Source organism: Pseudoalteromonas sp. UCD-33C, assembly GCF_001306895.1.
Classification (GTDB): Bacteria; Pseudomonadota; Gammaproteobacteria; order Enterobacterales; family Alteromonadaceae; genus Pseudoalteromonas.
Map to the genome: position 1 here is coordinate 1 of NZ_LJTB01000003.1, position 414,272 is coordinate 414,272.

The 414,272-nt window shown below is 41.5% G+C and carries 384 protein-coding genes, 7 tRNA genes, 3 rRNA genes, 1 other RNA gene, 2 pseudogenes and 1 riboswitch; of the genes and pseudogenes, 118 read left to right on the forward strand and 279 right to left on the reverse strand.

Going from position 1 to position 414,272, the window contains the following annotated elements:
* A partial coding sequence (locus tag AOG26_RS08070; RefSeq protein WP_054562025.1) for a hypothetical protein occupies window positions 1-756 on the forward strand: 756 nt, incomplete at its 5' end.
* A 444-nt stretch (window positions 757-1,200) separates the two neighbouring features.
* Here the strand turns inward: AOG26_RS08070 and ffs are convergent.
* Window positions 1,201-1,297: signal recognition particle sRNA small type (ffs, locus tag AOG26_RS20485), an RNA gene on the reverse strand.
* A gap of 136 nt (window positions 1,298-1,433) precedes the next feature.
* The gene (locus AOG26_RS08075) at window positions 1,434-2,297 is read right to left on the reverse strand and encodes a DUF3014 domain-containing protein (protein WP_054562026.1); all 864 of its coding nucleotides are present in this window, start codon (window positions 2,295-2,297) and stop codon (window positions 1,434-1,436) included.
* 134 nt (window positions 2,298-2,431) lie between these two features.
* Between AOG26_RS08075 and AOG26_RS08080 the strand changes: the two genes are divergently transcribed.
* A complete protein-coding gene (locus tag AOG26_RS08080) occupies window positions 2,432-3,577 on the forward strand; it encodes a patatin-like phospholipase family protein (RefSeq protein ID WP_054562027.1) in 1,146 nt (381 codons plus the stop codon).
* A gap of 7 nt (window positions 3,578-3,584) precedes the next feature.
* Here the strand turns inward: AOG26_RS08080 and AOG26_RS08085 are convergent, their stop codons facing one another.
* Window positions 3,585-5,558 carry a monovalent cation:proton antiporter family protein gene (locus AOG26_RS08085; protein WP_054562028.1) on the reverse strand — a complete coding sequence of 658 codons (1,974 nt, stop codon included), beginning with the start codon at window positions 5,556-5,558 and terminating at the stop codon, window positions 3,585-3,587.
* 139 nt (window positions 5,559-5,697) lie between these two features.
* Here AOG26_RS08085 and AOG26_RS08090 point away from each other — a divergent pair, with 139 nt between their 5' ends.
* The gene (locus AOG26_RS08090; protein WP_054562029.1) at window positions 5,698-6,594 is read left to right on the forward strand and encodes a GGDEF domain-containing protein; all 897 of its coding nucleotides are present in this window, start codon (window positions 5,698-5,700) and stop codon (window positions 6,592-6,594) included.
* 25 nt (window positions 6,595-6,619) lie between these two features.
* On the opposite strand, the gene AOG26_RS08095 is transcribed toward AOG26_RS08090, so the two are convergent.
* The 6 genes from AOG26_RS08095 to lpxB all read right to left on the reverse strand — a co-directional run bounded on the left by AOG26_RS08095 (window position 6,620) and on the right by lpxB (window position 14,575).
* On the reverse strand, window positions 6,620-6,964 hold the full coding sequence (locus tag AOG26_RS08095; RefSeq protein WP_054562030.1) for a hypothetical protein: 345 nt from the start codon (window positions 6,962-6,964) through the stop codon (window positions 6,620-6,622).
* Window positions 6,957-8,267: a tRNA lysidine(34) synthetase TilS gene (gene tilS / locus AOG26_RS08100; RefSeq protein ID WP_054562031.1), complete on the reverse strand. Its 1,311-nt coding sequence runs from the start codon at window positions 8,265-8,267 to the stop codon at window positions 6,957-6,959. Before tilS ends, AOG26_RS08095 begins: the two co-directional genes overlap by 8 nt.
* 91 nt (window positions 8,268-8,358) lie before the next feature.
* The gene (gene accA / locus AOG26_RS08105; protein WP_054562032.1) at window positions 8,359-9,315 is read right to left on the reverse strand and encodes an acetyl-CoA carboxylase carboxyl transferase subunit alpha; all 957 of its coding nucleotides are present in this window, start codon (window positions 9,313-9,315) and stop codon (window positions 8,359-8,361) included.
* Window positions 9,316-9,331: 16 nt separating this feature from the next.
* A complete protein-coding gene (gene dnaE, locus AOG26_RS08110) occupies window positions 9,332-12,823 on the reverse strand; it encodes a DNA polymerase III subunit alpha (protein ID WP_054562033.1) in 3,492 nt (1,163 codons plus the stop codon).
* Complete coding sequence (gene rnhB / locus AOG26_RS08115) at window positions 12,823-13,428, reverse strand: ribonuclease HII (RefSeq protein WP_054562034.1); 606 nt, start codon at window positions 13,426-13,428, stop codon at window positions 12,823-12,825. Before rnhB ends, dnaE begins: the two co-directional genes overlap by 1 nt.
* Window positions 13,418-14,575 (reverse strand): lipid-A-disaccharide synthase, encoded by a 1,158-nt coding sequence (lpxB, locus tag AOG26_RS08120; RefSeq protein ID WP_054553105.1) that lies wholly within the window; start codon window positions 14,573-14,575, stop codon window positions 13,418-13,420. Before lpxB ends, rnhB begins: the two co-directional genes overlap by 11 nt.
* A gap of 422 nt (window positions 14,576-14,997) precedes the next feature.
* Between lpxB and AOG26_RS08125 the strand changes: the two genes are divergently transcribed.
* Genes AOG26_RS08125 through cydC form a run of 5 tightly spaced genes read left to right on the forward strand, consistent with a single transcriptional unit; the run spans window position 14,998 to window position 21,388 of the window.
* Window positions 14,998-16,584 carry a cytochrome ubiquinol oxidase subunit I gene (locus tag AOG26_RS08125; RefSeq protein WP_054562035.1) on the forward strand — a complete coding sequence of 529 codons (1,587 nt, stop codon included), beginning with the start codon at window positions 14,998-15,000 and terminating at the stop codon, window positions 16,582-16,584.
* Window positions 16,581-17,720, forward strand: a complete 1,140-nt coding sequence (gene cydB, locus AOG26_RS08130; RefSeq protein WP_054562036.1) for a cytochrome d ubiquinol oxidase subunit II — start codon at window positions 16,581-16,583, stop codon at window positions 17,718-17,720. Before AOG26_RS08125 ends, cydB begins: the two co-directional genes overlap by 4 nt.
* 12 nt (window positions 17,721-17,732) lie before the next feature.
* Entirely contained in the window at window positions 17,733-17,885 is a 153-nt protein-coding gene (gene cydX, locus AOG26_RS08135) for a cytochrome bd-I oxidase subunit CydX (protein ID WP_054553108.1), read from the forward strand.
* Complete coding sequence (cydD, locus tag AOG26_RS08140; protein WP_054562037.1) at window positions 17,875-19,635, forward strand: thiol reductant ABC exporter subunit CydD; 1,761 nt, start codon at window positions 17,875-17,877, stop codon at window positions 19,633-19,635. Before cydX ends, cydD begins: the two co-directional genes overlap by 11 nt.
* A complete protein-coding gene (cydC, locus tag AOG26_RS08145) occupies window positions 19,628-21,388 on the forward strand; it encodes a thiol reductant ABC exporter subunit CydC (protein ID WP_054562038.1) in 1,761 nt (586 codons plus the stop codon). Before cydD ends, cydC begins: the two co-directional genes overlap by 8 nt.
* On the opposite strand, the gene AOG26_RS08150 is transcribed toward cydC, so the two are convergent.
* The 14 genes from AOG26_RS08150 to rpsB all read right to left on the reverse strand — a co-directional run bounded on the left by AOG26_RS08150 (window position 21,385) and on the right by rpsB (window position 34,769).
* Window positions 21,385-21,753, reverse strand: coding sequence for a septal ring lytic transglycosylase RlpA family protein (locus AOG26_RS08150; protein ID WP_054562039.1), 369 nt, complete (start codon window positions 21,751-21,753; stop codon window positions 21,385-21,387). The genes cydC and AOG26_RS08150 overlap by 4 nt on opposite strands.
* 141 nt (window positions 21,754-21,894) lie before the next feature.
* Complete coding sequence (gene lpxA, locus AOG26_RS08155; protein ID WP_054553112.1) at window positions 21,895-22,665, reverse strand: acyl-ACP--UDP-N-acetylglucosamine O-acyltransferase; 771 nt, start codon at window positions 22,663-22,665, stop codon at window positions 21,895-21,897.
* Between the two features lie 2 nt (window positions 22,666-22,667).
* Window positions 22,668-23,120 carry a 3-hydroxyacyl-ACP dehydratase FabZ gene (gene fabZ / locus AOG26_RS08160; RefSeq protein WP_054562040.1) on the reverse strand — a complete coding sequence of 151 codons (453 nt, stop codon included), beginning with the start codon at window positions 23,118-23,120 and terminating at the stop codon, window positions 22,668-22,670.
* A gap of 10 nt (window positions 23,121-23,130) precedes the next feature.
* Window positions 23,131-24,171 carry a UDP-3-O-(3-hydroxymyristoyl)glucosamine N-acyltransferase gene (gene lpxD, locus AOG26_RS08165; RefSeq protein ID WP_054562041.1) on the reverse strand — a complete coding sequence of 347 codons (1,041 nt, stop codon included), beginning with the start codon at window positions 24,169-24,171 and terminating at the stop codon, window positions 23,131-23,133.
* A gap of 9 nt (window positions 24,172-24,180) precedes the next feature.
* A complete protein-coding gene (locus tag AOG26_RS08170; RefSeq protein WP_054553115.1) occupies window positions 24,181-24,699 on the reverse strand; it encodes an OmpH family outer membrane protein in 519 nt (172 codons plus the stop codon).
* 12 nt (window positions 24,700-24,711) lie between these two features.
* Complete coding sequence (gene bamA, locus AOG26_RS08175) at window positions 24,712-27,183, reverse strand: outer membrane protein assembly factor BamA (RefSeq protein ID WP_054562042.1); 2,472 nt, start codon at window positions 27,181-27,183, stop codon at window positions 24,712-24,714.
* A 106-nt stretch (window positions 27,184-27,289) separates the two neighbouring features.
* The gene (rseP, locus tag AOG26_RS08180; protein WP_054562043.1) at window positions 27,290-28,642 is read right to left on the reverse strand and encodes a sigma E protease regulator RseP; all 1,353 of its coding nucleotides are present in this window, start codon (window positions 28,640-28,642) and stop codon (window positions 27,290-27,292) included.
* A gap of 1 nt (window position 28,643) precedes the next feature.
* Window positions 28,644-29,843 carry a 1-deoxy-D-xylulose-5-phosphate reductoisomerase gene (gene ispC / locus AOG26_RS08185; protein WP_054562044.1) on the reverse strand — a complete coding sequence of 400 codons (1,200 nt, stop codon included), beginning with the start codon at window positions 29,841-29,843 and terminating at the stop codon, window positions 28,644-28,646.
* Entirely contained in the window at window positions 29,840-30,706 is an 867-nt protein-coding gene (locus AOG26_RS08190) for a phosphatidate cytidylyltransferase (protein WP_054553119.1), read from the reverse strand. The genes ispC and AOG26_RS08190 overlap by 4 nt, the downstream gene beginning before the upstream one ends.
* A 22-nt stretch (window positions 30,707-30,728) precedes the next feature.
* On the reverse strand, window positions 30,729-31,508 hold the full coding sequence (locus AOG26_RS08195) for an isoprenyl transferase (protein ID WP_054553120.1): 780 nt from the start codon (window positions 31,506-31,508) through the stop codon (window positions 30,729-30,731).
* Window positions 31,509-31,612: 104 nt separating this feature from the next.
* The gene (gene frr, locus AOG26_RS08200) at window positions 31,613-32,170 is read right to left on the reverse strand and encodes a ribosome recycling factor (RefSeq protein WP_054553121.1); all 558 of its coding nucleotides are present in this window, start codon (window positions 32,168-32,170) and stop codon (window positions 31,613-31,615) included.
* A 14-nt stretch (window positions 32,171-32,184) separates the two neighbouring features.
* Entirely contained in the window at window positions 32,185-32,934 is a 750-nt protein-coding gene (pyrH, locus tag AOG26_RS08205; protein WP_054553317.1) for a UMP kinase, read from the reverse strand.
* A 151-nt stretch (window positions 32,935-33,085) separates the two neighbouring features.
* Window positions 33,086-33,937, reverse strand: a complete 852-nt coding sequence (gene tsf, locus AOG26_RS08210) for a translation elongation factor Ts (protein WP_054562045.1) — start codon at window positions 33,935-33,937, stop codon at window positions 33,086-33,088.
* A 103-nt stretch (window positions 33,938-34,040) separates the two neighbouring features.
* Window positions 34,041-34,769, reverse strand: coding sequence for a 30S ribosomal protein S2 (gene rpsB / locus AOG26_RS08215; RefSeq protein WP_054562046.1), 729 nt, complete (start codon window positions 34,767-34,769; stop codon window positions 34,041-34,043).
* 247 nt (window positions 34,770-35,016) lie between these two features.
* Between rpsB and map the strand changes: the two genes are divergently transcribed.
* The 6 genes from map to AOG26_RS08245 all read left to right on the forward strand — a co-directional run bounded on the left by map (window position 35,017) and on the right by AOG26_RS08245 (window position 44,266).
* Complete coding sequence (gene map, locus AOG26_RS08220) at window positions 35,017-35,826, forward strand: type I methionyl aminopeptidase (protein WP_228482666.1); 810 nt, start codon at window positions 35,017-35,019, stop codon at window positions 35,824-35,826.
* Between the two features lie 12 nt (window positions 35,827-35,838).
* On the forward strand, window positions 35,839-38,457 hold the full coding sequence (glnD, locus tag AOG26_RS08225; protein ID WP_054562048.1) for a [protein-PII] uridylyltransferase: 2,619 nt from the start codon (window positions 35,839-35,841) through the stop codon (window positions 38,455-38,457).
* A 9-nt stretch (window positions 38,458-38,466) separates the two neighbouring features.
* Window positions 38,467-39,294, forward strand: coding sequence for a 2,3,4,5-tetrahydropyridine-2,6-dicarboxylate N-succinyltransferase (dapD, locus tag AOG26_RS08230; RefSeq protein WP_054562049.1), 828 nt, complete (start codon window positions 38,467-38,469; stop codon window positions 39,292-39,294).
* Between the two features lie 305 nt (window positions 39,295-39,599).
* On the forward strand, window positions 39,600-39,875 hold the full coding sequence (locus AOG26_RS08235) for a hypothetical protein (RefSeq protein WP_160316765.1): 276 nt from the start codon (window positions 39,600-39,602) through the stop codon (window positions 39,873-39,875).
* A gap of 192 nt (window positions 39,876-40,067) precedes the next feature.
* The gene (locus tag AOG26_RS08240) at window positions 40,068-43,178 is read left to right on the forward strand and encodes an efflux RND transporter permease subunit (RefSeq protein ID WP_054562051.1); all 3,111 of its coding nucleotides are present in this window, start codon (window positions 40,068-40,070) and stop codon (window positions 43,176-43,178) included.
* Window positions 43,179-43,189: 11 nt separating this feature from the next.
* On the forward strand, window positions 43,190-44,266 hold the full coding sequence (locus AOG26_RS08245) for an efflux RND transporter periplasmic adaptor subunit (protein ID WP_054562341.1): 1,077 nt from the start codon (window positions 43,190-43,192) through the stop codon (window positions 44,264-44,266).
* Window positions 44,267-44,415: 149 nt separating this feature from the next.
* On the opposite strand, the gene AOG26_RS08250 is transcribed toward AOG26_RS08245, so the two are convergent.
* The 5 genes from AOG26_RS08250 to AOG26_RS08270 all read right to left on the reverse strand — a co-directional run bounded on the left by AOG26_RS08250 (window position 44,416) and on the right by AOG26_RS08270 (window position 46,886).
* Complete coding sequence (locus AOG26_RS08250) at window positions 44,416-45,081, reverse strand: hypothetical protein (protein ID WP_152966947.1); 666 nt, start codon at window positions 45,079-45,081, stop codon at window positions 44,416-44,418.
* An 83-nt stretch (window positions 45,082-45,164) separates the two neighbouring features.
* Entirely contained in the window at window positions 45,165-45,449 is a 285-nt protein-coding gene (locus AOG26_RS08255; RefSeq protein ID WP_054562053.1) for a hypothetical protein, read from the reverse strand.
* 133 nt (window positions 45,450-45,582) lie between these two features.
* Entirely contained in the window at window positions 45,583-45,969 is a 387-nt protein-coding gene (locus AOG26_RS08260) for a hypothetical protein (RefSeq protein ID WP_054562054.1), read from the reverse strand.
* Between the two features lie 65 nt (window positions 45,970-46,034).
* Window positions 46,035-46,451, reverse strand: coding sequence for a hypothetical protein (locus tag AOG26_RS08265; protein ID WP_152966948.1), 417 nt, complete (start codon window positions 46,449-46,451; stop codon window positions 46,035-46,037).
* 87 nt (window positions 46,452-46,538) lie between these two features.
* A complete protein-coding gene (locus tag AOG26_RS08270; protein ID WP_054562056.1) occupies window positions 46,539-46,886 on the reverse strand; it encodes a hypothetical protein in 348 nt (115 codons plus the stop codon).
* 147 nt (window positions 46,887-47,033) lie between these two features.
* Between AOG26_RS08270 and AOG26_RS08275 the strand changes: the two genes are divergently transcribed.
* The gene (locus AOG26_RS08275) at window positions 47,034-47,276 is read left to right on the forward strand and encodes a type II toxin-antitoxin system prevent-host-death family antitoxin (protein WP_054562057.1); all 243 of its coding nucleotides are present in this window, start codon (window positions 47,034-47,036) and stop codon (window positions 47,274-47,276) included.
* On the forward strand, window positions 47,248-47,454 hold the full coding sequence (locus AOG26_RS21050) for a type II toxin-antitoxin system RelE/ParE family toxin (RefSeq protein ID WP_082401586.1): 207 nt from the start codon (window positions 47,248-47,250) through the stop codon (window positions 47,452-47,454). Before AOG26_RS08275 ends, AOG26_RS21050 begins: the two co-directional genes overlap by 29 nt.
* A 31-nt stretch (window positions 47,455-47,485) precedes the next feature.
* On the opposite strand, the gene AOG26_RS08285 is transcribed toward AOG26_RS21050, so the two are convergent.
* The 9 genes from AOG26_RS08285 to pspA form a co-directional block, all read right to left on the reverse strand.
* Window positions 47,486-48,055 (reverse strand): hypothetical protein, encoded by a 570-nt coding sequence (locus tag AOG26_RS08285; protein ID WP_054562058.1) that lies wholly within the window; start codon window positions 48,053-48,055, stop codon window positions 47,486-47,488.
* Window positions 48,056-48,175: 120 nt separating this feature from the next.
* On the reverse strand, window positions 48,176-48,520 hold the full coding sequence (locus AOG26_RS08290) for a 4a-hydroxytetrahydrobiopterin dehydratase (protein WP_036969771.1): 345 nt from the start codon (window positions 48,518-48,520) through the stop codon (window positions 48,176-48,178).
* 9 nt (window positions 48,521-48,529) lie between these two features.
* A complete protein-coding gene (gene phhA, locus AOG26_RS08295) occupies window positions 48,530-49,327 on the reverse strand; it encodes a phenylalanine 4-monooxygenase (protein ID WP_054562059.1) in 798 nt (265 codons plus the stop codon).
* Between the two features lie 226 nt (window positions 49,328-49,553).
* On the reverse strand, window positions 49,554-50,735 hold the full coding sequence (megL, locus tag AOG26_RS08300; protein ID WP_054562060.1) for a methionine gamma-lyase: 1,182 nt from the start codon (window positions 50,733-50,735) through the stop codon (window positions 49,554-49,556).
* Between the two features lie 134 nt (window positions 50,736-50,869).
* On the reverse strand, window positions 50,870-51,904 hold the full coding sequence (locus AOG26_RS08305) for a TIGR01620 family protein (RefSeq protein WP_054562061.1): 1,035 nt from the start codon (window positions 51,902-51,904) through the stop codon (window positions 50,870-50,872).
* Window positions 51,901-53,313, reverse strand: coding sequence for a YcjX family protein (locus tag AOG26_RS08310; protein ID WP_054562062.1), 1,413 nt, complete (start codon window positions 53,311-53,313; stop codon window positions 51,901-51,903). Before AOG26_RS08310 ends, AOG26_RS08305 begins: the two co-directional genes overlap by 4 nt.
* Before the next feature lie 62 nt (window positions 53,314-53,375).
* Complete coding sequence (gene pspC, locus AOG26_RS08315) at window positions 53,376-53,777, reverse strand: envelope stress response membrane protein PspC (RefSeq protein ID WP_054562063.1); 402 nt, start codon at window positions 53,775-53,777, stop codon at window positions 53,376-53,378.
* On the reverse strand, window positions 53,774-54,007 hold the full coding sequence (gene pspB / locus AOG26_RS08320; RefSeq protein WP_036969793.1) for an envelope stress response membrane protein PspB: 234 nt from the start codon (window positions 54,005-54,007) through the stop codon (window positions 53,774-53,776). The genes pspC and pspB overlap by 4 nt, the downstream gene beginning before the upstream one ends.
* A gap of 57 nt (window positions 54,008-54,064) precedes the next feature.
* A complete protein-coding gene (gene pspA / locus AOG26_RS08325) occupies window positions 54,065-54,727 on the reverse strand; it encodes a phage shock protein PspA (RefSeq protein WP_054562064.1) in 663 nt (220 codons plus the stop codon).
* A 188-nt stretch (window positions 54,728-54,915) separates the two neighbouring features.
* Here pspA and pspF point away from each other — a divergent pair, with 188 nt between their 5' ends.
* From pspF to AOG26_RS08355, 6 genes are read left to right on the forward strand one after another with little or no spacing between them, the layout of a single operon-like run.
* Entirely contained in the window at window positions 54,916-55,989 is a 1,074-nt protein-coding gene (gene pspF / locus AOG26_RS08330; protein WP_054562065.1) for a phage shock protein operon transcriptional activator, read from the forward strand.
* A 15-nt stretch (window positions 55,990-56,004) separates the two neighbouring features.
* A complete protein-coding gene (locus AOG26_RS08335) occupies window positions 56,005-57,612 on the forward strand; it encodes an ABC transporter substrate-binding protein (RefSeq protein WP_054562066.1) in 1,608 nt (535 codons plus the stop codon).
* Window positions 57,612-58,646, forward strand: a complete 1,035-nt coding sequence (locus AOG26_RS08340) for an ABC transporter permease (protein WP_054562067.1) — start codon at window positions 57,612-57,614, stop codon at window positions 58,644-58,646. Before AOG26_RS08335 ends, AOG26_RS08340 begins: the two co-directional genes overlap by 1 nt.
* Entirely contained in the window at window positions 58,633-59,526 is an 894-nt protein-coding gene (locus tag AOG26_RS08345) for an ABC transporter permease subunit (protein ID WP_054562068.1), read from the forward strand. Before AOG26_RS08340 ends, AOG26_RS08345 begins: the two co-directional genes overlap by 14 nt.
* Window positions 59,527-59,528: 2 nt before the next feature.
* Window positions 59,529-60,521: a peptide ABC transporter ATP-binding protein gene (locus AOG26_RS08350; protein WP_054562069.1), complete on the forward strand. Its 993-nt coding sequence runs from the start codon at window positions 59,529-59,531 to the stop codon at window positions 60,519-60,521.
* Window positions 60,521-61,282, forward strand: a complete 762-nt coding sequence (locus AOG26_RS08355) for an ATP-binding cassette domain-containing protein (protein WP_054562070.1) — start codon at window positions 60,521-60,523, stop codon at window positions 61,280-61,282. Before AOG26_RS08350 ends, AOG26_RS08355 begins: the two co-directional genes overlap by 1 nt.
* 136 nt (window positions 61,283-61,418) lie before the next feature.
* On the opposite strand, the gene AOG26_RS08360 is transcribed toward AOG26_RS08355, so the two are convergent.
* The 12 genes from AOG26_RS08360 to AOG26_RS08420 all read right to left on the reverse strand — a co-directional run bounded on the left by AOG26_RS08360 (window position 61,419) and on the right by AOG26_RS08420 (window position 71,492).
* The gene (locus AOG26_RS08360) at window positions 61,419-61,817 is read right to left on the reverse strand and encodes a GNAT family N-acetyltransferase (RefSeq protein ID WP_054562071.1); all 399 of its coding nucleotides are present in this window, start codon (window positions 61,815-61,817) and stop codon (window positions 61,419-61,421) included.
* Window positions 61,818-61,900: 83 nt separating this feature from the next.
* The gene (gene ppiD / locus AOG26_RS08365) at window positions 61,901-63,802 is read right to left on the reverse strand and encodes a peptidylprolyl isomerase (protein ID WP_054562072.1); all 1,902 of its coding nucleotides are present in this window, start codon (window positions 63,800-63,802) and stop codon (window positions 61,901-61,903) included.
* A 158-nt stretch (window positions 63,803-63,960) separates the two neighbouring features.
* On the reverse strand, window positions 63,961-64,251 hold the full coding sequence (locus AOG26_RS08370) for an HU family DNA-binding protein (RefSeq protein WP_175580427.1): 291 nt from the start codon (window positions 64,249-64,251) through the stop codon (window positions 63,961-63,963).
* Window positions 64,252-64,448: 197 nt separating this feature from the next.
* Window positions 64,449-66,809 carry an endopeptidase La gene (gene lon / locus AOG26_RS08375; protein WP_054562073.1) on the reverse strand — a complete coding sequence of 787 codons (2,361 nt, stop codon included), beginning with the start codon at window positions 66,807-66,809 and terminating at the stop codon, window positions 64,449-64,451.
* A gap of 143 nt (window positions 66,810-66,952) precedes the next feature.
* A complete protein-coding gene (clpX, locus tag AOG26_RS08380; RefSeq protein WP_054562074.1) occupies window positions 66,953-68,236 on the reverse strand; it encodes an ATP-dependent protease ATP-binding subunit ClpX in 1,284 nt (427 codons plus the stop codon).
* 135 nt (window positions 68,237-68,371) lie between these two features.
* The gene (gene clpP / locus AOG26_RS08385) at window positions 68,372-68,989 is read right to left on the reverse strand and encodes an ATP-dependent Clp endopeptidase proteolytic subunit ClpP (protein WP_054562075.1); all 618 of its coding nucleotides are present in this window, start codon (window positions 68,987-68,989) and stop codon (window positions 68,372-68,374) included.
* A gap of 273 nt (window positions 68,990-69,262) precedes the next feature.
* Window positions 69,263-70,567 (reverse strand): trigger factor, encoded by a 1,305-nt coding sequence (gene tig / locus AOG26_RS08390; protein WP_054562076.1) that lies wholly within the window; start codon window positions 70,565-70,567, stop codon window positions 69,263-69,265.
* 410 nt (window positions 70,568-70,977) lie between these two features.
* Window positions 70,978-71,054 (reverse strand) — tRNA-Pro (locus AOG26_RS08400).
* Window positions 71,055-71,096: 42 nt separating this feature from the next.
* A tRNA-Pro gene (locus AOG26_RS08405) sits at window positions 71,097-71,173 on the reverse strand.
* 16 nt (window positions 71,174-71,189) lie between these two features.
* A tRNA-His gene (locus tag AOG26_RS08410) sits at window positions 71,190-71,265 on the reverse strand.
* 23 nt (window positions 71,266-71,288) lie between these two features.
* Window positions 71,289-71,365, reverse strand: a tRNA-Arg gene (locus tag AOG26_RS08415).
* A 50-nt stretch (window positions 71,366-71,415) separates the two neighbouring features.
* Window positions 71,416-71,492: transfer RNA gene (locus AOG26_RS08420), tRNA-Pro, on the reverse strand.
* A 341-nt stretch (window positions 71,493-71,833) separates the two neighbouring features.
* Here AOG26_RS08420 and folD point away from each other — a divergent pair.
* On the forward strand, window positions 71,834-72,688 hold the full coding sequence (gene folD / locus AOG26_RS08425; protein ID WP_054553151.1) for a bifunctional methylenetetrahydrofolate dehydrogenase/methenyltetrahydrofolate cyclohydrolase FolD: 855 nt from the start codon (window positions 71,834-71,836) through the stop codon (window positions 72,686-72,688).
* Between the two features lie 51 nt (window positions 72,689-72,739).
* On the opposite strand, the gene AOG26_RS08430 is transcribed toward folD, so the two are convergent.
* Together AOG26_RS08430 and cysS are read right to left on the reverse strand one after the other, a co-directional pair.
* Complete coding sequence (locus tag AOG26_RS08430; RefSeq protein WP_054562078.1) at window positions 72,740-73,624, reverse strand: DMT family transporter; 885 nt, start codon at window positions 73,622-73,624, stop codon at window positions 72,740-72,742.
* A 136-nt stretch (window positions 73,625-73,760) separates the two neighbouring features.
* Window positions 73,761-75,140 (reverse strand): cysteine--tRNA ligase, encoded by a 1,380-nt coding sequence (gene cysS, locus AOG26_RS08435; protein WP_054562079.1) that lies wholly within the window; start codon window positions 75,138-75,140, stop codon window positions 73,761-73,763.
* Between the two features lie 177 nt (window positions 75,141-75,317).
* Between cysS and AOG26_RS08440 the strand changes: the two genes are divergently transcribed.
* Genes AOG26_RS08440 through AOG26_RS08450 form a run of 3 tightly spaced genes read left to right on the forward strand, consistent with a single transcriptional unit; the run spans window position 75,318 to window position 77,446 of the window.
* Entirely contained in the window at window positions 75,318-75,809 is a 492-nt protein-coding gene (locus AOG26_RS08440; RefSeq protein ID WP_054562080.1) for a peptidylprolyl isomerase, read from the forward strand.
* Between the two features lie 54 nt (window positions 75,810-75,863).
* Complete coding sequence (locus AOG26_RS08445; protein WP_054562081.1) at window positions 75,864-76,598, forward strand: UDP-2,3-diacylglucosamine diphosphatase; 735 nt, start codon at window positions 75,864-75,866, stop codon at window positions 76,596-76,598.
* A gap of 50 nt (window positions 76,599-76,648) precedes the next feature.
* Complete coding sequence (locus AOG26_RS08450; protein WP_054562082.1) at window positions 76,649-77,446, forward strand: transporter substrate-binding domain-containing protein; 798 nt, start codon at window positions 76,649-76,651, stop codon at window positions 77,444-77,446.
* On the opposite strand, the gene AOG26_RS08455 is transcribed toward AOG26_RS08450, so the two are convergent.
* The 4 genes from AOG26_RS08455 to AOG26_RS08470 all read right to left on the reverse strand — a co-directional run bounded on the left by AOG26_RS08455 (window position 77,439) and on the right by AOG26_RS08470 (window position 84,499).
* Complete coding sequence (locus tag AOG26_RS08455; RefSeq protein ID WP_054562083.1) at window positions 77,439-79,340, reverse strand: sensor histidine kinase; 1,902 nt, start codon at window positions 79,338-79,340, stop codon at window positions 77,439-77,441. The two genes, AOG26_RS08450 and AOG26_RS08455, sit on opposite strands and share 8 nt — an antisense overlap.
* Window positions 79,341-79,345: 5 nt before the next feature.
* Window positions 79,346-81,568: a GGDEF/EAL domain-containing response regulator gene (locus AOG26_RS08460; RefSeq protein WP_054562084.1), complete on the reverse strand. Its 2,223-nt coding sequence runs from the start codon at window positions 81,566-81,568 to the stop codon at window positions 79,346-79,348.
* Window positions 81,569-81,791: 223 nt separating this feature from the next.
* Complete coding sequence (miaE, locus tag AOG26_RS08465) at window positions 81,792-82,544, reverse strand: tRNA isopentenyl-2-thiomethyl-A-37 hydroxylase MiaE (RefSeq protein ID WP_054562085.1); 753 nt, start codon at window positions 82,542-82,544, stop codon at window positions 81,792-81,794.
* Between the two features lie 125 nt (window positions 82,545-82,669).
* Window positions 82,670-84,499, reverse strand: coding sequence for a HEAT repeat domain-containing protein (locus tag AOG26_RS08470; protein WP_054562086.1), 1,830 nt, complete (start codon window positions 84,497-84,499; stop codon window positions 82,670-82,672).
* A 323-nt stretch (window positions 84,500-84,822) separates the two neighbouring features.
* On the opposite strand from AOG26_RS08470, the gene AOG26_RS08475 reads away from it, so the two are divergent.
* On the forward strand, window positions 84,823-85,422 hold the full coding sequence (locus tag AOG26_RS08475) for a Yip1 family protein (RefSeq protein WP_054553157.1): 600 nt from the start codon (window positions 84,823-84,825) through the stop codon (window positions 85,420-85,422).
* 82 nt (window positions 85,423-85,504) lie between these two features.
* Here AOG26_RS08475 and purF read toward each other — a convergent pair whose 3' ends face one another.
* The 22 genes from purF to AOG26_RS08585 form a co-directional block, all read right to left on the reverse strand.
* Window positions 85,505-87,031, reverse strand: a complete 1,527-nt coding sequence (purF, locus tag AOG26_RS08480; protein ID WP_054562087.1) for an amidophosphoribosyltransferase — start codon at window positions 87,029-87,031, stop codon at window positions 85,505-85,507.
* Window positions 87,032-87,049: 18 nt separating this feature from the next.
* A complete protein-coding gene (locus AOG26_RS08485) occupies window positions 87,050-87,544 on the reverse strand; it encodes a CvpA family protein (RefSeq protein ID WP_036969851.1) in 495 nt (164 codons plus the stop codon).
* Between the two features lie 311 nt (window positions 87,545-87,855).
* Window positions 87,856-88,509 (reverse strand): SPOR domain-containing protein, encoded by a 654-nt coding sequence (locus AOG26_RS08490; RefSeq protein ID WP_054562088.1) that lies wholly within the window; start codon window positions 88,507-88,509, stop codon window positions 87,856-87,858.
* An 11-nt stretch (window positions 88,510-88,520) separates the two neighbouring features.
* Window positions 88,521-89,786: a bifunctional tetrahydrofolate synthase/dihydrofolate synthase gene (gene folC / locus AOG26_RS08495; protein ID WP_054562089.1), complete on the reverse strand. Its 1,266-nt coding sequence runs from the start codon at window positions 89,784-89,786 to the stop codon at window positions 88,521-88,523.
* A 25-nt stretch (window positions 89,787-89,811) separates the two neighbouring features.
* Window positions 89,812-90,687 (reverse strand): acetyl-CoA carboxylase, carboxyltransferase subunit beta, encoded by an 876-nt coding sequence (gene accD, locus AOG26_RS08500; RefSeq protein ID WP_054562090.1) that lies wholly within the window; start codon window positions 90,685-90,687, stop codon window positions 89,812-89,814.
* Window positions 90,688-90,845: 158 nt separating this feature from the next.
* On the reverse strand, window positions 90,846-91,640 hold the full coding sequence (gene truA / locus AOG26_RS08505) for a tRNA pseudouridine(38-40) synthase TruA (RefSeq protein ID WP_054553162.1): 795 nt from the start codon (window positions 91,638-91,640) through the stop codon (window positions 90,846-90,848).
* Window positions 91,641-91,781: 141 nt separating this feature from the next.
* Window positions 91,782-92,114, reverse strand: coding sequence for a Na+/H+ antiporter subunit G (locus AOG26_RS08510; protein ID WP_054553163.1), 333 nt, complete (start codon window positions 92,112-92,114; stop codon window positions 91,782-91,784).
* 8 nt (window positions 92,115-92,122) lie between these two features.
* Entirely contained in the window at window positions 92,123-92,392 is a 270-nt protein-coding gene (locus AOG26_RS08515) for a K+/H+ antiporter subunit F (protein WP_054553164.1), read from the reverse strand.
* Window positions 92,386-92,922 (reverse strand): Na+/H+ antiporter subunit E, encoded by a 537-nt coding sequence (locus AOG26_RS08520; RefSeq protein WP_054562091.1) that lies wholly within the window; start codon window positions 92,920-92,922, stop codon window positions 92,386-92,388. Before AOG26_RS08520 ends, AOG26_RS08515 begins: the two co-directional genes overlap by 7 nt.
* Window positions 92,922-94,439, reverse strand: coding sequence for a monovalent cation/H+ antiporter subunit D (locus AOG26_RS08525; protein WP_054562092.1), 1,518 nt, complete (start codon window positions 94,437-94,439; stop codon window positions 92,922-92,924). The genes AOG26_RS08520 and AOG26_RS08525 overlap by 1 nt, the downstream gene beginning before the upstream one ends.
* The gene (locus AOG26_RS08530) at window positions 94,436-94,780 is read right to left on the reverse strand and encodes a Na+/H+ antiporter subunit C (RefSeq protein WP_054553167.1); all 345 of its coding nucleotides are present in this window, start codon (window positions 94,778-94,780) and stop codon (window positions 94,436-94,438) included. Before AOG26_RS08530 ends, AOG26_RS08525 begins: the two co-directional genes overlap by 4 nt.
* Entirely contained in the window at window positions 94,780-97,572 is a 2,793-nt protein-coding gene (locus tag AOG26_RS08535) for a monovalent cation/H+ antiporter subunit A (protein ID WP_054562093.1), read from the reverse strand. Before AOG26_RS08535 ends, AOG26_RS08530 begins: the two co-directional genes overlap by 1 nt.
* A 211-nt stretch (window positions 97,573-97,783) precedes the next feature.
* Window positions 97,784-98,986 (reverse strand): hypothetical protein, encoded by a 1,203-nt coding sequence (locus AOG26_RS08540; RefSeq protein WP_054562094.1) that lies wholly within the window; start codon window positions 98,984-98,986, stop codon window positions 97,784-97,786.
* Window positions 98,970-99,848: a lipoprotein NlpI gene (gene nlpI, locus AOG26_RS08545; RefSeq protein WP_054562095.1), complete on the reverse strand. Its 879-nt coding sequence runs from the start codon at window positions 99,846-99,848 to the stop codon at window positions 98,970-98,972. Before nlpI ends, AOG26_RS08540 begins: the two co-directional genes overlap by 17 nt.
* Window positions 99,849-99,976: 128 nt before the next feature.
* Window positions 99,977-102,106, reverse strand: coding sequence for a polyribonucleotide nucleotidyltransferase (pnp, locus tag AOG26_RS08550; protein ID WP_054562096.1), 2,130 nt, complete (start codon window positions 102,104-102,106; stop codon window positions 99,977-99,979).
* A 242-nt stretch (window positions 102,107-102,348) separates the two neighbouring features.
* Complete coding sequence (gene rpsO / locus AOG26_RS08555) at window positions 102,349-102,618, reverse strand: 30S ribosomal protein S15 (protein WP_054553172.1); 270 nt, start codon at window positions 102,616-102,618, stop codon at window positions 102,349-102,351.
* Window positions 102,619-102,728: 110 nt separating this feature from the next.
* Window positions 102,729-103,673 carry a tRNA pseudouridine(55) synthase TruB gene (gene truB, locus AOG26_RS08560; protein ID WP_054553173.1) on the reverse strand — a complete coding sequence of 315 codons (945 nt, stop codon included), beginning with the start codon at window positions 103,671-103,673 and terminating at the stop codon, window positions 102,729-102,731.
* A complete protein-coding gene (gene rbfA, locus AOG26_RS08565) occupies window positions 103,673-104,077 on the reverse strand; it encodes a 30S ribosome-binding factor RbfA (protein ID WP_054553174.1) in 405 nt (134 codons plus the stop codon). The genes truB and rbfA overlap by 1 nt, the downstream gene beginning before the upstream one ends.
* A gap of 110 nt (window positions 104,078-104,187) precedes the next feature.
* On the reverse strand, window positions 104,188-106,845 hold the full coding sequence (infB, locus tag AOG26_RS08570) for a translation initiation factor IF-2 (protein ID WP_054562097.1): 2,658 nt from the start codon (window positions 106,843-106,845) through the stop codon (window positions 104,188-104,190).
* Between the two features lie 25 nt (window positions 106,846-106,870).
* Complete coding sequence (nusA, locus tag AOG26_RS08575) at window positions 106,871-108,370, reverse strand: transcription termination factor NusA (RefSeq protein WP_054562098.1); 1,500 nt, start codon at window positions 108,368-108,370, stop codon at window positions 106,871-106,873.
* Window positions 108,371-108,408: 38 nt separating this feature from the next.
* Window positions 108,409-108,864 carry a ribosome maturation factor RimP gene (gene rimP / locus AOG26_RS08580; RefSeq protein WP_054562099.1) on the reverse strand — a complete coding sequence of 152 codons (456 nt, stop codon included), beginning with the start codon at window positions 108,862-108,864 and terminating at the stop codon, window positions 108,409-108,411.
* Window positions 108,865-109,153: 289 nt separating this feature from the next.
* A tRNA-Met gene (locus AOG26_RS08585) sits at window positions 109,154-109,230 on the reverse strand.
* A 243-nt stretch (window positions 109,231-109,473) separates the two neighbouring features.
* Between AOG26_RS08585 and AOG26_RS08590 the strand changes: the two genes are divergently transcribed.
* Window positions 109,474-109,935: a globin gene (locus tag AOG26_RS08590; protein WP_054562100.1), complete on the forward strand. Its 462-nt coding sequence runs from the start codon at window positions 109,474-109,476 to the stop codon at window positions 109,933-109,935.
* On the opposite strand, the gene AOG26_RS08595 is transcribed toward AOG26_RS08590, so the two are convergent.
* Window positions 109,930-110,703, reverse strand: a complete 774-nt coding sequence (locus AOG26_RS08595) for a DUF4124 domain-containing protein (RefSeq protein ID WP_054562101.1) — start codon at window positions 110,701-110,703, stop codon at window positions 109,930-109,932. The genes AOG26_RS08590 and AOG26_RS08595 overlap by 6 nt on opposite strands.
* Before the next feature lie 128 nt (window positions 110,704-110,831).
* On the opposite strand from AOG26_RS08595, the gene AOG26_RS08600 reads away from it, so the two are divergent.
* Window positions 110,832-112,382: a cryptochrome/photolyase family protein gene (locus AOG26_RS08600; protein WP_200907861.1), complete on the forward strand. Its 1,551-nt coding sequence runs from the start codon at window positions 110,832-110,834 to the stop codon at window positions 112,380-112,382.
* Window positions 112,383-112,445: 63 nt separating this feature from the next.
* Here the strand turns inward: AOG26_RS08600 and AOG26_RS08605 are convergent, their stop codons facing one another.
* The gene (locus tag AOG26_RS08605; protein WP_054562102.1) at window positions 112,446-112,892 is read right to left on the reverse strand and encodes an Hsp20 family protein; all 447 of its coding nucleotides are present in this window, start codon (window positions 112,890-112,892) and stop codon (window positions 112,446-112,448) included.
* 329 nt (window positions 112,893-113,221) lie between these two features.
* On the opposite strand from AOG26_RS08605, the gene AOG26_RS08610 reads away from it, so the two are divergent.
* From AOG26_RS08610 to AOG26_RS08620, 3 genes are all read left to right on the forward strand, one after another.
* Entirely contained in the window at window positions 113,222-113,680 is a 459-nt protein-coding gene (locus tag AOG26_RS08610) for a TlpA family protein disulfide reductase (protein ID WP_235377523.1), read from the forward strand.
* 110 nt (window positions 113,681-113,790) lie between these two features.
* Window positions 113,791-114,054 (forward strand): GrxA family glutaredoxin, encoded by a 264-nt coding sequence (locus tag AOG26_RS08615; protein ID WP_054553185.1) that lies wholly within the window; start codon window positions 113,791-113,793, stop codon window positions 114,052-114,054.
* Window positions 114,055-114,201: 147 nt separating this feature from the next.
* Complete coding sequence (locus tag AOG26_RS08620; RefSeq protein ID WP_054562104.1) at window positions 114,202-116,007, forward strand: DEAD/DEAH box helicase; 1,806 nt, start codon at window positions 114,202-114,204, stop codon at window positions 116,005-116,007.
* Window positions 116,008-116,184: 177 nt separating this feature from the next.
* On the opposite strand, the gene AOG26_RS08625 is transcribed toward AOG26_RS08620, so the two are convergent.
* From AOG26_RS08625 to AOG26_RS08660, 8 genes and pseudogenes are all read right to left on the reverse strand, one after another.
* On the reverse strand, window positions 116,185-117,744 hold the full coding sequence (locus AOG26_RS08625; RefSeq protein ID WP_054562105.1) for an AbgT family transporter: 1,560 nt from the start codon (window positions 117,742-117,744) through the stop codon (window positions 116,185-116,187).
* 148 nt (window positions 117,745-117,892) lie between these two features.
* Window positions 117,893-118,171 (reverse strand): YfcL family protein, encoded by a 279-nt coding sequence (locus tag AOG26_RS08630; protein ID WP_054553188.1) that lies wholly within the window; start codon window positions 118,169-118,171, stop codon window positions 117,893-117,895.
* A 2-nt stretch (window positions 118,172-118,173) separates the two neighbouring features.
* Window positions 118,174-119,316 (reverse strand): ATP-NAD kinase family protein, encoded by a 1,143-nt coding sequence (locus tag AOG26_RS08635; protein WP_054562106.1) that lies wholly within the window; start codon window positions 119,314-119,316, stop codon window positions 118,174-118,176.
* Window positions 119,306-119,875: an elongation factor P hydroxylase gene (locus AOG26_RS08640; protein ID WP_054562343.1), complete on the reverse strand. Its 570-nt coding sequence runs from the start codon at window positions 119,873-119,875 to the stop codon at window positions 119,306-119,308. The genes AOG26_RS08635 and AOG26_RS08640 overlap by 11 nt, the downstream gene beginning before the upstream one ends.
* A gap of 90 nt (window positions 119,876-119,965) precedes the next feature.
* Window positions 119,966-123,142 carry an HD domain-containing phosphohydrolase gene (locus tag AOG26_RS08645; RefSeq protein ID WP_054562107.1) on the reverse strand — a complete coding sequence of 1,059 codons (3,177 nt, stop codon included), beginning with the start codon at window positions 123,140-123,142 and terminating at the stop codon, window positions 119,966-119,968.
* A gap of 122 nt (window positions 123,143-123,264) precedes the next feature.
* Window positions 123,265-124,857, reverse strand: a pseudogene (locus tag AOG26_RS08650) (HD-GYP domain-containing protein); the annotation flags it as partial.
* A 944-nt stretch (window positions 124,858-125,801) separates the two neighbouring features.
* Window positions 125,802-126,965 carry a GGDEF domain-containing protein gene (locus AOG26_RS08655; RefSeq protein ID WP_054562109.1) on the reverse strand — a complete coding sequence of 388 codons (1,164 nt, stop codon included), beginning with the start codon at window positions 126,963-126,965 and terminating at the stop codon, window positions 125,802-125,804.
* 169 nt (window positions 126,966-127,134) lie between these two features.
* Window positions 127,135-127,785, reverse strand: a complete 651-nt coding sequence (locus tag AOG26_RS08660) for a glutathione S-transferase family protein (protein WP_054562110.1) — start codon at window positions 127,783-127,785, stop codon at window positions 127,135-127,137.
* Between the two features lie 101 nt (window positions 127,786-127,886).
* Here AOG26_RS08660 and AOG26_RS08665 point away from each other — a divergent pair, with 101 nt between their 5' ends.
* Complete coding sequence (locus AOG26_RS08665) at window positions 127,887-128,726, forward strand: LysR family transcriptional regulator (RefSeq protein ID WP_054562111.1); 840 nt, start codon at window positions 127,887-127,889, stop codon at window positions 128,724-128,726.
* Window positions 128,727-128,739: 13 nt separating this feature from the next.
* Here AOG26_RS08665 and AOG26_RS08670 read toward each other — a convergent pair whose 3' ends face one another.
* On the reverse strand, window positions 128,740-130,740 hold the full coding sequence (locus AOG26_RS08670; RefSeq protein ID WP_054562112.1) for a winged helix-turn-helix domain-containing protein: 2,001 nt from the start codon (window positions 130,738-130,740) through the stop codon (window positions 128,740-128,742).
* A gap of 130 nt (window positions 130,741-130,870) precedes the next feature.
* Between AOG26_RS08670 and AOG26_RS08675 the strand changes: the two genes are divergently transcribed.
* On the forward strand, window positions 130,871-132,877 hold the full coding sequence (locus AOG26_RS08675; protein ID WP_054562113.1) for a fused MFS/spermidine synthase: 2,007 nt from the start codon (window positions 130,871-130,873) through the stop codon (window positions 132,875-132,877).
* A 68-nt stretch (window positions 132,878-132,945) separates the two neighbouring features.
* Here AOG26_RS08675 and aroC read toward each other — a convergent pair whose 3' ends face one another.
* Together aroC and prmB are read right to left on the reverse strand one after the other, a co-directional pair.
* A complete protein-coding gene (aroC, locus tag AOG26_RS08680; protein ID WP_054562114.1) occupies window positions 132,946-134,043 on the reverse strand; it encodes a chorismate synthase in 1,098 nt (365 codons plus the stop codon).
* Between the two features lie 65 nt (window positions 134,044-134,108).
* Window positions 134,109-135,044, reverse strand: a complete 936-nt coding sequence (gene prmB, locus AOG26_RS08685) for a 50S ribosomal protein L3 N(5)-glutamine methyltransferase (RefSeq protein ID WP_054562115.1) — start codon at window positions 135,042-135,044, stop codon at window positions 134,109-134,111.
* A 101-nt stretch (window positions 135,045-135,145) separates the two neighbouring features.
* Here prmB and smrB point away from each other — a divergent pair, with 101 nt between their 5' ends.
* Entirely contained in the window at window positions 135,146-135,703 is a 558-nt protein-coding gene (smrB, locus tag AOG26_RS08690) for an endonuclease SmrB (protein WP_054562116.1), read from the forward strand.
* 24 nt (window positions 135,704-135,727) lie between these two features.
* Window positions 135,728-136,648: an AEC family transporter gene (locus tag AOG26_RS08695; protein ID WP_054562117.1), complete on the forward strand. Its 921-nt coding sequence runs from the start codon at window positions 135,728-135,730 to the stop codon at window positions 136,646-136,648.
* Here the strand turns inward: AOG26_RS08695 and AOG26_RS08700 are convergent.
* The 6 genes from AOG26_RS08700 to sixA form a co-directional block, all read right to left on the reverse strand.
* Window positions 136,640-139,882 carry a toll/interleukin-1 receptor domain-containing protein gene (locus AOG26_RS08700; RefSeq protein ID WP_054562118.1) on the reverse strand — a complete coding sequence of 1,081 codons (3,243 nt, stop codon included), beginning with the start codon at window positions 139,880-139,882 and terminating at the stop codon, window positions 136,640-136,642. The genes AOG26_RS08695 and AOG26_RS08700 overlap by 9 nt on opposite strands.
* Window positions 139,883-139,885: 3 nt before the next feature.
* The gene (locus AOG26_RS08705; RefSeq protein WP_054562119.1) at window positions 139,886-142,132 is read right to left on the reverse strand and encodes an NAD-binding protein; all 2,247 of its coding nucleotides are present in this window, start codon (window positions 142,130-142,132) and stop codon (window positions 139,886-139,888) included.
* A gap of 77 nt (window positions 142,133-142,209) precedes the next feature.
* Window positions 142,210-142,944: an SDR family oxidoreductase gene (locus tag AOG26_RS08710; protein WP_054562120.1), complete on the reverse strand. Its 735-nt coding sequence runs from the start codon at window positions 142,942-142,944 to the stop codon at window positions 142,210-142,212.
* Window positions 142,941-143,417: an ASCH domain-containing protein gene (locus tag AOG26_RS08715; protein WP_054562121.1), complete on the reverse strand. Its 477-nt coding sequence runs from the start codon at window positions 143,415-143,417 to the stop codon at window positions 142,941-142,943. The genes AOG26_RS08710 and AOG26_RS08715 overlap by 4 nt, the downstream gene beginning before the upstream one ends.
* Window positions 143,401-143,751: a RidA family protein gene (locus tag AOG26_RS08720; RefSeq protein ID WP_054562122.1), complete on the reverse strand. Its 351-nt coding sequence runs from the start codon at window positions 143,749-143,751 to the stop codon at window positions 143,401-143,403. The genes AOG26_RS08715 and AOG26_RS08720 overlap by 17 nt, the downstream gene beginning before the upstream one ends.
* A gap of 49 nt (window positions 143,752-143,800) precedes the next feature.
* Window positions 143,801-144,277: a phosphohistidine phosphatase SixA gene (gene sixA / locus AOG26_RS08725; protein WP_054562123.1), complete on the reverse strand. Its 477-nt coding sequence runs from the start codon at window positions 144,275-144,277 to the stop codon at window positions 143,801-143,803.
* 195 nt (window positions 144,278-144,472) lie between these two features.
* Here sixA and AOG26_RS08730 point away from each other — a divergent pair, with 195 nt between their 5' ends.
* Both AOG26_RS08730 and AOG26_RS08735 read left to right on the forward strand, forming a co-directional pair.
* Entirely contained in the window at window positions 144,473-147,193 is a 2,721-nt protein-coding gene (locus AOG26_RS08730; protein ID WP_054562124.1) for an insulinase family protein, read from the forward strand.
* A 176-nt stretch (window positions 147,194-147,369) separates the two neighbouring features.
* Entirely contained in the window at window positions 147,370-149,484 is a 2,115-nt protein-coding gene (locus tag AOG26_RS08735; protein WP_408002928.1) for a sensor domain-containing protein, read from the forward strand.
* Here AOG26_RS08735 and AOG26_RS08740 read toward each other — a convergent pair.
* A complete protein-coding gene (locus AOG26_RS08740; RefSeq protein ID WP_054562126.1) occupies window positions 149,481-149,675 on the reverse strand; it encodes a hypothetical protein in 195 nt (64 codons plus the stop codon). The two genes, AOG26_RS08735 and AOG26_RS08740, sit on opposite strands and share 4 nt — an antisense overlap.
* A 221-nt stretch (window positions 149,676-149,896) precedes the next feature.
* On the opposite strand from AOG26_RS08740, the gene AOG26_RS08745 reads away from it, so the two are divergent.
* Entirely contained in the window at window positions 149,897-150,373 is a 477-nt protein-coding gene (locus tag AOG26_RS08745; protein WP_054562127.1) for a DUF4234 domain-containing protein, read from the forward strand.
* A 61-nt stretch (window positions 150,374-150,434) separates the two neighbouring features.
* Here AOG26_RS08745 and AOG26_RS08750 read toward each other — a convergent pair whose 3' ends face one another.
* The 7 genes from AOG26_RS08750 to efpL form a co-directional block, all read right to left on the reverse strand.
* Window positions 150,435-151,754, reverse strand: a complete 1,320-nt coding sequence (locus AOG26_RS08750) for a DUF58 domain-containing protein (RefSeq protein WP_054562128.1) — start codon at window positions 151,752-151,754, stop codon at window positions 150,435-150,437.
* On the reverse strand, window positions 151,751-152,734 hold the full coding sequence (locus AOG26_RS08755; protein WP_054562129.1) for an AAA family ATPase: 984 nt from the start codon (window positions 152,732-152,734) through the stop codon (window positions 151,751-151,753). The genes AOG26_RS08750 and AOG26_RS08755 overlap by 4 nt, the downstream gene beginning before the upstream one ends.
* On the reverse strand, window positions 152,731-153,879 hold the full coding sequence (locus AOG26_RS08760; RefSeq protein ID WP_054562130.1) for a DUF4350 domain-containing protein: 1,149 nt from the start codon (window positions 153,877-153,879) through the stop codon (window positions 152,731-152,733). The genes AOG26_RS08755 and AOG26_RS08760 overlap by 4 nt, the downstream gene beginning before the upstream one ends.
* Window positions 153,869-155,329, reverse strand: a complete 1,461-nt coding sequence (locus AOG26_RS08765) for a hypothetical protein (RefSeq protein WP_054562131.1) — start codon at window positions 155,327-155,329, stop codon at window positions 153,869-153,871. Before AOG26_RS08765 ends, AOG26_RS08760 begins: the two co-directional genes overlap by 11 nt.
* Window positions 155,319-156,269 (reverse strand): stage II sporulation protein M, encoded by a 951-nt coding sequence (locus tag AOG26_RS08770; RefSeq protein WP_054562132.1) that lies wholly within the window; start codon window positions 156,267-156,269, stop codon window positions 155,319-155,321. Before AOG26_RS08770 ends, AOG26_RS08765 begins: the two co-directional genes overlap by 11 nt.
* Window positions 156,266-156,994 carry an RDD family protein gene (locus AOG26_RS08775; RefSeq protein WP_054562133.1) on the reverse strand — a complete coding sequence of 243 codons (729 nt, stop codon included), beginning with the start codon at window positions 156,992-156,994 and terminating at the stop codon, window positions 156,266-156,268. Before AOG26_RS08775 ends, AOG26_RS08770 begins: the two co-directional genes overlap by 4 nt.
* 146 nt (window positions 156,995-157,140) lie before the next feature.
* On the reverse strand, window positions 157,141-157,713 hold the full coding sequence (efpL, locus tag AOG26_RS08780) for an elongation factor P-like protein EfpL (protein ID WP_054562134.1): 573 nt from the start codon (window positions 157,711-157,713) through the stop codon (window positions 157,141-157,143).
* Window positions 157,714-157,903: 190 nt separating this feature from the next.
* On the opposite strand from efpL, the gene AOG26_RS08785 reads away from it, so the two are divergent.
* A complete protein-coding gene (locus AOG26_RS08785) occupies window positions 157,904-158,290 on the forward strand; it encodes an MmcQ/YjbR family DNA-binding protein (protein ID WP_054553214.1) in 387 nt (128 codons plus the stop codon).
* Between the two features lie 13 nt (window positions 158,291-158,303).
* Here the strand turns inward: AOG26_RS08785 and AOG26_RS08790 are convergent, their stop codons facing one another.
* The 4 genes from AOG26_RS08790 to fadI form a co-directional block, all read right to left on the reverse strand.
* Entirely contained in the window at window positions 158,304-158,834 is a 531-nt protein-coding gene (locus AOG26_RS08790; protein WP_054562135.1) for a GNAT family N-acetyltransferase, read from the reverse strand.
* 124 nt (window positions 158,835-158,958) lie between these two features.
* Complete coding sequence (lepB, locus tag AOG26_RS08795) at window positions 158,959-159,888, reverse strand: signal peptidase I (RefSeq protein ID WP_054562136.1); 930 nt, start codon at window positions 159,886-159,888, stop codon at window positions 158,959-158,961.
* 150 nt (window positions 159,889-160,038) lie between these two features.
* Entirely contained in the window at window positions 160,039-162,264 is a 2,226-nt protein-coding gene (fadJ, locus tag AOG26_RS08800; RefSeq protein ID WP_054562137.1) for a fatty acid oxidation complex subunit alpha FadJ, read from the reverse strand.
* A complete protein-coding gene (gene fadI / locus AOG26_RS08805; protein ID WP_054553218.1) occupies window positions 162,264-163,574 on the reverse strand; it encodes an acetyl-CoA C-acyltransferase FadI in 1,311 nt (436 codons plus the stop codon). The genes fadJ and fadI overlap by 1 nt, the downstream gene beginning before the upstream one ends.
* 336 nt (window positions 163,575-163,910) lie before the next feature.
* Between fadI and AOG26_RS08810 the strand changes: the two genes are divergently transcribed.
* The 8 genes and pseudogenes from AOG26_RS08810 (at window position 163,911) to AOG26_RS08845 (ending at window position 172,123) form a co-directional block, all read left to right on the forward strand.
* Window positions 163,911-164,867 carry an AAA family ATPase gene (locus AOG26_RS08810; protein WP_054553219.1) on the forward strand — a complete coding sequence of 319 codons (957 nt, stop codon included), beginning with the start codon at window positions 163,911-163,913 and terminating at the stop codon, window positions 164,865-164,867.
* 3 nt (window positions 164,868-164,870) lie between these two features.
* Window positions 164,871-165,815, forward strand: a complete 945-nt coding sequence (locus AOG26_RS08815; protein WP_054562138.1) for a DUF58 domain-containing protein — start codon at window positions 164,871-164,873, stop codon at window positions 165,813-165,815.
* Window positions 165,816-165,817: 2 nt separating this feature from the next.
* Window positions 165,818-166,258, forward strand: a complete 441-nt coding sequence (locus tag AOG26_RS08820; RefSeq protein ID WP_054562139.1) for a DUF4381 domain-containing protein — start codon at window positions 165,818-165,820, stop codon at window positions 166,256-166,258.
* The gene (locus AOG26_RS08825) at window positions 166,251-167,237 is read left to right on the forward strand and encodes a vWA domain-containing protein (RefSeq protein WP_054562140.1); all 987 of its coding nucleotides are present in this window, start codon (window positions 166,251-166,253) and stop codon (window positions 167,235-167,237) included. The genes AOG26_RS08820 and AOG26_RS08825 overlap by 8 nt, the downstream gene beginning before the upstream one ends.
* Window position 167,238: 1 nt before the next feature.
* Window positions 167,239-169,116 carry a vWA domain-containing protein gene (locus tag AOG26_RS08830; RefSeq protein WP_054562141.1) on the forward strand — a complete coding sequence of 626 codons (1,878 nt, stop codon included), beginning with the start codon at window positions 167,239-167,241 and terminating at the stop codon, window positions 169,114-169,116.
* A complete protein-coding gene (locus AOG26_RS08835) occupies window positions 169,110-170,759 on the forward strand; it encodes a BatD family protein (protein ID WP_054562142.1) in 1,650 nt (549 codons plus the stop codon). The genes AOG26_RS08830 and AOG26_RS08835 overlap by 7 nt, the downstream gene beginning before the upstream one ends.
* Window positions 170,760-170,825: 66 nt before the next feature.
* Window positions 170,826-171,374, forward strand: a pseudogene (locus AOG26_RS08840) (sigma-70 family RNA polymerase sigma factor); the annotation flags it as partial.
* On the forward strand, window positions 171,374-172,123 hold the full coding sequence (locus AOG26_RS08845; RefSeq protein ID WP_054562144.1) for a DUF3379 family protein: 750 nt from the start codon (window positions 171,374-171,376) through the stop codon (window positions 172,121-172,123). The pseudogene AOG26_RS08840 and the gene AOG26_RS08845, both read left to right, overlap by 1 nt.
* 77 nt (window positions 172,124-172,200) lie before the next feature.
* Here the strand turns inward: AOG26_RS08845 and AOG26_RS08850 are convergent, their stop codons facing one another.
* The 4 genes from AOG26_RS08850 to AOG26_RS08865 form a co-directional block, all read right to left on the reverse strand.
* Window positions 172,201-173,391: an amino acid aminotransferase gene (locus AOG26_RS08850; protein ID WP_054562145.1), complete on the reverse strand. Its 1,191-nt coding sequence runs from the start codon at window positions 173,389-173,391 to the stop codon at window positions 172,201-172,203.
* 73 nt (window positions 173,392-173,464) lie between these two features.
* Window positions 173,465-174,124 carry a GAF domain-containing protein gene (locus AOG26_RS08855; RefSeq protein WP_054562146.1) on the reverse strand — a complete coding sequence of 220 codons (660 nt, stop codon included), beginning with the start codon at window positions 174,122-174,124 and terminating at the stop codon, window positions 173,465-173,467.
* Window positions 174,125-174,169: 45 nt separating this feature from the next.
* Window positions 174,170-175,840 (reverse strand): ATP-binding SpoIIE family protein phosphatase, encoded by a 1,671-nt coding sequence (locus tag AOG26_RS08860; protein WP_054562147.1) that lies wholly within the window; start codon window positions 175,838-175,840, stop codon window positions 174,170-174,172.
* Window positions 175,840-176,145: an STAS domain-containing protein gene (locus AOG26_RS08865; RefSeq protein ID WP_054562148.1), complete on the reverse strand. Its 306-nt coding sequence runs from the start codon at window positions 176,143-176,145 to the stop codon at window positions 175,840-175,842. The genes AOG26_RS08860 and AOG26_RS08865 overlap by 1 nt, the downstream gene beginning before the upstream one ends.
* 133 nt (window positions 176,146-176,278) lie before the next feature.
* On the opposite strand from AOG26_RS08865, the gene AOG26_RS08870 reads away from it, so the two are divergent.
* On the forward strand, window positions 176,279-176,608 hold the full coding sequence (locus tag AOG26_RS08870; protein WP_054562149.1) for a translation initiation factor: 330 nt from the start codon (window positions 176,279-176,281) through the stop codon (window positions 176,606-176,608).
* 30 nt (window positions 176,609-176,638) lie between these two features.
* Here the strand turns inward: AOG26_RS08870 and AOG26_RS08875 are convergent, their stop codons facing one another.
* The gene (locus AOG26_RS08875) at window positions 176,639-179,638 is read right to left on the reverse strand and encodes a bifunctional diguanylate cyclase/phosphodiesterase (RefSeq protein WP_152966949.1); all 3,000 of its coding nucleotides are present in this window, start codon (window positions 179,636-179,638) and stop codon (window positions 176,639-176,641) included.
* Between the two features lie 334 nt (window positions 179,639-179,972).
* Here AOG26_RS08875 and AOG26_RS08880 point away from each other — a divergent pair, with 334 nt between their 5' ends.
* From AOG26_RS08880 to AOG26_RS08890, 3 genes are all read left to right on the forward strand, one after another.
* The gene (locus AOG26_RS08880) at window positions 179,973-181,124 is read left to right on the forward strand and encodes a chorismate mutase (protein ID WP_054562150.1); all 1,152 of its coding nucleotides are present in this window, start codon (window positions 179,973-179,975) and stop codon (window positions 181,122-181,124) included.
* Window positions 181,125-181,253: 129 nt separating this feature from the next.
* Complete coding sequence (gene dsbB, locus AOG26_RS08885) at window positions 181,254-181,772, forward strand: disulfide bond formation protein DsbB (RefSeq protein ID WP_054562151.1); 519 nt, start codon at window positions 181,254-181,256, stop codon at window positions 181,770-181,772.
* Complete coding sequence (locus AOG26_RS08890; protein WP_054562152.1) at window positions 181,772-182,074, forward strand: DUF6170 family protein; 303 nt, start codon at window positions 181,772-181,774, stop codon at window positions 182,072-182,074. Before dsbB ends, AOG26_RS08890 begins: the two co-directional genes overlap by 1 nt.
* 28 nt (window positions 182,075-182,102) lie before the next feature.
* Here the strand turns inward: AOG26_RS08890 and AOG26_RS08895 are convergent, their stop codons facing one another.
* Window positions 182,103-182,396 carry a ComEA family DNA-binding protein gene (locus AOG26_RS08895; RefSeq protein ID WP_054562153.1) on the reverse strand — a complete coding sequence of 98 codons (294 nt, stop codon included), beginning with the start codon at window positions 182,394-182,396 and terminating at the stop codon, window positions 182,103-182,105.
* Between the two features lie 246 nt (window positions 182,397-182,642).
* Between AOG26_RS08895 and AOG26_RS08900 the strand changes: the two genes are divergently transcribed.
* Window positions 182,643-182,945, forward strand: coding sequence for a YebG family protein (locus AOG26_RS08900; protein WP_054553324.1), 303 nt, complete (start codon window positions 182,643-182,645; stop codon window positions 182,943-182,945).
* Between the two features lie 62 nt (window positions 182,946-183,007).
* On the opposite strand, the gene putP is transcribed toward AOG26_RS08900, so the two are convergent.
* Window positions 183,008-184,519 (reverse strand): sodium/proline symporter PutP, encoded by a 1,512-nt coding sequence (putP, locus tag AOG26_RS08905; RefSeq protein ID WP_054562154.1) that lies wholly within the window; start codon window positions 184,517-184,519, stop codon window positions 183,008-183,010.
* A gap of 371 nt (window positions 184,520-184,890) precedes the next feature.
* Between putP and AOG26_RS08910 the strand changes: the two genes are divergently transcribed.
* Window positions 184,891-186,114, forward strand: coding sequence for an EAL and HDOD domain-containing protein (locus tag AOG26_RS08910; RefSeq protein ID WP_054562155.1), 1,224 nt, complete (start codon window positions 184,891-184,893; stop codon window positions 186,112-186,114).
* A gap of 65 nt (window positions 186,115-186,179) precedes the next feature.
* Here the strand turns inward: AOG26_RS08910 and AOG26_RS08915 are convergent, their stop codons facing one another.
* The 10 genes from AOG26_RS08915 to ccmA are packed head-to-tail and all read right to left on the reverse strand — an operon-like array spanning window position 186,180 to window position 193,895.
* Window positions 186,180-186,911 carry an MlaA family lipoprotein gene (locus AOG26_RS08915; RefSeq protein WP_054562156.1) on the reverse strand — a complete coding sequence of 244 codons (732 nt, stop codon included), beginning with the start codon at window positions 186,909-186,911 and terminating at the stop codon, window positions 186,180-186,182.
* A 9-nt stretch (window positions 186,912-186,920) separates the two neighbouring features.
* The gene (ccmI, locus tag AOG26_RS08920) at window positions 186,921-188,183 is read right to left on the reverse strand and encodes a c-type cytochrome biogenesis protein CcmI (RefSeq protein WP_054562157.1); all 1,263 of its coding nucleotides are present in this window, start codon (window positions 188,181-188,183) and stop codon (window positions 186,921-186,923) included.
* Window positions 188,184-188,645: a cytochrome c-type biogenesis protein gene (locus AOG26_RS08925; protein WP_054562158.1), complete on the reverse strand. Its 462-nt coding sequence runs from the start codon at window positions 188,643-188,645 to the stop codon at window positions 188,184-188,186. It lies immediately after the preceding gene.
* Entirely contained in the window at window positions 188,645-189,214 is a 570-nt protein-coding gene (locus tag AOG26_RS08930; protein WP_054562159.1) for a DsbE family thiol:disulfide interchange protein, read from the reverse strand. The genes AOG26_RS08925 and AOG26_RS08930 overlap by 1 nt, the downstream gene beginning before the upstream one ends.
* Window positions 189,211-191,166, reverse strand: a complete 1,956-nt coding sequence (locus tag AOG26_RS08935) for a heme lyase CcmF/NrfE family subunit (protein ID WP_054562160.1) — start codon at window positions 191,164-191,166, stop codon at window positions 189,211-189,213. The genes AOG26_RS08930 and AOG26_RS08935 overlap by 4 nt, the downstream gene beginning before the upstream one ends.
* A 1-nt stretch (window position 191,167) precedes the next feature.
* Entirely contained in the window at window positions 191,168-191,647 is a 480-nt protein-coding gene (ccmE, locus tag AOG26_RS08940) for a cytochrome c maturation protein CcmE (protein ID WP_054562161.1), read from the reverse strand.
* On the reverse strand, window positions 191,644-191,847 hold the full coding sequence (ccmD, locus tag AOG26_RS08945) for a heme exporter protein CcmD (RefSeq protein ID WP_054553244.1): 204 nt from the start codon (window positions 191,845-191,847) through the stop codon (window positions 191,644-191,646). Before ccmD ends, ccmE begins: the two co-directional genes overlap by 4 nt.
* Before the next feature lie 2 nt (window positions 191,848-191,849).
* On the reverse strand, window positions 191,850-192,587 hold the full coding sequence (locus AOG26_RS08950; protein ID WP_054562162.1) for a heme ABC transporter permease: 738 nt from the start codon (window positions 192,585-192,587) through the stop codon (window positions 191,850-191,852).
* Window position 192,588: 1 nt separating this feature from the next.
* Complete coding sequence (gene ccmB / locus AOG26_RS08955; protein ID WP_054553246.1) at window positions 192,589-193,275, reverse strand: heme exporter protein CcmB; 687 nt, start codon at window positions 193,273-193,275, stop codon at window positions 192,589-192,591.
* On the reverse strand, window positions 193,275-193,895 hold the full coding sequence (gene ccmA, locus AOG26_RS08960) for a cytochrome c biogenesis heme-transporting ATPase CcmA (RefSeq protein WP_095209716.1): 621 nt from the start codon (window positions 193,893-193,895) through the stop codon (window positions 193,275-193,277). The genes ccmB and ccmA overlap by 1 nt, the downstream gene beginning before the upstream one ends.
* Window positions 193,896-193,997: 102 nt before the next feature.
* On the opposite strand from ccmA, the gene fliK reads away from it, so the two are divergent.
* On the forward strand, window positions 193,998-196,772 hold the full coding sequence (gene fliK / locus AOG26_RS20695; RefSeq protein ID WP_054562164.1) for a flagellar hook-length control protein FliK: 2,775 nt from the start codon (window positions 193,998-194,000) through the stop codon (window positions 196,770-196,772).
* A 5-nt stretch (window positions 196,773-196,777) separates the two neighbouring features.
* Window positions 196,778-197,086 carry an EscU/YscU/HrcU family type III secretion system export apparatus switch protein gene (locus AOG26_RS08970; protein ID WP_054562165.1) on the forward strand — a complete coding sequence of 103 codons (309 nt, stop codon included), beginning with the start codon at window positions 196,778-196,780 and terminating at the stop codon, window positions 197,084-197,086.
* A 30-nt stretch (window positions 197,087-197,116) separates the two neighbouring features.
* On the opposite strand, the gene AOG26_RS08975 is transcribed toward AOG26_RS08970, so the two are convergent.
* From AOG26_RS08975 to AOG26_RS09125, 31 genes are all read right to left on the reverse strand, one after another.
* On the reverse strand, window positions 197,117-197,521 hold the full coding sequence (locus tag AOG26_RS08975; RefSeq protein WP_054562166.1) for a DUF2802 domain-containing protein: 405 nt from the start codon (window positions 197,519-197,521) through the stop codon (window positions 197,117-197,119).
* A 15-nt stretch (window positions 197,522-197,536) separates the two neighbouring features.
* Window positions 197,537-198,034 carry a chemotaxis protein CheW gene (locus AOG26_RS08980; RefSeq protein WP_054553251.1) on the reverse strand — a complete coding sequence of 166 codons (498 nt, stop codon included), beginning with the start codon at window positions 198,032-198,034 and terminating at the stop codon, window positions 197,537-197,539.
* A 21-nt stretch (window positions 198,035-198,055) separates the two neighbouring features.
* The gene (locus tag AOG26_RS08985) at window positions 198,056-198,814 is read right to left on the reverse strand and encodes a chemotaxis protein CheW (RefSeq protein WP_054562167.1); all 759 of its coding nucleotides are present in this window, start codon (window positions 198,812-198,814) and stop codon (window positions 198,056-198,058) included.
* Between the two features lie 2 nt (window positions 198,815-198,816).
* A complete protein-coding gene (locus tag AOG26_RS08990; protein ID WP_054562168.1) occupies window positions 198,817-199,587 on the reverse strand; it encodes a ParA family protein in 771 nt (256 codons plus the stop codon).
* 11 nt (window positions 199,588-199,598) lie between these two features.
* Window positions 199,599-200,558, reverse strand: coding sequence for a flagellar motor protein MotB (locus AOG26_RS08995; protein WP_054562169.1), 960 nt, complete (start codon window positions 200,556-200,558; stop codon window positions 199,599-199,601).
* A gap of 6 nt (window positions 200,559-200,564) precedes the next feature.
* Window positions 200,565-201,329: a flagellar motor protein gene (locus tag AOG26_RS09000; RefSeq protein ID WP_054562170.1), complete on the reverse strand. Its 765-nt coding sequence runs from the start codon at window positions 201,327-201,329 to the stop codon at window positions 200,565-200,567.
* Window positions 201,322-202,485 (reverse strand): protein-glutamate methylesterase/protein-glutamine glutaminase, encoded by a 1,164-nt coding sequence (locus AOG26_RS09005; RefSeq protein WP_054562171.1) that lies wholly within the window; start codon window positions 202,483-202,485, stop codon window positions 201,322-201,324. Before AOG26_RS09005 ends, AOG26_RS09000 begins: the two co-directional genes overlap by 8 nt.
* A gap of 62 nt (window positions 202,486-202,547) precedes the next feature.
* Window positions 202,548-204,851 (reverse strand): chemotaxis protein CheA, encoded by a 2,304-nt coding sequence (locus AOG26_RS09010; RefSeq protein WP_054562172.1) that lies wholly within the window; start codon window positions 204,849-204,851, stop codon window positions 202,548-202,550.
* Between the two features lie 15 nt (window positions 204,852-204,866).
* Complete coding sequence (locus AOG26_RS09015) at window positions 204,867-205,634, reverse strand: protein phosphatase CheZ (protein ID WP_054562173.1); 768 nt, start codon at window positions 205,632-205,634, stop codon at window positions 204,867-204,869.
* Between the two features lie 17 nt (window positions 205,635-205,651).
* Complete coding sequence (gene cheY, locus AOG26_RS09020) at window positions 205,652-206,035, reverse strand: chemotaxis response regulator CheY (protein WP_016708035.1); 384 nt, start codon at window positions 206,033-206,035, stop codon at window positions 205,652-205,654.
* A gap of 40 nt (window positions 206,036-206,075) precedes the next feature.
* Window positions 206,076-206,786, reverse strand: coding sequence for an RNA polymerase sigma factor FliA (locus AOG26_RS09025; protein ID WP_054562345.1), 711 nt, complete (start codon window positions 206,784-206,786; stop codon window positions 206,076-206,078).
* 26 nt (window positions 206,787-206,812) lie between these two features.
* The gene (locus tag AOG26_RS09030; RefSeq protein ID WP_054553259.1) at window positions 206,813-207,673 is read right to left on the reverse strand and encodes a MinD/ParA family ATP-binding protein; all 861 of its coding nucleotides are present in this window, start codon (window positions 207,671-207,673) and stop codon (window positions 206,813-206,815) included.
* Window positions 207,666-209,177 (reverse strand): flagellar biosynthesis protein FlhF, encoded by a 1,512-nt coding sequence (flhF, locus tag AOG26_RS09035; protein WP_054562174.1) that lies wholly within the window; start codon window positions 209,175-209,177, stop codon window positions 207,666-207,668. The genes AOG26_RS09030 and flhF overlap by 8 nt, the downstream gene beginning before the upstream one ends.
* Before the next feature lie 20 nt (window positions 209,178-209,197).
* Window positions 209,198-211,309: a flagellar biosynthesis protein FlhA gene (gene flhA, locus AOG26_RS09040; protein WP_054562175.1), complete on the reverse strand. Its 2,112-nt coding sequence runs from the start codon at window positions 211,307-211,309 to the stop codon at window positions 209,198-209,200.
* Window positions 211,310-211,380: 71 nt separating this feature from the next.
* Window positions 211,381-212,511 carry a flagellar biosynthesis protein FlhB gene (flhB, locus tag AOG26_RS09045; RefSeq protein WP_054562176.1) on the reverse strand — a complete coding sequence of 377 codons (1,131 nt, stop codon included), beginning with the start codon at window positions 212,509-212,511 and terminating at the stop codon, window positions 211,381-211,383.
* A gap of 9 nt (window positions 212,512-212,520) precedes the next feature.
* Complete coding sequence (gene fliR, locus AOG26_RS09050) at window positions 212,521-213,300, reverse strand: flagellar biosynthetic protein FliR (RefSeq protein ID WP_054553263.1); 780 nt, start codon at window positions 213,298-213,300, stop codon at window positions 212,521-212,523.
* Window positions 213,301-213,570, reverse strand: a complete 270-nt coding sequence (gene fliQ / locus AOG26_RS09055) for a flagellar biosynthesis protein FliQ (protein WP_054553264.1) — start codon at window positions 213,568-213,570, stop codon at window positions 213,301-213,303.
* 40 nt (window positions 213,571-213,610) lie between these two features.
* Complete coding sequence (fliP, locus tag AOG26_RS09060; protein WP_054553265.1) at window positions 213,611-214,351, reverse strand: flagellar type III secretion system pore protein FliP; 741 nt, start codon at window positions 214,349-214,351, stop codon at window positions 213,611-213,613.
* A 4-nt stretch (window positions 214,352-214,355) separates the two neighbouring features.
* A complete protein-coding gene (gene fliO / locus AOG26_RS09065; protein ID WP_054553266.1) occupies window positions 214,356-214,739 on the reverse strand; it encodes a flagellar biosynthetic protein FliO in 384 nt (127 codons plus the stop codon).
* The gene (gene fliN / locus AOG26_RS09070; protein WP_054553267.1) at window positions 214,736-215,137 is read right to left on the reverse strand and encodes a flagellar motor switch protein FliN; all 402 of its coding nucleotides are present in this window, start codon (window positions 215,135-215,137) and stop codon (window positions 214,736-214,738) included. Before fliN ends, fliO begins: the two co-directional genes overlap by 4 nt.
* 22 nt (window positions 215,138-215,159) lie before the next feature.
* Window positions 215,160-216,251 (reverse strand): flagellar motor switch protein FliM, encoded by a 1,092-nt coding sequence (gene fliM, locus AOG26_RS09075; RefSeq protein WP_054553268.1) that lies wholly within the window; start codon window positions 216,249-216,251, stop codon window positions 215,160-215,162.
* A 9-nt stretch (window positions 216,252-216,260) separates the two neighbouring features.
* Window positions 216,261-216,782, reverse strand: a complete 522-nt coding sequence (gene fliL, locus AOG26_RS09080) for a flagellar basal body-associated protein FliL (RefSeq protein ID WP_054562177.1) — start codon at window positions 216,780-216,782, stop codon at window positions 216,261-216,263.
* 72 nt (window positions 216,783-216,854) lie between these two features.
* Window positions 216,855-219,293, reverse strand: a complete 2,439-nt coding sequence (locus AOG26_RS09085) for a flagellar hook-length control protein FliK (protein WP_054562178.1) — start codon at window positions 219,291-219,293, stop codon at window positions 216,855-216,857.
* 100 nt (window positions 219,294-219,393) lie between these two features.
* Window positions 219,394-219,849 (reverse strand): flagellar export protein FliJ, encoded by a 456-nt coding sequence (gene fliJ, locus AOG26_RS09090; RefSeq protein WP_054562179.1) that lies wholly within the window; start codon window positions 219,847-219,849, stop codon window positions 219,394-219,396.
* Window positions 219,849-221,183, reverse strand: a complete 1,335-nt coding sequence (gene fliI, locus AOG26_RS09095; protein ID WP_054562180.1) for a flagellar protein export ATPase FliI — start codon at window positions 221,181-221,183, stop codon at window positions 219,849-219,851. Before fliI ends, fliJ begins: the two co-directional genes overlap by 1 nt.
* A gap of 17 nt (window positions 221,184-221,200) precedes the next feature.
* Window positions 221,201-222,019, reverse strand: coding sequence for a flagellar assembly protein FliH (fliH, locus tag AOG26_RS09100; protein WP_054562181.1), 819 nt, complete (start codon window positions 222,017-222,019; stop codon window positions 221,201-221,203).
* Window positions 222,020-222,022: 3 nt separating this feature from the next.
* Window positions 222,023-223,063 carry a flagellar motor switch protein FliG gene (gene fliG / locus AOG26_RS09105; RefSeq protein WP_054553274.1) on the reverse strand — a complete coding sequence of 347 codons (1,041 nt, stop codon included), beginning with the start codon at window positions 223,061-223,063 and terminating at the stop codon, window positions 222,023-222,025.
* On the reverse strand, window positions 223,056-224,771 hold the full coding sequence (gene fliF / locus AOG26_RS09110; RefSeq protein ID WP_054562182.1) for a flagellar basal-body MS-ring/collar protein FliF: 1,716 nt from the start codon (window positions 224,769-224,771) through the stop codon (window positions 223,056-223,058). The genes fliG and fliF overlap by 8 nt, the downstream gene beginning before the upstream one ends.
* 20 nt (window positions 224,772-224,791) lie before the next feature.
* On the reverse strand, window positions 224,792-225,124 hold the full coding sequence (fliE, locus tag AOG26_RS09115) for a flagellar hook-basal body complex protein FliE (protein ID WP_054562183.1): 333 nt from the start codon (window positions 225,122-225,124) through the stop codon (window positions 224,792-224,794).
* Between the two features lie 170 nt (window positions 225,125-225,294).
* Complete coding sequence (locus tag AOG26_RS09120; protein WP_054562184.1) at window positions 225,295-226,698, reverse strand: sigma-54-dependent transcriptional regulator; 1,404 nt, start codon at window positions 226,696-226,698, stop codon at window positions 225,295-225,297.
* Entirely contained in the window at window positions 226,695-227,807 is a 1,113-nt protein-coding gene (locus tag AOG26_RS09125) for a sensor histidine kinase (protein WP_054562185.1), read from the reverse strand. Before AOG26_RS09125 ends, AOG26_RS09120 begins: the two co-directional genes overlap by 4 nt.
* 127 nt (window positions 227,808-227,934) lie before the next feature.
* On the opposite strand from AOG26_RS09125, the gene AOG26_RS09130 reads away from it, so the two are divergent.
* Window positions 227,935-228,522, forward strand: coding sequence for a DNA-3-methyladenine glycosylase I (locus AOG26_RS09130; RefSeq protein ID WP_054562186.1), 588 nt, complete (start codon window positions 227,935-227,937; stop codon window positions 228,520-228,522).
* A gap of 33 nt (window positions 228,523-228,555) precedes the next feature.
* Here the strand turns inward: AOG26_RS09130 and AOG26_RS09135 are convergent, their stop codons facing one another.
* Both AOG26_RS09135 and AOG26_RS09140 read right to left on the reverse strand, forming a co-directional pair.
* Complete coding sequence (locus AOG26_RS09135; RefSeq protein ID WP_054562187.1) at window positions 228,556-229,995, reverse strand: sigma-54 dependent transcriptional regulator; 1,440 nt, start codon at window positions 229,993-229,995, stop codon at window positions 228,556-228,558.
* A gap of 142 nt (window positions 229,996-230,137) precedes the next feature.
* Complete coding sequence (locus tag AOG26_RS09140; protein ID WP_054562188.1) at window positions 230,138-230,923, reverse strand: flagellin N-terminal helical domain-containing protein; 786 nt, start codon at window positions 230,921-230,923, stop codon at window positions 230,138-230,140.
* Window positions 230,924-231,116: 193 nt separating this feature from the next.
* Here AOG26_RS09140 and pseB point away from each other — a divergent pair, with 193 nt between their 5' ends.
* The 3 genes from pseB to AOG26_RS09155 are packed head-to-tail and all read left to right on the forward strand — an operon-like array spanning window position 231,117 to window position 234,114.
* Window positions 231,117-232,118: a UDP-N-acetylglucosamine 4,6-dehydratase (inverting) gene (pseB, locus tag AOG26_RS09145; RefSeq protein ID WP_054562189.1), complete on the forward strand. Its 1,002-nt coding sequence runs from the start codon at window positions 231,117-231,119 to the stop codon at window positions 232,116-232,118.
* A 9-nt stretch (window positions 232,119-232,127) separates the two neighbouring features.
* Window positions 232,128-233,294 carry a UDP-4-amino-4,6-dideoxy-N-acetyl-beta-L-altrosamine transaminase gene (gene pseC / locus AOG26_RS09150; RefSeq protein ID WP_054562190.1) on the forward strand — a complete coding sequence of 389 codons (1,167 nt, stop codon included), beginning with the start codon at window positions 232,128-232,130 and terminating at the stop codon, window positions 233,292-233,294.
* Window positions 233,295-233,313: 19 nt separating this feature from the next.
* Entirely contained in the window at window positions 233,314-234,114 is an 801-nt protein-coding gene (locus tag AOG26_RS09155; protein ID WP_054562191.1) for an AAC(3) family N-acetyltransferase, read from the forward strand.
* A 5-nt stretch (window positions 234,115-234,119) separates the two neighbouring features.
* Here the strand turns inward: AOG26_RS09155 and AOG26_RS09160 are convergent, their stop codons facing one another.
* Genes AOG26_RS09160 through AOG26_RS09180 form a run of 5 tightly spaced genes read right to left on the reverse strand, consistent with a single transcriptional unit; the run spans window position 234,120 to window position 239,245 of the window.
* Window positions 234,120-234,350, reverse strand: a complete 231-nt coding sequence (locus AOG26_RS09160; protein WP_054562192.1) for an acyl carrier protein — start codon at window positions 234,348-234,350, stop codon at window positions 234,120-234,122.
* Window positions 234,340-235,746: a class I adenylate-forming enzyme family protein gene (locus AOG26_RS09165; protein ID WP_054562193.1), complete on the reverse strand. Its 1,407-nt coding sequence runs from the start codon at window positions 235,744-235,746 to the stop codon at window positions 234,340-234,342. The genes AOG26_RS09160 and AOG26_RS09165 overlap by 11 nt, the downstream gene beginning before the upstream one ends.
* Window positions 235,746-237,245 (reverse strand): argininosuccinate lyase, encoded by a 1,500-nt coding sequence (locus tag AOG26_RS09170; RefSeq protein ID WP_054562194.1) that lies wholly within the window; start codon window positions 237,243-237,245, stop codon window positions 235,746-235,748. Before AOG26_RS09170 ends, AOG26_RS09165 begins: the two co-directional genes overlap by 1 nt.
* Window positions 237,242-237,604, reverse strand: a complete 363-nt coding sequence (locus AOG26_RS09175; protein WP_054562195.1) for a 2Fe-2S iron-sulfur cluster-binding protein — start codon at window positions 237,602-237,604, stop codon at window positions 237,242-237,244. Before AOG26_RS09175 ends, AOG26_RS09170 begins: the two co-directional genes overlap by 4 nt.
* A gap of 3 nt (window positions 237,605-237,607) precedes the next feature.
* The gene (locus tag AOG26_RS09180; protein ID WP_054562196.1) at window positions 237,608-239,245 is read right to left on the reverse strand and encodes an L-aspartate oxidase; all 1,638 of its coding nucleotides are present in this window, start codon (window positions 239,243-239,245) and stop codon (window positions 237,608-237,610) included.
* A gap of 145 nt (window positions 239,246-239,390) precedes the next feature.
* Here AOG26_RS09180 and AOG26_RS09185 point away from each other — a divergent pair, with 145 nt between their 5' ends.
* The 7 genes from AOG26_RS09185 to AOG26_RS09215 all read left to right on the forward strand — a co-directional run bounded on the left by AOG26_RS09185 (window position 239,391) and on the right by AOG26_RS09215 (window position 245,791).
* The gene (locus AOG26_RS09185; RefSeq protein ID WP_054562197.1) at window positions 239,391-240,143 is read left to right on the forward strand and encodes a phosphosulfolactate synthase; all 753 of its coding nucleotides are present in this window, start codon (window positions 239,391-239,393) and stop codon (window positions 240,141-240,143) included.
* 62 nt (window positions 240,144-240,205) lie between these two features.
* The gene (locus tag AOG26_RS09190; RefSeq protein WP_054562198.1) at window positions 240,206-240,898 is read left to right on the forward strand and encodes a phosphoadenylyl-sulfate reductase; all 693 of its coding nucleotides are present in this window, start codon (window positions 240,206-240,208) and stop codon (window positions 240,896-240,898) included.
* 14 nt (window positions 240,899-240,912) lie between these two features.
* Window positions 240,913-241,602, forward strand: a complete 690-nt coding sequence (gene pseF / locus AOG26_RS09195) for a pseudaminic acid cytidylyltransferase (protein WP_054562199.1) — start codon at window positions 240,913-240,915, stop codon at window positions 241,600-241,602.
* Window positions 241,602-242,561 (forward strand): hypothetical protein, encoded by a 960-nt coding sequence (locus AOG26_RS09200; RefSeq protein ID WP_054562200.1) that lies wholly within the window; start codon window positions 241,602-241,604, stop codon window positions 242,559-242,561. The genes pseF and AOG26_RS09200 overlap by 1 nt, the downstream gene beginning before the upstream one ends.
* Window positions 242,558-243,451 carry a DapH/DapD/GlmU-related protein gene (locus AOG26_RS09205; RefSeq protein ID WP_054562201.1) on the forward strand — a complete coding sequence of 298 codons (894 nt, stop codon included), beginning with the start codon at window positions 242,558-242,560 and terminating at the stop codon, window positions 243,449-243,451. The genes AOG26_RS09200 and AOG26_RS09205 overlap by 4 nt, the downstream gene beginning before the upstream one ends.
* A gap of 4 nt (window positions 243,452-243,455) precedes the next feature.
* Window positions 243,456-244,511: a pseudaminic acid synthase gene (gene pseI / locus AOG26_RS09210; RefSeq protein ID WP_054562202.1), complete on the forward strand. Its 1,056-nt coding sequence runs from the start codon at window positions 243,456-243,458 to the stop codon at window positions 244,509-244,511.
* Window positions 244,490-245,791, forward strand: a complete 1,302-nt coding sequence (locus AOG26_RS09215; RefSeq protein WP_054562203.1) for a DUF4910 domain-containing protein — start codon at window positions 244,490-244,492, stop codon at window positions 245,789-245,791. Before pseI ends, AOG26_RS09215 begins: the two co-directional genes overlap by 22 nt.
* A gap of 17 nt (window positions 245,792-245,808) precedes the next feature.
* Here AOG26_RS09215 and AOG26_RS09220 read toward each other — a convergent pair whose 3' ends face one another.
* The 21 genes from AOG26_RS09220 to AOG26_RS09320 all read right to left on the reverse strand — a co-directional run bounded on the left by AOG26_RS09220 (window position 245,809) and on the right by AOG26_RS09320 (window position 267,282).
* Window positions 245,809-247,887 (reverse strand): motility associated factor glycosyltransferase family protein, encoded by a 2,079-nt coding sequence (locus tag AOG26_RS09220; RefSeq protein ID WP_054562204.1) that lies wholly within the window; start codon window positions 247,885-247,887, stop codon window positions 245,809-245,811.
* A 7-nt stretch (window positions 247,888-247,894) separates the two neighbouring features.
* Window positions 247,895-248,191: a hypothetical protein gene (locus AOG26_RS09225; protein ID WP_055197945.1), complete on the reverse strand. Its 297-nt coding sequence runs from the start codon at window positions 248,189-248,191 to the stop codon at window positions 247,895-247,897.
* Window positions 248,181-248,609, reverse strand: a complete 429-nt coding sequence (gene fliS / locus AOG26_RS09230; RefSeq protein WP_054562206.1) for a flagellar export chaperone FliS — start codon at window positions 248,607-248,609, stop codon at window positions 248,181-248,183. Before fliS ends, AOG26_RS09225 begins: the two co-directional genes overlap by 11 nt.
* A 39-nt stretch (window positions 248,610-248,648) precedes the next feature.
* Window positions 248,649-250,055, reverse strand: coding sequence for a flagellar filament capping protein FliD (fliD, locus tag AOG26_RS09235; protein WP_054562207.1), 1,407 nt, complete (start codon window positions 250,053-250,055; stop codon window positions 248,649-248,651).
* A gap of 27 nt (window positions 250,056-250,082) precedes the next feature.
* Window positions 250,083-250,499, reverse strand: coding sequence for a flagellar protein FlaG (locus AOG26_RS09240; RefSeq protein WP_054562208.1), 417 nt, complete (start codon window positions 250,497-250,499; stop codon window positions 250,083-250,085).
* Window positions 250,500-250,578: 79 nt separating this feature from the next.
* Window positions 250,579-251,541: a flagellin N-terminal helical domain-containing protein gene (locus AOG26_RS09245; protein WP_054562209.1), complete on the reverse strand. Its 963-nt coding sequence runs from the start codon at window positions 251,539-251,541 to the stop codon at window positions 250,579-250,581.
* 162 nt (window positions 251,542-251,703) lie between these two features.
* Window positions 251,704-252,669, reverse strand: a complete 966-nt coding sequence (locus AOG26_RS09250; protein WP_054562210.1) for a flagellin N-terminal helical domain-containing protein — start codon at window positions 252,667-252,669, stop codon at window positions 251,704-251,706.
* 430 nt (window positions 252,670-253,099) lie between these two features.
* The gene (locus tag AOG26_RS09255) at window positions 253,100-254,062 is read right to left on the reverse strand and encodes a flagellin N-terminal helical domain-containing protein (protein ID WP_054562211.1); all 963 of its coding nucleotides are present in this window, start codon (window positions 254,060-254,062) and stop codon (window positions 253,100-253,102) included.
* Between the two features lie 347 nt (window positions 254,063-254,409).
* Window positions 254,410-255,642 carry a flagellar hook-associated protein FlgL gene (gene flgL, locus AOG26_RS09260; RefSeq protein ID WP_054562212.1) on the reverse strand — a complete coding sequence of 411 codons (1,233 nt, stop codon included), beginning with the start codon at window positions 255,640-255,642 and terminating at the stop codon, window positions 254,410-254,412.
* A gap of 2 nt (window positions 255,643-255,644) precedes the next feature.
* Window positions 255,645-257,654 carry a flagellar hook-associated protein FlgK gene (gene flgK, locus AOG26_RS09265; RefSeq protein ID WP_054562213.1) on the reverse strand — a complete coding sequence of 670 codons (2,010 nt, stop codon included), beginning with the start codon at window positions 257,652-257,654 and terminating at the stop codon, window positions 255,645-255,647.
* 13 nt (window positions 257,655-257,667) lie between these two features.
* Window positions 257,668-258,636 carry a flagellar assembly peptidoglycan hydrolase FlgJ gene (flgJ, locus tag AOG26_RS09270; protein WP_054562214.1) on the reverse strand — a complete coding sequence of 323 codons (969 nt, stop codon included), beginning with the start codon at window positions 258,634-258,636 and terminating at the stop codon, window positions 257,668-257,670.
* Window positions 258,637-258,830: 194 nt separating this feature from the next.
* Window positions 258,831-259,925 carry a flagellar basal body P-ring protein FlgI gene (locus AOG26_RS09275; RefSeq protein WP_054562215.1) on the reverse strand — a complete coding sequence of 365 codons (1,095 nt, stop codon included), beginning with the start codon at window positions 259,923-259,925 and terminating at the stop codon, window positions 258,831-258,833.
* Between the two features lie 12 nt (window positions 259,926-259,937).
* Window positions 259,938-260,621 carry a flagellar basal body L-ring protein FlgH gene (gene flgH, locus AOG26_RS09280; protein ID WP_054562216.1) on the reverse strand — a complete coding sequence of 228 codons (684 nt, stop codon included), beginning with the start codon at window positions 260,619-260,621 and terminating at the stop codon, window positions 259,938-259,940.
* A 15-nt stretch (window positions 260,622-260,636) separates the two neighbouring features.
* On the reverse strand, window positions 260,637-261,425 hold the full coding sequence (gene flgG / locus AOG26_RS09285; protein WP_054553306.1) for a flagellar basal-body rod protein FlgG: 789 nt from the start codon (window positions 261,423-261,425) through the stop codon (window positions 260,637-260,639).
* Window positions 261,426-261,446: 21 nt separating this feature from the next.
* Window positions 261,447-262,211, reverse strand: coding sequence for a flagellar basal body rod protein FlgF (locus AOG26_RS09290; RefSeq protein ID WP_054553307.1), 765 nt, complete (start codon window positions 262,209-262,211; stop codon window positions 261,447-261,449).
* Between the two features lie 160 nt (window positions 262,212-262,371).
* Window positions 262,372-263,739 carry a flagellar hook protein FlgE gene (gene flgE / locus AOG26_RS09295; RefSeq protein ID WP_054562217.1) on the reverse strand — a complete coding sequence of 456 codons (1,368 nt, stop codon included), beginning with the start codon at window positions 263,737-263,739 and terminating at the stop codon, window positions 262,372-262,374.
* A gap of 51 nt (window positions 263,740-263,790) precedes the next feature.
* Complete coding sequence (locus tag AOG26_RS09300) at window positions 263,791-264,474, reverse strand: flagellar hook assembly protein FlgD (protein ID WP_054562218.1); 684 nt, start codon at window positions 264,472-264,474, stop codon at window positions 263,791-263,793.
* Window positions 264,475-264,487: 13 nt separating this feature from the next.
* Window positions 264,488-264,919 (reverse strand): flagellar basal body rod protein FlgC, encoded by a 432-nt coding sequence (gene flgC, locus AOG26_RS09305; RefSeq protein ID WP_054562219.1) that lies wholly within the window; start codon window positions 264,917-264,919, stop codon window positions 264,488-264,490.
* Between the two features lie 2 nt (window positions 264,920-264,921).
* Window positions 264,922-265,332, reverse strand: coding sequence for a flagellar basal body rod protein FlgB (flgB, locus tag AOG26_RS09310; protein ID WP_054562220.1), 411 nt, complete (start codon window positions 265,330-265,332; stop codon window positions 264,922-264,924).
* A 165-nt stretch (window positions 265,333-265,497) separates the two neighbouring features.
* Window positions 265,498-266,328 (reverse strand): CheR family methyltransferase, encoded by an 831-nt coding sequence (locus AOG26_RS09315; RefSeq protein WP_054562221.1) that lies wholly within the window; start codon window positions 266,326-266,328, stop codon window positions 265,498-265,500.
* A gap of 21 nt (window positions 266,329-266,349) precedes the next feature.
* The gene (locus AOG26_RS09320) at window positions 266,350-267,282 is read right to left on the reverse strand and encodes a chemotaxis protein (protein ID WP_054562222.1); all 933 of its coding nucleotides are present in this window, start codon (window positions 267,280-267,282) and stop codon (window positions 266,350-266,352) included.
* Between the two features lie 142 nt (window positions 267,283-267,424).
* Between AOG26_RS09320 and flgA the strand changes: the two genes are divergently transcribed.
* The 3 genes from flgA (at window position 267,425) to flgN (ending at window position 268,952) form a co-directional block, all read left to right on the forward strand.
* Complete coding sequence (gene flgA / locus AOG26_RS09325; protein ID WP_054562223.1) at window positions 267,425-268,129, forward strand: flagellar basal body P-ring formation chaperone FlgA; 705 nt, start codon at window positions 267,425-267,427, stop codon at window positions 268,127-268,129.
* A gap of 78 nt (window positions 268,130-268,207) precedes the next feature.
* Complete coding sequence (flgM, locus tag AOG26_RS09330; RefSeq protein ID WP_054553314.1) at window positions 268,208-268,528, forward strand: flagellar biosynthesis anti-sigma factor FlgM; 321 nt, start codon at window positions 268,208-268,210, stop codon at window positions 268,526-268,528.
* The gene (flgN, locus tag AOG26_RS09335; protein ID WP_054562224.1) at window positions 268,521-268,952 is read left to right on the forward strand and encodes a flagellar protein FlgN; all 432 of its coding nucleotides are present in this window, start codon (window positions 268,521-268,523) and stop codon (window positions 268,950-268,952) included. Before flgM ends, flgN begins: the two co-directional genes overlap by 8 nt.
* Before the next feature lie 100 nt (window positions 268,953-269,052).
* Here flgN and AOG26_RS09340 read toward each other — a convergent pair whose 3' ends face one another.
* A complete protein-coding gene (locus AOG26_RS09340; protein WP_054562225.1) occupies window positions 269,053-269,511 on the reverse strand; it encodes an LPP20 family lipoprotein in 459 nt (152 codons plus the stop codon).
* Between the two features lie 110 nt (window positions 269,512-269,621).
* Here AOG26_RS09340 and AOG26_RS09345 point away from each other — a divergent pair, with 110 nt between their 5' ends.
* Window positions 269,622-270,812, forward strand: coding sequence for a flagellar assembly protein FlgT (locus tag AOG26_RS09345; RefSeq protein WP_054562226.1), 1,191 nt, complete (start codon window positions 269,622-269,624; stop codon window positions 270,810-270,812).
* On the opposite strand, the gene AOG26_RS09350 is transcribed toward AOG26_RS09345, so the two are convergent.
* Complete coding sequence (locus AOG26_RS09350) at window positions 270,795-271,694, reverse strand: LysR substrate-binding domain-containing protein (RefSeq protein WP_054562227.1); 900 nt, start codon at window positions 271,692-271,694, stop codon at window positions 270,795-270,797. The genes AOG26_RS09345 and AOG26_RS09350 overlap by 18 nt on opposite strands.
* 109 nt (window positions 271,695-271,803) lie before the next feature.
* On the opposite strand from AOG26_RS09350, the gene AOG26_RS09355 reads away from it, so the two are divergent.
* The 3 genes from AOG26_RS09355 to AOG26_RS09365 all read left to right on the forward strand — a co-directional run bounded on the left by AOG26_RS09355 (window position 271,804) and on the right by AOG26_RS09365 (window position 275,445).
* The gene (locus AOG26_RS09355) at window positions 271,804-272,532 is read left to right on the forward strand and encodes a glutathione peroxidase (RefSeq protein WP_054562228.1); all 729 of its coding nucleotides are present in this window, start codon (window positions 271,804-271,806) and stop codon (window positions 272,530-272,532) included.
* Between the two features lie 233 nt (window positions 272,533-272,765).
* Window positions 272,766-274,199 carry a sodium:proton antiporter NhaD gene (gene nhaD / locus AOG26_RS09360; protein WP_082401589.1) on the forward strand — a complete coding sequence of 478 codons (1,434 nt, stop codon included), beginning with the start codon at window positions 272,766-272,768 and terminating at the stop codon, window positions 274,197-274,199.
* Window positions 274,200-274,380: 181 nt separating this feature from the next.
* The gene (locus tag AOG26_RS09365; RefSeq protein WP_054562229.1) at window positions 274,381-275,445 is read left to right on the forward strand and encodes a zinc-binding dehydrogenase; all 1,065 of its coding nucleotides are present in this window, start codon (window positions 274,381-274,383) and stop codon (window positions 275,443-275,445) included.
* A gap of 26 nt (window positions 275,446-275,471) precedes the next feature.
* Here the strand turns inward: AOG26_RS09365 and AOG26_RS09370 are convergent.
* The 12 genes from AOG26_RS09370 to rppH form a co-directional block, all read right to left on the reverse strand.
* Window positions 275,472-275,546: transfer RNA gene (locus AOG26_RS09370), tRNA-Arg, on the reverse strand.
* A gap of 175 nt (window positions 275,547-275,721) precedes the next feature.
* Entirely contained in the window at window positions 275,722-276,387 is a 666-nt protein-coding gene (locus AOG26_RS09375; protein ID WP_054562230.1) for a FlgO family outer membrane protein, read from the reverse strand.
* Between the two features lie 3 nt (window positions 276,388-276,390).
* Window positions 276,391-277,065, reverse strand: coding sequence for a FlgO family outer membrane protein (locus AOG26_RS09380; RefSeq protein ID WP_054562231.1), 675 nt, complete (start codon window positions 277,063-277,065; stop codon window positions 276,391-276,393).
* A 14-nt stretch (window positions 277,066-277,079) separates the two neighbouring features.
* Complete coding sequence (locus AOG26_RS09385; RefSeq protein ID WP_054562232.1) at window positions 277,080-277,673, reverse strand: FlgO family outer membrane protein; 594 nt, start codon at window positions 277,671-277,673, stop codon at window positions 277,080-277,082.
* A gap of 240 nt (window positions 277,674-277,913) precedes the next feature.
* Window positions 277,914-278,456, reverse strand: a complete 543-nt coding sequence (locus tag AOG26_RS09390; protein ID WP_054562233.1) for an SPOR domain-containing protein — start codon at window positions 278,454-278,456, stop codon at window positions 277,914-277,916.
* Window positions 278,457-278,595: 139 nt separating this feature from the next.
* A complete protein-coding gene (locus AOG26_RS09395; protein WP_054562234.1) occupies window positions 278,596-279,132 on the reverse strand; it encodes an SPOR domain-containing protein in 537 nt (178 codons plus the stop codon).
* Between the two features lie 460 nt (window positions 279,133-279,592).
* The gene (gene galU / locus AOG26_RS09400) at window positions 279,593-280,474 is read right to left on the reverse strand and encodes a UTP--glucose-1-phosphate uridylyltransferase GalU (RefSeq protein ID WP_054562235.1); all 882 of its coding nucleotides are present in this window, start codon (window positions 280,472-280,474) and stop codon (window positions 279,593-279,595) included.
* Between the two features lie 26 nt (window positions 280,475-280,500).
* Window positions 280,501-281,352: a thymidylate synthase gene (locus tag AOG26_RS09405; protein ID WP_054562236.1), complete on the reverse strand. Its 852-nt coding sequence runs from the start codon at window positions 281,350-281,352 to the stop codon at window positions 280,501-280,503.
* 13 nt (window positions 281,353-281,365) lie between these two features.
* A complete protein-coding gene (gene lgt, locus AOG26_RS09410; protein WP_054562237.1) occupies window positions 281,366-282,169 on the reverse strand; it encodes a prolipoprotein diacylglyceryl transferase in 804 nt (267 codons plus the stop codon).
* A gap of 14 nt (window positions 282,170-282,183) precedes the next feature.
* Window positions 282,184-282,993 carry a sulfite exporter TauE/SafE family protein gene (locus AOG26_RS09415; RefSeq protein WP_054562238.1) on the reverse strand — a complete coding sequence of 270 codons (810 nt, stop codon included), beginning with the start codon at window positions 282,991-282,993 and terminating at the stop codon, window positions 282,184-282,186.
* 75 nt (window positions 282,994-283,068) lie between these two features.
* Complete coding sequence (gene ptsP, locus AOG26_RS09420) at window positions 283,069-285,345, reverse strand: phosphoenolpyruvate--protein phosphotransferase (RefSeq protein ID WP_054562239.1); 2,277 nt, start codon at window positions 285,343-285,345, stop codon at window positions 283,069-283,071.
* Between the two features lie 33 nt (window positions 285,346-285,378).
* Window positions 285,379-285,897 carry an RNA pyrophosphohydrolase gene (gene rppH, locus AOG26_RS09425; protein ID WP_054562240.1) on the reverse strand — a complete coding sequence of 173 codons (519 nt, stop codon included), beginning with the start codon at window positions 285,895-285,897 and terminating at the stop codon, window positions 285,379-285,381.
* A gap of 540 nt (window positions 285,898-286,437) precedes the next feature.
* Between rppH and mutH the strand changes: the two genes are divergently transcribed.
* The gene (gene mutH / locus AOG26_RS09430; protein WP_054554349.1) at window positions 286,438-287,109 is read left to right on the forward strand and encodes a DNA mismatch repair endonuclease MutH; all 672 of its coding nucleotides are present in this window, start codon (window positions 286,438-286,440) and stop codon (window positions 287,107-287,109) included.
* A 49-nt stretch (window positions 287,110-287,158) separates the two neighbouring features.
* Here the strand turns inward: mutH and eno are convergent, their stop codons facing one another.
* From eno to rlmD, 5 genes are all read right to left on the reverse strand, one after another.
* Window positions 287,159-288,457: a phosphopyruvate hydratase gene (eno, locus tag AOG26_RS09435; RefSeq protein WP_054562241.1), complete on the reverse strand. Its 1,299-nt coding sequence runs from the start codon at window positions 288,455-288,457 to the stop codon at window positions 287,159-287,161.
* A gap of 113 nt (window positions 288,458-288,570) precedes the next feature.
* Window positions 288,571-290,205 (reverse strand): CTP synthase, encoded by a 1,635-nt coding sequence (locus AOG26_RS09440; protein WP_054562242.1) that lies wholly within the window; start codon window positions 290,203-290,205, stop codon window positions 288,571-288,573.
* A gap of 157 nt (window positions 290,206-290,362) precedes the next feature.
* Window positions 290,363-291,163, reverse strand: a complete 801-nt coding sequence (gene mazG, locus AOG26_RS09445; protein WP_054562243.1) for a nucleoside triphosphate pyrophosphohydrolase — start codon at window positions 291,161-291,163, stop codon at window positions 290,363-290,365.
* Complete coding sequence (relA, locus tag AOG26_RS09450; protein ID WP_054562244.1) at window positions 291,163-293,322, reverse strand: GTP diphosphokinase; 2,160 nt, start codon at window positions 293,320-293,322, stop codon at window positions 291,163-291,165. Before relA ends, mazG begins: the two co-directional genes overlap by 1 nt.
* A 7-nt stretch (window positions 293,323-293,329) precedes the next feature.
* Window positions 293,330-294,655, reverse strand: a complete 1,326-nt coding sequence (rlmD, locus tag AOG26_RS09455; RefSeq protein WP_054562245.1) for a 23S rRNA (uracil(1939)-C(5))-methyltransferase RlmD — start codon at window positions 294,653-294,655, stop codon at window positions 293,330-293,332.
* 80 nt (window positions 294,656-294,735) lie between these two features.
* Between rlmD and barA the strand changes: the two genes are divergently transcribed.
* Genes barA through AOG26_RS09470 form a run of 3 tightly spaced genes read left to right on the forward strand, consistent with a single transcriptional unit; the run spans window position 294,736 to window position 298,356 of the window.
* Window positions 294,736-297,504, forward strand: coding sequence for a two-component sensor histidine kinase BarA (gene barA / locus AOG26_RS09460; protein ID WP_054562246.1), 2,769 nt, complete (start codon window positions 294,736-294,738; stop codon window positions 297,502-297,504).
* A 36-nt stretch (window positions 297,505-297,540) separates the two neighbouring features.
* Window positions 297,541-298,017 (forward strand): energy transducer TonB, encoded by a 477-nt coding sequence (locus AOG26_RS09465; protein ID WP_054562247.1) that lies wholly within the window; start codon window positions 297,541-297,543, stop codon window positions 298,015-298,017.
* Window positions 298,018-298,029: 12 nt separating this feature from the next.
* Window positions 298,030-298,356: a hypothetical protein gene (locus AOG26_RS09470; RefSeq protein WP_054562248.1), complete on the forward strand. Its 327-nt coding sequence runs from the start codon at window positions 298,030-298,032 to the stop codon at window positions 298,354-298,356.
* Window positions 298,357-298,438: 82 nt separating this feature from the next.
* Here AOG26_RS09470 and pdxJ read toward each other — a convergent pair whose 3' ends face one another.
* From pdxJ to rpoE, 10 genes are all read right to left on the reverse strand, one after another.
* The gene (gene pdxJ, locus AOG26_RS09475; RefSeq protein ID WP_054554340.1) at window positions 298,439-299,170 is read right to left on the reverse strand and encodes a pyridoxine 5'-phosphate synthase; all 732 of its coding nucleotides are present in this window, start codon (window positions 299,168-299,170) and stop codon (window positions 298,439-298,441) included.
* A gap of 43 nt (window positions 299,171-299,213) precedes the next feature.
* Complete coding sequence (gene recO, locus AOG26_RS09480; RefSeq protein WP_054562249.1) at window positions 299,214-299,900, reverse strand: DNA repair protein RecO; 687 nt, start codon at window positions 299,898-299,900, stop codon at window positions 299,214-299,216.
* A 17-nt stretch (window positions 299,901-299,917) separates the two neighbouring features.
* Window positions 299,918-300,850 carry a GTPase Era gene (gene era, locus AOG26_RS09485; RefSeq protein WP_054554338.1) on the reverse strand — a complete coding sequence of 311 codons (933 nt, stop codon included), beginning with the start codon at window positions 300,848-300,850 and terminating at the stop codon, window positions 299,918-299,920.
* Window positions 300,840-301,517 (reverse strand): ribonuclease III, encoded by a 678-nt coding sequence (gene rnc / locus AOG26_RS09490; protein WP_054554337.1) that lies wholly within the window; start codon window positions 301,515-301,517, stop codon window positions 300,840-300,842. Before rnc ends, era begins: the two co-directional genes overlap by 11 nt.
* A 2-nt stretch (window positions 301,518-301,519) precedes the next feature.
* Complete coding sequence (lepB, locus tag AOG26_RS09495) at window positions 301,520-302,455, reverse strand: signal peptidase I (protein ID WP_054562250.1); 936 nt, start codon at window positions 302,453-302,455, stop codon at window positions 301,520-301,522.
* A gap of 26 nt (window positions 302,456-302,481) precedes the next feature.
* A complete protein-coding gene (lepA, locus tag AOG26_RS09500; protein ID WP_054562251.1) occupies window positions 302,482-304,269 on the reverse strand; it encodes a translation elongation factor 4 in 1,788 nt (595 codons plus the stop codon).
* 70 nt (window positions 304,270-304,339) lie between these two features.
* Complete coding sequence (locus AOG26_RS09505) at window positions 304,340-304,789, reverse strand: SoxR reducing system RseC family protein (RefSeq protein WP_054562252.1); 450 nt, start codon at window positions 304,787-304,789, stop codon at window positions 304,340-304,342.
* Between the two features lie 3 nt (window positions 304,790-304,792).
* A complete protein-coding gene (locus AOG26_RS09510; protein ID WP_054562253.1) occupies window positions 304,793-305,746 on the reverse strand; it encodes a MucB/RseB C-terminal domain-containing protein in 954 nt (317 codons plus the stop codon).
* A gap of 4 nt (window positions 305,747-305,750) precedes the next feature.
* A complete protein-coding gene (locus AOG26_RS09515) occupies window positions 305,751-306,377 on the reverse strand; it encodes a sigma-E factor negative regulatory protein (RefSeq protein ID WP_054562254.1) in 627 nt (208 codons plus the stop codon).
* Between the two features lies 1 nt (window position 306,378).
* Complete coding sequence (rpoE, locus tag AOG26_RS09520; RefSeq protein WP_036969086.1) at window positions 306,379-306,960, reverse strand: RNA polymerase sigma factor RpoE; 582 nt, start codon at window positions 306,958-306,960, stop codon at window positions 306,379-306,381.
* Between the two features lie 393 nt (window positions 306,961-307,353).
* Here rpoE and nadB point away from each other — a divergent pair, with 393 nt between their 5' ends.
* Window positions 307,354-308,976 (forward strand): L-aspartate oxidase, encoded by a 1,623-nt coding sequence (gene nadB / locus AOG26_RS09525; RefSeq protein ID WP_054562255.1) that lies wholly within the window; start codon window positions 307,354-307,356, stop codon window positions 308,974-308,976.
* Here nadB and AOG26_RS21080 read toward each other — a convergent pair.
* Complete coding sequence (locus AOG26_RS21080) at window positions 308,951-309,358, reverse strand: protein YgfX (protein WP_054562256.1); 408 nt, start codon at window positions 309,356-309,358, stop codon at window positions 308,951-308,953. The two genes, nadB and AOG26_RS21080, sit on opposite strands and share 26 nt — an antisense overlap.
* Entirely contained in the window at window positions 309,351-309,602 is a 252-nt protein-coding gene (locus AOG26_RS09535) for an FAD assembly factor SdhE (RefSeq protein WP_054562257.1), read from the reverse strand. Before AOG26_RS09535 ends, AOG26_RS21080 begins: the two co-directional genes overlap by 8 nt.
* Window positions 309,603-309,722: 120 nt before the next feature.
* Here AOG26_RS09535 and ygfZ point away from each other — a divergent pair, with 120 nt between their 5' ends.
* Entirely contained in the window at window positions 309,723-310,634 is a 912-nt protein-coding gene (ygfZ, locus tag AOG26_RS09540) for a tRNA-modifying protein YgfZ (RefSeq protein WP_054562258.1), read from the forward strand.
* A 12-nt stretch (window positions 310,635-310,646) separates the two neighbouring features.
* On the forward strand, window positions 310,647-311,132 hold the full coding sequence (locus AOG26_RS09545) for an FKBP-type peptidyl-prolyl cis-trans isomerase (protein WP_054554327.1): 486 nt from the start codon (window positions 310,647-310,649) through the stop codon (window positions 311,130-311,132).
* Between the two features lie 53 nt (window positions 311,133-311,185).
* Here the strand turns inward: AOG26_RS09545 and AOG26_RS09550 are convergent, their stop codons facing one another.
* The 5 genes from AOG26_RS09550 to AOG26_RS09570 form a co-directional block, all read right to left on the reverse strand.
* Window positions 311,186-311,656, reverse strand: a complete 471-nt coding sequence (locus tag AOG26_RS09550; RefSeq protein ID WP_054562259.1) for a hypothetical protein — start codon at window positions 311,654-311,656, stop codon at window positions 311,186-311,188.
* A 14-nt stretch (window positions 311,657-311,670) separates the two neighbouring features.
* On the reverse strand, window positions 311,671-312,465 hold the full coding sequence (locus AOG26_RS09555) for a DUF481 domain-containing protein (RefSeq protein ID WP_370316364.1): 795 nt from the start codon (window positions 312,463-312,465) through the stop codon (window positions 311,671-311,673).
* Between the two features lie 59 nt (window positions 312,466-312,524).
* The gene (locus AOG26_RS09560) at window positions 312,525-312,845 is read right to left on the reverse strand and encodes an HI1450 family dsDNA-mimic protein (protein ID WP_054562260.1); all 321 of its coding nucleotides are present in this window, start codon (window positions 312,843-312,845) and stop codon (window positions 312,525-312,527) included.
* A 118-nt stretch (window positions 312,846-312,963) separates the two neighbouring features.
* Window positions 312,964-316,077 carry an efflux RND transporter permease subunit gene (locus AOG26_RS09565; RefSeq protein ID WP_054562261.1) on the reverse strand — a complete coding sequence of 1,038 codons (3,114 nt, stop codon included), beginning with the start codon at window positions 316,075-316,077 and terminating at the stop codon, window positions 312,964-312,966.
* Between the two features lie 9 nt (window positions 316,078-316,086).
* Window positions 316,087-317,289, reverse strand: coding sequence for an efflux RND transporter periplasmic adaptor subunit (locus tag AOG26_RS09570; RefSeq protein WP_235575478.1), 1,203 nt, complete (start codon window positions 317,287-317,289; stop codon window positions 316,087-316,089).
* 258 nt (window positions 317,290-317,547) lie between these two features.
* On the opposite strand from AOG26_RS09570, the gene AOG26_RS09575 reads away from it, so the two are divergent.
* The 7 genes from AOG26_RS09575 to AOG26_RS21055 all read left to right on the forward strand — a co-directional run bounded on the left by AOG26_RS09575 (window position 317,548) and on the right by AOG26_RS21055 (window position 323,725).
* The gene (locus tag AOG26_RS09575) at window positions 317,548-318,339 is read left to right on the forward strand and encodes a crotonase/enoyl-CoA hydratase family protein (RefSeq protein WP_054562262.1); all 792 of its coding nucleotides are present in this window, start codon (window positions 317,548-317,550) and stop codon (window positions 318,337-318,339) included.
* Between the two features lie 69 nt (window positions 318,340-318,408).
* On the forward strand, window positions 318,409-318,762 hold the full coding sequence (locus tag AOG26_RS09580; RefSeq protein ID WP_054562263.1) for a CidA/LrgA family protein: 354 nt from the start codon (window positions 318,409-318,411) through the stop codon (window positions 318,760-318,762).
* Entirely contained in the window at window positions 318,752-319,462 is a 711-nt protein-coding gene (locus tag AOG26_RS09585) for an LrgB family protein (RefSeq protein ID WP_054562264.1), read from the forward strand. Before AOG26_RS09580 ends, AOG26_RS09585 begins: the two co-directional genes overlap by 11 nt.
* Window positions 319,463-319,495: 33 nt before the next feature.
* Window positions 319,496-320,335 (forward strand): mechanosensitive ion channel family protein, encoded by an 840-nt coding sequence (locus AOG26_RS09590; protein WP_054562265.1) that lies wholly within the window; start codon window positions 319,496-319,498, stop codon window positions 320,333-320,335.
* Window positions 320,336-320,435: 100 nt separating this feature from the next.
* Window positions 320,436-321,587, forward strand: a complete 1,152-nt coding sequence (locus AOG26_RS09595; protein ID WP_152966950.1) for a PepSY-associated TM helix domain-containing protein — start codon at window positions 320,436-320,438, stop codon at window positions 321,585-321,587.
* On the forward strand, window positions 321,587-322,057 hold the full coding sequence (locus tag AOG26_RS09600) for a hypothetical protein (protein ID WP_054562267.1): 471 nt from the start codon (window positions 321,587-321,589) through the stop codon (window positions 322,055-322,057). Before AOG26_RS09595 ends, AOG26_RS09600 begins: the two co-directional genes overlap by 1 nt.
* A gap of 255 nt (window positions 322,058-322,312) precedes the next feature.
* Window positions 322,313-323,725: a family 43 glycosylhydrolase gene (locus AOG26_RS21055; protein WP_054562268.1), complete on the forward strand. Its 1,413-nt coding sequence runs from the start codon at window positions 322,313-322,315 to the stop codon at window positions 323,723-323,725.
* Window positions 323,726-323,757: 32 nt separating this feature from the next.
* Here AOG26_RS21055 and AOG26_RS09610 read toward each other — a convergent pair whose 3' ends face one another.
* Window positions 323,758-324,507: an RIO1 family regulatory kinase/ATPase domain-containing protein gene (locus AOG26_RS09610; protein ID WP_054562269.1), complete on the reverse strand. Its 750-nt coding sequence runs from the start codon at window positions 324,505-324,507 to the stop codon at window positions 323,758-323,760.
* A gap of 86 nt (window positions 324,508-324,593) precedes the next feature.
* Window positions 324,594-325,058: a MarR family winged helix-turn-helix transcriptional regulator gene (locus AOG26_RS09615; RefSeq protein WP_054562270.1), complete on the reverse strand. Its 465-nt coding sequence runs from the start codon at window positions 325,056-325,058 to the stop codon at window positions 324,594-324,596.
* A 127-nt stretch (window positions 325,059-325,185) separates the two neighbouring features.
* Here AOG26_RS09615 and AOG26_RS09620 point away from each other — a divergent pair, with 127 nt between their 5' ends.
* The 3 genes from AOG26_RS09620 to AOG26_RS09630 are packed head-to-tail and all read left to right on the forward strand — an operon-like array spanning window position 325,186 to window position 327,539.
* Window positions 325,186-326,337 carry a hypothetical protein gene (locus AOG26_RS09620; protein WP_054562271.1) on the forward strand — a complete coding sequence of 384 codons (1,152 nt, stop codon included), beginning with the start codon at window positions 325,186-325,188 and terminating at the stop codon, window positions 326,335-326,337.
* A gap of 48 nt (window positions 326,338-326,385) precedes the next feature.
* On the forward strand, window positions 326,386-327,276 hold the full coding sequence (locus tag AOG26_RS09625) for a dienelactone hydrolase family protein (RefSeq protein ID WP_054562272.1): 891 nt from the start codon (window positions 326,386-326,388) through the stop codon (window positions 327,274-327,276).
* A gap of 47 nt (window positions 327,277-327,323) precedes the next feature.
* Entirely contained in the window at window positions 327,324-327,539 is a 216-nt protein-coding gene (locus tag AOG26_RS09630) for a hypothetical protein (protein ID WP_054562273.1), read from the forward strand.
* A gap of 77 nt (window positions 327,540-327,616) precedes the next feature.
* Here AOG26_RS09630 and AOG26_RS09635 read toward each other — a convergent pair whose 3' ends face one another.
* The 7 genes from AOG26_RS09635 to AOG26_RS09665 form a co-directional block, all read right to left on the reverse strand.
* A complete protein-coding gene (locus AOG26_RS09635; RefSeq protein WP_054562274.1) occupies window positions 327,617-328,324 on the reverse strand; it encodes a TorF family putative porin in 708 nt (235 codons plus the stop codon).
* 11 nt (window positions 328,325-328,335) lie between these two features.
* On the reverse strand, window positions 328,336-329,553 hold the full coding sequence (locus tag AOG26_RS09640) for a choline transporter (RefSeq protein WP_054562275.1): 1,218 nt from the start codon (window positions 329,551-329,553) through the stop codon (window positions 328,336-328,338).
* 129 nt (window positions 329,554-329,682) lie between these two features.
* Window positions 329,683-331,353, reverse strand: a complete 1,671-nt coding sequence (gene betA / locus AOG26_RS09645) for a choline dehydrogenase (RefSeq protein ID WP_054562276.1) — start codon at window positions 331,351-331,353, stop codon at window positions 329,683-329,685.
* Window positions 331,353-332,816: a betaine-aldehyde dehydrogenase gene (betB, locus tag AOG26_RS09650; RefSeq protein ID WP_054562277.1), complete on the reverse strand. Its 1,464-nt coding sequence runs from the start codon at window positions 332,814-332,816 to the stop codon at window positions 331,353-331,355. Before betB ends, betA begins: the two co-directional genes overlap by 1 nt.
* A 1-nt stretch (window position 332,817) precedes the next feature.
* The gene (betI, locus tag AOG26_RS09655) at window positions 332,818-333,408 is read right to left on the reverse strand and encodes a transcriptional regulator BetI (RefSeq protein ID WP_054562278.1); all 591 of its coding nucleotides are present in this window, start codon (window positions 333,406-333,408) and stop codon (window positions 332,818-332,820) included.
* A gap of 316 nt (window positions 333,409-333,724) precedes the next feature.
* The gene (locus AOG26_RS09660; RefSeq protein ID WP_054562279.1) at window positions 333,725-334,192 is read right to left on the reverse strand and encodes a nuclear transport factor 2 family protein; all 468 of its coding nucleotides are present in this window, start codon (window positions 334,190-334,192) and stop codon (window positions 333,725-333,727) included.
* Between the two features lie 89 nt (window positions 334,193-334,281).
* Window positions 334,282-335,463 carry an MFS transporter gene (locus tag AOG26_RS09665; RefSeq protein ID WP_054562280.1) on the reverse strand — a complete coding sequence of 394 codons (1,182 nt, stop codon included), beginning with the start codon at window positions 335,461-335,463 and terminating at the stop codon, window positions 334,282-334,284.
* Between the two features lie 110 nt (window positions 335,464-335,573).
* Between AOG26_RS09665 and AOG26_RS09670 the strand changes: the two genes are divergently transcribed.
* Window positions 335,574-336,461 (forward strand): LysR family transcriptional regulator, encoded by an 888-nt coding sequence (locus AOG26_RS09670; protein WP_054562281.1) that lies wholly within the window; start codon window positions 335,574-335,576, stop codon window positions 336,459-336,461.
* Window positions 336,462-336,559: 98 nt separating this feature from the next.
* On the forward strand, window positions 336,560-337,651 hold the full coding sequence (locus tag AOG26_RS09675) for an alkene reductase (protein WP_054562282.1): 1,092 nt from the start codon (window positions 336,560-336,562) through the stop codon (window positions 337,649-337,651).
* 4 nt (window positions 337,652-337,655) lie between these two features.
* On the opposite strand, the gene AOG26_RS09680 is transcribed toward AOG26_RS09675, so the two are convergent.
* Both AOG26_RS09680 and hrpB read right to left on the reverse strand, forming a co-directional pair.
* Entirely contained in the window at window positions 337,656-338,093 is a 438-nt protein-coding gene (locus AOG26_RS09680; RefSeq protein ID WP_054562283.1) for an MBOAT family O-acyltransferase, read from the reverse strand.
* 151 nt (window positions 338,094-338,244) lie between these two features.
* The gene (gene hrpB, locus AOG26_RS09685; RefSeq protein WP_054562284.1) at window positions 338,245-340,665 is read right to left on the reverse strand and encodes an ATP-dependent helicase HrpB; all 2,421 of its coding nucleotides are present in this window, start codon (window positions 340,663-340,665) and stop codon (window positions 338,245-338,247) included.
* Window positions 340,666-340,834: 169 nt separating this feature from the next.
* On the opposite strand from hrpB, the gene AOG26_RS09690 reads away from it, so the two are divergent.
* Window positions 340,835-341,602, forward strand: a complete 768-nt coding sequence (locus tag AOG26_RS09690; RefSeq protein WP_054562285.1) for a substrate-binding periplasmic protein — start codon at window positions 340,835-340,837, stop codon at window positions 341,600-341,602.
* Between the two features lie 196 nt (window positions 341,603-341,798).
* On the forward strand, window positions 341,799-341,996 hold the full coding sequence (locus tag AOG26_RS09695) for a CsbD family protein (protein WP_054562286.1): 198 nt from the start codon (window positions 341,799-341,801) through the stop codon (window positions 341,994-341,996).
* Between the two features lie 40 nt (window positions 341,997-342,036).
* Here AOG26_RS09695 and AOG26_RS09700 read toward each other — a convergent pair whose 3' ends face one another.
* From AOG26_RS09700 to AOG26_RS09715, 4 genes are all read right to left on the reverse strand, one after another.
* Window positions 342,037-343,077, reverse strand: a complete 1,041-nt coding sequence (locus tag AOG26_RS09700) for a GGDEF domain-containing protein (RefSeq protein ID WP_054562287.1) — start codon at window positions 343,075-343,077, stop codon at window positions 342,037-342,039.
* Window positions 343,078-343,420: 343 nt separating this feature from the next.
* Complete coding sequence (gene metH / locus AOG26_RS09705; RefSeq protein ID WP_054562288.1) at window positions 343,421-346,051, reverse strand: methionine synthase; 2,631 nt, start codon at window positions 346,049-346,051, stop codon at window positions 343,421-343,423.
* A 9-nt stretch (window positions 346,052-346,060) separates the two neighbouring features.
* Window positions 346,061-347,128: a homocysteine S-methyltransferase family protein gene (locus tag AOG26_RS09710; RefSeq protein WP_054562289.1), complete on the reverse strand. Its 1,068-nt coding sequence runs from the start codon at window positions 347,126-347,128 to the stop codon at window positions 346,061-346,063.
* Complete coding sequence (locus AOG26_RS09715; RefSeq protein ID WP_054562290.1) at window positions 347,118-348,065, reverse strand: homoserine O-succinyltransferase; 948 nt, start codon at window positions 348,063-348,065, stop codon at window positions 347,118-347,120. The genes AOG26_RS09710 and AOG26_RS09715 overlap by 11 nt, the downstream gene beginning before the upstream one ends.
* Window positions 348,066-348,311: 246 nt before the next feature.
* Here AOG26_RS09715 and ettA point away from each other — a divergent pair, with 246 nt between their 5' ends.
* On the forward strand, window positions 348,312-349,985 hold the full coding sequence (ettA, locus tag AOG26_RS09720; RefSeq protein WP_054562291.1) for an energy-dependent translational throttle protein EttA: 1,674 nt from the start codon (window positions 348,312-348,314) through the stop codon (window positions 349,983-349,985).
* A gap of 26 nt (window positions 349,986-350,011) precedes the next feature.
* On the opposite strand, the gene AOG26_RS09725 is transcribed toward ettA, so the two are convergent.
* Window positions 350,012-350,761, reverse strand: a complete 750-nt coding sequence (locus AOG26_RS09725) for an EAL domain-containing protein (RefSeq protein ID WP_054562292.1) — start codon at window positions 350,759-350,761, stop codon at window positions 350,012-350,014.
* A gap of 163 nt (window positions 350,762-350,924) precedes the next feature.
* Here AOG26_RS09725 and AOG26_RS09730 point away from each other — a divergent pair, with 163 nt between their 5' ends.
* Both AOG26_RS09730 and AOG26_RS09735 read left to right on the forward strand, forming a co-directional pair.
* Entirely contained in the window at window positions 350,925-351,290 is a 366-nt protein-coding gene (locus tag AOG26_RS09730) for a PilZ domain-containing protein (protein ID WP_054562293.1), read from the forward strand.
* Between the two features lie 53 nt (window positions 351,291-351,343).
* Window positions 351,344-352,252 (forward strand): histone deacetylase family protein, encoded by a 909-nt coding sequence (locus tag AOG26_RS09735; protein WP_054562294.1) that lies wholly within the window; start codon window positions 351,344-351,346, stop codon window positions 352,250-352,252.
* A gap of 82 nt (window positions 352,253-352,334) precedes the next feature.
* Here the strand turns inward: AOG26_RS09735 and cyoE are convergent, their stop codons facing one another.
* The 6 genes from cyoE to AOG26_RS09765 form a co-directional block, all read right to left on the reverse strand.
* On the reverse strand, window positions 352,335-353,219 hold the full coding sequence (gene cyoE / locus AOG26_RS09740) for a heme o synthase (protein ID WP_054554292.1): 885 nt from the start codon (window positions 353,217-353,219) through the stop codon (window positions 352,335-352,337).
* A 141-nt stretch (window positions 353,220-353,360) separates the two neighbouring features.
* Window positions 353,361-353,720 (reverse strand): cytochrome o ubiquinol oxidase subunit IV, encoded by a 360-nt coding sequence (gene cyoD, locus AOG26_RS09745; protein WP_054562295.1) that lies wholly within the window; start codon window positions 353,718-353,720, stop codon window positions 353,361-353,363.
* Window positions 353,720-354,355, reverse strand: a complete 636-nt coding sequence (gene cyoC / locus AOG26_RS09750) for a cytochrome o ubiquinol oxidase subunit III (protein ID WP_054562296.1) — start codon at window positions 354,353-354,355, stop codon at window positions 353,720-353,722. Before cyoC ends, cyoD begins: the two co-directional genes overlap by 1 nt.
* Window positions 354,352-356,340, reverse strand: a complete 1,989-nt coding sequence (gene cyoB, locus AOG26_RS09755) for a cytochrome o ubiquinol oxidase subunit I (protein ID WP_054562297.1) — start codon at window positions 356,338-356,340, stop codon at window positions 354,352-354,354. Before cyoB ends, cyoC begins: the two co-directional genes overlap by 4 nt.
* A gap of 2 nt (window positions 356,341-356,342) precedes the next feature.
* Window positions 356,343-357,257, reverse strand: coding sequence for a ubiquinol oxidase subunit II (cyoA, locus tag AOG26_RS09760; RefSeq protein ID WP_054562298.1), 915 nt, complete (start codon window positions 357,255-357,257; stop codon window positions 356,343-356,345).
* Window positions 357,258-357,493: 236 nt separating this feature from the next.
* Window positions 357,494-357,913: a hypothetical protein gene (locus AOG26_RS09765; protein WP_054562299.1), complete on the reverse strand. Its 420-nt coding sequence runs from the start codon at window positions 357,911-357,913 to the stop codon at window positions 357,494-357,496.
* Window positions 357,914-358,328: 415 nt separating this feature from the next.
* Here AOG26_RS09765 and AOG26_RS09770 point away from each other — a divergent pair, with 415 nt between their 5' ends.
* Window positions 358,329-359,684, forward strand: a complete 1,356-nt coding sequence (locus tag AOG26_RS09770; RefSeq protein ID WP_054562300.1) for a M14 family zinc carboxypeptidase — start codon at window positions 358,329-358,331, stop codon at window positions 359,682-359,684.
* A gap of 213 nt (window positions 359,685-359,897) precedes the next feature.
* Here the strand turns inward: AOG26_RS09770 and AOG26_RS09775 are convergent, their stop codons facing one another.
* The 12 genes from AOG26_RS09775 to AOG26_RS09830 all read right to left on the reverse strand — a co-directional run bounded on the left by AOG26_RS09775 (window position 359,898) and on the right by AOG26_RS09830 (window position 371,279).
* Window positions 359,898-360,875: a transposase gene (locus AOG26_RS09775; RefSeq protein WP_054562301.1), complete on the reverse strand. Its 978-nt coding sequence runs from the start codon at window positions 360,873-360,875 to the stop codon at window positions 359,898-359,900.
* 177 nt (window positions 360,876-361,052) lie between these two features.
* Window positions 361,053-361,265: a (Na+)-NQR maturation NqrM gene (nqrM, locus tag AOG26_RS09780; protein ID WP_036966498.1), complete on the reverse strand. Its 213-nt coding sequence runs from the start codon at window positions 361,263-361,265 to the stop codon at window positions 361,053-361,055.
* Between the two features lie 341 nt (window positions 361,266-361,606).
* Window positions 361,607-362,638 (reverse strand): FAD:protein FMN transferase, encoded by a 1,032-nt coding sequence (locus AOG26_RS09785; protein WP_054562302.1) that lies wholly within the window; start codon window positions 362,636-362,638, stop codon window positions 361,607-361,609.
* Window positions 362,639-362,750: 112 nt separating this feature from the next.
* On the reverse strand, window positions 362,751-363,977 hold the full coding sequence (nqrF, locus tag AOG26_RS09790; RefSeq protein ID WP_054562303.1) for an NADH:ubiquinone reductase (Na(+)-transporting) subunit F: 1,227 nt from the start codon (window positions 363,975-363,977) through the stop codon (window positions 362,751-362,753).
* Window positions 363,978-363,996: 19 nt separating this feature from the next.
* Window positions 363,997-364,605, reverse strand: a complete 609-nt coding sequence (gene nqrE, locus AOG26_RS09795; protein WP_016708692.1) for an NADH:ubiquinone reductase (Na(+)-transporting) subunit E — start codon at window positions 364,603-364,605, stop codon at window positions 363,997-363,999.
* A gap of 10 nt (window positions 364,606-364,615) precedes the next feature.
* A complete protein-coding gene (locus AOG26_RS09800; protein ID WP_054554281.1) occupies window positions 364,616-365,248 on the reverse strand; it encodes an NADH:ubiquinone reductase (Na(+)-transporting) subunit D in 633 nt (210 codons plus the stop codon).
* Window positions 365,248-366,000: a Na(+)-translocating NADH-quinone reductase subunit C gene (locus AOG26_RS09805; RefSeq protein WP_054562304.1), complete on the reverse strand. Its 753-nt coding sequence runs from the start codon at window positions 365,998-366,000 to the stop codon at window positions 365,248-365,250. The genes AOG26_RS09800 and AOG26_RS09805 overlap by 1 nt, the downstream gene beginning before the upstream one ends.
* Window positions 365,993-367,195: an NADH:ubiquinone reductase (Na(+)-transporting) subunit B gene (locus AOG26_RS09810; RefSeq protein ID WP_054554279.1), complete on the reverse strand. Its 1,203-nt coding sequence runs from the start codon at window positions 367,193-367,195 to the stop codon at window positions 365,993-365,995. Before AOG26_RS09810 ends, AOG26_RS09805 begins: the two co-directional genes overlap by 8 nt.
* Window positions 367,196-367,199: 4 nt before the next feature.
* A complete protein-coding gene (locus tag AOG26_RS09815) occupies window positions 367,200-368,543 on the reverse strand; it encodes a Na(+)-translocating NADH-quinone reductase subunit A (RefSeq protein WP_054562348.1) in 1,344 nt (447 codons plus the stop codon).
* 348 nt (window positions 368,544-368,891) lie between these two features.
* Complete coding sequence (fabV, locus tag AOG26_RS09820) at window positions 368,892-370,085, reverse strand: enoyl-ACP reductase FabV (protein ID WP_054562305.1); 1,194 nt, start codon at window positions 370,083-370,085, stop codon at window positions 368,892-368,894.
* A gap of 221 nt (window positions 370,086-370,306) precedes the next feature.
* On the reverse strand, window positions 370,307-370,618 hold the full coding sequence (locus AOG26_RS09825) for a BolA family protein (RefSeq protein WP_054554277.1): 312 nt from the start codon (window positions 370,616-370,618) through the stop codon (window positions 370,307-370,309).
* 73 nt (window positions 370,619-370,691) lie between these two features.
* Window positions 370,692-371,279 (reverse strand): alpha-ketoglutarate-dependent dioxygenase AlkB family protein, encoded by a 588-nt coding sequence (locus AOG26_RS09830; protein ID WP_054562306.1) that lies wholly within the window; start codon window positions 371,277-371,279, stop codon window positions 370,692-370,694.
* A gap of 41 nt (window positions 371,280-371,320) precedes the next feature.
* Between AOG26_RS09830 and AOG26_RS09835 the strand changes: the two genes are divergently transcribed.
* The 4 genes from AOG26_RS09835 to AOG26_RS09850 are packed head-to-tail and all read left to right on the forward strand — an operon-like array spanning window position 371,321 to window position 375,055.
* Window positions 371,321-372,454: a methyltransferase gene (locus AOG26_RS09835; RefSeq protein ID WP_054562349.1), complete on the forward strand. Its 1,134-nt coding sequence runs from the start codon at window positions 371,321-371,323 to the stop codon at window positions 372,452-372,454.
* Between the two features lie 13 nt (window positions 372,455-372,467).
* Window positions 372,468-373,019 (forward strand): YajG family lipoprotein, encoded by a 552-nt coding sequence (locus tag AOG26_RS09840; RefSeq protein ID WP_054562307.1) that lies wholly within the window; start codon window positions 372,468-372,470, stop codon window positions 373,017-373,019.
* A 2-nt stretch (window positions 373,020-373,021) separates the two neighbouring features.
* Entirely contained in the window at window positions 373,022-373,639 is a 618-nt protein-coding gene (locus tag AOG26_RS09845) for a peptidylprolyl isomerase (RefSeq protein ID WP_054562308.1), read from the forward strand.
* A 36-nt stretch (window positions 373,640-373,675) separates the two neighbouring features.
* Complete coding sequence (locus tag AOG26_RS09850) at window positions 373,676-375,055, forward strand: AmpG family muropeptide MFS transporter (protein WP_054562309.1); 1,380 nt, start codon at window positions 373,676-373,678, stop codon at window positions 375,053-375,055.
* A gap of 118 nt (window positions 375,056-375,173) precedes the next feature.
* Here AOG26_RS09850 and AOG26_RS09855 read toward each other — a convergent pair whose 3' ends face one another.
* Window positions 375,174-375,413: a helix-turn-helix domain-containing protein gene (locus AOG26_RS09855; RefSeq protein WP_054562310.1), complete on the reverse strand. Its 240-nt coding sequence runs from the start codon at window positions 375,411-375,413 to the stop codon at window positions 375,174-375,176.
* A 311-nt stretch (window positions 375,414-375,724) separates the two neighbouring features.
* Between AOG26_RS09855 and AOG26_RS20850 the strand changes: the two genes are divergently transcribed.
* Window positions 375,725-375,898: a hypothetical protein gene (locus AOG26_RS20850; RefSeq protein WP_200907862.1), complete on the forward strand. Its 174-nt coding sequence runs from the start codon at window positions 375,725-375,727 to the stop codon at window positions 375,896-375,898.
* A gap of 39 nt (window positions 375,899-375,937) precedes the next feature.
* On the opposite strand, the gene AOG26_RS09860 is transcribed toward AOG26_RS20850, so the two are convergent.
* The 3 genes from AOG26_RS09860 to erpA all read right to left on the reverse strand — a co-directional run bounded on the left by AOG26_RS09860 (window position 375,938) and on the right by erpA (window position 380,549).
* On the reverse strand, window positions 375,938-379,012 hold the full coding sequence (locus tag AOG26_RS09860; RefSeq protein ID WP_054562311.1) for an efflux RND transporter permease subunit: 3,075 nt from the start codon (window positions 379,010-379,012) through the stop codon (window positions 375,938-375,940).
* Window positions 379,013-379,014: 2 nt separating this feature from the next.
* A complete protein-coding gene (locus tag AOG26_RS09865; protein WP_054562312.1) occupies window positions 379,015-380,106 on the reverse strand; it encodes an efflux RND transporter periplasmic adaptor subunit in 1,092 nt (363 codons plus the stop codon).
* Window positions 380,107-380,210: 104 nt separating this feature from the next.
* On the reverse strand, window positions 380,211-380,549 hold the full coding sequence (gene erpA / locus AOG26_RS09870) for an iron-sulfur cluster insertion protein ErpA (RefSeq protein ID WP_054562313.1): 339 nt from the start codon (window positions 380,547-380,549) through the stop codon (window positions 380,211-380,213).
* Window positions 380,550-380,729: 180 nt separating this feature from the next.
* Here erpA and AOG26_RS09875 point away from each other — a divergent pair, with 180 nt between their 5' ends.
* The 7 genes from AOG26_RS09875 (at window position 380,730) to hemL (ending at window position 389,219) form a co-directional block, all read left to right on the forward strand.
* Window positions 380,730-383,105, forward strand: coding sequence for a diguanylate cyclase domain-containing protein (locus AOG26_RS09875; RefSeq protein ID WP_054562314.1), 2,376 nt, complete (start codon window positions 380,730-380,732; stop codon window positions 383,103-383,105).
* A gap of 71 nt (window positions 383,106-383,176) precedes the next feature.
* The gene (locus AOG26_RS09880) at window positions 383,177-383,443 is read left to right on the forward strand and encodes a hypothetical protein (protein ID WP_054562315.1); all 267 of its coding nucleotides are present in this window, start codon (window positions 383,177-383,179) and stop codon (window positions 383,441-383,443) included.
* A gap of 9 nt (window positions 383,444-383,452) precedes the next feature.
* Complete coding sequence (locus AOG26_RS09885; RefSeq protein WP_054562316.1) at window positions 383,453-384,508, forward strand: transporter substrate-binding domain-containing protein; 1,056 nt, start codon at window positions 383,453-383,455, stop codon at window positions 384,506-384,508.
* 99 nt (window positions 384,509-384,607) lie between these two features.
* Window positions 384,608-386,290, forward strand: coding sequence for a chloride channel protein (locus tag AOG26_RS09890; protein WP_054562317.1), 1,683 nt, complete (start codon window positions 384,608-384,610; stop codon window positions 386,288-386,290).
* 20 nt (window positions 386,291-386,310) lie between these two features.
* Window positions 386,311-386,745, forward strand: a complete 435-nt coding sequence (locus AOG26_RS09895; protein WP_054562318.1) for a CopD family protein — start codon at window positions 386,311-386,313, stop codon at window positions 386,743-386,745.
* 104 nt (window positions 386,746-386,849) lie between these two features.
* Window positions 386,850-387,866 carry an aspartate carbamoyltransferase gene (locus AOG26_RS09900; RefSeq protein WP_054554265.1) on the forward strand — a complete coding sequence of 339 codons (1,017 nt, stop codon included), beginning with the start codon at window positions 386,850-386,852 and terminating at the stop codon, window positions 387,864-387,866.
* A gap of 72 nt (window positions 387,867-387,938) precedes the next feature.
* Window positions 387,939-389,219 carry a glutamate-1-semialdehyde 2,1-aminomutase gene (hemL, locus tag AOG26_RS09905; RefSeq protein ID WP_054562319.1) on the forward strand — a complete coding sequence of 427 codons (1,281 nt, stop codon included), beginning with the start codon at window positions 387,939-387,941 and terminating at the stop codon, window positions 389,217-389,219.
* A 105-nt stretch (window positions 389,220-389,324) separates the two neighbouring features.
* Here hemL and mrcB read toward each other — a convergent pair whose 3' ends face one another.
* The 5 genes from mrcB to AOG26_RS09925 all read right to left on the reverse strand — a co-directional run bounded on the left by mrcB (window position 389,325) and on the right by AOG26_RS09925 (window position 395,055).
* Entirely contained in the window at window positions 389,325-391,652 is a 2,328-nt protein-coding gene (gene mrcB, locus AOG26_RS09910; protein ID WP_054562320.1) for a penicillin-binding protein 1B, read from the reverse strand.
* Window positions 391,653-391,743: 91 nt separating this feature from the next.
* Window positions 391,744-391,905 carry a YqaE/Pmp3 family membrane protein gene (locus tag AOG26_RS20505; protein WP_082401591.1) on the reverse strand — a complete coding sequence of 54 codons (162 nt, stop codon included), beginning with the start codon at window positions 391,903-391,905 and terminating at the stop codon, window positions 391,744-391,746.
* A gap of 161 nt (window positions 391,906-392,066) precedes the next feature.
* Window positions 392,067-393,296, reverse strand: coding sequence for an ammonium transporter (locus AOG26_RS09915; protein ID WP_054562321.1), 1,230 nt, complete (start codon window positions 393,294-393,296; stop codon window positions 392,067-392,069).
* Between the two features lie 9 nt (window positions 393,297-393,305).
* A complete protein-coding gene (locus tag AOG26_RS09920) occupies window positions 393,306-393,644 on the reverse strand; it encodes a P-II family nitrogen regulator (protein ID WP_054554260.1) in 339 nt (112 codons plus the stop codon).
* Window positions 393,645-393,825: 181 nt separating this feature from the next.
* Window positions 393,826-395,055: a diguanylate cyclase gene (locus AOG26_RS09925; protein WP_054562322.1), complete on the reverse strand. Its 1,230-nt coding sequence runs from the start codon at window positions 395,053-395,055 to the stop codon at window positions 393,826-393,828.
* Window positions 395,056-395,299: 244 nt separating this feature from the next.
* On the opposite strand from AOG26_RS09925, the gene AOG26_RS09930 reads away from it, so the two are divergent.
* The 5 genes from AOG26_RS09930 (at window position 395,300) to serA (ending at window position 400,064) form a co-directional block, all read left to right on the forward strand.
* Complete coding sequence (locus AOG26_RS09930) at window positions 395,300-396,817, forward strand: S10 family peptidase (protein WP_054562323.1); 1,518 nt, start codon at window positions 395,300-395,302, stop codon at window positions 396,815-396,817.
* 118 nt (window positions 396,818-396,935) lie between these two features.
* A complete protein-coding gene (locus tag AOG26_RS09935) occupies window positions 396,936-397,502 on the forward strand; it encodes a hypothetical protein (protein ID WP_054562324.1) in 567 nt (188 codons plus the stop codon).
* A 13-nt stretch (window positions 397,503-397,515) separates the two neighbouring features.
* Entirely contained in the window at window positions 397,516-398,112 is a 597-nt protein-coding gene (locus AOG26_RS09940) for a 5-formyltetrahydrofolate cyclo-ligase (protein WP_054562325.1), read from the forward strand.
* A 54-nt stretch (window positions 398,113-398,166) separates the two neighbouring features.
* On the forward strand, window positions 398,167-398,820 hold the full coding sequence (gene rpiA / locus AOG26_RS09945; protein ID WP_054554255.1) for a ribose-5-phosphate isomerase RpiA: 654 nt from the start codon (window positions 398,167-398,169) through the stop codon (window positions 398,818-398,820).
* Window positions 398,821-398,834: 14 nt separating this feature from the next.
* Complete coding sequence (serA, locus tag AOG26_RS09950) at window positions 398,835-400,064, forward strand: phosphoglycerate dehydrogenase (RefSeq protein WP_054562326.1); 1,230 nt, start codon at window positions 398,835-398,837, stop codon at window positions 400,062-400,064.
* Window positions 400,065-400,439: 375 nt separating this feature from the next.
* Here serA and AOG26_RS09955 read toward each other — a convergent pair whose 3' ends face one another.
* Entirely contained in the window at window positions 400,440-401,375 is a 936-nt protein-coding gene (locus AOG26_RS09955) for a mechanosensitive ion channel family protein (RefSeq protein WP_054562327.1), read from the reverse strand.
* 129 nt (window positions 401,376-401,504) lie between these two features.
* On the reverse strand, window positions 401,505-402,284 hold the full coding sequence (gene yaaA, locus AOG26_RS09960) for a peroxide stress protein YaaA (RefSeq protein WP_054562328.1): 780 nt from the start codon (window positions 402,282-402,284) through the stop codon (window positions 401,505-401,507).
* Window positions 402,285-402,506: 222 nt separating this feature from the next.
* On the opposite strand from yaaA, the gene tal reads away from it, so the two are divergent.
* A complete protein-coding gene (tal, locus tag AOG26_RS09965) occupies window positions 402,507-403,457 on the forward strand; it encodes a transaldolase (protein ID WP_054562329.1) in 951 nt (316 codons plus the stop codon).
* A gap of 185 nt (window positions 403,458-403,642) precedes the next feature.
* Entirely contained in the window at window positions 403,643-403,831 is a 189-nt protein-coding gene (locus AOG26_RS09970) for a DUF3545 family protein (RefSeq protein ID WP_054562330.1), read from the forward strand.
* On the opposite strand, the gene ung is transcribed toward AOG26_RS09970, so the two are convergent.
* From ung to AOG26_RS10040, 14 genes are all read right to left on the reverse strand, one after another.
* The gene (ung, locus tag AOG26_RS09975; RefSeq protein WP_054562331.1) at window positions 403,832-404,524 is read right to left on the reverse strand and encodes a uracil-DNA glycosylase; all 693 of its coding nucleotides are present in this window, start codon (window positions 404,522-404,524) and stop codon (window positions 403,832-403,834) included.
* A complete protein-coding gene (locus AOG26_RS09980; protein ID WP_054562332.1) occupies window positions 404,521-405,378 on the reverse strand; it encodes a cobalamin-binding protein in 858 nt (285 codons plus the stop codon). The genes ung and AOG26_RS09980 overlap by 4 nt, the downstream gene beginning before the upstream one ends.
* 1 nt (window position 405,379) lies before the next feature.
* Window positions 405,380-405,979, reverse strand: a complete 600-nt coding sequence (cobO, locus tag AOG26_RS09985; RefSeq protein ID WP_054562333.1) for a cob(I)yrinic acid a,c-diamide adenosyltransferase — start codon at window positions 405,977-405,979, stop codon at window positions 405,380-405,382.
* A 9-nt stretch (window positions 405,980-405,988) separates the two neighbouring features.
* A complete protein-coding gene (locus AOG26_RS09990; protein ID WP_054562334.1) occupies window positions 405,989-407,473 on the reverse strand; it encodes a cobyric acid synthase in 1,485 nt (494 codons plus the stop codon).
* Window positions 407,473-408,000 (reverse strand): bifunctional adenosylcobinamide kinase/adenosylcobinamide-phosphate guanylyltransferase, encoded by a 528-nt coding sequence (cobU, locus tag AOG26_RS09995; RefSeq protein WP_054562350.1) that lies wholly within the window; start codon window positions 407,998-408,000, stop codon window positions 407,473-407,475. The genes AOG26_RS09990 and cobU overlap by 1 nt, the downstream gene beginning before the upstream one ends.
* Entirely contained in the window at window positions 407,997-408,851 is an 855-nt protein-coding gene (locus AOG26_RS10000) for an adenosylcobinamide-GDP ribazoletransferase (RefSeq protein ID WP_235575479.1), read from the reverse strand. Before AOG26_RS10000 ends, cobU begins: the two co-directional genes overlap by 4 nt.
* The gene (gene cobT / locus AOG26_RS20855) at window positions 408,805-409,866 is read right to left on the reverse strand and encodes a nicotinate-nucleotide--dimethylbenzimidazole phosphoribosyltransferase (protein ID WP_054562336.1); all 1,062 of its coding nucleotides are present in this window, start codon (window positions 409,864-409,866) and stop codon (window positions 408,805-408,807) included. The genes AOG26_RS10000 and cobT overlap by 47 nt, the downstream gene beginning before the upstream one ends.
* A gap of 3 nt (window positions 409,867-409,869) precedes the next feature.
* Window positions 409,870-410,859: a FecCD family ABC transporter permease gene (locus tag AOG26_RS20860; RefSeq protein WP_054562337.1), complete on the reverse strand. Its 990-nt coding sequence runs from the start codon at window positions 410,857-410,859 to the stop codon at window positions 409,870-409,872.
* Window positions 410,852-411,682, reverse strand: a complete 831-nt coding sequence (locus AOG26_RS10015) for an ABC transporter ATP-binding protein (protein ID WP_054562338.1) — start codon at window positions 411,680-411,682, stop codon at window positions 410,852-410,854. The genes AOG26_RS20860 and AOG26_RS10015 overlap by 8 nt, the downstream gene beginning before the upstream one ends.
* 103 nt (window positions 411,683-411,785) lie before the next feature.
* A riboswitch (cobalamin riboswitch) is annotated at window positions 411,786-411,853 on the reverse strand.
* A gap of 60 nt (window positions 411,854-411,913) precedes the next feature.
* Complete coding sequence (locus tag AOG26_RS10020; RefSeq protein WP_054562339.1) at window positions 411,914-412,531, reverse strand: histidine phosphatase family protein; 618 nt, start codon at window positions 412,529-412,531, stop codon at window positions 411,914-411,916.
* 84 nt (window positions 412,532-412,615) lie between these two features.
* Window positions 412,616-413,044 carry an FKBP-type peptidyl-prolyl cis-trans isomerase gene (locus tag AOG26_RS10025; RefSeq protein WP_054562340.1) on the reverse strand — a complete coding sequence of 143 codons (429 nt, stop codon included), beginning with the start codon at window positions 413,042-413,044 and terminating at the stop codon, window positions 412,616-412,618.
* 596 nt (window positions 413,045-413,640) lie between these two features.
* A 5S ribosomal RNA gene (gene rrf / locus AOG26_RS10030) occupies window positions 413,641-413,755 on the reverse strand.
* Window positions 413,756-413,830: 75 nt separating this feature from the next.
* Window positions 413,831-413,945, reverse strand: a 5S ribosomal RNA gene (gene rrf, locus AOG26_RS10035).
* Between the two features lie 125 nt (window positions 413,946-414,070).
* Window positions 414,071-414,272, reverse strand: a 23S ribosomal RNA gene (locus AOG26_RS10040); the annotation flags it as partial.

Below are 414,272 nucleotides of genomic sequence, written 5' to 3' on the forward strand. Positions count from 1 at the left end.
CTGGTTCTTCACATTGATATAGCAAAAGCTAAGCGTCTAAATAATAAAGCGATTCTTATTAGATGGCACAAATTATTCAAAAGTACATTCCTTTGCCAACGGTTCTTAAATGGCGAATTACTAACACAAGCAGAGCTTTCTGCGGTTAATACCAGGGTAAATTTATATCGTGAGAGGCTCAGCAGTATTAGTTGGTTTATGCGAGTCCTTAACGAGGGTATTGCACGAAAAGCGAATCAAGAAGATGAATGCAAAGGACGGTTTTGGGAAGGTCGCTTTAAGTCACAAGCTTTACTTGATGAAGCAGCACTTGCCGCTTGCCTCGCTTATGTAGATTTAAATCCTGTTAGAGCAAAAGCGGCTGATTTACCCGAGCAATCTGACTACACCAGTATTAAATCTAGAATTAATGCAGCTCAAAAGAATAAGCAACCGAAATCACTTATGCGCTTTGCAGGTAAACCACGAAAACATATACCTAAGGGACTACCATTTGAGCTCAAGACATATCTGCAACTTGTAGATTGGACAGGCCGCTCAATACGAGAAAATAAGCCTGGGAAAATCCCAGATAATACGTTACCAATACTTGAAAGATTAAACATTTGTGCAGAAAACTGGCTCACACTTACTACTTCCTTTACTCGCTCATTTAAAAATACTGCAGGTAAAGAACAAGCAATCACAGCTTATACAAATCATATGAAACGAAAACGAAGAAGCTCTATTAGCACTAGTCGTGCACTATTTGCCTAAACCGAAACTCGAAAATGTTTAAAGTAGCCTTACCCTTGGGCTAAGCTTGCCCAAAGTCAGGCCCTAGTCAGACAATGCCCCACAAAATTTTGTAAACATAACATTTTGATGTACAGATTAATTTAGTTAATTAATTTTGAGCGACTAAACTAGTTGCTCTTAGAGTTAGCTATTAAAAACTTCTACTATAGTGGGTGTCTTAATAGTTTTTATAATCTGTACCTGACTGACAGTGTCTCCTTCAAATCAATCATGTACATAAAAACGAAGTTCACATTTTTAATGTGTGTGTGTCTAATTAACTCTAAAGTGGATGTCTCGATAACTTAAAAAAACATACTTAAAGTTAAGTTTAATTAATACAGAATAAAAAAGAGTTCTAAAGAAAGCTTTAAAATGGAATTTAAATGAAGAAAGTCACCCAAAGGAGATTTTGGGTGGCAGTCTTACCAGCCGCATCTCGGCACACACGTCACACGCTGTGGCTGCTCCCTTCCGGGCCTGACCAGGTTCACCTGCTAGTGTTGCGAGAGGACCAATAAGACTACCATTGAGGGCCTTGTTTGGCGCGGGAGGGATTATCTCTACTTTTAGCCTGTTATTCAAGGGATATTCGAAAAAGAAAGTGCGATTGCATACTTGGTATACAATCGCACTGTCATTAAGGGGGTTATCGCTTACTTTTCAAGTTCAGCTTTGATGTTGCGCAGTGCTGCTTTCACTTTTTTCATATTTTCTGGGCCCATACGCAGTAATTGTTTTTGCGCATCAGGTAGGTTTTCCCACTCAGAGTAAGCATATTGATACGTAACTGAGTTGCGAACAAGTGGCATATCACCTTTTGGCTCTGGCGTATCAAGTAGTACGTCAATAGCCTCTTCTAGCGTGCCTGTGAATGCATCACCTTCGTAGCCAATTTCTGCATAAGCTTCGTTGATAAGTGGTTTGTATTCATCATACATACGAATTACTTGGGCCGCGCTCAGGCTGGTAAATAGTTTTACGTATGGCGTGTAGCGCTCATAACTATTTGGGTCGATTGTTAAAATGTCGCCCTCAATAACTTTAAATGACTCTTTAGGGCGCTCAACAGGTGCATGGCTTAATGCCACTTTACCTTTGGCGATGTTATCAACATACACAACACCACGGCGAATAAGATCGTCGGTCACCATTAAGCTCATCACTTGGTCACTTAGTAACTCATCCATACGGGCAACAACCACTTCATCGCTTTCATTTAACGTTGGTAATGGTTCAACTTCTGGAACTGGCTCTGGAGTGCGCTCTGGAGCAGTGTCCACTACAACTGGTTCTGGCTCAGGCTCTGTCACTTCAGACTCTGGTTCAGGCTCTTGGTACTCAACAACTGGCGCTTCTTCTGCAACAATATCTTCAACAACTTGCACTGGTTTATCTTCAGGCTTCAATAAAATAAACGCTGCCACACCAGCAACAAGAATAAGCACAACCACCGCAAAAATCAGGTTGTTATTTGATGAACCCTTTTGTACTTCAGGCTCTGACGAATGCTCTGACATAGACACTCCCTTAAAAATAAAACAGATAAAAATACGAAAAAACCATTTAGCCTTGAGCTAATCTTTGCTTCTTCTAGCTTAAAGACTTACAGTTGATAAATAAAGTAAAGACGCACAACTATTTAAATGCAACCATGAGCAGTAAGTTAAAAAAAACACAGCACTCTAAAATCGCTTTATTACTAACAGGTGGTGGCGCGCGAGCGGCTTATCAAGTTGGTGTGCTTAAAGCGATTACGCAAAGCATGCCTCGCACAGCACCGCTACCCTTTACTATTATTAATGGGACATCAGCTGGCGCCATAAATTCCGCTGCATTAGCATGTTATGCATCGTGTGCGCATTTAGCATGCAAAAAACTTGAATGGGTGTGGAAAAACTTTTCGACTTCTCAGGTTTATAAAAGCGACTTTTTAAGTGTGTTTTTGCATATTACTCGCAACATGCTTACGAGTTTTCAATCTGAACATATTAATCACCCACCTGCGAGCTTGCTAAATAATAAGCCTCTTAGAAAGTTACTACACGAAATACTCGATTTATCGCGTATCGAACGAAATCTACATAAAAACTACCTAGATGCAGTATCGATTACCGCTTCGAGCTATACCACGGGTGACTCTGTGGCCTTTTTTCAGTCACTTACACAAAAGCCGTGGCGCAGAGCAAAACGTGAGGGGCAAGCAACCCGCATTAATGTTGAGCACTTAATGGCATCGAGCGCTATTCCGATGGTGTTCCCGAGCGTGAATGTTTATAACCACTATTTTGGCGACGGCTCTATTCACCAACTTTCGCCACTGAGTCCGTCGGTTCACTTAGGTGCAGAAAAAATCTTTATTATTGGTGTTGATGAACCAAAAGAGTTGCACCCACCGGGTTACCAGCCTCATTACCCGGGCCTTTCTAATATTGCAGGTCACTTACTCGATAGCGTCTTTACCGACACGCTACAGTCTGATTTAGAACGTTTACAGCGTATCAATCGCACGCTGAGCCTATTACCTGCCCGCGACAAACACCAAGAGTTAAAACAAATCGAAACATGCGTGATCAACCCATCGCAAAACTTTAATGCAATCGCCGCTCAGTTTTATGATGACATGCCTATGGCAATCAAACTGTTACTACGCATGATAGGCGTGAAGAAACGTTCACAATCGAGTTTAACTAGCTACTTACTGTTTGAAAAACGTTATACCCAAAAGCTCATTGAAATTGGCTACCAAGATGGTCTTAAAAAGCTACCTGAAATTCGTAAATTCTTAGAGCTGGAGTAGCTATTAGCTACTCCATACCATCGAGTAAAAACCTCTCTACCCGCTCTACTCGGCGAGGCTTACCTTGCAACACTAAAATATCACCTGCCAATAAAATAGTTTGTGATGAAGGTGCGTCAATTTCTCGGTCTTGTCGGCGCAGCGCTCTAACCGACACACGGCGCTGCTCAAGTTTAAGCTCACTAATTTTCTGATTAACCGCATAAGCGTGTTCTGGCAGAGCTATAACATGTAAATACTCAAGCCTATCTGAACTTGCCTCTTCGCCATCGAGTTTATCGCCAGTGAAAAAGCCATTTAAAAACTTATAACGATTGCGCCGCTCTTTACTTACACGGCGAATGATCCGTGTCATCGGCACGCCAGACATATAAAGCACATGCGAAACTAACATGAGGCTTGCTTCAAGGGTTTCTGGTACAACCTCAGTAACACCTAGCTCTTTAAGTGTTTCCATCTCGGTGTCATCGCGCATCCGTACCAGTATCTTCACGTCAGGAGCTATTTGCTTGATGGCATCAACAACAATTTGCGTTTGCTCAAAATCAGTAAAAGTAATAATGACTAGCCTTGCCCGCTCTACGCCCGCTGATTTTAAAATATCTTTTTGATTTACATGGCCAAAAATAACTGGCTCGCCAGCCGCTTTTGCTTCTTGCAATAAGATGGGGTTGCTCTCAACCGCGACGTATTCAATAGCTTCTGGTTTTAAAAAGCGTGCTACGGTTTGCCCCACACGAGAAAAGCCACAAATCACAATATGATTTTGATACAAGGGGCTACTTGTCGCAGGCTGCTGCCAATACTGCCCTGCATGGCTTAAAAGGCCAAGTTTTTTAAGAATAAGCGGTGTTTTTTCAATAAGGTAAGGCGTTAGCGCCATTGAAAGTACGCCAACTGCTATTAAAAACGAAGCTTGCTCTGAGCTTATCAGCAAATGCTGCGAAGCAAGTGCAATTAACACAAAGCCAAATTCTCCCATTTGCCAAAGCATAATACCCGCCGATACCGCATCTTGCTTACGCTCCCCCATCACTTGCGCAGAAATTGCGAGAACTGCTATTTTAAATAGCAATAAACCAATTAATACAGCGATGATCCAGTACCAACTATTAAGTACATAGAGCGCATCTAACTGCATACCGACGGTCACAAAGAATAGCCCCATCAAAATATCGCGAAACGGTCTAATATCGGCTTCTAGTTGGTGACGATAATGGCTTTCTCCTAACATCATGCCGGCTAAAAAGGCACCTAACGCCATCGATAAACCAAATAGGTAAGTCAGGCCTGCGGCAAACAAGGCAACCAATAAAGTCGTTAGCATAAATAGCTCATCGGTTCTTACCAGCGCTATTTCGCTAAACACTTTAGGCAAAATCCATTTACCTATGCCGAACAATAAAATACACACTAAAGCGCCTTTAGTGAGTGCAAGAGCCAATGCTCCAGCAATTTCTTCAGAGCCACTTTGAGCCAGTAGAGGATAGACAATGAGTAAAGGAACAACGGCAATATCTTGAAACAACAACACCCCTATTGCCAACTGGCCGCGGCGCTGGTTTAAATCTCCAGACTCTTTAAGTAACTTAACCACCACCGCCGTTGAAGATAGCGCCATTAAACTGGCGATGGTAAAACTATTTAAAAGGCTGTGCTCTAACAGCAGTAAAATCAGCATAAATACAATGCTGGTCACCACGACCTGCAAGGAGCCAAGGCCAAAAACAATATTTCGCATTGCCATTAAACGCGGCAACGAAAACTCAAGCCCTAAGCTAAACAGTAAAAATACAATGCCAAGTTCGGCAACAAAGTGCATTTCGTGGCTTTGCGCCATCCAGCCAATACCATGACTCCCCGCCAACACGCCGGTGGCAAGATAAGCAAGAATAGGTGGTAAACCAATTCGTTTGAAGAACCAAACAAATAATACGGCAGCGACGAGCAAGCCAAACACTTGAATCAGCACATTTTGCAAGCAATAAACTCCCTTCTACTTGATGATAAAGCTGTACCCTACCTTAAATATAGCAACCATCTGTTTTTCAGCCAGTTTAAAAATGTGGCACAAATCTCGCTAAGTATGAGTATCTAAACACTCCGGGGGGAGAATTATCATGGAAAATGTCCATATTTTGACGCAGCGGGTGTCTGCGCGAGGCGAGTTTCTGCCGTTTTCGGCAGAGCATTACCGAATAAATGAAACAAATAGTCCACACGATTTGGTCGCAAGATTACAAACTACGTTATCAATCGAAGAAATTTTGACAATTTTTGCCGAACACGCAAAACAACTGATCAATTTATCTGGATTACAGTTCCAATCTGCACTCGGAGTGTCACAAAGTGCTGGCAGCGATACCAGTCAAACACCGTACTCTTTTGATTTAGATATCGAAAGTGAGCGCTTAGGGCAGTTAATTTATTTTAGCCAGTTCCCTATGGGTAAAGCGATTGAAGCAAAATTAAAGCAGCTTCATACAGCACTCGTTTACCCATTACGTAATGCGCTTATGTATACCCGCGTATTACGTTTAGCGACTAAAGATGCGCTAACAGGCTTAAACAACCGTAGTCAATTTAATGACAGCTTGGCACAAAAGCTAGAACGTTGCCGCCGTCAGCATCGTCCATTTAGTTTAATGCTGCTTGATTTAGATAACTTTAAACAAGTTAACGATAACTTTGGTCATAAAATTGGCGATGATGTACTGCAAGAATTTGCTAATGTATTACGCACTAGCGTGCGTGGCACTGACTCTATTTTCCGCTTTGGTGGAGATGAATTTGCATTATTAATCGACGACCCTGAATTCACCACTAATAAGGTAATTGCTGATCGTATTATGAGTTTGGTTGCTAGCTCAGGGTTGATGGCTCAATATGATGTAACATCAAGCATTGGTTATACACTCGCCAATAACCAAGACTGCGAAAACGAAGTGTTTGCCCGTGCTGACAAAGGTCTTTATAAGGCAAAAGCTGCAGGAAGAAACTGCGCAAGAGCTTACTAATTGAGTAAAAGCCTAGCATCCCCCGCTAGGCTTTTTTGTTTATAAATTTATAACCAAGTAATACTAACCAAAAACCAGCGAAGAAGCCGCTTAATAAGTAAAGCAAGGCAGCCATGGTGGTAAGGGGCGATACCATCACTAAAGCCAACGGCGTAAGTACGCCCAGAATAAAGAAAATACCACCTTTGCCTGACCAGTAACCTAGCAGCAATAATGAGCAAACTAAGCCGCCAGCTAGTGCATAAAAAAGTGTATTTATTGTCAGCTCTGCATAAGCAAAACCGGCAACTACAGCTACTAGCACCGACAACGCAAAGCCAAGTGGTGCCTTATTAACTAGTGATAAACCAACATGTGGTTGTTCACTCATAGAGTGTCTCCCATAGAATTCCATCTTCAACACTGTGCTGCTCACTAATAAAGTAGCCAACTACTTGCACAAGTTGATCGTTATAAAAAATTAGTGGTGTCTGCGCACGTAACCAAGGAGCTACTTTGGCATCTTTAAACCAATGCTTTAAAGTATTTGAGCCGGGTTTATGCAAAGGCTTTATACGCGCTTGTGGCTTATTAAATTCAACCCTTACTTGCTCATCCGGCTTTGGTTGTCTAATACCCTTACCCGCTTTCACTATTAGTTTTCGGCCACCAATCAGTTCAACGCTTTGCAAAGCAATATCCATCGCCTCAGGTATTGCCTGCTCTTTCACAAAGTACCAATGTTGCTGATGCCGACGAACATCGCCGCTTTGCAAACAAATTTTTAACTGGGCATCAGTTTTTGCCGTTAAACCTTGCTCAATAATTTGCTGTAGCTGATTCTCTGAAGGTAGTTGATGGGTAAACTGATTCAGCCACGCACGTACAAGGTTTGCTTGTCTGGGCTTACTAAACCCCGCAATTGCATCGCAGCTTAAACCACCCTGTGAATTTTGGCAGTTTGTAAGGTCGCTTTGAGTATATTCATCGAGCAGTGATTGCTGCTTTTGTAACAGCCGAATACTGCGCGCTGCACTTTTTTCAAACCCTTGAAAACGCTCCGTTAAAATGGGCAGAACCTGATGACGTAAAAAATTGCGGTCAAAGCGCTCATCAACATTTGAATCATCGGTGATATGGGTAATAGCAAATTCACTGGCAAATTGTTCAATTTGCTCACGAGTGATATTAATCAGCGGTCTAAAACATACACGCCCAGACGCTAACAATCGCGTTTGTGGCATCGATGCTAAACCCTGCAAGCCAGAACCACGCTTTAGACGAAGTAAGAAGGTCTCAAGTTGATCATTTAAGTGCTGACCAAGCAGTATTACACTACCTGGTATACAGTTTTCGTCTAGTGCTTGGTAACGAGCCTCTCTTGCTTGTGCCTCAAGTGATGTACGCGAGCGCTCATAAATTTCAACGTGCACCGCTTTAAATGCGACATCGAGCTCTTCACACAGCGATTGGCAAAACCCCTGCCACTTATCAGCATACTTGCTCAAACCATGATTAACATACACAGCTTCAATTTTAAGTTCTGAGTGCTGCTGTTGAGCTTGTTTTATTAAATGTAACAATACAACCGAATCAACACCGCCAGATAAGGCAACGCTAAAGCTACTTTGCTGAGCGTTCAGTAAAGGCTGCAATTGTGCTAAAAAATGGTGGTATAAATCTGATGTTTGCATTTAAAACCAATGAGTATACAAGCGTCTTTGTTATCGGCATTATAAAACAAAAAAAGCCGCAAAAGCGGCTTTTTTCAATTTTAAGCTGTGTTTAGCAATAGCCAAACGACATTAAACGTTTGTAACGCTGATCAAGCATTTCATCTAGTGAAAGGCCTTGTAAGTCAGCTAGGTCACGCTTAAGTTGGTTTTTAAGGTTACGCGCCATCGCATCGTAATTACGATGTGCGCCACCAAGTGGCTCATCAATTACGTTGTTGATTAAATCAAGCTCTTTAACACGTGCAGCTGTTACACCCATGGCTTCTGCAGCTAATGGTGCCTTGTCTGCGCTTTTCCATAAGATTGATGCACAACCTTCTGGCGAAATTACAGAGTAAGTGCTGTATTGCAACATGTTAACGCGGTCGCCCACACCAATTGCTAATGCACCACCAGAACCACCTTCACCGATAACAGTACAGATAGTTGGTACTTTTAACGCAGCCATAACTTTAAGGTTACGCGCAATTGCTTCACTTTGACCACGCTCTTCAGCGCCAACACCTGGGTATGCACCTGGAGTGTCGATAAAACTCATGATTGGCATTTTGAAACGCTCAGCCATTTCCATTAAGCGTAATGCTTTACGGTAACCTTCTGGCTTTGGCATTCCAAAGTTGCGTTTAATTTTTTCAGCCGTGTCACGCCCTTTTTGTTGGCCAATAACCATCACTGGTTGACCTTCAAAACGTGCAACACCACCTAAAATAGCTGGATCGTTAGCAAAAGTACGGTCGCCTGCTAGTTCGTCAAATTCCGTGAAAATGCGCTCGATGTAATCACGAGTATAAGGACGCAACGGATGACGGGCTAACTGAGAAACCTGCCAAGCACCTAATTCAGAGAAAATTTTCTCTTTCATTTCAGCACTTTTCTCTTTTAATCGACTGACTTCCTCTTCTAATCCAAGGTCTAATTCGCCAGCGCGGCTTACATTTTGTAATTCTTCAATTTTTGCTTCTAATTCTGCGATTGGAAGCTCAAAATCAAGATAATTGAGGCTCATGCTCTAAACTACCTAATTAATTAAATTCTAGTTCTACATCTTGCGCCGCCATCAGCGATAACTTATGAAGCAAGTCATCACTCGGCGTAACACACCATTCGGTTCCTAAGGTAATCTCAGCCAACGCATCCGGACGTTGATAGAATACTTTAATAGGACAAGTACCAAACTTATAAGGTTCCAGTACTTTTTGTAAATTATCGAAGAAGTTCGCCTCGATCTGCACCATATTCAAGGTCATTTTAATCGCTTTTATACGTTTTTCTCGCGCCTCAGCGATGGTGCATATGTCTCTAGCGGTCATTGTAATGCCACCAGAGAAGTTATCAAAGCTGACCTGTCCAGATATTACCAAGATATTGTTTACTTGCAGCAAATCTTGGTACATTTCAAACTGTTCTGGGAATAAGCGTACATCAATACGGGCACTCTTGTCATCTAAAGTTACAAGACCCCATCGATTTCCCTTTTTGTTTATCAAGGTACGGGCAGAAATCACTAAGCCTGCAGCCGTTGACTGCACATCGCGGTTAGTGGGTTGTAAATCAACCAGCCTTCCTGATGTATAATGCTTTAACTCTTTACGATACTGATTAATTGGGTGGCCAGTTAAATACAGACCTAAAGTTTCTTTCTCACCATCTAGCCACTCATTGTCGGTTAAATCTGTGGCTTTGATAAATGCTTGTTCAACTTCATCTGGCTCTGTGGCAAGTAATCCAAATAAATCTGCCTGCCCTAATGACTCAGCCTTATGATGCTGATCGGCCGCTCGCATGGCATCTTTTAAGCTTGCTAATAAGGTTGCACGGCCAGGTTGGGTTTTATCTGGGCCAAGTTGATCGAGCGCTCCGGCATAAATAAGCTTTTCAACAACTCGCTTGTTTAAACGCTTTAAGTCAACACGGGCACAAAAATCAAATAAGTCCTTAAACGGGCCACCTTCGCTACGGGCTTCTAAAATAGCTTCAACAGGCGCCTCACCAACCCCTTTAATGGCACCGATACCGTAAACAATTTCACCTTGTAGATTAACCGTAAACTTGTACTCACCGGCATTTACATCTGGCGGTAACAAGGTCAGTTTCATGTTTTCACATTCATCTACCAAGGTAACAATTTTATCGGTGTTATCCATATCCGCCGACATTACCGCAGCCATAAACTCTGCTGGGTAGTGGGTTTTCATCCACAACGTTTGGTACGATACTAAGGCATAAGCAGCTGAGTGAGATTTGTTAAAACCATAACCTGCGAACTTCTCTACCAAGTCGAAGATTTTCATTGCAAGTTCGCCGTCAACTCCGTTATTAACAGCACCTTCTTCGAAGGTTGAACGTTGCTTTGCCATCTCCTCTGGTTTTTTCTTACCCATCGCACGACGCAGCATGTCAGCGCCACCTAGCGTATAACCAGCCAGTACCTGCGCAATCTGCATTACCTGTTCTTGATAAAGAATGATACCGTAGGTCGGTTCTAGAATGGGTATCAAGCTATCGTGTTGCCACTGCACATCTGGGTAAGATAACTCTTCGCGGCCGTGCTTACGGTCGATAAAGTTATCTACCATGCCTGATTGCAATGGACCAGGGCGGAATAGTGCTACCAGTGCGATCATATCTTCGAAGCAGTCGGGCTTTAGACGACGAATAAGGTCTTTCATACCACGAGATTCTAACTGGAATACCGCGGTGGTTTCGGCGCGTAGCAGTAACTCAATACTTGGCTTATCATCAAGTGGAATAGCGTTGATATCAACTGGCTCTTTACCCTCTCGGGCTAAGCGCTCGTTAGTCATATCAATTGCCCATTGCAAGATGGTAAGTGTTCTTAGACCTAAGAAGTCAAACTTAACTAAACCCGCCGTCTCAACGTCGTTTTTATCAAATTGCGTTACCGGGAATTTACCCTCATCATCACAATAAAGGGCTGCAAAGTCAGTGATAGTGGTTGGTGATATTACAACACCACCAGCGTGTTTACCGGCGTTACGTGTACAGCCTTCAAGGATGCGACACATATCAATAAGCTCTTTGACCTCTTCATCACCGTCGTAGGCTTCTTGTAAACGAGGCTCAACATCAAACGCTTTAGCCAAGGTCATACCCGGATCGCCCGGTACTAGTTTAGAAATACGATCAACAAAGCCGTAAGGGTGACCAAGTACACGGCCTACGTCACGGATAACCGCTTTTGCAGCCATGGTACCAAAGGTGATGATCTGAGATACCGCGTCACGACCATAAAGTGCCGCTACGTGATCAATTACCTCATCACGCCTATCCATACAGAAATCGACGTCGAAATCGGGCATTGAGATACGTTCTGGGTTCAAGAAACGTTCGAATAGTAAGTCAAATTCAAGCGGATCAAGGTCGGTGATCTTCAGTGCATAAGCAACCAATGAACCAGCACCAGAACCACGCCCTGGACCTACCGGAATATTGTTATCTTTACTCCACTGAATGAACTCCATTACGATCAAGAAGTAACCCGGGAAACCCATTTGGTTGATTACGTCGAGCTCTATTTTCAGACGCTCATCATACTCGCCACGTTTCTCTTTACGCTCTTGCTCATCTGGGAATAAAAACTGTAAACGCTCTTCAAGGCCATCTTCAGAGACCTTAACCAAGAAGTCTTCAATTTTCAGCGAACCGGTTGGGTAATCTGGTAAGAAGTAAGTCCCGAGCTGTACGGTCACATTACAGCGCTTAGCAATTTCAACGGTGTTTTCTAACGCTTCAGGAATATCGCTAAATAGCTCAGCCATTTGCTCTGCTGTTTTAAGATATTGCTGCTCAGAAAAACGTTTTGGTCTACGTTTATCTTCTAAGGTGTAACCGTCATGGATTGCTACGCGGATTTCATGGGCTTCAAAGTTTTCTGGTTTTAAAAACACCACTTCGTTCGTTGCCACTACAGGTAACTGCTCTTTTGTGGCAAGCTCAACAGCTAGGTGTAAATAATCTTCTTCTAAAGCACGCTCAGTACGAATAAGCTCAATGTAATAATGATCGCTAAAATGTTGCTTATAAAAGCTAACGACCGATTCAATAAGCCCAGGGTTACCTTTTAATAGGGCTTTACCTAAGTCGCCATCTTTAGCGCCAGATAATAAAATCAGGCCATTTTTGTGCTCCACCAGCCATTCACGGTCAACCACAGGGCGGTGAAATAGATGTCCACGCTGGTACGCTTTAGAGATCAATAAAGTAAGGTTTTTATAACCTTCGTTATCTTTCGCTAAGATGGTAATTCGGCTAGGTTCATCTTCAAATTCAGGGCTTCTTAACCAAAAGTCTGCGCCGACAATAGGCTTAATACCAGCGCCATGGGCAGCGCCATAAAAACGCACCAAACCACATAAGTTCATCTGATCGGTGATAGCCAACGCAGGCATTTGCAGCTCTTCTGCTTTAGCGACAATTGGCTTAGTTTTAGCTAGGCCATCCACCATTGAGAAATCTGAGTGAACACGTAAGTGAACAAATTGTGGCGCAGGCATTACAGTTGCTCTCCTTTTAACGCCAAAATGCGCTGAACAGGTTTAAAGCTTTTACGATGCTCTGCAATAGCACCGTATTGTTCAAGTGCTGCAAAGTGTGCTTTAGTTGGGTAACCTTTATGGCCTGCAAAACCATAGTCAGGGTAACGCTTATCAAGCTCAATCATTTCTTCGTCACGAGCAACTTTCGCTAAAATAGATGCTGCTGAAATCTCTTCAACTAGGCTATCGCCTTTTACTACCGCCTGTGCTGGCACAGTTAATTGGCTAGGCACACGGTTACCATCAATAAAGACAAACTCAGGCTTTACGCTTAAGCCTTCAACCGCGCGGCTCATCGCGAGCATAGTGGCATGCAAAATATTTAACTCATCAATCTCGCTTGGACTACAACGACCAATAGCATAGCAAAGGGCTTTTTCTTTTATTTCTGCAGCTAATAATTGACGTTTTTTGTCTGATAACTTTTTAGAATCTGCTAACCCTGCAATAGGCTTATTTGGGTCCAATATTACCGCAGCGGTAACAACATCACCCACTAATGGGCCACGGCCAACTTCATCTACACCAGCAATATAATTAACATTCGGTCGTTCAATTTGCATTTAGTAACTCCGCGACTGCTGCTGCAGCTTGTTCATTGGCATTTAATCTAATGTTTTTATGTATGGCTAAAAAGCGCGCTTTTAGTTCGCTGTTATCGGTATTCAACATAGGTGTTAGCGCAGCCGATAGGTTTTCAACATTACATTCAGTTTGTAAGTATTCTGGAACGAGTTCTTCATCGGCTAATAAATTAGGCAACGAGAAATACTTAATGTTAAAAGTAAATAAGGTTTTGAAAATCCAGTAACTCAGTGGCTTAATTTTGTAGCCCACAACCATCGGCTTTTTGTACAGCATACCTTCAAGCGTTGCGGTTCCTGAGGCAAGTAAAATGGCATCAGCCGCTTGCATTGCAAGGTTTGACTGACCATCCAATAATTGCAGTTTTAGATCAGGGGCTGTTTTTTCTAAAATTTCACAAAACTGTGCTTTTCGTTTTTCATTGACTAACGGAACCACAATTTTAAGGTCAGGGTTTTGCGCTTGCAATTTAGCCGCTGTTTCAATGTAGGTTTCGCTTAAAAGCCCTACTTCAGAACCTCGGCTACCTGGTAACAACGCAAGTACTTTATCAGTTTGTGCTAAACCTAGTTGGTTACGAGCCTCGGTTTGGTCGTGCTCAAGGGCAATATCATCAGCCAAAGTATGACCCACAAAGGTACAAGGTACATCGTGCTTATCGTAAAAGGCTTTTTCGAACGGTAATAATGCCAGCACTAAATTAGTGGCGGCACTGATTTTATGAATACGTTTTTCGCGCCACGCCCACACTGATGGGCTAACATATTGTACTGTTTTAATACCCGCCTCTTTTAACGGTTTTTCGACACGTAAGTTAAAGTCAGGGGCATCGATACCAATAAATACATCTGGTGGGTTGTCGATAAAATGCTGCACCAATTGTTTGCGTATTTTTAGTAGGCGCGGTAATCGGCCTAGTACTTCAACTAGGCCCATTACAGATAATTCGTCCATATCGAATAATGTTTTACAGCCAGCCGCTTGCATACGCGGGCCTGCAATCCCTTCAAATATGGCATCCGGAAAACGGCGTTTAAGTGCTTTTACTAGCCCTTCACCTAAAATATCACCTGATAACTCACCTGCCACCAAGGCAATACGTAACGGCTTTGTTTGTTCTTTCATTCGTTGATAATTCGCAACTTTTGGCACTAATAAAAACGAGTTTACCGTGTTTTAGCAGTCGGATAAATGTCACAGAGTTAATAAATACTAGAAATCGAAATTAGCCTGCCTACTTGCTCATTGGTTGAGCATTTATTTGCGCGTGTAGCCTGCAGGTTTACTCGCTACTATCTAAAAAGAGCTTAAAAAAGAATAAAATAAGCCATAGCAAAACGGCTTTTTATAACGATTAAATATTTGAAACTTTAGAGCTTTATCTCTAATCTGTAGAAAAGGTGAGCAGGATTAATTCATCTTTATTTCGTATTTTCCTATTGACTAAAATGAATACAGGTTTAATATTTGCAAAGTTTCAATAATTACTGAAACTTCATAATCAATATTTGTCGTGTCTACCGCACCCGCTAACAAGGAGCTAAACAATGATAGATGAAACATTTGTGGATCTATCGCGATTGCAATTTGCAATCACTGCCCTATTTCACTTCCTATTTGTTCCCCTTACCTTAGGTATGACGTGGATTTTAGTGATCATGGAATCCGTTTACGTGATGACAGGTCGCGAAATTTATCGTGATATGACTAAGTTCTGGGGTAAGTTGTTTGGTATTAACTTTGCGATTGGTGTGGCAACAGGTCTAACCATGGAGTTTGAGTTTGGTACCAACTGGTCTTATTACTCTCACTATGTGGGCGATATATTTGGCGCACCGCTAGCGATTGAAGGCTTAATGGCTTTCTTCTTAGAATCAACCTTTGTCGGTATGTTCTTTTTAGGCTGGGAGCGTTTGAGTAAACGTCAGCATCTAGGTGCTACCTTCTTAATGGCTTTAGGGACTAACTTATCTGCGTTATGGATTTTAGTAGCAAATGGTTGGATGCAAAACCCAGTAGGTGCTGAATTTAACTACCAAACCATGCGCATGGAAATGACTAGCTTTGCTGAATTGGTATTTAACCCAGTCGCACAGGTTAAGTTTATTCATACCGTATCAGCAGGTTATGTTGCAGCATCTATGTTTGTACTTGGTATTAGTAGCTGGTACATCTTAAAAGGTCGCGACCTTGCTTTTGCTAAGCGTTCGTTCTCGGTTGCTTCAGGGTTTGGTTTAGCGTCTATTCTTTGTGTTATTTTACTTGGTGATGAATCTGGCTACGAAGTTGGCGAGGTGCAAAAAGTCAAACTCGCAACCATTGAAGCTGAGTGGCATACCGAAGAAGCCCCTGCCGCATTTACTTTGGTTGGTATTCCTGACTCAGAAGAACAAGTCACCCACGCCGCTGTAAAAATCCCCTATGCACTGGGTATCATTGCGACTCGCTCTATCGACGAGCAAGTAACGGGTATTAAAGACCTTGAAGAGCAGCACGAAGTACGTATTCGCAATGGCATGATTGCATACGAATACTTAGAAAAGCTTCGTGGCGGTGAAGACACACCAGAAAACATTGCAAAGTTCGATACCTTAAAAGACGACCTTGGCTATGGTCTGCTACTTAAGCGCTATACCCCTAACGTGGTAGATGCAACAGAAGAGCACATTCAAAAAGCAGTGAAAGACTCAATCCCTCAAGTCGGCCCTATGTTCTGGTCATTTAGAATCATGGTTGGCTGTGGCGTGATCATGCTTGGTGTATTCGTCCTTGCATTTTATTACAACGCACACCGCATTATTGAGCAAAAGCGCTGGTTATTATGGGCTGCGGTATGGAGTATTCCTCTGCCTTGGATTGCCATTGAATTTGGTTGGATTGTTGCGGAGTACGGCCGCCAACCGTGGGCAATTTCGGAAATTTTACCGACCTTCTTGGCAACCTCGTCACTCACGGTGAATGACTTATTGATTAGTATTACTGGTTTCTTAGTTTTCTATACAGGTCTTGCTGCTGTAGAAGGCTGGCTGATGCTTCGCTTTATTAAACAAGGCCCAAGCTCACTTCATACCGGTAAATATCACCATGAACTTGCTAAAGCGGATTCACTTGCAAGCCAAGGAGCTCAGTCATGATTTTTGATTACGAAACACTAAAACTAATCTGGTGGCTGTTAATTGGTGTCTTACTAATTGGCTTTGCAGTGACCGATGGCATGGATATGGGTGTGGCAATTTTGCTTCGCCTAGTTGGTAAAACCGATGTTGAACGCCGTACAGTTATTAACACCATTGGTGCTCACTGGGATGGTAACCAAGTTTGGTTCATAACCGCTGGGGGCGCACTGTTTGCGGCTTGGCCTATGGTTTACGCAGCCGCTTTCTCTGGCTTTTACTTTGCTATGATGCTGGTGTTATTTGCGTTATTTTTCAGACCGCTTGGTTTTGATTATCGCTCAAAAATAGATTCACCACGTTGGCGTAATAACTGGGATTGGGGCCTATTTGCTGGCAGCTTTATTCCTGCTTTAGTATTTGGTGTGGCATTTGGTAACTTATTACTGGGCGTGCCTTATCATATCGACGACCTACTGCGTGTCAGTTATCAAGGTTCATTCTTTGCGTTATTAAACCCATTTGCCATTGTAGTTGGCTTAGTGAGTGTACTGATGCTGGTTGGTCACGCTGGTATGTGGTTACAACTTCGTACTGATGCAGAGGTTGCTAAACGCTCAGCACAATATGGTCAATATGCACTGATGGCGTTTATTGTATTGTTTGCCTTAGCTGGTGTGTGGGTATCACAAATTGACGGTTATAAAATCGTTAGCATGGGCGATACTCAAGGGTTTGCAAACCCGCTTGCTAAAACAGTAACGCAGGCACCGGGTGCATGGCTTGATAACTATACAAAAATGCCATTAACCATGCTGTTCCCTGCCCTAGCATTCGTGATGGCGGCACTGGCAATTGTATTATCTAAATTACAAAAACCAGCAATGGCATTGGCTGCGTCAAGCTTAATGCTCGCAGGCGTTATCTTAACTGCGGGTATGTCAATGTTCCCGTTTGTGATGCCTTCGATCAACAACCCAAATATTAGTTTAACTATGTGGGATGCGGTTTCGAGCCATATGACACTTAACGTGATGTTTATCGCTGCGGTTATTTTTGTACCACTTATTCTTATCTACACAACATGGTGTTATGTGAAGATGTGGCGCAAAGTAACGATTAGTGAAATTGAAAACAACACTCACGGTAGCTATTAAGGAGATTTAAATATGTGGTATTTTGCCTGGATTTTAGGTGTTCTATTAGCCTGTACACTTGGGGTGATCAACGTAATGTGGTACGAATTTCACCAACATAAAGATTCGATTGCTGATGATGAGCTAGAGCTGTACGCGAGACTCAAAAACACCGATGACAACTAAACCCCGACCAAATCGCGCGCAGCAGCAAACGCTGCGCGCTTTTTTAAAGCAGTATAGCCAGTCCGCTTCAGGGCTTCTTAAATTAAGCATTAGTTTGGGCACACTCAACGCCCTATTAATGATTGCCTCTTGTTATCTTCTTGCAAACGCGGCTCATCAAGTCATGTTTGAACAAGCAAACTTGCAAGCCGTAAGCCCATTATTATGGCCGCTGGCTGGGCTAATTTTAGTTCGTGCTTTGTTGGTTACGCTAAGTGAACGGGTGAGTAACCTCGCCGCATTAAAAATAAAAAACGTGATGCGTAATACACTGCTAGAAAAGCTCAACAAACTTGGGCCAGCCTACAGTGAACAAAAAGGTCACGGCGCAACACTTAACACCTTACATAATGGGGTGGAAGCACTGCATCAATATTACGCAAACTACATTCCGAGTGTGGCTTACAGTGCGCTTATTCCATTAGCGATATTGGTGGTGATTTTTCCAACCGATTACAAAGCAGGCCTCATATTCCTTTTAACAGCCCCGCTGATCCCCTTTTTTATGATTTTAGTGGGCCATAAAGCGGAGCAGTTAAACCAAGAACGTTGGCAACAACTCGCGGTACTTGGTAATTACTTTTTTGACCGATTACATGGACTGACTCAACTCAAGCTCTTCAATGCAACCAAGCGTGAGCTAAATAGCATCAGTCAGATTTCTGATGATTACCGTGGAGCAACCATGGGTGTATTGAAAGTCGCCTTTTTATCGTCTTTCGCCCTTGAGTTTTTAGCCACCATTAGTGTGGCCCTTGTTGCTGTGATCATTGGCTTTAGATTATTTTTTGGTACGCTCGATTTTGCCACTGGATTTGTGGTGTTACTACTGGCCCCTGAGTTTTACTTACCACTTAGACAAATGGGTACTCACTATCATGCAAAACTTGAAGGGATCAGCGCTGCTGCTGATATGGTCGACATAATCAATCAAAGCGACGCTGATAAACATGTCGGGTCATCTAAGCTTGAGTTACCGATAAAAGATATACAGCTGAGTGCGCTTACCTTTCACTACCCTGAAACAAACGAAGGGGTAACTGATATCAACTTAAGCTTACCAAGCTCAGGCTTAATTGCCTTTGTGGGTGAAAGTGGTTCGGGTAAAAGTACCTTGTTTGATTGCCTATTGGGTTTTCATCATCAGGCCAATAGTGCCATTAGCATTAACGAGCAACCACTGAGTGATACTGCATTAGCTGATTGGCAAGCACAGCTGGCATGGATACCACAGCAAGCCACGTTATTTTATCGAACCGTTGCAGACAACCTGCGTTTAGCTAAACCCGATGCAAGCCAAGCAGAGCTCGATGAAGCAGCAAGTAAAGCTGGAGCACTTGAGTTTATTACTGCACTACCTGATGGCTTTGATACCTTGCTAGGTGAACAAGGAGAAGGCCTCTCTGGAGGGCAAAAACAGCGCATAGCCCTTGCCCGTGCATTTTTGAAGAATGCCCCTGTGCTGATGCTAGATGAGCCTACCGCTCACTTAGACAGCCAAACAGAGCATGTAATCAATCAAGCAATCCGCGATTATGCAAAAGACCATTTAGTACTGGTTATTGCTCACCGACTGAATACGGTAAAACACGCCGATAATATTTACGTTATGCAACAAGGTCACATTGTTGAATCTGGTCAGTACCAGCAACTGACTGAGCAAGCAGGCCTATTTGCTAAACTTGTGAGCCAAGGTGAAAACCATGCATAACTTTATACGTCTATTAAAACTGTGCAAACCTCATACTGGCATGTTGCTTTTAGGGGCTTTTTTAGCAAGCTTAACGGTACTCGCTAATGTGGGCTTGCTCGCTATATCTGGGTGGTTTTTAGCAGCCATGGCAGCGGCGGGCATTGCTGGTGTGCAGATGAATTACTTTACCCCAGCTGGAGTGATCCGCTTTTTAGCTATCGTGCGCACAGCGTCTCGTTACGGTGAGCGGATGATAACTCATAATGCTACCTTTTTATTGCTGAGCGAAATTCGCGTAAACATGTTCAAGACTCTGAGCCAACTGAACAACGTTGACTTAGCAATGAGACGTAGTAGCGATTTATTTAACCGCCTACAGAATGATGTAGATGCGCTGGATAAATTCTACCTCAATGTGCTGCTGCCGATTATTGTCGCCTTGATCAGCATTCCTATAGTAATGGCCTTCATGGCCATGTATTACGCTGAGGTTGCTTTAGTTTGCTTTACTTCACTGATGATTATTGGCGTGCTGCTTCCCGCAATGTTAAGCCATAAGCTTCACCAACAAGCGGATACTGAAACCCAACTTTCAGCCGAGTTAAGGGCTGAACTTGCCGATACACTATCAGGTGCCAGAGAGCTTGCTGTCTATCAAGCACAGGCTGCGCAATTAGCGCATTGTGACTCACTCAGTAAACAATACAACAACCAGCTCTATAATCGCCACAAAGCCGTGGCAAATAGTAATGGTTTAAGCACTTTGGTGATCCAACTTACCATGTTGGCCAGTGTATTTATGATAATTCCACTGGTTGCAATGGGGACTATGAAAAACGTTGAACTGGCGATGCTCGCGTTATTTGTATTAGCAAGCTTTGAAACCGTGCTCACCCTGCCTACGGCGTTTATTGAATTGCCACTTACTTTAAGTGCCGCAAAGCGACTGTTTGATCTTGAAGATAAACACAGCAGCTTAGCCGAAAAGCCAAACAACTTAGATGATCAGCTAGCAAACCAATTAGCGGATCAATCAGGCCTTGGTCTTGAGTTAAGCGAGGTCAATTACCAATACTTGGGGGCAAAAAGTAAAGCCCTTAGCAATATCAATTTTGCGATTACACCCGGCAGTAAAGTTGCCCTAGTCGGTGCTAGTGGCAGTGGAAAAACCACCCTAGTTAACTTACTCACGGGCCTTTGGCCGCTGCAATCAGGCTCATTAAAGCTCACCACCAAACAAGATAGCTTTGAACTTGAAAGCTTGAGCACTGCAACACGCTTTAAGCAGCTAACGATAGTTGCCCAGCAGCATCATATTTTTGATGGCACGCTACGTGAAAACCTTCGCTATGCAGCTTTTGATGCGACAGATGAGAGGCTTATTGAGGCCTGTGAACAAGCTGAACTTGGCTCTTGGCTTAGTAACTTAAAAGATGGGCTAAACACTCGTTTAGGAACCGCAGGCAGAAAGCTTTCTCATGGTCAGTCACGTCGTATTGCTATTGCCCAAGCTCTATTAAGGCAAGGTAATTTAATCATTCTTGATGAACCAACAGAGAGCTTAGATAATCACACTAAGCAAAACTTGCTGACTACAGTTGAGAGAATATGGGCAAATAAAACTATGCTGACCATTACCCATGACCCTGCAATGCTAAGTCGTGTTGATAAGGTTATTTGGTTAGAGCAAGGACAAGTAAGAGCCTTTGCGAGTCATGCTGAATTAGTGGCGAATGAAGCCGACTACGTAGAGCTTATTACCCGTTTTTAATCGAGCTGCTCAACGGTGACGTCAATCACACCTTGCTTGACTGAGGCAATTTGTGAAAACGCCTTTTTTGATAAGTCGATAATACGACCGCGGATAAATGGGCCGCGGTCATTAATAGTAACAATCACGCTTTTATTATTACTAAGATTAGTAACTTTTACTCTGCTGCCAAAACCAAGCGTTTGATGAGCCGCGCTCAATGCCCGTTGATTAAACACCTCACCACTTGCTGTCGTTCGGCCATGATATTTATCAGCGTAATAACTGGCTTTGCCTTTTTCTATTGCTCCTTTAGATACCGAAGGCACACTACTACAACCAGTTATAATTAAGCTTAATAATGCAAAAACGATGAGTTTGTTCATATTAGTAGATCCTTTTTTGCCGTGAAGATAGCAAGCACTGACTTAGCAAAACCTGAACTATATCAAGTTACCTAATTAAGCGAATGAGTATAAAAACAAAAAAGCCACCTTACGGTGGCTTTTATAGAAGTTCGCTTATGATTAGCGAATAATTCCGCGCTCAGAGCTTTTCACGAAGTCTATCATCAGCTGAACAGCTGGGTACTTCGCAGCATCTTCACTTAGCTCAGCGATTGCTTCTTCAACACCTAAGCTCTTACGATAAAGCGTTTTATATGCTCGGCGTGTTGCCATGATTTCATCGCTTTCAAAGCCACGGCGTTTCATGCCTTCAGTATTGATTGCTACAGGGCCTGCCGGTGTACCAATAGTAGTTACAAATGGCGGTACATCTTTATTAACGCCTGAGTACATACCTACAAATGCATGTGAACCAATTTTACAGAACTGGTGAACACCTGAATTACCTGCAAGGATCACCCAGTCACCTACGTGTACGTGGCCAGCAACAGAGGCATTGTTAGCAAAAATAACGTTATCGCCCACAACTGCATCATGTGCAACGTGTGTGTAAGCCATAAATAAGTTGTTGCTACCAATTTTTGTTACACCTTGGTCTTGAATCGTACCACGGTGAATTGTCGCACACTCACGGATCACGTTGTTGTCACCAATGATCAAAGTCGTTGGCTCATTCGCATACTTTTTGTCTTGGCAAGCTTCACCGACCGAAGCAAATTGGAAAATATGGTTACCAGAACCAATCGTCGATGGGCCTTTTACAACCACATGAGATTCGATGATACAGTTATCACCAATAGTTACATCGTTACCGATATAGCTGTAAGGGCCAACTGATACGTTATTTCCAAGTTTTGCACCTGGTTCGATTATCGCCGTAGGATGGATCACTATTAAAACTCTCTTCTCGCACACATGATTTCGGCAGTACACACTACTTTGCCGTCAACTTTTGCTTCTGCTGCAAATTTCCATATATTGCGGCGCTCTTTTACAAACTCTACATGCAAATGCATAGTATCGCCAGGTAATACCGGCTGTTTGAATCGCGCATTGTCGATCGCTGCGAATAAATATAGTTCGTTATCGCTACGATTTTCAACTGTCTTAAAACCAAGTAAGCCAGTTGCTTGAGCCATTGCTTCTAAAATCAACACACCTGGAAAGATAGGTTGATTAGGAAAATGACCCGTAAAAATAGGTTCGTTCACTGTTACATTTTTAATAGCATGTAACGACTCGCCTGGCGTGTAATCAAGTACACGGTCAACAAGTAGCATCGGGTAACGATGCGGAAGTAAACTCAAGATATCCTGGATATCAAGACTATTTAATTCATTTGCCAAAATAGCATCCTTATTTGTCTTCAATATTGAGTGACTTAGTCAGTGACTCAAGTGCTTTAATGCGGTCTTTCATATCGCCAAGGTTACGGATATGGGCAATACTACGTCGCCATTCTTTGTTGGTTAGATGTGGCAAGCCTGAAGAATAAATTCCAGGTTCTGTGATTGCCTTAGTCACCATACTCATGCCGGTGATTATAGCACCATCGCATACGCTAATGTGACCATTAATTGCAACCATACCGCCAATCTGACAATTCCTACCGATCACTGTGCTGCCAGCAAATACCGTACAACCAGCAACCGCTGTACCCGAACCGATCTCGACATTATGCGCTATTTGACATTGATTATCGATAATTACATTACTATGGATGATAGTATCGTCTAGCGCACCACGGTCAATCGTAGTAGACGCGCCTACCTCAACCTTATCACCGATGATTACTCGGCCAAGTTGCGGTATTTTCACCCATTCGCCACGCTCGTTAGCGTAACCAAAACCATCACTGCCCACTACCGTATTCGCTTGGAATAAACAGTCGCTGCCAATCTCTACTTCATGGTAAACGCTTACATTTGCCCAAAGCTTAGTGCCTTGGCCAATTTTTGCGTGCTCACCAATAAAACAGCCTGGGCCAATCTGCACATCGTTTGCAATTACAGCACCCGCTTCGATCACCACATTGGCGGCGATCGCGACATTATCGCCAATAGAGGCTGAATCGTGAATGACTGCACTTGGGTGAATACCGGTCACTGCTGAGCGCGGTGTGGTATCCATTAGCTGAGCAAGTTTGGCGTAACAAACATAAGGATTAGCAACAATGAGCTTATTACCCGAAAAGTACTCAGCATCTGCTGGTGATAAAATCACCGCACTTGCTTGAGTATCTTCTAATTGCGAGCGATATTTCTTGTTCGCTAAAAATGCAATATGCCCATGTTGGGCATTTGCAAGTGTAGATATTTTTTTAATCTCTGTGGCGCCGTCACCTTGAAGGTCAGCGCCCAGAAGATCCGCTATCTGCGAAAGCGTGTAGTTTTGCATATATGATTTCTATTGCTTACTTACTTTTTCAACAACTTTGCTTGATAAGTCATCGACAGTTTTAGGGTTAACATAAATCGTTGTTTCTTTAACTTTAACTTCATCGAATTTGCCAGCTTTCGCTACTTCTTCGATTGCATCTAAGATTAACTTTTGAACTTTAGCTAGTTCTTGGTTTTGACGCATTTTGATTTCTTGCTCTAAAGGACGACCTTTTTCAGCAAGTTGCTGCTGCATACCTTGGATCTTAGTACGTAATTCTTCTTTTTGCTTGTCGCTCATCGTTGTTGCTTCACGCTTGAACTTTTCAGCTTCAAAACGGATATCACCTTGAAGTTTTTCTAGTTCTTGACGACGCTCTGAGAATTCAGCTTCTAAAGTTTGCTCTACTTTCGCCATTTGTGGGATTTGCTTGTAGATTTCTTGCATATCAACGATACCTACTTTGTGCGCGAATGCGTTAGTAGATAGACCCATAGATAAAGTAGCAAGTAGTGCAAAAGCTGTTGATTTAATTGATTTATTCACGAAAAAACTCCTTTAGAATGTATTACTAATGTTAAAGCTGATGGTCTTCGTATCGTCATCTTCTTCTTTTTGCAATGGATACGCAAAACTTATCAGCATTGGACCCATAGGAGAGATCCATTGTAGAGAAAGACCGGTTGAAACCCTAAAGCGCATTGGATCTGAGTAATCATCCAATTTTGCACGTTCATCTGTTGAAAGGTTTTGATAACGGTCAATATTAAACTCTGTATCCCATACATTTGCAGCATCTACGAAGAAGCTAGTACGTACAGAGCTGGTGTTTTCTTCATCTAAGAAAGGTGTTGGAACAATAAGCTCCATCCCTGCTACCGCTTTGGCATTACCACCAATTCGGCCTGCTGTTTGTAATTGGTCAAATTCTGATGCACCACCAATGCTACCTGTTGTCGTACCATCAGGTAACGGTGTACCAGGAATGCTTTGCGGAAAACGTGATACAGCACGTGGTAAGATCGTATTACGGTCAAAGCCACGTAGTTCCATTTCAGTAATTCTGAAGAACTCTTGGAACGGCAGTGTTTGGTCATAACCATTGGTTGTACCGTAACCATTACCGTAACCAAGTGCCGCACGCGTTGAGAACACCCAGCGGTGGTCATTACTGATTGGCCAGTAGAAACGCGAGTCATAATTTAGCTTAAAGTACTGTAAATCAGAGTTTGGCGTTGTCGCAGTTAAGTTAAGAGATTGGCGCGAACCTGCTGTTGGGAATAAACCACGGTTAACAGTTACACGTGACCAACCTGCACTTAACTCGTACTTAGTAAAGTCAAAGCCTGCGTCTGGATTTTCAGGGTCTAAGAATGTTTCACGAATAACACGTGTTTGCTCGTATTCTGCAATATCAGACAGCTCTTCTTGCACCCAACGAACACCAAAGTTAATACGGTTTACAGCATCGATTGGGAAACCAATGTTTGTACCAATACCATAACTCTTCGATTTATAGTCGATTAGGCTGAATTTACTTGCATCATAGTTACTGTAGAAGATACTACTACCTTGCGATACACCGTCTGGCGTAAAGTAAGGGTCAGTGTATGACACACTAATACGCTCGGAACCACGTGAAGTATTGATGTTGAAACCAATTTGGTTACCGGTACCTAAGAAGTTTGATTCACTCACACCAATGTTAAATTGCAGACCCAAGTAAGAACCATAAGCAAGGCCTGCGTTAAAGCTACCTGCAGATTGTTCTTTCACAGTAAAATCTACATCAACTTGGTCATCTACACCTGGTACTGGTACAACATTAAAATCAACGCTTTCCATGTAAGGTAAACGCTGGATTTGCAGTTTAGAGCGCTCAAGGCTTTGGTTTGATAACCATGCACCTTCAAGCTGTGTCATTTCACGACGAACCACTTCATCAGAAGTATTTTGGTTACCGCCCACAATGATACGACGAACATAAACACGTTTGCCCGGATTAACAGAAAGCGTTAATTGAACTTCTTTGTTTTCGTCATCAATCTCAGGGATGGTACGTACTTCAGCATTGGCATAACCAAAACGTGCTAAGTAGCTTTTGATAAACTCTTCTGATGATGTCACCACAGAGCCGTTATAAAGCTCGCCAGTTTTTAGCGGGATAACGCTCTTAATAAGCTCTTCACGACCTAACAAGTCACCAATAAAGTCAAAGCCTTTAACTTTGTATTTAACACCTTCGGTGATATTTGCTGTTACATAAACAGAATCACGCTCAGGGCTAACTGATACTTGTGTCGAATCGATATTAAAACGTAGGTAACCACGGTCTAGGTAGTAACTGCGGATTTTCTCTAAATCGCCTTCGATAGTTTGCTTTTGATAACGGTCGCTCGACATGAACTGCCACCAAGGCAAATCTTGTTGAGACTCGGCTAACTTAAGAAGCTCTTCATCTGAGAAAAGCTCGTTACCAACCAAGTTGATTTGACGAATTGACGCTGCGTCACCTTCATCAAATGTGAATAAAAGTTTTACACGGTTACGCGGTAACTTAGTAATGCTTACATCCACTTTTGCATTGTATTTACCAATACTGTGGAAGAATTCAACTAAGCCTTTTTCAATGTTATCAAGGACTGTTTTATCAAGCGGCTCACCAGTACGGATATCTTGCTGGTCTAGCGACTCATTAAGTTGCTCATCTTTGATGTCTTTATTGCCATCAAATTCGATCATGCTGATCGTTGGGCGCTCAGTCACTCGGAAGATAACACTGTTGCCATCACGTAATGCTTTAATATTGTCAAAGTGACCTGAACGATAGAGAGCCTTTATGGTTCTAGAAATTGTGTACTCATCAATATTATCGCCCACGTTGATCGGAATATGCGTTAACGCTGCACCCAGTGCAACACGCTGTAAACCTTCAACTTTTAAATCATCTACAATAAAGGAGTTTTGGCCTAGGGCTGCAAAGCTAGCACCTAATAAACTTGAAACTGCCAAATGTTTTTTTATAGCCATTTTGTTATCTTTATCCTTTACAACTGTATTACCGCTCAACACCTTATAAATTTAACTTTTGCGGTGTTTTACAATCGTGTTCAAATTGGAATTTTTCGCTTACTTGTTATAAACGCGATACATCATTGAACAAAGCGAAACATGTTAAAAACAGAAGCAGCAAGGCCCCCACTTTAAAACCAAATTCTTGCGTCTTTTCAGAGACCGGCTTTTTGCGAAAAAGTTCAATTATGTAATACATTAAGTGCCCACCATCTAGCACTGGCAGCGGTAATAAGTTAAATACGCCAAGGTTTACACTAATTAATGCTAAAAAGCTTAAAAATGCAACCAAGCCATAGCTTACGCTAGTTCCCGCGCCAACTGCAATGCCCACCGGGCCACTTAAATTTTTAACCGACACCTGACCGGTAATTAAATTACCAATCATGTCAAAACTAAGGGTAATTAAACGCCATGTTTCTTGTATGCCCAGCACAATACTATCGACAGGGCCATAATGTCTAGTTTCAATATAGTTTTCTGGCCATGGCTCAACCACTGGAGACACACCTAAAAAGCCCTGAGCAACGCCCGCATCATTGGTTCTGCTTTGTGGCGTCACTGACAGCTCTTTTATACTATCTTGCCTTTGTACACTAAATTGTAAGGATTTGTTAGGTGATTGCTGAATTAGTGAAACTAACTGGGTCCAACTGCTGATATTTTCACCATTTACAGCAAGAATTTTGTCTTTAATCTGTAAGCCTGCAGCTTCTGCCGCCGAGCCTTTACTGATCATTGCCACTTCTAAAAGTGCTTTAGGACGAAACGGCACAATGCCAATCGAGGTTAATGGTGGTACGTCTTGTTGATCTAATTTCCAACCATCTAAGTTAAGAGTACGCACATGCTTTTGATAATTCTGATCACGAAGCGTTACCACAACACTTTGCTCACCTAAGCGGCTCATTAGCGAGAATGTTGCATCTTGCCAAGTATTGATATCGTCTTCACCAATTTTAATAATTTGCTGATTTGGCTGAATATTAGCAGCTGCGGCACGGCTGCCTTGAGACACCTCACCCACCACAGGTTTTAATGACTGAACGCCGACCATATACATTACAGCAAGGGCAAAAATAGCGAATAAAAAGTTTGCCATCGGGCCAGCAGCCACAATCGCAATACGTGCTTTTACTGATTTAGCATTAAATGATAAATGTCGCTGCTCTGGCGGGACTTCGTCAACACGCTCATCAAGCATTTTGACATAACCACCTAGTGGGATTGCTGCAATCACATATTCGGTTTGCTGTTTGTCGTACCACTTGATCAACGGCTTACCAAAGCCAATTGAAAAACGCAGCACTTTCACGCCGGCTTTTCGCGCAACCCAGAAATGACCATATTCATGCACAGTCACTAAAATACCCAGAGCAAGAATAAATGAGCCAAGATTCCAGAAAAAATCAAACATGCTAGTTGATGCCTCTTTTTACAAACTCAGTCGCTTTTACACGTGCAGCTTGGTCGCAAGCTAAAATCTCATCGAGGGTCTGCACGTTGATATTTTGTGTTGCATTAAGCGTTTCAGCGTTAACTCGATAAATATCTGTAAAGCCGATTTGACCATTTAGAAATGCTGCAACCGCTATTTCATTCGCCGCATTTACTGTGGTGGTTGCACCTTGCCCCATTTCACACGCATCAATGGCAAGTTTTAAATTAGGGTAACGAGCATAATCTGGTTTAGTGAAAGTAAAATCTGCCATTTGTGAAAAATCGAGCGGTTTTACACCCGCATCGACACGCTCAGGAAAAGCTAAAGCATGAGCAATTGGTGTGCGCATATCTGGATTGCCCATTTGCGCAAGCACTGAGCCATCTTGATATTGCACCATAGAGTGAATAATACTTTGTGGGTGGATCACCACTTCAATATCACTGGCACAGCAGTTAAACAGCCACTTGGCTTCTATAAACTCTAGGCCTTTATTCATCATAGTCGCTGAGTCGACAGAAATCTTTTGTCCCATTGACCAGTTTGGATGTGCCACTGCTTCTGCAACAGTCACTGATGGTAGTGTCGATAAATCACGTTTTAAGAAAGGACCACCAGAACCTGTAAGCAAGATTTTACTCACGCCATTGTCGGCAAGTAGGCCAGATGCATTTTGTAATGATGCTGGCATACATTGGAAAATCGCATTATGTTCGCTATCGATAGGCAGTAAAGTGGCGCCATGTTGTTTTACTTTATCAATAAACAACTGACCCGACATAACTAGCGACTCTTTATTCGCTAGCAACACTTTTTTGCCTGCTTCAACTGCACTTAGAGTCGGTAACAGACCCGCTGCACCTACTATCGCCGACATCACTGCATCAACATCGGTATGTGCAGCAAGCTCACACATCGCATCAACACCTGCTAGCACCTGTGTGTTACACGAGCTATTTGCAAGTAAATTTGATAGCGCACTAGCGGCTTGTTGATCAGCCATTACAGCAAACTTAGGCTGATGTGCGACACACAGTTCAGCCATTTGCTCGGCATTTTTACCCGCCGCTAAAGCAAAAACCGCAAAGCGCTCTGGGTTTCTAGAAACAACATCTAAGGTGCTTAAACCGATTGAACCAGTTGCGCCCAGTACGACAAGTTGCTCTACTTTGCTCATAAACTCAGTGTCCATGCGTAGCAAAGTACAAAGATTGGCGCAGCTGCGGTTAAGCTATCGATACGATCTAAAATACCGCCATGACCTGGTAAACATGAACCGCTGTCTTTCAAGCCAACTTCACGTTTAAACATACTTTCGAGTAAATCGCCTACCGCTGAGAATAACGCGATAAATGCCGTCATCACGGCATAGATTGGCCAAACACTCATATCAACATTAGTGAAATGGCAAAAGGCTAAAACAAAAACAACCGAAGCCACTACACCACCTAATAAACCTTCAATTGTTTTATTGGGACTTACCTTTGGCATTAGTTTACGTTTACCTAAGTTCTTACCAGTAAAGTAAGCACCAATATCTGCGCTCCACACAATACCAAGTACAACTAAAATTAACATTGAACCAAAGTGAGTAGATTCGCCATAACCTGCGCTACGTAGTGTATTTAGTGCAAGCCAAAGTGGCACTAGCGTTAAAAAGCCTGCAATGGCACGCATTACAATGCCTTCATTCCAAGCCTTTGCCATAGCTGGGTAGCGCCAAACTAAATAAGTTGCCACAATCCACCATGCAAATGACAAGGTAAATAGGTAGTTTGCATCACCCACTAATTGACCATTTTGCCAAAGTGATTCAATGGGCCAATGCCAGTTCAGTAATGCCAAAAATGCAGCCGTTGCTGCAACAAATCCAAAACGTTTAACTTTATCGCATAGGCCCATAAATGCAGACCACTCCCATGCACCGAGTAAAACAATACCGGCGGCGATATAACTAAATAGTGTTAATGGGGTATAAAAAACCAAAATAAGTGCAAGTGGTGCCAACACGAGCGAGGTTAAAATTCGTTGTTTTAGCAATGTGTGTACCTTCAACTAGTAATTAGGTCTCGGCGAGTAATTGTTTTATTTGTTCGCCTGTACAACCAAATCGTCGCTCTCTGGCAACGTAACATGCGATAGCGTCAGCAAATGCAGCTTCATTGAAGTCTGGCCAAAGCGTATCGGTAAAGTAAAGCTCAGCATAAGCCGCTTGCCATAAAAGGAAGTTACTGATGCGTAAATCTCCACCGGTGCGGATCATTAAATCAAGCTCACCTTGGTCGGCCATACTCATTTGTTCAGCCATTAGCTCTTCAGTAATATCTTCTGCGGCCATTTCACCGGCTGCGACTTTTTTCGCAAGCGTTGTTGCGGCGTTAGTAATATCCCAACGTCCACCATAATTAGCTGCCACGTTTAACTGTAGACCCGTATTATTACGAGTTAATTCATGGGCTGCATCAACTTTATTGCGCAAACCTTCTGAAAAGCGTGATAAATCACCAATTATGTTTAGCTTTACATTATTTTTATGAAGTTTTTTAACTTCTTTGCCCAGTACAAATAAAAATAGCTCCATGAGCGTATTTACTTCGTCTTCTGGACGTCGCCAATTTTCGCTACTAAATGCGAATAGTGTTAACGACTGTATACCTAAGCGAGTACAAAATTGCACTGATTGACGAACCGCATCAACGCCCTTTTTGTGCCCATAAACACGTGGGCGATTTTTCGCTTGTGCCCAACGCCCGTTGCCATCCATGATTATAGCGACATGCTTAGGCAAACTTTGCTGGGAAATTTTATCAGCGTTAAGAACCATAAATATCGAGTATTCCATAAAAAAACGCCGTCTAGTATACCCTAGACGGCGTTTCAAAACTAATAAATTTAGTTGCGCCTGTTTACTTGCAGAATCAATGTCTGAAAGATAAACAGCAGCGATTAGATTTCCATTAACTCAGCTTCTTTTGCAGCTAGTTGTGCGTCCATCTCTTTGATGAACTTATCAGTAAGCTTTTGGATCTCGTCTTCTGCTTGACGTGCTTCATCTTCAGAAATGTCTTTTTCTTTCAATAAGCTCTTAATGTCGCCATTTGCGTCACGACGGATGTTACGTACAGCAACACGGCCGCTTTCAACTTCACCACGTACGATTTTAATCAGGTCTTTACGACGCTCTTCTGTTAGTGGAGGAAGTGGAACACGAATAACAGTGCCTGCAGACATTGGGTTTAAACCTAAATCTGAAGCCATAATCGCTTTTTCTACTGCTTGAGCTAGTGACTTATCGAACACGCTAATTGCAAGTGTACGTGAGTCTTCAATTGTTACGTTAGCAACTTGGTTTAATGGTGTGTCTGCACCGTAGTAAGACACTTGAATACCGTCAAGTAATGCAGGGTGCGCACGGCCTGTGCGAATTTTAGATAATTGACTGCCTAGTGCCGCAACACTTTTTTGCATACGTTCTGACGCATCTTTTTTGATATCGTTAATCACGGTTCAATCCTAATCTATTTGCTAGTTTCATCTGAGGCTTGTGAAGAGATAAGCGTTCCTTCATCTTCGCCCATAATAACACGCTTAAGCGCGCCTGATTTATTCATGTTAAATACGCTTAATGGCATGTTGTGGTCACGCGCCAGCGTAAATGCAGCTAAATCCATAACCTTAAGCTCTTTATCAATGATTTCATTGTAGCTTAAGTGGCGATATAGTGTAGCGTCTGGGTTTTTCACTGGGTCATCAGAGTAAACACCATCCACTTTAGTCGCTTTGATTACAGTATCTGCTTCAATTTCAATACCACGTAAACACGCTGCTGAGTCAGTCGTGAAGAATGGGTTACCTGTACCCGCTGAGAAAATTACAACGCGGCCAGATTTTAATAGGCTGATAGCTTCTGCCCAGTTGTAAGCATCACACACACCGTTAAGTGGGATAGCAGACATTAAACGACAATTTACAAATGCACGGTGCAGTGCATCACGCATTGCTAAACCATTCATTACAGTCGCAAGCATACCCATGTGGTCGCCAACTACGCGGTTCATACCCGCTTCTGCTAATGAACCACCACGCAAGAAGTTACCGCCACCGATAACTAAACCTACTTCTACGTCGAGCTCTACAAGTTCTTTAATTTCTTGAGCCATACGGTCAAGTACTTTTGGGTCGATGCCGAAGCCTTCGTCTCCCATTAATGCTTCACCGCTAAGTTTAAGAAGAACACGTCTAAAAATAGGTTTACGATTGATAGTCATAATATTTGGGCCAGCCTTAGTAATGAGATAAAAAATAACCGCGCTATGGTTACACATAAAACGCGGTTATTTTAAAGAATTTTCATCAGTGACGCAAAAGCTAATAGCAGATTAATTTCATCTTATTGCCCTACGTCACTAAGTTAAAAAATTACTCGCCTTTTGCAGCAGCGATTTGAGCAGCTACTTCAGCAGCGAAGTCTTCTTCTTTACGCTCGATACCTTCACCAACTTCTAAACGGATGAAGTTAGAAACAGTTGCGCCTTTCTCTTTAAGAATTTCGCCAACTGATTTTTTAGGTTCCATGATGAAAGCTTGACCAGTAAGAGAGATCTCACCAGTGAATTTCTTCATACGACCGATAACCATTTTCTCAGCGATTTCAGCAGGCTTGCCTTCGTTCATCGCGATATCGATTTGAACTGCTTTTTCTTTTTCAACAACGTCAGCTGGTACGTCTTCTGGGTTTACGAACTCAGGCTTAGACGCAGCTACGTGCATAGCAACTTGCTTAAGTGTTTCTTCGTCAGCTTCACCAACTACAACAACACCGATACGGTCGCCGTGGCGGTAAGAAGAAAGCTTGTCACCGTCGATGTACTCAACGCGACGAACGTTGATGTTTTCACCGATTTTAGCAACTAGAGCAACACGAGTTTCTTCGAATTGTGCTTTAAGTGCTTCGATGTCTGCTTTAGTTTCTGCAGCAGCGTCAAGAACTTGGTTAGCGAAACCAAGGAAGTTAGCGTCTTTAGCAACGAAGTCAGTTTGACAGTTAACTTCAAGAAGTGCAGCGAAACCGTTACCTTCTTTGATTAAGATTGTACCTTCAGCAGCGATGTTACCTGCTTTTTTAGCAGCCTTTGCAGCACCGCTCTTACGCATGTTTTCGATCGCTAACTCGATGTCACCGTTAGTTTCAGTTAACGCTTTTTTACAATCCATCATGCCAGCGCCAGTACGCTCGCGTAATTCTTTAACTAGGGCAGCAGTTACAGCCATTAGAATATCCTCAATTGAATTCTGTTATAGGGAAGCGGTATAGGCCGCTTAACAAGAATAACAAGTCTTCACCTTAAATAGATGAAGACTTGATGACAGCTAATTACTCAGCTTCTACGAAGTCGTCTTTCTCAGCTTGAGCAACGATGTTGTTCTCACGACCTTCAGTGATCGCAGCTGATACAGCGCCTGTGTAAAGTTGGATAGCACGGATCGCATCGTCGTTACCAGGTACGATGTAATCAACACCGTCTGGGTTAGAGTTAGTATCAACGATAGCAACAACTGGAATACCTAGGTTGTTAGCTTCACGGATAGCGATGTGCTCGTGGTCTGCATCGATAACGAAAAGCGCGTCAGGAAGACCGCCCATGTCTTTGATACCACCAAGGCTCTTTTCAAGCTTTTCCATTTCACGAGTAAGCATTAACGCTTCTTTCTTAGTTAATTTCTCGAAAGTACCGTCTTGGCTTTGCGCTTCAAGGTCTTTAAGACGCTTGATTGATTGACGAACTGTTTTCCAGTTAGTCAACATACCACCTAACCAACGGTGGTTTACGTAGAACTGCTCGCTTTGGATCGCTGCTTCTTTAACTGCTTCGCTTGCTGCGCGCTTAGTACCAACGAAAAGTACTTTACCTTTGTTAGAAGCTGCGTTCGATAAGAACTTAAGTGCTTCGTTGAACATTGGTACAGTTTGCTCTAGGTTGATGATATGAACACGGTTACGAGCGCCGAAGATGAAAGGCTTCATCTTAGGGTTCCAGTAACGTGCCTGGTGACCAAAGTGAACACCAGCTTGAAGCATATCGCGCATTGAAACGTTTGCCATTTGTATAATCCTCTATAATTTAGGGTTAGGCCTCCACATATCCCATAGCACCAACACCGTAGTTAAATTGTAACTTAAGTGCACCCAAGTGTATGTGACGATACGTGTGTGTGTTAAAATAAAATTGTGTTTGCCTTAAATACAAAAAATCAGTTAAGAATTTATTTGTAAAAAGACGGCGCGCTTTATACCATATTAAAATTGAAAACTCAACGTCTAGTGCAAAATTTGTGCACTAAAAACTGACCTGAAAAACAACTTTGGAGCCTCAATGAGTGCTGTGATCAAGACCCCTGAAGAAATCGAAAAAATGCGTGTTGCCGGGCGCTTAGCCGCCGAGGTACTAGAAATGATAGAACCGCATGTGGTGCCAGGTGTAACCACAGATGAACTAAATACAATTTGTCATGATTATATTGTTAATGTTCAAGATGCTATTCCAGCACCGCTTAATTATCACGGTTTCCCAAAATCAATTTGCACCTCTGTGAACCATGTAATTTGTCACGGTATTCCAAATGACAAACCACTTAAAGAAGGCGATAGCGTAAATATCGACGTAACTGTGATCAAAGATGGCTATCACGGTGATACATCGAAGATGTTCCACGTTGGTACGCCTAACATTCAAGGCAAGCGTCTTGCTGATATCACACAAGAAAGCCTTTACCTTGCGATTAAAATGGTAAAACCAGGCGTACGCTTAGGTGATATTGGTGCTGCAATTCAAAAATACGCAGAGGGCTTTAGCTATTCAATCGTTCGTGAATATTGTGGTCACGGCATTGGTGCTGAGTTCCACGAAGAGCCACAAGTAATGCACTATGGTAAAGCAGGTACTGGCGAAGTATTAAAAGCAGGTATGTGCTTAACAATCGAGCCTATGGTTAATGCTGGTAAACGCCAATGTAAGCTACTAAAAGACAACTGGACTGTCGTAACAAAAGACCGTTCACTGTCTGCACAGTGGGAACATACACTGTTAGTGACTGAAAATGGTGTTGAAATTTTAACGCTCCGATCAGATGATACTATTGACAGGATCATCGAACACTAGGAGCCAGCCCCAGTGGCATTACCCAATAAAGTAAAAAAGTTGCTCAGCCAAGCTGAGCAACTTAGCGATTATCGCGACTGTTCTAGTTATTTTTATAAATGGCTACAGAACGAATTCTCAAAACAACCCGTTAGCAACTTAATTAATGCCCGCGCTGAGTTTATCGACCGCTTATTAATTAAACTGTTTCACGATTACGATCTTGCTCACGAAAGTGATCTTGCCCTGATTGCTGTGGGTGGTTATGGTCGTGGCGAACTACACCCCTATTCCGATATCGACTTTATGTTGCTAGTAAGCGAGCAGCCAAGTGAAGCCGTGTGCGAAAAAATTGGCCAGTTCGTTACCATGCTTTGGGATCTAAATTTAGAAATTGGTCACAGCGTTCGCACTATAGAACAAGCATTAGAACAAAAACGCGAAGATGTGACATTTGCCACCAGCTTACTCGAAAGCCGATTAATTTTCGGTAACCATATCGAATTCGAAAAATTAAAAAATCATTTAATAGATACGCCTATTTGGCGCTCAGACGAATTCTTTTTGGCAAAAGTACAAGAACAAAGTTTACGCCATAAAAAATGCCATGGTACTGCTTATAACCTTGAGCCGAATATCAAAGAAAACCCGGGTGGCCTGCGCGACTTACAGACCATTATTTGGGTTGCTAAAAAGCACTTTAGAGCCGAAACATTACAAGAACTCATAAATCACGGCTATCTTACTCACGAAGAATACCAAGAGCTGTCTGAGTGTTTAGAAAACCTATGGAACATTCGTTTTGCGCTGCACATCGCTGCGGGTCGCTCTGAAAACCGCTTATTGTTCGATCATCAACCTAACGCCGCTGAAATTCTTGGCTTTGGTAGTGATGGTAAAGCCTCGGTAGAGCGCATGATGAAACGCTTATTTAGGATCATGAGCCGCGTACGTGAGCTTAACCAAATGCTGCTTTCATACTTTGAGCAAAGCATTTTACCGGGTGCCGGTGAGTTACCTGTGATTGAGCTTGACCGTAACTTTGAGCGTATTGGCCATCAAATTCGTGTTAAGAACCCATCGGTGTTCTTCCGCCGTGATCAGCTATTTGTGTTGTTCGAGCATATTGCTGATAACCCAGAGATCACCCATATTTACCCAAGTACCATACGTACAATGCGCCAAGTTCGCCGTCGTTTATTGGGTGATTTACAAGACTACGCCGCCTGTCGCGAAGCATTTTTGCGTTTAATCAAACACCCTAACGGTATGGGCCGCGCATTTACGCTGATGCACAAGCACGGCATTATTGCTGCCTACTTACCACAGTGGCGTAATATTTTTGGGCAAATGCAGTTTGATTTATTCCATGCCTACACCGTGGATGAACATACCCATAAACTCATCAACAATATTTATAAGTACTTTGATAAATCAAAAGTCAGCGAATTTCCGTTATGTAGTGAAATTGTCACTCGCATGGACAAGCCTGAGTTACTTTATTTAGCCGGTATTTTCCACGATATTGCTAAAGGCCGTGGTGGTGATCATTCTGAGCTTGGCTCAGTTGATGCAATTGCGTTTGCTAAACTACACCGCTTCCCAGCCTCAGATGGCAAGCTTATTTCGTGGTTAGTGGCTAATCACTTACTTATGTCGGTTACAGCGCAGCGCAAAGATATTAATGACCCAGATGTGATTAAAGACTTTGCAAGTAAAGTGAAAAATGAGCGTCAGCTTGATTACTTGTACTGCTTAACGTTAGCCGATATTCGCGCAACTAACGATAACCTATGGAACGATTGGAAAAATACCCTACTACGTGAGCTGTATTTACACACCCAGCGCGCGCTTCGTTTAGGGCTCGAAAACCCAATGGACCAACGTGATCAAATACGTGATAAAAAACAGCAAGCCAAACAGCGCTTACTGAACCACGGTTGTAACGAAGATCAAATCGACTTAATTTGGAGTCGCTTTAAAGCCAATTACTTTACTGCTTTTAGCGAGCAACAGATTTCGTGGCACACAGAGCACCTACTAAGCTGTGAAGATTTAAGCCAGCCTAGCGTTGCCGTGTCTAACACCGCAATGCATGGTGGTACACAAGTATTTGCTTATAGCCCTTACTCAGGTGGCTTATTCGCCCGTTTGGTAAGTGTAATTGGTTCGAAAAAAGCACAAATTCAACATGCGCAGGTACTGACCACTAAAGATGGCTACGTGCTATTTAGCTTTGTTATTTTAGAGGTCAATGGTGACCCGATTGCGAGTAACCGTTCGCAAGGCATTAAACGTGCTTTAGATCTTGCAATTAGCGACCCGAAAAAGAAAATTCGCCTTAAAAAGAATCGCTCACAGCGCTTCAAAGACTTTAATATCAAACCAAAAATTGTGCTTAGACCGCATGCCCGTAAAGACCGCAGCTTAATTGAAATTCAAGCGGTGGATATTCCGGGTCTATTAACAAAAATTGCGGAAGTATTTCAAGCGCACTTATTACATATTCATGCCGCACGGATCACCACAGTTGGTGAGCGTGCAGAAGATTTCTTCGTGGTATCAAATAACGAATACCAAGCATTAACAGACGAAGAACAGGCTAAAATTCATCAAGCATTGCGTAAAAAACTCAACGCAGAAACCGAATAAGAGGATCTTATGTCAGATTTAAAAACCATGATCGAAAACGCCTGGGACAACCGCGATAGCATCAGCCCAAGCACGGTATCAAGTGAAGTAAAACAAGCTATTATCGACGCGCTTGAATTACTTGATAGCGGCGCTGCACGTGTTGCTGAAAAAATCAGTGGTGAATGGGTTGTACATCAATGGTTAAAAAAAGCGGTGCTACTGTCTTTCCGTATTCGTGATAACCAACCAATGAGCGATGGTGTTAATCAGTTTTACGACAAAGTACCACTTAAATTTAGCGACTTTACACCAGAGCAATTCCAACAAGGCGGCATGCGTGTTGTGCCTAATGCTGTGGCACGTAAAGGCAGCTTCGTAGGTAAAAACGTAGTGCTTATGCCATCTTATGTCAACATTGGCGCCTACGTTGATGAAGGTACCATGGTTGATACATGGGCAACGGTTGGCTCATGTGCACAAATTGGTAAAAACGTTCACTTGTCGGGCGGTGTAGGCATTGGTGGTGTGCTTGAGCCACTACAAGCTAACCCAACTATTATTGAAGACAACTGCTTTATTGGCGCACGTTCTGAAATTGTTGAAGGTGTTGTAGTTGAAGAAGGCGCCGTTATCTCAATGGGTGTTTACATCAGCCAAAGCACACGTATCTATGACCGTGAAACTGGCGAAATCCATTACGGCCGAGTACCAGCCGGTGCGGTTGTTGTTCCTGGTTCTTTACCGTCAAAAGATGGTTCGCACAGCCTATATGCTGCCATCATCGTAAAAAAAGTAGATCAGCAAACTCGCGAAAAAGTAGGTATTAATGCCCTACTTCGCTCGATTGATGAATAACAAGACTGAGCTTTAAGCCGTCAGCCGTCAGCCGTCAGCTTTAAGTTTTAGAGGTTAAGAAGCGCGATGCTAGCTAGTTTCGCGCTTTTTTATTATCTGTAATGCAATGATTTTTAGCTAGTTTGTTGAGATATACCCGCAAATATGTTTTAGTATAAAAAACAAACAAATCAATAGTGAAAATGTTTAAGTCTTTTCGGAGTTTTACCCACACGGAGTTATTTTATTACACAGGGTTATTCTACCTTGTGGCAATCTTGCTGTTTGTATCACGTAGTTACCTATACGAATTTTTTGTAACTGATATGAATTCACATCGCATAGAAGTTAAAGAACTTGAAGTTGCTTTAACATCGCACGTTAATAAAGATTATGTTTTTGAAGCATTGCAAACAACCTTAGATGGCCTTGCAACCCCAGATCGAGTTGCAGTTAAAATCCAGTGTTATACGGTTTTCTGTGATGTTAGTTTTACGAACCCATTTATCACCATTAACGACCACAATCACTACAGTGCAGAAGTAAAACGTGTGTTTGAGCAAAATGTGGCTTCCCTTAGCCGAAAAGATACTGCTCACTAGTTTCAGGCGCTATTACTTAATGCTTAAAACTTAAAGCGCCTCAGCTAAATTGTTACATCTTATTTCAAATACACATTTTATCGCTTAATTACGGCTATTCAGCGTTACTTCTGAAACACATTTCATTTACCTCACTGGCACTTTTTTTACATCGCACTACAATGCACACAAACTGATTTTGGAACACACACAATGAATCTGACACGTAGTTCGCTGAAAAACCCTGCGAGTGTTATTGTCATCTTGGTGTTGATTATGTTGTTTGGCATGTTGAGCATTTTTAAGCTGCCAATTCAGCTCACACCAGATATTGAGCAACCGCAGATCACTATTTTCTCTGGCTGGCGCCAAGCTGCACCTGAAGAGATTGAATCAGTGATCATTGAGCCGCTCGAGAACGCAGTAAAAAACACTCCGGGTGCTCTAGAGGTTAATACTTACATTAACCGTGGCAATGGCTCTATCACGTTGACTTTTGCTGTTGGGCAAAACATGCAACAGGCCATGCTTGATGTGTTAACTAGCCTTAACCAAGCGCCGCCCCTGCCGTTAGATGCATTTGATCCTGTGGTGTTTGCTGGCGGTAATAATGGTGAAGCCGCAGCAACGTTACTGGTCACCCCAAAAGATTTTAATAGCGACAGCCTTGATTTAGACATGGCGCAGTTCCAAAAACAAATCGATGAATTTGTTGAGCCCCGTTTGGCACGTATTCCTGGTGTTGCCCGCGTTGACTTAGCCAGTGAGCGACCAAAAGAATTACGTATTACCTTTGACCCTCACAAAGCCGCCGCACTTGGCGTCAGCCTTGACCAAATCAGTAACGTATTAGCCAGCTCACGCGATACCTCTGGTGGCCTTGCCAATGTTGGCCGTCGTCAATATACCGTACGTTTTACTGGGCAATATGATTTATCAAGCATGGCACAAATGCGCGTTGGTTATTCAGGCGATAGACCCATTTACCTTGGCGATATCGCAAGTGTAGAACGCACTTTTTCTGACCGTTTAGGAATGAGTGGTCGAAATGGTAAACCCGCGTATTACATTCGTATTTCGCGCGCTAACGAAGCCAATACCGTTGCCCTACTCGACGAAATTAACCTTGCCATTAAAGAGCTAAACGAAGGGCCGCTGGCTGAAAATGGCTTATCGATTGAATTAAGTTTTGATGCCTCAGTGCATATTCGTAATGCCTTGTCCTTGGTTAAAAGTAACTTAGGCCTAGGTGTTTTGCTGTCGTGTTTAATCTTGTGGTTGTTCTTTAGGGGCTTAAAGGCCACGTTTGTCATTGCAGCGACAATTCCTGTCTCTTTGTTAGTTGCGTTTTTAACGTTAAATATTTTTGACCGCAGTTTAAATGTTATTTCACTGGCGGGTCTTGCCTTTGCTGTTGGCTTAGTACTTGATGCCGCCATCATTGTGCAAGAAAACATCGCAAGGCTCAGAAGTGAAGGCTTTGATAGTAAAAAAGCCGCGCTAAAAGGCGCAGCTCAAGTAACTGGCGCTTTATTTGCTTCAACCACCACTAGCGTTGCTATCTTCTTGCCAATTTTATTTATGGCAGGTATTGAGGGGCAGTTATTCTCTGATTTGGCGCTCACCTTATCTATTGCTGTTATTGCCTCTATGATTTGCGCAATTACACTTATTCCGTTGGCTAACCATTTTTGGCCAGACAAAGAGCTAAAAGCGGATCCTTATCGTGAATATTGGCAGAAGCTAACTAACTTCATCATGGCGCTTACCAATACCCGCGTTAAACAAATAGTATGGATAGTGTCGTTATTGGGTGGCTCACTCGTCGCGACCATGACCATGCTCCCGAAAACTGATTTTATGCCGCGCGCACCAACCGATGGCTTTTTCTTTAACTTAAATACCCCGCCTGGCGGCAATGTGCAGTTTATGGAAGAAGAGCTGCTGATGCGTATTAAAAAGCGTTTAATGCCTTATTACACAGGTGAAAAAGAGCCGGGAATTAAAGATTTTAACTTTTATGCTTTTGGTTCGAACGCTGGCGGTTTTATTTATTCTGCCGATCCACAACGTGTTGAAGAATTAATGAAGGTTGCCCGAGAAGAGATCTTCATTGATTTGCCCGACACCCAAGTATTCTTCTTTAGAGGGTCGATGATCCAAGTTGCTAATGGCGGTGATGGTCGCAATATCAATATCGATTTAACGGGTCCGAATATGGACGAGCTAATAGCCGGTGCTAATGTGGCGCTGCAAGCTGTCACTGAAGCAATGCCGAATGCCACTGCAAGGCCACAACCACGACTCGATATGGCAGAGCCAGAACTTAGGCTCACACCTAATGACCGCCGTATAACCCAAGCAGGGCTAACTCGTCGTGATGTATCTCAAGCAGTGCAAGCCTATACAGGTGGGTTATTTGTTAATGAATACTTTGATGGCAACGAACGCATGAACGTGATTTTGCGCGGTATACCGTGGCAAACTCCAGAGGAGCTTAAAGCACTGCCCATTGTGACCCCACAATCAGGTATTCAAACTTTAGGCGAGCTTGCCAATATTGAACGCACCGTAGGGCCAACCCAGCTTAGACGTGTTAATGGCCGCCGTACCGTGAGTATTGTTGTCACGCCACCAGCAGATATGAGCTTACAACAAGCGCAAACCATTCTCTCAGAGCAAGTTATGCCGAAAGTTCGTGCAAGCTTGCCCGACAGCTCTGGCGCAATTTTGGCCGGTAACGCACAAAAGATGAATTCGGCCATGCAAGAAATGACAATCAACTTTATCTTGGCTCTGTTTATTTTATTCTTGCTAATGACCGCATTGTTTAAGTCAGCCAAAGACAGCGCGTTAGTTTTACTGGTTATGCCACTGGCAATTGCAGGCGGTGTACTGGCTTTATTTGTACTTAACTTATTTACCTTCCAATCGCTCGACTTACTGACCATGATTGGCTTTATTATCTTGCTGGGTCTGGTGGTAAATAATGCCATTTTATTGGTTGACCAAACCCGTGTCGCAATGGCCGCTGGGCTCAGTCGAGAAGACGCCGTTCGCCAAGCAGTGCTGCTGCGCGCAAGACCCGTTTACTTAAGTACCTTAACCAGCTTATTTGGCATGCTGCCACTGATGCTAATGCCGGGGGTAGGATCAGAAATTTACCGTGGCCTTGCCACTGTGATTGTCGGCGGCATGGCCATTAGCGCCCTATTCACCCTGATATTAATGCCAAGTTTATTGCAACTTGGCAGACAACTACCGCCTGTTAATAACAAACAGCAACCAGAAAAAACGCCTTTAAGCTTAGTATCGAATCAATGAGTATTAAAACAATGAACACACCTTTTCGTAAATTAACCGCTCGCTTTTGTGCGCTATTTAGTCTTATCGCATTTAACGCCTTTGCAGTCGTGCCGGTTACTGTAGAAACCGTCACACAAGCTCCGCTGACAAGCGAAATTGAAGTTAGTGGCACTTTGTATGGCAAAGATGATGTAACCTTAACAGCAGGCGTTAGCGGCCGTTTATTATATGTTGTTGAGCCAGGTACTCTGGTTAAAAGTGGCGATACCCTAGTACGTATGGATACTTTGCCGCTTGAACTTGAAAAAGCACGCCAGCAAGAAATGCTCAATCGCGCCAAAATAAACTTACGCTTATATCAACAAGAGCTAGCTCGTTTACAAAAACTCGCCAAAGCCAGCAGTGCAGCAGCAAGCCAAGTTGATGATATGCAAAATAAGCATGACCTTGCGTTATCTGATATCGCACTGGCTAAGGTTGAATTAAAAGTGATAGACGATCAGCTTTCCCGTGCAACCGTTCGCGCCCCATTTGATGGCGTGATCAGCGAGCGTTTTAAACGCGCTGGCCGCGAAATAAATCGTGCTGATGAACTGGTCACCCTTCTCGATATTAATAACTTAGAAGTGCGTTTGTACGTGCCTGTTAAATACTTAAAGTTTTTACACAAAGGCATAGAGTTACCAATTCAAGCCGGCGACTTATCAGCCCCTGATATGACAACAGCTACCGTAACAGCGGTGATCCCATCAACCGATCCGCGTTCACAAACTGTAGAAGTACGCGCCCTACTACCAAGAGACGCCGAGCAAACATGGGCGATTGGCCAACTGGTTGATGTAGCCGTGCCACTAAAAAGCAAAGGGGATGTACTACTGGTGAATCGCGATGCGCTTATCTTACGCAAAAAAGGCACCCATATCGTCAAAATCGACAACGACAACAAAGCCCTGCAAGTTCCCGTAAAAGTAGGTAATGGTAAAGATAAACTTGTTGAAGTCACCCCGACTTCTAACATCGCTTTAAATGCGGGCGATAAAGTTGCAGTGCGCGGCGCCGAGCAACTACAAACCGGGCAAGAAGTCGAAGTTCAGGTAAAGCAATAACAGATAAGCTAGGGAATGACTGCCAGCGATTAAATATGTTGAGAACTGGCAGTTCTGATAAAGGGTAATAATGATTATCAGGTCATGTTTTTTTACTTATTAAAGTAAAAAGATAGAGCAGCCCACTTCATATACGCTTAGTTAAAAAACTAAATAAATTTAGCTGAAGTAAGATCAAATTGTGACAATGTACTTTTTCCTTTTTTATATTCAAGAATATTGCCCTTTGATATAGAAAGCTTGCCTAGATAACTATTAAACAAGAGTTCTCTTGGTAGAGTCTTAGCAATAATTAGTTGATCTGCTAATTTGCAATCCAAATAAACAAATTGAGTTAATTTAAATTCATGCATTGAGAGTGTAGCAATGACTTTAGATTCTATTGATTTCTTGGCCGATACTTTTTCAGATTGAACCCATTCATTCTCATAATTGTTAGCTTCGAACCGTTGCAATATATCCAAGCTTTGTTCAAGAGGAATTGGCATTGCAGATATAGCAGCCGACAAAGCTTTTTCTAATATCCTTATGTAATGCTGTTGAAACTGAGAATCCTTTAAATGGCTTATTTTCTCTAACGGGTAATGAACTACAACTTCGAGGAAAGGCACAACTTTCATTGGCTGCACCCTTATCTCTGTACTGCCATCTGTCACATAAACATTTATTCGTGAGTATTTAGAGGTAAACTTGAGTTTACTGATTTCCCTTTCCCAAAAATTACACAAGCAACGAGACTTAAAAAGAAACACCTTTTTATCTTCTTCCGAATAATTACCGTCAAGGTAAAGTTCTATTTGACTTAACTTTGGCATAAATCTATTGCCTCTTAGTTTTAGACTTTTTAGAAGCCGAAAGGTAGCTCCACCCTCCATTTGCTCTAACCAGTAGAGTAATTTTATTTTTCGAGAGTGGCGATTATATTAATGATTGCTAACTCACCACTTATGAATTCAGAAAGACACCAAACAGATGTATTACCCTCTATTGCAATTGGCTGCAAATCGTCCTGTAAGCTACTCTTAAACAAAGAAAGACTTCTTTCAGATGTTTTTATTTCTTCAATACTTAATTGATTTAACCAACCCTTCGTTGCTTCTTGAATATTGTCACCCCTAGACTGAGATATGAAAGTACCGCCATTCCAATCCATTAAAAATGTATACAACTTTTTACCTGACATTTATCTATTACCTTTAATTTTTTCAATCTATTGGGTTAGATTTTGCTTATGACTTTTTACTCAATAGGCACAAGACCTAAGCCTTCAAAATTAAACAATTCATTATTTTTACCAGCTACAGGGTACTAAAAAGTTAAACCTTACAATTTGTATCACCAAACTTAATTAAGTTGTTTAGTTGATGTTTTGATGCTTGGTATGGTGAGCACAAAACTTTAATGAATTGTGATTTATCTTCCTCATCCATATCAATCCAACTTCTAGTTTCTCGTATCCAATTCTTTATACATTCATAGCCATGCCAATCTTCATTTAGTTTAATTAATGACGACCAACCAATCGCTTCATCGTGCTCGCCGTTTTCTTGCAGAGCATGGACAATATCAGCAAGAATCCTTGATGATAAATCTGCAATAATCCCACTATATGGAATGGCGGAATCAAAGTGCGACTCTTTGAACTTTGCCTCGACAATGGCTCTGTGAAGGGCCATCAACTCTGATGCTTTTGTAATATTCATATTTCCCAACCTAAAGTTTTAAGAGGGCCAAGTCTTGCTTTTGCCTTATGAAAGAAAAAACAAGATCAGGGCCCTTGGGCTTCCTTGCTATCCAGAGTACCTAACTTAATTCCGATGACAGTACCAACAATCGCAAAGGCTATACTCAGAGGCACTTCTACAAACCATAAAGGTGGGATAAATAACGTTTGTAATAGTATCGATACAATTACTGTTCCCACTATAAAGCCCAGTAAATATACACTTAGGGCATAATTCCAAGCTTTTACAACATTGTGCTTAGCCATTACGGTATAGATACCTGCGTTCAATAAATAAGATGGTAATAACTGGTATGTAAAATATTTGCCGAATGAGAGTGAAGCTAAGTTATCACTACCAATTTTTAGAGTGATAAAAGTACTTAATACGGTATTCAAAACCAGCATGACTAAAGTGTATTTTACTATCCTTAAACTATTCAATTTGTCTCCATGTGTCATGTCACATTCATGATTTAGAAATGACCAACTAGATACACTAACGCAGAACTAAGTTTACAGCTACGATTCGCGTTTAAAATACTCGCCTTATAATGCTTTAAAATAGTGAATCATTCTAATAACCTCTTTTATTTCATAGCAATAAAGAGGTTCCCAGCGAAAGCTTAGTGGCAAACACCACCAAAGCATTGAACCTGTGTAAAATTTTGTCTCTTGCTTACTAAATTTAAACTTACACCCTTTGAGGGCTGAACCAAATTTTAAGCTTTTTGGCTTTCTACCTGTTGTAAGTGCTTCATTTGCTTGAGAGATAGATAGCATATTTACTTCTAAGTCAATATAACCATGGCTACAGCCAACCTTTCCTACTTTTATTGAAATAGGATCAGAGTTTTCAATATGCTCGATTACTATGTCATCTAATATAAATTTCATTATTCTCTTATGTATGTTACGTGCCTTATATAATCAGTGCCTTGCAAGTAAAACTACAGAACTCACACGAATCGCGCGATTTAATTATTTTGACCATTTCATGCTTTTTAATACAATTCCCCTATCACTTTATTGTAGAGAGCAGCCATGAATACACTAACAGCAAATGATGCAAAACGTAATTTTGGTGAACGACTTTTAAACGCCCAACGTAAGCCTATTAAAATTAGTCAAAACAACAAGGACGCTGTATTGGTCATGTCTAATAAGGATTATGAAGAACTAAAAACTAAGAAAGTTGACTATATTAAGCATTGCTTTGAAAACGCAAAAAGAGACTTAGCTCAAGGTAATGTAGTTGATGGTAAAGACTTCTTGGATACTTTATAAAACATTATGTAAAAGAGTAGTAAAAAATCCAGAAATTGGGCGTAGCTGTAATGACATTTATCCAAATGGTTTTTACTTTCCTATTGGTAAACACACTGCTTATTTTATTAAAGAAGATGGTTTTATAATGATTGTTGCCGTACTAAACCAATCTCAGCTTCCTGAAAACCACTTATAATTGCAGCCTCCTTTCACAAAGCCAACACCTCTCACTGCAAACAGCCAACCCCTTTTAATGAAATTTCTTGAGTATTCGCGCCACTTTGGTTTTTATGTTGAATGATCAAACGTGAATCTTGGCTAGTAAAGGTAAAGGTTCCGAGCCAAGGTAGCTGGGCTATGGGTTGCATGTGGTAAAAACCATTGGCATCAAAGCATATAAATGAGAACTCATGATGTACCGGGGCAAATACGCCATAATCAGCGGTAAATACAGCAATGTTGTCTTGCAGTATAAAATATTTCGCTTGCGTGCCCGCTACTAAATACCAAAAGCATATTGCTGTCATTATCACCACTTGTAAGCCGCCAAGTAAAAAGACTGAAAATTTAAGAATACGGGTCGATTTACTGGCTTCCATATAAAGGCGCTTTGCTTTGAGTAATAACCAAAGCCCAATGGCAACCATAGTGAGCTTTACAATCATCAGTGCTACGCCTATTTGATACATCAGCTTAGGGCTGTGCCATTGAATGCCAAATGTTTGCGGGATAAACAAACTATCAATTAAGGGCAGTAAAATGAGTAGGAATGGCAGAATAAGCGCTTTGTTTTTCATTATTTACTTTTCTAGTGTTCTCGCAAAGATAAGAGTTCAATGTTAATTCTTGGACTCTAAAAAAGCAAAAAGGCGCAACCTGAGGTTACGCCTTTTATCGTTCTGGGCAGAACTTAAAATTTACAGTGCAGCGAATACATCGTCTGTTTTAGCAGCACAGATAAAATCATTTTTGTGTAACCCTTTGATAGAGTGGCTCCACCAAGTAACAGTTACTTTGCCCCACTCGGTTAACAGACCTGGGTGGTGACCTTCTTCTTCAGCCATATCGCCCACTTTATTAGTGAACTCAAGTGCTTGCTTGAAGTTTTTAAACTTGTAAACACGCTCTAATTGCATAATGCCGTCGCGCACTTCAGGAACCCAATCAGGGATCATTTTGATCAATTCTGCTAATTCAGCATCAGATACTTTAGGCGCATCCGCACGACACGCTTCACACTTTTGTGTGCTTAATGAAGACATTATAAATCCTTAACTTGCTAATTTTTCTTTAGGAGGAAACTTTGGCTCATGTAGCCCTAATTCTTTTGCTTTACTCACCAGCGACATGATATCCATTTGTGAAATATCAAATAAGTCATTGATTGAGTTTATGGTGTAGTACACAGGCTGCATAATATCAATACGATAAGGTGTACGTAATACATCAAGCACGTTCATCGCATTGATTTCTGGCTTATCTGAGTACACGTATTGTGTTTCGCCTGGGCTTGATAAAATACCACCACCATAAATTCGCAGACCTTGTTCGGTTTGCATTAAACCAAACTCAACAGTAAACCAGTAAAGGCGTGCTAAATAAACACGATCTTTCTTTTCAGCGGCATAACCTAACTGACCATATTTGTGTGTGAACTCAGCAAATGCTGGGTTGGTAAGCATCGCACAATGACCAAAAATCTCGTGGAAAATATCTGGCTCTTGTAAGTAGTCAAACTCTTCACGGCTGCGAATAAAAGTCGCTACTGGGAACTGCTTGTTTGCTAGTAATCGAAAGAACTCATCAAAATCGATCAGTGCCGGAACAGGCGCAACTTGCCAGCCCGTTGTTTCGAGTAACACTTCGTTGAGTTCACTAAGTTGTGGAATACGATCTGTTGGTAAATTAATTTTCTTAAGACCTGCTAAATATTCATCACAGGCTTTACCTTCAATGCAAGTGAGTTGGCGAGCAACTAGCTCAGACCATATTTTATTTTCTTCTTCGCTCCAATGGATAACCCCATTTTCATCAGGTTGCTTGGAGGTGTAATTACTTGCTTTAGCCATAATAACCTTCTTCGTTAAATCTTGATCAGCATTGATCAGAATCTCATTAACTTGTTAAGCCGATACTATGTAAAAGTAAGCGAAATTTTAATAGTTAAGGCTGTTTCTAAGGTTTGCAGAAACAGCCCCAACGTAAAGTTAAGGTTACACCAAAAGAACTAAAAGTTTACACACCACACTTTTAAAGGGCTAAAAGCAAACACAACCGTAAACTTTAAATTACAACCTAACCAATGAATGTAAATGCAGTTTTAAGATCGTTAATAATATCGTTAACATCCTCAAGACCAACTGATAATCGAATTAGACCATCACTGATCCCAGCAGCTGCTCTTTCTTCGGGTGTATAAGGCGAATGTGTCATCGATGCAGGATGTTGAATGAGGGTTTCAGCATCCCCTAAACTCACAGCAAGGGTACAAAGTTGGGTGTTATTTATAAATGTTTCGCCATCTTCAAGGCTGCCTTTTATTTCAAAGGCAATAACACCACCAGCGGCTTTCATCTGTGAGCCAATAAATTGATGGCCCGGATGTGATTTAAGCCCAGGGTAATAAACTTGGCTAACTAACGGGTGTTGCTCTAAATATTCAGCAACCACTTGGGCACTTGCACAGTGGCGCTCCATGCGTACAGCAAGGGTTTTTAAACCACGATTAATTAACCATGCATCATGAGGACTAATCGTTGCACCAATATCTTTTAGCACCGTCATTTTGATTAGGTTGATATGCTCCTCTGTGCCACACACAAGCCCTGCTACCACATCACCATGGCCATTTAGGTATTTAGTTGCGCTGTGTAACACAATATCAATACCAAACGAGGTCGGTTGCTGTAGCAAAGGCGTTAAGAAGGTATTGTCGATAACGCTTATCAGCTGATGCTGCTTGGCAACATCGGCAATTAAACTTAGATCAAGCACCGCCATGGTCGGATTAATTGGCGTTTCAGCAAAAATCATTTTTGAATTGGCTTTAACCGCGCCGCGAAGTTCAGCTTCATTGGTCATATCAACAAAAGTAACTTCGATACCAAAGCGCGGCAACATGTGAGCAAAAAATGCAAAGGTACAACCGTATAACGCGCTTGATGCGACTAGGTGGTCACCGTGTTGTAAAAAGCTAAGCACAGACGCAGACACCGCCCCCATACCCGTTGCTGTGGCAGCCGCTGCTTCACAGTTTTCTAACTGAGCTACTTTTTGTTCTAGCTCTTGGGTTGTCGGATTACCTAAACGGGTATAAATAAAGCCCTGCTCTTCACCAGCAAATCGGGCTGCACCTTGGGCTGCATTAGCAAAAGAGAAGGTAGAGGTTTGGTAAAGTGGCGCACTCAGTGCGCCATGTGGGTCATTTGGTTTTTCTGGACCGTGAATACATTGTGTATGTAAGTGATGCTTAGTCATTGTGTGTTCTCGTTTTTATTATCAGTACTTCATACTCATAAATAAAACGTAGATACCCACAATGCACAAGCATGCCGGATGCTCAGATGGCTAAATATCACTCAGCTGTTTTTATTAACTGTACACAAAAGTTGTCATTTTGTATTTTCGGTCTCTTTGTCGCTCGTACGTGAGGCAATTTTACGGGCAATACTATTGGCGGTTTCTTTTAGCAAGCTGCGCTTATGCTCTAAGCGAGGTAATGGGCGACTAAGCTCCATCGCTTTATACCCTATACGCGCGGTAAAAATACCTGCACTTAGCCCTTGCGCTGCTCGGCCCGACAATTTCCCCAGTAATTCAGCGCTTAGTGCCGTTGCTGCTAAATCTGAAACTAACTCTGCACTACCAACAAACAATACTTGTTTCACTAATAAGCGGTACAATTTAATACGGCTTGCATAACCAAAACCAATACCGTAAATACGGCCAATTTGCTCAATGAGCTTAGTGCCACGCCATAGCACCGCCATCATATCAACTAAAGCTAGTGGGCTTAGCGCAACCAATAAGCCAGACTCAGTGGCAAAACGGTTAATCAGTTTTTTCGCTTGCTGATCTTGGCTTACCAATAAGCTATCGGCGTATAAGGTCATGATTTCTTTATCGGTATGGTGACTTGCTATTTGTTGCTTAAACTCTTCAAACCCAGTAAGCGTTTGATGTTTATTAAGCTTTTCAAGCCACGGTAATGCTTCACCTACTTGCTCGCTATTGAGTAAGCGGTCGGCCTCGGTACGATGCAATTGATTACGCTTCAAACTTCTTAGCATGCGGTACTCGCGCCAAATAACACGGGCAATCAGCAGCACACCACTGAGAACAGCCGTTAAATACACCGAACCTAAAATAATTGATTGCTGAAACGTCACAAACAATGACAGTGCAAACTCAAGTAACACTAACGCTAAAAAGCTAACAACAAACACCCCTTTTAGGGTTTGCCATTTCGACTTTTTATACACAGGCTCAAGCTCAATGCTATCTTGCTGATCTTCTTCAGTGTCGATAAATTCAGCGTTTTCTATCACTTTAGCAACAGTTAACTCCTCTGTAGGAGCTTCGTTACTTGCAGAGCTTGAAATACGGCGACCTGCCTGAAAGTTCATCTCCTTTGGTTGCTCACTCATGTTAGTTTATCTCCTATCAGGTACTGCATGACATGATCTAAACGAATATGCTTTAACCGTTTATCAGGGCATGGCAGTGGCGAAAACGATAAGAACTCAAAGCCCTGTTTTGGCCACTCTTGTTTGTTGAGAAGGCGTGACGGTGGCTGCGGTGGTAAATACGTTAGCCATTCTTGCTCGCCTAAAGGCTTGCCATAAATACAAGCTAACTGTTGGCCTTTCTCAGCCACTTGGCGCGGCTCTGTAGCGCAGATAGATGACATTGCCATGGTTTCGATTTGCACGCCTTCGAACTTTAAATGATTCGTTCGGTCATGCACGATTGAATCAAGCAATAGCGCTAAGTCTTTATGATATTGCGCACTAATATGATCTGACTTATTGGCCGCAAACAGTAGCTTGTCGATGTTTGGTTTAAACAAACGTTTAAAGAAGCTCGCTTCACCATAATTAAAGTGCGCCAACAATTGGTTAATAACACGGCTTTGCTCATGCAAGGTTTCGCTGCCTTCATTCAAGGCGCTGAGCACATCCACCAGCACAATTTGTCGGTCAAAATGACGAAAATGCTGCTCGTAAAAAGGTTTTACAACCTCTTTTACATAGGCGTTATAGCGCTTTTTAAGATGCGCTAAATTCGACCCTTCGGTTATGTCATCAGGCACATTCGCAACCGGGAAAAACTGCAGTAGCGGCGCTCCTTTAAGCTCGCCTGGCATCAGCATGCGACCAGGTTGCAGCATGGCAAGTTTGGTGTCTTTTTTAAGGCCCACTAATAACTGCTGATAAAGCGAAGCGACATCAGCAAGTTTGCTCTCATCAACACTGGCTGATAAATCAAGTTCAGCAAGGGCTGTTAAAAATGGCTTCGCTTTTTCGTTGCGTGCTGTTTGCTGCAAGAGTGAGTATTGTGACTCACACCAATCAGCAAATGATTGCTCTAGCATTGGCAAATCAAGTAGCCATTCACCAGGGTAATCAATAATGTCTAAATAGAGCGTTGATTGCGGTGCGAAGTGACCGCGTAGCCCCGAGTTACTTTGGTACTTAATTGCTAAACGTAGCGTATTTATACGCTCGGTAGATGCAGGCCATGCAGGCTCACCTTCAACAGGTAATAACGCTGATAAAGCATTTGTATATTCAAATGTCGGTATTGTCAGTGCTTGCTGCGGCACTATTTTTGTGGCGATATGACGCTTTTCGCGCATCACATCAAAAAAAGGTAAGTTTTTATCGTCAGCTTGGCTGGTTAAATGTTTAACCAAGGCGGTAATAAAAGCGGTTTTACCGCTGCCACTTAAGCCTGTGACGGCTAATTTCACGTGTTGATCTAAACTACGGTGAAGGGCTTTTTCCGCTTTATTTTTTAACGAATTAAAGGTGTTCTTTGCAAATGATTGGCTCATAAAGTGTCTAGCACCTTATTTGCGCTGGGTATCACGATGCAAACAAGGTGCGTATATATCCTTTAAAGTTTGTTGATTTCACGGCTAACCGTAAATTCTGTTGATGTGACATAGCGTTCCATCTCTTGTAAACGACCATCAACTCGAGCAAGACGATCTTTTAAGTCTTGCAATGCACGGCGAGGTGGTTCCCCTTTTTGCCATACTTTAAATTTTACTTCAAGCGGGTCTTGGTGAATGCTGTCTGTGCTTTTCTCTGTTTTTTCTGCTGGTTTTTTATCTAAAATAAACCAAGCAGCAATGTAAGCAACGACAATAAATGGACCACCTGATAATAGTACTGCTGTCACGACTAAAATACGTACTAGCCAAAGCTCCATGTTAAAGTAATCGCTGATACCTGCGCACACACCTGCTATTTTGCCACGCTCTGCGTCTCTAAATAATTCGCGTTTGGTACTCATACTTTACGTCTCCACTGCGGAGCCTCTTGGTCAAGTAAGGCTTCTAATGTTTCAACACGCTCTGCCATTTTATCTGCTTTTTGTGCAAGCTCTAATAATTGGCGGTGCTCGTGTTCACTTAAACCTTGGCTCACTTGTTTTTTACTACGGTAATGTAAAATTAGCCAAAGTGGGGCAACAACCACCATAAAAACAATAATCGGTGCCATCAAAACTTCTGCGTCGAACATGGTACTCTCCTGTCAATCCGTTATGTGTTTAAGCATTGGGGGACATGCCCCCATTTATTATTTTTTATCTGCTAGTTTTTTCTTAAGCTCAGCTAGTTCATCATCAATCTTTTCGTCTTGCTGAAGACCAGCAATTTCGTCAGCTAATGATTTTTTACCAAGATCATAAGACTCTATTTGTGATTCTAGACCATCGATCTTAGTTTCGTAACGTTCGAAGCGGTTTAAAGCGTCTTCAACTTTCGAGCTGTCGAGTGCTTTTTTAACTTCAAGACGTGACTCAGCAGAGCGTTGACGTAAGATGATTGCTTTTTGACGCGCTTTTGCATCAGCTAGCTTCTCTTGTAACGTGCTGACTTCTTGCTGTAGTTTCTCGATATGAGACTCTACATGCTCAAGCTCAGTTTCAACCGCTGCGACTGCATCTGCTGACTTTTGCTTTTCAATCAGTGCTGCACGCGCTAAATCATCACGGTCTTTATTTAGTGCTAATTCAGCTTTTTCTTGCCAGTCTGCAACTTGAACTTTTAAAGTTTCAACGCGACGTACTAGCTCTTTTTTCTCAGCAAGTGTTTTTGCTGATGTAGAGCGAACTTCTACTAATGTATCTTCCATCTCTTGGATGATCAGGCGAACCATTTTTTCTGGGTCTTCTGCTTTATCTAAGATGGCATTGATATTAGAATTAACGATGTCTGCAAAACGTGAAAAAATTCCCATAACATTTACCTCTTTGGTGTTTTAACTTAATCAGTTGGTATATCTAGTATCAATATGCTTGCCAACTTTTATAAACTTAGAATAACTTAATATATTCAAACAGTTAAACTAAATTTATAAATTTCTTTAGTTCTCATAGATAATGAAATACACTAGATCTTAGTAAAAATGACTAAGAGTTAGGGAATATGAGCCAATTTCGCCAGCAGGATAATTTACTCGGCCAATCTGACAGCTTTTTAAGTGTGCTTGATCAAGTTTCGCAACTAGCCAGTTTAGAAAAGCCAGTCCTTATTATTGGTGAGCGCGGTACGGGTAAAGAACTTATTGCAGCCCGTTTGCACTTCTTATCTAAGCGTTGGGACCAAAACTATATAAAGCTCAACTGTGCAGCGCTCAACGAAAACCTGCTCGAAAGTGAATTATTTGGTCATGAAAGTGGTGCATTTACCGGTGCTAGTAAACGCCACGAAGGCCGCTTTGAACGTGCTAATGGCGGTACGCTATTCCTTGATGAATTAGCCAATACCTCGGCGATGGTACAAGAAAAACTACTACGCGTTATTGAATACGGCGAATTTGAACGCGTTGGTGGTAAGCAAACCGTTAAAGTCGATACCCGATTAGTCTGTGCGACCAATGAAGACTTACCAACCCTAGCTGAGCAAGGCGAATTTAGAAGCGACTTACTCGACCGCCTCGCCTTTGATGTTATTACCCTGCCCCCGCTGCGTGAACGCCAAGAAGATATCATGTTATTGGCAGAACAATTTGCAATTAACATGGCTCGCGATCTTGAGTGGGAGCTATTTAGTGGCTTTACGCGTAGCGCCATCGAAACGCTACAATCTTATGAGTGGCCGGGTAATATTCGTGAATTAAAGAATGTGGTTGAACGTAGTTTATATCGTCATGGTAACGAACATATTCCCGTTCACCAGATTATTTTAGACCCATTTGCGAGTAAATTTAGACCTAAACAGCGCGTTAAAGCTGCAGTTAGCAGTGCCCCTGTTGCAAACGTCGAAGCTGCGCCTATCGCCACGACACAAAATCAAGACGTTGTGACACTCAATAAGCCCGACATTCAATTTCCTTGTAATTTAAAGCAGCTGTCTAACGACTTTGAAATTGATGTCATTAAAAAAGCGCTTGAACATAGCCAATTTAACCAAAAGAAAACTGCAGAACACTTAGAATTAACGTATCATCAATTACGTGGCTATTTGAAAAAATACAATTTATTAGATCAGCAGCAATAGTTAGAGGCTAATCAGGTGTTTAAACCGTTACTTGCTTTGTCTTTGGTGTGCTTAGTAGGCTGCCTAGATAACGAAGAAAAAACCACAGAACAAAAAAACCAGGGCTTAGTCTATTGCGCTGAAGCAAACCCTGTGTCGTTTAATCCGCAAGTGACAACGACAGGTTCGACTATCGATATTATCGCCAATCAGCTTTATGATCGCCTGTTAAGTATTGATCCGGTGTCTGCCGAGTTTAAAGCAGAGCTGGCAACTGATTGGAAAATTAGCCCAGACGGCAAAGCAATTACCTTTACCCTGCGTAAAGGGGTTAAATTTCATACCACAAAATACTTTACTCCAAGCCGTGATTTTAACGCTGATGATGTAATTTTTACCTTTAGCCGCTTATTCGACGTTTATAACCCTTATCACTTTGTTGGCGATGCCAGCTACCCTTATTTTCAAAGTGTGGGTATTGATCAGCTTATTCGTCGCATTGTGCGTGTTTCTGATTACCAAGTACGGTTTGAGCTTTATAATGCTGAAAGCAGCTTTTTAGCAAACCTTGCAACCGACTTTGCCGTGGTGTTATCCGAAGAATACGCCATGCAGCTTAAAGCACGCAATCAAGAAAACTTATTTGACCAATACCCTGTGGGTACTGGCCCTTATGTATATAAAGAATATCGTCGCGACCGTTTAATTCGCTATTACCGTAACCCTGATTACTGGAAACACCCTGTAGTACTTGAGCAACTGGTGTATGACATTACGCCAAACGGCACCACACGCGTTGCGAAAATGCTCACCAAAGAGTGTGATGTTACTGCGCACCCAAGCAGCGCACAGTTGAGTATTTTATCGCAACGCGAAGATATTAAAGTTCAAAAAGAGCAAAACTTAAATATTGGTTATTGGGCCTTTAACACTGAGCGCCCGCCTTTTGATGATGTACGTGTACGCCAAGCACTCGCAAGCGCCATTGATGTCGATAAAATCATGCAAGCGGTATATTACGGTAACGGCATTAAAGCGCAGTCATTACTGCCTCCTGCTTCTTGGGCATTTGAAGCGCAAAAAGCCATGCCTGAATTTAACCCTGCACTTGCCAAAACATTACTCGCAGAAGCTGGCTACAAAAATGGCTTTGATATGAATATTTGGGCCATGCCGGTAAGCCGTATTTATAACCCCAATGCCCGTAAAATGGCTGAGCTGATGCAAAGTGATTTACGCAAGATTGGTGTGAACGTTAATATCGTCGAGTACGAATGGAATACCTTTTTACAACGAATTGGTGAACATAGACACGATAGCGTGTTACTTGGTTGGGCTGCAGATACGCCAGACCCTGATAACTTTATGAGCCCATTATTAAGTTGTACTGCGACTTTCAGTGGTAAAAACCCAGCAAATTGGTGTCACCCTGAGTTTGATTTATTACTTACACAAGCCTTAGATACAACAGATCTTGAAAAGCGTAAACAATACTACAATCAGGCACAGCGGATCATAGTGCAAGAGCTGCCTATTTTACCGATAGCCCATGGTATGCGTTTTCAAGCCGCAAGTAGTGATGTTAAAGGCATCAGCTTAAGCCCGTTTGGTGGCATTTCACTAGCTAACGCGAGGAAAGAATAATGATCCTAGATTATATTCTGCGCCGCTTAGCACTGTTAATGTTTATGATGCTGACACTGAGTATCTTTACCTTTTCATTGAGCTTTTTGTTCCCGGGTGATGCGCTAACTAACTTAAGCGGTATTACCAATAGCACCTTCTCACAAACCAGTGCACTTGAAGAAAAGTTCCACTTTACCGAAAACTATGTGGTGCAATACTTTGCCTTTTTAGACCGTATTTTACACGGCGATTGGGGTGTCTCTTTTGCATCTGGCGAAAGTGTTTTTCAGCATATTCAAGATTTATTTCCTGCAACGCTAGAGCTTAGCCTTTACGCATTGTTTGTCTCGGTTGCTGTGGGCGTACCGGGTGGTATTTTAGCTTCTGCTTACTACAAACGATGGCCAGACAAATTTATAAACTCAGGCACGCTTATTGGCTACTCGATGCCTGTTTTTTGGTTAGCGCTATTGTTGATCATGGTGTTTTCACTACAACTAGGTTGGTTTCCTATGTCGGGCCGTATGGGTCTACTTTACGAAATTGAACCAATTACCGGCTTTATTTTAATCGATATCATATTAGGTGACTTTCCGTATGATGGCATGGCATTTTTAGATGCAATACACCACCTAACCTTGCCTACTATTGTACTTGCCATGTATCCGACCACAGTATTGGTTCGCTTTACCCGCGACTCTATGCTGAAAGTACTCGATCAAAGTTACATTAAAACAGCACGCGCTAAAGGCTTAAACCGTGCACAGCTGATCCTTCACCACGCTCTGCGTAATGCGCTGCTACCGGTTATAAAACAAATAGGTTTACAGTTTAGTACCTTGATCACCCTTGCGATGATCACCGAAGTTATTTTCTCATGGCCGGGCATTGGTCGTTGGCTTATCGATAGTATTTATCAGCGCGACTATCCTGCGATTCAAGGTGGCTTACTCGCTGTTTCTATGTTCGTTATTTTAGCTACCATTATTGCTGAGCTCACTTATACATTATTCGACCCATTATCGCGGAACCAAGCTCATGGCAAAGTTTAATTTATTCTCTGAAGAGTCGAATAAATCGCCGTTAGCGCGATTTTGGAAAAAATTTAAAACCAATCACCCTGCCCTTGTGGGTTTATGGTTGTTTATTGCTTTAGTGTTACTGGCCGTGTCTGCACCACTCCTTGCACCTTATGGCGTGAACCAACAACACAGCGATGCACTGCTGTTACCGCCATCGTGGCATGATGCAGGTGACGTACGCTTTTTATTAGGCACCGACGATTTAGGCCGAGATGTATTATCGCGCTTAATGAATGGTGCAACCTACACCTTTGGTTTGTCGGTTGTCGCGGCTTTGATCACCACAGTAATTGGGGTGTTAGTAGGTACTTTTGCTGGGATCAGCCGGGGTATTCGCTCAAGCTTTTTGAATCACTTGCTTGATATTACGTTATCTATTCCATCGCTGTTACTAGCCATCATTATTATTGCGATTCTTGGCCCGGGCTTAATGAATACAGTATGGGCGATTATTTTAGCTTTACTGCCTCAGTTTATTCACTCGGTACGTAACTTAATTGTTGAAGAGCTTAACAAAGACTACATCACGGCATTTAAACTGGATGGTGCGTCAAACTGGCATATTCTCGCCCGTGGTATCTTCCCGAATATTTACGAGCATATTGTGGTTATTTTTACCATGGCGCTTTCTACCGCTATTTTGGATATCTCGGCACTTGGCTTTTTAAAATTGGGCGCACAGCCCCCAACCACAGAATGGGGTGCTATTTTGGCTGAAAACCTTGGTTTAATTTACCTTGCCCCTTGGACTGTTGGCTTACCGGGCGTATTATTATTTTTAGCAGTACTGTCTACCAATTTAGTAGGTGACGGTTTACGCCAAGTGCTTAAAGAACGTAAGGCCGACTAATTATGCAATTACTCGATATTCGCAATCTCACGATAGAGTTACGCACCTCAGATACCGTTATTCGTGCGGTTGATAGAGTCAGCATGACCTTAAAAGAAGGTGAAGTGCATGCTTTAGTTGGCGAGTCTGGCTCAGGTAAAAGCTTAATTGCAAAAGCCATTGTTGGGGTTTTAAATAAACGCTGGCATATCACCGCTGATCGCATGCATTGGCGTGGTGTTGATTTAATGCGCTTATCTAACGAGCAACGCCGTAAACTAGTAGGTCAAGACATTGCTATGATCTACCAAGATCCGAGTCGCTGCCTAGATCCAACTGCCAAGATATTCGACCAAATTGCCGAGACCCTGCCTGCGCAAGCAACCAGTGGCTTTTTCTTAAAGCGAAATAAACAGCGTAAAGACAGAGTAAAAGCGTTAATCCACAAGGTCGGTATTAAAGATCATAAAAAGGTGCTCGACAGCTACCCTCATGAGCTCTCTGAAGGGATTTGTCAAAAAGTGATGATTGCCATGGCCATTGCGCGTACCCCAAAACTATTGATTGCCGATGAGCCAACTACCGCCCTTGAAAGCACCACGCGTGCGCAAGTATTTAGACTGTTAAAAAGCTTGAACCAGCTAAAGAACATGTCGATTTTGATGATTTCTCACGAACTTGAAGAAATTGTTGAGTGGTCTCATGGCATGCATGTTCTTTACTGCGGACAAATGGTTGAAGCTGGCCCAACTAATCGTATTTTTAGTCAGCCATATCACCCTTATACTCAAGCACTGTTAAAAAGCTTGCCTGACTACGAGCAAGGTCTGGCTCACAAAGAGCCGTTTTATGCTTTAAAAGGCACCATTCCGACCTTGCAGCATTTGCCAATAGGCTGCCGCTTGGGTCCACGTTGCCCACAAGCACAAAAAGAATGTGTGGTTACCCCAAAATTGACCAAGCATCATAGTCATAGTTATGCCTGCCATTTCCCATTAATTAAGGCGATGAAATAATGCAACCACTGCTCAAAGTTCAAGCGTTATCAAAGAGTTTTAACCTGCGTGCAGGCTTGTTTTCACGCAAACGATTCTCTGTTTTAAGAGATATTTCGTTTTGCTTAGGGCAAGGTGAAACCATTGCAATTATCGGCGAAACCGGCTCAGGCAAAAGTACCTTAGCTAAATTACTCTCAGGAGCCGATAACGCTGATAAAGGGCAAATTTTGCTCGATGGTAATATCATCGAAAATGATGGCTTGCGTGATAACGACTGTCGCCACATTCGTATGATCTTCCAAGACTCTGAGGCGTCGTTGAACCCGGGTTTAACCATTGGCGACATGCTTAACGACTGTTTACAGTACAACACTGACTTAAACAAAGAAGAGCGTGAAGATAAAATAAAACAAACCCTCGCAAAAGTGGGTTTGCTTTTAGATCATCAGCACTATTACCCGCATATGTTTAGTAGTGGACAATTGCAACGTATAGCGCTTGCACGGGCTTTAATTTTAGACCCTAAGGTTGTAGTGCTCGATGAGGCGTTATCGTCTCTAGACCCGTCTGTACGCGCACAAACGGTAAACTTATTACTGCGTCTACAAAAAGATACTGGCCTTAGCTATGTGCTTATTACTCATCACCTAAGTTTGGTGCGTCATATTAGCGACCAACTTGTGGTACTTGATCACGGTGAGATTGTTGAATACGGCCAAACTGAAGCGATTTTCCAAAACCCGCAATCAAACGTGACGCAGAAGTTGTTGAACTGCTGATAGTGAGCTCTCAGCTGTCAGCCGTAAGCTATCAGTTTGATTCGGCGTTAAAACGCCTCCTACGCGAGCGGTTTGATCACTCAATTAACTCTACTCTTGCAGCTTTACTCTTTCCCCTTGTTACTTTTCACTCGTATCAAAACTTTTTATACATCCCCTGGCTTTGTGGTGCGACAAACTTGTAGCCAAGCTTTTCGTAAAAGCCTGGTTTGTCAGCGACCATAGTGACATAACTACCTTCAAAGGCGGCAGATTCAATGTAGCGGTCAACATGTTCCATAATGACACGCCCTAACCCTTGTCCTTGATATTCAGGTGATACTGCAATATCAACCACTTCAAAATTACAACCGCCATCACCAATAACGCGGCCCATGCCAATCAACTCATCGTTTTTACGAATACAAATAGCATAAAGAGAGTTTGGTAACCCCGCCTTTGCAGCCGCTAATGAACGTGCTGATAAGCCAGCTTTGAGGCGCATATCACAGTACTCTTCTGCGCTTGGTAGCTGCTCGATCAGACTGTACTCCATAAATGCTCCTAGTAATTTGCATTACCTTTAACGGTAACAAAAAAGGCGCCAGTAGGCGCCTTTTATTTAACTCAGTTTGCTAATTATTCAGCAGCTTGAGTCGCTTGCGGTACTTGCACTTCAGCTTGTGCTTTTAGTGCTGCAATAAATACCATGTAGTTTTTATTCACTTGAGCCATAGTGATGTTTTGCTTTTGTTGCTCATTAATCTCAACTTCAGTCGCTGGATTAACTGCTTTTAACGCAACAATTGCCGCATCGCCATTGTTTAGGTCAACAACTTCAACCTCTGGTGCTCCTTGTGGGTGAGCCATTTTGAAAGCTTGTTGAACAATCGCTGGTGACACTGTGTAAGCTTGACGAGCAAGTGCAGCTTCTTGGCGTACTGTTAGGCCTTCCGCTTGTGCAACTTCGTTTAGGCTCTTACCAGCTTCAATCTCAGCGTATAGAGTGCGTGCTTTTTCTTTAGCAAGCTCCGATGCTTTTTGTGAAACTAAGGTCGCCTTAATTTGCTCAGAAACATCTGCTAGTGCTTTCGTTGTAGCAGCTTTGTGATCGTTTACACGAACAACAACAGCATGCTCATCGCCTACTTCAATTACTTCTGAGTTCATGCGGTCTTCTAACACTTCAGGTGAGAAAATAGCAGTAACAACTTGTGGGTTGTTTAACGGCTCAGGTAATGCATTGCGAGTAACAAGTTCTGTTTTCTGTACTTCAACGCCAGCTGCTTCTGCTGCATCAATTAAAGTATCTGAAATTTCGAACGCAAGCTCACCCATTTGAGTTTGCTTTTCATAGAACGCATTAATTTTCTTAGTACGCTCAAGTTCAGCGCGAAGCTCATCTTTTACGTCAGCATATGGTTTAACTTGCTGTGTTTGAATATCAGTAAGTTTGATGATGTGATAACCAAACTCTGATTCTACAACGTCAGAAATGTCGCCTTTGCTTTCTAGTGCATACGTTGCATCTTCAAACGCAGGGTCCATCATGTCACGTTCAATCCAGTCTAGGTCGCCGCCCATTTCTGCACTCACTACGTCATCAGAAGATGACTCAGCTAGCTCAGCAAAGTCAGCACCGTTTTGTAACTGCGCTAGTAGCTCTTCAGCTTTCGCTTTTGCTGCATCATCGTCTTCGCTGTTATCAATTAAGATGTGCGATACACGACGTTTTTCAGGCTCAATATATTGTGCACTGTTTTGATCATAGTAAGCTTTGATATCTTCTTCTGAAACACTTGAATCAAGCGTTAAGGTAGCTGCATTTAAGTCAATGTAACTTACAGACACTTGCTCTGGTGCTAAGAATTGCGGTTGATTCAACTCATAGTAATCAGCAATTTCTTGCTCTGTTACTTCGATACCTGCTTGTAATGATTCTTTAGCAACAACTAAGTAATCAATACTGCGCGTTTGCTGTTGTAGAGCAACGCTGTTGTTTAATTCATTTTCTAAGATGAAATCTGTACCAGCAACAGCACCTACTAATTGGCTGCGTGTCATGTCTTCACGTAAATATTCACGGAAAGCATCTGGTTGGAAATTCATTTGACGAATAACTTGTAAGTAGCGGTCGTTGCTAAACTGGCCGCCTACTTGGAAGTAAGGCATTTCTAAAATTGCTTTACGAACACTTTCGTCACTTACACGAAGACCTAATTCTGCCGCTAGTTGAGTTTGCAATTCTTGTTGTACTAAACGGTCGATTACGCCTTGGCGAATTTGTGCCATGTAATTTGGATCAGCAGCGATTTGTGCGAAGTATTCACCAAATTGTTGTTCTAAACGGTTACGTTCGTTTTGGTATGCACGGCTGAATTCGGTTTGGCTAATTTTAACTCCATTTACTTCTGCAACGGGTTGCTCTGTGGTTTGTCCTAAATAACCACCGATCCCAGCTAAAGCAAAAGATAAAATCACCGCGCCTAAAATAATTTTGGCTGCAGGTCCCTGCGAACCTTCTCTGATTTTCTCAAGCATTTATCTATCTCTATTCTGATCAGGTACAAATTAACCCTGCTCATGTAAAAAAAGCGTATCTTACCAGATACGCTTTTTCACTTGAAGTAACTGGTGATAAGTTACCTAAATTCAATTTAAGTGTGATTAGGTATCTCTCACCAACTAATCTTTAATGATTAGTTTACTGCGTCTTTCAGCGCTTTACCTGCTTTGAAAGAAGGAATGTTTGCTGCAGCAATCTGGATAGTCTCACCAGTTTGCGGGTTACGACCTGAACGCGCTGCACGCTCACGTACAGAGAAAGTACCAAAGCCAACTAGCGCTACTGAATCGCCATCTTTAAGAGCGCCTGAAACAGCCTCGATGAATGAATCTAGTGCACGACCTGCAGCCGCTTTAGAAATGTCAGCGTCAGCTGCGATTTGATCGATTAATTGAGATTTATTCACAATATCATCCTCTTTCATTGTTATTATCAAGAGCGATTGTTTTTATAAAAAATAACATCACTGTTTTGAAAATTTATGAGCAAATTAAGTTTATACTCAGTTTATTATATTTTTCTCAACCCTAGGCCACATAAGGCCTAGGCTTGAAAACTAGTGCTTAACTTATCATACCCTTTGTATTTGAAAAGCCCCTAAATGCACTTTTTTGCGGTTTTTTACTGGTTTTTTTCAGTTTCGACAGAAAAACTCTCAACTGGGTGCTTCAAAGCCAGTTTTAAAACGTCATCAATCCATGTAACTGGGTGAATTTCAAGGCCCTCTAATACGTTGTCTGGGATCTCTTTTAAGTCACGTTCGTTAATTTTTGGAATAATAACGGTTTTAATTCCACCACGATGCGCTGCCAATAGCTTCTCTTTTAAGCCACCAATAGGTAATACTTCACCACGTAATGTGATTTCACCTGTCATTGCAACATCTGAGCGCACTGGGTTACCCGTTAAGCTCGATACCAAACCAGTTACCATGGCAATACCAGCACTTGGGCCATCTTTTGGTGTTGCACCTTCTGGCACGTGAACATGAATGTCACGTTTCTCATAGAAGTCGCTATTAATGCGAAGTTTTTCAGCACGATTACGAACGACCGTCATCGCAGCCTGAATTGACTCTTGCATTACATCACCAAGCGAACCTGTGTAAGTTAGCTTGCCTTTACCTGGTACAGCTGCAGATTCAATAGTTAGTAAATCACCACCTACTTCAGTCCACGCAAGACCCGTTACTTGGCCAATACGGTCACCGTCTTCTGCTTTACCATAATCAAAGCGTTGTACACCTAAGAACTCTTCAAGGTTGTTATCGTCGATAAGGACCTTTTTAGTGTCTTTATCAAGCAGGATGTTTTTAACTGCTTTACGGCATAGTTTTGACACTTCACGCTCTAAGTTACGAACGCCCGCTTCACGTGTGTAGTAGCGGATAATGCCAATAATTGCGCTGTCAGCAATTTCAACTTCATGCTCTTTTAAACCATTGCGCTTAACTTGCTTTGGAATCAAGTGTTGTTTAGCAATGTTTAGCTTCTCATCTTCGGTGTAACCCGATAAACGAATCACTTCCATACGGTCTAATAATGGACCTGGAATATTAAAGCTATTTGATGTTGCCACGAACATCACATCAGATAAGTCGTAATCAACTTCTAAGTAGTGATCGGCAAAATGGCTATTTTGCTCAGGATCAAGTACTTCAAGTAATGCTGATGCTGGGTCGCCACGCATATCTGATGACATCTTATCGATTTCATCTAATAAGAATAATGGGTTCTTTACACCAACTTTAGTCATATTCTGGATTAACTTACCAGGCATAGAACCAATGTAAGTACGACGGTGACCACGGATTTCCGCTTCGTCACGAACTCCACCTAATGCCATACGCACATATTTACGACCTGTAGAACGAGCGATTGACTGACCCAATGAGGTTTTACCTACACCAGGAGGACCGACTAAACATAAAATTGGGCCTTTAAGCTTATTAGTGCGCTGCTGCACCGCTAGATACTCAATAATACGCTCTTTAACTTTATCTAAGCCGTAATGGTCACTATCTAAAATCTTTTGTGCGCCAGCTAAGTCTTTTTTCACCTTAGAGCGTTTTTTCCAAGGTACATTGATTAACGTATCAATGTACGAGCGCACGACAGTTGCTTCCGCCGACATCGGCGACATCATTTTTAATTTAGATAACTCAGCGTTTGCTTTCTCTTGCGCTTCTTTAGGCATACCAGACTCTTCGATGCGTTTTTTAATTGCTTCGAATTCATCGGGTACATCATCAAGTTCGCCAAGCTCTTTTTGAATCGCTTTCATTTGCTCGTTGAGGTAATACTCACGCTGCGACTTTTCCATCTGCTTTTTCACGCGGGTACGGATTTTTTTCTCAACTTGCAGTAAGTCAATCTCACCTTCCATCAGTGCCATTAAGTATTCAAGACGCTCAGTCACATCGGCAATCTCAAGTACTTTTTGCTTTTCAGGTACCTTAAGCGGCATGTGTGCTGCCATGGTATCAGCAAGGCGTGCAGCTTCATCGATGCCAGACACAGAAGTAAGTACCTCAGGTGGGATCTTCTTATTAAGCTTTACGTAGCCTTCAAATTGGCTAATTGCGCTGCGAATAAAGATATCTTGTTCTTGCTCGTCGATATGGCTTGATTCGATGAACTGTGCTTCTGCCACAAAGAAATCATCGTTATCTAAAAACTTTTCAACGCTTGCACGTTGTGTGCCTTCAACAAGCACTTTAACGGTGCCATCAGGTAACTTTAATAACTGAAGTACTGTGGCAATGGTGCCAACACGGTAGATATCATCTTGCTGCGGATCATCAACAGAGGCGTCTTTTTGCGCCACTAGGAAAATTTGTTTGTCCTTGTCCATCGCCGCTTCTAGGCATTTTATTGATTTTTCACGACCAACAAATAGCGGGATCACCATGTGTGGATAAACCACTACATCGCGCAGTGCCAACACGGGGATTTCGACTCGATCTGTTCTCTCAAGCGTCATTATATTCTCTTCGCACTTCATTTATTTTAAAGATTACTCAAGTATATGGGGATATGTAAGGGAAAGTTCAACATATTTATAAAAAAAGGAGCCTTTGGCTCCTTTTTCGTGTTCAACTGCTTAACTTTTAAACTATTACAGCTTTATTCTGATGCAGCTTTGTCTTGGTTACCGCTTTGGTAAATCAAAATTGGGTCTGATTCACCTTTTATAACGGTTTCATCAATAACCACTTTGCTAACATCATCCATCGAAGGTAATTCATACATAGTATCAAGTAATACGCCTTCAACGATTGAACGTAAGCCACGAGCACCTGTTTTACGCTCCATTGCTTTATGAGCAATTGCGCTAAGTGCATCTTCACGGAACTCAAGCTCAACATCTTCCATCGCAAATAATGCAGAGAACTGTTTGGTTAATGCATTTTTTGGTTCGCTCAGAATTTGAATAAGCGCCGCTTCATCTAGCTCTGTGAGTGTCGCAACAACCGGAAGACGACCAATAAACTCAGGAATTAAACCGTATTTCACTAAATCTTCAGGCTCAACATCTTTAAATGTTTCACTTAAGCTACGGCTACCTGATGATTGCTTAACTTCAGCACCAAAACCAATACCGGTATTTTTATGGCTGCGTTGTTCAATCACTTTATCTAGGCCAGCAAACGCACCGCCACAGATAAATAGGATCTTAGAAGTATCAACTTGTAAGAACTCTTGCTGTGGATGTTTACGGCCGCCTTGTGGTGGCACAGATGCAACCGTACCTTCAATTAACTTAAGTAAGGCTTGTTGTACACCTTCGCCCGATACGTCACGGGTGATCGATGGATTGTCAGACTTACGAGAAATCTTGTCGATTTCATCAATGTAAACAATACCACGTTGTGCTTTTTCTACGTCGTAATCACATTTTTGCAGTAGCTTTTGAATGATGTTTTCAACGTCTTCACCTACATAACCTGCTTCAGTTAGTGTCGTTGCATCGGCCATCGTGAATGGGACATCAAGTAAACGAGCCATGGTTTCAGCAAGTAATGTTTTACCACTACCTGTAGGACCGATTAGTAGAATATTACTCTTACCAAGCTCAATATCTGCATTGATTGTTTGATTGCGTAAACGTTTGTAGTGATTGTATACCGCAACCGACAGCACTTTTTTCGCGTGGTCTTGGCCAATCACGTAATCATCTAAGTGATCACGAATTTCTTTCGGCACAGGCAGTTTATCAGACGCATTATGCTTCGGCGCAATGTCTTTGATTTCTTCCCTGATAATATCGTTACACAGCTCTACACATTCATCACAAATATATACTGAAGGGCCAGCAATTAGTTTGCGAACTTCGTGCTGGCTTTTGCCGCAGAAAGAGCAGTATAACAATTTATTACTTTTGTCGCCGTCTGTAGGAGTGTCAGACATTCAGCTACCTCATTTATTACGTTGGCAGTAGCACTGGGCTACTGCTAATTCACTATGTTTAACTATATCAAAGAATATCAGTTTTCGCATAGTAAAGGGTGATAGCTAACAATACGTTATTATTAGCTATTCAGATTACTTCGAATCGCGGCTTGAAAATACTGAGTCAACTAGGCCGTATTCAACTGCTTCGCTAGCAGTCATAAAGTTATCACGGTCTGTATCACGAGAAACCACATCGAGTGGCTGGCCAGTATGTTCAGCCATTAAACGGTTTAACTTATCTTTAATTGATAAAATTTCACGGGCATGGATCTCAAAGTCAGATGCCTGACCTTGGAAGCCACCTAATGGTTGGTGGATCATTACACGTGAGTTAGGTAAACAAAAACGCTTACCTTTAGCGCCACCTGATAGCAAGAATGCACCCATGCTTGCCGCTTGACCAACACAAATAGTGCTTACATCAGGCTTGATAAAATTCATTGTATCGTAAATTGCCATACCCGCAGTCACAGAACCGCCTGGCGAATTAATGTAAAGATAAATATCTTTTTCTGGGTTTTCTGATTCTAAAAACAGCATTTGCGCAAGAATCAAATTAGCCATGTTATCTTCTACTTGGCCAGTTAAGAAAATGATGCGCTCTTTTAAAAGACGTGAGTAAATATCATATGAGCGCTCACCTTTAGCTGTTTGTTCAACAACCATAGGGACTAGTGCGTTTAGAGGGTCTATCATACCGCTATTCATTCTTATTTAATTCCTTATCCGCTGCGACTCATCCTTACTATAAGGAAAGCACATTTATACTAATGTAAGTTAAGCTGTCTATTCAATCTTTATAACTATATAGGAACTTATCAGAACAAATTCAATCCTCGCTGAAAAAAGTTCTGAAATAACATCAGTATTGTTGGTTTTTTTGAAACTGATACCACAAACTAAAATGGCCCGAGTACGCTGTATAAATACAGGGTAACACGAGCCATTTAATCGCTAGCGAGAGCTTAAGTCAATGACTTATTAAGCACCTTGCTGTGGATTCATGATGTCGTCGAATGCTTTTTCAACGTCAGTCACGTTTGCTTTAGCTAGGATAGCTTCAACTGCTTGCTCTTCCATCGCTACGTTGCGCATTTGCTGCATAAGCTGATCATTTGCTTTGTAGTACTCTACTACTTCAGTTGGATCTTCGTATGCAGAAGCTACAGTTGCGATTAACTCTTCAACTTTAGCGTCGTCAACTTTAAGCTCGTTCGCTTTAATTACTTCACCTAGTAATAGGCCAGTCTTAACGCGAGTTACAGCTTGCTCGTGGAATAATTCAGCTGGAAGCTCAGGCATGTTTTTAGCGTCGCCACCGAAACGTTGTGCAGCTTGCTGACGTAGTGCATCAATTTCTTGATCTACTAGCGCTTTTGGCACTTCGATTTCGTTGTTAGCTAAAAGACCTTTGATAGCTTGATCTTTAACGTTAGCTTTAACTGCTTGGTCAAGCTCACGTGTCATGTTCTTTTTAACTTCTTCTTTAAGAGCGTCAACACCGCCTTCAGCTACACCGAATTTAGTTGCGAACTCTTCGTTAAGCTCAGGAAGCTCTTGAGTTTCAACTTTCTTAACAGTGATTGCGAAAGTAGCAGCTTTACCTTTAAGGTTTTCAGCGTGGTACTCTTCAGGGAAAGTTACTTCAGCAACAACTTCTTCGCCCGCTTTTTTGCCAACGATGTTGTCTTCGAAACCTGGGATCATACGACCTTGACCAAGTTCTAGTGGGAAGTCTTCAGCTTTACCGCCTTCAAACTCTTCGCCTTCGATAGAACCAACGAAGTCGATAGTTACACGGTCGTTCTCGCCTGCAGCTGCGTCAACTTCAGCCCAAGAAGCGTGTTGCTTACGTAGAGTTTCTAGCATGTTAGCTAGGTCTTCGTCAGTTACAGATACAGCTGGTTTTTCAACAGCAATTTTATCTAAACCTTGAATTTCAACTTCTGGGTAAACTTCGAAAGTTGCATCGAACTCTAAATCTTTACCAGCTTCTAACGCTTTAGGAGCGAAAGTAGGAGAACCAGCTGGGTTAATTTTTTCAGAAACGATTGCTTCGATGTAGTTGCGTTGCATTAATTCGCCAGCAACTTCTTGACGTACTGCAGCACCGTAACGCTTGTTGATGATAGACGCTGGTACTTTACCAGGACGGAAACCATCGATACGCTGGGTTTTAGACAGTTGTTGTAAGCGTTTTTTTACTTCAGTCTCAACGTTCTCTGCAGGAACGGTGATGGTCAGACGGCGCTCAAGGCCTTGAGTCGTCTCAACAGAAACTTGCATGATTTACCTCAATCTTCAATTTTGGCGACTGTTCGCCTTCCTTACAAACAAGGTGATCTCCATGAGTGATAGCAAGTTTTAACGCTGAATATTTCAACTTAAAACGGCGCATTGTAACCATGAGATACCATTGCTGCTTTGCCCCTATGGGCACTATGTTAAACAATAGACGCGGCATTATAACCTAATATTTATGATAGTCGAGTCTGGGGGGCAATTATTTGGCGTATATAGCAGCAATCAGCGTTTAAATGCGTAAAAAACGAACGCAACAAAATAACAAAGGAGAATTAAGCTGAATTAAAGGATGTATTTAGAAATTGAGAAGTGGTCGACGATGCAGGATTTGAACCTGCGACTGAATTGGATATACCCAAACCAATTGTTCTTTGACCATAAATCTTTAAAAGTGGTCGGCGATGCAGGATTTGAACCTGCGACCCCTTGGACCCAAACCAAGTGCGCTACCAAACTGCGCTAATCGCCGATACTGAGAGAAGTTTTGAAAATAAAGACCACTTATTAAAAGTGGTCGGCGATGCAGGATTTGAACCTGCGACCCCTTGGACCCAAACCAAGTGCGCTACCAAACTGCGCTAATCGCCGATATCTTAGAGTAAATTGGGGTGACTGATGGGGCTCGAACCCACGACAACCGGAATCACAATCCGGGGCTCTACCAACTGAGCTACAATCACCACGGCATTTACATATTTTCAAATGGCGCACCCGGAAGGATTCGAACCTTCGACCAACGCCTTAGAAGGGCGTTGCTCTATCCAGCTGAGCTACGGGCGCATCGAAAACTTCATAAGCTTGCCTGTAAGCGCCGCTTCTTAAAGAAGAAGTGGTCGGCGATGCAGGATTTGAACCTGCGACCCCTTGGACCCAAACCAAGTGCGCTACCAAACTGCGCTAATCGCCGATGCTTACCGTTGTTTGCGAGTGACCTCGTTAACAACGGGGTGCATAATAGTGATTTGACCGAGTCAGGTCAAACATTTTTTTAAGAAAATAATTCAATCGGTCACTTTTAGTTCATAATGGTTAAATATTGCAAATATAAGCTAAAATTTGAACTCTTTTTTATAAAGTAGCGCTTTATATAAGATTGCATCTTGGCGCTATGATGCTTTTCTGCGAAAATACGCAACATAAATAAATATGATCAAACAAACATGATTTGTGTATCCACGCCCCCTTTATTGGATAATCATATTTAGATGTATCAGTATCAAGTTAACTAACCCCAATTAAAGGTCACCCATGACGGCAAACATCATCGATGGTAAGGCAATAGCTAAACAAGTACGCAGCAATGTAGCAGAGCGAGTTGCAGAGCGTGTAGCGAATGGATTACGCGCTCCAGGACTAGCAGTAGTGTTAGTTGGTCAAGATCCAGCTAGCCAAGTGTATGTTGGTTCTAAACGTAAAGCATGTGAAGAAGTCGGCTTTGTATCTAAGTCTTACGATTTACCTGGCGACACAACTGAGCAAGATTTACTTGCATTAATAGATCAACTAAACGAAGACAAAGAAGTAGACGGTATTCTAGTACAGTTACCTTTACCTCAGGGTCTTGATGCTGAAAAAATTCTTGAACGCATCACACCACATAAAGATGTTGATGGTTTCCACCCTTATAATATTGGTCGTTTAGCTCAGCGTATGCCGGCACTTCGTCCTTGTACACCGAAGGGTATTATCACCCTACTCGACTCTACCGGTGTCCGCTACAAAGGTATGCACGCAGTTGTTGTTGGTGCGTCAAACATTGTTGGTCGTCCTATGTCACTTGAGCTTTTACTTGCAGGCTGTACAACAACGGTGTGTCATAAGTTTACTCAAGATTTAGAAACGCATGTTCGCCGCGCTGATTTATTAGTTGTTGCGGTTGGTAAACCTGAATTCATTCCGGGTGATTGGGTTAAAGAAGGTGCTATCGTAATTGATGTAGGTATTAACCGCCTTGAATCTGGCAAGCTTGTTGGTGATGTTGAATACGATATCGCTGAACAAAAAGCACATTTCATTACACCAGTACCAGGTGGTGTTGGCCCAATGACTGTGGCAAGCTTAATCGAAAACACCCTTGAAGCGTGTGAAAAGTACCACAGCTAAGAAGAGCTAAATTATTGCAAAAGGCTGCCAATTGGCAGCCTTTTTTTGGTTTTAAGTTTTTTGTAGTGTGAATTGCCTAAGCTTTAGCATCTGGGGGAGCACTGAAAACACAATCATCAAAAACATTAATAGGTATTGCCAGTCTTGATATTGTTCGTTTATGAGTAAAACAGCGCATACGATTCCCGCGATTGGGTTAGCAATAGTGCCGAATGAAAACTCAGCCACAGTCATGCGTCCTAATAACCAAACATACAGAATATAGGCGATAGCGGTATTGGGCACGATTAACCAAAATAGCGCAGAATATTGCAGCGCTGAGATAGGCTCAAATATCACTTGGTATTGTTCTGGGTGAAGTAAACTGCCATCAATAAACGCAGCCAATAATAAAATAGTGCCACCAATGATTAACTGCCAGGTAAGCACAACCCACCAATGTATATGCACCGACAAACTTTGTACTAAGGTGCTACCAATCACAATAGTCAGTAAGGCCCCAAATAAAGCAGCCACTCCCAATACATTTAATGCCACGTGTGCTGGGTCGAACAACAGCCAGGCCAGTACCACCAGCGCCATAGCACAGAATGCTTGAATTTTTGCAGGGCGCAGCCCTTTAGTAAGCCAAGCATATAACAAAGCCACGACCGGCACAGACACCATCCCTACCCCAGCTATAGCTGCAGGAAGGTTTACCGCCATAATAAAAATAAAGGCAAAAAACAGCGCGATATTCACAGCACCTAGCGTTAACAAACTTGGCCACTGCGAACGGGTTGGCAAACTAGGTTTAAGCAATAAAAGTAATAACCCTGCAGGTAATGCACGCAATGCGCCTAATAAAAGTGGCGGCCAATCAGGTGTGGCATATTTGGTCACTGCATAGGTGGTGCCCCATAAAAAGGCGGGGATCATGGCAAGTAAAATATTCAATGTCTGTCCTTGTTAATACGAAGAGATGGCAAGGTAAAAGCTCAAGTACAGTTGAGGTCAATAGCTATATTGATCAAAAACAAAAAAGGTTGCCTCGTTGGCAACCTTTTTTAATTAATCATATTTCGATGAATAGTTAGGCTTTACGCCATGTTGTTTTTCCAGCCGAATCTTCAAGTACCACACCAAGCGCATTCAATGCATCGCGCGCTTCATCAGCTGCCGCCCAATCTTTGCTTGCGCGCGCTTCGTTACGCTTTGCTATTAACGCTTCGATATGTGCTACTTCGTCGTCAGCTTGGCCACCTTGTAAAAAGGCTTCTGGATCTTGTTGTGCTACCCCTAATACCTCTGCAACACTGCGTAGTACATAAGCTAGCTTACCTGCTTGCTCTGCATCGCTGTCTTTAACACGGTTTAGCTCTTTTGCTAATTCAAATAATACAGGCAATGCTTCTGGTGTGTTAAAGTCATCATCCATCGCTTTTCTGAATTTAGCCACATATTCACTGCTAGCTAAATCACATTCGATTGGCGTTACGCCGCGCAGTGCAGTGTAAATACGTTCAAGTGACGAACGTGCTTGCTCAAGGTTTTCTTGCGAATAGTTAAGCTGGCTACGGTAATGACCTGAAATTAAGAAGTAACGAACTGATTCAGCATCGTACTCTTTTAATACGTCACGTACGGTAAAGAAGTTGTTTAAAGACTTAGACATCTTCTCTTTATTAACCTGAACCATACCTGTGTGGATCCACGTATTAACGTACTTGCCGTTATTTGCACAGCATGACTGAGCAATTTCGTTTTCATGGTGCGGGAACTGTAAATCTGAACCACCACCGTGAATATCAAAATGTTCTCCTAAGTGCTTAGAGCTCATTGCCGAACATTCAATATGCCAACCAGGGCGACCCTCACCCCATGGTGAAGACCATGACGGCTCTTCTGGCTTGGCTTTTTTCCAAAGCACGAAATCAAGTGGATCTTGCTTATCTTGTGCAACTTCAACACGAGAACCAGCTTGCAGCATGGTTAGGTCTTGTTGTGATAACGCACCGTACTGCTCAAAGGTTGATACATCAAACAATACATCACCGTCTGCAGCAACATATGCATGGCCTTTGGCAATTAAACGCTCAACCATAGCGATTATTTCATCCATGTGGTTTGTTACTGTTGGCTCAACATCCGGACGCAGCATATTTAAGCTGTCGAAATCTTCATGCATGGCTTTGGTCATACGAGTCGTTAAATCATTAATTGACTCACCATTTTCGTTAGCACGTTTAATGATTTTGTCGTCAACATCAGTGATGTTACGAACGTATTTTAAATCGTAACCGATGTGGCGTAGGTAACGCACAATCACGTCAAAACCAACGAAAGTACGAGCATGACCAATGTGACAGTAATCATAAATGGTGATACCACACACGTACATGTCGATTTTGCCATCAACAAGGGGTTTAAACTGCTCTTTTTGTCGCGTAAGTGTGTTGTAAATTTGTACCATTTATAAAATGTCCTTAACGGTGTTTCGAGATTCTCTATGGTAACACTTGCAAAGCCGCTGCTCTAGCGCTTTATCAATTGAATAAGCACTTTGTTAATCGTTTTAAACAAGCTCTTTGTTAATCAAAGACAACTACTATAAAATAGCCCCATTATTAAACCTGATATAGGAAACCTCATGGTTGTACTACACACAAACTTTGGTGACATCACTATCAAGATGCACGAAAGCGATGCACCAAACACAGTTAAAAACTTCTTAGAGTATGCGAATGCTGGCTTTTACAACGGTACTATCTTTCACCGTGTAATTGATGGCTTCATGGTACAAGGCGGTGGTTTTGAGCCGGGTATGGTTCAAAAAGAAGTAAACAACCCAATCGAAAACGAAGCAAACAACGGCCTTGCAAATAAAGTGGGCACATTAGCAATGGCACGTACGCCGGATCCACATTCAGCAACTGCGCAGTTCTTCATTAACGTTAACGACAATGACTTCTTAAACTTCAGCAGTGAAACATCACAAGGCTGGGGCTACTGCGTGTTCGCAGAAGTTGTTGAAGGTATGGACGTGGTAAACAAAATCAAAGGTGTTGCTACTGGCAGCGCTGGCTTCCACCAAGACGTACCTCTTGAAGATGTAATCATCGAAAAAGTAACGGTTAGCTAATTTAATCGTTTAGTCTTTTTAAGCGGGCCTTTGCCCGCTTTTTTGCGAGTAACCATGAAACAAAGTTATTTTATTGCCGACCTCCATTTAACAGAAAACCGCCCAGACATCACTGCGGCATTTTTTGATTTTCTTGATAGCAAGATTATTAATGATGACGTTGATGCACTGTATATTTTGGGTGACTTTTTTGAAGTATGGGTAGGTGATGACTATCAAACTGACCTTTCAAAGAGTGTTGCCGCACGTTTAAGCCAAGTCAGTGAAAGTGGTACTGAGGTGTTTTTTATTCATGGTAATCGCGATTTCATTATGCGAGAAGACTATGCAAAAAGCGCAAGTATGACTTTACTACCTGAACAAGTTGTTATTGATTTATACGGTACTCCAACAGTTATCTTGCACGGTGATGAAATGTGCACTCAAGATATTGAATATCAAAAGTTTCGTAAAAAAAGCCGTGGTTGGTGGTGGCCAAAACTAATGCTTGCTATGCCGCTTTGGTATCGTAAGAAGATTGCCCGCAACGCCCGCGAAAAATCAAAACAAAGCCAAGCTGGCAAAGCCTTAGAGATTTTAGATGTTACCGAAGATGCGGTTTTAGCCATGTTTGAAAAGCATCAGGTTGCTAATATGATCCACGGTCATACTCACCGCCCTAATGTGCATCACTATAAGCAAAATGGAAAAACACTAACCCGCACTGTACTGGGTGACTGGTATGAGCAAGGTTCATACTTAAGAGCTACTCCAGAGCAGCAAAAACTAGTCCATACGCCCTTTAAATAGCCGATATTTTAACTATGCTTTAACCAGTATTGTCAAAAAATGCATTATCTATGATGAGTCGGTTAAGCCTTTTATGTTGTTGTTTACTATTTAGCTTTTCAATCAATTGCCAAACTTGGCAATTGGTCACAGAGCCGTTTCCTCCTTATTTTATTGATAAGCCAAACAAGCCGGGCTGGCTGCACGAAGTCATCATCGCAGCACTGAAAACACAAAAACATCAAGCCACCATTGAATACACCCACTGGGGACGTGCTCTAAAGCTTGCCAAACGCCATAAACGTGTTGCAGTGCTAGGTGCTTTTTATACCAAGCAAAGAGCAAAAAATTTTACATATTCACCTTCATTAGCTACCGCACATACCGTGTTATTCAAGCGTGTTGATAGCAAAATTACCTACACAGGCTCTTTGTATTCATTAAAGCCATATACAATTAGCAAGGGTGAAGACTATGTGGTTAGTGAGCAATTTGAGCACCACCCAAACCTTAGCGTAGTAACAACGGGTAGCTTGGTTGAGAGCTTATTGCTATTAAAGCATGGTCGTGTTGATTTAGTTGCAGGCACAAAAGAGGTTGCCTTGTATTGGCTCGATAATAGCGAGCGCTTACAGCAAGCAAAGCAAACAGAATTAGAAATAGTTACCCCCTATCTTGCTACTCAACACTTACATGTGATTACTGATAAAAATCACCCTCAGGCTGAGTATTTCCAACAAAATTTATCTTTAGGTCTTAAAGCAATTACGGCGTCAGGCAAGCTTTTAGAGATACTGAAGCATTATGAACTGAATGAAAAAGAAATTAGTCACATTACGCAACTATATGAAAAAACCTATGCTAACTAATTTTGTTCTTTTTCAAGCGTGGCAAGGTTATCTTAAACTGCGTTGCGATTCCTTCAGGTAGGTCTTTGCTTGCAACTAGCTGGATTTTTCCGTTAAGAACACTCGTAACCCATTCATGCACAAGGTACAAACCTAACCCTGTATGACCATGGTTTCTAGATGTAGTCACGAAGGGGTCAAATAAGTTACTACGCAAAGAGTCATCAATCCCACAACCATTATCAGAAACGCTAATACAAAGGTCACCTTGTTGATTTAAATGTACATGCAATTGAATTTGTTTGTTATCAAGCTCGTCAAAGGCGTGAGAAATTGCATTAACGATTAAACTCTCAATAACCTGAGAGATAATCCCAGGGCGACTAACAATGTCTTTTTTGACATCGATTTTAGTTTCTATGGTTACTTTTGAAGCTTTAAAGCGGGATTTTAAACCAAGTAGTAGATCATCGATGACTTTTTCGATATTAAAGCTAATATATTGATCGTTTGACCGATCATGGGCCATTTCTTTAAAGCTCTTCACATGATCAATAGCCTTCTCTAAATTTACTCTTGAAAGCCTTAAATTATCGGCAACTTTTTCTAAGCTTGATTCTAAAAACTGCTTAGTAAAGCCTTCATCTATTTTATCTTTGAGTTGTTGATTAATTAATTGTGCATTCGATAGTGAAATAGCAGCACCACCCAGTGGCGTATTCATTTCGTGGGCTACACCAGACACCATTAAACCGAGTGATGACAACCTTTGTGCTTCAATGAGTTCACCTTGTAGTTGATGCTGCTGTTTTATGTAGCGTTGTAACTTACTATTGGCTGTAAGCAGCTCCTGCTGTTCGTGTTCTAAGTGCGCTCTGGCTTTAATAATCTTACGTTGATCTCGATAACTGCGTTTCAGATATAAACCAGAAATTAATATCAAACTAATAGCACAAGCTAAAGCGATAATAAAAGATCGTAAGATAATCTCGTTTTGTACAGAATCATCCGCCTTTACCAGTACAATAATATCGTTTGTACCATTTGCGCTATTATTACCTAAGGTCATTTTTAAAAAACTAGTTGCATGACTGTGCGATGCAATAAGATCCTGATATTTCGGCAGTTGGGCGATTACTTGCCATAATGAGCTATCTTCATTTCTGAGTGTCAGCATCGGTTGCTCCAGCATAAACCCCCACTCTTTATCTTTGTGTGGATGTAACAACCAATAACCTTCGCCATTAATTAATTGTATTTGTGCTTGTAAGGTGCTGAGTGACTTTATTTGCTGTAAAGTTTTCGACAGGTCAAAATTGACAACCACTAACCCATCTAGAATAAAATCATCGCTTGTGGTTCGGTAAGATGCTCTTAATGTTGGTTCATACGGTGTAACAACTGCGCCACGCTCTACATTTAAATCTATTGGCGTGATATAAACTTCACCCTTCCTGTGCTCCATACCCTCGGTAAAATAATAACGGCTACTTTTATTTTGTAACTGTTTTGTTGGTACTCGCTCCGCTTGCCCTGCTTTAAAGTTAACCCGATACCTTTCTTGGCCTTCACTATCTAGCCAACGTATTTGAGAAATGTTTTCTGCGGCTAAACCAAAGTTCACAAAATGGGTTTGTATTTGATGCTCAAGTAATGCGCTTTCACCGCTTTGCTTTAATATGTCATCGGCCACCAGCAACTTAACTACTTTACGTACATCACCAAGCTCCCTGCTAAGGGTATTGTGAGCGGCAAGTAAGGTGTTATCTTGCAAAAGCGTGACACTACTTTTTTGTATTTGGTATTGAATCACATAAACCATCAAGCTAATTAATAAGCTAACAGCAACCATGACCATAAATTTAAAAAGTAGACTTTTTTTCAGTGGCTTATATTGGCTTGTTACTTCTACCATAAAAGTTAATTAGACCTGCCCTTTAGCCACTGCAATGCATCATCATAAAACATGGGTTTTGCGTAATAGTAGCCCTGGCCTATATTACACCCCGCCTCAATAAGCCAGTTGTGTTCGGCTTCTGTTTCAATACCCTCTGCTGTTACTGCAAAGCCAAACTTTTCTGCCAGCAACATTATCATTTCGATAATGTGTTGGTTAGATTTTGACTCTTGAATATCGGTTACAAAGCAGCGATCTATTTTTATTATCTGCGCAGGAATTTCACTAATATGGGCAAGTGACGAATAGCCAGTACCAAAGTCATCAATACTAATTTTTATACCCAAGCCCGCAAAACGACATAAACATGTATTGATCTTTTCATAGTTAAAAATTGCTTGGGTCTCTGTTACTTCAAGCTCAAGTAACGAAGGTGAAATGCCATATTCCTCAATACGTGCCGCAATCTCAACAAAGTAATCATCGGCTAACAAATCAAACGTAGAGGCATTAAACGCGATTGGCAAACTAACGCCCTGCTCTGCAAATTGCTTAATCGTCTGCATTATTTTATCGAAAATAAGTTTATCTAACTCACTAATAAGTCCTGCAGTTTCGGCAAGTTCAATAAACTCATCGGGTCTGACAAATGTTCCATCACCTCTTTGCCATCGCGCCAGAGCTTCAAAACCAATGACTTCATTAGTGGTTAAATTAACCTTGGGTTGTAGGGCTACTTGGAGCTCTTTGTTGCGTATTGCGGTGCGCAGCTCTTGCATCAATTCATAGCGCCGTGTAATCGCTTTGGTATTATCTAACGTATAATAGAGAAGCTCAGCTCTTTGTGTGTTTTCATCATTAAGAGTAGACTCTGCTAAATTGAATATTTGCTCTGCGTTATGATCTTCAAAGGCGATTAATTGCATAACTAAAATACGCACATCTAAATACTGTTTTACCCCATCAATTTCAAAAGATTGACGTTTTAAAGAGTCAACAACGCTTTCATCTTCAAATGCATGGCTTGACACTAAAACACCTAAACAATCACTTTTAAAAACAGCGATACGAGGGTGATACGGCGCTAAGGCTTGCAAAATATTCTCGCGCATTTTTAGATGTGTTTTTTTACAAAATTCATGACCAAACCGAAAAGACTTTTCGTCAAACTGAAGTATCTCAAACACCACTAACTGAGTTTCAGCTTGTTCGTATTTGTTCATGTTATCGATTTCGCGCTGGAGCCAGTTCCTGTTGGGCATGTTTAGCGTTATATCGGTGTAAGCAAGCTCAGTAAGGCGGTTCATCAGTGCAATATTCGAAAAGCCTGTACTGACATTTTCACTAAATACCTTTAGTAAAAATACATTATGCTCGTCGATGGGAACATCTGATTTAACAATCGTGATGTAATAGCTAACATCAACATCAGCGGTATCAAAATAAAAAACACTGTAATGCTCAGAAAACACATGCTCTTTTTTATCTCTTGCTAAAATATACGATTGCTGTGCTTCTTCACTGAGCACATCAGTGCTGAGCTCTTTACCATCAAGCCCTCTGTAACAACCGACACTAGTAAGAACTTTTGGGTGTTTATCAACGTGCTTTTCATTGCCAACGCATAATACGCCGCCTCCCTTAGATAGATGCAAAATTTTACCTATTTCATCTAGCACCGCATGAGAAAATGCACGTATGTCGTGTTTACTATTAATGCTTCTTGCCGCATCAAGTACTAACTGCAGTCCTTGTTTGGCATTTGAGATTTGCGAAATATATTGATACGTACGAAGATGGCTACTAACGATAGATTTAAGTTTATCTACCGTCATGTCAGACTTATTCCAATATTCGTCAATATCAAGCGATTGCATTACTTGTGGTTCGGGGGCAAAGCTTGGCTGCCCTGTTAATAGCACTATGCGTATATCGTTGTTGCCTAATACGTGGCGAATAGTATTCACAAGTCGTAGGCCTGAATCATCTTCTTCCATTACCACATCAAGAAATACAATAGCGATGTCTTTGTGACGCGATAACACAGACGATGCCTCTGACACTGAATTTGCCGTTAATACCTCAAGAGACTCATTGTTATCTAGAGATATGGCATTAAAACTGTTTAGTAATGCTTGTTGATAATTTAAGTCGTCTTCAACCGTTAAAACTTTCCATGTTTTTTGGGCATACGATTGTTCAGAAGCATCTTCTTTAAACTCGAAAGGCACATTAGAATCACGCATGACTTCTCCTTTTAACAACTTATGATTCTATCTTACGAATGTTAATAGCAACCTAGGTCAAAGGTAGTGCAAGATTTTAAAAGATACAAATTATTTACTAAAACAATAAATGAATAAGTATTAGAAAAGTAATGAGAATTAGTTAATTTGAATAGGGGTAAAACCCACTAATTTGGCAAGATAAATGAACTAGAGCGCCAAACAGGCGCTCTGATTTAATATATTATGCAGGCACACCGCTGTGAAATTTAAAGTCTTCATCTGGGGTTGAAATAAGCTCAGCTTCAAATTGACCAAAAAATTCAACACGCTCAGTAATATCAAACTCACTGATTTCTTGCGCAAGAGTTAAATAATCTTGGTAATGACGCGCTTCAGAGCGCAGTAGTGAGATATAAAAATCACCTAAGCGTTTATCAACATGTGGGGCTAATTTAGCAAAGCGCTCACATGAACGAGCTTCGATGTAAGCACCGATAATTAACTTATCAACCAAAGCATCAGGCTCGTAAGTTTTCACGTGGCGCAGCATCCCTTTGGCATAACGACATGGAGTAATACTTTTATATTCAATACCATATTCATCCATGATCTCAAGGACTTGATAAAAGTGATGTAGTTCTTCTTTAATGAGCATCACCATTTTATCAATGAGATCTTGCCCATAAGGTGAGTTAGATTTTGGGATCATTGATTTAGCCAGCTTGTTTTTATCTGCAAGCTCACGCCAATCTCCTTCTCGCTTATATACAAGCGTCTCAAATGGTTTTAACCACTCAAGCAACGCATCACTGCTTTCTTTATCAACCGCGTACTTACGAATTAAAAACATGGCAGACTGAGCTGCTTTTAATTCACAGATAAGATGGTCGATTAAAACCACATCTAAGTTTTCTTTTTTGGTTGCCGCAGCAATCCACTCATCAGGCGTTTCGCACTTTAAAAAAGCATTAATCGGTTTTAATAATTCGTCCAATTTTCTTACTCATCATAAGTATTTGTTTTCAAACAAACACTAAACTATCTATTTAAAACTAGCGTTATTCTACCACAATGCATTAAAACTTAATTAATTGAGATCAACTGCTGTTATCAGTTTTACTATTTACAGTTTGCCATTTTAAGACCATCGCTCGGGTTAAAAATAACAGCTCCAGAAACAGTATTTATTAATATTGAATCATCACTTATTTTCCATGATGTTCTTGGTGCACCTGGTAATCGATAAAAAGGCTGAATAAAGTAACCGGCATTAGTTTTTTGTAATCTATAAATTAAGCCATTATTTAATGACATATGCGCAAGCCCGGTAATAACATAAGCAAACTCACCGACTACGTATACATCCTCAATATTTTCCGTTAGCAGAGTGTCAGTTAGTCTTCCGCTTTGAAAAACAACAAGCTCGCCACCCCATTCACCTCGATTATCACCTATCAGCCAATTTTCGCCATACTTTGCAGCTATAGCTGGTACTAAGATACTTTCATCAGATGAGCAGTAATCGCTGTAAAACTGGTAAAATTCTTTGTTAGAGCACATTGGATCTTTGTACTGAAAAAACGCTAATTTATTGTCTTTATCATTGTACTGCTTTGTTTCCACTGATTCGGAAATTTTTGGGTAATCAGTAATATCACAAGTGTGGTTTTCTTCTCCTAACTGCTGATAATCAAAAAAATCAGAGGCTAGATTTTGATTTTTGCTTATGGAGTCATACTCTTTGCCCATTTTAATCGCGACTACTGCTTTTTCAGCGTACTCCCTTAAAGGTTTAAACCAATGATTAGTAGCGACTCTCTCAAGATCAACAAGGGTGGTTTTATCAGAAAGTAGCCTTAACGCTTTCACTGCTGCATAAACCTGCTGCCAATCAGAAGGGTTCGACAGCTGCTTTCTAAGCTCGGGAATCGCTTGAAAATAACCAATGTACCCCAGTGTTAAAGAAGCATTAATACGGTCTTCCCAGTGTTCTGAATTTAAAAATTGCATCACTCTACCACCTGCATTTTTACCTGCAGTTCCTAATTCAGAGAGATCATTAAGCACCATAAAATTTCTATCTTGGAAAATAGATTTATTTTTCTCATTAGTTAACTGATTAACCAACATCTCAGTTGCTAAAGAACTTTTCATGTTCTGAAGAGACATTAAAGCAGAGCCAGAAAACTCAATATTCTTTTCAGCATATTGGTGTATCTGTTTCGCGATTAGTGGACTTTCAGTCAAATAACCAATAACTGACAGTGCGGTATGCCTAGCATGCAAATTTATCTTTTCATTCGTTGCTAAACTAAATAATTGCAATGCAAATTTATCATCTGAAATTTTTGTCCATCGTTGATAATTGTAGAAGACTTCACTAAACCCTCTGAACTCCTCTTCAGAGCAGTAGCCATAACAACGAAGACCTTCGATTAAATATGGAATGCCTTCCACCCCTAATCTATTAAATGCAGTGCCTATTTGGTTTGAAGCGGATTGAACTCTTTTCAATTCAGAAACTAGATATTTACCAGCATTATCCCCTCCAACATACCCGAGCGCTCCATATGACCAACCTCCACCGCCATTAAGCTCAATATTGTTCTGGATAACATGCTGGATTATTGAAAAGTCATTTACATTTAGATCTTTGATATCCGCAATCAAACTGTCAGCAACTTTACGACGATTAGGGTTATCTTCACCAGTGAGTTTAGCTAGTGGTAATAACGCATCTCGGCCAAAAGACTTGAGCTTGTCTCTTACGGCGTCATCAACCTTTCCTGCCCCCCAAGCTTTCCCTTCAATAGCAGGGATCAAAGCAATACATGACTCTATAGTATTACAACTGGTATCATCGCTTGCCCTTAATGATGACGCGAGAATTAAAGAGCTTATTAACAAGCTTATCTTGATAAAACCAATATATAAGTCCCTTATCAACATAACTTCCCTTTTACTTTAGATGTCAAAATAATAATCGGACTAAATTTACCACTACTTTAACACGCTGCAAAATAACGGCTGTTTTGCAGACCAATATTTTTTCAGTTCAGGTTTGAAATTTCAGACACAAAGTTAAGTTTTAAACTTTTTTAAGTGACCCACATCAGTGCGAGTTAATTTTCTATATGCACTAAAGAGTTACATTTAATCGGCTATATCGATTATTTCAGCTTCTTGACAAGATTTAATTACTGAACCATAACTTAATCAAAGCTGTACAAAAATAAAACAGCTCATATTCCTTTTTTACAGGGGCAATGATTATGATTCTAAACCACTTATGGGGCTTATACGCTCACCCACTCGAAGAATGGCAAACAATTGATAACCGTCATGAAAGCTTGCGCTATAGCTTATCGCACATTTTATTAATAGCCTGTATTCCTTCATTGATGGGCTACTATTCATCAGTTTATTTGGGCTGGAGTATTGGCGCAGGTGAGGCTGTATATTTAACCCATGATAGTGCATTACTTATCGCGGTTGCGATGTACTTTGCACTAATTGCGGGCGTTTTTGCACTGGCATATTTAGCTCATTGGATGGCAGTGACCTTTGGTGCAAAACCCACCTTTACACAAACCCTAGAGCTTGCAGCTTATACTGCAACGCCGGTATTTATGTCTTCATTTGCGGCATTCTTACCTGAACTATGGTTTGTGGTATGTGTAGGCCTTGTAGCACTGGCCTACTCAGTTTACTTACTCTACACAGGGGTGCCAATTTTAATGCACATTCCTGAAGAGCGAGGATTTATCTATGCCAGTTCAGTAGTCACCTGTGGGCTGATCTTACTGGTAATTATTTTAGCTGCGACAGCTATTTTATGGACTAACGGAATTGTCCACCCTATGTTTACTTAAGTTCATTGTTATTTTCCTTTCTTTCCATAAACAAAAAAGGAGCTGTGAAGCTCCTTTTTTATACCAATCAAATCAAGGCTGATTAATCAGCGCTGTTTTCTTCTTGGTTATGTAACTCTAAACTTGCTGACATCGCATTTTCACGAGTTGATTTCGCTGAATCATTACGTAAACGGTCAATGTGGTTTAGGTAATCTTGGTCGATATCACCTGTGATGTATTGACCATCAAATACTGATGTTTCAAAACGGGTGATTTCTGGGTTTTCTTGGCTTACTGCTGAGATTAAATCATCTAGCGATTGATAGATAAGACCATCTGCACCAATGCTGGCGTTGATATCTTCAACTTCACGGCCATGAGCAATTAGCTCTGCTGCCGATGGCATATCAATACCGTAAACGTTCGGGAAACGAATCTCTGGCGCTGCTGATGCGAAGTAAACGTTCTTCGCACCTGACTCACGAGCCATTTCAACGATTTGCGCTGACGTTGTACCACGAACAATTGAGTCATCAACAAGTAATACGTTTTTACCTTTGAACTCACGGTCAATGGCATTCAGTTTTTGACGAACTGACTTCTTACGCATTTCTTGGCCTGGCATGATAAACGTACGGCCAATGTAGCGGTTTTTAACAAAACCTTGGCGGTATGGCAGGTTAAGAGCTGATGCAATCTCAAGTGCTACGTCACATGATGTTTCTGGGATTGGAATAACCACATCGATGTCTTTGTCAGCCCATTCACGTGCGATTTTCTCACCTAACTTAGTACCCATGTTTACACGTGTTGCATAAACAGACATACGGTCAATTGTTGAGTCTGGGCGCGCAAAGTAAACAAACTCAAAGATACACGGCGAGTAAGTTGCTTTTTCAGCACACGCTTGTGAGAAAAGTTGACCATCTTCAGTTACGTAAATTGCTTCACCTGGTGCAACGTCACGAACAAACTCAAAGCCATCTGTTTTTAAAGCAACGCTTTCTGATGCAAACATGTACTCAGTACCATTTGCAGTTTCACGCTTACCAAATACTAATGGGCGAATACCGTTCGGATCACGAAACGCAACAATACCGTGACCAATGATCATTGCAATTGTTGCATAACCACCGGTTACTTTATTATTCACTTCAGTTACCGCTGTGAAGATATCTTCAGCATCAAGTTTTAGCTTGTTCGATTTACTTAATTCATGCGCCATGATGTTAAGTAAAATTTCAGAGTCAGATGTTGTATTAACATGACGGCGAGCTTCTGAAAATAATTGCTGCTTTAATGCTTCTGCGTTTGTTAAGTTACCATTGTGCGCAAGTGCGATACCAAATGGCGAGTTAACATAGAAAGGTTGCGCTTCAGACGAGCTAGAAGAACCAGCTGTCGGGTAGCGAACATGGCCAATACCAATTGTACCTTGCAGACGTTTCATATGGCGTGTATGAAATACATCTTTTACAAGGCCATTGGCTTTACGTAAGCTAAACGTGTTGTTTTCAATGGTAATGATGCCAGCTGCATCTTGACCGCGGTGTTGCAAAACAGTTAAGCCGTCATATAACGCCTGATTAACAGGAGAAGTTCCGACTATGCCAACGATACCACACATTAAATTTATCCTCGCCGATTAACGGTTTACAGAATTTAAAAAGCTCGAGTTGTTTTCGAGGTACGAGAAGAACCACTCAACAACAAAGCCAAATTCTGGAATCAAAATAGAGTTGCCCCACCAATGCGTATTAGGTGCACCGGTAAAAGCATCAAGAAAGAAGAGTAACGCGCTTACGACCAACACGCCACGAAGAGCACCAAACACTATGCCGAAAACACGGTCTGTGCCAGATAAACCAGTACGTTGTACAAGTTCACCTAAAATATAGTTTAGTAACCCACCCAACAGGAGTGTCGCAAAGAATAATATGGCTATTGCGGCTGCATTTCTTAAAAGGGGTTCTGAAATACTTGTTAGGAAGGATGCTAAATATTGGTAAAACAAACTAGAGATGATAAATGCGCCAGCCCATACAGCTAATGACATTGCTTCTTTTACAAAGCCACGTATTAAGCCGATGATAGTGGATAGTGCAATAATGCCAAGTATGGCGTAATCAACCCAGATCATAAGAACCAACTAGTCGTTAATTTGGGGCGCATTCTATACCCAAACCACCTGTGGATGCAAGAATTCAGCATGAGATAAAACGCATTTAGGCAAGGCATTGATTGTAGGGAGTGGTGTCCCCTTGTGAAAATCAATAACGCAGAATAAATGCGTTTTAGCCATGCCCTTCGGGCGCTTCACAGGGCTTCCACTACTGTGTTGTGGCAATTTGAAAGGTACCTACATTCCTGCATCGCCACGCCTTGTATTGAAAACCCTGTGATAGCGCTGAATCATGGATCTACAGGTGGTTTGGGTATTTGGATGCCAGATCATTTTGTAATTTCAAACTGAGTAACTTTGCCGTTTAACTTGGTTAACTGCTTTAACTCAGGAAGCTTACTTTCTAACTCTTTCTTGCTAAGTGAAGGACCTACAAAGACTTTTGTCAGTGTGCCGTTCGGGGTTTTAATTGGGCGAGTGAAGGTTTTGAAACCATTCGCTTTTAATTTTTCTTGTAGTGATTTCACATTAGGTGCGTGAGAAAAACTGCCCAGTTGAATAACATAAGCCATTTGTGTGAGGTTCTCTTCTGGCTTACGGGTTGGCTCAGGCGTTTTAGCAGCTGGCTTGGCAGGCTCTTGCACTGCAACTTTCGGCTCAGCTTTGTTAATTACCGGCTCATCAGTTGAAGCTTCAACCATTTGCGGTGCAGTATCAATTTGCTGGGTTTCATTTGCGACAAGATCAGCATCGTTTGCTTGCGTATCTTCAACCGGGATTTGCGAAGGTTGCTCGGCAGAGGCGACTTTATTATCAATCACCTCTTGCAAGTCTATCGTAGTGAACTCAGGGCGTTCAGGAATAGCTTTAAAGCCTTCTTTATAATGAACCTTCTCACCATCCAAAATGTTTGGAATGAAGACAATAGCCGCCACAACCACAATCGTGGTGCCTACTAAGCGATTAATAAACCCTGCGTTCACCGATTTCCTCTCTATTTTTTAAAGTAATTGATGGCTGCAGCCACAGTTATAAACGAACCGAACACAATCACTAACGTGTTTTCATCAACATTTGGTAATAACGTATCTAGCGCAGTTTCAACACTCTCATAGTGCGTACTAGGCGCTGTTGATGTGGTTTCGGCTAGTGCTTTAGCAAGATTCTCAACTTTGTCGCCACGAAAACAATCTAAGCTTGCTAACGACCACTGGTCAACAACATTTGCCACGGCCGACATTGCAGCCACTTTATCTTTATCTGCAAGCATAGCGACTAATGCATGAATTTTAAACCCTTGATCTTTATACACGCTTAATTTGCGTGCCAAATATCGAGCTGACTCAGGATTATGTGCAACATCGGTAAAAACAAGCGGCTGCTGACTTAAATGCTGAAAGCGCCCTTCTACAGTTAGATCCGCCAAGCAATCACGCACTTGTTGCTCACTTGGCAATAGCTCAAGTTTTGCAAGTAGGGTCAACGCGGTTGCTGCATTTTGACAAGGGATAGCGGGCTTAGCTAAGCGCCAATCGTTACCTTGGTACTGCCAGTTAAAGCCTTCATTATCTTCTGTGAATATGAAGTCTTGGCCTGATAGCACCATATCAGCGTTAATTTCATTACCATAATCAGTCACTGTATGCGGAATCGCTAAATCGCCAACAATAGCGGGTGTATTGGTACGGAAAATACCGGCTTTATCATACCCAACAAGTTCACGAGTATCACCTAGGTATTCTTTATGGTCTAAATCTATGGTGGTGATCACACAAGCATACGGATTCACGATATTAGTCGCATCAAAACGGCCACCCAGCCCCACTTCTAGCAGCACATAATCAACGGCGTGACGTTTGAAAATAGCCAGTGCGCCCAGAGTTCCATACTCAAAGTAAGTAAGCTGCGTGTCACCACGGCCTTTTTCGAGCATATCAAAAGCATCAACATGGAATTGATCGTCAAGCTCTTGGCCATTAATACGTACACGCTCGTTATAACGAATAAGATGCGGCGAAGCATAAGTACCCACACTGTAACCCTGTGCAAGTAATAAGCTTTCTAGGCAACGGGCTGTGGTCCCTTTACCGTTGGTGCCTGCAATTAGGATTATTTTGCTTGATGTATCGAGTAAGCCGACTTGGTTTGCCACGCGTTCTACGCGCTCTAAACCCATTTCGATATTAGCAGGATGGACACTTTCTAAATAACAAAGCCAATCATCAAGGCTTGATGATTGGCTAGGAAGGATTTCTGTCATAGCGTTTAATCAGTTAAGCTGAAATTTACGCTACTCTATGCTCTTGTTCAGTAGAAGGCAAGTTCATAAATTTCGCTAAGATACGTGCAAGGGTGTCACGCATTTCACGACGGTCTACAATCATGTCGATTGCACCATGCTCTAGCAAGAATTCACTGCGTTGGAAACCTTCAGGAAGTGTTTCACGAACTGTTTGCTCAATTACGCGAGGACCCGCAAAACCGATAAGCGCTTTAGGTTCAGCAACGTTTACATCACCAAGCATTGCCAGTGATGCAGATACACCACCCATTGTTGGATCAGTTAATACTGATATAAACGGTAAGCCTTTTTCGCTCATTTTTGCAAGTGCAGCACTTGTTTTAGCCATTTGCATTAATGACATAAGAGCTTCTTGCATACGTGCGCCGCCTGATGCAGAGAAACAAATAAGTGGCATGTCGTGCTCTAAACATTGATCTACAGCTTCAACAAAACGAGCACCTACTACTGACGCCATTGAACCACCCATAAACGAGAACTCAAATGCAACAGCAGCAACAGGAATGCCTTTTAGGCGGCCCTTCATTGCTACAAGTGCGTCTTTCTCGCCACTTGCTTTTTGTGCTTGGCTAATACGGTCAGAGTATTTTTTAGAATCTTTAAACTTTAATACGTCTTTTGGTTCGTGCTCTGCACCAATTTCTTGCCGATCAGCATCATCTAAAAAGTTTTCAAGACGTTTACGGCCACTTAAACGCATGTGGTGATCACACTTAGGACACACGTTGAGTGCTTTTTCTAATTCTGCTTTATATAAAATTGAATCACAGTCTGTACACTTAGCCCAAACCCCTTCAGGGATTTCTTTACGACCTGACGATTTAGTCGTTTTAGGTAAGATTTTTTCTAACCAACTCATTTGCAACTCTCTTAATGCTGTTCTGTGTCGCAGTCTGTTTAATTGGAAACACTCACTTGTGTTTCTGATAACAAATAAACAGACAGATTTTTTCAATTAAAACATGAATTACCCGCAGACGATATAAAAAACTGGTCTTAGTAGTCGTGGACTTAAGACTAACTGTCTGAATCAGGTAAAAACAAAGGCCCTAATGGTGTTTTAGGAATGCCAAAATGTTCTGGGTAATCCACATCAACTAAGTAAAGGCCAGCGGCTTTTGCTGTTGCACTTGCCTTAGCGCGCTCTTTTAAATCGAGTAATTCTTTTAACCACACAGGTTCATGCTTATGAAGACCAATGTCCATCAAACACCCGGTGATGTTTCGTACCATGTGATGTAAAAACGCATTGGCTTTAATATCAATGATCACATAATCACCTTGGCGTTTTACCGATAAATGGTGAATAGTACGATTAGCTGTATTTGCTTGGCAGTGTAGTGCTCTAAACGAAGTAAAATCATGCTCACCTATTAAATACTGACAGGCTTCTTGCATTTTAGTTTCGTCTAATGGGTGATGAAAATGGGTCACCCCTTCACTCATGATAGCGCCGCGATAGGTGTAATTATAAATCACATAACGATAGCGACGTGCTGTGGCACTAAAACGAGCATGAAAGTCTTCGCTTACAGGCTTGGCAAAGCGAATAGCAATATCTTTTGGCAGTAAGGTATTCATACCCATCGTAAACGCGACCATTTCACGCTCAGCGTGAGTATCAAAATGGATCACCTGCCCAGTGCCATGTACACCCGCATCGGTGCGGCCTGCACAAACAATTTCGACTGGATGATTACAAATACGCGACAACGCCGTTTCTACTTCTTGTTGTACGCTATTGACGTGTGATTGACGTTGCCAACCACTGTAACGCGCGCCGTTGTACTCTACTCCAAGTGCTACTCGCATAATGCTCTATTTACCTACTGTACTAAATGACGGGGCATTTTATGCGATCTACGAGCGCAATAAAAGCCACAGTAGTAGATCACATTGTTCTGATTACTCAGATATCACACCAATTCGCTTAACTATTATTGCGAGCTGGTATTAATCTTCTTCGATGTTATCGAGGCCCTTGGTGCCATCTTTAGCACGAAGCTTGTGGTGGATGGCTGATTTGATCAGCATATAGCCGCTAATAGGTGCGGTGATCAGTAAGAAAATCGAAATCAAAATTTCTTTCACACTGATGCCATCGTGGGTGTAGCTAAAATACACCATGGCAGCAATTAGCAATGATGCCATGCCAAGCGTTGTTGCTTTAGTTGGACCATGTAAACGCATAAAAAAGTCAGGCATTTTCACAAGTCCGATTGAACCTATAAGAATAAAGCAACCACCAATTAATAATAAGATTGATACAATCCATTCACTCATCATTCGTTACCTTATTCAATAATATCGCCACGCAACAGGTATTTACATACCGCTACAGTGCTCACAAAGCCAAGCATGGCGATTAATAATGCGGCTTCAAAATATAAATCGGTGCCCATGCTCATGCCATATAGAATAATTAAAGCAATGGTATTTATGAACATAGTATCTAAAGCCAATATACGATCAGGTACCGACGGCCCAACAATTAAACGCCATAGGTTTAACAGTAACGATATGGCTATCATTGCAAAAACAATTAGAAAAACGGTATCTAGCATCGAAAAATCTCCTTAAGCGGTGCTTCGTAGCGCTGCTTAATAGTATTAATTAACGCTTGTTCATCAGCTAAATCGAGTACATGAATCAATAAGTAGCGCTGCTGAATTTCTTCGCCCTCTTCGAGTGACTCAGGAATAGGATAAACCTCTGCGCTCACTGTACCTGGTGTTAAAGATACTGTGCTGGCCAAAATAGTGATTGGCATTTCATGGCTTAAATCCAATGGTACTTTGATAAAACCTGGGCGTAACTTTTTCGTTGGTCCAAGGATCAACAGAGCAACTTGTAAGTTAGCAGTGACAATATCGTACAGCACTAACAATAAGTGCCTAAACGCAAGACCTGGCCTGACAATAAGAGGCTGTGGATCACGAAATGGGAATGTGATCCACGGAATAGTAATAGCAAAAAATGCAGCTAAAAACAGATGTCCTGGCGACACACTATTATTTAACAACAGCCATACAATGAATAATAAAACACTGCGAAATGGTGTTGGCAACCAACGAAAGCGAGATTCTAAACGCATTATTGGCCTCCTTGTAATACAGCGTTGATGCTAGTGTTGATATCAAACAACTGCTCTGACGTTGCTAACATATAGTCTGAAATCGGTCCTGCAAATACAACCATTAATGGTGAACACGCAAGTAATGCAACTACAGCTATCACTTTAACAGGGTGTGCTTTAGTGCCATCAATTGCTTCACTGTCTTTATGGGTGTGATCCCAAAATAAGCTGGTACCGGCTCGTGAAACCGCCACTAATAACGCTAAACTAGAAACTAGGTAGATTGGCCAAAACAACATGGCTTTTTCGCTATCTAACGTGCTCTTTAAAATCCATACTTTGCCGACAAAGCCAGATAACGGTGGCATACCAACAACAGCAAGTGCAGCCACTACAAAACAAGTACCAAGTAAATATGGCTGTGCAACGGCGCGCCCTGCAACTAACCGGTCAGCAACTTTACCTCGTTGCTGAGCAATTAAATCCGCAATTAAGAATAGTGCAGCGCAAATAATGGTTGAATGCACTAAGTAGTAAAGTAATGCAGCTGTTGCAGAGACATTCTGAATCGCAACCAATGCCACTAAAGTACCCACAGATACAACCACCAGATTCGCAATAAGCTTTCTAAAATCTTGACTCGCTAATACACCAATACCACCCATCACTATGGTCGCTAGTGCTAAGCCCCATAACCAAGGCTGTGCCATGTGAGCGAGTTCGCCAGCATTATCACCAAATATTACGGTATACACGCGCAACATGGCATACACACCGACCTTGGTCATAATCGCGAATAATGCAGCAACTAATGGCATTGCACTTGCGTAGGTATTCGGTAGCCATAAATGTAACGGTAATAACGCGCCTTTTAACGCAAATACCACGATTAACAGCAAGCCACCAATTTTAGCAAGGTAAACATCATCACCCGTCAGCTGTGGTACTTTTTGCGCTAAATCAGCAATGTTCAATGTGCCTAACACACCATAAAGTACACCCAGCGCAATTAAGAATACGCTTGAACCAATCAGGTTTAAAATGACGTACTGCAGTGCAGCTCGGGTACTATGTTTGTTGCCGGCATGCATCAATAATGAATACGAAGCAATCAACAGCACTTCAAAAAATACGAACAGGTTAAATACATCGCCAGTTAAAAAGGCGCCATTTACACCTAACACTAAAAAGTGCACTAACGGATGGAAAAAGCTCCCTTTTTTATCATCGCCTGCACAGCTATAAAGCACCACAACTGCACCAAGGAAACTGGTAAGTAGCACAAGTAGCGTTGCTAGCCTATCGGCAACCATCACAATACCAAATGGTGCAGACCAATCACCGATTGCGTAAACAAGCGGTGCGGTACTATTTACGTGAAATAATAAATAAGCACTGACCAATAGTGTGACAATCGACAAAATAACCGACGAAACACGACGAATATGTAAGTTTTTACCACATGGCGGCATGAGTAAAATCACCCCTGCCAACATCGGAATTAAAATTGGTAAAGAAGCTAAATGCTGAATCATTTTTGCTCCTTCGATGACTTAACAAGGTGACCATCAACATGGTCATTACCCAAGTCAGCACGGCCACGAATCGCTAAAATAACCACAAAAGCGGTCATCGCAAAGCCAATTACAATGGCGGTTAAAACCAGTGCTTGAGGGAGTGGATCGGCATACTCACTGCCTGTACCAAGTACAGCCGCTTTGTTAATAGTTAAACGACCTGAAGAGAATAAAAACAGGTTAACTGCATACGACAACATAGTCAGGCCGAGTACTACCGGGAAGGTACGAGCCCGTAATATTAAGTAAATTCCGCATGCAACCAGCACGCCGACGCATGATGCGTACAATACTTCCATTAAATATTTACCTCTTGCTTGGGTGTATCAGCAGTTAATTTACCTAAACTTGCTAAAATCATCAGCGTTGCACCTACAACAGTTAAATACACACCTAAATCAAATACGATAGCACTAGCAAGTTCTGTCTTGCCGACTAGCGGAATATCAAAATAATCAAACCAGGTTGTTAGGAATGGACGTTCGAAGAACCAACTTCCAATACCTGTAAACAATGCAATAGCAATACCTGACGCAATAATCTTACGATAATTCACGTCAAATCTGTCTGCAATCCAGTGCGAACCATTAGCCATATATTGCAAAATAAATGCAATCGCAGTGACCAGTCCTGCAATAAAGCCACCACCTGGTAAGTTATGACCACGTAAGAAAATATACGCTGACACAAGTAATGCAAGTGGTAACAAGCTTTGTGAAATACTCGACAGTAGAATTGGGTAACGCTCTCTTGCCCATGGGCGCCCTTCACTATCACTTGCAGGCATAAACAGCGGCAAGTTAATAAGAAGCTTATAAATACCTAACGCAGCAATACCCAATACGGTAATCTCACCTAGGGTATCAAACCCCCTAAAGTCAACGAGGATAACGTTTACAACGTTAGTACCACCACCGCCAGTTTTTGCATTAGCAACAAAGAAGTCAGAAATTGACTCAAGTGGTCTTGTCAGAAGCGCATAACAAATACTTGCCACAACCACACCAATTGCCGATGAGATACCCAAGTCACGTAGAATACGCAGTGAGCTTGACTCTTTCGGAGTACGCTGTGGTAAAAAGAACAGTGCGAGCATCAGTAGCATTACCGTGACAACTTCAACGGTTAACTGAGTCAGTGCTAAATCTGGCGCAGAGAATCGAGTAAATGCAACAGATACCATCAGGCCTACGATTGAAATCATAATCAAAGATATCATTCGTGAGCGATGCCAAATAACCGTTGCCAGCGCACCAATTATTAGTAAGCCAGCACCAATAGCATTATGGAAATCGATTGGCGTTAACTCACTTGCTCCTGCTAACTGGCGCATTTCAAATAAAGGCCAGCCCGCACACATAAGCACCACAGCAATCATCACAAAGGCATAGCGCTGTAACGAGCCATTTTCGATTCGTTTAATCTTTTCTTGTGACCATTTAATTAAGCTATATAAGCCACGCTCAAAGCCTTTCTTAGCATTCAAAGTTGGCAATGAAGCTTGGAAGTGGAACAGGTGCTTACGCTGCACATAAATCATCACGCCCACGCTTGTAGCAATAAAGCTCATTAACAGCGGTAAATTAAAGCCATGCCATACTGATAGCTTATAATCTGGGGCTGCATCGCCGAGCACTGCGAAAGATGCCGAAGCTAAAATATCACTTACTGCAAAGTGCGGGAACATACCGACGAGTAAACACAGCACAACCAAAATTTCGATTGGTACACGCATATAGCGTGGTGGCTCATGAGGCTGTTTTGGCAAATCGATTGGGTCGCCGTTAAAAAACACGTCGTGAATAAAGCGTGCTGAATACGCGACAGAGAGTGCACCAGCAATAGTCGCTAACACTGGAATTAACCAAGACATAGAGCCAAGCACTTGCTGATGCAGTGTTTCGGCAAAGAACATTTCTTTCGATAAGAAACCATTTAACAGTGGCACGCCCGCCATGGCTGCCGCTGCTACCATAGCAAGTGTGGCGGTATACGGCATAAAGCGCCACATCCCATTAAGTTTACGCATATCACGGGTGCCAGTTTCATGGTCAATGATACCCGTTGCCATAAATAACGACGCTTTAAAGGTTGCGTGGTTAATAATGTGGAAGATAGCAGCCACTGTAGCAAGCTCAGTGTCTAAACCAAGCAGTAAGGTAATTAAACCTAAATGGCTGATTGTTGAATACGCCAGCAAGCCTTTTAAATCATGCTTAAATAACGCGATATAAGCGCCAACCAATAAAGTCGCCAGACCCGTCATTGCCACTAAGATAAACCATGTATCTGTGCCTGAAAGCGCAGGATAAAAACGCGCTAATAAAAAGATACCTGCTTTAACCATGGTTGCAGAGTGTAGGTAGGCACTGACTGGTGTCGGTGCTGCCATGGCATGTGGTAACCAAAAATGAAATGGAAATTGTGCAGATTTGGTAAATGCACCTAAAAGCACTAATACCAACGCAGCCTCATAAAGTGCATGAGATTGAATAAGCGCTTTGCTTGCTAAAATCACATCAAGATTATAACTACCAACAATATCACCAATTAGTAATAAACCTGCTAGTAACGCAAGACCACCGGCACCTGTAATAGCAAGTGCCATACGCGCGCCTTTGCGAGCTTCTGACTTATGCCACCAATAGCTAATCAATAAGAACGAGCTAATACTGGTGAGCTCCCAGAAAAACCACAGCTGGATCACATTATTCGACATCACGATGCCGACCATTGCGGTCATAAATAGCATTAAATAGCAGTATAGCTTTGGCATTGAGTCGCTACTACTCAAGTAATAACGCGCATAAAAAATCACCAGGGTACCGATACCCAAGATCATATATAGAAAAAGTAACGTTAAACCATCAAGTCGAAACGAGACTTGCATGTTTAAAAGAGGGATCCACTCAGCAGTGTAGCGAATTGTTTCACCAGAAAAGACTGCAGGGGTATACGAAAATACAATTCCAAGGGCAATCAAAGGCGCTAACATGGTCAAAGCAGTGCTTTGGTTACGTGTTAGTTTTGAAGTGCAGGATGAAATAACACTGCCGATTAAGGATAACAGGGGTATCCAGAGCAAAGTCATAATTAGGAGCCTTTTAGTGTCATAAGAATATCAATACCGCTCTAGTTTTAATTAGTTGCGTACTGTTCATTTGGATGGTTAAAAGTTGGCTTCAAAAAAAGCTTACAATGCGTATAGTTATACTGATCAGGTGCTATTTTGTCTATAGGAGACACACCTATTTGCACAACATTTAACCGCTTTGCATACTAAAATAGCAATAAATAGACGATTAGTCAGAAAATTTCTGCTCTTTGGAAGCTGTTGTAAACACTGGCTTTAAGCCTAAAAAGGCAAAATATTCAGAAAACCGAATCGGCTTTGTTAAGGGCTGGTTAATTTGTTTTTGCCAAAGCTCACGGTATTGCTCAGACAAGCTCATTGTTTGGTACTGCATAATCGACCAATTAGGGCTTGGTTTATAGGCTAACTGATTGCTACAAGCGATACTTTTTTGCCAGCCTTTTGGTGGGGAAACCTTATTTGCAATAAACAGATTTGGCGCAACCAGCCCCTGTTGCTTACACAGCCACTGTTGTTTTTGCTCTGGTAAAGCATACTCATCTTCAAAGCCATTGAAATGCATTAGCTCATGTAAAAATACCGCATAAGATTGCGATGAATTGATATGCATAATCCCGCCAAGCACATTAGCAGCCCCTTGCTTTGACATCATCACAATAAAGTCAAAACCTTCAGGCCACGGATGCGCTGCCGCATTTTGCCAGTTACACTTAAGCGCCCCACTACTATCATCACAACTAAACTTATCAGCAACATAAACAACGTCAGTAAAACAAAAGCTGCCTTTTGCAGGCTCAGGCGCTTTACTGTATTGCTGCTTATACTGCTTTAAAGTATCAATGCCCTTGTAATGATCTGTCATCATTAAAATATTAAATTGGCACTGACTGCTTGCTTGTACACTTGATGTTGATAAGGCTAATTGCTGTTGCTGCGCATAAGCTGGGTCAATTTGAGCTGGCGGCATTTGTTGCTGCAACAGCCAAGCTTGCTTGGCATTTCCCTCTGGTAACTTGCCAGCTTTACCTAGGTAACTTATATAGAGCCACTGGTTTGCTCTGACTAACTGCTCCGCTAAGGTTTGTTGCTGATCTGAATTGAATTTAGCAAAGTAAGGCTGCCACCATAATTTTGCTGCGGTGTAATCATGTTGCTGCAAAAACCTGAGCGCAAGCTGATACGCCGCATTACTATCATTAAGCGTTGCTAACTGGCGAAGCTGTGAGTTACTCAGCACTAAATGCTGCAAATTAATGGCGCTGGGTGCCAAATTATAGATAGCTATTGCTTGTGAAGGAGTAGTATTTGCGTAATAAGCGTAAGCGGGAATAAAACGAGACACTGAGCTTGGTACAAAACCCAAGCTCAGTAATAGAATAGCAGTAAAAGAAACCTTAGCTTGCGTTTTCACCAGCCATTAACTCAAGCTCTAAGCGGGCATATTTGTATTCAACAAACTCATGCACATTGGTGGCAAGGGCAAGTCTAAAGTAATCGGCAGCAAGATAGTTATCACCCGCCGCTTGATGCATCTTCGCTAGGTAGAAATAAGCTTCGCATAAGCGGTGCGCATACTCTTGCTCTGAAGTTACACCTTCAATAATGCCAGATAAAAACTCAAACTCACTGATATCACCTAAATAAAGTGCCAACAGTTGGTAACCCCATTGAGACTCATCAACACCCTGCGAGTTAGCTTCTAAATCAATTAAGGCCTGCGCTTTATCAGCTTCTGATTGGGCTAAATAAAGCCATAACACACGATAAGGATCGCTCGGTGAACGATTTAAAAACTGCTGTAAATCATCTTGTGCAAGTGATGGACGGTCACCATAGTAAAGGGCAATACCACGATTTAAATAGGCATACTCGTGTTGCTCGTTAAGCTCAAGTGCCGAATCAAAGAACTCATAAGCTTGTTCATACTGCTGCATTAGTGTGTGATGAATGCCTAAGAAGTTATACACTTCTGCTAGGTCTGGTTTGAGCTTAATCGCACGGTTAAAGTCAATACGCGCCAAGGTCGACATACCTAAGCTGTCAAATAATACACCGCGATCATAATAAAGTTTGGCTTGTTGCTCTGCACTTAAATCAGCACGATTTAGTAGTTCAGAATAGCGAGCAATCGTAATTTCGTTACGAAAATCAGGTGCTAATGGTGCAGTAAAAGGCACATTAACAATAGGGACTGACTCAGGTTGTGAAGTTGTTTGACATGCACTTAAAGAAAAAATAGCCACAGCGGTCAATGCTAAGTGTTTAAAAATCATTAAATTCCTTAATACCTGAATTCTCTGTAGACAAAGGCGAAGCGGATAGGTTTCATTAAAGCATAAAAAAAGGGGCTAAACAGCCCCTTTTTCTTATATCCAGCAAATAACTGGTTATTCAATCATCATTAAGCGTCTTTAGACTCTTCTGCTTTTTCCTCAGCAGCTGGTTCCATTGCTTCTTTGATGCTTAGACGTACACGACCTTGGCGATCTACTTCAAGAACTTTAACTTTAACTTCTTGGCCTTCGCTTAGGTGGTCAGTTACGTTGTTAACACGCTCTGTGCTGATTTGTGAAATGTGCACTAGACCGTCTTTACCCGGAAGGATATTAACGAACGCACCAAAATCAACGATACGTACAACTTTACCAGTGTAGATAGTACCTACTTCTAGCTCAGCAGTTAATTGCTCGATACGCTTGATTGCATCGTTTGCGCTGATGCCATCAGTTGCAGCGATCTTGATTGTACCGTCATCTTCGATTTCAATCGTTGTGCCAGTTTCTTCAGTAAGTTGACGGATAGTTGCGCCACCTTTACCGATAACTTCAGCAATTTTCTTCGCAGGGATTTGCATTGTGTAGATGCGTGGTGCGAATTGAGATAACTCTTCAGAAGGTGCTGCAATCGCCTCGTCCATAACACCTAAGATGTGTAAACGTGCTGCTTTCGCTTGTTTAAGAGCGATTTGCATGATTTCTTTAGTGATACCTTCGATCTTGATATCCATTTGTAGTGCAGTGATACCGTTTGAAGTACCCGCTACTTTAAAGTCCATGTCACCTAAGTGATCTTCATCACCCAAGATATCTGAAAGAACAACGAAATCGTCGCCTTCTTTAACTAGACCCATCGCGATACCAGCAACAGATGCTTTAATTGGAACACCTGCGTTCATAAGTGCTAGTGACGTACCACATACTGATGCCATAGACGATGAACCGTTTGATTCAGTGATTTCTGAAACAACACGGATTGAGTATGGGAAGTCAGTAAGTGTAGGTAGTACCGCAGCAATACCACGCTTAGCTAGGTTACCGTGACCAATTTCACGACGCTTAGGAGAGCCTACAAAACCTGTTTCACCTACGCAGAACGGAGGGAAGTTGTAGTGAAGCATGAAGTGATGCTTGTTAGTACCTGTTAAGTCGTCGATTAACTGTGAATCACGTTCTGTACCAAGCGTTGCAGTTACAAGTGCTTGCGTCTCACCACGCGTGAAGATTGCAGAACCGTGAGTACGTGGTAAAACACCCGTCATTACGTCTAGTGCACGAACCATATCTGGTTCACGACCATCGATACGTTTTTCACCAGCGATGATACGACCACGAACGATTTCTTTTTCTAAAGAACCGAATAGTTTGCCAACTTCTTGCGTATCTAGCTCTTCGCCTTCAGCAAGTTCAGCTGTTAATGTAGCAACAACTTCTTCTTTCGCTGCACCTAGTGCTTCTTTACGCGCTACTTTGTCAGTGATGCGGTATGCTTCACCTACTTTATCAGCAGCAATTGCAGAGATTTTCTCAGCAAGTGTTACGTTTTTCTCTGGTGCAGTCCAATCCCAAGCTGGTTTACCCGCTTCAGCTTTGAACTCGTTGATTGCGTTGATGATAGCTTGAGATTGCTCATGACCATAAACAACCGCACCTAACATCACGTCTTCAGATAGTGTTTCAGCTTCTGATTCAACCATAAGTACTGCGTTATCAGTACCAGCAACAACTAGGTCTAATTGGCTTTCTTCAAGCTCAGCTAGTGTTGGGTTAAGTACGTATTCACCGTTGATGAAACCAACACGTGATGCACCGATAGGACCATTGAATGGAATACCAGAGATAGCAAGTGCTGCTGAAGTACCAATCATAGCAACCATGTCAGGTTGGATTTCTGGGTTAACAGAAACAACTGTCGCGATTACTTGTACTTCGTTTACGAAACCGTCTGGGAAAAGTGGACGGATTGGACGGTCGATTAGACGAGCGATAAGTGTTTCGCCATCGTTAGGACGACCTTCACGCTTAAGGAAACCACCAGGGATACGACCCGCAGCGTACATACGTTCTTGGTAGTTAACTGTTAGTGGGAAGAAGTCTTGACCTGGTTGTGCATCACGCTTACCAACAACAGTAACTAATACTGAAGTGTCGCCAATGCTTGCTAGTACTGCGCCGTCTGCTTGACGAGCGATAGCACCTGTTTCTAGGGTCACAGTGTGTTGACCTAGTTGAAATTCTTTAATAATTGCTTGCACTTAAAAATGTCCTTTAAATGTAAAAGCAACTCAGAGCTGTGCTCCGAATTGGTAAAAAATAGTCCATCAAAGTACCAATTACAGTACTTAATTGTGCTTATGAAAACACGATTAAGTACTACAATTGGCAATGATGTTTTTTAATATCTAAGCAGTATCCACTACCTAGGTGTGCGCTAGTATACCTTTCATGCGCGCACAAAAAAAGGGGCTAAATAGCCCCTTTTCTCGTAATCTAGTTCTTAGCGACGTAGGCCAAGCTCTTGGATTAACGCAGTGTAACGTGCAATGTCTTTACCTTTAAGGTAGTCAAGCAGTTTACGGCGTTGGCTTACTTTGCGAAGAAGACCACGACGTGAGTGGAAGTCGTGCTTGTGGCTAGCAAAGTGACCTTGAAGCTTGTTGATATCGAAAGTTAGAAGTGCAACTTGTACTTCAGGTGAACCAGTGTCGCCTTCAGCGCGTGCAAATTTAGCGATGATTTCAACTTTTTCTTGATTGCTTAGTGACATAGTAACTCCAAAAATTAATTTAAATTGTGTTTTAGCCGATCACTAATTCAGCCAAAACGATTGAGCGGGGCGTATTCTACCCAGCTTTGCTAATAACTACAAGGTAATCTTTACTCAGGCAGTTGATTTGATAAGCCACGCTTTGATTTTAAATGACCGTCTTTATGACGCTCACCGGTACCAATGAACACCCCATCAGCCATTACCTTTACCACACCATCTGGTACAGGCTTACCAATCACGACTGTTTGACCATGACTAAATGCCACGCCCTGCTCTTGAGTAATCTCAATCACAGGTAAATCAACCAAAGCAGTATCCATTGGCAATAGTAGCTCATCTAGGTAGCTTGAAGGCGCAACATCGTCTGCTTTTGCCTGCTGTAGCTTTTCTTCAAGTTGCTCAAGAGTGACCATTTTTTCACTTGGATAATGGCCAACTGCACTGCGATGCAACATGATGACATGCGCACCACAGCCAAGCTTTTCACCTAAGTCGTCAACAATAGTACGAATATAAGTGCCTTTAGACACATGTGCCGTCATTTGTACTTCGTTATTAGCTTCATCAAACTCATCAAGCGTTAAACTAAATACATTAATTTTTCGACACTTACGCGGTACTTCGATACCTTCGCGGGCATATTTATACAAAGGCTGACCTTGGTATTTTAGCGCAGAGTACATCGAAGGGTATTGATCCGACTCACCTAAGAAACTGGCAATTTGCTCAGCTAATTGTTCACGGGTGACCGATACGTCGCGCGTTTCAACCACTTCACCATCTGAATCAGAGGTAGTGGTTCGCTCACCAAGTTTGGCGCGTACAACATAGGTTTTGTCAGTATCAAGCAAGAACTGGGTAAACTTAGTCGCTTCACCAAAACAAATAGGCAGCATACCCGTCGCAAGCGGATCAAGCGCACCGGTGTGGCCTGCTTTTTGAGCAAAGTAAATCCCTTTTGCTTGCTGCAATGCTTTGTTTGATGAAATACCTTGCGGCTTATTAAGTAATAAGATGCCGTCAATAGCACGACCTTTACTGCGTCTAGCCATTAGTCTTTAGTGCCTTCTTCGCTGTCATCTTCGTCAACATGCTTGGCATTGTCTTCACGAATAACTGAGTCAACCAAGTTTGAAATACGCATACCTTCCATAAGCGAGTTATCGATCACAAAGCGTAACTCAGGCATGATGCGCGCACGAATACGTTTACCTAATAAAGAACGAATATAACCCGTTGCTTCATTTAAGATTTTAGCGCTTTGCTTGGCTTTATCTTCATCATCAGTGTTGAATACTGTGATGAATACTTTTGCGTAAGATAAGTCGCGAGATACCTCAACCGCAGACACTGTCACCATACCTAAGCGTGGATCTTTGATTTCGCGTTGAAGAATAACAGCAATCTCTTTTTGAATTTGCTGTGCAACACGATCAGTGCGAGAAAATTCTCTCATTTCATTTCACTCTAAAATAATAACTTATTGATGTTAAAGAATAAGTTAATTTAATTACGAATACACAAATGGGGGCTAGGCCCCCATTTAAAGCAATAACTTAAACGAAATTAAAGTGAACGTTGTACTTCAACCGTCTCGAATACCTCGATTTGGTCGCCAACTTTAACATCGTTGTAGTTCTTAACGCCGATACCACATTCCATACCGTTACGAACTTCTTGTACGTCATCTTTAAAGCGACGAAGTGACTCAAGTTCACCTTCATAGATAACCACGTTATCACGAAGTACACGGATAGGCGCGCTACGCTTAACGATACCTTCAGTAACCATACAACCTGCGATTGCACCAATCTTAGGTGACTTGAACACGTCACGAACTTCAGCAAGACCAATGATCTCTTGCTTGAATTCTGGTGCAAGCATACCTGACATCGCTTGTTTAACTTCTTCAATCAGGCTGTAGATTACGCTGTAGTAACGTAAGTCTAGGTTTTCTGACTCAATTACTTTACGAGCTGATGCATCAGCACGTACGTTAAAGCCAACAACGATTGCGTTTGACGCCGCTGCAAGCGTTGCATCAGTTTCAGTGATACCACCTACACCTGAACCAACAATCTTCACTTTAACTTCATCAGTAGAAAGCTTAGTTAATGAATCAGCGATTGCTTCAATTGAACCTTGTACGTCAGCTTTAAGAACGATGTTAACTTCTGATACATCGCCTTCAGCCATGTTCGTAAACATGTTTTCAAGCTTCGCTTTTTGTTGACGAGCAAGCTTCACTTCACGGAACTTACCTTGACGGTAAAGTGCTACTTCACGCGCTTTACGCTCATCTTTAACTACTGTTGCTTCATCACCAGCAGCAGGGATACCAGATAGACCTAAAATCTCAACTGGGATAGATGGACCCGCAGACTTGATGTCTTTACCGTTCTCATCTTTCATCGCACGTACACGGCCATATTCAAGACCACAAAGTACGATATCACCTTGGTTAAGCGTACCAGACTGAACTAGGATTGACGCAACTGGACCACGACCTTTATCTAGACGCGATTCAATTACAACACCTGCAGCCATACCTTCAGCTGGCGCAGTTAGCTCAAGTAGCTCAGCTTGCATTAATACCGCTTCAAGTAGGTCATCAATACCTAAACCAGTTTTCGCAGAGATGTGTACAAACTGTGTTTCACCACCCCACTCTTCTGGGATAACGTCTAGTTGTGCTAGCTCGTTCTTAACGCGATCTGGGTCGATGCCTTCTTTATCCATTTTGTTTACTGCGATGATTAAAGGAACGCCAGCAGCACGCGCGTGCTGAACCGCTTCTTTAGTCTGTGGCATTACACCATCATCCGCAGCAACTACTAGGATTACGATATCCGTTGCTTTAGCACCACGTGCACGCATTGATGTAAACGCGGCGTGGCCTGGAGTATCTAAGAAAGTAATCATGTTGCCATTCGTTTCAACGTGGTATGCACCAATGTGCTGAGTAATACCACCGGCCTCACCAGAGGCAACTTTTGCTGAACGAATGTAGTCAAGTGTTGACGTTTTACCGTGGTCAACGTGACCCATTACTGTTACAACCGGTGCACGAGGAATCGCTTTACCTTCTTCGCTACGGTCGTTTAGAACTTTCTCTTCTAATTCGTTTTCTTTAACGATAATAACCTTGTGACCCATTTCTTCAGCAACAAGCTGCGCTGTTTCTTGGTCAATCACTTGGTTGATGGTAACCATGTCACCCATCTTCATCATCGTTTTAACAACTTCAGCACCTTTAACTGCCATGCGTGATGCAAGCTCAGCAACAGTGATTGTTTCACTGATACGAACTTCGTTTTTCACGTCAGCTGTTGGTTTTTGGAAACCATGTTGTAAAGACGTTGGTGCTTTAAGCTTGCCTTTCTTACCTTTAGGACCGGCAGCCTGTTTATCTTTTTGAGGTCCTTTTTTCTTTTTCTTACGACGAGCGCTATTCTCTTCACGTGCATCAGATTCATCTTCTGCTTCACGTGCGTAAGTTGAAGTCGTAAGGTGGTGATCAGCGTTTTCTTCACGCTGCTTACGCTCTTCTTCTTCCTTTTTCCAGCGAGCTTCATTTTCTTCAGCTAGCTTTCTTGCCTCTTCTGCTTGACGTTTCGCTTCTTCTTCAGCTTTTCTCAATGCGGCCTCTTCTGCTTCTTTTTGCAGACGCTCAGCTTCGGCGCGATCTTGTTCAGACTTAGCACTTTGCTCTGGGGTCATCTGCTTCTGTTTCGCTTTACGCTCAGCTTCAGCTTTACGTTTAGCCTCTTCTTTGGCTTTACGCTCAGCTTCTTCTTTCGCTTTGCGCTCTGCCTCTTGTTTCGCTTTAAGCTCCTCAGCTTCTTGCTGGGCTTTAAGCTCTGCTGCTTTACGTGCAGCTTCTTCTGCAGCTAAACGCTCTTCTTCTTGCTGTTGCTCAATGGCGCTTTTCTTAACGTAAGTACGTGTTTTACGTACTTCAACTTGCACAGACTTCGCTTTACCTGTAGAGCCAGTTACGCTTAGCGTACTTTTGCTTTTACGTTGCAAAGTCATGCGAGCTGGGCCTTCTGAGCCCGTGCCGCCGTGCTGCTTGCTCAAGTGATCTAATAACGTCGACTTTTCAGACTCAGTTACCATATCACCTGCTTTTTTAGAAATACCGGCTTGTTCTAGCTGCTGTAGTAATTTATCAACAGTTGTACCAATATCTCCGGCTAGTTTTTCAACATTTACTTCTGCCATAGTGTGTAATACCTCCGTTAATAAATTACTCGTCTGCGAACCAACAAATGTTACGCGCAGCCATAATCAGCTTGCCAGCTTCTTCTTCTGAAAGTTCAGTGATGTCTACTAACTCATCAATGCCTTGCTCAGCTAAGTCTTCAAGTGTTACTACACCTTTACTTGCCATAACAAATGCAAGGTGACGCTCTAAGCCTTCAAGCGCTAGTAGGTCTTCTGCAGGTTCTGCACCTTCTAGGCTTTCTTCAGTTTTAAGCGCTTTCGTTGTTAATGCGTCTTTTGCACGTGAACGTAAGATATCAACTGTTTCTTCATCTAAACCGTCAATTTCTAAGAATTCTGATGCAGGTACGTAAGCCACTTCTTCAAGTGTTGAGAAACCTTCGTTGATAAGTAAAGTTGCAAACTCATCATCGATATCTAAGTATTCAGTGAATAAGTTGATTAGCTTATCTGATTCAGCTTCGTTCTTCGCACGCATGTCATCAACTGTCATTACGTTTAATTCCCAACCAGTTAACTGGCTAGCAAGACGAACGTTTTGACCATTACGACCGATTGCTTGTGCTAGGTTATCGGCTTCAACAGCGATATCCATTGAATGTGTATCTTCGTCCATTACGATTGACGCAACTTCTGCTGGTGCCATTGCATTGATAACGAATTGCGCTGGGTTGTCATCGTAAAGAACGATATCAACACGCTCACCACCAAGCTCAGTTGAAACTGCTTGTACACGTGCACCACGCATACCAACACACGCACCTACTGGGTCGATACGTTTGTCGTTAGATTTTACCGCGATTTTTGCACGAGAACCTGGATCACGTGCAGCTGCACGTAGTTCAATCATCTCTTCGCCAATCTCTGGCACCTCAATGCGGAAAAGTTCCATTAGCATTTCTGGCTTAGAACGCGTTACAAATAACTGCGCGCCACGTGCTTCTGGCTTAACTTCGTAAAGAAGACCACGGATACGGTCACCTGGACGGAAGTTTTCACGCGGTAACATATCATCACGGTAGATAACCGCTTCAGCATTGTTACCAAGGTCAAGTACGATTGCATCACGGGTTGCTTTTTTAACAACACCTGTTACTAATTCGCCTTGTTGATCTTTGTATTCTTCAACCACTAATGCACGCTCAGCTTCACGTACTTTTTGTACGATAACTTGCTTAGCCATTTGTGTTGTAATACGGTCAAACTTGATTGACTCAATTTGTTCTTCAACGTAATCACCTAATTGTAGGCTTTCGTCTTCAAGCTGAGCCGCTTCAAGTGTGATTTCGCTGTAAGGGTTTTCTAAAGAACCATCTTCAAGAACTTCAGCAATCTTCCAACGACGGAATGTGTCATAATCACCTGTTTTACGGTCGATTGATACGCGAACTTCGATTTCGCCATCGTGTTTTTTCTTTGTTGCAGTCGCTAATGCGAACTCTAACGCTTCAAAAATCTTTTCTTTTGGAACCGCTTTCTCATTGGAGACGGCTTCAGCAACCAATAATATTTCTTTTGCCATGGGTTATGCCTCGCTTGCCCTATTCCTTCGCACTCGAATTAAAACTTTGCGATGATGTTCGCACGTTCAATGTTACTAAGCATAATCATATGCTCAGCGCCATCTGCTGAAAGTGTGATCATATCACTGCTAACTGATACTAAATCGCCTTTAAAGTTACGACGACCATCTTGCGGAAGCTTTGTACGCACGCGTACTTCTTCTCCTTGCGCCTTCTCGTAGTGATCTTGTTTGAATAATGGACGATCAACACCAGGAGACGAAACTTCCAAATCATATTCATTTGTAATTGGGTCTTCGACGTCTAAAATTGCGCTAACTTGACGACTAACGTCGGCACAATTGTCAACCGTAATCCCTGCATCGTGATCGATATAAACACGTAATGTAGAGTGGCGACCAGCTTGCACAAACTCAAGACCATGTAACTCAAAGCCTAACATTTCAACGGCCGGTGAGAGCATGGCTACTAAATCTTGCTCAAGTTTTGTCACGAAAATCCTCCATACAAACAAAAAAAGGGCATATAGCCCTGAAATACTGAGTTTAATAATGATTTAAAATCACCGCCAAGCAGATACAACAACGCCCCGAACCAAGCGGGGCGTCACACCTAAAGCATAAAACTGTGTGGCCTAGGGCCAAGCTTGGTTGCGAGTCAGTCACCTGACTAAATTAAACTAGATAGCCTAAACGCAAAACGCGCATTACCAGAATGCGCGACTTCATACAGTAAAAATTACTGTGCATACTAAGTACACTTACAATGCCTTAGCATGTATTTGGTTGCGGGAGCCGGATTTGAACCGACGACCTTCGGGTTATGAGCCCGACGAGCTACCAGGCTGCTCCATCCCGCGCCAATAGATATTAAAAGTAACTTAATATCATTTAATCGAGTGTTAAACACCTCAATTCAATGGCGGCTATTATAAGCATGTAGCGCTCAATTAGCAACCTTCCTACATGAATTAGTTAGACTATTTTTTGCCTAAAAATTTTATGACAACCTTGTCATAAAATTTCCCATAACTGAAAATTCTCGTCTATATTTAGTCATATAATAAGAACAACCTATAGCCTTGGCTATTAAGCGATTTACTATGAGTCTATCTTCATTTCAAAAAAGACTGTTACTACAAGATATTGAATTGCTAAAACCGGATTTCCATCAGTTTACAAGCGCATATCATCGCAGTCTTAGTACTCGTCAATTAACCATGACAGTGCCTGAGCAAGAAAGCATAACTAAGCGCAGCTATATTCTTTACTGTGCGCTCAACAAAGTAGTAAGCCACCTCGATGACTTACAGCAAGTCACGCCGTTTATTCATTATTTAGCGAATAATTTGAGCTTTTTAAACGTGTCATTTGAAGATATCGATATCCTTTGCGATGCCTTTATTGATACGCGCAAATCGTATATTCACCACATTAGTACGCAATTACATCAAGCTTGGCTGCAAGCTACGAGAATATTTGCCAACATCGTAAAAAGTTACTTGTTTGCTTATTCAAATGTGGTGTCGTTTAGCGCCTATTGCCCAGCACGCTTAAGCTCATAGTTTGGTCAATTCGCTGTTGAGCCTATCTATTTGTTTTTGTTCAATGGCGATTAAGGTGTTAAAACGACTCGTTAAAGCTGTCATTTTGTCAGCTAGTGCGTTATCGCTATTCGCACCAGCTAAATTACGAGGGCGGCTACTTAGTTGTTGCTCAAGCTCTGACATTTGCATGTTTAACTCACTTTGATAAGTATCTATTTTATTTTCATGCTCTGAAATTTTACGCATAATTTGTTTTGAGCGAATAAAACTAGCAACCTCATTATTAGCAACCGTATTTGCAGATGAAGTTAACGTGTATTTTTCAGCCGTGAGTCTATCAATACTGCGCTGCTCACTGTCGATAAGCACGCCGTAACGCTCAGATACTGCTGTCATTTGTTTGGCGATTGCAGCTTGTTTTTTAGCCCCCACCAAGTTACGTAGCTGAGCATCTGATTGCTCAGTTAAAGCCACTATCTCCCTGTCCATTTTGAGCTTGAATGTGTCAATTTTATTGTTATGTTCTGCTATTTGCGCATCGATTTGCTTTAAGCGGATATAACGGTCGACCTCTGCGGTATCTTTACCTGCTGATGCTTGTGCAGCATTATCTGACGCGCCCGAAAGGTGTGGATTTTGTTCTTTAATGGTAATCAACTTTGCATCTTTGCCACAGGGCTGTTGGCTAAATTCAGCAACACCGTTTTTCTCACAGTGATAAACAGTGCTGTGGCCCAAAGGGCAAACTAACAGGCTTATAAATAGTAAATGTAAGTTAATTTTCATCTCGACCCTTCCTTAGTAGTGACTCATTAAAAATGCCACTAATGTACCTTTTATAGACTATATTTATCGATCTATCTTTGTGATTGCTTCGTAGTTACCTAGATTACTTGCGGCAAAGGCTATTAGAAGTGCAATACACCACCTTAAGATTTATTTTTGGCGATCAACTTAATGCAAGCCACAGCTGGTTTAAAGAAAAATCACAACCAGACACGCTGTATGTCATCGCCGAATTAAAACAAGAAACCAACTACGTAAAGCACCACCTGCAAAAAGTGGTCGTCTTCTTTGCTGCAATGGAAAACTTTGCTAATGCACTGACAAAAGCGAATTTAAACTGCCTGCATCTGACACTCGATGACACACAAGATGATGACTCACTACCAGAGCTACTTACCCGGTTAGCTAGGCATTATCAATGCCAGAACATTGAGTACCAATACCCAGACGAATATCGCCTTAAAAAGCAACTTGCAGACTTTTCACAGCAGAGCGAATTTGATATCAATGCAGTTGATTCGGAACACTTTCTACTACCTTTTAATGATATTGACCAGCACTTTAAGCCAAATAAGCCGGTAAAAATGGAGTTTTTTTATCGTGCTATGCGCAAACGTTTTAATATTTTAATGGACGATGATAATCAACCTCGTGGTGGCAAATGGAATTTTGATCAGCAAAATAGAAACAAGTTAAAACCCAGCGATCTTAAAGAAATCCCAGAACCTTTATGTTTCGGTCACGATGTTAGCAACATCCTTAAACGAGTAGAAATGCACAAACTAAACACCTTTGGTGAGTGCAGCGATACGTTAATTTGGCCAACCACACGCGCTGAAGCAAAGCAGTTACTCGATTTTTTTTGCGATCATTTACTGGTTCATTTTGGTCAGTTTCAGGATGCTATGACATGCCAGTCCCAGTACCAATGGTCTTTGTATCACAGCCGTTTATCGTTTGCCCTTAATACTAAAATGCTGCACCCGATGCAGGTCATCGAGCAAGTGTTAACTAGCTTTGATAAGCAACCTATTGATATTGCGCAAGTTGAAGGTTTTATCAGGCAAATTCTCGGTTGGCGCGAGTATGTACGTGGTATTTATTGGCAAAATATGCCTGATTACGCCAGCAAAAATGCCTTAAATGCAAAGCGCCCCCTACCCGACTATTTTTGGCATGGCAAAACAAACATGAATTGTATGCACCATGCCATTACACAAAGCCTGCAGACAGCTTATGCACACCACATACAACGTTTGATGATCACGGGTAACTTTTGCTTATTAACCGCTATTGAGCCAAGTGAAGTAGATGAATGGTATTTAGGTATTTATATCGACGCCATAGAATGGGTAGAAATGCCCAACACTCGGGGAATGAGCCAATTTGCTGACGGGGGCTTAATTGCCACTAAGCCCTATGCAGCCAGTGGAAATTACATCAACAAAATGAGTGATTACTGCAAACATTGTAGCTACAACATAAAAGAAAAAGCCACTGAGGATGCTTGCCCATTCAACAGCCTATATTGGCATTTTATGTTAGAGCACGAACAACAGCTATCACAAAACCCACGTATCGGTATGATTTATAACAACTGGTATAAACAGGATGAATCTGTACAGCAAGCCACTCTCAAACGGGCTAACTGGTGCTTGGATAATTTAGAAAAGCTTTAACTACAAAAAAGCCGCCTCAAATGAGGCGGCAAAACTAACTAGGGGAAACAATGCTGTTGGGTATTACTTGTTTTCGAGTAATTTACCATTACCGATTTCGATTTTACGTGGTTTTAAAGCTTCTGGAATTTCACGCTCTAAATCGATACTTAGTAAGCCATTTTCAAGGTCAGCGCCAAGCACTTTAACGTGGTCACCTAATTGGAACTTACGCTCAAAGTTACGCTCTGCAATGCCTTGGTGAATGAACTTACGTTCAGCATTATCTTGTTTATCAGCTTTAGTACCGCTGACTTTCAATGTGTTGTTTTCTGACTCAATGGTCAATTCACTGTCACTAAAACCTGCTACAGCCATAGTGATACGATATTTGTCTTTATCGAGTGCTTCGATGTTGTACGGAGGAAAACTTGGCTGCTTGTCTGTGCGAGCTGCCGCATCCATTAATGATGCTAAATGATCGAAACCGATGAATGAACGATAAAGTGGTGATAAGTCTACTGTACGCATAATTATATCCTCATATTTAAGCGATATTTTGTTAGTACTCTTCTATTGAACCAGTGCTAACAAAGTTAAATTAATACTATATATTTCAATTACTTTAGTTTGTTTGGGACCCATCAGGCGTCCTCACTAAACTATTTATGGGCAGGTAAAATCTTTTCAAGATTTTTAGCAAAAAAAATTGTAATTTTTTTAAATCAATTGGAATTTTAACCCCCTCGAACTGGTCTGAATTAGTTGATTTTAAAGGGCTAACAACGTACAAAATAACAATGAAAAAAAATCCAACTTTTTTAAAAAAATTTATCAGTGTGCTAAAAAATGTCGTGTTAATGGCAGTCGTTGTGTATGCCGTGACCGCATTTCAGCAACGTAATTTACTCTCAACTGATAAAACTCCTGCCCCCTATTTTAATTTAGCCACGCTAAAAGACCCAACAGAGCGGATGACCATTGCACAATTACAAGGAAAGCAAACAGTGGTGTATTTCTTTGCGCCTTGGTGCTCAATTTGTCGTTACAGTATGCCAAATTTAGAAAAGGCTCATCAGCAAGGTAAGTTAAATGCCATAGCAATTGCCCTTGATTACCAAAACATTACTGAAGTTAAACAGTTTACCGATTCACTCGAATTAACAATGCCGGTGTTACTTGGCAGTAAAAGTACAGGTCAAGATTATAAAATCAGTGCCTACCCAACTTATTATGTTATTGATGAGCAATTGGCCATTACTGCGCATTCTATGGGTTACTCAACAGAACTTGGCCTTAGGATGCGCACACTTGATTAGCTCAATCGCTTTTAGTGAGAAAAAACAGAATAGTGCAATCGATTTTATGCGCTGTTTTTATTCATTTAATCCGTTAAGATGATAAACACATTCAAATCGAGGAGAGCGATATGTTAACTGTAATTTTTGGCCGTGAAGGCTGCCCATACTGTGTTCGTGCAAAAGACGTTGCTGAAAAACTAGCAAATGAGCGTGACGATTTTAAATACCGTTATATCGACATCATTAAAGAAGGCATCAGCAAAGCAGATTTAGAACAGTCTGCAGGCAAACCTTGCCCAACCGTACCACAGATTTTTATTGACCAAGCCCACATTGGTGGCTTCACTGAATTCGAAGCATACGCTAAAGAAAATTTAGGGTTATATCAATAAATTGTAAACGTGGTTGATTTTGGTAATTTTAAACTGATTAAATTATGACCAACATCAACCACATACAAATTAGTTGTAATTTATACAAGCAATTGCATTGTATTTCCTATACAATGCGCGCCTCTTTAAATTCGTTGAGGCGTATTAATGTCAGAACCAGTCACGTTTGAATCTCTAAATCTTTCTCCTGCAATCCTTAAAGCAGTTGAAGAGTTGGGTTACAAGACTCCATCTGAAATCCAAGCTCAATGTATACCGTTATTGCTAGAAAGAAAGGACGTACTGGGACTAGCGCAAACGGGTACAGGTAAAACAGCAGCATTTGCACTGCCGTTACTAAATAATATTGACCCGTCTGTAAAGCAGCCACAGATCCTTGTTTTAACGCCTACGCGTGAACTTGCGATCCAAGTAGCTGAGGCATTCGAACAATATGCTAAGCATACTCGTGGTGTTGAAGTTTTAGCCCTTTATGGTGGCCAAAGCTATAGCATCCAACTAAGTGCACTTCGTCGTGGCGCGCAAATCATTGTTGCAACGCCAGGTCGCTTAATTGACCACATTAACCGTGGCACAATCAAGTTTGAGAGCTTACAAGCCCTTGTTCTTGATGAAGCAGACGAAATGTTACGCATGGGCTTCATTGATGATGTAGAAAGCATCATGGAGAAAACGCCACGTGAAAAGCAAACATGTCTTTTCTCTGCGACCATGCCTAAGCAAATTCAAAATATCAGCAGCAAGTACATGAATGAGCCTGAGCAAGTTCATATTTCTGCGCGTAACTCAACTGTATCAACGGTTGAGCAAGTATTTTGGAATGCACACGTACACAAAAACAAAGCAATCGTTCGCTTCTTAGAAGCAGAACAATACGATGGTGCAATTGTTTTCGTACGGACACGTAACGACACGGTACAGTTAGCTGAATTACTTGAGCGCGAAGGTTTCTCTGCGGCACCACTTAACGGTGACATGAACCAACAAGCACGTGAACGTACAGTAGATCGTTTGAAAAACGGCCTAGTTGATATCGTTATTGCAACAGACGTTGCTGCACGTGGTCTTGATGTAGACCGTTTAAGCTTAGTAATTAACTACGATATTCCACAAGATTCAGAAGCCTACGTTCACCGTATTGGCCGTACTGGTCGTGCGGGTCGTCAAGGTAAAGCGATTCTTTTCGTAAAACATAACGAGCGTTATTTACTTAAAAATATCATTCGTCATACGAAATCTGATATCGCACAAGTTGATTTACCAACAGCTAAAGTTGTTGAAGAAAAGCGTATTAAAGCGCTTCAAGACAAGCTTACAATTGCTCTTGAAAACAAAGACATCACTTTCTTTAATCAAGTTGCTGCTAACATGGCAGAGAAACTTGAGCTAAGTACTGAAGATTTAGCAGGTGCATTACTTTGTTTAGCGCAGCAACAATCACCAATCAAGGTTGAAGAAGTTAAAGTTCAACCACGTGGCGAACGCAATGAGCGTCGTCGCAATGAACGTGGTGATCGTGGCGACCGCCAAGGACGCGAGCGTAAACCTCGTGAGCCGCGTGAGCGCAACAGCCGTAACATGGGTCCTATGGACACTTACCGTATCGAAGTAGGTCGTGAGCACGGTGTACAAGTTAAAAATATCGTTGGTGCGATTGCTAACGAAGCTGATATCTCAAGCAAGTTCATTGGTGATATTCGCTTACATGATAATCACAGTACGGTACAGTTACCACAGAACATGCCAAAAGATGTGCTTGATCACTTCCAAAAGGTATTTATCTGTAAACGTCCGATGAATATGACGCTAACGCAAGACCAAGGTCCTGCGGCTCCTCGCTCTGAGCGCCCAAGTGGTGATCGTGGTGATAAGAAGCGTAACTTCAAAGACCGTGGCGAAAAACGTGGTGGCCCTCGTAAAGAGCGTCGTCCAGTGAGCTTCACTGCGAACTAATCGAAGCTGTAAGCTGTAAGCTGTAAGCTGTAAGCTGTAAGCTGTAAGCAATAAAAAACCTTGTCATGAGAGTGACAAGGTTTTTTTGTGTTTGTAGTAAAGCTGTCAGCCGTCAGCTATCAGACTTCAGTTTTTTAAAGCCTCAGTTGGATGACTGAGGCTTTGTTACTCTAATCGTTATGAGCCGATGGCTGGGTATGCGTAGCTTGATTGAAGACCTAGTGGAATGCCTAAACCCCAGTACGCGAGTAAGAAGATACTCCAACCGATTAAGAAGGCGATTGAATACGGTAACATCATCGCGATTAAGGTGCCGATACCGGTGCCTTTAACATACTTTTGGCAGTACACAACAACCAGTGGGAAGTATGGCATCAGCGGCGTGATGATATTCGAACTAGAGTCACCTACACGGTACGCAGCTTGCGTTAAATCAGGTGAAATACCCAGTTGCATCAGCATAGGTACAAAGATTGGCCCTAATAGCGCCCATTTTGCTGAGCTTGAGCCAACAAATAGGTTCACGAACGCCGTTAAGAAGATAATACCTACCACAGTGACTGAACTTGGCAGAGCCATTGCTTTTAATAGTTGCGCCCCTTCAATTGCAAGTAATGCACCTAGGTTTGACTTACTAAATGCAGCAATAAATAACGCACAGAAGAACGCCATAACAATATAGTAAGCCATGCCGCTCATCGCTTTACTCATTGCATCGATCATATCTTTAGAGCTTTTAAAGGTACCCACGGCAAAACCGTAGACGGCACCAGGGATCCAAAACAGTAAGAAGATAAGTGGCACAATTGATTGCATTAACGGTGAGCGGAAATTAGTTAACGAGCCATCACTGCTTCGCATTGCTGAGTCGGCTGGCGCTGAGACAAACCAAAGTAGAGCAAGGCCTGCAATCATCACTGTGCTTGCAATATAGAACGCACGTTTTTCATCACTGCGTGCTTCATCAAAGGCAGGTAGGTCTTCTGTATCACCATCAAGTGGTGTGTTCTGTAAACGCGGCTCGATGATTTTATCTGTAATATACCAGCCTAATAAGATAATAAATAAGCTCGAAGCTGAGGTGAAAAACCAGTTATTGAGCGGGTTAATCGCCATATCTGGGTTAATAATTTGCGCCGCACTTTGGGTAAAGCTTTGCAGTAACGGGTCAATCCCTGACGGAATAAAGTTTGCGCTAAAGCCACCACTTACCCCAGCAAACGCAGCTGCAATACCTGCAAGCGGATGACGCCCCATCGCATAGAAAATAACCCCAGCAAGAGGGATAACTAGTACGTAACCGGCATCAGTTGCGGTATGGCTGACAATCGCCACTAAAATAATAGATGGTGTTAAAAGCTGCTTAGGCGTTACTTTTAACATTAATTTAAGGCCGGTATTGATAAAGCCAGAATGCTCAGCAACACCAACACCTAACATAGCAACCAGCACTACACCAAGCGGCGCAAAACCAGTGAAGGTTTTAACCATCGAAGATAAGAAGGTGGCAAGGGAGTCCCCTGCTAATAGGTTATTTACAACGATGGCTTCGCCAGTGCGCGGGTCGATTGCATCAAATGTAGTGCCCGAGAAAAGCCAAGATAAAAACCAAATAAGTAGCATGGCGACTAAGAATATAATCGCCGGATCAGGTAGCTTGTTACCTACCCTTTCTATGGTATTTAGAAAACGTGCGATTGCACCACTTGGTGCCTGCACATCATTATTGTTATTCATTTTCAAATTCCCTGGAAAAATATCTCATTAACCTTAACGTATCTAACTACTAAGGTAAATTTTAAGTTAATGGGATTACCTGATAAAGGTAAAGTGATTATGTAAAAAAAGCGACACAGGTCGCTTTACAGAGTTTTATTTAATTAGATTAGGCTGCAAGTGCTTTAACTTCATCCCATAAGCGTACAACAAGCTCTTTATCTTCTTCGTTTAGCTCACCGTTGCGATAAGCTTTAACTAGGCTAGATTCAACTTGATTGTTTAACTCATCAATCGATAAGTTTAATTCTTCTACTTGTGCATAGCCTACAGCTAAGTCAAAGTGACCACGTAAATAACCACCAGCAAATAGCTCGTCGTCTGTTGCTTTATCAACTAAATCATCAAAATATTGCTGCGCTGCATCAATATAACTTACTAAACTCATTGTTACTTCTCCTCTGGGTGCAGCCCATCTTGATGACCCACTGCATACATAATATGGTCATTGAAACCTGTGGTTACGCGAATATAACCACTTAATTCATCGTCTAAGTCACTGTCACCAGTATCGGCAATCAGTGGTCGGCCATTTAAAGCCTGTAATTTAGTTTTAGTGGCTACAACAATAATGTTATCACGGCCAATAGCACGAATAAGTGCAGGGCTTAATTGCTGATTACCTCGGCCGAAGATATGGCCTTGGCCACCAATTAAGGTGATCACCAATTTGGTTTCTTTACCTTGTGTGAGTTCAAGTAATTGCTGAGCAGTTAAATCCTGCGCGATAAGCTCTTGGTCTGCCACTAAGTCTACACCTAGCAAGGTATTTTCAAGACCCATTTCTTCCATAATTGCCGCGACTGTAGAACCACTGCCCATCACATATAAGCAGTCTTCATCCATTTCACTAACAACATAGGCAGCTATATCGGCAAGCACTAATTCATCGGTTTCTTTACCGCCATTTTTCACTGCCTGTACATATCGTACTTCACTAGGCACTTGCATTTCACCATAGCGCTTAGCTTTTACCGTGCCTTCGCGAAATGCTTCTTCGTCGATATCCATCACATCAGCATCGCCAAGGCTTACAAGTTCACCTTTAACTAGCATCTCAACAACACGCCCAGCAGCTTTTGGGGTAATAGCATAAACCCCAGAATGAATTTTACAGCCTGCAGGAATACCTAATACAGGAGTGCTATCGCCAACCGCATGGCAAATATTGCGGGCAGTACCATCGCCCCCCGCAAATAAAATAAGGTCAACACCTTGCTCAACTAATAGCTTGGCAGCCTGCTCTGTGTCATCTGGGGTGGTGATATCGTTTGTTTGGTAAATAACTTGGCTTTGAAAGCCTAGTTGCTTTGCCGTTTGCTCGCCCATTTCACCGTTTACAGTGTAAATGATTAAGTCATCTTGATGGGCAAGCAGCACTTCAAGTGCCGCTCGGGTGCGTAAGTTTGCTTTTGGCTCAGCACCAAGTTGCATTGCTTTTGCGGCGGTATCTGCGCCATCACTGCCCTTTAGTGCGACACTGCCACCTAAGCCGGCAACCGGATTTACAATCAAACCTAATTTAAACTGCATCAGATAAAGCTCCTGGGTTGCCATGAAAATCGCGCTGCCACGTAAACTGAGCAGCCGATAGTGGCCATGGGGTTTTATAGAAATCACTCAATGCTTTAAGAAGTGCTGTCGTGCGCTGATTAAAGCCAGATGCTAAAAAGCTCAACACTTGCTGGTGAACTCGCGCTTGAAAATCGAATCGACAGGTTTGCTCGCCATTTAAATTATCAACCGATACATTAAAATCAAAACCTGCTGCAGTACTGAGCGCCCACTCTATAGCTTGGGGCTTTACTTCAACTGCTTCAAATTCAGCTTGCTGGTGCTTATCACGACCATCTGGGCAATACCAATAGCCATAATCTTCTTTTAACCGACGTGCCTCACCAGCCACCAGCCAATGGGCAATTTCGTGTAAAGCACTGGCATAAAAACCGTGGGCAAACACAATTTGGTGATAAGGCGTTTGCTCATCAGCAGGCAGGTAAATAGGTTCATCATCACCCTTTATCAAACGCGTGTTATGGCTTTGATAAAAGGTGCTTTCAAAAATAGCGATTAAGTCAGCAATCTGATGCATACGGCTTGAATTCATCTCGTTAAAAGCGTCACTAAAAACGAGGCGAATTGTACGGACTTTTCACTCTAAAGTAAAAGCAACCGCCCTCAGTTACAGGTATTTTGCGATATCAACATCATCGATTTGCTCTGGGTTTAAATAGCGTTTTGCATATTCAAGGTAAATACCTGATGTTAAAAATAATTTGAACACATCTTCATCAACATGCTGATCGGCTACCATCTTGGCTAAAATATCAATGGCAACACTGAGTGGCTTGGCTTTTTTATAAGGTCTATCGGCAGCGGTTAATGCTTCGAAGATATCAGCCAGCACTAGCACACGCTCAGGTATCGATAAATCATCTGCAGATAACTTACGCGGATACCCCGTGCCTTTTAGAGTTTCGTGATGGGTCGAGGCATAACGTGGCACCCGTGCTAATTCTTCAGGGAACGGCACATTATCGAGCATTCGAATGGTACTGATAATATGCTCATTAATTTTAAAGCGATCTTCATTTGTTAACGTACCGCGCTGAATTTGCAAGTTATACAGCTCACCTAGATTATACTTGTACTCAGGAATGCTTACTTTAATGCCTAAGCGCTCGTCATACTCAATAGGTTTATCATGGGTGATCAGATGTTCAGGCTTATCTGAAAGTAGCTTTTCAGTAACAGGCAACTGCTCATCATTACTATGAACGCGTAGTTCTTCAACTGGCGAAAGGCCTATTTTATCGTCAAAATGTCGCTGCCACGTTATGTTACTGAGCGCCTCTAAACGCTTAAGGCTTGCTTCATCCATAAACTCGCCACCCACATTGCACGCAGCGATAAACGAAAAATCACTGCGTAATTGTGCTTGGCGTTTGCCAAGCTCGGCCTCAAGCTCTGGTTGCTTTTCTGGTGAGCTTTGCAACGCTTTTAAATAAGCGATTTCTGCATCTCGCCATAGCACTTCAAAACGTGTACGCACTTCATGAATACGGTTATAAATGGTTTCTAACTTAGTGCCTTTGTCGACGATATGCTCTGGGGTGGTGATTTTACCGCAGTCATGTAGCCAAGCCGCGAGGCTAAACTCTCTTAACTCGTCTTTATTTTTAAAGGCAAACTCTTTAAAAGCGTGTTCATTGGAACTTGAAGCCGCTTTGGCCAACATAATGCCCAGTTCTGGTACTCGTTCGCAGTGCCCTGCTGTATAGGGCGATTTATCATCGATGGCCTGCGCAATAAGCTCAATAAATGATTCCATTAAGGCTTTTTGATTTTGCTCATGCTGCTGAATAGATTGACTCATTTGCACCATGGAGTTGGCCAGGTTATTGATTTCTTTAATACTGCTTTTTAACGTTGAAACTTGGTCAAACTGACGCCGCTTTATCTTTAAGTTTTCGCCCTCTAAGGTCTTAATAGGTGCAACAATGGGTGAGGCAAAAAACCACGACACCGGCAATACCATAATTAAGCATGCGGCAGTGATAAAAATAGAGAGCTTAATTTTCTCACGGGTAGAGCTTAGTACCCCCTCTTTCGGCACCACTATCGCTAAGTAATCGCTATTAATGCCCCCTTCTGAAAGCGGAGTGATATACACGTACTTTTCAATGCCATTTAGGGTCATCAAACGTAAATGGGCAAAGTTTGTTTCATCTGTAATTAAAGTTAGAAACTCAGGATATGGCACAGTGCCAATAACTTGTGTTTGCTGACTGGCATCGCTCCCTAACCACTTTCGCTCAAGAGCAGCAATGTACGAATTTGGCAACTGAGTGATTGCCATATCAACTAAATCTTTAAGCGCTGCATCCTCTGGATGAAACAATAAATGCAGGGTATCGGGAAGTAGATCATGGCTATAACTATCAAGTTGATTGTACTGAATACCATCAATAAAAAACTGCTTTTGGGTGTACTTGAATACCGCCTCGTTATCTAAACCAGCATAGACGCGCCCTTGGCTTACTGCATCAAGCACCGCTTTAGTACTCGGTAGCTCAACAATATCGATGTCGGGAAAGTGCTCTTTGATCACTTTAATCACCGACCAGCCCTCGCCTATAGCCAACTGTTTGCCTGCTAACTGCTTCATAGTAACAATTGGTGTGGACCCTTTTGCTGTAATGATACTGAACGGTAAGGTCGCCATAGTTTGGCTCATAAGACCAAGCGGCTCATTGGCAGGCGTTTTAAAAATAGGCTGAATAATGTCTATTTCATCTTTTGCAAATTGGCTTAAAAACTCAGCCCAGGTAAAGCCATTAATAAAAGTCACCTTAATTCCAAGTAACTCAGCCAAACCATTAATATAATCAATGCTATAGCCTTTTGGGTTTCCGCCAACACTAAAGTCCATTGGTGGCCAATTGGTTTCGTTAGAAACACTTAAATAAGGGTACTTCGCCAATACACTTTGCTGATCTTCAGTAAGAGGCAGTTTTTCAAGCCTTGGCAATACTAAGCCATTTTTTTGTTGGTTAGAGGCAACAATTTCACCTTCTTTATTGTAAATATACAGCTCACTTAAATACTGACTGCTCATTTTACTTTGCTGTTTACTTAAATACTCAGAGATGCTCGATAAGCTCACGTCTAACGCCAATACACTGTTTTCTCTTGCCGACTTTATCGAATAGGTTTGCCCGGGAGCTTGTAGGTGGGTGAAAAAATACGGCTTGGTTTTATTGACTCGGGTCGAGTTTGCTTGCTTAAACCACAAACGCTCTCGCGGATCATAGCTGGTACTCTTTGTTTGAGAGATACGCAAATTAAATTGCTGATCAAAGTAATGAGTATGCTGAACACGCTCAGCCCCTTCGCCGGTAATGTGGATCACGACCCAGCGATCTGCTTCGATGGCTTGCAACTGCTGGCGAACAATTTCACTACTTTCTAAATTAATTAATTCATAAAAGTCACCATTTTCATAGCCGACATATAAGGCATAAAACAATGGATTGAGCTGCATGATTTCGCTCATGACATCTCTCAGTTCACTTTTATCTTCGCTGTCGGCGCTGATAAGGCTGCTGTTTTGTACCATCACACTTAATGTGTTTTCTGACTTTTCATTCACCCCAGTAAGGTAATCAGCAACGGAGCCGGTGGCTAAATTAAAGTTTTTAACACTGGCTTCTAAAGCCATTTTTTCACTGAAATAATATTGCAGGCTAATTGCAATCAGGGCTGTTAATGAGGTGGCTAATACGAACACCGCGACAACGGTAAGACGAATCGAGAAACGAATTTTTTGTTTAAGTTTTTGAAAAGCAGATACCAGCACTTATGCATCTCCTTGCAATGCTTTGTTCGTAAATAATATTAGCTTATATAATCTTTATACACCAATAACTTTGTATTACAAACAAAAACACTGCAATATTAGCCTAAAGCATAAGCAAATAATTATCTTAGATATTTTTGAATATCGACCGAATCGATTTGCGACTCATGTAAAAACTGTTTTGCATATTTTAGGTATATGCCTGAAGTTAAAAAGAGCTCAAATACGTCACGGTCAATGTGATCGTCATCGACCATTTTCGCTAAAATATCAATAGCAACACTCAGAGGTTTCGCTTTTTTATAAGGTCTATCTGCTGCGGTTAATGCTTCGAAGATGTCAGCAAGTACTAACACACGTTCAGGTATTGATAACTGCTCAGCGGTTAATTTTCGTGGATAACCGGTGCCTTTTAAGGTTTCGTGGTGGGTTGACGCATAACGCGGAACTTTCGCTAATTCTTTAGGGAATGGCACACTTCCAAGCATACGAATTGTGCTGATCACATGCTCATTGATCTTAAATCGGTCTTCCGCTGTTAACGTGCCCCGTGCAACCGACAAGTTATACACTTCGCCAAGGTTATATTTATACTCAGGAATGACCATATTAATGCCTAAACTCTCTGGGTACTCAACGGCTTTTTCGTGTGGAATTAAATCACTTGGCTTATCGCTTAGCAGTGACTCTTCGACAGGTAAATGCTGATTCTTCAAATCAGCCATACGCATTTCTTCAAGGGGCGATAAACCTAAACTAGCGTCAAAATGACGCTGCCACTTAATGCTAGCAACCTCATGTAAACGAGACAGCTGCTCTTCATCCATAAACTCACCACCAATATTACAGGCAGCAATAAAGCTAAAGTCTGCGTGTAACTTTTCAGTTTGTTGCTCAAGCTTTTGCTTAAGCACAGATTGCTGCTCTGGGTGCGCTAATAGTTGCTCATAGTAAGCAATTTTTGCATCACGCAGCAGCACTTCAAACCGGGTGCGTACTTCATGAATACGGTTATAAATGGTTTCGAGCTTAGTGCCTTTATCAACAATATGCTCTGGTGTGGTGATTTTACCGCAATCGTGCAACCACGCTGCTAAACGAAACTCGCGTCGCTCATCAGGGGTTTTAAAGCTGAACTCAGAAAACGCCTCATCTGTTGAACCAGATGCTGCATCAGCAAGCCAAATACCCAGCTCTGGCACCCGCTCACAATGCCCTGCCGTATAGGGAGATTTATCATCAATGGCTTGCGCAATAAGCTCAACAAAGGACTCCATCAGCGCTTTTTGAGAATCTTCATGTTGCTCAATGGAGCGACTCATATCGACCATCGAACTAGCTAAATAATGAATTTCTAAAATATGGCTCGAAAGCGTTGATACCTCATTGTAATCGCGCTGTTGAATTTTTTTATTCTCACCCACTAGTTTAAGTATTGGATTAACGATTGAAGAGGCAAAAAACCAAGAAACGGGCAGCAGCAAGAGTAAAAATAAACCCGTGACTAAAATTGAAATTCGTATTTTTTCTTTAATTACTGCTAATACATCATCTTTAGATACCAGTACTGTAAAATAATCCACTTCATCAGATTGCATATCGCTACTGAGCGGCAGAGGCAGCACAAACATGTACTTTTCTATCCCCTTTTCATGTACGCTCAGCATTTTACCAAATTGATGCGCTTTATTGGCAAGCCCTGATTGCTGCTCATCTAATTTAACTAACTGGGATAAATCAGCAAAACTATGCTGATGGCTTTGATTTTTACTGCTCGCAATAATCTCGCCATCACCCCGATAAACATACATTTCACTTTCAACTAAGTGCTTCATTTTAGTTTGTTGTGCGGTTAAGAAGTGATTCAAACTTGCACTGGCAATATCAATCGCTAATACATCGCCTGTTTGCGCTGATTTAATTGCATAGGTATAACCTGGTACATCAAATACGTTAAACACGTACTGCTCAGTTTTCGTCACCGAAGTACTGATTGCATCCTGAAACCAAACACGGGTGCGCGGGTCGTAATCTGTCGCTTTAGTGTCTCTTTTACGAACGTTGAGCGACTCGTCTAAATACGTGGTTACTTGCTTACGATCGCTGCCCTGCCCTGTAATTTGATACACCAGCCAATGATCGTCTTCATCAAGTTGAAACGATGAAGGAAGCTTGGCATAGCCTTTTAAATTAATAACCTGTAATAAGTCGCCATTAGCATGACCAAGAAAAAGCGAATAAAAGTCTGGATGGCGCGTTAAAATTTCGAGCAATACATGCTGTAAAATCTCTTTATTATCTTGGCTATTCGAAAAGAGTCGCGTGTCGTGGATCATCACGCTCAAGGTATTATCGGCACGCTCATTGATTCGGGTGATGTGATCGGCTATTTGTTGGCTAGTTTGTTTAAATTGCTCAGATTTAGTTTGCAGTATCAGCTTTTCACTAAAGTAATAATGCAGACTAATCGCCACCACGGCTGTGAGTAAGCTTGCAAGGACAAATACCAGCAGAACACTGGCCCTAATTGAAATTTTATACCCTTTATCGTGGCGTGTTAGCATTCGCGACTCCTTGCTTGCTAATCTAAGAAAATAATCTGATTAAAGATTATACCGAAATGACTATAAGGTACATGTTTTAACTCATATTAAAGCTGTTAAAGTTTAATAACTAATTGATTACGCCCAGCATCTTTAGCCTGATATAGCGCAGCATCAGCCCTTGCAATTACTAACTTTTGTTCTTCTTCTCGCATCACAGTCAAACCAAAACTTGCTCGGATCGGTAGAGATAACCCCTCAACTTGGAACATCTCAGCATTCAGCCGTGAGATCATACTATTAATAATGACAGTAGCATCTGGCACTGAACATAATGGCAACACAATAACAAACTCTTCACCACCGAAGCGATATACATCATCTGAGGTACGCAACGACTGCGTTAAAAATGCAGAAAAATATTGTAATACCACATCTCCTACCTCATGACCGTGGGTATCGTTAACACGTTTAAAATAATCAATATCTGCCAAAATGACGCACACCTGTTTTGACTCACCCTGTTGCTGCTGAGTGAGCCTTTGGTACTCTGGGTAAGCATTATCAAAAGCGCGTCTGTTTGGCAGTTGAGTGAGTGAGTCTCTAAGTGCTTGGGTTTTCATTTCGTGAGCAAGTTGCGCAAGCTGAGCATTTCTGACAAATAGCTCCCTACGGATAATATGTTCGTGAGCAGCCATGATCATGCCTGCTAAGTTAGCCGCCAGATGCGCTAAAATGACCATATAAAGAGAGTGGTTAGAAATTTCTTTATTAAAATAGATAACAGAGATAGCAAGTGCACTATATAAAGTACTTAAAAATACAGATAACTTAATTGATACTAAGGTCGAAAAGTAAAATGTAATCAAAATGATTAAATCAAAAAACATATGCAGAATGTAAAAACGTTCATAAGTAATAGCCATAAACTGCATATTCAAAAATAAGAACAGCATAAATACAGATATCACCAAACGAAATAACTGGATAGTTTTGATATAACTCAGACCAAAAGCACTAAGTACGCATACTGAAACCATAATAATTCGGCCAGTTAGAGCAATATCAGGCCAAAATGAAGCTTGAATAATCATCTTATCGAAGAAGGTTACAAGCGTGGTAACTAAAGCAATTATGCAGCAAAAAAATTGCGCTATTTTTTTATCTTGTGCAAATTTACTTTGTAAAAATATTTGCTCTACCTGCAGCGACTTAAATTGACAGGCATAGCGATCTATCGTCATATCTTGATTAAATAATTTTGCTGCAAAAGCGCCCATAAATAAATGCCTACTACGAAAGGGGGGTGTTCGATTAAAGAGCAACTACTCTAGTATAGAGTGTATATTCACTAATTAAACTAGTATTTTTGTATAAAAATACTACAAAAAACCCCAAATAAAAGTATAGTAGACAATAAATTAAATAGGAAAATATTCTAAATTTCAGTTAGTTGATTTCTTCACCCGCTTCATCACAGTCTACAATATCGGTTTCTTTAAGGGCTTCGCTGATCCAGCTTTGCATTACCGAGCAACTAAGTACGTGCTGGCAATAAGCTTGTGCAGCATGCGAAAGCTCCACCTGATACGTTTTGAAGCGCAGCACCACAGGTGCAAACATCGCATCAACAATAGAGAACTCACCAAATAACCATGCATTAGGGTAACTTTGCTGCTGAGCAGAAAATATCTCATCGATACGCGCAATGTCTTTTTTAGCTTGCTCTGATAATTCAACATGCCTGTTAGCGCGAATATTCATTGGCATTTCACTGCGAAGTGCAGCAAAACCAGAGTGCATCTCAGCCGCTAGACTGCGCGCTTTTGCTCTTTGGGCTATTTCACTAGGCCAAGCAGCACCATTTAGATAAGCATCATTGATGTATTCACAAATAGCGAGTGAATCCCACACGATTAATTCAGCATCAATAAGGGCCGGCACTTTTTGCACGGGAAACTTACTTTTTAATGCTTCATAAAACTCAGGCGTATCTAAAACTAATTGCAGCTCTGTAAAAGAGATATTGAATTTACTCAGCAAATACCACGCCCGCAATGACCAAGTTGAGTAGTTTTTATTGCCAATAAATAATTGCATTGTGCTTCCTTTAACGTTTAGATTAGGCTCACTATAAAACAGCAATTGGGTAATTACTTGCCAATTGTTTTTATGCTACCTATAAGAAAAGCTGATACATTATGGATATTGATGCCCTCAGAACTTTTTGTGCCTTTGTTGATACAGGCAGCTTCACCCGCGCTGCAGCACAAATTTGCAGAACCCAATCTGCGGTAAGTATGCAAATGAAAAAGCTTGAACAAGACCTCGCAAGTCCGCTATTTGAAAAGCAAGGCCGTCAGTTGGTGCTAAGCCATCAAGGCCACCAGCTAGCAAGCTATGCAAAGCAATTGATAGCGCTTCATGATGAAGCCTTTAAGCAATTAAAAGCAGGCACTGGCAATATACGTGTGCGCATTGGTTGTCCTGATGACTATGCCCACTCTTTACTACCAGAGCTTGTTGATGCTTTACACCAACAGTTTAATGCACTGGATTTACAAATAAGCTGCGCCCCTAGTACTGAGCTCAGAGCCAAACTAGACCAAGGTATGCTCGATTTGGTGATTGCCACTCGCTCGCCAGACAGCGAAGAAGGCTACTTATTGCAATCAAGCCAAGGCGTGTGGGTGAAAAGCCCTGCTTTTGAGATTAACGATTCAACCCCACTTCCTATCGCCTTGTTTCAACGAGACTGTAAGTTTCACCAAGCCAGTATTGAGGGTCTATTAAAAGCCGAGCGTCGTTTTAATATTATTGCCTGTTGTGGCTCAGCGGGAGCGTTACATGGCTTGATTAAACAGGGACTGGCAATTGGCAGTATGGCGCGAATAAGCATGCAATCAGGTGTGGAAGAGATCTGCGGTACCTCACTTCCGGTATTGCCTGTCATTGATATCGTGCTGCTTTACGGTAATCATGCCCACAACCCACTCAGTCATGAGCAGCTTAAGCAGCTTGTGGAGTTGATTAATACGTAAAAAACATATCAAGCTAAAGAAGTTTTACTAACTTACGAGTTCTATTAGGCTCTGTAAGGTATAAAAACTCTGTTAAATCATGGGCACTGTTGATCAGCATATGTTGCTTAGGTTGAGTTAATTGCCAACTTTCTGTTGCAGCGGTTGCCAAATCAATACGTTGGAAATTAATGGTATCAGCATGCTCCATAGTGACCGCTAATTGCTGGTTACTTACAGATATACCAATGATGTCATTATTAGCAGCTTGCCAAACAGTCTCAGTATCTCCTCGGCTATTAACTCGAAACACTTCGTTGCTATTTGAAAAATAGATCTGATCTTGCTCATCTAAATCCATGCCATAGCAGCTTAAACGTTTCCCTGAGCCTGTGAAAGGTGTCAAATTTAGGCTTGTTAAATCGAATTTTGCCGGATGAAACGTCTGTCCATCCTCCGCTCGATATGAAACCAAAATCGCGTCTTGATTGTGATACATTTCTCGCAAGTAAAAAGAGTGATTTCCATGGGGAATTGTTTCATAAGTGCCACTGCTTAAATCAATTTTAAACAATGTATCTTTACTTGCGGTGTAAACCTGCCGTGCGTCTTGGCTCCAAACAATACCAAATAACTCATGGTTATCAGGGTTAGCAAAAATGCGCGTTTGCTTACCATTATCGTATAAAAATAATTGCTTTAATCCAAAACGATGAGACTCAAAAACAAATTTAGTTGAGTCTGGCGAAAACACGGGTAGAAAGTCGATCGATGAGGTATCTACGAGTTTGGTCAATTTGTCAGGGGTGGCACGTGTTTGGCTAACAATATCTACATCAACATTCACTAGCTCCATCAAAATGGCTTCAGCGTCTGGTGTGTACTGGGCATCACGAATTATTTGATAATTATTAAATGAAATTAACTGCTGCTCACCATCAAGCTCTAAATTAATAAGCTGATTTCGTTGGCTAATCAATAGTGCTTGATTATTCGGGTGCCAACTTAATCCTTGAATACCGTTTTCTATAATGGCAATAGTTTGTATTTTTTTACTGGCTAGGTCGAGTACATCAATACGGTATTTGTTTTGCCCCGCTTCAATCCCCATTGCGACTATACGGCCGTCTTTCGATAACGCATTAACAAGTAACCAATCTTGCTGTGTGGCAGCTAGTAAATGTGCTTTTTGTTTAGATTCTAAGTTAAGTGAAACGAGTCGAGTATCGTTGTGTAGTTTATCCTTTTCTATGTAATAAAGCTTATCAGCATGCCAATCGATGTGGTGACTGGTTACAACGGTGTCATCAAAAACACTCACCGTCGCTTGTTCTAATGGCTGAAATTTAGATAAATCAATGCTTATAGTGTTTAGATGTTGTTTCTGCTCTGTACTTTTCACAAACGCAATCGCATTATCGGAGGTCGACCACCCCAAAGCATAGTAGCTTGCAGCATCTTCAGTCAGCCTCACTTCTCGCTCTGTCGCAAGCTCTTTAAGCCAAATTTGCTGACTTCCTTTATCACCTCTAACAAAAGCAAGGTACTTACCACTATGTGAAAGTGACAAATTAGCTTCATTTAGTTCACTCGAAGTGAGTGGCATCAGCTGGGTAAAGTGAGCAGTATCTTGCTGTTTAGGGATTAGTTGCCACGCAGTAGCGATAAGGCTTACTAGTAAAAAAAACAGCAACCCAAGATTTTGCGCTTTTAGTTTTTTGCTCTGCCCCTGTGTTACTTTTTCAAGGCTATAACCGCGCTTAGGGTGTGTAATTATATACTGCGGATTTTTGGCATCTTCTTGGAGTGCTTTTCGTAGTAATGCGATACAACGCTGTACCGAACTTGGGTTGTAGGTAGCATTAGGCCACACATTTGCAAAGATTACTTCTTGGCTTACAACTTCACCTTTATTTAAATAAAGGGTATGTAATACATCCATGACCTTTGGCTCGACTATTTGCTCATAATCTTGCGATGAAATTAAACATCGACTCTCATCAATTGCAAATTTGCCGATTCGATAACGCGCCACTGACTTCTCCAATAAATATTTACGAATCAAAGATTAAGGTTTTCTTAAGAGAAACTCAAGCGTTACTCCATTGTCACTTTAATCTGGCTAATAGATTGTTTTTGCTATCTCAAAATAGGTAATAAAAACAATGTATAAATATTTATCAACGCTCACTATTTTCATCAGTGCTTTTTTAATTTTTCAAATTCAGCCGATGCTTTCAAAGCAACTTCTACCGCAATTTGGTGGTGGTGCCTCTATCTGGTCTGCGAGTTTAGTGTTTTATCAAGTCATGTTACTTATTGGCTATTTCTATGCGCATAACATAGGGCGCTTTCATATTAAGTTGCAGGTAGTCACCCATATAGTTTTAGTCACCTTTGCCACACTCATTGTTGTGACAGAATTTGCAGCCCCAAATCTCACAAATTGGCCACCTGCGCTTGCGGTGTTTGTTAATTTATTTATAGAAATTGGTCCAATATTTATTCTACTGAGCGCTACCAGCGTACTTTTACAAAGATGGTATGTGCAAACTGCTTCAGCACAGGTGCCTTACCATTGGTATTCCATCTCAAACTTGGGCTCTTTACTGGCGTTAATGAGCTACCCACTCGTTTATGAATTACTATTTTCTTTAGAGCAGCAAACTACATATTGGCTATTTGGACTTATCAGCTACTGCTTGTTATTAGCACTTCTAGTAATATTTTTACTCAAAAAAGCACCCGATTTATCAAAAGCATCTATTCAAACTAGGCCTGTCACGCTTTTAAAAGGTAAAGGTCAATGGCTGTTATTAAGTGCCTTAAGCTCAGCCATGTTGGTATCTACCACGCATATGATCAGCACTAATATTCCACCCATGCCATTACTTTGGTCGTTACCTCTTGTAATATACTTGCTCACCTTTAGTTATACGTTTGCCAACAGAGCTAATTATCAGCGTCATGTGTGGGCATATGTGTTTATATTTTCGGCTTTTGCAGGTCTGCTGATGTTTTATTTTGGCAGCTTATTCAATGCCCTAGCCCAGCTTATAATTTACAGCCTGATTCTATTAACCGCCTGTATGGTCTGTCATGGTGAGCTGAGAAACAAAGCCCCTGAAAACGAGCAATTTACCATTTTTTATTTTTATATCGCCCTTGGTGGTGTGTTAGGGTCGCTTTTCAGTACGCTCATTGCCCCATTGGTATTTGTCCAGATTGACGAGTATTTACTTACATTAGCGGTTATTTTTAGTTTTGTGTGCTACTTCCAATTAAATGCTAAAACAAAGACAAAACAGCTCAAATTCACTCTCGCAACCAGCTCCATCGCTTGGTTAGCATGCTATTGCTTTTTAGCAGTAAACTTTAACCAATATAACGTTGCCACTAGCCGCAACTTTTATGGCTATTTAGCGGTAAAAGATATAAACACTCAATCAATAAAAGAAAGGCGCTTAATTGACGGCACCACGATTCATGGCTCAGAGCCACTAAATCCAAACCAACAGTTTGAGCAAAGTTATTACCATCAGCATACTGGTGTCGCTAAATCACTTGCCATACTAAAGCAACACAGCGCACTAAACATTGGCGTCATTGGTTTGGGTGCAGGCGTTTTAGCGCGGTTTGCAGACCAACAGGATAGTATTCACTTTTTTGAGTTAAACCCTGCTGTGGTCGAGATGGCAAAGCGCTATTTCTCATATTTAGAAAACAGTAAAGCCAAGCTCACAGTCAGCTTAGGGGATGGTCGTATTGCGCTAAAAAATAATGCGGACGAAGTATTTGACGTCTTGATTATTGATGCATTTTCAAGTGATGTAATTCCTGCGCATTTGCTAACCCAAGAAGCAATTTCACTTTATTGGCAAAGGCTCAATGAAAATGGCGTATTGATTGTGCATATTTCAAATAATCATATCGACTTACTGCCTGTATTACAGGCACATAGCCAACATTTTAATAAAGCAATGTTAAAGTTTAGCTATCAAGGCCATAGCCCATCAGGCATAGGCTCAGACTGGGTAGTGCTAACTGATAATCAGGCTTTTTTAAATCGTGTATCTATCAGTGATTTGTCGCCCATGAAACGCTACCCATTTAGCGAACTGACCATGTGGACTGATAGCAAACACAGCCTACTCCCCTTATTAAAATTCTAACAGGCATAAAAAAGCGCGATGATAATCATCGCGCTCATTAACTGCGTTTACTTTATTTAAAGTCGCGCTTAAATCGAACCTTTGATTGGTCCATGTTCGTGGCTTACATGTGGGTTTTGACCACGTTGGCGCAATAAGTGATCCATTAAGGTAATCGCCATCATCGCCTCAGCAATAGGAATTGCACGAATACCTACACATGGGTCATGACGTCCTTTGGTGATCATCTCTACCGCTTCGTTGCTGGTATTAATGCTGTTACCCGGAATGGTAATGCTTGAAGTTGGCTTAAGTGCGATAGAGGCAATGATGTCTTGCCCTGTCGAGATACCTGCAAGTACACCACCCGCGTGATTTGATGTGAAACCATCTGGAGTTAACTCATCACGGTGCTCAGAGCCTTTTTGCTCAACCACATCAAAGCCGTCACCAATCTCAACGCCTTTTACCGCATTAATGCTCATTAATGAGTGTGCAAGCTCTGCATCTAGGCGATCAAATACTGGCTCACCAAGACCAACAGGCACATTTTTAGCAACCACTTTAACTTTAGCGCCTACCGAATCACCTTGTTTTTTTAGGTCGCGCATATATTCATCAAGCGCGCCTAATTTACTCGGATCAGGGAAGAAAAATGCATTGTTTTCTACTTCATCCCAGTTGTAATCTTCAGCTTTAATTGGCCCAAGCTGGCTCAAACATGCCCGCACTTCAATACCATGAAATTGTTTAAGGTATTTTTTTGCAATTGCACCTGCCGCTACACGAATCGCCGTTTCACGGGCAGAAGAGCGACCACCCCCTCGGTAATCACGAATACCGTATTTATGCCAATAGGTATAATCACCATGACCTGGGCGAAATACCTCGGCAATTTTGCCGTAATCTTTTGAACGTTGATCGGTGTTTTCAATCAGTAAACCAATGCTAGTACCTGTGGTTTTACCTTCGAATACACCAGAAAGAATTTTTACTTCGTCACTTTCGCGGCGCTGTGTTGTATAACGACTTTGCCCCGGCTTGCGACGGTCTAAATCAATTTGTAAATCGGCCTCGCTAATTTCAAGGCCTGCTGGTGTGCCATCAACAACGCCGCCTAATGCAACGCCGTGGCTTTCACCAAAGGTGGACACTTTAAATAGTTGCCCGATGCTATTACCTGCCATTAATTTTCCTCATTCCTAATGACTACTGAGACCGAGCCCTCAGGCTCGGCTTTTAAAATCTGCTGTTAATCTTCGAAATAGTTAACAAGTTGCTGTTTGCTGATCACAAACACGCCAAGACCACCTTGTTCAAATTCAACCCACTCAAATGGTGCGCCTGGGTACAGCTCTTCCATATGTACCATAGAGTTACCAACTTCGACAAATAACAAACCGTTATCAGTTAGATGCTCTGCAGCTTCAGCTAGGATGGTGCGAGTAACATCAAGACCATCATGACCCGATGCTAAACCAAGCTCAGGCTCGTGATGGAATTCACGTGGTAAATCAGCCATATCTTCAGCATCAACATACGGTGGATTAGCTACGATCAGGTCATATTTTTGACCCGGAACGCCACTAAACACATCTGACTGAATTGGCAGTACACGGTCATTTAGCATGTAATCGCTAATATTAATATCAGCAACTTCGAGCGCTTCATATGAAATATCAACCGCATCAACCTGTGCATCTTCAAATGCTTGTGCAAGTGCAATAGCGATACATGCAGAACCGGTACATAAATCAAGAATGCGCGTTACTGAGCTTGGCTCTTCTAACCAAGGCGCAAAGCGATTGTTAATTAACTCAGCAAATGGCGAACGTGGAATTAACACACGCTCATCAACATAAAACGGCATACCTGCAAACCACGCTGTGTTGGTCAGGTACGGTACTGGCGTACAATCATTAATACGCTCTGCAATTAGTTCAGCTAAACGGTTTTTCTCGGTGCTGGTTAAACGCGCATGCATTAACTCTTTTGGCGCATCTATTGGCAAACTTAATGCAGGTAATAGTAAGCTAACTGCTTCATCCCACGCATTATCTGTGCCGTGCCCAAAGAAAATACCACTGCTGGCAAATTGACTGGTTGTCCAACGTAACCAATCATGCAACGTTGAAAGTTCTGCAATTGCCTCGTCTAAAATTGCGTCTTCTATCTGGAAATGGTTCATGTATGTTCCTTAACTTTCAAAGTCTGTTCTGACGCGTATTGTACCGTCTTTTCAGTTGGTTTTTACTCGATTTTTAGCGTTTTTTTGTTTAGACTGCCGCCATGAAAAAAGATCCCCACGCCAACAACCACATTAGCACTGACGATATTGACTTATTTCGTCAGAGTATCAGTGGTGCCAAAGCATTTAAACAAGACACTATTCGATTCACCAATAAGCCTAAAGTGTCACAAGCGAAGCAATTTTCCCAGCAAAAAAAGCAACATCAGGCAGAATTTTTCTTTTCTGATGAATATGTACCAGACATCGACACTCATGGCACCGTAAGTTATGTCAAACCAGGTCACGATAGCTTTTTAGCAAAACAACTTCGCCGTGGAGATTACCCACCAGATTTAACCCTTGATTTACATGGCTTAAATAAAGAATTAGCCAAAGATGAGTTGGCAGGTTTAATTCATGAGTGTAAAAAACAGCATTACTATTGCGCTTGTGTTGTGCATGGCATTGGTGAGCGCATACTTAAACACAAGGTACCGCAATATTTAGTTCAACACCCTGATGTGATTGCTATGCACCAAGCGCCTCTTGAATTTGGTGGTAAAGGTGCAGTACTTATTTTAATTAATCTTCCACAAAGTGATGAGTTCAGACGATAACGTCTTCTTATCATAAGGCCTAAAGTGCATATTTTTTCGATTATCTTTCCTCTGATTTTTATCGTGTTAAGTGGTTACATCAGCTCGCGAAGCAAGTTTTTATCGAAAGAGCATATAGCAGGTTTAAGTAAGTTTACTTTTTATATCAGTGTGCCTGCTTTTCTATTTTTAAATATGGCCCAAGCCGATTTACAAAATAGTGTGTCCATTGCGGGGTTTTTGAGCTTTTACATCCCGGTATTGGCCATTTACGCAGTTGGCTATGTTCTTGACCGCTACCTTATTAGCAAGCAGTCTGCGCCGTCACGTCATGCTGTCTTTGCCCTTGGCAGTAGTTACTCAAATACGGTACTGGTAGGTTTACCTATAATTATTGCTGCACTTGGGCAACAGATGGTCGGCATTGTGTTTATGATCATCACTTTTCATAGCGCACTTTTGTTTACCCTTACCTTTTTGCTCAGTGCTAAGTCGCAGCAAACATTCTCTTGGCGAGCATTTGCTAAAAACATGCTGCTGAATCCAGTCGTGTTAAGCATCAGTAGCGGCTTGGCTGTTAACTTACTTGGCTTTACACTTTTTGATAATTTAGCAAATGGCCTGAGTCTACTTGCCAAACCTGCCATTGCCTGTGCGTTGTTTGTATTAGGGGCGAACCTTGCGTTTTATAAAGTGGCCGACAACTTACAAGCCTCAATCATCGCAACCATCATCAAGCTAGTTGTATTACCGTGCGGGGTCTACTTTTTTGCAGGCAGCGTATTCAATCTAGAGCAATCATTACTGAACGTGTTAGTACTTTTAAGCGCCTCTCCTTTAGGGGTCAACGCTTATCTAATCGCCAATCAAATTAAGCAACACCAAGCGACACTGGCAAGTAGCGTCGTGCTTTCAACAGTATTGAGTGTGGTGAGCTTTAGCACCTGGTTAAGTATTTTACTTTAAACATCCTCGCACTTGTTTTTGCTGAACATTTAATGGCGAAATAAAGTTATCTTCACGCTGTTTTTGCGTTAAGCAGTTGCGTCTTTTTGGCAATGCATTTTTCGCAGCATCATTAATTTCACGACTCAATGCGGGTAAGCTAAACAACTTGCCTTGATTAGCTAATATAATTAAGCGGTCAGCATGCTCATCAAACGCTATTTTTTGCTGTTGATAATCATCAACCTGATAAAACAGCTGACCCGTGTCAAGATGATAAATACTAGGCTTGCCTTGATTAATTATTAAATATTCTGCTGATGCTGATAAGCTTAAATCCCCAGCTTCTTCAGTGGTGTTAAATCGATAAAGTTCTTGCAAGCTAACAGTGTCAACAACCACAACAGCTTTGTCTTTTAATCCAATAACCAGCTCACTCTCCTTAACAAGTAGGTCTGCAATATCAGACTGGAAGGTCAGTTGTTTTAAAACCTCACCGGTTTGCAAATCCAAGATACCCACTTTACGCTTGGCTGCTTTTATTACCAAACGGTTTGCTTGTGACACAAAGTAGGCATCAAGAACTCGGGCTATTTTAGTTGTATTAAACTGCGGCTTTTTCGCTTGTAAATCATAAAGCATCACCCCTTTTTTATTATTACCTAGCAATAAATAACGCCCATCAGCACTCAGCCTAGGCTCGGTCATTATGGTATCTTCACTAAGGGGGATTTCGGCGATGCTTTGTTCGCTCATCAAGTCAACTAAGTAAAGCGCTTTTTTGTTCCAAGAATCTTCAATAAATAAAACAAAATGCTGTGCTTCATTTAATAACACCACCGAAGACGAATCATATTTGTCACCAAACTCAATTAAGCTGTTCTTTTCTAGATCAAATACTTGGTGATTGCCATAACCACATTCCACACTTATAAAGCGTTTTGCATTGGCTACATCGGCGATATTAACACGATGTCGTTCACACAAATCTATGCGTCGAACAAGCTCACCACTCAAGCTATTAAACATATAAAGCTGGTTTTTATTATCAAGGCTCTGTGCTGTTAGAGTGTGCCCGTCAGTGCTAAATTCAGCGCCCCATAAATTAATTTTTTCGCTAAGTGCTATGCTAGGGCTATTTTTCAGTAATGACCAAATTGAAATACTTTTGTCATCACTCGAGGCGTTAACCAACTCACTGTTTGTTAAAACAAGCTTTGTGCGCTGATTAATTTTAAAGTTATTAACTTCAATACCAGTTGCGACATCCCACACACGCACATTTTTATACGCTAATGTGATCAAAAGCTTACCGTCTGGTGTAAATGCGCCATCTTCAACATTTGAAAAATGGCTAAGCTGACTACCTTGATTTGTTTTGATATTCCAAAGTGTCGGTGCCTTTTCTAAACTACGAATAAAATCAGCATTTTCGGTTGTCGATTGCACTTGGTTAACAGTGGCCATTGCATAAACGTATTCTCCATTTTTACTCATCAAGGTATGAATATGCGGAGTAACTCCTTGTTGCTCGCCACTTTCAACTGCTTCAACACGGGTACCATTTAGATCGTAAATAACTAAGCCTTGGCTATCATTGGTAAAGCCTGTTTGTCGAGCTAAGCTATTTTTAGCTGTAAAATCATAAGCTAAATCCAATGAGCGTATTTCATTTCCATTTTGAGCGTTGAAGAGTTTAAGTGGCCCCACGAGCTCAGGAGTCGTTAAAATATAGTGACCATTTGGGCTAATTTGAATGTCTGCCAAGCCGTATTGTTGAGAATGTTTAACATCGTATAAAAGCGCATTATTAGTGACATCCCAAGCAATGAGCCGGTCAAAATGACTGCTCATATAAAGGGTTTTGTTATCAGGACTAAATACTAGGTTTTTTATCTCGGCTTTAATTTCGGTGCTTTGTTGTTTGGTTAAGGTATCACTATCCCAAACACTGACTTCGCCCTCACGAGTCGCTATAGCAAGTTGTTTGTTATCACGGCTCAGACTAAAGCCTTGAACAAACTGTTCAGTTTTAAGCAGTTTATCTTCGTCACTGTCTGTTATTGATAAACGCTTAACTTTGCCATTTGAAAGTACAAACAGCTGTTCATTTTCAACATATTGGTACTGTTCAATTTTTTCTTGTGCTTGATAATAAAAGTGTTTGTTATTGGCATAAATCGCCCGACGCAATTGCCCTATTCCACCGGGCATTGGACGCTCTCCGCCATATAAACCGGGTAGTGCATTGAGGCCTAATAGCAACGCAGTATCATGCTCTCCATCATCGTTAGCTTGACGGGCCCTATCAAGCAAAAAGCGACTTTGATTTAACAATGAAGCATCACGCTGCTCAGTTGCTATTTTAGTTTGCTGTTGCGCAAGCTGTTCATTTTTAATGGCTTTTTGCTGTTTAATATAAGCAAAAACACCCGCTACCACTGCAATAACAGCCAGCATAGCGACGGCGCTTAACCATTGGCGCAAACGCTTTGCCTTTTGCTTAGCAAGTTCTAATTGATAAGCTTGGTCGCGCTTAGTTAATGCCCCAAGTGGCACACCTAAAATGCCTGCGATAATTTTTAACAGCATCAATTTTTGTTGAGCTTGGTATTGCTCAACATATCGAGCTAAATCTTGGCTTGAAAATTCAGTGCGCGATTTTAAATACTGTTTATATGCTTCAATTGAGGTCCAGCCTTGTTCAAGCTTGCCATCATGATTAACCCGAAAATCAGCCGCTAGAGGCTCAGCTAATTGTGTTGTTGGGTTGCCCTGTGCGTCGTAAGCATATTGTAAGGGCTTTGGAAAACATTCATCCTCTGGCGTAACCCCTTGCGATTGCTTTGTTTTATCCCAGCTTGCATTTGGTTCACCGTCAATCATTGCGGCAATAATTTGATCGCTTCGGCCTAACTTTTTGAAGTAATCGATTTCATCTGCAACATAAGTAGATGCCACTGCGTTAGGCGAACATAACACAATAAGCAGTTGAGTATTATCTAGTGCACGTGTAATTGCATTGCCAAGATCAGCATCGGCTGGGAGCTCTTCTTCATCGCGAAAAATGGGGAAAATACGCTCAGGGATCAACTCGCCACGGGCGTTTTTTTGACCCACTAAATCTTTTGGGATTTCATAGGTTTCGATTGCTTGATGCAACCAGGTTGCCCACTGCCGTCCAGTTTGCTTATTATCAGCGTGACGATATGAAATAAACGCCAAGTATTGATGCTTAACTAACTTCTCACTCATTAGCTAATCTCTCTTAAAGTCTACAATACGCACTTCACCATTAGCGCGCTGACTAGTAAATGGGTAACGGCACTTAAACTGTTCTGGCACACCATGCTGCCACCAGTTTACAACATCAGCTGTACCGCCAATTCCTCTGCTAGGTTGAGAATCCCAAACAGCTATCAGCTCGTCGGCCATAGCAACCAAGTGCGCTGCTAAAGAGGCATATTGCAAAGCACGAGACTCATTAGCTGTATCTTCCATCTCGGCTAAACTTCGATAAACAGGGGGGATTTCTGCAAACCACTGTGCTTTGGCGAGCAACTGTTCAAACTCACTATCTGGTTTACTAAAATCCAATTTATACAGTTCGTAAGCCATGGGCAGTAGAGCAATAAAACTAGCGTCTAAACGGGTTAGCGCTCGCTCTATTACTAATCTATCAGCTCCTTCAGCCAGACCAGAAACAAACTGAAAATGACAATTTGGATGAGCCTGCTTAAGCGCATCTAACTGCTGATCAATGTCTCGAACCAAAGTGTCATGTTGCTGGCTTTCAAGGTTTGTGAAGCGATGGCCTGTGACTGCCACGGTGACCACTTTTTCAATGCCAAAAGGTTGCGTTGTATCTTTTGCCAGTAACAGTAAATCGTTAACAGCTGCGGCAAAAAAATCACTATTACCTTGCTGCTGTTGTTGTGTTAAATCATGCCAAGGTTTTATCAGTGTATGGCGTTTTGCAATATTTGAGCGAGTACTAGAAAACTGCCAGCCATCAATTTTACGCTCAGCGCACCAGCGAGCATGTTCCATCGACGACATCATATTGAGCTCGTTATCTGATAATTCAATGCTGTTTGAGTGGCTGCTAAAACGTGCATTTACCATCGCCAGTTTTTCACGCCAACTCAGCGCAAAAGCTCTATTGGCTTCCTTTAAACTATAAGGTAGGTCTTGCCATGAAGTAACATTATCTTGATTTGCTTGATAGCTTTGTTCGTGAGCTCGCTTAGCTAACACTGAGCCACGAGGCTGAGTCACTGCGCTAATATTGATATCTTTACTGTTATCATTAAAAGCCACCAAGTTATCAGGTATCTGCCTTGTTTTAGATTGTTGTTGTTCACTAAATTCGGTGTAGCTAGTTGCGTAGTAAATGGGTGCCATAAATAGGCATTCAACTAGCATCTTATTGCGAAGTGTCAAAGCGATTGAGAAACAATTTAATTGCTGTGTATCGAAAATATAAATTTGCGTTGCATTAGAAATGATATCGAGCAGCAGTTTATTATCTGCGAGTAACTCATGAACTTGCTTATTAATAACGTTAAGCTCAGCGGCAGCGTCAATAGCTGTAAGTTCTGCACTCAACTCTGCATTAGATTCGGTAGTGATTAAAGTAATTTTTACCGGCTTTAAACTACTGTAGATAGCACTTTTCGCATAAGTTCTTGCTAAATCTAACGCCGCGTCATTACTACCAAAAATAACCAAATGAACTTGGTCTTTTCCTTGAATATTAAGCAGTGGTAACGGCGAATGCTTGGCAAAAAGCTGCTCTGCTAGTAACTGGCTTTTACGCCAAAAGCGTAGTTCGGTGCTGGTATTTTCAATAAATCGAGGGAGTTGTTTAAGTTGATCCGCTAATACCCGACTATGCAGATGTACAAAAACGGGCGCTTTCAAGTTGGGTAAGTTAGTAAGTACTTGCTGAGCAATAGTAATGTTATGGCTATCATCGCCACAACAGAAAAATACCGCCTCAGCATGCTGTAAGTGAAGCTTATCAGCAACTGATTGATTAATATCACCAACATGCACAATCGCACCTTTTTGTTTCAGTAAGGCAATATGACTATTTTCAGGGTTACTTTCGATTGCTATAACTGATTTATTCGCAGCCAATGCAGATAGAGCAATGGCAGAACCTTTATTTCCCAAACCCACAACAAGCTGAAAGTCAGAGCGAGGCCTCAGTAAATATACAATGAGCTGCTTTGCACCATCAAAAATTAGATAAAAGAAAATTAATGCTGTCGTTAAGGGGGCTGCAAATCGAGCAAATTCAATGAAAGGGTTCATTTGATTGGTTTTATAAAGCTCTTGTGTCCAATCACCACTAAAAGCAAACAGGCCCGCAATTGCATATATATTGTTAGCTAAAGGTTCACTCCAGCGTGTTGTTTGCGATACACCAAACAGCCCCACCAACATAATGAACATAAATAAGCCGAACAGAAATAAAGTCGATTTCTTTTGTGAATCCATGGGCTACCTTGGGTTATTTTTATGGTTTATATTAGGAAATAATAACCCCTCAACGCAGTTACCACCAGCAAGGCTTACTAAAGCCCACCCGATACGTCTATAAAACTGCCTGTTGTGAATGATGCTTGCTCACTTGCCAAAAAGTAAATTGCTGAAGCGACCTCGTCAGCTTCACCACCGCGTCCTAGCGGCAACTTAGATTTTAACCTATCAACTCGGTTTGCCTCACCGCCATCGCGGTGCATATCGGTATAAATAAGGCCTGGCCTTACCGCATTAACTCGAATACCTTTACTCGCGACTTCTTTGGCAAGGCCAATCGTGAAAGTATCAAGCGCTCCTTTAGATGCAGCATAATCTAAATATTCATTTGGCGAGCCTGTTCGCGATGCACCCGATGAAACATTGACAATACTGCCTTTGTCCATACGCTTTATTGCTTCTCGCGCGCACAAAAATGCCCCTGTAACATTACAACTTAAAATAGCGTTGATACGCTTAGCATCCATCTCTAATAACGGCATTTGCGGCATCATCATCGCTGCGTTATTAACTAACACATCTAACCGCGAAACCTGAGCATCTAATTTGGCGAACATGGCGAGTACTTGCTGCTCATCGGCAATATCAGCTTGTAACAAATAGGCATTCACGCCAAGCGCATTTATCTCATCAGCGACCTGCTCTGCACTTGCGTGATCTGACTTATAATTAATACACACATCATAGCCATGTTTAGCAAATAGTTTTGCTGTTGCTGCACCTATACCGCGGCCGCCTCCGGTAATAAGAACCACTGGACTCGTGCTCATTCTGACTCCTTGTAAACTAACCTAAACTGCTCACACACCAACGGCATCTCTGGATGACATTGATAGCCTGTACCTGCGAGCTCTCGCTGATAATAATCCCAATGCACACGCTGCCAGTACTCAAGGCTCTTGTCGCCCTCGCCTTCTAATGCGGCGTAATCGGCGCTTATTTGATTATATGGGGTAATAGTTACAGAGACGGTTTCAATTATGCCGAGTGGCTGTCCCTGCCAATTGGTAAAAATGGCTAAATCACCAACTTCAGGAAGGGCTTCATTATTGGCTTTAAACCAATAAAGTGAAGGGGTTGTTGCTTGTTTTACGCCATTTAAAACCAGCAATGCGCAGTCATTGGCATCTTGCTCATTGTCGCAAAAATGCCAATGTGGCAGTTCAATCAGTTCGCGCCCTGATTGCTCATTAAAGCGAGCAATCATCTGCGCGATACGCTGCTCGTTACTTAACGGCTGCAACGACAGAAATCTCAACTAATAATGCATCGCGCGCCATTTTTGCCTCAACACAAGCGCGAGCTGGTGCATGACCCTGTGGCACCCATGCATCCCAAACAGCGTTCATCTGTGCAAAGTATTCCATGCTCTTCAGGTAAATTGTGGCACTTAGCATGTGCTCTTTGCTACTACCTGCTTCAATAAGTAGCGCTTCGACCTTATCTAGCATGGTTTGAGTTTGTTCGGTGATATCTTTTTCGGCATCAGCACAAACTTGGCCGCATAGGTATACTGTGCCGTTATGCTTAACGATGCGGCTCATACGCGCACCGGTTTGTAAACGTTCGATTGTCATAGTAAGAACTTAAAAAATTAACAGTGGCGCTAATTTAGCAAATCCACTGTTAGATTTCGACGTTATTTGGCGAGTGAATACTGAGGTACTGACTGCGCTGTTTGTGTTCATCATATTCGATAACAGCAACCGCCCCTGTATTGAAGATTGGCATATGACCAGGGCTTAACTGATCAACTAAGTAGCTAACAATTGGCATATGGGCAACGACCAACCAGGTATTGCAGTCTGGATGCATAGCAATCAAGGTTTCTAGGTAATCAGCAGCAATTTGCGGTACACCATCGGGGGTAATATCACTGCAAGTTTCGTTAAATTGTAACGAAATATGTTGCGTCGCATCCAAAGCAGTTTGTTGTGCGCGAATGTAAGGGCTTACCAACAGAGCATCAGGTTTATGGTGTGTCGCTAACCACTGCCCCATTCGACTGGCTTCTTGGTGACCGGTCTCGGTCAGTTGTCTTGCTGCATCATCTGCTTGCATTGGCGTAGCTTCGCCATGGCGCATGATTAAGATTGTTTTCATAAAAAATCAACCGATTAAAGAATATAAAACAGTAGCCAGTTTGCTTGATTGTTCGCTATATTAGAATATCATCACTAGATACATTAAACATCCGCTTATGATATTCAGGTAGATTTTCGTAGCTCTGTCTTTTTTAGCTTTCCTGAAAATATCATCTGTTGTTAGGACATTAACGCACTCTTTCAGGAGCATCTTTTGAATATCAGCCGCAATGATAACAGAACATATCAACCCCTAACACTGGACAATGGTCTAAAAGTACTTTTAGTGCAAGACTTAGAGTCAACAAAATCAGCGGCTTCAATGGCTATTAACGCAGGCCATTTCGATGACCCCCTTGATAGGCAAGGTCTCGCGCACTTTTTAGAGCATATGCTTTTTTTAGGCACTGACCTGTACCCGGAATCGGGCGGATTTTCTAATTTTGTATCGCAATCTGGTGGCAACACCAATGCCTGGACTGGCACTGAGCACACTTGCTACTTCTTTGATATTAATAACCAACAGTTTGCTGAAGCACTGGCACAATTCAGTCGTTTTTTTATTGCCCCACTCTTAAATCCTAAAGAGACAACAAAAGAACGTAATGCTATAGACGCAGAATTTAAACTAAAAATAAAAGATGACGGCCGCCGTATTTATCAGGCTCATAAAGAAACGGTTAACCCAGCACACCCTTTTGCAAAGTTTTCTGTCGGTAACCAGCAAACCCTCGCGGATCGTGAGGGATGTATCAGTGATGAGCTACGCGCTTTTTTCGATAGCCATTATCAGGCTCAGTGGATGACACTTGTGATATGTAGCAATGAAGATATTGCGACCATGACCACCTGGGTAAAACGGTTATTTAGCGAAATTAAAGGTCAGCCAAAAAGTAAAGAGATCATAGAACAGCCACTTTACCGTAAACAAGACTTAGGTAAGGTGTTACACATTGAGCCACATAAACATATGCAAAAGCTCATTATTAGCTTTGCGATGCCAAATATTGATGACTTTTACCGTCACAAAACCGTTAGTTTTATTGCCCACTTACTCGGCTACGAAGGCAAAGGGTCGCTGTACTCTATTCTAAAAGAGCAAGGCTGGATCAATGCCCTTTCAGCGGGTGGTGGCATTAATGGCAGTAATTTCAAAGATTTTAACATCAGTATGGCGTTAACTGATGAAGGTATTGAATACTATGAAGATATCGTTGAAATGGTGTTTGAGTATATCTGCTTAATTAACCAAAACTGCGATAAATTGCCGCGTCTTTATCAAGACAAAAAGAACCTCTTGCAAATCGCCTTTGATAACCAAGAAAAAGCGCGCTTAATTGATTGGGTAAGTAACTTAAGCATTAATATGCAGCATTACGATGAAGCCAACTATGTGCAAGGCGATTATTTAATGGAAGGCTTTAACCGTTGTGCCCATGAAATTGCTATGCAATGGCTAACACCTGATAACATGCGCTTAGTACTCATTCATCCAGGTGTTGAGCCTGAGCACACCACTGCTTGGTACAACACCCCATATAAAGTAGAAGACATCTCAGCAAGTTGGTTAGAAGCGCTTAGTGAAATAAACACGCCATTACCACAGATGTGCTTACCAAGTGCTAACCCATACCTCACAAAAGATGTTGAACTATTACCATTAGACGAGCCAAATAAATCACCTGAGCTTTTAGTCACACGAGACGGCTTTGATTTTTGGTTTAAACAAGACGCAACTTTCAGAGTAGCTAAAGGGCATTTTTACTTAGCAATGGACTCAACCTTTGCAATTAAAGATGTTAAACACATGGCCCTTACCCGCTTATTTGCAGACCTGTTTATGGACAGTGTTGCTGAGCAATTTTATCCAGCAGAATTGGCTGGTCTTAGTTATCACTTAACCTCTCACCAAGGTGGCTTAACCCTACATACTGCGGGTCTTTCATCGAGTCAGTTAGAGCTGGTTAATGAGTTACTTGAAGCACTCTTTAATGTTGAAATCTGCGCAAAACGCTTTGCTGAATATAAAAAGCAGCTCGTTAGACACTGGCGAAACAGCAATCAAAACAAACCTGTTAGTGAGCTATTTAGTATTTTGGGTGCGCAAATCATGCCATGGAACCCAGAGCCTAATGCCTTAGCACAAGCTTTAAAGGATACTAGCTTCCATCAATTTAATTGCTTTAGAAATGAGTTTTTTAAAGCCTTGCACGTTGAGTCTTTTTTACATGGTAACTGGCAACGTAGTGATGCGCTTAAGTTCCAAAAGCAAGTGACTAAACACCTAGCTGACAGCACCACAATTATTGATTTAACGCGACCACTTAACGATATAACCGAAGTAGATCAACAGCGCTTCACGTTAAATTGTAGCGATCATGCGATGGTGCTGTACTATCAAGCACAAACGGATGACACTACCGAAAAGGTGCAAATGATGGTACTTAATCATTTAATAAACCAAGATTATTTTAATGAGTTAAGAACCAAGCAACAGCTCGGCTACTTAGTTGGTGCGGGCTATGCTCCTTTTAATACCCGTGCTGGTATTGCTTTTTACGTGCAGTCACCTATGCATAGTGCTGATGAGATACTTCAGCGTCACCAGCAATTTATTAATAATTATGTGGCACATGTAAACAACATTTCTGAGCAGCAATGGCTCGATACCAAAGCAGGTCTTGTTACACACATTGCTGAAAAAGATAAAAATTTGCGCTTACGCTCACAGCGCCTATGGTTAGCTATTGGTAATCGCGATACTGAATTTAATATGCAACAACAGCTTTTAGAGGCACTTGATAAGTTAACCCTTACTCAAATGCAGCAGTATATTACAGAAACGTTCAGTGAAAACAGGCCAAGAATAGAACTTTTAAGTGAGCCAAAGGCTAAAAAACAGCCAAAAGCAAGCCTTTCTTCGCATTCTCTTTGACTCGAACGCGAGCTTAGATTAGATTAATTGGTGCGAATTACGGTAATGCATTAATGATAAAAATAATAAAAATGATTTCTGCTTTTTTAACAATAAGTATGGCTGGGATTTTTTCAGCATCCGCCAGCCCCATAGAGCTTGAACAGAGCACATTGCTGCTTATTCCAAGTGCTATTATGATGCTGTTATTGCCGTACCTATTATTTATAATTTTCAAATTAAAGCGCTCTCGAAAACAACTGCGTATTTCAGAACATCGCTTAAAAAGTACCGTAGAAGGCAGTGGCGATACCCTCTGGGATTGGAATATTAAAACCGGAGAAGTGCTGCGAATTAACGATAAATACACCTCAGATACAAACAGTAGCAGCGGCTTTCCCCCTAACCGCGAATTGATTCACCCACACGACTTACAACACGTTGAAACAGCACTAAAAAAACACTTTGCCGAACACACCGCCTTTTTTGAAGCAAGTTACCGGATTAAAGACAGCCTCGGTCGTTGGCATTGGGTACTGGATCGCGGCAAAATCATCGAAAAAGACGCAAACCTCAACCCTTTGCGTATGACAGGCACTGTAAGAGATATTTCTCAGCTTAAATCAACAGAAGCCCGTTTAAACCTATTCGCTAAATGCGTTGAGTCGCTAACTGACGCCATCGCCATTTTCGATAAAAACTTTAAGCTGGTTGACTTAAACCCAAGCTTCTTAACGCTATTTGGTGGTACTCGAGAGCAATATTTAAAGAAAGATTTTACCTTAAATGGCTATGACCAAAGCTATGTGGATGAAATTAAAGCCACCGTAAAAGCCACGGAGCATTGGCAGCAAGAGGTTAAACTTCGCAATGCGAAAAGGCAGCTGTTACCGATTGAAATTTCAATTGATGAAATCAAAAATGAGCATAACCAAATATGTAACTATGTCGTTGTTTTTTCTGATCAAACTGAGCGTAAAAAAGCCGAATCACAATTACATAACTTATCGAACCGAGACCGCACAACGGGCTTACCTAACCGAAACTTATTTTTCACCAACCTGAAAAAGCTCGCTAAGCAAGATAACCATCACGCTTTATTAGTGTTTGACCTAGATAACTTTAAAAAAATTAACGACTCTCTGGGTCACCAACTTGGGGATAGCTTGCTATCTAAGCTTGCGATGCGCTTGAATAAGTTAACCCGGGAAAAAGATGTGTTTTATCGCCTAGGCGGTGATGAGTTTGCACTGGTCATGTCGGGTACCAACGATATTCATACCATTACTCGCATGGCAAAGCTCTTTTTAGCCGCCATTGCCACACCTTTTAATATGGCGGGTCACGAACTAGTGATCACCTCAAGTGTCGGTATCGTGCTGTTCCCTGAAGATGGCAATACCCCAGAACTATTACTTAAAAATGCGGATACAGCCATGTATCACGCTAAGAAAAAAGGCAATAGCTATCTGTTCTTCAACGACACTATGAACCGTGAAGCAGTTAAACGCTTACAAATCGAAAACTTAATGCGTTACGGCTTAAAAGAAGATCACTTTGAAGTGTATTACCAACCGAAAATGAATATTCGTACAGGTAAACTCGATGGTATGGAAGCTCTTGTGCGCTTTATTACCCCGAAAAAAGGTGTGATCAGCCCAGGAGTGTTTATTCCTATCGCTGAAGAAACTGGGCAAATTATCGAAATTGGTGAAGTTGTTTTAAATAAAGCATGCCGCGATGTAAAAGCATGGATAGATCAAGGCTTATTCAACGGTCGTGTTGCTGTGAACTTATCGGCTAAGCAGTTTAGCTTACCTGATTTAACCACTCGTATTGATGTGATTTTGCAAAAGAATGAATTGCCCTCTTACTTCCTTGAACTGGAGATCACCGAAGGTACGGTTATGGACGACCCTAACGAAGCAATTGCAGTAATGCGTTCACTCAGTGCTCGGGGTATTCACCTTGCGATGGATGACTTTGGCACGGGTTACTCATCTTTAGCCTATCTTAAACAGTTCCCGCTTAATACCTTGAAAGTTGATAAAGCCTTTATTGACGACATGCAATCAGAGCGTGGCCGCAATATGGTTGACTCAATTGTGACTATTGCCCATAACCTTGATTTGCATGTGGTTGCAGAAGGGGTTGAACAAGCCGAACAGGTTGTGATGTTAGAGCAGTTAAAGTGCCAGACGGTTCAAGGCTACTACTACTCTAAGCCACTGTCTCAGCCTGAATTTACCGCCTTCCTACAAAAACAACTCGATAAATCTGCGCCGAGCCTGTTAAAAACAGCAAAAGTTTAAGGGCGCCAGCCACAAGATTGGCGGCCAACATGGCGCACAAATGCGCGGCGATAATGCACGTTAAATAAACACCAAGCGATAGGCCCAAGCACTCCACCTAGCAGCATCCAACGCTTTACCGGCATCCCTTTAGACAAAGACTCTAAATACATCACCAAAATAAATACACAGCTCAAAAATACAAATAACACACAGCACCTCATTAAAATCTGCGGCAGTGTACATAAATTCAGCAACCTTTAAAACTTCACTCATGCTATACCCTCTATAAGGCTTATTTATACTGACCTTTATGGTAGTTAACCTTACTTTCTAGGCTGTTGAAATGATGTACAAAAACCAGCCTCACTGCTATTATCGGTACGTGCAATTTGCACAAAGGAATATACAAAAATAATTATGAGGAATCGTTATGTCTGAAGAATCAGCTAACATCTATGAAGCGCCAGAAGCTGAGCTTACACAGCAAAATACCAGCGGTAATAAACCTATTTTAAATTTTGACCGCTTTTCTGCTTGGGGCGTGTTCTTTTTATGTCTTTTCACATTTGGTATCTACGCCGTATACTGGCTAGTAAGCCGAACCAATAAAGCCAATGCATTAGCAAAAAACCAGGTAAGCCAAGGCTTAGTTTATGGCTATGTTGCTTTGTACATTGTGAATATTGCGTTGTCTTTTACAGGAGTTTCACCTGAAATTGGTGGTATTGTGTCACTGATTTCATTTGTTGTTGCCATTGTATTAATTTTCTCTCTTCGTACATCGATTAAAGAGTTGATTAATGAAGGCAGTAATGAACCAGTTCATTTAGGTGGTATTTTAACGTTTTTCTTTAACGTTATTTATTTCCAATACAAAATTAACGAAGCTATTGATAATCAAAAATAATCGTTTCGTTATTTAATAAAAAAGGCATTGAATTCAATGCCTTTTTTATTGCCAGCTGGTCTTACAATGCCCCGGAGTGCTTCACATTTAAATAGGTGTTAAGCACATGCGGTAGCAGCTGCTCAGGGTTACAGTCTATGGCTATTACACCTTGTTTTTTCAGCTTCGCCATATTGGCTTTATGTGAATTTAGTAGTGCTAATGCTGCACAGTAACTGGTTGCATCTTCGTACTTTTCAATAGGCTCATCGAGCACCTCATTTACAGCACGGTTATTAATATTAATAAGTGCCACTAAGTGGTGTTTTTGTAATAGCTTAATTGCAGGCATTAACTCATCAATGCTTTGCTCATCAAGGGTGGTAACTAATAACACTAAAGAACGTTTACTGCGTTTAGCGATTAATTGGTTCACAGCCACTAAATAGTCACTGCTGCTCTTATCTGGGTATAGATCATAAAAGTGATTCATTACCCGTGATACATTCTGCGCGCCTTTGACATCGGGTAACCAGCGCAGATTTTGGTTAAAGCTTTGCATGCTAAACCAATCACCTTGCTTTAAAACTGTGTGTGACAGCAGTAGCAATGCATTTAAAGCATGATCAAAGTGGCTGCCTTCATTGGCTTCTATGGCCATTTTTTTAGAAGCGTCTAGCATCACTATGACATGTTGGTTTTGCTCTTCTTGATACTCACGAGAAATGAGTTTTCGACGCTTACTGGTCGCCTGCCAGTCTATTTGCCTAACACTATCACCTTGGCGGTATTCGCGTAGTTGCTGAAATTCGATACCATCACCGCGCTTTTTAGTGAGCTTTAAGCCTGAAATAGGCTTATTCACTACGCCATTTAAATGCTGATTTGAGGTAACACGGCTAAAGTCGGGATACACTTTTAATTGAATTGCTTGCTCAGCTAACCAGTTTGTTTGCCAAAGACCAAATGGCGACCCTACCCTAACTTCAATGGCACTGATCTGCGCATCACCTCGTTTGTGAGCGCGTAAGCTAAAGCTCTGCTTTGCTTGTTGCATTGCATCTATAAACACCGTTTGCTGTGGCTTTTGTAGCTCAATTGCATTACTTAAATGAACACTGACATCTAGCATGGTCGCATGCTTCGCTTTATTTTTAATCACTAGCTGCAATGCTTGGCGGCGATACAAAGCCATGTTGAGACTCGTTTGTGCACTTACTTCAAGTAAAGGCTCTGACTTCGATGCCATGTAATCTACAAATGCGAGCAATAAAGGCACTAAGAGCAAGGCCGTTAGCACTAAGCTGTCAACTGATGCAATGGCACAGACAAGCAACAATAACAACAACAAAGCTGTTAATTGTACTAAGCGTTTTGCAGGTCTATGCTTAATGCGATTCATGAGCGTGGTGCTTCAACACTGGCTAAAATGGCATTGATCACTTCATCAAATGACACCCCTTCCAGCTCCAAATCAGCCGATAAAATTAATCGGTGTCTTAAAATATTCACAGACACTGACTTCACATCATCAGGAGTTACAAAGTCACGGCCATTCATTAATGCCATTACTTTTGCCGCTTTAATGATATTAATTGAGGCACGTAACCCTGCGCCGTGGAGCACACCTTGCCAAGTTCGTGAACTACGCACGATATCGACGGCATAATTCAGTATTTGTTCGTCTACTAAAATATCTGCACAAAGCTGTTTAATTTCAGCAATTCGCTTAGCATCCAATACCGCAGGGAGCTGCTCTACTTTGGTTTCATTAGAGACAATTTGTGTATTCAGTTTTAAAAGCTCAACTTCCGATTCATGAGAAGGAAAACCAAGCTCCACTTTCATCATAAAACGGTCTAATTCAGCCTCAGGTAGTGGGTACGTCCCTTCTTGATCTAATGGGTTTTGAGTGGCTAATACCATAAACGGTGAATCAATAGATAATGACTCGCCATCAATGGTGATTTGTTGCTCTTGCATCACCTCAAGAAGAGCTGATTGCGTTTTAGCTGGTGCACGGTTGATTTCATCAGCCAGCAAAATATTAGTAAATGCTGGGCCTTTTTTGATATTAAATTCACCTGATTTCATATCATACAAACTATGACCAACAACATCTGAAGGCATTAAATCCGGTGTAAACTGCACTCGCGAAAAGTCTACATTTAAGCTTTTTGCTAAGGCTCTAACCAGTAGCGTTTTACCAAGCCCAGGAACCCCTTCAAGTAACACATGACCACCCGCAAAGAGCACCGTAAGCACATCTTCAACAATGGCATCTTGACCAACTAACACATGCGAAATGTTATGCTTTACTTGTTTTACTGCATCAGCTGCCTCAACTAAGCTCATGCGATTAGTGTCTAATTCCGTGCTCATAAGGCATTCCTTAATTGTTTAAATCGTTTTATATATTCTGTTCGTTGTTCTTTGGACTCAGGCAACTTGCTAGCAAGCAACTCAGCCACCTGTTGTTTTTCAAAATGAGTTAAATTAGCGATGATCTGCGCCTGCTTTTCAGCACTAAGCATCTTAAAGTTAGGCACTCGCGACTCTACTTTGGCGTAAAAATCTTTCTTGAGTGCAGTAAATAACACGGCTTCGTGACCATGCTCTGAATAAAAGTTTGCTACTGCTCGAATATGCTGATTAAAGCTGGTTTTTATATCGAAGTCAGGAGCATAAGAGCGGCCGATACGACTACTGATATGCCACACTGCAAGCACAATTAATAACAGCAACGTCACCACAAAATGCCAGCTCCAGTGCCATAATTTAGCAAACCAGTTTGGGTAAGTCAGATAAGGTACATACGTTACTTTTTCAGCCCCTTTACTTAACCAAAGCAATAAACTGCCATGATCCAGATGGCGAAGTCGGTAATTGGTAAAAGGTAACAGCGATGGCATCACAATGACCCTACCTTGACCAAATGCAAAGTCACACATCAAGGTATCGCCGGTATCATTATTTGTACTCACACCGGGGCAGTTTTCAATAAAAAAGGCACGGCTTAGCTCAAGGTCAAGCTGAGTGTTTTCATCAATTAATAAATTACTATTTTTATTCCCTTCTTTGAGCATCGCAAAATCATATTCAAAAACATCTTCTTGGCTTTGTACATTGATGCCAAGCTGACTAAAAAATACGGTGCTATCAATCGCCAGCTCATCACGTTGCCTGTTTAATACATAAATTAAACGTCCGCCATCAGCGACCCAATCAGCAAGCTGTACATTTAATTGGTAGGAGTCAGCAAGCACCGCCTCATCCAAAATTAAGATGCTTTGTGGGTCTATGTTTAACTCATCACTTTGTGCTTGCTCTGCCAAGCGTTTGTTTTTATTCCAATCGATACCATTGGCTTTAAGTAGCCGCTTAGCCATCGTGAAGTTATCTTTTGCCACATCACTATGAAAGCCAATTTCTATTTCTTTTTTCTGCCAATCTAAAGAAGCAATACCAGCAATAACAAATAAGCTAAACACCACTAGCACCGCTAAGAGCACAACCTTAAGCTTCATGGGCTTGCTCCTTAGTCTCTGTTGTCATTGCCGTAATTTGCTCTGTCAGCTCGATAAAGTCGATATCAGGGTTTTTATGGCCCCAAGCAACCGTGACCCACGCAGAAAATAAGCGGGCAAAAATTGCTTGTCCTTGATTTGGCACCCTAGCATCGATTGCACGTTTACATTCGCGCTCAGTCATCGAGCGGTGCAAGCGCACTTCATGTTGTTGCTGCGCCCAACTCAGCGCATGATGAAGTAAATACGCCAGCGCCAATCGGTGCTCACCTTTCTCAAAACATTGCTTTGCAGCGGCAATTAAATCTGCTGGTAAATCCTTACTTTTAATTTCTGCAAATAAGGTTGGGATAACTGGCTCTTCATTTACTTTTGTACGTTCTGGTAAGCTTAAATTTGCAAAAAAACCGCGTTTTTGCATTAGGTAATAAACCAACCAAATAACTAATAAACCGACCAGTACCCAAACAAATATGCCAAACACTTCACCAATGGCAGTAAACACATCGATAAGCCAAGACCAATCACTCTCTGATGAGCTACCTTTTGCTTCGATATTTGGCACCCACGTGGTCTCAGTTTCAATGACATTAGGCTCATTATAAAGAGCCGTAACTTGCTCTTTTACCGCTTGCTTATCGATTTGCTCTGCATAGCTTGTTGATGGTTGCAGTGTAAACGTTGTAAGTATAAGTAGTGCTACAGCACTGACTACGCCTGCAAGACGGGTGCGAATATTTTTAAATGCCAGCTCGATATCCCAGCCTTCTAGTTCAACTCGACGGTGTAAATAAGCAAGGAAACCACCTGTTACAAATAACGGTGCGACTAACGAGATACTGATGATATAAATAAAGTTAAACGCTATCTCAACCCAGATTGGCGCTTCGAATAGTTGGTACATGGCTTCTTGTGCAGAGAATGAATGGGGCACAAGTGCAATTGTCAGTGCCGATATTCCCATCAATAAGATAAACTCAAAATGTACACAGAACAGCATCCACAATGTCTGCTTAGGCTTAGTTGAAGCAAACAACACCTGCTTACGCTTAGTTTTGCGCTCACCTGATAGTCGTTCAAGTTGTTCTACAGGGGCTAAAAATGCTCTGTTTGGGCTGAGCCTAAAAACGGTTAAATGCGCTAATATATCAGCGATTTTTAACTGCTTGAGTGACTTTAAGCTACTCATTATGTTGACTGGCTGATTGAAAACCGCTTTTGACATGTAATCGAGTAAAGGTCGCTCAAATACAGGTTTAAGCCACCAAACAACAAAGCCACCTATGCCCCAGCTTAATAAAAAGCCGACAATCAAAAATACGGGTACTGCCATCATCAAATACAAAGAAACCAACGCTAGAGCATGCTGCTTAACTAGCAACACTGTTAAATCAAAGGTTTCGTAAGCACTGCGCTTGCGAGGATTGAAGCTAAGTCGATTAAGCTCCATAACGCATTCCCCTGTATAAGCGAAAAACGACATAAGCCCAACAACCGCTGCCAACTAAATATTTAACTTCGTTTGCAATATCACGGGGTGACCAAAATGCTTCGATAAAAGCGGCAATGACTAACATTAAAAATGCGCCAACAATCAGTGGAAGCGCTTTTTGTGCAGCCTGTTTCATCGCATATGCGCGAGTATACTGCCCAGGATTTAACAAGCCATAACCTATTTGACACCCGGCCGCTGAGGCAATGATGATAGCGGTTAACTCAAATGAGCCATGGGTTATTACAAACGAAAAAAACGGCCCTTCAAATCCAACATTCACAATGTGAGCTGCAACAGCACCAAAATAAAAACTATTGAACAATAGAAAAAAAGCAGCGCCAACACAGAACAATACGCCACCTGCAAACATCTGAAATGCGATACCAATGTTATTGTAGATATAGACCCCGAACATCATCAGATCTTGCGATGCGCCGCGCTCCGCCGATTGAACGCTACCACTAGGGTTATACATTTGTTCGATATTAAGGACAGTGCCTTGCCCTAAAAATGTATACGCAGCATCAGGGTCGATAGTTACCCAAATAAAAGCAATTAAGGCCAATCCCCAAAATGCCAATAAGTTAATACCAAGCATTAAACGATTTTCATACAGTGCACGCGGAAATGCCGTGCGGGCCACATGCCATATTTCAGAAAATTGATTACTTCGAGATAAATAAAGGCGCTTTTGTCCTAACTGTACCAACCTGTTTATTTGCTCAATCAACACCGGGCTGTATTGACGACTTTGCGCAATGGCTAAATCATTACAGACTTTGCGATACAAGTTAGGGAAATTAACAGGTAAAGACTCCGCACTACTTTGCTCGCAAAGCGCTTTAAACTCATCCCAACTGACGCTATTTGATTTTACAAATTGAGTTTGCTTCATTGCTTACCCTCCTGCTGCGGGTAATCGCTATCGTGTTGAACTTGACCTGCAAAGTGGCGTGCATAGCTAACGAGCTGCGCCTCAATCTCATGCTCTTCAGCAGAAAACGGTGTGGCTAAAATAGCTGCCAACTCACGGCGCCTTGCATCAGATAATTCATCATGACGCTCTGCAAAAGCAAGCACCGCTAATTGCTCTTCGGTGGTTAAGCTAATGGTAGGAATATGCACTTCACCTTGAGATAATTCAGGGCGCGTAGCTAACTCATCGTCGTAAATAACCATGGTGCCTGCAGCCCAATCACCAATGCGTTTAAAACGGTTGTTAAACAACATAACCACAAGGCCTAAGAAATAGCCTATAGGTAGCATATCGGCTGGGCGTAGTAAGTTACGCACTACAATTTGCGAAAAGCTTGCCGGTAAACCGTTGTCTTGCACAACACGGATTTTAAGGCGTTTTTTACCCGGCGTTTGGCCACTTTCCATTTCAAACAGGATGTTATAGCCCCATGAAATTAAAAAGTAAGCAATTAATATAAGTCCCTGCCCAGCATCGCCAAAAAAGGCAAATACAGTACCTACAGCAAGTAAAACCAAACTACGGATAATAAAATCGATAATGTAGGCATAGCTTCGGGCAACAACGCCAGCGGGAGTTATGGCGATATCAACGCCTTCGGGGAGTTTGATGTATTCTCTGTTTTCCAATCCGTGGTTCAACATTAATCTACTACTGGTATTTATTATTGTTTTCGTAAGCCAATAATAATGCGCGTTTTTCGTTCCTTTTTCAATGAATTTTGTTATAAGCGCGTTACAAATAAAACAAAAAAACCGGCTATAAGCCGGCTTTCAAAGGGGTTACAGAATTATTTTTCTGCGCGCCCCATAAATTTATGCTCAACGGTATTAATACGAATACGGTCACCTGTTGAAATATGCTCAGGAACTTGAATCGTTAAACCCGTTGTTAAACGTGCAGGCTTTGAACGTGCACTTGCTGAAGCGCCCTTGATTGAAGGGTCAGTTTCTTCAACTACAAGCTCAACACTCGATGGTAAATCTAAGCCAACTGGCGAGCCATCAATCACAATAACGTGAAGACCTTGAGTTTCTTCATTAACGAATAAAATCTCTTCGCTGATTGCTTCTTTATTTAGGTTATATGGCGTGTAGTCTTCGTTATCCATGAAAACATACTCTTCACCGTCAATGTAAGAGAACATAGCTTCACGACGAATGAGATCAGCAAACTTTAGCATGTCGCTGTCTTTAAATGTTTCATCAACTTTACCGCCTGTTACCACATCGTATAAACGCATACGGTATAAACTGCCACCAGCACGACCTTGTGGTACTGAACGTTGAATATCTTTAACTACTAAAACACGGCCGTTATGCTCGATAGCGGCGCCTTTTTTAACTTCACTTGCCTTAGGCATGGGTGTATTCCTATCGTTTTTTGATGACAGAAATTTACCACGTAATGGCTTTTGTTCAATAAAAATTTACAGTTTTGACTCGCAGCCGTTATTTATTCGATTTTTCAGCAAATTATGACAATAGTTGTCTCAAAACTACGAAAAAGCTGCTATCTTTATAACTACGAAAAATGACTTCAAGGATTGGATCATGAATCAACACACAGTACACGAGTATTTAATGAAAAAGCCATTGGTGATGATCACCCAACCATTTGGCCAAGATGTCGACGTTTACAAGGTGAATCATAAAATGTTTGCCACCCTTGCCGAGGGCAAAGAAGGCCAAACAGACGATGAGGGAAACCTTGTATGGTGGTTAAATCTGAAATGCGATCCAGATGAAGCCCAAGCACTGCGTGATATTTTCCCGTCGGTGATCCCGGGTTATCACATGAACAAACGTTTATGGAATACGGTTATTTTAGACGGCACCGTACCACAAGGAGAGATTGAACGAATGATTGATAATTCGTTTGATTTAGTGGTTGCGAATATGCCTGAAAAAGACAGAAAAGCGATTGAGCTTCATCTGTAAAATTGCGCACTGATCACGCTCTGTGATCAGTGCAACTTAAATGAAAATGATGATCGGTATACAAAACACCGCCAATAGCATACGCATCTAGCTGCCTATCGACTAACTGAAAACCACATTTCTCAAGTACTTTTTCTGAACCGATATTACCCTCGGTAACAACCGCTTTAAATTCACGTACAGCATGTTCTGATTTGGCGTAATCAAGCACTGCTTGCAAAGACTCTGTGGCATAGCCACGACCATGAAAATTAGGCAGCAACAAATAACCGACTTCTTGACTATCTGGCACTGTTGATGAAGTAAACCCAGTTACCCCCACCTCTTTACCAGTACTGGTTTCAACAATAACTAAACAAAGTGGTGAATTCGAATTTGGCTGCCAAGGCTTTAAGCGTTCATTAAACTTAGCTCGCAGCTGCGCCTCTGAGGGCTTATCGAAGCATTTAGCTATCACTTCGGCATCATTATGCAAAGTATAAAACAATGGCCAGTCATCGGCATTTAACAGCCGTAATGTTAATCGCGCAGTGGTGAGAGTCATGGTGATTAATCGCTTTGTAAATAAACCTAGTTATAACAAACTGATTTCGTGAGTTAAATACCACTTATGGCCAATATATAAGAAAAAAGCCCCGCTCAATGAGCAGGGCTCGTATATTAACTTGTTACCAACTAATAATGACTTTCCCTATTAGGTTGTCTTCAGGTAAAAACCCCCAATAACGACTATCTAAGCTATTATCTCTTGAATCCCCCATAACAAAATAATGGCCTTGGGGTATTTCCCACTCACCATGTCTGCTACCGACTTGACTGAAATAATGACTTATTAGATCCATATGATTGTCATTCACTAAAATCTGGTAGCTACTATCCTCATTCACTTCATGTAGAATTTTTAGCCCATTTCCATCTTGTGAAACTAGCGATTGTTCAATAACACTATAATCGGGGCAGTTGTCTGTAGGCTGCTTACACGCCTTTTTGATATAGAGTGTTTTATTTCGATATACAACTCTATCGCCAGCTAAACCGATGACTCGCTTCATCCAAATAGATTGAGGGTTTTGCGGATATTGAAATACAACAATATCTCCTCTGCTTACTTCAGCTGTCATCTCAGACTTTAAAACTTGTTGACCTAAATATTGATAATTACCATAACCTAGCTTGCTGACAATAACTTGACTGCCTTTTTCTAGCGTGGGTGCCATTGATGAAGCAGGTATAGTGAAAAATTCAAAAAAGAAAATCCTAACTAAAGTAAGGCAAGTATAAATAGTAGTAAAAAGTAACAAAGTAACCCACCAACGCGCGAACCAAGCCCTCTTTTGAGAGGCGTTATAATGTTGAGTTACCCAAAAAGCATGAATAGGACAAATAAGAATAAATAAACTTGTGAAGTAGATGCCTTGATACCAATCTGACTCTTCTGCATTTGCTTGTATCCTAATATCAAACAAATAACATATAACCATCAACACAAAGTATGCAATGAACAATCTGGCTTTATTAACGTACAAAAATACAAATGGTTGTAATAACACACCAAGAATTATTGCGATAAAACCTTTGGGTTTCCATGTAGTAGACACTCTCATTTCCTTGTTTAACTTAAGTCATTGCACTTAATTGTCCAATGTTAAATATAAAATCACAGTGATGCCATAAAGCTTCTTACATTTTTAAAAAGCGAAAAGCCCCGCTCAATGAGCAGGGCTTTTAAAATTAACTAATTTAAAGAATTAGCTTTTAGTCGTTTCTGTATCAGCATCTTCAGACGCTTGCTCGTCTTCAACCACTTCTTTGGTTACTTCAACCGGATCGACAGGCGTAGCTTCAACTACTGCCGGCTCTTCGCTTTCTGCTTGGTAAAAACGACCACCTTTTTCAGCCATTGCTTTTAACGTATCGCAAGGTGTGAAAATTGGGTTGTAGTTAGCAAAAGTCGCCATTTCAGAGCTCACTTGTGCTGCACCCAGTTTATCCATATAGCTAAATGGACCGCCTAAGAATGGTGGGAAACCGATACCAAAAATAGCACCAATATCACCATCACGCGGGCTTGCAATAATGCCATCATCTAAACAGCGCACCGCTTCATTTAGCATTTGCGCAACACAACGCTTAGCAATTTCGCTCTTGTTTAAACGAGGTGATGGCGTAACACCCAGTAGCTCGTAAACTGACTCATCCACTTTTTTATCTTTCTTGTCGTAAAGATAAAAACCACGGCCAGTCTTACGACCTAAACGCTTAGAATCGATTAAGCGATTAAAGGCATCCGGGGCTTTAAAGCGCTCGCCCAATTCTTTTTCAAGGATTGGCGCAATTTTAGAACCGATATCAATCCCTACTTCATCAAGAAGCGCTAAAGGCCCTACCGGGAATCCAAACTCAACCAATGCTTGGTCAATCTTTTCAATTGGCTCACCTGCTAGCAGTAAATTAGCCGCTTCATTGACATAAGGCGCTAAGATACGGTTTACATAGAAACCAGCCATATCTTTAACCACAATTGGTGTTTTACCTTGCTTACGGGCGAAGTTAACAACGCGTGCGATAGTCTCTTCAGACGTACCTTCATGTGGAATGATCTCAACAAGTGGCATTTTCTCAACAGGTGAGAAGTAATGCAGACCAATTACATTTTCTGGGCGTGCTGCATCAGCAGCAATTTGTGCAATTGGTAATGATGAGGTATTACTTGCAAAAATCGTGTTGTCTTGGCACTCACGTTCTACATCAGCCACCATACCTTGCTTTAAAGCAAGATCTTCAAACACGGCTTCGATAACGATATCAATGTGTTTAAAGCCGCTGTAATCGGTGGTACCGGTAATGCGGTTCATGGTTTGTTGTAGATCAGCTTTAGATAAAATACGACGCTTTTGCTTTTTATCTAAAATCTTATAGCTGTAGTTCATTGCATTGCTGATGCCCTTTTCAGCCACATCTTTAATGCGCACTGGAACACCCGCTTTTACAGCACTAACATGGGCAATACCCGCGCCCATGAGGCCGCCGCCTAATACTGCCGCTTTAGCGATTGCTGGCGCATCATCATTACGCCACTCTTTTTTCATTTCAGTGGTTGCAAAGAAAATACCGCGTAATGCTTTTGACTCATCACTCATTACCAGCGTGGCAAAGCCTTCAGCTTCAGTTTTGTATGCTTTTAACTGATCAAGTTCAACACTTGCACGAACAGCTTTAATAATGGCTAAAGGTGCCGGGTAGTGACCGCCTGTTTTCTTCAGCACGTTTTCTTGTGCTTTTTTGAAAATAATATTGCGACCAAATGGGTTTGACTCAAGTAATTGACTTAAACGGTCTAGCTTAGGTTTAGTAGCCTTCGCCTTACCTTTCAGGGCAAACTCTTTAGCAACGTCAAGTAATACACTGTGTGGTACACAGTCATTTACTAAGCCTGTTTTCTTCGCTTGCTTAGCACGCACTTGCTTACCTGTAAGCATCCACTCAAGTGCTTTTTGCAAGCCAACTAATTTAGGTAAACGTTGAGTACCGCCACCACCAGGTAATAAGCCTAACTGTACTTCTGGCAAACCAAGCTTAGTGATATCGCTGTCTGAACACACGCGATAATCACACGCTAAAGCAAACTCTAAACCGCCGCCCAATGCAGCACCATGAATAGCACTTACTGTTGGAAAAGGCAGCTTTTTCATATCGAAAAATGCTTGCTGACACATTTCGCTTAACGCTAATGCATCTTCACGGCTATTGGCGCTATCAAGCATTTTAATATCAGCACCGGCGATAAAGTTATCGCTTTTACCACTGATAAATACCATGCCTTTTACTGCTTGCGCTTGTGCGTCTTTAAGTAAGGTTTTTAAATCTTCTGCAAAACTGCTGCGCAGGGTGTTCATTTTCTCACCCGGCACATCAATGGTTACAACAGCTACGCCGTCGTCAGCCACTGATAAACTAAATACTGAATCTGTCATTACGCACTCTCCAATACAAAGGCTGCGCCTAAGCCACCCGCTGCACACGCAGTCGTAAGCGCTAAGCCGCCACCGCGACGATTAAGTTCATGTAAGCTTTGCGTGATCAGGCGCGCACCTGTTGCCGCAAATGGGTGACCGTATGCAAGTGAGCCACCTAATACATTGAACTTGTCCATGTTAATTTCGCCGATCGCTTTGCTGCGACCTAGCTTTTCTTGTGCAAATTTATCTGACGCAAACATCTTCATATTAGCCAGTGTTTGCGCTGCAAATGCTTCATGCATTTCGATTAAATCTAAATCAGCTAATGTGATACCTGCTCTATCTAGGGCAATTGGCGTTGAGTGCGCCGGACCCATTAGCATATCTTCATGTACACCAATTGCTGAGAAAGCAAAACTGCGTACATAACCTAGAATGTCGTAACCCAATGCTTTGGCTTTACTCTCACTCATCATTAATACCGCAGCCGCCCCATCAGTTAATGGCGTTGCGTTAGCTGCAGTCACTGATCCGTGCTGACGGTCAAATACTGGTTTTAATTTCGCGTAGCCTTCAACCGTTGAGTTATGACGAATGTTATTGTCTTGCTCAATAAAGCTCTTATAAGGTGCAACATGTGCAGTCATTACTTCATCTTTAAGTTTACCATCAGCCCACGCCTGACTTGCAAGGGTGTGCGAACGATGTGCTAAGGCATCTTGATCTTCACGGCTGATGCTATGTGTTTTCGCCATTTGCTCTGCTGTTTGACCCATAGATAAACCAGTAGAGTACTCAGCGACCGCAGGCGGAACAGGAAGTAAATCTTTTAGACGTAGTTTAGAGAAAATCTTTAATCGCTGACCAAGCGTACGTGCTTTGTTTAAATCAACAAGGCTACCCGCTAATTTTTTACTAACACCAATAGGTAATACAGACGATGAGTCAGCACCACCGGCAATACCTACTTGCACTGAGCCTGCCATAATTGACTCGGCTACGTTAGCAATGGCTTGGAAACTTGTTGCACACGCACGCGAAACAGAATATGCATCAACAGAAACAGGCATACCCGTACCTAATACGATTTCACGGGCAATGTTTGGCGCTTCTGGCATTTGCACTACTTGTCCAAATACAAGTTGGTCAATTTCAGATTTATCAAAGTTAAGTCGTTCAAGCATTTCGTTGACAACTAACTTACCCATATCAAGGGCTGGTACATGATGGAATGCTGTGGCTTGCTTTGCGAATGGCGTTCGCAGGCCGCTAACGATAGCGATACGATCGCCTTTTGCTGTTTTAAGTATATTTTGCTCAGACATTTATGCTCTCCCGCTGACAGGTCTGACCTGTTTGTTTTTCCTGATTCTAAAACAACCCGTGTACGAATGCCAATAGTAAGTTTTCAACCATAGGCTTTTTTCGGCCTATTTACAAAAAAACACCGTATTTATATGGTAGGCTAAAAATCCTTAAAAAATAACGAACTATTTGAGGATTTTGTGTCTAACACTTGTGTTATAACTTTTGAATCCTTATAACTTGTTAATAGCGCCCCACCACGGTACCGCGCAAATAATTTATCGGTACTGAATATAACGCATTGGCGCATAACAAAAACAATTTTTGACTCACGCTTTTAGGACAGTCTTTTTATTATGGCAGTTAACGCATTTTCACAATTAAAATCATATCTAGACACGCAAATTATCGGCCAACCACAATTAACTCAAGCACTGTTAATCGCAATTTTGGCAGATGGCCACTTATTAGTTGAAGGCCCTCCGGGTCTTGCGAAAACGCGTGCAGTCAATGCCTTAGCGAAAGGCGTTGAAGGCAGTTTCCAACGTGTACAATTTACCCCAGACTTATTACCTGCGGATGTGACTGGTACTGATATTTATCGCCAGCAAACCAGTGAGTTCGTATTTGAAAAAGGCCCATTATTTCATAACCTAATTTTGGCAGATGAAATAAACCGTGCTCCTGCTAAAGTGCAATCAGCCCTACTAGAAGCCATGGCTGAACGCCAAGTAACGGTAGGTAAAAACACCTATCCGCTGTCTGATCTATTTATGGTTATGGCAACCCAAAACCCGCTAGAACAAGAAGGCACTTACCCACTGCCAGAAGCTCAGCTTGACCGCTTCTTATTGCATTTGAGCATTGATTACCCGGGTGCAGAACACGAATTAGATATCCTACGCCTAACCCGTGGTGAGGCTATTTCTGACAAGCAAGCAACGACACAGCAAATTAGTCAAAGTGAGCTATTTGCTGCCCGTAAAGCGATATTAGGTTTGTATTTAGCTGAGCCGCTTGAGAAATACCTAGTACAGTTAATTGTTGCCACTCGTGAAGCAGCAGAGCTTGATGAACAACTTGGACGCTGGATTGAATATGGCGCAAGCCCACGTGCAACCATTGCCCTTGATAAGTGTGCCCGCGCGCATGCTTGGCTAGAAGGCCGTGACTTTGTTGCCCCAGATGATATTCAAGCAGTGCTGCATAATGTATTGCGTCACCGTATTATCTTAAGTTACGAAGCACAGGCCGATGGCATCAGTAAAGACGATGTGATCAGCCGTATTTTAGAATTGGTGGCAGTGCCATAAGCTATGTCGAGCCAATTTGATACAGCGGCGTGGTTAGCAGCGAGTCATAGTCAAGGCGTCAATTTATCACTCAAAGAGTTGATGTATTACAAAGCCAAAGCTCGTTTGCTAGAACTTGCGCCCAAAGTAAAAATCAAAAACAGCTTAGCTGGGCAATACCTTGCACCTCATAAAGGGCGCGGTATGGAGTTTGCCGAGGTGCGTCATTACCAAGCCGGTGATGATATACGCTCTATCGACTGGCGTGTTACCGCACGCACTGGCGAAACCCACACTAAGCTGTTTCAAGAAGAAAAAGAACGCCCTGTTTTTGTCTTTACCGACTTTTCTAACTCGATGCTGTTTGGCTCAAAGTTACTGTTAAAGTCGGTGCAAGCAGCGCACATTAGCGCACTGGTTGCTTGGTCGGCGTGTCAACGAGGTGATCGCATTGGTGGCTTGGTGTTTAATCAGCAAGGTCATCACGAATTAAAACCGACCTCACGAGAGAAAGCAGTGTTAAAGCTTTGTCACAACTTATGTGATATTCACAGCCAAGCTCTGACTAATATCGATCAAACAGCCACCAGCTTATTTAGCGAAAACCTTAAACGTCTTAATCATTTAGCAAAACCAGGAAGCTTGGTTTATATCGTCTCTGATTTTAGCGCCCTTGATGAAGCAAGTTTCAAACAACTTGAAATACTGAGCAGGCACTGTGAATTGATTGGCTGTCATATAAGTGATCCGTTCGAGCACCAGCTACCTGCTTTTAAACAAACGGTGACAGTGTCGGCAAATGGCCAAGAGCTTGCTTTACCATTAATGGATAAGCAATTTCGCGAGCGCTTTGCTAAGTCTGCCGAAGAGTCGTTTTCTAACAGATTAAAACGCTTACAAAAATCTGGGCTTAGTTTAATTTCATTCAGTGCAGCCACTCCTCTTGAGCTGCAATTAGTGAGAAAGTAACAATGCAAAAAAATCCGCTAGATGGCTTACATGATGTCATTGCACCGACCGAGGTTGCATGGTGGCCACTTGCTCCAATTTGGTGGCTAATTATCGCCTTAGTTGGTTCGTTAATAATTTTCGGCTTAGTGCTTTTATATAAAAACCAGCAATTTAAAAAAGCCAAAAAACAAGCCATTAAATTAAGTAAAACCCTTAGTGATGATGACGCGCAAGAGCTACACATTATTTTAAAACGCTTAACTCGTCATTATTACAGCAGTCAGCTTGCTTCTCAGCCTTTGGCTAAGTGGTCTGAAAGTTTATCTAAACTCAGTGGCGACAACTTTAGTTACGACGAGTTGATGCCGCTTTATCAACAACAAAGTAATAATGCTGAGCTCGGGGCTAAATTACGCAGTGCTATTAGCAACTTTAAACTCAAGGAGCCAATTAATGTTTGAGTTTAGTTGGCCATGGTGTTTTGTGCTTTTACCCTTACCTTGGTTATTAAGCCGCTTTATGCCGTTAAAGCAACAAGGGCAGTTACGTTTACGTATTCCTGGCTTTGCTAAGCTTGGCTTAAATAATCAAGCAGTACAGCAACACAGCCGAAAAGTTTCATTGCTTGAATGGGCTGTTTGGATCTCTTTAGTTGTCGCTATTGCAAATCCAACTTGGCTTGATGAACCTATCACACTGCCTAATGAAGGCCGCGATATTATGCTGGCGGTGGATTTATCTGGCTCGATGACAGAGCAAGATATGGCCTACCAGAATCAGTATGTTGATAGGCTTACCATGGTAAAAGCCGTACTCAGTGACTTTATTGAACAGCGTCAAGGTGACCGCCTTGGTCTTATCTTATTTGGTGATACCGCATTTTTACAAACACCTCTTACTCGTGATGTTAAAACCGTAAGCCAAATGCTCAGCGAAGCGCAAATTGGTCTAGTAGGTAGAGCAACAGCCATTGGTGATGCATTAGGTTTATCTGTAAAGCGTTTTGCTAATAAAGATGAAAGTAACCGTATCGTTGTACTATTAACCGATGGCCAAAACACCGCCGGTAACCTTGATCCAGAAGATGCCCTGCTGTTAGCCCGCGAAGAAGGCATTAAGGTATATACCATAGGTGTTGGCTCTGATAACCCGCGTGGTTTCAGCCTATTTAATATGGGGGGGATGAGTGGCGGTAACTTAGATGAAAGCCTACTCAAGCGTATTGCCGAGCAAACCGGCGGCTTATACTTTAGAGCAAAAGATGTGGCTGGCTTACAGCAAATTTATCAAGAGCTCGATAAGCTTGAGCCAATTAGTAGCGATGAACAAACGTTCCGCCCACAAATTTCATTGTTTTATATTCCACTGCTTGTGGCGCTAGGCTTAATAAGCTTAGCAATGCTCGTGAGTTTTATTCGCCAATTTAAGCAGGAGAGCTAGTATGGATTTTGAATTTATTCGCCCTGCCCTACTTTGGTTATTAATCCCCGCGCTGATTATTTTTAGTGTGCTGTTGGTACGCAACAAAAAAAGCGCCCCCGCTGATTTAATTGCCCCCCATTTGGCACAATTTGTAATGAGCGATAACCATAAAAAACAAAGCCAACCGCTTTGGCTAGTTGCGGTGTTTATCCTGTTAGCCATCGTTTTTTCAGCAGGTCCAAGCTTTGAGAAAAAACAAGTTCCCGTGTTTCAAGCAAAGAATGCGCGGGTCATTGTGATGGATATGTCGTACTCCATGTTCAGTACCGACATCGCACCAAGCCGATTAGTGCAGGCTCGCTTTAAAGCACTTGATATGATTGAGCTTTTCAAAGAAGGTGATACGGCATTAGTGGCTTATGCAGGCTCTGCATTTACCATTTCGCCGCTAACCAATGACGCTAGCACTTTGGCTAACCTTATCCCAAGCCTAAGCCCTGATATCATGCCGAGCAAAGGTTCAAATGTTATTGAAGGCCTAGAAAAAGCCGACGACTTACTTAAACAAGCTGGCTATTTAGATGGTGATATTATTTTAGTCACCGATGGAGTTGATAGCCTAGATCAAGAAGATATTAGCCGCTTTACCGCTCAGTCTAATTATCGTTTAAATGTCTACGGAGTTGGCACAGAGCAAGGTGCGCCGATTAAGCTACCTGAAGGAGGCTTTTTAAAAGACATTCAAGGACAGATTGTGATTCCAACGCTTAATGTCAGCCGCTTAAGTTCGCTTGCACGCAACAGCGGTGGCAAATTTGCACTGTATCAAACCAGTAATCAAGATATTCAAACATTTGCCCCAACCGCAAATGCTGAAGTACTCAAAGATGAGAAGCAAAGCCAAGCGTTATGGCGTGTTGATGCAGGTATTTACGGCCTGATTATTTTATTGCCGTTAGCGCTCTTTTTAATTCGCCGTAGTAGCCTAGTAGTTGGCTTTTTGTTTGTTATGTTCCTACCTCAGCAACAGGTTTACGCCGCCGAATTACCTGAGGTGTTTAAAAACCAAGACCAACGTGCTCTTGATGCCTATCAGCAAAATCAATTTGAACAAGCCGCCCAAGCTGAAAACACACAACTTAAAGGCGCAGCTCTTTATCAGCAAGGTAATTACCAAGCGGCCATGGATGCGTTTAGTGAAGATAAATCCGCAACGGGTTTGTACAACTACGGTAATGCCCTTGCTAAGGCCGGTGAGCTAGAGCAAGCCATAGAAGCTTATAAGCAAGCCCAACAGCTTAAAAATGACTTCACTGAGGCAAAAGAAAACCAAGCCCTCGTAGAACAGTTATTGCAGCAGCAAGAGCAACAACAGCAGCAACAAGATCAACAGCAAAACAATGATCAACAAAACTCTGATGGTCAGCAAGATAACCAACAAAAGCAACAGGGTGAAAATTCACAGCAAGGTGAAAACTCTGAGCAGAGTGAGCAGCAAGATGGCCAACAACCACCAGAGCAAGGTGAGCAATCAGATCAAAAAGGTGAACAAAGCGAGTCTGAAAGTGACCAGCAAAACAAACCTGAAATGCAATCTGAAAAAGACACGTCGTCACAATCAGGAGAACAACAGCCAGAGCAAGCTCCCGAGCGACAAGATGCCCAGCCACAGCCTTCGCAAAGTGATGAACAAGCTAAACAGCAAGCAGAGCAACAAGCCATGCAGGCACAAGCTGCTGAACTGACTAATGAAGAGAAAGAGAAAGCCCAGCAACTTAACCAGCTGCTGCGCAAAGTTCCCGATGATCCTGCGATCTTATTAAGAAATAAAATGCAATTAGAAGCACAAAAACGAAACTATCAACGTCGTCCACGAGGAGCCGAAAAATCATGGTAATGCGATTATTATGTTGTTTATTGCTAATCGCGGCAGCGCCGCTTTGGGCTGCCACCCAGCTACAGGCAAGTGTTGATAAAAACCCTGTCCTTGCCGGTGAGTTTTTTGTTTTAACCATCTCAGCAGACGACTCTATTAACAGCGAACAACCAGACACTTCGGTGCTATTAAAAGACTTTGTTGTTGGGCCGACCAGTGTTAGCTCGCGCACTAATATTATTAATGGTGAAATCAGTAAGCAAACTAACTGGTCTGTAAAGCTGATGACCCGCAAAGAAGGCACTTATACCATCCCTGCATTTACTGTAGCTGGTGTCAGTTCAAAACCGATTGAGCTAACGGTAGCTAAGCGCAGTCAAACCTCAGAGCAAAATAAAGAAGCCTTCATTAAAACAAGCATCAAGCCAACTAGCTTATACGTGCAAGAAGCCGGTGTTTATACAGTTAAATTGTATTTAGACAACAACAAAGAATTGCTTGATGGCAACTTAACTACGCCAGAAATGGAAAACGCTGAGCTAACCCCAATTAACAAGCAATCTGAAGACTATGAGTTAATTGATGGCAAACGCTATTTAGTGATCACCCGTGAGTACTTAGTGCAGCCACAAAAAAGTGGCGTAAATACTATTACGGCACCTGTGTTCAACGGCCGTATTCGTCAAAACTATCGCCAAATGGCTGTGTCAGCGATGGGCGAAGATGTTGATGTTGTAATCAAGCCAATTCCAGATAACTACACAGGTGCATGGCTACCAAGTGAACTGGTTAACCTTGATGAGCAATGGCAACCAAAAGACGACACCGTTGAAGTTGGCACGCCAATCACTCGAACTATCACCTTAACCGCATTGGGGGTTACTAAAGAGCAACTTCCTGATATCGATATGCCGCAGGTGCAAGGTTTTAGAAGTTACCCTGATGAAAAAGAGAGTAACCACCTGGTACGTGATGGCCGCGTTATTTCACAGCAAACTGCTTCTTATGCTTTATTACCGCAAACACCGGGCACTTACACATTGCCTGAAATCAAGCTGCCTTGGTTTAATACTAAAATCAATCGTATTAGCTATGCGACCATACCTTCACGCACACTAACCGTTGTGCCAAGTACAAATCCACTCACACCAACAGCTCCAGCTATCGCAGAGCCGCAAACCGCAAGCTCTAATGAGCTGAGTGATACGCCAACTAATGTAGAAACCGTTACGCAAGTTACGACCCCTGTGTGGCTTATTATCGTGGCAATTGTCGGCTATGGACTTTGGTTAATCACCTTAGTGCTTTACATTAAAAAGCGCCCTCAACAGTCGACAGCTGAGCCATTACCTACCAGTGGTTCATCAGTATCGTTAAATGAGCTTAAGCAGTTTGCAAAGCAAAACAATAGCTCAGGGTTTTATAACGCATTGAACCTTTATGCAAAACAGCAAACAGGTAAAAATGCAGCCGCCATCGAGTGTTTACTAGCATCACTGAAAAACACACAACTTAATGATGAAATTGCTAAATTACGCACTAAACTTTATAGTTCAGCAGATGAACAGGTTGATTTAAGCTTAATCGTCAGTTTGCTAAGCCAAGCAACAAAGCACACTAAATCGACAAGTAATGATACTGAATTAAAAAATCTTTACGATTAACTATTAGAAAATAAACGGCTAATCTTGAATTAGCCGTTTTTTTAAGAAAAAAATAATAATCTCAGAAAGTTTTTTTCTGATAGGCAGGTCTTAGTTACTATGACAGAAAAACAAAAGCGATATGAAGCGCTGGTTCATGTCTACCACAGTGAGCTTTTTCGCTTTGCGTATTGGTTGTGTCGTGATCAGAACATTGCTGAAGACTTAGTGCAGGAAACCTTCCTGAGGTCTTGGCGTGCCTTGGATTCACTGCAAGATCAACAAGCAGTCAAACCTTGGCTGTTAACTATTTTGCGCCGCGAGAACGCACGCCGCTTTGAACGTAAACAATTTGATTACGCCGATGTTGAAAACGACACCCTTGTAGATGAACAAAGTACAACCCTTGATGCTGAAATGGAACAAACAGTGATTCAACGACAAATAGGAAAGTTATCACAAGAGTATCGAGAGCCATTGCTATTACAAGTAGTAATGGGTTGCTCTGGCGATGAAATCGCCCAGATCCTCGATTTAAATAAAAATACTGTCATGACACGACTTTTCCGTGCCAGAAACCAGCTTAAAGAGGCTTTAAGCAGTGATGATGATCAACTTAGAGGAGCATCAAATTAATGGATGAACTCGAGTTTCGCCGCCGCATCCTCGCCGAGCCAAGCACTATTGATAAGGAACTTGAAGCGTTTGCCGAGCAGGACACAGATAAACAGGCGTTTATTGATGATGTGCGCGCTTTAGATGATGAACTAAGTAATGCGCTTAACATCCCCGTGCCTGAAAATTTAGCAAAGCGAATTATTGATAATACCTATGCCGCAGAAAAAGCGCCTTCAGAGCAGCCGCTAGACACCATTATTGAGGCTAAGTCGCGCTTTGCCTTTAATCGCTTGTATTTAGCCGCTGCAGCGTCGTTTTTAGTAGCAATTAGTGTGTTCTTTGTCACTAACAAACAACATACGTTATACAGCGTGGGTGAGCATGCCTTTGCGCACCTATACCATGAGATAGGCTCGCTAGATAAACATGAAGCGATAGACCTTGCCTATGTGAACGAAAAGTTTGCCACCATTGGCGGACATTTAGATGAGCTACCAGGTAAAGTAACCTATTTAATGTTTTGTGACTTTCAAGGCAAAAAAGGTCTGCACTTGGTATTTGAGTCTGATTTTGGCCCGATGACGGTATTCATTGTGCCTTCTGACGAGCAACCATTTGGCACTGGCTCTGACGATTTCAATGATGAGCGTTTCGCTGGCCACATCAACCGTGGTGAGCGAGCGGATACTATCTTAATAGCGAGTATTGGCGCTCCACTTGATAGCTACAACAGTATGATCAATGACGCCATTCGCTGGCTGCATTAATACCTACTCGTAGTAACACATATTACAGGCATAAAAAAACCGCAGTCACTGCGGTTTTTTTATCGCTATAAAGCAGGTTACTTACAAACGTCTGCTACTGCATTTGCAAAGTAATCAATGTTTGCATCACTGATACCAGCAACGTTTACACGGCTAGAACCCACAATGTAGATAGAGTACTCTTTTTGTAAGCGCTCGATTTGCTCTTTATTAATACCTAGGAATGAGAACATACCATTTTGACGGTCAATAAATGAGAAGTCTTGCTCAATGCCTTTCGCAGCTAAGCTTTCTTTAATTAAAGTACGCAAACCATTAATGCGATTACGCATTTCATCAAGCTCGTCATGCCACATTTGCGTCAGCTCAGTGCTACCTAAAATCGTGCTAACAATATCAGCACCATGCGCAGGCGGCATTGAATAGATGCTACGTACAACACTTAATAATACAGAGTTAGAGATATCAGCAGTTGCTGCATCTTTAGCAATGATTGAACATGCACCGATACGCTCGCGGTATAAACCGAAGTTTTTCGAACAAGAAGAACAGATGATTAACTCATCTACCGCTGCTGCTAATTTACGAAGACCCGCTGCGTCTTCTTCAAGGCTTGAACCAAAACCTTGGTAAGCAATATCAACCAGTGGCGTGAAACCAACTTCAACAGCAAGATCAGCAACGATGCTCCATTGCTCAGCATTTAAATCCATACCGCTTGGGTTGTGACAACATGCGTGGAATAACACAACATCACCTTTAGGCACTTGCTTAAGGGTATTAATCATGTCATCAAATAAAAGGTCTTTATTTTCGTAATCGTAGTAAGGGTATTCTTTTACTGTTAAGCCCGCCGCTTCAAATAAGCTGATGTGGTTTGCCCACGTTGGCGTAGTTACCCATACAGTCGCATCTTTGTTGCAACGCTTGATGAATTCAGCTGCAACACGTAATGCACCTGTACCACCTGGTGCTTGTGCAGTGCGAACACGGTTAGCTAAAAGTGCTGGATGCTCACCCAGTAATAAGTTTTCCATTTTTTGACAGTAATCTAGGTTACCTGCCAAGCCAATATACGATTTACTGGTTTCGTTTTCTAAACGAAACGCTTCCGCTTTTTTAACCGCTTTTAATACAGGCGTATTGCCCTGCTCATCCTTATAAACACCTACACCCAAATCGATTTTCTTTGGGTTTGTATCTTGTTTAAAGGCCGCCATTAGGCCAAGAATAGGATCTGTTGGTAATGGTTTTAATTCTGAGAACATTGACTATCTCTTTTTATAGGGGTTAGCGTTGCCACTAGCTTAACATAAAAACCCAGCCTGATTACTAGTTAAATTAGACCAAGAGTTGAGGAATTTTAATACAACAAGCCACAAGTAATGCAAGGGTTTGCTGATCAAAGAAATCATTATTAAATGCTTCTGCATCTATAATACCTAAGCATTCATTTTTGTCTGATAATAATGGTAAACAAGTCTCAGCTTTCACCTTCGGGTCGCAAGTATAATACTCACCACCTTGTGCAAGGTAATCGGCTACGTTATTGATCACACGCCCTTGCTTAGAAAGTGCAACTTGAACATTGTTACTACCTTTAGCAAATGCTTCTGTTAGCGGGAATAATGGACGGCTCGGTGCACCATGATAAACCAGCTTTAATAACTGAGAACCTTCATTAGTCTCTGTCGCTTGATAAATACCAAACCAATCAACGTGAGTTTGGGCAACAACAAAATCGATAATTTGTTGAAGCTTAGCCAGTTTTTCAGTATTGGTAGCATCATCGGCAACATAATCATTTAATTTGAATGGTTCATCTTGTAAGTAGCCAAACAAGCTACACGCACCACCCTCGCCTAGCTCAGGAATTTGATACTCCCAACGCACTGCTGGTAAAGCTGACTCTGCAAGATAATGTTCAAGGTTTGATAATTGCTCAGCAACCAAATTTTCTGGTAATTTAAGCTGAGCTGTCGATAAGTAGTTAGAAATCATTTAGCCATCCAAACATCTATAATGCCAGAATGATAACATGCGATTTTAGTGTGAGCTAGTACTGCTTGCTGTTAATTGATAATAAATTTCGACTTGGTTGCCTGCACTATTGAAGGTCACTTTTGAAGCTACTTCCCCAAGCAAGCACAAGCCTCTACCATGCTCTCTTGCAAGGCTTTGTTGATTTGCCTGTTCTTTACTAAAACCATTTCCTGAGTCGCAAACAGTAAAATATAAAGCAAGTTCTTCTGGGCAATAACGAATATCAATAATGATTAAGGCATCGGTTAAATTTGCGAGGGCCTCTTCACGTTGTTGATAATAAATTAAAAAGCCATCTTCCTGATTTTTGACCTCTGAGTCGAGACCTAACACCCCATGATCTAAAGCGTTGTTATACGCTTCTGAGAGTATCAAAAAGATATTAGCGCGATGTGCATTTAACCCCGCTACTTTGCTTATTACATCAACAACTTCCAGCACCGGATCGGTACTTTTGATTTGCTTTGAGTTCAAGCTCAATGAAAAATTAAAAGGTAATGCGGATAGCGGCTCTGATTTTTGCTCAGGCTCGCGCATTGGTAAGCAATTTAATAATACGAGGCTCAAGTCGTCTTGTTGTTTACTACCACGGGCAAATTTATTGACTCGTTCAAGTACTTGCTCAGTAGAAATAGCAGGTTTTGAGGCTAGCACTTTTTTAAAGCGATGCTCACCAAAGTACTCGTCATGTGGACTAGTCGTTTCAATGATACCATCGGTTGCCATGACAATACGGCATGTGTCTTCTACTTCAATGTGAATAAGTGCACGTTCGAATTCATCTTCTTCTAAAATACCCAGTGCCATGTGTTGAGATTCAAGGGTACGAATAACTTCACCGCTTTGATTGATGATATAGGTATCGGGTAAGCCCCCTAGCCATGCCGAGATACTTTTTCCGGTACTGCTAAGCTCTATGATGGTTGCAGCACAAAACATGTGGCCTGGTAATAACTTACCTAATACTGAATTGATTTCTGCGGCAATATCACTCACAGACATGCCCTTACTCACCATGGTATAAAATACTCTTGAAGCAGGGAGAGCTCCGACTGCAGCGGCTAAACCATGACCAGTAAAATCACCAAGCATGCAATATAAGCTACCTAATGGGCTTTGTGCGATCAAAAACATATCGCCATTAAACATAGCCGCAGGCGATAAATGAAAATCTAAATGCTTAGGAAAAGATTGTTGGTTCTCAAGAGCATTATTAAAAATATGTTCGACAATTTCATGTTCACGCTCAACTTGATTTTGATGATATTCAAGTTGTAGATTTTGCTCTCTTGCCTTTTGGCTTAAATTACGGATCCGGCTATGCGCTTTAATTTTCGCGTTAAGAATCACTTCTTGAAACGGCTTATGTAAAAAGTCATCGCCGCCAACCGCTAAGCAACGCTCAAAACTCGCTTCGTCTTCTAAAGAGGTAATAAAAATAATCGGCAAATAGACTTGGCTAAAGCGCTCTTTGATAATAGCAGCGGTTTCAAAGCCGTCCATCACAGGCATAATGACATCGAGTAACACAATATCAATGGTGTGTTCTTCGAGCAGGTTTAAAGCAACAAGACCGTTTTCAGCGCTATAAACACGGTAGCCCTGCTGCTCTAACATCACGGTTAATAAGCGACGATTTAAGGCAAGATCGTCTACAACCAGAATATTAAGCATCAATCAATATCGAACTTTTTATCAAAACGTGATATTTGCAGGATTTTTTTCAGTTGCGGTTGGCAGTTACTAATTTGAATTGTTTCAACTTTGCCTGTTAGGTTTTTTTTCATGTTCAGCAACATACCTAACGCTGAGCTGTCCATGTAATCTGTTTCTCTGAGATCTATAACCACTTTATCGATATTGTCGTTGAGATCGGCGTACGCCTGACGAAAAGATTGCACCAAATTAAAATCAAATTTTCCTTTGATTTGTACGGTTAATATAGCGCCATCAGCAGAAGTGCTGCGCGTTAAACTCATAATAAACTCCTAATAAACAAATCTTTCCTGATACTTAACTAAATATAACCGCTTAAAACAAATAAGCCAAAAATTAAAACACTTAGGATGAAATTTGTTATCATTTAGCCAAGCTTTTATAACGAGATCTACCATGAGCGATAATAATCTAGTTTATTCAACTGCTACGGGTCGCATTGAGCAACCTAAAGAAAGTAAACCAAGCCAAGGTAAAATTTTTAAAGACGGTTTTTTACGCATTGAACGTCAAACTAAAGGGCGCAAAGGTAAAGGCGTGATGTTAGTTGTTGGTATCGACAGCGAGCAGCATGACTTAAAAAAATTAGCCAAAACCATTAAAAGTAAAATGGGCCAAGGCGGTGCAGTAAAAGACGGTATCATCGAAGTACAAGGTGATGACAGAGATAAGCTAAAAGCGATTCTCGAAGGACTAAAATTTAAAGTTAAAATTGCAGGGGGCTAATCACCCCCCTTATTTTTTGATTTCTGTATTTTATGAATTCAATGAGTTGAGCTGTTCATAAAGTGTTGGCAACTCTTCTTCTGGGATAGGCTTACTATAGTAGTAACCTTGCACAATATAACAGTTGTTGTTTTGTAAAAACTCAATCTGTTCAATGGTTTCCACCCCTTCAGCAACAACATTAAGCTTCAACTTTTGCGCCATTGCAATGATCGCAGCGGTTATTTCCATATCATTACTATCTTGTGGAATATCTTTCACAAACGAGCGATCAACCTTCAAAATATCGACAGGGAAACGTTTAAGGTAACTCAGTGAAGAGTAGCCTGTACCAAAGTCATCGATTGAAATTGACACGCCCAAAGCTTTTAGCTGATGCAGTTGTAGAATAGCTGCTTCAACATGCCCCATCAGCATACTTTCTGTTAGCTCAAGGTGTAAGCGTTTAGGCTCAACTCCTGTTTGTTTGATGATCTTATCCAGTGTCGACACTAAATTCGCATCTTTAAACTGACGTGCCGATAAATTAATTGAAATATTATTCTTTAAATCTTGGCTAGCTAAACGCGCTGCAAATTCACACGCCTCTTGCAGTATCCACGCACCTAACTCAACAATTAAGCCCGTTGCCTCAGCAATAGGAATAAACTTGGTCGGTGGGATCATCCCTTCTCTAGGGTGGAACCAGCGAATAAGTGCTTCGTAGCCAACCACTTGGTTATTTCTACAATCAACTTGTGGTTGATAATAAACTCTAAACTGCCCTTCGCGAATACCAGTACGAAGCTCATTTTCAATAAATAAGCGTTCGTTTGCTGCCGCATTAAGCTCTTGGCTATAGAAGTGGAAAGTATTACGTCCTTTCGCTTTTGCTTCATACATCGCAAGGTCGGCATGTTTAAGTAACTGATCTTCTTCTTGGCTATCAAATGGTGCCATTGTGATACCAATACTGGCACTGATGATCACTTCATTGTTACCTAATTTGATTGGCTCATTAAGCGTGCGCTGAATCGTATTGGCCACTTCCATGGCATGTGTTTGGTGCTCAATACCACTTAATAATACCGCGAATTCATCACCACCTAAACGCGCTATTGTATCTTCCGTACGCAAACGCTTTTTCAAACGGTTAGCCACTTCTACTAATAACTGATCCCCAGCATCATGCCCTAGTGTATCGTTGATACGTTTAAATTCATCTAAGTCAAAATAGAATAAGGCAAATGCATAATGACCACGTTCAGCCAGTGCCATTGATTTACGCAGCTGCATTCTGAAGAAAGTACGGTTAGCAAGCCCCGTTAAGGTATCAAAGTAAGCCAATTGCTCCATCTTACGCTGGCTTTCTTTTACAAACGAAATATCTTGAGCTGATGCCACGTAACTTGTGATCTCACCACCATCTTCACGAATTGGTGAAATACTTAACGAAACCCAAACTGATTGGCGTTCATTCCCTTGTAATAAGGTATCCCCGCGCCAATAATTACGGCTACGCAAATCGATATCAATATCATCGACTAAAATCGCCATTTCTTGTGAAATGATATTCAGCAGCGGCGAGCCAATAAAGTGACGCTCCTCAAAACCGGTCATTTCAACCATTTTCGGATTCACGTATTTGATCTCAAAGTCTTGATTGGTGATCACCACACCGGTACCAGAGAAAGCCACAGCTTTAGATAAACGATTCGCCGCTTTTTCAGCTATTTCTTTTTCACTAATGCGCTGGTTTAAACCATCGATCAACTTACGAATTTCAATAGCCATGTCTCTAAACGAGCCATTTAGCGTGCCAATTTCATCTTTATTAGCCTTTGGAAACTCAGTTTGTAATTGCCCTTTGCCAAAACTAACTACCGCATTAACTAACGAGTGAATGCGACGCAGTACTAGTTGATAAAGTGCTTGATGCAATAATAAGGCAACTAAAATAGCGTACAAGATAAACAAGCCGAAGAATTTTACTTTTAACTCTTCAAGCGCAGAAAGTGCAGACGAGCGCTTTTTATAAATTCCAATATACCAGTTTAGGTTCTCGACTTTACGAATATTGATAATATGTGTTTCACCATCTTGTACGAATGAATTTGCCGACTCAGGTAACTTTAAACGAATGGTTTCAGACACTAGTTTTTGCAGATCAGGGTTTACAAAATCTTCGGTGAGTAATTTTTTACCTTCACGACCATATTGCTCAAGCGTGGTTTTATCTAAATCAGGGTGAGCTAACAGCTGACCTTTTGCATCAAACACTAACAGATGCTGCTCACGGTCACCGATAGGCAACTGTGCCAATAAGGTCTCAAGCGCGATATCACTGCCCGTGACACCAAAAAATTCGTTATCAAGGTAGATTGGCACAAGCACACTCACCACCCACTTATGCCATATAGTGTCGTAATACACTTTTGACCACACCGCTTCTCGGCTTGGGTTAGTTGCTGCCTGAGCGTAATTGAAGGTTTCGCCTTTAGTAAAATCAAAACTACCAGGTACATTGAGTGCCCAGTTAGGTGGTGCGATACGAATAAAGTTGTCTTTGGTGACAAGGTAAAAATTAAAGAAATCTTGAATTAAGGTCGGTGAAACGATTTTCCATAGCGATTCAGAATCGTTTATAAGCTGTTTATAAAATTCAGAATATTTATCTTGAGGGAGAAACGCAGCCGATAAGCCATCTTCTGAGGTACTACGGATACTGCCATCGAGGGCAAATTTGAGTTCTGCGCTGCGTTTACTTTGTAAATGCGATTCGTTGTGAAGGAGCTGGCTGCTTACGACGTTATTAGCCTGCTCAGCAATATTGATTTTGGTTTTGATCAAGCGGTTAAATTGACGACTCAAGCGTTCACTAGAGTGCTTTAAAAGTTCGTGCTCTTCAAACACAAGCTGTTTTTCTTCAGATTTAAGCATCAAAGCCGCAGCACATATACCTGCAATCAAACAAATCGCAGAAATCAGCAGCGACAATTTCATACTTAATGAATTTACACCAAAACGTGATGGCGGTCGTCGATACACCACAGGACTACCTTATTAATAATTGTTATTATTTATTGTGCAAAAACAAATATACCAGATTCATTTTTATATTTATAAATTTTTTATAAATATAAATGAATTTTCTGAGTAAACACCGATGTTTTCTAAATTAGCTGCGATAGGCAGTTGACTTTACATACAAGTGTTTTTACATTAGTTCAATGAAACAAATTATCTCTCGCACTTATTTTTCGTTTTTTAGCTTCTTTAGATAGAGGAGGCTTAACTGTTTGCGAGATAAATTCACCGAATAGCTAAAGCCTCCCACTTGGGAGGCTTTTTTGTTTGTGCACTGTTTTGGAATGAGGAAACCAACATGAGCATTGATACATTAAATGCGTTACGACACGATATTAATGAAATAGATTCCGACTTATTGGTGTTACTGGCTAAAAGACGCCGTATTAGCCACAGCGTAGTTGAATATAAAATTGCCAATAACAAACCAATTCGCGATGAAGCCCGCGAACAAGCATTACTCGAAAAGCTTATTAATTATGGTAAGTCGCTAGGTCTAGATGCGTACTACATCAATAATGTGTTCCAAACTATTCTTGAAGATTCTGTTTTGAATCAACAAGCAATGCTACAAAAGAATCTAAACCCTGAAGCAATGAGCGAAAGTCATCGTGTTGCTTACTTAGGTGGTCAAGGCTCTTATAGCCAATTAGCCTGCCATAAATATTTTAGCCGTCGCCCAGGTAAGCTGATTGAGATGGGCTGTTCGAGCTTTGATCAAATCACTGGCAAAGTTGAAAGTGGCCAAGCTGATTTCGGCTTACTGCCAATTGAAAACACCAGCTCAGGTAGTATCAATGAAGTGTTCGATTTATTACAACATGCACAAGTATCAATTGTCGGTGAGGTCACTCACAGCGTTGAGCATTGTTTATTAGCAATGCCAGGTACTGAGCTTTCTCACATTAATAAAATCTTTGCTCACCCACAGCCTTTTGCTCAATGTAGCCGCTTCATTCAGGGTTTAGGTGATATTCAACATGAAACCTGTGACTCAACCTTCCATGCATTACAATCAGCGGTTGAAACTACAAACAGCGCCGCTATCGGCTCAGCACAAGCAGGTAAAAATGTAGGGTTAGAAGTCGTTAAATCAGGCCTTGCAAACCAAAGCGAAAACCATAGCCGCTTCATTGTCGTCGCGCGTAACCCGTTGCAAGTATCTAAGCAAATTCCAACAAAAACCAGTTTGATTATGGCGACCAAACAACAAGCGGGTTCATTGGCTGATGCCTTGATGATTTTTAAACAACATCAAATTAACCTAGTAAAATTGGAATCTCGCCCAGTACCTGGAAACCCATGGGAAGAGGTGTTTTATGTTGACCTTGAAGCAAACCTTGATGACTTACATGTTAAGCAAGCGCTTGAAGAGCTAAAAGAACACACCCAATACACCCGTGTATTAGGCTGCTATCAAAGTGAGTCTTTGCAAGCTGTTAGTGTGTAACAGCCAGCCTAGATATGATTAATAAAAAGGAGCCAGTCGGCTCCTTTTTCGTATAATTTCATCTTAGATACTTGCACCTACTGCCCTGTCTAAGCATAATCTTGAAAACAATTTGAAATTGGAACTTTCATGAATTGGTTAGCAGAATTAGCAACTAAAAGAACACCTTGGTTATTATTAGCCGTTATTTCACTCGCATTTGAAATCACTGCGTTATTTTTTCAATACAACATGGGCCTTGAGCCATGCATCATGTGTATATATCAACGTACTGCTGTTTTAGGCTTACTTGCAGCGGGTGTGATTGGTGCAATTAACCCACAAAATATGGTTGTTCGCTTAGTCGCATTTGCCACTTGGGGTGTCTCTGCAATTTGGGGTTACTTTATTGCCAAAGAACACATTGCAATGCAAAACAATACTGACCCTTTTGCATTTAGCTGTGCATTTGAACCTAACTTCCCAAGTTTTATGCCTTTGCATGAATGGATCCCTAGCTTCTTTGCCGCTACTGGTGATTGCGGAAATATCGATTGGCAGTTTGCTTCTATGAGTATGCCAGCATGGATGGAAGTGATTTTTGCAGCATTTTCAGTGGTATTTGTGGCTGTTTTAGTTAGCCGATTAGTGAGCAAAAAGTCGCTATAATGATTTATTTTTTTACTAGCCAAATCCCTGCTTTAAAAAGCTTTAAAGTAAGGCAACGCCAGCAAATTATTGCCCTTGCTTTGGCTCATTTAAGCTCAAGCAAAAAGATCATTTTATCAGTATGTAAGCTTGCCTTTTTAGCACCATTATTTTTAGGCTTGGCCTACTTTGAAGGCTGGATGCTTATTCCTTGGTTATTGTTAGCGGGCTTAAGTTACCCACTCATCACAACACCTATCGAAAACATGTTCGCATTAGCGCATTTAGACAAAGCTATCGATGAATTTAAACAGGGCGAATAACGCCCTGTTTAGGTATATAGCCCGCTATTTATAATGTAATTTTCCCCTCAAGTTTAGCAAATAGCTTATCGCCAATTCCTTTTACTTCTTTTAATTGCTCTACCGACTTAAACGGACCTTGCTTTTTACGGTGCTCAACAATCGCTTTGGCTTTTGACTCTCCAATACCCGGTAATTGAGTAAGTTGATCTATGCTAGCTTTGTTTATACTGAGCTTTTGCATTTTAACTTGTGTTGCTTCGGTTGGTTTAACGGCGAATGCCGATGTAGCAGGTAGTAACGCAATGCTTGTGGCAAGTAAAATACTTGATAGTAATTTCATAATTTCCTCCATGATGTCCATCTTGGACAGGTAGTTAGCTATTACCCAACACTCACTCCATCGCTTGTGTTTAACTTTGGGTAACAATTTAAATAAAGCTAATGTCCCTATTATTGTCAAATTTGCTGAATAAAATTTTTCTCAAGTTACTTGCAAAGTAAGCCCCGAAGCATTACTGTATATAAAAACAGTAATCAAAGTGGCGGTATTACGCTGCAAATGCCACGCTTAAATGCAGGAGAAATCATGGCTGTTGTTGTTAAATATGTTGTAGAAAGAAACGGAGTCGAGCGCATGACGTTTACTACTAAGAAAGAAGCTGATGCGTATGACAAAATGCTCGACATTGCTGAGTCATTAGAACTAATGCTTGAAAAAGTTGATGTACCATTAAGCGAGCAACAAATTGAGTCACTGGCGCTTGAAATGGCAAAAGAAAAAGACCAATTTATGGCGGTACTTAAAGGTGCAAAAGACGCCCCAGCTAAGCCTAAAAAAGCAAAGTCAGACGACAACGTTGCTGATATAAAAGAAAAAGCGGCAAGCTAAACGCAAATTTAGATCATAAAAAAGGGCAACAGATGTTGCCCTTTTTTGTGTTGAATCAAAAACTACAGTGACGACTCAACTTCATCAAATAAGTCTGTAATTTCTTTTTTCGGCTCAGCAGTTGTAAGGCTAACAACAACAATAGCAATTGTTGATAAAATAAAGCCTGGGACAATCTCATAAATGATTGCACTTAATGCTTGGCCATCAATTGTAATTGGCGCGTAAATCCAAAATAGTACTGTTGCAGCACCAACAACCATACCACTAATAGCGCCTTGTAAGTTCATGCGCTTCCAGTAAAGGCTCAGTAATACGAGTGGACCAAATGCAGCACCAAAACCTGCCCATGCATTACTCACTAAATCTAAGATAGAGCTATCGCGGTCATAGGCTAAGTAAATAGCAAATAGAGCCACCAAAATAACACTAATACGACCTACTAAAACCAGCTCTTTTTGAGATGCACTACGGTTTAAGTAAATCTTATAAAAATCTTCGGTTAGTGAGCTTGAACAAACTAATAACTGTGATGAAATAGTACTCATAATCGCCGCTAAAATAGCTGCCAATAAGAAGCCAGCAATTAAAGGATGGAAGATAAGCTCAGACAACACTAGGAAAATCGTTTCTTTATCATCAATTGGCATTTGGTTTTCAAGCATATAAGCAGCACCAAATAGACCTGTTAGCACAGCACCAATAGCTGAAAGCGTCATCCACGACATACCCACACGGCGCATAGTCGGCATATCTTTCACAGAGCGCACAGACATAAAACGCACAATAATATGTGGTTGACCAAAATAACCAAGGCCCCATGCCATTGCAGAAATAATCGCTATCGTTGAACCACCTGCAAACCAATCCATCATATTAAGTGCATGAATTTCTGATTCTTTTGGTGAGCTTAATAATAAGTCATAGCGTGCATTTGCAAGTGTATCCATAACTGGCTGATCAAGCATGGTAAACGTTGCAATTGGCACAGCCAGCAACGAGATAAACATGATACAGCCTTGTACAAAGTCAGTCAGGCTCACTGCTAAGAAGCCACCAAACAAGGTATATAACACGACGACACCGGTTGTGATGTACAGACCCATTTCGTAGCTCATATTAAATGAGTTTTCGAACAACTTGCCGCCTGCAACAACACCTGACGAGGTATACAAGGTGAAGAAAACAATGATTACAATCGCAGAGATCACACGCAGAATATTTTTATTATCATCAAAGCGGTTCGCGAAGTAATCTGGAATGGTGATTGAGTCATTCGCCTTTTCTGTGTAAACACGTAAACGAGGCGCGACTAGGAAGTAGTTAGCCCAAGCACCGAGTACTAAACCTATGGCAATCCAAACCTTGCTTAAACCAAACAAATACATTGCACCCGGTAGACCCATTAGCAGCCAACCACTCATGTCTGATGCGCCAGCTGAAAGCGCAGCAACACTTGGTGATAAATTACGACCACCTAGCATATAGCCTGATACATCGTCGGTAGATTGCTTATAAGCATACAGCCCAATCCCCAGCATGACGATGAAGTACATTGCTAACGAAATTATCATTCCTGTTTCCAAATTAGCCTCCAAAAGTTGTTTAATGTTGGCTTTTAATCCGAATAATGACTCGCAAGTTATTTAATTTTAAGACATTATTGGGGTAAAAACCGATATCACCCATGACTATAACATGCTTCCCCCCTTCAACTCCAATCAAGCAGTTCAATGACAGGGTTTACAATTTCAACCTTTTCATAACAAAAATATGATATTTAATCTCAAGTTATAGAATTCAATTGCAATTTATCCTAGTCTTAAGATCAGAATAAAATCAGTATTTATCCTCAAATACTCGCATTTAATTAATGCTATTTCAGGCACAATGACATATATTGCTGATGGATAAATGAATTAACCGAAGTGGACATGCCAGGACTATGTATTTTTACGCTGCACGCCAACCTATTTTAGATAAGGAAAAGAAACTTGTCGGCTACGAACTCCTTTTTAGGGATGGCGTAGATAACGTGTTTCCAGACATTGATGGCGATGAAGCAACATCACGACTCATTGAAGGTAGTCAGTTCAATTTTGGTTTAGAAGATTTAACGGATAACAAACCAGCTTACATTAATTTCACTTTAGAGACACTCCAAAAAGGCTACCCTTTATTACTGGGTAAAGAACAAGTCGTTGTCGAAATTCTTGAAACTATTCAACCAGGTAAACGTTTACTTGCTCTGGTTAAAGATTTAAAAGAGCGTGGTTACACACTGGCCCTTGATGATTACATTCATCAACCTGTCTGGCGTCATTTTTATCCGTATATCGATATGATCAAAATTGACTTTTTAACCACAGACAAAGAGTCGATTGAAGCGGTTATTGAAGCGATAAAACCTCACCCGCACATCAAGTTGCTTGCCGAAAAAGTCGAAACTTACGAGAAATACCAACTTGCCCTAGAAATGGGTTTTAGTTACTTTCAAGGCTTTTTCTTTTCAAAACCGGAGATGGTACAAAGTAAAACTTTGCCACCTTCTGAGATGGCTCTTGCCGAGCTCCTATACGAAACATCAAGTATTGATTTAAACCTTAGAAAAATCACTGAGGTGTTTGAACGTGACGTTAACTTATCTTATAAGCTATTACGCTATTCAAACTCCGCGGCATTTAAACGCCGTGCCGAAATCAGCACAATCAAGCAAGCGCTTATCGTATTAGGAAGCGAAGAAATTAAACGTTTCTTGTCGCTGTTATTTGCAGCTCAAGTATCTGCAGATAAACCTGCTGAACTGATCCGCCTGTCGCTAACCCGAGCACGGTTTGCTGAATTACTGGCAATTAGTCATGGTAAGTTACGCGATACAGGTATGGCTTTCTTAACAGGCATGATGTCATTAATGGATGCTATCTTAGATGAAGATATGCCAAGCGTTATGAATAAGTTACCGCTGACCAACGAAATTAAAGACGCTCTACTTAAAGATGAAGGCTTACTCGCTACCTATCTAAACCTTGTAAAATTCTATGAGCAAGCAAATTGGGAAAAAGCGAAAGAAATCCAACAACAGTTGGGCCTTAAGCCAGAAGAAGTCCCGGACGCTTACCACGACGCATTAAGTTGGTCTAATGACCAAATGAGTGTGTTTGGAGACTGATGAATATCAATCTATTAATGCTATAAAAAATGCCAGCAATTGCTGGCATTTTTATTTGAATAATCTTAAAGATTTTCTAAGAAGTCTTCGTCAAAATCATCCGTTTCTTTTTCAACTGGCGGATTACCATCATGTAGCTCATATAATTGACGCTGGAAGTAAATATCCTTCACGAAAATATATGGGTCTAACGACTCATTTAATAGGCTCTCTTGTGGCATTAATGAAGCACGGGCTTCAACCGCTTTAAGCGCAAACACCAAAATAGTCTGCGGTGTTGTTAACGTGATTTCAGGTAACACAAAGTTATCTACCACATCACCTGTTAGGTTTCGTGCTGTACTTGGCCCCATACCTGGGATCATCAAATAAGCGCCATCTCCTACACCCCATACACCTAAGGTTTGACCAAAGTCTTCATCGACAATTTCTAAACCCAGCGATGAAGCGACATCAAAAAAGCCGAGTAAACCTACCGTAGAGTTCACTAAAAAGCGCGCTAGGCTAATACCCATATTACCAGGTTTACCTTGCAGGCCAGCATTGACCATATCCGTTGGTGCGGTGATGTTATCGGTAAAATTAACAATGCTACGTCTTACCGGTGTTGGCGTGACAGTAACGTAGCCAACAGCTGCTGGGCGAAGAATATAAGCGTCAAGCACGTCCATATTAAAATCATACATAGGACGGTTAAACGACTGTAATGGGTCTCGCTCATCCGCTTTTTCTTCAGGTATTTGTGCGCATCCTGCAAGCACTACAAAAAAGATAAAAAATATACTGTGCCTAAACATCGGCTATCCTTAAGGTATTAACTCATTAATTAGCAAAGAATATTCTTTTACGTTTGCACGCTCTAAAACATCCGACTTGCCTTCCAACTCGCCGCTAGAAGTTACCACAGTTGCATCTTTTGATAAACGCGCAGTTAAAATAATTTTATCGACACTTGATAGGTTCAAGCCTTCTACCATGGCATTGCTATCACTCAACGTCACGGTTAGCGGAAAGCTATATTCGGTCATTTTTACCACAGCTAATGGCATTTGTGGACCACTGGCTGCTTTTGCAAAAACAAATAACGTGCCGTTTTGTGGCTGCGAATCTGCAAGTGCAGAGTCTAAATCAACCGTGATGCTAATTTCACTGTTTGAAGCTTCTGCGAGTTTTGTATTTGTAACTTGCTGCTCATTATTTAAATGGGCATCAATTTCAGCAATTCGCTCTGCAATCATGCTATAACGCGGGTCGTTTTGCTGCATACTTGCAAGCAGTACTTCAAACGCAGTTTTTGCTTGCAGCCAATCTTTACGCTCATAAGCAATTAGGGCTAGCAATGAGATAGCATCAATATTGGTCGGCTCTGCTTTTAACACTCTCGATAACATAGTCGCCGCACGAGACATATTCGCATCACTGCCTTCCATTAGCAGGACTTGCGAGTAGCTGATCAGCACTTGCTTGTTATCTGGGTTCATTTTAAGAACCTTATCAAATGACTGCATTGCCATATCAAATTCATTTAATGACATCGCAACACGACCTAGCAGCATCCACGCCACTTCATCATCACCACTTTGATCAAGCTTAGTACGCAATGCTAAAGCAAATGCTTGCAGCTCATTCGGTGTTAATGGCTCACCATCTTGCATTACGGCACGTTCACCATACGACTTAAGGTTTGCCATCGCGTCATGCCAGCCTTTAATTTGCTGCTGACTCCCCGTGTAACCGTAAAAGATAGCCGTTAAAACAATTAAAAAGCCAGCGCCAGTAAGGGCAAAAATACGGTTGTTACCTTTACTATTTAGCGCTTTTTCCGGAGACAGCTCATTGAGTAAACGACGCTTTTGCTCGTTAACTGACTCATCAAACATTTGTGCATCAATACGCTGGTTATCTAAGTCAGCTTTAAGCTCGTCTAAACGTTGATGATAAATTCGGATTAACTCCGAGTTTGCATTGTGATCAAGGCGTTGAATACGTTCGCGTTTAAAAAACGGAACGACAACAAATAGCAATGCAACCAGTGTGAGTAAAACAAAAGAAGCCCACATTAATGCCATCTAGCTTTGCTCCTGACGTTGATTTTGTTCAATTAACTTTGCAAGCAGTGCCTCGTCTTGCTCTGTCCATGTTTGTTTTACAGATGCCTTACGTTGGCGTAAAACAATAAAGCCAAAGCCAAGTACCACAATTAATACTGGCAATACCCATAACACTAAGGTTGCTGGTGTTACTGGTGGATCGTAATGTACGAAGTAACCGTAACGGTCAATCATATAATCGATGACTTCATCTTTGCTTTTGCCATCTTTTACCAGCGTTAACACTTTGTCACGTAAGTCTTTGGCTACAACGGCGTCTGAGTCAGCAATGTTCTGGTTTTGACATTTAGGGCAACGCAGCTCTTTGGTAAGTTCACTAAAGCGAACAGCTTGCTCTTTATCATCAAATTGATACTTGTCTTGCTCTGCAAATGCGCTAAACGTGATAAGCAAACTTGCTAAAAAAATCACGAGTCTCATTACTGTAACTCCTGCATTAACGGTGCGAATTTGGCTCGCCACACACGCGGATTAATATCGCCGGTATGGTGCAGCAAAATAGTGCCTTGTTTATCGACTAAAAAGGTCTCTGGTGCGCCAGACACACCTAAATCAAGGGCTAATGTGCGTTTTAAATCTAAGATATTAAATTGATATGGGTCGCCAGCACGATTAAGCATGCTAGTGACATCTTCGCGTAGTGCGTTAATATCAAACTGGCCATCAAAGTCAGGGTCGTAGCCTTGCTCGTAGTATAAGCCAACAATCTTAACGCCCTGCTCTCTAAGCTCGGTTAAATAGCCTAACTCAGCTAAACAGGTCGGGCACCATGTGCCCCACACATTAAGTAAGTAAACTTCACCTTTTAAATCTGCATCAGTCCAACGCTTTGACTCATCCATCAAATCTGGCAGGTTAAAAGCTGGCATAGCCTGCCCAATACGCCCTGTTTGCAGCTCACGCGGGTTAGCAAACAAACCTTGATATAAAAATACACACAGTAAAACGAAAACCAGTAAAGGTGCTAGTGCGAGTAGTTTACGGTTCATGCTGAAGCCTCCTGCTTAGTCGATTTTTGGCGATAACGTTTATCACCAAGTACTAAAAAGCCTGCCAGTGAAATCAAGATACCACCGAGCCACATCCAACGAACATAAGGCTTATGGTAAATACGTAACGACCACGCACCTTGGCTTAATTGCTCACCTAGCGCTAGATACAAGTCACGCGTAAAGCCTGCATCAACAGCCGCTTCAGTCATAAACTGCATACCAATGTCATAACGGCGTTTTTCAGCATGTAAAACGGTTACTTGTTTATCGTTTTTCAGCACAGTGACAACACCAGCATGGCCGCTATAGTTTGCGCCGCGGATAGACTTAACACCATCAAAACGATACTGGTATTCATTTAATGCCACAGTGTCACCCGGCTTCATTGAAACATCTCGCTCTACTGAATAAGCAGAGGTGAGCGTTACACCTGCAATCACGAACGCTAAACCAACGTGGCCTAAAACCATCGCCCAATAGCTTAGCCCTAAACGTTTAAAGCCTTCGCCTAAGGTTTTGTGAATAGTTACTTTTGCCGCTAAATCAACCAGTGTAGTAACAACAATCCATACCGCTAGCGCAGTTGCAATAAAGGTAATTGGCGCAATTACATCGTAACTTGAATATAACCACGCTGCCGTTGCAACGATACTAACTACAGCCGATAACGCAAACTTGTTTTGCAGCATCGACCACTTGTTTTGTTTCCAACGTAACAGCGGACCCATACCCATTAAAATGGCAAACGGTACCAGTAAAATAGCAAACATCTTATTGAAGAACGGCTCACCAATCGAAATGCTGCCTAAGCCAAGTTCTTTGTGGATCATTGGCAGTAATGTACCTAGCAATACAATCAGCGTTGCCACAACTAAGAAAATATTATTTAGCCAAAGCGCAACTTCACGTGAGGCAAACTTATAACGGCCTTCACTTTTCACCTGCGAAACACGCAGTGCATAAAGCGATAAACCACCACCAACTACAATGGCTAAGAAAGCTAAAATAAACATACCGCGGTTAGGATCTGAGGCAAAAGCATGCACAGATACAATGATACCCGAGCGAACAATAAAGGTACCCAGTAAGCTTAACGAGAATGCTGCAATAGCCAGTAATACGGTCCACGACTTAAATACACCACGCTTTTCGGTGGTTGATAATGAGTGCAGCAATGCGGTTGCCACAAGCCATGGCATTAATGATGCGTTTTCAACTGGATCCCAGAACCACCAGCCACCCCAGCCAAGTTCTGAATATGCCCACCAACTACCAATGGTAATACCGAGTGTTAAAAAGCCCCATGCTGTCATAGTCCAAGGACGAGACCACTTAGCCCAAGTATTATCAAGCTTACCTGTAAGTAACGCTGCAATAGCAAATGAGAACGACACAGATAAACCCACATAGCCCATATAGAGCAATGGCGGGTGAATAATCATACCTGGGTCTTGCAATAACGGATTTAAATCGCGACCTTCAACTGGGAAATACGGTAATAGGCGCTCAAATGGGCTCGACATTAATAAGGTGTACAGCATAAAGCCAACACCTAAAAAGCCTAATACACCCAGTACACGAGCACGTAATACCCAAGGTAATGATTGCGAACGCATAGCGACAACTGCTGTCCAACCCGCTTGCATTACTAACCAGAGTAAAATTGCCCCTTCATGACCACCCCATGTCGAGGTTATTTTGTAGTACCAAGGTAAGGTGCTACTTGAGTGATAAGCAACATACGAAACAGTAAAGTCGTCGGTTAAACTGGCATAAACAAGTGCAGCAAAAGACAAAAGTACAAATACGAATTGTCCAATTGCCAGTGATGGGGCTGCACGCATTAAACGTAAATTGCCGGTATGCGCGCCCCACAAAGGAAAAATACACAATAGAACACTGAGCACCATGGCCAGTGTTAAAGAAAAATAACCGAGTTCTGGGATCATATTAATTGCCGTTATCTAAGTTATACGTCGGTTTTTCGTGTTTGATACCCTTCACAGCTTCAGCAACTTCTGCAGGCATGTATTCTTCATCATGCTTTGCAAGTACTTCAAAGGCATCAATTTCATTGGCTTTAACTAACACACCCTGCGCAACAATCCCTTGGCCTTCACGGAATAAATCCGGCAAAATCCCTTGATAATTAATTGTCACCATAGGGCCTTTATCAATCAGTTTAAAGCTTACCTTTAAGCTTGATTCGTCACGAACAACTGAACCAGGTACAACCATGCCACCAATACGTAACTTTTGGCCAATATGCGGTTTTTCTTTGTTTGGTCCTTTACCCTCAACAAGTTCACTTGGGGTATAGAATAAATTAATGTTTTCTTGCAGTGCGTACAGCACTAAACCAATCGTTGCACCCACACCAAAAATAATGGCTACAACTGCTAATAAACGTTTTTTACGTCTTGGATTCATTGCCCTGCCTCTTGCTTCGCTTTCTTAATGCGCTCTTCACGTTGTGCTTGCTGCTTTACTGAAGAGAAAATACGTTTTGTATCGTTTAACGAACTAAATAAAATACCGAGTAAAATTAATGCACAGCTACCAAAAGACAACCATACATAAAAGCCATAGCCACCCATGGCAATAAAATCTGCAAAAGAATCAAACTGCATGATTAACCTCGCCTAACCATATCACGCACCCAAGGGCGGTGCTTTTCACGTTGGAGAATTTCGTTTTTAAGGCGGATTAACGTCACCACACCAACAAAACCTGCAAACGCAACAATGTTAACCATTAATGGCCAAAACATGCTTGGATCAATGGCTTTAGTATCAAACTTTGTAATGGTTGCACCTTGATGCAAGGTATTCCACCACTCCACCGAGAAGTGAATAATCGGTAAGTTGATAACACCAACAATGGCTAAGATACAAGCAGCACGCCCCGCTGCTTTTTTATCTTCAAAAGCATGATAAAGCGATAACACACCAAGGTATAAAAATAACAGAATTAACTCAGAGGTAAGACGTGCATCCCACACCCACCATGCACCCCACATAGGTTTACCCCATGCTGCACCGGTAATTAATGCTATCGCTGTCACACATGCCCCGACAGGTGCAATTGCAATCACTGCAAGTTCTGCATTACGTAATTGCCATACTAGTGCGATCACTGCTGCAATCGCCATAGAAGAGTAAGCGCCCATAGATAAAATAGCTGAAGGCACATGGATAAAAATAATTCGGTAGCTGTCTTTTTGTTGGTAATCGGCTGGGGCATAAGCAAGCCCCCAGACCCATCCAACAATCATACAAACCACCGTAACGACGGCGAAATAAGGCAGTAAGGTGTTACACAATTGGTAAGCACGATCTGCTTTTGCGTAGGGATGTAACCACTTCCACATATTAACTTACACTCACTTTCAATGCTGACGATATGGCAATTGGCGCCGCTATAATCGCTACGATTAGCATGGCACCAAGGATTGCAAGCTGTCCGCTATAGGCAAGCTCCATAGAGCTGGTATCAATAGCCGAGGTTGCAAAAATTAGTACAGGGATATACAAAGGCAAAACAAGCAAACTCATTAAAATGCCGCCTTTTTGTAGCCCCACAGTGAGTCCAGCGCCAATTGCGCCAATGAAGCTAAGCAATGGCGTACCTAACAATAAGGTCAGAACGGTTGCTAAAAGCGCTGAACTTTCTAAATTCAATAACAAAGCAAATACCGGAGTCATTAACACTAAAGGCAACCCCGTGATCACCCAATGCGCTGCCACTTTTGCAAGGACAGTTAACGGTAATGGGTATGATGAAGCAATTAATTGCTCTAGTGTTCCGTCGTGATAATCATCACGAAATAGCTTATCTAGGCCTAACATGGTCGACAGTAACGCAGCGACCCAAATAATGCCCGGAGCCATACGAGCAAGTAGACCGGGTTCAGGGCCAATTGCTAACGGAAAAAGTGTAATAACAATAAGAAAAAACAAGATAGGGTTAACGATTTCAGCACGCTGACGAAACGCTAATTTAAGATCTTTAGAAAAAACCGCAGAGAATAATTGCCAATACGAATGCTGTTTTACCATCAGTGGCGATACTCCAAAGTCACTGTTTGTAAGTCACTAAAATGTGTCGTTAAATCTTGGTGGGTAGTTAAAAGAATCGCGCCGCCAGCATTTAGGTGCTCAACAAAGCGTTCTTGTAAAAATGCCACACCGCTTTTATCAAGGGCTGTAAATGGCTCATCAAGGATCCATAGTTTGGCGCTGTTTAACCACAGTCTTACTAGAGCGACACGGCGCTGTTGCCCTGCTGACAACATACGAACAGGCACATCCTCAAGACCCACCAAGCCTATTTTTGCTAAGATCGGATACAAGTCTTGTTTGCTATCGTAGCCATTAATTTTTAGCCAAAATGCGACATTCTCAAGGGCAGTAAGTTGTGTATTTACCCCTGTTTTATGGCCGATGAATAATAACTCTTGTGCATATTCATCATAGTATTTTGTAATCGAGCGTTCTTGGAACAAAACATCGCCTTCATCCGCCATAGCGAAACCCGCGATAATACGCAATAATGATGTTTTACCAGCCCCATTCGGACCAGCTAACTGCATAATTTGTCCCGATTTCAAGCTGAAATTAAGATCCGCAAACAAACAACGATCTTGCTTGATGCAGGTGACGGCCTTAATGTGTAACAAGATGACGATTCTCTATACCCAAAATTAGGCGTTAGTCTACCATAATGATAGGGTAATACGAATATTGCTTTAAAACGATTAACTTATATTTGATCTAAAATAATGAATAAACAAAGCCAGTTGACTCTCAGCACTCAGCTTAATCTAGACCCAAAAGCAATCAGCAGTGCATCACAGCAATCACCTAATGATGCATTGAAAATGCTGGCTGAGCAGAGCCTAACTGCCCGTAATATCGTGATTGGTAAGCACAGTGTGCAAATGGACGTGCTAATCAATAACTCATGGCAAACATTACGCTTATCAACAGAGCAAGAAAACCTTAAAACTGAGCGCTTTTTAGCGGCCAATATTCAATTAAGTAGTGATGGTAAACAGCTGACTATCACACCAGCACCGCTGACGATTACACTTGGCAAAAGCCAGCAATTACAAGCACTACTGAACTTGCTAACGCAAGGGAGTGCAAATACAAATATGCCGCACCCGGCTCAGATTGCGCCAAGTAAACCTTTACTACAACTACCGGCATTAAAAGCTGAGTTTGCTCTTAACAATAGCCTGGTTGCTCTTTTAAAAGCTGAAGCACCACTTAAAGCCATTTTGCTGCCTGCTACCAACCAACAAAATAGCTTTAATTTAAACATTATTAATCGCTTTGGGGATTCTCTCCATCAGCAAAGTGTTAGCCAACAAAAAGTAGCTGAGTTGGTGGCTAAGCTAACCCCTGAAATGAATTTAAAATTAGCTGGGCAACAAGTACAGTTAAGCGTTGCAAACAAGCAAAGTAATGAATTAACTTTACCGCTACCGGCAATATCGCCAAAACAAGCTAAGCAAATTCAAGCGCAGTGGCAATTTCATCCTCATGCATTAAAACTAATACCCCAGCAAGTTAAAAATACTGTTGAACTTATAAATAAAGCACCTGTGCAACAAATACTGTTAAAGAACTCTCTGTCAGAGACATTCAATCAAGCATTAAAAAGCCAAGCTGTTGAACCCAAGAGTACGTTGATAGCGCCATCGAGCAGCTCAAATTCCCCCATTAGCTCTTGGCTAAAAGACAGTTTTGCTGATTTAAAAACGCGTATTAGTGATGCAGTGCGCTATTTTGAAAAGCTCCCCGCTACCACCAAAGCGGCTGTTAACCAGTCAACGCATCAGCTGATTGAAAGCAAAAATACAATTAGCCAACTGGGCTTTAATGCTAATAAAATCAATATAGTAAAGTTTGCCGCTATTCAACAAAGCGCGCCACAACATGCCGTCCCCCAAGTATCGCAAAAAACCAGTGGACCAGTTTCAGCAAATACGCCATTACCTGCGACTAAACAGACAGAGCCATTAACCGAAAGTCAGTCTACAAGGCAAGTTAGCTTACCCGTGAGTTATAACAAGGCTCCACCTTTAATACAGTTACTGCAACGGATAAAAGTCAGCTTAGAGCCGCTTGTTAGCGTGCAGCGCCCTGCCACTCAAATAGCAATCAATAGTAAAGCGCAAACTCCTGCTTTGAATAAAGATACGGCTTTACAACAAGCACCTGTAGACAACAAAGCAGTTAGCGGCGCTGTTACTGCCATGAAATCTGACAAACCAGCCTCAGAGCAGCTCGCCCAAGCTAAAAGTAACCTTGCTAATTCAGTAGTTAAAAACCCGAGTGAGCAGGTTACACAAACTAAACAAGCGACATTAAGCACAGACCCAAATTCTTCTGCGCTAAATGTAAAGCCTGATTTAAAAGGAGCACCTGCCCCTTTGCAACAACAGGCTGTAAAAACAGTGGTTAAAAACCTTGTAGCGGCAAAGCCTAACGAGCAAGTAAAACAAAATAATCTAGCGACTCGAACACCTGCTGAGCAAACAGCAGGATTACAAAAAGTTGCCCAGCAGCAAACTCAATTACACATCCCCTTTTTAGCAACAAAAGAGCCTAACTTAGCTCAACCCTTATTGCCGATAAGACCGATTGAGGCTGCACTGATTGCGAAGCTATTACCGCTTCCTGAAAGCAAACCTTTAGCAAGCACACCTATACCAGTGCAATTAACAGAAAAACTTGTAGCTCTGAGTGAGCAAAACACATCGTCTTCGGTAGATTTGAATCGACTCGTAAATCAAGCATTTAATCGCATGATCTCGAGTCAAAACATGCACCCTACTACGATTGAACGAGAGCTTTTAAGTATCCTCAGGCCAACAGCATTACCCAGCCAGACTCAGCAAGCGAGCTTTAGCCAAGGGTTAGAACAATTAGCTGTGGCTTCACTTGCCGCGCCAATTATTAATCAAGCACCAACCAACCTTAGTTTTAATAATCAAACAGGTCTTGATGCCTTACTGCAAGTGTTAGTGCCCAACTTTAAAGCCGTTAACGGTAATAAATTACTCGAGCAGCTACAGCAGCCTGCGATGCAAGCCATGGCGGCTGAAGCTTCACAACTAAAAAACACTTTGGCTCAGGTGCAAACAACACCTATCAATCAGCAACAAGATAACAGTGCTTTAGCGCAATTTTTCTTGCCGATGAAATTACCTCCTGAAACAGGGCAAACAGAAATCAGCTTAGGACAGTATAAAAAGCCAAGTAAAAATAAACTCGAAGCGAAAAATGTCTGGTTTGTGCGCTTGAACTTTGATTATGCACAGCTTGGCAAGTTACAAATTACCGCAGAGGTTATGGATAAAGCAGTTGATTGCCAGTTGCTCGCTTCTTCACAAGAAGTGACAGCGCTTGCTCATCCGCATTTAGAAACACTGCGTCATAAATTAGCAGGCCATGGCTTAAATGTAGGTGAGTTAAACTTGCAACAAGGAACGTCAAGCCACCAAGCTTTTTATAAATCCCATGCGATTATTAACATTAAGGTATAATTCTTATGAGTGAACAAGCGGTGCATAAATCAGCAATTGGCTTACTCTACGAAGCTGGTAGCTCGCCACGAGTAACCAGTAAAGGCTTTGGTGAATTGGCTGAAGAAATCGTCAAACTTGCTGAGCAAAAAGGTATTTTGATACACCAAGATGCTGATTTAGCACAAACCTTATCACATCTTGAGTTAGGTGAAGAAATCCCGAAAGAGCTCTATTATGTCATTGCCGAGTTAATTGCTTTTTCGTACGTATTGCGTGGTAAATTTCCACCAGGTTGGCAAGACTTTCAAGGTAAGCTCAACATTCAAGCCTAGTGCTCAAATGTACTCAAATAAAAAAGCGCCTTATTGGGCGCCTTTTTGTTTATGAAGTGACATGAGTAGCTCAGCTTCGGCTCTGGGTAATTCGCATTCACGAATTATTTCTTCTAAATCAGCGCCTAGCTCAACCATTTTAACCGCTCGCGAATAAATTTTCGCATTCGGATCATCATATTTTTGTGCATCTTGTAGCTGTTCAAGCTCTTTACTTTTTTCTTCAACAGCAACAACGCGTTTGCCAATACTCAGCATGCCGGCTCGCATCTCAGCCACTTCGCTACGTAAAATACTCAATTGCTGTTGAGCTTCTTGTAACTGTTTTTGCTTGGCTTGAATCGCCGCCGATTGCTTATTGTTATTGACAAAAATAAGCCCCAAACACACTAATACAAGTAAGATTGAGGCACCAAACAAAGAGTATAACAGCATATAATTCCCAAACGCTTATAGTGCGCTTAGCTCGTCCCACTCATCGTCATTTAATAATTTATTAAGATCAACCAAGATCAGTAACTCACCATCACGGTTAGATACACCTTGGATAAACTTAGCACTTTCTTCTGTGCCAATATTTGGCGCACTGTCAATTTCAGAGCTACGTAGGTAAACCACTTCTGCGACACTGTCGACTAAAATACCAATCACTTGCTTTTCAGCTTCAATGATAACGATACGAGAGTTATCAGTGACCTCAGCACCCATTAAGCCAAAACGTGCACGAGTGTCGATAACAGTAACAACATTACCACGTAGGTTAATAATACCTAATACATAAGAAGGCGCACCTGGTACAGGAGCAATTTCGGTATAGCGAAGTACTTCTTGTACTTGCATTACGTTAATGCCGTACGTTTCTTCTTCAAGTTTAAAGGTTACCCACTGTAACACTTCATCGTTGCTATCAGCGTTTTTATTTGCTGACAGTAGTCTTTCTTCACTCATGCTATTACTCCGTAAAAATAGTTACTGCTCACGGCTGTCTAAGCCCTGCTCTAGCAATTGATTTAAATTTTCAACGTCAATCAAGGCGCACATTTTCTCTTTGATGACACCTGCAAGCCAAGGCCGCTTACCTGATTTTGCTCGCCATTTTACATCTTCTTTACGAAGCGTAATATTATTTACGAGCTTTTCAGCCAATAATCCCCATTGGCTATCACCTAAGGTGATTAAATACTGATAATCTAATGATTGTTCTAATTTTTCATCATACTTTTCTGGCATAACCCAACTTGCAGTATCAACAACATTTAGTTTTTCTTCACGGTTTAGCATTACACCTTTAAACCATTTAGGTTTACCAAATAATTGGTTAACCTCTGCCAGCTGATGAATTCCCCCTAATGCTTTTAACGGTACAGCAAGCGTTAACCCTGCAACCTCAAAGAATAATGCCTGAAATTCACCATCAAAATAGTCTTCTTGACGATCAGACGAGGTTTTTGCAACCAGTTCAGCTTTAGGTTCTGCGACTATATCTTTGATATTAGCTTGGTTCTCGGTTTTCTCAAGCTCTTTAGTCGGTTCAGGGGGTGGTAAAACAGGTTCTGGAGTAGGCTGAACGTCTGTCAGCTTTTCTTCTGTCTTAGTTTCAGGCTCTTTAACCTGCTCCAGCAGCTTTGCGACTGGCTCAAGATTTTGGTCTGTAGGCTCATCTTCACACAACAAAGCGCCCAAATATTGGGTCATCACTTTTTCATTGGCAAATAAATGCTTACTCATCTTTAACCTTGTGCAACTAAGTAATCAAGCAGTGCACGATAGGCAAAAACGCCACGCGAACGCGGGCAAAATTGAATCGGCACTTGCTGTGCTAAACTAGCATCTCTAAACTTTGTATCGACAGGCACCACGCCTGACCATACTTTATCTTTGTAATTATCCTGCAGAGTCTTGTAAGCTTCAAGTGATGCTTTAGTACGTTTATCGTACATTGTAGGAATAATTGTATATTGGTACTGTTTTGCTTGCGATGTTTGCATCAACTCCATCGTACGCATCATACGATCAAGCCCTTTTAAGGCCAAAAATTCTGTTTGTACTGGCACTAAAATTCGCTCACTGGCAGCAAGTGCATTAACCATCAAAACCCCTAAAACAGGCGGGCAATCAATAATCGCATAATCATAATGGTCGCTAATTTTGGCCAGTGCTTTTTTAAGTATTAAGCCCATGCCATTTTTATTGCCCATGCTTCTATCAAGCGTCGCGATTGCCATAGTCGCAGGTAAGATATCAAGGTTTTCAAGTGTTGATGGACATAGAGCCTGTAAAATTTCTTCACTGGCCATGTTATTGCCGCGCGCAAAGATATCATACACGCTAACTTCTAAGTCTTCTGAGTCGATACCAAAATAATAAGTCAATGATGCATGCGGATCGGTGTCAATAAGTAACACGCGTTTTCCTTGTAAAGCGAGAATACCAGCAAGGCTAACGGCTGTTGTTGTTTTCCCTACTCCACCTTTTTGATTCGCTACGGTCCAAACTTTCACATCACACCTTATTATTGTTCATTGCGCGTAGTAATCCTAATGCCACCATGTGGTAATTGAATCACTTTAATGCTGTTATCATCGCTTGGCAACTCAATTTCTGTCGTCTGTTGGGGTTGGTTTTGTGACTCTTGTTCAGTATTTTCTGGCTCTTTTGGCGGTAAGCCATATTTAGACAATGCAACAACCACTTTGCGGTTTTCTGCGCGGCCTTGCTCAGTGTCATTACTTGCGAAGGGCGAATACTGCCCGTAGCCTTCAATAGCCATACGTGCAGGGTTAATGCCTAAACTCTCAAGCTCAACCAGTACGGATGTAGCCCGCGCTACAGATAGCTCCCAGTTTGAGCGAAACATCTCATTACGAATACCTTCGTTATCGGTATAACCACGCACGCGAATGTAGTTATCAACCGGTGCGATAATATCTTTCACTAAACCAACAACTTGCTTGGCACGCTGCTGTGCAACAGCACTGCCCGATGAAAACAGCATACCTGAACTTAATTCGATAATAAGCCAATCTTGGTGAAGCTCTAAACTCGCTTCACCATCACGAATTTCATCAATAAGCGCAGACTGCAATTTAGTAAGTAAGCTGTCGAGTGGCTTGCCGAGATGTTTTTTCTCAATATTGCTGGTTTCGCTTTGCCCATCGAGTAATTCAGGGCCTTGCTCATCTTTACGGATGCTCTCACCGTATAGAATGTCGTTCTCAGGGCTGACTCTGTCAGTTAATATGCCTGTGCCGTTAACCCCAGTGCCAACCTGTTGTTGCTGACGAGCTGATTTTTCGAACACCTGCTCCAGTGAGTCTGAGAGAATTTGAAAATCTTCATTTTTACTAATTGCGATAGCATACATGACCACAAAAAAAGCAAACATGATGGTCATGTAATCGGCATAAGAGACAAGCCAGCGTTCAGTATGTTGGTTTTTTGACGTGTTATGACGCAGACGACGGCGCATCATAATAAATTACTCGTCAACTAAGCTTGGGCGCTCTACACGGTACGCCTCAAGTTTTAGTTCGATATTAAGTGGGCTTTCACCTTGCGAAATAGCAATAATACCTTCAGCAAGTAGTTCATGATAAAGCATTTTTTGCTCAACTTGCTGCTTAAGTTTATTCGCCATAGGCAAGAATAATAAGTTAGCTAAACCAACACCATAAATAGTAGCGATAAACGCAGTAGCGACACCGGCACCCAGTTTTTCAGGATCGGTGATAAATTGCATGGCCTGAATCAAACCGAGTACCGCACCTAGAATACCAATTGTAGGGCTATAACCACCCATTGCTTCGTAAACCCGGCTTACCTCGAGTAAGCGCTCGCGTTCAAGCATTAAATCAATTTCAAGGGTATCTCTGAGCTTTTGCTCATCAATCCCGTCAACAAGTAGACTCAACCCCTTTGCCGCATAAGGATCTGAATGCGACAGCGCTTCAGACTCAAGGGCTAAGTAACCTTCTTGGCGTGCTTTGTGTGACCAACGCTTAACTTGTTCGATGGCTGCATCAATATCGTGATATGGCGGAAAAAACACCCAATGACTGATCTTTAGTGTTTTAGTAAAAACACTTGCAGGGGTTTGAAGCATCACAGCCCCAAGCGTACCACCGAGTACGATGATAAGCGCAGGACCATTAAATAGTGCAGAAACAACACCGCCCTCTAATGCATAACCAAAGGCGATTGCACTTATCGCGACAATTAAGCCAAGAAAAGATAGCTTATCCACAACCAGTCTCACGTGTTAGGCGAGCTGCAACATCGGTTAGTGCTAAGCTCTCGCTCGCCAGCCCCGCATTTGCAACAGCTTGTGGCATACCATACACCACACTGGTTTTTTCATCTTGCGCCCAAATAGTAGCACCGACTTGCTTAAGCATACGCGCACCATCACGGCCATCAGCGCCCATGCCCGTTAATACGACAGCTAGCACATCACCACCAAAGGTTTTTGCAGCACTAGCAAAAGTCACATCAACACTCGGTTTATAAGTAATACGCGGACTGTCGTCTTCAAACACACGTAGTGTGCGAGAGCCGCCTCGTCCTTCTATTAGCATTTGTTGACCACCAGGTGCTAAATAAGCGGTACCAGGCATTAAGCGGTCACCATTTTGCGCTTCTTTCACATTGATTCTGCATAATCCATTGAGGCGGGCTGCAAAAGCAGGTGTAAACGCAGCTGGCATATGCTGAATAAGCAAAATTGGATGCGGAAAGTTAGCTGGCAGCTGAGTTAAAATTGTTTGTAGCGCTACAGGTCCACCGGTTGATGTACCAATAGCAACCAACTGATATTGCTTGCCTGAAGCGCGAATGTTACTTGTACTCGATGACGAGGCTGCAGGCGAGCTAGCAGGAGCTGGACGGCTAAAGCTGCGATCAGGCTGAACAATCCCGCTGCGAGCACTTGTACTGCTACTGCTCCGTGGTACAGGTGCCGGAGTTGGTCGCGAAATAGGTGCTGGGCGCGCAAAACGAGAAAGGCGACGGCGACCAATCTCTTTTACTTTATTTTGTAAAAGCGCGATTGCATCTTCATTGTTGCGCGCAATATCTTCGAATTTTTTCGGTAAAAAATCTAAGGCACCAGCATCAAGTGCATCTAGGGTTGCTGTTGCACCATCACGGGTGAGTGATGAGAACATTAGAATAGGAGTCGGTGTTGCTGCCATTATTTCTTTCACGGCACTAATGCCATCAAGAACCGGCATTTCAACATCCATAGTAATTACATCAGGTTTTAATTCACGGGCTTTATCGACCGCTTCACGACCGTTTACGGCAAAACCAATCACTTGAATATTGCTGTCTTGCTCTAAAATTTCGCTTACACGGCGGCGAAAAAAGCTTGAATCATCAACAACTAATACTTTGACTGCCATTGGCACTCTCTTGTTTTATATCATTCAAAGTGCAGCTAAATGCTGCACTTTATTATTTATTATTAGCCAACGTAGTGTTTAAGCATGCTAGGTACGTCGAGGATCAATGCAATGCCACCATCAGAAGTAATTGTCGCACCTGCCATACCTGGTGTACCTTGCAATAAGGCATCCAAAGGTTTAATAACAACTTCCTCTTGACCAATTAACGAGTCAACTACAAAGCCCACTTGCTTAGTACCTATTTGTACAATCACCACGTGACCTTCGGCTTTACGCTCTTGGCGGTTGGCGCCTTTTACTAACCAATGTTGTAAATAGAAAAGCGGGATCGCTTTTTCACGTACAATAATTGTCAGTTGGCCATCAACTACGTTAGTTTTAGTTAAATCAAGGTGGAAAATTTCGCTAACACCAGCAAGTGGTAATGCAAAAGTTTGCTCACCCACAACAACCATTAAGGTCGGTAAGATAGCAAGTGTTAATGGCACCTTGATTTCAAGTACAGTACCTACACCCAGCTCAGACTGAATATTAACCGAGCCATTTAACTGAGTGATTTTAGTTTTAACAACATCCATGCCCACACCACGTCCTGAGATGTCAGAGATCTCTTCTTTGGTTGAGAAACCTGGTGCAAAGATTAAGTTGTACGCTTCGGTATCCGACAAGCGACTTGCTTGGTCGTGATCGATCACCCCTTTGCTAATTGCGATTTTTTTCAGTTTCTCAGCATCCATACCTGCACCATCATCACGAATGGTTAGTAGGATGTGATCACCTTCTTGTGATGCCGAAAGCGTTACGGTACCTGTACGCGGTTTACCTGCGGCTTCACGCACATCTGGCATTTCAATACCATGGTCAACAGAGTTACGCACTAAGTGCACCAATGGATCAGCAAGTGCTTCAACAAGGTTTTTATCTAAATCGGTTTCTTCACCAACTAGCTGCAGGTTAATATCTTTTTTCAAGCTACGGGCTAAGTCACGAACAACCCGCGGGAAACGGCCAAATACTTTCTTAATTGGCTGCATGCGGGTTTTCATAACCGCGCCTTGCAAGTCTGCGGTTACCACATCTAGGTTAGAGATGGCTTTGCCCATTGACTCGCTATTGCTGTTATTAGCAAGGCTCACTAAGCGGTTTCGGACCAATACCAGCTCACCCACCATGTTCATGATTTCATCGAGACGTTTAGTATCAACACGTACCGTTGTTTCTGCCTGTGGTGGTGGCGCTTTTTTCGGTGCAGCAGAGGCTGCAGGCGATTTTTCTGGTGCTTTTGCAGGAGCTGGAGCAGGTTTAGGCGCTGCGGCAGCAGGTTTAGGCGCAGGTGCCGGTTTTGATGCTGCAGGCTGTGCTGGTTTTGCAGGTTCTGCTTTTGGTGGTTCAGGCGCTTTTTCTGGCGCAGCCGTTTCTAAAGACTGAGGAGCAGTACCTTTACCGTGTAATTCATCAAGCAGCGCTTCAAACTCGTCATCGCTAATTTCATCGTCTGAGTCATTGGTTGAAGTATCTGCTGCAGGTGCTTGAGGAGCCGGCTGTGCTGGTTTTGCTGCTTCAGGCTGAGCAGAAGTATCTTGTTTTACTTCACCGAAGTTACCAACGCCATGCAGTTCGTCTAATAAGCTGTCAAATTCATCATCGGTAATATCGTCACTATCACTGCTAATTGCTTCAGGAGCAGTCGCTGCTGGACCTTGCCCTTTGCCATGCAGTTCATCTAGTAAGCTTTCAAATTCGTCTTCGGTGATTTCGTCAATATTTTGAGGCTCAGCGCTGCTATCTGCAAGACCGCCGCCATCAAATAACATATCAAACGCAAACGGGTCATCTTCATCGATATTGTCTGTTGCTGTATCTGCTGTGACTTCAGGCGTATCAACAGCAGGCTCTTCAACTGCGGGTTCTTCAGGTGCAACTGCAACATCCTCTGCTACAGATAAGTCTTCACCTGCAAGCTCTTCTGCGGTTGGTGGCTGACTTAATTTATGAAGGACTTCTAATAGGGCTGGATCTGCAGGCTCTGGCTGTTCGCGATTTTGAATCGTAGCGAACATTTCGTTGATAGTATCGAGAGCCTGTAAAATTACGTCCATTAGTTCTGGTGTTACACTGCGTACACCTTGACGTAATAAATCGAAAACATTCTCTGCACCATGACACGCATCTACAAGCTCAGTCATACTTAAGAAGCCTGCACCACCTTTAACAGTATGGAAGCCTCTAAAAATGGCGTTTAATAGATCTTTGTCTTCTGGGTTGTTTTCAAGCTCGACTAATTGCTCTGACAAAAGCTCTAAGATTTCTCCTGCTTCAACAAGGAAATCCTGTAATATATCTTCATCGACTTCAAAGCTCATGCAGCTACTCTCCTCTTAGAAGCCCAGACTTGATAATAGATCATCGACTTCATCTTGTCCTGAGACAACATCATCGCGAGACTCTTTATCAATAATTGGCCCTTCAGGACCTGCTAGTGTGTCACTTGTTGCAGGTGCTTTTTCTATGGCCTGTTTTTCTTGTTGTTGATGACCATCTTCTTGACTGCCAAACACAGTTAAGAGATTAATTAAACTGTCTTCTACCTCTCGCACCAACTCAATAACACGGCGAATAACTTGTCCGGTTAAATCCTGATAATCCTGCGCCATCAGCACATTAGTCATCAAACCTTGGAGCTCATCGGTTTTGGTATGCGAGTTATTCATGAACTTATCTAAGCTATGACATAACGATTTAAATTCACCGAGTTCAATTTCTCGGTTCATTAAACGATCCCACGTAGGTTTGATTGCGGCAATTTCATCAGCAAGTTGTTGCGCTATTGGTAAACTTGCTTCAACCGCATCCATGGTTTTATTGGCGGCGCTTTCTGTCATTTCCATAACATAATTTAAGCGCTGCTTAGCGTCTGGGATCGCGTCGGTAGTTAAATCAGTGAGACGAGTATCTAGGTCAAAGTTTTTTAACGCTTCATGAAGCTGACGCGTCAATTTGCCGACTTCAGCAAACAACTCTGATTGTTCTTTTGATGCAGCGTCAAGAATGAGCTTATCTGCTTTTTCTTGTTCACCATTTTCAAGATACTCAACAAGTTGACGAGCTTGCTCTAAACTTATTTGAGGCGCAGCAAGTGCTGACATAAGCCTCTCCCCTTAGATTAACCTAAACGTTCAAACACTTTTTCCAATTTGGTTTTAAGTGTCGCAGCAGTGAATGGTTTAACGATATAGCCATTAACACCTGCTTGAGCAGCAGCAACAATTTGTTCTTTTTTCGCTTCAGCTGTCACCATTAATACAGGAATATGCTTAAGGCTATCATCAGCACGAATTGCACGTAACAAATCAATACCTTGCATACCAGGCATGTTCCAATCTGTTACAACAAAATCAAATTCTTGATTTTGTAGCATTGGCAATGCTGTTGAACCGTCGTCAGCTTCCTGCACATTGGTAAAACCTAAATCCCTTAATAGATTTTTAATGATACGTCTCATTGTAGAAAAATCATCAACAACAAGAATTTTCATGTTTTTATCCAAAACATCCTCCGGTGAGGTTTGAACCTTTATTTACTTACTACTAATTAATCCAGTCATTGATTTTTGCTTTGAGCTTAATCATCGCCTGACCATGTATTTGACTCACACGCGACTCGCTAACATCGAGTATGTGTCCTATTTCTTTTAAGTTCATTTCGTCGTTGTAGTACAAAGACAAAACGAGAGCATCTCTTTCTGGTAACGATTGGATAGCCGTTAATAGAGACTGGTTAAACCGCTCATTTTTAACGTTATTAAACGGTTTGTCTAGTCCTAAATCCTGACCTACTGGTGTGATGACGTCTTCATCTACACCTAAATCTTCAATACCTAATACTTTACTCGAATTTACATCATGTAGAATATGATGGTACTCATCTAGCGTAATATCAAGTTTTTCAGCGACTTCAGTATCTTTGGGCTCACGATTTAAAGTGCTTTCTAATTCGGAAATGGTTTCAGCCACAAGGCGGGCATTTCGGTGAACTGAGCGTGGCGCCCAGTCACCTCTACGAATTTCGTCTAACATCGCACCACGAATACGAATTCCAGCGAAGGTTTCGAAACTAGCACCTTTGCTAGCATCAAAGTTTTTTGACGCTTCAATTAGGCCTATCATGCCTGATTGAATTAAATCATCGAGTTGCACACTGGCAGGTAAACGAGCAATTAGATGGCACGCCACTTTTTTGACTAAAGAGGCATGTTTTTCGACAATCGCATTTAAATTCTGTGCTGATTGATATCCCATCGCTTTATTCACCGATGTTGTCATAGTTAGCCGTTTACTAGTTTTTCAATAAAAAATTCTAAATGGCCAGACGGTTGATTAGGGATCGGCCACTTAACTGCTTTTGTTGCTAATGTTTTAAACGCCACCGCTGCCGGTGAGTTCGGGAATAATTCAACAATCACCTTTTGACGTCGCGTAGATTTACGCATGTTCTCGTCATAAGGAATGGTTGCTACCAACTCCATTGAAACATCTAAAAAACGATCCGTTACTTTTGAAAGTTTAGCAAATAATTCTTGCCCTTCACGCAAACTGCGCACCATATTGGCAACAATTTTAAATTTATATACGCCATGCTCACGGCTAAGCACTTTAATAAGTGCGTAAGCATCAGTAATTGAGGTAGGTTCATCGCATACAACCACAACAACGTCTTGGGCTGCACGAGAAAAGCTTAATACCATGTCAGAAATACCTGCGGCGGTATCAACAATTAATATATCAAACTCGGTGTTTAACTCGCTAAAAGCGCGAATAAGGCCTGCATGCTCAGATGGCGTTAATTCAACCATACTTTGTGAACCAGACGTCGCTGGTACAATTTTGATGCCCGCAGGGCCTTCAACAAGAATTTCGTCAAGCTCACACTCGCCTGACAAAACATGAGATAAATTACGTTCAACACGAAGGCCAAGCATTACGTCACAGTTTGCCAAACCTAAATCGGCATCTAATACTAATACACGATTTCCTTGCTGACCTAATGCGATTGCGGTATTGAGTGAAACGTTGGTTTTACCCACTCCACCTTTACCGCCAGTAACAGCGATAACTTTAACGCCACTATTATTATTTTGATTCATTTTGCGCAGGCCGCTTGCTTGATCTAATACTGTGTTAATCATACATCCCTACTGTGTTCGACGCTACTGCTTGACGTCTTGAATGTTGTGCTTTTGCTCGTTTTAAATACAATTGTTCAGCTTTTTTCACTAGTTTTTCAGCATTCGCTACGCGAATATCCTCAGGAACGCGCTGACCGTTAGTAAGATACCCTATTGGCAGGCGATTTTGAATCGCTATGCTAATAATCTCACCTAAACTTAAAGATTCATCCAATTTAGTGAAGATACAGCCACTTAGGTGAACCTTTTTAAAGTGTCTTACGGTTTCTTGCAACACATTTATCTGTGCTGTAGCACTTAATACTAAATAACTACGAATATCAACACGCTGATTACGCATTAGGGTATTTAACTGCTCAGTTAAACGTAAATCACGTTGGCTCATACCCGCTGTGTCTATTAATACTAGACGCTTATTACGTAAATGGTATAACACTTCAGCTAATTCATTCGCATCTTTTACCTGCTTAACACCACAGCCAATAATACGACCATAAGTAGCCAATTGTTCGTAGGCACCAATTCTGTAGGTATCAGTGGTGATCAACGCCACTTTATCAGCACCATATTTTTGTGCACCCAGTGCAGCTAATTTTGCAACTGTGGTTGTTTTACCAACGCCTGTTGGACCCACTAACGCAAATACACCGCCTTGACGCAGAATTTCGTTATTAGTGGTATGCATTTGGTTTTCAACCATTTGCAGAAGTGCTTGCCACGCTTGTTGACGTGATACGTCGTCAGGAATGAAACAAGCCATTTGCTCTGCAACATCACGTTCAATACCCATACCTGCTAAGCGGTCAATCATACATGCACGAGTCGGATCACGGCGTGCCATATCTTGTTGCATTAAGCCAGATACTTGGTGTTCAAGTAATTGACGAATCGCATTCATTTCTTCACGCATGGTCGTCATTTCTGATTGATTCGCAGGTGCTGAGTTTTTGTGCTCGGCTGGTGAATCTAAATCATCAAAACCAGAATCTAAGTCGTCATCAAAACCTAAGCTATGTGCTTGAGTTTGTACACGAGGTGCTGCTTGCTGTTGATAACGAGGAGCTTGCTTATATTCAGGCTGTTGCTGCTCAAAGCTTGGCTCTTTTGGTTGATAGTGTTCACTCGTATCAATACCAGATTGACTAAACATTGACGCAAGCTCTGGCGAACGAGGGCGTGGGGCTTGACGCTCAAGTAACGCTTGTAGGCTATCAGCAACTTTCGCTTGCGGCTCAGGTTTAGCACGCATTGGCTCAGGTTTAACAAAGTTATGCTGTGGAGCAGGTGCTGATTGTGCCACTGCTGATTGTGCCACTGCTGATTGTGCCACTGCTGGTTTAGCTTCGGCTTTCGGGGCTGCTTTGTCGTAATCAACAGCTGCAACGATTTCAACGCCGTTAGCAAGCTTTTTGTTCGACATAATAACCGCATCAACACCTAGTTCATCTTTCACTTCTTTCAGTGCTGTGCGCATATCTTTAGCAAAAAAACGTTTAATTTTCATGGTTCAACCCCTTTACTATCCTATTGTTGGCCTACTGAGCTGACAATCTTAATCTGTCTTTCGTCTGGTACCTCTTGGTAAGACATCACCCTTAAACCTGGGATGGTGTACTTAACGAAGCGAGATAACACAGTTCTTAACATTCCTGACGTTAACAGTATCGAAGGTTCACCGGCCATTTCTTGGTTTTGATGCGCTTCATTCAATGATTGTTGAAGTCGCTCTGCAAGGCTTGGCTCTATTCCGGCACCTTCGTCACCTGCATTCTGAAGTGACTGATGCAACATCTGTTCCAACTCAGGCGCCAAGGTTATGACAGGGATCTCAGAAGACATACCAACAGCGTCTTGAACGATTAGTCTGCGCAGTGAAATTCGCACTGCAGCCGTTAGTACATCTGGGTCTTGGCTACGTGGGCCATACTCAACAAGGGTTTGAACAATCGAGCGCATATCGCGAATTGCCACTCCTTCATTGAGTAAGTTTTGTAGCACTTTTACGATAGTAGTAAGTGGTAATACGTCAGGAACCAGTCCTTCAACAAGACGTGGATGACTCTTCGCTAACATATCTAATAAGTTTTGTACTTCTTCATGACCAAGTAGTAAAGCAGCACTGTTAGTAAGTAACTGGCTAATATGAGTTGCAACCACAGTTGCAGAATCAACGACGGTATAGCCAAGTGATTGTGCTTCATCTTTTTGATCAGGTTTGATCCACACCGCATCTAATCCGAATGCAGGATCTTTTGTAGCAACCCCTTTGATTGGACCAAATACTTGGCCTGGATTAATCGCTAACTCATCACCATGCTTAAGCTCACCTTCACCGCTTGAAACACCCATCATAGTAATTCTGTAAGCGTTAGGGTCGAGCTCTAAGTTATCGCGAATGTGCACAGGAGGTACCAAGAAGCCAAGCTCCTGAGACAGTTTTTTACGCACACCTTTAATACGATTTAACAGTTCACCACCTTGAGATTGGTCAACAAGTGGAATTAAGCGATAACCCACTTCTAAACCAATAACATCAACTTGCTGAACATCATCCCAACCCAGCTCTTTTTGTTCTTGTTTATTGGCAACACCTGTACCTGGTGCACCACCATTTGCCTCTTGCTCTGCTTTTTCGGCTTCTGCTTTGGCTTTTTGTTGCTGTGTGAAATAAGCAAGGTAACCGAGTAATGCACCTAAGCTTAAAAATGCGATGTGCGGCATACCCGGCACAATACCCATGATGATTAAAATACCTGATGCGATATAAAGTGATTTTTCGTTACCTAGCTGAGTCTTAACTTGGTCGCCCATATTGTGCGATTCATTTTGACGTGTAACAACGATTGCGGTACCGATAGACAGTAACAGTGAAGGTAGCTGTGCAACTAGACCATCACCAATGGTTAGTAAGGTGTATACTTCCATCGCACGGCTGAACGATAAATCATGTTGGATCATACCAACAAATAAGCCACCAACGATGTTAATCACTAGAATAACGATACCTGCTATTGCATCGCCTTTTACGAACTTACTCGCACCATCCATTGAACCATAGAAATCGGCTTCGCGGGTGACTTCTTCACGACGTTCACGAGCTTGCTCTGCACTGATGAAACCGGCGTTTAAGTCAGCATCAATCGCCATTTGTTTACCAGGCATTGCGTCAAGAGTAAAGCGAGCTGATACTTCAGAAATACGGCCAGCACCTTTGGTGATAACCACAAAGTTAATAATGATTAAAATCAGGAAGACCACTAAACCAACTGCATAGTTACCGCCGATAACCACCGAGCCAAAGGCCTCGATAACTTTACCGGCTGCATCTCCACCATTATGACCTTCTAGCAATACCACACGGGTACTGGCGACATTCAGTGCTAAGCGCATGATGGTTGCAATTAGTAGAACCGCAGGGAACATACCAAATTCAAGTGGTTTCATGGTGTAAACAGTAACTAGTAACACCACCAGTGCTAACGCGATATTAAACGAAAATAGAATATCTAAAAGAAATGGCGGCAGGGGTAAAATCACCATGCCCAGCGCAGCAAGTACCATTAACGGCGTGCCGATACCCTTCGCATATTCTTTTTTATCTCTGTTAAGTTGTTGTAATACCGCTTTAAATTCCATAATTCAACAATTTCAAAATATTGACACTACACGGAATTTGCAATAACTATTCCAAGTTATATAACTACTTACTAATATTTGTAAGCATCGGGTATTGGGAGCTTTTTATTAAGTGGAACAGGACGTTTTCCACGCCCTTTTTGGAAGCGCTTTAACTGGAAGACATAAGCCAGCACTTGCGCAACGGCTGTGAATAGCTGATCAGGTATTTGATTGCCCACATCGGTGGTGTGATACAGTGCACGTGTAAGCATCGGTGATTCAACAATTGGCACGTCATTACCCTTACCCACTTTACGAATTTGCATAGCAAGCTCGTCCACGCCTTTAGCAAGCACAATTGGCGCACCCGCTTTAGCTGTATCGTATTTAAGCGCGACTGAGTAGTGCGTCGGGTTGGTTACAATCACATCGGCATCAGGCACGTCTTGCATCATACGCCTTTGCGACATTTCACGCTGAGTACGGCGAATACGCGCTTTTATTTGCGGATCACCCTCAGAGTTTTTAAATTCGTCTTTTACCTCTTGTAAGGTCATTTTTAACTGTTTATGGTGTTTGTGACTTTGATAAGGAGAATCTATTGCTGCAATAATGATTAACGTACAAGTTAACCCCAAGAACATCCAAGAGAGGATTTCGAGTGCATGGATAAAATTTCCGGGCGCGCTTTCAATGCTTAGGTGCAGTATTTCATCAAAGAAAGTATTAATTAAGAACACCGCAAAACCTGCAACCACTACAAATTTTAAAATAGACTTAACTAGCTCTACTCCTGCTTGAGGGCCAAGCATACGCTTAATACCTTTAGCCGGCGACATCTTACTTGCTTTTGGTGCTGCCGCTTGCCAACTAAAGTTATAGCCCCCCAGTAAAGTATTCCCAACAAAAGCGGCTATCACGATGATCAACACAAACATTGCCATAGGGAATAACAACGCATCCGCAACAATTCCCCACACTGAAAACATTTTAGTGGTGTCGTAGGTTTCATTACGGTTAAGGCTTAATAAGCGCCCCATCACATTATAAAGACCTTTGCCAATTTCAGGTCCATACAACAATAAGGAAATAGCTGAAAAGATAAGCACAAACATTGTACCTAGCTCTTTTGAGCGGGCAACCTGACCTTTCTTTTTGGCATCATCAATTTTTTTCTGCGTGGGTTCTTCGGTTTTTTCTTGACCTGAATCTTCAGCCATGGCGTGCTCCTAAGGTGTACAACCAACAAGGCTGCACATTAACTCAACCATTTTTAACCACTGAAACTCAAATTGAGTCATGAAGTTACCTAGCGTTGCCCAAATAATCACGAGCCCAGCCACTAAGGTAAACGGAAAACCAATCGAAAAAATATTTAACTGCGGTGCCGCACGGGTCATCACACCAAACGACATGTTAATAACCAGCATAGCTGTCAGTGGTGCTAAAGCAAGCACCAAGGCTGTGGTGAACATCCAACCGCCCCAAGTAACGATATCCCAATAATGATCAACCGCCCACCAATTGCCATCAATTGGTAATACTTCAAAGCTATGAATGACCATTTGGATCATCATTAAGTGACCATTAAAAACAAAGAACAGTAAGGTAGCCAAAATCAGGTAAAACTGACCCACAGCGGGTACACTCAGACCATTCGATGGATCAACGACGGACGCAAAACCAAGACCAGTTTGCATCGCGAGTATTTGCCCTGCTAAAACAAAGGTATTTAATAATAGTACTGAAGCAAAGCCTATCGCCACACCAATAAGCATTTGCTGAATGACCACAAGGATCATCTCAAACGAAAATAAGTTATTAAAAGTCGCAGGGGGCAGCATAGGCACAGCAACAAAGGTTACAACTACCGCTAAACCAAGCTTAATTCGGCTTGGTACATTCTTCGCACCAAGGCCTGCCATGATCATAATCATTGAGCTAATACGCACTAATGGCAGCAAAAAATCGCTGAGCCATTGAATAATAACCGCAAATGGAAATTCCATTTAGCCTGCTATCTCCGGTATCGACATCACTAAGCGAGTGAAGTAGTCCATAAGCTCTTGCGTGAACCAGTGACCACCGATAATAAGTGCACTTATGGTAATCAGCAAACGAGGTAAAAAGCTTAAGGTTTGCTCATTGATTGATGTTGCCGCCTGGAAAACTGCCACTACAAGACCGACTAATAAGCCAGGTACTACGATTGCAGACACTAACTTTATAACTAAGAATAGCGCGTCACTGAGTATATCGACAAAAATTTCTGGTTCCATTTTGTCTCTCCTACCTAATTATGTGTCTTGAATTGCATTGTTACACCCCGAGCCCAAAGCTCTTCGCCAGCGTGCCCATCACAAGGCTCCAACCGTCTACTAATACAAACAGCATAATCTTAAACGGCAAAGATACAATCATCGGCGAAAGCATCATCATACCCATGGCCATTAATACGGAGGCCACGACTAAATCCACAATCAAAAATGGGATGAAAAACATAAAACCAATGATAAAGGCCGTTTGCAATTCGCTGGTAACAAACGCTGGGATCAATACAATCAACGGCGTGTCTTCTGGCGAATCTAATTGCTCATAACCAGCTATTTTCGCAAAAGTCTCTAAATCTTTTATACGAACTTGCGAGAGCATAAACGCTTTCATTGGCTCTTTGGCAAGTTCTAATGCTTGCACTGAGGTAACTTGTTCATTCAAGTATGGCTCAATAGCGCGCTCATTCACTTGCTGATAAATTGGCGCCATAATAAAAATACTTAAAAACAGCGACATACCTAACAAAATTTGATTCGATGGAGTTTGTTGTAAGCCTATTGCTTGGCGTAATATCGCCAGAACCACAATAATCCGTGTAAATGAAGTCATCATAATGACCGCCGCTGGAATAAAACTCAGCGCCGTCATAATCGCTAACACTTGTAGCGTCACGGAGTAATCTTGAGAGCCATCAGGGTTGGTGGTAATGGTCAGTGCTTCTATGCCTTCAGCGTTAACCGACGGCAAAAACAACACACTTGCTAAAATAAGTATCCACTTGATCATAGCGTTAATTCTTTTTATTTGAAGGTGATTGTGGGTTCAGTAACTTACCAAATTTTTTGGCAAGTTCTGGCAGTTCTTTTTCTTGTAATGGTGTTTCTAGTTTATGCAGGTAGTTAATACTATGCGGGGTCACACCAATTAGGTGCTGAGCGTTATCGATTTCAATGACCATCAAGCGCTCACGAGAACCTAAAGGCAAACTGCGCACTACTTTAAATTCATCACTATTAGCAAGATTTGGATTTAGTTTTTTAACCAAAAAAGCCAAAGCAATAATAACCACCAGCACTAAAAGCAAAGACATCACCATAGACAGTAAATCTGCCGTCGGTGATGCCGTAGGAAATGCAGTGCTCGACGCACTTGTTAAAGCGACTAAAGCATTCATCGTAACTTTTTAATACGCTCAACTTGGCTGATAACGTCAGTTAAACGAATACCGAACTTATCGTTGACGACAACCACCTCACCATGCGCAATCAGGGTGCCATTAACCAATACATCAAGTGGCTCACCAGCGACTCGGTCTAGTTCTACCACTGAACCTTGGTTAAGCTGTAATAAGTTACGAATGTTGATTTTTGAACGACCCACTTCCATCGAAATAGTAACTGGAATGTCCAAGATAGTATCAAGTTTACGTTTTTCGTCGCCAGACAGCTCATGTCTTTCATCTTTTAACTCATCAAGCTCCGCTACAGCAGCATCGCCTGAGCCACCCTCAGCTTCTTCAGCTTCGGCTAGTGCCGCAGCCCATTCGTCCATTGTATCTTGATCATCACTCATTATGTTTAACCTTATAAATCGACTACCAGTCTAAATCTACACCTTCAGATAGATGTAGATCTTCTTCTAGTTCTGCTAATTCTGCATCTGAATCCAGTTTTTTGCCACCTTTTGTGAACACATGTAGTTCTGACTTAACTGATTCAGGGCGTTTAATTTTTTCACTAATTTGTAGTGCCACATTGTCACGAGAGCGGCCCATTTTCGCTCTGAAGGTCGGCAATTCTTCTACAAATACGGTGATATGTTCTGGCATTTCAACAGGGATAATATCGCCAGCTTTAAGCTCCATAATCTGTTGTAGCGTTAGATCAACCTCAAGCAATTGAGTCGATAAATCGACCTCAACATCCATGATCTCATCACGTAATGCTTTACTCCAACGTAAGTCAGTGTCTTCAGTGTCTGATTGCACACCGGCATCGAGTAATTCACGGATTGGCTCAAGCATCGAATAAGGTAATGCGATATGGAAATCACCGCCACCACCATCTAGCTCAATATGGAAAGAGCTAATAACAACCACTTCAGTTGGACTTACGATGTTAGCCATCGCTGGGTTAACTTCTGAGTCAAGGTACTCAAAAGACACATCCATTACCGGCGCCCATGCTTCTTTATAATCTTCGAAGATGATTTTAAGCAGCATTTGAACAATACGGCGTTCTGTTGGGGTAAATTCACGGCCTTCTATTTTTGCATGATAGCGGCCATCACCACCAAAAAAGTTATCCACCAAAATGAATACTAATCGGGCTTCCATGGTAATTAGGCCGGTGCCCTTCAACGGACGAAAACGTACCATGTTCAAACTAGTTGGCACGAATAAGGTATGAATATATTCGCCAAATTTAATCATTTGTACGCCGTTAATCGACACCTCAGCGGTGCGGCGCATCATGTTAAATAGGCTAATTCGCATATGACGGGCAAAACGTTCATTCACGATCTCCAAGGTCGGCATACGACCCCGAACAATACGATCTTGTGATGAGAAGTCATACTGTAAGGTATTACTGTCTAAGTCATCACCTTCGTGAATATCTTCCTCTTCGACTTCATCAACGCCATGTAAGAGCGCATCAATTTCGTCTTGAGATAATAAATCGCTCACGCTGACCCCTTATTGCATCACAAAGCCGGTAAATAATACCCGCTCTATCACTTTGCTACCTTCAACATCACTTAATGCTGATTGTACTTTTTCAAGTGCAGCAACACGTACTGACTCTTTACCTTCACTGGTACCTAATTCATCTGCGGTCGTTGTTGAAAGAACGCCAAGTAAGGTACTTTCGATAAGTGGAATATGCTTTTTGGCAGTTTCTTCGTTCACTTCACCGCGAACAAGTAGCTGAACTTTTATTTGTACAATTCGGTCGCGACTAGCACCGGGTACATTAAATACAAATGGGCGTGGCATTGCGACATACAGAGCCGAACCAATCTGTGCGGAGCTCGATGGTGCAGCAGCCTCTGTCACTGTGGTTTCATCTGCTAGGCTTTCTTCAGGGGCATCATCGCCCATAAATAAAAAGTAACCCGCAGCAGCACCAGCAATCAACACTACAGCAGCAATGATGATAATCAGCTTCTTTTTGCCTTTACCCGTATCTTCTATTTCTAAATTTGCTTCTTCGGCCATTGTCACTTCCCTCAAAGTTACAGCAAGCTGTTTATCGCGCTGTAACTATTTTATTTCTTATAATAGCAGGACTTATGCATAGTAATCTATTGATGATGAAGATTGTTGTCGAGAAGTTTCTGCGCTTTGTGCTGTTACTTCTGGCTGCTGCTCCTCAGCTTGTTGATTTCCAGCAAGCTGCCCTTGCCCAGACTGCTCTTGTTGTTGCTCAGGGTTCCCCTGCTGAATACTACTTTCACCAAGCTCAATACCTTGCTGTGCAAGCATTTCTCGTAAGCGTGGCATTGATTGCTCTAAAGCTTCTTTAGCCTGCTGATTTTGAACAACAAAATTAATTTGAGCTTGCTCCGCATCGCTACGTATACGAATTTGCATACTGCCCATTTCTGGCGGATCTAAGCGAATTTCAGCTTCTTTATTATTAATATTTAGTAACGCGCTAACTCGCTCTTGAAGCATCTTTGCAGCATCACTTTTTATGATATTAATCGCTTGCATTACACCAGGGTCAACATTCACCGATTTAGATTGAGTCTGAGTTTGCGCAGTTGTTTGTGTATGCAGTGTTTGTACGTCTAGTGCTTGCTCATATTGCTGATGAGCCATCTCATAGGCACCTGGTTGTGTTGTTGCATTTGCTTGAGTCGTTAGCTGGGTAAATAATTGAGCTACACGCACAGTAACAGTTTCCTGTGTACGTTCTGTATTAATTTTTGTATCAAGCTCTGTGGTTACTTCTTCACTAGCAACTACTTTTGTCACATCGGCTGTAATTTGCGCGGTATTATTTTGTTTCGCTTTATTATTTTCAACATTAACTGTTGCTGCGGTTACTGGCATCGCAGTACTGGCTGTTGCAGGGGCATTTATAGCCTCTGTCAGCACAGTTTGAGCTGCAGCTAATTTTTCGTACTGAGCAGTGCCCGGCGTTAACGTTTGCAGCTGAGTATTCACTTTGTTTAACAATGCTTGCTGCTCATCCTTAGTCAGCGCCGTGATTTGCTTTTCTACGCCTGTAGGTAATTTGTTATCGAGAGCCTTATTGTCAGCTAATTCAGCACCTTGTTTTGCCTGGCTTTCTTCAGCAATGTCTTGCTCTACAGCAAGTTGTGATACAGGACTCTGTGCAGTTTGCGTTGTAGGCTTACTACTGTTCACATCAGTCAATAGCGACTTGATTGTTGCCACCTCATCAGCACCGAGCTTATTATCAGCTTTAAGTTGATTTATTTGTTGCTCAAGTTGCTTTTGTTGCTCAGAGGTTAGCGATAAACCTTTAGCGAACTCACTTACAGCCTGCCCATCGCCACTTTGTACTTTGGCCAGCAAGCTAACGATTGACTTATCTGTTACTGGTTTATCTAAAACTGGTTTTTCTGTTACGGCTTGATCAACTTTGGTTGCTGCGTCAGTTGGTTTATCTGCCACTTTTGCCGCGCCAGCTTCAATGTTTTTAACAATGCTTTGCTCAGTACTGAAATTTGCTGCCGTTTTGTCAGTGAAGCTTTGTGTTTGTTTTGAATTAACTTCAGCTGTTTTTGTATCTACTTGATCATCGCTATTTAAATCTGCAACCACCTTATTTAAAACAGTTTTACTTGTCTCATTTAAGCCAAGTTCTTTGCCATCAGATGTTTTTGCAGCGTCTGAATTCACAGTCTGTTTTTGAGCGCTATTTAACAGAGCGTCTACATCAACTGTGGTTTCTTTGTTGTCAGTTGCTTGTGTTGCACTGGCAAAGTTAGCTACCTGAGGTTTTGTATCCGGTGTATTAACAGCTGAAACACCCTGCTTTTCTTTGTCTGTTAATGGACCATCAACAATCGGAGTCACGCTATCTTTTGGTGGTAAATCGCCAATCGCTTTTAGCTGGCTATCTACCGCTGTCGCAACTTTAGACTTATGTAATAAGCTTGCTATTGAACTGTCGCCTTCAGCGTCGGCTTTTGAATCATCGGTTTGTGCAACGTCTGTCATCGGTGAAGGTATAACAGGTGTAATGGTATCGATTGGGGTTGGTTTTTTATCAACAACTACCGGGCTAAAGTCATTATTTTCAATCAATTTATTAACACGTGTACTCATAGCTTGAGCTGCATTAATTTGCGAAAGCAGTGAGTTTTCTTCATCTTCTACAAGTGCAAGTTCTTCGCTTGGCTCTTTAGTTACAGCTGCATTACGAATATCTGGACTTGTTTTAGATTGCTGCTGTGTAGACGTGGTAGCAGTTGCAACTTTAGCATCAGCAGTTGTGTTTTCGTCGCCTAATTTGGCATCTGATTTAGGTTCTTCAGAAATACTGACAGCTTTAGTTTCATCAACAGAATGAGTATCTGCATCACTTTTTGTTTGAGGGGTGGTATTTGCTTGCGCGTTTGCCGCTTCACTTGCTTCTGTAAGTGAAGTTAAAAAACTTAAGCCCGATGCTTTGTCGCTAGACTCTGAGTCTTTGCCTGAAAAACCAGTACCTTGCTCAGTTTTAACCTGCAAATTGATATCACTGATCGCCATAATTCACCTAAAACTAAAGAGGCAATTTGCCGCCGCAAGTGCCAAAATTAATGCTACTGGTTAGGTAAATGCAATTAACATGCCTAAAAAAGATAGTATTTTAGAGAAGTGCGTTTTTAAGTTGACGTTGATAAAACTGATTTGAAGCGAATTCATCCAGCATTTTTTGCTCTGCTTTAGCCACTTGCATCGCATGTTTTTCAGCTTGCTTTTCGATTAACTTCGCCACTGCTTTTGCTTTCACTTGCTGTTTTAACCACAATGCTTTGCGCTGCGTAACTACTTGTTTTGCAGTATTCACTGTGCTTGCTTGCTGGCGTATCGCTTCTTCAATTTTTGCGATAAACGCATGATATTGACTAAACCCAGCGCTAGACAAACCAGAACGTCCTTTCAAATGTAACTGCTGAGAATACTCCATGCGAAAGTTATTCAGCCCTTGCAGTTTTTGTTGATTACTTTGCAAGTGCTGCTGCGCTTTTAAGTAATCCATGCGTAAAGACTCTTCTTTATCGCTCTCAAGCTTTAACAATAAATCAAGTTTACTTTGAGCCATTAACCTTGTCCTAATAACTGCGCAAGACCTTGTAGACCATCATCATAACTAATAACGTCTTTCATGCCTTGCTGAAGGAATTGATTCACACGTGGCATCATATTAATTGCTTGGTCAAGCATAGGGTCGGTGCCTTTTTGGTACGCACCTAGTGTGATCATATCTTTGTTCTGTTGATACATTGAATACACTTGTTTTAACACACGAGCTTGTTGCATATGCGCTTCAGATACAACCTGTGGCATAACACGAGAAATCGATTTTTCAATATCAATAGCCGGATAATGACCACTGTCGGCTAAATCTCGAGATAAAACAATGTGGCCATCTAAAATAGCGCGGGCAGAGTCAGCAATTGGATCTTGCATATCATCCCCTTCACTAAGCACAGTGAAAAACGCGGTAATCGCACCTTGCCCTTCACCTCCATTACCGGCACGCTCCACCAGCGCAGGTAATTTTGCAAATACTGAAGGCGGATAACCCTTAGTAGCAGGAGGCTCACCAACCGCTAAGGCGATTTCACGTTGCGCCATGGCATAGCGGGTAACAGAGTCAAGTAATAGCAACACGTTAAGGCCTTGGTCACGGAAGTATTCCGCAATGGTCACTGCACTTTCACAGCCTTTTAAACGCATTAACGGTGAAGCATCCGCAGGAGCTGCAACCACCACTGAGCGCTTACGCCCTTCAACACCTAGAATTTCTTCGATGAACTCTTTTACCTCACGACCACGCTCACCCACAAGGCCTACCACAATTACATCTGCTTCAGAGCCGCGAGTCATCATACCCAGTAATACTGATTTACCGACACCAGAGCCTGCAAACAGACCCATACGCTGCCCTTGACCTACGGTAATAACGGAGTTGATGGCTCGAACACCTACATCCATAGGTTGACTGATTGGTCGTCTTGCAAGAGGGTTAATTGAGTTTTGTGCAAACTTTAAGTGATGCTCAGCATTAATGGCACCTAAGCCATCAAGTGGCCGACCAAGGCCATCCACTACACGGCCAAGTAAACTCATGCCAACAGGCAGTCCTGTTTCATTTAGCTTTGGGATAACTCGTGCACCAGGCAGTACGCCAGAGATGTGATCATTTGGCATCAAGTAAAGTGTTTGGTCGTTAAAACCAACGACTTCAGCATCAACAAAGCCGTTAATGGTTTCAATTTTACATTGACTGCCAACAGGTGCTCTAAGCCCTTTTGCTTCTAGCGTTAAACCAACGACACGCGTCAGAATACCGGCAACGGCTGGTTTTGGGGCCTTGATATGTTTTTCATAGCGCTGTAAGCGTTCGCTTAGAGTCATTGATTGAGCACTCATAATGAGCCTAAAAAGTATTAGATACCACTGCTATGCAAAAAGTTTTCCAACGTTTCTTTGACGCGGGTTTTTATTGTCATGTCGAGGGATGATTGCGGGGTTTTAATTTCGCAGCCACCACGTTCTAAAGTCGGCTCTGCAACTAACTGCCAATGGTTATCTGCGATAGTTTGTTCGCCATAACTTTCAGTAATTAAAGTAATATCATCGGGGTGTAAGTGAATACGTACTTTAGCTTGCTCTTCACCTAACGCATCAATAGCTTGCTTCAAAGCATGTAAAATGACTTCAGGTGAGGTTTTAATTTCTTGGTAAACTAAAATTTCAGTTAACATAACAGCTAACTGCACTAACTGCTTTTCGGCACTTTCATCGACTTTAGATAATGGTTGAGAAAGGCTATCAAGTAAGCTTCTTAAGTTGGTCAGCTGCTCTTCTAAAATTGGCTTTATTTCTTCTTGGCCTTGCTCCTTACCAAGCTCAACACCTTCTTTAAAGCCAGCTTCTTTTCCCTCATGTGCGCCTTTTTCAAAACCATCTATATAGCCTTGCTCATGGCCTTGCTTTAGTCCTTCTTCGTAGGCATCTTGACGGATCTTTTCAAGCTCAGCCATTGTTAGGGACGGAATTTCAGGCTCTTCTGGCTGCTCTTCGGCCTGCTGCTTTTGCTGCTCTTTACGATATAAGTCAGCTAAAGGCGTGCCATACGCCGTTGAGCGTCCAGCGAGTTTTGTTGTATCTTGCGTCACTTCAGGAATTGGCCAGTTTTCCAATAATTCATCGGCAGCTTCACTGGCATGCACAGGGCGTCCTGTATGAAATGAAGACTTACTCATGGCTTACAGGAACTCCTCACCACCACCGCCACCAAGCATAATTTCGCCTGAGTCAGCTAAACGACGTGCCGTAGAAAGAATTTCTTTCTGTGCCGCTTCTACTTCACTAATACGAACAGGGCCCATTGCCTCAAGATCATCAGCGAGTAATTCAGCAGCACGTTTTGACATATTACCCAAAATCTTCTCTTTTAATGCTTCGTCAGTACCTTTAATTGCTTTCATTAATACATCTTGCTGTACTTCACGAAGGATCGCTTGAATACCACGGTCTTCAACATCCATTAAGTTCTCAAAGACAAACATAAGGTCTTGGATTTGCTGTGACATCTCTTCATCGTGTTCACGGATTGAATCCATTAACTGACCTTCAACATTGGTATCTAGGTAGTTCATGATATCAGCAGCCGCTTTCAAGCCACCCATTTTCGCAGCTTGCGCACCAGCTTGACCTGCGAACTGTTTCTCCATGATTTCATTCAACTCTTGCAATGCTGCTGGTTGAACTTCTTCAAGGTTTGCAATACGCATGGTTAAATCTAAGCGCACTTTTTCTGGGAATTGCGACAAGATTTCCGCTGATTGCTCTGGCTCTAAATACGATAAAACAATGGTTTGAATTTGCGGGTGCTCGTTGCGAATAATATTCGCCACTTGCTTTGAATCCATCCACTTCAATGAATCAAGACCTTTCGCCCCTGAGCCCATAACAATTTGGTCAATAAGGCTGGCTGCCTTGTCTTCACCAAGCGCTGCTGTAAGAGCTTTTTTGATAAAGTCTTCAGACTGGAAGCCTATGGTACTGAAGCTTTGAATTTGCTCAATAAACAAATTATGGACTGCGCTAATTTTCGCTTGCGATAAATCATCTAGCGCAGCCATTGCCATACCCACTTTTTGCACTTGCTTTGGCTCTAAGTGCTTAAGGATTTGCGCAGCATCTTCTTCTGATAAGCTCAGCAATAAGATTGCCGCCTTATCAACACCGTCTAATTTATCAACATCAAACGCCGGTGGTAGTTGTTTTTGTTCTTGATCAGTCATCTTCTGTTAACCACGCTTTCACTACTTGAGAAGACAGTTCTGGTTCATTTGCAACCAATGCACGAACTGCTTTGAGTAAATCTTCATCGCCATGTAAGTCTGGCAGCTGTAGTGTACCATCACTTGAGAATCCTACAGCAGCAGAGTCAAAGTCTTTATTTAGCATATCTAGCGTGCTATCACCAATATCTACACCTGCACTTAATGCATCTTCATCATATTCTTCTAGTGTATCGTCTGGGTAAATTAGACGTTTCAGCATAGGTCTTACTACAAAGACAATCAGTACGATGATAACCAGTGCACCTAATGCTAAGCGTAGCATCTTCATGAACCAATCTTGCTCCCAAAGTGGAACTTCAATCGCTTCACCAGCATCTTCACGAACAAATGGCACTGTGACAACCTCAAGTGCATCACCACGCTGCATATCAAAACCAACACCGCCTTGTAATAAACGACGAATATTTGACAATGCTTCTACAGAGCGAGGAACCATGGTTGTTTCACCATTTTCACCCACCTGCGGTACATAATCAACGGCAACTGAAACACTGATACGACGAATAACACCGGTTTGCTGACGCTTATGCGAAATTGTTGTATCAAGCTCGTAGTTACGTGTTGCTTCTTTATGCGAACGACTTGGGTTCGTTGCTGAGCCTGCTCCACCTTGGCCTGCAATTTCTGGAATATTAGAGTTAACTGGCGGCTGATTCGTTAGCGCACCAGGAATGCCCACTGCAAGACCACCGATGTTGTTTTCTTCGAACGTGGTTTCACTGCGCACAGCGGGTAAGTCTGGGTTATAACGTTTTTGTGTTTCTTCGACTGCACTAAAGTCCATGTTTAAATCGACTTGCGCGGTATAGTTACCTAAGCCTACAACTGGAATAAGGATGCTATCGATTTTATTTAAGTACTCTTCTTCACGCTTACGTTCAATCTCATACTCTTTACGAGAGCGAGCAGCAAGTGAGTTTTGTGAACCTGAATTAAGTAAGCGACCATTTTGATCGGTAACAGTAACACGCTCTGGCGATAAACCTTGGACTGCTGAGGCAACAATATCAACTACTGAGTCAACTTCTTCACCGTCAAGTGTACGACCGCGTTTTAAGGTAAGCACTACCGTCGCTGAAGGTTGTTTTTCGCGACGAGCAAATACGTTTTCTTTTGGAATAGCTAAAAGTACTTTGGCGCGAGTAACATTTTTTAGCTCTTCGATGGTACGTGCAAGCTGTTGCTCACGACCATGTTTTAAACGTTCACGTTCAAGGCGTTGGCTAACACCAAACCCCATGTCTTGCATGATGATGTCAGTCCCTGAGCTTGGCGCTTGCTCTAGGCCTTCACGAGCCATCAATAATTTGATGTTTTGGTATTCACCTTCTTCAACAGAGATGACGTTACCATCAAGTTCGTAATCAATCTTTTGAGCGTCTAAAAAGTCCAGCGTTTGAATAAGCTCTTCCGTTGGCATTTTGCCAAGCGGACGCATATCTGGTTGACGAGCCCAAATAATAATAAAAATTGCGATAGCCAAACAGATTGCCAAAGCGATCACTAAAGTAACCTGGCGTAAAACATCTACACCGTTTAAGGCACTTAGGTAGCCTGACTTTTGCTCTTGTTGATCATCAGTATCGGTTGAGTCGATACCGCCGCCTGCTAAGGCTAGATCAGTTGATTGATTAGATTGCGCCACAATAATTCTCCACTACCTAGTTACACAGGCATGTTCATGATTTCTTTATAAGCTTCAACAAGTTTATTTCGAACTTGCACCGTAGCTTCAAAAGCGACTGATGATTTTTGCGAAGCAATCATTACGTCAGCTAAAGAAACACTGCGATCGCCCATTTCCATTGCTGTTACTTTTTGCTTAGCGTCTTGTTGTAAGCCATTCACTGTATCAAGTGCATTGGTAAGTAAATCACCAAACTGTGCCGACGATGTTGGCTGAGTTTGTGTTGGTAAATTATTAATTGAGTTACTACGGCCTACTTCTGAAGCCATAGCTTGCATTTCTTGAAATAATGCGCTGTTTTGAACTTTCATAATACTCTCTGACAATGCAGTTTACTTATGCACTGATAAAGCACAAACCGTGCCACAAAATAAAGCAAGTAAATTCAACTACTTGAATCATTAATTTCACATGTCAGAGTTTTGACAGCAAACAAGCTCACAAAAATGTGAGCTTGTTTGAGCAACTTTTTGGAAGGAGTTTATGCAGGTAAGGCTATACCCAAGTCTCGCATTTGCGCCAGTTTATAACGTAACGTGCGCGGACTAATACCTAAGGTTTCTGCAACCTCTTTACGCTTACCGTTACAACGCGCTAAGGTTTCTAAAATAATACGATGCTCTTTGTCTTTCAGCTCGTCTTTGTAATTACCTTGCTCACTCACTTGTGGCACGGTATCTAAATTAACTTCAACAGGCTGTTCTTGATATACCGGTGCGTTGTGTGGCGGCGTAGCGACTGGCTTTATATCAACCGTAAGCAACTCTTCAATAAAGACATCATCTTGATGAATACTATTACCATCACATAATATCAACGCCCGTTGAATAACGTTATCAAGCTCTCGTACGTTACCAGGCCAAGCATGAGATAGTAGCTTTTGTTTCGCACCCTCACTTAGTTGAGCGATAGGCTCTTTACTTTTCAGGCAATGACGCTCTATTAAATGCTCAGCCAATACAATAATGTCGCCAGGACGCTCGGCTAATGGTTTCCACATTAGCGGGAATACATTTAAGCGATAATATAAATCTTCTCTAAATAGATTTTCGCTCACTGCTTCTTTTAAATCTCGGTTACTTGTAGCTAGAACGCGAACATCAAGCTCTATCGTTTTACGACCGCCTAAGCGCTCTACTTCGCGCTCTTGAAGTACACGCAGTAATTTAGCTTGTAAGCCTAAATCCATCTCAGTGATTTCATCTAGTAAGATGGTACCACCTTGAGCTTGCTCAAATTTACCCGGGCAAGCTTGAATCGCGCCGGTAAACGCCCCTTTTTCGTAACCGAATAAGGTTGCTTCAAGCATGTTTTCAGGAATAGCAGCACAGTTAATAGCCACAAAGGGAGCATCGCTACGATTTGATTTATCGTGGATAAAACGAGCCAAGACTTCTTTACCCGAGCCACTTGGGCCGAGTACCATGACACTGGCATCTGAGCGGGCAACTTTGCTCGCGAGCTCTAATAACTTAATACTTGATGGATCGGCAACGATTGGGCCATCGGTTTCTTTTTCCTTTTCAGGCAAATAACGACTCACCATATTAAGAAGCACTTCTGGTGCAAACGGTTTTGCCATATAATCAATCGCGCCTAAACGCATTGCTTCTACAGCATCATCGATAGTGGCATAGGCCGTCATCATTAATACCGGCAACTCAGGGTAATTAAGTTTAATGCTACGTAGTAGGTCAAGGCCGCTCATAGCGCCCATTTGCACATCACTAACAACCAATGAATAGCTATTTTGCTTAAGCAAGATCATCGCTTGTTCAGCGCTATCTGCAGCAACGCAATCAATACCCGACATTTCAAGGGTATCAATCAGTGCTTCTCGTAAGCCTGCGTCGTCTTCAACGACTAAAATAGAGTTAGTATTCATTTTGCCTCCGCTGACATTGGTTCTGCACTAATTGGCAAGATCAAACTAAAACATGCTCCCCCATGAGCATTATTAGTCACTTCAACCCGTCCTTGGTGCGCATTGGCGACTGAACTTACAACTGCAAGTCCAAGCCCCGTGCCTTGGCTTTTGGTAGTGTAAAAAGGTTCGAATAATTTGTTCGCATGACGTAAATCAACACCTGGGCCATTATCACTGACACTGATGCGAACGCAGTTTTCGCTGGTTTCGTCACGTTCGGCACTCAGGGTTACCACAGCCTCAGAGCCAATAATTTGAATACTGTTGTGGATCAGGTTTTGAATAGCACTCGCCAGAGCAGTTTTATTACCCATAATTTCAATATCTGGCTCAGGCAAGTTCACGCTAAGTTCACTGTTATTTTGTGCAACCATAGCATCAGCACCGGCTTTTACTTCATTAAGTAACTGTTGCATTGAAACGCTTTCGACCACTTGTTGCTCACCACTTTTGGCAAATAACAGCATATCGTTCACTTGGGTTTCTAAATCTTTTAAACGCGACATTAGCTTCGTATGAAAGTTGCCACGCGAGCTTTCTGGCAATCGCTTTGAGCCTAAATTGGCAGCATAAAGCATGGCCGCAGATAACGGTGTTCTGACTTGATGAGCAAGCGAAGCGACCATTTTGCCAAGCGCACTTAAGCGCTGCATATGTGCTACTCGCTTTTGTAATCGCCTGGTTTCAGTTAAATCTGTCATTAAAATTAACTGCCCTGGCTCTGGAGCAAGCGCAGTAATATCAAGCTTTATTAAACGGCCATCCTTAAGTGATACTTCATGTCCATCGTCTTGCTGTGGTCGAAATGAGCGTTGAATTACGCTAAACCACTTTTCACCTTCAAGGGGCTCACCTAGCATATCAATGGCAATTTGATTGGCTTTTGCGATCATGCCTCGGCCATCTAAAACCACCACACCCGCAGGCATGGTATCAACCAAATGACCTAACCAACTGGCTTGTTGGCGCAGCTCACTCAACTCACCCACATACTCTTCTTGTTGTAAGCATGGGTTATATTGTTTGGCTGTGATAAATTGTGGTTTTAGGACATTTGCTAAGGCCATAATCGATACTCAAAAAATCGTGTCTACCTAGGTAAATGCACAATCCGTACCAAATTTATTTTTGTTTTATTTCAATAAATTAAAGACAAAACAACACTGACAAAAAAATGACAATCGCGAGGGAATAATGCAAAAAGAACACTATTGTCGTTGCCCGTGGCTCGATACCAGCAAAGAAGATTATGTGGCCTATCATGACCAAGAATGGGGGGTGCCATTATATGATGATCACCGCTTATTTGAATTTATAACCTTAGAGTCAGCACAAGCGGGACTGAGTTGGTATACCATACTTAAAAAGCGTGATGGCTATCGCAGTGCCTTCAAAAACTTTATTGTCGAAGAGGTTGCCAAAATGACCGAAGACGACGTCGAACGATTAATGCAGTTTGAAGGTATTATTCGTAATCGCGCTAAAATCGCCGCCACTATTAATAACGCGCAACGTTTTATTGAGATACAAAAAGAGTTTGGCAGTTTCTCAAATTACCAATGGCAGTTTGTTGGTGGCAAACCGTTGGTAAACAACCTTGATAAATTAGAGGATTACCCGGCTATTACTGAAGTCTCAACAGCATTCGCCAAAGATTTAAAAAAGCGCGGTTTTAAGTTTTTAGGCCCTACTACGGTGTATGCCCACATGCAGGCCTGTGGCATGGTAAATGACCATAGCAATGATTGCTTTAGAAAAGCTGAGATAATTAGTGAATATTAAAGAGATAAAACCGAGGAAGAAACCTAACGCGGCTTAGTCGCGCGTTAGGTTGTATTTCTTCATTTTTTCGACCAGTGTGGTGCGCCTAACACCTAAAATTTCTGCAGCTCGTGCAACAACGTAATCATAGCGCTCTAATGCTTGGCTGATTAAGCTGATTTCTAGCTCAGCAAGATACTCTTTGAGCTCAATTCCTTCATCTGGTAGTAAACCTGAGTCAACCGTTGTTGCTGGTACATCAGGTTCTTCATCATCATAATCACTAAAGCCTGTACTGAAAATATCGTTGAAAGCATCTCGCTCCATCAACTCTTCTGGATACTCAGGCTCATAAGCCTCAACTTCAATATAACGATATTTAGCTGGAAGGTCTGGCACATCAACTACTTTATCAGGGAACATGATCACCATGCGTTCAACTAAGTTAGCAAGTTCACGAATATTCCCCGGCCACGCATGCTCTTTTAAGCTTTGAATCGCACGCTCAGTAAATTTGGCCGTTGTGCCACTTTGCTCGTTCACACGACGCATTAACTCTTTTAAAAGCAGAGGAATGTCGTCAGCACGCTCACTAAGCGAAGGATTTTCAATTGGAAACACGTTTAAGCGATAAAAAAGGTCTTCACGGAAGTCGCCCTGGTCAATCATCTCTTCAAGATTGCGGTGAGTTGCAGCAATAATGCGTACATCCGCTTGAATAGGCTTAGTACCCCCTACTCGCTCATAGCTACGCTCTTGCAACACACGCAGTAGTTTAACCTGCATTTGCAAAGGCATATCACCAATTTCATCTAGAAACAGCGTGCCGCCTTGCGCTAATTCAAAACGCCCTTTTCGTGCAGAAATAGCCCCCGTAAAAGCCCCCTTTTCATGGCCAAATAGCTCACTTTCAAGAAGCTCGCCTGGGATAGCACCACAGTTTACCGGCACAAATGGCCCGGTATTGCGTTTAGAGAGTAAATGAACGTTACGTGCAACAACTTCTTTACCTGTGCCTGACTCACCTAAGATCAGTACATTTGCATCGGTTTTTGCTACTTGTTCAATTAAAAAGCGCACATCTTTTACAGCTTCGGTTTCACCGACTAAACCATCAAACGATTTGTTAGATTTAGCTTGTTTATGGTCACCCGGTAGCATGCGCTGATATTGCTGACAATCATGCAATAGCTGAGTAGTTACATCATGGTTAAACGGCTCACAAATTAAACCAACTACATTAGCAATGCTTAGTAACGGTTTGAGTGTTTCACCAATTAATAAAAACGGAATGGCTGGAAACTGTTTGATCACAGCCTCGTGATTTAGCTGCTGTAAAGCACCAAGAATGACCATGCATTCTTGCTGTTGATGTTTTTCACAAAAAGACTGTAATGAAGTCTCATCAACTAATTGTGCAGTTTCACCAATGAAGGTAAGTGCTGCATGTAAACCTATCGCACGATTATTATTATTGTCTAAAATTAAGATCATTATTGGCGAACCACAGTTACCACGAGGTTAGTTAATTTCTAAATTGTAAGCGAGTTTAGGAGGGATGCAAGCGCTAAGCGGCAATTTATTGACATCAACGCCAAAAAATAGTCACTTAGCACTAAAATTTAATACTAAAGAATTAAAGTAAACCTAATATAGATTCGGCTGAACGATTTGCCTGACCACGTAAGGCAATCGATGCTTGCGATAAAATATCATTAGCTACTTGATCAGACACAGCTTTTGCATAGTCAGTATCTTCTATTCGGCTTTGGCTCGCAGCAATGTTCTCTCGCTGGTTGCCTAAACCTTTTATCGTACTCGCCAAGGTGTTTTGAAAAGCGCCTAGCTCAGCTCTTTGCGTGTTAATTTCTTCAGCTGCTTGGTCGCTAATATCAATCGCAGCTTGAGCTCCTGCTTGGGTTGAAATATCGATTCCTGCAATAACTGAAGCAATACTGCCATCAGATGGCGTCACTGATTGTGTGGTGTTGGCATCAGGACCAACTTGAAACGACACTTGCTCACCATCAAATAAAGGTTTACCACCGAATGTCGCATTTTCAAAGGTTTCTGATATTTGCGTTTGTAATTGCGACACTTCTTCTTGAAGTGCAGCTCTATCATTATCTGTGAGCGCACCATTACCCGCTTGAATAGACAGCTCTCGAATGCGAGAAACGGCATCATTTACACCAGATAAATTTGACTCTGTTACTTGCGAGTAAGAAATGCCATCGTACGCATTATTAATTGCTTGACTGTAGCCATCTTGCTGCGATGTTAATCTATCAATAATTTGCAGTGCAGCGGCATCATCTGCCGCTGAATTTACTTTTTTACCTGATGCTAGTTGCTCAGCAAGCTTGTTACCCGTTTGCTGAGTTTGGTTTAAAAACCCGGTATTGGGTGATTGAATTTTCATGGCGGCCTCCGACAAACCGATTGTTTAAATTATAGCTTAATTTGCCAAAATTTGCACTTTGTACCATGGTTTAGATAAATTAACTTGGCATCTGACTTGCTAGTGTATTAGTTAATAGTTAAATTACTGAGAATTGTGTCAAAATTCTCACTTTGCGTATCAAACGCCAATGAAAAATAACTCGGGTAACACTATGTTCGACAATAAAACAATTTTAATTACCGGTGGTACCGGTTCATTCGGTAAAAAATACGTCAAAACGCTTCTAGAACGCTATAAGCCAAAAAAGATCATTATCTTTTCGCGTGACGAACTCAAACAGTTTGAAATGCAGCAAGAGTTTGACCAACCGTGTATGCGTTATTTTATTGGTGATGTACGCGATAAAGAAAGGCTTCGTCGTGCTATGCGTGGTGTGAACTATGTGATTCACGCAGCAGCATTAAAACAAGTACCTGCCGCTGAATACAACCCAATGGAATGTATCAAAACCAATATTAATGGTGCTGAAAATGTCATTGATGCGGCTCTTGATAATAACGTAGAAAAAGTCATTGCACTGTCGACTGATAAAGCCGCGAACCCAATCAACTTATATGGTGCGACTAAACTTGCATCAGATAAGTTATTTGTGGCTGCTAACAATATTGCTGGCGGCCATAAAACAACCTTTGCTGTAGTAAGATACGGTAACGTAGTGTGTTCGCGTGGCTCTGTTGTGCCTATTTTCCAAAAATTTATCGACCAAGGCCGCGACCATATACCAATTACTCATGAAGAAATGACTCGCTTCTGGATTAGCCTGCAACAAGGTGTTGATTTTGTTTTAACAAACTTTGAGCGTATGTTAGGTGGCGAAATTTTCGTTCCTAAGATCCCTTCAATTCGCATTACTGATCTTGCCAAAGCAATGGCACCTGACTTACCAATTAAAATAATTGGTATTCGCCCTGGTGAAAAGTTACACGAAGTTATGTGTCCTGCCGACTTATGCTTTGAAACGTACGAATATAGCGATCACTTTGTAATCGCTCCGGGCATAAAATTCAGTAGTCGTAGCAATGATTTTACTGAAAACGCACTTGGCGAAAAAGGCGAGCAAGTTGCCCAAGGTTTCGAGTATAACTCACTCGATAACCCAGATTATATGAGCATTGAAGAAATTAAAAACTTCAATGTCCAAGCGTTACTGTAATACTGCATTATGACGAATAAGGTAATCCCTTACGGCAAACAAAATATTTCTCAAGATGACATCAACGCCGTAATTGATGTATTAAAGTCTGACTGGCTAACGCAAGGACCTGCTGTTCCGGCATTTGAAAGTGCTATTGCAGAATATTGTGGTGCTCACTATGCCTGTGCCACTAACAGTGCGACTTCAGCGTTACATATTGCTTGCCTAGCTTTAGGCGTAGGTAAAGATGACATTGTATGGACATCGCCAATCTCCTTTGTCGCCTCGAGTAACTGCGCCCTGTATTGTGGCGCAGACATCGATTTTGTTGATATCGACCTTGAAACAGGCAATATGTCTGTTGCAGCGCTTCAAGAAAAACTAACGTTAGCCAAACAAAACCAGCAACTCCCTAAAGTCGTGATCCCTGTTCATCTAGCTGGTCAGTCATGCGATATGGCAGCAATCAATGCACTTGCCAAAGAGTATGGTTTTAAGGTTATTGAAGATGCCTCGCATGCTATTGGCGCGAAGTACAAAGATAAGCCTGTTGGCAGCTGTGTTTATTCAGATATTACTGTGTTTAGCTTTCATCCAGTCAAGATAATTACATCTGCTGAAGGGGGTATGGCGGTTACCAACTGCGCTGAGCTCAACAAAAAAATGAGCCGCTTGCGAAGTCATGGTATTACTAATATTCCTGAAGAAATGACCGAGCCAAGTCACGGCCCTTGGTATTATCAACAGTTAGAGCTTGGTTTTAATTATAGAATGACTGATATGCAAGCCGCTTTAGGACTGAGTCAGTTAAAGCAGCTAGACAACTTTGTATCAGTGCGAAACGACATTGCAACAACATATAACCATGCATTTGCAAACTCAACGGTAGCTCATTTAAAACAATCGGATGATTGTTACTCTAGCTACCATTTATATATTGTTCGTTTAACGCAGTGTGAAGTAGAAAAACACAAGTCAGTCATTACAGGCATGCGCGAGCAAGGAATTATTGCTCACTTGCATTATATACCGATCCATTTACAGCCTTATTATCAAGCTTTAGGCTTTTCGGAAGGTGATTTTCCTAATGCAGAAAGCTACTACAAACAGGCTGTTACTATTCCTCTGCATCCAACTATGGCAGCAGATCAGCAAAAAGCTGTAATTACGGCATTCTTTAACCTAGTGAATTAAACAAGGAATTAGAGCTTTCATGTTAGCAGACATATCTTACGAAAGTTTAAAACAGGCATACTCTTCTGTTGGTATCACAGAAGGAAAAGTTGTTTATGTTACTGGAGATATCACAAAAGTTGGTATTTCTCTTTCTTTGAGTAAGTTCGAGCTGTTAAATTTACACCTTAAAGTGATTATGGATTTGATAGGCCCAGAAGGTACAATTGTAGTGCCAACCCATAGCTTTTCACTTTGTAATACTAACATTCCATTTTCACTAAAAAATACACCTTCTGAAACCGGTGCTTTTAGCGAATTTATCAGAAATCAAGCAGGAAGCATTAGACAGCTTCACCCTTTTTCGTCTCGCACTGCTATAGGAAAAGAAGCTTCTTATATTTGCGAAAACACAGCTCCTCATAGTTATGGTATGCACACTCCTTTTTCAAGGATGCTGGAGCTTGACAGTATGTTTATTTCCGTAGGTATTCACCCAAAACAAATTGTCAGCCTTGTTCACCAATGTGAGTCTGACATGAATGTACCTTACAGATATACAAAAGAGTTCATACACCCAATTGAAACTGGGCAGCACACAGAAATGAAAGCTTTTTATCATCTAGTAACATATTTAAACTGCGATATAAAAAGAGATAAAAATGTCAAAATATTTGAAAATTTCGAAAAAAAATTTAAATTAAATCACTCTAAAATGTGCCATGGCAGCGTCTGGGGCTTCAATATGAGAGAGTTTTATAAAGCAACGACTGAGCTGATGAGAGATGATATTTACAGTTGGCTTGCGGAGCCACCGAATAGTCGCCCCTACCAAGCTTAATGCATTTATTTATTATCTAAAAACTCTATTAACTCAGAAACAGTACCTAACTTAGACAACTGTTCATCGTTGATGTCTATACCTAGCTCTCTCTTAATTTTTAAGACTATAGTCATAACATCTATAGAATCCAGTCCAAGTTCAGCAAAGCTTGATGAAAAATCCGCTTCGTTACTAAGATCCACACTTGGGTTTTGAATTAAAATTAACTCTTTTATGATTTGTTTATTTTTCATATTGCTCACATAAATGCTTTTTAATTAATGCTCTACTTACTTTACCAGAACGTGTTCGTGGTAGCTCACTTAATGTAAATAGCTTATTCGGTCTAAAATTTGAATCAGTATCTTTCAAATGTTTTGCTACATCCTTAAGAGTTACTTTAGTTTCTCCTTCTACACATAAAACAATAATACTATCTTTAACTTTACTGGGATCTTCCATACCAAGTACTGTAAAAGCATTGCTCTTAAATAACGTCACCAGTTTAGATTCTATTTCATCAGGGTGCACTAAAACACCATTATAATTTATTACATCATCACTTCTTCCTGAAAAGACTAGATAACCTTGCTCATCTAAGTACCCAACATCAGAAGTTATAAACCAACCATCTTGAAGCTGACTATTCCATAGCTCATCATCGAGATACCCTAAGCATAAATTACTTCCTCTAATTGCTATTCGCCCACTTTCGAAAGGGGGTAAAGCACAGCCTTGCTCATCAATAATTTTTAACTCAGAGCATTCTGAAGCAGGTCCTTCGGTCTTAACCTTATCTAAATTACGGTTTAGCTCAAAGAATGTTACTCGCATAGCTTCACTTAACCCATAATGGAGAAATATTCTTGTTTTAGGCAGTGAATTACATAATTCAATTCGGAAAAAGTGATCAAATCTCATCGCGCCAGTTTGTAGCCATTTTAGGTTGTCTGCAACTGCCGCCAACTCACTTTTGCCTACTTGTAGTAAAGCTGCTAACAAAGAAGGTGCCGTTGATAATGCATTACAATCATACTTACTAAACAATGATGAAATTGATAAAGGATTACTAAGCTGAGTTGGTAGTACAATTCTTCCGCCGGCCATCAGGACACTATGGCATCGCCCAAAACCAAATGCATGATCTATTGAAGCAAAAACTAATTCTGCAATTCCTTCATCAACCTCCATCTTACTATTCATGAATGCACAAATATCGTTGATGCCACACTGAGATAGTCTTACCCCTTTCAATTTGCTGGAAGTCGTTCCAGAAGTAAAAATAACCATAGCTTCTTGATCAAATGAAACATCAATATTCGTTGACTCTAATTGAGGGTAAGATTCAATAAACAATGCAGCATCACTAGTTTCCAATGCCCCCTGTAGTCTCTGTGGATCAATAAAGGGAATAGGCACTATGCTAACCCCACATTTTGCACCAGCATAATAAGAAAAAAGAAGCTCAACAGGTGAAAAATTTGATACTGCGACTCTTTGACTAGGCTTGATATTTTTTGATTTTAAAAAAGTAGCGAATTTGTCTATTTCAGTATGAAACTCATCATAGCTATATTCTTTATCGTCAAATGAAACCGCTATTTTCGTACCTTTTTTGTTAGCTATTTCTGTATAAATACTTGTTAACATTATTTGTCCTTTAGCTCATTCAAAAAGAGGTTCACTTTTTTCACAAAGCGCTCATTGAAAGATGACATTCTATAATTTCCTTGAAACGAATGTGCCTTAGCTATACTGTTTTTACTGTCCTGAACCATTAATTGGACTTGCTCGGGGTTTGCACTACCAAGTCCTTTCCTTAAAGAAATAAGAGAAGGTATGTCAATGTTAGAATTAAATACCTGATCTGGAATGTTTGGCAAATCAATATTCAACTGCTGTGCTGCTAACTTTATACTATCAAGAGTAAAACCATCTTGCTCTTCATCACAAGCATTCCTTACTGCCCTACCGATGATTTTATGAGCACTACGATTATCTAAGTCCGAAAATTTGACCAACATATCGCATAAGTCTGTTGCAACAATAAATTTGTCAGCTGCAGCTTCTGCAAGCTTATCCTTGTTAAATTTAGATGTAGATAAAATCCCGGCAAAAAGATCGACACACTGAATAGCATAATCTAAAGCCTTTGGTAGCTCTCCATAAGCATAGAGTCGGTTATCAGGCTGCCCACTAATAGTCTGATTTGTAGATAAAATATTTGTCATCATGCCATTAAAGGTTCTAGCTTGACCGCGAATGAATGCTAACCCATATGGGTTTTTCTTTTGTGGCATTATGACACTTGTGCGGGTAAAGCCATCAGCTAACTCAAGATAAGAGAATTCTGCGCTATTCCAAATTATAAACTCTTCACTGATTCGATTTAAGCTTGTCATTATCGAACAAAGACTCGTCATCACATCTATACACATATCTGGTGCCCACATCGCATCCCGAGTGTGAGTTAATATGCCATCAAATTCCAGCAACTCGGCAATAAACTCTCGATTCATCTCAATTTGAGAGCCATTAACACTCCCTGAACATGCAGGAGATAAATTCACCATTTTTATAGCTGTTTCTACGCGACTAATGTCTCTTAATAGCGGTCTTTGAAACCCTTGTAAATAATGGGCTAAGGTAGTCGGCTGTGCATGTTGTAAATAGGTAAAGTCTGCCATAAAAGTATTTAAATGCTGTGAAACAACTTGATTAAATACCTCACATAACTGAATTAACTTTTCATGAAGGCAAAATAATTTTTCGCGACAAACCATTTGCCAAGCTATTGTACTAGCTTCCCTTCGAGCACGTCCGATGTGGACATAACCACTATCAGGACCAATATGCTGTTGCAAATATTTATCTCTATTATTGTAACTATCTCCTACTGCAGGATCTAAGGGAATGTTTTCAGTTCCTTGTAGGTGGACTTCAAGAAGGCCTGATAGCAACTTTCTTCCTTTCGATGAAGAAATTACTCCCCCTTGAATTAAAGTCATGACATGACTCATATCCGCTATACTTAAGTTGCTCATAATATATGGGCTACATTCAAGTTCATATTGAAATGCACTGTTATATAAGCGTTGATCTGGACCTTCTTTAAAGCGAGAACCCGCACCTAAAAAACTATTACTCATTTTTTCACCTCTATTTCTGAACAGTTTTCAAACTGCGGCTCAACTATTAGGTCACGAACAACTTTCGTGCAATTGTAAGGGGTTATTTCAAGCTCATTGCCAAATTCGGAAACTAACTTTGCTACATTTTCACTGCAAGCTAACATCACTTTGCCATTAACTTTTAAACGACAACTACCACACAACCCTATTCGGCAGTTTTTATCGAAAGCCAGAGTGCTATCAAATTCATACAGAACTCTCATAAGCAAATCGAGAAGAGTCTGTTCATTGCTATAGCTAAGAGTAAAAGGTTGTAAGATTGATGGACTCACTGTTTCTTTGTTAAAACGATAAATGTTTAATGTTATTGTGTTCATTAATTATGAAATCCTAATTAACTCACATGCCATTCCACCTGACTCGTGTTTATAGGTTAGTGTAGCCATTTCAAAAAAATTGCCTTCTGATGGGAAGTCATCACGATAATGTGCACCTCTTGATTCAGGCCTACAAAGAGCCGCGCGACATATAGCCTCTGAGATTAAAAGCATATTTTTAAGTTCAATATATTGTTTTATTTGCTGATTATAAAAATGAGTGCGGTCGCTGATTTTTATATCTAAATACCTTTGATTCAAGTCGGCTAATATTTTCAACTGCTCTTTCAACCCATTTTCATTTCTTATTACTCCAACGTTTTGAGACATTGTCGTTTTCAAAGTACTCAGAATTTCTCCCATCGTTTCTTTGCTATCCCCAAACGGAAAAGTGAACTCCTTGAAAGAGGCACTTTGGTAATTGGCCTTTTTTTGGAGCTTTGCAGCATTTTGTCCAGCGAGACGACCAAAGACAACCACTTCAAGCAATGAATTCCCACCGATCCGGTTTGCACCATGTACACCATTACAAGCTGCTTCACCCGCAACAAATAAGCCATTTATTATATCGCCCATATAGTTAAGAACTTGACCATTAATATTACAACTAACCCCCCCCATTAAATAATGAGCTGAAGGTATTATAGAAATTTTATCCTTAGTTACATCAGCATTAAGGTAAGTAGCCGCTATCAAAGAAGCTTCCTTCAAAGCAAACTTTTTTTCCTCTGGAATGTTTGTTAAGTCAAGATAGAGCTCAGAGCCTGGGTGATTACTTAATTCTTTTGCAATTGCTATAGACACTTTATCTCTACCAGCCAACTCCTTTTTCTCTGGATAGTAACGTGACATAACATTGTCATTTGAAATTGAGACTATTTTACCACCAGCACCAAGTACAGGTTCAGGTATTTGTATACCACTATTTCGTAAACCCAAAGGGTGGAACTGAACAAATTCCATATGCCTTAAAGCAGCACCAGCATTGAATGCGAGGGACAGACCATCACCAGTTGTAGAAACAGCATTTGTATTATATTTATAGCTATTCAAACCTCCTCCAGTTGACAATACCACTGAATTAGCAAAAATCTTGAATAGCTGAGTATTCCGCAAGTGTAAAACTTGAGCGCCAATAACTTGACGACTTTCTTGGATTAACTCTACAGCCATCATCTGATCTAGTAAGGTGATCTGTTCATTCTTTTTTATTTGCTTGATTAAAGCGACCATAATCGCAAGCCCGGTCCTATCTTTACTAAAGCAAGCTCTGGGAATATTAGAACCTCCGAAGGCTTTGTTTTTGTAGTGCCCTGACTCATCTTTACTAAACTGCACACCTAATTTTTCTAACCAATGAAGATTTTCAGGAGCAGACTCGCACATATACTCAATACAATCTTTACTAGCAACTCCTCTACCCGCATTAAGACAGTCATTTATATGAGCAAAAGCATCGGGTTCATTTATGGCAACATTTACTCCTCCTCTGGCACTGACAGAGTGAGAGTGTAGAGGCGGAATCTTTGATATTAAAATTACTTTCTTACCTGCATAAGCTGCCTCTAACGCAGCGCAACAACCAGCAATGCCTGCACCGATAACTAAAACTTCAGCATTAAGTGATGTTAATTTACTCAACTAAGCTCCTAGATATCAAATCAGTTAAAAAATAAGTATTTTTGCTAAAACCTAATCTATTATGAAGTAAAATAAAACAAACAGATACAGTAATTCAGGCATAGATAATGCTTAAGTTATCATATATTTTAAAAAAGGATTAGATATGAAACTCATCGACCAAAGACCAACTAAACCGCGCCAAACAGGTAAAACTAATGTGCTTGATAAGGGGTTGGGTTTAGAGCAGCTCAAAATGCAATTAGAAGCCTGCGGTGAATTCATAGATGTTATCAAGCTTGGCTGGGGAACATCATTAGTCACTCCCAATTTAGAAGCAAAATTAGATTTAATAAAATCTCATGGTATAGAACCTTGCCTTGGTGGTACCTTATTCGAATATTGTTACTTAACTAATAAAGTGGATGAATACATCGATTTTCTTAAACAACATAAATTATCTTTAATTGAAATATCTGACGGTACAATTTCAATCCCACAAAAAGAAAAAAACGAACTAATTAGCCGATTTGCAAAAGACTTTACTGTGCTTTCTGAAGTGGGCAGTAAAGATGATAAGGTGGTTGTGTCTCCATCAAAATGGGTAGAGCAAATAAAAAGTGAAATTAATGCTGGGGCAAAAAGTATAATTTTAGAAGGAAGAGAAAGTGGAACAGCTGGCTTATATCGAGGTGATGGCGAAATAAGAATGGGATTAGTAGAGGAAGTAATGGAATCAGGTGTTGAAATCGACAAATTAATCTTTGAAGCTCCCAAAAAAGCCCACCAAGTTTTCATGATTAAGCAATATGGCCGTGATGTAAATATGGGAAATATTGCATATGAAGATGTTATCTCTCTAGAAACACTTAGACTAGGATTGCGCTCTGATACTTTGTGCTCAATTCATCTCAAATAAATATTTCTAAACTTCGGCCGATATAATTAGAGGTAATTTAATTCTGTAGTGATGGAGTTATGATGTTGGATACAAATATAGATATCGACTTAATCAATAAACGCATGGTTAGCTGGACAGCTAGCCAACGTATAGGTTGGGCTCTAACAAACTTACCTAAACAACATATCGTAAGTACTAGTTTTGGTGCCCAAGCTGCTGTTATGCTTCATTTAATGACATTACATAAGCCTGATATTTTAGTTGTTTTTATTGATACAGGTTACCTATTTGATGAGACAATTGAATTTTCAAAACATCTAACATCTACACTTAACTTAAATTTGAAAACATTTAGGCCATTACTTGATAGAGAAAAGTACGAAAAAAAATTTGGAAAAGTTTGGGAAAATGGTTTAGAAGGCTTGGAACTTTACAATCAAAACCGGAAAGTCGAGCCCATGCAACGTGCATTAAATGATTTACATGCAGCAACATGGTTCTCCGGGATAAGGAAGGAACAGTCACCCACACGTGACCAAAAAAAGTTCATTGAATTATCAAATAATCGATACAAAGTGTCTCCTATTTTAGATTGGACCTCTAAAGATATTGATAGCTACATAAAAGATAACTCTCTAGATTACAACCCTCTTTGGCATAAGGGATATGTTTCAATCGGTGATACTCACACTACTAAATCAATATATGAAGTAGAGAGCATAGAACAAACACGTTTTTTTGGATTAAAGCGTGAGTGTGGCTTACACGAATAACGACTGGACAATAAATGAAAATAGCGATCATTCCTGCCCGTGGTGGGAGTAAGAGAATACCCAAAAAAAATATTAAGCTGTTCTGCGGTAAACCTATTATCGGGTACGCAATAACAACAGCTATCAGCAGTGGTTTATTTGACAAGGTGGTTGTATCTACTGACTGTTTTGAAATAGCTGAAATAGCAAAGCAATTTGGTGCTGAGGTTCCCTTCATGCGTGACCCTGCACTCGCTGATGATTTCGCTCCTACCAGAGAGGTAGTTCAAGATGCCTTAAACTTTTTTGAGCAAACACAAAGCATTGATTACATTTGCTGTATTTACCCAACTACTCCATTTATAAATCCAGAACAGCTGATAAATTCATTCAATATGCTCAATCAGTCAAACAAGAAAAATGCTTGCTTCAGCGCTACTGAATTTCATTACAGCCCATATAGGGGGTTTACCCAGACAGAAAACGGACTTGAGCTTTTATTTCCTCAACACGTCAGCAACAGATCGCAAGATTTACAAAAAGCTTACCATGATGCTGGACAATTTTATTGGTACAAAACAATCAACGATAAGGAAATTAAAAAAGTAATAGATTCATCTGACGCACTAATACATATATTACCTCACTATTTAGTTCATGATATAGATACTCAAGATGATTGGGTTAGAGCTGAATTGTATTATAAAGCAATGAAACAGAATTAATGGCTATTGGATTTAACTTTGATGCTAACTCAAGTGTTGGTTATGGGCACCTTAATCGATGCAATGAAATTGCTAAAGAACTAAAAAAAAGAAAACAAAAAACCATTGCAATTGTCGGAAAAAATTTCAATAACTCATTTATAGATCTACACTTTGATGAGGTCATAAAAATAAATAATAGCTTTTCAGATGCTGGTGAAATTGCGCAAATATGTATTGAAAAGAGTATTCCCAAACTTTTAATTGATCATTATCAATGTGATGTGATCTTCCAAGAAACTCTAACTTCCTATGGGATTGTATTTGGTCAATATGATTTTAAGTGTGAAGGAAGTTATTTAGGTAAATTTGTAATAAATATAAACCCTTGTGCGAATAAAGACTGGTACAACAAGGCGGTACTAAATAGAGAAACCAAGCTGCTTTGCGGCGCTAAATTTGCCATCATAAACCCTAATTTGGTTACTAAACCTTTAGAGGGTGAGGGTGTATTTGTTTGCATGGGCGGCGGTAATGATAATGGTGTTGCCGCCAGCATAATCGACCAAATTAATAGGGTATACAAAGGTGAGATTCACCTTGTTGCGTCATCCTTATCTAGCTCAATTCCTTTAGTTGAGAAACTAAACAACGCTAACATTACAACTCATGTCGACTTAAGTGATTATTCAGAAGTAATAAAACGCTGTCATTATGCTATTGTTTCTGCAGGCACCTTAAGCTATGAAATGGCATATATTGGTATACCATTTAGTTGTGGTTACTTCGCTGAGAATCAAATAAAAATAGCTAACTCTTGGCAACAATCAGGCTTAGCACATAGTTTAGGTTGTCTAACAAACAAAATAAGTGGGCAACCCTTCAAGGAACTTCTGAATAACATTTCTCTTAAAAAACCACGAAAGCCACTTATAGATGGGTTAGCAGCAAAAAGAATAGCAGAGGTATTGCTTACATGACCAAAATCCCTTTAAACGAACTTTTATCTGTATTTGATGATATTAAAACACAGAATATTCATAGTGACATTCAAGCAAAATGTACAGATTTTTGTTGGGGAACAGGAGATGAATGCATCGTACTCGCAGCAAATAAAAAATACTTCCAACAAGCTATAAACAATAGCAATGTGGCTTGCATAATTGCTCCTGAAGTAATCATTCAGACTGATAAAGCGGTGATAACAACTAATAGATTCGATGATCTATTTCATTACATTCATAATACTTACTTCTCAACAAAAGAATTAATAACCCACTATGTGAGCCCAACAGCTTCAATTAGTGAAAATGCTGTTATTTGCCCTCCTGTTCACATTGGTCATAATACAACCATTTGTTCAGGAGCATATATTGGAAAAAACACGGTGTTAAATGATGATGCATACATAGCCCAAAACTGCACTATTAGCACCGAAGGAATGCTTGCGAAGTCAATAAATGGCATAAAAAAGCATATTACTCATTATGGTTCAGTCATTATTGGTAAAGGATGCTACATACATGCAAATTCAAACATTTCAAAAGGATTGTTTTACTCGGGAAAAACACTTATCGGTGATTATTGCCACATAGGAATTGGCGTAAACATTGCTCATGATGTTGTTATCGGACAATCCACAGAAATTAGTGGTAACTCAAATATTGCTGGTAGATCAACGATAGGAAGTGATGTGTGGATTGGCGCCAATTGTACGATATCAAACTGGGTTAAAATTGGAGATAAAGCAAAGGTTAGAATTGGTTCAACTGTTGTATGTGATATACCCGAAAAAGCTGATGTTTCGGGTAACTTTGCAATAAAACACACTATTAACCTCAGAAAATTCATAGAAGACCAGGCAAACTAACACTATGTTTAATAAATCAATTGTAATAGATAATTTCAACATTCAAAACCACTCGAAACCTTATTTAATTGCAGAGATATCAGGTAATCATGACAATGAGATTGATCGTGCTAAGAAGTTAATATTAGCAGCGAAAGAAAATGGTTTTGATGCTGTAAAAATTCAATACTTTACTGCTAATGATATGACATTGGATATCAGTGAAGGTGACTTCATTGTAAAAAGTGGTTTGTGGAAAGACCGTAGCTTGTTTGAACTTTATGAACAAGGCGCAACCCCTAAGGAGTGGCTCCCCATTTTATTTGATTATGCGAAAGAGATAGGTATCACTCTATTTTCTTCCGTATTTTCTCATGAGGGACTTTGTATTTTAGAAGAGTTAGGCTGCCCTGCATACAAAATTGCTTCTTTTGAAGCAATGGACCTAGATTTAATTGAGGCGGCTGCTAAAACGCAAAAACCTGTGATTATTTCAACCGGTATCATAGATAAAGTTGGGATAGAAGAGGTATTAGACACATGTAAAAAAGTAAGGAATAGAAATATCGGTTTAATGCATTGTATAAGTAACTACCCTGCCCCTTATGACAAATTTAACTTAGCAACAATCACTGATATGCAACAAAGCTTTGATATCCCTATTGGGCTTTCTGACCATAGTACGGATGAAATATGTTCTCTTATTGCTATTGCCAACGGCGCTTCGATGATCGAAAAGCATATTACCGTGAGTCAAAAAGACGGAGCAATTGACTCTGAGTTTTCTTTACCTATTTCCCTAATGAAAGAATTCACCGATAAATTACGAAACGGTTTCGCTACTATTGGTAAGGTTGACTACAGTAACTCGTCACCACGCAAAAACTTCCGGTCACTATATGCTGTTAAAGATATCCCAAAAGGACGACTTATCACTAGTGACATGATAAGAAGTATTCGTCCTGGCCATGGTCTAGCCCCAAAAAATAAAAACAAAGTATTAAAGTGCACAGCAAAACAAAATATTAATGCAGGAACCCCTTTAGATTGGAGTCTACTATGTCAAACTTTAAAGAATTAGACGGAAAAGCACTACATCAAATCGCAAAGGAGTTATTTCCTATTTGCAGAAGTATTACCGGTAATGGTGTTAGAAAGACTTTAGATATTATTGATGATTATATTGAAGGGTACTCATTAGTTAAGCATGAAGTACGTTCTGGTACCCAAGTATTTGATTGGACTGTTCCTAAAGAGTGGAGTATTGAAGAAGCGTGGATAAAAGATTCTAAAGGGAATACTGTAGTAGATTTTAAAGACTCAAATTTACATGTACTTGGCTACTCAACCCAAGTCGACAAAATAATCCCGCTTAATGAGCTACAAGAACATTTGCATTCATTGCCTGAACAGCCTGAAGCAATTCCTTACGTTACATCTTATTATGAGCCTCGATGGGGTTTTTGCATAACAGACAAACAAAGAAAGTCTCTAACTGAAGATGATTACCACGTATTCATTAACAGTCATCATTTTGATGGTTCTTTAACCTATGCAGAACTTCTTATCCCGGGTAAAAGTGAAAAGGAAATTTTAATATCTAGTTATGTTTGTCACCCCTCACTCGCAAATAATGAGCTTTCAGGCCCCCTTGTCTCTTTGGCTTTGATCAACTGGTTAGCAAAAAATGAGAATAACTTTTATAGTTATCGCTTTGTTTTCACAACGGAGACTATTGGCACAATCACCTATTTAAGCCGTAATTTAGAACATTTAAAAAGTAATATTGCTGCAGGCTTAGTTTTAACATGCATAGGGGATGACGGTGACTATTCAACTGTACAATCACGTTATGGTGATAACTTGAGTGACAAAGTCGTTCAAAAGGTATTAAGTGAAAACTATAAAAATGACGCAAAGATATACTCTTTTTTAAAAAGAGGAAGTGATGAACGCCAGTATTGTGCACCCAATATCGATTTACCAATTACTTCTATAATGAGGACAAAGTATGGAGTTTATCCTGAGTACCATACTTCATTAGATGACTTAACTTTTATGACCCCCTCTGGTTTAAAAGGTGGGCTAGACTTTGCCAAGAAGTGTGTTCAATTATTTGAAAAAAACCACAAGTACATTACAACTAAGTTATGTGAACCTAAATTAAGCAAATATAACTTATACCCAACTCTTAGCAAAAAAGGTTCATCAAATGTTGCGAGGAATCTTCTTAATGTTTTAGCTTACTGTGATGGAAAAAATGATGTTATAGACCTGGCTAACATTCTTGGAATCAGCACTGATGAGATTATAAACTTAATAAAGATTGCGTTAGAAAATAAATTAATAGAAGCGCTTTGAATAAAGCGCTTCTTTCTTTACTCCAGTCCCCAGTCACATGGCTTATCATAACTTTCAGGAAAATCAGCTTCAATCTCGTCTAAATACTCATTCCACATATCTAGACCCTCTTTAAACCAATTAAGTGTTAAATTATCATCCTCATAGCTATATAAAAGAGTTATCAATGGGCAATGATAATATAACAAAGAGCCTTTGAATAATTGAAAGTAGTAACTATAACGCCCCCCTCTCAAAGAATATACATACCTCGATTGACGCCGAAGAATATCTAAACAATCTTGGCGACTCGAAAAGCTAGATAGAGATATATCTTTTATGTTTTTTGCTATAGTAGAGAAAGCTTTTAAGTCAAGCATTTGATAATCATCATCCTTTACTGACTCACTGATAAACTGAGTATTTTTTATATATTCAACAACCTCGTTTTTATCTGTAGAAAGGCTAGGGATTAAGACTTCTTCTTCAGTTAATGGATAAGCTCCTTTTAGTTTTGCACCATGGCCAACATTGAAGTAATTAGAGTTTGGTTTATGTTTAATTAATAATTCCATTTGATTTTTAGAAACCATATAGAAATTATTTGCATAAACTATGTTCCCAAGATTCCCTTCGACTTCATGATCGTAACCGCTGTGAGGCTTAAACTGACGTTTTAAAGAAGAATCATTGTAAATAGAGTACTTAGAATGATGCTCCCCAGAACCTGTTATCGCATTATCCACACCAATTAAATAGATATTTTTGAACCCAAACGAACTAGCATAAGACAATGCTGTATTTGCAACTAAAGGGTTTGAATAGGGAATTATTTCTCTACGCAACAATCCATTCCCTATTCTAGCCAGAGCATAATAATCTGAACCTGCTTCGTTCCCCTTTATTGCAAGGCCTGTCCATTTATAAAGCTCAGGAGTATGTGAGTAGATAACATTAGTTGTTAATAAATTTAAATCGGAATAATCTTCTTTCTTTTGAGTCTCAAGCAAAATTTCATAATTACGTTTAGGACGCTCGATTAAAACATGAAAGTCTGGCTTTATACCCATTTTAAGCAGTGAACCTAAGGCGGTTCCTGCAGCCAAAATAATTGCATTATCTTTATTTTGTCTTAGTAATTCTTCCGCACTATCTAATGATGGTCCATTACCCACGACAAAAACAGGTATTTCAGCTACATCATCAGCTACAACATTATCACTTATCCAAAATGGCAAGTTACTATTCATATGTTTAATTGTATGAGCTATGCTAGTAACAGCATCATTGTAAAAACCAAAGCCGTTCTGAAATTGATAAAACTGCTTAAAGAAATTTGAAATTAATGAGTTTAATTCATTATTTGGGTAGTGTTGGTAGCAAAAGGTTTTAGATATTGAGAAAGCCCCAATATCTTGTACAACTTTGTAAAGTGAATCAAAGAAGTTTTCATAGCTAATTCCTAGATGTATAAATAAACAACCTAATGAATCATCTACTCTTTGAATAATTACATCCCACTCTATACAAAACAGGCTCGCAAAAAAAAGCTCAAAGTCAGGTTCCACGATGTGGATATAATCAAACTCAACCTTATTAAGCAAATACTCAAGGTGATATCCTAAACCAATGCCAAAAATCATTGCGCTAGGGAAGCGATCTGGCAGTCGTTTCAATGTATCAGGTTTTTGTTCTCTTATATTAGCTAGTAATTCACTAATTTTATTCATGTATTTAACATGAATGCGATTGTCTTTCTTCTTTTTTCTGAAGTCATATTTAACCGCACTAATAGCAGGTTTATTTAGGTTTCTTTCAACTTGTTCAACGCATTGGGTGTAAGGATTATCATTATATAAAGGTACTTTTTCGCCTTTTTTAACAAAATTTGCTTTAAGCTCTCGAGTTACATGTAAACAAAAGTCATCCCGAGTTTTATAGTTTTTAATCGCTTGCGCAATTTCAGGGTAGTATTTTTCAAAAGCAGTTACATTATTAGCAAACCGAATATTAGCTTGCTCTGCAAACTTCTCTTCATTTATCTGTTGCTGCAAAGAACTATCAAGTTTTTCTGCTAGCGATTCTATTTGCTGCTCTAAGCTCGATTCTTTAGTCATAAGGCTCTTATTTTATACTTTTATAAATGTCTAATTTTTTTTGAGTTTTGAGATGTGTGCCCAATGATTTTGCAGTATCTGCCTTCAAAGAAGCTACTTTCGTTATCAAGTTATTAAAATCATTTAAAATTGATTCAAGACGACTAACATCTGTATTTGACATATCAGATGATGCAAAGCATTGTTCCAGTAATTTTTCAATCTGTTTAGTATTTGCTACAGCCTCGTCAAAATGCATATTTTCAATATTTTTTAACAAAGAACAGAGGCAAATATCTAGTTTATCTAAGCGTTCAGCCAACATTAGCATCAACACCGTTTTCACTCAGTGTCTGCTGACGAATATCATTAGGAATTGAATCCCATGCTGATTTGATTTCTTTTAATAAGCTCGAAACTTCATCTATGATGGTAGGATCATTCTTAATGCTCGCATCAAGAAGGCGGTCTAGCATATATGAGTATAATGCATAGAGGTTTTCTGTAACCTCACCACCCACTTCAAAATCTAAGCATCCTCTTAATGCTTCAATAATTGCAGATGCCTTAGATAAATGCTCACTTTTAGCTTCAAGATGCTTTTTCTCAATTGCAACTTTTGCTAATACCATTTTTTCTAAAGCACCAGCCATTAACATTTGGATTATTTCATAACGATCAGCACCTGCAACTCGAGTTTTAAGTGCTTCTTTCTGATAATTTCTTACTTTTGCATTATACATAATTTACCTACAAATAATTGCTGAAGACATTAGCTACTACTAAGATTTTGATTTAGTAAACCCTGGTAAACTAGATAATTGAGCACTCAAGTAAGTTTGAGTCGATTGCATCTGAGCCAATAATACATCAAGACCTGAGTACTGTTTACGAAGCCTAGCTTCTAGCTCAGTCATACGGTATTCATGATTAGCGACATCATCTTCGAGATCATCTAACTGAGCGTTTAAGTTTGTTTCTCTTTGTTTAATTATACCGTTAGAGTCAACATAGTTTTCTAATAAAGTTTCAAATTGTGTAGCTAGTCCATTTTCACCTGCAAAAGCCTTGCCAATATCATCGTAGTTTTCGTCCATTGCTTCATTTAAACTACGAACTAGAGATGACTTTTCTAAATAACCATCCTTATCAACGCCTAAGCCAATATCAAATATACTTTCAAATGGACCTGCATCTGTTAAGTTAACAGATAAATTATTGACAAGCTGTGATTGTAAAGAGCGAATCGTTGCATCACCATTGAGTGGCTTACCCACTCTTGATTGAAAACCTAACTGCCCGATTACATTGTTATAATTCGCTATGAATTCATCTACGAGCTTAGTGACACTTTCACGATCAACTTGAACTGATAACTTTGCAGTTTCACCATCGACGCTTTCTCTTTTAGCTGTAATAGTCATGTCTTGAACAGCATCTTTAAACGTGTTGGTATCATTAGTAATAGTAATACCATCAACTTTTATCGAAGCGTCTTGAGCTTCATCACCAGATGCAATTGCAATACCACCAGCAGTAACACCATCGTTAGCAAGTGTCGAAACATTATCAAGTTCAGCAGTATCATTCGTAATTACTAAATCATTGCCAGTACCTGTAACAGATGAGGTTAGGACAAGCTTAGACTCTGTACCTGTATTTATAATATTGGCAGTTACGCCAAAGTTGTCATCTGAATCATTTATGGCATCGCGCAACTCAGCAAGAGTTGCACCTGCATCTAAGGTAATATCAAAATTTTTATCGCCTGCTGCAAACGATAAAGTACCACCTGATGCCGTAACCACATCATCAGTGGATGCAAAGAGGCCATCATTAGATGTTGCTCTACTACCTTGAGCAAGTTCTAATACTTCAATGTTGAAATCCCCAGGAGAAATATCTGAAGTTGGTGTTACTGATATCAGATCACCATCATCACTGGTAGGCTGTTTGATAGTTGCAGTTCTTTTGTTAAAGTTATCTGGATCAGCTAACTTCTCGATAGTGTCTTGCAACTTAGAAAGAGCAGATTTAATTTCACCTATCGCTGAAAGCTCTACCTGTAAAGACTCTTCTTTTGCAACAAATGCGTTCATTTTAGGAGTGTTTTCAGCACTTACGGTTGCTGAGATAATGCTCTCAAGATCTAAGCCAGAGCCAATTCCAGCTGAAGTAATTAACGGCATTTTAACCTCCTGAAAAATATTACACTTTTATGCTGAATGATTAAATAGCATACCTTTACTAGTTAATTTATCGGCAAATTCATCCAAAGCTTTAGCCACTTCTCGAAACTCTTCTGTGGGTATCTCACGGATCACCTCTTCACTTTCTTTATCGAGCACTTTAATGATCGGTGGTTCACCTAGCTCATCAAACTCAAAAATTAAGTTTGTCGAAGTTACCGGTATATATTTATTAAGCTTCTCGAGGTTTTCTTTTACCTCAGCAATCATATCTTGCTTTTCTTGACGCTTCTTGCTTGAAACTTCATCAATATTAACAGGTTCCCTACTAGCAATTTCTGTGCCTTTATTAAGCTTCTCTTCATCTAACACTGATTTTACAGAAACACTGTTTGAAGTATTAACATTATCTGAAGCCCTAGCTGCGGAATTAATATCTATCATTTCTCTCTCCAGCTGTTATCTGTTAAATTATAAGCCACTGTACTGAAAATTTCCTCTGTACAGTGACTTAAAACTTAGACTACCCTAGTAACGAAAGAGCTACTTGTGGGCGCTGATTTGCTTGACTTAAGATAGAGCTACTTGCTTGTTGTAAGATTTGCATCTTAGTCAAGTTAGCAGTTTCTGTTGCAAAGTCAGTATCTTGAATACGCGAACGTGCAGCTGTTAGGTTTTCAGCTATATTTGATTGATTTCGGATTGTTGATTGGAAACGATTTTGAACCGCACCTAATTCAGCGCGCTTTTTATCAACAACAGCGATCATTGCATCCATACCAGCTAATACTTGCTGCGCATTAACTTGTGAAGATACGCTAATAGTTGTTGCACCGAATGCAGAAAAGCCAACTGTTGCTGCGGTTAAACCTGTACCAACATCACTAATACCAGCAGCTAATGTTGACATGCCTTTTCCTGTCACACCTGAAGCAACTTGAGCGATGCCTGACATAGTAAAACCACCATTAGCAGTTAGTGAATTTGCTGTACCACCAACATTTTTCATGCTAAAGCTAATTGTTTGAACTGCATCAGCACCAACTTGGAAACTGGCATTATAAGTTCCATCAAGAAGGTTTTGACCACCGAACGTTGTATCTTCAGCCACTCGATTAACTTCTGAAGCTAATGATCGAATTTCTTCTTGAAGTGCTAAACGGTCTTCATCAGTATTCGAACCATTCGACGCTTGTTGTGCAAGCGTACGAATACGTTGGAACATTGATGTTACTTCGTCTAGTGCACCCTCAGCTGTTTGCGCAAGAGAAATACCATCGTTCGCATTTCGGTTACCTTGATTAAGGCCGTTAACTTGTCCTGTTAAACGGTTAGCGATTTGCATACCCGCAGCATCGTCTTTCGCACTATTAATGCGTAAGCCAGATGATAATCGCTGGAATGAAGTGTCTAAGGAGTTGCCAGATTTCATCAACTGACGCTGTGCGTTCAAAGAACTCACATTAGTATTTACATAGATAGCCATGTTAGCCTCCGCTTTATCATTTAATAGCTAAACAGCGGGATACCCCTACCCTGCTATTTAACCGACATAGAGTCCTAGATTGATAGTTCTCTAAATCAGTTATCGTCTGATAAAGCGAAAGCTTTAGCTTTATTTGTAAATTTTTTAACTATTTTTTAAATTTTAACCTTGTAATAAGCTTAATGCCGCTTGAGGTCTTTGATTTGCTTGACCTAAAATTGTTTGGCTTGCTTGCTGTAAAATTTGGTTTTTAGTCAAATTAGCCGTTTCAGCTGCGAAATCAGCATCTTTAATTCGTGATTTAGCAGCCGATAAGTTTTCTGAAATATTCGCTTGGTTACGAATAGTCGATTGAAAACGGTTTTGTACAGCACCCAATTCAGCACGCTTTTTATCTACTACAGCAATCATAGAATCCATAGCTGCGAGCACTTGCTGAGCATTTACTTGAGAAGATACACTTATTCCGCTTGCAGTAATATTGCTAAAACCTGCTGTAGCTGCGGTTAATCCAGTGCCTATATCACTAATACCTGCAACCAATGTAGACATTCCTTTTCCGCTCACGCCTGAAGCAATACCAGCTATACCCGACATAGTGAAACCACTATTTGCAGTTAGTGAGTTAGCTGTACTTCCAACATTTTTCATACTAAAGCCGATAGTCTGAACGGCATCAGCACCAATTTGAAAACTAGCGGAGTAACTCCCATCAAGTAAGTTTTGGCCACCAAATGTGGTATCTGCAGCAATACGGTTTACTTCAGCAGATAACTGACGAATCTCTTCTTGGAGAGCAAGTCTGTCTTCATCCGTATTTGAACCGTTTGCTGCTTGTTGTGCAAGGGTTCTAATTCGCTGAAAACTTGAAGTAATTTCTTCTAATGCCCCTTCAGCTGTTTGCGCAAGTGAAATACCATCGTTCGCATTTCGGTTACCTTGATTCAAACCTAGAATTTGTGATTGTAAACGGTCAGAAATTTGTAAACCGGCAGCATCATCAGCTGCGCTATTAATACGTAGGCCTGAAGATAGACGTTTAAACGAAGTATCTAAATCTGTACCTGTTCTATCCAACTGTCTTTGTGCATTTAATGCACTAACATTAGTATTTACATATAAAGCCATAATAAACTCTCTTCTTATCTGTCAAAGTAAAGTCACTTATTAAAAAAGTGAATTTGACAAAGTGACCCTTACAGCGGCAAATCTAAGTCGCCTGGGGCAAAATACTGCCACTTTGCTGATTAGTTAATTAACTTGAAGTAATGAGAGCAATTAATAGGCCAACTATTAATTAAGATTAAAAAAGGAATAAAAAGGCTCCATTTAGGAGCCTTAAGAGAGATAAGTTTAAGAGTGGGTTTAATAACACAAATTATGGCATAATCTGTGCTTTATGTTTTATGTTCTTACAAATGTTAGAACACTACTGTCAGGATTTTGAGCGCCTCCGCTTTATAATCCTATCTTAGCGCCTTTGTTAATACCCCATTAGACAAAGGCGCTTTTCTTTAAGTCAAAGTTTTGACTTCACTTTGACTCAAATTCCCAACTATTAACCTAGTAAGCTTAATGCCGCTTGAGGACGTTGGTTAGCTTGACTCAAGATTGTTTGGCTAGCTTGTTGTAAGATTTGCATCTTAGTTAGGTTAGCTGTTTCAGTCGCGAAATCTGTATCTTTAATACGAGATTGAGCTGCACTTAAGTTTTCAGAGATATTAGCTTGGTTACGAATCGTTGACTGGAAACGATTTTGAACCGCACCTAGCTCTGCACGCTTTTTATCAACTACCGCAATCATAGCATCCATACCAGCCAAGATTTGTTGTGCATTAACCTGAGAAGACACACTGATTGTAGTTGCGCCGAAAGCTGAGAAACCAACAGTTGCAGCAGTCAAACCTGTACCTACATCACTAATTCCTGCAGCAAGAGTGGACATACCTTTACCTGTCACACCAGAAGCAACACCAGCAATACCTGACATAGTAAAACCACCGTTAGCAGAAAGCGTATTAGCTGTACCACCAACATCCTTCATGCTGAAGCCAATTGTTTGAACAGCATCAGCACCCACTTGGAAACTTGCTGAGTAAGAACCGTCAAGTAAATTTTGGCCACCGAAAGTAGTATCTTCAGCAACTCGGTTTACTTCTGATGCTAAAGAACGAATTTCTTCTTGAAGTGCCAAACGATCTTCATCAGTGTTTGAACCATTCGACGCTTGTTGCGCAAGGGTACGTATACGTTGGAACATTGACGTTACTTCGTCTAGTGCACCTTCAGCTGTTTGCGCTAAAGAGATACCGTCGTTCGCGTTACGGTTACCTTGATTAAGACCGTTAATTTGCGATGTTAAACGGTCAGAAATTTGTAGACCAGCCGCATCGTCAGCAGCGCTGTTGATACGGAAACCAGATGATAAACGCTTGAATGAAGTGTCAAGTGAGTTACCAGAATTCATTAATTGTCTTTGAGCGTTTAATGAACTAACATTTGTATTTACATAAAGTGCCATGATATTTCTCCCGAAGTAAACTTATCATTTACTCTCAAACTTACTCTAATTAAGCGGTAACTGTTGTTTGTTACTCAGCTTGGTTAATTAAGTTATCGGTCCGCTCAAAAAATCCTTTAGTGAATTTTTAAACAATTTTTAAAATTTTATTTAATGCACTGTATTTAAAAGAGAAATATTTTAGCTTTTTAACTAAACATGGCATCTGGTTACCTTGAAAGCCGCTATCACGATGTTTTACTAAAGATATAAATACTAAAAAGAGTGCTCTAAAAACGCTTTTAAAGTGTGAAGCTTAAGGAAGGTTTTGTAGGTTAAGTTTATTAAATAAGCTTAACCTACATAAATTATAAGTAATCAAATAATGAGAGGTTAGCCAAACGGCCAAATGTTGCCTGTGCAGCTTGCAGTGATGTTTCTTGTTTGGTGAGTTCAGTAATCGCTTCAGCCATATCAAGCTCAACAAGCTCAGCTTTTGCAGCTTTATTGCTAGTATCTAAGTCACCGTTTGATTGTTCGATTTTCTTGGCCGTATTTAAGCGACCACCCAAACCGGCCTGAACAAGTGAAACCTGATTTTTGGCATTATCGAGTTGTACGATGGCATCAGCTAAAACTTGATCAAACTCTTCTTGAGTTAAATCAGGATTGGTTAGTCCTGCTATCAGGTCATCCAAAGTATTTAACGCATTCTCTTTTTGTGGTGCTTCAAGGTCAACATCAACTTGGCCATTTGCAACAGGTGAAACAGAAATCTCCATACCTTGATATTCAATTTTACCGTTTTCAAAACTACCGCTGTCAATCGTTACACCAGCTTGCTGCACAACAAATGTATTAGGTGTGCCTGTGGTAGTAATAAAGCTTAGTGTATTGGCATTTGCGGCTGCGGCAGGGTCTGCGTTGTAATTTGCCTGATGGAATTTATCGAAATCAGCTTGCTCAGTAACATAAATTTTTGAGCTTGTGATACCGCCTGACACAGTGCCGTCGTTTGATGCCACATTTAGTCGAGCATTTACTTTTTCGAATGTATCAAAACCATTGTCACTTGATTTGATTTCTACACCTTCAGCCACTTTGATTTTGTGTTGCCCGTGATCGCCACCATATTCATAGCGACCAGAAGTACTATTAAAGGTGTAAGACGGAGTATTATCTTGGTAACCCGAAAAGATAAATTTACCGTCTTCGGTCTTTGCATTCATCAAATCAAGTACCGTACTTTGCAATGCTTTAACTTCTTCAGCAATACCTTCACGGTCGATATCACTATACGCACCATTACCAGCTTGAATAGATAAAGTATAAGCAGACTCAAGCGCACCTTTAATATTTTGCAGCACACTTTCTTCTGTTGTTAGGCGGCTATTCAGCATTGTAATGTTTTTTGTGAACTGTTCATTACCCTGAATGCGATCTGTATAAAGTAGTGCGCGAGCCGTAGCCGAAGGATCGTCAGCAGCAGTCAATACACGCTTTTGAGTATTAACCTGCTCTTGCGCTTTGTTTACATTTTGCTGTGAGTTAAGAATAGAGTTAAGGTTATTCTTATACATCATGTTATTTGAAATACGCATAATTACCTCGCCGCACTTAATAAGGTGTCAAAAATAGTACGTGCTGTTGAAAGGACCTGTGCTGATGCTGCATACGATTGTTGAAAGCGCAGTAAGTTTGCCGCTTCTTCATCAAGGTTTACACCTGATAGCGATTCATACCAAGCTTCAGACTGATCAGCCAATGCTGTAAAGGCCGCACCATTGGTTTGGGCTTGACTAGTCACTACACCAATATCAGTGACAATGCCTGAATAGGCTTGATTAAACGTTTTATGATTATCGGCTGTACTACTTGCTTCAACATTTTGACGCACTAGCTCACCATTTTGTAAATCGGCCAATAGCAAACCATTACGGTTATCATCAAAACCACCAGTGTTAAACTCTACTGTGAAGGTGTCACCTGTTGCAGGTGATCCTTCAATATTAAAGTCAAAGCCGTAGGTATCGTAAGGCGCCCCTGCTTGAGCAAGAATATTCTCAGCAGGTGGTGTAATGGTAAACGTCGATGTACCGTTACCATCTGTAATTTGATACTCGTTAGCATTCGCCGTTTTCACGAGTGTGATATCGCCATTCGCCAAACTCGGTGGGGGACCCACGGTAATACCCGTTGAGTTGTCAATATCGGACACTGTGCCAGCAGAAATACTTGCATCACTGGTATTATTGATATCGTTCGCAGTTCGAATAGGTGATGCTAACGCTAAATCTTCAGGACGTTCAGTTGCAAGCTCTAAGCTAGTTGCAGCCTGAGAGTTCAACTTAACCATAAATTGGTCACCAGTATTTGCAGCACCTGATACGTTGAGCTGTAAACCAAACGCTTCACCACCCGTAATAGTTGATGAGTCAATCACACCGGCAGTCACATTCGCTGTAGATGCGGTGCCAATGGGTTCACCTTTATTATCAATTGCCTGAATCTCAACAGTGGTTGCGCTTGTATAGGTCACAATAAAATCACTTGCTGGCAATTCGCTGCCTTTACCAGGTTCAAGGGTTGCCGTCATTGTTGATGTGCCCGTATTCGCTTGATAACCAAACGCATCTACCGTTGGAATAGCAAAAATATCGCCACCAATTTCACCATTAGCGTCCATACCTAAGCTATTTTGTTGGTTAAAGGCATCGGCTAATGCTAAGCCCATTTGACCAAGTTGGTTTTGCGCTGGAACTAAAATATCGTCACGAAATGCCAGTAAGCCACCAATTTTGCCTTTCAATTTACTCACATCAACTTCAAGCGGCACGGCTTTGCCGCCGTTTATATCAAGTTTTAATTCTTTAAAGTTCGGATCAGGATCGCCACTGAATGAAAACAGGTTAAATGTGCCACTTTGCATGACAAGTGCTTGACCAGAGCCTAAATACACTTGTTTCTCGCCGTTATTACCATCGAGTGTTTCAATATCAATCAGCTCAGATAGATCACGAATTGCTTTATCACGTTCATTATATAAACCACTTGATACTGACTCACGATCAGTACCATGAACCGAAGCAATCTTGGTATTTAAATCACTGATATTTTGGATCAGGTTATTTGCTTCATCTGAAAAGATTTCTAGCTGCTCATTTACTACTGCTTTTTGGTCAACCACAATGCTCGATAACCTGTCCATTTGATCAATCAAATTTTGTGCATCCGTCATGACCAGTGAACGAGCTACTGTTGATGACGGTTGATTTAAGCTTTCTTGTACATTGTTAAAAAACGAATTTACGCTCGTTGATAAGCTGTTTGACTCTTCTGAAAACAAGCTATCTACACGGCTTGCTTCAGTTACAAACTGATCAAAAAACGCTTTATTAGAGGTATCTCTATTTAATTGCTTTTGTGCAAATTCATTTAGTAAGCGATACGTTTCACCACGGCCGACTTGGTTATCGATCATGGTTGTGAACTCAGTACGCTCACGCACATAGCCCTCGGTATTAACGTTGGCGATGTTTTTACTGGTGGTTTGTAAAAGCTCAGAGTTAGCTCTTACACCGGCATTTGCTATGTCATATAAGCTAAATGACATGAGGGTCTACTCCTTAACGTACCAATGAAGCAGCGACGCTTTGAAGCTCAACGCGCTTCAATACCTGCTTAATTTTATCGGCATAATTTGGATCAGTTGCATAGCCTGCTTTTTGTAACGAATCTAAAAAGGCTGCAGGCTCTGCGGTATTATTAAGTGCTTCTTGATAACGTGGGTTTTCATTTAAAAAATCCACAAAGTCGTTCACACTGTCTTTAATCGATTGATAAGAGCGAAAACTTGCTTGCTTTTTAACTGGCACACCTTGTTCAAACTCAAGCGTGACTTTGCTTGCTTTATCACCTTGCCAGCTCCTATCCGATTTAATATTGAATAAGTTGTTACTACTTGTGCCATCAGCTTTACTGATGATGTGTTTACCCCAGCCCGTTTCAAGTGCTGCTTGAGCAACCATCACAGCTGGGTTTAAGCCAATTTTTTCAGCCGCATTTTTAGCGTGCTCCCAAACAGAGCTAATGAAAGACTCAGCATCTTCAAAGCGGTTTTCTGATTGCTCGTTCGCTGATGTATCCTCGACAGCTTGTGGTTTAGCCTTAGCCTCAGTAGTGCTATTAAGGACACCGCTTGCGCGTTTATCACTATCAAAGTCAGCCGTCGTTCTTAGTACAGAACCTGGTGTAAACTCTTTACCGTCTGGCGAGAGCTGCTGAACAATCAAGTCAGCTAGGCCGAGCGAACCATTTGATGAAAGCTCAACCGACATTTGTTGGTCATGCATCTCTTCAAAAAATTTAACGCCGCTTGAATTAAATGGGCTGTCTTTATCTTCAAACGCTTCATTTGCTTTGCGCATGCTTTTAAGTAGCATCTGAGTGAAGATAGATTCAAATTGTGCCGCCGCTTTTTTCAGCGCCTCTTTTGACGCATCGCTAGAGGCATCACTTTTTAAGGCATTTTGACGTAATGAGTCTAAGTTGCCTAAATCAAAAAAGTTTTGCTTGTCGAGATGATTTGTATCCATCAGCTTTTTGACACAATAGTTAATAATGAAAATTAAAATGCAAAAATTGCGCCAATAAAAAACTTTATAAATGAATGGCTAATAACTGATACAGGAATGGAGTAACTTCAGAGCCAAGATTTTGGCTGATGTTTGTGTGCTAAATGATTTAAGAAATACTAAAACAAAAAACGCGCTCGAAAGCGCGTTTTAATTTAAATGATAACCAGTTGCCCGTTTATCGCCCCCGCTTCTTTTAAAGCTTCAAGGATTGCCATTAAATCACCCGGTGCGGCCCCAACTTCATTGATTGCACGCACGAGATCATCAAGATTAACACCCGGGTTAAATACAAAAGCACGTGAATCATCTTCGTTCACATCAATAATACTTTGATTGGTAACGGTAGTTTCACCATCACTTAAAGCATTTGGCTGTGACACATTTTGCTGCTCAGCAATGGTGACCGTTAAACCACCATGTGTAATCGCCGCTGGCTGTAGCTTCACGTTTTTGCCAATCACTATTGTGCCTGTGCGAGAGTTCACAATAATTTTTGCTGCTGTGTCTGCTGGCTTAAACTCTAAGTTTTCAAGTGTCGACAAATAAGCAACACGTTGAGAAGCATCACGCGGTGCTAACACTCGTACTGAAGCTGCATCGATTGCCTGAGCGCTGTCAGGACCCACTAAATCATTAATCGTTTGCTCTAAGCGTTTAGCCGTTGTGAAATCAGGACGATTTAAATTAAAGGTAATGTAGTCACCTTGCATAAACGGGCTCTTAATAGCACGTTCTACAATGGCACCGTTTGGAATACGACCCACTGTGGGTGTGTTAATAATTACACGGCTACCGTCTGCCCCTTCAGCACCTAGACCACCAACGACTAAGCTGCCTTGTGCAATCGCATAGGTATTGCCATCAACCCCTTTTAGGAAGGTTTGTAATAAAGTACCGCCACGTAAACTACCCGCACTACCAATAGATGAAACCGTAATATCAATGGTTTGACCGGGTTTTCTGAATGCCGGTAACTCTGCATGTACAGCCACAGCGGCAACATTTTTAATCTTAGGTTTTAAGCTATCAGGTAAGGTAATACCAAAACCATTCAGCATAGCTTTAAAGCTTTGTTGAGTAAATCGGCTTTGTTCACCTGTGCCGGGCAAACCGACAACCAAACCATAACCCACTAATTGGTTTGCGCGCACGCCCTCAACCATAGATACATCTTTGACTCGCTCAGCCTGTGCAGAAAACTGCAGGCTAATTAAGCAAAGAGCGATGATGTATTTAAACCCATTCATGACTTTATTCCTCTAAAATGGGAAAAGCGAACTACTAAAGAAACGAGACAGCCAACCTGCACTTTGCGTTTCTTGAATTTGCCCTTTACCTGAGTATTGAATTCGCGCATTAGCAATACGGTTTGATGTGACCGTGTTATCTGCTTGAACATCTTCAGGACGAACTAAACCTTCAAGGCGAATAAATTCTTCACCGGTGTTCAAAGTGAGCCATTTTTCACCGCGAATAACCAAATTTCCGTTCGGTAGAACACGCATCACATTGACAGATATATCACCAAATAAGCTATTTGATTGGTTAGACTTTGAATCACCTTTAAACGATGCCCCAGAACCAATACCAAACTGAATGCTATCACCGCCAATGTTAACTGGATTACCGCCAAGCCCAATAACAGGGTCTAAACTAGCGTCCGTTTCTTTGTCGGTTTCGGTTTTTGCCGCTTTGGTGGCTTGCGTTGATTCTTGCAATTTAACCGTGATGATATCACCCGCGCGCAATGCCTTTTTATCTGAGTACAAGTCATCTGCTGAATAACTATCAAACAACGAACCCGTTGGTACCATTGGCTCTGTTGTTGGCTCCGGATACATAGGCGCATAGTAAGGGTCATCCTGAACCACATGATGATTTTGCGTTGTCATACAACCACCCAGCATTAATGCTGCCGATGTGACTAAGATAATGTTACGCATGCTGCCTCCTACCCATTAAAGCTGTTGATTGATGTAACTAAGCATTTCATCAACCGCTGAAATCACTTTTGAATTCATTTCATAAATTCGTTGCGTTTCGATCAAGTTAACGAGTTCTTCTGTTACATTCACATTAGACGTTTCTAGTGAACCTTGAACCACAGTACCTAAACCATCGATACCTGGGTTCCCTTGCACAGGTGCGCCACTCACAGCAGTTTCTGTGTACAAGTTTTGCCCCATAGGTTCAAGACCCGATGGATTAATAAAGTCACTAATTGTTAGCTGACCAATGACCACGTTCTCTGCTTGCCCTGAAATACGTACCGACACTTCACCGTCTTGCGAAACAGTAATTGATTGTGCATCGTCTGGTACGTTCATTTCTGGCTGTAATGGAAAACCCGCACCAGAAGTTACAATGCGACCATCTTCGTCAGTGGTGAATTGACCATTACGTGAGTATGCAATGTTGCCATCTGGTAATTGCACTTCAAAAAAGCCAGGACCTGAGATCATCCAGTCCAATGAATTTTCTGTGGTAAGCATGTTACCTTGTGAAAAGTTCTTTTGGTTAGCAACCACTTTTGCACCGGCACCAAGCATTAAACCCGATGGCATTTCAGTGTCTTGAGATGAACGGCCACCTGGTTGATTGATGTTTTGATATAGTAAATCTTCAAATACGGCGCGGCTTTTTTTGTAACCGACCGTGCTGGCATTTGCGAGATTATTTGAGATCACCGAAATATCGGTTTGCTGGGCGTCAAGCCCGGTTTTACTGATCCATAATGCAGGATTCATAACTCTACCCTCTCAGTCATCTTAAACAATGCGTAACAGCTGATCTTGACGCTCGTCGAGCTCTTCGGCTGTTTTCATTAATTTAACTTGTAATTCAAATTGGCGTTGATTGCTGATCATGTCGACCATTTCATGCACTGGGTTTACGTTCGACATTTCAAGCGTACCCGACAGTACCTTTACGTTTGGTGAAATATCACAAAAACCACAAAGGTCATTGACCAACATGTCTTCTTTTGGTCGAAATAAACCGTCATTACCTTTTTCAAGCTGAGTGTTATCAGCCTCAATCACTTTTAAGCGATCAACCACTTCCAAAAAGTTAGCTGGCGCACCTTGTGGGCGAACCTGAATAGCACCGTCTTCACTAAACTCAACTTTCTCGATAGGTAATGGCAAAATGATTGGACCACCTTCGCCAATTACTTGACGGCCATGGCTAGTGATCAACGCGCCATCTGGAGTAATGTTTAATGTGCCAGTTTTGGTGTACGCCTCATTGCCTGATGCATCTTGTACACTCAACCAACCACGGTCACTCATCGCGATATCAAGCTCGCGGCCAGTTTCAACAAAACCACCCGATTCCATATTAGATCCAGGGCGTTCTTGCATTGCAAACACCCTAGATGGCAGACCTTCACCGAAGGCTTGCATAGAGCGAGCTTGTGCAAAATCAGCTTTAAAGCCAGTGGTGTTAGCATTCGCAAGGTTGTTGGCCTTGAGTTCAAGACCTCGCAAACTTTGCTTAGCACCCGACATGGCAATGTAGACCATTTTGTCCATAACATTGACTCACTAAAAATACGATAACTAAGAAATGCAATAAAAGTGCCAAAGTAAAATTGACGCTAAAATAGAAGAGAAAAATGAATAATTAGAATGAAAAAAGGCTGCCAATAGAGGGAGCAGCCTTCGTGTCGGATTAAGCTTAGAGCCGTTAAAATTAACGGATCTGTAGGATGTTTTGCTGTAGTGTTGAGTTAACCTCAAGCGCACGTGAATTTGCTTGGAAGTTACGCTGCGCACTGATCAAGTCAACAAGTTCGTTAGTTAGGTTAACGTTTGATTGTTCAAGCGCTGATGAGTTAATTGAGCCTAAAGTACCTGAACCTGGTTCGCCAGCAATAGGTTCACCTGATGTAAGGCTCTTCTTCCAGGCTGTATCACCCACTTGTTGTAAACCCTGTGAGTTCGAAAAGCGTACCATCGCAACTTGACCTAGGAATGAAGTATCACCATTACTGTATGAAGCAACAATTTTACCGTCAGAACCGATATCGATACCTGATAGACGACCTACAGTCGCACCATCTTGTTCCAGTGCTTTTACTTCAAAGTTACTAGCATACTGAGTAGGAATTTTATTTGTTGTTGCTGCTTCATCACGCCAATTAATAGTGACATCATCTGGGAAGCTGGCACCATTAGAAAGTAAGTCAGATAAGCCTGCCGCAGCACCAACACCATTTGGTAACGTTAATGGGTCAAACGTAGTGTCAGTGTTTGCTACACCATCTGTATTTAGTGGTAAACCACTTGAGTCAAACTGAAAAGTCGAAATAGGCGTGTATGGCGACGTAGTTTGCTCAGTACCATCCGCAGCAAACGGTTTTTCATCTAAAGTAGCATACACTTCCCACTCATTTTCATTACCAGTAGTTGTTGAATCAGTTTTCACAAAAAAGAATTGTAAAATATGTGGCTCACCTAATGAATCATACACTGTTGTTGATGTTGAGCTGTTATATGAAGCACTTGTCTCAGGATCAAACGGCGTCACTGACGGTGAAGTTGCTCGAGAGTCTAGATTAAAAGATGAATAAACATTCGTGGTTGCACGTGGTGAACCTGATGCATCAGGAATTTGTAGTGCAGAAGATGTACTTAAGCTAACAGAAGTGGTATCACCGGTTGCTTCATCAACAGGGAAACCTTGTAGATAGTTGCCATTAGCATCGACTACAAAGTTATCTTTATTTAATTTAAACGCACCTGCTCGGGTATATGTGAAGTCTTGTGCACCTAGGTCATTCGCCATTGCGAAATAACCTTCACCAGTGATCGCTAAGTCAAGTGAGTTATTTGTGAAAGATAACGAACCTTGGTGGAATTGTTGTGCCACCATTGTTGTTCTTACACCGTCACCATTTTTTGTTTTACCAGAACTAAATACTGATGATGCGTATACATCAGCGAACTCTGCACGAGACTCTTTAAAGCCCGTAGTATTAACGTTAGCAATGTTATTTGCGGTAACGTCTAAATCTTTTTGCGCGGCTGCTAAGCCTGTTAATGCAATATTGAAGCTCATAACTCACCTCTAACCTATCTCTTAGCCTAAGCTAACCCAAACCTTTTTTACTTATGCGATTTCAGCTATATCAGTTAGCCTAACCGCACCCTCTTTTGTATTTACGATAATGCCGCTTGCGCCATTAATATTGACACTTTCAATATTCTTAAAGGTCGCCATTGGCATACTGCTGTAGTCTCCATTGACAAAGCCTTCAGCACTGATGTCATATTCACCTTCAGGTAGCACATTGCCATCATTGTCTTTACCATCCCATTCAAAACGAAGTGCACCCGCTGACTGAGAACCTAATTCAATGGTACGCACTAACTGGCCTGATGAATCCGTTATTCTTAGCGTTAAAGATTCAACAGCGGTTTCTGCAACCACCGACCCTTTAGCTAGATTTTCGCCATCAAAATCAATGGTGTCAGACTCAAGTAACGCTTGCTTACCAACAAGAGTCGAAGCCTGTAACGCAGAATTTGATGTCATTGATGCAGTGAGTGAATCAAACTTCTCGTTTAAGTTTGAAATACCTTCAGCCATGGTAAAGTTCGTCATCTGCGCAATCATTTGATCGTTATCAGCAGGATTACTCGGATCCTGAAACGACAACTGCTGTGTTAACAACGAAAAGAAATCTTCCTGAGAAAGCGTGTTGTTGTCTTCTTCAGTTGTTTGCGTACTACTTTGATTCCAACGCAAACTATCCATATAGGATGATGATGCAGAGCTGATGTCGTTACTCATAACTTATCCTCGGTTACCGTTGTCCTAACAACAGTGTTTTACTTAACATTTGCTTAGCTGCATCAGCAACTTGCACATTTGTTTGGTAAGAGCGAGAGGCAGAAATCATATTTGCCATTTCTTCTACAACATTAACGTTAGGTTTGTAGATATAACCATTTTCATCCGCACTTGGGTGGTTCGGGTTATATTCAATTTGTAGAGGTTTATCACTCTCTACAATGCCTAACACTTTAACGCCAACAGAAGAGCCCTGAGGATTGCTTTGTGATGCTGACGCTTTAGTCAACTCTGCAGCAAAAACAGGGTGGCGCGCTCGATATGTCTGATCTTGACTAGAACTAATCGTATTTGCATTCGAGATATTACTGGCTGTGGTATTTAAGCGAACATTTTGCGCACTCATACCGGTTGCTGAAATATCAAAAACATTATACAAACTCATGATTAAGCTCCTTGACTACCGAGGGCTTTTTTAAGGCCTTTAATTTTACTACTCATAAATTGCAGGCTTGCCTGATACTCTAATGAGTTCTGTACATACAAGTTTCGTTCCACTTGTATATCGACTGAGTTACCATCACCTGTATCTGCTTGATTTGGCGTACGAAACATTTCTGCGCTGCCAACAAAACGACTGCCCCCGGCAATATGTTTAGCATCGGTTCTTACCATGCTATTGCCGCCTTGTTGGTTGCTTTTTGCCGCTTTTAATGCCGAGGCAAAATCGATATCTTTCGCTTTATAGCCCGGCGTATCAGCATTAGCGATATTTGTCGCTAATAACTCAGCGCGTTGTGAACGGATCAACATCGCATGAGGATGAACACCAAATGCTTTATCAAAACTGATAGCCATAACCATCTCCAAAAAATTGACTCTGTAGAGGTTAATGCAAAAGCTAAGCCAAAAATTTAGGAGTAATTTGATTTATATAAGAGACTGAAAAATAAGTAAATTTAGCAACCTAAGGACTAGGTTGCTAAGGAGAGTTTACTTTTTCTGATAGTTGCTAAGGAGAGTTTACTTTTTCTGATAGATGATACCTGGGTTACAACGAACCATATCAAAGCTATCACTTAAGCCCGCCATTGATTCTGACGCACCTAAAAACAGGTAACCTTTCGGGTTTAAAGCTTGAGCAAATTGAGAAATGATTTTAGCTTTTACTTCTGGTGAAAAGTAAATCAACACATTACGGCAAAATATGATGTCAAACTTGCCCATTAGGGCATATGAATCGAGTAAGTTTAAATGTCTAAAGCTGACCATTTTACGTATAGGGTCAACTACCTGAGCCATTCCATTACCGCTGTCCTTGAAGAACTTTTGACGACGCTCCATCGACAAGCCACGAGCGAGCGCCAGCGAGTCATACTCAGCATTCTTGCACATATCAAGCATGGTATTAGAGATATCAGTGCCAATAATTTGCGCACCCATCTTTAACACACCTGGGTTTTTAGATTGGAACTCGGCAACAGACATGGCAATTGAGTACGGCTCTTGTCCTGATGAACTTGCCGCTGACCATATTTTTAGTGGCCTACGCACATCTTTAAGCTCAGGAAATAGTTTTGTTTTCAATAACTCAAACGGATATTGGTCACGAAACCAAAGCGTTTCATTGGTTGTCATCGCATCAACGACAGCGGCACGAAGCTGCCTCTCATGAGGGCTTAGTGTTTTACTTACCAACTGTGATAAAGACTCAACATTAAAACGCGCCATAAGCGGCGCAAGGCGGCTTTTAACTAGATAAAGTTTATTATCGCCAAGCACAATGCCACATTGTTGCTCTAAAAAAGAGCGGAATTGATCGTATTCGCTTTGTTGTAAATGCTTATTTTCCAAAGTAATACCACCTATAAATAATTAATCACAATGAACCCACTTCTTCACAGCTGTCGCTAATTCATCTGGGTTAAATTTTGCAATAAAATCATCAGCACCCACTTTTTCGATCATTGCTTGGTTAAACACCCCACTTAAAGAGGTATGCAAGATCACATGCAAAGGTGATAATTTTGGATCTGCCTTAATTTCAGCGGTTAAGGTATAACCGTCCATTTCTGGCATTTCTACATCAGATATTAATAGACCAACACGTTCAGTAATATCATTTTGACAATCGAGCTGAGCAATCTCTCTTAAACGTAAAAGTGCTTCTTTTCCGTTTTTAGCTAGTTCAGTTTGTACACCTAGAGGTTCAAGCGCACGCTTGACTTGGTTTCGAGCTACTGCAGAGTCATCAGCAATAAAAACAATACGCTCACCCAAGTCACGCTGAATCTCACCTTCACCAACTACTTCAGCACTCACTTCAGTGTTAACTGGGCAAATTTCGTTTAATATCTTTTCTACATCGAGAATTTCAACTAATTCGTTTTCAATCTCAGTGACCGCAGTTAGGTAAGAATAACGTCCGGCTCCCGAAGGCGGCGGCATTATTTTTTCCCAGTTCATATTCACGATGCGTTCAACACCACCAACTAAAAACCCTTGCACTGAACGGTTGTACTCAGCAATGATGATAAAACTGTCTTTGATATTTTCAATTGCAGGGCCACCTACAGCCATCGATAAATCAATAACAGAGATAGTTTGACCACGGATATGCGCAACACCGCGAATGTACGCATTTGATTTAGGCATGTTAGTAAGTGGTGGACATTGCAGAACCTCTCTTACTTTAAACACGTTTATACCAAAGCGTTGTCGCCCTCTGAGTTTGAATAATAGTAATTCAAGGCGGTTTTGCCCAACCAACTGAGTACGCTGGTTAACTGAGTCTAAAATGCCTGCCATTTCAATCTCCTAAAGATAAACAATCAGAGCTGGAACAATAATTGCCTTCTTTGTGTTAAAGCTACATAAGGTTACAAAGCGTCTGTTTTTTGACGCAAAATATTTATACCTTGTTTTCAACCATAAGCATAGTCGAAACAATATGAGTTTGTTAAAAAAAAGCCGAAGATACAGTGTTTTTTATTTTCTTACTAGCCTGTTGTTTACAACACAACTACAGGCAGAAGTTTATAATACCGAGCAACTTCAACAAATCGCCATCGATTTTGTTAGCGAGCAGCTCCCTGATCTGGACACCACACCTCAAATTAGTGCTTTACCATTAGATAGTCGCATTCCTGAGAGGTTATGTGAGTCACCAATTAACAAAGAGTTACCAACAGAGCCTCCTTTTAATCGGCAGGTAACTGTACAACTTAAGTGCCAAGATTTAAATAGTTGGACCCAATACGTTCACGTGCGCATTATTGAGCTCGAACCTGTGGTTGTTGTTACCACTAATTTAGCCCGTGGAGAGGTCATTCGCCCTGAACATTTACGCCTCGAAATGAAGCCAAAGCAATTTGTTAGAACGCAATATGTTCAAGATGAGGCTATACTTATTGGCAGTCGCAGTAAGCGCAATTTACGTGACGGCACACCTATTGTTATGAGCCAAGTTTGTATGGTTTGTAAAGGCGATAATGTAACTATCTATGCTTCATTACGCGGGTTAAGAATTAAAACCACCGGAATTGCTCTAGAAGATGGTACGTTAGACGAATTAGTACGTGTAAAAAACAAAAAATCAGGTAAAGTATTAAATGCACGTGTGGATGGGGTCGAGTCTGTACAAGTAAATATTTAATTTTTTATATTTATGCTAAAGTATCCGCTGTGCCCGCCGATATAAAGGCATATGTTGGGTAATGTATAGGTCAAAATTATGGTAAGCAATGTCAATAATGGTCAACAACAGCCTTCTGTGTTGACAAATACCAAGCAAAAAAAGCTTGATTTACAAAAAGATAATGCTAATGCAGCCGCTGCAAAATCGGCCGCACCAAAAGCAAGTGCAGATTCTGTGAGCTTAACTCCTCAAGCTAAACAGCTAAAATCTTTGCAAGAAAAAGCAGAGCAATCATCTGGCTTTGATAGCAATAAAGTGGCTGAGCTGAAAAAAGCAATCAGTGAAGGTAAATACCAAATTGATGCTGAAAAGCTAGCAAAGAACATCGCTGCATTCGAGTTTGATGTCTATGGCTGATCATAATCATTTAATAGCTAGCAAATTAACACAACAAGTTTCGTGCTTGGAGTCTATTGCTGCGCTGTTAGATGATGAGTTGACAGCCATTGCTGCAAAGCGTGGCGACGGATTAAAGAGTATTGCCCAACAAAAAATCTCTTTGCTCCAACAAATTCAAACCATTGATAAAGAAGTGCAAAAGCTTGTTGCGCACAACGAATCGCAAGATGACGAAGTAAGTGCACTTATTAAGCAAGTAAATACTCTCCTAGCAAGCTGCAAAAAGAAAAACGATGTAAACGCTCACGCGGCCCATCAAGCACAGTTGAGTGTTAAGCAACTTAAAGATATTTTAATCGGCGCACCATCATCGATGACCTACGACCAAGGCGGTAGCGTGATTCAAGGCGATAAGAAAATCGTTCACAACTTGAAAGCCTAAATACTATTTCATTAAAAAAGCGCGATAACTAAGTTATCGCGCTTTTTTAATGCTTGCAGAATTTGCTGGGCTTATACAGCAAGCCAATACTAAGTTGCACCTAATAATACGTTACTTTTTTCACTTGGCGCGGTTTTACTTCGCCGATGTATAAATCGTGCACTCGCTTCATATCAAGCTGTAATTCAGTTGCGTAGGTGTCCCCTACTGCATAGGTTTTAATAACCTGTGCACCTTTGATCACACCTTGTACTTGGCTTTGTAATTGATCATTATGAGCAATGCTGTTTTGCACTGTAGTGCCTGCGGAAATTCTTTGCCCGTAAACTTGCTCAGCAAGCTCGCGGTAAGCTTCAAGCTTTGAGGCTTTAATCGCAAGTAGAGTACGCTGCGATTCATTGCTACCTGGTTGAGCACTAATTGGCGCATAACCCACGGCTTTTAGCACTGGGTAGCTATCTGGCTCAATGTAAGTGTATTCTACATGTTTATCAAAAATACTACTGCAGCCAGTTAATGCTGCGCAGGCAACCAGCCCACCGAATAGAAGTGCTCGCATAATTTGCTTCCGCTTAAAACTCTTTGGCTACAAATATGCACGTTTAATGCCACTGTGGTACAGTCCTTGCTCATTTAGGTTATTCATTGGTTTTAATGCTAGGTGTCAGCATGAAAAATAAAACAATAGCCAGCTTAATAGGCCTTGGCTTAGCCTTTACAATTTTGTTTTCTAACAATAGCTTAGCGCAGTGGTTTGAATCTACAGGCCATGCAGTTGTAAAAAATGGCGATACGAGCCAAGCCAAATCTGCCGCCATTAAAGACGCCATAACTCAAGCTTTAGTGTTTTCTGGCGCTCGAGTAAGCTCTGTACAGACACTAGTTGACGGGGTTTTGACGCAAGATCAGCTAAAAATAAGCAGCCATGGTGAAATCCAGAAAATAGAATTGATCAGCGAAGATCGCCATAACGACACCTATGCCATCACGCTTCGCCTCGATATTTTTGCTCATGCAGAAGAATGCCCTGCAAACCAATACACCAAATTTATTGCCGTGACACAAAGCCAACTCGCCAATCGCGAGCAAGCGCGTATGGGCCAAATTTTTGACGTAAACAAAGCCATTAGTGAACACTTATATGCCAGCTTAAGTAATACGCAAATGGCAGCTAAACCGACAGCCTATTACAATATGCCGTTGCGAGTAGATCATTTTTTCACTCAGCAATACGATTACAGTAATGCGCTACTTGAAGAGATCACTAGCCGCAGTAACTCGCAATATGTATTACTGAGCCGTATTCGTGATTTATCGGTTAACCATAAGATCAATAACGATTATGCATTTTGGCAAGATGATAGTTTCAAGCGTGCATACAAAGTAGATTACGTCTTATTTGATGGCACCACTTACGAAAAGCTCTGGCAAAAAAGCTACCAAACAGAAGGTATTTGGCCGTATAAAAAGACTGAGATCATCGATGTATATAGCGACCGATTTTGGGCAACTGACTATGGCCAAGCTATTAGCGATATAAACCAAACCCTAACCTATGACTTACAAGCAGCCATGGCCTGCTTACCTACGCAAGGTAAAATACTGCATATCGAAAATGACAGGCTAATCATTAACTTGGGTAAGGCGCATGGACTTGAGCAAGGGCAAATTTTAAATATTGCCCATCATAATTACCTGACGGATGCACAGGGTAATAAACTCCCGCACAAAATCACCACACTTAATCAAATAAAAGTGACTCAGCTTTATCAGCAATCAGCGGTTGCCATGAGTATAGATAAGCAACCACTACCTAACATTCAAATTAACGATATTGTTGAATTAGCTGCTAGTGAGTAAATGAGCTTGTAGGCCTTCATGAGCATTTAGCCAGTTAGCTAATTGCTCAACACCAGCTATATGTGGGTAGTGCTTACGAGTTGCAATGACAACTTGGCGTTGCTGGTTTGGTGTTATAGCTAAATACTTCACTCCTTCACGTGGTGTACATGCAAGCTTAGGAACAAAGGTTACCCCATCATCCATTGCCACCAGCGCGAGTAAGGTTTCAATACTGTTACCTTTATATTGATTCGAGACTTCAACCCCAGCTGAAAAGCAAAATTGCTCAGCTTGCTCCTTAAAGCAATGCCCTTCGTTTAACATTAATAAGTCACATTCATGTAATTGAGCTAAGGCAACTTCAGTATGTTGTGCTAAAGCGTGTTGCTCAGAAACCGCAACTAAAAAGTCTTCTTTATAAAGCGGTGACACATGATAAGGCGCTAAATCGGCAACATCAGCAACAATTGCAATATCAATCTCACCATTATCAAGGGCCACCAGCGTTTGCGCTGTTTGCATTTCTATAAATGAAAACTGGGTTTCACTAAATGCCTGCTTCATAGAAGTTAAGAGTGTTGGCAGTAAATAAGGTGCAATGGTAGGAATAATACCTACATTGATTTTACCCTTTAGTGGGTCATGTGAGCTGGCAGCTATTTCTTTAAGCACTTGGGTTTGATCTAGGATCAGTGTGATCTGCTTAAGAAGTTGTTCACCTTGCACAGTCAACGTGACTTGCTTTGTTGAACGGTCAAAAATAACAACTCCCAGCTCTTGTTCAAGCTTTTTAACTTGCCCGCTTAATGTCGGTTGGCTGACATAGCAAGCATCAGCTGCTTTTCTGAAGTGCTTATATTGTGCAACCGCTTTAACGTATTCAAAGTCTTTTAAATTCATATTACACCACCAATAGCTTTTACCTATCATACTAATACAAACAAACGATTGGAGCTATCATAAATTAAATCGCATAATGGCACTCATCAAATCAAGAGGAATCAAAACAATGTTAAACAATATCGAAGGCCAAAAAGTACCAAACGTTACATTCGCAACACGTGTAGACGAGCAGTGGAAATCAATGACCACTGACGAAATTTTTAAAGGTAAAACAGTTGTGCTATTTGCATTACCAGGTGCATTTACACCAACATGTTCATCAACTCACTTGCCACGTTATAACGAGCTTGCGGCTGTATTTAAACAAAACGGTGTTGATGACATTGTATGTATTTCTGTAAACGATACCTTCGTAATGAATGCATGGGCACAAAACCAAGAAGCGCAAAATATCACTTTATTGCCAGACGGCAACGGCGAATTTACCGACGGCATGGGTATGCTAGTCGATAAAAACGACTTAGGTTTTGGTAAGCGCAGTTGGCGTTATTCTATGTTGGTAAAAGACGGCGTTATCGAAAAAATGTTTATCGAGCCACAAAAGCCTGGCGACCCGTTTGAAGTATCTGATGCAGATACCATGCTTGAGTACATTAACCCAGCACAGGTAAAACCAGAATCAGTGAGTATTATTACCAAGCCTAATTGTCCGTTCTGTACAAAAGCTAAAGCGTTACTAGAGACGAAAGGTTATGTGTACGAAGAAATCGTATTAGGTCAACACGCTTCATTAACTAGTTTAAAAGCGATTTCTGGTCGTGAGACAGTGCCGCAAGTATTCATAGGCGGTGAGCACATTGGTGGCTCTGACGATTTAGAAAAACACTTTGCATAATTTTCAAGTTGGGGCTGCTAATTGCAGCCCTTTATTATTTTAAAACCACAACACATTGATTAAATTATAAATTATATAACTGGTCTGCTCTCGCCATCACCCGTATTTATATTCAAAATACCAACATCTTAGTTACCAATTTGTTACATAAAGCAAAGAATGAATCTAAAATGTCTGCAGCTACATTTAACTTAAACCGTAACGAAATTAAGATGATTTAATTGGAATATACAATGAAAAAACTAACACAAGGATTGCTCCTTTCCTTGCTATGTTTCGGTGGCCAAGCTCATGCTGCGTCAACTGGTACTATCGATTTACTCACCCATCCTGTTGGCATTATATGCCTTGTTATTTTTATCTTTGCTTATGTGCTCGTCATACTCGAAGAAAAAATTCACTTACGCAAATCAAAACCCGTATTGGTTGCAGCCGGGATTATTTGGACCCTTATTGCTTGGCAGTACAGTGCACAAAACTTATCTGATCTTAGCACCGACGCATTTCGTCACGCCTTGTTAGAATTTTCGGAGTTAATGCTATTTTTGCTCGTTGCGATGACCTACATCAACGCCCTAGAAGAGCGTCGTTTATTTGATAGCTTAAGAAGCTGGCTGGTTGCTAGAGGCTTTAGCTACAAGCAATTATTTTGGATAAGCGGTGTACTGGCATTTTGTATTTCACCTGTAGCCGATAACTTAACTACTGCCCTACTTTTATGTGCAGTGGTAATGAAGGTAGCAGCATATGATAACCGCTTCATTGCTATGTCGTGCGTCAATATTGTAATAGCCGCAAATGCCGGTGGCGCATTCAGCCCGTTTGGTGACATCACGACTCTGATGGTTTGGCAAGCCGATGTTGTTGCCTTTACCGAGTTTTTTGTTTTATTCCTACCAGCTTTAGTCAGCTATATTATTCCTGCATTTGTTATGTCTTTATTTATCAATAACCGTCACCCGGATACGGCCGATGAAGATATTGAACTTAAACGCGGTGCGCTTCGCATATTGTGCTTATTCTTACTGACAATACTCACCGCGGTGGTGCTAAAAACCGCCTTTGGTTTACCACCGGTTGTGGGCATGATGATGGGTCTTGGCTATTTACAGTTTTTTGGTTACTTCTTACGCGTGACACTCCCCGGCTCTCTTGCCAGAAAGCGCGCCATGGCAGAGCGTGAAGGTGACAAAGAGCGCTTATCTCGCTTAGGTAACGTTGTTCCTTTTGATGTATTTAGCCGTGTATCGAGAGCCGAGTGGGACACGCTCTTGTTCTTCTATGGCATCGTTATTTGTGTTGGAGGCTTAGGGTTTATCGGCTACTTAGCGCTGCTTTCTGACTTACTTTATAACAACTGGTCTGCTACCGGTGCGAACATTATTCTTGGTTTAATGTCAGCGGTAGTCGATAACATTCCAGTGATGTTTGCAGTGTTACAAATGATGCCTGATATGTCGCACGGTCAATGGCTGCTTATTACGCTAACAGCAGGAATTGGTGGCAGCCTGTTATCAATTGGCTCTGCGGCAGGAGTTGCACTAATGGGTCAAGCGCGAGGGATCTACACATTTAATAGCCACTTAAAATGGTCGCCGGTCATTTTACTAGGTTACTTTGCTGGAGTATTAACTCATTTATACCTCAATACAGCCTACTTCGGCTAAGACTTAATAAAGTAAAAACCCTTATCACTTTGAGGGTTTTTACTTTAAATATTCCACAATGAGCAGTTTATAAACAGACATGTCGTAATAAGCTGTGTTTTTGTCGTAAAAAGTCAAGATTAAGGCAGGCGCTTTACTTTAGTCTAATAATTCACAAATAAGGTGAATTGAGGACACACATATGAGCCAAATGAATTCTGTTGCCATGCAAAATGGCAAGCTGCATGTAAAACAAATTGATATTCCTACACCTGGACCCGGCCAAGTACTGGTAAAAAGCCTAGCTTGCGGTATTTGCGGTTCTGATATTCATATAACCCGCCACACCAGCGATGTATTCGATATCTATAAAAACCTTGGCATCATGGCTAAAGATGCAGGCGATGACCAAGAAGTGTTATTAGGCCATGAGTACGCGGCAGAAATCGTTAGCTACGGTCCAAATACTAAAGGCGAATTAGCTAAAGGCACCCGCGTAACCTCAGTGCCAATTTTACTTTCTGCGGGCGGCGCTGGCGTAGGTGTAACCCCTGGGCTATATGGTGCCTACTCTGAATACTTTATTGTTGATGAAGCCTTACTATTACCTATCCCTGATGCTGTTCCATCAGAAGCGGCAGCCATTACAGAACCACTTGCTGTTGGCCTGCACGCAGTAAACCGCTCACAAATGCATAATGATGATGTTGCCATTGTGGTTGGCTGTGGCCCAATTGGCCTTGCCGCGATTGCCGCGTTAAAGCTTCAAGGCGTAAAACACATCGTTGCCTCTGATCCACAAGAGAGCAAAAAACAAATTGCCCTTGAATTTGGCGCCACAGAATATGTTAACCCTATGGAAGATGATGAAGTTGCTACAGCCGCAGCACTTGCGGGTAACAACAAGGTCGTTATTTTTGAATGTGCCGGTGTAAGCCGCTTATTGAACGACTACATTTTACGTGCACCGGCAAAAGCAAAAATCATTGTAACAGGTGTACATACCGCGCCACTAAACGTTAACTTTGCCTATGCCACAGTGAAAGAGCTCGACCTTATTTTCTCTTATTACTACCAGCCAGAAGAGTTTGCACAATCACTTGAGAACATTGCGTCAGGCAAAATTGCATGGCAAAAAATGCGTACTGGTAAAGTCGGCATAGACGGCGTACAAGGTGCATTTGATACCTTATTTAAACCAAACGACCATATCAAAATCATCATTGAACCATGGCGCACAGGCGAGCTTGAAAAAGTAACGGGTTAATTTAATTGGGGGTTGCTGAAGTAACTTGGTAGCCCCTACAGGAATCGAACCTGTAACTGCCCCTTAGGAGGGGGCCGTTATATCCATTTAACTAAGAGGCCACTCAAAAGTTGAGGTAAAGCTTGTAACTTGTAACTTGTAGCTTGTAGCTTGTAGCTTGTAGCTTGTAGCTTGTAGCTTGTAGCTTGTAGCTAAAATTATAACGGTCTAAGGCTTTGGTAATCAAGAGAATAAACCAATCGACTTGTGAGTAAGTCGATTGGCAAAATAATGAAGCTAGTTAACGCGAGCAGTTGCTGATTTGATTGACTCATTTTTTAGCACAAAATAAGGGATCACTTTTTGTGCGCTGGCAATAACCAGCTTTGAGTTTAAGTTAATTACTCGAGCATTCACTTCAACACCATTTGGGCGGTATATCAGCGTGCCTGTAAGTACATGGCTCGCGATGCGACGCTCGGCTAACTCTTCTACATCTCGCGACATCACAAAATCACCACGTGAGGTCACACTAATGATATCCATCGTTTTAAAATCAACAACGCCAAAGCCAAATTTTTGCAGCTGGTGCATCATTGTTTCAGAGAGTTGATTACCAAGTTGAGAGCTATTTTTAAGGCTCGCATCTAAATCAACAAAGCTAGTTATGGCTATTCCTAACTCGCTTTCTTGTTGCATGGTATCCACTAACTCAAGGGCCATTTGCTCGACATAATTAACAACGGTTTTATGATGTTGATAAGGCACAAATAAACGATGGTTAGCGTTATCCTGCTGCATATCATTTTGTTCAAGCGCTTGTAGCATAGCAACGTAATCGACTTGAGTATTTGCTGATGCAGGTACATTTTGAGCTGTATTTTGCGGCTCTGCTGATTGCTCTGGCAGCAATTGGCAGCCAGATAGTGCGAGCGTTAACGATGCTAAGATAAAACCTTTCATAGCTTACTCACTTGCTTGTTTTAGTGTAATACCATCACTGCGGTTGGTACTATCAAGGGCATCAACCACTGATTGCGGGATAAAACCTTGCGCTGACCCTACAACAGCTTTGCTTGCTAAACCAACAATACGCGCATTCACGAGCACACCACTTTGATGATTAACCAAAGTACCTGCCAATACATAATTGAAGTTTTGGTCTTGGCTAAGCTCTAAATAATCACGACTGAAAACATAATCACCACTTGGCGTAACACGCATATAATCCGTGGTTTTAAAATCAATGACAGGCACACCAAACGCATGAAGTTCATGAATAAAACTTTCGGCAATTTGATTACCCAGCAAATTTGTTGAGTTGTAATCTGCATCAAGGTACACAAAGCTTGAAACAGCAACTGGTGTGTTATCACTAACATATTGCAAGTTTTCAACTAAATCCTGCATGATGCCACGTACATAGTGATTGATATTTTTACGAGTTGGGGCTGCTGTAAAAGTGCTGTTATTCATTACCGCCTGATTGGTTTGAAACACACTGTCATTACTATGCGGCGCGGCAACTTCTCTTTGCGCAGCTAACTGAGGATCATTTTCGTGTTGTGTTGCATCACCAGTTAACATTGACGAGCAACCAAAGCCAAACGGCAAACATAAAGTTAAAATTAAACGTTTCATTAAATGAGTTCCTCTTAATATTCGCTTCGATACAACTGGCCATCACGTTGCTGAACTTTTTCAGCGCCCCACATCACATTGATAGGGATCTCGGTGCTTGCTGCTGATACTATTCGCAGATCTTTGGTATTTACCAATCGGGCGTTAACTATGTAGGCATGTTGTTGCCGCGTCAGTGTGCCGGTAATAACAAAGTCAATATTCTGACGTTGACGCAAAGTATTTATATCACGACTAAGTACACTATCGGCCGATTGCTGCAAATTTAAAGTATTTTCTAATCGATACTCTATGGTATGAAAACCAAGCTGAGTAAATTGCGTTAATAAACTTTCTTGAATTTGCTGACTCAAGCCACTGCCCTGATCTTCTGCTAAATCAGTACCTAAGCCATCAGCCATATAAAAACTGGTCACAGCAATACGTGCATTGCCTTTGTAAGGGCCTTGAATACGGCTCAGCTGACTACTTAAATCAGCAACGTATTGATGCACCGTATAAGGTGCCATCGGCGATTTTGGGGTTTCTCTAGGGGGCGTTTTTTGTGGCTCTTCAGTTAAGCTACAACCCACCAACACTAAAAAAACTGAATAAAATAACAGGCGCATAATTGCCATCCTCACTAAACTTAGTAAGTACAAAGCAATAATTATGCCTAAGTATTATTGTTGATGGGATTATTATGAAAAGCCGAAGCGTGGTAACAAGAACACGTCACTTCTAAAATACCAATAAGCTAGCGTTGCATTCAGACAATGATTTAATTGTGTAGGCTGATGTAACTAATTTTTTGAGGAGGCGAATGGTTTATCAGAAGGGTCAATTCCCTTCTGTTGTTAAATAAGCGGTTATAGTATCTGCCCAAGAAACGGTGCCGTCACACAGGTTTGCCCCATTCTTTTGGCTATCTCACAAAATGCAGTAGCCTGAGTATAATTTGCAAATGGACCAGCCCTCAATCCATACAAGGTTACGCCTTTTTGCTCTCGTGTTTTAAAACGAAAATCAAGGTCATTTAAAACAGCAGGATAATCACGTTTAAGCTTTAAGACCTGATGACTAACTTTTTTCGGCGTTAAATATAAACCTAATTGCACGCCCGCTTCAGCCGCTTTATTTGCTGCAATAATCGCCTCAAGTGAGTCTGTGGATGATGCTTGCTGTACTTGCGTTTGTTCGCTTTGATGAATAATCACATCATTTTGTGGCTCAAATTGTGATGGTTGTGCGGTTAAATCGCTATTGGCTGAAAGCACTTCGATTAACAACGCAAGGTCTTTTTCCATCAACGCAAGACGCTCAATACTAGGTTGTTTATTATGCCACTGGGCAGCAAATTGCTGTACTTGCTGCTCAGTGTAAGCTGGCTGGGTTTGCTCTTGGCTCATCATACATGCTGTTAGAGCAGTTAAGCAGATGGTTATAAATAGATATTTCGAGAAAATAGAAAAATGCATGGTGACGTCAATTCTAAAAAACAGACTTAAATCCTAGCAATAAAAATGCCATCTTTAGAGTGAATATTTGACGCTAAAAATAAATTCGGTTGTCAGTGTAGTTACTTACCCAGCAATCAATGCCTTGTCGTTTAATCGCTTCACAATCAGCTTTCGCGTTTTTCAAATACTTATAGCCACCAAACTTAAGTCGATAGTAGGTATGCTCATTTACATCAGCGACTTCAACATTAAGTATCGGCTTTCCTTGAAAAATACTGGGTGCTCGTTTAGCCATTTTCTTTAATGTATAAGCTAGATCTTGTTCCGTATTAACAGACGCTAATTGCAAAGCAAATGCATAGTCAGGTTTAACAGAGTCTTTAGAGTCGCTTGATAGTGCTTGAGAAGTATCAGCCTGATCTAACACTGTACTGACCGGTTCACTTTGGGTTTGCGCCAACAAAAATGAGTTTTGCATTAGCGTTACATCGCTAAGGTACTGAACAACATTGAAAACAGGAAGCTTGTTAAAAGAGATATCAGGAAATGCCTTATTACTGCAACCAGACACAGTCAATAACACCAACAGGTATATACTGTAACGCAAAGGTTTTGAGCAATATTTCATAAGTAGGATTCTTAAACGTACCATTAAAAATTTGCTTCTTTTTAAAGAAGTCTATCTGTTAGCACTTACCTATACAAAAACCATAAAAGTGATTTACGGCATTGCATAAGAAAACTCTAACACATTATTTGTTATTATAATATTTTCAGTACAGTGCTTAACTAACTGCAATAAAAACTTAATGACACCCTAATACTTAAGTTTTCATATTAGACAACCTAAAGCAATAAAAATCCGTCTTTACATAGGTATTTTTATAAGTATAGCTGAGTTTAACTATCCTACAGGGGTAAATAAGCATCTCACTGATCTTTAATCTTAACAATGCGTTAAGACTTAGGTATATCAGAAAAATCCTTTATTGGGTAATAATCGACAATTGGGAGGAACATGTAAATAACAAAAAAGTGCCATATAGACACTTTTTTTACATAATTTTCAACTAGGTAATTTGAATTGCTTATTTAACAAGCGACTTTATGAAGTCTGTAAGCTCACCTTTGAATTCATCACGACGCAGTGCAAACTCAACGATGGCTTTTAAATAACCAATTTTGCTACCGCAATCATGGCTTTTACCCTTCATTGAGTAAGCATCAACAATCTCTTTTTCCATGAGCATGGCAATGGCATCTGTTAATTGGATTTCATCGCCTGCACCGGCTGGGGTTTTTGCAAGTAATGGCCAAATATTTTTGCTCAATACATAGCGACCCACAACAGCAAGATTTGATGGTGCTTGATCAACTGGAGGCTTTTCAACCATATTTAAAATAGCTGCGCTTTCACCTTGATTGATTTTTACATCACCTAAGTCGACAACACCGAACTTGTCTACTTCGTTTTGCGGCACAGGCTCAACCATGATTTGGCTCTCACCGGTGGTTTCAAAGCGCTGGATCATTTCAGCTAAATTATCTTTTTTAAGGTCGCTTGCTACATCATCGATGATCACATCCGGTAAGATAACAACAAACGGTTCATCACCTATGATAGGTGCAGCACAGTTAATCGCATGACCAAGGCCTTTCGCTTCACCTTGGCGAACATGAATAATTGTTACATCTTTCGGGCAGATTGATTGTACTTCTGCAAGTAACTGACGTTTAACACGCTTTTCTAGCGTTGCTTCTAACTCAAAACTGGTATCAAAGTGGTTTTCAATTGAGTTTTTACTTGAATGCGTTACTAAAACAATTTCTTTAATTCCTGCTGAAATTGCTTCATTCACAACGTACTGAATCAACGGGCGGTCAACAATAGGAAGCATTTCTTTAGGGATTGCTTTTGTTGCAGGTAACATACGCGTGCCAAGACCAGCAACTGGGATCACTGCTTTCATTGATTTCTCCTTAAATTTTATTGTTCTTAAACTGAAAACGGATACTTAATTGCATCGTGACACTGATAACCTACTACTTCAAAATCGTCTTTTGTAACCCAGGTTTCAATGTCTTCTAGTGATTTAATATTTGGGTTTATTTTTAATTCTGGCGACGCGAATGGCTCACGCTTAAGCTGCACATCACGCATCAACTCAAGTTGGTTTTCATAAATATGCGCATTCGCTATTTTATGATACGCCTTACCCGGTTTGTGGCCGGTGATTTGTGCAACTAAAGCAAGTAACACAAAACATTGAATTTGATTAAAGTTCAAACCCAGCGGCACATCGCAGCTACGTTGGTATGATGTTAAGTATAAGGTATCGCCCAACAAAGAAAAGGTGTGCGTGTGCATACAAGGGCGTAAACAGCCTAACTCAAACTCACCTGGGTTATAAAAAGTGACGATTTCACCGCGATCATCAATCCCTTTTGATAAGTTATCGATAACTTTTTTAAGTTGATCAAGGTGGCTGCCATCCGGACGTTGCCAACTGCGGCCTTGCACACCATACACTCGACCCATATCATCTTCACCACGACGATGTGGATTTTCAAGCCAAGCTTTGTTTTCGTTTGCGTTAGCATTCCAAGTCATACAGCCGATATCACGAAACTGTGCAGCGCTGTCGTAACCACGTAAATAACCAAGTAACTCCGCAATCGCCGCTTTGTAAAAGCTCTTGCGCGTTGTTATTAGCGGAAACTTATTATTTGCCACATCATATTCAAGATCGGCATTAATAACGGTTAAACACTTAGTCCCTGTGCGTTTGTTCTCAACCCACACACCTTCGTCAACAATACGCTGACATAAATCTAAATACTGTTTCATTGATTTGCTCTTGTTATGCTTTGCTTGCCACGCTGTGTTGCGGCTTTTTATAGGCCCATATTAACAAACCAAGGCCACCAATTACCATCGGCAATGACAGTATTTGCCCCATCGAGATAAAGCCTGCGAATAAACCTAAATGAGCATCTGGCTCACGGAAATATTCAACAATAAATCTAAACACGCCATAGCCAAGTAAGAACACCCCAGCAACACTTCCCGCTGGACGAGGCTTTTTGATAAACCATTGTAAGATTAAGAACAGCACCAAACCTTCTAAAAAGGCTTCGTATAATTGTGATGGATGACGGGGCTCTGGGCCACCTGATGGGAAAATAAACGCCCAAGGTACATCTGTCACTCGGCCCCATAACTCGCCATTAATAAAGTTACCAATACGTCCAGCTAGTAAACCAAGCGGTACGAGTGGCACTACAAAATCGCCCACTTCAAATAATGATTTTTTACGGGTCCAAGCAAAAATTGCAATGGCTGTAATTACACCCAGAGTGCCACCATGGAACGACATACCACCTTGGTCAATTCTAAATAAATACAGTGGGTTTTCAATAAAGTAGCTGAACTGATAAAACAATACATAACCAATACGGCCGCCTAGTATTACCCCGAGCATGCCGTAAAATAATAAGTCACTAACTTGTTCTTTTGTCCAACCTGAGTTTGGTTTTTCTGCTTGACGATTAGCAAGCCACATAGCCAAAGCAAAACCAATTAAATACATTAAACCGTACCAACGTACGCTAAGCGGGCCTACCGAAAAAATAACCGGATCGATATCTGGAAATTGAAGAGCCATAAAAATAAAAACCTTTAACTAAACACCATTTTAAGCGCAATTATGACAAGTAATAGCGCGAATACTTTTTTTATTGTTGCCACAGGCAAGTAATGCGTGGCTTTGGCACCTATTGGCGCAATGAGCGACGAGGTAACCACAATCCCCACTAACGCAGGTAAATACACAAATCCGGCAAATCCATCACTGAAAGATGTTAATTGCCACCCGGCAGATACGTAACCCACCGAGCCGAACAGCGCAATGACAATACCACATGCAGCAGCACAACCAATGGCCTTTTTAATATCAACAGAAAAATAATGCAGTAGCGGCACAATAAGCGCCCCGCCGCCAATACCAATTAGCCCCGACAGCGCCCCCATTATGGCACATAAAAAGCCAAGAATAGGCCCTGATGGAAGCGGTTTTTCACTGGCGGCTTTTTTTCGTGTCGATAACACCATTCTGAGCGCGATAAACACCACGCTACCAGCAAAAACAAAGCGCAGTAGCTGCTCGGGGATAAAGCTTGCTGCAAAACCACTGATCAATGCGCCTAGGCCAACACCAGTCATAACCCATGGGGCAATTTCCCAAGGCACGTTAGCATTACGATGATGAGCAAGGGCTGAAGAAGTCGAGGTAAAAATAATGGATGCTAACGAGGTTGCTATCGCAATGACTAATACATGGCTTGGATCGGCAACATTAAACGACACTAACAGCGCACTAAGTACCGGCACGATAATAAGACCACCACCAATGCCTAATAATCCGGCTAAAAAGCCAACCACACTGCCCAAAATTGCGCAGTACACCATTAAAAGTATTACTTCATGCATAGCACACTCATATATTCAATTTGTTATATACATATACTAAACTAATATATAGGCGCTTCACAGCACAATTTTCCCTCATGATTGGCCTTGGCTTGGGGTATAAAATAGCTCACCGAGTTGATGTTCAATCATAAAGTTACGCGTTAACCTAAGTACATGTTTTGCAGTGGGTTGTAATAAACACTCTGCAAGTAACTTTTCCATATCACTGACATTTAATCGCCTAAGCACAAACTTAATTTTACTAATCGAAGCGTAGTTCATACTCAAGCTTCGATAACCCATCGCAATAAGCAGTAAAGCGCCTTCAGGGTCGCCTCCTAACTCACCACACAAACTAAATGGCAACTCATGTTGTTGACACTCTTGTGCTATTTTTAACAGCACTCTAAGTACACTTGGGTGATAAGGGTTAAATAGCTCAGCAACGCGGGCATTAGAGCGATCAACTGCCAGCATATACTGGGTTAAATCGTTGCTACCTACAGAGCAAAAATCGACTTTTTGCGACCACTCTTCAAGCATAAATACACTTGAAGGTACTTCTAACATCACGCCGATTTCAGGGCGTTCTATTGCCTGTTCGGGGTATTGCTCACTTAACTCAAAATAGGCTTGTTCGAGCAATTTTAACGATTCATCGACTTCCTCTGAACCACTGATCATCGGCAGCATGATTTTTAAATTACCCAAACCAATATTGGCTTTTAACATTGCCTTGAGCTGATCTAAAAATAGCTCTGGATGGTCTAAGGTCACGCGAATACCACGCCAACCTAAGAATGGGTTTTCTTCTGTTATATTGAAGTAATCTAAAACTTTATCGCCACCAATATCGAGTGTACGCATCACCACAGGATTAGGGTGGTAACTCGTTAGCACTTCGCGATACCAGCTTTCTTGCTCTGACTGTGAAGGAAATTGGCCTTTTTGCATAAACCAGGCTTCGGTGCGATAAAGACCTACCCCATCGCAAAATGGCTTATTGTCATGCTCGGTATTTAATTCAAGACCCGCGTTAAGTAATAAGCTAATGTGTTCGCCATCTTTAGTGACGGCATCTAGGTTTTGCTCTGCCACAAAACGGTCGTTCAATAAGGCTTCTTGATATTTGAGCTGACTGTATTCCTCTTGCAGCATTTGTGAAGGAGAAATATATAAACGCCCTGCATAGGCATCTAAAATCATTTGCTTGCCTTCAAACTGCAATAACGGCACATCTTCAATGCCCCAAATAGCAGGGATCCCCATAGCACGAGTTAATATAGAAGCATGACTATTTGCCGCACCATTAACACTCACAACCCCGGCAAGTTGCCCTTTAGGTACTTCAGCAAGCATTGCTGGGGTTAATGTACCGGCAATTAAAATAGTGTCTTTAGGGTAAGGTTTTGCCGCATGCTCAGTATTAACTAAGTGATGTAAAACCCGTAAACCAATATCTTTAACATCAACAGCACGCTCTTTAATGTAAGGATCTTGCATGGCATTGAATTGAGTCACTAATTTCTCAATAACAATTTTCAGGGCGCTTTTAGCATTCCAGCCTTGTTGTAATTGCGCTTCAACATTTTGACCAAGACTTTTGGCATCAAGTAACTGCTGATAAACATCAAATACCGCCAGTGCCTCTTGCGGAATAGAGTCACTCAGTGTCATCGATAAGGTATTAAACTCGTTCCGCGTCGCAGCCACTGCTTGGGTAAATAGCTTACGCTGGGTGCTCATATCGTCGTCTTTTTGCAGTTCAATAGAGCTAAAGTCAAGTTTAGGGATCACCACAAAGGCTTCACCTATAGCAATACCTGGTGCACTTGATACCCCTTTTAATACTGAGGTTTGGTGTGAAAACTCATCGACGCGTAATATTTCTTTTATTTCTGCATGAGCTAACTGAGAAGCTAGCTGTGCCGAGAGCGTAATTAAAAATGACTCTTCGTCAGGGCTAAAAACACGGGCTAGTTTTTGTTGAACAACAATAACGCCTAAAACCTTTTTCTGGTGCACGACTGGCACAGATAAGAACGCGTTATAGCCTTCTTCATTGACTTCAGGTGAGAGTTTAAAACGTGGGTGAGACTTAGCAAAAGCAATATTGATAGGCTCTTCACGCTGAGCAACAAGACCAACGAGACCTTCAGTAAAGCCAATACGAAACTTACCCACTGCATCTGGGTTGAGGCCTTGGGTGGCCATCAATACAAAGTTATCTTGACTATAATCTGCAAAATAAATCGAGCAGCACTGTGTTTGCATGGCATCTTTTACCATTTGCACAAAACACCCCAGCGCACTATTTAAGTCCGCCTGTTGCGACACTGCCTCAGCAATTGATCTGAGCGTGGCTAACATGATGCTGCTCCTTTGATTTAAATAAGGTTGCCCTTATCGTTTATGTCGCCAATGATCTTTGTGTTGCTCTCGTTTATTAAACGGCATTGCAAACGGAGCAAACTCTTTCATTACTCGACGATATACATCGCGCTTAAACGAAACAACTTGCCTAACCGGATACCAATAACTCACCCATCGCCAATCATCAAACTCGGGGTGATGAGTTTTAAGTAAATCTACATCTTCATCTTTACAACGAAGTTTCAGTAAAAACCATTTTTGTTTTTGCCCAATACACACAGGACTTGAGTCTCTGCGAATTAAACGCTTGGGTAATTTATAGCGTAACCAATGTTTAGAACTTGCGACGATCTCAACGTCTTCAGGAAGCAAGCCCACTTCTTCGTGTAATTCTCTGTACATGGTTTGCTCTGCTGTTTCGCCGTCATCAACACCACCTTGGGGAAATTGCCAAGAGTGCTGACCATAGCGACGAGCCCAAAATACTTGTCCCTGATTATTGCAAATTACAATTCCGACATTGGCACGAAAACCTTCGGCATCAATCACCTTAGTGCCTCATTTGTAAGTCGATTTTTATTGATTGTTCCACATAACCTGCGATACAGCAAACACTTTACACCTAAGCCTAAATTAGATTGAAAATTTATTTTTTAACAAACACGTTTAATCAAGGTGTTACGAAGTAATTATTATAAAAATGTGCTGTTTGATTAAAATAACTATTTACAACCGTATTTTCATCATCTTACCCACAGCTTGTGCATAACTTTTGTAAATCATGCCTAAATTGCAAACAAATCCACAATCCACAGTTTAAATATCCACTTTCTCCACAGAAACTGTGGATAAACATGTTTATATATCTGTATTTATACAAACAACTGTTTAATTAATGAAATAGAAACAACATAAAAAAACAGTAAAACAACTAAATATCAATTAGTTAGACTAGAACATCCAAAAGTAAAACTGATTATTTTTAGCCCACACTTAACGTGCGCAAAAAACACCCAAACACAAAGATATCCACTAAGGCGTGCATTTGCTATCATGAACCGGATAAATAGACAATCAAATAAACGCCTTATGCGACCAATAAAACCCGCTTCTATAAACGAATTAATGCAACGTGTTGATGCTATTGCAGGCCTCACCCTAGGGCAGCTAGCTGAGCAATATCAGTTTAAAACCCCTGACGATTTACTTCGTGAAAAAGGCTGGACCGGGCAACTTATCGAATATGTGCTTGGCGCAACAGCGGGTTCAAAACCAACACCTGATTTTGAAGAGTTAGGCATTGAGCTAAAAACTCTTCCTATTTCATTTAAAGGCAAACCACTCGAAACAACCTTTGTTTCGGTAACGCCGCTATTAAATGTAACCGGAATGACTTGGCAACAAAGTACGGTTCGTAAAAAGTTGAATCATGTTTTGTGGTTACCAATTTTAGGCGAGCGCGAGATACTGCCTTTTCACCGTACCATAGGCAGTGGCTTTTTATGGCAGCCAAGTGCAGAGCAAGATGCCCTTTTACAGCGTGATTGGGAAGAACAAATGGAGCTAATTGCCCTTGGTCGCGTAGATGAAATTTCGGGTCATTTAGGTGATGTAATGCAAATAAGGCCAAAAGCTGCCAATAGCAAAGCGCTGACTGACGCTATTGGCCCAAATGGCCAGATAGTACAAACCTTACCTCGCGGCTTTTACCTAAAAACCAGCTTTACTGGCGAAATCCTAAAACAACAATTTCAGCTATAAAAAAACCTCCCGAAGGAGGTTTTTTAAAGTCTTGATGAGCTAAGCCAGATTACTGACCTTTAACCTCTTTAAGACCGTTGTAAGGTGCTTTCTCACCTAATACTTCTTCAATGCGAAGTAATTGGTTGTACTTAGCAATACGGTCAGAACGGCTTAATGAACCCGTTTTGATTTGACCAGCTGCAGTACCTACTGCTAAATCAGCAATTGTCGCATCTTCAGTTTCACCTGAACGGTGTGAGATAACAGCTGTGAAACCAGCGTCTTTAGCCATTTTGATAGCAGCAAGCGTTTCAGTTAATGAACCGATTTGGTTGAACTTGATTAGGATTGAGTTAGCAATACCGTTATCAATACCACGCTTTAAGATCTTCGTGTTAGTTACGAACAGATCGTCACCTACTAATTGTACTTTATCGCCAATTAGTTGTGTTTGGTGTGCGAAACCATCCCAATCCGACTCATCTAAGCCGTCTTCAATTGAAACAATTGGGTATTGCTCAGTAAGGCCTTTTAAGAAGTGGTTGAATTCTTCAGAAGTGAATTTTTTACCTTCGCCTTTAAGGTCGTAGATATTAGCTTCTTTGTCGTAGAACTCAGATGCCGCACAGTCTAGAGCTAGAGTGATATCTTTACCAAGCTCATAACCTGCATTTGCAACGGCTACCTTGATTGCAGCAAGTGCCGCTTCGTTTGATTCAAGGTTAGGAGCAAAACCACCTTCATCACCTACTGATGTAGAGTGACCTTCAGCTTTAAGTACTTTTGCTAAGCTGTGGAAAACTTCAGCGCCCATACGTAATGCTTCACGGAAGTTTGTAGCACCAACTGGCTGGATCATGAACTCTTGAATATCAACAGAGTTATCAGCATGCTCACCACCATTGATGATGTTCATCATAGGTAATGGCATTGAGTAAACACCTGATGTGCCGTTTAGGTCTGCAATGTGCTCATAAAGCTCAACGCCTTTAGAGTTAGCAGCCGCTTTAGCTGTTGCTAAAGACACAGCTAAGATAGCGTTAGCACCTAGTTTTTCTTTGTTTTCAGTACCATCTAAGTCAAGCATCACTTGGTCAACAGCTTTTTGATCAACTGCGTTTTGGCCTTTAAGAGCTTCAGCGATTTCGTTATTGATATAGCCTACTGCTTTTAAAACACCTTTACCTAGGTAACGTGCTTTATCACCATCACGTAATTCAAGCGCTTCGCGAGTACCTGTTGATGCACCAGATGGTGCTGCAGCACGGCCCCATGAACCATCAGCTAAATGTACATCAGCTTCAACAGTTGGGTTACCACGCGAGTCCATGATTTCGCGACCAATCACTTTTACGATTTCTGACATCTTGATTCCTCTTTTCCCGAAAATGGTGAGTTAGTGCCAATTTTATTAATTATCCTTAATGCCATTGGCTTATTAAAACAAATAAGCCGTGCATAAAGCACGGCCTATTTAAATTACGATGACGCTTTTTGGTGAGTGTGTGCAGCTGCAACAAACCCTTCAAACAGCGGGTGACCATCACGTGGTGTTGACGTGAATTCCGGGTGGAATTGCGCGGCAATAAACCAAGGGTGATCTTTATTCTCGATAATTTCGACTAGTTTCTTATCTTCAGATAAACCAGTGAAACTTAAGCCTGCTTTTTCAAGCTGCTCTACAAAGTGGTTATTCACTTCGTAACGGTGACGGTGACGTTCAACAATTTCGTCACTACCGTATACTTCACTTACTTTAGAACCCGGTGTTAAGTGACACTTCTGTGCACCTAAACGCATAGTACCACCTAGGTCAGATTGCTCATCACGGATTTCAACGTTACCGTCAGCATCTTGCCATTCAGTGATTAAACCAACAACTGGGTGTGCTGATTTAGCATTAAACTCTGTTGAGTTTGCATCTTCAAGGCCTGCAACATTACGCGCATATTCAATAAGCGCTACTTGCATACCTAAACAAATGCCTAAGTAAGGAACTTTATTTTCACGTGCATATTTAGCCGCTAAGATCTTACCTTCAACACCACGGCCGCCGAAGCCACCTGGAACTAAGATAGCATCAAGGTGAGAGAGTAACTCAGTACCTTTACTTTCTAAGTCTTGTGAATCAACGTATTCGATGTTCACAGTTAAACGGTTTTTCAGACCTGCATGCTTTAATGCTTCGTTTACTGATTTATATGCATCTGGTAGTTCGATGTACTTACCAACCATACCAATTGTCACTTCACCTGTTGGGTTAGACTCTTGGTATAACACTTGTTCCCACTCAGATAAATCTGCTTCTGGGCACTCAAGATAGAAACGACGACATACGAAGTTATCTAATTCTTGTGACTTAAGTAACGCAGGGATCTTATAGATGCTTTCTACGTCTGGTAATGAAATAACAGCTTTTTCTTCAACGTTAGTGAAAAGTGCAATCTTCGCGCGCTCGTTATTTGGTAATTTACGATCAGAACGACAGATCAAGATATCTGGTTGGATACCAATCGAACGTAATTCTTTTACAGAATGTTGTGTTGGCTTAGTTTTAACTTCACCTGCAGGGCCTAAGAATGGCACTAGCGTTAGGTGGATAAACAATGCGCGCTCACGGCCAATTTCAGTGCCAAGCTGACGAATTGCTTCTAAGAAAGGTTGTGACTCGATGTCACCAACTGTACCGCCAATTTCAACGATTGCTACATCGCGACCTTCAGCACCGTCGTATACACGTTGCTTAATGTCGTTTGTGATGTGTGGAATAACCTGAATTGTTGCACCAAGGTACTCACCACGACGCTCACGTCGTAATACATCTTCATAAACACGACCTTGTGTGAAGTTGTTGCGGCTAGTCATCTTGGTACGGATGAAACGCTCATAGTGACCTAAGTCAAGGTCAGTCTCTGCACCGTCTTCAGTTACAAATACTTCACCGTGCTGAATTGGGCTCATAGTGCCTGGGTCAACGTTAATGTAAGGATCCAGCTTTAAAATAGTCACGTTAAGACCACGTGCTTCTAAAATAGCGGCTAATGACGCTGCTGCAATACCCTTACCCAACGAAGAAACAACCCCGCCAGTTACGAAGATAAATTTTGTACTCATGCGAACCCTAGAATATCAGGAATTAAAAGGAATAATATAGAATCAAGACGGGGCGATATTATAGCAAAGGGGCTGCTATCAATCCAGATAAAATTAGCAAATAAGTGCACAAAAAACGAGCTTGGTTACACTGTACCCAAACTGCTCTACAATGCACTTACTTGGCTTGCTTTTTAATGGCTTCCCATGCGTTGTCCATTTCTTCAAGGCTAGCCGTTTCTAAACTCTGGCCACGTTCACCTAAGTAAGCAGCCACTTTTTCAAAGCGTGACGCGAACTTAGCATTGGCACTTCGTAATAATTGCTCAGGATCGCGCTTAATATGACGGGCAACATTCACTGTTGCAAACAGTAAATCACCAAGCTCTTCTGCACTGTGCTCTGAATAAGGGTCGTGAGCCAGCGCTTCTTTTACTTCGTCTACTTCTTCAGCAACTTTATCGAGCGCACCATGATAACTTGGCCAATCAAACCCTAAGCTTGCTACACGCTGTTGAATCTTCTTCGCTTTTGAAAGGCCCGGCATAGCATCAGGAATGTCTTGCCACAGGCTCATTTGTGGTGAAGCTGCTTTTTCTGCTCGCTCTTGTGCTTTAATAGCCTGCCACTGCTCAGAAAGCTCAGCGTCAGTCAGCTCACTTTGTTCTGCAAAGACATGGGGATGACGATGCACTAACTTATCATTAAGCGTATTAGCCACATCGGCAAAATCAAATAATCCTTGCTCTTTGGCAAGTTGAGCATAAAAGATGACTTGAAACAGTAAATCGCCAAGTTCACTTTTAAGCTCAGTAAGCTCACCTTTTTCAATGCAATCTGCTACTTCGTAAGCTTCTTCAAGGGTATGCGGCACTATTGACTTAAAGTCTTGTTTTAAATCCCACGGGCACCCAGATTCTGGGTCCCGTAGTTTGGCCATAATAGCAAGCGACTGCTCAATTGACTGTTTATCACACATTACGAATGACCACGCTTTGCATCATGTACACCTTCGATTTGATGTAACTTAGACAATAAGCGGTTGGTGCTTGATAAGTCATGTACTTCAACCTGCATTGAAAACAGCGCAAGCTGCTTATCTTCAACCGTGTTGACGTTCATGTTCAGCACATTCACTTTTTCGTTTGCAAGCACTGAGCTGATATCTCGAATAAGGCCTGAGCGATCGGTCGCTTCAACTTTAATCGTTAATGAGTAAGAGCCATTGACATCGTCTGACCAACTTACTGATATAACCCGCTCAGGATGCTTTTCACGAAGTTTCTCAAACGAATCGCAGTCTTCACGGTGAACTGCAATCCCTCGGCCTTGCGTAATGTAGCCAATAATTTCATCGCCCGGCACAGGTCGGCAGCATTTAGCAACATGGCTCATTAAGCTACCTACCCCATCAACAACAATACCGTTCTTATCGCCGGTGACACTTTTTGGCTTTTTAAACTTAATTTGTGGTTCGTCATGCTCACGGTCACTAATGAAGTTTAATAACTGGTTTAAGCGAACATCTCCAGCACCTACCGCAACCATAAGGTCGTCAAGGCCTTTAAGGTTAAAGCGCTCGATTGCTGGCACTAGATCTTTGGTTGTTAAATCTAGTTTTTGCAGCTCAGTTTCGAGTATTTCTTTACCGGCACTTAAGTTTTTATCGCGATCAAGCTGCTTAAACCAATGATGGATTTTAGAGCGTGCTCGTGAAGACTTAATATAACCTAGCGATGGGTTTAACCAATCACGGCTTGGGTTAGGTTGCTTTTGAGTTAAAATTTCAACCTGATCGCCGGTGCTTAATTGGTGAGTAAATGGCACAATTTTGCCAAACACTTTTGCGCCAATACAGCGATGCCCTACATTTGAGTGAATGTAATAAGCAAAATCAAGTGGTGTTGCACCCAGCGGCAAATCGAAAATATCCCCTTTAGGCGTAAACACATAAACACGGTCTTCTACTACTTGGTTTTTAAGCTCTTCCGCTAGGTCACTGCCATCAACAACTTCTTCTTGCCATTGCAGTAACTTACGTAACCAGCTAATTTTTTGCTCGTAGCCTGAACCTCGTCCTGGCAATGCACCTTCTTTGTACATCCAGTGCGCAGCAACACCTAGCTCAGCATCTTGGTGCATTTCGCTCGTACGAATTTGAATTTCAACGGTTTTACCTTCTGGGCCAAATACCACGGTATGAATTGACTGATAACCGTTTTGCTTAGGTGTTGCGATGTAATCATCAAATTCTTTATTTAAATGGCGCCAGTTAGTATGCACGATACCTAATGCCGCGTAACAATCTTGCAGGCGCTCTACCACTATGCGCATAGCGCGAATATCAAAAAGCTGGTCGAACTCGTAGTTCTTCTGTGCCATTTTTTTGTAGATGCTGTAGATATGTTTAGGGCGGCCATACACCTCACCTTCAATACCTGCTTCAGCCAAGCGTGCTTTTACTAAAGCAACCATGTTCTCCATGTAGGCTTCACGGGCAAGGCGCTTATCATCCAGCTGTTTGGCGATATTTTTATAGGTATCTGGGTGCAAATAACGGAACGAAAGATCTTCAAGTTCCCATTTAAGCTGACCAATCCCTAAACGGTTAGCTAGGGGAGCAAAAATGTCGCGTGTTTCTTTAGCGGCAATGACGCGCTCTTCTTCACTTGCGTCTTTAACATCACGCAGGTGGCACACTTGCTCTGCAAGTTTAATCACTACGGCGCGCACATCTTCAACCATGGCTAACAGCATACGGCGAATATTATCGATTTGTACTGTGCCTTTTCCTTGATGGGCTAAGGTGCTGATGGTAGCCATTTGGCTTACGCCTGTTAGTAATAACGCAACGTGATTACCTAGCTTTTCGGTGACTGTCTCAATTGAGATTTTTTCGGCTAAAAAATAAGGCGTTAAAAAAGCAGTGGCAAGAGAGTCTGCATCTAAATTTAGCTCAGCTAAAATCTCCACCATTTCAATGGCTGTGTTTTCACGTTTTGCATCATCGCAATGCAGGCACAGTTGGTGGGCCTGCTCTAATAAGGTATGTTTGTCTTCTGTTAGCGCTAACAGCTCGATACGGCTGGCAAAATCACTCGGCTTAGTTAGCTGATGTGACTGTCTAGTGGCTACCATGTGCGCTTTACCTCCTGTGAAATAACGCCATCGTTTCAATATGCCCGGTATGCGGGAACATATTCATAAGCCCAATTTTTTCAATGCTAAAGCCTGCTTGTAAAATAATTGCACTGTCACGGGCTAAAGTAACAGGATCACAAGAGACGTATAAAATCGTTTTAAACTGAGTAAGTGGTAACTGCTCTAAAATAGCCATTGCGCCAGTACGTGATGGATCAAGAACTAACACGTCAAGTTCGGCACTAAACCAAGCAGCTGATTGCATTGATTTTGTTAAATCAAAACAATAAAAATCGGTATTCGACAATGAGTTAGTTTGCGCATTTTGTTTTGCTAATGCAACCGCAGAATCGACCCCTTCAACACCAATAACATATTTAGCATACTTTGCAATCAATAATGAAAAGTTACCAATACCACAAAACAAATCCAATACCTGCTCATGACCTTGTAAATCAAGCCACTGTTTTGCTTGATGCAGCATAGCTTGGTTCACTTGCGGGTTAACTTGAATAAAGTTTTCAAGGCCAAACTCAAAGCGTAAATCATAAGCTGGTATCTGGTAGTACGGCATTGGATGGTCACTGTGATCAATTTCACCACTTTGTGATTGCCACACAACACGCCAGCTATATTCATCACACGCCGCTACGACTATGGCTTTTAACTCTGCATTAATAGCTTTGGTATGCCTAATAACCACAAAGGCCGCATTATCAGCTTCACATAATTGTAAGTGACTAATACTGCTCAGACCTGAATGGCTGTTGATAAGAACATCAAAAACTGAAAAAACGTCTTTAAAAGTGCTGCTCAGAACATCACAGCTTTCAATACTCACCAATTGTTTAGAACCCTGAGCTCGATACCCTACGCGCATTTTCTTTGCGGATTTATCATGCATTACAGCAATACGCGCAGAGCGACGATAATGGTGCTCTTCACTAAGCAGAGGTGCTTGCCAATTTAAGTCATCAGCTTTAGCAAACTTGCTAAACAGCTGACTCACCGCAGCTTGCTTCTCAACCAATTGTTGCTCTGCATTAAGGTGCTGTAGCTGACAACCACCACAAACCTGATAATGCTGACAAAAAGGAGTAACCCTATGCGCTGAGGCTGATAGTACTTTTTTGCAATCTGCACTGGCAAAACGTGCCTTATCTTCAATCAATAACGCTTTTACTTCTTCACCCGGCAAAGCACCATTAACAAAACAGACTTTATTTCCCTGCTTAGCAACGCCCCGCCCTTGGTGATCCATAGCAGTGACATTGAGGGTTAGCATTTTTTGCGAAACGGATTTCTTTTTGGCTTTGAAAATCTGTGCCATCGGGCAACACCTTAATTATTGATAAAGCGGGAGTAAGTATATACTCTTAAACAACGATAATAATGATAACAACATTCTTTATGACTAAATTTGGCTTACGTGACTCAGTCTTAACCCTTACACTTATACCGACTGTGATCATAGGCTTGTTGCTGGGCGGTTATTTTACAATAAATCGTTACATTGAGCTCGATGAAATTTTGTATCAACAGGGCGTGACTATTATTGAGCCCCTCGCCATTGCTGTTGAGCAACCATTAATAAAGCGTGATAAAGCCTTATTAACTCGCTTAGTTAGTCATACACATAACAAACACTCCCCTGCTATCCAATCAATTGCTATTTTTGATGAAAACAATGAGTTAGTGATTTTTAGTAAATACCAAAGTGAATTCAAAGAAATTGTTAGCAGCAATGCAAACAGCATGGATGGCATTCAAGTACAAAATTCTGAGCACTATTTAACATTTTCTACTGCCATAATTAATCATAGCCGCCAAGACATGATTTGGAATCATCACAGCTACCAAGCATCGCTGGGCACTGTGGTGATCATGCTCAACAAACAACAAGCCATTATTGGCCAGCAACGGGCATTATTAGTCAGTGGCGTGGTGATTTTACTCGCACTCATACTTGCCACCGTATTAGCGTTTAGATTAACTCGGATGTTTATTCAGCCACTTAATAAGTTAGTACTAGCTACCGACAAACTCATTGAAGGTAAAGTAGACACCGGACTTGATCAAAAAATGTTTGGCGAGTTTGAGCTCTTACGTACTGGTTTAAATACCATTTCAGAAACTATGGTTGTACAACGTGATGAGATGCAAAAGCACATTGACCAAGCAACCTCTGATTACCGCGAAACACTTGAACAATACGAAACCCAAAATATTCAGTTAAGTATTGCTAAAAAAGACGCGCAAGATGCGAACCGAGTAAAGTCAGACTTCTTAGCTAAAATGAGTCATGAATTACGTACGCCTTTAAATGGTGTAATTGGTTTTACGCGTCAGCTTTATAAAACCCCGCTGAATAAGCATCAAAAGGATTATCTAGATACCATTGAACTGTCGGCCAATAGCTTACTTACCATTATCAGTGATATTTTAGACTTTTCGAAATTAGAAGCCGGTGCCATGGAACTTGAGTCAATGCAATTCCAGCTCCGTGACAATATTAATGAAGTTATGACCTTGTTGGCACCAAGTGCTCACGAAAAGCAACTTGAGCTTTCAATATTTATCCATCCGCAAGTACCAGACAACCTAACTGGCGACCCGACCCGCTTTAAACAAATTTTGATAAACCTATTAAGTAATGCCATTAAATTTACTGAAAAAGGCTCAATCAAGGTTGATGTTGGCTATCGCTTATTAGACGAAGAGCGCGCCTCTATTTTGGTGTCTGTCACCGACACCGGTGTGGGTATCCCTATGGATAAACAAGATGCGTTGTTTACACCATTTGGCCAAGCAGACTCTAGTATCACCCGTAAATTTGGTGGCACAGGTCTTGGGTTAATCATCACTAAACATATTGTTGAAGCGATGAATGGCCGCATTACCCTAAACTCAGCACCTGGTAATGGTACCTGCTTTACGTTCAACGCCGTATTCAGAACGCCAAGTAACTCAATTACCAGTGACTTACCAACACAATCACTGATCAATAAGCGTATTTTGTATCTTGAGCCTCATGAGCATACCCATCAAGCAACGTTATCGCTACTGCATGAATGGCAAACTCGCGTTACCGCCTGCATGGATGAAGAAAGCTTCTTAAATGAGATCAACAAAGACTTCAGCTACGATATTTGTATTATTGGCCATACCGCTACTATTGACGATATGCAGCAACTTAAGAGTTATGTAAAAGCAGTGCGTCCTGTCACTGATTATTTATACATAATGCTTAATACTGTTTCGCATAATATGCGTGAAGCCTTTGTTGGTAGCGGCGCAGATGCTTGCTTAAGTAAACCGCTTAACCACCGTAAATTATGTGAGGTACTTGCTGCGCCTTACCGTCTTGACCACCCGGTGCATAACATTGAGCAAGGTGATGAAAAATTATTACCACTTAAAGTACTGGTTGTTGACGATAACGATGCTAACCTAAAACTAATTTGCACCTTGCTTGAAGAACAAATTGAGCTAATTGATACCGCACACAACGGCTCACAAGCTTACAGCTTAAGTAAAAGCCATAAATATGACTTGATCTTCATGGACATCCAAATGCCAATTATGGATGGTATTACCGCATGTAAACTTATTCGCGAGTCATCTCTCAATGAAGATACCCCCATCATTGCGGTTACTGCTCACGCCCTCGCAGGTGAAAAAGAGCAACTACTTAAAGATGGCTTTAAAGGCTATTTAACTAAGCCTATTGATGAAGACATGCTAAAACAAATAATTAGCGATCATAGCCCACAAGCGCCGATTAATCGTGAACGTAGCAAAACTGCCGCAGTTGACTCTGAACCTCCATTTGAAAGTGCCCGCCTCGATTGGCAATTGGCACTACAACGCGCAGGCGGAAAAGAAGAACTAGCACTTGAAATGCTCAATATGTTGTTACTCAGCGTTCCTGAAACCTTGCGCCTACTCAATGAAGCTATAGAAAAAGAAGATTGTGAACATGTACTTAGTATAGTCCACAAGTTCCATGGCGCATGTTGTTACACCGGCGTACCAAAACTAAAATCACTTGCAGAAACACTCGAAACCGCTTTAAAAGGCGATTGCGATTTAAATTACATTGAGCCTGAATTATTTGAGCTGATTGATGAGCTGAATAACTTGTTAAGTGATGCGGGAATGGTTGAGCAACAACGATAAGAGAACACTCAATAAATTGTATAAAGGAATATATTAATGAAAAACTATTTATTGCTAGCTGGTAGTTTGTTTGTATTTGGTTGCACATCAACCGAAGAGAAACCCGTAAAATTAGAGTATGCAGATTTAGCTGTTAGCTATAATGAAATGGAGTCAGCAAAATGGCAACCGCTTGAACGCTTTCCTGCCAGATACCCCAAAAAAGCAGTTATCCAAGCAAAAGAAGGTTGCGCAACTATTGAGTATGTCATTACGCCACAAAATGAGATTAGAGATATTCAGGTAGTTGCCTCAACTAACCCTGTATTTGCCGCTGCAGCAAAAGATGTAATCACTAATTGGCACTGGAATGAACTGGCGAAAAATATTACTGATAAAGCGGTGAAAACCCAAACTCGCTTTGATTTTTGTTTTGACACACCTGAGCAATCTTGCAAAAAGCTAAAACCTAACTATTCATGCCCTAGTTCAGATATTATTTATTCCACGGGTACACGCGTAGTGAAGTATTAAAGGGAGCTTGCTTTGTATTTTATCTTACTTATCATCTTTAGTGCTATTTCAATCACTTGGTTTTTCCTCCGCTATAAAAAACTAAGTATTGAAGCTAATAATTACGTAAAAACCAATTACACAGAGCAATGGCAAACATACGAAAGCCAAGCCCGTTTGATGAAGGCAAAACCTAACTCAATGGTTTTTCATTCAATCAAGAAAGGTGAATTGTCGGCAATAGATGATGATGTTTTAAAAAGCTTTAAGAAAAAACATCAATATTTAGTGGCCCTACTCTGCCTTTCGCCTTGGCTATCTTCATTGCTTGCACAATTTATTGTTTATCTGAGTAAATAAATGAGTAAATAAAAACGCGGTGGATATCATATCCACCGCGCTCAGTATTCAAACTTACCAGCGTCTATAAAAGAGCGGCAGTTCAAAGTCTTGCTTCAATCATTAAACGTTTCATATCGCTGACTGCTTTTTCTAAACCATCAATCGCTGCACGGGCAATAATCGCATGACCAATGTTTAACTCATAAATTTCTGGCATTGCCGCAATAGGTTTTACATTGTGATAATGAAGACCATGGCCGGCATTAACGATTAAACCTAAGCTATCAGCATATTGTACGCCGCTACGAATACGCTCAAGCTCAGTGTGAAGCTCTTCGTCATTTTCAGCATCGGCATAAGCACCTGTGTGAATTTCAACGTATGGAGCATTACACGCTTTTGCAGCGTCAAGTTGTGCGTTGTCGGCATCAATGAATAACGAGACCTTAATTCCTGCTGCAGTTAACTTTTCTGTTGCTGCTTTTACTTTTTCAAAATTACCCACAACATCCAGGCCACCCTCAGTGGTGAGCTCTTCACGCTTTTCAGGCACTAAACAAACATAAGCAGGTTTCACTTCAAGGGCGATGTCGATCATTTCATCGGTGACTGCAATTTCAAGATTCATACGTGTTTGAATCGTTTTTGCCATCACATATACGTCGCGGTCTTGAATATGACGACGGTCTTCACGCAAATGAATGGTGATACCATCTGCACCAGCATGCTCTGCAACAGCTGCAGCATGCGCAGGATCTGGGTAACTCGTGCCACGCGCTTGGCGTAAAGTGGCAATGTGATCAACGTTTACACCAAGAAGAATATCTTTCATTTTTTTACCTGTTTAAAACAACGATTCAAGGCTGAACATCAGCCTACTTAATAAATAACTCACGGCTTTTTAATGGCTTTTTACCAAGTAAAGGCTTGAGTAGGTATCGACTTAATTGCTTTGCCATATATAACACATCAGGGGCGCTAAAGTCATGAGCTGCTATGGCATTTAATTGCTTTCCTGAAAAGCCACTATGGGGGTCGTCATGCAGTAAAAAACCGTATTCAGCAAAGTACTGGTAATTTGCTGCATCGTTAATTTCATCACCTTCGGCATCAACACTAAAATCAACGCCATAACCCAGCATCTCTAATAGTTGAAACTCGTAAGAGCGCAGCACAGCTTGTAGGTTTTTAGTGCATGATAACTCGTCTAGATGCTGTTTATAAAGATGATATACACTTTCCATCGGCTCATTGATAGGTACGATACGATTGGTTAATTCGTTCATATAGAAGCCGCAATAAAGCTCGGTACCCTGCAACATAGTTTGCCGGCCATGGGGTTCAAAACGATTAATGTATTTTAAATCAGACTTGCCGCTATATTGTACGAGCAGAGATTGGAAAGGTTGTAATTGTGCTTTATGTTTAGTGGCCTGGCGACCACTAACACGGGCCAGCATTCTCAGCTGACCTACGCCTTCTACCAGCATATCGAGCATGACTTGCGAGTCGCTAAATGGACGTCGGTGCAGCAAGTATGCTGTGTAGAATTCGCTATCCATGGCGTGTAAGACTTTACTTAGTCTTCACCATAGCCAAGGCTACGTAGCGCACGCTCATCGTCAGCCCAGCCAGACTTCACTTTTACCCAAAGTTCTAAAAACACTTTGTTATCAAGCATGTCTTCAAGGTCTTTACGAGCTTCACGGCCAATCACTTTGAGCTTTTCGCCTTTATTGCCGATCACCATACGCTTTTGCGTTTCACGCTCAACGAGGATCAAACCATTAATTTGCCAAACACCGTTTTCTTGCCATTTAAACTGCTCGATCTCGACGGTGACTGAATATGGTAGCTCATCACCCATAAAGCGCATCAGCTTTTCACGGATCACTTCAGCCGCCATAAAGCGCATTGAACGGTCTGTTACGTAATCTTCAGGGAAGTAAAACTCACAAAGCGGTAAACGCTTTTTCACTTCATCTTTGATTAAATCAATATTTTTACCCTGCTTTGCTGAGACCGGCATAATAGCCACAAAATCAAATTTACCACCTAAAAACTGCATGTGCGGAAGCACTAAATCACGGTCTTTAACTTGGTCAATTTTATTCATAACTAATAATACTGGACGACCGCTCTGACGTACTTTATTTAGTACCATCTCATCGTCTTCGTTCCAGTGTGTGCCTTCAACCACAAAGATGATCAGTTCTACATCGCCAATTGAGCTTGATGCGGCACGGTTCATTAAACGGTTAATAGCACGTTTTTCTTCGACGTGTAAGCCTGGTGTATCCACATAAACAGCTTGGTATTTACCTTCGGTATGAATACCCATGATACGGTGGCGTGTGGTTTGTGGCTTACGAGAAGTAATAGACACCTTTTGCTCAACAATATAGTTAAGTAAGGTTGATTTACCTACATTTGGGCGGCCAACAATGGCAACCATACCGCAGTGCGTGTCTAGCTCTGCAGGTTCTTTGCTAATTAAATCATCAAGATTCATTTTTAAGTATCTTTAAGGCTTTTTCAGCGGCTTTTTGCTCAGCTTTACGACGTGAGCTACCTACTGAGATAATGCTATCCATCCCTTCAACAATACATTCAACCGTGAATGTTTGATTGTGCGCTTGGCCTTTTGTATCAATTACAGTGTAGCCAGGTAACGATAATTTGCGCGCTTGTAAGTATTCTTGAAGTAATGTTTTTGGATCTTTTTGATTTAAGCCCGGCGAAATTGCATCAAGACGCGACTCGTACCAGCTTAAAATTAACTCACCACATTGTTCAATGTTTGAGTCTAAGAACACCGCACCAATGATCGCCTCAACGGCATCAGCAAGGGTTGATTCACGGCGAAAACCACCGCTTTTAAGCTCGCCTGGACCTAAGCGTAAGTAATCGCCTAAGCCAAACTCTAGGCCAAACTCAGCCAACGTTTGACCACGAACTAGGGTCGAACGCATGCGGCTTAAATCACCTTCACGTGCTTTTGGAAATTTAGTGTAAAGTGCATTCGCAATCACAAAGCTCAAAATCGAATCACCTAAAAACTCTAAGCGCTCGTTATGTTGGCCTTTATGACTGCGGTGCGTCATTGCCTGCTCAAGCAAAGCTTGATCAGTAAATGTATAACCTATTTTGTTGTATAACTCTGTTACGTTTTTTTTCATCGTTACTGAATATTACCTAGGCGTTCAAAACGAACACCAGTTGGAACCCAGCCTGGTAAAAAGTCATCTGGGCCATTCTCAAATTCAAAACTCATCCATATAAAGACGGCTTTACCTACCAAGTTTTCTTTAGGTACAAAGCCCCAAAAGCGACTGTCTTGGCTATTATCACGGTTATCACCCATCATGAAATAATGATCGGCAGGAACAACCCACTCGTCTGAGCGTGTACCTGGTTGTTGATAATAACGGCCTTTCATTTCAGGAGCTTGCGGGTTAATTAAAATATTATGATTCAATGTGCTTAGGTTTTCTTCTAAGCGCACTAAATTCATCGAACCCTGCTTGAACTCGTCACTATTGAGGATTTCCATATCAATTTTGTTGTATTCATTACACAGCAAATCACCTTGCTGCGTTACACCTTCGGCACATTTTGGCTGAATATAAAGGTGCTTATTGCGATATACAATTTTATCGCCCGGTAAACCAATCGTACGTTTAATGTAATCTACGCGCTCGTCTAATGGGTATTTAAATACCACAATATCACCACGTTCAGGTTCATCAACATCAACTAACTGGCTACGCCAAATAGGATCTTTAACGCCATATGAGTACTTCTGCACTAAAATGAAGTCGCCCACTAATAGGGTTGGCATCATTGAACCAGATGGAATTTGAAACGGTTCAAAAATGAAAGAGCGAAAAATAGTGATCGCTGCAATCATCGGAAAAATTGACTTTGCCGTTTCAGTGATACTTGGCTCAGGCGCAATTAATGCAGCGGTTTCTTCGTCTAATTCGCCACCTGCTGCGTTTTGAGCAAGGGCAATGCGTTGCTGACGCTTTGGCGCAAACATAAAGTGGTCAATTAACCAAATTAATCCTGAGCCTAGCGTTAACAACACTAAGAAAATAGAAAAGTAACCCGCCATGCATTAATTCCTTTATTTACTTCTAATTATTTACCAACTTTAAGGATAGCTAAGAATGCATCTTGAGGTACTTCAACGTTACCTAGTTGCTTCATTCGCTTTTTACCTTCTTTTTGTTTTTGTAGTAGTTTCTTCTTACGGCTCACGTCACCACCGTAACATTTCGCGATTACGTTTTTACGTAATTGCTTAACTGTTGTACGGGCAATAACATGCTGACCAATCGCTGCTTGAATCGCAATATCAAACTGCTGACGTGGAATTAAGTCTTTCAGTGCTTCGGCTAACTGACGACCACGTGATTGTGCAATATCGCGGTGTACAATAATCGCTAACGCATCAACACGCTCACCATTAATTAATACGTCAACACGTACCATGTCTGAAGCTTGGAAATGCTTAAAGTTATAATCAAGCGATGCAAAACCACGGCTTGTTGATTTTAACTTATCAAAGAAGTCCATGACTACTTCAGCCATCGGTAATTCGTACGTCACCGCAACTTGCTTACCATGGTAGCTCATTTTAGTTTGCATACCACGCTTTTCAACACAAAGCGTAATTACGTTACCTAAAAACTCTTGCGGAACTAATATGTTAGCTTCAACAATTGGCTCACGGATTTCAAGAATATTATTCACCGGCGGTAAGTCAGACGGGTTATCTATCTGTTTAGTTCCGTCTTTAGTCTCTACTTCGTAGATTACTGTTGGCGCAGTAGTAATAAGGTCAATGTCGTATTCACGCTCAAGACGCTCTTGAATGATTTCCATGTGTAGCATACCTAAGAAGCCACAACGGAAACCAAAACCTAGTGCTGTTGAGTTTTCTGGCTCGAAGAATAACGACGCATCGTTCAAGCTTAATTTATCAAGCGCATCACGGAATGATTCATAGTCATCTGATGAAATTGGGAACATACCAGCATAAACCTGCGGTTTAATGCGTTGGAAGCCTGGTAAACGCTCTGGAGCAGAATTACGTTGTAAAGTGATGGTATCACCTACAGGTGCACCATGGATTTCTTTAATACCCGCAATAACAAAGCCTACTTCACCGGTTTTTAAGATACCCGTGTTGGTTTGTTTTGGCGTGAAAATACCTACTTTATCTGCGATGTGAACTTGATCATTCGACATGATCTTAATTTTATCGCCCGCGCGCAATTCACCGTGCTTAATACGTACTAATGATACAACGCCTTGGTATGGGTCAAACCATGAGTCAATGATAAGCGCCTGTAGTGGCTCATCTTTGTCACCTTCTGGTGGCGGAATATCTTTAACAATGATTTCGAGTACTTCTTCAATACCAATACCGGTTTTAGCACTACATTGCACAGCATCAAGGGCATCGATACCAATGATGTCTTCAATTTCTTCTGCTACACGAAGTGGATCGGCTTGTGGTAAGTCGATTTTATTTAGAACTGGAATAACTTCTAAGTCCATTTCGATTGCTGTGTAGCAGTTAGCTAAAGTTTGAGCTTCAACACCTTGACCCGCATCAACAACTAAAAGTGCACCTTCACAGGCTGCAAGTGAACGTGATACTTCGTATGTGAAGTCAACGTGTCCTGGCGTGTCGATAAAGTTTAACTGATATGTTTCGCCGTCTTTAGCTTTATAATTTAGCGTTACACTTTGCGCTTTGATGGTGATACCACGCTCACGCTCAATGTCCATTGAGTCTAACACCTGCTGCTGCATTTCACGGTCTGTTAAACCACCACAAACTTGGATAAGACGGTCAGAGAGAGTCGATTTACCATGGTCAATATGGGCGATGATCGAAAAATTACGGATATGCTTCATAAACTGGATTCTAAACTTCTATATAAAATGGACTAAGTGTATAAAGCGACAATTTTACATTTAATTGGCTTTAATCACCATCTATTTGAGTGAAAGGAATAGTAATTGGGTGAATTTTTATTACTTTAATATCATGCTTAAGGCTCTTAACCCTTGATTTTGCTATCGCATAGCCCGTTATGCCACCAATCACGGCGGCTAAAATTTGCCAGCCTTCTGTAAGCGAAAAAGCCGAAAATGCGATCAAAGCAAACCCTAAGCTAAACAAAAGGGGTAGCATGTAAACAGCCATAGCGTGTTTAACTAAGTGACTATCATCGAGTGCTAATGTTACTTTTTGCCCTACTTGGAGCTCTTTTTCGAAGGTATAAGGAAAGGTTTTTTTAGCTGTTCCAAACAGCTTTGCAAAAACTTGCGAACCACAACGACCATTACAGCCGGCACAGGCTTGCTTTTGCTCTGCTTCTAAATTCGCTGTCGTGCCTTTTACCGACACGACAGTGAGTGTTTGTTCAATCATGATTTAAAGAGGTCGCGCTACCGACTCAGCTATAGCTTTGGCTGTCATAGCAGGGATATTACCAACAACCGATACATCAAAGCTACCACCATTGTGTACATACACAGTCGTTGCGCCTGACGTTAAAGCACCGCTTGCGCGCTTACCCGGTAAAGGTCTTTGAATAAAAACAGACACTTCAACAAACCCATCTGAATATAAATAATAGTCAGCAAGTTCATTGTTTAAGTCAAGTTTATGACGATCTGACTTTAATAATTTAAAGCCATCTGGCAACCAACCAATTTTCCAATCATTCGCTGCGCTGTCTTCATTATTGGCTAAATCGTTAGTCGCCAACACCGCAGGAAAGTCACGATTTTGCATTTCAACTAACATAGGCGCTGGCTGTTCTGTTACGCTGATATGAGTTAACTGTAACTGCTCAAGCATCTCACCTTTGTGATTCACATAGGCAGATTTAAGTAACAACGATGACTCAGTATCTAACCAAATCCAATAGTTATATTTGTATTCATCTTTTGATTCAATACGCACTAACTGTGCTGAGCGCCCTGCAATACGGCCTTTTCCGCCAAGCACAAAATCATAATGAGCGCTTAGTCGGTTAATATCTTTAAAAAGTACTTCAGGAATTGGCCCAGCGATAGAGTCTGTTTTAACTGAATAAGGCTCTGAATGAGGCTCAAAATAGGTAACTTGATCGTCAACGCGCACCATTTCTAGGCCAGCGCCGTTGAGTAAACTTAGATGCTCAAGTTCAATATCACCTTGTTTTGCATGTAACCAGCGATAGGGTTCCATAGCTTGGCCTTTTACAACCACAAATGATGCGTCAAAGTTGCGAGTATGAACGGCCGTAGCCATATCATTTAATAAAGTCTTGGCGGGATTTTCGTCGCTGGCAATGGCAGGAGCCGTTAATACCAGCGACAAAATAAAAGTAAAAACTTTCATTTAATTAGTTTTTTTCCTCGTCTGCATTTTCTGCAGTTTGCGATTTTTCTAGCGAATATGCAACACGTGCTTGACGTTGGTGCTCAAGAACTAATGCGCCAATACGCTGCTGTTGTAACTCACGTAAACCTTGCTCTGCATTTTCTAATGCAGGCTGCTCAGATGAGTAACTTACAGGAGAAGCCATACCCGTTAACGGTACTGTTTGTAATGTTGGAATGTCACTTTGCGGTGACTCGGTGTTTTGTGGCAATGTTTGTACGCCCACAATCGCAAACATAGCAACACTAGCAGCAATAGCCACTTGGGCAAATGGACGACGCCAATTAAATGCTACCACGTTATCTGTGCCTGTTGCCGCCACGATTTCTTCGCTTTTTGGTGCCGTTGTTTTATTCGCGAAATCTGCGTAAACAGGTTCTTGCTCAAGTGATTCTGCCACTGCATCTGCAATGTCAAAATTAAAAGCGTTATTATTTGCCTCAGCACGCATTACATCACCAATCATTGCGTAACGACCAAATGTAGATACATCGTCGTTTGTGATCGCTTGATCAGTTAACTGCTGCTCGCCGTCAAGTAACGCGGACAACTGCTCATTATCCAACTTGTTAACGTCTGCTTTTGTCATACTAAGACTCACCTATTAATGGATTCAATTTATTATCAATCGCCTCACGGGCACGGAAAATACGTGAACGCACCGTTCCCACAGGGCAATCCATAACCACGGCTATTTCTTCATAGCTCATACCTTCAATTTCACGAAGGGTAATCGCGGTTTTAAGATCTTCAGGCAAACTATCAATCGTATTAAAAATTACAGCACGTACTTCGTCACTTAATAACAGGTTTTCTGGCGATGCGTTTGAACGCATTGCATCTGCACTGTCATAAAATTCTGCTTCTTCGGCATCAACATCGTTAGCTGGGGGCTTACGGCCCTGCGCAACTAAGTAATTTTTAGCACAATTTACGGCGATACGGTACAACCAAGTATAAAAGGCGCTATCACCTCTAAAGTTAGGTAAAGCACGGTAAGCTTTAATAAAAGCTTCTTGTGCGACATCAGCAACATCACCTTGGTTCGATACATAACGTGAAATCAAACCTGCAATTTTATTCTGATATTTTCTAACTAATAGGTTGAAGGCGTTTTTATCTCCTTGCTGGACCCTTTTAACTAGCGCTAAATCCAAATCCTGCTCGCTCATTCGAGCCGGTACTCCTCTGTTTGATTCTTGCTTGCTATTCATATACTCGCCATTGTTTACACAAACTCTGACTGCACCATGAATATAAAAGTTCAGTTTAAAATGATTTTTTTATAAAATAGCACGCAAATAAATTGAGTCATACCAATCTTATTACACGACAACCTCAATAACTGCTTAAAAATCAACGGTTATCTAAATTGAATTCACAATTAAAAACAGCTAACAATAAACTGTTTATGTGACGATAAAACTAATAAGATTGGTATAACGTATTAAAATGACTAATAGTGTTAAAGCAAATATGGTACATATACGTATACCACATAAAAATTTATTTGCTCAAACTTTTGGCACTACTAGCCGAGCATTGTAACCGCAAAGACCACAGACATGAACCAAAATAAACATCACATTACTGATGTCGCTATCATTGGCAGCGGCGCCGCTGGCCTTTCTCTTGCTTTATCGCTTGCTAATTACTGTAAGGTGACGGTACTTAGTAAAGGCGCATTAACTGAAGGTTCTACCTTATATGCTCAAGGTGGTATTGCAGCAGTATTTGATAAAAAGAATGACAGTATTGAATCTCATGTTGAAGATACACTCGATGCAGGCGGCGGATTATGTGACCGTGATGCGGTTCACTACACAGCAAGCAATGCTAAAAAATGTTTAAAGTGGCTTATTGAGCAAGGCGTACCTTTTGATATGGAATTCGATTCAAAAGGTAAAGAGCGTTTTCATTTAACTCGCGAAGGTGGTCATAGTCATCGTCGTATTTTACATGCTGCCGATGCAACTGGCCGAGCAGTGCAAACAACCTTAATTAGCCAAGTACAAGCACACCCTAACATCACTCTGTTAGAAAACTACAATGCCATTGATTTAATTACAGATAAAAGCTTAGCCAAAAAAGGCAAGCATGTTCACGGCTTATACGTCTGGAATTGTGTTGATAAAAAAGTTGAAACCATTGCAGCTAAATTCGTATCACTGGCAACAGGCGGCGCAAGTAAAGTGTACTTATATACTTCTAACCCTGATGTATCGAGTGGTGATGGTATAGCAATGGCATGGCGTGCAGGGTGCCGTGTTGCCAATATGGAGTTTAACCAATTCCATCCAACAAGTTTGTACCACCCAGAGCTGCAAAACTTTTTGATCACCGAAGCAATGCGCGGTGAAGGTGCGTATTTAAAACGCCCTGATGGCACTCGCTTTATGAAAGACTTTGATGAGCGCGAAGAGCTTGCCCCTCGCGATATTGTTGCTCGTGCTATCGATTTTGAAATGAAACGCCTTGGTGCGAACTGTGTGTACCTTGATATTAGTCACAAAGACAAAGACTTTATCATTGAACACTTCCCAACTATCTACGCAAAATGCTTAAGTGTTGGCCTCGACATTACCAAAGAAGCCATTCCTGTGGTGCCTGCTGCACACTATACCTGTGGCGGTGTTATGACCGACTTTAATGGCCGTACAGATTTAGATAACTTATACGCGGTTGGCGAAGTAGCTTACACAGGTTTACATGGTGCTAATCGTATGGCGAGTAATTCGTTACTTGAATGTATCGTGTTTGCCCATGCTGCCGCGAAAGATATTCTGAGCAAAATCGATGCAAGCCCTGCCCTTGAAGCCTTACCACTTTGGGATGAAAGTCGCGTAACTAACTCAGACGAAGAAATCGTTATTACCCACAACTGGCATGAACTAAGGTTATTTATGTGGGATTACGTGGGTATTGTACGCTCAACAAAACGTTTAGAACGTGCGCTTCACCGCGTTGAATTACTGCAGCAAGAGATTCACGACTATTACGCCAACTTTAGAGTTACAAATAACTTATTAGAACTTCGAAACCTAGTACAGGTTGCAGAGCTTATTATTCGCAGCGCCCTTGAGCGTAAAGAAAGTCGTGGTCTTCATTACACGATTGATTACCCAGAGCAAAACGAAAATCCAACACCAACAATTTTAACCCCTAAGTCGGTTGCTGCACTGCAATAATCGCACGCTTTAAACGCGAGAAACTTTCTTTATCAACACTGGCTGAGCTTATAATCAGCCAGTGTGATTGATAAAACCCAACCAGCCTCAGCACTACAAAATTAGCAAACACATAACTTTTAGCTGTTATCTGGCCTTGAATTTTAAGTTTGTCGTTAACAAACCTGAGCTCTGCTTGCTCTAAAATTATAAAACCCTTTTCAGGCTGTGCTTGCTGGACTTTTTTAAAACTAAGAATGGCTAAGAAAAAGCACGCTAAACAAGCCAAAAGTTGAGCGAAAACATGCTGGTAAACAAAGCATAATATGATGGCTGTTAAGCAAAAAAAGACCACAAAGGGTTTGTGGTCTGGGGTGTTATTTGTAACGGTAAATCTATACACGAACTCGGTCTAAAATTAACGCGACCATACCGTTAAGCTCTGGGTCTTTACACTCTTCATGACCCATGAACCAGGCGAATAAATCAGGATCATCGCACTCAAGTAAGCGTTGAAAAACGGCTTGCTGTTCTTTTGATAGTGAGTCAAACGCTTCTTCAACGAATGGCATAAATAAAACATCTAGTTCTAACATACCGCGACGGCATGCCCAACGAATACGTTCTTTACTGTGAATTTCAGTCATTTTAAACCTCGTACTTATTTGTCTGCAGTTTACCAAATTGCTATCGAATAAACAGCTATTTAAATTGCTACCCTAACTAAGTTATCATTAGCGCTCATTCATATCGTAAAGAAGGTTTTTATGTCGACTGTTTACGCATGTCCTTTATCTTATTCACTTATCAGCCTAACTGGCAAAGATAAGTTGTCTTACCTTCACGGACAAATTACGCAAGATATCAACAAATTAACTGATGATAACTTCCTTTGGGCTGGCCACTGTAATGCAAAAGGCAAGCTTTGGGGTGTGTTTAGGTTGTTTTCACACCTTGATAGCTATTACCTTGCGGGCTCAAAACCTGAGGTAGAGCAATCGCTAGTCGAGTTAAAAAAATATGCGGTATTTTCGCAAGTAGAAATTCAGCAATCTGAAAAACCGCTAATTGGCTTACTAGGTGATGACCTAACAGCGACTCTAGAAACCTTAGCAATTAATTTTGACGACGAGCACAGCGCAGTCGACTTTGCTGGCGGTAAAGCGTTAAAGCTTGCAGATAACCGTGTCTTGCTTATGGTCAACGAAGAATTTAGCTTACCTGATAACGTCACAGCTCTTGATGATGACGCGTTATGGCAACAGGCAGCTATTGCCGCAGGCGAGCCGTCATTAAACAGCGACGCTATTGGCGAATACGTACCGCAAATGGTTAACTTGCAAGCGCTTGGTGGTATCAGTTTCAGAAAAGGCTGCTACACAGGGCAAGAAACCGTCGCTCGTATGAAATACCTAGGCAAAAATAAACGTGCTATGTATATAGTTTCGGGCAAAGCTGAAGGCTTACTTGACGAGCTTGAACTCGAAACACAAATGGGCGAAAACTGGCGCCGTGCTGGCAAGCTTATTAGCCAAAGTTTTAATCAACAAACGCAAACCTTAATGGGTCTGGTTGTGCTTCCTAACGACAATGAAGCAGGCCAAATTTTGCGAGCAAAACACCTCCCTCAGGTAGAGTTATCTATTCAAGCTCTGCCTTACTCTCTCGAAGATGAATAAATAGGAATGACTATGATCGTAGCAGCAAACAAAGTGGTAAAAATGCATTATTCAGTATTGGATAATAACAAAAACACCATCGACAACTCTTTCGATGGCGAGCCACTAGTGTTTATCGTTGGCACGGGTTTCTTAATTCCAGGCCTCGAAAATGCGCTATTAGGTAAAGAAGCGGGCGACACATTCAGCGTAACAGTTGAGCCAGAGCAAGGCTATGGTGAGCGTCACGATGACCTAATGCAAGCAGTGCCAAAATCAATGTTTGAAGGTATGGAAATTGAAGTTGGTATGCAGTTCCGCGCTACGACAGACGCTGGCGACCAATCAGTAATGATCATTGAAATTCAAGACGAAGACGTTATTGTAGATGGTAACCACCCTCTTTCAGGTATTACCCTTCATTTTGATGTTGAAGTACTTGAAGTACGCGATGCAACTGAAGAAGAATTAGCACATGGTCATGTGCACGGTGAAGGTGGTTGTGGTCACAGCCACTAAACCATTACTATAAAAAAAGCGCCATTGGCGCTTTTCTTATATCTGCTGTGTTCTTATTCGACTACTTCTTCTGTATCCACAGAAGCGTCTGTCACAGGTTCTGCAATATGCTCTCTAAGCGCAGCAAGTAAGCCTTCTTGGTCATTTGTCCCTAAGCGATAGTGCGTGCCATCTTTCATTGCCAATTCAACAGCACTAAATCCAGATACACTGTAAACCCAGCCATCATGCGTGATACGCAGACCAATACCATGGCGAAATGAATTACTTACCGCTCGAACTGATTCAATCTCATCAAAAGTCACTGTTTTACCAAATACACCCGGACCGAATGCCCAGCTTACTGTTTTATCGCTCACCTTAATCGTTAAGCCATGAAACAAAAAGGCCACCAGCACTAAGATAGCGCTAAACACCATAAGAGGAATATCTGCACCAATTAAGTTCCAAGCTAAGGCAATGAAGGCGCCAATCCAGCCTAAGATAACAAAAATAAAAATAGCGTACTGTTTATGTTGATACATTCTGAAGTATTCTCTTAAAAGCTATAAACAAAGGTTGCACTCAGCTCAGAATCGTACTTGAGCTTATCTTCCTCTGGTTTTGAGTTATAGCGATACATGTAAGTAAATTTGAGTGATACATCACCCATAATTTTGCTGATCAGGGATGTTTCTGACTTTAAACGCGAGTTTAACCCTGACAATGATTGTTCATAACTGACATCTTGATTAAAGCGAGTACGAGCAGAGACCGTACGCTCCCACTGCAGCGCTAAACGAAGCAGATAACCTGTTTTTGTTTCATCTTCTTCTGTTGCAGTCTCTTGATCAGCCACCGAGCGGTATAAACCAGGGCCCACATCGATATCGACTTTATTCTTGCTGCCTTGGTAAATGCGGTTACCGTAACCAGTCGCTATGGTGCTCTTAAACTCAAGACCACTAAACTTATCTCGCTCATAGTCACCATATATGAAAAATGACTCATTTTTCACATTTAGCTTATAGTTACCTTGGCCCGATACAAAAATACGGTCAGCAGAGACTTCTTCATCACCAGTTTCTTCATTACGGTCACGTTTGTATAAAGTATCGAGCTTAAATTGGTTACGCCACTTTTCGAAATCTTGGTATAGGTTACCTTTAAGTTTGAAGCTGGTTGAGTTGGTATTGCCACGGCTTACCATAAAACCAAACTCCATATCTCCGTACAGCAACTCGCCTTTATGAATTTTATGGATTTCTTCTTCTGATAATTGGCCGTACTCATGGAAGTCTTCAAACGGATCAACAGCAAAAGCCTGCCAACTGCAAACTAGCAGGGCGGGCAAAATAATTCGTTTTATTGAATTAAAACAACTAAAAGTAGAGTCAAACATCGGCTGGAGAGTTATTCGCTATCTTTCCAAAGAATGTGGCAAAACGGTGCATCTTTGTCTCGGCTAATTAAAATTTTCGCAAACAAGATATCTTGATTGTCGAATTCTAGTCCTACTAAGACTTGTACAAATAGCTCAGGTTCAATTTCGAGTGCAACAAAATCTTGCCACTGCTCGTCAGGCTCACCTTCTTCAATAAAGCCAAGCTCTTCTCTGTGCTCGTTAAAATCAACAATATCTTGCTCGCTTAAATTATCAGGCGCTAATTCTAAAAAGATATCATAAGCCTGATGAGTTACTTCTTCTTCACTGTATAAGCGTGGACCAGCCATTCCTTAAACCTCTGCACATGTGTGTCGCTTTGAATCTGGTTATGATAACAAACCTCTTTTGAGTTTTACCAAAAAAAAAGCCAGGTTGCCCTGACTTTTTTGTAATTAATAACAGATTTTACTCAGCACTTGCTGTGCCTTTTATTTTTTCGCGCATTGATTGCACGAGCGTATAAAATAGAGGAACAAGCAAGGTACCAAAAATGGTTGCAGCTAACATCCCGAATAACACGGTAATACCGAGCGATATTCGGCTACCTGCCCCTGCGCCACTTGCAAACACCAACGGCAATACGCCAAGTACAAACGACAGTGCCGTCATCAACACCGCTCTAAAGCGTAATCTTGCCGCGTTAAGAGCCGCTTCAAAAATACTTTTGCCTGCCGCGCGCTCTTCCATAGCAAACTCAACAATCAAAATGGCGGTTTTGGTGGACAAGCCAATCAGTAGCACTAAACCAACCTGTGCATAGATGTTGTTTTCCATACCAATTACATACAGCGCAAGCATGGCACCAAATAACGCCAGCGGTACCGCTGCAATGACCGAAAACGGAATTGTCCAACTTTCGTATTGCGCTACTAAGAATAGATACACAAATACTACCGCTAAGCCAAACAAGATTGGCGCCATGTTACCCGCTTCAATCTCTTGTTTAGACTGCCCAGCCCACTCGTACACATAGCCTGTTGGTAATTGCTCAGCCAACTCTTGCATTGCTTTAATAGCATCACCACTAGCATAACCCGCCGCAGGTTGTCCGCTAATGCTTGCACTTCGGTATAAGTTAAAGTGCGTTAAACTTGTAGGGCCAAGAATTGGCTCAAGTTTAGCCAATGTAGTGAGCGGCACCATTGCTCCTTCATCATTACGCACGTAGTAGTGCTGTAAGTCTGCGGGGTTTTGACGAAAACGGCTTTCCGCCTGCATGATGACACGGTAAGTACGACTGAACTGGTTAAAGTCATTAATGTATAATGAGCCCAGTTGCGCCTGTAAAGTTAAGAAAATATCGCTAAGCGCGACCCCTTGAGCTTTTGCCTTATTACGGTCAATTTCAAGAAAATACTGCGGCACATTGGCTCTAAATGTACTGTAAACATTTGATAGCTCTGGGCGCTGGTTCGCTTCATAAATTAAGCCATTTAAAACTTGAGCAAGCTCTGCAGGCTCGCGCCCTTCACTATCTTGTAACCTAAACTCAAAGCCAGCACTGTTACCAAGCCCCGGAATTGCAGGCGGGTTAAAGGCCATGATTTGCGCATCAGGCATCGCCCAGAACTGCCCCATTAAGCGCGTTAGTACCGCTCGTAAACCAAGATCAGGGCTAGTTCGCTCTTCCCAGTCTTTCAGTACTACGATACCAAGCGCATTATTAGACCCCGCACCACCGAGTAATGAAAAACCAGACACCGCAATAAAGTCGGTTGCCGCTGGTTCATTTTTTACAATGTCGCCCAGCTTATGCATTACATCTTGGGTACGACCGCTAGCTGCGGCATCTGGTAATTGCACATCAACAAAAAGAAAGCCTTGGTCTTCTGCTGGTACAAAGCCTGTAGGCACCGTTTTTACCAACCAACCTGCAGCAGCAAAAATAACCACTGCAAACAATGCCATTCTTGCTGTACGTTTGAGGATAAAGTTAATAACTTTACTGTAACCATTAGTTGAACGAGTAATAATGTTCTCGAATGGTGCTAGCCATTTAATCGGCTTCATGGCTTTTTCACTTAACAATAAAGCACACAAAGCAGGGCTTAATGTCAGTGCATTTAAAGATGAAATGAGTACTGCAAAAGAAATCGTCACCGAGAACTGTTTATAAAGCTCCCCGGTTATTCCCGGCATAAAGCCTACTGGCACAAACACCGCAAGCAAAACTAAGGTCGTTGCCACTATCGGCCCCGATACCTGCTCCATCGCTTTGGTAACCGCTTCTTTAATTGGCAGCTTTTCTTCTTTAAGTATTCGTTCAACGTTTTCAATAACGATAATGGCATCATCTACCACGATACCTATTGCAAGCACTAAACCAAACAAGGTGATTAAGTTGATGGAGTAGTCCATCATCATCATAAACGCGAAAGTCCCCACCAAGGATACCGGAATAGCCACCGTTGGAATGAGCGTAGCGCGCCAATTTTGTAAGAATAAAAACACCACTAAAATAACTAAGCCAACCGCTTGAACAAGGGTTACAACTACTTCGTCAATCGAGCGATTGATGAACTCTGTAGTGTCATAAGGAATTGAGTACTCAACACCATCAGGTAGCTGTTTAGCAAGCTCAGCCATACGTGCTTTTACATCGGTAGCCACTTGTGTCGCATTCGCTTCTGTTAGCTGATAAATAACTAAGAATGCAGTGTCTTGCTGGTTTAACTTTGCTGTTGTGCTGTAGCTTGCCGCACCTAATTCAATACGGGCAATATCGTTTAAGCGCACGAAGTTACCATCTTTACTTGAGCGAATGATGGTTTGCCCAAACTCTTCAGGGGTTTTTAAACGCCCTTTTGCCTGAATCGAATATTCAAATTGCTGGCTCGGTGCAGAGGGGGCAGCCCCCAGTTTACCTGCTGCTACGATAGTATTTTGCTCTTGCAGCGCAGCTTGAACTTCTGACACAGTTAAACCCAGTGACGCCATTCGATCTGGGCGTAACCACAAACGCATTGAATAGGTTTGTTCACCCATTACCTCAGCAGATGCAACTCCATTTATTCTGCCAAGTGGCTCGGTTAAATAGTTAGTTGCATAGTTACTTAAGAAAATAGCGTCGATATTTTCTTGGTTAGAGTACAAGTTGATACCAAGTAGCATCGAGCTCGATTTTTTCTTAACCGACACACCTTGGCGCTTAACCTCTTCAGGTAAGCCTGCTTCTGCAAGTGCCACACGGTTTTGTACGTTAACTTGGGCAATATCTGTATCTGTGCCGACCTTAAAATACACAGTTATGTTGGCCGTGCCGTTATTCGACGATGTTGATTCGATATACATCATATCTTCAACACCATTAACCTGCTCTTCTATGGGCCGGATCACCGACTCTTCGACAATTTGCGCACTTGCACCTGGGTAACTAGCACTAATTTGTACCTGCGGAGGGGTTATTTGCGGATACATATTCACAGGCAGCAAGGCCATTGAAATTAAACCCGCAATGGTAATAACAATCGAAATTACCAAGGCAAATTTTGGGCGAGATATAAAAGTTTTACTGATCATATCTCACTCCTAAGAGTTAGCTTTGCTAGAAATAGTGCCGGTTGTTTCATCGACATTTTTTTCAACAGCTTTCACTTCAGCGCCTTGGCGAACTTTTTGTAAACCTTCAATAATGACTTTTTCACCAGCCTCTAAGCCTGACTCAACAACCCACATTGCATTAATACGACGACCAAGTTTAACAATCCGCATAGCCACTTTGTTTTCGTTATCAACAACGAGCACAAACTTACCTTGCTGGTTTTCTTGTACCGCTACTTGAGGAATGAGTGCCAAGTCTTGTTTATTGGTGCTTTCAACGATCAAGGTGACAAATAAGCCCGGCATGACAATGCCATCTGGGTTATCAAAAGCGGCTCTTAGCTCAACCGTGCCTGTGTTGCGGTTAATTTTGGTATCAGCAAAATCAAGTTCGCCTTTATCAGGGAAGGTCGAATTATTCGGTAAGCGTAAAGTTAAATCGATTGGCACATCGCGAGGGTCTTTATCTGACGGTGCTTGATGATTTTGGCGATAAGAGATGTAGTCTGCTTCTTCAACCTGAAAACTTACATAAATTGGGTCTACATCGGTCAGCTCCGCAAGCTCATTGGATGATGGCCCAACAATATTCCCCACATCATAGTTCACTTTACCAATACGCCCTGCAAACGGCGCACGAATTTCGGTATAACTTAGATTAAGTTTTGCTTTTTCAAGTTCAGCTTCTGCGGCTTTAACAGCTGCGGTGGTTTGCTCAAAATTAGTGGTTAGTTTATCGAGGTCTGATTGTGAAATAAAACCTTGCGCGGCCACATCTTTGCCGCGTTTTAAATCACGTTCAGCGGCGCCCGCTGCGGCAACTTTACTTTTTAAGTCAGCTTCAACTTCTGCCACAGTAGAGCGGTACTCTGATGGGTCAATACGCAGTAAAAGCTGATCTTTTTCGACCGATGAACCTTCATTAAAGTGACGTTCAATTAGTTCACCCTCAACTCGGGCTCTAATAGCAACCTCTTGGAATGCTTCAGTACGCGCGACAAACTCTCGGTAATTACCAACTTCTTGTGTGACGACATTAAATACTGATACGGCCGGTGGCGGCGTAGCTTGTTGTTGTGCTTTATCATCTGAGCAGCCAACCAATGTAGTTGTTAATGCTACAGAAATTGCAGCAAAAGCCAAAGAACGAGATGATTGTTTAGTTATGCGAGCTGTTTTGCGCATCAGCATATATTTACTCCTTGTTGCGCGACTTAAAGCTAAGTCTAGTCGTGTCATGGGATTTTGCGAAAGTATCTAACTAATCACAAAATCAAACTAGCGATGAACTAGCATCTTTGTTTTAAAAATATACACCAATTTGTAACTAAATATATGACAAGGTTACCCATTTTTGGAAAATATAATGATTACTTGCGACACATCAGCAATTCTTTACTTAGTTGTAATTAACTCGTAAGCTCTAGCAAACAGGTCAGAGGAGTTACCATGATAAAACTAGAAATAAAACAACAAGTCGCATGGGTTAGCCTTGCTCGTCCCGAGAAACAAAATGCACTCAGTTTTGCCATGTTTGTCGAGCTTTCAAACGTAATCAAAAAAATTAAACGTGATCGCAGTTTACGTGCGGTGGTTATTTCTGGTGAAGGCGAACACTTTTGCTCTGGATTGGATGTTGCTGCGGTGATGAAAAAGCCAAGCAATATCATCAAGCTTTTATTCAAGTGGTTACCAGGAAACCAAAACTTAGCGCAAAAAGTTGTACTAGGTTGGCAAGACTTAAGTATTCCGGTGATTGCGAAAGTAACCGGACACTGCTTTGGTGGCGGTATGCAAATCGCACTCGGTGCTGATTACCGCATCGTCGATAAAAACGCTAAATTAGCGATCATGGAAGCTCGTTGGGGCTTATGCCCTGATATGGGAGCTAACGTGGTGCTTGCAGGTTTAATGAAGCGTGATCAAGCACTTTGGTTAGCAAGTCATGCAGGGCCAATCTCTGCTGAAGATGCTAAGGAGTATGGTTTAGTTACACAGCTCACTGATGACGTTGATAAACAAACCGATGCTGTACTAGAAACCCTACTAGCGCGCTCACCAGATACTCTGGCAGCAATTAAACGAATTACTCAGCAAAGCTACCGTTCACAGCAGCGTAAAATTCTCGCTAAAGAAACCTGGAGTCAAATTCGCTTACTGATGAACCCTAATACTAAAAAGGCGATTGCAAAGGCGAAAGGTGCAGAGGATATTCAATTTAATAATGCCAAATCATGGTAAGCTAAAGTCGCATAGTACAACTGACAAGGGTATGATGTAGTTGTACTTTATTCGCAATTATCCTGACTTATGAAATACCTTATCAGTAGTGTCATTATTCTTACCTGCTTAGCCGTTGCAAAGTTTTTAACGGCTTTGCTTGAAAGCTCTTTCCCTGCCCCATTACTCGGTATGGTGTTACTTCTCGTGCTACTGTTAACGGGCCTCGTTAAAGAACAACATTTAAAACCAACAGCCAGCCCTTTACTTAATTATATGCCGTTGTTCTTCATCCCTGCAGGGGTTGGCATTATTGAGCACCTAGGTTTAATTTCGCAGAACTGGACTTTATTACTAACTATTTTTATTGTCGTGCCACTGACCAGTGTTTTACTCATAGGCGCTGTTATCGCTTATTTTAAGGGCCGCGAAAATGACAGTTAGTTTATGGTGGCTCTGCGTTCCGTGCATTATTGCGCTTTTCTTAGTACTGCGGTTTTTAAACGCGAAAACCCAGCATGCCACTGCCAAAGCGCTTAGTAATCCTGTGTGCTGGGCAATTGTGTTAACTGCAGCGTTGTTAGTGGCATTTAAGCTCCCTTATGAGCCTTTTGCCGAGCACAGTAAAGTTTTAAGCTGGTTGCTTGAGCCTGCCATTGTGGCATTGGCTTTACCGCTTTATCAGCAATTTATCCACGTAAAAAAGAACCTACTGCTAATCCTCATAAGTTGTAGCTTAGGGGTGATCAATGCCACCTTGGTCGCCTCGCTAATATGTTATTTTTTTGCTGCCCCTGCTCAGCTAAGCGCATCCCTAGCAAGTTTATCTGTAACAACACCCATCACCTTATTAGTAACTGAGTCACTGGGGGGGATTCCTTCTTTGGCGGCAGCCATGGTGATTTTTATTGGCGTACTTGGGGCTATATTTGGTAATTTGATTTTCTCGCTGATAAATATCCGCAACGCCCAAGCAAAAGGTGTTGCCATTGGTACCGCTTGCCATGCCATTGGCACAGCATCACTGATTAGTGATCAGCCAAAAGCAGGTGCCTTTGCCTCTGTGGCGATGGCATTAAGTGCGCTACTCAGCGCGATAATAGTGCCGATACTTTATCCTGTTATTCAGCATGTTCTGGTATAGTCAGAATTCGCAGTAACCTTGTTAGGAAAACACATGATTGACTCAGAAATACAGCAAGTCGAAAAATACTACAATCTGATCATGGAATATTTGGTCACCTACAGTATGCAAATTTTAGGTGCCATCTTAATTCTATTTATTGGTTTATGGATTGCGCAAAAAGTATCGAATATGGTTGCTGGACTCATGCAGCGTCACAATATCGATATTACCCTCACCAACTTTGTCAGTAATGTCATCAAAGTATTGCTGATCATTATGTTCTTGGTTATTGCCCTTGGCAAAATTGGCATTAGCGTGACCCCATTTGTCGCTGCCATTGGTGCTGCATCTTTAGGTGCTGGTTTAGCAATGCAAGGCATGCTTTCAAACTATGGTGCGGGCCTTGCCATCATTGCAACAAGGCCATTTGTTGTTGGCGATACTATTGAAGTAAAAGGCGTGAGTGGGCAAGTTAAAACCATTGAGCTTGGTCACACAATTTTGATTAACGAAGAAAAAGTCGAAATCACCATTCCTAACAAACATATTGTTGGTGAGATTTTACATAATTCGTTTAGCTATTCATTAGTTAAAGGTGAAATAGACATCGCTTATGATGCCAATGCAGACCTCGCTATTGAGCTTATCGAAAAAGTGTTAGACGAGCATGAGCTAGTTAGTGACTCTCCTCATGCACAAGTCGGTATTGAGCGCTTTGCTGAGAGCGGTGTTACCTTGAGCTATCGCTTTTGGGTGCCAACCACCAAAATTATTGAGACCAAATTAGCGGTGAACCGCAATGTATTTAAAGCAATTCAAGGAGCGGATATCGAAATTCCTTTCCCACAACGAATTGTTACCCTCAATCAAACTAATGATAAAGGCGCTTAAAGCGCCTTTTTTGCAGCTCGTCGACAGAGATTGTGTTTGTTCAAAAGATTGTAGTACAATTTAAATGATAACAATTACTATCATCAATTAACGTCGGGCTATTTTTACCATGAGTAAACGTCTTTGGTTCCAACTACATGGTTGGTTTTCACTCCCTGTATGGGTGCTATTTTGCTTTATCTGTGTCACAGGCACTGTGTCTGTGATAAGCCATGAGCTTACCTGGCTCACCAACAGTGAGGCACGCGCAAACAACCCAAATGATTTACCTGCACTTGGTGTTGATCAAGTTATTAATAGCGTTGAAAAAGCCTACCCGACTGCCGATGTAATGAGCGTGCTTACTTATGAGCCTTACTTGGTTAATGCGGTTATTTTCACTGATACCGACAAACCTTATGCTGTGGCTTATGTCAATCAATACACCGGCGAAGTACAAGCGGTTAATGACACTATCTCATTCATTGAATTTATGCGTACCCTACACGGCTGGTTATTCTTCCCTTGGCAAGAAGGTTACAGCATAGGTTACTACCTCGTCAGCGCCATGGCCTTTGTTATTTTAGGTGCACTAGTAACTGGTTTAGTGATTTATAAAAACTTTTGGCGTGCATTTAGTCAGCCAAAACTACGTTTTAACCAAGGTAAAAAAACCTTTCTAAAAGATTTACATACCCTAAGTGGTGTTTGGTCAATTTGGTTTATGGTAGTAATGGCACTCACAGGTCTGTGGTATTTAGTGCAAGCCATCATGTGGCATAACGAAATAGACATTGAAGAGCACGCACCGCTCGTGGCAGTGTCAACTTTACCTGCGGATAAACAAACACCGCCAACCGACTTAAAAGCGGCACTGGCTATTACCAAAGAGAAATTCCCAGATTTCAAACCTAGTTATGTGATGCTGCCAGAGCATAACCGCGGCATGTTTAATATCATGGGCAGTGGCGATACTATTTTCTACGATAACTACGCTTACTCAACTTCAATCAATCCTTGGACAGGTGAAATTGCAGCAAGTAAAAGCCCAGAAACCATGTCGGGATTACTCACCCTTTCACATATCGCCGATCCGCTGCATTACGGTAACATTGGCGGTCTGTGGACAAAGGTTATCTGGTTTATCTTTGGTTTAATTTTAAGTGGTATGTCGATCACTGGTTTTATGATGTATGCCGCAAAATTAGTAAATAACAAACCTGTAAAAGCGCGCCAATCAGCGCCAGTGAATAACGTTCAGGAGGCAAACTAATGGCTCGTTTACAAGCAACTTGGTGGCAACGTAAAAAGTATGTTTTACATGCTGTGGTACTGGCTTTACCTGTATGGTTTATTTATCAGTCATTAAACCCTCAGTTTCCTGCACTTTGGCAAGAGCAACAAGCGGGCGAATTTAAAATCGCCCCGATGCCGCTAAATGAAGATGCCCCGTACTCACACCACAATGAGTATGTGAAAGATTTCTTTATCGCCTTTAATCAAGGTGACATAAGCAATGTTCGTCAGGCGTATTTAAATATTGGCCAAGCACCTTTAGCACTAACGGAGTTTGCTAAAGATGAAGAAGGCATAATGCATGGCACCAATCATGGTCAGCACGCCCATGCGATAGCTCCTAAATCCATCTCAGCAGATGATAAACTGTGGATCACCATCCAAACTTGGCAAGGCCAACTGCATACCCTCAAATGGGATATTCCCAGCCAGTTTATTACTCAATAACATCCGAAAAGCCACTCACTGAGTGGCTTTTTTGTATCTCAGCTAAACACTAAAGTCCCTTCCAAAATCGTGAAAGGTAAAATTTTTGTTAATTATTTTTACCATCCACCTTTACAAAAGTAATAATATAATAAAGTATTATAAATGGTTTTCATTTGCACCAATACTCTTAACTGAGTTAGTAGCTGTAGATCAAAACTCATCCAAGGAGCAGAACACACAAGGAAAGCTCAATAACAATGATTTGGAGACACAATGATACTTTCAAAAAAAGCCCTAGCTGCACTCAGCTTGGCAACAACCCTCATACTGCCCAGTGCTTATGCGATTGATAATGGCGTATACACCATTAAATCAAAGTACAGTGCTAAGTTTGTTGAAGTAGCCAGCGCGCAAACCAACGACGGTGCAAATGTTAGTCAGTGGGCTGACACTAATCACGACACCCAGCGCTGGTTAATCACCAACATAGGTGGCAGCAACTATTCGGTTATTAACTTAAATAGTGGTAAAGCCCTAGAGGTGTTTGACTTCTCGACCGCCGATGGCGGCAATGTGGTGCAATATGAGTACGCTAATCTTGCCAGCCAACACTGGCAAATTAATGAGGAAGGTAGCGGCTATTACAGCTTTATTAACGATCACAGTGGTAAGGCTCTTGACCTATATGCTTTTGATGGCAACGATGGCGCAAATATTAGCCAGTGGAGCTATAACGGCAGCGATGCACAGCAGTGGCAGCTAACCAAGCTTGCTAATGTTGAATCAACCCCTTGGGATCCATCCACAACTAATGGCGCTGCAGACCACTGGCCACTTACAGGTAATTTAGTCACCCACGATCCAACACTTGGCTATGAAAATGGCACTTGGTGGGTTTTTCAAACAGGCCCTGGTATTTACGGTAAATATTCAAGCAACGGTGTAGATTGGAATGATGCGCAACCAATTTTCTCAAATGGTTTAAGCTGGTGGAGTAACTATGTGCCAGATCATGATGGAATTGATGTCTGGGCGCCTGAATTAAAAAGCTACAATGGTCGTAGCTGGCTTTATTATTCGATTTCGACCTTTGGTTCACGTGTTAGCGCTATTGGCCTTACCTCAGCAAGTAGTGTGGCAGCCGGTGATTGGCGTGATGATGGTTTAGTAATTAACACGACCAATAGCAATAATTATAACGCCATTGACCCCGATCTCGTGGTAGCAAAAGATGGAGCACCTTGGCTTGCCTTTGGCTCATGGAATTCGGGTATTAAACTAACGCGTATTAACCCAATGACCATGAAACCATTTGGTCAAATCTACTCTTTAGCAAGTCGCTCTGGTGGCATCGAAGCACCTACCATAGTGTATCGCCAAGGCTATTACTATTTGTTTGTTTCAGTTGGCAAATGCTGTGATGGCACGAATAGTACTTACCGTATTGCGTATGGTCGCTCTAGTGACATCCGCGGCCCATACCTAGATAAAAATGGTACCGACATGTTAGCCAGCGGCGGGAGCATTCTTGATGCGGGTAATAGCCAATGGGTAGGTCCAGGTGGACAAGACATTTTAAATACCGATGTGATTGTTCGTCATGCCTATGATGCAGGTGATAATGGTACCCCTAAATTGCTCATCAGCACCCTGAATTGGGATGCGAATGGTTGGCCTAAATACTAGTTCTCCCCACTAAGCGCGTGCAAGCGCGCTTTTTACAATCTATCTAATATACTGCGAACAAATTCAGAATTAAGAATCTGAGTTACAGCCCCGCTACACCATAAATAGGCACGTTGAATCGGATAACCTTTAAAAATCCAACGCTTACGCACATGATTAAAGTCGTGCAAATAATCAGCCTTTGCTTGCGGTAACGAGTCTTTGGCTAACTTATGCCATGCTTTATAAACCCCACTCATATCGGCACCACGCATAAAACGCTGTAACCAGCGAGGAAAGCGTGCAAAGCGAATCGCTGACTGAAAATCAATAATGTAAGGCTTGCCGTCTTTTGAACAAATAACATTACCTAAATTACGTAAGTCGAGGTGCACCACGCCGCGGCGATGCATTTTTGCTACCAAACGCTCAAATTCTTTAAAGAACTCACTCGGTAAATGCTGCTGTTGCAAGGCAAGCTGGCGAAGTGGCGTGCCTTCAATAAAATCATAAGCAATAGCAATTGATGACAAACGACAAAAGTTATCGACCACTCCGTCTACGTCTTGCAGGCGTGCCAGCCCCTTGTACTCTTGATTGATAAAAAGCGGCGCGATGGTTTTTCTCACCCACCATGGGCTGTGCTGAAAGTCTTTAATAATTAAATCAAATTTCGCGTCTTTATAACGATAAACAATGGCATTGGCAAAGCGGCCTGTGTGAACAACCGACAAACCTTCGGGGCTAAATTGATGAGCTGGAAATTGAGCGTGAAGCTGCGCAAGCAAAGATGATTCAAACATAACAACCCGGACTTGTTAAAATTAAATGCCTAGGCAACTATATTATCAAAATGCGTCTACAGCGACAATGTACCGCTTAGAGAAATTTATGCTTTTAAATTATGAATTGCTCTAAACAATAAGCTTGCGAGTTGCTCTTGCTCATCATCAGAGAAGCCTGTGAGTGCTTTGCGATAGATATCATTTACAGTGGGTAAAATTTCTGGGTAAAGCTGTTGGCCTTTTTCAGTCAGGCATAAAAGAGTTGAACGGCGATCTTCAACTGACTGCTTTTTAGCAACTAAGCCCTTGTCTTCTAAACGAGAAAGTAATCGACTCATGGCACCACGGTCATACACCATGTGCTCACAAAGCTCAGCCAAGGTATTTACTTTACCGCGCGCAAGTAGCACAACCACAATGTACTGAGCCGACGTTAGCTCTTTATCCTCTAAAGCATCATCAAGATGAGTCACTAGGTTTGAACGTAAGTAAGAGACTAAGCGACCTAAGTCTTGCACGGGATCTAAATCTTCAATACAGCACTGGCCAATTGATGCAGGTTCTTTCATATTTCCTCTAAAGCGGTTAATAGCAATTCATAGACAGTTAATCGGAAAAATAATTCAATCCTATTAGATTGCTTCAACGGCTATGAATAGTGTAGCGTGAACAAGCGTACTAACTGTCGGGGGCGTTATGCTAACTAAACAACATATTATCAAGTATTTATCTCTTACAATACTGCTACTTCTTTGTTGGCTAGAGCATTATAACCATTTCATTATGCGCTTTATCGACAGCGCCCTAGTACAATCAACCCTAGTGTACGCTTCATCACGTACAGTTAACGCTGCTATTTCGCTATTGCAATCAGCCGAAGTGGGCATTGGTATTGCGAGTATTCAACCTGCACAACTACTCGACCCAGTAAATGACCTAGCTGAATACATGTCGGATGCTATGCGCTTAGCTATAGGCTCGTTATTTTTACAACGCATTTTATACACCATTTCTTCTGGGGTTATTTTTAGCAGTCTCTTTACAGTTTCGGTTGTCGCTTACTTTATTTGTGAATGGCGTAACTTCTTACCCAACTTACGTCATAAAATTATGGCGAGTCTTATTTTAATTCGCTTTTTAGTGCCTGCTGTGGTGCTTACAACAGGCCTCGTGAGCCAAGTATTCTTAGATGAGCAAATAAACCAGCAAAGTGAAATCGTAAGCGAAAAAGTCGAGACGGTGAATAGTAGTGCAAATAACACCTCTGCCCTATCAGCCAAGCTAAAAGCCGAGGTCGATAGTGAAAAACAAACCATCTTCGACAAGCTCTCGCTATTAAATGAGCAGCAGATTAAGAACCACCAGCGAGCCACTGAGCTCAAAGGTGATTTAGCAGAGGTCGAAGCCCAAATAGAAGCGATTCAAGCAACCCGCAGCTTGTCTGAGCGACTGACCTTTACTGAGCTTGAACAAGCCAAGCCATTACTTGATAAAAAGCAGCAATTAACAGCGCAGTTTAATGCGGTACTAAACCAGCAAAGACAGCTGAACCTAGACAAAGACGCCTTAAACAAGCAACTAGAAAACCTTAACGCATCACTCAATCAAGACCAATCGTCGCAGGTGAGTAAAATTATCGATACCGTCACCTCTGGTATTAGCAACATGGTGGCTGCCGTCGAAGACTTATTTATCGACTTTTTGAATATCTTGTCACTGCTGATTTTAAAGCTGTTATTAATGCCGCTAATATTTTTATACCTATTTAACAAAGCCTTTAAGGCTATTTGGCAACGCCGCTTTATGGACGTAGTAATGCAAACAAAACAACTGGCTGTTAATCGCTGATATTTCAGCTAAAGTTATAAACCTAACTCGTTTTTAAAGGATATAAGTATGACTGAGCAACGTCATAACCACATTCCCCAAGAAGCTTTCGATTGGTACGATGAATACGCACATGGCTTAATGGACCGTCGCACCTTTATGAAAAAGCTGGGTGGCTTAGCTGCCCTTGGCTATTCAATGGCAATGCTAAGTAGCGCTTTACTACCGAACTACGCATTAGCTGAGCAAGTATCCTTTAATGACCCTGATATTAAAGCCAGTTATAAAACCTTTGATTCGTTTAAAGGTCATGGCGAAGGTAAAGGCTATTTAGTCGAACCCGCTAATTTAACGGGCAAGCTCCCAATAGTATTAGTGATCCACGAAAACAGAGGCTTAAACCCTTATATTAAAGATGTTGCTCGCCGCCTTGCCAAAGCCGGTTTTATTGCCTTTGCGCCAGATGCATTGCACCCTCTTGGTGGCTATCCTGGTAATGATGATGAAGGCCGCGCAATGCAGCGCTCTATGGATAAAGAAAAAATCCAACAAGACTTTATCGCCGCAGCTGAATACATAAAAAGACACCCAAATAGTAACGGTAAACTCGGTGCGGTAGGCTTTTGCTTTGGTGGTTATATGGTTAACTACCTAGCTGCAGTTGATAGCAAACTAATTAATGCGGGCGTACCCTATTACGGCACTCCGGCTGTTAAAGAGCTGAGACAAAATATCAAAGCCCCACTGCTAGTACACTTAGCTGAGTTTGATAACCGCGTTAATGCAACTTGGCCAGAATATGAGAGCGACTTAAAAGCGCATCAAGTGCCTTACACGATGCACATGTATGAACAAGCAAATCATGGTTTTCATAACGACTCTACATCTCGTTATGATGAAAAACAGGCGGAGCTTTCATGGCAACGCACATTGGCGTTTTTCAATGAGCAATTGATTTAAACAGAGCAATTTCATACACTCTCGAAAAAATTTAGGCTATAAAAGAGATGGAATCGCAAGTCAGTTATCGCTTTGACTCACAGCAAACCGCTAATCGGTTTTTAAACAAGCTTAAACATTGGTCAGTGGCTAAAGTCACTGCGAGTCTTTGCCAAGGTGGTTATGGCGTGAAAATACGCTACGAAGTCGATACCAGTGGCTTTGATTACACCCTTGCTGAGCTTGATGATTTAGCGATGCAGCACGAAGGCGAAGAGATTTAATACCCATATTCTAAGCATAAAAAAACGGCTAACAAAGGTTAGCCGTTTTTATTAAAGCTGCGCTAACAAAACGCTACTTATAAATCAAAGCTACGTGAAATAGACGCGACAATGCGCTCATCTGCGGTATCCCAGTCAAGGCTGGTATTTTCTCCTGCAAGCTCAAAATCAAAACCTGCAAAGCTTGTTTGATAGGCTAAACGATAATGGTTGTATGACTTATCATTACCATCCCAAGCAAACTTATTGCCATCTAATGAGTTAGATACATCAAAACTGGCACGAATTGCATGATTTGGGGCAATTTCAAAGGTATGGGCAAGCATAGAAATCACATGCCCAGCATCGGTACCGAAGTAATCCCAAGCGTACCAGAAGTTAAGTTCTGTAAAACCTAGGCTATTGGTATAGCCAAACTTTGCATAAGTCTCAAAATAATTACCATCGCTTGAGTAATCTTCACCGTGGTATGAGTAGTAAGCAATACCATAATCAATACTAAGAGCGTCAGTTAACTCAGCATAGTTACCAAAATACGCATCCCACTCGATGTCTGTGCCATCGCCAAAATCTACATTTGAAGCCCAAGTACCTACATACATACCTGAATCTGCAAAGGCATAATCTAAGCTCCCCTGAATCGCGGGGTCATTCATGGTTTGGCTTACACCATTAAAGGTGTAATCTGAAGCCAATGTAACCGTAGTCGATAAGTCAGCCATAGCTGATGTCGATAGTAATGCCAATGGCAACGCTGCTGCTAATACTGTTTGTCTTGTTGTCATGTTGGTTTCCCTTAGCTAACTGTTTCTATTTTTGTGTAATCTAATTTGTTGTCTTTTGGTGAGCCTTCGATATTTTTCACTGTTTTTAACTTGCTGTAGCCAATAAACACAGCACAGCCGAAAAATAACGCGATAACGAGCGCACCAACCCATTGGATCTGTAAAAAGTCGAACTTAAACAGCAGGGTTAATAATGAAAGCGCCACCACATTTAAGGCAATGTAATTAAATTTACCTAAACGCTTCACCGTTAAGTTTAGGTTATCTGTGTATAAACGGATCAAAGAATCAAGTGAGTTGATCACAAACACCACACCAACAAACACCATAGCGATGTTTTTCAGGCCTGCTGTTGCAATACCCGCTTCATGATATTGATACAAAACACTAAACCAGATAGCGATTGGAATAGACGGGAAAATCAACATAGCCGCCAGCACTTGGTAAGTTTTTAAGCCACCCACAAAGCGCGAAGTAAATTGACCAATCATGATGCTCCAAGCAAACCACCAAAACAGGTAGAAGGCATGGTAATCATTCAGTGGTAATACAAACTCATTGATGTTGCCAAAGTAGCTGCCAATTAACGCAAGGTTATCAACAAATGCTGATGTTTGTGCATCAGAACCCACAAAGGCACCGAACCACATAAATGCGATTAAAGCGATAAACAACCAAGTAGTAGAAATACTTAAAAAGCGTACATACTTAATGTCTGTGCTCGAATAAACAGCAAAACAAATCGCTGCAAACACCATTAAGTAGAATGTCGGAATAATTGACTCACCATCACCAAGCGACGGTAAATACCAAGGTAAATTCGACAGCAGTAAAAATGCAGTAAATGCGCATGTGCCAATAATAACGATGTTATTAATTAGTTTTACCCAAGCAATTTCAAAGAATTTTACTTTAGGTTCTATTACGCAGAAATAAAAGCACGTAAGGAAATAAAATCCCCAGATCAAGAAGCCCCAAAAACCAAACTCGATGGCTAATGGATTGGCAAACGCATACTCTGGGCTTGCTTTTATGTCTGCATAACCTGCAAACTCTGTCAGTGGAAACATAATCAAGCCAACATCTAGGCCCGATGTAAATAAAATTGCAATGAACGTAAACGTTCTAACCGGTGTGACGCCAACACACCTTACCGTACCCCATTTAAATAAAATAACCGCAATTGCTAACAGGGTAAAAATGATGCCAGCACTAAGCCAAAAGGTCATAGTTACCCCCCCAAAATAAGTAATAATACTTCATTGTTTCTCCAGTTTTATTCCTCGCATTAACGCACCACAAACAACTCGTGATGCGCGCCACTGCAAGCCCCACAGCCGAAACTGCGGGTGGCCTTATTAGATCTCCGAACTACGCTGCGTTGATTGCAATTGTTTTTCCATGGCAACATCTGCAGTTGATGCCGATAACACAGGCTTACCTAAAATGTGGTCCGCCGCTTTTTCTGCCACCATAATGGTTGGCGCATTTAAATTACCGTTTGGAACGGTTGGGAAAATAGATGAATCTACAACCCGTAAACCTTCGATACCGTGCACTTGAGTTTGCGAGTTAACCACGGCCATCTCGTCTTCACCCATCTTGCACGAACATGACGGATGGTAAGCACTCTCAACCGCTTGACGAACAAACGCATCGATTTCTTCATCGCTTTGAACATCTTTACCGGGTTGAATTTCACCATCGCGATACTCATCAAACGCACTTTGTTCGATAATCTCGCGAGTTAGACGTACACAAGCTCTAAAGCCTTCAATGTCATCTTGGTGCTGTAAGTAGTTAAATTGGATCTTAGGTGCAACCTGTGGATCCGCCGACTTAATCGTTACTGCACCACGGCTTTTTGGTTTGTTATGCCCAACATGAACTTGGAAGCCATGACCATCAAAGGCACTTTTACCGTCATAACGAATTGCAGCTGGTAAAAAGTGATACTGAATATCTGGCCATTCAACACCCGGTTTTGAGCGAATAAATGCACATGATTCAAAATGGTTCGTCGCCCCTAAACCTGAGCGGTTTAATAGCCAACGAGCGCCAATTAGCCCTTTTGAAACAAGGCCTAATTTGCCGTTTAAAGTAATTGGTTGCTTACACTTATATTGGAAGTAAAACTCCAAGTGATCTTGTAAGTTTTGACCAACACCTGGTAAGTGATGTTTAACCTCAACCCCCGCTTCGCTCAGGATATCTTTATCACCAATACCTGATAATTGCAGAATATGCGGTGAGCCAATTGGGCCCGCACTTAAAATAACGTCTTTTGCTGCAAATGCTTGCTGCTTAGAGCCAGACACTGAAAACTCAACACCAACGGCTTTTTTGCCTTCTAGCAGAACTTTTTCAGCTAAGGCACCGGTGATTAGCGTTAGGTTTTTACGTGACTTAACTGGGTCTAAATACTCACGGCTAGCAGAGCTTCTTACGCCGTCTTTTACCGTCATATGCATTGGCCCAAAACCTTCTTGCTGGGCTGCATTGTAGTCATCAGTTTGCGCATAACCTGCTTGTTGGCCCGCTTTGATAAAGGCTTTATAAAGCGGGTTAGCCATTTCATTACCGTTATTAACCCCTAATGGGCCGTTATCGCCACGGTAACTGTTACCACCTAAGTAGAATGATTCCGCACGTTTAAAGTACGGTAAACATGCTTGATAATCCCAACCATTAGCGCCGTGTTGCTGCCACTCATCAAAATCTTTGGCGTGACCACGTACATAGACCATGCCGTTAATCGATGATGAGCCACCTAAAACCTTACCTCGAGGGCAATGCATTTGACGGTTATCTAAATATGGCTCTGGCTCGGTATGAAATTGCCATGCATATTTGTCAGTATTCATTGGGATTGATAGCGCGGTAGGCATCTTTATAAAAATGCTTTTATCACTACCACCCGTTTCAAGTAATAACACCTTATTCGAAGGGTCTGCTGATAGTCGGTTTGCCAACACGCAGCCTGCAGAGCCAGCACCGACTATGATGTAATCATAGTTCTGTGTACTCATTAAAATGGACTCTCTATATTGCTCATACCCACATAAATCGATTTAGTTTGGGTATAGTGATCTAAAGTTTCGATACCGTTTTCACGGCCGATACCTGATTGCTTGTAACCACCTACTGGCATTTCTGCAGGTGAATTACCATAGCTGTTTATCCAACAAATACCGGCTTGTAACTGGTGGATAACGCGGTGTGCACGCTGAATATCTTTAGTGAACACGCCTGCGGCTAAGCCTAGGTGCGTATCGTTTGCACGCTGAATAACGTCATCTTCATCATCAAACACCAACACGCTCATTACCGGGCCAAAGATCTCTTCTTTAACTATGGTCATGTCATCTTTACAGTCGACAAAAACGGTCGGTTCCACAAAGTAGCCGTTTGGCGCAGATACTGGTGATAGTGCCTTACCGCCGGTTAATAAGGTTGCGCCTTCTTGAATACCTTTATCGATATAGCCAAGTACTAGCTCTTGGTGTTTTTTAGAGATAAGCGCCCCTAAATTCACCTCAGGATCCATTGGGTCGCCAGCAATAATATTTTGCTCAGTGCGTGTTTTCAGCTCATCAATAAACTGCTGATAAACATTTTTATGCACATAAATGCGCGTACAGTTAGTGCAGATTTCGCCTTGCGTATAAAAATTACCTAACATTGCCGCACTAACAGCTTGTGATACATCGGCATCATCAAATACTAATAACGGTGACTTACCACCAAGCTCCATGGTCACATCTTTAAGTGAACCAGCAGCGCTTGCCATTACTTTTTTGCCTGTGCCTACTTCACCAGTGAAAGACACTTTTTCAATATTTGGGTTTGCTGTTAACCATTGCCCTACTTCAGCAGCGCCTTGCACAACGTTGAATACGCCAGCAGGTACACCCGCTTCGATGAAAATCTCTGCAAGTTTAATTGCACCAAGTGGTGTTTCTTCAGAAGGTTTGAAAATAACCGCATTACCTGCAGCCAATGCTGGGCCTGATTTCCAACAAGCAATTTGTAGTGGGTAGTTCCATGCACCAATACCGGCACAGATACCTAAAGGCTCTTTACGTGTGTAGTAAAAATCATTGCCAACCATTTGTTGCTGACCCACTTGCGCAGGAGCAAGACCAGCAAAATATTCAATAACATCGGCGCCAGTTTCAACATCGACACACTCGGCTTCTTGCCAAGGCTTACCCGTATCAAGTACTTCTACTTTTGCCAGTTCATCGTTACGATCGCGTAAGATTGCCACGGCTTTTAATAAAATACGGCTACGCTCAATTGGCGTCATTGCAGACCATGCTGCAAACCCTTGTTTTGCGCTTTCGATTGCCGCGTTTTGAATAAACTCATCAGCAATTTCAACGTGATAAATCACTTCATCCGTTGCAGGATTCTTAACTGCAAAGGTATCGCCAGTTTGATTCTTTAAAAAATGGCCATTAATAAAATTTTCGTAAACAGGTGTGGTCATTTTAGGCTCCATACTGTTTTATCAGTGAACGAATGTAGTCTTTGGCTAATCGCTCACAATTTTCGAATTGATCTTGGTCTGACTTACTTAATACGGCTCTTAGCCATAAACCATCGATCATGGCTGCACTTAGCTCAGCAGCTAAATTGGCATCGCTATCGCTCATTAACTGTTTGAATGAGCTTAATAAGTTACTAAATAAACGTTTACTATTTACGTTTTGTAAGCGATGCAACTGGGCGTCGTGCATTGAATGCGCCCAAAAGCTCAACCAAGTTTTGGTGTTGTTGCTTTGCTGCTGAATACGCGAAAAGTTTGCTTCAACGATAAACAATAATCGTTGCTCTGGACTAGTTTGTGGCGTTACTTGACTCAAAAGTGCTTGCTTTAAGCTGGTCAATAAATAACGCACAGTGGCTTCAATTAAACCCTGCTTACCACCAAAATAATGACTGATAATGCCAGACGATAAGCCTGCCTTTTTACTAATGCTATTTATGGTGGTGCCTTGCAAACCAAGCTCTGCAACCGACTCTATTGTGGCGTCAATTAACTGCTGACGACGAACAGGTTCCATTCCAACTTTCGGCATAATTTTTTATTGATTGAACGTTCAATTAAAATAAAGGTTAAGGTAATGAGCATGGCAATTCAAGGTTGACAAATTGTAAACAACCGCAAAGCTACACTCGTAAGTTAAGCTAACCCACTGTTCTTACGTTTATTATCCGAAATATAAAAAAGTTTTAAATTTATTCAAAATAAAGCCTAAAAAGTATGAATTTAAGCTGAAATGCGGAAAAAAGAGAAAATTTATTGCAGGCGTATTTTAATAAAAAAGCGCTTATGAAAGCGCTTATGAAAGCGCTTATGAAAGCGCTCATGTTAGGCTAAAAGTTAAGCTAAGCTCATTCGTGGTATTTACGAATAACCGCTATCTTGCCATCTTCTATTTCGAGCACATCCATAATGGTCTGCGTGTATTCAATTTCTTGCTGGTTTTGTGGGTGTATACCTTTAGCATGATGGGTATAACGTAAAGCAATGGCAGAATCATTAAAAATAAAGGTATCGAGTAAGTTTGCTTGATATTCAGTGTGCGCCCCAAGGTAAAAAGTCATGCCTTTACGCATCATCGCTTTGCCATCTGGCTCCCTTGAATCATCTGTTTGATAAGGTAAGTGTTGGTTTGCTACATCGTCAGTTAATAAAGCTAAAAAGGCTTCTAACTCTTTGTTGGTGGCATTGGGTGCTTGTGTTGCAACCATTGTATTAAAGTACTGCTGTGCTAATGCTGTGAGCTCTGGGTTAACTTGCTTTGCTTGGCTGCTAAATGTGCTGAACAGGCAAATAGCTAGAAAATAAAGGTGCTTCATCGTTATTCCTTGTGGTTTTAGTTATTGACTAATAATCAAACTACGCACCAAAAATAACGACAAAGCATCTAACTATCAACAATTTAGTTTTAAGCTGTTTGTGGCTTTGGGATCTCGCGTTTATCTAAATAGCCGCTGTATCGTGTTGCAATTAACGCCGCTAAACTGATGATAGCGCCAATCCAAGCAGTGTCTTGCAATGAGTAGTTTTCAACGACAACACCACCTAACACTGAACCTAGCGCAATCCCGATATTAAACGCTGCAATGTTCAACCCTGAGGCCACATCGACGGCATTGGGTGTGAACTTTTCGGCAAGTTTAACCACATAAACTTGCAGCCCAGGCACATTACCAAACGCAAATGCCCCCCATACAAGTATGGTCAGTACCGCAGCGACTTTAGATTGCATGGTAAAGGTCAACACTAACAGCACAATACTCAAAGCACTAAAGATAATGGTCAGCGCACTAATGGGGCCTTTTTTATCAGCTAATTTACCGCCGTAGATATTACCAACAGCAACCGATACCCCATATACCAGCATAATTAAGCTAATGGTGGCTGATGCAAAACCAGTTTGCTGCTCTAAAATGGGCGCTAAATATGTAAAGGCAGTAAATGTGCCGCCATAACCAAGTATGGTCATCAAGTACACCAGTAAAAGCCTAGGTTGCACCATTACTTTTAGCTGCTCACCCAAAGTCGCCGGTTTACTTTGCTTTAAGTTGCTAGGAATTAAAAACGCGCTACCAACAAGTGCAATTAAGCCCAGTAAAGACACTACTAAAAAGGTCGCTCGCCAACCAAAGTGCTGACCAATCCAAGTCCCTAATGGCACACCGGTTACTAATGCAACCGTTAACCCCGTAAACATAATCGCAATGGCACTGGCTTCTTTATCTTTACTGACAAGCCCAGTAGCGATCGTTGAACCAATTGAGAAAAACACCCCATGGGCAAGGCCTGTTAGAATCCTTGCGGTGATCAAGCTACCATAACTAGGTGCTTGCCAAGCCAGTAAATTACCAATTACAAATAGGCTCATTAAGCTAAGTAATACATGTTTTCGATTCCAGCGTCCGGTAAGCGCGGTTAATACTGGCGCCCCCACCGCAACCCCTAATGCGTACAAGCTAACAAGTAGTCCGGCACTCGGTAACGAAACCGCTAAATCATCAGCGATGGTTGGCACTAAGCCGACAATCACAAACTCAGTGGTGCCTATGGCAAACGCACTGAGAGTTAACGCAAGTAATGCTATTGGCATCACATATCCTCTGTTTAATTTTGAAAGTGCGGCTATTGTGGCTAAAATTAAATTTGCAAAAAATAGCAGTAGTGACAAAATACTTTTGTCAAAAATGAAAAGGTAAAACCATGAGCGTGATCTCCAACACCCAAGATTTAGAAGCATTTATTAGCGTGGTTGATACCGGCGGGTTCTCAAGTGCAGCCAATGCATTAGATGAGCAAGTAGCAAAAATATCACGGGCGGTAACTCGGCTCGAGAAATCCTTAAACGTTACCTTATTCAACCGCACCACAAGGCGCATTGAGCTGACCGAAGAAGGCCAGTTATTTTTAGGCTATGCTAGAGAAGCACTGAGTCAGCTTGCACAAGGCGAAGAGGCCTTAAAGCTTCTGCACTGCGCCCCATCAGGAAAATTAAGAGCCGATGCCGCAAGTCCTTTTGTATTTCATCAATTAGCGCCACATTTAAAAGCCTTTAACCAAGCTTATCCTGACATAAAACTCGAGATCACCAGCCACGACAACATTATCGATTTACTTGAGCATAAAACCGATATTGCTATTCGTATTGGCGAACTCGCTGACTCAAACTTGCATGCGCGCACCTTGGGAGTTAGTAAGTTACAGCTCGTTGCAAGCCCTGATTATTTAAAAACGGCACCGCCATTAAATGAGCTAACCGACTTAGCCTTGCACCAGCTTATTGGTTTTACCGATGCGCCGCATTTAAATCACTGGCCGCTAACCACGCCTTTAGACCTTAAATTTTCAATCAGTGCATCAAGTGGTGAAACTGTGCGCCAGCTTTGCATTCAAGGTAATGGCATTACCTTGTTGTCGGAATTTATGATCAACGAAGATTTAAAAGCAGGCCGTTTAGTAAAAGTGCTCGAAGGCGAGGTACTGAGCCCTAATCGCCGCGAAAAAGTGCATGCGGTGTATTATCAAAACAGCGGTGTGTCATCACGAGTATTAGCGTTTTTAGACTTTATAGCACCCAGGTTAACGCTTTAGTTTTTGCACTTTTAACAAAAGTGTTTTGTGATTAGTGGCATTAATTTCATAAATAATTTTCGTTATGCTGAAAGCATATTCGCTTTCAAGGAGCCGTAATGAACAAATTATTCGATACTGTACAACTTGCCGGTCATACATTAAAAAACCGCATTGTTATGCCACCGATGACCCGCTCTCGCTCATCACAACCAGGTGATATCGCCAATGAGTTAATGGCCGACTACTATGCACAACGTGCGAGCGCTGGCTTAATTATCAGCGAAGGCACACAAATATCAGCCCTAGGTAAGGGTTATGCTTGGACACCGGGTATTTACACTGCCGAGCAAATTGCCGGTTGGAAGAAAGTAACCGACAAAGTTCATCAAGCTGGTGGCATTATGTTCGCTCAGCTTTGGCATGTTGGTCGAGTATCTCACCCAAGTAACACAGGTGGCGAGCAACCAATCGCGCCATCTGCTATTGCAGCTAAAGACGTAAAAGTTTTTATTGATGAAGATGACAAACCTGACTTTGTTGCCACAGCACAGCCACGCGCAATGAGCCATGACGACATCAAACAGGTTATAAACGAATACCGCCAAGCAGCCCGTAATGCAGTTGATGCAGGGTTTGATGGTATTGAACTTCACGCTGCTAATGGTTACTTAATTAATCAATTTATTGATTCAGAGTCAAACCAACGCACTGATGAATACGGCGGCAGTTTAGAAAACCGCTTACGCTTTTTACAACAAGTGACACAAGCGGTTTGTGATGAAATTGGCGCTGAGCGTGTTGGCGTGCGCCTTGCTCCACTCACAACCCTCAATGGTACGGTCGATGATAACCCGTTTGAAACCTATATTGGCGCAGCAAAAGTACTCAGTGATCTCAACGTTGCTTATCTGCACATTGCCGAAGCTGATTGGGATGATGCGCCTTTAATGGAGCAAAGTTTTAAGCAAGCACTGCGTGAAAACTATGCTGGGTTAATGATTTATGCAGGTAAATACACTGGCGAGAAAGCAGATCAAGCATTAGCCGCAGGCTGGGCTGATTTAATTGGCTTTGGTCGCCCGTTTGTTGCAAACCCTGATCTGCCAGCACGTATTGAGCAAGGTATTGAACTTGCGCAGCATGATCCAGATACCTTATTTGGAGGCGGTGCTAAAGGTTACACTGACTACCCTTTAGCAACGCAGTAACGCGCTAAAAAAGGTGGCTCGTCAACCAATAGCTCAATACAATAAAGCTGATGTTGGCGAGCGCTCTTAACCACCAAGGAGCAGAGCTAAACTGGAGTTGGCTGTACTTGCTTACTAATACCAACACGCCCATCACAGTAAACCAAGGAGTAAAAAAGAATAGTGGCTTTAACTTCACTAAACTCACCGCTAAATCGTGCAGCGCCCCACTGACAGCAAAAGTCAAAACAAGGGCACACCAAGCCGGCATAATGTCATTGCAAGGCTTCATTACATACCGAGATAAGTAATAGCTCCACACCGGATTCCAATATCGCCAAAATAAATAAAACGAGCTAGCACCCAGCGAGCGTATCAGCATATTGCGCAACGAATCTTTATGGCCAAGAGGCACACCTGTACGTTTTTTAACGTATTGAGCAAGGGTAATAGCTGCAGACACAGGATTTCTCTTTTTTACTAATGACTCAATTAGACTACTAAACAACCAACAAAAGAGAAACCAAAACAAGGCTTGAAATTGTAACGGTTTATGAAGCGTGCAGAACTAAGGCAAGTGATGAAGCTGAGCTAAGCACTCAGCTTCATTAAAATCACATCTTACTTTTTACTTTATTAGTCGCTTGGCTGGTGGCTGGGTCGTCTGGCCAAAAATGTTTTGGATAACGCCCTTTCATTTCTTTTTGCACATCGCGGTAACTCGTTTGCCAAAAGTTAGCTAAGTCTTGAGTTAACTGCAGCGGCCGCCTCGCTGGTGATAATAGCTCCATTAATAATGGCAGTTTACCTTGGGCTAGCAAAGGCGTGCTGGTCATGCCATACACTTCTTGCATGCGTACACTGAGCTTCGCAGGGCCATCGAGCTGATAGGTCACTTTTACATTTGAACCACTTGGCACCGTTAATCGCAAGGGCAGGTGTTCATTCAATAAGCTTTGCTGCTGCCAATCAAAACAGCTTTTAATCGCTTCGCTGTAATTGAACTTTTTTAATTGTTCAAGGTTTTTAATATCATCCAAATAAGGTGCAAGCCATTGGCTATCGGCAATTAAATCATCATGATTTAAACGCGGAAATGACTCTGGTAACAGCTTACTTGCCAAGCTCATTCGAATAAGTAACTGCTCACTATCGGGCTGTTCATTAAATATCGAAAAGCCCCGCTTACTAAATAAATTTAACCAAGCTTTGGTGCGCTCGTTTTTATCTAAAGGCTGTTTACTTGGTTGACTCGCTATGGTGATGGCACCCAGCTTGAGCTCATCTTGATGGATAAAACGCCCTGCTTTTTCATCGTATTCGCAGCGAGTTTGCTCAGTAAATAAATGCGAAAGCTCATCTTCAAGCTCACTTGGCAAAAAGGCAACAGCGGCAAAAACACGGTTTCCCTTATGGCCGCCCATATGCGCAATGGCAATATAGTCATCGTTATGCCAAAACTCCTCACTTAAATCGGCGCCTGCACCATTGGCAAGTAAATAACCATTACCGCGCTTTTTGGCTAGGCGGTCTGGAAAAGCAAGCGCCACCAGCAGCGACAAGTACTCTGTTTTAAGCTCATTAACCGGCTTGAGTTGCAAGCGCGATAGCCAATAATTTAATTGCTGCTTAAATACTGGGTGCGGTTTGCTGTGCTGACTATGTAATGCCAAATTAAGATCAGCTGGCATACTGATGCGGCTTTCAAGCAGTGCAGTTAAATACCCCGCTAATACATAAATACCAGACATGCGCTGCTCTAGTTGCTTTGCCTTAATGAGCATATGCGAGAGGCGAATATCGGCTCCATAGCTCAGCATTTGGCTACCGAGGGTTGTTAGCTTTTCATTTTCATCAATGGCTTCGAGCATTTTCAAAAGTGCCGTTGCCTGTTTAATCTGCTGGCGACTAGGTGGGTCGAGTAAGCTAAGCTCAGCAAGTGATGCCCCCCACTGCTTTGCCTCTAATAACAACTGACTAATATCACTGGTCAGAATTTCTGGCGCATCATGGCTGTTACGGCGCTCAAAGGTTTGCTTAGAGCCTAATCGATACACAACCCCCGGCTCAATTCGCCCAGCACGACCAGCGCGCTGTATGGCAGAAGAACGAGAAATACTTTGCGTAACAAGCTCTGTAACACCGGTTTTTAAATTGAAATTGGCAGCACGGCGTTTGCCGCTATCAACCACAATACGTATTCCTTCAATGGTCAAACTGGTTTCAGCGACATTAGTGGTTAATACCACTTTGCGTTTGCCATTTTTAGCAGGCGCGATAGCAGCTTGTTGCTCGTTTTTATTTTGCTCACCATACAAGCTAAATACTTCGACGCTATCACCTAAATCATTTAAAGACTGCTGAACGCGCATGATTTCACGCTGCCCTGGTAAAAATACTAAAGCACTGCCCGTTTGCTCACTAAGCGCCTGTTTTATTAGTGTAGGTATGTCATCGAGCCAACGGCTTTCGTCTTTAAGTGGAATATACACTTCATCAATGGGGTAGCTTCGACCTTGTGATGAGATAATAGGACAGCTGAAAAACTCACTGTAACGATCGCCATCTAGGGTTGCCGACATCAGTAAGATTTTTAAATCATCGCGAAGTGCTGCCTGTGTTTCGAGGGCAAATGCCAAAGCCGTATCTGCGGCAATTGAGCGCTCGTGAAACTCATCAAAAATAAGTAAGTCTACATCACTAAGCTCTGGGTCATTTTGCAACATACGCGTCAACATGCCTTCGGTGACAATTTCGAGTTTAGTTGTAGAACTTACTTTTGATTCACCGCGAATGCGTAAGCCGACACTGTCACCGACTTTTTCATTCTGCTGACTTGCCAAATACTGGGCAATATTGCGTGCAGCCAGTCGTCTTGGCTCTAACATAACAATGCGTTTAAAGTGCCCTTCGCGCATTAAGGTAAGAGGCAGCCATGTCGATTTACCCGCTCCCGGTGGCGCTTGCAATAAGGCCATTGGGTTACTCTGTAATGTAGTTAACAGGGATTGATAAATATCTTGAACTGGCAGCACGTTAGGTATCTCTTACTTTCTTTTCACGCATTGTATCAAAAAACTAAAAATTGCGATGGCTATAGGCTTATTTTCTCTCTCGGGCTTTAGAAGTGAAAACATTGCATTCTGCCAGTTTAGACTTATTCTTGATTAAACGACCAAACAAAAATCAGAATAAGGAATTAACTTGTTCAGGATTTACACCCGTATTTTAATCACCTTGCTACTTTTAGTTTTCCCGTTTCAAAAAGCGTTTAGTCAGCAAAAAATTACGGTTGCACTTGGCAATACACTACCACCTTGGGTCATGGTTGAAGACAACACAGGCATAATTCCTGACTTACTTCGTGCGACACTCGGTGTTCACGGTTATCAAATACACTTTGTCTACGTTCCCTATGCAAGGCGGATCCCTTTGTATACTGAGAACTTAGTTGATGTTGTGTCTGATATTAATGAAAAGGTTATCGAAACCCATCAAATGAGCGGTTACTTTTCAGATATTGCTTACAGCTACGAGAACTTCGCTTTTAGTCTGGCCAAGCAAAACCTGCAGCTTAGCTCTATTGCACAATTAAAACACTTTAGTGTTCTTTCATGGCAAGGTGCAAAAGAATTACTCACACCAGAATATCAAGCAATGGCCAGAGAAAACCCACAATACGCAGAAACCTATGATCAACTTGCACAAGTACAGCTTTTGTATCGAGAGCGCTACGAGGTGATCCAGATGGACGGTAAAATTTTTGATTATTATCGAGCGTTAATTAATATCAATGACGAAATTGATGTCTCTAAACCTGTGCAACGATTTGCGTTATTTGGCAAAAATCCCAGTGGCTTTTTATTCCGAGACGAAGCCTTAAGAGACCAGTTTAACGAGAACTTGCGTAAACTAAAATCAACTGAAGAATACACGCGGATAATCAATCGCTATACATCTAAAAGCCACTAAGTATCTAAAAACTAGCGCATCAGAAAATATTACAGGCTGATTCTAAAAACTACGTAGTAATTGCAAACTTTTAAATTCCACTCATTATATACAAAAGAACAAAATAACTATAAATCAATTAGTTAATAAATTTCACCAAATTGGTACAGCGATTGCTCTTACTAAGATGAATGTTTAACAAAGTAAGGAGATTATGATGAACAGCGATCGTTTAGAAGGCAACTGGAAAGAGCTTAAAGGTAAAGCACAACGTAAATGGGGTGACCTTACCGATGATGATTTAGATAAAATTGAAGGTAGCCGTAAAGAGCTGGTTGGTAAACTTCAGCAAAAATACGGTAAATCTAAGGAAGAAGCTGAGCGTGAAGTCAGCGACTTTGAAAAAAGCCATTAATTTGAGCAATCAATAAAGCCGCTAATTGCGGCTTTATTTATCAAGCAGGTTCATGCTTCGCTAAATCAACTTCAGCAACCGTTTGATTTTTACCTTGCGATTTAGCACGGTAAAGCCGTTTATCGGCAATGTTCAAACAGTGATCCACGCTCTCATCAGCAACGCGCACGTACAAGCCAATACTTAAGGTGACATTAAAACGATGCTGGCCGCTCGTAAATGGCTTTTCAGCAAGATTCTTATGGATTCTTTCAGCGACTTTTCTGGCTCTAAGCTCATACCCAGTTGGGATCACTATTAAAAACTCTTCGCCGCCCCAACGGGAAATAACATCTTCTTCTGTGCACACTTCTTTAAAGACATCAGCGAAAAATATTAGCACCTCATCGCCCACTTGATGACCGTAGGTATCGTTGATTTGTTTAAAGTTATCAACATCCATCAGCAAGAACACAGCCCCTTCGCCAAAGCGCTTATCTTGCAAGCATTCAGTTGCGTAGCGACGGTTAGCGAGTTCAGTCATCGCATCAGTACGTGCAAGCTTTTGATTAAGCTTAAGTTGTTCCATTAACTGCAAACTGTATTTGTTACGGTAATATTCGTAGAAGCCAGCCAAAATACATAAAATCGAGAAACACAGCATGACCCGAGTAGGAAAGTAGTGACTCGGATAACTGTAATAGCCAAATTGATCAGTAAAATAGAAAAGCACCGAGATAATACTGGCAAGCAAGATAAGATCAAATGCTCCGCGCTTTAGGCCACGAATAAAAAATGTCACAGGAGATACAATAAACAGCCATAACGGCCCAGTGCCATTGCTCCCCCCAGAGACAATTAAAAAACACATCATCGAATAGAGGGCGTACAGCATAAGTACTGCGATGGTTTCGTCACGATTTTTAATGACGAAAGGTGAGGCAAACACAAAGCCGCCAATAATCAATAAATAGCTAAGGGCATGGTAACCATCTTGATAGCTGGTGATCGCCATTAAAAACGAGGTAATCGAACCAATAAATGCAAAAACACGTAAAAATCGTGCTTTATCTTTGTCACTTGCATTCACTGTATCAATCACAATTTCACCTTAGATTTCTTGATCAATCTCAATAATACCAATCCGCAATAATACTTAATCATTTTGAGGGATTAAACCTGTCGCTACCTGCGTTAAAAATTTCTGATTTAGAACAACTAAATAACGAAATTTTTGCCTTGTTATCAACGAGGTTTTATTGCCTCAAAATAGACCACTTTATTAAGCGAATTGGTATAACTTTAACACAAATATATAAATTAGAAGGAATTTGCCAGTATTAATACAATTAAAAAGAAAAAAGTATGATAAAAAATGAGCATAAAAAAACGAGCCATTTGTGGGCTCGTTTTTAATTTAAACAAAAGCTAATAACTAAAGGTTATTATTCTGGTTCATAGCCCAAATTAGGCGACAACCAACGCTCAGCTTCTGCAAGAGTCATGTTGGTACGCTTAGCGTAATCTTCAACCTGATCTTTTTGAATTTGCGCTACAGCGTAGTACTTAGCTTCAGGGTGAGAGAAATACCAACCAGAAACCGCCGCACCCGGCCACATTGCATATGAACTGGTTAGCTTCATGCCAATACGCTGCTCGGTATCAAGTAACTGCCAGATTTTCTTCTTCTCTGTATGTTCAGGACAAGCAGGATAACCTGGCGCAGGGCGAATACCTTGGTAGTTTTCACGAATAAGTTCATCGTTCGATAGATTTTCATCTACCGCATAGCCCCAATACTCTTTACGTACTTGCTCATGCAAGTACTCAGCAAATGCCTCAGCCAAGCGATCTGCTACGGCTTTAACCATGATCTTATTATAATCATCTTGCTTAGCATCGAAGGCATCGGCAAGGTCGTCTTCTTCAAGACCACCAGTAACCGCAAAAGCACCAAAGTAATCAGGGGTGCCTTTTGGCGCAATATAATCAGCTAAACAATAATTAGCAAAGTCGGTTTTTTCTGTTTGCTGACGTAAATGACACGCTGTAGTTAAAAGCGTTGTACGCGACTCATCGGTGTAAATCTCAATGTCATCCCCTACTCGGTTTGCAGGGAATAAACCAATGACACCTAGAGGTTGTAGCGCACCTGATTGCTCTAGCTCATCAAGCATTGCGTTGGCATCAGCGAATAAGCTTTTAGCCTGTTCACCTACAATTTCATCTTCAAGAATACGTGGGTACTTACCAGCGATTGACCACGTCATGAAATAAGGTGTCCAGTCGATGTACTGTCTTAACGTCGCAATCGAAACATCTTTAAACTCAGTCACACCCAGCTTTTTCGGTACAGGCGGCGTGTAGTTGTCCCAATCGAGTTTTACAGCGTTGTCGCGAGCACGCTGTAAAGTAACGGGTTTTGAGCGCGGCTTTTTACGTGCTTGTTGTTCACGTACTTTTTCATACTCAGCCTTGGTTTTCTCTAAAAATGCTGGTTTTAATTCTTTCGACAATAAATTAGAAACTACACCTACAGCGCGGCTGGCGTTATTTACATAAACCACACCTTTATCATACTGAGGTCCAATTTTAACCGCGGTATGCGCTTTAGAGGTTGTTGCACCACCAATCAGTAGCGGTAATTCAAAACCACGGCGGGTCATTTCTTTCGCAACATGCACCATTTCATCAAGCGAAGGGGTAATAAGCCCTGATAAACCAATAATATCGGCTTTCTCGTCAATGGCGGTTTGCAAGATTTTCTCTGCCGGCACCATCACACCAAGGTCGATAACCTCGTAGTTATTACATTGCAGTACAACGCCTACAATGTTCTTACCAATGTCGTGTACGTCACCCTTAACGGTTGCCATAACCACTTTACCATTGGTTGCGCCCTCTTCTTTTTCAGCTTCAATGAAAGGGTCAAGATAGGCTACGGCGCGCTTCATCACACGAGCAGATTTAACAACCTGAGGTAAGAACATTTTACCCGCGCCAAATAAGTCACCTACTACGTTCATGCCGTCCATAAGCGGGCCTTCGATCACTTCGATAGGCTTAGCTTTGCTCTTGCGGCACTCTTCGGTATCTTCATCGATGTATTCGGTAATGCCTTTTACTAGTGCATGTTCAAGGCGCTTTTCAACAGGCCAAGTACGCCACTCTAAATCTTCAACTTTCTCTGCTTGCGCCATACCAGAGTATTTGGGTGCAAGTTCAACAAGTCGCTCACCGGCACCTGGGTCGGTATTGAGGATCACATCTTCTACAGCTTTGCGCAGCTCTTCGGGAATATCATCGTAAACCGCTAATTGGCCCGCATTTACAATGCCCATGTCCATACCCGCTTTAATCGCGTGGTATAAAAACACTGAGTGAATAGCTTCACGTACTGGGTTATTACCACGGAACGAGAACGACACATTCGATACACCACCCGACACTTTACAGTGCGGTAAGCCTTGCTTAATTCGGCGCGTACCTTCAATAAACTCAACAGCGTAGTTATCGTGCTCTTCAATGCCCGTTGCGACGGCAAAAATGTTTGGGTCAAAAATAATGTCTTCTGGCGGAAAGCCAATATCATCAACGAGTATTTTGTAACTACGCTGACAAATCTCGAACTTACGATCAGCAGTTTCTGCTTGCCCGGTTTCATCAAACGCCATAACCACCGCAGCAGCACCAAAGCGTTTAATTAGCTTAGCTTGGCGGATGAATGGCTCTTCACCTTCTTTAAGTGAAATTGAGTTAACAATGGCCTTACCTTGAATACACTTTAAGCCTGCTTCAATCACTTCCCATTTAGATGAGTCGACCATGATAGGTACTTTTGAGATATCAGGCTCTGAGGCAATTAAGTTTAAAAACTTTACCATCGCCGCTTTCGAGTCCAACATGGCTTCATCCATGTTGATATCAATCACTTGCGCGCCATTTTCTACTTGTTCACGGGCAACATCGAGAGCGGTCTCGTAATCTTCTTCCATGATCAAGCGCTTAAACTTAGCCGAGCCTGTTACATTGGTACGCTCACCGACGTTAGTAAATACAGCAATTTGGTCAGTCATGTCGGTTTCCTAGTTTAAGTTACACGCTTCAAGGCCAGATAAGCGCATACGCACTTCAAGCTCAGGTAATTGGCGAGGTTTTACACCTTCAAGGCCTTTCGCAAACGCCTTAATATGAGCCGGTGTCGTGCCACAACAACCACCTACAATATTGATAAAGCCAGACTTGCCCCAATCAATAATTTCTTTTGCCATTTCAGGAGCTTCTAAATCATATTCGCCAAACTCGTTCGGTAAACCTGCATTTGGATGTACCGAGGTAAAGGTTTCACAAACGCGCGATAACTCTTCAACATACTGGCGCAGTAAGTCAGGGCCTAGGGCGCAGTTAAGGCCGATTGATAGCGGTTTAATATGACGAATTGAGTTATAAAATGCTTCTGTGGTTTGCCCTGATAAAGTACGGCCAGAGGCATCGGTAATGGTGCCCGAAATCATCACAGGTAAACTACGACCAGCTTGCTCGAATGCTTCTTCTACAGCGAACGAAGCCGCTTTAGCATTAAGGGTATCAAAGATGGTTTCTATTAAAATAAGGTCAGCACCACCTTCCATTAATGCCAGTGTTGACTCAACATACGCAGCCACCAGCTTATCAAAGTTGATATTACGATAACCTGGGTCATTTACATCTGGTGAAATAGAACAGGTTTTTGACGTTGGCCCAAGTACACCGGCTACATAACGCGGTTTGCTAGGATCTTTTGCTTCAAGTTCATCACACACGCCGCGTGCAAGCTTCGCTGACTCGAGGTTGATTTCGCGGCTAAGGCTCGCCATGTCGTAATCTTCCATAGAAATAGTCGTGGCATTAAAGGTATTCGTTTCGATGATATCGGCACCGGCTTCTAAATAAGCACGGTGAATATCAGCAATGATTTTTGGCTGAGTCAGGCTTAATAAATCGTTATTGCCTTTAATAAGTACGTGCCAGTCTTTAAAGCGCTCACCGCGATAATCCTGTTCTTCTAATTTATATTCTTGGATCATGGTGCCCATCGCGCCATCGAGGATTAAAATTCGCTGTTTTAGCGCCTCGGTTAATTGTTCGCGTTTATTCACTGCATTACTCGGCATAGTTGTTAGTCCTTACATCTTGGCTAACTAAGTTAATATCATACGGTGTAGTTTGGTACACATAATAGTTTAACCAATTCGAAAACAATAAAAAGGCATGGCTTTGCCACGTTTTCGACGGTTCGTTGTCTGGGTTATCGTCAGGGAAGTAATTTTCTGGCTTAGGTGCATCCGCTGATTTTTCTTGGTCGCGTAAATACTCCCCTTTTAAGGTATGAGCATCGTACTCTGGATGGCCAGTAATATACACTTGGCTACCTGATTTATTTTTAATTAAGTAGGCACCTACTCGCTCTGATCCGGCTAACACCACTAGCTCCTCGCAGGCATTGATCTTATCGATATCAATATGACCATAACGAGAATGTGGCACTAAAAAGGTATCATCAAAGCCACGCGTTAGCGCTGCGTGGTCAAAATAGCTTTTATGGGTGAAAACACCGCTTAATTTGTTTGGTTTCAGATCACGTTTAAGACCATAGTGATGATAAAGCCCCGCATGGGCCGCCCAACACGAAAACAGCGTAGACGTCACATGCTGCTCTGCCCAATCTAAAATAATTTTTAGTTCATCCCAGTAGGCAACTTCGTCATACTCTAAATGAGCAAGCGGTGCGCCCGTTATGATCATGGCATCGTAGTTATTATCTTTCACTTCTGAAAAATAACGATAAAACGTATCCATGTGCTGTTCAGAGTTACTGCTGGTGCGATGGGTATCTAAGCGCAACAGCTCAACATTAACTTGCAGCGGTGAGTTTGCTAACAAGCGAATAAACTGCACTTCGGTTTCAACTTTGTTTGGCATTAAGTTTAAGATGGCCAAACGCATTGGGCGGATTTCTTGCGTTTTAGCACGACTTTTTGGCATTACAAACACGTTTTCTTGACGTAACTTTGCAATGGCAGGCAATTCATCTTTTACTGTAATGGGCATAGCTGGCTCCGAGCATACTTATCTGACTGCTAATTATGAACGGATAGTTAGAAATTTCAACCTCTAGATGTTTAGATGTCTAAATGAAATAGTATTTCTGAGCGGTCATTAATTAAAATGTATGACTCTTTGAGTAAATAACACCTTGATATTAAGCCTATCATAAACGCTGAATTCTGTATTTTGAGGTAGTTTGGGTATACAATACTTGCTGTTAATTTTTATTATAAATTGAAGGCTTCTTTCATGGTGTTACCAGACAAGTTTATATTCTCGATGAGTCGAGTATCTAAGGTTGTGCCACCTAAGCGCACTATCTTAAAAGATATTTCTTTACACTTTTTCCCAGGCGCAAAAATTGGTGTGCTAGGTCTAAACGGTGCAGGTAAATCAACGTTACTTCGCATTATGGCTGGTGTTGACCAAGACTTTGAAGGTGAAGCTCGCCCTCAACCTGGCACTAAAATCGGTTACTTACCGCAAGAACCCGTGCTAGACGAAAGCAAAACAGTTCGCGAAACAGTAGAAGAAGCTGTAAGCGAAGTTAAAAATGCACTAAATCGCCTTGATGAAGTATACAACGAGTATGCAATGGACGGTGCTGACTTCGATGCACTTGCTAAAGAGCAAGGCGAACTAGAAGCTATCATCCAAGCGCACGACGGTCACAATATCGACAACGTGTTAGAGCGTGCAGCTGATGCATTACGCCTTCCACCTTGGGATGCAAAAATTGAACACCTTTCGGGTGGTGAGCGTCGCCGTGTTGCGATCTGTCGTTTACTACTTGAAAAACCAGATATGCTTATTCTTGACGAACCGACCAACCACTTAGACGCTGAGTCAGTTGCTTGGTTAGAGCGCTTCTTACACGACTACGAAGGTACCGTGGTTGCTGTAACCCACGACCGTTATTTCTTAGATAACGTAGCAGGTTGGATTTTAGAGCTTGACCGTGGTGAAGGTATTCCTTGGGAAGGTAACTACTCATCGTGGCTTGAGCAAAAAGATTTACGTTTACAACAAGAACAGAAATCTGAAAAAGCACGTCAAAAATCAATCGCGCAAGAACTTGAATGGGTTCGTTCAAACCCGAAAGGCCGTCAAGCTAAGTCTAAAGCACGTATGGCACAGTTCTCTGAGCTTCAACAAAACGATTACCAAAAGCGTAACGAAACGAATGAACTATTCATTCCACCGGGTCCACGCTTAGGTGACCAAGTTATCGAAGTGAAAGGCCTGAAGAAGAGCTTTGGCGACCGTGTATTAATCGATGACTTAAACTTTGCAATGCCGAAAGGCGCTATCGTAGGTATTATCGGTGCCAATGGTGCGGGTAAATCAACGCTATTCAAAATGCTAAGTGGTGAAGAAACGCCTGATAGCGGTGAGATTATTGTTGGTGACACAGTTGAGCTTGCAACGGTTGATCAGTTCCGTGGCGACATGGACGAAAGCAACACTGTTTTCCAAGAAATCTCTAACGGCCAAGACGTATTAAAAATTGGTAACTTTGAATTCCCAAGCCGTGCCTATGTTGGCCGCTTTAACTTCAAAGGTAACGACCAACAAAAATTCGTTAAAGACCTATCAGGTGGTGAGCGCAACCGTTTACACCTAGCTAAGCTATTAAAAGCAGGTGGCAACGTATTACTACTGGATGAGCCAACCAATGACCTAGACGTTGAAACACTACGTGCACTTGAGAACGCTATTTTAGAGTTCCCTGGCTGTGTAATGTGTATCTCGCATGACCGTTGGTTCCTTGACCGTATTGCTACACATATTCTTGATTACCGTGACGAAGGCCAAATTAACTTCTTCGATGGTAACTACACAGAATACGAAGAGTGGTTGAAGAAAACCTTAGGCGCAGAAGCAGCACAACCTAAGCGTATTAAATACAAAAAAATTGGCTAATTAGCTGATACTCAAAAAGCCCCTATTTAGGGGCTTTTTTGTGCAAAGTATGCAAGGAATTCATCAACTTTCAATGATCTCGAAAAATACCAACCTTGTGCAAATTGTATCCCCGCTTTAGCGACTACTTGGGCTTGTTTTTTGGTTTCGACTCCCTCAGCAATATAGGCATGATTACTGTCATAACCACAATTTGCGAGTTGTTTCTTTTGTAATGAAGTAGCCCAGTCATCTTGTAAAATCAGATCGATTACCGACTTATCTATTTTTATATAATCAACATTTAACTGCGCAAGCGCTAAGATATTCGCTTCACCTAATTGCATATCATCTAACGCCATTTTTGCCCCAGAGATATTTTCTAGAATAGTTTGAACACCCATTCTATCGGGGATCCCTCGCTCAGATAATTCAAATATCACTTTGCTGGCATTACTATTCAAAGCTGACTTTTTCAGGGTATAGAATACTCCGCCTCGCCCCCAAAGCTCTGGTGGAACATTAATACCTACATGTACGTTGTCATGCTTATTCAGCCACTCAGCAAGCTCTTCGGCTACTTTATCTATGACCCAGTATGTGATCATGCCACTTAATACAGAACCTTCAATTAACGGTATAAACTCGAGAGGTGGGACGACTTTATCATTTCGCTGCCAACGAATAAGCGCTTCTGCTCCAACACACCGATTATCACTTAAACGTATTGTGGGTAAGTATTCTAAAAAGAATTCATTGTTATCAAGTGCCGCTTCAATTTCTGCAAGTGTAATCACATCATACTCCTATCAATGCCTATTAAAGATAGACCGAGGAGATTAATTTGCAAATAATGGCAACCCACCGGATTTTGAATTTCAATACTCAGCTGCCATTTAATCAGGCGACAACCGCTGACTCGACTATACTCATTAGGTCACTAAAGTAGGAGATACAACTATGAATGAACGCAGAGAGTTTTCGCGGGTATTATTTTCTTGCCCTGCGATCCTTCGTATCGAAGATAACGACTATCACTGTCAGTTACTTGATCTATCTTTGCAAGGTGCGCTCATTACTAAAAGTGATTCATTTTTAGTGCCTATTCATAGTAAAGCTGACTTAATCTTCACCCTGCCAGAATCAACTATCGAGATTAAAATGCAAGTGGAGCTGTGCCATGTTGAGCATCAGCATGCAGGCCTTCGCTGCGAACATATCGATATTGATAGTATTACTCACTTAAAACGATTGATTGAGCTCAATCTGGGTGATGAAGCATTATTACATCGCGAATTAACTCATTTAATTCACGCACCAGAGTAAACATTTGTCGGTAGATTCGTTATGCTATAGCAAATTCAGCTATTCAATGAGCTATGCAGTTAAATCCCCACTTACCCTTGGTGTATCATCCAAATTACTCGTTTAGTTTCGATCCTAACCATCGCTTTGTGATGAGTAAGTTTGCTTATTTATATGAGCATGTACAAAGCCTTGGATTAATAAATGACAACCTAACTCAACCGATGCTTGGCAGCCCTGAGCCCCTTGAGTTAGTGCACTGCGAAAACTATATCCACGACCTTTGGCACAACCGCTTAGATGAAAAAGCGATGCGCCGTATTGGCTTACCTTGGTCAAAAGAGCTGATGGCACGTACCTTTACTGCGCCTCTGGGCACCTTACAAACAGCACGTTTAGCCCTTAAACATGGCATAGCTTGTCACTTAGCGGGGGGCACTCATCATGCCCATACTGATTTTGGCTCAGGCTATTGCATGGTAAACGACCTCGCTTTCACCAGCGAAACTCTGATAAAAAGTGGTGAAGTAACCAATATACTTATTTTTGATTTAGATGTTCATCAAGGTGATGGTACCGCAGCAATGCTGGCGCATCAGCCCTATGCTTATACCTGCTCTATTCACTGTGAAAAGAATTTTCCATTTCGAAAGTCAGCCAGCGATTTAGACATAGGTTTAGCGCCGAATGTCGCTGATAGTGAATACCTAGGCGTTGTTGACGATACTCTGAGTTATTTATTAAACACCCTAAACCCAGATTTAGTGCTTTATGATGCAGGTGTAGATGTATGGCAGCAAGATGGTTTAGGGAAACTCGATATAAGCTGGCAAGGGATAGCGCAACGCGACCATTTAGTCTTCAAGCGTTGCCTTGAGCACAATGTACCTGTCGCAACAGTAATTGGTGGTGGCTATGATAAAGATCATCGCCGTTTAGCGGCTCGCCATGGTATTGTGGTAGAGCAAGCTGCTCGTTTTTAAAAAATAACAAAGAAAAAAGGCCCGGTGGAGAAAAAACCGGGCCTTTGCTACTGTAACATTGGGATATGTTAGCAACTTTTTTCTAAGTTAAAACAAGTAGCTGTGGAGCTACCGAATGGTAATCTAAAGCCATCGCTATGCTCAAAACCGTGATGTTTACAATTGAAAAAGCAAACACTTGGCGCGCCCAGCCGCTTACATCAATATTGCGACGATAGCCACGAAGCGCCATTAGCAACCACCAAAAACTCGTTGTACAGGCTACAGCCATAAAGGCTAAACCTGTATAACCACTAATGGTTAATAACATCACAACCAACGCATACACGGCGATATATAAAACAATGTGATGCTTTGCCTTCTCGATCCCCTGCGCTACTGGTAACACAGGAATTCTGGCCGCTTGGTAGTCGTTATAACGAAAGATTGCAATTGCATATGAATGAGGCATTTGCCATAGACTAAACATAACCAATAAAATCACAGCACCAGCATCAAACTGCCCAGTCACGGCACAATAACCCACTACAGGTGGTACTGCGCCAGATAAACTTCCTACAAAGGTGCCGTACACAGAACGACGTTTCATATATAAGCTGTACACACCTACGTAGATGACGTAACCAAAAGTAGCAAATAAGAGTGCCACTACGTTGGTATACACTGCTAATAATCCGAAACCAATAACACCAAGCACGATGCCATGTGCCATAGCCGCCTTTGCTGACATTTCGCCAGTCACTGTGACGCGTTTGCGAGTGCGCGCCATAGCAACATCAATATCACGATCAATTACGTTATTGATCGCGCATCCTGATGCCACTACTAAAGATAACCCTAGTAAGGTTGCGATCATTAACCATGGGTCAATATCACCACGAGAGGCCAGCAAGAATCCCCCCGCGACAGAGATCAAATTGCCCATGATAATGCCAGGTTTAGTGACATTTAAATAACGTCGAAACACTTCCTCGACTCCTCTAATTTTCAGCACAAACGCAATATTACGAAAGAAACTAGTTAGTAACAGACTGTGAGAACTGGAGACACAACCTCAGACTAACCAGCTCCTTTCGTAAATCTTTTACCAATTACCAAGTAATTGTTATTAGTACATCATCATGGCGTTCGATTCGTAGATGATCCACACCGACAAACCAACCACCATTACAATGATTAAAGCACTAAAGATAAACGACAATGAACTTGCCTTGCCGTCTTCAGTTTTGAAGTTTAGGTGTAAGAAATATTTCAAATGCACCCAAATTTGCACAATCGCCATGCTCACGATGCACCATGCAGTGGTCGTTTTCGAAAACGAACCACTCATCACAGCCCAAAATGGAATAGCCGTTAAAACAACAGATAGTAGAAAACCAATTAAATAATCTTTAACGCTGCCATGTGATTGTTCATTATGCGCATGAACTTCTAAGTTATTAATTACATGTGATTCACTGTGGCTCATTACATTGCTCCCATTAAATAAACAACGGTAAATACACAGATCCACACCACATCTAAGAAGTGCCAGAATAGGCTTAAACAACTTAGGCGTGTCACTGTTTGTGGGTTTAAACCACGGCGCACAACTTCAATCATCAGGACAGTCATCCAAATAAGACCAGCTGTTACGTGAAGACCATGTAAGCCCACTAGAGAGAAGAACGATGTTAAAAAGGCACTTTGCTGAGGGCCATTACCATGCGCAATTAGGTGATGAAATTCGTACACTTCCATACCAATAAACACTGCACCAAAGGCAAAGGTAACTAGCAACCAAGTTAACGTAGCCGCTTTTTTCTGCCCGTGAGCAGAAATCATCGCAAAACCAAAAGTGATACTACTAAGTAGTAGAGCTGCGGTTTCAACCGCTACAAAATCAAGTTCAAAAATGTCTTTACCCGACACACCGCCAGCAGTGTTCATAAACAATACTGCGTAGGTTGCAAAGAATGATGCAAACAACAGGCAGTCAGTCATAAGGTAAAGCCAGAAACCAAATACGGTGTTACCACCTGTATCGTGGTGCTCATGGTCATGTGCATCGACATGACCGTGTGCGCCGTTTAAGGTGTCGAGCCCTGCAGAAATGGTACTCATGCATTCACCTCCTTCGTAGCGGCTGTATTGTGAGCCGTTTCTAGTTCAACAATTTCATCTGGTTGCACGTAGTAATCAATATCGCTGGTGTAACAACGCTTGATGAACACCACGATAGCACCCAGTAAACCAAAGGCTGCAAGCCACCAAATGTGCCAGATCATGGCAAAACAGAAGGTTGTTAAAGCCGCGCTCATTAATACACCTGCCGATGTATTTTTTGGCATATGAATTGGCCTATAAGAGTCTTCTTGCTTGTAAGCTAAGCCTTTTTCTTTCATGTCTGTCCACGCATCGATGTCATCAACATGAGGAATTTTCGCAAAGTTGTAGTACTGCGGAGGTGAAGCAGATGCCCACTCAAGAGTATGACCATTCCACGGATCGCCCGTTGTATCATCAAGTTGCTCGCGGTTTTTGAAGCTCACTACAAGTTGCACAACTTGGAACAAGATACCGAACATAATGATCACCGCACCGCCAGCTGCAATGTATAACCAAATGTTCCAATCAGGGTTGTTTGTGTGGTTTAAGCGACGTGTCATACCTAAGAAACCAAGTACGTATAACGGCATAAATGCCACGAAGAAACCAATTAACCAGCACCAGAAAGATCGTCTGCCCCAGCTCTCGTCAAGTTTGAAGCCCATTGCTTTAGGGAACCAAAACGCAAAACCAGCTAAATAACCAAATACCGCACCGCCAATGATGGTGTTATGGAAGTGAGCGATTAAGAATAAGCTGTTATGTAATACGTAGTCAGCACCAGGAATAGCAAGTAACACGCCGGTCATACCACCGATAGTGAACGTCACCATAAAACCTAAAGTCCAAAGGACAGGCACAGTAATACGTAAACGACCACGATACATAGTGAATAACCAGTTAAATAACTTAACCCCGGTCGGTACCGCAATAACCATGGTCATAACACCAAAGAAGGCATTAACGTTAGCGCTTGAGCCCATCGTAAAGAAGTGGTGAAGCCAAACGATAAAACCTAAAATCGAAATTGCACCACTTGCGTAAACCATCGACTTGTAACCAAACAGGCGTTTACCCGCAAACGTAGAGATAACTTCTGAGAAAATACCAAACGCAGGTAAGATCAGAATGTAAACCTCAGGGTGACCCCATGCCCAGAATAAGTTGATGTACATCATCGCGTTACCACCTAGTTCATTCGTGAAGAAGTGGAAATCGAGATAACGGTCAAGCGTTAGCATTGCCAGTACAGCCGTTAAAATTGGGAACGATGCTGCAATTAAGATATTCGCCCACGTACATGCCCAAGTAAAAATAGGCATTTTCATTAATGTCATGCCTGGTGCACGCATTTTAAATACAGTCGCTAAGAAGTTTACCGATGTTAATAAGGTACCCAAGCCGGATATTTGCAAGGCCCATATATAATAATCGACCCCGACACCTGGACTGAATGACAACTCTGACAGTGGTGGATATGCAACCCAACCCGTTTTCGCAAACTCACCAAAAAATAATGAGATATTGATTAGGATTGCACCGCCAGCAGTTAACCAAAAGCTAAGGTTATTTAAGAATGGGAATGCAACATCACGGGCACCAATTTGCAGAGGTAAAATGATGTTCATTAAACCAATCATAAACGGCATCGCCATAAAGATGATCATGATCACCCCGTGCGCCGTAAATATTTGGTCATAGTGCTCTGGTGGTAAGTAACCACTTGCACCGCCGGTAGCCATTGCTAATTGCAGTCGCATCATAATGGCATCCGCGAAACCACGGAAAAGCATGATAAGCGCAAGAATGATGTACATGACACCTAAACGCTTATGGTCAATTGAGGTGATCCAGTCGTGCCAAATCACGCCCCACTTTTTATATTTTGTTACTAAGCCTGCCACTAACAGACCTAAGACAGCAACAACCGTCATGGTAACCATGATAATTGGTTCATGAAACGGGATTGCGTCTAATGTTAATTTACCTAACAACGACATGATTATTCCTCGTCCTCGCTGTGCTTTTTATGAGCTGAGTGCTCTGGCATAGCGTGTTGCATTGCACCGTGAGAGCCATGCGCTTGCATATATTTCATTACGATTGAATGGAACATATCTTTATCTACGCTGGCATAGTATTTAACTGGGTCGTATTCACTTGGTTTTGCAAGTTCAACATAGCTTTGCTTAGTCAATGCAGAACCGGTATTTTTTACTTTGTTTACCCATGCATCGAAATCAGCTTCTGTGGCTGTTGCAATGGCATCGAACTTCATACCAGTGAAACCTGCACCACTGTAGTTAGCAGAAAAGCCTTTAAAAGTACCCGGCTCATCAGCGATTAAGTGAAGCTTTGTTTCCATACCAGCCATTGAGTAAATTTGGCTACCAAGCTGTGGAATGAAAAACGAGTTCATGGTGCTTTCTGAGGTGATCTTGTACTGCACTGGCACATTGGCAGGAAAAACAAGCTCATTCACTGTGGCGATGCCTTGCTCTGGATAAATGAATAGCCATTTCCAGTTCAAAGAAACAACCTCAACAGTAAGGTGCTTACCTTTACCCTCAAGTGGTTTATATGGGTCAAGTTGTTGCGTTGACTGCCACGTGATCACACCTAAAATCGCAACGATGATGATAGGAATGGTCCAAACTACAGCTTCAATCTTATTAGAGTGCGCCCACTTTGGAGCGTAAATTTCTTGATCTCGTCCATCACGGTATTTCCATGCAAAATAAATTGTCATGGCAATAACTGGAATTACAACAATCAGCATTAACACCGTAGCTACGATAATTAAATACTTCTCGTCGACACCAATTTGACCTTTTGGATCGAGTACCCCGCCTTTACAGCCAGACAAAGCCAGCACTAAAGACGCTAGAGCAATATTACAAAGGTTTCGAATTGACAAAGGAATATCCTACAACCTAAAAGTTAACACTTGTCGAAATAAGAACACGACGCTTTTCTGCAACAGATGCTACAGATATCCCTCGGCTGAATAACGGGCACGACAAATAGGCACGCTAAAAAGTGAGGGATTTTAGGTTGGCTGACTGAAATTTGGGCGTAAAAAACCCACTAGGTGCTTAGTAAAGACAACTTAGAAAACGACTAAAATGGCTGAACTTAAGCAACAAAGCTTATTTACAGACAACCACTTACACGAGGAGGAGCACGACAGCCATGAGCGCTGTGTACTACTAAAGACTTTATCGTTTCACGCGCAGCGAAGGCCGCTTTACGTAAAATGACACCTGCACGACGCGCAGGGAAGAAATGGAAGACCAACCAGCATAAACCAATAAGTAATTGGCAAGACACCACTGGGTAAGCTAAAAAACTCAACACGTTAAGCAATGGTGTTTCGTATAAAGCACCTTCGCTTAATAAGCTTCTTAGCCCTTGAGCATCTTCTAATGTACCGTTGATTAGCATCGCTGAATTAATCAGCAACAAGGCTAAAACTGACATTAGCTCTTTACCAGCAAAAAACGCACGCGCAGCCAATTGCAATCTAGCTAAACTAGACTGTTTGACACCTTGTGACTGATTAATTGCTTGCAAAACTCACGCCTTTTTATCGCTTTTACTGCATTTTAGGTAAATGGCTTACCCTATTTTTTAATGCGGTAACATGATCTTCATCAATAAAGTTTCAGTAATTACTGAAATTTCGATGTGGAGTATAACAAAGTCAACAGACGGTACAAGTAGAATTTAACAGCACATGGTTAAGTATTGTTTAGCTACTTGCTAACAAACTGTAAAAAACCAAGCTTATTACAGCTAAGTATTTAAAAGTAATACTGTATTTTATATAGCGAAAAGCAATGAAGAAAAAGAAAATAACATAAAAATAGCGTTTTAAAGCATACTTAGTCAGTAGCAATCAAAGCTTTAATACTGAACAAGGATTAGCCAACCCACTAAAAATATAATATTCTTAACAACACTAAAATAAAGAATAAAAGAGATAGTTATGCGCCAATATGCACTCGCCACAGCCTTTTTAGCACTAAGTACCAGTACACTTGCAAATACGATTGAAGACACCGCTGTAGCTGGCTTAGATAAACCTGCGATTTACTACGCCGATATAGAACCCCACTTAAAAAGCGCAGCAAAACACCCCAGCGTCACATTAAAACAAATCGGCACCTCATTCCAAGGACAGGCACTTAATTCTATCAAAATTGGTACCGGCCCAATCAAAGTGATGATGTGGAGCCAAGTGCACGGCGATGAAAACACGGCTACTGCCGCATTAATGGATTTTTTAAGCTTTATAACCACATATGAAAACGCACAATGGCTAGAAAGCTGGCAACAAAAAATAACTCTTCTCATTATCCCTATGGTGAACCCAGACGGCGCCGCAGCTCAAACTCGCCATAATGCACAAGGTATTGATTTAAATCGTGATGCAAAAGCCCTTCGCACAAAAGAAGGACAAATACTCATGGCTGCGGCAGATGAATTCAAGCCTGACTTTGGTTTTAATTTACATGATCAGAATGCATATTACGGTGCAGGCAAAATGGGAAAACAAGCCACCATTTCAGTGCTAGCACCCGCCTATAATGAAGCAAGAGAAGTAAATAAAAGTCGTGGTGAGGCTATGCAGTTTATTGCCCACTTAGCCAAAACGGTTGAAAAAATGATCCCAGGGCACTTAGGGAAGTACAACGACAGTTACTCTTATCGCAGTTTTGGAGATACTTTTTCGGAAAAAGGTATCCGAACAATATTAATTGAATCAGGTGCTTACCCAAACGACCCAAATCGCCAAATAGCACGTAAAGTTAACCGTGTTTTATATAAAAAGGCTATTGATTCAATAACTTCACAGAAATGGAAAAGCGCTAAAATGGCCCAGTACCACGCTATTCCATTTAATGCTAAAGACAATTGGGTAGACTTACTAATAGACGATGTAACAGTAAAGAGTGAACTTGGTGATTACCAGATAGATATTGCAATAAACAACAAAGGACAGTCACCCATAATTAAAGAATTGGGTGATATAAGCAGTATCCGCCAAGGTTACACCAGTTTAGATGCAAGCAGCCTGAACTTTAAGGTAGGTAACAGCTTTGTATTAAATGAGCCGTTAACGCTTACCGAAAATAAATATAAAGAGCTTTTAATACAAGGGTATAGTTGCTTTTCTGGCGATATTAATATGCTAGAAAACGCCACAAATTGGCCAGTTTACGCATGCAAAAGTGTATTTACATCAATACCTTCACTTAATGCACCTGCCGCCTTTTTCTTACAAGCAAATGGCAAAAATAAGTACGCAGTTTTAGGGGCTGAGCTAATTAATTTAGATTAAACACGATTTAAAAGGACAGGCACTCTTAAAAGTGCCTGTTAAATCTCCAAATACCTTAAATTTGTAACCTAAAATAATAGTTGTGTAGTCGAGCTAGCCTATTAGCTTAATCTAATAATAAAAACCAAGATAAAAGATTTAGCTTTATGAGAATTAAAAGCACAAGTTAGCTGCAAGAGTTTGCAAAAAATAAAAGTCGAGAGAAATTTAAGGTTAACTAGCAAGTAATAACTTACAACTTGTTAGGTTACTTCGTCGCTTACGAGCAGTTTTACTGCAATAACTTTCGATAGCCCCCACTCGACCTGCAGCTCCACGAAATAAGTTTTCAAATTGAGTTGTTAGTGTTAACCATTTTTCCGGTTCGAAATTCAGCCTTTCAAGAATAGGAGGTAAATGATGCTCTATATATCCAGGCTTATCCGCGCTGATACAACGCCCAGTTTTCTCTACCAGTAACAAGTATGACTTTAACTCAAAAGGTATACCCTTTGATTTATACTTACTCATGCCACCAATAAAACGAGCTAGTAATTTAGGTTGCTTTGACTCCTTCGCGCTCTGGCATCGCTTTTTAAAGCTGGTATAGTCCGATTGCTCCGGCGTGCTCTCAGCTTTAGCACGAACAGGGTTTAAATCAACATAGGCCATACATGCTAAAAGTGCTGACTCATCAAGCAATGCTTGGCTCTTAAATCGCCCTTCCCAAAAGTGACCTGTACACTCGTCTTCTTTATTTGCACGTCTAGCTATATATTCATTAAGCATTCGCATAAACCAACTAATGCTCGAAAGACGCGCTCTGTATTCTGCAACCTCTTTCTTTAAGAAGACTTGTTGGCCGTCACTTAAAGGCTGACCATGAAGGAACTTTTGACCTAAAGGCGTCATTTTACTTAGCTTAAACCAGCGTAAAAGAATGGCTTTATCCGATAACCTATTTGCTTTTTTATCATCAACATAAAGAACAAGATGCGTATGATTGCTCATCACTGCGTAAGCACACACATCAATACAAAATACCTTTGCAAGAAAAAGCAGGCGCTCTTCAACCCATCCTCTGCGGTGTTCATATGATTTACCAGTGAGTGCGTCTTCTCCACAAAGGTAAGCGCGTCTAACGCAACGGGATACGCAGTGATAATACTTAGTGTTCGACAAACAGATTTGCCGCTTCCTTGCTAAAGCCATCGTTCACTCCTTGAACTGATAATTTGAAATGCATTAACTGTAACTAAAGTTTAGACAAAATCTTCTTTGCTGCAAGAGTAAGTTAACAGATAAAAGTGACTGTCTATATAAAAATACAGTGACTGTCCTTGTAAAATTTAGCTATTAAAAAAGCGCCTTTGGGCGCTTTTTCTGTGGTTAAAGAATTTGATTCTCTTTCCAAGCTTGTTCTTTTGCCATGCGCTTTTTACGCTTGTCACATGGGTCGTCGCAGTCGCAGGCTTTGTCGATACCAACGGCGCCTAGGCCACCACAACTACTGGCCATAGATTTCTTTTGCACAATCATGCCGACAGCCATCGCTGCCACAATTAAAATGAGTAGACCAAATGTAAGAAGAAAAAGTGACATTGCTTTGCCCCTATCGTCAGCAATTAAATCGAGCCCAACTAATTAGGCTGCATGTATTATATACCCAAACCACCTCAAGGTGCGAGTTTCAGTTGGAATTAAAAGCGATTTAGGCAAGGCATTGATTGCAAGCAATAGTGGTTCTATTGTTAAAATCAATAACGCAGTATAAATCGCTTTTAAACCAACCCTTTGGGCGCTTCACAGGCGCTTAGTCTCATCGTTGTTACTTCTTAAAAGGGACTGCCATTGTTGCAAAGTAACGCCTTGATATTAAACACCTGTGAAACGCTGAATTCTGCATCTTGAGATGGCTTGGGTATGCACTGCTTCTTGCCCTGCTACAAATATGGTTTAAATGCAGGGCTTGAATAAGTTACTAAGCCATTGTCTGACTTACCAATTAAATACACTGGCAAATCGTGCTCTTCGGCGTATTTCTGCGCCTTTTCCATGCCCATCACAGTGATTGCCGTCGCTAAGCCATCTGCAGTCATCGCTGATGGGTGTAAAACAGTAACTGATACCAAATCATGACGGCTCGGCATGCCTGTTACAGGGTCAATTAAGTGGCTATAGGTTACACCATCCATTTCGTAAAAAATTCGGTAATCGCCCGATGTCGCAATACCATTAGTACCCGGCTCAATTACTTTATGTACTTTACGCACGCCTGGTTCAGCATCAGGCTGTTCAATAGCTATTTTCCAAGTAATATTGTTTGGCTTAATACCCGACACACGAAGCTCACCACCAATCTCAACCATATAATTAGTGAAACCATGGCTTTCAATCACTCCTGCGACTTTATCAATACCATAGCCTTTTGCTGTAGCAGAAAACGACAGCTCTAAACCATCAATTGTTTTCATCAGGCCAGCATCTGTAAGTTCAAGCTTATCAACACCAATTTTGGCAACCATTGCAGCCAAAGCTTCATCGCTTGGGCGTTTAGTCGGCTTTTTATCTGGACCAAAGCCCCACAAGTCAATAAGTGGCCCCATAGTCACATCTAACGTTTTTGTTGATTCGCCAAGGCGAATTGATTCAGCTACCACGTTTCTAAAATCTGCGCTTATTGGCATTACCTGCCCTGCTGGTAACTGGTTGAACTGGTTAATTTCTGAATCGGGAATGTAAGTTGACATAGATTGATTTACATCTTTAAGCACTTGCTTAATCTCAGGATGTAAATCAACACCTGCAATCTTTGAAGACTCTGCAAACACCTTAATATGATAAGTGGTGCCCATTGTCTTACCTTCAAAATAAAGCTCTTCAGCCTTATCAGCTTGGCTGCAGCCAGCCATGAGTAAAGTCATAGTTAATAGAAAAAAGGCCATCAAGCCTTGGCGATAAAACACTCTATTCATAGCATTCACCTTTTAGATACCACAGGGTTAGGTATAGAAATAAAAAAGCCTCGTAACACTATGTGCTACGAGGCCTGTATTCTAACCAAAACTTATTGTTTTGTGTATGGTGTTAGCCACCGAAGTCATCTAATAAGATGTTTTCGTCTTCTACACCAAGATCTTTAAGCATGTTGATAACAGCCGCGTTCATCATTGGAGGACCACACATGTAGAACTCACAATCTTCTGGCGCTTCATGATCTTTCAAGTAGTTTTCATAAAGTACGTTATGGATGAAGCCTGTGTAACCTTCCCAGTTATCTTCTGGTTGTGGATCAGACAGTGCTGTGTGCCATACAAAGTTATCGTTTTCTGCTGCTAAGCCGTCGAAATCTTCTACGTAGAACATTTCACGCTTAGAACGCGCACCATACCAGAAACTCATCTTACGCTTAGATTTTAAACGCTTAAGTTGGTCAAAGATATGTGAACGCATTGGTGCCATACCTGCACCACCACCTACGAATACCATTTCTGCATCAGTGTCTTTCGCGAAGAACTCACCGAATGGGCCAGAAATAGTCACTTTATCACCTTCTTTTAATGACCAAATGTACGAAGACATTTTACCACATGGAAGGCTTAGGTCTCTTGGCGGCGGCGTAGCGATACGCACGTTAAGCATGATGATGCCTTCTTCTTCTGGGTAGTTAGCCATTGAGTATGCACGAATTGTTTCGTCGTCTACTTTAGACTCCAGATCGAAGAAACCGAAGTGGTTCCAGTCGCCACGATACTCTTCTGGAATATCGAAATCAGCGTACTTAACGTGGTGAGCTGGTGCTTCAATTTGAATATAACCACCGGCACGGAAAGGTACTGACTCGCCATCAGGAATTTGTAACTTAAGTTCCTTGATGAACGTTGCCTTGTTATCGTTAGAGATAACGGTACAGTCCCACTTCTTAACACCGAAAATTGACTCTTCAAGTTCAATTTCCATGTCGTTCTTAACATTTACCTGACACGCTAAACGGCAGCCTTCACGAGCTTCACCTTTAGAGATGTGATCAAGTTCTGTTGGTAAGATATCGCCGCCACCTTCTTTGATGTGTACACGACACTGACCACAAGAGCCACCGCCACCACATGCAGATGAAACGAAGATACCTGAATCAGCTAGCGCGCCTAATAGCTTGCTACCTGCAGATGTTTTAATAGCTTTTTCTGGGTCGCCATTAATTCCGATGATGATATCGCCGCTTGCTACTAATTTAGATTTAGCACCAATGATAACTAAAACTAAAATAACAACGATAGCGATGAAAACACCAACGCCTAAGAAAATCTCATTCATGATTTATCCTCGCTACCTATTAAAGTGAAATACCAGAGAATGACATAAAGCCAAGACCCATAAGACCAACAGTGATGAAAGTAATACCTAAACCACGTAAGCCATCAGGAACGTCTGAGTACTTCATTTTTTCACGGATACCAGCAAGTAAAGTAATTGCTAGTGCCCAGCCCACACCTGAACCGATACCATAAACAACAGACTCGCCGAAGTTATAGTTACGCTCAACCATGAAAGATACCGCACCGAAGATCGCACAGTTAACTGTGATCAGTGGTAAGAAGATACCTAACGCGTTGTAAAGTGCAGGGAAGAACTTATCTAATGCCATTTCAAGAATTTGTACAAGTGCTGCAATAACACCGATGAAAGTCAAGAAACGTAAGAAGCTAAGGTCTGCTTCTGGGTAGCCAAGCCACTCTAATGCACCAGGTGCAAGAACAGCGTGATAAACCAAGTTATTTACAGGTACTGAGATACCTAGTACCACGATAACTGCCACACCTAGGCCGATTGACGTTGTTACTTTCTTTGATACAGCAAGGAAAGTACACATACCTAGGAAGAAGGCTAAAGCTAAGTTTTCAATGAAAACCGCTTTTACAAATAAACTAATATAATGTTCCACTGCTCGCCCCTTACGCTTTTGCTTCTACTTGGTCTTTCTTGAAGGTACGAAGTACCCAGATGAATAAACCAATAATGAAGAATGCACTCGGTGGTAAAATCAATAGACCCATTGGTTGATACCAGCCACCATTTTGAACTAATGGAATAATATCAACACCGAATAGTGAACCTTTACCGAATAACTCACGGATGAAACCAACAGTTAGTAGTACTACTGAGTAGCCTAAACCGTTACCGATACCATCTAAGAAAGACATTAACGGTGGTGACTTCATTGCGTATGCTTCAGCACGACCCATTACGATACAGTTTGTAATGATTAGACCAACGAATACTGAAAGCTCTTTAGCAGTTGCATAAGAGAATGCTTGCAGTACTTGGTCAACAACGATTACAAGTGATGCGATGATCGTCATTTGCACGATGATACGTACAGATGATGGGATGTGGTTACGAATTGACGAAATAAACAAGCTAGAAAACGCAGTTACTAGTGTCAATGCGATTGACATGATTAGTGCATTTTTTAAGCTTGATGTTACCGCTAGCGCAGAACAAATACCTAGTACTTGTAATGCGATCGGGTTATTTGCGAATACCGGGCCAAATAGGACCGACTTCATTTCTTTAGTATCAGCCATTATTTCAACGCTCCTTCACGTACTTTCGCAAGGAATGGACCAAAGCCATGCTCGCCAGTCCAGAAGTCAACTGTGTGATCAACACCGTTTGAAGTTAATGTTGCACCAGAAAGACCATCGATTTGATGTTCGTTCTTCGCACCGCTCTTCATGATATTGATTGGTAACTCTTTACCTTGCCATTTAGCAGTCCATTGTGGATTTTGGATTTCACCACCTAGACCTGGCGTTTCGTTGTGCTTGAAGAAGTTGATGTTTTTAACTGTTTCACCATCGCTTTCAAGCGCTAAGAAGCCGTACATTACACCCCAAAGGCCATAACCTTGGATTGGTAGAATGATTGCGTCTGTAGAACCATCAGGTTTCTTCGAAATATATACAGGTGAATTTTTTGTCATTCGCTGAATACCAGCGATGTCTTTAATTCCTTCTGCTTTCAACGCAAAGCTACGAGCCTGGTCGAATTTTGTTTTCTCGAAGTCAAATGAGTTAGGATCAGCACCTTCAACAAACTCACCTGTGTTCATGTCTACAACACGTGCTTCAATTTTTGAGTTAAAGGTATCTGACACAGTACCTGATACTTCAATGCCTGCAGCCGCTAAGATATTGCGTTGAATATCTTGTGTTTTGTTAGCTTGCTGTAAAGGACGAAGCTGAACTGAAGCAAACGATACGATGATTGCACACACTAAACATAGTGCAACAACAACGGTTAGCGTTTTGCCGATTGATTCGTTATTACTAGACATTACGTGCCAACCTCCGCTTGATATTAGCTTGCACTACAAAGTGATCGAATAATGGTGCAAATAAGTTAGCAAATAAGATTGCTAGCATCATACCTTCTGGGAATGCCGGGTTAACAACACGGATCATTACAACCATAAAGCCGATTAACGCACCGTAAGCGAACTTACCTTTGTCTGTGAATGATGCAGATACTGGGTCTGTTGCCATGAAGAACATACCAAATGCAAAACCACCAAGAACTAAGTGCCAGTGCCAAGGCATAGCAAATACAGCGTTGGTTTCTGAACCAATTGTATTTAGTAAGAATGCCGTTGCAACCATACCTAGGAATACACCTAGTACGATACGCCATGAAGCGATACGCACGTAAATTAGGAATAAACCACCGATTAATAGTGCTAGTGTTGACGTCTCACCCATAGAACCTTGAATGAAACCGTAGAACGCATTCCACCATAGCTCCATGTTGCTGTAATCAAGTGAACCAACAACAGCTTGGCCAAGCATAGTTGCACCAGAGAATGAATCTACTGCTGTCCATACTGTGTCACCTGAAATTTGCGCTGGGTATGCGAAGAATAAGAACGCACGACCGGCAAGAGCAGGGTTAAGGAAGTTACGACCTGTACCACCAAAGATTTCTTTAGCGATTACAACACCAAACGTAATACCTAGTGCAACTTGCCATAAAGGAATCGTCGCAGGCAGGATTAGTGCGAATAATACAGATGTTACGAAGAAACCTTCATTTACTTCGTGCTTACGCACTGAAGCAAATAGTACTTCCCAGAAACCACCCACAGCAAATGTTACTGCGTATATTGGTAGGAAGAAGCAGGCACCGTAAAACATTTTCGCGCCCCAACCAGAGTCAGCAGTTAATTCACCACCGAATAATTGGAACAGACCAACTTGCCATGTGTTTGCTAGTTCAAAACCTTGCGCTAAAGCACCAGCGGCCTGATGACCGATGTTGAACATACCAAAGAACATTGCAGGGAACGTCGCCATCCACACTAAAATCATCATACGTTTTAGGTCGATGTTATCGCGAACGTGTGTTTTGCCTTTATTTACATAACCTGGCGTGTAGAAAATAGTCGCTGCAGCTTCGTAAAGCGCATACCATTTTTCGTGTTTACCACCCGGTTCAAAATGCGGCTCAATATCTTCTAGAAATTTCTTTAAACCCATCTCTCTAGCCTTCCTTCTCGATCGTAGTCAAGCAATCGCGTAGGATTGAACCGTACTCGTATTTACCTGGACAAACGAAGGTACATAATGCTAAATCTTCTTCATCAAGCTCTAGCGCACCTAACGAAATAGCACCATCAAGATCACGTGCGATTAAGTCACGTAATAATAGTGTAGGTAGGATGTCTAAAGGCATAACACGCTCATAGCTACCAATTGGAACCATGGCACGCTTCGAACCACCTGTTGAAGTCGTCATGTTAAATAGACGGCTAGGAGCAAGGTGAGATAAGAAGGTACGTGTTACTGAGAACTTGTTAGCACCTGGTGCGATCCAACCGAATAGCTCTTTTTCGCGACCTTCAAGTAATACAGATACTTGAACATGGTAACGACCTAAGAACGCGTGTGGACCTTGAGAGATAGCGCCTGATAATACAGAACCAGAAATTACACGGTTATCACCGTCTTCTAATTCACCAGCAACTAAATCATCTAAAGATGCACCTAGCTGAGTTTTCACTAAGCGTGGGTTTTTAACACGTGGACCAGCAAGAGAAACAACACGGTCTGTGAAGATTTCACCTGTTAGGAATAAATTACCAAACGCGATTACGTCTTGGTAACCTAAGTGCCAAACCTGCTTGCTTGCAGAAACTGGGTCTAAGTTATGAATGTGTGTACCAACAAGACCTGCCGGATGCTTGCCACCAAACTCATGTACTTCTACTTGAGGGATTGATGAACTAGGCACTTGGCTACCAGCTTGTTTACAAACAAATACTTTGCCGTCAGTTAAACGAGATACCACAGCTAAACCAGCTTCAAATGCTTGAGTGTTCTCAGCAATGATTACTGCAGGATCTGCAGCTAGCGGGTTAGTGTCGATAGCCGTTACAAAGATAGAGCTAGGATTTGCATCCAAAGCAGCTACTCTGCTGAATGGGCGAGCACGTAGTGCTGTCCATTGACCTGACTGAACTAGTACTTCTTTAACTTTTTCACGGTCTAAGCCCGAAAGCTCGTCGGCCTTGAAAGAGTCAAAGGTGATTTGCTCACTGCCATTAACTTCAATAACAACAGATTGCAGCACACGTTTAGCACCACGATTGATTTCTTTAACTACCCCAGAAGCTGGTGCAGTAAATAAGACGCCTGGGTTCTTTTTGTCTTCAAAAAGTACCTGGCCTTTTTTGACTTGGTCATCCACGCGAACATGCATGGTTGGACGCATACCAATATATTCTTCACCTAGCACAGCTACACGTTTGACGGCAGAACCATCGTGAATAACTTGCTGAGGTGCGCCCTCTATCGGTAAATCCAGACCTTTTTTTATGTTGATCATACGCACTTGCATTACATTAACGGAAAGAAACTGAAAAATCGTACCAACCACGTCGCCATTTGATATGCTCAAGTTAAACTCTAAGTATCAAAGAATAGCCTGTTTAACACCCCAAACAAGCAACGCAGTAAACTCCTCACATATATTGCCCGAATTTTAACATCAATCAGGGTGACTATGCGAGAGCAAATATGAAATTTATACGACAGATACGGTTATTTAGACTACAAAAACCTTTTGAATAAAATTCAATATAGACCAAAGTGCTATTGATGATGTTTTATTTTCATCCAGAAACAAAAAAGTCGCTTAAAAAAGCGACTTTACAAAATCAAGTTTGTTTAGCAATTAATCGATTAATTGTGAAATCGCAACATCAGGATTCACATCTTGCTCGTAATCTACGCTGTCGATACCAAAGCCGAATAAACGTAAAAATTCATTGTGGTAACCCACGTAGTCCGTTAATTCGTCAATTGTATCTGTATCCACTGTATCCCAAACATGTTGTACACGAGCTTGAACATCATCTTCTAACTCTTTGTAGTTTTGGAATAAATGACCACCTTCGTCAAAACGTGGTGTTTCACCGTAAAGGTTTTCAGTAAATAGTGAATGAATTTGCTCAATGGTACCTTCGTAAGTACCGTCTGCTTTCATTACTTTGAATAAAGCAGAGATATATAAAGGCATAATTGGAATTGCCGAGCTTGCTTGTGTCACAACCGCATTTAATGAAGAAACATACGCTTCGCCATTTAAGCCTTTTGTAGACTCTTTGATTGCTTGTGTTGCACGGTCAAGATCTTCTTTCGCTTTACCAATTGTCGCATGACCGTAAATTGGCCACGTTAACTCTTTACCGATATAGGTGTAAGCGGTTGTTTTGAAGTTATCAGCGAGCACATCCGCTTCTTTTAATGCGTCAATCCACATTTCCCAATCTTCACCGCCCATTACTTTAATTGTATTGTCGATGTCTTCTTGGCTTGCTGCTTCAACGGTTACTTCATCAATCACACGCTTTGAAGTGTTTAGGTTCTTCGTAGTGATATCTGAGCCAATAGGCTTAAGTGTTGATGAGTAAGTCTCACCTGTATTTGGATCAGTACGACGAGGTGACGCAAGGCTATAGATAACTAAATCAATTTTACCTAGATCAGCTTTGATAGTATCAATTGCTTTTTGCTTGATTTCGTTAGAAAACGCATCACCATTGATATTTTTAGACCATAAACCTGCTTCTTCAGCAGCTGTTTGGAATGCTGCTGTGTTGTACCAACCTGCAGAACCCGTTTTGCGTTCGCTACCTTCTTTTTCAAAGAAAATACCTAACGTTTTAGCACCGCCACCAAATGCAGCCGTGATACGTGATGCTAGGCCGTAACCTGTAGACGCACCAATCACTAATACATTCTTAGGTGCATTGCTCAGTGGTCCTTGCGCTTTCACATAATTAATTTGTTCTTGTACGTGCTCAGCACACCCTACTGGATGCGCGTTAGTGCAGATAAATCCACGAATTTTCGGCTTAATGACCATTGATCATCCTATATCTATCACAATAAAAATTAGCGCTAGTTTAAAGGCTAATAGTTAAAATACAGGTCTGATCAGTAAAACTTTTCAGACCCACTTAAATCTTTCGAGCTTAAAACCCCAATTGACAAGCAGTTTAGAGTGACTGTCCTTCTAACTTAGAATGACTGTCCTTCTAACTTTGAGTGACTGTCCTTCTAACTTTAGGTGGCTGTCCTGCTAATTTAGTCGAACTTTGAGCCACCTAAGCATTTTGGTGATTCAGGTGCCTGTCCATGTTGTTCACTGAACTCTTCTGGAGTAAATGTGTGAATCGCTAATGCATGAATATGGTTTGCTAATTCATCTTTTAATAGCTCATTAATTTGACGGTGACGGGCAAGTAAACGTTTACCCGCAAATTCTTCACTCACAACCACCACTTTGAAATGCGATTCAGTTCCACGGCTATGCATATGGCTTTCATTGACAACATTCAGGTGTTTACATTCGATACCCGCAGCAAGCTTTTGCTCTATTTGTTGTTGCATTGACATGTGTCATAGACCTTTAATAAGAAAATAATTGGCAGCTACTATATCAAGGGCATGAGTCATTTTGCCAATGATTTTATATGATTGAACGAAAGGTAAGGTTAATTCGAGGGTGTTTGAGTCTTTGCTGCTTTGGCAAACTATGCTGGTAATCGCGCTGGCTAAAACCATTCATGATTAAACAGCTACCACTTTGCAGCACAATGCTATGTTGTTCATTATTATGTTTGTGCTTTATTTTAAATATCCGTTCGGCCCCTAGTGATACAGAAGCGATTGTCGGTTGCTCCCCAAGTTCTTTCTCATCGTCACTATGCCAGCCCATACAATCATGACCATCTCGATACAAATTAACTAAAAGCGCATTGAATGGTATCTGCAAAGTTCTTGTTAAGCGTACACGCATAGCATCAAGCACCTCCGGCCATGGCTCAACGATTAACTGTGAACCCGAGTAGCCATAACTTACATTTTGATCAGCAATAAAGCATTGCAAACGTGGGATCACATGGCTTTTTCCGTACACTTTTATAGTTGGTTGTTGCCAATTTAGCTGCTGCTGAAGAAAGTAAAATAATTCGAGGCTTTTTTGTGCACTCAATGCATTAGCTTGGTAAGAAAACCCATCAGGTAAATGATTAGGGTTGGCGTTTGGCTGTTGCATGTTAGAATTTACCTATACATTAATACATTCGTAAAATCATGATGACCACCCAAGCACAGCTCGGTGATAACACCTATACCCTAGAACGCTTTCCGTTAGATCAAAAGAATCGCAGTCTTCAAGCGTGGGACTCAGGCGATGAGTACCTTGTCAATTATGTACAAGAGCACTATCCAGATGCAAACTCAATCCTGATACTCAATGACAGTTTTGGCGCTTTAGCCTGTGCCTTTAATACGTTAACAGTTTATTCAGTTAACGACTCATATATTGGTCATCAAGCTACCCGCTATAATTTACAAGCTAATGAGTTATCAACAGATTCTTTAACGCAACTGGACTCATTAGCAGCATTACCTAATCAGGTTGATTTAGTGATATTAAAAGTGCCACGCAATTTAGGCTATCTTCAGCATCAACTTGCCGCAATCAGTGCAGCTTTACCTGCCGACATTGATGTTATTGCAGCTGGAAAAACGAAAGACATTCACAACTCAACTATAAAGGCTTTTAGTCAGTATATCGGTGAAACATCAACCAGCTTAGCGGTTAAAAAGTCCCGCTTAATTATCAGTAAAACCAGTGGTCTTAATAAAGTTGCCCCCTTCCCTGTTAACTGGCCACTTGAAGGAAGTGAGTTTGAAATTCAAAATCATGCCAATGTATTTTCTCGAGACTCATTAGACATTGGCGCGCGCTTTTTCTTTAACTATTTGCCACAAACAAGTAAAGCTCGCAGCATCATTGATTTAGGCTGTGGTAATGGTGTTGTTGGCTTAATGACCTTAAAGCGTTGCCCTAAAGCCCATGTGACCTTCGTTGATGAGTCGTTTATGGCCGTTGAATCAGCTAAATTAAACGTCGCTCACAATCTACCAGAGCAATTAGAGCAGTGTGAGTTTGTCCAAAACGATTGCTTAACCGATTTTCAACCTAACAGTGTTGACCTCGTTTTATGTAATCCGCCATTCCACCAAGCGCAAGCGGTTACTGATCATATTGCTTGGCAAATGTTCAAACAGGCAAAACACACATTAAAGCACGGTGGTGAATTAAGAATTATTGGTAATCGTCATCTAGACTATCATGAAAAGTTAAAACGCATGTTCGGCAATTGTAAGTTGTTAGGGTCTAACAAAAAGTTTGTCGTACTAAGTGCAACAAAGAATAATTAATGGAGCTAACTAAATGAAAAAAATACTTCCTTTATGTGCGGTGCTTGCGCTTGCGGCATGTAGCAACCAACCCAATCAATTAATTTTAAACCCCGTTTATCAAGGCGGCAAAATTTCAAACCTTAGCACTAGCGTTAGTACTAGCGTAATTGATTTACGCGGCGACAACGTGACCCTAAAAATTATTGAATCAGATAAAACTAAAACGCTTGCCAGCCCAGGTATAACTGATTCAGTGAAAAGCGCTCTAGACAGTGCGTTAAGCCGTAATGGGGCGAGTATCTCAAACTTGGCGACAACACGCTTTGAATTAGATATTCATAAGCTACAAGCAGTTGTTACTGAAAAGATGATGACTCACACAAGTGACGCAACTATTGAATTAGGCTTAAGAGTAATCAGAAATTCAAGCACTTTCAGCAAGATATACCGTGGTAATGCAAACCTAGAAGGGCCACTCAGCCATGACCGTGCAAAAGTAGAAGGTCAGCTTAATAAGTTGACTGAGCAAATAATTACCCGCATTGTATCTGACCCAGAATTAATCGCCTATTTAGAAGGTTAACTATGAAGCGTATTTTATTACTTAGTTTTATATTGTTTTTTGCTCACAGTTCATTCGCAGCGACTGAGGGTAAATTTATTCAAAAAGATAATATGTTTCCACGCGTAGAAATTGTCACTACGCTTGGCAGTATTGTGGTCGAAATGGATCGTTCACGCGCACCAATAACCGTAAATAACTTTCTAACTTACGTTGCCGACGGTAGCTATCAAGGTAGTGTGTTTCACCGTGTAGAACGTGATGAAGACAACGAACGTGATTTTGTTATTCAAGGCGGTGGTTACGATAAAGACTATGATGGTCTGTACGAAGGTGACCCTATTTTTAATGAAAGTGGCAACGGGTTAAAAAACGATATGTATAGCATCGCAATGGCATATCAAGACCGTAAACCTCACTCAGGTACTCGTCAGTTTTTCTTTAATATGGACGATAACGATCATCTTAATCCTGGTCGCGACTGGGGCTTTGCCGTATTCGGTATGGTCATGGATGGCTATGACACACTAGACAAAATCATGCGTGTCGAAACCGCTTTTAACGAAAAAATCGGTTACAGCTTTGTACCCAAAGATCCTGTTGTTATCTTAAACGTAAAAGTGCTTGACGCTAATCAATAATAAATAGGGGCGCACGCCCCTTAAACTGGCAACACTATGACAAAACCCCTTTCTATTTCAGAGTATTTCTCGTACTTCAAAGATAAACGTTTAATCAATATATTCATCTTTGGTATCAGCAGTGGCTTTCCTTGGGTATTGATTGGCTCTGTCATGTCGGCTTGGCTAAAAGACGAAGGCTTAAGCCGCAGTATGATCGGGTTATTTGGCATAGTGTTTGGTGCGTATAGCATTAACTTTTTATGGTCACCGCTCGTTGACCGTGTAAAGTTACCTGTTTTATTTAACTGGCTAGGCCAGCGCCGTAGCTGGATTTTACTTTGCCAGTCAGTGATTTTTATTGGCACCTTTTCACTTGCTGGGCTCGATATCAAGGCCAACCTCTGGTTTGCTGCCGCGCTGTGTTTAGTTATTGCTATCGCTTCTGCGACTCAAGATATTGCTATTGATGCATTTCGTATCGACACTTTAGCCGAAAACGAAAGCCACAAAGCCACCGCAGCAGCTGCAATGGCCACTTCAGGTTGGTGGAGCGGTTACGCCCTATTAGGCGCCCTGCCATTTTATATGGCCGACATCCCTTCAATTGATTGGCCACAAGTTTACTTTTTCTTATCTGTGGTAATGCTGCTATTAATGAGCAGCGTATTGTGGGCAAAAGAACCCGAATCAAACCGTGATGCTGTTCAAGCTGAGCTTGAACAAACCTATCAACAAAAGCTAGCTGGTAGTACGCAGACTCGCTTTGCTAAAGTGATTGCATGGCTTGCTGTAACCGTTTTTGATCCTTTCAGAACCTTCTTTGCCCGTAATGGCGTAAAAACAGCATTGGCATTATTGGCCTTTATTTTCTTATTTAAAATCGGTGAAGCCTTTTTAGGGCGAATGTCTATCGTGTTTTATAAAGAAGTCGGCTTTTCAAATAGTGACATAGCGACCTTCTCAAAAGTGGGCACTGCAGTGCTCACCATCGCTTTTACTTTTTTAGGAAGCTTATTCAATCAACGCTATGGCATTGTAAAAGGCTTGTTTATTAGCGGTATTGCGATGGCAGCTTCAAACTTAGCTTTTGCCTGGATCGCTATTGCAGGCCCCAAACTGAGTCTGTATGCATTTGCTATTATTATTGATGGTTTTACCCAAGCTTGGTCACTGGTAGCCATGGTGGCGTTTATATCAATGTTATGCGACAGAGCATTTAGTGCGACCCACTATGCACTACTTGCTTCATTGGGTAATTTAGGCAGAACTTTACTGTCGAGCTACAGCGGCGTGGTTATTGATGACTGGTTAGGTGGAAACTGGGCGATGTTCTTTGTGCTAACTGCATTGATGGTGATCCCATCACTGGTATTTTTATTCTTAATTCGTCATAAGCTTTATGCGTTAGAAAACAACTATCACCAAAACAATTAACAAATCTGATACGTATGTGATTAAAGAGAGGATGATGCAAGGGAGAGACTTTAAATAGCGCTTCCTTGCACTATTTATATTACTTTAAAAGCGGCGTTTCGCTTTTAGTAATGAATAATTAAGCGTCTTTTAGCAGATTAAGACCTTCGTATGGGTCAACTTCTAAAGCGTCGCAATAACGCATGAATTCAATAACATCTAAACGACGTTCTTGGTTTTCAATTTTACCAATGAAAGAGTGTGGCGTACCTAAAACTTGTGCAAGGCTACGCATTGTGTGACCTTTCTCGTGGCGTTTAGTTTTAAGCCATTTTGTTAGTTTCGAGTTTTCTTCAGAAGAAACTGTTTTACCCATCATAAAATACATCTCCTACTAGATGATTCAAGTTAATAATTTAAGAGTGAAATTTGCCCGTCTCACTCTTGGACACATTATATACTAATAATTTTCACTTTGAATGATTAATTATACAAATGTCCACCTTTTAGGAATGGACCTTTTTAGTATACAAGACTAAGTGTAGCTAAAATTAAAGCATGTGCTCTATAGTTAACTGGTTTACTGTACCAAAAAATTGATCAATTGGAAGTGTAACAAGATGAAAGTATCACTTTAAATTCTGCATATTTATGCTTAAAGTGTATGTAAATACTGAAAAAGGCTAGGAAATGTTTCGTATATTATTTTTGTTGCCAATTGTACTGTGTGTCGCATGGTACCTGTTTTTAAAACACAATCGTGTACCAATTAAGCAAGGTAAAAAAGGGTTTGTGTATATTTCAATCGCCTCTGCGTTAGTTTTAGGCTTCTTTTTACTGATGATTAAAGTGACCCAACACTAGGGTCACTCATTTTTAATTAATCAGTAACGAATTTACCGATTACCGACGACGATCTCGTAGCATTAACAAGCAAGGCGTAAGTACCAGTGTCAATACTGTGGCAAATGTTAAACCACCCGCAACAGCCGTGGCCAATTGCACCCACCACTGAGTAGATGGCGCACCAAAATCAATATGGCGGTTAAATAAGTCAATATTCACTTGCAGTACCATCGGCATTAATCCCAAAATGGTGGTCACAGTCGTTAACAGTACTGGCCTTAAACGCTGAGCACCGGTTCGTAAAATCGCATCTTTTGCAGCAAGACCTTGGCTACGTAAAACATTATAGGTATCAATCAATACAATATTGTTATTAACTACAATACCTGCAAGCGAGATAACCCCGATGCCTGACATCACGATACCAAACGGTTGCTGTAATACGGTTAAACCTAAGAACACACCCACAGTTGAAAACAGTACAGCACTTAAAATCAAAAATGCCTGATAAAAGCTATTAAATTGCGTTACCAGAATGATCCCCATCACAAACAGGGCAACCACAAAAGCCTGCTCAAGGAAGGCTTCTGATTCATCTTGATCTTCGGTTTCACCACGCACTTTAATTTTCACGCGCGGATCTAACCCTTGCTCCTCTAGTTGCGCTTGTAAGCGTGGCAACGCTTTAGCAAGTTGTTCACCCGGTTTCATGTCTGCATTAACGGTAACAACGCGCTGAGAATCAACACGGCGAATTGTATCGACCTTAGGAGCTGCTTGACGCTCAACAAAGTGACTAATTGGCACTTGCCCGTGCATAGTTTTTACACGCAACGTTTCAAGACGTCCTAAATCTCGCTTGTCATGAGGAAAGCGTACGCGAATATCAATCTCGTCATCAACATCATCGGGGCGGTATTCCCCTAGTTTTAAACCATTAGTAATAAGCTGAACATTCGCCCCTAGCATACTGGCATCCGCACCAAAACGAGCCGCATCCGAACGATTCAATTTAAGTTGCCACTCAATGCCCGGTTTTGAAGCACTGTCATCAACATTTCGAAACGCGCCATCATTTTCGATAGCTTGTCTTACTCGTTTTGCTTCACTGTTAAGCACATCAACAAATCGAGAGCTGAGTTCAATACTCAGCGCTTTGCCACCACCGGGGCCGTTTTCATCTTTACGAAGTTCAATTTCGACACCAGCATAACTTGCCGTGATTTCGTTAACTTGACTGATTATATCTTCTGCAGGTGGGCGCTCATCCCAGTCTTTTAGATTCATTCTAAACGTGCCTACCTGATCTTTACCGCCAGTACGGGCATACAAGGTTTTAATACCTTCCACTTTTAAAATGCGTGACTCAATGTCTTTCATGATCACGTCTTTTTCAAAAATAGATAAGTCACTGTAAGAGCGTACTTTGATATTGACGCCATTTGGCTCAACATCAGGAAAGAACTCAACCCCTAACTTAGAAACAGCAAATGCAAAGAACACCAAAATAGAAAACACGATTGCAGCAGCAAGGCTCCACCAAGGACGCTCTGTTGCATAATCAAGCACTCGAATATAACGCCCAAGCATCCCTTTAATTTGTGTTAAGTCACCAGACTCAGCTAACTCTAAATCATGTTTTTGCTGCTCAGAAAGCGGCCTTGATTTTCCTATTAATCCACCGATGGTTGGCACAAAAACCAATGCCATAAGTAATGACGCAGTCAAGGTGGCAATAAGCGTAATCGGCAAGTATTTCATAAACTCGCCCATCATTCCCGGCCAAAATATTAGCGGTGCAAAGGCAGCTAATGTCGTTGCCGTAGAAGCGATGATTGGCCACGCCATTCGCTCAGCAGCTAGTTTATAAGCAGCCTTGCGTGGTTTGCCTTCACTCATCGCTCTGTCAGCAAACTCACTGACAACGATTGCACCGTCCACCAGCATACCGACAGCCATGATGAGTGCAAAAAGCACCACGATATTCACCGTTAAACCAAATACAGAGATCACTAAAATCCCGGTTAAGAATGAACCAGGAATGGCAATACCTACTAAGAAGGCGGTGCGCGCGCCAAGTACCGCCACAATCACAATAACTACCAACAATACAGCAGACAGCACATTATTTTGCAGATCAGAGAGCATCATTTTCACGTCTTTTGACATGTCGCCGGTGTAATCCACTCGTATATGCTCAGGCCAAATTTCCTTGGCCTCATTCACCACTTTTTTAACTTGATCGACCGTATCAATAATATTTTCGCCAGCACGTTTTTTCACTTCCAGCGAAACCGCATGGCGGCCATTAATACGTGCGATTGAGGTTGGGTCTTTATATGCTCGGCGAATTTTTGCTACGTCCATAAAACGCACCACCCTATCGCCAACAACTTTTACAGGTTGTTCCATCACATCCTGAATCGTCTCAAATACCGACGGGATTTTTACAGCAAAGCGTCCTTTACCAGTATCTAGGGTACCGGCAGCAACTAAGCGGTTGTTATTTGATAGCAGTTGAATAATGTCATTCGGTTCAAGGCCATAAGAAATCATCGCCAATGGATCGACCTCAATTTCGACCATATCCTCGCGGTCACCACCTACATCAACTTCTAATACACTAGAAATGCTTTCTAGTTCATCTTTTAGATTACGGGCCAGGGTTAGTAAACCTCGCTCTGGCGCATCGCCTGACAAGGTTAATGTAATGGTTGGCTGCTGATCTTCCATCAAGATTTCATGAACTTCTGGTTCTTCTGATTCAGAAGGCAGTTTTGCCTTAGCTAAACTAACTTTATCTCGTACATCAGCTAAGGCTTCTTTGGGATCCATACCCGCAATAAACTCAAGAGTCACAGAGGCATGTCCTTCACTTGCCACCGCTGACATTTCTTTTACGCCTTCAATCGAGCGTAGCTCAATCTCCATTGGCCTAACTAATAGCCGCTCAGCATCTTCAGGGGAAATACCGTCATGAATAATCGACACATAAATAAAAGGAATAGTGACATCAGGGTTCGCTTCTTTAGGGATAGTTTGATATGTCACCCACCCCGAGATCAGCAACAAGATGAAAATAGATAAAACCGTACGCGTGTGAGTCAACGACGCTTCAATTAAGTTTTTCATACTTAGTTGCTCGTTGCTTCAGTAAACACTGGCTCAACTTTGTCACCGGCACGCACAAAGCCTTGACCAAGGGTAATAACATTAGCTTGCTCGCCTAAACCCCAAAGCCAAACGCCCTGCTCGGTACTTTTAGCTAGATTTACCGATTTAAACTCTACAATATTGTCGTCATTCACGACTTTTACGCCGATATTACCTTGCTCATCTAGGGCCATGAAAGCCGGGCTTAATAACATGGCAGGCTCAGTTGGTAATTCAATATTAAGCTGAGTAGAAAAACCCGCTTTGTATTTCATACCTGGGTTTTCAAACGCCGCTTCGATGCGAAATGTATTGGTGCTGTCATCAGCAACAGAGGCAATATAACGAATTCGACCCGGATAGGTTTTGTCATTTAACACATGAGCAAAGGTAGCTTGCCCAACTTCTAAACCTAGCACTTCTTTTTGAGTCGCATCGGCTCTGACAATTAACGGGTCTAAATCAGCGAGCTGTAATATTGGGTCGCCTATGCCAACATAATCACCAATTTCGACTAAACGTTTGTTGATAACGCCATCAAAAGCAGCACGCACTTCAGTGCGTTCTAACTTTAATTCAAGGCTTACCAAAGTTGCTTTTGCTTGTTGCAACATAGCTTGTGCTTGCATGGTCAATACTTTGTTTTGTAAACCTTGCTGATTAAGTTTAAGCGCGCCTTCGTATTCAGTTTGATACTGGGCAACTAAGGCTTCTGCTGATGTGATTTGGGCGGCTAAATCAGATTTATCGAGACGTAAAATAACCTGATCTTGTTTTACAAACTGACCTTCTTCAACCAAAATTTCGAGTACTTGCCCTGCTTGCCTAGCGCTAATGTTCGAGATTTTGTCAGGCTCTGACTTTCCATAAAAAGTTAGGTTTTTATTAATATTCTTAGCGACCAACGGCATCACTTGCACTTTAGGCAAGCGCTCTTGAACTTGCTGATCACTTTGCTGTGCTTTTTGATCTGCTTTGCTATCCCCAGATAGCATCCACAGTACAATCACCAAAACAATGGCGATAGCTAAAATATAGGGTTTCTTTTCTATTGTTGTAGTTATATTTGGCAACGCAAAATTCCTTCTAATAATGCGTAAAATTTAGCAGAGGCAAGATATTATGAGAAGTTAAAGCAATAAAAAAGCCACATAAAGTGGCTTTTTTAAATAATTCGTTAAACGCTGAAGCTGGCTCCGCAACCACAGGTTGTTGTTGCATTCGGGTTATTAACAAAAAAGCGTGCGCCTTCAAGCCCTTCAGTATAGTCAACGGTACCATCGACCAAATACTGAATACTCATAGGGTCGATAACAAGCGTTACACCATTTTTAACAATTTCTAAATCGCCAGGGTTAGCTTTTTCATCAAAAGTAAAACCATATTGGAAACCTGAGCAACCACCACCTGTTACATAAACACGTAGTTTAAGATCTGGATTCTCTTCTTCTTCGATTAACTGTTTAACACGAACAGCTGCTGCATCGCTGAACTTGATTGGCAACTCATCTGACATACCAAAACCCTCAAAACCTATATTGGCCGCAATTATCTAATACCCGAGTGTTTTAATCAAGTATCACCAGAAGAGCATCTCAATTATGGTGAGGGCAACTGGCTAAGCCATTCGACTTGGACTAAAGTTAATTTGTACTACATTTGGGCTGGCATGAGTTTGCACTGAGGGAAGATAATTGTGATAGAGCATTTCAAGCTGCATTTTATAACTGATAATTTAAGCAGTGCGCAGGTCATTCCAGCTGAATACGATTTACTCCTTGCTTTTGCTTCAATCCTCACAGCCGTATTTGCTTCGTATATCTCTTTTTTATTATCAGCTCGTATCAAACACTCTTATCTAAAGAATGAAAGTCAGATATGGACCATCATGGCTTCGTGTTTTTTAGGTATAGGTATTTGGGGTATGCACTTTGTGGGTATGCTTGCCTACAACTTGCCCATCCCTATTGAATACAACATTAGCATTACCTTGATATCAATTTTGCCAAGTGTGTTTGCCAGTTACATCGTACTCTCACCAGCACTACAAACCGACAAAGGGCTACTATTTAGAAGTGTGCTAATGGGTGCTGGGATTGGCTCGATGCATTTTGTTGGCATGATGGCGATGGTGATGCCTGCAAAAATGGCTTATGAGCCTTGGTTGTTCTCTTTATCTATTATCGTCGCTATTGTACTGTCAGGTATCGCATTAAAAATTAATGATTTTCGACTTGCTAAAGGGGTTCATCAAACACGGATGAACTTGGTGGTGGCTTTGATAATGGGCAGTGCAATTTCGGGAATGCATTACATCGGCATGATTTCGATGTCTGTTTTTGAAACTGAATACACCACCTATGTTACAACCCACGACTACTCGACGTTAGCACAACTTATTATTTTTATTCTGGTGGCATTAAGTCTGTTTGTATTGGGTGCTGTTGAGCTCAGAGCAAGGAGCTTATTATCAGCAAAACTAAAAGCAGTACTTAATACCGTACAAGATGTGGTAATTAGCTTTAATAATGAAGGAAAAATTGAATTTGCAAACCCGGCTGTTAACCAAGTTTTTGGCTATCAGCCGCATGATTTAATAGGCAAACATATTCGTACCCTGATCCCCGAAAGATCGTTAGAACTTGATGAAATCCTCAGAGATTCACAGCTCAGTAAAAAAACGGCGGGTAAAAGTAGCAGTCGGCTCTTAAAAGGACAACGAGCCAATAAAAAACGATTTCCCATTACATTAACAATCAGCTCAATTGGTAAAAAAGAGTCAGGTCCTTATGTGGCGACAATAAAAGATCTCTCTGATATTCGAAACCAAGAAGCCTTTACACAAACTATTTTCGATAATTTACCCATCATGTTGTTTGTAAAAGAAGCTGAGCATCTTACATTTAGCCATGTAAATAAAGCGGGTGAGCAACTACTTGGTAAAAATAAAGACCAACTAATCGGTTTAAATGACTTTGATATTTTCAGTAATGAACAAGCAGTCAGTTTCGTGCAAACCGATCGGGATGTATTGAAAAGTGATGACACTCTAACTATAGAGGAAAAGCCGGTTACTATTGATGACAATACTCATTATTTAAGAACACGGAAACTCACAATTAAAGACAGTAATGGTAAAGCGCAATATTTATTGGACGTTTCTGAAGATGTTACTGAATTAAAACAAGCAAAAACCGAGCTTGAAAGCTTACACCAACGCATGTCTATGGCTGCAGATGCTGCTCATATTGGTATATGGGAGTGGAATTTTGACACTAATGAACTGATTTGGGATGACTGGATGCATACCTTATTTGAAATTCCAAAATCAGAATTCAAAGGGGACTATTCAGCATGGGCAAATAGCTTGCATCCAGATGAATATGAAGACGTGACTAACAAGCTAAAACTCGCAATTTTAAATGGCGAAGAGTTTCACGCAGAGTTTCAGATTGTTCTACCCTCTGGCAAAACACGCTATATCAATGCAGATGGAAGAATATACGGCAACCGCATGATTGGCGTTAACTTCGATATCACGAAACGCGTCATGGCAGAGAAGAAAATTAGGCAATTAGCACAAACAGACTACCTTACTGGTTTAGCAAATCGTAGTGCGCTTGAGCGATTCATCAAGCAAGAATTTGCCCGTGTTGAGCGCACAGGCTCTAAGGTAGGTTGTCTGTATTTTGATCTTGATAAGTTTAAGCCGATTAACGACACCCATGGCCATGCAGTGGGAGATAAAGTACTGGTAGAAGTTGCTAAACGCTTACAAGATACTGCTCGCAAAACCGATTGTGCTGCACGCATTGGTGGTGATGAGTTTGTAGTTATTGTTACCGACATAGAAAACCAAGTACAAATAAACCGTGCACTATCACGATTGATCTGTGCGATTAAGGCGCCGATAAAATCAGAGTATGGTGACTTGCTCGTTGAGGCGAGTGTTGGCTTTGCATTATATCCTGACGATGCGCAATCATTTGACGAATTACTTAGCATGGCCGATAAGCGTATGTATGACCAAAAACATCACTGCTTTAGTTGTAATGTTATGAACTGCAAATAAGCAAATTAATAATGCTAAAAAGTCTAATTTAGACGTATACTTATTGAACAATTAATAATGATTCTTTTTCCATGCTTTCTCGCTTTTATTATTTTATGGTACTTGTTTTTAGCTCGCTTGCAGCTGCTGATAGCACGTACCAAGAAACATGGGAAATCACCTCTTTAGAAGCCCCGCCGTATGCAAGTAGTAAAATGGAAAATGGCGGTGATGCTATTGCACTATTAAGAGACAGGCTTGCCAAAAAATCGATAAACCTCGAAGTTGAATATTTACCTTGGCAAAATGCAATAAAAAAAGCCCAGTTAACCGGCTACCTGGGTTATTACCCTGCTTAGCCATCTGAAATGATGCCCGGCTTTGTTGCTTCACCCACTATTTTAAATTCTCAACTAGCTGTCATTACCACTCAGTCTAATCCACAAGATTTTGAAAACCTTGAACAGCTTTTTAATGAGCACAAAGTTGGCGTTGTTGAGCCTTATATTTACCCGGGTGTGGTCGAAAAAGTAATTCAATCCTATCCTGACAGCATAGTGCAAACAGCAAACGATGAAGAACTATTTCACTTATTGCAAACTAAGCAGATTAATTTTGCGATTACTGCACCAAAAGTGCTTAACTATTTTGCTGAGCAACAAAACCTATCTGAGCCAAAAATAGTAACTCAGTTTACCGACTCCCCATTAGTGATTGGCATACGCAATGACGCTGAAAACAAAGCTAAAATAGCCTTACTCAATGATTTATTTACTGACGCAAAGTCATCTGCAACAAATTACTCTCGGCCAAAAAAGCTGTTGTTAACCTATATAGATATTCCGCGTGTAGCACCATTTAAAGCGTTAATGAGTGATGTTTATAATGATTTAAATATCAAAGTCCAGATGCAAGCAACACCATCTCGAAGAGGCGTATTGTTATTAAATGCAGGCATCGTTGACGGCGATATTGTGCGCTCACAAAGTAATATGCGTAAATTCGAGAATATTATTGTCGTAGAACCTAGCCTTGGCGTTATTAACTTAGTGCTTCTATGTCGAAAAGCGCTGCCATGCGATAGAGATAATTTATACAACCCAAACAACCGAATTATGAGCTCGATTGGTGATATCGAAATTCTTAATGAGTTTGATATTAAAGCCGAGATCATTCATAACGAAGACTTGAGCCATACGCTTACTATGCTAAAAAAAGGTCGTGTCGATTATGCACTTTATCCTGCGCTCAATAACGATATAACTACCTTTAAAAAAGATTTTTCTGTAATTGTACTAAGGCAAATGGCTATCAACACGGTTATTCATAAAAAACATGCCCCGTTGGTAGATGAAATATCAAAAGCCATTACAGCTCGCTTACCTGAATTAACGCAGCGAATTAATAACGACAGCAAAGATTAGCTAGATTTACCCAAAATGCAGATAAAATTATAAAATCCCAACGACTTAGTTAATTTGATTTGCTAAACTGCGGCTCAAAAGTGCTGTGAGGAAATATGCATGTGGCTTGAGAGACTAAGACGTCGCCTAGCAAAGCCTAAAACATCTGTGCAATTGTGCTTACTTGGTGTAAGTGCAGGGTTAATTGCGGCAGTGTTGATCATACTTTTTCGCCTCACAATCATGTTTTTTCAAAGCTTATTTTTAGATAAGCCTGATGACTTCACCACTTTACCAACCTATGAGCGGATGATACTGCCAGTTGGTGCAGCCTTACTAATTGCCTTATTCGCCGCCCTAACAGGCTTTAAGCATTATCGTCTTGGCATTCCATTTGTAATTCACCGTATTAAAAAACATTATGGCCATATGCCGCTTTACAACACGGTAAACCAATTTGTCGGCGGTGCATTAGCCCTTATTAGTGGTTTTTCGGTCGGTCGAGAAGGCCCCTCAGTACATATGGGTGCAACGGGTGCCAGTTTACTGGCCGATAAACTACACCTTCCGCACAATGCAATGCGTACCCTCACCGGTTGTGGTGTTGCAGCTGGTATTGCTGCTTCATTTAACACCCCACTTGCAGCCGTTATCTTTGTCATGGAGGTGGTACTGAGGGAGTATAAGGTGCATATTTTCGTGCCCATTATGCTCGCAGCGGTTACCGGCGCATTAGCCACTCAATTTGTCTTTGGTGACGCTTCAGAGCTTGCACTTATCACCATGAACCCATTGAGTGGTTGGCATTACCCATTTTTAATCATTTTTGGTATGGCACTTGGCGCTGTTGCTTATGCATTTAACCAAAACTTGATGCTTATAATCCGTACCTTCAAACCACTAAGTATGTTCCCTCGTCTATTACTAGCAGGATTAATAGCTGGTTTAATTGCTTATATGGTTCCTCATGCAATGGGCTCTGGTATGAGTGCTATCACTATTGCTATTGAATCACCAGATGATGTGCAGTTTTTAACTACCATCTTGATTGCTAAATTACTCGCCACCTTATTTGCCATTGGTTTAGGTATTCCAGGTGGGATCATCGGCCCTGTTATTGGACTTGGGGTATTAATGGGCACCTTAATGGCCTTTTTCGCGCAGTTTATTAGTCCGGGTGTTGATATCACAGGTACCTATAGCATGCTTGGCATGGCAGGATTATTGGCAGCAACATTACACGCACCACTGGCAGCTCTCACTACGGTTATGGAATTGACCTCAAGCCCCGAGATCATTGTGCCAGCCATGTTGGTGATCTCAACGGCTTATGTCACGGCGTTGCAGTTTTTTGGTAACCGCTCTATTTTCATGCAACAACTTGATTTCCAAGGGCTTGAATATCAAATATCGCCAGCTACCGAAGCATTACAAAAAGTAGGTGTGATGGATGAAATGGATGAGCAATTCAAGCTGCTTTACAGTGACGACAAACAACAAATTAAAGAGTCGCTCGATGCCCTTGATAGCCAAACCCCGCTGATTGTTCATGATGAAGAGAATGGCTATCGTCTTGCAGAATATGATTTAAGCCTGATGTCTGACCAAGAAAGTAATATCAAATATGTCAGCCTTGCCGGCCTTAGTAGCCAAGCAACATTAGCCGATGCTTTTGACTTATTAAAAGATAAACGCAGCGGTGCGGTATATATTTACAACCTGCTTGATAACCAACAGATTATGGGCCTTTTGCGTTGGGACCAAATCAGACATATCCTTACCATTCGCAACAGTTTGTTATAACAATTAAAATGGATGCTTAAATGACTGCGCTATTAGTTTATAAAACCTTCCACGTATTCTTTATGATTGCTTGGTTTGCCGGTATTTTTTACCTGCCACGTCTTTTTGTTTACCACGCAATGAGTGAAGAAAAAGCCTGTAACTCAATGCTGAAAGTAATGGAACGCCGCTTACTGTTTTTTGTGACACCGTTTGCTGTTTTAACATTGGTATTTGGCGTACTGACCATTTTTGAATATGGTCGAGACTGGTTTAGATACAGCATGTGGCTGCACTACAAACTGGTGTTAGTGATTATTCTCTATATCTACCACGGCTATTGCTTTAAATTACTGGCTGACTTTAAGCATGATCGCAATACACGTAGCGATCGCTTTTACCGTATTTTTAATGAAGTTCCGGTACTCATCCTTTTAGCTATAGTGGCACTGGCAATTATTAAACCTAACTTATAATTTGCTGCTGTGAACGCTAAAAATTTGCTATAGTACTGCGCAAATTTATGCGGCCTCCCATACCGAGTGCCAGCGCCCTATAAATGTGATTAGGAACAAACCCCATGCTAAGTTTCCAAGGTGAAAATATCCTGTCGGTCAATCAGCTTGATCGAGATTGTATTGAACGTATTTTTGCAGTTGCTAAGAAAATGGAGCCTTATGCTAAAAAGCAAAAGCGCACCAATGTTTTAGAGGGCGCAATTTTAGCGAACTTGTTCTTTGAACCAAGCACGCGTACTCGCGTAAGTTTTGGTACTGCATTTAACTTACTAGGTGGTTTGGTTCGTGAAACAACGGGCATGCAAAGCTCAGCGCTTGCAAAAGGTGAATCTTTGTATGATACCGCACGCGTGATCTCAGCGTATGCAGATGCAGTCGCAATGCGCCACCCTGACGCAGGCTCTGTTGCTGAGTTTGCCACCGGGTGTGACGTGCCAGTGATTAATGGCGGTGACGGCCCGAATGAGCATCCAACACAAGCCTTACTAGACTTACTAACGATTGAACGTGAGCTAGGTCGTTTCAACCAAAGTATCGACGGTATGCATATTGCCCTAGTAGGTGATTTAAAATACGGCCGTACTGTGCACTCTTTATCTAAATTACTTTGTCATTATAAAGACGTTAAATTCTCTATGGTGGCACCTGATGGCTTACAAATGCCAGACTACATTTTAGATGCTGTTGATAACGCAGGTCATAAAATCCAAGTAGTAGATAAAATGGAAGGCAACTTGGCCGCCGATATTGTTTATCAAACCCGTATCCAAGAAGAGCGCTTCCCTTCTCAAGAAGAAGCTAACAAATACCGTGGTGGTTTCCGTATCAGTCAGGCTATTTACAACGCACACTGTAAGCCTAACTCAGTACTGATGCACCCACTTCCTCGTGATAGCCGTTTAGAAGCAAACGAGCTAGATAACGATTTAAATAGCAACGACAACCTAGCAATTTTCCGCCAAGTGCAAAATGGCGTGTTAATTCGCATGGCGTTGTTTGCTCTAACCTTAGATGTTGCCGACAAAGTTGAGCAATATGAAGTCGACGTGCCTTGGTTTAGCCGTAAACGTAATAGCTAACTTGCTTCGTTTTGGGCTCTTTGAGCCCTTGCAAACCAACTCATTTAACGTGACAACCCAATAGGACTATTCATGACAATTAGCCAAGATCTTTTTAATCGCGCGCAAGAATCAATCCCAGGCGGTGTTAACTCACCAGTTCGTGCCTTCAATGGCGTTGGCGGTACTCCTTTATTCATCACTAAAGCAGAAGGTCCTTTTACCTTTGATGCTGATGGTAACCGTTATATCGATTACGTTGGTTCATGGGGACCAATGATCATGGGTCACAACCACCCAGCTATTAAACAAGCGGTATTAGAAGCCGTTGAAAATGGCTTAAGCTATGGTGCGCCAACAGAAACTGAAATCTTAATGGCCGAAAAAGTAAAAGAGCTAGTACCATCAATCGAAAAAGTACGTATGGTAAGCTCAGGTACTGAAGCAACAATGAGTGCAATTCGCTTAGCACGTGGTTTCACTGGCCGTGACAAAATCTTAAAGTTTGAAGGCTGTTACCACGGTCATGCTGACTCACTACTAGTAAAAGCAGGCTCAGGCGCACTGACTATGGGTGTACCAAACTCACCGGGTATTCCTGAAGACTTTGCTAAGCACACATTAACTGTGTCGTTTAACAACCTTGATGAAGTAAAAGCAATTTTCGCAAAATACGCTGACGAAATCGCTTGTATCATCGTTGAACCAGTTGCTGGCAACATGAACTGTATTCCACCTGTACCTGGCTTCTTAGAAGGTTTACGTGAGGTGTGTGATGAATACAAATCTGTGCTTATTTTTGATGAAGTAATGACAGGTTTCCGTGTTGCTTTAGGCGGCGCACAAGCTTACTACAACATCAAGCCAGACCTAACGTGTTTAGGTAAAGTGATCGGTGGCGGTATGCCAGTGGGTGCATTTGGTGGTAAGAAAGAAATCATGGATTACATCGCACCTGTTGGCCCAGTTTATCAAGCAGGTACATTATCAGGTAACCCAATTGCCATGGCTGCTGGCTTAAAGTCTTTAGAGCTATTAAGTGCTGAAGGCCTGCACGATGAACTTGAAGCAAAGAGCAAAGCAATTTGTGAAGGCTTTGAAGCCGCTGCGAAAAAAGCAGGCATTGCACTTACAACAAACTACGCAGGTGGTATGTACGGCTTCTTCTTTACTGATAAAGAAAAAGTAACTAGCTACCAACAAGCGACTGAGTGTGATTTAGAGCGCTTCAAGAAGTTCTTCCACTTAATGCTAGAAGAAGGTGTTTACCTAGCTCCTTCGGCGTTTGAAGCAGGCTTTGTGTGCGCTGAGCACTCTGAAAAAGAGATCAACGACACCATTGCTGCCGCAGAGCGCGCATTCGCGAAGCTTTAATAAGCGTTAAGCAAGTTAATAAAAAGCCCCAGCATTTTTCAATGCTGGGGCTTTTTTTATTCTTTGCCAATTCGTTTATTTAAGTATTAATGCGAGTTGGTGTTATTAATCTCTAACGCAAGTTGGTCTAGGCTCAAACTCACTGGCACGTATAGGTAGCTGCACTACTTTGCCGCAACCCGGAGGCGCTTGCAGACCGGTTTCTTCATTAATAAATGCCCAACGAATAGAAGCAGGGCGAGTATCCGCTATGGCTTCAGGGTTTAGTGGTTTAAGATAGCGAATGTAAGCTTCTAATGCGCCAACACTGCCCGTTAAACCTGTGCTCTTGTTATCGTCGCGACCAATCCATGCAACAGTCACCGTGTTTTGGTCAAAACCTGCAAACCAACTATCGCGTAAGTCATTACTGGTGCCTGTTTTACCAGCAAGCTGAATTGATGGGAAATGAGCATTTAGGCGTTTAGCCGTGCCATCTTTAGTCACGCGCTTCATTGCATACTTAGTCATGTAGATTGATGCATCATCAAAACGTTTTTGTGAGCTGACATCATGTTTATAAAGCACCTTACCTACTGAGTCAGTCAGTGCTGAAATAGACGTTAATTCGCGGTACTGACCATCAGCAGCAAGGGTTGTATAAAGCTGCGCTACCTCAAAGCTTGAAAGCTCAAGAGCGCCTAATAACAATGATGGATATTGATCAATTCGCCCTTCTACACCTAAACGCTTCAAGGTATCAGCTACTTTATCAACCCCAACATCAAGGCCCGTGTTAACCGCAGGAATATTTATACTGTTACTAAATGCTTTGTATAGTGGCATAGGGCCGCGAAACTGCTTGTCGAAGTTCTCTGGTTGCCATACTTTCCCCTGCTCATTAGTCACTTGCAGCGGTGAGTCATCCACCAACGTAGCAACATTAAACTGACCACTTTCAAATGCCGTTAAATAAACGGCAGGCTTAACGAGTGAGCCAATATTACGCTTGGTATCAAGCACACGGTTAAAACCAAAATAACGTACGTCACGACCTGCTACCAACGCCGACACCCCACCCTTTTCAACATTAACAGAGATCATCGCCGCTTCAAGCTCTTCTGTTTTAGGGCGTCTTTCTAGATAAGGTAAACTTGCCTCAATCGACTCTTCCATGGCCGTTTGCTTTTGTAAGTCAAAATAGGTGAATACACGCACTCCGGCATCTAACACTTGCTGATCAGGTAGTAGGCGCTTTAATTCTCGATTAACTAATTCTAAGTAACCAGGATACGACTTTTGCAGACTGTCTTTCATTGGTGCAATATCAATTGGACGCTTTAATGCCGCACGGTATTCACGGGTATCAATCAATTTATTTTCAACCATTAAGCGCAGTACTAGATCACGACGCTCCATTGCACGCTCACTATAACGACGTGGGTTGTAATATGAAGGACCTTTAACCATAGCCACTAAAAGCGCAATTTGGTCGTATTCAAGCTCATCCACAGGCTTTGAGAAATAAAACTCAGCGGCAAGGCCCATACCATGAACGCCTTGATTGTAAGACTGACCTAAATACACTTCATTGAGGTAAGCTTCTAAAATGTCATCTTTGCTGTAGCGGTAATCTAATATCAAGGCGATAAGCGCTTCATTAAACTTACGCACCAGAGAACGCTCACGGGTAAGGTATATATTCTTTGCTAATTGCTGGGTTAAGGTACTGCCCCCTTGCACTGTACGTCCGGCTTTAATATTGCTGTATAAAGCGCGCATAATTGACCACACAGATACTCCATGGTGTTGATAGAAATTACGATCTTCAACCACTAGTAAAGTGTCTTTTAGCATCGGCGGAAATTTATCTAGCGGCACAAACTCGCGGTCTTGTTTTGAATCATTACCAATGCGGGCTATTTGAACTGGCTCTAATCGAGCGTTGTTTAAACGTCGGCCAAATTTATCTTTGATAGTTGCTAATTTCTGCCCTGAAAAACGCAGTTCAATCACTTGTGAATCTTCAAGGCCATCATAAAATTCAAATTCACGGCGGTACACTTTAATACTGTTAGCTGATTTAACATACTGGCCTGTACGGCTTAGCTTATTTACAGATGAATAATTTAAACGGTTTAACTCCCAAATAACCTCTTGCTGAGACAAATACTGCCCAGGATAAAAGCTCATTGCACGAGCATACACTTGTGCAGGTAACTGCCATTTATTGCCTTCAAATTGGCGAGTAATTTTTGCATCTAAATAAATTAGATACAGCACCATGGCAACAATCACAGCGAGTGAAAGCTTCCAAAAAATTGACCAAAGTTTTCTTAATACACTCGCTTTAGCTGGCCCTTGAGGTGCGCGTGAGCGCTTAGCGGTAGTTTTTTTTGATGTCGCCTTCGGTTTACTAGACGATTTTTTTGCAGGAGTTTTTTTATCAGCCATTGAGTTCGCTATTGGTCAGTTAATTTTACAGGATTACGCCTTGAACAGCGCAATATTAACACCTGTAAAATTAACAGTCACTTAAACTCGTTTAGCGTGTACACAACCAGAGTGAGTGGATCACAGCAGGTATAAAGAAGATAAAGCATAGAATAATGTTAATCACTAAGTCTTTACCTGCGCCCGCTTTTAAGAATACCGCAACAGGCGGTAAAAACAGCGAAATAATTATAAGCAAGAGTTTGTTATCCATCGTTTTTCCTTGTTAGAAATGAACATTAAGCATAGTCAAAAAATAGCGATTTCGCCTATCAGAAAAGACTTATTTAAACGCAAAAAAGCCCTACCTAAGTAGAGCTTTGTTTTGAACACACAATGATATTGTTATGGGCGTGCTATTTGCACGCACCAAGATTAGTTACTGCGAACTGATACAAACTCAGGGTAAGCATCAATACCACAATCATGTTGATCCATACCGTTTAGTTCTTCTTCTTCGGTAACACGGATACCCATGGTATTTTTCAGGATTGCCCATACGATTGATGACGCGATGAACACAAATCCTAAGATACATACTAAGCCAATTAATTGATTAACAAAGGTTGCATCAGAGTTTGAAAGTGGTACTAACATGATACCTAATGCACCACACACACCATGTACAGAGATAGCACCTACAGGGTCATCGATTTTCGCTTTATCAAGAGCAACGATGCTAAATACAACCAGTGAACCACCTAATAGACCAAGTAAACAAGCAAGTAATGGCGTTGGAGATGCAGGCTCTGCAGTAATCGTTACTAGACCTGCTAGTGCACCATTAAGAACCATAGTTAAATCAGCTTTACCCCATAACACTTTACATACGAATAGTGCTGCAATTGCGCCACACGCTGCTGCTGCGTTAGTGTTTAAGAAGATTTTACCAACCGCTGTTGCGTTTTCAGCGTCAGAAACAAGTAGCTGTGAACCACCGTTAAAGCCGAACCAACCCATCCAAAGGATTAATGTACCTAGAGTTGCTAACGGTAAGTTAGAACCAGGAATTGGGTAGATTTCACCGTTTTTACCGTATTTCCCCTTACGAGCACCTAGGAAAAGTACACCAGCTAGCGCTGCCGCAGCACCTGCACCGTGAACGATTGCAGAACCAGCGAAGTCAACAAAGCCCATTTCAGATAAGAAACCTGCGCCCCAAGTCCAGTAACCTTCGATTGGGTAGATGAAACCAGTTAAAACAACAGTGAAAATTAAGAATGCCCATAACTTCATACGCTCAGCAACCGCACCAGATACGATTGACATAGCTGTTGCTACGAACACAACTTGGAAGAAGAAATCAGACTCTAAAGAGTGATCCGCATCAGCAGCTTGAGTGCCGATTAATGCGCCAAATGAAGGGATGAAACCACCTTCTGCGTTATCAACATACATGATGTTGTAACCCACTAATAAGAACATAGTGCAGGCAATAGAAAATAGTGCAACGTTTTTAGTTAGGATTTCTGTTGTATTTTTTGCACGAACTAAACCTGCTTCAAGCATAGCGAAACCAGCCGCCATCCACATTACTAAAACACCCGACATTAAAAAGTAAAAAGTGTCGAGTGAGAACTTCAACTCTACGATAGTGTTTTCCATAATTCCCCCTTAAATTGCTTCTTCATCAAGTTCGCCCGTACGGATACGAACGATTTGGTCTAAGTCGTAAACAAAAATTTTGCCGTCACCAATTTTGCCTGTTGAAGCAATTTTTGTGATGGTTTCAACAACGCGTTGACAATTTTCGCTACGAGTTGCAATTTCAAGTTTGATTTTTGGAATAAAATCGACTTGGTATTCAGCTCCACGATATAGCTCAGTATGACCACGTTGACGGCCAAAGCCTTTAACGTCGACAACTGTCATCCCCTCAATGCCTAAATCAGCCAATGCTTCACGTACATCATCAAGTTTGAATGGCTTTATTATTGCACTAATCATTTTCATAGTGGCCCCCTTCGGACGCTTATTGTTATCCTGTTGGCTTATACAATCCAACCTTTGTGCCACTATTTTTTATTGCTTATTTTCAATAACTTAAAAATAAAAATTGGTTTTCGCACAAAAAAAATGCACCCTATTGGTGCATTTTTTTAACAATTAACCAGCGCTGGTGCAATTAGCACAACTATAGTTTAACTAAGCAGTTCCGATCTTGCTGTTTGGCTTGATATAAGGCCTTGTCAGCAATGCGCATCGCAGCTGTAAGCGATACTTTTTGGAATTGAGTCATACCAATACTCATGGTTAATGAGTAAGGCTCACCGTTAATTGAAAAGGCATGGCTTGCTAACTGCTCTCTAAAGGTATTGAGTCTCGATTCTGCCTTAGCTAAGTCCATATTATGCAGTACCACGGCAAATTCTTCGCCACCAATTCTCGCAATAGTAAAGTCATCAAACTTAGTCTTTAAAAATGAAGACACTTGTTTTAGCGCCTGATCACCCGCCTCGTGACCAAACTGGTCGTTCACATTTTTAAAAAAGTCGATATCAAGCAAAGCCAATACGTTTTCTTGCTCAACATTTTTAAGCAGTTTTTCTGCGTATTGATAAAAATAACGACGATTATACAAGCCAGTTAAATGGTCGCGGTATGCGCTTTCTTTTATATCGGCTATTAAAGCAAGCTGCTCCATGGTTTGCATAACACGGCAATGAAACTCTTCATTCATAAACGGCTTAGTTAAAAAGTCGTTAGCGCCGTATTTAATAAAACGCGCCGATAAACCATGCTTACCGGCACCTGATAAACCGATAATAGCTAAATCATCACGGCCGCGGAAATTACGCACCGCTTTAACGAGCTCAAAACCATCCATTGTTGGCATTGCATAGTCCGTAAGAAGCAGCTTGATTTCAGGATCGTCTTTAAGCATTTGTAGTGCTTGTTCACCATCTTGAGCATCGCGTACATCAAACAACTGCTTTTCGAGCATTTGCTTCATCAAAGTGCGACTTAGTACTGAGTCATCAGCCACCAGCGCTTTGCTACCATCGTTTCTAAGTAATTGTGCAACAAGTTTGATCGCATAATGGTATGAGTCGCGGTTATCTTTAACCACGTAATCAACCACACCAAGCTCTAACATTTGCTGGCGAATGTATTCATCAATTTTTGATGTTAGAACAACGGTCGGGATGTTTTTTGATAAGGTGTATTTAGCTACTTCGCCATTCATCGCATCAGGTAGCGTTAAATCGACTAAAGCCAAGGTGTAATCGTGCTCGGAAATTAAAGAGACGCCCTCTTTTAAAGACCACGCAAAGTCGACAGCCACATCTAAATAGTGAGCAGCGAGGTGACGTAACACTTGCTGTACTACTTTACTGTCTTCAACTACTAATACTCTTTGCATTGCAACTTCTCTTTCTTAAGCACGTGTACACAGATTATAAAAACGCTAAATATACGCCATTTTTTAATCTAGCTAAATAATTAAGCAAAATATCTTTGCTAAAAAAATGCACTTTTTTGTAACCAGCTCAGCATTTTCAGTTATTTTTCTGTTTAACAGCTAATATTGGTCACTAGTCTCATTAGTTTGTCATCGAGTTTGCTTTACTTTTTAATAGCTGCAATTCGAATAATAAGGAATCAACATGAAACTAGTTAGTTTTATTGGCTTGTCAGTGACAGCACTAACACTGACCTTCAGTACTCCAAGCTTTGCTGATAACGGACGTCGTATTGACGTTGACAGCAAAGTGGTAACAGAACACAAAGCCCGCATTAATGGTGAGCGTTTTTCATATACCGCAACCACAGGTACACAACCGGTTTGGAATGAGCAAGGCGATGCCGTTGCAACGCTGCAATATACTTATTATACCCGCGATAAAGTAGACGATAGAACAAAACGTCCTTTAGTTTTTTCGTTTAATGGTGGCCCAGGTTCTGCGTCAGTATGGATGCACCTTGCCTATACTGGACCACGTGTATTAAAAATTGATGACGAAGGTTACCCAGTTCAACCTTATGGCGTAAAAGATAACCCTTACTCAATTTTAGACGTGGCTGATATTGTTTATATCAACCCAGTTAACACCGGTTACTCGCGCGTTCTTGAAAACGAAAAAGGTGAGTTGCCAAGTAAGTCAGACCAACAAAAAATGTTCTTTGGTGTTAACGCTGACATCAAATACTTAGCTGAATGGTTAAATACCTTTGTTTCTCGCAACGAGCGCTGGCGTTCACCTAAGTTCTTAATTGGTGAGAGCTATGGTACGACTCGTGTTTCTGGTCTTGCTCACGAATTACAAAATCGCCAATGGATGTATATCAACGGCGTTATTCTAGTATCACCAACTGAAATTGGTATTAAACGTGAAGGCCCTGTAGAAGCTGCTAACCGCCTACCTTACTTTGCAGCAACCGCTTGGTACCACAAAGCCCTTAGCGCAGACTTACAAGCAAAAGACTTAGACGAGTTACTCCCTGAAGTGGAACAGTTCACCGTGAACAAGTTCTTACCTGCAATTGCTAAAGGTGGTTTCTTACCTGCTGATGAAAAACGTGCAATCATCAAGCAAGCAGCAAAATACGCAGGTTTATCTGAAAAGTTTGTTGAGCAAAATAACCTTGATATTCCAAATAACTTCTTCTGGAAAGAGCTATTACGCGAGCGCGGCCAAACTGTGGGCCGTTTAGATTCTCGCTATTTAGGTATCGACAAACGTGATGCAGGTGAGTCACCTGATTACTGGGCTGAGCTTACTTCATGGTTACACTCATTCACGCCAGCGATTAACTATTACCTACGTGAAGAGCTTAACTACAAAACCGATATCAAATATAACCTATTTGGTAATGTTCACCCTTGGGATCGCTCAGGCAACAACACAGGTGAAAACTTACGTTTAGCAATGGCACAAAACCCATACTTAAACGTGATGATTCAATCTGGCTACTACGACGGTGCAACAAACTACTTTGATGCTAAATACACAATGTGGCAGTTAGATCCAAGTGGCAAAATGAAAGATCGTTTAAGCTTTAAAGGCTATCGCAGTGGTCACATGATGTATTTACGTCATGCAGATTTAGAGTCATCAAATAATGACTTACGTGATTTCATCCTGAAATCACTACCAGCCGAAGGCAAAGCAGCAAAATACTAAACAGCGTATTTGCAAAACCATAATAGAAAAAGCCCGTTTTATACGGGCTTTTGTTTTTCCACTAATCTTTTTGGGTATATACTCAAGTCATTGATTTAAGGATTTGGATAATCAGCAAATGGCAGAAAAATTTCGCGTAATGTTTGCAGGGCTTGAAGCCGGTGTCGACCAAGTACAAGCAACAGAACAACTAGCTTCAAAACTAAAAACAACAAAAGACAAAGTTGCGACCCTGTTTGAGCATAAGCCATTATTTGCACCAAGCGAGCAAGATAAAGCACTAAAACAAGCAAAGTTACTCGCCAGTGTTGGCATTAAAGCCAAGCTCCAACCGATTAACCAAGCAGCCACCAGCAGCCAATCAGACAATACAGCTGCACAGGCCAAAGAGCGTGAAGAACGTATTTTTGATGCCCTCGATTACATCACCAGTAGTCTTATTCGGCTAGAAGAAAAACTTGATGACTTAGAGCAGCGTTTACCTGAGCTTGAAAATAACAGCGTTGCTGATAGCGACGATAGCTGGCAAGAAGATGACTTGCTACTTGAAGACGAATTAACAGAGCCTGTTAAAAAACGCTCAAATACCCTACTCTATTCGCTTATTGCAATGGTCATTGTGTTATTGATCATTTTGGGTGTAGTGGAGCTTTTCCCTGAACTTTTCTCCTTTTTAGAAAGTTAACACTAATATTGACATGAGCAACACACGAGCAGAAATCAGACAATCTATTCGAAAAAAGCGCAATTCACTGACTGTTGAACAACAAAAAAATGCAGCAATTGCGCTAAAAGTGAATTTTACTCAACACTTAAAATCGCTAAAAACACCTAAAAACGCCCATATTGGCATTTATTTCAGCAATGATGGCGAATTAGACACTTCATTGTTAATTAAAGAATTATGGATGCAAGAGCAGCATTTATATCTGCCTATTATCCACCCCTTCAATGGCACAACTTTATACTTTCAGAGGTATGAAGAAAATTCACCCATGACTGCAAACCGCTATGGTATCTTGGAGCCCAAGTTAAATTGCAGTCAAATATGCCCTTTAGACAAGCTTGATATTTTACTTATGCCATTAGTGGCATTTGATGATCAAGGTAACCGTTTAGGAATGGGCGGTGGGTTTTATGACAAAACGTTGGCTCGGTATTACCAAGAAAACTGGCAAAAACCGATTTTGATAGGCCTTGCCCATCAATGTCAGCATGTTTCAGCATTGCCAATTGAATCGTGGGATGTACCGTTAAAACACATTATAACCCCAGAGAAAATCTACCAATGGTAAGCAAACTGTTTGTATACTATAGGCCCTCTCTGACAGCTAACTGAGCACATAATTATGACGCAAGATGAATTAAAAAAAGCCGCTGCCTGGGCAGCCCTAGAGTTTGTAAACGAAAATACCATTGTTGGTGTAGGTACAGGCTCTACAGTGAATCACTTTATTGATGCACTTGATACAGTAAAAGACACCATTACTGGTGCGGTTTCAAGCTCTGAGGCTTCAACTGAAAAGTTAAAAGCACTGGGGATTGAAGTATTCGAACTAAACGATGTATCAAGCCTAGATGTGTATGTTGATGGCGCAGACGAAATCAACCCACACAATGAGATGATCAAAGGCGGTGGTGCAGCGCTGACACGCGAGAAAATCGTTTCAGCGGTAGCAAAACAATTTGTTTGTATTGTTGATGAATCTAAAGAAGTTACAACATTAGGCGCATTTCCACTGCCGGTTGAAGTGATCCCAATGGCACGCAGCTATGTAGCTCGTGAACTAGTAAAACTAGGCGGTGACCCTGTTTACCGCGAAGGTGTTGTAACAGATAACGGAAACGTCATTTTAGACGTGCACAATTTAGATATCAGCAACGCCAAAGAATTAGAACTAACAATCAACCAGATTGTTGGTGTAGTAACAAACGGCTTATTTGCCCATCGCGGCGCAGATAAAGTCATCATCGGCACCAAAAATGGGCCGCAAATAAAGTAAATAGGAATGAGGATATGAGTAAGGTATCGTTAGCAAAAGACAAAATTAAAATTCTCTTGCTGGAAGGCGTGCACCAAAGTGCTGTAGAAACGCTTAAGCGTAATGGCTACAGCAATATTGATTACGTAAAAACATCCTTACCTGAAGACGAGCTCATTGAGCGCATTAAAGATGTGCACTTTGTAGGCCTTCGTTCTCGCACTCATATTAATGAAGCGATATTAGAATCAGCTGAAAAGCTAGTCGCAATCGGTTGCTTCTGTATCGGTACTAACCAAGTCGATCTACAAGGTGCGCGTGAACGTGGTATTGCGGTATTTAACGCACCATTCTCAAACACACGCTCTGTAGCAGAATTAGTACTTGGTGAAATCTTATTATTACTTCGTGGTATTCCAGAGCGTAATGCCCTAGCACACCGCGGTGGTTGGTTAAAATCTGCCAACGGCTCATTTGAAGCACGTGGTAAAACGTTAGGTATTATTGGTTACGGCCACATTGGTACACAGCTAGGTATCATGGCTGAAAATATCGGTATGAACGTTGAGTTTTACGATATCGAAGACAAGCTAACGCTGGGTAATGCAACACAAGTTCATAACCTTACTCAGTTACTACAACGTGCTGACGTTATTAGCTTACACGTACCAGAAACACCGCAAACGAAGAACCTAATTGGTATGGCTGAGCTTGAAGTAATGAAGCAAGGCGCCATCTTGATCAATGCTTCTCGCGGCACTGTTGTTGATATCGATGCATTAGCAGAATCACTTCGAGATAAAAAGCTGAGCGGCGCTGCAATCGACGTGTTCCCTGTAGAACCAAAATCAAATGATGAAGAGTTCGTATCACCGCTGCGCGAGTTCGATAACGTAATTCTGACTCCACATATTGGTGGTTCAACACAAGAAGCACAAGAAAATATCGGTATTGAAGTTGCGGGCAAACTTGCTAAGTACTCAGATAATGGTTCAACCATTACAGCAGTTAACTTCCCTGAAGTATCACTGCCTGAGCTTGCAAACCGCAGCCGCTTATTACACGTGCACCACAACCGCCCAGGTGTTCTAACGCAAATTAACCAAGCGTTTGCACAGCACGGCATTAATATCGCAGCCCAGTACTTACAAACTGACGAATCAATTGGTTACGTAGTAATTGATGTAGATACAGACCAATCTGAAGTAGCTCTTAAAGAACTAAGTGCTGTTGAAGGTACAATCAGAGCACGTATCCTTCACTAATCTTTGATATAACAAATAAATAAAAAGCGCAAACAGTTAAACTGCTTGCGCTTTTTTGTAGGACAAAAACTTTAAGCCCGTAGGTTGGTTTGAGTGTAGCGAAACCCAACACGGGAACCCAGCTTTAAACCGTAAATTTTAAGCTCTAAGTCAAAAATAGCTCACCGTAGGCGTGAAATTTATTTCGCGCGAGGGTTAATTTCTAACAAATAAAACGCCAATCATTTCTAATAAACAGCAAAAGTGAGAGCAAGCTTGTATTTGGACAAAAAGTTTTTAGAGGCAAAAACCATTCACTTTATCTAGTCAAAAATAAACTCTCCCCCACCCCTCAAACACTTCCCTGTGTAAATCACGCCGATGAGTCAGTAAATTTTACTCATCGGTTTGCGGTGCCTCAGCGTCTTTATCTTGCTGTTTTTCGCTTATCATGGCATTTAATTTCTCGCCGCCTTTGATGCCAAAATCTAACGTGCGGATTGGGAATGGGATGGTCATGTCAGCTTCGCTTAGAGCGTTTCTAACTGCCACAACAGCCTTGTGGCGAACGGTCATGAAATCTGCTTCGCCGGGGTATTTAATCCAAAACCAAACTAGTAAGTTAACGCTGCTATCACCAAAGCTTTCGGCGTAAACGGCGGTTTCTTCTTGTTTAATCACAAAATCAAACTCATTGATTTTTTTAACAATCACCTCAGCGGCTTGTTCTGGATCGTCAGCATACGAAATACCTACAGGCACTTCGATACGACGCACACCTAAGGTACTGTAGTTACTGAGTATATTTCTAAATAGAATCTTATTAGGCACTAAGATAAGTTGCCCATAAAAGTTCTCAATGAGGGTATTTCTAAGGTTAATCGCCTTAACGGTACCAAACACGCTTTCGGTGCGGATTACATCACCTGTTTTAAATGGTTTGCGAATACCCATGGCAATACCCGCTATAAGGTTCTCTGTCATGTCCTGAAAGGCAAAACCAATTGCAAGACCTACGATACCAGCACCAGCAAGTAATGAGGTGACAGTGCCTCTAAGACCCAAGAAATCAAGGGCTACAAATAAGCCTACGCATAACACGATGACTTTTACTATCGATGACATTAAGTCTGCTATTTGCGATGACTCTAACGAGCGGCGTAATAGCTTTCTGAGCATTGACCCAACGATACGCGCCAGCAATGAAAACACGATAGTAATAATTACTGCGACAATAAAGTTTGGAATATGGCTTATGATGATATCAACCCAGCCACCGAGTTTTTCTTCTATCAGCTTTTCGGCTTCACTTACTGTCGGAATTTTTAACATTTTTGTACCTTGTTGAATTAATTGCTCAACAAAGTACTTAGCAAGATGAACGCCATTTCTAATTTAGAGTATTAAAACCATAAAAAAGCCGTGCTAAGCACGGCTCTTCTAATTCATTTTACTAAAAAATTAGTTCTGCTCTTCTCGTAAGAAAACAGGCTCTAATTCTTTTGTTGTTGCATCGCTACTAAAGTAATAACCCGCCACAGTGAAATCTTTTAAATCACTTAATTGGGTGATTTTATTTTCAATGATGTAACGTGCCATCATGCCGCGAGCTTTTTTCGCATAAAAGCTAATCACTTTATATTGACCGTTTTTACAGTCTTTAAAATGTGGAGTGATGATTTGTGCGTTTAATGCTTTTTTATCAACCGCTTTAAAATACTCATTCGAAGCAAGGTTTACCAAGTATTTGCTATCTTGCTCAGCAAGCACTGTATTTAGCTTTTCGGCGATAACACTGCCCCAAAACTCATATAAGTTTTTACCACGTGGGTTTTCTAACTTAGTGCCCATTTCAAGGCGGTAAGCTTGCATTAAATCTAATGGTTTAAGCACACCATAAAGGCCAGACAAAATACGTAAGTGCGACTGTGCATAATCAAGATCAGCACCGCTTAGAGTTTGCGCATCTAAGCCACCGTATACATCACCATTAAAGGCTAGCACGGCTTGTTTTGCATTGTCTTGGGTAAATGGCTGTGACCACTCGGCGAAGCGTGCCGCATTCAAACCAGCTAGTTTATCGCTGATTTTCATTAGGCTACCAATTTGCGCTGGTGTTAAATCACGGCAAACTGACATTAACTCTTCGCTGTGCTCGAGTAATTCAGGTTGAGTGAATTTATCGGTCGTGGCTGGTGTTTCGTAATCTAAATTTTTTGCAGGTGAAATAACAGTGATCATACTTAGCTATTGACTTGTAATTTGTTTGATGTCAATTTCAACATTAATTGAATCAAAATGCACGTTTTGTTTCGTCCTGCCTTTATCCGCTGTTCTTTTCATACATAATGTTCTAGTTTTCTGTATTAAGGACATTTGACCTATTAAACACTGTCATAGTGTTGCAGCATAAAGGCCGCTATAATGGATTTTCTTTTAACTTGCTTGGAATGAGGAAAGCAAATGACTTCAGCACTACAAAGGCTTAAACAGCATTCATCTATTGTTGCAGATACAGGTGATATCGAAGCTATCAAAAAGCACCAACCAGAAGATGCAACAACAAACCCATCTCTACTTTTAAAAGCCAGTGAAATTGAAGCGTATAAGCCTTATTTAGATAAAGCGTGGCAATATGCCAAAGAAACCGAGCAAGATGCAGCTAAACAACTTGAGTTAGCATGTGATTACTTTGCTGTATTAATTGGTAAAGAAATTAGCGAAATCGTACCGGGCTATATCTCAACAGAGGTAGACGCACGTTTATCATTTGATACCCAAGCGACTATCGATAAAGCCCACACTTTACTAAGCCTTTACGAAAAAGAAGGTGTTAGCAAAGATAAAATCCTAATCAAAGTTGCATCAACGTGGGAAGGTATCAAAGCCGCTGAGCAGCTTGAAAAAGAAGGCACTAAGTGTAACTTAACGCTGTTATTCTCTGAAGCACAAGCACGCGCATGTGCCGATGCAAATGTATTTTTAATTTCACCATTCGTTGGCCGTATCTTAGACTGGCACGTTGCTAACGGTATGGAAAAACCAACTGATCCGCTAAACGATCCAGGCGTGCAATCTGTACGTAGCATTTACGAATTCTACAAACGCCACGATTACAAAACAGTTGTTATGGGCGCAAGCTTCCGTAACACAGGCGAGATCATCGCACTTACTGGCTGTGATAAGTTAACGATTAGCCCAGGTCTTTTAGAGGAGTTAGGCCAATTAACGGATGCACAAGAGTACCTACTAGAGAGCGACTTTACTGTTGAAGAAAAACCAGCACCACTAACTGAAAGCCAGTTCCGTTGGTTACATAACCAAGATGCTATGGCGACAGAAAAACTTGCTGAGGGTATTCGCTCTTTTGCACAAGCACAGCTTGAATTAGAAGCACGCTTTAAAGCAATGTAATTCAAATTACAGCATTTTTTAAACGCCACCGCTAGGTGGCGTTTTTGTTTCTAAAATAACTAATCCTTTGATCTATTCATCTATCAATCACACTTCTGTAACAGTATTGTCACTTTTTTATTCTATTTTTGAGCAGCCTGTGGTATAGGTATTTCCGAGGTTCAAAAAATCAATAGGAGAAGTTCATGGATAGCCTAGACGATATTTTAGAAATATTAGAAGGTCCTAGTAAAACAAAAAAGACCTCTACAAAAAATAAAAAGAGAAAATGGCGCGAAATCGAAGCTTTGAAAGACAAGCATAGACTTCGCAAAGAACTACAGGAGTTAGACTATTTCACAGACAGCATTGAGCTTGATGAATTAGACTTTTAATTAAAGGCCCGCAAGGGCCTTTTGCATTTGCGGCAACGACCAATTTACTGGCGCTTTATTTTGATCAGTAAGTAGCTGGTTTGTCTTTGAAAAATGCTGACAACCAAAAAAGCCACGATGTGCAGAAAGCGGTGATGGATGCGGGCCTTGGATCACATGATGACGCGAGGTATCAATGTGTTTACCTTTTTTCTGAGCATGTGCCCCCCATAACACAAACACCACACCGTCACAGTGCTGATTAATAAGCGCAATTACTGTATCAGTAAATTTTTCCCAACCAAGGTGCTTATGAGAATGAGCTTGCCCTTGCTCAACAGTTAATACCGTGTTGAGTAAGAACACGCCTTGCTCAGCCCAGCTTTGCAAATAGCCATGATGAGGGATCTCAAAACCATCGATATCAGTTGCCAGCTCTTTGTACATATTCTTCAAAGACGGTGGTAATTTTTTAACCTCTGGTAATACCGAAAAGCACAAACCATGGGCTTGCCCTTCTCCGTGGTAAGGATCTTGGCCTAAAATAACCACCTTAACTTCATTTAAAGGTGTAGCATCAAAAGCTGAAAATACCTGTTCGTCTTTCGGATAAACGGTAACGCCTGCTGCGCGTCTATCGGCCACATATTGCAAGGTTTCTTGCATGTAGGGCTTAGCAAGCTCGGTATCTAGAAATGTTTGCCAATCGATCATTTTGAAGCCTGTATTTGCTGACGAGAAACATCTATTTTACCACACATATCAGTTAAACCATCAAGCATACGGGTTGTAAAACGGTGCAATAAGTCTGCGTTTACACTAATAAACTGGTTATGCTGTACCGCTGGTAATTCAGGCCATTGTCGCCAATCAATTTTAGGCTGAGGCTTTTTCGATTTTTCATCTGGAATAATCACTACCTCTGGATTGGCAACCAATACATTTTCAATACTAATGCGCGGGTAGTCTGTATCGCTATTAGCAAACACATTATCCGCATGACAAATAGTTAATAGCTGATTGATCCAAGTATTTCCACCAACTGTCATCATCGGCTCAGGCCATAATTGATAAAACACCGACACTTTCGGTTTGCCTTCTTGCGCTGTACGAATAGCTTCGAGTTTAGTTTCAAACTCTTTAGCTACTTTATTTGCCTTGGTTTGCAAATGCGTAAGCGTGCCTAGTTTACGTAGTTCATCAGCCACATTATCAACCTGATTTGGATTGCTGTACGCTACCGGAATACCTAATTTTTCAATGTAAGCGAGATCTTCGGCTTTGTTACCCGTTTTCCAAGCCAGAACTAGGTCTGGTTTTAACGACAACAGTTTTTCCATGTTAATGCCGTAATAGCCGCCGACCCGTTCGATATCATTCGCTTGCTGAGGAAAATCTGCATAGTCAACGGTACCGACAATGCGCTCTCCTGCTCCAATCGCAAATAGGTTTTCAACGATGTGCGGTGCTAAGGCAACGATACGCTGCGGCTCTTTAATTTCATGAGCCTGAGCCAATGCAGGTAAATAAAATAAAACCCCTAAGAGTGCAAACTTGATGGTTCTCATATTAAAAATCGAACCCTTTTTGTGCTTTGATCCCTGCATCAAAAGCGTGTTTTACGTTTCTGACTTCACTGACTGTATCAGCTAAGTCGGTCAGTTTACGGTGCGCACCACGACCTGTAATTATCACCGATTGCATAGCAGGACGAGAGCTAACTGCTTCTAGCACTTCGTCTAAATCAATATAGCCGTAGGTGATCATATAGGTTATTTCGTCGAGCATAACGAGGTTAATCGACTCATCTTTCAGCATTCTTTTCGCTTCTTGCCATGTCACTTGCGCAGCAGCAGTATCTGACTCTTTATTTTGTGTTTCCCAAGTAAAACCGGTGTTCATTATAACAAATTCAACCCCTGCTTTTTCGAGTAGGTTGCGTTCACCACACTCCCATGTGCCTTTAATAAACTGGCACACAGCTGCTTTCATTCCGTGACCTACCGCACGTGCAACAGTACCAAACCCAGAAGTCGATTTCCCTTTACCGTTGCCAGTTATAACCTGAAAAATACCCTGCTCTTTTTGTGCAGCAGCAATCCGTTCGTCGACTTTTTCTTTTACTTTTTGCTGGCGTTGTTGGTGCTTATCTTGATTCTGTTCGCTCATTGTTGTTCCTTATGTCTCTAAATTGAAGTTCTCATAAATATTGATGATTTGTTCAATATCGAGATTCTCTGCTACCACGTTTGCTAAACGGCTTAACTGCTGTTCACGGTTTAAATTAATATCAATTGGTTTAATTTGGTTATTTGTTGCAAGCCAAGTTATTAGCTCAGATACGCCCTCAGGGGTATCGAACAAGCCATGTAAGTAAGTACCTGCTATTTGGTTATCATCACTAATAAAACCATCTACTTTGAATCCACTTGGGTGATCATTAAAGCTCAAAAATGGCTTTTCAAGTGCTGGCCCTTGGCTGATCCCGGCGTGAATTTCATAACCAGATATTGCTTTATCGCTATTGTTTAAATGAAGTATGCCAGAGACTTGGCTTAGTATTTTTTGTTGCCCTAATTGCGTTTCAAAGTCAGCAAGCCCAAGCCCTACTGCGCTGCCTAAATTAGACTCCACTGCATGTGGATCAGCAAGGTAGTTACCTAACATCTGCAGCCCACCGCATACTCCAAGCACTTTACCGCCATAGCGTAAATGACGTGTTATTTGTTTATGCCAACCTTCATTTTTTAAAAACGCTAAATCGCTGAGTACATTTTTACTGCCCGGTATAATAATCAGATCAACACTTGGAATAGCCTGAGTATGACGTACATACTGTAAATCGATTTCTGGTTGTAGTCGCAGTGCATCAAAGTCTGTGTGATTACTAATATGAGGAAGTAGCAGCACTGCTATGCATAATTGCGGTTTATCGACCTGATTAGTTATAGCAACGGCATCTTCAGCATCTAGTGCTAAGTCATGTAAATAAGGTAATACCCCAAGTACTGGCTTATTGGTGTATTGCTCTAACCAATCAAGGCCACCTTGCAATAACGCAATATCGCCCCGAAAACGATTAATCACAAAGCCTTTTACTCGTGCTTGCTCTGATTCTGACAACAAGGCTAACGTTCCGACTAAATGAGCAAACACACCGCCTTTGTCAATATCGGCAATAATGATCACTGGGCAATCTACCGCCTCGGCGTAACCCATATTGGCAATATCGTTTTCGCGCAGGTTAATTTCTGCAGGGCTCCCAGCACCTTCAACAACCAGTAATTCAAAACGCTCACTTAAGCGCTGCTGCGAAGTAAGAACTGCATCCATCGCCACTTTTTTGTAGTCGTGATAACTGCCTGCTTCCATATTCGACAGCGCTTTACCATGAACGATTACCTGCGCCCCAGTATCACTGTTAGGTTTTAATAAGATAGGGTTAAAATCGACTTCTGCGGGGACTTTTGCCGCTACAGCTTGCAAAGCTTGTGCGCGACCTATCTCGCCACCATCTGCGGTTACAGCGCTATTTAACGCCATATTTTGTGGCTTAAAGGGCGCAACCTTTATGCCTCGCTCAGCAAAGATCCGGCAAAGTGCTGCTACAAGAGTACTTTTACCTGCATCTGAGGTCGTGCCTTGCACCATTATTGTTTTCATCATTGTTCTCTTTTTAAGGTTTGTGCAAGACCTGCAATCACAAACTCAACACGTGCAACTTGCTGTGCTAAGGCTTGATGCAACCAACCTGAATGATCAACAAACTGACGGCTTAATTCACCGAGCGGCACAATGCCATGACCCACTTCATTGCTGACAAAAATAACCTCACCCGGCAATTGCGATAACACATCGAGTAAGGACGCTTTTTGCTCAAGCCAAAATGCTTCACCCTGCTGGCATAGGCAATTACTCAACCACAGCGTTAAACAGTCCACTAAAATACAGTTTTCAGCTTGGCTATGTTGTTGTAGTGCTTTAGCCAAATACAAAGGCTCTTCAACAAGTTGCCAATGCTTAGCCCGCTCAGCTTGATGCCTATTAATTCGGGCTGTCATTTCTTCATCACCCGCATTGGCTGTGGCGATGTAGATAAGCGGCTTGTTTGAATTTGTTGCCAGCTGCTCAGCAAAACGGCTTTTACCGCTGCGAGCACCACCTAAAATTAAAGTATTTTGCTGGCTCATAATAAACTCACCAAGCAAAGGTAGGTAACAAGCTCAGATACTTGCTGGGCTGCTCCTAAGCAATCGCCGGTGTAGCCAGATAACTGTTTTTCAAACCAGCGCTTTAATAGTAAACGAGTAACAAAAAGCACACTGATGAGGATTAATAATTGCCCTAAAGTAAAGCCAAAAAACAACCATGCAATTGCTAACACCGCACCGCCAGTTGCTAGCAGTATTTGATAACTTTGCGTGCTTAAATGCATCGCAATTGGCTTTACTTTAGATGTGGCGTCCTGACTTACATAGTCCATACCTGCAATTAAACTTGTTGCTACAACCCGACTTAAGCTTTGCCCTAAAACAAGTGCAATAATCACAGTACTGGTTACTTCACTAAGTGCAACGAGTGTTTGGTATTTAATTAATAAGGCCATCACAAGCGCCGCTGCACCATAGGTACCTAAGCGACTATCTTTCATAATGCTCAGCTTATCTGCAACGTGCCAACCACCACCAAAGCCATCCCAGACATCAGCAAGGCCATCTTCATGAAATGCCCCTGTGATTATCAAGCTAAACGCCATAACTAAGGCAACTGAAATGGCTGCGGGGAATAACCAACTTAGCAGTAAAAAACTCAGCGCTAAAACTACACCTAAAATCACGCCGACCAATGCAAAATAACGGCTGGCCTGATTGAGTGCCTGACTCGATACTGCAAAGTTTAACTTAACGGGTATACGCGTTAAAAAACTAAGCGCCAGTAAAAATAGTTGAAACTGACTTGGGGTAGAGTCAGAAGTGTGTTGTTCAGCGCTCATATCAGACAACTTGCTCAACATTGGCATCGGCAAAACTTGCCATGTCATTGTAAAACGCCAAAGATGCTTGCAGTAAAGGTAAGGCAAGCGCAGCCCCAGTGCCCTCTCCTAACCTTAAATCAAGCTGCAATAAAGGTGATGCGTGCAAGGCATTGAGCATTGCTTTGTGCCCTTGTTCATCAGAGGCATGAGCAAATAACATGTAATCACGAGCGTTTGCATTAATGTGAGTTACAACAAGCGCTGCAGCAGTACAAATAAAGCCATCCACGATCACTGCCATGCCAAGCTCCGCAGCAGCTAAAATAGCACCGGTGATCTGTACAATTTCAAAACCACCTAATGCCGCAAGCGTCATTAGCGGATCGCTAAAATGAGCTTGGTGTAATTGAAGGGCTTGCTCAACAACTTTAATTTTTTTAGCAACAACCTCGTCGCTCACACCTGTGCCTTTACCAACACATTGGCTAGCAGGTAACGACAACAAGGCAGCCATTAATGCCGCAGCACTTGTGGTATTGCCAATACCCATCTCACCAAAGGCGATGGTATTACAACCTTGCTCATAGAGTGAATGAACTCGCTGTTTGGCTAATGCAAACCCTTTTTCAACCTGGCTAAGTGACATGGCCATTTCAGTATTTAGTGGTGCAGTGATTTCACCTAAACGCTGGTTATGCACACTTTTATTGTGTGAAGTACTGAGTGTTCCAGCGTCTACAACTTCTAGCTGCCAGCCAAGCTGGCGACAAAATACATTAATCGCTGCACTTCCTGCTGCAAAGTTTGCCACCATTTGAGATGTAACGCAGCTAGGAGCAATCGACACACCTTGGCTTGCCACACCATGATCACCCGCAAATACAACTAGAGAAGGGTTTGAAATAACAGGTTTAAAGGCAACTAGCGCCTGCTCACTATCAAGTTGCTTTGAAAAAATAAGCGTTAATTGTTTAGCACAACTTTCAAGCTGACCCAAAGCTCCTAACGGCTTTGTTTTGAGGTCTATTTTTTGTTGAATTACAGCTGAAAATCGCTGATTAATAGGCATGATATTAAACATTAGCTACCTGCTCTGTTTACGAAAATAAAGTAAGAATAAAAAGAACACGCTACCAATAGCGGCTGTGATCACACCTACGGGTAGTTCTTGGTTATTCAATAGGGTTCGGCATAACACATCTACCCACACCATAAAAATACCTCCGACCAAGGAGGTCATAACTAAGTTATGGCTGCTGCCTTGCGGTGAAAAGTAGCGCACAATATGTGGGATCATCAGGCCGACAAAACCAACGCCACCGCACATAGCAACAAGCACAGCTGTAATTAATGAACTTAGCAGCAGCATCATGATCCGAAAGCGTTGCACATGAATCCCCAAGGTTGCAGCACTTTCATCACCAAGCAGCATTGCATTAAGCTGACGACGAAATGCAATCATCAGCGTCATACAGGCAATAATTACTGTAAACGGCAGCCAAAGAGTGTCCCACTGTGCACGAGAAAAACTGCCCATCGTCCAAAACAAAATAGCGGTTATAGCTTGAGGGTCGCTAAAATAAAGCAGCAGACTAGTCAGAGCACTAAATAAAAAAGATAAAGCAACACCAGCGAGTAACATGGCTTCAACTTGACCAACATGGCGACGCCCTGCAATAGCAATAAGCAACAGCATAGAAAGTAAGCTTCCGGCAAATGCTGCAACTGACATACTAAAGCCAAAACTCACACCGGTTAGGGCTATAAAGCACACCACACCAAATGAAGCCCCAGAAGAAATACCAAACAAGTAAGGGTCAGCAAGCGGGTTTCGGGTTACGGTCTGCAAAATTAGTCCTGCCAGAGCAAGCCCTGAGCCTGCTAAAAATGCCAGCACCGTTCTTGGCATACGCAGCTGCCAAATAATACGCTGCACAAATTCATCGCTATCTTGGCTAAACAAACCATTAAAAACATCACTCAGTGGCGTATTTGCAGCACCAAAGCTCAATGCTAAAATACAACTAATAAGCCCTACGACAACACAGATACTTAAACGCATTGCATCAGTCATTTTGATGCTCCTGTGTCTGATAGCCATAAAAATAAGTGATGTGCGGAATAAACTTATCAGAGCTTGATTGCGGGTGAGCAGATACCGCTGCGCAGACACCAAATACATCACTCAACAGCTGCTCAGTAAGCACCGCTTTTGGTTGCCCCTGACAAACCAAACGCCCTTCATCAATCACCAATAATTCATCACATAAACTCGCTGCGAGATTTAAATCATGGAAAGAGGCAAGCACTGTCACATCGAGGGACTTTGCTAATTCCATTATTTGAATTTGGTATTTAACATCAAGGTGACTGGTAGGCTCATCCATGATGAGCAACTTAGGTTGTTGTACGATAGAGCGTGCAATAAGCGCTCTTTGCTTTTCGCCACCTGAGAGCGAATCAAATGCTTGCTCACTATGATGAGACAAACCTACCTGCTCTATCGCTTGATATATTCGCAGCTTATCATTGGCAGACGTGGCGCTGAAAAGCCGCTTATGAGGTGTTAAGCCTAAACTCACTACATCGAACAAAGACAAATTAAACTGCGATGGAGACTCTTGTAAAACAACTGCAACCTGCTTTGCATATTCATCAGCACTGATTTGCCAAATATCTTGACCGCTCAGCAGCACAACCCCTTGCTGAGGTTTCAAGTAACGATAAAGACAACGCAGTAGGCTTGATTTACCTGCCCCATTGGGGCCGAGTAGACCGATAAACTGCCCTGCTTTTAACTCAAGGTTAATTGATTTAAGTATCGTTTTATTCGCAGTACCCCAACTTAAATCAGACACTGATATTAATGGCGCAGCGCTAAGGCTATTTTGTTGCAAGCTTATTCTCTCTTGGCGAGTAATCGCAACGCACAAGAAAGCACTGGTAAGTACCAGAAAATGATGTGAGTTGACCCGCTCGATGATTAATTGTTAGTGCTAAGTATCTGGCTGACCATTATTTAGATGGATTACAGTTGCGGGAACAGCTGGAGAATTTCACTCCATTCCATAGCATATGAGTATTATGGCGGGCTAAGTAAATAATTCAATGAATATCGCTCTAGATGGCTAAAAAACAATTTTAGGCCAAGCTTGTCCTTGTTCATCTATATATACATCGAGTGTAATAAGCCCCGCATAAGGAAGGTGAAAAACATTTAAATGCGTGGCTGATTGTTTTGGCATCTGACATACAATAGCGAGAATTTGTTTAATCACACCTGCATGACTTATTACCAATGACTGTTCATGCTTAGATTCACACAATGATTGCAAAAACGTGTGCCACCATGCCTCTACCCGAGCGTAAAAATCAGCCATAGATTCACCATTGGGCACTTTTACTTGCCAAGGGTGTTGCCAAAAATCACCAATATGAGGCTTACTCGTTTGCTGCCAAAGCTGTTGGTAATCTTGGCCATCCCAATCACCAAAATTAAACTCTTTTAGCGCGTTATAATAGTGTACATGCAGTGAGTGTTGATTTGCTAAATAATCAGCGTGGACTGAGCAACGCTTTAGCGGTGAACTATATATGGCATTTAAATGTATGAGCTCGGCAGAGGCTTGGCGCATTTGTTCAAGGCCTTGCTCAGATAAACCAACATCGATTTGCCCAGAAAGAATTCCAGGCGTAGCGATTTCACCATGGCGAAGAAAGTAAACTCGTGAAGTAAATGCGTCCATAATGTTCCTCAGTAAACCAATAGTGAACGTTAACGCGTTTTAAGTAGCCTGTCGACTTATGCTAAAGTACTCATCCGAAGAGAGTTAAGCTAGACGCATTAAACGAACGTCAAAATGTAGCACTGCATTTGCGCCAATCTTGCCACCGTTACCTTTTTTACCCCAAGCAAGCTCTGGAGGGATCACAAATTCATAGCGAGAACCGATATTCATTAATAATAAACCTTCTCTTAACCCTTCTATAGCTTCAGATAAAGCGAACACTTCGGGCATACCGGCTTTATAACTGTCGGCAATCACATTGCCATCAGCAAGCATAATACGTTGGTTAATAACCACTGTATCGAATTCTGATATGCGTTCTCCTTCAACATCATCAATCACTTTATACATTAAACCCGACGGGCATAGATGTGTATCTGGATGCGAAGAGAACTTAGCAATAAATGCTTCACTATTTTTACGATTTAAACCTGAAGAGCCTTTTGACTTGGTCGTTTTCTTACGAGACACAGCACACCTTAATTGTATTACAAATATAAAACGCTTTATCGCATAACAAGGTTAGGGAAGCAAGTTTGCGAGAGTAAAGTTGTAAGTAAGAAAGGGGAAAGATACGAGTTAGAAAGAGTAAAGTTTGAGGGTCTGCCGTAGGTTGGGTAGAGCGCAGCGAAACCCAACACAGAGCTATCAGCTTTCAGCCGTCAGCGATCAGCCGCGCGGTGTGGGTGTTTGGTTCTGCGTCTTCCTCTGCCGGAGGCTCTAGGCTCTAGGCTCTAGGCTCTAGGTTTTAGGTTTTAGGTTTTAGGTTTTAGGTTTTAGGTTTTAGGTAAAGTCTACTTGTAGGAATGGCTTCAGCCATGAATGTGTTTGTTATAGTTTAAATTCGGCACTGAAGTGCCTCCTACGGGGTTTGTTGCTGAGGGTGACTCTGTACTAAACAACCAAACAGTTCAACTTTACCCTTGCTAACTAGCAACTCGCTAACTCATGTTGGGTTTCGCTCCGCTCTACCCAACCTACCTGGCGAATGAATAGGGCACGTTGTGTGGATAGCTCCCAGACGCAAAAAAGCCCGACTCTTTCGAATCGGGCTTTCTTTAATAGGATCCTGGCGATGACCTACTTTCACATAGCAGCTGCTACACTATCATCGGCGCTGTTTCGTTTCACTACTGAGTTCGGCATGGGGTCAGGTGGGTCCAAAACGCTATTGTCACCAAGAAAATTCTTTTCAACTTTCTTATTATTTTTTTATAGTCTTTCGACTTAATTTAATGTCTTGCGACTGAATTTGGAGCCTGGCGATGACCTACTTTCACATAGCAGCTGCTACACTATCATCGGCGCTGTTTCGTTTCACTACTGAGTTCGGCATGGGGTCAGGTGGGTCCAAAACGCTATTGTCACCAAGCAAATTTGGTTTAATTCGCTCTTTTGAGCAAATTAATAAATCTGGAATTCTGATATTAAGTAAATGTCTACTTTAGTAACTTAACTTCTGTCTGTTACGCTGTCATAAAACGCGTTTGGCGTTGTATGGTTAAGCCTCACGGGTAATTAGTACAGGTTAGCTTAATGGCTCGCACCACTTCCACATCCTGCCTATCAACGTTGTAGTCTTCAACGGCCCTTCAGAGACTTTAAAAGTCTAGTGAGAACTCATCTCGAGGCCTGCTTCGCGCTTAGATGCTTTCAGCGCTTATCAGTTCCGAACGTAGCTACCGGGCAGTGCCATTGG

What these genes read in the sequence shown, in the direction of transcription:
- AOG26_RS08075 (WP_054562026.1), bottom strand. Translation starts at nt 2,297, where the DNA reads ATGTCAGAGCATTCGTCAGAGCCTGAAGTACAAAAGGGTTCATCAAAT.
- AOG26_RS08080 (WP_054562027.1), top strand. Translation starts at nt 2,432, where the DNA reads ATGAGCAGTAAGTTAAAAAAAACACAGCACTCTAAAATCGCTTTATTA.
- AOG26_RS08090 (WP_054562029.1), top strand. Translation starts at nt 5,698, where the DNA reads ATGGAAAATGTCCATATTTTGACGCAGCGGGTGTCTGCGCGAGGCGAG.
- AOG26_RS08095 (WP_054562030.1), bottom strand. Translation starts at nt 6,964, where the DNA reads ATGAGTGAACAACCACATGTTGGTTTATCACTAGTTAATAAGGCACCA.
- tilS (WP_054562031.1), bottom strand. Translation starts at nt 8,267, where the DNA reads ATGCAAACATCAGATTTATACCACCATTTTTTAGCACAATTGCAGCCT.
- accA (WP_054562032.1), bottom strand. Translation starts at nt 9,315, where the DNA reads ATGAGCCTCAATTATCTTGATTTTGAGCTTCCAATCGCAGAATTAGAA.
- dnaE (WP_054562033.1), bottom strand. Translation starts at nt 12,823, where the DNA reads ATGCCTGCGCCACAATTTGTTCACTTACGTGTTCACTCAGATTTCTCA.
- rnhB (WP_054562034.1), bottom strand. Translation starts at nt 13,428, where the DNA reads ATGCAAATTGAACGACCGAATGTTAATTATATTGCTGGTGTAGATGAA.
- lpxB (WP_054553105.1), bottom strand. Translation starts at nt 14,575, where the DNA reads ATGAAAGAACAAACAAAGCCGTTACGTATTGCCTTGGTGGCAGGTGAG.
- AOG26_RS08125 (WP_054562035.1), top strand. Translation starts at nt 14,998, where the DNA reads ATGATAGATGAAACATTTGTGGATCTATCGCGATTGCAATTTGCAATC.
- cydB (WP_054562036.1), top strand. Translation starts at nt 16,581, where the DNA reads ATGATTTTTGATTACGAAACACTAAAACTAATCTGGTGGCTGTTAATT.
- cydX (WP_054553108.1), top strand. Translation starts at nt 17,733, where the DNA reads ATGTGGTATTTTGCCTGGATTTTAGGTGTTCTATTAGCCTGTACACTT.
- cydD (WP_054562037.1), top strand. Translation starts at nt 17,875, where the DNA reads ATGACAACTAAACCCCGACCAAATCGCGCGCAGCAGCAAACGCTGCGC.
- cydC (WP_054562038.1), top strand. Translation starts at nt 19,628, where the DNA reads ATGCATAACTTTATACGTCTATTAAAACTGTGCAAACCTCATACTGGC.
- AOG26_RS08150 (WP_054562039.1), bottom strand. Translation starts at nt 21,753, where the DNA reads ATGAACAAACTCATCGTTTTTGCATTATTAAGCTTAATTATAACTGGT.
- lpxD (WP_054562041.1), bottom strand. Translation starts at nt 24,171, where the DNA reads ATGCAAAACTACACGCTTTCGCAGATAGCGGATCTTCTGGGCGCTGAC.
- bamA (WP_054562042.1), bottom strand. Translation starts at nt 27,183, where the DNA reads ATGGCTATAAAAAAACATTTGGCAGTTTCAAGTTTATTAGGTGCTAGC.
- rseP (WP_054562043.1), bottom strand. Translation starts at nt 28,642, where the DNA reads ATGTTTGATTTTTTCTGGAATCTTGGCTCATTTATTCTTGCTCTGGGT.
- ispC (WP_054562044.1), bottom strand. Translation starts at nt 29,843, where the DNA reads ATGAGCAAAGTAGAGCAACTTGTCGTACTGGGCGCAACTGGTTCAATC.
- AOG26_RS08195 (WP_054553120.1), bottom strand. Translation starts at nt 31,508, where the DNA reads ATGGAATACTCGATATTTATGGTTCTTAACGCTGATAAAATTTCCCAG.
- pyrH (WP_054553317.1), bottom strand. Translation starts at nt 32,934, where the DNA reads ATGACTATCAATCGTAAACCTATTTTTAGACGTGTTCTTCTTAAACTT.
- tsf (WP_054562045.1), bottom strand. Translation starts at nt 33,937, where the DNA reads ATGGCTGTAACTGCTGCCCTAGTTAAAGAATTACGCGAGCGTACTGGC.
- rpsB (WP_054562046.1), bottom strand. Translation starts at nt 34,769, where the DNA reads ATGGCAAACGTTTCAATGCGCGATATGCTTCAAGCTGGTGTTCACTTT.
- dapD (WP_054562049.1), top strand. Translation starts at nt 38,467, where the DNA reads ATGTCAGATTTAAAAACCATGATCGAAAACGCCTGGGACAACCGCGAT.
- AOG26_RS08235 (WP_160316765.1), top strand. Translation starts at nt 39,600, where the DNA reads ATGAATTCACATCGCATAGAAGTTAAAGAACTTGAAGTTGCTTTAACA.
- AOG26_RS08240 (WP_054562051.1), top strand. Translation starts at nt 40,068, where the DNA reads ATGAATCTGACACGTAGTTCGCTGAAAAACCCTGCGAGTGTTATTGTC.
- AOG26_RS08245 (WP_054562341.1), top strand. Translation starts at nt 43,190, where the DNA reads ATGAACACACCTTTTCGTAAATTAACCGCTCGCTTTTGTGCGCTATTT.
- AOG26_RS08250 (WP_152966947.1), bottom strand. Translation starts at nt 45,081, where the DNA reads ATGCCAAAGTTAAGTCAAATAGAACTTTACCTTGACGGTAATTATTCG.
- AOG26_RS08255 (WP_054562053.1), bottom strand. Translation starts at nt 45,449, where the DNA reads ATGTCAGGTAAAAAGTTGTATACATTTTTAATGGATTGGAATGGCGGT.
- AOG26_RS08260 (WP_054562054.1), bottom strand. Translation starts at nt 45,969, where the DNA reads ATGAATATTACAAAAGCATCAGAGTTGATGGCCCTTCACAGAGCCATT.
- AOG26_RS08265 (WP_152966948.1), bottom strand. Translation starts at nt 46,451, where the DNA reads ATGACACATGGAGACAAATTGAATAGTTTAAGGATAGTAAAATACACT.
- AOG26_RS08270 (WP_054562056.1), bottom strand. Translation starts at nt 46,886, where the DNA reads ATGAAATTTATATTAGATGACATAGTAATCGAGCATATTGAAAACTCT.
- AOG26_RS08275 (WP_054562057.1), top strand. Translation starts at nt 47,034, where the DNA reads ATGAATACACTAACAGCAAATGATGCAAAACGTAATTTTGGTGAACGA.
- AOG26_RS21050 (WP_082401586.1), top strand. Translation starts at nt 47,248, where the DNA reads ATGGTAAAGACTTCTTGGATACTTTATAAAACATTATGTAAAAGAGTA.
- AOG26_RS08285 (WP_054562058.1), bottom strand. Translation starts at nt 48,055, where the DNA reads ATGAAAAACAAAGCGCTTATTCTGCCATTCCTACTCATTTTACTGCCC.
- AOG26_RS08290 (WP_036969771.1), bottom strand. Translation starts at nt 48,520, where the DNA reads ATGTCTTCATTAAGCACACAAAAGTGTGAAGCGTGTCGTGCGGATGCG.
- phhA (WP_054562059.1), bottom strand. Translation starts at nt 49,327, where the DNA reads ATGGCTAAAGCAAGTAATTACACCTCCAAGCAACCTGATGAAAATGGG.
- megL (WP_054562060.1), bottom strand. Translation starts at nt 50,735, where the DNA reads ATGACTAAGCATCACTTACATACACAATGTATTCACGGTCCAGAAAAA.
- AOG26_RS08305 (WP_054562061.1), bottom strand. Translation starts at nt 51,904, where the DNA reads ATGAGTGAGCAACCAAAGGAGATGAACTTTCAGGCAGGTCGCCGTATT.
- AOG26_RS08310 (WP_054562062.1), bottom strand. Translation starts at nt 53,313, where the DNA reads ATGAGCCAATCATTTGCAAAGAACACCTTTAATTCGTTAAAAAATAAA.
- pspC (WP_054562063.1), bottom strand. Translation starts at nt 53,777, where the DNA reads ATGAGTACCAAACGCGAATTATTTAGAGACGCAGAGCGTGGCAAAATA.
- pspB (WP_036969793.1), bottom strand. Translation starts at nt 54,007, where the DNA reads ATGTTCGACGCAGAAGTTTTGATGGCACCGATTATTGTTTTTATGGTG.
- pspA (WP_054562064.1), bottom strand. Translation starts at nt 54,727, where the DNA reads ATGGGAATTTTTTCACGTTTTGCAGACATCGTTAATTCTAATATCAAT.
- pspF (WP_054562065.1), top strand. Translation starts at nt 54,916, where the DNA reads ATGAGCCAATTTCGCCAGCAGGATAATTTACTCGGCCAATCTGACAGC.
- AOG26_RS08340 (WP_054562067.1), top strand. Translation starts at nt 57,612, where the DNA reads ATGATCCTAGATTATATTCTGCGCCGCTTAGCACTGTTAATGTTTATG.
- AOG26_RS08345 (WP_054562068.1), top strand. Translation starts at nt 58,633, where the DNA reads ATGGCAAAGTTTAATTTATTCTCTGAAGAGTCGAATAAATCGCCGTTA.
- AOG26_RS08350 (WP_054562069.1), top strand. Translation starts at nt 59,529, where the DNA reads ATGCAATTACTCGATATTCGCAATCTCACGATAGAGTTACGCACCTCA.
- AOG26_RS08355 (WP_054562070.1), top strand. Translation starts at nt 60,521, where the DNA reads ATGCAACCACTGCTCAAAGTTCAAGCGTTATCAAAGAGTTTTAACCTG.
- AOG26_RS08360 (WP_054562071.1), bottom strand. Translation starts at nt 61,817, where the DNA reads ATGGAGTACAGTCTGATCGAGCAGCTACCAAGCGCAGAAGAGTACTGT.
- ppiD (WP_054562072.1), bottom strand. Translation starts at nt 63,802, where the DNA reads ATGCTTGAGAAAATCAGAGAAGGTTCGCAGGGACCTGCAGCCAAAATT.
- AOG26_RS08370 (WP_175580427.1), bottom strand. Translation starts at nt 64,251, where the DNA reads ATGAAAGAGGATGATATTGTGAATAAATCTCAATTAATCGATCAAATC.
- lon (WP_054562073.1), bottom strand. Translation starts at nt 66,809, where the DNA reads ATGACGCTTGAGAGAACAGATCGAGTCGAAATCCCCGTGTTGGCACTG.
- clpX (WP_054562074.1), bottom strand. Translation starts at nt 68,236, where the DNA reads ATGTCTGACACTCCTACAGACGGCGACAAAAGTAATAAATTGTTATAC.
- clpP (WP_054562075.1), bottom strand. Translation starts at nt 68,989, where the DNA reads ATGAATAGCGGTATGATAGACCCTCTAAACGCACTAGTCCCTATGGTT.
- tig (WP_054562076.1), bottom strand. Translation starts at nt 70,567, where the DNA reads ATGCAAGTTTCTGTTGAGACGACTCAAGGCCTTGAGCGCCGTCTGACC.
- folD (WP_054553151.1), top strand. Translation starts at nt 71,834, where the DNA reads ATGACGGCAAACATCATCGATGGTAAGGCAATAGCTAAACAAGTACGC.
- cysS (WP_054562079.1), bottom strand. Translation starts at nt 75,140, where the DNA reads ATGGTACAAATTTACAACACACTTACGCGACAAAAAGAGCAGTTTAAA.
- AOG26_RS08440 (WP_054562080.1), top strand. Translation starts at nt 75,318, where the DNA reads ATGGTTGTACTACACACAAACTTTGGTGACATCACTATCAAGATGCAC.
- AOG26_RS08445 (WP_054562081.1), top strand. Translation starts at nt 75,864, where the DNA reads ATGAAACAAAGTTATTTTATTGCCGACCTCCATTTAACAGAAAACCGC.
- AOG26_RS08450 (WP_054562082.1), top strand. Translation starts at nt 76,649, where the DNA reads ATGATGAGTCGGTTAAGCCTTTTATGTTGTTGTTTACTATTTAGCTTT.
- AOG26_RS08455 (WP_054562083.1), bottom strand. Translation starts at nt 79,340, where the DNA reads ATGGTAGAAGTAACAAGCCAATATAAGCCACTGAAAAAAAGTCTACTT.
- AOG26_RS08460 (WP_054562084.1), bottom strand. Translation starts at nt 81,568, where the DNA reads ATGCGTGATTCTAATGTGCCTTTCGAGTTTAAAGAAGATGCTTCTGAA.
- AOG26_RS08470 (WP_054562086.1), bottom strand. Translation starts at nt 84,499, where the DNA reads ATGTTGATAAGGGACTTATATATTGGTTTTATCAAGATAAGCTTGTTA.
- AOG26_RS08475 (WP_054553157.1), top strand. Translation starts at nt 84,823, where the DNA reads ATGATTCTAAACCACTTATGGGGCTTATACGCTCACCCACTCGAAGAA.
- purF (WP_054562087.1), bottom strand. Translation starts at nt 87,031, where the DNA reads ATGTGTGGTATCGTTGGCATAGTCGGAACTTCTCCTGTTAATCAGGCG.
- AOG26_RS08485 (WP_036969851.1), bottom strand. Translation starts at nt 87,544, where the DNA reads ATGATCTGGGTTGATTACGCCATACTTGGCATTATTGCACTATCCACT.
- folC (WP_054562089.1), bottom strand. Translation starts at nt 89,786, where the DNA reads ATGACAGAAATCCTTCCTAGCCAATCATCAAGCCTTGATGATTGGCTT.
- accD (WP_054562090.1), bottom strand. Translation starts at nt 90,687, where the DNA reads ATGAGTTGGTTAGAAAAAATCTTACCTAAAACGACTAAATCGTCAGGT.
- truA (WP_054553162.1), bottom strand. Translation starts at nt 91,640, where the DNA reads ATGCGAGTAGCACTTGGAGTAGAGTACAACGGCGCGCGTTACAGTGGT.
- AOG26_RS08510 (WP_054553163.1), bottom strand. Translation starts at nt 92,114, where the DNA reads ATGATGAGTGAATGGATTGTATCAATCTTATTATTAATTGGTGGTTGC.
- AOG26_RS08515 (WP_054553164.1), bottom strand. Translation starts at nt 92,392, where the DNA reads ATGCTAGATACCGTTTTTCTAATTGTTTTTGCAATGATAGCCATATCG.
- AOG26_RS08520 (WP_054562091.1), bottom strand. Translation starts at nt 92,922, where the DNA reads ATGCGTTTAGAATCTCGCTTTCGTTGGTTGCCAACACCATTTCGCAGT.
- AOG26_RS08525 (WP_054562092.1), bottom strand. Translation starts at nt 94,439, where the DNA reads ATGATTCAGCATTTAGCTTCTTTACCAATTTTAATTCCGATGTTGGCA.
- AOG26_RS08530 (WP_054553167.1), bottom strand. Translation starts at nt 94,780, where the DNA reads ATGGAAGTATTGTACGCATCATGCGTCGGCGTGCTGGTTGCATGCGGA.
- AOG26_RS08535 (WP_054562093.1), bottom strand. Translation starts at nt 97,572, where the DNA reads ATGACTTTGCTCTGGATACCCCTGTTATCCTTAATCGGCAGTGTTATT.
- nlpI (WP_054562095.1), bottom strand. Translation starts at nt 99,848, where the DNA reads ATGATTTTTAAACACTTAGCATTGACCGCTGTGGCTATTTTTTCTTTA.
- rpsO (WP_054553172.1), bottom strand. Translation starts at nt 102,618, where the DNA reads ATGTCACTAAGCAATCAAGAAAAAGTTGAAATCATCGCTAAATTTGCA.
- truB (WP_054553173.1), bottom strand. Translation starts at nt 103,673, where the DNA reads ATGGCTAGACGCAGTAAAGGTCGTGCTATTGACGGCATCTTATTACTT.
- rbfA (WP_054553174.1), bottom strand. Translation starts at nt 104,077, where the DNA reads ATGAGAGAATTTTCTCGCACTGATCGTGTTGCACAGCAAATTCAAAAA.
- infB (WP_054562097.1), bottom strand. Translation starts at nt 106,845, where the DNA reads ATGGCAGAAGTAAATGTTGAAAAACTAGCCGGAGATATTGGTACAACT.
- nusA (WP_054562098.1), bottom strand. Translation starts at nt 108,370, where the DNA reads ATGGCAAAAGAAATATTATTGGTTGCTGAAGCCGTCTCCAATGAGAAA.
- AOG26_RS08590 (WP_054562100.1), top strand. Translation starts at nt 109,474, where the DNA reads ATGAGTCTATCTTCATTTCAAAAAAGACTGTTACTACAAGATATTGAA.
- AOG26_RS08595 (WP_054562101.1), bottom strand. Translation starts at nt 110,703, where the DNA reads ATGAAAATTAACTTACATTTACTATTTATAAGCCTGTTAGTTTGCCCT.
- AOG26_RS08605 (WP_054562102.1), bottom strand. Translation starts at nt 112,892, where the DNA reads ATGCGTACAGTAGACTTATCACCACTTTATCGTTCATTCATCGGTTTC.
- AOG26_RS08610 (WP_235377523.1), top strand. Translation starts at nt 113,222, where the DNA reads ATGGCAGTCGTTGTGTATGCCGTGACCGCATTTCAGCAACGTAATTTA.
- AOG26_RS08615 (WP_054553185.1), top strand. Translation starts at nt 113,791, where the DNA reads ATGTTAACTGTAATTTTTGGCCGTGAAGGCTGCCCATACTGTGTTCGT.
- AOG26_RS08620 (WP_054562104.1), top strand. Translation starts at nt 114,202, where the DNA reads ATGTCAGAACCAGTCACGTTTGAATCTCTAAATCTTTCTCCTGCAATC.
- AOG26_RS08625 (WP_054562105.1), bottom strand. Translation starts at nt 117,744, where the DNA reads ATGAATAACAATAATGATGTGCAGGCACCAAGTGGTGCAATCGCACGT.
- AOG26_RS08630 (WP_054553188.1), bottom strand. Translation starts at nt 118,171, where the DNA reads ATGAGTTTAGTAAGTTATATTGATGCAGCGCAGCAATATTTTGATGAT.
- AOG26_RS08635 (WP_054562106.1), bottom strand. Translation starts at nt 119,316, where the DNA reads ATGCAGTTTAAATTAGGTTTGATTGTAAATCCGGTTGCCGGCTTAGGT.
- AOG26_RS08640 (WP_054562343.1), bottom strand. Translation starts at nt 119,875, where the DNA reads ATGCATCAGATTGCTGACTTAATCGCTATTTTTGAAAGCACCTTTTAT.
- AOG26_RS08655 (WP_054562109.1), bottom strand. Translation starts at nt 126,965, where the DNA reads ATGGGCGCTTTTGCAGCAAAATTATTTAATCAAGATATGACGATAGAT.
- AOG26_RS08660 (WP_054562110.1), bottom strand. Translation starts at nt 127,785, where the DNA reads ATGCAATTATTTATTGGCAATAAAAACTACTCAACTTGGTCATTGCGG.
- AOG26_RS08665 (WP_054562111.1), top strand. Translation starts at nt 127,887, where the DNA reads ATGGATATTGATGCCCTCAGAACTTTTTGTGCCTTTGTTGATACAGGC.
- AOG26_RS08675 (WP_054562113.1), top strand. Translation starts at nt 130,871, where the DNA reads ATGTATAAATATTTATCAACGCTCACTATTTTCATCAGTGCTTTTTTA.
- aroC (WP_054562114.1), bottom strand. Translation starts at nt 134,043, where the DNA reads ATGGCAGGTAATAGCATCGGGCAACTATTTAAAGTGTCCACCTTTGGT.
- prmB (WP_054562115.1), bottom strand. Translation starts at nt 135,044, where the DNA reads ATGAACCATTTCCAGATAGAAGACGCAATTTTAGACGAGGCAATTGCA.
- smrB (WP_054562116.1), top strand. Translation starts at nt 135,146, where the DNA reads ATGAAAAAAGATCCCCACGCCAACAACCACATTAGCACTGACGATATT.
- AOG26_RS08700 (WP_054562118.1), bottom strand. Translation starts at nt 139,882, where the DNA reads ATGAGTGAGAAGTTAGTTAAGCATCAATACTTGGCGTTTATTTCATAT.
- AOG26_RS08705 (WP_054562119.1), bottom strand. Translation starts at nt 142,132, where the DNA reads ATGGATTCACAAAAGAAATCGACTTTATTTCTGTTCGGCTTATTTATG.
- AOG26_RS08710 (WP_054562120.1), bottom strand. Translation starts at nt 142,944, where the DNA reads ATGAGCACGAGTCCAGTGGTTCTTATTACCGGAGGCGGCCGCGGTATA.
- AOG26_RS08720 (WP_054562122.1), bottom strand. Translation starts at nt 143,751, where the DNA reads ATGACAATCGAACGTTTACAAACCGGTGCGCGTATGAGCCGCATCGTT.
- sixA (WP_054562123.1), bottom strand. Translation starts at nt 144,277, where the DNA reads ATGAAAACAATCTTAATCATGCGCCATGGCGAAGCTACGCCAATGCAA.
- AOG26_RS08735 (WP_408002928.1), top strand. Translation starts at nt 147,370, where the DNA reads ATGATGCTGTTATTGCCGTACCTATTATTTATAATTTTCAAATTAAAG.
- AOG26_RS08745 (WP_054562127.1), top strand. Translation starts at nt 149,897, where the DNA reads ATGTCTGAAGAATCAGCTAACATCTATGAAGCGCCAGAAGCTGAGCTT.
- AOG26_RS08750 (WP_054562128.1), bottom strand. Translation starts at nt 151,754, where the DNA reads ATGAATCGCATTAAGCATAGACCTGCAAAACGCTTAGTACAATTAACA.
- AOG26_RS08755 (WP_054562129.1), bottom strand. Translation starts at nt 152,734, where the DNA reads ATGAGCACGGAATTAGACACTAATCGCATGAGCTTAGTTGAGGCAGCT.
- AOG26_RS08760 (WP_054562130.1), bottom strand. Translation starts at nt 153,879, where the DNA reads ATGAAGCTTAAGGTTGTGCTCTTAGCGGTGCTAGTGGTGTTTAGCTTA.
- AOG26_RS08765 (WP_054562131.1), bottom strand. Translation starts at nt 155,329, where the DNA reads ATGGAGCTTAATCGACTTAGCTTCAATCCTCGCAAGCGCAGTGCTTAC.
- AOG26_RS08770 (WP_054562132.1), bottom strand. Translation starts at nt 156,269, where the DNA reads ATGAAGCAAACTCAATTTGTAAAATCAAATAGCGTCAGTTGGGATGAG.
- AOG26_RS08775 (WP_054562133.1), bottom strand. Translation starts at nt 156,994, where the DNA reads ATGTTGAACCACGGATTGGAAAACAGAGAATACATCAAACTCCCCGAA.
- efpL (WP_054562134.1), bottom strand. Translation starts at nt 157,713, where the DNA reads ATGCCTAAGGCAAGTGAAGTTAAAAAAGGCGCCGCTATCGAGCATAAC.
- AOG26_RS08785 (WP_054553214.1), top strand. Translation starts at nt 157,904, where the DNA reads ATGAATCAACACACAGTACACGAGTATTTAATGAAAAAGCCATTGGTG.
- AOG26_RS08790 (WP_054562135.1), bottom strand. Translation starts at nt 158,834, where the DNA reads ATGACTCTCACCACTGCGCGATTAACATTACGGCTGTTAAATGCCGAT.
- fadJ (WP_054562137.1), bottom strand. Translation starts at nt 162,264, where the DNA reads ATGACAGATTCAGTATTTAGTTTATCAGTGGCTGACGACGGCGTAGCT.
- fadI (WP_054553218.1), bottom strand. Translation starts at nt 163,574, where the DNA reads ATGTCTGAGCAAAATATACTTAAAACAGCAAAAGGCGATCGTATCGCT.
- AOG26_RS08810 (WP_054553219.1), top strand. Translation starts at nt 163,911, where the DNA reads ATGGCAGTTAACGCATTTTCACAATTAAAATCATATCTAGACACGCAA.
- AOG26_RS08815 (WP_054562138.1), top strand. Translation starts at nt 164,871, where the DNA reads ATGTCGAGCCAATTTGATACAGCGGCGTGGTTAGCAGCGAGTCATAGT.
- AOG26_RS08820 (WP_054562139.1), top strand. Translation starts at nt 165,818, where the DNA reads ATGCAAAAAAATCCGCTAGATGGCTTACATGATGTCATTGCACCGACC.
- AOG26_RS08825 (WP_054562140.1), top strand. Translation starts at nt 166,251, where the DNA reads ATGTTTGAGTTTAGTTGGCCATGGTGTTTTGTGCTTTTACCCTTACCT.
- AOG26_RS08830 (WP_054562141.1), top strand. Translation starts at nt 167,239, where the DNA reads ATGGATTTTGAATTTATTCGCCCTGCCCTACTTTGGTTATTAATCCCC.
- AOG26_RS08835 (WP_054562142.1), top strand. Translation starts at nt 169,110, where the DNA reads ATGGTAATGCGATTATTATGTTGTTTATTGCTAATCGCGGCAGCGCCG.
- AOG26_RS08845 (WP_054562144.1), top strand. Translation starts at nt 171,374, where the DNA reads ATGGATGAACTCGAGTTTCGCCGCCGCATCCTCGCCGAGCCAAGCACT.
- AOG26_RS08850 (WP_054562145.1), bottom strand. Translation starts at nt 173,391, where the DNA reads ATGTTCTCAGAATTAAAACCATTACCAACAGATCCTATTCTTGGCCTA.
- AOG26_RS08855 (WP_054562146.1), bottom strand. Translation starts at nt 174,124, where the DNA reads ATGATTTCTAACTACTTATCGACAGCTCAGCTTAAATTACCAGAAAAT.
- AOG26_RS08860 (WP_054562147.1), bottom strand. Translation starts at nt 175,840, where the DNA reads ATGCTTAATATTCTGGTTGTAGACGATCTTGCCTTAAATCGTCGCTTA.
- AOG26_RS08865 (WP_054562148.1), bottom strand. Translation starts at nt 176,145, where the DNA reads ATGAGTTTAACGCGCAGCACTTCTGCTGATGGCGCTATATTAACCGTA.
- AOG26_RS08870 (WP_054562149.1), top strand. Translation starts at nt 176,279, where the DNA reads ATGAGCGATAATAATCTAGTTTATTCAACTGCTACGGGTCGCATTGAG.
- AOG26_RS08880 (WP_054562150.1), top strand. Translation starts at nt 179,973, where the DNA reads ATGAGCATTGATACATTAAATGCGTTACGACACGATATTAATGAAATA.
- dsbB (WP_054562151.1), top strand. Translation starts at nt 181,254, where the DNA reads ATGAATTGGTTAGCAGAATTAGCAACTAAAAGAACACCTTGGTTATTA.
- AOG26_RS08890 (WP_054562152.1), top strand. Translation starts at nt 181,772, where the DNA reads ATGATTTATTTTTTTACTAGCCAAATCCCTGCTTTAAAAAGCTTTAAA.
- AOG26_RS08895 (WP_054562153.1), bottom strand. Translation starts at nt 182,396, where the DNA reads ATGAAATTACTATCAAGTATTTTACTTGCCACAAGCATTGCGTTACTA.
- AOG26_RS08900 (WP_054553324.1), top strand. Translation starts at nt 182,643, where the DNA reads ATGGCTGTTGTTGTTAAATATGTTGTAGAAAGAAACGGAGTCGAGCGC.
- putP (WP_054562154.1), bottom strand. Translation starts at nt 184,519, where the DNA reads ATGATAATTTCGTTAGCAATGTACTTCATCGTCATGCTGGGGATTGGG.
- AOG26_RS08910 (WP_054562155.1), top strand. Translation starts at nt 184,891, where the DNA reads ATGTATTTTTACGCTGCACGCCAACCTATTTTAGATAAGGAAAAGAAA.
- AOG26_RS08915 (WP_054562156.1), bottom strand. Translation starts at nt 186,911, where the DNA reads ATGTTTAGGCACAGTATATTTTTTATCTTTTTTGTAGTGCTTGCAGGA.
- ccmI (WP_054562157.1), bottom strand. Translation starts at nt 188,183, where the DNA reads ATGGCATTAATGTGGGCTTCTTTTGTTTTACTCACACTGGTTGCATTG.
- AOG26_RS08925 (WP_054562158.1), bottom strand. Translation starts at nt 188,645, where the DNA reads ATGAGACTCGTGATTTTTTTAGCAAGTTTGCTTATCACGTTTAGCGCA.
- AOG26_RS08930 (WP_054562159.1), bottom strand. Translation starts at nt 189,214, where the DNA reads ATGAACCGTAAACTACTCGCACTAGCACCTTTACTGGTTTTCGTTTTA.
- AOG26_RS08935 (WP_054562160.1), bottom strand. Translation starts at nt 191,166, where the DNA reads ATGATCCCAGAACTCGGTTATTTTTCTTTAACACTGGCCATGGTGCTC.
- ccmE (WP_054562161.1), bottom strand. Translation starts at nt 191,647, where the DNA reads ATGAATCCAAGACGTAAAAAACGTTTATTAGCAGTTGTAGCCATTATT.
- ccmD (WP_054553244.1), bottom strand. Translation starts at nt 191,847, where the DNA reads ATGCAGTTTGATTCTTTTGCAGATTTTATTGCCATGGGTGGCTATGGC.
- AOG26_RS08950 (WP_054562162.1), bottom strand. Translation starts at nt 192,587, where the DNA reads ATGTGGAAGTGGTTACATCCCTACGCAAAAGCAGATCGTGCTTACCAA.
- ccmB (WP_054553246.1), bottom strand. Translation starts at nt 193,275, where the DNA reads ATGGTAAAACAGCATTCGTATTGGCAATTATTCTCTGCGGTTTTTTCT.
- fliK (WP_054562164.1), top strand. Translation starts at nt 193,998, where the DNA reads ATGAATAAACAAAGCCAGTTGACTCTCAGCACTCAGCTTAATCTAGAC.
- AOG26_RS08970 (WP_054562165.1), top strand. Translation starts at nt 196,778, where the DNA reads ATGAGTGAACAAGCGGTGCATAAATCAGCAATTGGCTTACTCTACGAA.
- AOG26_RS08975 (WP_054562166.1), bottom strand. Translation starts at nt 197,521, where the DNA reads ATGCTGTTATACTCTTTGTTTGGTGCCTCAATCTTACTTGTATTAGTG.
- AOG26_RS08980 (WP_054553251.1), bottom strand. Translation starts at nt 198,034, where the DNA reads ATGAGTGAAGAAAGACTACTGTCAGCAAATAAAAACGCTGATAGCAAC.
- AOG26_RS08985 (WP_054562167.1), bottom strand. Translation starts at nt 198,814, where the DNA reads ATGAGTAAGCATTTATTTGCCAATGAAAAAGTGATGACCCAATATTTG.
- AOG26_RS08995 (WP_054562169.1), bottom strand. Translation starts at nt 200,558, where the DNA reads ATGATGCGCCGTCGTCTGCGTCATAACACGTCAAAAAACCAACATACT.
- AOG26_RS09005 (WP_054562171.1), bottom strand. Translation starts at nt 202,485, where the DNA reads ATGGCAGTCAAAGTATTAGTTGTTGATGATTCAAGCTTTTTTCGCCGC.
- AOG26_RS09010 (WP_054562172.1), bottom strand. Translation starts at nt 204,851, where the DNA reads ATGAGCTTTGAAGTCGATGAAGATATATTACAGGATTTCCTTGTTGAA.
- AOG26_RS09015 (WP_054562173.1), bottom strand. Translation starts at nt 205,634, where the DNA reads ATGTCAGCACTTGCTGCGCCTCAAATAAGTTTAGAGCAAGCTCGTCAA.
- AOG26_RS09025 (WP_054562345.1), bottom strand. Translation starts at nt 206,786, where the DNA reads ATGGGATATCAATCAGCACAGAATTTAAATGCGATTGTCGAAAAACAT.
- AOG26_RS09030 (WP_054553259.1), bottom strand. Translation starts at nt 207,673, where the DNA reads ATGATTAACACAGTATTAGATCAAGCAAGCGGCCTGCGCAAAATGAAT.
- flhF (WP_054562174.1), bottom strand. Translation starts at nt 209,177, where the DNA reads ATGAAAATTAAACGTTTTTTTGCTAAAGATATGCGCACAGCACTGAAA.
- flhA (WP_054562175.1), bottom strand. Translation starts at nt 211,309, where the DNA reads ATGGAATTTAAAGCGGTATTACAACAACTTAACAGAGATAAAAAAGAA.
- flhB (WP_054562176.1), bottom strand. Translation starts at nt 212,511, where the DNA reads ATGGCTGAAGATTCAGGTCAAGAAAAAACCGAAGAACCCACGCAGAAA.
- fliR (WP_054553263.1), bottom strand. Translation starts at nt 213,300, where the DNA reads ATGGAATTTCCATTTGCGGTTATTATTCAATGGCTCAGCGATTTTTTG.
- fliQ (WP_054553264.1), bottom strand. Translation starts at nt 213,570, where the DNA reads ATGGAACCAGAAATTTTTGTCGATATACTCAGTGACGCGCTATTCTTA.
- fliP (WP_054553265.1), bottom strand. Translation starts at nt 214,351, where the DNA reads ATGATCAAGTGGATACTTATTTTAGCAAGTGTGTTGTTTTTGCCGTCG.
- fliO (WP_054553266.1), bottom strand. Translation starts at nt 214,739, where the DNA reads ATGAATGCTTTAGTCGCTTTAACAAGTGCGTCGAGCACTGCATTTCCT.
- fliN (WP_054553267.1), bottom strand. Translation starts at nt 215,137, where the DNA reads ATGAGTGATGATCAAGATACAATGGACGAATGGGCTGCGGCACTAGCC.
- fliL (WP_054562177.1), bottom strand. Translation starts at nt 216,782, where the DNA reads ATGGCCGAAGAAGCAAATTTAGAAATAGAAGATACGGGTAAAGGCAAA.
- AOG26_RS09085 (WP_054562178.1), bottom strand. Translation starts at nt 219,293, where the DNA reads ATGGCGATCAGTGATATCAATTTGCAGGTTAAAACTGAGCAAGGTACT.
- fliJ (WP_054562179.1), bottom strand. Translation starts at nt 219,849, where the DNA reads ATGGCTCAAAGTAAACTTGATTTATTGTTAAAGCTTGAGAGCGATAAA.
- fliI (WP_054562180.1), bottom strand. Translation starts at nt 221,183, where the DNA reads ATGAGTGCTCAATCAATGACTCTAAGCGAACGCTTACAGCGCTATGAA.
- fliH (WP_054562181.1), bottom strand. Translation starts at nt 222,019, where the DNA reads ATGAGTAAGTCTTCATTTCATACAGGACGCCCTGTGCATGCCAGTGAA.
- fliG (WP_054553274.1), bottom strand. Translation starts at nt 223,063, where the DNA reads ATGACTGATCAAGAACAAAAACAACTACCACCGGCGTTTGATGTTGAT.
- fliE (WP_054562183.1), bottom strand. Translation starts at nt 225,124, where the DNA reads ATGAAAGTTCAAAACAGCGCATTATTTCAAGAAATGCAAGCTATGGCT.
- AOG26_RS09120 (WP_054562184.1), bottom strand. Translation starts at nt 226,698, where the DNA reads ATGAATACTAACTCTATTTTAGTCGTTGAAGACGACGCAGGCTTACGA.
- AOG26_RS09125 (WP_054562185.1), bottom strand. Translation starts at nt 227,807, where the DNA reads ATGGCCTTAGCAAATGTCCTAAAACCACAATTTATCACAGCCAAACAA.
- AOG26_RS09130 (WP_054562186.1), top strand. Translation starts at nt 227,935, where the DNA reads ATGCAAAAAGAACACTATTGTCGTTGCCCGTGGCTCGATACCAGCAAA.
- AOG26_RS09135 (WP_054562187.1), bottom strand. Translation starts at nt 229,995, where the DNA reads ATGATCTTAATTTTAGACAATAATAATAATCGTGCGATAGGTTTACAT.
- AOG26_RS09140 (WP_054562188.1), bottom strand. Translation starts at nt 230,923, where the DNA reads ATGAAAATTCAATCACCCAATACCGGGTTTTTAAACCAAACTCAGCAA.
- pseB (WP_054562189.1), top strand. Translation starts at nt 231,117, where the DNA reads ATGTTCGACAATAAAACAATTTTAATTACCGGTGGTACCGGTTCATTC.
- pseC (WP_054562190.1), top strand. Translation starts at nt 232,128, where the DNA reads ATGACGAATAAGGTAATCCCTTACGGCAAACAAAATATTTCTCAAGAT.
- AOG26_RS09155 (WP_054562191.1), top strand. Translation starts at nt 233,314, where the DNA reads ATGTTAGCAGACATATCTTACGAAAGTTTAAAACAGGCATACTCTTCT.
- AOG26_RS09160 (WP_054562192.1), bottom strand. Translation starts at nt 234,350, where the DNA reads ATGAAAAATAAACAAATCATAAAAGAGTTAATTTTAATTCAAAACCCA.
- AOG26_RS09165 (WP_054562193.1), bottom strand. Translation starts at nt 235,746, where the DNA reads ATGTTAACAAGTATTTATACAGAAATAGCTAACAAAAAAGGTACGAAA.
- AOG26_RS09170 (WP_054562194.1), bottom strand. Translation starts at nt 237,245, where the DNA reads ATGAGTAATAGTTTTTTAGGTGCGGGTTCTCGCTTTAAAGAAGGTCCA.
- AOG26_RS09175 (WP_054562195.1), bottom strand. Translation starts at nt 237,604, where the DNA reads ATGAACACAATAACATTAAACATTTATCGTTTTAACAAAGAAACAGTG.
- AOG26_RS09185 (WP_054562197.1), top strand. Translation starts at nt 239,391, where the DNA reads ATGAAACTCATCGACCAAAGACCAACTAAACCGCGCCAAACAGGTAAA.
- AOG26_RS09190 (WP_054562198.1), top strand. Translation starts at nt 240,206, where the DNA reads ATGTTGGATACAAATATAGATATCGACTTAATCAATAAACGCATGGTT.
- pseF (WP_054562199.1), top strand. Translation starts at nt 240,913, where the DNA reads ATGAAAATAGCGATCATTCCTGCCCGTGGTGGGAGTAAGAGAATACCC.
- AOG26_RS09200 (WP_054562200.1), top strand. Translation starts at nt 241,602, where the DNA reads ATGGCTATTGGATTTAACTTTGATGCTAACTCAAGTGTTGGTTATGGG.
- AOG26_RS09205 (WP_054562201.1), top strand. Translation starts at nt 242,558, where the DNA reads ATGACCAAAATCCCTTTAAACGAACTTTTATCTGTATTTGATGATATT.
- pseI (WP_054562202.1), top strand. Translation starts at nt 243,456, where the DNA reads ATGTTTAATAAATCAATTGTAATAGATAATTTCAACATTCAAAACCAC.
- AOG26_RS09215 (WP_054562203.1), top strand. Translation starts at nt 244,490, where the DNA reads ATGTCAAACTTTAAAGAATTAGACGGAAAAGCACTACATCAAATCGCA.
- AOG26_RS09220 (WP_054562204.1), bottom strand. Translation starts at nt 247,887, where the DNA reads ATGACTAAAGAATCGAGCTTAGAGCAGCAAATAGAATCGCTAGCAGAA.
- AOG26_RS09225 (WP_055197945.1), bottom strand. Translation starts at nt 248,191, where the DNA reads ATGTTGGCTGAACGCTTAGATAAACTAGATATTTGCCTCTGTTCTTTG.
- fliS (WP_054562206.1), bottom strand. Translation starts at nt 248,609, where the DNA reads ATGTATAATGCAAAAGTAAGAAATTATCAGAAAGAAGCACTTAAAACT.
- fliD (WP_054562207.1), bottom strand. Translation starts at nt 250,055, where the DNA reads ATGCCGTTAATTACTTCAGCTGGAATTGGCTCTGGCTTAGATCTTGAG.
- AOG26_RS09240 (WP_054562208.1), bottom strand. Translation starts at nt 250,499, where the DNA reads ATGATAGATATTAATTCCGCAGCTAGGGCTTCAGATAATGTTAATACT.
- AOG26_RS09245 (WP_054562209.1), bottom strand. Translation starts at nt 251,541, where the DNA reads ATGGCTATCTATGTAAATACTAATGTGAGTTCTTTGAACGCACAGCGT.
- AOG26_RS09250 (WP_054562210.1), bottom strand. Translation starts at nt 252,669, where the DNA reads ATGGCTTTATATGTAAATACTAATGTTAGTGCATTAAATGCACAAAGA.
- AOG26_RS09255 (WP_054562211.1), bottom strand. Translation starts at nt 254,062, where the DNA reads ATGGCACTTTATGTAAATACAAATGTTAGTTCATTAAACGCTCAAAGA.
- flgL (WP_054562212.1), bottom strand. Translation starts at nt 255,642, where the DNA reads ATGCGTATTTCAAATAACATGATGTATAAGAATAACCTTAACTCTATT.
- flgK (WP_054562213.1), bottom strand. Translation starts at nt 257,654, where the DNA reads ATGTCATTTAGCTTATATGACATAGCAAATGCCGGTGTAAGAGCTAAC.
- flgJ (WP_054562214.1), bottom strand. Translation starts at nt 258,636, where the DNA reads ATGGATACAAATCATCTCGACAAGCAAAACTTTTTTGATTTAGGCAAC.
- AOG26_RS09275 (WP_054562215.1), bottom strand. Translation starts at nt 259,925, where the DNA reads ATGAATGGGTTTAAATACATCATCGCTCTTTGCTTAATTAGCCTGCAG.
- flgH (WP_054562216.1), bottom strand. Translation starts at nt 260,621, where the DNA reads ATGCGTAACATTATCTTAGTCACATCGGCAGCATTAATGCTGGGTGGT.
- flgG (WP_054553306.1), bottom strand. Translation starts at nt 261,425, where the DNA reads ATGAATCCTGCATTATGGATCAGTAAAACCGGGCTTGACGCCCAGCAA.
- AOG26_RS09290 (WP_054553307.1), bottom strand. Translation starts at nt 262,211, where the DNA reads ATGGACAAAATGGTCTACATTGCCATGTCGGGTGCTAAGCAAAGTTTG.
- flgE (WP_054562217.1), bottom strand. Translation starts at nt 263,739, where the DNA reads ATGAGCTTCAATATTGCATTAACAGGCTTAGCAGCCGCGCAAAAAGAT.
- AOG26_RS09300 (WP_054562218.1), bottom strand. Translation starts at nt 264,474, where the DNA reads ATGAGTAACGACATCAGCTCTGCATCATCATCCTATATGGATAGTTTG.
- flgC (WP_054562219.1), bottom strand. Translation starts at nt 264,919, where the DNA reads ATGAGTTTGTATAATGTTTTTGATATTTCAGCAACCGGTATGAGTGCG.
- flgB (WP_054562220.1), bottom strand. Translation starts at nt 265,332, where the DNA reads ATGGCTATCAGTTTTGATAAAGCATTTGGTGTTCATCCTCATGCGATG.
- AOG26_RS09320 (WP_054562222.1), bottom strand. Translation starts at nt 267,282, where the DNA reads ATGGCAGGCATTTTAGACTCAGTTAACCAGCGTACTCAGTTGGTTGGG.
- flgA (WP_054562223.1), top strand. Translation starts at nt 267,425, where the DNA reads ATGAGTTTGTTAAAAAAAAGCCGAAGATACAGTGTTTTTTATTTTCTT.
- flgM (WP_054553314.1), top strand. Translation starts at nt 268,208, where the DNA reads ATGGTAAGCAATGTCAATAATGGTCAACAACAGCCTTCTGTGTTGACA.
- flgN (WP_054562224.1), top strand. Translation starts at nt 268,521, where the DNA reads ATGGCTGATCATAATCATTTAATAGCTAGCAAATTAACACAACAAGTT.
- AOG26_RS09340 (WP_054562225.1), bottom strand. Translation starts at nt 269,511, where the DNA reads ATGCGAGCACTTCTATTCGGTGGGCTGGTTGCCTGCGCAGCATTAACT.
- AOG26_RS09345 (WP_054562226.1), top strand. Translation starts at nt 269,622, where the DNA reads ATGAAAAATAAAACAATAGCCAGCTTAATAGGCCTTGGCTTAGCCTTT.
- AOG26_RS09350 (WP_054562227.1), bottom strand. Translation starts at nt 271,694, where the DNA reads ATGAATTTAAAAGACTTTGAATACGTTAAAGCGGTTGCACAATATAAG.
- AOG26_RS09355 (WP_054562228.1), top strand. Translation starts at nt 271,804, where the DNA reads ATGTTAAACAATATCGAAGGCCAAAAAGTACCAAACGTTACATTCGCA.
- nhaD (WP_082401589.1), top strand. Translation starts at nt 272,766, where the DNA reads ATGAAAAAACTAACACAAGGATTGCTCCTTTCCTTGCTATGTTTCGGT.
- AOG26_RS09365 (WP_054562229.1), top strand. Translation starts at nt 274,381, where the DNA reads ATGAGCCAAATGAATTCTGTTGCCATGCAAAATGGCAAGCTGCATGTA.
- AOG26_RS09375 (WP_054562230.1), bottom strand. Translation starts at nt 276,387, where the DNA reads ATGAAAGGTTTTATCTTAGCATCGTTAACGCTCGCACTATCTGGCTGC.
- AOG26_RS09380 (WP_054562231.1), bottom strand. Translation starts at nt 277,065, where the DNA reads ATGAAACGTTTAATTTTAACTTTATGTTTGCCGTTTGGCTTTGGTTGC.
- AOG26_RS09385 (WP_054562232.1), bottom strand. Translation starts at nt 277,673, where the DNA reads ATGCGCCTGTTATTTTATTCAGTTTTTTTAGTGTTGGTGGGTTGTAGC.
- AOG26_RS09390 (WP_054562233.1), bottom strand. Translation starts at nt 278,456, where the DNA reads ATGATGAGCCAAGAGCAAACCCAGCCAGCTTACACTGAGCAGCAAGTA.
- AOG26_RS09395 (WP_054562234.1), bottom strand. Translation starts at nt 279,132, where the DNA reads ATGAAATATTGCTCAAAACCTTTGCGTTACAGTATATACCTGTTGGTG.
- galU (WP_054562235.1), bottom strand. Translation starts at nt 280,474, where the DNA reads ATGAAAGCAGTGATCCCAGTTGCTGGTCTTGGCACGCGTATGTTACCT.
- AOG26_RS09405 (WP_054562236.1), bottom strand. Translation starts at nt 281,352, where the DNA reads ATGAAACAGTATTTAGATTTATGTCAGCGTATTGTTGACGAAGGTGTG.
- lgt (WP_054562237.1), bottom strand. Translation starts at nt 282,169, where the DNA reads ATGGCTCTTCAATTTCCAGATATCGATCCGGTTATTTTTTCGGTAGGC.
- AOG26_RS09415 (WP_054562238.1), bottom strand. Translation starts at nt 282,993, where the DNA reads ATGCATGAAGTAATACTTTTAATGGTGTACTGCGCAATTTTGGGCAGT.
- ptsP (WP_054562239.1), bottom strand. Translation starts at nt 285,345, where the DNA reads ATGTTAGCCACGCTCAGATCAATTGCTGAGGCAGTGTCGCAACAGGCG.
- mutH (WP_054554349.1), top strand. Translation starts at nt 286,438, where the DNA reads ATGCGACCAATAAAACCCGCTTCTATAAACGAATTAATGCAACGTGTT.
- eno (WP_054562241.1), bottom strand. Translation starts at nt 288,457, where the DNA reads ATGTCAGAAATCGTAAAAGTGATTGGTCGCGAAATCATGGACTCGCGT.
- AOG26_RS09440 (WP_054562242.1), bottom strand. Translation starts at nt 290,205, where the DNA reads ATGAGTACAAAATTTATCTTCGTAACTGGCGGGGTTGTTTCTTCGTTG.
- mazG (WP_054562243.1), bottom strand. Translation starts at nt 291,163, where the DNA reads ATGTGTGATAAACAGTCAATTGAGCAGTCGCTTGCTATTATGGCCAAA.
- relA (WP_054562244.1), bottom strand. Translation starts at nt 293,322, where the DNA reads ATGGTAGCCACTAGACAGTCACATCAGCTAACTAAGCCGAGTGATTTT.
- rlmD (WP_054562245.1), bottom strand. Translation starts at nt 294,655, where the DNA reads ATGGCACAGATTTTCAAAGCCAAAAAGAAATCCGTTTCGCAAAAAATG.
- barA (WP_054562246.1), top strand. Translation starts at nt 294,736, where the DNA reads ATGACTAAATTTGGCTTACGTGACTCAGTCTTAACCCTTACACTTATA.
- AOG26_RS09465 (WP_054562247.1), top strand. Translation starts at nt 297,541, where the DNA reads ATGAAAAACTATTTATTGCTAGCTGGTAGTTTGTTTGTATTTGGTTGC.
- pdxJ (WP_054554340.1), bottom strand. Translation starts at nt 299,170, where the DNA reads ATGAAAGATATTCTTCTTGGTGTAAACGTTGATCACATTGCCACTTTA.
- recO (WP_054562249.1), bottom strand. Translation starts at nt 299,900, where the DNA reads ATGGATAGCGAATTCTACACAGCATACTTGCTGCACCGACGTCCATTT.
- era (WP_054554338.1), bottom strand. Translation starts at nt 300,850, where the DNA reads ATGAATCTTGATGATTTAATTAGCAAAGAACCTGCAGAGCTAGACACG.
- rnc (WP_054554337.1), bottom strand. Translation starts at nt 301,517, where the DNA reads ATGAAAAAAAACGTAACAGAGTTATACAACAAAATAGGTTATACATTT.
- lepB (WP_054562250.1), bottom strand. Translation starts at nt 302,455, where the DNA reads ATGGCGGGTTACTTTTCTATTTTCTTAGTGTTGTTAACGCTAGGCTCA.
- lepA (WP_054562251.1), bottom strand. Translation starts at nt 304,269, where the DNA reads ATGAAGCATATCCGTAATTTTTCGATCATCGCCCATATTGACCATGGT.
- AOG26_RS09505 (WP_054562252.1), bottom strand. Translation starts at nt 304,789, where the DNA reads ATGATTGAACAAACACTCACTGTCGTGTCGGTAAAAGGCACGACAGCG.
- AOG26_RS09510 (WP_054562253.1), bottom strand. Translation starts at nt 305,746, where the DNA reads ATGAAAGTTTTTACTTTTATTTTGTCGCTGGTATTAACGGCTCCTGCC.
- AOG26_RS09515 (WP_054562254.1), bottom strand. Translation starts at nt 306,377, where the DNA reads ATGACAAAAGCAGACGTTAACAAGTTGGATAATGAGCAGTTGTCCGCG.
- rpoE (WP_036969086.1), bottom strand. Translation starts at nt 306,960, where the DNA reads ATGAGCGAGCAGGATTTGGATTTAGCGCTAGTTAAAAGGGTCCAGCAA.
- nadB (WP_054562255.1), top strand. Translation starts at nt 307,354, where the DNA reads ATGAACCAAAATAAACATCACATTACTGATGTCGCTATCATTGGCAGC.
- AOG26_RS09535 (WP_054562257.1), bottom strand. Translation starts at nt 309,602, where the DNA reads ATGACTGAAATTCACAGTAAAGAACGTATTCGTTGGGCATGCCGTCGC.
- ygfZ (WP_054562258.1), top strand. Translation starts at nt 309,723, where the DNA reads ATGTCGACTGTTTACGCATGTCCTTTATCTTATTCACTTATCAGCCTA.
- AOG26_RS09545 (WP_054554327.1), top strand. Translation starts at nt 310,647, where the DNA reads ATGATCGTAGCAGCAAACAAAGTGGTAAAAATGCATTATTCAGTATTG.
- AOG26_RS09550 (WP_054562259.1), bottom strand. Translation starts at nt 311,656, where the DNA reads ATGTATCAACATAAACAGTACGCTATTTTTATTTTTGTTATCTTAGGC.
- AOG26_RS09560 (WP_054562260.1), bottom strand. Translation starts at nt 312,845, where the DNA reads ATGGCTGGTCCACGCTTATACAGTGAAGAAGAAGTAACTCATCAGGCT.
- AOG26_RS09565 (WP_054562261.1), bottom strand. Translation starts at nt 316,077, where the DNA reads ATGATCAGTAAAACTTTTATATCTCGCCCAAAATTTGCCTTGGTAATT.
- AOG26_RS09570 (WP_235575478.1), bottom strand. Translation starts at nt 317,289, where the DNA reads ATGCTGATGCGCAAAACAGCTCGCATAACTAAACAATCATCTCGTTCT.
- AOG26_RS09575 (WP_054562262.1), top strand. Translation starts at nt 317,548, where the DNA reads ATGATAAAACTAGAAATAAAACAACAAGTCGCATGGGTTAGCCTTGCT.
- AOG26_RS09580 (WP_054562263.1), top strand. Translation starts at nt 318,409, where the DNA reads ATGAAATACCTTATCAGTAGTGTCATTATTCTTACCTGCTTAGCCGTT.
- AOG26_RS09585 (WP_054562264.1), top strand. Translation starts at nt 318,752, where the DNA reads ATGACAGTTAGTTTATGGTGGCTCTGCGTTCCGTGCATTATTGCGCTT.
- AOG26_RS09590 (WP_054562265.1), top strand. Translation starts at nt 319,496, where the DNA reads ATGATTGACTCAGAAATACAGCAAGTCGAAAAATACTACAATCTGATC.
- AOG26_RS09600 (WP_054562267.1), top strand. Translation starts at nt 321,587, where the DNA reads ATGGCTCGTTTACAAGCAACTTGGTGGCAACGTAAAAAGTATGTTTTA.
- AOG26_RS21055 (WP_054562268.1), top strand. Translation starts at nt 322,313, where the DNA reads ATGATACTTTCAAAAAAAGCCCTAGCTGCACTCAGCTTGGCAACAACC.
- AOG26_RS09610 (WP_054562269.1), bottom strand. Translation starts at nt 324,507, where the DNA reads ATGTTTGAATCATCTTTGCTTGCGCAGCTTCACGCTCAATTTCCAGCT.
- AOG26_RS09615 (WP_054562270.1), bottom strand. Translation starts at nt 325,058, where the DNA reads ATGAAAGAACCTGCATCAATTGGCCAGTGCTGTATTGAAGATTTAGAT.
- AOG26_RS09620 (WP_054562271.1), top strand. Translation starts at nt 325,186, where the DNA reads ATGCTAACTAAACAACATATTATCAAGTATTTATCTCTTACAATACTG.
- AOG26_RS09625 (WP_054562272.1), top strand. Translation starts at nt 326,386, where the DNA reads ATGACTGAGCAACGTCATAACCACATTCCCCAAGAAGCTTTCGATTGG.
- AOG26_RS09630 (WP_054562273.1), top strand. Translation starts at nt 327,324, where the DNA reads ATGGAATCGCAAGTCAGTTATCGCTTTGACTCACAGCAAACCGCTAAT.
- AOG26_RS09635 (WP_054562274.1), bottom strand. Translation starts at nt 328,324, where the DNA reads ATGACAACAAGACAAACAGTATTAGCAGCAGCGTTGCCATTGGCATTA.
- AOG26_RS09640 (WP_054562275.1), bottom strand. Translation starts at nt 329,553, where the DNA reads ATGACCTTTTGGCTTAGTGCTGGCATCATTTTTACCCTGTTAGCAATT.
- betA (WP_054562276.1), bottom strand. Translation starts at nt 331,353, where the DNA reads ATGAGTACACAGAACTATGATTACATCATAGTCGGTGCTGGCTCTGCA.
- betB (WP_054562277.1), bottom strand. Translation starts at nt 332,816, where the DNA reads ATGACCACACCTGTTTACGAAAATTTTATTAATGGCCATTTTTTAAAG.
- betI (WP_054562278.1), bottom strand. Translation starts at nt 333,408, where the DNA reads ATGCCGAAAGTTGGAATGGAACCTGTTCGTCGTCAGCAGTTAATTGAC.
- AOG26_RS09660 (WP_054562279.1), bottom strand. Translation starts at nt 334,192, where the DNA reads ATGAAGCACCTTTATTTTCTAGCTATTTGCCTGTTCAGCACATTTAGC.
- AOG26_RS09665 (WP_054562280.1), bottom strand. Translation starts at nt 335,463, where the DNA reads ATGCCAATAGCATTACTTGCGTTAACTCTCAGTGCGTTTGCCATAGGC.
- AOG26_RS09670 (WP_054562281.1), top strand. Translation starts at nt 335,574, where the DNA reads ATGAGCGTGATCTCCAACACCCAAGATTTAGAAGCATTTATTAGCGTG.
- AOG26_RS09675 (WP_054562282.1), top strand. Translation starts at nt 336,560, where the DNA reads ATGAACAAATTATTCGATACTGTACAACTTGCCGGTCATACATTAAAA.
- AOG26_RS09695 (WP_054562286.1), top strand. Translation starts at nt 341,799, where the DNA reads ATGAACAGCGATCGTTTAGAAGGCAACTGGAAAGAGCTTAAAGGTAAA.
- metH (WP_054562288.1), bottom strand. Translation starts at nt 346,051, where the DNA reads ATGACTGACCAAATTGCTGTATTTACTAACGTCGGTGAGCGTACCAAT.
- AOG26_RS09710 (WP_054562289.1), bottom strand. Translation starts at nt 347,128, where the DNA reads ATGCCGAGTAATGCAGTGAATAAACGCGAACAATTAACCGAGGCGCTA.
- AOG26_RS09715 (WP_054562290.1), bottom strand. Translation starts at nt 348,065, where the DNA reads ATGCCCATTACAGTAAAAGATGAATTGCCTGCCATTGCAAAGTTACGT.
- ettA (WP_054562291.1), top strand. Translation starts at nt 348,312, where the DNA reads ATGGTGTTACCAGACAAGTTTATATTCTCGATGAGTCGAGTATCTAAG.
- AOG26_RS09730 (WP_054562293.1), top strand. Translation starts at nt 350,925, where the DNA reads ATGAATGAACGCAGAGAGTTTTCGCGGGTATTATTTTCTTGCCCTGCG.
- AOG26_RS09735 (WP_054562294.1), top strand. Translation starts at nt 351,344, where the DNA reads ATGCAGTTAAATCCCCACTTACCCTTGGTGTATCATCCAAATTACTCG.
- cyoD (WP_054562295.1), bottom strand. Translation starts at nt 353,720, where the DNA reads ATGAGCCACAGTGAATCACATGTAATTAATAACTTAGAAGTTCATGCG.
- cyoC (WP_054562296.1), bottom strand. Translation starts at nt 354,355, where the DNA reads ATGAGTACCATTTCTGCAGGGCTCGACACCTTAAACGGCGCACACGGT.
- cyoB (WP_054562297.1), bottom strand. Translation starts at nt 356,340, where the DNA reads ATGTCGTTGTTAGGTAAATTAACATTAGACGCAATCCCGTTTCATGAA.
- AOG26_RS09770 (WP_054562300.1), top strand. Translation starts at nt 358,329, where the DNA reads ATGCGCCAATATGCACTCGCCACAGCCTTTTTAGCACTAAGTACCAGT.
- AOG26_RS09775 (WP_054562301.1), bottom strand. Translation starts at nt 360,875, where the DNA reads ATGGCTTTAGCAAGGAAGCGGCAAATCTGTTTGTCGAACACTAAGTAT.
- nqrM (WP_036966498.1), bottom strand. Translation starts at nt 361,265, where the DNA reads ATGTCACTTTTTCTTCTTACATTTGGTCTACTCATTTTAATTGTGGCA.
- AOG26_RS09785 (WP_054562302.1), bottom strand. Translation starts at nt 362,638, where the DNA reads ATGAATAGAGTGTTTTATCGCCAAGGCTTGATGGCCTTTTTTCTATTA.
- nqrF (WP_054562303.1), bottom strand. Translation starts at nt 363,977, where the DNA reads ATGAATGAGATTTTCTTAGGCGTTGGTGTTTTCATCGCTATCGTTGTT.
- AOG26_RS09800 (WP_054554281.1), bottom strand. Translation starts at nt 365,248, where the DNA reads ATGGCTGATACTAAAGAAATGAAGTCGGTCCTATTTGGCCCGGTATTC.
- AOG26_RS09805 (WP_054562304.1), bottom strand. Translation starts at nt 366,000, where the DNA reads ATGTCTAGTAATAACGAATCAATCGGCAAAACGCTAACCGTTGTTGTT.
- AOG26_RS09810 (WP_054554279.1), bottom strand. Translation starts at nt 367,195, where the DNA reads ATGGGTTTAAAGAAATTTCTAGAAGATATTGAGCCGCATTTTGAACCG.
- AOG26_RS09815 (WP_054562348.1), bottom strand. Translation starts at nt 368,543, where the DNA reads ATGATCAACATAAAAAAAGGTCTGGATTTACCGATAGAGGGCGCACCT.
- fabV (WP_054562305.1), bottom strand. Translation starts at nt 370,085, where the DNA reads ATGGTCATTAAGCCGAAAATTCGTGGATTTATCTGCACTAACGCGCAT.
- AOG26_RS09825 (WP_054554277.1), bottom strand. Translation starts at nt 370,618, where the DNA reads ATGTCAATGCAACAACAAATAGAGCAAAAGCTTGCTGCGGGTATCGAA.
- AOG26_RS09830 (WP_054562306.1), bottom strand. Translation starts at nt 371,279, where the DNA reads ATGCAACAGCCAAACGCCAACCCTAATCATTTACCTGATGGGTTTTCT.
- AOG26_RS09835 (WP_054562349.1), top strand. Translation starts at nt 371,321, where the DNA reads ATGACCACCCAAGCACAGCTCGGTGATAACACCTATACCCTAGAACGC.
- AOG26_RS09840 (WP_054562307.1), top strand. Translation starts at nt 372,468, where the DNA reads ATGAAAAAAATACTTCCTTTATGTGCGGTGCTTGCGCTTGCGGCATGT.
- AOG26_RS09845 (WP_054562308.1), top strand. Translation starts at nt 373,022, where the DNA reads ATGAAGCGTATTTTATTACTTAGTTTTATATTGTTTTTTGCTCACAGT.
- AOG26_RS09850 (WP_054562309.1), top strand. Translation starts at nt 373,676, where the DNA reads ATGACAAAACCCCTTTCTATTTCAGAGTATTTCTCGTACTTCAAAGAT.
- AOG26_RS09855 (WP_054562310.1), bottom strand. Translation starts at nt 375,413, where the DNA reads ATGATGGGTAAAACAGTTTCTTCTGAAGAAAACTCGAAACTAACAAAA.
- AOG26_RS20850 (WP_200907862.1), top strand. Translation starts at nt 375,725, where the DNA reads ATGTTTCGTATATTATTTTTGTTGCCAATTGTACTGTGTGTCGCATGG.
- AOG26_RS09860 (WP_054562311.1), bottom strand. Translation starts at nt 379,012, where the DNA reads ATGAAAAACTTAATTGAAGCGTCGTTGACTCACACGCGTACGGTTTTA.
- erpA (WP_054562313.1), bottom strand. Translation starts at nt 380,549, where the DNA reads ATGTCAGATGAGTTGCCAATCAAGTTCAGCGATGCAGCAGCTGTTCGT.
- AOG26_RS09880 (WP_054562315.1), top strand. Translation starts at nt 383,177, where the DNA reads ATGCTTTCTCGCTTTTATTATTTTATGGTACTTGTTTTTAGCTCGCTT.
- AOG26_RS09885 (WP_054562316.1), top strand. Translation starts at nt 383,453, where the DNA reads ATGATGCCCGGCTTTGTTGCTTCACCCACTATTTTAAATTCTCAACTA.
- AOG26_RS09890 (WP_054562317.1), top strand. Translation starts at nt 384,608, where the DNA reads ATGTGGCTTGAGAGACTAAGACGTCGCCTAGCAAAGCCTAAAACATCT.
- AOG26_RS09895 (WP_054562318.1), top strand. Translation starts at nt 386,311, where the DNA reads ATGACTGCGCTATTAGTTTATAAAACCTTCCACGTATTCTTTATGATT.
- AOG26_RS09900 (WP_054554265.1), top strand. Translation starts at nt 386,850, where the DNA reads ATGCTAAGTTTCCAAGGTGAAAATATCCTGTCGGTCAATCAGCTTGAT.
- hemL (WP_054562319.1), top strand. Translation starts at nt 387,939, where the DNA reads ATGACAATTAGCCAAGATCTTTTTAATCGCGCGCAAGAATCAATCCCA.
- mrcB (WP_054562320.1), bottom strand. Translation starts at nt 391,652, where the DNA reads ATGGCTGATAAAAAAACTCCTGCAAAAAAATCGTCTAGTAAACCGAAG.
- AOG26_RS20505 (WP_082401591.1), bottom strand. Translation starts at nt 391,905, where the DNA reads ATGGATAACAAACTCTTGCTTATAATTATTTCGCTGTTTTTACCGCCT.
- AOG26_RS09915 (WP_054562321.1), bottom strand. Translation starts at nt 393,296, where the DNA reads ATGGAAAACACTATCGTAGAGTTGAAGTTCTCACTCGACACTTTTTAC.
- AOG26_RS09920 (WP_054554260.1), bottom strand. Translation starts at nt 393,644, where the DNA reads ATGAAAATGATTAGTGCAATAATAAAGCCATTCAAACTTGATGATGTA.
- AOG26_RS09925 (WP_054562322.1), bottom strand. Translation starts at nt 395,055, where the DNA reads ATGCAAAGAGTATTAGTAGTTGAAGACAGTAAAGTAGTACAGCAAGTG.
- AOG26_RS09930 (WP_054562323.1), top strand. Translation starts at nt 395,300, where the DNA reads ATGAAACTAGTTAGTTTTATTGGCTTGTCAGTGACAGCACTAACACTG.
- AOG26_RS09935 (WP_054562324.1), top strand. Translation starts at nt 396,936, where the DNA reads ATGGCAGAAAAATTTCGCGTAATGTTTGCAGGGCTTGAAGCCGGTGTC.
- AOG26_RS09940 (WP_054562325.1), top strand. Translation starts at nt 397,516, where the DNA reads ATGAGCAACACACGAGCAGAAATCAGACAATCTATTCGAAAAAAGCGC.
- rpiA (WP_054554255.1), top strand. Translation starts at nt 398,167, where the DNA reads ATGACGCAAGATGAATTAAAAAAAGCCGCTGCCTGGGCAGCCCTAGAG.
- serA (WP_054562326.1), top strand. Translation starts at nt 398,835, where the DNA reads ATGAGTAAGGTATCGTTAGCAAAAGACAAAATTAAAATTCTCTTGCTG.
- AOG26_RS09955 (WP_054562327.1), bottom strand. Translation starts at nt 401,375, where the DNA reads ATGTTAAAAATTCCGACAGTAAGTGAAGCCGAAAAGCTGATAGAAGAA.
- yaaA (WP_054562328.1), bottom strand. Translation starts at nt 402,284, where the DNA reads ATGATCACTGTTATTTCACCTGCAAAAAATTTAGATTACGAAACACCA.
- tal (WP_054562329.1), top strand. Translation starts at nt 402,507, where the DNA reads ATGACTTCAGCACTACAAAGGCTTAAACAGCATTCATCTATTGTTGCA.
- AOG26_RS09970 (WP_054562330.1), top strand. Translation starts at nt 403,643, where the DNA reads ATGGATAGCCTAGACGATATTTTAGAAATATTAGAAGGTCCTAGTAAA.
- ung (WP_054562331.1), bottom strand. Translation starts at nt 404,524, where the DNA reads ATGATCGATTGGCAAACATTTCTAGATACCGAGCTTGCTAAGCCCTAC.
- AOG26_RS09980 (WP_054562332.1), bottom strand. Translation starts at nt 405,378, where the DNA reads ATGAGAACCATCAAGTTTGCACTCTTAGGGGTTTTATTTTATTTACCT.
- cobO (WP_054562333.1), bottom strand. Translation starts at nt 405,979, where the DNA reads ATGAGCGAACAGAATCAAGATAAGCACCAACAACGCCAGCAAAAAGTA.
- AOG26_RS09990 (WP_054562334.1), bottom strand. Translation starts at nt 407,473, where the DNA reads ATGAAAACAATAATGGTGCAAGGCACGACCTCAGATGCAGGTAAAAGT.
- cobU (WP_054562350.1), bottom strand. Translation starts at nt 408,000, where the DNA reads ATGAGCCAGCAAAATACTTTAATTTTAGGTGGTGCTCGCAGCGGTAAA.
- AOG26_RS10000 (WP_235575479.1), bottom strand. Translation starts at nt 408,851, where the DNA reads ATGACATGGCAAGTTTTGCCGATGCCAATGTTGAGCAAGTTGTCTGAT.
- cobT (WP_054562336.1), bottom strand. Translation starts at nt 409,866, where the DNA reads ATGTTTAATATCATGCCTATTAATCAGCGATTTTCAGCTGTAATTCAA.
- AOG26_RS20860 (WP_054562337.1), bottom strand. Translation starts at nt 410,859, where the DNA reads ATGACTGATGCAATGCGTTTAAGTATCTGTGTTGTCGTAGGGCTTATT.
- AOG26_RS10020 (WP_054562339.1), bottom strand. Translation starts at nt 412,531, where the DNA reads ATGGACGCATTTACTTCACGAGTTTACTTTCTTCGCCATGGTGAAATC.